Origin of the sequence: Pseudomonas sp. WS 5079 (assembly GCF_012985465.1) — a bacterium.
Classification (GTDB): domain Bacteria; phylum Pseudomonadota; class Gammaproteobacteria; order Pseudomonadales; family Pseudomonadaceae; genus Aquipseudomonas.
This window is the reverse complement of the sequence record NZ_JAAQWN010000001.1, coordinates 634,211-1,036,622: the sequence shown is the minus strand read 5'-3', so window position 1 is coordinate 1,036,622 and position 402,412 is coordinate 634,211. Positions and strand designations below refer to the sequence as shown.

General features: G+C 61.8%; 339 protein-coding genes, 2 tRNA genes and 6 pseudogenes (1 of these 347 only partly in view). 173 read left to right on the top strand and 174 right to left on the bottom strand.

The window, feature by feature from the left end:
- Window positions 1-491: 491 nt before the first annotated feature.
- The 9 genes from HBO05_RS04415 to HBO05_RS04375 form a co-directional block, all read right to left on the bottom strand.
- Window positions 492-761, bottom strand: a complete 270-nt coding sequence (locus HBO05_RS04415; protein ID WP_169957351.1) for a DUF3325 domain-containing protein — start codon at window positions 759-761, stop codon at window positions 492-494.
- Between the two features lies 1 nt (window position 762).
- Window positions 763-2,301 carry a PepSY-associated TM helix domain-containing protein gene (locus HBO05_RS04410; RefSeq protein ID WP_172311833.1) on the bottom strand — a complete coding sequence of 513 codons (1,539 nt, stop codon included), beginning with the start codon at window positions 2,299-2,301 and terminating at the stop codon, window positions 763-765.
- Window positions 2,298-2,585, bottom strand: coding sequence for a DUF3649 domain-containing protein (locus HBO05_RS04405; RefSeq protein WP_169957354.1), 288 nt, complete (start codon window positions 2,583-2,585; stop codon window positions 2,298-2,300). The genes HBO05_RS04410 and HBO05_RS04405 overlap by 4 nt, the downstream gene beginning before the upstream one ends.
- Window positions 2,586-2,780: 195 nt before the next feature.
- Window positions 2,781-4,121: a sensor histidine kinase gene (locus tag HBO05_RS04400; RefSeq protein WP_170058438.1), complete on the bottom strand. Its 1,341-nt coding sequence runs from the start codon at window positions 4,119-4,121 to the stop codon at window positions 2,781-2,783.
- Entirely contained in the window at window positions 4,118-4,837 is a 720-nt protein-coding gene (locus HBO05_RS04395; protein WP_172311831.1) for a response regulator transcription factor, read from the bottom strand. The genes HBO05_RS04400 and HBO05_RS04395 overlap by 4 nt, the downstream gene beginning before the upstream one ends.
- Before the next feature lie 127 nt (window positions 4,838-4,964).
- Entirely contained in the window at window positions 4,965-5,786 is an 822-nt protein-coding gene (locus HBO05_RS04390; RefSeq protein ID WP_172311829.1) for a hypothetical protein, read from the bottom strand.
- Complete coding sequence (locus HBO05_RS04385; RefSeq protein WP_172311827.1) at window positions 5,783-7,381, bottom strand: hypothetical protein; 1,599 nt, start codon at window positions 7,379-7,381, stop codon at window positions 5,783-5,785. Before HBO05_RS04385 ends, HBO05_RS04390 begins: the two co-directional genes overlap by 4 nt.
- Window positions 7,382-7,533: 152 nt before the next feature.
- Window positions 7,534-9,267 carry a hypothetical protein gene (locus tag HBO05_RS04380; RefSeq protein ID WP_172311825.1) on the bottom strand — a complete coding sequence of 578 codons (1,734 nt, stop codon included), beginning with the start codon at window positions 9,265-9,267 and terminating at the stop codon, window positions 7,534-7,536.
- On the bottom strand, window positions 9,264-11,084 hold the full coding sequence (locus tag HBO05_RS04375) for a tyrosinase family protein (protein WP_172311823.1): 1,821 nt from the start codon (window positions 11,082-11,084) through the stop codon (window positions 9,264-9,266). Before HBO05_RS04375 ends, HBO05_RS04380 begins: the two co-directional genes overlap by 4 nt.
- A gap of 161 nt (window positions 11,085-11,245) precedes the next feature.
- Between HBO05_RS04375 and HBO05_RS04370 the strand changes: the two genes are divergently transcribed.
- The gene (locus HBO05_RS04370; RefSeq protein WP_169957257.1) at window positions 11,246-11,713 is read left to right on the top strand and encodes an Lrp/AsnC family transcriptional regulator; all 468 of its coding nucleotides are present in this window, start codon (window positions 11,246-11,248) and stop codon (window positions 11,711-11,713) included.
- An 81-nt stretch (window positions 11,714-11,794) separates the two neighbouring features.
- Here the strand turns inward: HBO05_RS04370 and HBO05_RS04365 are convergent, their stop codons facing one another.
- Window positions 11,795-12,223 (bottom strand): hypothetical protein, encoded by a 429-nt coding sequence (locus tag HBO05_RS04365; RefSeq protein WP_169957244.1) that lies wholly within the window; start codon window positions 12,221-12,223, stop codon window positions 11,795-11,797.
- Window positions 12,224-12,346: 123 nt separating this feature from the next.
- Window positions 12,347-13,252, bottom strand: coding sequence for a LysR substrate-binding domain-containing protein (locus tag HBO05_RS04360; protein ID WP_169957245.1), 906 nt, complete (start codon window positions 13,250-13,252; stop codon window positions 12,347-12,349).
- Between the two features lie 207 nt (window positions 13,253-13,459).
- On the opposite strand from HBO05_RS04360, the gene HBO05_RS04355 reads away from it, so the two are divergent.
- From HBO05_RS04355 to HBO05_RS04325, 7 genes are all read left to right on the top strand, one after another.
- Entirely contained in the window at window positions 13,460-14,407 is a 948-nt protein-coding gene (locus tag HBO05_RS04355; RefSeq protein ID WP_170041592.1) for a branched-chain amino acid ABC transporter permease, read from the top strand.
- Entirely contained in the window at window positions 14,404-15,504 is a 1,101-nt protein-coding gene (locus HBO05_RS04350; RefSeq protein ID WP_169957247.1) for an ABC transporter ATP-binding protein, read from the top strand. The genes HBO05_RS04355 and HBO05_RS04350 overlap by 4 nt, the downstream gene beginning before the upstream one ends.
- Window positions 15,501-16,274 (top strand): ABC transporter ATP-binding protein, encoded by a 774-nt coding sequence (locus HBO05_RS04345; protein ID WP_099168260.1) that lies wholly within the window; start codon window positions 15,501-15,503, stop codon window positions 16,272-16,274. Before HBO05_RS04350 ends, HBO05_RS04345 begins: the two co-directional genes overlap by 4 nt.
- Window positions 16,267-16,983 (top strand): ABC transporter ATP-binding protein, encoded by a 717-nt coding sequence (locus tag HBO05_RS04340; protein WP_169957249.1) that lies wholly within the window; start codon window positions 16,267-16,269, stop codon window positions 16,981-16,983. The genes HBO05_RS04345 and HBO05_RS04340 overlap by 8 nt, the downstream gene beginning before the upstream one ends.
- Window positions 16,984-17,066: 83 nt before the next feature.
- Window positions 17,067-18,206 carry a branched-chain amino acid ABC transporter substrate-binding protein gene (locus HBO05_RS04335; protein ID WP_169957250.1) on the top strand — a complete coding sequence of 380 codons (1,140 nt, stop codon included), beginning with the start codon at window positions 17,067-17,069 and terminating at the stop codon, window positions 18,204-18,206.
- A 135-nt stretch (window positions 18,207-18,341) separates the two neighbouring features.
- Complete coding sequence (locus HBO05_RS04330; RefSeq protein WP_057438692.1) at window positions 18,342-18,833, top strand: L-2-amino-thiazoline-4-carboxylic acid hydrolase; 492 nt, start codon at window positions 18,342-18,344, stop codon at window positions 18,831-18,833.
- Entirely contained in the window at window positions 18,830-20,065 is a 1,236-nt protein-coding gene (locus tag HBO05_RS04325; RefSeq protein ID WP_170041013.1) for a Zn-dependent hydrolase, read from the top strand. The genes HBO05_RS04330 and HBO05_RS04325 overlap by 4 nt, the downstream gene beginning before the upstream one ends.
- Window positions 20,066-20,108: 43 nt before the next feature.
- Here the strand turns inward: HBO05_RS04325 and HBO05_RS04320 are convergent, their stop codons facing one another.
- Entirely contained in the window at window positions 20,109-21,464 is a 1,356-nt protein-coding gene (locus tag HBO05_RS04320) for an amidase (protein ID WP_172311821.1), read from the bottom strand.
- 13 nt (window positions 21,465-21,477) lie between these two features.
- On the bottom strand, window positions 21,478-22,809 hold the full coding sequence (locus tag HBO05_RS04315) for an MFS transporter (protein WP_169957254.1): 1,332 nt from the start codon (window positions 22,807-22,809) through the stop codon (window positions 21,478-21,480).
- A 212-nt stretch (window positions 22,810-23,021) separates the two neighbouring features.
- Between HBO05_RS04315 and HBO05_RS04310 the strand changes: the two genes are divergently transcribed.
- Window positions 23,022-24,050, top strand: a complete 1,029-nt coding sequence (locus tag HBO05_RS04310) for a LacI family DNA-binding transcriptional regulator (RefSeq protein WP_172311819.1) — start codon at window positions 23,022-23,024, stop codon at window positions 24,048-24,050.
- Between the two features lie 991 nt (window positions 24,051-25,041).
- Here the strand turns inward: HBO05_RS04310 and HBO05_RS04305 are convergent.
- Complete coding sequence (locus tag HBO05_RS04305; protein ID WP_169957360.1) at window positions 25,042-25,830, bottom strand: helix-turn-helix transcriptional regulator; 789 nt, start codon at window positions 25,828-25,830, stop codon at window positions 25,042-25,044.
- Between the two features lie 84 nt (window positions 25,831-25,914).
- Here HBO05_RS04305 and HBO05_RS04300 point away from each other — a divergent pair, with 84 nt between their 5' ends.
- The 5 genes from HBO05_RS04300 to HBO05_RS04280 all read left to right on the top strand — a co-directional run bounded on the left by HBO05_RS04300 (window position 25,915) and on the right by HBO05_RS04280 (window position 30,319).
- Window positions 25,915-26,913 (top strand): bile acid:sodium symporter family protein, encoded by a 999-nt coding sequence (locus HBO05_RS04300; RefSeq protein ID WP_169957362.1) that lies wholly within the window; start codon window positions 25,915-25,917, stop codon window positions 26,911-26,913.
- Between the two features lie 87 nt (window positions 26,914-27,000).
- Window positions 27,001-28,173, top strand: coding sequence for a sugar transporter (locus HBO05_RS04295; protein WP_172311817.1), 1,173 nt, complete (start codon window positions 27,001-27,003; stop codon window positions 28,171-28,173).
- A 164-nt stretch (window positions 28,174-28,337) separates the two neighbouring features.
- Entirely contained in the window at window positions 28,338-29,615 is a 1,278-nt protein-coding gene (locus HBO05_RS04290; RefSeq protein ID WP_172311815.1) for a hypothetical protein, read from the top strand.
- Window positions 29,612-29,926: a hypothetical protein gene (locus HBO05_RS04285; RefSeq protein WP_170041018.1), complete on the top strand. Its 315-nt coding sequence runs from the start codon at window positions 29,612-29,614 to the stop codon at window positions 29,924-29,926. Before HBO05_RS04290 ends, HBO05_RS04285 begins: the two co-directional genes overlap by 4 nt.
- 75 nt (window positions 29,927-30,001) lie before the next feature.
- The gene (locus HBO05_RS04280; RefSeq protein WP_172311813.1) at window positions 30,002-30,319 is read left to right on the top strand and encodes a hypothetical protein; all 318 of its coding nucleotides are present in this window, start codon (window positions 30,002-30,004) and stop codon (window positions 30,317-30,319) included.
- A gap of 53 nt (window positions 30,320-30,372) precedes the next feature.
- On the opposite strand, the gene HBO05_RS04275 is transcribed toward HBO05_RS04280, so the two are convergent.
- The 7 genes from HBO05_RS04275 to HBO05_RS04245 all read right to left on the bottom strand — a co-directional run bounded on the left by HBO05_RS04275 (window position 30,373) and on the right by HBO05_RS04245 (window position 40,803).
- The gene (locus HBO05_RS04275; RefSeq protein WP_172311811.1) at window positions 30,373-32,817 is read right to left on the bottom strand and encodes a TonB-dependent receptor; all 2,445 of its coding nucleotides are present in this window, start codon (window positions 32,815-32,817) and stop codon (window positions 30,373-30,375) included.
- Between the two features lie 101 nt (window positions 32,818-32,918).
- Window positions 32,919-33,878, bottom strand: a complete 960-nt coding sequence (locus HBO05_RS04270) for a FecR family protein (protein ID WP_172311809.1) — start codon at window positions 33,876-33,878, stop codon at window positions 32,919-32,921.
- Window positions 33,875-34,381, bottom strand: coding sequence for a sigma-70 family RNA polymerase sigma factor (locus HBO05_RS04265; RefSeq protein ID WP_104912118.1), 507 nt, complete (start codon window positions 34,379-34,381; stop codon window positions 33,875-33,877). Before HBO05_RS04265 ends, HBO05_RS04270 begins: the two co-directional genes overlap by 4 nt.
- Before the next feature lie 1,509 nt (window positions 34,382-35,890).
- Window positions 35,891-37,135: a saccharopine dehydrogenase family protein gene (locus HBO05_RS04260; RefSeq protein WP_169957090.1), complete on the bottom strand. Its 1,245-nt coding sequence runs from the start codon at window positions 37,133-37,135 to the stop codon at window positions 35,891-35,893.
- A 29-nt stretch (window positions 37,136-37,164) separates the two neighbouring features.
- Window positions 37,165-38,262, bottom strand: a complete 1,098-nt coding sequence (locus HBO05_RS04255; protein WP_172311807.1) for a carboxynorspermidine decarboxylase — start codon at window positions 38,260-38,262, stop codon at window positions 37,165-37,167.
- Between the two features lie 111 nt (window positions 38,263-38,373).
- On the bottom strand, window positions 38,374-39,462 hold the full coding sequence (locus HBO05_RS04250) for a polyamine ABC transporter substrate-binding protein (RefSeq protein ID WP_172311805.1): 1,089 nt from the start codon (window positions 39,460-39,462) through the stop codon (window positions 38,374-38,376).
- Window positions 39,463-39,501: 39 nt separating this feature from the next.
- Window positions 39,502-40,803 carry an FAD-dependent oxidoreductase gene (locus HBO05_RS04245; protein ID WP_172311803.1) on the bottom strand — a complete coding sequence of 434 codons (1,302 nt, stop codon included), beginning with the start codon at window positions 40,801-40,803 and terminating at the stop codon, window positions 39,502-39,504.
- Window positions 40,804-40,929: 126 nt separating this feature from the next.
- Between HBO05_RS04245 and HBO05_RS04240 the strand changes: the two genes are divergently transcribed.
- From HBO05_RS04240 to metE, 3 genes are all read left to right on the top strand, one after another.
- Entirely contained in the window at window positions 40,930-41,808 is an 879-nt protein-coding gene (locus HBO05_RS04240) for a LysR substrate-binding domain-containing protein (protein ID WP_169957096.1), read from the top strand.
- Between the two features lie 80 nt (window positions 41,809-41,888).
- Entirely contained in the window at window positions 41,889-42,644 is a 756-nt protein-coding gene (locus tag HBO05_RS04235) for a M12 family metallopeptidase (protein ID WP_169957097.1), read from the top strand.
- A gap of 121 nt (window positions 42,645-42,765) precedes the next feature.
- Window positions 42,766-45,054 (top strand): 5-methyltetrahydropteroyltriglutamate--homocysteine S-methyltransferase, encoded by a 2,289-nt coding sequence (gene metE / locus HBO05_RS04230; RefSeq protein ID WP_170041025.1) that lies wholly within the window; start codon window positions 42,766-42,768, stop codon window positions 45,052-45,054.
- Between the two features lie 755 nt (window positions 45,055-45,809).
- Here the strand turns inward: metE and HBO05_RS04225 are convergent.
- Window positions 45,810-46,967 (bottom strand): DUF1624 domain-containing protein, encoded by a 1,158-nt coding sequence (locus tag HBO05_RS04225; RefSeq protein WP_172311801.1) that lies wholly within the window; start codon window positions 46,965-46,967, stop codon window positions 45,810-45,812.
- A 132-nt stretch (window positions 46,968-47,099) separates the two neighbouring features.
- On the opposite strand from HBO05_RS04225, the gene HBO05_RS04220 reads away from it, so the two are divergent.
- Both HBO05_RS04220 and yfcF read left to right on the top strand, forming a co-directional pair.
- Complete coding sequence (locus HBO05_RS04220; protein ID WP_172311799.1) at window positions 47,100-47,645, top strand: DUF924 family protein; 546 nt, start codon at window positions 47,100-47,102, stop codon at window positions 47,643-47,645.
- Between the two features lie 109 nt (window positions 47,646-47,754).
- Complete coding sequence (yfcF, locus tag HBO05_RS04215) at window positions 47,755-48,387, top strand: glutathione transferase (protein ID WP_169957103.1); 633 nt, start codon at window positions 47,755-47,757, stop codon at window positions 48,385-48,387.
- On the opposite strand, the gene HBO05_RS04210 is transcribed toward yfcF, so the two are convergent.
- The 3 genes from HBO05_RS04210 to HBO05_RS04200 are packed head-to-tail and all read right to left on the bottom strand — an operon-like array spanning window position 48,362 to window position 50,176.
- The gene (locus HBO05_RS04210) at window positions 48,362-48,637 is read right to left on the bottom strand and encodes a hypothetical protein (protein WP_172311797.1); all 276 of its coding nucleotides are present in this window, start codon (window positions 48,635-48,637) and stop codon (window positions 48,362-48,364) included. The genes yfcF and HBO05_RS04210 overlap by 26 nt on opposite strands.
- Window positions 48,638-48,683: 46 nt before the next feature.
- Window positions 48,684-49,433: a creatininase family protein gene (locus tag HBO05_RS04205; RefSeq protein ID WP_170058680.1), complete on the bottom strand. Its 750-nt coding sequence runs from the start codon at window positions 49,431-49,433 to the stop codon at window positions 48,684-48,686.
- Between the two features lie 44 nt (window positions 49,434-49,477).
- Complete coding sequence (locus HBO05_RS04200) at window positions 49,478-50,176, bottom strand: murein L,D-transpeptidase catalytic domain family protein (RefSeq protein ID WP_169957108.1); 699 nt, start codon at window positions 50,174-50,176, stop codon at window positions 49,478-49,480.
- Between the two features lie 37 nt (window positions 50,177-50,213).
- Here HBO05_RS04200 and HBO05_RS04195 point away from each other — a divergent pair, with 37 nt between their 5' ends.
- The gene (locus tag HBO05_RS04195; RefSeq protein WP_172311795.1) at window positions 50,214-51,779 is read left to right on the top strand and encodes a L,D-transpeptidase family protein; all 1,566 of its coding nucleotides are present in this window, start codon (window positions 50,214-50,216) and stop codon (window positions 51,777-51,779) included.
- Window positions 51,780-51,920: 141 nt separating this feature from the next.
- Entirely contained in the window at window positions 51,921-52,304 is a 384-nt protein-coding gene (locus HBO05_RS04190) for a type 1 fimbrial protein (protein ID WP_170058682.1), read from the top strand.
- Between the two features lie 8 nt (window positions 52,305-52,312).
- Here HBO05_RS04190 and HBO05_RS04185 read toward each other — a convergent pair whose 3' ends face one another.
- Both HBO05_RS04185 and HBO05_RS04180 read right to left on the bottom strand, forming a co-directional pair.
- A complete protein-coding gene (locus tag HBO05_RS04185) occupies window positions 52,313-53,482 on the bottom strand; it encodes a PAS domain-containing sensor histidine kinase (protein WP_172311793.1) in 1,170 nt (389 codons plus the stop codon).
- Entirely contained in the window at window positions 53,472-54,287 is an 816-nt protein-coding gene (locus HBO05_RS04180) for an alpha/beta hydrolase (protein ID WP_172311791.1), read from the bottom strand. The genes HBO05_RS04185 and HBO05_RS04180 overlap by 11 nt, the downstream gene beginning before the upstream one ends.
- 132 nt (window positions 54,288-54,419) lie before the next feature.
- Here HBO05_RS04180 and HBO05_RS04175 point away from each other — a divergent pair, with 132 nt between their 5' ends.
- Entirely contained in the window at window positions 54,420-55,625 is a 1,206-nt protein-coding gene (locus HBO05_RS04175; RefSeq protein ID WP_172311789.1) for a YgcG family protein, read from the top strand.
- Between the two features lie 14 nt (window positions 55,626-55,639).
- Here HBO05_RS04175 and HBO05_RS04170 read toward each other — a convergent pair whose 3' ends face one another.
- The 4 genes and pseudogenes from HBO05_RS04170 to HBO05_RS04155 all read right to left on the bottom strand — a co-directional run bounded on the left by HBO05_RS04170 (window position 55,640) and on the right by HBO05_RS04155 (window position 57,618).
- Window positions 55,640-56,131 carry a GNAT family N-acetyltransferase gene (locus tag HBO05_RS04170; RefSeq protein ID WP_172311787.1) on the bottom strand — a complete coding sequence of 164 codons (492 nt, stop codon included), beginning with the start codon at window positions 56,129-56,131 and terminating at the stop codon, window positions 55,640-55,642.
- Window positions 56,132-56,204: 73 nt separating this feature from the next.
- Window positions 56,205-56,642, bottom strand: coding sequence for a GNAT family N-acetyltransferase (locus HBO05_RS04165; RefSeq protein ID WP_172311867.1), 438 nt, complete (start codon window positions 56,640-56,642; stop codon window positions 56,205-56,207).
- Between the two features lie 117 nt (window positions 56,643-56,759).
- Window positions 56,760-56,987: pseudogene (locus tag HBO05_RS04160) on the bottom strand (ASCH domain-containing protein); the annotation flags it as partial.
- A 28-nt stretch (window positions 56,988-57,015) separates the two neighbouring features.
- Window positions 57,016-57,618 (bottom strand): response regulator transcription factor, encoded by a 603-nt coding sequence (locus HBO05_RS04155; RefSeq protein WP_169957117.1) that lies wholly within the window; start codon window positions 57,616-57,618, stop codon window positions 57,016-57,018.
- A 113-nt stretch (window positions 57,619-57,731) separates the two neighbouring features.
- Between HBO05_RS04155 and HBO05_RS04150 the strand changes: the two genes are divergently transcribed.
- A complete protein-coding gene (locus HBO05_RS04150) occupies window positions 57,732-59,333 on the top strand; it encodes a hybrid sensor histidine kinase/response regulator (RefSeq protein WP_172311785.1) in 1,602 nt (533 codons plus the stop codon).
- Here HBO05_RS04150 and HBO05_RS04145 read toward each other — a convergent pair.
- Window positions 59,330-59,662, bottom strand: coding sequence for a hypothetical protein (locus tag HBO05_RS04145; RefSeq protein ID WP_169957120.1), 333 nt, complete (start codon window positions 59,660-59,662; stop codon window positions 59,330-59,332). The two genes, HBO05_RS04150 and HBO05_RS04145, sit on opposite strands and share 4 nt — an antisense overlap.
- A 193-nt stretch (window positions 59,663-59,855) precedes the next feature.
- On the opposite strand from HBO05_RS04145, the gene HBO05_RS04140 reads away from it, so the two are divergent.
- On the top strand, window positions 59,856-60,326 hold the full coding sequence (locus tag HBO05_RS04140; RefSeq protein ID WP_172311783.1) for a GNAT family N-acetyltransferase: 471 nt from the start codon (window positions 59,856-59,858) through the stop codon (window positions 60,324-60,326).
- Here HBO05_RS04140 and HBO05_RS04135 read toward each other — a convergent pair.
- Window positions 60,307-60,801: an HIT family protein gene (locus HBO05_RS04135; protein WP_169957122.1), complete on the bottom strand. Its 495-nt coding sequence runs from the start codon at window positions 60,799-60,801 to the stop codon at window positions 60,307-60,309. The genes HBO05_RS04140 and HBO05_RS04135 overlap by 20 nt on opposite strands.
- A 49-nt stretch (window positions 60,802-60,850) precedes the next feature.
- Between HBO05_RS04135 and HBO05_RS04130 the strand changes: the two are divergent.
- A pseudogene (locus HBO05_RS04130) lies at window positions 60,851-61,057 on the top strand (DHCW motif cupin fold protein); the annotation flags it as partial.
- A gap of 1,023 nt (window positions 61,058-62,080) precedes the next feature.
- On the opposite strand, the gene HBO05_RS04125 reads toward HBO05_RS04130, so the two are convergent.
- On the bottom strand, window positions 62,081-62,551 hold the full coding sequence (locus HBO05_RS04125; RefSeq protein ID WP_169955791.1) for a copper chaperone PCu(A)C: 471 nt from the start codon (window positions 62,549-62,551) through the stop codon (window positions 62,081-62,083).
- Window positions 62,551-63,156, bottom strand: coding sequence for an SCO family protein (locus HBO05_RS04120; RefSeq protein WP_169955790.1), 606 nt, complete (start codon window positions 63,154-63,156; stop codon window positions 62,551-62,553). Before HBO05_RS04120 ends, HBO05_RS04125 begins: the two co-directional genes overlap by 1 nt.
- Window positions 63,157-63,484: 328 nt before the next feature.
- On the opposite strand from HBO05_RS04120, the gene HBO05_RS04115 reads away from it, so the two are divergent.
- The 3 genes from HBO05_RS04115 (at window position 63,485) to hemN (ending at window position 66,708) form a co-directional block, all read left to right on the top strand.
- The gene (locus HBO05_RS04115; protein ID WP_169955789.1) at window positions 63,485-63,928 is read left to right on the top strand and encodes a hypothetical protein; all 444 of its coding nucleotides are present in this window, start codon (window positions 63,485-63,487) and stop codon (window positions 63,926-63,928) included.
- Window positions 63,929-64,010: 82 nt separating this feature from the next.
- Window positions 64,011-65,336, top strand: coding sequence for a coproporphyrinogen III oxidase (locus HBO05_RS04110; RefSeq protein WP_169955788.1), 1,326 nt, complete (start codon window positions 64,011-64,013; stop codon window positions 65,334-65,336).
- Window positions 65,323-66,708, top strand: coding sequence for an oxygen-independent coproporphyrinogen III oxidase (hemN, locus tag HBO05_RS04105; RefSeq protein ID WP_262381366.1), 1,386 nt, complete (start codon window positions 65,323-65,325; stop codon window positions 66,706-66,708). The genes HBO05_RS04110 and hemN overlap by 14 nt, the downstream gene beginning before the upstream one ends.
- Window positions 66,709-66,752: 44 nt before the next feature.
- Here the strand turns inward: hemN and HBO05_RS04100 are convergent, their stop codons facing one another.
- From HBO05_RS04100 to HBO05_RS04090, 3 genes are read right to left on the bottom strand one after another with little or no spacing between them, the layout of a single operon-like run.
- On the bottom strand, window positions 66,753-67,592 hold the full coding sequence (locus HBO05_RS04100; protein ID WP_170057419.1) for a metal-dependent hydrolase: 840 nt from the start codon (window positions 67,590-67,592) through the stop codon (window positions 66,753-66,755).
- Entirely contained in the window at window positions 67,592-68,488 is an 897-nt protein-coding gene (locus tag HBO05_RS04095; protein WP_172311779.1) for an SDR family NAD(P)-dependent oxidoreductase, read from the bottom strand. Before HBO05_RS04095 ends, HBO05_RS04100 begins: the two co-directional genes overlap by 1 nt.
- Window positions 68,485-70,041 carry an NAD(P)/FAD-dependent oxidoreductase gene (locus tag HBO05_RS04090; RefSeq protein ID WP_172311777.1) on the bottom strand — a complete coding sequence of 519 codons (1,557 nt, stop codon included), beginning with the start codon at window positions 70,039-70,041 and terminating at the stop codon, window positions 68,485-68,487. The genes HBO05_RS04095 and HBO05_RS04090 overlap by 4 nt, the downstream gene beginning before the upstream one ends.
- 300 nt (window positions 70,042-70,341) lie before the next feature.
- On the opposite strand from HBO05_RS04090, the gene HBO05_RS04085 reads away from it, so the two are divergent.
- The 10 genes from HBO05_RS04085 to HBO05_RS04040 all read left to right on the top strand — a co-directional run bounded on the left by HBO05_RS04085 (window position 70,342) and on the right by HBO05_RS04040 (window position 84,035).
- Window positions 70,342-71,340 (top strand): alpha/beta hydrolase, encoded by a 999-nt coding sequence (locus HBO05_RS04085; RefSeq protein ID WP_262381365.1) that lies wholly within the window; start codon window positions 70,342-70,344, stop codon window positions 71,338-71,340.
- Window positions 71,341-71,666: 326 nt separating this feature from the next.
- Window positions 71,667-72,944, top strand: a complete 1,278-nt coding sequence (locus HBO05_RS04080) for an alkane 1-monooxygenase (protein ID WP_172311773.1) — start codon at window positions 71,667-71,669, stop codon at window positions 72,942-72,944.
- 147 nt (window positions 72,945-73,091) lie between these two features.
- A complete protein-coding gene (praA, locus tag HBO05_RS04075) occupies window positions 73,092-73,586 on the top strand; it encodes an alkane oxidation protein activator PraA (protein WP_170041041.1) in 495 nt (164 codons plus the stop codon).
- A 129-nt stretch (window positions 73,587-73,715) separates the two neighbouring features.
- Window positions 73,716-74,222, top strand: coding sequence for an alkane oxidation protein activator PraB (praB, locus tag HBO05_RS04070; protein ID WP_172311771.1), 507 nt, complete (start codon window positions 73,716-73,718; stop codon window positions 74,220-74,222).
- Between the two features lie 124 nt (window positions 74,223-74,346).
- On the top strand, window positions 74,347-75,786 hold the full coding sequence (locus tag HBO05_RS04065) for an outer membrane protein transport protein (RefSeq protein WP_172311769.1): 1,440 nt from the start codon (window positions 74,347-74,349) through the stop codon (window positions 75,784-75,786).
- A 305-nt stretch (window positions 75,787-76,091) separates the two neighbouring features.
- Entirely contained in the window at window positions 76,092-78,617 is a 2,526-nt protein-coding gene (locus tag HBO05_RS04060) for an acyl-CoA dehydrogenase (protein ID WP_172311767.1), read from the top strand.
- Window positions 78,618-78,760: 143 nt separating this feature from the next.
- Window positions 78,761-80,104 carry a 3-oxoacyl-ACP reductase gene (locus HBO05_RS04055; protein ID WP_172311765.1) on the top strand — a complete coding sequence of 448 codons (1,344 nt, stop codon included), beginning with the start codon at window positions 78,761-78,763 and terminating at the stop codon, window positions 80,102-80,104.
- Between the two features lie 2 nt (window positions 80,105-80,106).
- Window positions 80,107-81,009, top strand: a complete 903-nt coding sequence (locus HBO05_RS04050; RefSeq protein ID WP_172311763.1) for a MaoC/PaaZ C-terminal domain-containing protein — start codon at window positions 80,107-80,109, stop codon at window positions 81,007-81,009.
- Entirely contained in the window at window positions 81,006-82,304 is a 1,299-nt protein-coding gene (locus tag HBO05_RS04045) for an acetyl-CoA C-acetyltransferase (protein ID WP_172311761.1), read from the top strand. Before HBO05_RS04050 ends, HBO05_RS04045 begins: the two co-directional genes overlap by 4 nt.
- A gap of 27 nt (window positions 82,305-82,331) precedes the next feature.
- Window positions 82,332-84,035 (top strand): AMP-binding protein, encoded by a 1,704-nt coding sequence (locus HBO05_RS04040; protein ID WP_170041049.1) that lies wholly within the window; start codon window positions 82,332-82,334, stop codon window positions 84,033-84,035.
- A gap of 122 nt (window positions 84,036-84,157) precedes the next feature.
- Here the strand turns inward: HBO05_RS04040 and HBO05_RS04035 are convergent, their stop codons facing one another.
- Window positions 84,158-85,273: a Gfo/Idh/MocA family oxidoreductase gene (locus HBO05_RS04035; RefSeq protein WP_172311759.1), complete on the bottom strand. Its 1,116-nt coding sequence runs from the start codon at window positions 85,271-85,273 to the stop codon at window positions 84,158-84,160.
- 328 nt (window positions 85,274-85,601) lie between these two features.
- Between HBO05_RS04035 and HBO05_RS04030 the strand changes: the two genes are divergently transcribed.
- Both HBO05_RS04030 and HBO05_RS04025 read left to right on the top strand, forming a co-directional pair.
- Complete coding sequence (locus HBO05_RS04030) at window positions 85,602-86,642, top strand: YCF48-related protein (RefSeq protein WP_170041594.1); 1,041 nt, start codon at window positions 85,602-85,604, stop codon at window positions 86,640-86,642.
- A 15-nt stretch (window positions 86,643-86,657) separates the two neighbouring features.
- Window positions 86,658-89,033, top strand: a complete 2,376-nt coding sequence (locus tag HBO05_RS04025; protein ID WP_170057107.1) for an RND family transporter — start codon at window positions 86,658-86,660, stop codon at window positions 89,031-89,033.
- Window positions 89,034-89,098: 65 nt separating this feature from the next.
- Here the strand turns inward: HBO05_RS04025 and HBO05_RS04020 are convergent, their stop codons facing one another.
- Together HBO05_RS04020 and HBO05_RS04015 are read right to left on the bottom strand one after the other, a co-directional pair.
- Window positions 89,099-93,760 carry a hypothetical protein gene (locus tag HBO05_RS04020; RefSeq protein WP_172311757.1) on the bottom strand — a complete coding sequence of 1,554 codons (4,662 nt, stop codon included), beginning with the start codon at window positions 93,758-93,760 and terminating at the stop codon, window positions 89,099-89,101.
- Between the two features lie 45 nt (window positions 93,761-93,805).
- On the bottom strand, window positions 93,806-98,659 hold the full coding sequence (locus HBO05_RS04015) for a DUF6543 domain-containing protein (protein ID WP_172311755.1): 4,854 nt from the start codon (window positions 98,657-98,659) through the stop codon (window positions 93,806-93,808).
- Between the two features lie 141 nt (window positions 98,660-98,800).
- Here HBO05_RS04015 and HBO05_RS04010 point away from each other — a divergent pair, with 141 nt between their 5' ends.
- The 3 genes from HBO05_RS04010 to HBO05_RS04000 all read left to right on the top strand — a co-directional run bounded on the left by HBO05_RS04010 (window position 98,801) and on the right by HBO05_RS04000 (window position 100,588).
- Window positions 98,801-99,091 (top strand): DUF5629 family protein, encoded by a 291-nt coding sequence (locus HBO05_RS04010; RefSeq protein WP_169955770.1) that lies wholly within the window; start codon window positions 98,801-98,803, stop codon window positions 99,089-99,091.
- A complete protein-coding gene (locus tag HBO05_RS04005) occupies window positions 99,078-100,253 on the top strand; it encodes a lactonase family protein (RefSeq protein ID WP_170057110.1) in 1,176 nt (391 codons plus the stop codon). The genes HBO05_RS04010 and HBO05_RS04005 overlap by 14 nt, the downstream gene beginning before the upstream one ends.
- A 155-nt stretch (window positions 100,254-100,408) precedes the next feature.
- Complete coding sequence (locus tag HBO05_RS04000) at window positions 100,409-100,588, top strand: hypothetical protein (protein ID WP_169955768.1); 180 nt, start codon at window positions 100,409-100,411, stop codon at window positions 100,586-100,588.
- 21 nt (window positions 100,589-100,609) lie between these two features.
- On the opposite strand, the gene HBO05_RS03995 is transcribed toward HBO05_RS04000, so the two are convergent.
- The 11 genes from HBO05_RS03995 to HBO05_RS03945 all read right to left on the bottom strand — a co-directional run bounded on the left by HBO05_RS03995 (window position 100,610) and on the right by HBO05_RS03945 (window position 115,272).
- Window positions 100,610-101,218 (bottom strand): glutathione S-transferase, encoded by a 609-nt coding sequence (locus HBO05_RS03995; RefSeq protein WP_169955767.1) that lies wholly within the window; start codon window positions 101,216-101,218, stop codon window positions 100,610-100,612.
- Complete coding sequence (locus tag HBO05_RS03990; protein ID WP_172311754.1) at window positions 101,215-104,853, bottom strand: AAA family ATPase; 3,639 nt, start codon at window positions 104,851-104,853, stop codon at window positions 101,215-101,217. Before HBO05_RS03990 ends, HBO05_RS03995 begins: the two co-directional genes overlap by 4 nt.
- Window positions 104,850-106,091 (bottom strand): exonuclease SbcCD subunit D C-terminal domain-containing protein, encoded by a 1,242-nt coding sequence (locus tag HBO05_RS03985; protein WP_172311752.1) that lies wholly within the window; start codon window positions 106,089-106,091, stop codon window positions 104,850-104,852. Before HBO05_RS03985 ends, HBO05_RS03990 begins: the two co-directional genes overlap by 4 nt.
- 217 nt (window positions 106,092-106,308) lie before the next feature.
- A complete protein-coding gene (locus HBO05_RS03980) occupies window positions 106,309-107,949 on the bottom strand; it encodes a BatD family protein (protein WP_172311750.1) in 1,641 nt (546 codons plus the stop codon).
- Complete coding sequence (locus tag HBO05_RS03975) at window positions 107,946-109,682, bottom strand: tetratricopeptide repeat protein (RefSeq protein WP_169955763.1); 1,737 nt, start codon at window positions 109,680-109,682, stop codon at window positions 107,946-107,948. Before HBO05_RS03975 ends, HBO05_RS03980 begins: the two co-directional genes overlap by 4 nt.
- Window positions 109,679-110,767, bottom strand: coding sequence for a VWA domain-containing protein (locus HBO05_RS03970; RefSeq protein WP_172311748.1), 1,089 nt, complete (start codon window positions 110,765-110,767; stop codon window positions 109,679-109,681). The genes HBO05_RS03975 and HBO05_RS03970 overlap by 4 nt, the downstream gene beginning before the upstream one ends.
- Window positions 110,760-111,254 (bottom strand): DUF4381 domain-containing protein, encoded by a 495-nt coding sequence (locus HBO05_RS03965; RefSeq protein ID WP_169955761.1) that lies wholly within the window; start codon window positions 111,252-111,254, stop codon window positions 110,760-110,762. The genes HBO05_RS03970 and HBO05_RS03965 overlap by 8 nt, the downstream gene beginning before the upstream one ends.
- Window positions 111,251-112,183 carry a DUF58 domain-containing protein gene (locus tag HBO05_RS03960; RefSeq protein WP_169955760.1) on the bottom strand — a complete coding sequence of 311 codons (933 nt, stop codon included), beginning with the start codon at window positions 112,181-112,183 and terminating at the stop codon, window positions 111,251-111,253. The genes HBO05_RS03965 and HBO05_RS03960 overlap by 4 nt, the downstream gene beginning before the upstream one ends.
- 5 nt (window positions 112,184-112,188) lie before the next feature.
- Window positions 112,189-113,148 carry a MoxR family ATPase gene (locus HBO05_RS03955; RefSeq protein ID WP_003218556.1) on the bottom strand — a complete coding sequence of 320 codons (960 nt, stop codon included), beginning with the start codon at window positions 113,146-113,148 and terminating at the stop codon, window positions 112,189-112,191.
- Window positions 113,149-113,393: 245 nt separating this feature from the next.
- The gene (locus HBO05_RS03950; RefSeq protein ID WP_170057114.1) at window positions 113,394-113,747 is read right to left on the bottom strand and encodes a hypothetical protein; all 354 of its coding nucleotides are present in this window, start codon (window positions 113,745-113,747) and stop codon (window positions 113,394-113,396) included.
- 94 nt (window positions 113,748-113,841) lie between these two features.
- A complete protein-coding gene (locus HBO05_RS03945; RefSeq protein ID WP_172311746.1) occupies window positions 113,842-115,272 on the bottom strand; it encodes a DUF6543 domain-containing protein in 1,431 nt (476 codons plus the stop codon).
- 684 nt (window positions 115,273-115,956) lie between these two features.
- Between HBO05_RS03945 and HBO05_RS03940 the strand changes: the two genes are divergently transcribed.
- A complete protein-coding gene (locus HBO05_RS03940) occupies window positions 115,957-120,816 on the top strand; it encodes an NAD-glutamate dehydrogenase (protein ID WP_170041071.1) in 4,860 nt (1,619 codons plus the stop codon).
- Between the two features lie 216 nt (window positions 120,817-121,032).
- Here the strand turns inward: HBO05_RS03940 and HBO05_RS03935 are convergent, their stop codons facing one another.
- The 3 genes from HBO05_RS03935 to HBO05_RS03925 form a co-directional block, all read right to left on the bottom strand.
- Window positions 121,033-121,710 (bottom strand): GntR family transcriptional regulator, encoded by a 678-nt coding sequence (locus HBO05_RS03935; RefSeq protein WP_172311744.1) that lies wholly within the window; start codon window positions 121,708-121,710, stop codon window positions 121,033-121,035.
- A 15-nt stretch (window positions 121,711-121,725) separates the two neighbouring features.
- Entirely contained in the window at window positions 121,726-122,427 is a 702-nt protein-coding gene (locus tag HBO05_RS03930; RefSeq protein WP_172311742.1) for a FadR/GntR family transcriptional regulator, read from the bottom strand.
- Window positions 122,428-122,579: 152 nt separating this feature from the next.
- On the bottom strand, window positions 122,580-123,905 hold the full coding sequence (locus tag HBO05_RS03925; protein WP_172311865.1) for a C4-dicarboxylate transporter DctA: 1,326 nt from the start codon (window positions 123,903-123,905) through the stop codon (window positions 122,580-122,582).
- Window positions 123,906-124,122: 217 nt separating this feature from the next.
- Between HBO05_RS03925 and HBO05_RS03920 the strand changes: the two genes are divergently transcribed.
- Window positions 124,123-124,752, top strand: coding sequence for a DNA-3-methyladenine glycosylase I (locus HBO05_RS03920; protein WP_172311740.1), 630 nt, complete (start codon window positions 124,123-124,125; stop codon window positions 124,750-124,752).
- A gap of 29 nt (window positions 124,753-124,781) precedes the next feature.
- On the opposite strand, the gene HBO05_RS03915 is transcribed toward HBO05_RS03920, so the two are convergent.
- The 8 genes from HBO05_RS03915 to HBO05_RS03880 all read right to left on the bottom strand — a co-directional run bounded on the left by HBO05_RS03915 (window position 124,782) and on the right by HBO05_RS03880 (window position 131,560).
- The gene (locus tag HBO05_RS03915; protein ID WP_169955753.1) at window positions 124,782-125,189 is read right to left on the bottom strand and encodes a cupin domain-containing protein; all 408 of its coding nucleotides are present in this window, start codon (window positions 125,187-125,189) and stop codon (window positions 124,782-124,784) included.
- A gap of 84 nt (window positions 125,190-125,273) precedes the next feature.
- The gene (locus HBO05_RS03910) at window positions 125,274-126,707 is read right to left on the bottom strand and encodes a PLP-dependent aminotransferase family protein (RefSeq protein WP_169955752.1); all 1,434 of its coding nucleotides are present in this window, start codon (window positions 126,705-126,707) and stop codon (window positions 125,274-125,276) included.
- A 165-nt stretch (window positions 126,708-126,872) separates the two neighbouring features.
- Window positions 126,873-127,640, bottom strand: a complete 768-nt coding sequence (locus HBO05_RS03905; protein WP_169955751.1) for an SDR family oxidoreductase — start codon at window positions 127,638-127,640, stop codon at window positions 126,873-126,875.
- A 17-nt stretch (window positions 127,641-127,657) separates the two neighbouring features.
- Window positions 127,658-128,725 (bottom strand): phosphotransferase family protein, encoded by a 1,068-nt coding sequence (locus HBO05_RS03900; protein ID WP_169955750.1) that lies wholly within the window; start codon window positions 128,723-128,725, stop codon window positions 127,658-127,660.
- Between the two features lie 129 nt (window positions 128,726-128,854).
- The gene (locus HBO05_RS03895; protein WP_169955749.1) at window positions 128,855-129,808 is read right to left on the bottom strand and encodes a 2-hydroxyacid dehydrogenase; all 954 of its coding nucleotides are present in this window, start codon (window positions 129,806-129,808) and stop codon (window positions 128,855-128,857) included.
- A 155-nt stretch (window positions 129,809-129,963) separates the two neighbouring features.
- Window positions 129,964-130,383, bottom strand: coding sequence for a hypothetical protein (locus HBO05_RS03890; RefSeq protein ID WP_169955748.1), 420 nt, complete (start codon window positions 130,381-130,383; stop codon window positions 129,964-129,966).
- Window positions 130,384-130,437: 54 nt separating this feature from the next.
- Window positions 130,438-130,932, bottom strand: coding sequence for a DUF4822 domain-containing protein (locus HBO05_RS03885; protein ID WP_169955747.1), 495 nt, complete (start codon window positions 130,930-130,932; stop codon window positions 130,438-130,440).
- Between the two features lie 433 nt (window positions 130,933-131,365).
- A complete protein-coding gene (locus tag HBO05_RS03880; RefSeq protein ID WP_169955746.1) occupies window positions 131,366-131,560 on the bottom strand; it encodes a hypothetical protein in 195 nt (64 codons plus the stop codon).
- 237 nt (window positions 131,561-131,797) lie between these two features.
- On the opposite strand from HBO05_RS03880, the gene HBO05_RS03875 reads away from it, so the two are divergent.
- Window positions 131,798-133,075: an HAAAP family serine/threonine permease gene (locus HBO05_RS03875; protein ID WP_169955745.1), complete on the top strand. Its 1,278-nt coding sequence runs from the start codon at window positions 131,798-131,800 to the stop codon at window positions 133,073-133,075.
- Window positions 133,076-133,117: 42 nt separating this feature from the next.
- On the opposite strand, the gene HBO05_RS03870 is transcribed toward HBO05_RS03875, so the two are convergent.
- The 5 genes from HBO05_RS03870 to acnB form a co-directional block, all read right to left on the bottom strand.
- The gene (locus HBO05_RS03870; RefSeq protein ID WP_169955744.1) at window positions 133,118-133,696 is read right to left on the bottom strand and encodes an acyl-homoserine-lactone synthase; all 579 of its coding nucleotides are present in this window, start codon (window positions 133,694-133,696) and stop codon (window positions 133,118-133,120) included.
- Between the two features lie 28 nt (window positions 133,697-133,724).
- The gene (locus tag HBO05_RS03865) at window positions 133,725-134,450 is read right to left on the bottom strand and encodes an autoinducer binding domain-containing protein (RefSeq protein ID WP_169955743.1); all 726 of its coding nucleotides are present in this window, start codon (window positions 134,448-134,450) and stop codon (window positions 133,725-133,727) included.
- A 118-nt stretch (window positions 134,451-134,568) separates the two neighbouring features.
- Entirely contained in the window at window positions 134,569-135,840 is a 1,272-nt protein-coding gene (locus HBO05_RS03860) for a glycosyltransferase (RefSeq protein WP_170041596.1), read from the bottom strand.
- Window positions 135,841-135,865: 25 nt separating this feature from the next.
- Complete coding sequence (locus HBO05_RS03855; protein ID WP_172311738.1) at window positions 135,866-136,759, bottom strand: alpha/beta hydrolase; 894 nt, start codon at window positions 136,757-136,759, stop codon at window positions 135,866-135,868.
- A gap of 315 nt (window positions 136,760-137,074) precedes the next feature.
- Entirely contained in the window at window positions 137,075-139,684 is a 2,610-nt protein-coding gene (gene acnB, locus HBO05_RS03850) for a bifunctional aconitate hydratase 2/2-methylisocitrate dehydratase (RefSeq protein WP_169955792.1), read from the bottom strand.
- Window positions 139,685-140,079: 395 nt separating this feature from the next.
- Between acnB and HBO05_RS03845 the strand changes: the two genes are divergently transcribed.
- On the top strand, window positions 140,080-140,550 hold the full coding sequence (locus HBO05_RS03845) for a DUF1289 domain-containing protein (protein WP_172311736.1): 471 nt from the start codon (window positions 140,080-140,082) through the stop codon (window positions 140,548-140,550).
- Window positions 140,551-141,340: 790 nt separating this feature from the next.
- Here HBO05_RS03845 and HBO05_RS03840 read toward each other — a convergent pair.
- Window positions 141,341-142,207: a universal stress protein gene (locus HBO05_RS03840; protein WP_170041083.1), complete on the bottom strand. Its 867-nt coding sequence runs from the start codon at window positions 142,205-142,207 to the stop codon at window positions 141,341-141,343.
- Window positions 142,208-142,364: 157 nt separating this feature from the next.
- Here HBO05_RS03840 and miaE point away from each other — a divergent pair, with 157 nt between their 5' ends.
- From miaE to HBO05_RS03825, 3 genes are all read left to right on the top strand, one after another.
- On the top strand, window positions 142,365-142,967 hold the full coding sequence (gene miaE / locus HBO05_RS03835) for a tRNA isopentenyl-2-thiomethyl-A-37 hydroxylase MiaE (protein WP_172311734.1): 603 nt from the start codon (window positions 142,365-142,367) through the stop codon (window positions 142,965-142,967).
- A gap of 161 nt (window positions 142,968-143,128) precedes the next feature.
- Window positions 143,129-143,836, top strand: a complete 708-nt coding sequence (locus tag HBO05_RS03830; RefSeq protein ID WP_169957369.1) for a winged helix-turn-helix domain-containing protein — start codon at window positions 143,129-143,131, stop codon at window positions 143,834-143,836.
- Window positions 143,837-143,840: 4 nt separating this feature from the next.
- Window positions 143,841-145,121: an ATP-binding protein gene (locus HBO05_RS03825; protein WP_169957368.1), complete on the top strand. Its 1,281-nt coding sequence runs from the start codon at window positions 143,841-143,843 to the stop codon at window positions 145,119-145,121.
- Between the two features lie 566 nt (window positions 145,122-145,687).
- Here the strand turns inward: HBO05_RS03825 and HBO05_RS03820 are convergent.
- Window positions 145,688-146,479 (bottom strand): MipA/OmpV family protein, encoded by a 792-nt coding sequence (locus HBO05_RS03820; protein ID WP_172311732.1) that lies wholly within the window; start codon window positions 146,477-146,479, stop codon window positions 145,688-145,690.
- Between the two features lie 92 nt (window positions 146,480-146,571).
- Window positions 146,572-147,459, bottom strand: coding sequence for a LysR family transcriptional regulator (locus HBO05_RS03815; protein WP_170041597.1), 888 nt, complete (start codon window positions 147,457-147,459; stop codon window positions 146,572-146,574).
- Window positions 147,460-147,590: 131 nt separating this feature from the next.
- Between HBO05_RS03815 and HBO05_RS03810 the strand changes: the two genes are divergently transcribed.
- From HBO05_RS03810 to HBO05_RS03745, 14 genes are all read left to right on the top strand, one after another.
- Window positions 147,591-148,409 (top strand): MaoC family dehydratase N-terminal domain-containing protein, encoded by an 819-nt coding sequence (locus HBO05_RS03810; RefSeq protein ID WP_172311731.1) that lies wholly within the window; start codon window positions 147,591-147,593, stop codon window positions 148,407-148,409.
- 28 nt (window positions 148,410-148,437) lie between these two features.
- Window positions 148,438-149,601, top strand: coding sequence for an acyl-CoA dehydrogenase family protein (locus HBO05_RS03805; RefSeq protein ID WP_169957080.1), 1,164 nt, complete (start codon window positions 148,438-148,440; stop codon window positions 149,599-149,601).
- Window positions 149,602-149,611: 10 nt separating this feature from the next.
- Window positions 149,612-150,961, top strand: coding sequence for an MmgE/PrpD family protein (locus HBO05_RS03800; protein WP_170057127.1), 1,350 nt, complete (start codon window positions 149,612-149,614; stop codon window positions 150,959-150,961).
- 9 nt (window positions 150,962-150,970) lie between these two features.
- Entirely contained in the window at window positions 150,971-152,167 is a 1,197-nt protein-coding gene (locus HBO05_RS03795) for a CaiB/BaiF CoA-transferase family protein (protein WP_169957078.1), read from the top strand.
- 14 nt (window positions 152,168-152,181) lie between these two features.
- Entirely contained in the window at window positions 152,182-153,003 is an 822-nt protein-coding gene (locus tag HBO05_RS03790; protein ID WP_172311729.1) for a CoA ester lyase, read from the top strand.
- A 123-nt stretch (window positions 153,004-153,126) separates the two neighbouring features.
- The gene (locus HBO05_RS03785; protein WP_169899204.1) at window positions 153,127-154,110 is read left to right on the top strand and encodes a TRAP transporter substrate-binding protein; all 984 of its coding nucleotides are present in this window, start codon (window positions 153,127-153,129) and stop codon (window positions 154,108-154,110) included.
- 145 nt (window positions 154,111-154,255) lie between these two features.
- Window positions 154,256-154,888 carry a TRAP transporter small permease gene (locus tag HBO05_RS03780; protein WP_169957076.1) on the top strand — a complete coding sequence of 211 codons (633 nt, stop codon included), beginning with the start codon at window positions 154,256-154,258 and terminating at the stop codon, window positions 154,886-154,888.
- The gene (gene dctM, locus HBO05_RS03775; protein WP_099169959.1) at window positions 154,888-156,168 is read left to right on the top strand and encodes a C4-dicarboxylate TRAP transporter large permease protein DctM; all 1,281 of its coding nucleotides are present in this window, start codon (window positions 154,888-154,890) and stop codon (window positions 156,166-156,168) included. The genes HBO05_RS03780 and dctM overlap by 1 nt, the downstream gene beginning before the upstream one ends.
- Before the next feature lie 110 nt (window positions 156,169-156,278).
- Window positions 156,279-158,459: a NosR/NirI family protein gene (locus HBO05_RS03770; RefSeq protein WP_172311727.1), complete on the top strand. Its 2,181-nt coding sequence runs from the start codon at window positions 156,279-156,281 to the stop codon at window positions 158,457-158,459.
- A 38-nt stretch (window positions 158,460-158,497) separates the two neighbouring features.
- Window positions 158,498-160,420: a TAT-dependent nitrous-oxide reductase gene (gene nosZ, locus HBO05_RS03765; protein WP_169957073.1), complete on the top strand. Its 1,923-nt coding sequence runs from the start codon at window positions 158,498-158,500 to the stop codon at window positions 160,418-160,420.
- Window positions 160,421-160,609: 189 nt separating this feature from the next.
- On the top strand, window positions 160,610-161,857 hold the full coding sequence (locus HBO05_RS03760; RefSeq protein ID WP_172311863.1) for a nitrous oxide reductase family maturation protein NosD: 1,248 nt from the start codon (window positions 160,610-160,612) through the stop codon (window positions 161,855-161,857).
- Window positions 161,857-162,768, top strand: a complete 912-nt coding sequence (locus HBO05_RS03755; protein ID WP_169957087.1) for an ABC transporter ATP-binding protein — start codon at window positions 161,857-161,859, stop codon at window positions 162,766-162,768. Before HBO05_RS03760 ends, HBO05_RS03755 begins: the two co-directional genes overlap by 1 nt.
- Window positions 162,765-163,595, top strand: coding sequence for an ABC transporter permease subunit (locus tag HBO05_RS03750; RefSeq protein ID WP_172311725.1), 831 nt, complete (start codon window positions 162,765-162,767; stop codon window positions 163,593-163,595). The genes HBO05_RS03755 and HBO05_RS03750 overlap by 4 nt, the downstream gene beginning before the upstream one ends.
- Before the next feature lie 26 nt (window positions 163,596-163,621).
- The gene (locus tag HBO05_RS03745) at window positions 163,622-164,125 is read left to right on the top strand and encodes a nitrous oxide reductase accessory protein NosL (RefSeq protein ID WP_169957071.1); all 504 of its coding nucleotides are present in this window, start codon (window positions 163,622-163,624) and stop codon (window positions 164,123-164,125) included.
- 105 nt (window positions 164,126-164,230) lie between these two features.
- Here HBO05_RS03745 and HBO05_RS03740 read toward each other — a convergent pair whose 3' ends face one another.
- Entirely contained in the window at window positions 164,231-165,517 is a 1,287-nt protein-coding gene (locus HBO05_RS03740; RefSeq protein ID WP_169957070.1) for an MFS transporter, read from the bottom strand.
- Between the two features lie 144 nt (window positions 165,518-165,661).
- On the opposite strand from HBO05_RS03740, the gene ggt reads away from it, so the two are divergent.
- Window positions 165,662-167,386: a gamma-glutamyltransferase gene (gene ggt, locus HBO05_RS03735; protein ID WP_170057134.1), complete on the top strand. Its 1,725-nt coding sequence runs from the start codon at window positions 165,662-165,664 to the stop codon at window positions 167,384-167,386.
- A 239-nt stretch (window positions 167,387-167,625) separates the two neighbouring features.
- Window positions 167,626-167,699 (top strand) — tRNA-Cys (locus tag HBO05_RS03730).
- A gap of 267 nt (window positions 167,700-167,966) precedes the next feature.
- Here the strand turns inward: HBO05_RS03730 and HBO05_RS29190 are convergent.
- Window positions 167,967-168,068, bottom strand: a pseudogene (locus HBO05_RS29190) (VOC family protein); the annotation flags it as partial.
- A 302-nt stretch (window positions 168,069-168,370) separates the two neighbouring features.
- Here HBO05_RS29190 and HBO05_RS03725 point away from each other — a divergent pair.
- From HBO05_RS03725 to HBO05_RS03715, 3 genes are all read left to right on the top strand, one after another.
- Window positions 168,371-169,273: a hypothetical protein gene (locus HBO05_RS03725; protein WP_170057135.1), complete on the top strand. Its 903-nt coding sequence runs from the start codon at window positions 168,371-168,373 to the stop codon at window positions 169,271-169,273.
- Between the two features lie 91 nt (window positions 169,274-169,364).
- Window positions 169,365-170,633, top strand: coding sequence for a methyl-accepting chemotaxis protein (locus HBO05_RS03720; RefSeq protein ID WP_172311723.1), 1,269 nt, complete (start codon window positions 169,365-169,367; stop codon window positions 170,631-170,633).
- A 182-nt stretch (window positions 170,634-170,815) separates the two neighbouring features.
- Window positions 170,816-171,853, top strand: coding sequence for a GGDEF domain-containing protein (locus HBO05_RS03715; protein WP_169956604.1), 1,038 nt, complete (start codon window positions 170,816-170,818; stop codon window positions 171,851-171,853).
- A 352-nt stretch (window positions 171,854-172,205) separates the two neighbouring features.
- Here HBO05_RS03715 and HBO05_RS03710 read toward each other — a convergent pair whose 3' ends face one another.
- From HBO05_RS03710 to HBO05_RS03700, 3 genes are all read right to left on the bottom strand, one after another.
- Window positions 172,206-172,826, bottom strand: a complete 621-nt coding sequence (locus HBO05_RS03710) for a LysE family translocator (protein ID WP_170041165.1) — start codon at window positions 172,824-172,826, stop codon at window positions 172,206-172,208.
- A gap of 63 nt (window positions 172,827-172,889) precedes the next feature.
- Window positions 172,890-173,390, bottom strand: a complete 501-nt coding sequence (locus tag HBO05_RS03705) for an AAA family ATPase (RefSeq protein ID WP_169956600.1) — start codon at window positions 173,388-173,390, stop codon at window positions 172,890-172,892.
- 90 nt (window positions 173,391-173,480) lie between these two features.
- Complete coding sequence (locus HBO05_RS03700; protein WP_172311721.1) at window positions 173,481-174,398, bottom strand: LysR family transcriptional regulator; 918 nt, start codon at window positions 174,396-174,398, stop codon at window positions 173,481-173,483.
- 66 nt (window positions 174,399-174,464) lie between these two features.
- Here HBO05_RS03700 and HBO05_RS03695 point away from each other — a divergent pair, with 66 nt between their 5' ends.
- Window positions 174,465-175,070 (top strand): LysE family translocator, encoded by a 606-nt coding sequence (locus HBO05_RS03695; RefSeq protein WP_172311719.1) that lies wholly within the window; start codon window positions 174,465-174,467, stop codon window positions 175,068-175,070.
- On the opposite strand, the gene HBO05_RS03690 is transcribed toward HBO05_RS03695, so the two are convergent.
- The gene (locus HBO05_RS03690) at window positions 175,063-176,589 is read right to left on the bottom strand and encodes an MFS transporter (RefSeq protein WP_172311717.1); all 1,527 of its coding nucleotides are present in this window, start codon (window positions 176,587-176,589) and stop codon (window positions 175,063-175,065) included. The two genes, HBO05_RS03695 and HBO05_RS03690, sit on opposite strands and share 8 nt — an antisense overlap.
- Before the next feature lie 150 nt (window positions 176,590-176,739).
- Here HBO05_RS03690 and HBO05_RS03685 point away from each other — a divergent pair, with 150 nt between their 5' ends.
- Window positions 176,740-177,615 carry a LysR substrate-binding domain-containing protein gene (locus HBO05_RS03685; protein WP_170041168.1) on the top strand — a complete coding sequence of 292 codons (876 nt, stop codon included), beginning with the start codon at window positions 176,740-176,742 and terminating at the stop codon, window positions 177,613-177,615.
- A gap of 32 nt (window positions 177,616-177,647) precedes the next feature.
- Here HBO05_RS03685 and dhaL read toward each other — a convergent pair whose 3' ends face one another.
- The 7 genes from dhaL to HBO05_RS03650 form a co-directional block, all read right to left on the bottom strand.
- On the bottom strand, window positions 177,648-178,295 hold the full coding sequence (dhaL, locus tag HBO05_RS03680; RefSeq protein ID WP_172311715.1) for a dihydroxyacetone kinase subunit DhaL: 648 nt from the start codon (window positions 178,293-178,295) through the stop codon (window positions 177,648-177,650).
- Between the two features lie 3 nt (window positions 178,296-178,298).
- Window positions 178,299-179,300, bottom strand: coding sequence for a dihydroxyacetone kinase subunit DhaK (locus HBO05_RS03675; protein WP_172311713.1), 1,002 nt, complete (start codon window positions 179,298-179,300; stop codon window positions 178,299-178,301).
- 156 nt (window positions 179,301-179,456) lie between these two features.
- Window positions 179,457-180,572 (bottom strand): alcohol dehydrogenase catalytic domain-containing protein, encoded by a 1,116-nt coding sequence (locus tag HBO05_RS03670; RefSeq protein WP_029293713.1) that lies wholly within the window; start codon window positions 180,570-180,572, stop codon window positions 179,457-179,459.
- A gap of 26 nt (window positions 180,573-180,598) precedes the next feature.
- Entirely contained in the window at window positions 180,599-181,354 is a 756-nt protein-coding gene (locus HBO05_RS03665) for an SDR family oxidoreductase (RefSeq protein ID WP_169956586.1), read from the bottom strand.
- A 155-nt stretch (window positions 181,355-181,509) separates the two neighbouring features.
- Complete coding sequence (locus tag HBO05_RS03660) at window positions 181,510-182,517, bottom strand: substrate-binding domain-containing protein (protein WP_172311711.1); 1,008 nt, start codon at window positions 182,515-182,517, stop codon at window positions 181,510-181,512.
- 55 nt (window positions 182,518-182,572) lie between these two features.
- Window positions 182,573-183,550 (bottom strand): ABC transporter permease, encoded by a 978-nt coding sequence (locus HBO05_RS03655; RefSeq protein WP_170041172.1) that lies wholly within the window; start codon window positions 183,548-183,550, stop codon window positions 182,573-182,575.
- Window positions 183,547-185,034: a sugar ABC transporter ATP-binding protein gene (locus HBO05_RS03650; protein WP_170041173.1), complete on the bottom strand. Its 1,488-nt coding sequence runs from the start codon at window positions 185,032-185,034 to the stop codon at window positions 183,547-183,549. Before HBO05_RS03650 ends, HBO05_RS03655 begins: the two co-directional genes overlap by 4 nt.
- Before the next feature lie 282 nt (window positions 185,035-185,316).
- Between HBO05_RS03650 and rpiB the strand changes: the two genes are divergently transcribed.
- The 3 genes from rpiB to HBO05_RS03635 all read left to right on the top strand — a co-directional run bounded on the left by rpiB (window position 185,317) and on the right by HBO05_RS03635 (window position 188,808).
- A complete protein-coding gene (gene rpiB, locus HBO05_RS03645) occupies window positions 185,317-185,778 on the top strand; it encodes a ribose 5-phosphate isomerase B (protein WP_029293723.1) in 462 nt (153 codons plus the stop codon).
- Between the two features lie 63 nt (window positions 185,779-185,841).
- Window positions 185,842-186,822 carry a sugar-binding transcriptional regulator gene (locus tag HBO05_RS03640; RefSeq protein ID WP_029293725.1) on the top strand — a complete coding sequence of 327 codons (981 nt, stop codon included), beginning with the start codon at window positions 185,842-185,844 and terminating at the stop codon, window positions 186,820-186,822.
- A 423-nt stretch (window positions 186,823-187,245) separates the two neighbouring features.
- The gene (locus HBO05_RS03635) at window positions 187,246-188,808 is read left to right on the top strand and encodes a TerC family protein (RefSeq protein ID WP_169956578.1); all 1,563 of its coding nucleotides are present in this window, start codon (window positions 187,246-187,248) and stop codon (window positions 188,806-188,808) included.
- On the opposite strand, the gene HBO05_RS03630 is transcribed toward HBO05_RS03635, so the two are convergent.
- Window positions 188,805-189,167 (bottom strand): thioredoxin family protein, encoded by a 363-nt coding sequence (locus HBO05_RS03630; RefSeq protein WP_170041174.1) that lies wholly within the window; start codon window positions 189,165-189,167, stop codon window positions 188,805-188,807. The genes HBO05_RS03635 and HBO05_RS03630 overlap by 4 nt on opposite strands.
- Window positions 189,168-189,473: 306 nt before the next feature.
- Here HBO05_RS03630 and HBO05_RS03625 point away from each other — a divergent pair, with 306 nt between their 5' ends.
- The 8 genes from HBO05_RS03625 to HBO05_RS03590 all read left to right on the top strand — a co-directional run bounded on the left by HBO05_RS03625 (window position 189,474) and on the right by HBO05_RS03590 (window position 196,063).
- Window positions 189,474-190,319: a transporter substrate-binding domain-containing protein gene (locus tag HBO05_RS03625; RefSeq protein WP_170057141.1), complete on the top strand. Its 846-nt coding sequence runs from the start codon at window positions 189,474-189,476 to the stop codon at window positions 190,317-190,319.
- Between the two features lie 52 nt (window positions 190,320-190,371).
- Window positions 190,372-191,034 carry an amino acid ABC transporter permease gene (locus HBO05_RS03620; RefSeq protein WP_169956572.1) on the top strand — a complete coding sequence of 221 codons (663 nt, stop codon included), beginning with the start codon at window positions 190,372-190,374 and terminating at the stop codon, window positions 191,032-191,034.
- Window positions 191,035-191,046: 12 nt separating this feature from the next.
- Window positions 191,047-191,697 (top strand): amino acid ABC transporter permease, encoded by a 651-nt coding sequence (locus tag HBO05_RS03615; protein ID WP_057440845.1) that lies wholly within the window; start codon window positions 191,047-191,049, stop codon window positions 191,695-191,697.
- A complete protein-coding gene (locus HBO05_RS03610) occupies window positions 191,694-192,461 on the top strand; it encodes an amino acid ABC transporter ATP-binding protein (RefSeq protein ID WP_172311709.1) in 768 nt (255 codons plus the stop codon). Before HBO05_RS03615 ends, HBO05_RS03610 begins: the two co-directional genes overlap by 4 nt.
- A 15-nt stretch (window positions 192,462-192,476) precedes the next feature.
- Entirely contained in the window at window positions 192,477-192,866 is a 390-nt protein-coding gene (locus tag HBO05_RS03605) for a RidA family protein (RefSeq protein ID WP_032857221.1), read from the top strand.
- Window positions 192,867-193,046: 180 nt separating this feature from the next.
- Entirely contained in the window at window positions 193,047-193,811 is a 765-nt protein-coding gene (locus HBO05_RS03600; protein ID WP_169956620.1) for an IclR family transcriptional regulator, read from the top strand.
- Window positions 193,812-193,828: 17 nt separating this feature from the next.
- Window positions 193,829-195,037: an amino acid deaminase gene (locus HBO05_RS03595; RefSeq protein WP_170041178.1), complete on the top strand. Its 1,209-nt coding sequence runs from the start codon at window positions 193,829-193,831 to the stop codon at window positions 195,035-195,037.
- Window positions 195,038-195,154: 117 nt separating this feature from the next.
- On the top strand, window positions 195,155-196,063 hold the full coding sequence (locus HBO05_RS03590; protein WP_172311707.1) for a sugar kinase: 909 nt from the start codon (window positions 195,155-195,157) through the stop codon (window positions 196,061-196,063).
- A gap of 108 nt (window positions 196,064-196,171) precedes the next feature.
- On the opposite strand, the gene HBO05_RS03585 is transcribed toward HBO05_RS03590, so the two are convergent.
- From HBO05_RS03585 to HBO05_RS29180, 13 genes are all read right to left on the bottom strand, one after another.
- Window positions 196,172-196,447: a peptidylprolyl isomerase gene (locus HBO05_RS03585; protein ID WP_029293742.1), complete on the bottom strand. Its 276-nt coding sequence runs from the start codon at window positions 196,445-196,447 to the stop codon at window positions 196,172-196,174.
- Between the two features lie 41 nt (window positions 196,448-196,488).
- Window positions 196,489-199,038: a PAS domain-containing protein gene (locus HBO05_RS03580; protein WP_169956564.1), complete on the bottom strand. Its 2,550-nt coding sequence runs from the start codon at window positions 199,036-199,038 to the stop codon at window positions 196,489-196,491.
- 144 nt (window positions 199,039-199,182) lie between these two features.
- Window positions 199,183-201,135 carry an acetoacetate--CoA ligase gene (locus HBO05_RS03575; protein ID WP_172311705.1) on the bottom strand — a complete coding sequence of 651 codons (1,953 nt, stop codon included), beginning with the start codon at window positions 201,133-201,135 and terminating at the stop codon, window positions 199,183-199,185.
- A gap of 145 nt (window positions 201,136-201,280) precedes the next feature.
- Window positions 201,281-202,054, bottom strand: coding sequence for a 3-hydroxybutyrate dehydrogenase (locus tag HBO05_RS03570; protein ID WP_057959252.1), 774 nt, complete (start codon window positions 202,052-202,054; stop codon window positions 201,281-201,283).
- Window positions 202,055-202,061: 7 nt separating this feature from the next.
- Window positions 202,062-203,453 (bottom strand): GntP family permease, encoded by a 1,392-nt coding sequence (locus HBO05_RS03565; protein WP_029293751.1) that lies wholly within the window; start codon window positions 203,451-203,453, stop codon window positions 202,062-202,064.
- 277 nt (window positions 203,454-203,730) lie between these two features.
- On the bottom strand, window positions 203,731-205,137 hold the full coding sequence (locus HBO05_RS03560; RefSeq protein ID WP_172311703.1) for a sigma 54-interacting transcriptional regulator: 1,407 nt from the start codon (window positions 205,135-205,137) through the stop codon (window positions 203,731-203,733).
- A 105-nt stretch (window positions 205,138-205,242) separates the two neighbouring features.
- The gene (locus HBO05_RS03555; RefSeq protein ID WP_172311701.1) at window positions 205,243-206,820 is read right to left on the bottom strand and encodes an ABC transporter ATP-binding protein; all 1,578 of its coding nucleotides are present in this window, start codon (window positions 206,818-206,820) and stop codon (window positions 205,243-205,245) included.
- A gap of 14 nt (window positions 206,821-206,834) precedes the next feature.
- Entirely contained in the window at window positions 206,835-207,857 is a 1,023-nt protein-coding gene (locus HBO05_RS03550; protein WP_170057146.1) for an ABC transporter permease, read from the bottom strand.
- Window positions 207,857-208,918 (bottom strand): microcin C ABC transporter permease YejB, encoded by a 1,062-nt coding sequence (locus tag HBO05_RS03545; RefSeq protein ID WP_172311699.1) that lies wholly within the window; start codon window positions 208,916-208,918, stop codon window positions 207,857-207,859. The genes HBO05_RS03550 and HBO05_RS03545 overlap by 1 nt, the downstream gene beginning before the upstream one ends.
- Window positions 208,918-210,777, bottom strand: a complete 1,860-nt coding sequence (locus HBO05_RS03540) for an extracellular solute-binding protein (protein ID WP_172311697.1) — start codon at window positions 210,775-210,777, stop codon at window positions 208,918-208,920. The genes HBO05_RS03545 and HBO05_RS03540 overlap by 1 nt, the downstream gene beginning before the upstream one ends.
- Before the next feature lie 135 nt (window positions 210,778-210,912).
- Window positions 210,913-211,194 carry a peptidylprolyl isomerase gene (locus HBO05_RS03535; protein WP_032861429.1) on the bottom strand — a complete coding sequence of 94 codons (282 nt, stop codon included), beginning with the start codon at window positions 211,192-211,194 and terminating at the stop codon, window positions 210,913-210,915.
- Window positions 211,195-211,274: 80 nt separating this feature from the next.
- On the bottom strand, window positions 211,275-212,345 hold the full coding sequence (locus HBO05_RS03530; RefSeq protein WP_172311695.1) for a 3-deoxy-7-phosphoheptulonate synthase: 1,071 nt from the start codon (window positions 212,343-212,345) through the stop codon (window positions 211,275-211,277).
- Between the two features lie 339 nt (window positions 212,346-212,684).
- Entirely contained in the window at window positions 212,685-212,819 is a 135-nt protein-coding gene (locus HBO05_RS29180) for a hypothetical protein (RefSeq protein WP_262376865.1), read from the bottom strand.
- Between the two features lie 171 nt (window positions 212,820-212,990).
- Between HBO05_RS29180 and HBO05_RS03525 the strand changes: the two genes are divergently transcribed.
- Window positions 212,991-213,440 carry a GNAT family N-acetyltransferase gene (locus tag HBO05_RS03525; RefSeq protein WP_172311693.1) on the top strand — a complete coding sequence of 150 codons (450 nt, stop codon included), beginning with the start codon at window positions 212,991-212,993 and terminating at the stop codon, window positions 213,438-213,440.
- A 36-nt stretch (window positions 213,441-213,476) separates the two neighbouring features.
- Here HBO05_RS03525 and HBO05_RS03520 read toward each other — a convergent pair whose 3' ends face one another.
- Window positions 213,477-213,716 (bottom strand): DNA-binding protein, encoded by a 240-nt coding sequence (locus HBO05_RS03520; RefSeq protein WP_169956523.1) that lies wholly within the window; start codon window positions 213,714-213,716, stop codon window positions 213,477-213,479.
- Between the two features lie 81 nt (window positions 213,717-213,797).
- Here HBO05_RS03520 and HBO05_RS03515 point away from each other — a divergent pair, with 81 nt between their 5' ends.
- The 6 genes and pseudogenes from HBO05_RS03515 to HBO05_RS03490 all read left to right on the top strand — a co-directional run.
- On the top strand, window positions 213,798-214,163 hold the full coding sequence (locus HBO05_RS03515) for a helix-turn-helix transcriptional regulator (protein ID WP_169956521.1): 366 nt from the start codon (window positions 213,798-213,800) through the stop codon (window positions 214,161-214,163).
- A gap of 151 nt (window positions 214,164-214,314) precedes the next feature.
- Complete coding sequence (gene uvrY, locus HBO05_RS03510; RefSeq protein ID WP_029293774.1) at window positions 214,315-214,956, top strand: UvrY/SirA/GacA family response regulator transcription factor; 642 nt, start codon at window positions 214,315-214,317, stop codon at window positions 214,954-214,956.
- A 16-nt stretch (window positions 214,957-214,972) separates the two neighbouring features.
- Window positions 214,973-216,796 carry an excinuclease ABC subunit UvrC gene (uvrC, locus tag HBO05_RS03505; protein WP_169956616.1) on the top strand — a complete coding sequence of 608 codons (1,824 nt, stop codon included), beginning with the start codon at window positions 214,973-214,975 and terminating at the stop codon, window positions 216,794-216,796.
- A 32-nt stretch (window positions 216,797-216,828) separates the two neighbouring features.
- A complete protein-coding gene (gene pgsA, locus HBO05_RS03500) occupies window positions 216,829-217,389 on the top strand; it encodes a CDP-diacylglycerol--glycerol-3-phosphate 3-phosphatidyltransferase (RefSeq protein WP_029293776.1) in 561 nt (186 codons plus the stop codon).
- A 63-nt stretch (window positions 217,390-217,452) separates the two neighbouring features.
- Window positions 217,453-217,528 (top strand) — tRNA-Gly (locus HBO05_RS03495).
- Window positions 217,529-217,757: 229 nt separating this feature from the next.
- Window positions 217,758-218,003, top strand: a pseudogene (locus tag HBO05_RS03490) (Arm DNA-binding domain-containing protein); the annotation flags it as partial.
- Window positions 218,004-218,019: 16 nt separating this feature from the next.
- On the opposite strand, the gene HBO05_RS29175 reads toward HBO05_RS03490, so the two are convergent.
- From HBO05_RS29175 to HBO05_RS03480, 3 genes and pseudogenes are all read right to left on the bottom strand, one after another.
- Complete coding sequence (locus HBO05_RS29175; RefSeq protein WP_262376924.1) at window positions 218,020-218,145, bottom strand: hypothetical protein; 126 nt, start codon at window positions 218,143-218,145, stop codon at window positions 218,020-218,022.
- 559 nt (window positions 218,146-218,704) lie between these two features.
- Window positions 218,705-218,917, bottom strand: coding sequence for a DUF1508 domain-containing protein (locus tag HBO05_RS03485; protein ID WP_170057149.1), 213 nt, complete (start codon window positions 218,915-218,917; stop codon window positions 218,705-218,707).
- 249 nt (window positions 218,918-219,166) lie between these two features.
- Window positions 219,167-220,276, bottom strand: a pseudogene (locus HBO05_RS03480) (IS3 family transposase).
- Between the two features lie 355 nt (window positions 220,277-220,631).
- Here HBO05_RS03480 and tssB point away from each other — a divergent pair.
- The 19 genes from tssB to HBO05_RS03385 all read left to right on the top strand — a co-directional run bounded on the left by tssB (window position 220,632) and on the right by HBO05_RS03385 (window position 246,942).
- Complete coding sequence (gene tssB, locus HBO05_RS03475) at window positions 220,632-221,135, top strand: type VI secretion system contractile sheath small subunit (protein WP_170041188.1); 504 nt, start codon at window positions 220,632-220,634, stop codon at window positions 221,133-221,135.
- A gap of 33 nt (window positions 221,136-221,168) precedes the next feature.
- A complete protein-coding gene (gene tssC / locus HBO05_RS03470) occupies window positions 221,169-222,707 on the top strand; it encodes a type VI secretion system contractile sheath large subunit (RefSeq protein ID WP_172311691.1) in 1,539 nt (512 codons plus the stop codon).
- 23 nt (window positions 222,708-222,730) lie between these two features.
- Window positions 222,731-224,086, top strand: coding sequence for a type VI secretion system baseplate subunit TssK (gene tssK / locus HBO05_RS03465; protein ID WP_170041190.1), 1,356 nt, complete (start codon window positions 222,731-222,733; stop codon window positions 224,084-224,086).
- Window positions 224,083-224,766, top strand: a complete 684-nt coding sequence (gene tssL, locus HBO05_RS03460; protein ID WP_170041191.1) for a type VI secretion system protein TssL, short form — start codon at window positions 224,083-224,085, stop codon at window positions 224,764-224,766. The genes tssK and tssL overlap by 4 nt, the downstream gene beginning before the upstream one ends.
- Window positions 224,767-224,773: 7 nt before the next feature.
- Entirely contained in the window at window positions 224,774-226,492 is a 1,719-nt protein-coding gene (locus HBO05_RS03455; RefSeq protein WP_170041192.1) for an OmpA family protein, read from the top strand.
- A gap of 23 nt (window positions 226,493-226,515) precedes the next feature.
- Window positions 226,516-227,007, top strand: coding sequence for an Hcp family type VI secretion system effector (locus HBO05_RS03450; RefSeq protein ID WP_065952232.1), 492 nt, complete (start codon window positions 226,516-226,518; stop codon window positions 227,005-227,007).
- A gap of 155 nt (window positions 227,008-227,162) precedes the next feature.
- The gene (gene tssH / locus HBO05_RS03445; protein WP_170041193.1) at window positions 227,163-229,832 is read left to right on the top strand and encodes a type VI secretion system ATPase TssH; all 2,670 of its coding nucleotides are present in this window, start codon (window positions 227,163-227,165) and stop codon (window positions 229,830-229,832) included.
- Between the two features lie 2 nt (window positions 229,833-229,834).
- Entirely contained in the window at window positions 229,835-232,213 is a 2,379-nt protein-coding gene (vgrG, locus tag HBO05_RS03440) for a type VI secretion system Vgr family protein (protein WP_172311689.1), read from the top strand.
- A gap of 30 nt (window positions 232,214-232,243) precedes the next feature.
- Window positions 232,244-234,883, top strand: coding sequence for an N-acetylmuramidase family protein (locus HBO05_RS03435; protein WP_172311687.1), 2,640 nt, complete (start codon window positions 232,244-232,246; stop codon window positions 234,881-234,883).
- The gene (locus HBO05_RS03430; protein ID WP_172311685.1) at window positions 234,864-235,391 is read left to right on the top strand and encodes a hypothetical protein; all 528 of its coding nucleotides are present in this window, start codon (window positions 234,864-234,866) and stop codon (window positions 235,389-235,391) included. Before HBO05_RS03435 ends, HBO05_RS03430 begins: the two co-directional genes overlap by 20 nt.
- A 145-nt stretch (window positions 235,392-235,536) precedes the next feature.
- Entirely contained in the window at window positions 235,537-235,800 is a 264-nt protein-coding gene (locus HBO05_RS03425) for a PAAR domain-containing protein (protein WP_038846786.1), read from the top strand.
- Between the two features lie 155 nt (window positions 235,801-235,955).
- The gene (locus HBO05_RS03420; RefSeq protein WP_262376868.1) at window positions 235,956-237,035 is read left to right on the top strand and encodes a hypothetical protein; all 1,080 of its coding nucleotides are present in this window, start codon (window positions 235,956-235,958) and stop codon (window positions 237,033-237,035) included.
- A gap of 9 nt (window positions 237,036-237,044) precedes the next feature.
- Window positions 237,045-240,416, top strand: coding sequence for an ImcF-related family protein (locus tag HBO05_RS03415; protein WP_172311683.1), 3,372 nt, complete (start codon window positions 237,045-237,047; stop codon window positions 240,414-240,416).
- Window positions 240,413-241,990, top strand: coding sequence for a type VI secretion system protein TssA (tssA, locus tag HBO05_RS03410; RefSeq protein ID WP_172311681.1), 1,578 nt, complete (start codon window positions 240,413-240,415; stop codon window positions 241,988-241,990). The genes HBO05_RS03415 and tssA overlap by 4 nt, the downstream gene beginning before the upstream one ends.
- A 24-nt stretch (window positions 241,991-242,014) precedes the next feature.
- The gene (gene tssF / locus HBO05_RS03405; protein ID WP_172311679.1) at window positions 242,015-243,784 is read left to right on the top strand and encodes a type VI secretion system baseplate subunit TssF; all 1,770 of its coding nucleotides are present in this window, start codon (window positions 242,015-242,017) and stop codon (window positions 243,782-243,784) included.
- Window positions 243,748-244,845, top strand: a complete 1,098-nt coding sequence (gene tssG, locus HBO05_RS03400) for a type VI secretion system baseplate subunit TssG (protein ID WP_172311677.1) — start codon at window positions 243,748-243,750, stop codon at window positions 244,843-244,845. Before tssF ends, tssG begins: the two co-directional genes overlap by 37 nt.
- Window positions 244,826-245,350 (top strand): type VI secretion system lipoprotein TssJ, encoded by a 525-nt coding sequence (gene tssJ, locus HBO05_RS03395; protein WP_169952899.1) that lies wholly within the window; start codon window positions 244,826-244,828, stop codon window positions 245,348-245,350. The genes tssG and tssJ overlap by 20 nt, the downstream gene beginning before the upstream one ends.
- 3 nt (window positions 245,351-245,353) lie before the next feature.
- Window positions 245,354-245,794, top strand: coding sequence for a type VI secretion system baseplate subunit TssE (gene tssE, locus HBO05_RS03390; protein ID WP_172311675.1), 441 nt, complete (start codon window positions 245,354-245,356; stop codon window positions 245,792-245,794).
- A 23-nt stretch (window positions 245,795-245,817) separates the two neighbouring features.
- Window positions 245,818-246,942, top strand: coding sequence for a type VI secretion system ImpA family N-terminal domain-containing protein (locus HBO05_RS03385; protein WP_172311673.1), 1,125 nt, complete (start codon window positions 245,818-245,820; stop codon window positions 246,940-246,942).
- A 188-nt stretch (window positions 246,943-247,130) separates the two neighbouring features.
- On the opposite strand, the gene HBO05_RS03380 is transcribed toward HBO05_RS03385, so the two are convergent.
- The 13 genes from HBO05_RS03380 to HBO05_RS03320 form a co-directional block, all read right to left on the bottom strand.
- Window positions 247,131-248,327: an MFS transporter gene (locus HBO05_RS03380; RefSeq protein ID WP_169952905.1), complete on the bottom strand. Its 1,197-nt coding sequence runs from the start codon at window positions 248,325-248,327 to the stop codon at window positions 247,131-247,133.
- Window positions 248,327-249,367, bottom strand: a complete 1,041-nt coding sequence (locus tag HBO05_RS03375; RefSeq protein WP_169952907.1) for an NADP-dependent oxidoreductase — start codon at window positions 249,365-249,367, stop codon at window positions 248,327-248,329. The genes HBO05_RS03380 and HBO05_RS03375 overlap by 1 nt, the downstream gene beginning before the upstream one ends.
- Before the next feature lie 146 nt (window positions 249,368-249,513).
- Window positions 249,514-250,989, bottom strand: a complete 1,476-nt coding sequence (locus HBO05_RS03370; RefSeq protein WP_170041203.1) for a 4-hydroxyphenylacetate 3-hydroxylase N-terminal domain-containing protein — start codon at window positions 250,987-250,989, stop codon at window positions 249,514-249,516.
- A gap of 280 nt (window positions 250,990-251,269) precedes the next feature.
- The gene (phzG, locus tag HBO05_RS03365) at window positions 251,270-251,896 is read right to left on the bottom strand and encodes a phenazine biosynthesis FMN-dependent oxidase PhzG (protein WP_275941748.1); all 627 of its coding nucleotides are present in this window, start codon (window positions 251,894-251,896) and stop codon (window positions 251,270-251,272) included.
- A gap of 38 nt (window positions 251,897-251,934) precedes the next feature.
- A complete protein-coding gene (locus HBO05_RS03360; RefSeq protein ID WP_169952913.1) occupies window positions 251,935-252,771 on the bottom strand; it encodes a PhzF family phenazine biosynthesis protein in 837 nt (278 codons plus the stop codon).
- Window positions 252,772-252,773: 2 nt separating this feature from the next.
- The gene (locus HBO05_RS03355) at window positions 252,774-254,687 is read right to left on the bottom strand and encodes an anthranilate synthase family protein (protein ID WP_170041204.1); all 1,914 of its coding nucleotides are present in this window, start codon (window positions 254,685-254,687) and stop codon (window positions 252,774-252,776) included.
- A complete protein-coding gene (locus HBO05_RS03350) occupies window positions 254,684-255,307 on the bottom strand; it encodes an isochorismatase family protein (RefSeq protein ID WP_170057168.1) in 624 nt (207 codons plus the stop codon). The genes HBO05_RS03355 and HBO05_RS03350 overlap by 4 nt, the downstream gene beginning before the upstream one ends.
- Entirely contained in the window at window positions 255,304-256,521 is a 1,218-nt protein-coding gene (locus HBO05_RS03345) for a 3-deoxy-7-phosphoheptulonate synthase (protein WP_169952920.1), read from the bottom strand. The genes HBO05_RS03350 and HBO05_RS03345 overlap by 4 nt, the downstream gene beginning before the upstream one ends.
- Window positions 256,522-256,544: 23 nt before the next feature.
- A complete protein-coding gene (locus HBO05_RS03340) occupies window positions 256,545-257,033 on the bottom strand; it encodes a PhzA/PhzB family protein (protein ID WP_170041206.1) in 489 nt (162 codons plus the stop codon).
- A 23-nt stretch (window positions 257,034-257,056) separates the two neighbouring features.
- Window positions 257,057-257,545 (bottom strand): PhzA/PhzB family protein, encoded by a 489-nt coding sequence (locus tag HBO05_RS03335; protein WP_172311671.1) that lies wholly within the window; start codon window positions 257,543-257,545, stop codon window positions 257,057-257,059.
- Window positions 257,546-257,588: 43 nt separating this feature from the next.
- Window positions 257,589-258,689 carry a hypothetical protein gene (locus HBO05_RS03330; protein WP_170057170.1) on the bottom strand — a complete coding sequence of 367 codons (1,101 nt, stop codon included), beginning with the start codon at window positions 258,687-258,689 and terminating at the stop codon, window positions 257,589-257,591.
- A gap of 18 nt (window positions 258,690-258,707) precedes the next feature.
- Window positions 258,708-259,973, bottom strand: a complete 1,266-nt coding sequence (locus tag HBO05_RS03325) for an MFS transporter (protein WP_172311669.1) — start codon at window positions 259,971-259,973, stop codon at window positions 258,708-258,710.
- 9 nt (window positions 259,974-259,982) lie between these two features.
- Window positions 259,983-262,007 (bottom strand): TonB-dependent receptor, encoded by a 2,025-nt coding sequence (locus HBO05_RS03320; RefSeq protein WP_172311667.1) that lies wholly within the window; start codon window positions 262,005-262,007, stop codon window positions 259,983-259,985.
- 69 nt (window positions 262,008-262,076) lie between these two features.
- Here HBO05_RS03320 and HBO05_RS03315 point away from each other — a divergent pair, with 69 nt between their 5' ends.
- Complete coding sequence (locus tag HBO05_RS03315) at window positions 262,077-263,105, top strand: AraC family transcriptional regulator (RefSeq protein ID WP_172311665.1); 1,029 nt, start codon at window positions 262,077-262,079, stop codon at window positions 263,103-263,105.
- Between the two features lie 106 nt (window positions 263,106-263,211).
- Here the strand turns inward: HBO05_RS03315 and HBO05_RS03310 are convergent, their stop codons facing one another.
- From HBO05_RS03310 to HBO05_RS03300, 3 genes are all read right to left on the bottom strand, one after another.
- On the bottom strand, window positions 263,212-264,555 hold the full coding sequence (locus tag HBO05_RS03310) for an MFS transporter (RefSeq protein WP_169952934.1): 1,344 nt from the start codon (window positions 264,553-264,555) through the stop codon (window positions 263,212-263,214).
- 336 nt (window positions 264,556-264,891) lie between these two features.
- Window positions 264,892-266,283: an FAD-dependent oxidoreductase gene (locus HBO05_RS03305; protein ID WP_172311663.1), complete on the bottom strand. Its 1,392-nt coding sequence runs from the start codon at window positions 266,281-266,283 to the stop codon at window positions 264,892-264,894.
- Between the two features lie 41 nt (window positions 266,284-266,324).
- Complete coding sequence (locus HBO05_RS03300) at window positions 266,325-266,675, bottom strand: RidA family protein (protein WP_172311661.1); 351 nt, start codon at window positions 266,673-266,675, stop codon at window positions 266,325-266,327.
- 134 nt (window positions 266,676-266,809) lie between these two features.
- Between HBO05_RS03300 and HBO05_RS03295 the strand changes: the two genes are divergently transcribed.
- The 4 genes from HBO05_RS03295 (at window position 266,810) to HBO05_RS03280 (ending at window position 273,152) form a co-directional block, all read left to right on the top strand.
- The gene (locus tag HBO05_RS03295; protein ID WP_170041214.1) at window positions 266,810-267,691 is read left to right on the top strand and encodes a LysR substrate-binding domain-containing protein; all 882 of its coding nucleotides are present in this window, start codon (window positions 266,810-266,812) and stop codon (window positions 267,689-267,691) included.
- A gap of 162 nt (window positions 267,692-267,853) precedes the next feature.
- Entirely contained in the window at window positions 267,854-269,572 is a 1,719-nt protein-coding gene (locus HBO05_RS03290; protein WP_172311659.1) for a hydrogenase maturation protein, read from the top strand.
- A 104-nt stretch (window positions 269,573-269,676) separates the two neighbouring features.
- A complete protein-coding gene (locus HBO05_RS03285; protein WP_169952944.1) occupies window positions 269,677-272,091 on the top strand; it encodes a DUF3772 domain-containing protein in 2,415 nt (804 codons plus the stop codon).
- A gap of 92 nt (window positions 272,092-272,183) precedes the next feature.
- Window positions 272,184-273,152 (top strand): DUF2931 family protein, encoded by a 969-nt coding sequence (locus HBO05_RS03280; RefSeq protein ID WP_222932558.1) that lies wholly within the window; start codon window positions 272,184-272,186, stop codon window positions 273,150-273,152.
- A 44-nt stretch (window positions 273,153-273,196) separates the two neighbouring features.
- On the opposite strand, the gene HBO05_RS03275 is transcribed toward HBO05_RS03280, so the two are convergent.
- From HBO05_RS03275 to HBO05_RS03255, 5 genes are all read right to left on the bottom strand, one after another.
- Window positions 273,197-274,423 (bottom strand): MFS transporter, encoded by a 1,227-nt coding sequence (locus HBO05_RS03275; RefSeq protein ID WP_169952948.1) that lies wholly within the window; start codon window positions 274,421-274,423, stop codon window positions 273,197-273,199.
- 230 nt (window positions 274,424-274,653) lie between these two features.
- Window positions 274,654-275,577: a LysR family transcriptional regulator gene (locus HBO05_RS03270; RefSeq protein WP_172311655.1), complete on the bottom strand. Its 924-nt coding sequence runs from the start codon at window positions 275,575-275,577 to the stop codon at window positions 274,654-274,656.
- A gap of 42 nt (window positions 275,578-275,619) precedes the next feature.
- Window positions 275,620-276,507, bottom strand: coding sequence for a YghX family hydrolase (gene yghX, locus HBO05_RS03265; RefSeq protein WP_172311653.1), 888 nt, complete (start codon window positions 276,505-276,507; stop codon window positions 275,620-275,622).
- A 46-nt stretch (window positions 276,508-276,553) separates the two neighbouring features.
- The gene (locus tag HBO05_RS03260) at window positions 276,554-277,048 is read right to left on the bottom strand and encodes a PaaI family thioesterase (RefSeq protein WP_172311651.1); all 495 of its coding nucleotides are present in this window, start codon (window positions 277,046-277,048) and stop codon (window positions 276,554-276,556) included.
- Between the two features lie 52 nt (window positions 277,049-277,100).
- The gene (locus tag HBO05_RS03255; RefSeq protein ID WP_172311649.1) at window positions 277,101-277,991 is read right to left on the bottom strand and encodes a DMT family transporter; all 891 of its coding nucleotides are present in this window, start codon (window positions 277,989-277,991) and stop codon (window positions 277,101-277,103) included.
- Between the two features lie 91 nt (window positions 277,992-278,082).
- Here HBO05_RS03255 and HBO05_RS03250 point away from each other — a divergent pair, with 91 nt between their 5' ends.
- On the top strand, window positions 278,083-279,405 hold the full coding sequence (locus tag HBO05_RS03250; RefSeq protein ID WP_169952959.1) for a PLP-dependent aminotransferase family protein: 1,323 nt from the start codon (window positions 278,083-278,085) through the stop codon (window positions 279,403-279,405).
- Between the two features lie 19 nt (window positions 279,406-279,424).
- Here the strand turns inward: HBO05_RS03250 and HBO05_RS03245 are convergent, their stop codons facing one another.
- From HBO05_RS03245 to HBO05_RS03230, 4 genes are all read right to left on the bottom strand, one after another.
- Window positions 279,425-284,419, bottom strand: coding sequence for a glycosyltransferase (locus HBO05_RS03245; RefSeq protein ID WP_172311647.1), 4,995 nt, complete (start codon window positions 284,417-284,419; stop codon window positions 279,425-279,427).
- Window positions 284,420-284,559: 140 nt separating this feature from the next.
- Window positions 284,560-286,971, bottom strand: coding sequence for a TonB-dependent siderophore receptor (locus HBO05_RS03240; protein WP_172311645.1), 2,412 nt, complete (start codon window positions 286,969-286,971; stop codon window positions 284,560-284,562).
- 65 nt (window positions 286,972-287,036) lie between these two features.
- Window positions 287,037-287,975, bottom strand: coding sequence for a FecR family protein (locus tag HBO05_RS03235; RefSeq protein ID WP_172311643.1), 939 nt, complete (start codon window positions 287,973-287,975; stop codon window positions 287,037-287,039).
- The gene (locus tag HBO05_RS03230; RefSeq protein ID WP_169952967.1) at window positions 287,972-288,487 is read right to left on the bottom strand and encodes a sigma-70 family RNA polymerase sigma factor; all 516 of its coding nucleotides are present in this window, start codon (window positions 288,485-288,487) and stop codon (window positions 287,972-287,974) included. The genes HBO05_RS03235 and HBO05_RS03230 overlap by 4 nt, the downstream gene beginning before the upstream one ends.
- A 591-nt stretch (window positions 288,488-289,078) precedes the next feature.
- Between HBO05_RS03230 and HBO05_RS03225 the strand changes: the two genes are divergently transcribed.
- The 3 genes from HBO05_RS03225 to HBO05_RS03215 are packed head-to-tail and all read left to right on the top strand — an operon-like array spanning window position 289,079 to window position 293,154.
- Window positions 289,079-290,488 (top strand): NAD(P)/FAD-dependent oxidoreductase, encoded by a 1,410-nt coding sequence (locus HBO05_RS03225; RefSeq protein WP_170041226.1) that lies wholly within the window; start codon window positions 289,079-289,081, stop codon window positions 290,486-290,488.
- Window positions 290,475-291,713 carry an FAD-dependent oxidoreductase gene (locus HBO05_RS03220; protein ID WP_172311641.1) on the top strand — a complete coding sequence of 413 codons (1,239 nt, stop codon included), beginning with the start codon at window positions 290,475-290,477 and terminating at the stop codon, window positions 291,711-291,713. The genes HBO05_RS03225 and HBO05_RS03220 overlap by 14 nt, the downstream gene beginning before the upstream one ends.
- A 25-nt stretch (window positions 291,714-291,738) precedes the next feature.
- Window positions 291,739-293,154, top strand: a complete 1,416-nt coding sequence (locus HBO05_RS03215; protein ID WP_172311639.1) for a glycerol kinase — start codon at window positions 291,739-291,741, stop codon at window positions 293,152-293,154.
- A gap of 4 nt (window positions 293,155-293,158) precedes the next feature.
- Here HBO05_RS03215 and HBO05_RS03210 read toward each other — a convergent pair whose 3' ends face one another.
- Window positions 293,159-293,938, bottom strand: coding sequence for a DeoR/GlpR family DNA-binding transcription regulator (locus tag HBO05_RS03210; protein ID WP_169952976.1), 780 nt, complete (start codon window positions 293,936-293,938; stop codon window positions 293,159-293,161).
- Between the two features lie 387 nt (window positions 293,939-294,325).
- Between HBO05_RS03210 and eutH the strand changes: the two genes are divergently transcribed.
- From eutH to HBO05_RS03185, 5 genes are all read left to right on the top strand, one after another.
- Entirely contained in the window at window positions 294,326-295,570 is a 1,245-nt protein-coding gene (eutH, locus tag HBO05_RS03205; protein WP_169952978.1) for an ethanolamine utilization protein EutH, read from the top strand.
- A 57-nt stretch (window positions 295,571-295,627) separates the two neighbouring features.
- Window positions 295,628-295,984, top strand: coding sequence for a DUF1937 family protein (locus tag HBO05_RS03200; protein ID WP_172311637.1), 357 nt, complete (start codon window positions 295,628-295,630; stop codon window positions 295,982-295,984).
- Window positions 295,985-296,419: 435 nt separating this feature from the next.
- Window positions 296,420-296,926, top strand: a complete 507-nt coding sequence (locus HBO05_RS03195; protein WP_169952982.1) for a sigma-70 family RNA polymerase sigma factor — start codon at window positions 296,420-296,422, stop codon at window positions 296,924-296,926.
- Complete coding sequence (locus tag HBO05_RS03190) at window positions 296,923-297,888, top strand: FecR domain-containing protein (protein ID WP_169952983.1); 966 nt, start codon at window positions 296,923-296,925, stop codon at window positions 297,886-297,888. The genes HBO05_RS03195 and HBO05_RS03190 overlap by 4 nt, the downstream gene beginning before the upstream one ends.
- 97 nt (window positions 297,889-297,985) lie before the next feature.
- On the top strand, window positions 297,986-300,823 hold the full coding sequence (locus HBO05_RS03185) for a TonB-dependent receptor (RefSeq protein WP_172311635.1): 2,838 nt from the start codon (window positions 297,986-297,988) through the stop codon (window positions 300,821-300,823).
- A 10-nt stretch (window positions 300,824-300,833) separates the two neighbouring features.
- On the opposite strand, the gene HBO05_RS03180 is transcribed toward HBO05_RS03185, so the two are convergent.
- Complete coding sequence (locus HBO05_RS03180; RefSeq protein WP_172311633.1) at window positions 300,834-301,643, bottom strand: helix-turn-helix domain-containing protein; 810 nt, start codon at window positions 301,641-301,643, stop codon at window positions 300,834-300,836.
- 112 nt (window positions 301,644-301,755) lie between these two features.
- Here HBO05_RS03180 and HBO05_RS03175 point away from each other — a divergent pair, with 112 nt between their 5' ends.
- Window positions 301,756-302,067, top strand: coding sequence for a DUF2834 domain-containing protein (locus HBO05_RS03175; protein WP_169952989.1), 312 nt, complete (start codon window positions 301,756-301,758; stop codon window positions 302,065-302,067).
- Window positions 302,064-302,495, top strand: a complete 432-nt coding sequence (locus HBO05_RS03170; RefSeq protein ID WP_172311631.1) for an MAPEG family protein — start codon at window positions 302,064-302,066, stop codon at window positions 302,493-302,495. Before HBO05_RS03175 ends, HBO05_RS03170 begins: the two co-directional genes overlap by 4 nt.
- 50 nt (window positions 302,496-302,545) lie before the next feature.
- On the opposite strand, the gene HBO05_RS03165 is transcribed toward HBO05_RS03170, so the two are convergent.
- On the bottom strand, window positions 302,546-302,830 hold the full coding sequence (locus HBO05_RS03165) for a hypothetical protein (RefSeq protein WP_169952992.1): 285 nt from the start codon (window positions 302,828-302,830) through the stop codon (window positions 302,546-302,548).
- 295 nt (window positions 302,831-303,125) lie between these two features.
- Between HBO05_RS03165 and HBO05_RS03160 the strand changes: the two genes are divergently transcribed.
- Complete coding sequence (locus HBO05_RS03160) at window positions 303,126-303,860, top strand: tellurite resistance TerB family protein (protein ID WP_172311629.1); 735 nt, start codon at window positions 303,126-303,128, stop codon at window positions 303,858-303,860.
- A 47-nt stretch (window positions 303,861-303,907) separates the two neighbouring features.
- Here HBO05_RS03160 and HBO05_RS03155 read toward each other — a convergent pair whose 3' ends face one another.
- On the bottom strand, window positions 303,908-305,938 hold the full coding sequence (locus HBO05_RS03155) for a PhoX family phosphatase (protein WP_169952994.1): 2,031 nt from the start codon (window positions 305,936-305,938) through the stop codon (window positions 303,908-303,910).
- Between the two features lie 232 nt (window positions 305,939-306,170).
- On the opposite strand from HBO05_RS03155, the gene HBO05_RS03150 reads away from it, so the two are divergent.
- From HBO05_RS03150 to HBO05_RS03065, 18 genes and pseudogenes are all read left to right on the top strand, one after another.
- Window positions 306,171-307,823: a lipoprotein UxpA gene (locus tag HBO05_RS03150; RefSeq protein ID WP_172311627.1), complete on the top strand. Its 1,653-nt coding sequence runs from the start codon at window positions 306,171-306,173 to the stop codon at window positions 307,821-307,823.
- A complete protein-coding gene (locus tag HBO05_RS03145) occupies window positions 307,796-308,239 on the top strand; it encodes a pilus assembly protein PilZ (RefSeq protein WP_172311625.1) in 444 nt (147 codons plus the stop codon). Before HBO05_RS03150 ends, HBO05_RS03145 begins: the two co-directional genes overlap by 28 nt.
- 13 nt (window positions 308,240-308,252) lie before the next feature.
- The gene (gene gspD, locus HBO05_RS03140; protein WP_169953303.1) at window positions 308,253-310,196 is read left to right on the top strand and encodes a type II secretion system secretin GspD; all 1,944 of its coding nucleotides are present in this window, start codon (window positions 308,253-308,255) and stop codon (window positions 310,194-310,196) included.
- Window positions 310,197-310,201: 5 nt separating this feature from the next.
- Window positions 310,202-311,650 (top strand): ATPase, T2SS/T4P/T4SS family, encoded by a 1,449-nt coding sequence (locus tag HBO05_RS03135; protein ID WP_169953306.1) that lies wholly within the window; start codon window positions 310,202-310,204, stop codon window positions 311,648-311,650.
- Window positions 311,650-312,852 carry a type II secretion system inner membrane protein GspF gene (gene gspF, locus HBO05_RS03130; protein ID WP_169952997.1) on the top strand — a complete coding sequence of 401 codons (1,203 nt, stop codon included), beginning with the start codon at window positions 311,650-311,652 and terminating at the stop codon, window positions 312,850-312,852. Before HBO05_RS03135 ends, gspF begins: the two co-directional genes overlap by 1 nt.
- A gap of 44 nt (window positions 312,853-312,896) precedes the next feature.
- Window positions 312,897-313,340 carry a type II secretion system major pseudopilin GspG gene (gene gspG, locus HBO05_RS03125; protein WP_070994271.1) on the top strand — a complete coding sequence of 148 codons (444 nt, stop codon included), beginning with the start codon at window positions 312,897-312,899 and terminating at the stop codon, window positions 313,338-313,340.
- A gap of 2 nt (window positions 313,341-313,342) precedes the next feature.
- The gene (gene gspH, locus HBO05_RS03120) at window positions 313,343-313,792 is read left to right on the top strand and encodes a type II secretion system minor pseudopilin GspH (protein ID WP_169952998.1); all 450 of its coding nucleotides are present in this window, start codon (window positions 313,343-313,345) and stop codon (window positions 313,790-313,792) included.
- The gene (locus HBO05_RS03115) at window positions 313,789-314,154 is read left to right on the top strand and encodes a type II secretion system protein (RefSeq protein WP_169953000.1); all 366 of its coding nucleotides are present in this window, start codon (window positions 313,789-313,791) and stop codon (window positions 314,152-314,154) included. Before gspH ends, HBO05_RS03115 begins: the two co-directional genes overlap by 4 nt.
- Window positions 314,151-314,741, top strand: coding sequence for a prepilin-type N-terminal cleavage/methylation domain-containing protein (locus HBO05_RS03110; protein WP_169953002.1), 591 nt, complete (start codon window positions 314,151-314,153; stop codon window positions 314,739-314,741). The genes HBO05_RS03115 and HBO05_RS03110 overlap by 4 nt, the downstream gene beginning before the upstream one ends.
- A 14-nt stretch (window positions 314,742-314,755) precedes the next feature.
- The gene (locus HBO05_RS03105) at window positions 314,756-315,865 is read left to right on the top strand and encodes a type II secretion system protein GspL (RefSeq protein WP_169953003.1); all 1,110 of its coding nucleotides are present in this window, start codon (window positions 314,756-314,758) and stop codon (window positions 315,863-315,865) included.
- The gene (gspM, locus tag HBO05_RS03100; protein ID WP_172311623.1) at window positions 315,862-316,293 is read left to right on the top strand and encodes a type II secretion system protein GspM; all 432 of its coding nucleotides are present in this window, start codon (window positions 315,862-315,864) and stop codon (window positions 316,291-316,293) included. The genes HBO05_RS03105 and gspM overlap by 4 nt, the downstream gene beginning before the upstream one ends.
- Complete coding sequence (gspN, locus tag HBO05_RS03095; RefSeq protein ID WP_172311621.1) at window positions 316,290-316,961, top strand: type II secretion system protein N; 672 nt, start codon at window positions 316,290-316,292, stop codon at window positions 316,959-316,961. The genes gspM and gspN overlap by 4 nt, the downstream gene beginning before the upstream one ends.
- A gap of 46 nt (window positions 316,962-317,007) precedes the next feature.
- A pseudogene (locus HBO05_RS03090) lies at window positions 317,008-317,157 on the top strand (amidase); the annotation flags it as partial.
- A 73-nt stretch (window positions 317,158-317,230) separates the two neighbouring features.
- Window positions 317,231-319,132, top strand: a complete 1,902-nt coding sequence (locus tag HBO05_RS03085; protein WP_172311619.1) for an acyl-CoA synthetase — start codon at window positions 317,231-317,233, stop codon at window positions 319,130-319,132.
- A 126-nt stretch (window positions 319,133-319,258) separates the two neighbouring features.
- Window positions 319,259-321,823, top strand: a complete 2,565-nt coding sequence (locus tag HBO05_RS03080; RefSeq protein ID WP_172311617.1) for an EAL domain-containing protein — start codon at window positions 319,259-319,261, stop codon at window positions 321,821-321,823.
- A gap of 80 nt (window positions 321,824-321,903) precedes the next feature.
- On the top strand, window positions 321,904-322,845 hold the full coding sequence (gene feaR, locus HBO05_RS03075) for a transcriptional regulator FeaR (protein WP_169953010.1): 942 nt from the start codon (window positions 321,904-321,906) through the stop codon (window positions 322,843-322,845).
- 113 nt (window positions 322,846-322,958) lie between these two features.
- Window positions 322,959-325,058: a PQQ-dependent dehydrogenase, methanol/ethanol family gene (locus HBO05_RS03070; RefSeq protein ID WP_172311615.1), complete on the top strand. Its 2,100-nt coding sequence runs from the start codon at window positions 322,959-322,961 to the stop codon at window positions 325,056-325,058.
- Window positions 325,059-325,144: 86 nt separating this feature from the next.
- The gene (locus HBO05_RS03065; RefSeq protein WP_169953013.1) at window positions 325,145-325,990 is read left to right on the top strand and encodes a transporter; all 846 of its coding nucleotides are present in this window, start codon (window positions 325,145-325,147) and stop codon (window positions 325,988-325,990) included.
- A gap of 10 nt (window positions 325,991-326,000) precedes the next feature.
- On the opposite strand, the gene HBO05_RS03060 is transcribed toward HBO05_RS03065, so the two are convergent.
- Window positions 326,001-326,336: a helix-turn-helix domain-containing protein gene (locus HBO05_RS03060; RefSeq protein WP_169953015.1), complete on the bottom strand. Its 336-nt coding sequence runs from the start codon at window positions 326,334-326,336 to the stop codon at window positions 326,001-326,003.
- A gap of 57 nt (window positions 326,337-326,393) precedes the next feature.
- Between HBO05_RS03060 and HBO05_RS03055 the strand changes: the two genes are divergently transcribed.
- Entirely contained in the window at window positions 326,394-327,485 is a 1,092-nt protein-coding gene (locus HBO05_RS03055) for an NADH:flavin oxidoreductase/NADH oxidase (protein WP_172311613.1), read from the top strand.
- A gap of 105 nt (window positions 327,486-327,590) precedes the next feature.
- Here the strand turns inward: HBO05_RS03055 and HBO05_RS03050 are convergent, their stop codons facing one another.
- Entirely contained in the window at window positions 327,591-328,136 is a 546-nt protein-coding gene (locus HBO05_RS03050; protein ID WP_169953021.1) for a hypothetical protein, read from the bottom strand.
- A 281-nt stretch (window positions 328,137-328,417) separates the two neighbouring features.
- Here HBO05_RS03050 and HBO05_RS03045 point away from each other — a divergent pair, with 281 nt between their 5' ends.
- Window positions 328,418-329,587: a p-hydroxyphenylacetate 3-hydroxylase oxygenase component gene (locus HBO05_RS03045; RefSeq protein WP_172311611.1), complete on the top strand. Its 1,170-nt coding sequence runs from the start codon at window positions 328,418-328,420 to the stop codon at window positions 329,585-329,587.
- Between the two features lie 63 nt (window positions 329,588-329,650).
- Window positions 329,651-330,592: a p-hydroxyphenylacetate 3-hydroxylase reductase component gene (locus tag HBO05_RS03040; RefSeq protein WP_169953026.1), complete on the top strand. Its 942-nt coding sequence runs from the start codon at window positions 329,651-329,653 to the stop codon at window positions 330,590-330,592.
- Window positions 330,593-330,596: 4 nt separating this feature from the next.
- Here HBO05_RS03040 and HBO05_RS03035 read toward each other — a convergent pair whose 3' ends face one another.
- Entirely contained in the window at window positions 330,597-331,490 is an 894-nt protein-coding gene (locus tag HBO05_RS03035) for a LysR family transcriptional regulator (protein WP_169953029.1), read from the bottom strand.
- 131 nt (window positions 331,491-331,621) lie between these two features.
- On the opposite strand from HBO05_RS03035, the gene HBO05_RS03030 reads away from it, so the two are divergent.
- Window positions 331,622-332,047 (top strand): ester cyclase, encoded by a 426-nt coding sequence (locus HBO05_RS03030; protein WP_169953031.1) that lies wholly within the window; start codon window positions 331,622-331,624, stop codon window positions 332,045-332,047.
- Window positions 332,048-332,100: 53 nt separating this feature from the next.
- Here the strand turns inward: HBO05_RS03030 and nfsB are convergent, their stop codons facing one another.
- From nfsB to HBO05_RS03010, 4 genes are all read right to left on the bottom strand, one after another.
- The gene (gene nfsB / locus HBO05_RS03025) at window positions 332,101-332,754 is read right to left on the bottom strand and encodes an oxygen-insensitive NAD(P)H nitroreductase (RefSeq protein ID WP_169953034.1); all 654 of its coding nucleotides are present in this window, start codon (window positions 332,752-332,754) and stop codon (window positions 332,101-332,103) included.
- 86 nt (window positions 332,755-332,840) lie between these two features.
- Complete coding sequence (locus tag HBO05_RS03020) at window positions 332,841-333,152, bottom strand: antibiotic biosynthesis monooxygenase (protein WP_169953036.1); 312 nt, start codon at window positions 333,150-333,152, stop codon at window positions 332,841-332,843.
- Window positions 333,153-333,279: 127 nt separating this feature from the next.
- Complete coding sequence (locus HBO05_RS03015; protein WP_169953038.1) at window positions 333,280-334,173, bottom strand: glycine betaine ABC transporter substrate-binding protein; 894 nt, start codon at window positions 334,171-334,173, stop codon at window positions 333,280-333,282.
- A gap of 46 nt (window positions 334,174-334,219) precedes the next feature.
- Complete coding sequence (locus tag HBO05_RS03010) at window positions 334,220-335,383, bottom strand: L-dopachrome tautomerase-related protein (protein WP_169953040.1); 1,164 nt, start codon at window positions 335,381-335,383, stop codon at window positions 334,220-334,222.
- 316 nt (window positions 335,384-335,699) lie between these two features.
- Between HBO05_RS03010 and HBO05_RS03005 the strand changes: the two genes are divergently transcribed.
- Together HBO05_RS03005 and HBO05_RS03000 are read left to right on the top strand one after the other, a co-directional pair.
- The gene (locus tag HBO05_RS03005; protein ID WP_169953042.1) at window positions 335,700-336,659 is read left to right on the top strand and encodes an AMP-binding protein; all 960 of its coding nucleotides are present in this window, start codon (window positions 335,700-335,702) and stop codon (window positions 336,657-336,659) included.
- A 92-nt stretch (window positions 336,660-336,751) separates the two neighbouring features.
- Window positions 336,752-338,185, top strand: coding sequence for an FAD/NAD(P)-binding protein (locus HBO05_RS03000; protein WP_172311609.1), 1,434 nt, complete (start codon window positions 336,752-336,754; stop codon window positions 338,183-338,185).
- On the opposite strand, the gene HBO05_RS02995 is transcribed toward HBO05_RS03000, so the two are convergent.
- The 9 genes from HBO05_RS02995 to HBO05_RS02955 all read right to left on the bottom strand — a co-directional run bounded on the left by HBO05_RS02995 (window position 338,159) and on the right by HBO05_RS02955 (window position 347,661).
- Window positions 338,159-339,091, bottom strand: coding sequence for an ornithine cyclodeaminase family protein (locus tag HBO05_RS02995; protein WP_172311607.1), 933 nt, complete (start codon window positions 339,089-339,091; stop codon window positions 338,159-338,161). The genes HBO05_RS03000 and HBO05_RS02995 overlap by 27 nt on opposite strands.
- A gap of 7 nt (window positions 339,092-339,098) precedes the next feature.
- Window positions 339,099-339,635, bottom strand: coding sequence for a MaoC family dehydratase (locus HBO05_RS02990; RefSeq protein ID WP_172311605.1), 537 nt, complete (start codon window positions 339,633-339,635; stop codon window positions 339,099-339,101).
- Window positions 339,632-340,495 (bottom strand): CoA ester lyase, encoded by an 864-nt coding sequence (locus HBO05_RS02985; RefSeq protein ID WP_172311603.1) that lies wholly within the window; start codon window positions 340,493-340,495, stop codon window positions 339,632-339,634. The genes HBO05_RS02990 and HBO05_RS02985 overlap by 4 nt, the downstream gene beginning before the upstream one ends.
- A 1-nt stretch (window position 340,496) precedes the next feature.
- Complete coding sequence (locus tag HBO05_RS02980; RefSeq protein WP_172311601.1) at window positions 340,497-341,663, bottom strand: MFS transporter; 1,167 nt, start codon at window positions 341,661-341,663, stop codon at window positions 340,497-340,499.
- Window positions 341,664-341,706: 43 nt separating this feature from the next.
- Window positions 341,707-342,891, bottom strand: coding sequence for an aminotransferase class I/II-fold pyridoxal phosphate-dependent enzyme (locus HBO05_RS02975; RefSeq protein ID WP_172311599.1), 1,185 nt, complete (start codon window positions 342,889-342,891; stop codon window positions 341,707-341,709).
- A gap of 143 nt (window positions 342,892-343,034) precedes the next feature.
- Window positions 343,035-344,294, bottom strand: a complete 1,260-nt coding sequence (locus tag HBO05_RS02970; RefSeq protein WP_169953057.1) for an HlyD family efflux transporter periplasmic adaptor subunit — start codon at window positions 344,292-344,294, stop codon at window positions 343,035-343,037.
- Window positions 344,284-345,765: a TolC family protein gene (locus HBO05_RS02965; RefSeq protein WP_172311597.1), complete on the bottom strand. Its 1,482-nt coding sequence runs from the start codon at window positions 345,763-345,765 to the stop codon at window positions 344,284-344,286. Before HBO05_RS02965 ends, HBO05_RS02970 begins: the two co-directional genes overlap by 11 nt.
- The gene (locus HBO05_RS02960; protein ID WP_169953309.1) at window positions 345,758-346,957 is read right to left on the bottom strand and encodes an ABC transporter permease; all 1,200 of its coding nucleotides are present in this window, start codon (window positions 346,955-346,957) and stop codon (window positions 345,758-345,760) included. The genes HBO05_RS02965 and HBO05_RS02960 overlap by 8 nt, the downstream gene beginning before the upstream one ends.
- Window positions 346,954-347,661: an ABC transporter ATP-binding protein gene (locus HBO05_RS02955; RefSeq protein ID WP_169953061.1), complete on the bottom strand. Its 708-nt coding sequence runs from the start codon at window positions 347,659-347,661 to the stop codon at window positions 346,954-346,956. Before HBO05_RS02955 ends, HBO05_RS02960 begins: the two co-directional genes overlap by 4 nt.
- A gap of 354 nt (window positions 347,662-348,015) precedes the next feature.
- On the opposite strand from HBO05_RS02955, the gene HBO05_RS02950 reads away from it, so the two are divergent.
- A complete protein-coding gene (locus tag HBO05_RS02950; protein WP_057445041.1) occupies window positions 348,016-348,771 on the top strand; it encodes a TetR/AcrR family transcriptional regulator in 756 nt (251 codons plus the stop codon).
- Window positions 348,772-348,913: 142 nt separating this feature from the next.
- Here HBO05_RS02950 and HBO05_RS02945 read toward each other — a convergent pair whose 3' ends face one another.
- Complete coding sequence (locus tag HBO05_RS02945; protein WP_169953063.1) at window positions 348,914-349,978, bottom strand: FUSC family protein; 1,065 nt, start codon at window positions 349,976-349,978, stop codon at window positions 348,914-348,916.
- Between the two features lie 139 nt (window positions 349,979-350,117).
- On the bottom strand, window positions 350,118-351,743 hold the full coding sequence (locus HBO05_RS02940; RefSeq protein ID WP_172311595.1) for an NADP-dependent glyceraldehyde-3-phosphate dehydrogenase: 1,626 nt from the start codon (window positions 351,741-351,743) through the stop codon (window positions 350,118-350,120).
- A gap of 140 nt (window positions 351,744-351,883) precedes the next feature.
- On the opposite strand from HBO05_RS02940, the gene HBO05_RS02935 reads away from it, so the two are divergent.
- A complete protein-coding gene (locus tag HBO05_RS02935; RefSeq protein WP_169953067.1) occupies window positions 351,884-352,747 on the top strand; it encodes a Dyp-type peroxidase in 864 nt (287 codons plus the stop codon).
- Window positions 352,748-352,775: 28 nt separating this feature from the next.
- On the opposite strand, the gene HBO05_RS02930 is transcribed toward HBO05_RS02935, so the two are convergent.
- The gene (locus tag HBO05_RS02930) at window positions 352,776-353,297 is read right to left on the bottom strand and encodes a DUF3087 domain-containing protein (RefSeq protein ID WP_172311593.1); all 522 of its coding nucleotides are present in this window, start codon (window positions 353,295-353,297) and stop codon (window positions 352,776-352,778) included.
- Between the two features lie 150 nt (window positions 353,298-353,447).
- On the opposite strand from HBO05_RS02930, the gene HBO05_RS02925 reads away from it, so the two are divergent.
- On the top strand, window positions 353,448-353,654 hold the full coding sequence (locus HBO05_RS02925; RefSeq protein ID WP_346266872.1) for a DUF6021 family protein: 207 nt from the start codon (window positions 353,448-353,450) through the stop codon (window positions 353,652-353,654).
- Window positions 353,655-353,728: 74 nt separating this feature from the next.
- Here HBO05_RS02925 and HBO05_RS02920 read toward each other — a convergent pair whose 3' ends face one another.
- A complete protein-coding gene (locus tag HBO05_RS02920) occupies window positions 353,729-353,971 on the bottom strand; it encodes a DUF6555 family protein (protein WP_169953073.1) in 243 nt (80 codons plus the stop codon).
- 160 nt (window positions 353,972-354,131) lie between these two features.
- Here HBO05_RS02920 and HBO05_RS02915 point away from each other — a divergent pair, with 160 nt between their 5' ends.
- The 5 genes from HBO05_RS02915 (at window position 354,132) to HBO05_RS02895 (ending at window position 359,069) form a co-directional block, all read left to right on the top strand.
- On the top strand, window positions 354,132-354,965 hold the full coding sequence (locus HBO05_RS02915; RefSeq protein WP_172311591.1) for an arylamine N-acetyltransferase: 834 nt from the start codon (window positions 354,132-354,134) through the stop codon (window positions 354,963-354,965).
- A 148-nt stretch (window positions 354,966-355,113) separates the two neighbouring features.
- On the top strand, window positions 355,114-355,866 hold the full coding sequence (locus HBO05_RS02910) for an outer membrane beta-barrel protein (RefSeq protein WP_169953077.1): 753 nt from the start codon (window positions 355,114-355,116) through the stop codon (window positions 355,864-355,866).
- A 154-nt stretch (window positions 355,867-356,020) separates the two neighbouring features.
- Window positions 356,021-356,386, top strand: a complete 366-nt coding sequence (locus HBO05_RS02905; protein ID WP_169953079.1) for a c-type cytochrome — start codon at window positions 356,021-356,023, stop codon at window positions 356,384-356,386.
- 74 nt (window positions 356,387-356,460) lie between these two features.
- Window positions 356,461-357,789, top strand: coding sequence for a D-arabinono-1,4-lactone oxidase (locus HBO05_RS02900; protein ID WP_172311861.1), 1,329 nt, complete (start codon window positions 356,461-356,463; stop codon window positions 357,787-357,789).
- Between the two features lie 68 nt (window positions 357,790-357,857).
- On the top strand, window positions 357,858-359,069 hold the full coding sequence (locus HBO05_RS02895) for a DSD1 family PLP-dependent enzyme (protein ID WP_170057425.1): 1,212 nt from the start codon (window positions 357,858-357,860) through the stop codon (window positions 359,067-359,069).
- Between the two features lie 56 nt (window positions 359,070-359,125).
- Here HBO05_RS02895 and HBO05_RS02890 read toward each other — a convergent pair whose 3' ends face one another.
- A complete protein-coding gene (locus tag HBO05_RS02890) occupies window positions 359,126-360,064 on the bottom strand; it encodes a transporter (RefSeq protein ID WP_172311589.1) in 939 nt (312 codons plus the stop codon).
- Between the two features lie 224 nt (window positions 360,065-360,288).
- On the opposite strand from HBO05_RS02890, the gene HBO05_RS02885 reads away from it, so the two are divergent.
- Together HBO05_RS02885 and HBO05_RS02880 are read left to right on the top strand one after the other, a co-directional pair.
- On the top strand, window positions 360,289-361,326 hold the full coding sequence (locus tag HBO05_RS02885; protein WP_172311587.1) for an AraC family transcriptional regulator: 1,038 nt from the start codon (window positions 360,289-360,291) through the stop codon (window positions 361,324-361,326).
- A 57-nt stretch (window positions 361,327-361,383) separates the two neighbouring features.
- On the top strand, window positions 361,384-362,205 hold the full coding sequence (locus HBO05_RS02880; protein WP_169953085.1) for an aldo/keto reductase: 822 nt from the start codon (window positions 361,384-361,386) through the stop codon (window positions 362,203-362,205).
- Between the two features lie 37 nt (window positions 362,206-362,242).
- Here the strand turns inward: HBO05_RS02880 and HBO05_RS02875 are convergent, their stop codons facing one another.
- Both HBO05_RS02875 and HBO05_RS02870 read right to left on the bottom strand, forming a co-directional pair.
- Window positions 362,243-362,581 (bottom strand): DUF6388 family protein, encoded by a 339-nt coding sequence (locus HBO05_RS02875; RefSeq protein WP_169953087.1) that lies wholly within the window; start codon window positions 362,579-362,581, stop codon window positions 362,243-362,245.
- Window positions 362,582-362,613: 32 nt separating this feature from the next.
- Window positions 362,614-362,826, bottom strand: a complete 213-nt coding sequence (locus HBO05_RS02870) for a hypothetical protein (protein ID WP_346266482.1) — start codon at window positions 362,824-362,826, stop codon at window positions 362,614-362,616.
- Window positions 362,827-363,258: 432 nt separating this feature from the next.
- On the opposite strand from HBO05_RS02870, the gene HBO05_RS02865 reads away from it, so the two are divergent.
- From HBO05_RS02865 to HBO05_RS02855, 3 genes are all read left to right on the top strand, one after another.
- On the top strand, window positions 363,259-365,361 hold the full coding sequence (locus tag HBO05_RS02865; protein WP_172311585.1) for an EAL domain-containing protein: 2,103 nt from the start codon (window positions 363,259-363,261) through the stop codon (window positions 365,359-365,361).
- Between the two features lie 478 nt (window positions 365,362-365,839).
- On the top strand, window positions 365,840-366,349 hold the full coding sequence (praB, locus tag HBO05_RS02860; protein ID WP_169953093.1) for an alkane oxidation protein activator PraB: 510 nt from the start codon (window positions 365,840-365,842) through the stop codon (window positions 366,347-366,349).
- 98 nt (window positions 366,350-366,447) lie between these two features.
- A complete protein-coding gene (locus HBO05_RS02855) occupies window positions 366,448-367,890 on the top strand; it encodes an outer membrane protein transport protein (RefSeq protein WP_172311583.1) in 1,443 nt (480 codons plus the stop codon).
- Between the two features lie 159 nt (window positions 367,891-368,049).
- Here HBO05_RS02855 and HBO05_RS02850 read toward each other — a convergent pair whose 3' ends face one another.
- The 11 genes from HBO05_RS02850 to nirS all read right to left on the bottom strand — a co-directional run bounded on the left by HBO05_RS02850 (window position 368,050) and on the right by nirS (window position 376,921).
- Window positions 368,050-369,510: a cytochrome D1 domain-containing protein gene (locus HBO05_RS02850; RefSeq protein WP_170041264.1), complete on the bottom strand. Its 1,461-nt coding sequence runs from the start codon at window positions 369,508-369,510 to the stop codon at window positions 368,050-368,052.
- A complete protein-coding gene (gene cobA, locus HBO05_RS02845; protein ID WP_172311581.1) occupies window positions 369,507-370,340 on the bottom strand; it encodes a uroporphyrinogen-III C-methyltransferase in 834 nt (277 codons plus the stop codon). The genes HBO05_RS02850 and cobA overlap by 4 nt, the downstream gene beginning before the upstream one ends.
- A gap of 67 nt (window positions 370,341-370,407) precedes the next feature.
- Window positions 370,408-371,586 carry a heme d1 biosynthesis radical SAM protein NirJ gene (gene nirJ / locus HBO05_RS02840; protein ID WP_169953103.1) on the bottom strand — a complete coding sequence of 393 codons (1,179 nt, stop codon included), beginning with the start codon at window positions 371,584-371,586 and terminating at the stop codon, window positions 370,408-370,410.
- Window positions 371,587-371,600: 14 nt separating this feature from the next.
- Entirely contained in the window at window positions 371,601-372,119 is a 519-nt protein-coding gene (locus tag HBO05_RS02835; protein WP_169953105.1) for an Lrp/AsnC family transcriptional regulator, read from the bottom strand.
- The gene (locus HBO05_RS02830; protein WP_169953107.1) at window positions 372,094-372,537 is read right to left on the bottom strand and encodes an Lrp/AsnC family transcriptional regulator; all 444 of its coding nucleotides are present in this window, start codon (window positions 372,535-372,537) and stop codon (window positions 372,094-372,096) included. Before HBO05_RS02830 ends, HBO05_RS02835 begins: the two co-directional genes overlap by 26 nt.
- Window positions 372,530-373,045 (bottom strand): AsnC family protein, encoded by a 516-nt coding sequence (locus HBO05_RS02825; RefSeq protein WP_169953109.1) that lies wholly within the window; start codon window positions 373,043-373,045, stop codon window positions 372,530-372,532. Before HBO05_RS02825 ends, HBO05_RS02830 begins: the two co-directional genes overlap by 8 nt.
- A complete protein-coding gene (locus HBO05_RS02820; RefSeq protein WP_076963276.1) occupies window positions 373,042-373,500 on the bottom strand; it encodes an Lrp/AsnC family transcriptional regulator in 459 nt (152 codons plus the stop codon). Before HBO05_RS02820 ends, HBO05_RS02825 begins: the two co-directional genes overlap by 4 nt.
- A gap of 1 nt (window position 373,501) precedes the next feature.
- On the bottom strand, window positions 373,502-374,674 hold the full coding sequence (locus HBO05_RS02815) for a cytochrome D1 domain-containing protein (RefSeq protein WP_172311579.1): 1,173 nt from the start codon (window positions 374,672-374,674) through the stop codon (window positions 373,502-373,504).
- Entirely contained in the window at window positions 374,671-374,997 is a 327-nt protein-coding gene (locus tag HBO05_RS02810) for a cytochrome c (protein ID WP_172311577.1), read from the bottom strand. Before HBO05_RS02810 ends, HBO05_RS02815 begins: the two co-directional genes overlap by 4 nt.
- Before the next feature lie 16 nt (window positions 374,998-375,013).
- Window positions 375,014-375,328, bottom strand: a complete 315-nt coding sequence (locus HBO05_RS02805) for a c-type cytochrome (protein WP_169953116.1) — start codon at window positions 375,326-375,328, stop codon at window positions 375,014-375,016.
- Between the two features lie 24 nt (window positions 375,329-375,352).
- Window positions 375,353-376,921 carry a nitrite reductase gene (gene nirS, locus HBO05_RS02800; protein ID WP_262376912.1) on the bottom strand — a complete coding sequence of 523 codons (1,569 nt, stop codon included), beginning with the start codon at window positions 376,919-376,921 and terminating at the stop codon, window positions 375,353-375,355.
- 308 nt (window positions 376,922-377,229) lie between these two features.
- Between nirS and HBO05_RS02795 the strand changes: the two genes are divergently transcribed.
- From HBO05_RS02795 to HBO05_RS02785, 3 genes are read left to right on the top strand one after another with little or no spacing between them, the layout of a single operon-like run.
- Entirely contained in the window at window positions 377,230-378,006 is a 777-nt protein-coding gene (locus HBO05_RS02795; protein WP_169953120.1) for a CbbQ/NirQ/NorQ/GpvN family protein, read from the top strand.
- Entirely contained in the window at window positions 377,990-378,556 is a 567-nt protein-coding gene (locus HBO05_RS02790; RefSeq protein WP_172311573.1) for a cytochrome c oxidase subunit 3, read from the top strand. The genes HBO05_RS02795 and HBO05_RS02790 overlap by 17 nt, the downstream gene beginning before the upstream one ends.
- Window positions 378,520-378,774, top strand: coding sequence for a cytochrome C oxidase subunit IV family protein (locus HBO05_RS02785; protein ID WP_170041269.1), 255 nt, complete (start codon window positions 378,520-378,522; stop codon window positions 378,772-378,774). Before HBO05_RS02790 ends, HBO05_RS02785 begins: the two co-directional genes overlap by 37 nt.
- 1,004 nt (window positions 378,775-379,778) lie before the next feature.
- Here HBO05_RS02785 and HBO05_RS02780 read toward each other — a convergent pair.
- The 3 genes from HBO05_RS02780 to HBO05_RS02770 form a co-directional block, all read right to left on the bottom strand.
- Window positions 379,779-381,635: an ABC transporter ATP-binding protein gene (locus HBO05_RS02780; protein ID WP_169953127.1), complete on the bottom strand. Its 1,857-nt coding sequence runs from the start codon at window positions 381,633-381,635 to the stop codon at window positions 379,779-379,781.
- Window positions 381,628-383,394 (bottom strand): ABC transporter ATP-binding protein, encoded by a 1,767-nt coding sequence (locus tag HBO05_RS02775; RefSeq protein WP_169953129.1) that lies wholly within the window; start codon window positions 383,392-383,394, stop codon window positions 381,628-381,630. Before HBO05_RS02775 ends, HBO05_RS02780 begins: the two co-directional genes overlap by 8 nt.
- A gap of 114 nt (window positions 383,395-383,508) precedes the next feature.
- Window positions 383,509-384,741, bottom strand: coding sequence for an acyl-CoA dehydrogenase family protein (locus tag HBO05_RS02770; RefSeq protein ID WP_169953132.1), 1,233 nt, complete (start codon window positions 384,739-384,741; stop codon window positions 383,509-383,511).
- 351 nt (window positions 384,742-385,092) lie between these two features.
- Between HBO05_RS02770 and HBO05_RS02765 the strand changes: the two genes are divergently transcribed.
- From HBO05_RS02765 to HBO05_RS02730, 8 genes are all read left to right on the top strand, one after another.
- Window positions 385,093-386,136 (top strand): ABC transporter substrate-binding protein, encoded by a 1,044-nt coding sequence (locus HBO05_RS02765; RefSeq protein WP_169953135.1) that lies wholly within the window; start codon window positions 385,093-385,095, stop codon window positions 386,134-386,136.
- 15 nt (window positions 386,137-386,151) lie between these two features.
- The gene (locus HBO05_RS02760) at window positions 386,152-386,883 is read left to right on the top strand and encodes a class II aldolase/adducin family protein (protein WP_169953137.1); all 732 of its coding nucleotides are present in this window, start codon (window positions 386,152-386,154) and stop codon (window positions 386,881-386,883) included.
- Window positions 386,884-387,043: 160 nt separating this feature from the next.
- Entirely contained in the window at window positions 387,044-388,231 is a 1,188-nt protein-coding gene (locus HBO05_RS02755) for an LLM class flavin-dependent oxidoreductase (protein WP_169953139.1), read from the top strand.
- A gap of 2 nt (window positions 388,232-388,233) precedes the next feature.
- Window positions 388,234-389,790 (top strand): ABC transporter substrate-binding protein, encoded by a 1,557-nt coding sequence (locus HBO05_RS02750; protein WP_169953141.1) that lies wholly within the window; start codon window positions 388,234-388,236, stop codon window positions 389,788-389,790.
- Entirely contained in the window at window positions 389,783-390,853 is a 1,071-nt protein-coding gene (locus HBO05_RS02745) for an ABC transporter permease (protein ID WP_172311571.1), read from the top strand. The genes HBO05_RS02750 and HBO05_RS02745 overlap by 8 nt, the downstream gene beginning before the upstream one ends.
- The gene (locus HBO05_RS02740; RefSeq protein ID WP_169953145.1) at window positions 390,850-391,686 is read left to right on the top strand and encodes an ABC transporter permease; all 837 of its coding nucleotides are present in this window, start codon (window positions 390,850-390,852) and stop codon (window positions 391,684-391,686) included. Before HBO05_RS02745 ends, HBO05_RS02740 begins: the two co-directional genes overlap by 4 nt.
- Window positions 391,683-393,461, top strand: coding sequence for an ABC transporter ATP-binding protein (locus HBO05_RS02735; protein WP_172311569.1), 1,779 nt, complete (start codon window positions 391,683-391,685; stop codon window positions 393,459-393,461). Before HBO05_RS02740 ends, HBO05_RS02735 begins: the two co-directional genes overlap by 4 nt.
- A gap of 183 nt (window positions 393,462-393,644) precedes the next feature.
- The gene (locus HBO05_RS02730; protein WP_172311567.1) at window positions 393,645-394,103 is read left to right on the top strand and encodes a transposase; all 459 of its coding nucleotides are present in this window, start codon (window positions 393,645-393,647) and stop codon (window positions 394,101-394,103) included.
- Window positions 394,104-394,135: 32 nt separating this feature from the next.
- Here HBO05_RS02730 and HBO05_RS02725 read toward each other — a convergent pair whose 3' ends face one another.
- The 6 genes from HBO05_RS02725 to HBO05_RS02700 all read right to left on the bottom strand — a co-directional run.
- The gene (locus HBO05_RS02725) at window positions 394,136-395,224 is read right to left on the bottom strand and encodes an LLM class flavin-dependent oxidoreductase (protein WP_169953152.1); all 1,089 of its coding nucleotides are present in this window, start codon (window positions 395,222-395,224) and stop codon (window positions 394,136-394,138) included.
- A 12-nt stretch (window positions 395,225-395,236) separates the two neighbouring features.
- Window positions 395,237-397,798 (bottom strand): TonB-dependent receptor plug domain-containing protein, encoded by a 2,562-nt coding sequence (locus HBO05_RS02720; RefSeq protein WP_172311565.1) that lies wholly within the window; start codon window positions 397,796-397,798, stop codon window positions 395,237-395,239.
- A 129-nt stretch (window positions 397,799-397,927) separates the two neighbouring features.
- Window positions 397,928-399,502, bottom strand: coding sequence for an ABC transporter substrate-binding protein (locus tag HBO05_RS02715; RefSeq protein ID WP_170041276.1), 1,575 nt, complete (start codon window positions 399,500-399,502; stop codon window positions 397,928-397,930).
- Window positions 399,489-400,691: an LLM class flavin-dependent oxidoreductase gene (locus tag HBO05_RS02710; protein WP_169953158.1), complete on the bottom strand. Its 1,203-nt coding sequence runs from the start codon at window positions 400,689-400,691 to the stop codon at window positions 399,489-399,491. The genes HBO05_RS02715 and HBO05_RS02710 overlap by 14 nt, the downstream gene beginning before the upstream one ends.
- Before the next feature lie 13 nt (window positions 400,692-400,704).
- Window positions 400,705-401,928, bottom strand: coding sequence for an alpha/beta fold hydrolase (locus HBO05_RS02705; protein ID WP_170041278.1), 1,224 nt, complete (start codon window positions 401,926-401,928; stop codon window positions 400,705-400,707).
- Between the two features lie 14 nt (window positions 401,929-401,942).
- Window positions 401,943-402,412, bottom strand: the 3' portion of a protein-coding gene (locus tag HBO05_RS02700; RefSeq protein WP_172311563.1) for an ABC transporter substrate-binding protein. It continues 589 nt past the right edge of the window; only the last 470 of its 1,059 coding nucleotides appear in the window; its start codon lies off the right edge, out of view; its stop codon occupies window positions 401,943-401,945.

Below are 402,412 nucleotides of genomic sequence, written 5' to 3'. Positions count from 1 at the left end.
TCGGAACGGCCAGCGTGGTTTAACGGGGCGCCTTCACAAGCTAAGCGAGGCGGCCTGACAGCCGACCTGATCATCGAAGCGTACGCGTACCCCTGTAGGAGCTGGCTTGCCTGCGATGGTCGTTAACGATGACGAATGAATACCAGATACTCTGATGTGTTCTTTCGGGCGTCATCGCAGGCAAGCCAGCTCCTACAGGGGAATGCAGCTTCGCGCTCTGGTTCTACTGTTGCTGTTGCTCTGCTTTTGATCTGGCTTTTGATCTTGGGTGCCCCGTCAAACCACGATGGCCGATCGCGGCGGGCCCACGGAGCAATGCCTGACTGCGGGCATGCCGAGCCTAGGCGAGGCACCGAGTGGTGGGGCAAGAGCGCTTTGGTTACTTTCGCACTTTTCGAAAGTGACCCGCCGTAAGGGCGGAACCCTAAGTGGCCATGACCGCAGCAACGGATATGTACCCAAACCCAGCCCCCACAAGTTTTTTTGGGTAATCAACGGGTGCTATAGGGCAACAGAAACACCACGCCGAGCCCCGCCAGCGACATCAAGCCGAACCACGCCACCGGCCCCATCGCCCAGCCCCAACCCAGTACGCTGACGGCAAGACTCGCCGCCAGCATCCCCCAGCCCAGCACTCGCAGGCCACGTCGCAGCATCGGCGAGGGCAGGCGCCGCATGAGTTGCTGGTAATGGCGCTCCAACCCAAGGCACAACCCCACCATCCCCGCGCAGGCCAGTAATAACGCGACTATCAACACCATCTCAATTGACCTGCGCCACGGCATGCTTGGCCACGCGCCGTGCGCTGCGTTCCTTGGGCGCCTGGTACAGCTTCCAGCACGGCCAGGCCAGCAGCAGGCCGAGGCCCACGGTGGTCAATTCCAGGTAGACGTAATCACCCAGGCTTTGCCCCAGCAGATTCAGGGCCGGCAGAGTGATACACAGGGCGGCGGCCAAGCCCAGTTGCTCGCGCCAGGCACTGCGCCAGGGGCGGACAATCGCGTGGCCCAGACTCAGCAGCCACACCAGGAAAAATACCCGCACCTCCCAGCCACCGCGTTGGGCCAGTTCCACCGGCAGTAAGCGGTTGGCCCACAGCAAGGCCACGCACGCCACTATCAGCCCGGCCACCACCGCCACATTCAGCCGCTCGGCGATGTGGTAGAGCAGGGCGCCGACCGCGCCTTCGCCATCGTGGCGCCGGCGGCGCTTGACGGTAAACAGCACCACGCCGGTCGCCAGCATCGCGCAACTGGCCAGGCCGCAGACAAAGTACAACCAGCGCATGGAATAGCCGCCAAACTGCGCAAAGTGCAGGCCGGCCATGACCTTTTGGGTCAGCAGGCTGGGCCGACTGACCGCCGGCTGGCGCAGGACTTCACCGCTGACCCCGTCAAACAGCATGCTCTGGCCCTTGGTCAACTCGATGCGGTTGCCCAGCACCGGGCGCGCCTCGATCCGTGCGTCGCTGCGTCCGGGATTGTGGATCGACAAGCTGGACACCGGCCCCATGGCGCGCTCGGCCTCGGCCAGCACCGGGCCAAGCGCTGTCAGTTCGGCGGCCTCGCTGTGCTTGGGGCGTTCGCCGCGTACCTGGTGCTCGGCGGGCGCGCCACGCAAGGCGCGGAAGAGGTTGTCGCGGTCGCCGTCAAACAGCGCGTCCACCGCCGCCGGCATGTAGATCAGGTAGAAAATCACCAGCCCGGTGTAGGTAATCATCAAGTGAAAGGGCAACACCAGCACTGCAGTGGCGTTGTGCGCATCCAGCCATGAACGCTGGCCCTTGGCCGGGCGGAAGGTGAAGAATTCCTTGAAGAATTTCTTGTGGATCACGATTCCGCTGAGCAATGCCACCAGCATCGCGATTGCAGCCAGGCCGACCGTCCAGATCCCCAGTTCGCGCGGCAGGTTGAGGGTGAAGTGGAAGCGGAAGAAGAACCCGCCCCCAGCGGTTTCGCGCACGGCCAGCGGCTCGCCGGTGTGCGGGTCGAGCGCGGTGCCGCCGCCACGCCGTTGTTCGCCGGCCGATACGGTCAGGGTGTCGGAGCGTTCGCCGGGCAGGCCGATGTTCCAGGTGCGCGCCTCTGGATGCTGGCGCGCCAGATAGCCGAGGGCCTGTTGCGCAGCAGCGCTTTGCGACAGGGTGGAGGTGGGGATTTCCGGGCGCATCCAGCCGTCGATTTCCTTGTCGAACACCGCCAGGGTGCCGGTGAGGAAGATCGCAAACAGCAGCCAGCCGAACACCAGCCCGCTCCAGGTATGCAGCCAGGCCATGGCCTGGGTCAGGGTCCTGTGTTTCATCCCAGTACCTCACGCCATTGGGGCCAGAAGCCGATGGCGGCCAAGGGCAGTGCCAGGGCCATGCCGGCCCACGCGCGCCAGGCGTTGCGGCAGGCGAAGGCCCAGAGGATCGCCAGGGTGTAGATCAGGAACGAGGGCAGGCTGGCGACCACCAGGGCATCCACCTTGTCCATGGGCAACAGGCGCGCCAGGGCGGCGGTAAACGCATAGGTAAACAGGTAGCCGCCGATCAGCGCGGCGACCATCCGCGAGAGTGTCGGCCAGGCAGGGGATTTGCTTTTCATGGGGACTCATCAGAATCAGGTCAGCAACGAATATCCCCCTGTAGGAGCCGGCTTGCCGGCGATGAGGCCTTTAAGCCTTGTGCTGACTTATCAGCCGCCATCGCCGCCATCGCCGGCAAGCCGGCTCCTACAGAGGGCGACCATGCATAGGGTTGGCTCGAATGCTAGTGATTCTCATATGAGAGTAAACGCAATTTACAACTTATACACTTTGAGTCGCAGATGCAGGCACAGCCCGGGCGTGGTGTTCTGTGCCCATAGCTGGCCGCCTTGCAACTGCACGATGCTGCGGGCAATCGACAGGCCCAGGCCATAACCGTCACCACCCGGGCGGGCGGCATTGAGGCGGGTGAAGGGCAGGAAGATCTGTTCCAGCTTGTCGGGCTCGATCCCCGGGCCCTGGTCCTGGATGCACAGGTGCCAGAAATCGCCCTCAAGCACACCGGTCAAGCGCACCACACCGTGTTCGGGGGAGTGGCGGATGGCATTGCGCAGGATATTTTCCAGGGCCTGGGCCAGGCCATTGAGGTTGCCCAGCACCCAGACGCCTGCGGGCAGTTCGCAGGGCAGGCGTTCGCTGGGCCAGCCGCTTTCAAAGCAGGCGTCTTCGCGCAGCAGGTCCCACAAAGGCTCCATCTCGACCGCTTCCACGGGCATGGATGGGCGTTCGGTATCCAGCCAGACCAGTTCCAGGGTGCTGCCGATCAAGCGTTCCATACCTTGCACTTCGCGCTCCAGGCGCTGGCGCAGGGCGCCTGGATCAGGCTCGCGCTCACCGGCCACCCGCAGCCGGCTCAAGGGCGTGCGCAGTTCGTGGGACAAGTCCCGCAGCAAGCGCCGTTGCAGCACCACCGTGCTTTCCAGGCGCTCGGCCATATGATCGAAGGCCCGGGCCAACTCACCCAATTCATCGCGGCGGCGCGTCACCTGCGGCCCGACCCGCGAGGCCAGGTCACCGGCGCTCAGGGCATTGGCCTGGCGCCGCAGGATCACCAGCGGTGAAATCAGCACCCGGTACAACAGCACGCCAAACAACAACGCCAGGCCTGTCGGCAGCACCTGGCGCAGCAAAATGTCCCACAGGCCACGGCCCTGGCGCGGGTCCAGGTGCAGCGGCAACTCCATGACCAGGCGGGCTGCGCCGTCGCTGAACGGCATGTAAAACGTTGGCCGGCCACCAGGGCGGCCCACGGGCCAGTCGATCTGGCGCACAAAGTCCAGCTTGCGCCGTTCGACCGTGGTCAAGGCCTGGGAGGACAGCGAATGGTGGTCGTCCACCACCACCGCCCACACCTGCTCCTGGGCACGCAGGCTTTTGAGGAACTCATCGACCCCTGCCGCACCGCGCTCGCGCCAGGCCATTTCGGCCTGGCGCGCGTATTCGCCGAGGATGTAGCGGGTGGGGGCGGGCAGGCGCGCGGTGGCTTCATAGATACGCTGGCTCACATCCACTTGCAGGCTGACCACCAACAGGCACAGTACCGCCAGCAAGCCGATCAGTTTCCACAACAGCGAATGGCGGTTGGGCAGCCTCATGCTTGCAGCCGGGTCAGGATGTAGCCGGTGCTCCTGACCGTCTCCACGCGCCCGGCGGTGTAGCCGATGGCCTGCAACTTGCGCCGGATGCGGCTGACATGCATGTCCAGGCTGCGATCATGCCTGGAATAGGCACGGTGCATGACCTGCTGGTACAGAAACGCCTTGGTCAGCACCTCATCGACATGGGCCACCAGGGTTTCCAGCACCCGATACTCGGTGGTGGTCAGGTCGGCCCACTGCTCGTTCAGGCTGACATCGGTGCGTTGTTCGTCGAATGTCAGTTGCGGGTCCTCATTGCGCGCCGTGCCGGGCACCTCATGTTCATAGGCCACCCGGCGCAGGATCGCGTCGATGCGCACATCCATCTCCAGCATGCTGAACGGCTTGGGCAGGTAATCGTCGGCGCCCTGGCTGAACCCGGTGATGCGGTCCTGCTCGGCACCGAGGGCCGACATCAGGATCACCGGCACCCGTTGATGCCGGCGCAGTTGCGCGAGCACCTCCAGGCCGCTGCTGCCCGGCAGCATGATATCCATCAGGATCAGGTCGAAAGGTTGGGCGCGCACCAACTCGACGATCTCGCCACCGTCCTGGCGCAACGTAACATCGAAGCCACGTTGGCCCAGGTGGCTGTCCAGGTGGGCGGCGAGCACCGGGTCATCCTCGACGGCGAGGATGCGACGCGCAGCGGGGAGCGAAGGGTGGGCGTGCATGGGAATTTCCTGCGAATGCGAATGTTTCTAAGTCGCGCATTCTGGCAAATCTCCCGCCACATTCCTATCGATTGCGGATTATTGCTGCATTTGGAGAAAACGGCCGTATGCAGGTCAATGGCGCCGCCTAACGCTGACAAGGGTCTGTCTTGTTCAACAGATTGCCCGTCGAATACCACACGCGCTGCGCTGCCGGTCCCAGATCCAGGGCCACCGGCGCATCCGCACGCCCCTCCAGCAACGTTGGGTAAACCCCGGGCTTGAGCGGCGACTGGCATACGATCGGCAACGATTGCACGGTGGTGAAATTCAAATCCACCGTAGACACCAACTGCGCCGCCGAAAACGGTGCTGGTGGCCCAGGCAGGGTAATGATTTCCTGGAAGTCCGGATCCTGGGCGATGTAGTGCGTCAAGTGCGCCTCATTGCCCCGGCCAAACAAGGTGTAGACCAGCTGTTTGGGGCGGTCGATGCCCAGGTTGAACGGCCGGTAGATCACCACCGCTTCGACCGTCACCGGCACGTTGTCAAACAACACCGGCCCCGGTGTGCCGCCGCCATCATTGGAGTAGCCGTCAAAGATCGTTGCCTTGAACGTGGTCACCTCACCGGCCTTGAGCTGGGGCAGGGTGAAGGTGTCGTTATCGACATTGATCAGGTTATACGGCTTGCTCGGGTTGGCCGCGCGCAGCGCCTGGTACTTGGTCATCACGTCGGCGGGCAGGCTGGCCTGCAGGACGATCTGGTACATGTGCTTTTCTGTGGTGAACATCGGCATGTGCACCAAAAACAGGGTCTGCGAGCCAACCATGAACATGCCGTGGTTGCCCGGTGCATCGGCATCGGCGCCGTTGCTGACTGCATGCAGTTCATGGGGCGAATGGGCCAGGGCCAGGGGGGCCAGGGCCATCGATAATGCGAGCAGGAGAGTGGCGAGGGAGCGTTTCATGGTTGACCGTCCTTGAGGGTTTCGAAGGCATGCACGCGCTTGATCAGGCTTTTTTGCTTGGCCGAATCGGCGTTGTTGAACAGGAACGAAAAGTCCGAGGCCAGGCTCGGGTCGCCGGCAATCGTTGCCTTTTGATGGCAATCATTGCAGTTCAGGCCCTGGACGTAGGTCTCCATGGTGGTATTGGCCACCGGTACGTTGCTATCGCTGATAAAGGGTCCATAGGACAGGGGCACCTTTGCGCCGGCGCCCGGCTCGGGGTCCGGCGGTGTCGGGGCGGTGATCCACAGCACATTGACCAGCTTGTAGTACTGGAACACCGACTGGCCGCTGGTCTGCTGGGCGAAGCTGGCCTGCACCGCGCCGTTGAGCGCTTGCATGTCCGAAGGCAAGGGGTGTTCGCGGGTGGTCTGCACCGGTTGGTTGCGGGGATAGGGCTCGGTGCATTCGCGATCGGGGTGGTGCTGCTTGCACTGGATGCGGGCTACGTTCGGCGTGCACACGTCAGGGCCACCGCTGCAATCGGGGTTGTAGAAGGTATAGCCGTCGGGCGGTGTCTGTTGCGCCGGGTTTTGCCCCGGTTCCTGTACGTTGTCCACTTGCTCGAAGGTGGTCCAGATGAAGTTCGGTGAACTCTGGGTCTTGTTGATGATATGCAGGCCCACCAGGCCTACCACCTGTTGGGTGCATTGCAGGGTGGCGGGGTTCTTGAGCCAGGCCACGGTGGTCAGGTAGCGCCCGTAGAGCTGGGGCTTGCCGGTGAGGATGCGCCAGGCGGCCTTGAGTTCCAGGGCGCCCAATTGTTCCTGGGGCAGCGGCTTGGCCGGCATCGAACGCATCAGCTCGCCGGCCGGCAGCGACAGGCCGGCAGGGTGCTTGCCATCGCTGTTCTGTGCCACGGCCAGTTGATTGGCCGCATCGTACAACCCGTTGTCGACGATGTAGTCAAACTCGGCCTTGCCCACCTTGCGTTCGAAATACACCAGGTTGCCGGTCTGGTCCGTCAGCCAGCCACCGGCGGCCTCCATGATCGGGTCGGGAATCGACGCCAGGGTGCCGCTGGACAAGTGGAAGCGATGCTTGGCGTTGGTCGCGCTTTCCGAGGTGGCGTTCATGAATTTGCGCGCGCCTACCGACAGCGCCTGCAGGCTGTCCTGGCTGCTGCAATTGGACGGCACCAATGTCTGCACGCCCCAGCCTGTGGGCGGTCGGGCGCCGGGCAGGAATATATCGTTAGCGTCTTTAAAGCTTGCCCACACCGGCGCGGTGGTCATGGGTTGCCCGGCGACCTGGGGCACGCCAAATTGCGCCATGCTGATCTTGCGGTTCGGCTCGCCCGCGAGGGCTGCATTGGCTGGCCATCCGGGATCCACGGGCCAGTTCAGGGCAATAAACAGCTGCCAGCCAAAACAGTTCATGAAGCTCTGGCCAGTGGTGTTGAAATTGTTGACGGGTAGAAAACCGCCGCTGTTGGGGTCGAACACCAACTGCTGCTGGACGCAGGTATCGGCATCCGATGCCTGGGCCGTGGGCAGGAGAAACAGCGACAGCAGCGTGCTGACCAGCAGCAGACCACGTAAGCGAAATCTGTACATCATCGCGCTCCTTGCATGAAGGTGAAGCTTCTAGCCGTTCTGTAGGAGCCGGCTTGCCGGCGAAAAACCTGAGAGCACCGCTGGGCATCAGATACCCCGCGTTATCGTTGAGGATTTTCGCTGGCAAGCCAGCTCCCAGAGGGGGGGTGCCCTTAAAGGGATGGCACCAGCGCCAGCCCGGATTCCCATGGGTGGTCCGCCGCGCTGACGTTATCCGCTTCGCCCGGGTTGAGCGCGCGGACCGTCACCAGCCCCGGCGCCGCATCCTTCGCGACGCTGATGGTCATGATGTAACCCTGGGTACCGCCCGCATTGGTCTGGCCGGGAATGGCAGAGGCATCGGGCAAAAACTTCGTGACCTGCGCGGTCACCCCGGGGTTGCTGAACTGGATCCGTGCAGTGGCGGCGGTGGTCTTGAGGTCGGCGCCTTGCACCACCAGCGCGAACTGCCCGCTGCTGCCTGGGGCCAGCCAGGCCGGCAGGTCGGTGGGCGACTGGCCGTAGAACAGGTCCAGCGGCAACAGCTGCACCGGCCAGGGTTGCAGGCCATTGACCCGGTCCTGCACGCAAGGGGACGGCGGCGCCGTGGTGCTTGGGGTGGCGGTCACACTCAGGCCCACCAGCAGTTGCTGGGCAATCACCCACACATAGTCCACGGCCTGGCCGTTGATGGTGATGTCATTGATCGAGAACCCCGCGCTTTGCGGGACCTCGAACACCGCCTGGAGGATCTGGTCGGAGCCGTTGATCGCCGATTTGGCGGTACCGCGGGTGATGCGCCAGTACTGGCTCACATCCTGCCCCTGCGGGCCTTTCCAGGCACTGAAGTTGGTGGGCTGTTGCAGGTACAGGGCGATGGGGTTGGTCAGGGAAATACGGCTGCTGATGGCCGCCTCATTGGCCGCAAAGCCGATATGCGGGTCGGAGTTGCGATAGTTCTGCCCATACTGCGCGCAGCAGATCAGTGACTGGGGGTTCTGGCTGCTTTTCAGGGGCCGCATGATCGTGGCCGCTGCCGCCAGGTACACCTCGGCGCTGAGGGTGTTGGGGCCGGAGGTCAGGTGCATTGCGCCGCCGAACTGGCCGGGGGTACAGGCGGTGCCGGCGTTCCATTTGTTGACGGTGTCGTAGGCCGGCAGGCCCGTGGTCGGGTCGATCACCGGGTCACCGGCATTGCCGGTCGGGCAGTTGGCGGTGTAGCGCAGGTACAGGTCTTGCAGTTGCACGTTCGGGTCGATGTAGTCGCGATACAGCCCCAGCACTGCATTCGGATCGATGCGCCACATGGCCAGGAAGTACGCCGGGTTTTCGCTGGTGAAGGTGATCTTGCGCATCTTGCCGTTGGTATCGCGCACAATTGACCACTCGCAGTATTCGTCCAGCCAACCCCGTGGGCCGGAGGGCGAGAAATCCTTGTACTTGCCGTTCCAGTCGATACTCGGGCAACGGGTCACCGGCAGTTGTAGCAGGGTGCCTTTCTTGTCCGGGTCGTACAGGGTGTAGAGGGTGTTGTTGAGGGTGATCTGGCCGTTGTCGGTCAGTTCCATGACCTGTTGCAGGGTCATGGCCTTGCCGCCCAGTTGCGGAATCACGGCCGTGCCGTTGTTGTAGAAAAACGTCCACAGCCGGTTAGGGAAGGGTTGCCAGGTGATTGCCGGCGGGGTGACGTCGCCATAGCCCTCGACCAGCGGGTTGTAATAGCCCGAGCGCGGCGCGTCATTGAGGCCCGACCACGGGTTGCCGATGATCGCCGCTTCGGTCCAGCCGGTGACGTCGTTGTTCCAGTCGGTTTCAAATTGCGGCAACTGGTTTTCCAGGCCCAGCTTGTTGTAGTCCTTTGGTGCTTGCCCAGCGGGGGAGGTGAATTGCTTGAACGGCGTGCTCATGACAGATCTCCATGGGGTGTGGGGGTAGAAGCTGCGCAGCAACCGGCACTCGGGGGAGGGTCGGCAACGGTCTGGCGCGGGTCGTCCCACACCAGTTGGGCGATAAAGCCAGGCAGCGGCGCGTACTCTTGCGGCGCCAATACCCGGCCACTATCGAGATGGGTGACCAGCAGGCTCAACTGCACGGCGTCCGTGGGGCCCAGGTGCAACGCCGTGGCACTGCGCGCCGCATTCAGTGCGCGGCAGACGCCGTGGGTGATGCAGCGCCCCTTGTCATCCACCAGCCCCATGCCGATGCGGCTGAAGCGCCCGACGTAGTGCGGGTTATCCGCGTTGACCTGCTGGGGCGTGGCGTCGGGCTGGTTGAGGAACACGTCGATCAAATAGGTGTCATGGGTGCAGCGCACATGGTCGAACACCACCCATGGGCCGCTGGCCTGGGCCTGCTCCTGGACCGGCGCGGCACTGTGGGGGCAGCACGCACTGGCGCTGGCGCGGCGGGCGCCGAACGGCGGCGCCACCGGGGTGGCGTAGTCGTAGCCGATGTGCCGGCTGTCCTGGGCCATATCGCCCAGGGTGGTGTAGCGCCAGGCATCGGCACTGGTGAACGTGACCGCGTCGGCCTGGCTGCCGGCAAACGGCTGGAGCAGGCATTGGGTGGTGTATTGCGCCGCCGGGTTGGCGCGGATCCAGATCTCCAGCACGCGGTCGATATTGGCGTGATAGGAGCAGAACAGCGGGTCAAACGCGGTGTAGGCGTTGTCGGCCATATCGCCGCCGATCCAGCCGTGATAGTTGTCGTGGGGCTGTTCGTACAGGCCATCGAAATTCAGCGTGCGGTTGGGGTACAGCGCGTCCTTTTGCGGTGGATCAAACACGGTGATATTGGCCCAGGGATACCCCGGCACGCCCTGGGGCTGGCTGAAGGTCTTGAATTTCAAGGCGTCCACCACCTGCTGCTGGAAAATCCGGCTCATGCCGTACAGCTGGGTACGTTTGAACCGCTGTTGGTCGCCCTGGGTGTAGAACAGCGGGTTGCGTTGCACGAAGCCGCAGTCCACCCTCTCGACATTGCCCGAGGCGCAGACTTTCGAGCGGCCATCCTTGGCCGCCGCATACCGCAACGGGTTGCGCCGCACCTCGCCGCTGTGCGGGTGCACATAGGTCTCATCGAGAAAGGCCTGGGGCAGGCCGGCCTGGGGGCTGCCGTCGACACTGGCGTCCTCGGCCATCCAGTCCCAGTAGGGGATCGGATAGTCAATCAAGGCTTCCAGGTACAGCAGGTAAGCGCGATGCCACAGGGCAAAGGCTTCCTGGTAATGCAGGCACCAGTTGGTGTGGATATAGGCATAGCGCTGCCAGGGTGAGCCACTGTCCGGATTGCCGATCTGCATCACGTCGTCGAGCCGTGCGCGGTACAGGTCCAGTTGCTCCTGGCTCAATGCGCGGATGTCCTGGCGCACGCGCTTGACCGGGTGCGGCAGGTCTGGAGGGGGGATGCGCTCGGCGATGTCGAACGGCGAAAAGCTGTTCAGGCGCCAGCCCTGGTTGACCCACAACCGGAAGGTTTCCAGGGCGTCGATAGGCCAGAACTGCCGGTCATCCAGGGTCAGCGGCATATTGCGCGACGCCAGGTGCTGGTAGATGGTTTCGGACCAGGTCTTGACCGAATCGGGGTCTTGCAGGAACACATCGTAGGCATTCATGCAGCGCATCCACGAGCCTGCGACGTTGGCGCGATCTGCCGCCGGGATCCAGTAAGGCGCGGTGAAAAGCCCTTGGATATCAGCGGTCCATGTCGGTTTCGCGACTATCATAAGATCCCTCTCATGCAGCCCCCATGCTGGATCTGCCGGGGCTGCTAAGCTGGATTTGATAGTAACGGGCCACTGTGCAGAGAATTGTGCAAATTGGCCCGCTTTTACGGCGGATTCATTGCAGTTTTCTCAAGGAAGAAGTGGAAATAATGACAGACGCCATGGATTTGAAAATTCTCGGCAAGTTGCAGAAAGACTGCACCCAAAGCCTGGACCTGCTCAGCGACAGCGTGGGGCTGTCCTCGACCAGTTGTTACCGGCGCATCCGGCGCCTGGAGAGCGTGGGCATCATCAAGGCGAAAGTCGCGGTGCTGGATGAAAAAAAGCTGGGGATCCAGGTCACTGCGTTCTTTTTGATCAAACTCGACAAAGACAGCAACGACATTGATCGCAAGATGCAGCACATCCTCGCCAATCACCCGGAGATCCAGGACTGCTACCTGATGACCGGAGAGTTTGATTTTGTGATGGTGGCCAAGTTTCGCGATGCCACGGAGTACACCGAATACATCTATCGGTTTCTCGACACTTACCGGGATATTCCGATTCGTACGTATTCTTCGACGTTGGTGGTGCGCACCGTGAAGAAGTCTTATGAGTTGCCGTTGCAGGGCGTGCAACATCTGTAGACGCCCATGAGACGCATCACCCTGTGGGAGCGGGCTTGCTCCCACAGGGTGATGCGTTCGCTGTAATGATTCGGTTGTCTATCAGGCCGCCACAGCCTGAAGCTGCAACCCACCCTCGACATCCTTGACCAACCCACTGGCCAGCAACAGCGGCAGCAAGCGCTTGTGCAACTGCGGCTCGACGAACTCCTTGACCGTCTCCAGCGCCAAGTCGCCACTGCCAGGCAGCTCGGCCTTGGTGTACGACAGCCAGGCCTTTTTCAGCATCTGCAGCACATCGCTGCCAGCGGTCAACGCAAAGCGCCGGTGGGCCACCTGGCCCAGGAAGTTGAAGCTGTGCTGATACTCGTAACCTTTCTCGTCACCCGCACTGGCAACACAGCGCACACAGGTGCAAGGGCCATCGCCGAAGGCCGCCTGCAGGTAGCTATTGAAATCCACCACAGGCTTGAGCGACAGGCGCTTGTCTATTTCGAACAGGTCGCCGGTCATTTTTGCGTCGTTACTCAAGGTGCGTTTCCTCGCAGGTCTACAGCTGGTTCTTCAAAGCGCGGCATCATACCCCATCTGTAGGAGCCGGCTTGCCGGCCAAAACCCTGAGAGGGCACCCCGCGGCATCGTTAACCACTGTTCCTACACGGGGCTGTGGCCCAGGCGGCCCTTGATCCAGTCGTACAGGTTGTTGCCTTCGCTCGACAACTCGCTGTTGGCCCGGCGGCACAGGTAGTACTGGCGCCCGTCATCTGCCTGCACGTCAAACAGTTGCACCAGTTCCCCCCTGGCCACCAGCGGCGCCACCAACGGCGCACGCAACAGCGAGCAGCCCAGGCCGGTGAGGGTGGCGACCAGGGTCAACTGGCCGTCCTCCAGCAGCAGGCCATTGTGCGAGTGGGTGTGCGGCACCTGGGCCGCGTCGAACCATTGGCCCCAGGTACCGCGCTCTTCGTCGTGCAGCAGTGGCAGTTCGCTGAGGGCTTGCGGCGTGGCGATGGGGCCGTGGCGCTGGAGGAACTCGCGGCTGCAGAACGGCGTGACCGCGCCGCTGATCAGTGGCTCGCTGTGATACCCCGGCCAGTGCCCGGTGCCGAAGCGAATCGACAGGTCGGCGGCATCGCTGGGGTAGCTGCGGTGGTTGGCGTAGGTGATGTTGATATCCAGCGCCGGGTTGGCGCTCAAAAACTGCGGCAGGCGCGGGATGAACAGGTGGGTCGCGAACATCGGGATCAGGCTGATGGTGACCTGGCGCGTCGCGCTTTTTTCCCGCACGTGCTCGGTGGCACTGCGCAGCACCGCGAATGCCGAGCGAATCGCCCGGTAGTACTCGCGTCCTTCGTCGGTCAACCCCAGGTTGCGGCCCTGGCGCAGGGTCAGGGGTTGTTGCAGGAAGCTTTCGAGCAAGTGCAACTGATGGCTGACAGCCGAGGGCGACACCCCCAGTTCGCGGGCGGCGGCATTCACCCCACCATGGCGGGCAAAGGCTTCGAACGTGCGCACGGCACGCAAGGGTGGATCGTTGGCTAACTGTTCTAAATTATTCATGTGTTGAATTAAATACCAAGTGAAAAGATAAATAAAGCGGCATCAGTGTGGAAAATGTGCCGCATATAGGGCGTTTGGTATTGGGTATAAACATATTCCTTTCAGATATTTGATAAAAACAGAATAAATAACTAGTGTTCCGCGCTCGGACTTTTAGTCGGTGCGCCCTGGCACCGATGTTTTCTGTGTATGGAGTTGATGGTTCTCATGGATGCGTTTATCCAGCAACTGCTCAACGGCTTGCTGTCGGGCAGTCTCTACGCCTTAGTGGCCTTGGGTTACACCATGGTCTACGGCATTTTGCGGATCATCAACTTCGCCCACGGCGATGTGTTGATGATCGGCGCGCTGGTGGGCCTGTCGGTGATCCGGGTGTTGCAGGCGGCCTGGCCGGATATGCCGCCGGTGCTGTTGCTGCTGGTGGCGGCAATGATCGCCATGGCCTTCTGTGCGGTGCTGGCGGTGGTGATCGAGCGCGTGGCCTACCGGCGCTTGCGTAACGCCCCGCGCCTGGCGCCGTTGATCAGTGGTATCGGCGTGTCGCTGTTGTTGCAGACCGTGGCGATGCTGGTCTGGACCCGTAACCCGCAGATGTTCCCGCAATTGCTGCCCCTGGAACCCATCGAAGTGCTGGCCGGCGATGCCACCCACGCCGCCGTGACCAATGCCACCGCCCTGACCACCATTGGCGTGGCCTTGAGCCTGATGGTCGGGCTGTTGCTGCTGGTCGAGCGCACGCGTTTTGGCCGGGCCATGCGCGCCGTGGCCGAGAACCCGCAAGTGGCGAGCCTGATGGGCATCAACCCCAACCGCATCATCGTCATGACCTTCGCCATCGGCGGCGCCCTGGCCGCGCTGGCGGGCATCATGATGGCCAGCAACTATGGCAGCGCGCATTTCTATATGGGCTTTTTGCCCGGCATCAAGGCGTTTACCGCGGCGGTGCTGGGCGGCATCGGCAACCTCAAGGGCGCGATGCTCGGCGGCCTGCTGCTGGGGCTGATCGAAGCCCTCGGCACCGGGTACCTGGGGGCCGCCACCAACGGCGTGTTCGGCAGCAACTACCAGGACGTATTCGCCTTCATCGTCTTGATCGCGGTGCTGGTATTCCGGCCCCAGGGGTTGTTGGGCGAACGACTGGCGACCCGCGCATGAGCCTGGCAACCGCTGTGAGCCCTTCGAGCAAACGCGCCAGCCTTGGGCTGTTGCTGTTTGCCCTGGCCCTGGTATTGGCCCCGTGGATTGTCGGGCATGCCGGCGGCAATACCTGGGTGCGCACCCTGGACTTTGCCCTGCTGTACATCATGTTGGCCCTGGGCCTGAACATCGTGGTGGGCTATGCCGGCCTGCTGGACATGGGCTTTATCGCGTTCTACGCGGTGGGCGCCTACCTGGCGGCCTTGCTGTCATCGCCCCATTTGTTGCAACAGTTCCCGGCCTTGCTGGCGCTGATGCCGCAGGGCATGCACACCTCGATCTGGCTGATTTTGCCGCTGGCGGCGCTGCTGGCGGCGGGGTTCGGGGTGATTCTGGGGGCGCCGACCCTGCGCCTGCGCGGCGATTACCTGGCCATCGTCACCCTGGGCTTTGGCGAAATCATCCGCATCCTGCTGCGCAACCTCGACCGCCCGGTGAACCTCACCAACGGCCCCAAGGGCATCGCCCAGGTCGATCCGGTGACGCTGCTGGGGGTCAACCTGGGGCGTACCCAGGAACTGTTCGGCCTGCGCTTGCCCTCGGTCTACCTCTATTACTACCTGTTCGCCGCACTGGTGGTGCTGATCCTGTTTGCCTGCATCCGCCTTCAGCGCTCGCGTATCGGCCGCGCCTGGATGGCGATCCGCGAGGACGAAGAGGCGGCCCAGGCCATGGGCCTGAACACCCTGCGCCTGAAGCTGCTGGCATTTGCCATCGGCGCGGCGTTCGGCGGGATCAGCGGGGCGCTGTTTGCCTCATTCCAGGGCTTTGTTTCACCCGAATCCTTCACCCTCAATGAGTCCATCGCCGTGCTGGCCATGGTGGTGCTCGGCGGCATGGGGCATATCCCCGGGGTGATTCTGGGCTGCGTGTTGCTCGCCGCCCTGCCCGAAGCGTTGCGCGCCAGCATGGGCCCCTTGCAGCAGGCGCTGTTTGGCCAAGTGCTGGTGGACCCGGAGATTATCCGCCAGCTGTTCTACGGCCTGGCGCTGATTCTGGCGATGCTGTATCGACCCGCCGGCCTCTGGCCGAGCCGCACAGGAGGTGCACCTTGAACCATCCGTTATTGCAGATCGAGAAGGTCAATAAACAGTTTGGCGGCGTGGCTGCGCTCGATGACGTGAGCTTGAGTATCGAGGCCGGGGAAATCTACGGCCTGATCGGGCCCAATGGCGCCGGCAAGACCACCTTCTTCAATGTGATGACGGGGCTGTACACCCCGGATTCCGGGCGCTTCCAGCTCGACGGCGAGGAGTACCAGCCCACGGCGGTGCACCAGGTGGCCCGTGCCGGCATTGCGCGCACGTTCCAGAACATCCGCCTGTTCAACGCCATGAGCGCCCTGGAAAACGTCATGGTCGGGCGCCACGTGCGCACCCATAACGGCGTGTGGGCGGCCTTGAGCGGGCACTCGCGCGGGCGCGAGGAAGAAGCGCAGACCCGCGCCCACGCCCACCGCCTGCTGGCCTATGTCGGCCTCGCCGGGTTTGCCCACTACCGTGCCGACAGCCTGTCCTACGGCCACCAGCGGCGCCTGGAAATTGCCCGCGCCCTGGCCACCGAACCGCGCCTGCTGGCCCTCGACGAGCCGGCCGCCGGGATGAATGCCAGCGAGAAAGTGCAACTGCGCAGCCTGCTGGAAAAAATCCGCGACGACGGCCACACCCTGTTGCTGATCGAACACGACGTGAAGCTGGTGATGGGCGTGTGCGACCGCATCAGCGTGCTGGACTACGGCCGCGTGATCGCCGTGGGCGCGCCGGCCGAAGTGCGCCGCCACCCGCAAGTGATCCAGGCCTACCTGGGAGCCGGCGCCCATGTCTGAAGCGTTGTTGCAGATTGACGGCCTGAAGGTGCGCTACGGTGCCATCGAGGCGGTCAAGTCCCTGGACCTGCATATTAATGAAGGCGAACGGGTGACGCTGATCGGCGCCAATGGCGCCGGCAAAAGCTCCAGCCTCAAGGCCCTGACCGGGTTGCTGCCGGCCGCTGCGGGGCAGATCCGCTTTGCCGGCCGCTCGATCCTCAGCCTGGCGCCCCATGAGCGCCTGACCCTGGGCATCGCCATGGTGCCCGAAGGGCGCGGCATTTTTGCGCGCATGAGCGTGCTGGAAAACCTCCAGGCCGGGGCGTTCCTGCGCCGCGACCCGCACCAGGTGAGCCTGGAAATCCGCCAATTGTTCGAGCACTTCCCACGCCTGGAAGAGCGCTTGCAGCAATCGGCCGGCCTGCTCTCCGGCGGCGAGCAGCAGATGCTCGCCCTGGCCCGTGCGCTGCTGTCCAAGCCGCGGTTGCTGGTGCTTGATGAGCCCTCCATGGGCCTGGCGCCGATCATGGTCGAAAAGCTGTTCCAGGTGATTGATGATGTGTGCCGCCAGGGCATGACCCTGCTGCTGGTGGAGCAGAATGCGCGCCTTGCGCTGCAAGTGACTGACCGCGCCTACGTGATGGACACCGGGCGCATCAGCCTCAGCGGCGCCAGCGCGCAATTGCTCGACCACCCCGAGGTGCGCAGTGCCTACCTCGGTGAATAACCCATGACAAACGCCACCGGACGCCCGGCGTGTTTCGCCCACCCCACAGGCCATGAGGGCCTGATGAGAAACAGGAAAAACTGATGAACAAGACTGCCCCCTTCAAACGCGTACTGTTGTTGAGCCTGGCCCTGAGCGGTGTGGCCCAGGCCGACCAGACGGTCCTGATCGGCCTGGCCGGGCCCCTGACCGGCCCGTCGGCGCGGATCGGCAAAGACCTGGAAAACGGCGCGCAACTGGCCATTGACCAGGCCAACGCCAAGCACCTGAAAATCAACGGCCAGGCCGTGACGTTCAAGCTGGTTTCCGAGGATGACCAGTCCGACCCACGCACCGCCGTCACCGTGGCTCAGCGCCTGGTGGACGAAGGCGTGGTCGGCGTGGTCGGCCACTGGAACACCGGCACCAGCATCCCGGCCGCGCGGGTCTACCATGACGCCGGGATTGCGCAGGTCGCACCGGTCGCCACCGGTCACGCCTACACCCAGCAAGGTTTCGACACCAGCTTCCGGATCATGGGCCATGACGATGACGGCGGCCAGGTCGCCGGCGACTACGCGCTCAAGACCCTCAAGGCGCAGCGCATCGCCGTGATCGACGACCGCACCGCGTTCGGCCAGGGCCTGGCGGACCAGTTCGTCAAATCCATCGAGGCCGGTGGCGCCAAGGTGGTTGCCCGTGAATACGTGGACGACAAGACTATCGATTTCAGTGCGGTGCTGACCAATATTCGCGGGCAGAACCCGGACCTGATCTTCTTCGGCGGCGTCGACTCCCAGGCTGCACCGCTGGCCCGACGCATCAAGCAGTTGGGGATCAAGGCGCCGTTGATGGGCGCGGGCGGCTTTGTCAGCCAGACCTTCCTGCAACTGGCACAGAACGAAGGCGAGGGCGTGATCGCCCTGGAGCCGGGCCTGGCCGTGGCGCAGATGCCGGGTGGCAAGGCCTTCGAAGAGGCCTACAAGGCGCGCTTCAAGAGCAACATCGAGCTGCACGCACCCTTCGCCTATGACGGCGTGGGCGTGCTGATCGCCGCTATCGAGCAGGCCAACTCCACCGATCCGCAGAAGTACCTGCCCGTGCTGCGCGCCATCAGCTATCCAGGCGTGACCGGGACCATAGCGTTCGATGCCCAGGGCAATCTACAGAACCCGTCGTTCACCGTTTACCAGGTCAAGGCCAATCAATGGCAACCGGTGAGCGTGGCTGGCGGTAAAAAGTAACGCGTCAGCTCCCCATGTAGGAGCTGGCTTGCCAGCGATGGTATCGCCTCGGTAGACCTGAAACACCGAGTGCACCGCATCGCTGGCAAGCCAGCTCCTACAGGGGGCTTCGCAGCCATTTGAATGAGGCACGCAATGAGCAAACTCGAAGGTGAACTGGGCATCCTGGCCCGCCGGCGTATCGAAGCCGAGATCATCAAGCCGATCTACGAAATCCTCGTGCGCGAGCAGGGCAAGGCCTTTGCCGCCGCGGTGATTGGCGAGGCGGTGGGCAATGCCGCGATCCAGGCCGGCAAGCATTTTGCTGCCCAGGAAGAGCAGGGCGCCGACCTCAAGAGCTTCGTTGAGCTGCAAGTGCTGTGGGAAAAAGACGACGCGCTGAAAGTCGAGATCATCGCCAGCGACGCCGAGCATTACGACTACGACGTCAAGCGTTGCCGCTACGCCGAGATGTACCACGAGATGGGCCTGGGCGAGATCGGCCACCTGTTGTCGTGCAACCGCGACGAACTGTTTATCGTCGGCTACAACCCCAATATTGAATTGACGCGCACCCAGACCATCATGGGCGGCGCGCCAAGCTGTGACTTCCGCTACCACGCCAAGCCCCGGGAGCCGCGCTCGTGAGCGCCCTGGCGCGGGTCAACGGCGAGCGCCTGTGGGACTCGCTGATGGAAATGGCGCAGATCGGCGGCACGCCCAAGGGCGGCGTGTCGCGCCTGGCCCTGACCGACGAAGACCGGCGCGGGCGCGACCTGTTCGTGGCCTGGTGCACGGCGGCCGGGTGTAGCATCCGCGTGGACGCCATGGGCAACATCTTCGCCCGCCGCGCCGGCCGCCATGACCACCTGGCCCCGGTGCTGACCGGCTCCCACGGTGACTCGCAGCCAGCAGGCGGCAAGTTCGATGGCATCTACGGCGTACTCGCCGGCCTGGAAGTGCTGCGCACCTTGAACGACCTGGGCATCGAGACCGACCGGCCGATCGAGGTGGTCAACTGGACCAACGAAGAAGGCTCGCGTTTTGCCCCGGCGATGATTTCCTCGGGGGTATATGCCGGGGTGTTCGACCTGGAATACGGCTTGTCCCGCGAAGACAAGGCCGGCGTGACCATTGGCCAGGCGCTGCAACAGATCGGCTACGCCGGCCCGCATCCGGTGGGTGGCCAGGCGGTGCATGCGGCGTATGAGCTGCATATCGAGCAGGGCCCGATCCTTGAGGCCCAGGACCTGACCATCGGCGTGGTCACCGGCGCCCAGGGCCAGCGCTGGTATGAAGTCGAGCTTTGCGGGCGCAGCGCCCATGCCGGCACCACGCCCATGGATCACCGCCTGGATGCACTGCTGGGCTTTGCCCGGGTGGTGGAGGCGGTCAACCAGATCGGCCTGGCCCAAGGCGCCGAAGGGCGGGCGACGGTGGGCATGGCCAATATCTTCCCCAACTCGCGCAATGTGGTGCCGGGACGGGTGTTTTTCAGCGTCGAGTTCCGCCATCCCGATGAAGCGGTGCTGGCCGTGCAGGACCAGCAACTGCACGAAGCGGTGGCACGGATCGCCGAGGGTATTGGCTTGCAGGCCAGCGTCAAGCAGATCTTCCAGTACGCACCGATTGCCTTCGACAAAGACTGCGTGGACGTGGTGCAGGCTGCGGCGCAGGCCCTGGGTTATAGCCATCGGCGCATGATTTCCGGGGCAGGGCATGATGCCTGCTACCTGAACCAGGTCGCGCCGACGGCGATGATCTTTGTGCCGTGCGTGGATGGCTTGAGCCATAACGAGGCGGAAGAAATCCACCCGCACTGGTCCACAGCGGGGGCGGATGTGTTGTTGCAGGCGATTCTGGCTTCGTCAGGCGAATAGGCTGAAGTCATCCCTTGTGGGAGCTGTCTGTGCGGTGTTGCCCTTACCCCCGCACAAACAGCCTGCTCATCACTTGCAACAGCCGATCATCCGTGCCGGCTGCGCCTATCACCTGCAACCCCACCGGCATGCCCCTCACGTGCCCCACCGGCAGGCTGATCGCGGGGAGACCGGTGAGGTTCCAGGCACTGGTATGGCTGAGCACGGCGGCGCGTACGTCAATCTCCTGTTCGCCCACCCGCACTTCGCGCGCATTCACCTCGGTGGCGGTAATCGGCACGCTGGGCGACACCAGCAAGTCATAGTGTTCGAACAAACGCGCCATCGCCGCTTGGTACTGCGCCTGGCTTGCCTGTGCGCGAATGTATTGCCAGCCTTTGACGTCCCTCGACACCTCGAGGCGCTCGCGTACCTCCTGGTCAAACTTGTGCGGCGCATCCTGCATGCGCTCGGCATGTACCTCGAAGGCCTCGGCACGTTGCAGGGTCAGCAGGGTGTCCTTCATGCCCGGCGCCATTTTTTGCAGCGCGTCGGTGTGCTCAAGCGTGTCGCCAAACAGCTGCTGCGCCGCCTGGTACACCTGCTGATTCACGTCGGCATCCACCGGGCCGAAGCTGCCACAGGTGAGCCAGCCAACCCGCAGCGGCTGCGCAGTGGCCGCAGGCGCACACGGGCGGGCGGCGAGCACCTCGAACAGCAAGCGCGCATCTTCGACGTGATTGGCGATGGGGCCGACATGGTCGAGGCTCGAGGCCAGCGGGAACACGCCGTCCACCGGCACGCAGGCAAACGAAGGCTTGAAGCCGACCGCGCCGCACAAGGCCGAAGGGATGCGGATCGAGCCGCCGGTGTCGGTACCCAGCGCCAGCGGTACCATGCCGCTGGCTACCGCCGCCGCACTGCCTGCGCTGGAGCCGCCCGTGATGCAACGGGCATCCCACGGGTTGCGTGCGGCGCCCTGCAACGAGCGGTCGCCGGTCGGGCCGTAGGCGAATTCGTGGGTCAAGGTCTTGCCGACAATCACCGCCCCGGCCTCGCGCACACGCTGCACGCACAGCGCATCGCGCTCCGGCAGGCAACCGTCGAAATGCGCGGAGCCGTAGGTGGTGATGTAGTCAAACGTGTCGATGTTGTCTTTGACCGCGACCGGTATGCCGTGCAGCGGGCCCAGGTCCAGGCCCTGGGCCAACAGCGCGTCGGCCTTGCGCGCCTGGGCCAGGGCGACGCAGGCATCGACTTGCACGAACGCATTCAATAGCGGATTCAAACGCTCGATGCTGTCCAGGGCCGCTTGCGTCAACTCGACACTGGTCACGCTGCCGGCACGCAGGCGCGCGGCCAGCGTGACGATCGACAGGCCAAAGAAATATCCAGCGTGGGCAGGCTTCACCAGGCTCATGTAAACAACTCCATCAAACAGCGGCGGGTATAGAGGGCGCGGCGACCTGGCGGCCACCTGGGCGCACCATCAGCATGGCGCTCATGCCCAGCGCCGTGGCCACTGCGGCAGCCACGAACATCGACGAGTAGCCGTAACGAACGGTCAGGTAGCCGGTGAGCATCGGGGCGATGAACGACGCGGTGTTGGCAATAAAGTGCGTCATGCCGCTGTAGGCACCCACCCGATTGGACGGCGCAGTGTCGATCACCACGGCCCAGTACACGGAGTTGGGCAGGGCGTTGAGCGCGTTGGCCAGCGTCATCAGGGCTATCACGCCCCACACGGTCTGGGCCTGGGACACCATGATGAAGCACAAGGTGGTCAGCAGCAGGCAGGTTGCTGCCAGCCAACTGCGGGCGACTTTCAGGTTGCCGGTGCGGCGCAGCAGCAGGTCCGATATCTTGCCGCCCAGCAGTACGGTGAAGCAGGCGCCGGTCCACGGGATCATGCCCATGTACCACAGCGACGACAGGTTGTAGTGGAACTCATCCTGCAGGTACTTGGGGGTCCAGGTCAGCAGCAGGAAGGTCACGTACACAAACGAGAAGTAACCGACGGCGTTGAGCAACAGGTCCTTGTTCTTGAAGAAGTGCCAGACCGGCGCAACGCTGGTGGTGGGGGTCGATGCGTTAGCGGCTTCGGCGCGCTCTTTACGCAAAAAGTCGAGTTCGGCCTTGGACACGCGCGGGTTTTCATCCGGGGTGTTGGTGAAGCGGGTCATGAAATAGATCAGCAGCGCCAGGCTGGCCACGCCCAGCACCACGAACATGCTGCGCCAGCTGCCGGTCAGGGTTTGCAGGCCCACGGCCACTGGTGCGGTCAGCAGTGCACCCAGTGGGGTGCTCAGCAGGCCCACCGACACCACAAAACCGCGCTCCTTGGGCGTGGCCCAGTTGGCCACGCTCTTGTTGATCACGGAGTACGCCGGACCTTCGGCAAACCCGAACATCACACGGATGGTGGCGAAGCCGGCCATGGCCGAGCCACCGAGGAACGCCAGTCCGAAATCGCCGGCAAATGCCGTGGCAATCTCGAAGATCGACCACGTGGCACCGGCGATCAGCCAGATGCGCCTGGCACCAAAACGGTCGGCCAGAATGCCGCCGACCAGTGCCCCCAGGATGTAGCCGTAACCGAAGTAACCCAGCACGTTGCCCCAGTCGGCCTTGTCGAAACCGTACTCGGGAAGAATGCTCGCCGAGGCATAGGCAATCGCGCCTCGGTCGATGTAGTTGAGCAATGCCATCAGCATGATCAGGAAGAAAATCTGGTAGCGGAAAGACGGGATAGCGGGGCTATTCATAGGGATCTGACTCTTCAAAATGATGGCAGAAGTCAAAAAGTCGGCCGCGTCCGGCGTATTTTTATTGTTTGCCCAAACGTTTGGGTTGGCGAAATGTAAGGCGCGGAAAATTTTTAGTCAAACGTTTGGGTAAAGATTTATCTGCGGCTGCGACACGCCCGTTCGGGTAGACTCTGCGCGCTAAATATCAGACAGTCGGAAGCCCCACCACCATGCCGAGCCCCTCTCGCCCAGCCACCTTGAAGTCCATGGCGACTGCACTTGGCGTGCATGTTTCCACGGTGTCCCGGGTACTCAATGGCGACCCGGCCGGGGTCGAGCGAGCGGCGTCGGCCGAAGTGGTGGCGCGCATTCGTGCATTGGCCAAAGAACTCGATTACCGGCCAAACACCCAGGCATCGAGCCTGAAGCTGCGCAAAAGCCAGGAAATCTGTGTGCTCATGCCAAGGCTCACGGACCTGGTGATGGCAACCATTTATGACAGCATCGACAGTGCCGCCGAGCAGGCCGGCTACCTGACGTTCGTTTCCAATACCGACGACCAGCAACCTCGCCAGATGGCGCGGGCCGAGCACGCCCTGCGCCGTTCGGTGGCGGGGTTGATCGTCGGCGACTCCCATGTGGGCGAAAGCCAGCCGCTGCTCGACCTGTTGACGCGCAAGCACATCCCCTACGTGCTGGTCAGCCGGCAGATTGCCGGGCATCTGGCGGCGTGCAGCGACGATGAACGGGGTGGTTGGTTGGCGGCGGAGCACTTGTACCAGTTGGGCTGTCGCGATGTGGCGATCCTGGCGGGTGAACGGCATGCCTCCACCGGTGCGGATCGCACCCGTGGGTTTACCCGTTACTACCGTGAGCAGGGCATCATCCTGCGCCCGGAGTGGACGCTCAATGGTCCTTTTGACAGCCTCACCGGGCACCGCCAGGGCGAATACCTGTTGGGGCTCAACCCACGGCCCCAGGCGTTTTTCGCGGTCAATGACTTCCTGGCCATCGGCCTGATGGGCGCCGCACGGGACAAGGGCTTGATGCCGGGCAAGGACATTGCGGTGGTGGGCTTCAACGACATACCGCTGGCCAATGAGTTGATGGTCCCCCTGACCAGCGTGCGCCTGCCGCTGGCAGAGATGGGCCGCCATGCGGTTGAGCTGTTGCTCAAACGCATCGAGGGCGAGGCTGTCGAGTCGATCATGGTGGTGCCGCAGTTGCAGGTGCGGGCGAGTTCGTCTTTGTTGCGCTGACTGAGGGCGGGTCAGTGGCGGTCGAACATGTGGGAGCTGGCTTGCCCGCGATCGCGGCATAGGTATCTACACAGCTCTCGTCTGGGGTTGTGTACATATCCGTTGCTGCGGTAATGGCCACTTAGGGTTCCGCCCTTACGGCGGGTCACTTTCGAAAAGCGCGAAAGTAACCAAAGCGCTTTTGCCCCACCACTCGGTGCCTCGCCTAGGCTCGGCATGCCCGCAGTCAGGCATTGCTCCGTGGGCCCGCCGCGATCGGCCATCCATGGCCGTGTCGCGGCTACCCCGGCATCCATGCCGGGGTGCCCACTGCGCAATACCTGCCTGCGGCTATCGTGGTTTAACGGGGCGCCTAAGATCAAAAGCAGAGCAACAGCAACAGCAGAACCAGAGCGCGAAGCTGCATTCCCCTGTAGGAGCTGGCTTGCCTGCGATGACGCCCGAAAGAACACATCAGAGTATCTGGTATTCATTCGTCATCGTTAACGACCATCGCGGGCAAGCCCGCTCCTACAAGGGTACGCGTACGCTTCGATGATCAGGTCGGCTGTCAGGCCGCCTCGCTTTGCTTGTGATTTTGATCTTAGGCGCCCCGTTAAACCACGCTGGCCGTCATCCGACATTGATTTGGGGGGTAACCCGGCAGGACGCCGGGTTAGCCACGCTGGGCCATGGATGGCCCATCGCGGCGCCCCCCAAATCAATGTCGGATGACGGGCACACCGAGCCTAGGCGAGGTGCCGAGTGGTGGGGCAGGAGCCCTTTTGGTTACTTTTGGCTGGGCCGGCACTCCGGGCTCTTTTCCAAAAGTGACCCGCCGTAAGGGCGGAACCAATAGCCGCCGTGACCGCAGCAACGGATATGTACACAACCCCAGACGAGAGTCGTGTAGATACCTATGCCGCAATTGCGGGGTGTCAGTCACGGGATTTATCGCCTGACACACCGCTATCGCGGGCAAGCCCGCTCCCACAGGGCCGGGTCAATCCAGTCAGCGAAAAAACTCCCCCGGCGTCGTATCAAACTGCTGGCGAAACGCTGCGATAAACGCCGAAACCGACTCATAGCCACAGCCCAGCGCTACATCCGTCACCCGTTCCCCGCGTTCCAGGTCGGGCAGGGCGCCGAGCAGTCGCAGCCGCTGGCGCCAGGCGCGGTAGGTCAGGCCGGTATCGCTCAAGAACAACCGGCTCAAGGTTTTTTCACTGACCCCCAGTTTCTGGCTCCACTGCCCCAGCGTGGTCGCCTGTTCCGGGTGCAGGCGCAAGCTGCGGTAGATCTGCCGCAGACGGCTGTCCACCGGCAGCGGCAGCATCAGGTCGACCTGGGGCGCGGCGGCCAATTGGTCGAGCAGCACCTGGGCCAGGCGCCCATCCGGGCCATCTTCGGCATATTCCACCGGCAGTTCGCTGAAACGGCGGATCAACTCGCGCAACAGGTCGCTCACCGCCAGTACCTGGCAGTGTCCCGGCGCCCAGGTCGTTACGCTGCAGTCCAGGTACAGGCTACGCATTTCGGTGTGTGGCGAACTGAACACCCGATGGGGCATTCCCGCCGGGATCCATACCGCCCGTTGCGGCGGCGCGACGAAGCGTCCGGCGCTGGTCTGGATCTCCAGCACCCCGCAAATCGCATACGACAACTGCACCCACGGATGACTATGGCGGCGGGTCAGGGCGCGGTTGGGCAGGGATTCGGTGCGGCCATACACCGGGCGCGGCAGGCTGGCGAGCCCGGGGATGCTGCGGCGAACAGCCTTTTCATGTCCTTTAGGCGGCATTTACTGGCTCATTGGCGTTAGTCGGTAACCGGTTGTTACGTTAGAGTCGCCACGACGCCCTGGCAACCCCTGGAAGAACAGCTGATGAAACGCCCACGGTTTTTACCCGACAACTTCACCCTGATCCTGATTGCCACGGTGGCCCTTGCCTCCTTGCTCCCCGTCAGCGGCCAGGCCGCCGTGGCCTTTGGCTGGGTGACCAACCTGGCCATCGCGCTCTTGTTTTTCCTGCATGGCGCCAAGCTGTCGCGCCAGGCCATCGTCGCCGGTGCCGGGCACTGGCGCTTGCACCTGCTGGTGTTCAGCCTGACCTTCGTGCTGTTCCCGCTGCTGGGCCTGGCGCTCAAGCCGCTGCTGTCGCCAATGATCGGCAAAGACCTGTACATGGGCATGCTCTACCTGTGCGCGTTGCCGGCCACGGTGCAGTCGGCGATTGCCTTTACCTCCCTGGCGCGGGGCAATATCCCGGCGGCGATTTGCAGCGCGGCGGCGTCCAGCCTGTTCGGCATCTTCCTCACGCCGTTGCTGGTGACCTTGTTGCTCAATGTGCATGGTGACGGCGGCTCGACTGTGGATGCGATCCTCAAGATCAGCGTGCAGTTGCTGCTGCCGTTCATTGCCGGGCAGATCGCCCGGCGCTGGATTGGCGCGTGGGTGGGGCGCAATAAAAACTGGCTGAAGTTCGTCGATCAGGGGTCGATCCTGCTGGTGGTCTATGGCGCTTTCAGTGAGGCCGTCAACGAAGGCATCTGGCATCAGATCCCCTTGTGGGAACTGGGCGGCCTGGTGGTGGCCTGCTGTATCTTGCTGGCGCTGGTGCTGGTGGCTTCCGCGCTCTTGGGCAAGGCGTTCGGTTTCAACCAGGAAGACCGCATCACCATCCTGTTCTGCGGCTCGAAGAAAAGCCTGGCCACCGGCGTGCCCATGGCCCAGGTGTTGTTCGCCGGCAGCACCATGGGCGTGTTGATCCTGCCGTTGATGCTGTTCCACCAGATCCAGTTGATGGTCTGCGCGGTACTGGCCCAGCGCTATGCCAATCGCCCGGAGTCGATTCCCGAGATCATGGCGCAGGTCGATCCCTGAACCATCGTGTTACTATTTTTGCGCGCCGCTCCAGGGCAGGCATCGGGCCGTCAGGATCGGCGCGCAACCGAGTAAAACGACCTGTCGATGAGTACTTCCACCGCAACCCCCGCCGCCAATTGGCAACCGGTCATCGCCCTGGCGCTGGCCGCCTTTGTGTTCAACACCACCGAATTTGTCCCGGTCGGCCTGCTCAGTGCCATCGGCGCCAGCTTCGACATGCCAATCGCCCAGGTCGGCCTGATGCTCACTATCTACGCCTGGGTGGTGTCACTGACCTCGCTGCCGGTGATGTTGCTGACCCGTAACGTCGAGCGGCGCAAGTTGCTGATTGTGTTGTTCGCCATGTTTATCGCCAGCCATATCCTCTCCAGCGTGGCCAACAGTTTTGGCCTGTTGATGGTCAGTCGTATCGGCATTGCCTTGTCCCACGCGCTGTTCTGGTCGATCACCGCCTCCCTGGCGGTACGCCTGGCGCCGCCGGGCAAGCAGGTGCAGGCACTGGGCTTGCTGGCCACTGGCACTTCGCTGGCGATGGTCTTGGGCATTCCCCTCGGGCGCCTGCTGGGTGAAGCCATGGGCTGGCGCACCACGTTTATCGTGATCGCCGGGTTTGCCGCCGCACTGGTGTTCTGGCTGGCGCGCACCTTGCCGTTGTTGCCGAGCCAGAACTCCGGATCGCTGCGCAGCCTGCCGATGCTGTTCAAGCGTCCGGCGCTGGTGGCGCTGTATGTGTTGACGGCCATGGTGGTCACCGCCCAGTTCACGGCCTACAGCTATATCGAACCTTTTGTCGAACGCGTCGCTGGCCTGGGTGGCAATGCGGTAACCCTGGTGCTGCTGGTGTTTGGCGGGGCGGGGATCATCGGTTCGTTGCTGTTCAGCCTGTTGCACCGTTTCAGTCCCTATCGCTTTTTGCTGGTGGCCGTGTCGGTGCTGGCGCTGTGCCTGGGCCTGCTGTTGCCCCTGAGTGGTGACGTGTCGTACCTGGTGGTGCTGAGCGTGTTCTGGGGCATGGCGATCATGGCCTTTGGCTTGGCATTGCAATCCAAGGTCCTGGTCCTGGCACCGGACGCAACGGATGTGGCGATGGCGATGTTTTCCGGGATCTACAACATCGGCATCGGCGGCGGCGCGCTGCTGGGCAGTTGGGTCGGCGGGCACTTTGGCTTCGCCTGGATCGGCGCGGCGGGGGGCTTGCTGGCGGTAGCGGCGCTGGGGTTGTATTGCCTGTCGATTTATCGGTTTGGCCAGGGTTAAGTCGCAAACCTCCCGTTATAAACCGCTTTGTGCGTGTGCGTAAGCTGTCAGATCTGACAGTTGTCTAATCGGTCTTCCAGGCTTTTACTCCTTCTCAGACGCAGCGCCCAGCCGGTGGTTAGGCGCTGAACTTGAAGGCGCAAACTTCCAGGGACGGACTGATCATGCAGACCCTATCCAAATACGTGATTCTCGGCGGCGCATTGCTTTTGGGCTATGGCGCCACAGCGACGGCGGCGACCTTTGTCGATCTGGGCAATGCGGCGGGCAAGCAATGTGTCGCAGTCTCGGTCAATGACAGCGGCCAGACCGTGGGCAGTTGCAGCACGGCGACCCCCAGCGCCAATGACAACCCCTGGTATGCGGCCTCTAGCGCGGGGCCCCAGCAAGTGTTGCCGCCGCTGGTGGCCAACCAACCCTGCTCAGTGGGGAGCATTGGCAATAGCGGGGTGATGGTGGGGCGTTGTACGGATGCGAGCAATTTCAATTTTGCTGTGACCTGGAGCGCCGCTGCACCGGCGGCGGCCCCGATCAAGCTCACCCCCCTTCCGGCGACTTTGTTGTTTCCCTTGTTGCGTCCCGCCGATGTCCATACCTATGCGACCGCCCAGAACCAGCAAGGAGCGGTGCTCGGCTTGAGTATCAGTGGCAGCGGCAAATCTACCGTTGTGTTGTATCGGCCGGGCATGACAGCGCCCGAGCGCATCTCTGACTGGGACAGCATGTGTCTCGGTATGGTGGTGAACAATACCCTGATCAGCGGATACCCCAGCATCCTGATGAACTGCCCGGTCAACGGCAAGATTGTGGCAAGGGTTGTCCGGCGCTCAGGGGGTGGCTATACCACCACTGACTTGCCTGTGCCAGCCGGGGCAAGTTACTGCATAGCGGTGGATATGAACGATCAGAACCAGGCGGTGGGCAGTTGCCTATACCCCCACTCTGCCACCAACAGCAGCAAAACCGCATTCTGGCCCACCCCCACCAGCGCACCGTTGCTGCTCACATTGCCGTTGAATGCCATGAACTCGGGGGTTGCGGTGAACAATGACGGGCATGTGCTGGCGCGAGGCACTGCGCCTTCGGGCTTTACCACGGATTTCTACTGGGCGGACACCAGCTCCAGCTTCGGCGTGCAGCCCATCCCGTTTTTGCCGGGCAGCGTCAGTACCAAGGCGTTTGGCCTGGCTGAAAATGAAACGGTCGCGATGGACTGCACCGACAGCGCCGAGTACGCCACCGCCTGCACCTGGGATCCGATCAATGGAACCCAGGCCATTGCCCCCATTGGCGGTGGGCACCAGAGCATGCTGAACAGTATTTCGTTTAGCGGCACCTTCATTGCGGGCGCGTCAAGACGTCAGTGCCGTGGTGGCGCCCTTGCCCTGAGAGGTTGGAGTCCCCCTGTAGTGTTGGATCCAGGATTGAGGAGGTGGGTATGAAAAGGACAGCAGCATTGCTGGCAGCGGGGATGATCCTTCAGTTACTGGCGGGTGCACCGAGTTACGCAGGGGGGCTTAAATCCGGGGTGCACTTCCCACCAGAGCAACTGCATCAAATGAGCTTTTTGCCGATCTTGCCATTTGATCTCACAGCCGATGCGTTTACGCCCCCCAGTCCGGTCATCAAGGCCCCGGATGTAAGCCCGATAGGCGGCAACCAATCCAATGCGCCCAGTTGGTTTGTGTGCACAAGCAAAGGCATCAAGCTGGTGCGGGACGGCTCGATAGTGAAAACCCATTATTGTGATTGAGTAGACGGTACCCAGACTTTTAATCCCTGGAGCGGTCGATGGGGGGGTGTTGGATCTACGGTTGAGGAGGTGTGTATGAAAAGGACGACGGCATTGCTGGCAATAGGGACGAGCCTTGTGTTTTTAGTGTCTGCACCGACTTACGCGGGGGGGCATAAAGATGAGGTGTACAACCCTGGTGGAGGTGCCATCAGTAATTTTTCAGGCCTGATAGTCACGCAAGTCTTTGATATTCTAAAGTTATTTATTCCACCCACCCCAGTCATCAAGGCCCCGACTGTAAGCCCGATCGGCGTCAACCAATCCAATGCGCCCAATTCGTTTGTGTGCACAAGCAAAGGCATCAAGCTGGTGCGGGATGGCTCGATAGTGAAAACCCATTACTGTGATTGAAGCGCCGGCATGCCGCTGCAGGCACCGGCATGCCGGCCCCACAGCGGCCTAGCTCAGAACTGCGGCGTGTACTTCACACTGAACATTACATTGCGCGGGTCACCGTAGAAGTTGTTGCCATTCAACTGGTTGTACCCGGAGGCGTAATAGGTCTTGTCAAACAGGTTGTTGGCATTGACCGCCAACCCCACTTCCGGCGTCAGTTGATACGCCACCCGCGCATTCCACACGGTGTAGCCCGCCACGTCGTAGTTGTACTCATACCCCAGGGTATGGCTCTGGGTGGTAAAGCCCAACCCGGTGCTGACCTTGCTCCAGTCGCCACTGAACTGGTAGTCGCCCCACACCCGCAACATATGCTTGGGTGTCCACTGGCTGAACACCCGGCCCTTGTTATCCCGGTCCTCAAGGTATTTGGTGGTGTTGTAGGTATAGCCGGCAAACAGTTGCAGGCCGCTCAACACTTCACCGCTGATCTCGGCTTCCAGGCCCTGGCTGCGCACTTTGCCCGAGCCTGTGGCGCAGTACGTGCCGCCGCAGATTTCACCCAGGGAGTAGTCGGTGATCGCACGGTTTTCCTGGTCGTAGCGGAACAGCGCCAGGGAGGTATTGACCCGCCCGTCGAGCAATTCGCCCTTGAGGCCGACTTCGTAGTTGCTGCCAATCACCGGCTTGACCACCGCCCCGCTGAGGTCGCGCTGGGTCTGGGGCTCGAACACGTCGGTGTAGCTGGCATACACCGCCCACTCGCGGCTCAGGTCGTAGACGATCCCGGCGTAGGGCGTGACTTCGCCGGTTTCGTTGGTGGTGCTGGGCTTGTTGACCGTGGTGGCGTGGGTCACCGCCGTGATGCCCGAGGAGGTATAGCTGTAGTCATACCAACTGACACGGGCGCCGAGTACCAGGGTCAACGGGTCGATGGGCTTGACGCGCCAGCTGCCATACAGGCCTTTTTGGCGAATGTCGTATTTGCTCGGTGTTGCACGGCCGCCGGGGGTGTTCATCAGACCCTCGTAGCTGATTTCGGGGCGGTGGTTATCGATGTCGAAGATGTTGTCGGTGCTTTGGTTAAAGGTCCGGGCAATGACGTCGTTGGTGGTGTATTTGGAATAGTTGCCGCCCAGGGTGATTTCCTGGGCCATCGACAGCGCCTCGAAACGCCCGGTGAGGTGGCTGTCCAGGCCGATCTTGGTGCCGTCGAAATCGGTGTACCAATCGGCATAGGTCAACCCGCTGCCGTCGGCGTTAATGCCTTCGCCGGTACTCTGCACGCGTTGGTGGGTGGAGGTGTTTTCTTCGCGCATGCGCACCGCGCCGAGCTTGAACTTCCAGTCATCGTTGAAGCGGTGTTCCAGGTCGGCATACAGGGTGGTGACGTCGATCTGCGAGTGGTTCCAGCGCGAGCCGCTGAAGGTCGAGCGGGGCAGGTCAATCGGCTTGCCCGTGCTGTAGCGCGGCAGGCCCCGCAGCATCGGCCGGGACTCGGCATTGGTGCGGCTGACGGCCAGGCCCAGGGTGGTGTCTTCCTGCAGGTCGAAGTCCAGGGCGCCGTACAGCGAGTGGGTCTTGCTCCATTCGTAGTCGATGAACGAATCGCTCTGGTCTTCATCCGCCACCATCCGCCCACGGATCGTGCCGCTCTTGTTCAGCGGGCCGCCGGCGTCCAGTTGCAGGCCGTAGTGGTCCCAACTGCCGGCCTTGGCGGTAAGGGCCACGGTGGGTGCCGTCTGCCCGCGCTTGCGCACCAGGTTGATTGCGCCACCGGGGCTGCCGGTGCCCTGCAGCAGGCCGGAGGCGCCGCGCAGTACCTCCAGGCGGTCGAAGAAAATCATGTCCTGGGTGGCCCAGTTGCCCAGGGCGTAGGTATTGCGCGGGATCGGCACGCCGTCGTACTGCCAGTCATCGATCTGGAAGCCGCGGGAGGTGATGATCATGCCTTTGCCCACGCCTTGCACGCCCACCAGGCCGGTGGTGTGGTTGACGGCGTCCTTGAGGTCGACCAGGTCCTGGTCGTCCATTTGCTTGCGGGTCATCACCGTGATCGACTGGGGGATTTCCTTGAGGGTGTGGGTGCCCTTGCCGATCGTCACCGCCCGTGCGGCGTAGGAGCCGCTGCCTTCGGTGGTGGTGGGGTCGATGCCGCGCTCGACAATCGAGGTCACGCCCAATTGCAGCGCGCTGCCCGTGTCGGCGGCAGGCTCGACGCTGAAATTACCTTGCTCGGTGATACGCAACTGCAAGCCGCTGCCCGACAACGCACGGTCCATGGCCTGTTCGGCCGGCATCTGGCCGATCACCGCCTGGGCCTGTTTACCCTGCACCAACACCGGGTCCAGGGACACAATCCGCCCGCTCTGGCTGGCAATGGCGTTCAGCGTGTGTGCCAGCGGGCCGGCCGGCAGGTTGAAAGACAGGCTTTGCGCCTGTACCAAGGCAGGGCTCGCCAGGGTTGCCAGGGCAACGGCGACAGAAAGGGCGTGGGGCCAAGGGTTGAGCACAGCATTCTCCTGAAGGTGTGGACGTGTCAGGAGATAGGTGGGCCGAGAATTGAAAACCGGACACAAATAAGAGTGATTTGCATAAAAAAGTCTGGCCCGGGTTATTTGGTGCCAATCACGGTCAGCCACGGGCTGTAGTGATCCACCCGGATCGGCAGGGTTTCGGCCAGGGCCGCGAAGGCGCGGCGGGGGTCGTTGAGGGGGAATACGCCTTGCACGCGCAAGTTGCGCACCTGCGGGTCGACGCGTACAAATCCCCGGCTGTACGGGCGCAGGGCGTTGACCACCTGCTCCAGGGAATCGTCCAGCACGCTGAGGTGGCCGGCGAGCCAGTCGGCCCGGTAGCCCTGGTTGCCGGCCAACGCTTCGATGCGCTCGGCATGCAGCATCACCGATTGGCCTTGCAGCACCGTGTGCTGGATGCCGTTGTGCAGCGTCGCCTGGACCGAATGCTCCAGCACCACCACCCGCGTGGAGTCTGGCTCCTGGGACACGAGGAAGCGCGTGCCCAACGCTTGGACACTGCCCTGGGCGCTGCGCACACGCAGTGGCCGCTGGGGGTCGGCTGCCACCTGAATCACCAGTTCACCGTGGCGCAGGATGATCAAGCGCTGGTGCTGATCGAACTGCACGTCCACCGCGCTCTGTGCATTGAGGCTCAGGCGGCTGCCATCGGCCAGGGTGAAGGTCTGGCGTTGGCCGCGCCCGGTGTGCAGGTCGGCCAGCAGGTCGTCGCCCAGCGGGCTGCGCGCTGCCAACCACAGGCCGCCACCCAGCAGGCCCAGGCCGCCGATGGCGCGCAGTATGTCCCGGCGCGAACCTTGGGGCTGCAACAGCACTTGCCGCGCTTCGCCGGGCAGGCGTTTGTCGAGGGTGCGCAGGGTGTTCCACGAGCCGCCCAGGCGTTCCTGCAAACGGGACCAGGCTTGGACGTGGGCCGGGTCGAGGGCCAGCCAGGCATTGAAGCGCTCCTGCAACCGCGCATCCGGTGTGCCGGCGCGCAGGCGCACCATCCAGTCGATGGCCTGCTCGCTGACCGGGTCCAGCCGGGCCTTGCTCACGGGGCCAGCTCGGCCAGGTAGCACTGGCGCAGGGCCTGTTTCATATAGCGGCTGACGGTGCGCTCGGACAACTGCAACTTGCGCGCAATCGCCACGTAGCTCATGCCGTCCAACTGGCTATAAAGGAACGTGGCCTTGACGATCAGCGGCAAGCCATCGAGGGCGCGGTCAATGGCGACCAGGGCCTGGATCAGTTGCAGTTGGTCTTCAGGGGAGGGCGCCAAGGCTTCGGGGGTGGCGGCCAGGCGTTCCAGGTAGGCGGTTTCCAGGCGACTGCGCCGGTAGCGATCAAAGATCAGCCGGCGGGCAATGGTCGAGAGATAGGCCCGGGGTTGCTCGATGCTGTCGGGGTCGACCCGGGCGGCGAGCATCTGGCAGAAGGTATCGGCGGCGGTGTCTTCGGCATCGGCATGGTTACGCACGCGATGCTGGATATGTTGCAGCAGCCAACGGTGATGGTCATTGAAAAAGAAGCCCAGCTTGCGGATTGGAGGTGACTGCACGGGTCGACTTTCTCAAGGGTGGTATTGTGAATCGTTCTCAATACTACCTTTTGTGCGAGGGGGGGTGCAATAACCGGTAGTTGCAGGAGCAACCTCGCGCCTACATAAAACGGCATTCCAGCGTTATAGGACCGGTTGTACGCAGCCATCCTGCGCCTGGTCTTGCGAGGCATTGACCAAAATAGTGTGCTCGCTCCAGAGCCCCAGCGTTCAAAGACGCAGATCCCGCAAACACCGACAAACCCTGTAGGAGTTGTCGAGCTTTAGCGAGGCTGCGATAGCGGCGGTTCAGCCAACATCAATACCAGCAATCCCGCCGCCATCGCAGCCTCGCTGGGGCTCGACAGCTCCTACATTGTTTGTGCCCGCTCCAGAGCCCCAGCGTTCAAAGACGCAGATCCCGCAAACACCGACAAACCCTGTAGGAGTTGTCGAGCTTTAGCGAGGCTACGATAGCGGTGGTTCAGCCAACATCAATGCCAGCAATCCCGCCGCCATCGCAGCCTCGCTGGGGCTCGACAGCTCCTACATTGTTTGTGCCCGCTCCAGAGCCCCAGCGTTCACAAACGCAGATCCCGCAAACACCAATAAACCCTGTAGGAGTTGTCGAGCTTTAGCGAGGCTACGATAGCGGTGGTTCAGCCAACATCAATACCAGCAATCCCGCCGCCATCGCAGCCTCGCTGGGGCTCGACAGCTCCTACATTGTTTGTGCCCGCTCCAGAGCCCCGGCGTTCAGAGACGCAGATCCCGCAAACACCAATAAACCCTGGTAGGAGTTGTCGAGCTTTAGCGAGGCTACGATAGCGGCGGTTCAGCCAACATCAATGCCAGCAATCCCGCCGCCATCGCAGCCTCGCTGGGGCTCGACAGCTCCTACAATGTTTGTGCCCGCTCCAGAGCCCCAGTGTTCAGAGACGCAGATCCCGCAAACACCAATAAACCCTGGTAGGAGTTGTCGAGCTTTAGCGAGGCTGCGATAGCGGTGGTTCAGCCAACATCAATGCCAGCAATCCCGCCGCCATCGCAGCCTCGCTGGGGCTCGACAGCTCCTACAATGTTTGTGCCCGCTCCAGAGCCCCAGTGTTCAAAGACGCAGATCCCGCAAACACCGACAAACCCTGTAGGAGTTGTCGAGCTTTAGCGAGGCTACGATAGCGGTGGTTCAGCCAACATCAATGCCAGCAGTACCGCCGTCATCGCAGCCTCGCTGGGGCTCGACAGCTCCTACATTGTTTTGGGGCGGCTTTAATATTGTGCTCGCGCCAGAGCCCCGGCGTTCAAAGACGCAGGTCCCGCAAACACCGACAGCTCCTACCTCGATTTTCATTGTTTGGGGGATTGCATTTGAGATGCAGTAGACGCGTGCAACAGGGAATTCAGACCCCTGAATCTCCAAGGTGGGAGCTGTAGGCACTGGCAACATTGATATCCGCCCTCGCAACGATCCGGGCAATGTTTTTGATCGCTCCCACAGGACGTGGGAGCGATCCGTCAATCAAGACGCTATCAGGCGATAGCATCCCAGGCGCGGTCGCCTTTTTCGTCCTTGATGCGGGTCGGCAGGCCCATTACGTCCAGCGCCTTGAGGAACGGCTCGGCTGGCAGTTCTTCAACGTTGGCCATGCGTTGCACGTCCCACTCGCCACGGGCGACCAGCAGCGCAGCGGCTACCGGTGGAACGCCTGCGGTGTAGGAGATGCCCTGGCTGTCGGTCTCGGCATAGGCTTCTTCGTGGCAGGCCACGTTGTAGATGAACAGCTCGCGTGGCTGGCCATCCTTGGTGCCCTTGACCAGGTCGCCGATGCAGGTCTTGCCGGTGTAGCCCGGTGCCAGGGAAGACGGGTCAGGCAGCACGGCCTTGACCAGTTTCAATGGCACCACTTGCAAGCCTTCGGCGGTGGTGACCGGTTTCTCGGAGAGCAGGCCGAGGTTGTTCAGCACGGTGAACACATTGATGTAGTGTTCGCCGAAGCTCATCCAGAACCGCACGTTGGGCACGTCGAGGTTTTTCGACAACGAGTGCACTTCATCGTGGCCGGTCAGGTACAGGTTCTGTGAACCCACTACCGGCAGGTCGTCGGTACGTTTTACTTCGAACATGGTGTTGCTGGTCCACTGGCTGTCCTGCCAGCTCCACACCTGTCCGGTGAATTCGCGGAAGTTGATTTCCGGGTCGAAATTGGTGGCGAAATATTTGCCGTGGCTGCCGGCATTGACGTCGAGAATGTCGATCGAATCAATGCGGTCAAAATGCTGTTGTTGCGCCAGCGCCGCATAGGCGTTGACCACACCTGGGTCAAAACCCACACCGAGGATCGCAGTGATGTTCTTCTGCTTGCATTCCTCCAGGTGGTTCCACTCGTAGTTGCCGTACCACGGCGGGGTCTCGCAGACCTTGCCCGGCTCTTCGTGGATGGCGGTGTCGAGGTAAGCCACGCCCGTGTCGATGCAGGCACGCAGTACCGACATGTTGAGGAAGGCGGAGCCGACGTTGATGACGATCTGCGATTGGGTTTCGCGGATCAGTGCCTTGGTCGCTTCCACGTCCAGGGCGTCCAGTGCAAAGGCCTGGATCTGGGCGGGTACCTTGAGGCTACCCTTGGCCTTGACGCTGTCGATGATGGCCTGGCATTTGGAGATGTTGCGCGACGCGATAGCAATACGACCGAGTTCGTCGTTGTGCTGCGCGCACTTGTGGGCCACCACCTTGGCGACACCTCCTGCACCAATGATAAGAACGTTCTTTTTCAATTGCTTTATCTCTCCTTTATCTGTCCGCTTTACGAAAGGCTGGACAGGTAGTCGTCGTAACCAAATTCACGAACCACTTCGACTGTACCGTCGAGTTGTTTCACTACGATGGACGGCATTTTCAGGCCGTTGAACCAGTTTTTCTTGACCATGGTGTAGCCTGCCGTGTCGATGAACGACAGTCGATCGCCGATGGCCAGCGGCTGATCAAATTGGTATTCGCCGAAGATGTCCCCGGCCAGGCACGACTTGCCGCACACCATGTAGGTGTGTTCGCCGGTGCTCGGCGCCAGCTTGGCGTTGAGGCGATAGATCAGCAGGTCCAGCAAATGGGCTTCGATGGAGCTGTCGACCACGGCGAGGTTTTTGCCGTTGTACAGGGTGTCGAGCACGGTCACTTCCAGGGAGGCGCTGTTGGTGATCGCCGCTTCGCCGGGTTCCAGGTACACCTGCACGTCGTACTTTTGCGAGAACGCCTTGAGGCGCTGGCAGAACGCGTCGATGGCGTAGCCTTCACCGGTAAAGTGGATGCCGCCGCCGAGGCTGACCCAGTTGACCTTGTGCAGCAGCGAGCCGAAGCGTTCTTCGATGGTGCCGAGCATCTTGTCGAACAGCTCGAAATCACCGTTCTCACAGTTGTTGTGGAACATGAAGCCGGAGATTTGCTCGATCACGCCTTCGATCTTCACCGGGTCCCACTCGCCCAGGCGGCTGAACGGGCGCGCCGGGTCGGCCAACAGGTAGTCGGAGCTGCTCACTTGCGGGTTGACGCGCAGGCCGCGAGTCTTGCCTTCGCTGCGCTCGGCAAAGCGCTGCAGTTGGCTGATGGAGTTGAAGATGATCTTGTCGCAGTTGTCGAGCATCTCCTCGATTTCATCGTCGGCCCAGGCCACGCTGTAGGCGTGGGCCTCGCCTTCGAACTTCTGGCGACCGAGCTTGAGCTCATACAGCGACGAGGACGTGGTGCCGTCCATGTATTCCTGCATCAGGTCGAACACCGACCAGGTGGCAAAGCACTTGAGCGCCAGCAGCGCCTTGGCGCCGGACTGTTCGCGCACGTAGGCGATCTTCTGCATGTTGACCAGAAGCTTCTGTTTGTCGATGAGGTAATACGGGGTTTTGATCATTTTTCAGAGCCTGCGGCGGAGCCTGCCAAAAAAGGACAGGCATTGTGCCCGCACTTGCTCAGGATCGAAAGGTTAGTCAGCGGAATTTGCAGGCTTTGGTCTGCGCGATACTCAGGTATTGGTCTTTAACTTGGTCCACAACCGTGTGGCCAGGCGGGCGATGGCCGGTGGCAGGTCTTCGACGGTGAACAGGCTGTCCAGCACAGCCCCGGAGGGGTAGATCGCCGGATCTTGCTTGACCTCGGGATCTACGAACGGATCCGCCGCACGGTTGGGGTTGGCGTAGTGAATATGGTTGCTGATGTTGGCAATCACTTTGGGCTCCAACAGGTAGTTCATGTAGGCATAGGCATTCGCCTCATGGGGCGCGGCCTTGGGCATCACCACCATGTCGAGCCACAGGGTGGAGCCTTCCTTGGGGATCGAGTAGCCAATCTCGATGCCGTTCTTCGCCTCCCTGGCACTCGCTGCCGCCTGCACCACGTCGCCGTTGAAGCCGATGACCGCGCAGATATTACCGTTGGCCAGGTCGCTGATGTACTTGGAGGCATGGAAGTACTGCACGTAGGGCCGGATCTTCAGCAGCGCCTGCTCGGCCTTTTTGTAGTCCTCGGGGGCGTGGCTGTGGTGCGGCAGGCCCAGGTAGTTGAGGGTGATCGGCAGCACCTGCGTCGGGTTGTCGATAATCGCCACGCCACACGCGCTGAGCTTCCTGATGTTGTCTTCAGCAAAGAACAGGCTCCAGGAGCGGGTGACGTCGGTGGTGCCGAAGATCGCCTTGATCTTTGCGACGTTGTAGCCGATTCCCGCCGAACCCCACATATAGGGAAAGCCGTACTGATTGCCGGGGTCGTTGACTTCGAGCTTTTTCAGCAGCGCCGGATCGAGGTTGTGCCAGTTGGGCAGGCGGCTCTGGTCCAGCTTCTGGATGGCCCCGGCCTTGATCAGGCGCGAGAGGAAGTGGTTGGACGGGCTGACCACGTCATACCCGGTGTTGCCGGTCATCAGCTTGGACTCCAGGACCTCGTTGCTGTCATGGATGTCGTAGGTGGCCTGGATGCCGGTTGCCTGGGTGAAGGCGGGCAGGGTGTCGTCGGCGATGTAGCCGTTCCAGTTGGAGATGTTGACGGTTTCACCCGCCAGCGCGGCGGATGAACACAGCGCGAGCAAGGTGGCCATGGAGCGTTTGTGAATAAGCATGATCAAGCACCTGTGTGACGGTTTGTTGTTCTTGTGTGATCAGATTTCGCTGCGCGCCCGTACCGCTTCCACGCGCATGCGCAGCAGGGCCCCGAGGTCGAACAGCGGGCGCGGCGGTAGCCAGCCGGGCTGGGCGCGCTGGATGACCGATTGCAGCAGCGGCGAGGTGTGCCCCGAGGCCCACTCCGCCAGCAGGCGCCCCCACAGGCTGCCCCGGGCCACGCCGGCACCGTTGCAGCCTGCGACCGCAAACAGGCCATCGCGCACCTTGGCGAAGTACGGCTGCCCGGAGCGCGTGGCGCTCAAATGGCCAGTCCAGGAGTAGTGGATGTCTTGCTCGTCCAGCCACGGAAAGCGCCGTTGCAAACCCTGTACATGGTGCCGGCGGCGCTGCAGCAGTTCGCGGTTGGACAGGTCGCGGGTGCGGTATTCGGCGGTGTTGCGGATCATCACCCGGCGATCCGGAGTCAGGCGCACCGTAGCCCCCAGCGGGCGGGTGGAGAGCACGCCCCAGGGGTCGACCGTGCCCATCTGGCGGTATTCTTCGTCGGTGAGCGGGCGGGTCAGGCTGGCACTGAGCTCCATGGGGAAGCTGGCGCTGTGGTCCAGGCCAACCCGGGGAATAAAGGCGTTCAGGCACACCAGCACCTGGCGGGCCTCGACGCTGCCATTGACGGCGTTGGCGCGGATGGCGCCATGGGCCATGGGCTCCAGGCCCGTCACGGGGCTGTTCTCAAAGAGCGTTACGTTGGCGGGCAAGGCCTGCAGCAGGCCGGTAACGTACTTGGCCGGTTGCAGCAAGGCGTTGCCGTTGCCGCACCAGATCGCGGCCTGGTAATGGGCGGTGCCGAACGTGTGGCGCAGGGCTTCGCCTTGCACGAAATGGGCAGCGGCACCCGCCGCGTGCAAGGTCTCCAGCCTGGCTTCGACCTGCTCCAGTTTGTCGCGGTCGTGGACGGCAAAGTAATAGCCGCTGTCGCGAAAGTCGCAGTCGATGTGATGGGTGGCGACGCGCTTTCGCACTTCCTGGGTGGCGGCCTGGGAAATAGTGCAGTCCACCTCATATCCGGCGAACCCGCCACGCCCCATCAACTCGTCGGGGCCGGGATACTCATGGGCCACCACAAATCCTGAATTGCGTGCCGAGGCGCCCTGGGCCGCCCGTTGTCGATCCAGCAGCACAATGCGCGCCTGCGGATGCAGTTGCGCCAGGCTATGGGCGGCACACAAGCCGGTGATGCCGGCGCCGATCACCAGCCAGTCGGCTTGGTGCGTGCCACTTAAGGGCGCACGGGCGGGCAGGCTTTGGGTTTGGGCAATCCAGCCACAGCTATTTTCCACAGGGCACCTCGGTTGAATGCATCACCGGCATGGGTGAGTCGCGCAGGATTTATTGTCAGCTGGAATCTATAGGGGCTTGGGTGATACAACCAACGTTATAAAATCATTCATCTATTCGGAAAGCGCATGGATAACCGCCATCACCTGCCTTCGCTGCAAGCCCTGCAAGCCTTGGTCGAGGTTGCCGAGCGTGGCAGCTTCACTGCCGCGGCGGGGCGCTTGTGCCTGACCCAAAGTGCGGTCAGCCGCCAGATCCAGCAATTGGAAGGCCACTACGGTGTGCCGCTGCTGGTGCGCAACAGCCGCAACCTGCGGCTGACCCTTGAGGGCGAATGGGTGCTCGACAGCGCGCGTAGCGTGCTGGCGCAGTTGCAGCGCCTGGAGGATCGGCTGTCGCCGCACCAGCGCCCGTTCCGGATCCGCATGCATGTGTCATTGGCGGTGCGCTGGCTGCTGCCCAAGTTGAGTGATTTCTACCGCAGCCACCCGGATATCTCACTGGCCATCGAGACCGTGGCCACCGAGGTGGTCGAACCGGCCAGCGACAGTGACGCCTACATCCTCTACCTGCCCAAGCCCACCCACGATGGGGATTGCCTGGTGCTGTTCGAGGAAGCGCTGGTGCCGGTCTGCGCCCCTGGGCTTGGGCCGTTGGCGTCGGCGCAGGACCTGGCGCGCTTTGCCTTGCTGCACCGCTCGGCCGACCGCCAGGACTGGGCCACCTGGCTGGCGGCGCATGGCGGGCGGTCGCTGGCGGACTATCGCCATATTCCCTTCAACCTCGATGAACTGGCGCTGGATGCCGCTGCGCGCGGGCTTGGGGTGGCGATGACTGACCGCACACTGGCGGCCGAATCGGTGGAGCGCGGTGTGCTGGTAGTGCCCTTTGGCCAGGCCCTGGCCACGGGCGGGTGCTATGCGTTGTGCCTGCAACCGTCGGCCGCTGCCCATCCGGCGTTGGGGGTGGTGAGGCAGTGGTTTGGTAGCCAGGCGCACAATTCGTAAACTCTTGTCATGGCCCCAGTGGAACCTACAGCGGCGCAATGCGACGCAATAGGAAATTACATCGCTGCGGGGATACAACGTTGACTGTCAATCTGAACGCTCACTTAACTGCCCATACACCGAACCCGTCGCTGCTTGATAGCGCCGAGGTCGCGGCACCATCCAGACCAAAGCGCGGGGTGGCGACAACTTCGGCGTTATGGCCACAACAGTCGGTCATAAAAATTTCCCTGCTGGGCATGACCCCCGAGCAAGAGGAGTTTACAAAAACCAACATCAATAAATGGGCACCCCACGTCAACCTGACTTTTGAGTTTACGGATGACTCCGACGGGGATATCCGGATTGCCGCAGACAATGATCTGTCGGGTGGCCATTCGTACCTGGGGATCCGATCGCTCAATGTACCGGCCTACAAGCCTACGACGGTCATTGGCTTCCAGGGAGGGCTCAATGCGTATAACGCCGGTACGATCCAGCATGAGTTCGGTCATGTTTTGGGGCTGCAACATGAACACCAGCACGAACACAATAATCTAGATATTAATTGGTCCGAAGTTAATAAAGCCTACATAGGTAAAGGTGGGGCGAAAGAGGTAAAGCACAACTTCAAGCCATTGGTTTCCAATGTGGTTTCGTCTGAGTACGATCGCAAATCCATCATGCATTATGGTTTTGCTTCATCCTGGCTCAATGATGGAAAAGCCATCAAGGACAACAACGAGCTATCTGAAGGCGACATCAACTTTGTCCGCTCGCTCTACCCACCTGTGGTCAAGAAAAAAACCGCCACGTCCAGTTGGTGGGACTATCGGCACCTGCACAGGGGTGCTTGAGAAGACCCGGGGTGTTTTGATCATGAGTAGATTTCGTGATTGCCTAGAATAAAATGAGTTTGTCTCACTATCGCGCGCTGCCGACAATGGCTCCCATACCAACACATTGGAGTTTATTGTCATGGCAGTCGCTCATTCCCTTGGATTTCCGCGCATTGGACGCGATCGTGAACTGAAAAAAGCGCAGGAAGCGTTTTGGAAGGGCGAACTGGACGAAGCCGGCCTGCGTGCGGTCGGCCGTGAGTTGCGCAAGACCCACTGGGATTTGCAGAAACAGGCTGGCATCGAGCTGTTGCCGGCGGGGGATTTTGCCTGGTACGACCAGGTGCTGACCCACTCGCTGATGTTCGGCGTGATCCCCGAGCGGTTCCGCCCGGCCGACGGCAAAGCCACGTTGCAGACCCTGTTCGGCATGGCCCGTGGCGTCAGCGACAGCTGCTGCGGCGGCGCCCACGCCCAGGAAATGACCAAGTGGTTCGACACCAACTACCACTACCTGGTGCCAGAATTGAGCGCTGACCAGCAGTTCCACCTGGGCTGGGATCAGTTGTTCGAAGAAGTCCAGGAAGCCCGCGACCTGGGGCACACCGTCAAGCCGGTGGTGATCGGGCCGTTGACTTACCTGTGGCTGGGCAAGGCCAAGGGCAGCGATTTCGACAAGCTTGACCTGCTCGACCGTCTGCTGCCGCTGTACGGCCAGATCTTCCAGCGCCTGGCGGACCTGGGCGTTGAATGGGTGCAGATCGACGAGCCGATCCTGGTACTGGATTTGCCCCAGGACTGGAAAAACGCGTTTGAGCGCGCCTACAACCTGATCCAGCGTGACCCCCTGAAAAAACTGGTGGCCACCTATTTTGGCGGCCTGGAAGAAAACCTCGGCCTGGCGGCCAACTTGCCGGTTGATGGCCTGCACATTGACCTGGTGCGTGCGCCGGAACAATACCCGACCATTCTCGACCGCCTGCCGGCCTATAAAGTGTTGTCGTTGGGGGTGGTCAATGGGCGCAACGTCTGGCGCTGCGACCTGGAAAATGCCCTGGCCACCTTGCAGCACGCCCATGAACGCCTGGGTGAGCGCTTGTGGGTTGCGCCGTCTTGCTCGCTGCTGCACAGCCCGGTGGATCTGGGGCGTGAAGACAAGCTCGACGCCGAATTGAAAAACTGGCTGGCTTTCGCCGTGCAAAAATGTGCAGAAGTGGCCGTGCTGACCCAGGCCATCAACCAGCCAGAAGCGGCGAAGGTGGTTGCGGCCCTGGCCGAAAGCCGTGCCGTGCAGGCCGCCCGGGCGGCCTCGCCGAGGATCCACAAGCCGGCGGTCCAGGCCCGTGTTGCGGCCATCACTGCCAAGGACAGCCAGCGCCAGTCGCTGTTTACCCAGCGCATCGCCAAGCAGCGCGCCGGCCTCGACCTGCCGCTATTGCCGACCACCACCATTGGCTCGTTCCCGCAGACCGCGTCGATCCGCCTGGCGCGCCAGTCGTTCAAGGCCGGTAAGTTGAGCGAAGCCGAATACGTCGAGGCGATGCACAGCGAGATCAAGCACGCCGTAGAAGTGCAGGAGAACCTTGGCCTGGACGTGCTGGTGCACGGTGAGGCCGAGCGTAACGACATGGTCGAGTACTTTGCCGAACAGTTGGATGGCTATGTGTTCACCCGCTTTGGCTGGGTGCAGAGCTACGGTTCGCGCTGCGTGAAACCTGCGGTGATCTTCGGCGACCTGAGCCGCCCGAAAGCCATGACGGTGGAGTGGATCCGCTACGCCCAAGGCCTGACCGACAAGGTCATGAAGGGCATGCTGACCGGCCCGGTGACCATGTTGATGTGGTCCTTCCCCCGCGAAGACGTGAGCCGCGAAGTGCAGGCCCGGCAACTGGCCCTGGCGATCCGCGATGAAGTGCTGGACCTGGAAGCGGCGGGCATCAAGATCGTGCAGATCGATGAAGCGGCCTTTCGCGAAGGCTTGCCCCTGCGCCGGGCCCAGTGGCAACACTACCTGGACTGGGCCACCGAAGCCTTCCGCCTGTGTGCCTGCGGCGTGCGTGACGAAACCCAGATCCATACCCATATGTGCTACAGCGAATTCAACGATGTGATCGAGTCCATCGCGGCGATGGATGCCGACGTGATCACCATCGAGACCTCGCGTTCGGATATGGAACTGCTGGACGCGTTCGAAGCCTTCGCCTACCCCAATGACATTGGCCCGGGCGTCTATGACATCCACTCGCCACGGGTGCCCGACGCCTCGGAAATGGCCAACCTGCTGCGCAAGGCCGCCCGGCGCATCCCGGCCGAACGGCTGTGGGTCAACCCCGACTGCGGCCTGAAGACCCGCGGCTGGCCGGAAACTGAAGCGGCGTTGATTCATATGGTGGCGGCCGCCCGGCAATTGCGGGCTGAACTGGCGTAACTGCTGCTGACACAAATCCCATGGTGGAAGCGGGCATATGTGGCGCAGCGCAGATCTTGTGCCCAGCCAATATCCCCTGTAGGAGCGGGCTTGCCCGCGATAGCGCCAGCCCAGCCAACATTGCTGACAGCTGATACACCGCCATCGCCGGCAAGCCAGCTCCCACCTTTGTTTTGTGCCCAGCCAATATCCCCTGTAGGAGCGGGCTTGCCCGCGATAGCGCCAGCCCAGCCAACATTGCTGACAGCTGATACACCGCCATCGCCAGCAAGCCAGCCCCCACCTTTGTTTTGTGCCCAGCCAATATCCCCTGTAGGCGCGGGCTTGCCCGCGATAGTGCCAGCCCAGCCAACATTTCTGACAGCTGATACACCGCCATCGCCGGCAAGCCAGCTCCCACCTTTGTTTTGTGCCCAGCCAACATCCCCTGTAGGAGCGGGCTTGCCCGCGATAGCGCCAGCCCAGCCAACATTGCTGGCGGCTGACACACCGCCATCGCCGGCAAGCCAGCTCCCACCTTTGGTTTGTGCCCAGCCAACATCCCCTGTAGGAGCGGGCTTGCCCGCGATAGCGCCAGCCCAGTCAGCATTGCTGGCGGCTGACACACCGCCATCGCCGGCAAGCCAGCTCCCACCTTTGTTTTGTGCCCAGCCAACATCCCCTGTAGGAGCGGGCTTGCCCGCGATAGCGCCAGCCCAGTCCGCATTACTGGCGGCTGACACACCGCCATCGCCAGCAACCCCGCGCCCACGTGATCAGAGGTATTTAAGCCAGGCAATATCCCGCCGCCGGGCCTTCAGCCGGGCAAACCAGCGCACTGGCAGGTACAACGCCAGCGGCAGCAGCAACGCCACCAGCCACACCGCCCCCACGCTGTCGAAGCCCAAATGCGTGCCCTGGTTCAAGCCAAATAGCGCCACGCCCAGCACGTACATCACCTTCAACACATACAAATGCAGCAAATAAAAGAACATCGGCGCCGCGCCGAACACCGACAGGGTGGCGATCCAGCGCCGTTGCCCGGCGCGTTCGAACGCCAGCAGCAACAGCAGCCCCACCCCCAATGTGAGCGCGAGGAATAGCAGGGAAGGCGGATATTTGGTGATGTTGAAGAAACTCATCAGCGTCTGCACGTGGCTGTCGTACACCTGCCAAGGCGCCTCACCGTAGCCATTGAGCGTGCGCAACGCCACAAAGCCCACCAGCGCGGCCACGCCTGTCAGTAACAGGTACCGCTGACGCCGCGCCGCTGCCATCGAGCCGGCAAACCACGGGCCGATGCCGTAACCCAGGGCGATCACCCCGATCCACGGCAACACCGGGTACGTCGTGCGCAGGCGCAGGGAGTCGCCGACCTCGATCCAACTGCGCTCATGCAGGATCGTCCAGGGAACGTACCACGCCGACCCCGCTGCGACGTGCAGGCCATCGAGCAGGTTATGCCCGCCGATGATCAGCAGCGCCAGGCCGATCAGCAGCGGGCGCGGCAGCCACACCAGTGCGGCGAGGGCGATCATGCTCACGCCGATGGCCCAGATCACCTGCATGTAGATCACGCTGGGCGGCAGTTGGAAGGTCCAGGCGAAGTTCACCAGGGTAAATTCCAGCACCACCAGGAACAGCCCGCGCTTGAACAGAAACGCCGAGACATCGCCACGGCCCTGGTATTTCTCGCCGTACAGGAACGCCGACAAGCCCGTCAGCAACACAAACACCGGCGCACACAAGTGGGCCAGGGTGCGGCTGAAAAACAGCGCAGGTTCCGTGCTGTCGATGTTCATCGGGTCGCTGACCTGGCGGTGCAGCAGGAACGTCTCGCGCACGTGGTCGAGCAACATGAACAGGATCACCAGGCCGCGCAGGGCGTCGATGGACAGCAGGCGTTGGCGTGAGCGAGGAACAGCGTCAGTCATGGGGCGAGGTCGTCAGCAGAAGAGGAGGGTGGTTATCTTATAACATTGGGCGGCAAGCGTGGATTTCCGAGTCGGAATCGGCTCATTCAGATGCTAGGGTAGGCCACAGACCTAACGACCCTGGAGTCACTTATGAGCGCCCCGATTGATTTCAAAACCGTCGTGCAATTCTGGACGGCGGCGGGCCCATCACGCTGGTTCAAGAAAGATCCACAGTTCGATGCCGAATTCGGTGCACGCTTCCATGAGGCCCACTTCCAGGCGGCCAGGGGTGAGCTGGAACACTGGCTGAGCGAAGCCGAAGGCGCGCTGGCGCTGCTGATCCTGCTCGATCAATACCCGCGCAATACCTTTCGCGGCACTGCCCATATGTTCGCTACCGATCCACTGGCCAGGGCCTACGCCGGGCGTATGGTCGACGCGGGACTGGACCGCCAGATCGACCCGGCATTGCGCGCGTTCTGCTATTTGCCCTTTGAGCATTCCGAGCTACCCGAGGACCAGCAGCGCTCCCTGGCGCTGAACAAACAATTGGATGCCGACACCTATCACTGGGCCAAGGAGCATGCCGAGATCATCCAGCGATTCGGCCGCTTTCCCCATCGCAATGGGGCGTTGGGCCGGGTGACGACCGAGGAGGAGCAGGCGTTCCTTACGGGCGGTGGGTTTTCCGGCTAGGTGGTGGGAGCCTGCCGTATTCCGTCGAGGAATGCCCCTATAAAAAGGCTGCATTGTATTTATCGCCACACATCTCGTAGCGTGGCTGCTCACCCAAGGAGATGCCGCCGTGACGAACCTGCCGATGCGCTTGTATGTCGATGCCCAGTTCACCAGCCCGTATGCGATGTCGGTGTTTGTAACCCTGCGGGAAAAAGGCCTGCCGTTTGAGGTGCGCACCCTCGACCTGGACGCGTTGGAGCAGCAGGCGCCGGTGTTTGCCGGGCTGTCCGTGACGCAGCGTGTGCCGACCCTGGAGCAGGGCGGGTTTGCGTTGTCCGAATCGTCGGCGATTACCGAGTACCTGGAGGATGTATTTGCACAGGTGCCGGTGTATCCGAGGGAACCGCGCCAACGCGCGCGGGCGCGGCAGATCCAGGCGTGGTTGCGCAGTGACTTGCTGCCGATCCGCCAGGAGCGCTCCACGCTGGTGGTGTTTTGCGCGGTCAAATATGGCCCGTTATCAACCCAGGCCCAGGTGGCGGCCGACAAACTGATTGCGGCGGCGCAGCAGTGGTTGGCCGAGGGCGATGACTATCTGTTTGGCCAATGGTCGATTGCCGATGTGGACCTGGCCGTGATGCTCAACCGGCTGATCCTCAACGGCGACCCGGTGCCCGCGCGGCTGGTGGCGTATGCCCAGCGGCAGTGGCAGCGGCCATCGGTGCAGGCCTGGGTCAACCAGGCACGTCCGTCGTTGTAGCGCCCAGCGGCCACTCCTGCGCGACCCGGCGGTCGAGGTCTTCCCAGTCCTCCATGCCAAGCACCCGGGTGGTGTTCAGGCCGCGCAGGTAACCGCGTAGTTGCTGGGCGGCGGCGCAGGCTTGGTCGGTAGCGGCAGCGGGGTCCTGCAGGACGTTTTCGTACTCGACCAAATAGTCGGCGACGCGCTCGCGAAACTCCGGCAGCACGGCGTTGCGGATGCGATCAAAAGTCTTCTGGTGGGGTTTCATGAATAGGTCCTTCTTATAGATTTTATTGGTGTCTGTGTCGCAACCGTCAGTTTGGCATGGCTTCGCGGCTGAAATTCTCCACCGCAGACACCAACCCCTTGGCAGCCAGGGCCACCAGTTCGCCGCCTTTCTCCGGGGTTGCCAGGGCCGGGTCGGAACCCATCCGGCCATCCGGGTGGCGGGCGCGGAAGTCCTGGGCCTCACGGATCGGGCCGGAGGGTGCAATCCTTGGCGAGTAGTCCGCCGTTTTGATCGAGTCGGGGTATGCCCACTGGGTAATCGCGATCTCGGAAGGGGTGGCATGGGTGCCATGCCCCGTCGGGAATTGCGCGCGCGCCAGTTCGCCAACGCCTTCCAGGTCCCACCAGTTGCACAGCTTCAAGGCGAAGCCGGCGGGGCGACGGGCGAAGCTGGCCTCGGCGTACAACTCGGAAAAGGCCGCTTCAATGGTGGCGATATTGCCGCCATGGCCATTGAGAAACAGGATCTTCTCAAAGCCATGGGCCGCCAGGGAACGGGTCCAGTCGCCAATCGCGGCGATAAACGTCGATGGGCGCAGGGAGATGGTGCCGGGGAACCCGAGGTGATGCTGGGCCATGCCGATATTGAAGGTCGGGCCGACCAGGATATCAGCGTCTTTTTGCGCCTGATGGGCAATGATTTCCGGGCACATCCAATCGGTGCCCAACAGGCCGGTGGGGCCATGTTGTTCGTTGGAACCGATGGGAATCACAACGGTACGGCTGCGGTCGAGAAATTGGCCAATCTCGATCCACGTTGACTGGTGCAAAAGCATTTGAGGTTCTCTCTCTGGTCAGGCTCGGCCCTCCAGATACTACCTCAACCGGCGCTGGCGATCTGGCGCGGCTTGCAATTGAGGTAGGCCGAGGATTTCAACCAGCGCTGGTCGGGATACCAGGAGAACATGAACTGCCCATCCTTGAGCTTGTCCACCACCTGGCGCGCCACTTGCGGGCGCACGGCGGGGCAGCCCTGGCTGCGGCCGATGCGGCCTTCACGCTTGCTCCACAGGGGGCTGACGTAGTCGGCGGCATGGATCACGATCGCGCGGTCGCGGGCCTGGTCATTGAAGCCGGGCTCCAGGCCGTCCATGCGCAACGAATAGCCGTGGGTGCCCTGGTAGCTTTCCTGGGTGCGGAACAGGCCCAGGCTGGATTGATGGCTGCCTTCGCTGTTGGAGAACTGGGTGGCGAAGTTTTCCCCGGATTTTTGCCCGTGGGCCACCAGGTCACGCAGCACCAGCTTTTTTTGCCGCAGATCGAAAATCCACAGGCGACGGGCGGTCGAAGGCTGCGAATAGTCAATCACGGCCAGGCGTTCGGAGCGTTCCTGGCCATTGTTGACAGCACACTGCATGGCGCTGAGGGCGCTTTTGAGGACTGCGGGATTGAGTTCTGGAGCCGAGCGCGCCAGGCTGCTATACAAGGTATGAGGTTTGGCATTCTCTGCGAAGGCACCCGTACAGAACGCGGCCAGGGCGACGGCGATCAGGCCGAGTCGGCAGTCAATATTGAGCATGTATATCGCATCCCCGCCGTAGATTGGAGCTAAGCCATTGTTCAAAAAACACGCATGTTACTTGAGCCTTTGCTTGCTCGTAGCACCATTGGTCGCCACGGCTGATGAAGTGCTGGTCGAGCCGTCAAACCCAGTACAGCTGGCACTTGGGCAGTTGTCGAGCGTTTGCCCCGGTTTGGCTGCGCAACTGGATGTACCCGCCGAGGCGCGGTTGCAGGCTTTTTACCAACAACAAGGCAATGTCGCCCTCTGGCCGGAGGACGGACGCCGAAAGGCGTTGCAGGATCAATTACTGTTGCTGGCCGATGACGGCCTCGACCCGGCGCACTACCGGCTGGCCGACGTGGCGGCCACCAGCAACGTATTGTGCAGCGACTTCGAAACCAGCCAGCACTACCTACAAGCCTTGCATGACTTGCACTATGGCCGTTTGCAGCAGGCCCATTACGAACCGCTGTGGCATTCCCAGCCGCCGAGCGAAGACCCTGCCGTCGCCGTGCTGGCCCTGGCCACTGCCGGGCTCACCGACATGCCAGCCGCCTTCGACCAGGCCAGGCCCAGCGCAAAGCTGTACCGCAGCCTGCGCACGGCCTACGCCACACAGCGCCTGCAACCCTTGGCGCAATGGGGTGTGATTGCCGACGGCCCATTGCTGCGTCCCGGCGGCGAAGACCCACGGGTGCCGGCCCTGGCCCGACGCCTGGTCAGTGGCGGCCAGTTGGCGAGCGTGCCCAAGGGCAATCAATACGACAATGAACTGGTGGAGGCGGTGAAGCGCTTCCAGGCCAGCCACTCGCTGCAAGCCGACGGGGTAATCGGCCCGGGCACGGTGGCCGAGCTCAACGTCAGCCCGGCGCTGCGGCGCGAGCAGTTGCGGGTCAATCTCGAACGCTTTCGCTGGCTGGCCCAGGACCTGGAGCCGGACGGCATCCTGGTCAACGTCGCAGCCGCGCAGTTGAGCGTCTACCAGGGCGGCGTGCCCGTGTGGCAGACCCGCTTGCAGGTCGGCCGCGCCGAGCGGCAAACGCCGTTGCTCAAGTCACGCATCACGCGCCTGACCCTCAACCCCACCTGGACGATCCCGCCGACCATCATGCGCGAGGACAAGTTGCCGGCAATTCGCCTGAACCCGGAGTACTTGCGCCAACAGAACCTCAAGGTGCTCGACAGTGAAGGCCGCGCGTTGTCGCCGGAGCAGGTGGACTGGTCGCACCCCGGCAACATCCTCCTGCGCCAGGACGCCGGCCCGCGCAACCCGCTGGGCAAGATCGTCATGCGCTTCCCCAACCCGTTCTCGGTGTACCTGCACGACACGCCCAGCCAGCCGCTGTTCAGCAAGGGACCACGGGCGTTCAGCTCGGGGTGTGTGCGGGTAGAGCAGCCGATGTTGCTGCGTGATTTGTTGGTGAACCCGGCGGAAAAGGCGCGGACCGAAGAGTTGCTGGCAACCGGGCTGACCCATGAGTTCCGCCTGGCGACGCCGGTACCGGTGTTGCTGGGTTATTGGACAGTGCAGGTGGATAACCAGGGCGCGTTGCTGTACGCGCCGGATATTTATGGCCGTGATGGCGTGCTGTTGAAGGCGTTGGGTGCTGTCCTGTAGGCGCTCCCACCTGAACGGGGATCTGTTCAATATGAGACCCCGTTGGCATCCTTGAAAAAATAACCATCAGGTAGTTCTTAAACCCTCAAGAAACTGACCAGACTTGCCGACGTGATGGGTATATACCCAGGAGCGTTCAATATGAGCAGTCAACGTTTGGCAGTCGGTATCAGCCTGTTTTTCGCGCTCGTCAGCGCCAGTGGCCAAGCAGCAACCACCGTGGCCCATGGCGTTATCCAGTTTCGCGGCAGTATCGTGGAGGCCACCTGCACCGCAGGGAGCGGGGCAGGGTCGACGTTGGCGCTGCGCGGTTGCCCGATGTTTGCACCCGGGGGCAACATCAGCGCCTCTGGCGTCGAGCCGGTGCGCACGGTCAGTGCGCTGGACCACTCAACCGTCAAGGTCAAGCTGGTGACCGAAACCAGCGGCGATGGTCGTTACTTCGATCGGCAATACAGCCTGAACGATGGGGCGGGCAAGCCGTTGCGCTCAGGGGCTTACCTGGTGACGCTGAATTACCCCTGACAGCACCTTCACAGGTGGGTCAGCGGCAAGCAAACGGTGAACGTGGTACCGCTGCCCACCTGTGAGCTGACGCCCACATCCCCACCATGGGCCTTGGCGATTTCCCGCACGATAAACAACCCCAGCCCCACGCTGCGTATGTCGCAGTCCTGGTCGGTGCCTCGGGTCATGGGCTCAAACAGCACCTGCATCAGCGCGTCGGCAATCACCGGCCCATGGTTGTGCACCGAGAGGCTGGCCCCGTCGTGGCCCAGTCGCGAGGTAATAGTGATCGGTTGTTGCAGGTCGCCATAGGCCACGCTGTTGGCCACCAGGTTGCCGATGATTTGCTGCACACGGTCGCCATCCAGGCAGGTATCGGCAGCGCCCACGGTGTGATGCACCAGGCACGCGCGGGGGAAGGCCACCCGCAGCTCATCCACTGCGCGCCGGGTCACGTCGTGCAGGTCCAGCGGGTTGGGGCTTACGCCGATGCCAACGCCGACCCGGGCCTGGGTGAAGTCCAACAGGTCGGCGATCATCCGCTGGGCGCGTTCCGATGACTGGCCGATATGGCCAATCAATTGGGTTTCCTTGGCGGTGCGCTCGCCCCGGGCGAGGAAGTCGGATGCCATCTTGATCGCGGTCAGCGGGTTTTTCAGGTCATGGCTGACGATGGCGACCATTTGTTCGGCAAACAGCGCCCGCCGCTGCGCCTTGATATAGGCCTGGTTGAGCTCGGCCTGGGCGTGCTGGAGGGCGGTTTCGGCAGCAGTCTTCTCCAGCAGCAGGGCTTCGGCCAACTTGCGGGCGTTGAGCAGCTCGCGTTCGTACTTGTCGCGGTCGGTGGTACCGAACAGCGCCAGCTCATGTTGCACACCGTTGGCGTATTCGCGCTTGATGGCGTTGAGCAAAATGGTCACGGTGTGGCCATCGCGATGGCGCAGGTCCAGTTTTACCTCGGTGATGCGGCCTTCCACCTGCATCAGCGGGGCAAGGTGGGTCTGGTGAAAAATCCGCCCGCCCATGGTCAGCAGGTCCTGGAAACGCCGGCCCTGCAGCTCGGTCGCCGGCATGCCCAGCCAGTCGCTGAAACACTGGTTTACCCGCAGCAGCGTGCCGTCTTCTGCGGTGACCGCCAGTGCACAGGCCGCACCGTCGAACAGCGCCTGGGGATCGGGCAACTGTTCACTCGCCATGGGCAACGGTCCATGGCAGCAGGAAGTGCTCCATCGCCGCCGCGCAGACCGGTGCCGCGCTCATATGCGGGCAATGGCCCACATTGTCGATCAGGCGATAGGTGCTGTGGGGCAATACGCGGTGCAGGTACTCGCCCACGCAGACCGGGGCGATCAGGTCATCGCTCGATTGCAGGATCAATGTGGGGGTGGTGAGGCCGCCGATATCGGCGCGGTTGTCCGACAGGAACGTCACCCGCGCAAACTGCTTGGCAATCTCGGGCTCGGTGCGGCAAAAGCTGTTGGTCAGCTCTTCACTGAGTGCCGGTTGCCCCGGCGCGCCCATGATCACCGGGGCCATGGCGCTGGACCAACCCAGGTAGTTGCTGTCGAGGGTGTCGAGCAGCGACTGGATGTCTTCGGGCTTGAACCCGCCCACGTAGTCGTCGGTGTCGATATAGCAGGGCGAGGGGCCGATCATCACATGGGCGGCAATGCGCCCGGGCGCTGCGCGGTCGGCCAGGGTGCCAATCATTGCGCTGACCGAATGGCCAACCAGAATCACCGGGCCACTGGCGAACGCATCGATAATCTCGTTCAGATCTGCGGCGTAACCGTCCAGGGCCGCATATTTTTCCTTGTGGTAGGCCGCCGGGTCAGACAGGCCGGCCCCTACCAGGTCATACACCACCACGCGAAAACGCTCGACGAAATGGGGCAGCAGGTAATTCCACATGGCTTGGTTGCAGCCAAAACCATGGGAAAACACCAGCGTCGAGGAACCATTGCCCATTATGTTGACGTTGTTGCGATGGCGAAGGTCCATGGGCGTGCTCGTAGTGGCGTGTTGCTATGAGGTTTTCGCGTCAGTTTAGAGAGTCCACCGCATGGGGTCACTAGATATAGCGCTGATAGGGTAAAGTCGGCGCTTTCAGGACGAAACGTCAGGTAACAAAGTATGGGGCGGTTTTTATGGCAATCGGCCTGGGGCCTGGTGCTCCTACTGTTCAGCGCACTGGCCTTGGCGCAAACGGTGCCGCCGGCCTTGGTGAATGTGGCGCTGAACCAGCGCGTGATCGATCTGACCCACACCCTCGATACCGCGACGCAGCAGCGCCTGACCGAGCAGCTTGCTGACCTCGAACAGCGCAAGGGTGCGCAGATCGCCGTGATGCTGCTGCCGAGTACGGGCGACGTCGATATCCAGACGTTCAGCACCCAACTGTTGCGCGCCTGGAAATTGGGACGCAAGGGTATCGACGACGGCATCTTGCTGCTGGTGGCCAAGGACGATCGCAAGGCGCGGATCGAGGTCGGTTACGGCCTGGAAGGGCTGGTCACGGACCTGTTGAGCCATCGGATTATCGAGGAGCAATTGACCCCGGCGTTTCGCCAGGGCGATTACGCTGGCGGTGTGCAGCGCGCCGTGGACGCCCTGAGCGTGCTGGTCGAGGGCGGCGACTTGCCGGCAGTGGACCAGCCCCTTGAAACAGTGGATGAAACTGCGGTGTTACTGGCGCTGATTCTGGGGGCCATCGGCGGGGTGCTGCTGGCCTCGGGCAAGCTGCATTGGCGCCGTGGCCTGATTGCTGGCCTGGTGCTGACCGTGCTGCTGACGGCACTGGCCGCAATCAATGGCAAGGCCTGGCCGATCTATGTGCTGGCGCTGCCGTTTTGCATGTCGATCGGCGCAGCGATATTCGGCGCGTTGTGGCAGGCCAAGGCGGTGTTTTATTGCGTGTTGGCGCTGATGGCCTACAGCGTCGGCCTGGGCCTGGTGGATCACTACCTGACTGAAGTGTCCTTTATGAACTGGCTGGCATGGCCGCTGGCCGCGCTGGTGGTGCTGGGCCTGTACCTGGTCCTGCTAGCAGTGATGAGAGCCGCCTGGAACCACAGCCGCCTGGGGTTTTGCGTGCAGACGCTGATGGTGCTGGGGGTGTATGGCGCGGCGGGGTACTTGCTGGAAATGGGCCTTGAGGGCTGGTTGTTCGCCTTGCCCATCAGCTCGTTCGCGGCGCTGTTCATTTACGGTCAGGGCACGGGCGGGTCGAGCTCCGGTGCCAACGACCGTTCAAGCTCCAGTTCCAGCTCAAGCTCCGGTGGCGGGTTTTCCGGTGGCGGCGGCTCCAGCGGCGGCGGTGGGGCCTCGGGGAGTTGGTGAAGCCCGCTGCCGGATCAGAGCGTCATCACCATCTCATGCCAGGCCATCCCGCCGTGGTCTGACGCCGAGGGCTGCACATACTGGTAACCCATGCGCGTGTACAACGGCACATGCTGCTCCTTGCACATCAGGTGGATGGTCTGCTTGCCCATCCCGCGCATGCGCTGCACAAAGGCCTGCATCAACTGCGTGGAATACCCCTTGCCCTGGTGCGCCGGGTCGACCACCACCGACATGATCACGACATTCGGCGCATCCGCCGAGTGCCCCACCAACTCTTTGAAGGCCTCATCCGACATCACCACATCATAGGCGCACCCGCCGTTGATAAAGCCCACTACTTGACCTTCCACTTCCAGAGTGAGGAAGCCTTGCGGGTACAGGGCGATACGCGTGGCGATCTTCTCCAGGGTCGCGGCTTCATCACCTTCGTAGGCGCCGATTTCGATCTCGTAGCAGCGGGCGGCGTCTGCCGGGGTGGCGTTGCGTAGGGTGAGGGCGGGCATGGCGGTTCCTGGGTTGGGCGAAGGGCTGCATGATAGCGGGGTCGGTGCGCTGGCGAAAATCCCACTGGCAGGGTTATTCCCGGAGCTTCTCCATCCGAATATCCCCGTCCGGCAATTGCTCCACCACCACCCACCCCAGGCGCTGGTAAAACCCGTTGGCGCGGCTCGCTTCGGCGGTTTCCAGCCAGATCTGTTGATGGTGCTGGAACAACAAGGCTTCGGCCTGCTCCATCAGCCTGCGGCCCAGTCCGTGGCCTTCGAATTCGGGGCGGATGAAGGCGGCAAATACGCAGCCTTCTTCTATATCGGCCATGGAAAAACCGGCCGCCACACCCTCCACCTCGGCGATCCATACGCAGGGCGCTAGTTGCATGGCTTGCTGGATGGCGTGCGGGGTGATGCCCATTTGCGCCAATTGGTCATGGGACAGGTGGTTTTCCCTGACGCTGGTGCGAATGTCGAAGATGACGTTGATGTCTGCCGGGGTGGCGACTCTGATCTGACTGTTCATACAGTTCTCGCGGTTTTCCATGAATTCAACCTCGTAGATCCCCCGTGCCGCCAGGGCGCTAAAGGGGCGTGCGAGCGGCCGTACGTCACTCAGTTCCCAGGCGAACCAGCCTTCTTCGAAATAGCTGGCGCAGGCTGCTGGCACGTCCTCTGGGGCAAACGCACGCACTGCCTTTACGCGTACGATGGCGACGGCCACACCGGCTTCGTCTTCATCGCCATCGGTATGCAGGAAGCGCCCGTTCTCGACAATCAGCAGGTCCTGGGACGGCTCCAGCTGGGGCTGCCAGCGGCGGATTTCCAGGGTTTTTTCGCCTGCGGCGATCCGGCTGCCGCTGGGGCGCACGATGGAGAGGGCTTTGATGGTGCTGCTCCTACAGGGGTGGGCTGTATTTAACGGCTGCCGCTGCCCGCGATGGCACGTTCAGGCTTCTCAACAACCCCGACACATGGATGCGCACGGTAAACGGCGAAATATCCAGGGCCTTGGCGATTTCCTTGTTGGTCTTGCCTTGGGCGATCAGCCGCAACACCTCCTGCTGGCGTGCAGTCAGGGTGTTGGTGTCCAGGGGCAACAGCCCGGAGGGGGCGAATTTGACCAGCACCTCGCCCTGGCGGATGGCGAGCAGGGCCTGGCCGATTTCTTCGGGGGCGATGTTTTTGCCGATAAAACCGTCGGCCCCCAGCGCCATCACCTGTTCGATCAACAACGGGTCATCGACCATCGACACCACGATCAATGTGGTGCGCCGCAGTTGCTGGCGCAGTTCGCCCAACTGGCTGATGCAGGTCAGGCCGGGGAAGCGCAAATCAAGGATCAGGGTGTCGACTTCGCTGCCGCTCTTGAGCATCTGCAGCACGGTGTCCAGGTCGCCGGCCTGTTCCACGCAGGCCTCGGGCAGCAGGCGTTGCACGGTGCGCAGCATGCCTTCGCGAAACATTGGATGGTCGTCGGCGATGATGATCCGGCATGTCATGGGGTGCTCCTCCCTGGGGCCAGGTTGTCCTGTGGCGTGCTACTTTACCACTCTGTTCACCGCCTGCCTGCCGGGTACACAGATAAGACGATGACCGTACAAGGACGTTGCCCATGAAGTTCGTGAAAGACGCCGAACTGGACCAAGCCAACCTGCGTATTGTGGTGGCCGCCTGCGCCATTGTGTACATCGGCCTGCTGGGCTTTTTGCCGGGGCAGTCGATGGACCGCTATGTGCCGGTGATTATCTACATCTGCGGGTTCCTGCTGGTCTCGATTGCGCTGCGCCAGGTGATTGCACGCTGGCCCGGGCATTATCCGGCGCGGCGGGTCTTCGGGATGATCCACGACTACACCGGCACCTCGTTCGGCCTGGTGGTGGGCGGTGAGGCGGCGTTGCCGCTGTATGCGGTGATGGTCTGGGTCAACCTCGGCAACGGCATGCGCTACGGTTCGCGCTACCTGGCGATTGCCACGGGCCTGGCGTTGCTGGCGCTGCTGATTGTGTATCGGCTGACCCCACTGTGGCAGGCGCAGCCCTTTATGGTGCTGATGCTGATGATCACCAGCACGGTGATCCCGGTCTACGCCCACCTGCTGCTGGAGCGCACGCGCAAGGCGTCCGAAGAAGCCATCGCCGCCAACCTGGAAAAATCGCGCTTCCTCGCCCAGGCCAGCCATGATCTGCGCCAGCCCATCCACTCCATCGGCCTGTTTACCGCCTGCCTGCGTGAAGCGCGCTTGGGCGATGAAGAACGGCGGCTGGTGGACAATATCGACCGTTCGCTGCTGAACGTGTCGCAATTGTTCCGCTCCATTCTCGACCTCTACACCTTGGACAACGGCCGGCTGCTGCCCAAATACCAGGTGGTGCACCTCGGTGAGTGGCTGGCCGACCTGCTGCGGCAAAACGCTGAAGCCGCCCGCTGGGCTGGGGTAGAACTGCGCCTGCGCCCCTGCGCCCACTGGGTACGGGTGGATCCTGCGCTGTTGGCAACCATGGTGCAGAACGTGCTCTCCAACTGTTTCAAATACGGCGGCCAGCGCCCGGTGCTGATCGGCGTGCGCCAGCGTGGCGGCGAGGTGATGGTGGAAATTCACGACCAGGGGCGGGGGATTGCCGAGGAACATCTGCCCCGGGTGTTCGAGGAGTTCTATCGTGTGCGCCAGTTGCGCGACAAAGACGTTGAAGGCGTCGGCCTGGGCTTGTCCATCGTCAAGCGCCTGGGGCTGTTGATGGGCATGGACGTGGCGCTGCGCTCACGGGTGGGCCGGGGCACTTCGGTCAGCTTGCGCGGCTTGCCCCTGGCGACCGCGACCCATCAACCGGTGGTGCGTGACGATGCGCGCCAGGCAGGGCTGCTGACCGGTTTGAAGGTGTGCCTGGTGGAAGATGACCACAACGTGCTGCTGGCCACCCAGGCGTTGCTGGAGCGTTGGGGCTGTGAGGTGCAGGCCGAATCGAGCGGGCATAACCTGGTCAGCGATTGCGACATCATCGTCGCCGACTATGACCTGGGCAACCACGCCACCGGCATCGAGTGCATCGACCACCTGCGCGCGCAGCGCGGGGTGGCGGTGCCGGCGCTGATTCTGACCGGGCATGACGTGGAGAAGATCCAGGCGGCGCTGCACGACCGGCAGATCGCCATTTTGTCCAAGCCAGTGCGCCCCGCTGAACTACGGGGCACCCTGCGCGACCTCAGCCAGGGTTAGTTAAACGGCGTCAACGCGTTACCCCGGGCACCCTTGGGTTGGCAGTAGGCAGCGGGTTTCATCAGGCCGAAGCTGGCCACGGCAAACATCCCGCCGCTGGCACCGCTGGGCACGGAGCAGTTGTAGTCACCGGAAGCGGTGCTGGCGATGTAATAGGTGGTCATGGAGTCGCTGCGTACATTGGAAACACGCTTGACCGGCTCGCCTAGGTTGGTTTCCGAGAGGGTCTTGAGATGATCTTCGGTGGGTTTGATATTGCTGCAACCGGCAACGCCGATCATCAGGGCACCCAGCAGCGCCAGGCGGGTAACAGGGGAGTGCAGTTTCATGGTGTGTCTTCCTTGGGGTTGTTTTGGTGTTTTCAACGCACAACGATCCCTTGCACGGCGGGTTCGACGTGCTGGCGGGGAGCGTTGGGGGTGCCGGCGAATATAGCGCCGGGCGCCTGCGGGGTCGATTAGCACAAGTGTGCTAATGGCACCTTGAGGTCACGGCAAACACAGTTAATTCAGGGAGATTCGAATGCTGCAAATCAGACGCGCCACCCACGACGACGGCCCCATCGCCTTCGACATCCGCCTGCAGGCGATCCGCAGCCAATGCATCGGCGCCTACCCCGTCGAGCAGATGCTGACCTGGACCCGTGGCGCCGCCGAGGACGGTTACACCGCGCTGATGGCCAAGCCGTTCTACCTGGGTTGCGTCGATGGCGAGCCGGTCGCCACCGGCATGCTCGACCCGGACCATCGAGAAGTCGGTGCGCTGTTTGTGCTGCCCGGTTATATCGGGCGCGGGTTTGGCGGGCAGATGCTCGAGCACCTGGAGCAGGTGGCGCTGGAGCTGGGGATTGAGGAGGTGGTGCTGGACGCGACGTTGAATGCTGCTGATTTCTATCGTGGCCGCGGTTACGAAGGCGGCGAGCAGTCGATCTATCATTCGCCTACGGGGCTGGAGCTGGCGTGTGTGCCGATGGTCAAGCGTCTGACTGTTTGAACGCGGCGCGCAGGCGCTCGATCACGCCCGGCACCGTGAGCCCGGCCGTCGCGGGTGGCGTCGGGTTCTCACCGAACTCGCGCCAGATAAACAGGGTGAGTTCGGCCCCATCCGTCGCCGCTTGCCCGTTGCTGCCAGCGCCGAAGTCTTGCAGCACCCGGTAGCGCTCATCCTCCCAGAACAGCGTTTCGACCCAGTCATAGACCGGGATCAAATGAAAGTGCAGCGGGAAGCCGGGCATATGCCCAAAGCGGCTGATGTATAGCCACTTGGGTTGGAGCTGTACTTCCATCACCTTCTGGGTTTTCGCCAGTAGGCCACCCATTTGCGCCAGGGCCGCGTCGGGTAGGTCAGCCAACGAGCTGATTGGCGTCTTGGCCCCCAGCATCAAATAACCGGGCAGGGCCGAGGCCAGGTGATGGTTGAGCAGCCAGTGTTCGGTTTCGTGGAGGATATGGGACGGAGCAATGTGCATGGCCGGGCACCTAGGTCGGGCCGGCAGGATACCAAAGGCAACTCCCTGTATGGTGGAATACAGCCCTGGCTACCTGGCTGACCACTGGTGTTGGCGCGGGCATGTGTTGTTGTGCCTGGAGTGGGAGTTGCAGACCGAACTGGAGGATGGCCGTCAGTTCACCCTGACGGCGGGGATGAGTTATCAGGTGGGCAATGACAGGGACGGGCACCGGTCGAGCACAGCAACCGGGGCTAGGCTGTTTATTGTGGATTGATTTGTCGTCCATCGGCCGAGACGGATCCATCGTGGGGTTTTCAGAGTTCGGTGCCCCAGCAAAACTCCCGCATTTGATGGGCGGTGCGGCACAAAACTCTGCACCCGGCAAAGATCCCCTGTGGGAGTTGGATTGCTCGCGGTGGCCATAGGTATCCTCATCTGGGTATGTGTACATATCCATTGCTGCGGTCACGGCCACTTAGGGTTCCGCCCTTACGGCGGGTCACTTTCGAAGAGCGCGAAAGTAACCAAAGCGCTTTTGCCCCACCACTCGGTGCCTCGCCTAGGCTCGGCATGCCCGCAGTCAGGCATTGCTCCGTGGGCCCGCCGCGATCGGCCATCCATGGCCGTGTCGCGGCTACCCCGGCATCCATGCCGGGGTGCCCACTGCGCAATACCTGCCTGCGGCCATCGTGGTTTAACGGGGCGCCTAAGATCAAAAGCAGAGCAACAGCAACAGCAGAACCAGAGCGCGAAGCTGCATTCCCCTGTAGGAGCTGGCTTGCCTGCGATGACGCCCGAAAGAACACATCAGAGTATCTGGTATTCATTCGTCATCGTTAACGACCATCGCGGGCAAGCCCGCTCCTACAAGGGTACGCGTACGCTTCGATGATCAGGTCGGCTGTCAGGCCGCCTCGCTTTGCTTGTGATTTTGATCTTAGGCGCCCCGTTAAACCACGCTGGCCTTCATCCGATATTGATTTGGGGGGTAAACCGGCAGGACGCCGGTTTAGCCGCGCTGGGCCATGGATGGCCCATCGCGGCGGCCCCCCAAATCAATGTCGGATGACGGGCACACCGAGCCTGGGCGAGGTGCCGAGTGGTGGGGCAAGAGCCCTTTTGGTTACTTTTGGCTGGGCCGGCACTCCGGGCTCTTTTCCAAAAGTGACCCGCCGTAAGGGCGGAACCCTAAGTGGCCGTAACCGCAGCAATGGATATGTACACAACCCCAAGAACCACGAAAGAGATGTGTAAATACCTATGGCCACCGCGAGCAAGCCAGCTCCCACCCTCAGGATCAATGGTTCATATGATGGCCGTCAGCACTGCCCAGGCTGCGGGCCGGCGCCTGGATTTCGAGGGTCTGCTTGTCACCCTTGGCATCTTCCACCGTCAGGGTCAGCGGCACTTGGTCGCCTTCCTTGATCTGGCCCGTCAGGCCCATCAGCATCACGTGATAGCCCTCGGGATCGAGCTTCACCGCCTGGCCGGCCGGGAGTGCCACGGCGTCCACCGGGCCCATGCGCATGACGTCGTCTTTCATGCTCATCTCATGAATCTGCACATCCTTGGCCACCGGCGACTTGACGCTAAGTAGTTTGCTGTCGCTGTCGGCGGTGAGGGTCATGAAGGCCCCGCTCGAATGCTGCCCCGGCACGGTGGCGCGAGCCCAGGCGTCGCTGACCTGCACCTGGGCGCTGGCGTGGGCGGCCAGACCCAGCAGGGAAAGACCGAGGGCGATGCGCTTGAGGGTATGGACAGCAGTCATTAGCAGACCTCCATGACGGTGAGCAGGTCTTCTGCGCACTCTTTGGCGTTAAGGGATGCCGACAGGCCCAGGCGCAGGTTGCCGCGGGTGTCGAACACAAAACTGGTGGCGGTGTGGGACAGGGTGTAGGTGTCGCCGGCGGGGATCTTTTCATAAAAGATCCCGAATTCCTTGGCGGCCACGGCGATTTCTTCCGGCGTGCCGTAGAGCGCTTCGAAGCTGGGGTCGAAGGCCTTGACGTAGGCGTCGAGCACCTGGGGCGTGTCGCGTTCCGGGTCCAGGGTGATAAAGATCACCTGCATGATTTCGCCGTCGCGGCCCATCATCTTCTTGGCCTGGGCCATGCGCGCAAGCGTGGTGGGGCACACGGCCGGGCACTGGGTGAAACCGAAGAACACCACCGGCATCAGGCCGCGGAACGAACTCAGGGTGACGGTCTCGCCGTCGGTGTTCTTGAGCTTGAACGTGCGGCCCATGATCTTGTCGCTCAGGTCCTTGCCGTACTTGAAGTTCAGCTTGGGGCCGGTGTCACAGCCGCTCAACAGGCCCAGGCCCAGCAGGCCCATACCGGTGAGGACCTTGCGACGGGTGAATAACGTACTCATGAAATGGGCGTCCCGTGAAGCGCCTGACGGCTGCGCATAACAGGTCAGTCAGGCTTTGAAAAGCGGTGAACAATAAGGCTGGGTAGTCTACCGGCCTTGATCACGCTTGATAATCTGCGACGTTCTGCCACAGGGGCGGTGGCCACCTTACCAGCCAGGGCGCTGATTGAGTCTGTGGCACACTGTCGCAGAGACCGCCAAAGGCCCGCCGCACAAGGCGTTGGGCAAATGTTTCAACGATTATCAGGGCCCTTGACCGGCATCAAGGCGCCGCTCGTCCGCACTGGGGCACAGTCACGGTACAAGGACCGGCCACCGTGAGGCTCTGATGCTCTATCTCCTGTTCCTGCTGGCCCACCTGTTCGCGGCGCTGATGTTTATCGGCACGGTGTTCTTTGAAGTGTTGATCCTTGCCAGTGTGCACAAGCAACTGCCGGCCCGCGTGATGTTGCTGGTGGAGCAGGGCATCGGCCGCCGCGCCAGGGCCTTGATGCCGTGGGTGCTGCTGGTGTTGTTTGGCGCCGGGATCGGCATGGTCTGGTTGCGCTATCTGCCAGTGCTGGCGGCGCCATCGAGCTCGGCATTCGGTGCCTTGCTGACCCTCAAGCTGATCCTCGCCGCCAGCGTGCTGATGCATTTTTTGCTGACGGTGTGGTTGATGCGCCGTGGGCGGGTCAGCGCGGCCTATTTGCGCTTCGTCCATCTGAGCCTGTTCTGCCATATGGTTGCCATTGTGTTGCTGGCCAAGAGCATGTTCTACATCACCTGGTAAACGTCGGCGCTTGATGCATATCAAGGTGCGCTGCCCGGTCGCACCGCACAATGACCCACCGTAGCCAGACCCGGAGGCCGTCATGCTCACTGTCATTCATCCCGCCCGCGAGTGGCGCCTGCGCCGTGACCAAAGCGTGTTGGACCAGGGCCAGGTCGACATCGGCAAATTCCATCCGGGCATCGGCTCCCTCGACCTGCTGCGCGCCTTGCGCAGCAGCCGTCAGCGCCAACGCCCGCTGGCGCTGAACCTGCAGTGGCCGGCAGGCCTGGTGGCGGATGACTACCTGGGCGCGCTGGAGCAGGAAATCCACCTGGTCGGTTGCCACGTGGGCGGCCGGCAACCGGTGGACCAATTCCATCTGGGCGGCGCCACCCCGGCGATCGCCGACCTGCAACGCTTGATGGCGCACCTGCGCAGCCGCCTGCATTTTCTTGAGCATGACCAGGGTGACTACAGCCTCGACCTCGACCCGCTGCACACCGACTGGGCAACCATGGGCCTGTTGCGCGACCTGGGGTTCAACCACATCAATATCGGCGTGCCGGATGCCAGTGCCGAGGCCACGCCGTCGGTGGCCGGCTATCAGGACCCGGCCCCGATCCAGTCGCTGATCGACGCGGCGCGCACCTTCGGCTTTCGTTCGGTGAATGTCGACCTCGGCTACGGCCACGCCTGGCAGACCTGCGACAGCTTTGCCGCCAAGCTGGCCAGCCTGATCGCCCTGGAGCCGGACCGCCTGCAAGTGTTCGACTATGCCCAGGCGCCACGGCGTTACCAGCAGCAGCCACGGCGTGCGCTGTCGTCGAATGTCGACAAGTGTGGCATGCGCCGCATCGCCTTCCAGCGCCTGGAGGCCGCCGGTTATCACTACATCGGGCTGGGCCAGTTCGTACGCCCCGACGACGACCTGGCACTGGCCCAGGAGCGTGGGCACCTGAGCCGCAATTGCCAGGGTTTTACCCGGCACGGCTACTGTGACCATATCGGCTTTGGCCTGGGCGCCATCAGCCAGCTCGACACCCTGTATGCGCAAAACACCGAAGACCTGGCGCGCTATCGCCAGCAACTGGACAGCGACCTGCTGCCCACCGCCCGCGGCTGGCGCTGCGAGGCCGGCGACCAGATCCGCCAGCATGTGATGGAGCGCCTGGCCTGTGACCTGGAGTTGGACATCCAGGCCCTTGAGCGCCGCTATGGGGTGATTTTTTCCCGCTATTTCTCGGCGATCTGGCCGCTGCTGGAGCATCTGCACCAGGACGGCCTGATCGACCTGTCCGAGCGCTTCCTCTGTGTGCTGCCAGCGGGCCGGCAGCGGGTCGAAGCTCTATGCGCACTGTTTGACCGGGCAGGCAGCGCGGTTCCCCCTTGCTCCAACGATGAGACCATCGATCATGAAAGCGTTTGAGTTCAACCGCGCCCTGGTGCAGAAATACGACCGCCCGGGGCCGCGCTACACCTCGTACCCGACCGCGCCGCAGTTTCACTCAGCCTTTGCCCTGGACGATTACCAGCAGGCGGTAGCGGCCAGCAACCAGGCGTTGGCACCCAAGGCGCTGTCGGTGTACATCCATATCCCGTTCTGCCAGAGCCTTTGCTACTACTGCGGTTGCCACAAGATCATCACGCGCAAGACCCATCGCGCCGTGGAGTACCTGGGCTACCTCAAGCGCGAAATCCAGATGCAGGCCGCGTTGTTCGACCGCACGCGGCCCCTGACCCAATTGCACCTGGGCGGCGGTACGCCGACCTACCTCGACGATGGGCAACTGGCCGAATTGATGGACTGCCTGGCCCAAGGCTTCAGCCTGGATACCAGTGACAATCATGAGTTTTCCATTGAAGTGGACCCGCGCACCATCAGCGTGGAACGGATCCACAACCTACGCGGGCTGGGCTTCAATCGCCTGAGTTTTGGCGTGCAGGACTTTGATGCCGATGTGCAGGCGGCGGTCAATCGCGTGCAGAGCGAAGAGCAGATTGTGCAATTGGTCTTGGCAGCCCGGCAGGCAAGGTTCAAGTCGATCAGTGTGGATTTGATCTACGGCCTGCCGTTGCAGACCGTGGCCAGCTTCGACGTGACCCTGGGCAAGCTGATTGCCCTGCGCCCGGACCGCGTGGCGGCCTACAGCTACGCGCATTTGCCCACGCAAATCCGTGCCCAGCGCATGATCCGCCCCGAAGACATGCCACCGCCCGAGCGCAAGCTGGAACTGCTGGAATTGACCATTCGCCGGCTGACCGAGGCGGGCTATGTGTATATCGGCATGGACCACTTTGCCTTGCCCGACGACGAACTGGCCCTGGCCCGGGCCAATGGCACCTTGCAGCGCAACTTCCAGGGCTACTCGACCCATGCCGATTGCGATCTGATCGGCCTGGGCGTGTCGGCCATCGGCAAGGTGGGCGACAGCTACAGCCAGAGCGTCAAGGAGTTGTCCCAGTACTACGCGCGGATCGACGCCGGGCTGTTGCCGGTGCAGCGCGGCTACCGCCTGAACGCCGATGACGTGCTGCGCCGTGACGTGATCAACGGCCTGATGTGCCACGGGCGCATCGACTTTGCCGGGGTCGAGGCCGGGCATGCGATCCGTTTTACCGAATACTTTGCCCACGCGTTGTCGCGGTTGGATGAGCAAGTGGCGGATGGCTTGCTGCACATCGAGGACGATGCCGTGCAGCTGTTGCCCCAGGGGCAACTGATGGTGCGCAGCGTGGCGATGGCCTTTGATGCGTACCTGGGCGGGCAGCAAAAGGGCCAGTTTTCGCGCACGGTCTGAGCCGTTGGCGTGCTGTAGGAGCCGGCCAGCCGGCTCCCGCAAGGCTACGTTCCGGCAACCGAGTTGGTGCGCTCCACTTCTTCCACCAGCTTATCGATCCCTTCCAGTCGCACCCGGTTATCGTGATCCCACGGATGAAACCCCGGCTTGAAGTAATGCAGCCACGGCCGCGCCATGCGCGGGAACACGCCCTTGGGGCCGTAGAGAAACTTCAGCATCCGCCAGAACCCCTTCAGATGCCCGCCCGCGCGGCGGTCGGCGATCAACAGGCGCAGGTGGAAATCAAACACCACCAGCCAGAAAAACACCGTGGTGAACAGCATGGTCCCGGTGCGCAGCAAGTAACGCTTGGGCCCCGGCTTGATCACGCTGTTCCACACATCAAAGGCCACGGCCTTGTGCTCGGTTTCTTCGAGGGCGTGCCAGTACCACATTTGCTGGTAGCCCTTGAGCGAATCACCAAAACGGGTGGGGTCGCTGAGCAGGATCTCCGCGAGCATCGCCGTGTAGTGTTCCAGGGCGATGGTCACCGCCAGGTTGAAGGACGGCGGCAAGTGCTTCTTTTGCAGGTCGAGCATAAATTTCAAGCGCCGGTCGAGCAGATGGGCCGGCAGGCCGGCGGCTTGCAGCAGGTCGTTGTAGGCCACGTGTTCGCGGCTGTGCATGGCTTCCTGGCCGATAAAACCCTGGATCTCCTTTTTCAACGCCGGGTCGTCGATGCGCTGGCGATAGTGGCGCACGCTGTCCATGAAGAACAGTTCGCCCTGGGGAAACAGCAACGACAGGGCATTGAAAAAGTGCGTGATGAACGGGCCTTGCTCATGCCAGTCCTTGATACGCTCGGCGGGCAGGACGAAATGCAGGTCGCGGCGAATGGGCAGCATCATGGCGACTCCTGTTCAGTGATGGGGTTGGGCAGCGGTGCCTTGCGCTTTTTCGGTGCCATGCGCCGGCTGGCAAACACCACCAGTGCCTGGTAGGCCGCTGGCAGGCAGCGCGCGAGCAGGTCCAGGGCGTAGGCGTCGCGGCCGATCAGCACACGGCGCTTGTTCTTGCGCACGCCTTGCAGGATCACCTTGGCGGCCTGGTCGGCGTCGGTGATAAACAGTTTTTCGAAGTCGGCGCGGGCCTGTTGTTCGCTGTGGATCAGGAACCCGGTCATGTTCGCGTCGATCCGGCTGCTGCGGCAGATGTCGGTACGGATCCCGCCGGGATGCACGCAGGTGGCCGAGACGCCGCTGCGTTGCAAATCCAGCTCCTGGCGCAGGGCTTCGGTGAAGCCGCGCACCGCGAACTTGGTGGCGTTGTAGCCGCTCATGCCGGGCTGGGCGAACAGGCCGAACACGCTGGAGGTGTTGACCACATGCCCGTCGCCACTGGCCTTGAGGTACGGCAGGAAGGCCTTGGTGCCGTACACCACACCCCAGAAGTTAATGCCGACGATCCACTCCAGGTCGGCGTAGTCCACACCTTCCACGGTGCTCGACAGGGCCACCCCGGCATTGTTGAAAATCAAATTGACCTGGCCGTGTTCTGCCGCGCAACTGGCGGCCCAATCCTCCATGGCCTGGCGGTCGGCAACATCCACCTCCCGCGAGGTCACGCGGATCGGCGCCAGGGTGCTGCGCTGGATCAGCTCCACGGTTTGTTGCAGCCCGGCCTGGTTCTTGTCTGCCAGGGCCAGGTGGCAACCCTCGCGCGCCAGGGCCAGGGCCAAGGCGCGGCCCATGCCGGACGCGGCACCGGTGATGGCCGCCACACGGCCATTGAATGACTTCATGACAGGCTTCCTTCTGCGGTGGCATGGGGTGGCGCGACGGGGCGCGACGGGGCGCCAGTCACTAATGGCGTGACTTGATAATCGCGCAGGGCGAACTGGCGGGTGACCTGCTTGAAACGCCACGTCGAACCGGGCCACAACGTCGTATTTTTGCCGGTGCGCGGGTCGAGGTACCAACTGCGGCAGCCGCCGGTGTTCCAGATGGTGCGCTGGAGCTTTGCCTGGATTTGCTGGTTGTAGGCGCTTTCTACCGCCGGCTTGACCTCGACCGTGGCAATTTGCTGGCGGCGCATCTGTTGCAGGGCATCGAGGATGTAGGTGACTTGCGCCTCGATCATCAGAATCATCGAGTTGTGGCCCAGCCCGGTGTTGGGCCCGACGATCAGGAACAGGTTCGGATAGCCCGGTACGGTGGTGCCCTTGTATGCGTGGGCGCCATCGCGCCAGGCCTCCATCAGGTCGACGCCACCGCGCCCGATGATGCAGTCGCGGGGCAGGGGATCGGTGGCCTGGAACCCGGTGCCGAAGATCAGGCAGTCAGCCGGGTGCTTGATGCCATCGGCGGTGATGACCCCGTCGGCTTCGATCCGCAGCACCGTCTCGGTGACCACTTCGACATTGCTGCGTGACAGCGCCGGGTAGTAGTCGTTGGAGATCAGCACGCGCTTGCAGCCGATGGTGTAGTCCGGCCGCAGGACCTTGCGCAGGGAAGGGCGCGCCACCTGTTTGTGCAGGTGACGCAGGGCGATTTTCTGCACCACTTTCATCAGGCGCGGGTGCAGCGCAAACCCCACCACCCGACCTTCCAGGGCCCAGTAGAAGGCCCCGCGCACCAGGCGCTGGGTGAACGGCAGATGCTTGAACAGCCAGCGCTCAAAACCTGAAATGGGGCGGTCCGGCTTGGGCATGATCCACGGCGCGGTGCGCTGGAACAGGTCCAGGTGCGCCACCTGCGGGGCAATACGCGGCACGAACTGGATGGCACTGGCGCCGGTGCCAATCACCGCCACGCGCTTGCCCTTGAGTGAATAGTCGTGGTCCCAGTGCTGGGAGTGAAAGCGTTTGCCCTTGAAGCTGTCCAACCCCGCAATATCCGGCAGCGCCGGACGGGACAGGCCGCCCATACCCGACACCAGCACCCGCGCACTGACACGGCGGCCATTGCTGAACTGCAGTTGCCAGCGTTGCAACTGCTCATCGAACACCGCCCGTTGCAGGCCCATGCCAAAACGCAGGTACGGCGCCAGTTCAAAGCGCTGCGCGCAGTGCTCCAGGTAGGCACGGATTTCCGCCTGGGGGGCAAACTGCCGGGTCCAGTCGGGGTTGGGCGCAAAGGAAAACGAATAGACGTGGGATTGCACGTCACAGGCGCAGCCCGGGTAGTGGTTGTCGCGCCAGGTGCCGCCCAGGGAGTCGGCCTGTTCGGCAATGAAGAAGTCGTCGAGCCCGGCTTGCTTGAGTTTGATCGCCATGCACAGGCCGGCAAAGCCTGAGCCAATGATGGCGATATCAACGCAATCTGCCGGGCCGCTCGGCGGGGTAGAGGCATTCATAGGGTGTCCCTCGTGGGCTGTGGGCGCCTTACGGGTTTTGACATCGGATGTGCTCCTTTTTTGTTTTTGGCTTTTTAGATAGAACACCATTGCAAAGAAAAATTGTATTTATTATTTTAAAAAAGATTTTAAATAATCTACCTGAAAATATCGCCTACGCTACAACCTTGTCCTTTATGTGCGATTTGTCCGACGGACGAACCTTTACGCACGCAGTTGAAGTCCAGGGTGTGGACGATGGCTGAGGTCTTGACCAATACCGGTCGGATCGCCAGCAGCAGGGAAGCAGAGGACCGAGCTATGGCTGTCGAATGGGTTGTCGCTGCGGGTGTGTTTATGGCTGCCAGTGCGGCGTTATGGGGCTTGAGTGCCTGGATGACGCGCCGTATCGAAGCGGCTGTTCCAAGCAACGGGCGCTTTTTGGAGATCGATGGCGAGCGCTTTCATTATGTAGACGAGGGCAAGGGCCCGCCGCTGGTGATGATCCACGGCCTGATGGGCAGCAGTCGCAACCTGACCTATGCCTTGTCCGCGCAATTGCGCGAGCACTTTCGGGTGATCACCCTGGACCGCCCCGGCTCAGGCTATTCCACCCGGCACAAAGGCACCGGCGCCGACCTGCCAAGCCAGGCCCGGCAAGTGGCGACCTTTATCCAGACCCTGGACCTGGGCCAGCCCCTGGTGCTGGGGCATTCCCTGGGCGGGGCGATTTCCCTGGCCCTGGCCCTGGACCATCCCCATGCGGTGTCCGGGCTGGTGCTGGTGGCCCCGCTGACCCATCCCCAGCGCATGATCCCCCTGGTGTTTCTGTCGCTGGCGGTGCGCCCTGGCTGGCTGCGGCGCTGGGTGTCGCGCACGCTGACCGTGCCCATCGGCATGCTCACCAGTGGCGCGGTGGTCAAGGGCGTATTCGCTCCCGACCCGGCACCGGCCGACTTCGCCACCCGTGGCGGCGGCCTGCTGGGGATGCGTCCCGATAACTTCTATGCCGCCTCCACCGAAATCGGCCTGGTCAACGATTACCTGCCCGATATGGTCAAGCGCTACGCCCAGTTGCGCCTGCCCATCGGCCTGATCTATGGCTCGCGGGACAAGGTGCTGGACTTTCGCATGCACGGCCAGGCCCTGGCGGACAAGGTGCCAGGGCTCAAGCTGCAGCTGGTCGAAGGCCGTGGCCATATGTTGCCCATCACCGCTACCGAGCGGGTGGCGGCATTGGTCGAGCAGGTGGCCAAGCGCAGCAGGCCGCTGGAAACAGCCACAGTCCTGCACCCGCCCTTTGCGTTGGCGAGCAAATAATCATGAGCCCCACGGTGCGGTCGAAAGTCGCTAACGCTTGCCCTAGACACCTGACCGAACGGCTGAAAAAGAGACTGCCCGGTCACGTAAAAAAGGCCTCGAAAAAGTAGTTGACGACCTATCGGTTACGCGCTATTTATTTAAAAAAATATTTCAATATTTATTTTGAAATGATTTTTGAAATGCCTAAGAGCGAATAAAATAATGAAAAAAACGCCTTTTATCGCATGGTTGATTTCAAGTGGCCTTCAGTGCCGCCTGAACCTGTTTCCTGTCTCTTTTGCTTCGCTCTCCCTCCCTGCCGCGCAGTGCGTCCGGAGGTTGCCATGAATCAGACCCTGGCTGCCCCGCACGTTTGGACCGACGGCAAGCGCCACCTGTGGTGGCTGGGCATCATGCCTCTGGCGACCCCGCTGCTGTCTGGCGCCCTGGCTATTACTACGGGTGTACAAGAGCTGTGGTGGGTCGGTGTGCTGGTGATTTTCGGGCTGATCCCGTTGATCGACGGCCTGCTTGGGGAAGACGTCAGCAACCCGCCAGAATCCGCTGTCAGCGTCCTTGAGTCGCAGAAGTACTACCGCTGGATCGTCTACACCGGGGTGTTGTTGGTTATTTCATCCCTGGTGATGACCGGTTGGCTGGCGGTCAGCGGCATCGACTGGATGATCAACGGCGGCCTGCTGCAACTCACGGCGTCCATGGACCCATCGAGCTGGATGGCACAAACCGCCAGCTTCCTGACCGCCCGGGTGCAACTGCATGGCGAGGTGAGTTGGTTCACCTACCTGGGCATGGCCATGTCCACCGGCGCCGCCACTGGCATCGCGATCAACACCGCCCATGAACTGGGGCACAAGCCGCGCCTGCTGGAGATTGTGCTGGCGAAGATCACCCTGGCGCCGACCTTCTACGGGCACTTCTACACCGAACACAACCGTGGCCATCACGTGCGCGTCGCCACTCCGGAAGATCCGGCCAGCTCGCGGCTGGGGGAGAGCTTCTGGGCCTTCCTGCCGCGCTCGGTGTGGTTCAGTGCGCGCTCGGCCTGGAACCTGGAACGCGAACGCCTGCGCAAGCTCGGCCTGCCAGCCTGGCACTGGAAGAACGGCGTACTCAGCGCCTGGATGTACAGCGTGGTGTTGTGGGGCGCGATGATCGCCTGGCTGGGTGCGGCGGTGATTCCCTTCCTGTTGATCCAGGGCATCTACGGCTTCTCGTTGCTGGAAGTAGTGAACTATGTCGAGCACTACGGGCTTAAACGCCAGAAGTTGCCCAATGGCCGTTATGAGCGGTGTTCGCCGCGCCACTCGTGGAACAGTAACCGTATTGTCACCAATATCTTTCTGTTCCAGTTGCAGCGCCACTCCGATCATCACGCCAACCCGACTCGCAGTTATCAGTCGTTGCGCCACTTTGATGAATCGCCGCAACTGCCGTATGGCTACGCCAGCATGATTGTCTGGGCCTATATCCCTTACTTGTGGCGCCGGCGTATGGATCACCGGGTACTACGGCATTATTCGGGGGATGTCACCCTGGCCAATATCCAGCCATCCAAACGCTTGAAGATACTGGAGAAGTACGGCAAGACCAGCACCTTCTAATGTGAATCAACTGTTGTAGGGCGCACTCGGGGTCTGTGTATCGCGCAGGTTTTCATCGCCCACGGTTTGCCGGATTCGAGTGCTGCTTAAGTTGCAAGAAAGTTGTTTGACCCTAACAAAAATAAAATCAAGGGAAGGACGTACACCATGCAAACACCTGCCAAGTTCACCACCCATATCGTGCTCGCTGCGCTGGGCCTTATCGCCTATCACCAGGCCCAGGCCGCACGCATCGAACCTGCCGGCAGCGCCTTCACTGCCCAGGGCCCCATCAGCTTTTCCAAGGGCGCGCTGATCAGCGCCGACTGCACCATCAAGGTGGCCGGCAAGGTCGCGGCCGATGGTTCGCAAGTCAATGTCGACAAGGTCGAGTTCGACGGTGGCCTCAAGTGCAGCCGCGTCGAAGCCATCAACCTGCCGTGGATTTTAGTGGCCAAGGATGCCAAGAGCGGCTCCATGTCGAAGATCAGCGTCGATGTGCACGCCTTTGGCCTGGGCGGCAAGTGCGGCCCATCCACTGCCGAAGGCACCTGGGATAACGCCACCGGCAAGTTGGAGGCGGCCAATGTGCCGATTGGCGAAGACTGCAAGATCAAGACGGTGTCGATCAAGATGCCGCCGACGTTCAAAGTCGTCGAGTAAACACCCGAATTTGTAGCGGTAATTGCATTGAAATTTGGCTGGAAAGGGAAGTTCTGCTGTTTCTCCGTGACCTCTCGATCATGGCCATTACCCCGGCGAAATGACTCGCCATACATGTGAGGAAAAATAATGAAAAGTTTGAAAACCCTCGTTTGTGTAAGTTCGTTTGCTCTGTGCTTTGGCGCGGCTTCGATGGCCAGTGCGGCGTCTATTGTTCGACCAGGTGGTCCAGGGACATTTGAAACCCCAACCGCGACTATCACCATCAAGACGCCGTCTTCGTTCAACCAACCCATCCAGTGCAACATGAACTTCAAGGGCACCGTCAACGCCGACGGTACCGCTACCATCACGAGCATGGAAAAGCGTGCAGGCGGTAATGCGCTGTGTGGTGCACCGAAGATGAAGGGGACCTGGACATTGACCGCCGATTCCGTCTCGACAGGCACCATTACGGGTGTCGGTTTCACAGTGGCATCCCTTCCGGCGACAGATTGCGGGCCTAGCCCGGTGCCTGGCCTTTGGAGCAATTCGACGAATACTCTGACGCTTGCCACCACCACTGCGCTGAGTGGCGGTTGCACTATCACGTCCATGTCGATCACGCCTGACCCTTTGTTGACCGTTACTCCTTGACCGAACGCCGGTCAGTAAAGGGTTGATCACCCGTAAAAGACAGGTGCCTCGTCAGGGGCACCTGTTGGGATAAGCCGGATCGGCAAGGCCGAGTTTGGTAGATAAAAATAATAAGGAGTGGAGCATGAATAATAAGAAACAGCAGGTCCAGGCGTTCCTTGGCCTGGCATTGTTGGGGGGGCTGATGGCCGCGGCCGGTCCGGTCCAGGCGGGCGGTTTCATGACTCCGACCTCCAACACCGCTGGCTGGGGCCGGGCGTTTGGTGGTGGTTCGATGTTCAAGAACGACCCGTCATCGGCCTACAACAACCCTGCTGCAATGGCCTTCATTGACAAGACCATCTCTCAATTCACCATCAACTACGCAAACATCGACATCAAATACAAAGGATCGGCCTACGATTATTCTGGTCGTCCTATGTCTGAAACGACGCTCGACGAAAACTACAACCCGATTTACAACGATCGTACCGGTAATGGTGGTCAGGGTGGCTTCGAAGCGTGGGTACCCACTGGCTTCATGGTGATCCCTATCAACGACCGTTTTGCCTTTGGTTTAAGCCAAGTGGTGCCCATGGGCGCGCGCACAACCTGGGATGAGGATTGGAAAGGTCGCGACTTTGCGGTGGACACCCGCATCGAAACCGTAGGCCTGACCGGCTCGCTGTCGTTCAAGGTCAATGATGAGTTTTCCATCGGCGGTGGTGCGATTCTCCAGCACACCAAAGGCTTTGTAAGCCAGAACGTCGACCTGTATGCCGCCGCCGCGCAGTCGCCGGATTTCGGTTTCGTTCCGTTTCCCGCCGGCCAGGGCTTCGCCTTGATGCGGGTTAAAGTCGACAATAACTCCCTGGGCTGGTTTGCGGGGATGACCTGGAAACCCACGGCGCAGGACACCCTGGGCTTGAATTATCACGCCAAGATCAAGAACAAGCTGGAAGGCAAGTACAACATGTACGCCGATCCGGGCTCGGAAGCACTGATGACCACCCCGGTGGTCGACGGTAAAACCCTGGTCGAGTTGGCTTACCCTGGGCTGAAACTGTATCCGGGGGGTGCCAATGCCTCCACGCAACTGGATATCCCTGCCAACGCCTCCCTGGACTGGGTACACGACTTCTCTGACCGCCTGACCCTGGGCGCCAGTGTGACCTGGACCCAATGGTCCTCCTTCGAGGCGCTGACCTTGAAGTCCAATGGCAGCACCATCGTGTCGATCCCGTACAAGTACAAGAACACCTGGATGTATTCGTTCGGTGGCGACTACAAACTCACGGATGACTTTACCGTGCGTGCCGGTGTGGCCTTCGACCAGACCCCAACCCGCAACTCCACCCGTGACCCACGTATCCCGGATGGTGACCGCACTTTTGCCTCCCTGGGCTTTGGCTACAACATCCGCGCCATTCCTGGCCTGAGCATCGACGGCGCGTATTCCCGCCAGTTCGTGGAGACCGTCAAGCTCAAGACCAAGAACGTTGACCGTCTTGGCGCAGGTTCGCTGGATGGCAAGTCCGAGGCCAAGGGCGAAGTGGTCAGCCTCTCGGCTACCTACGCCTTTTGACCTGAGGTTGGATGTGCGTAGTGCCTGGGTAAACGCGTAGTCAGCGCATCTTTCTACTGCGTTTACCCGGTGCTGCACCCATGGGTCGCCCACGCGACCCTTGGTGATTTCCTTCTCCCTTCAACACTTCGGCTGACACGTTCGGCCGAGAATTATTTCGTAAACAGATTAAATAAAAATTTCAAAACAAAATTTGAATTTGTCTTTTCAAGTTTGTAGTGTGGTGATCGGTCGCAGGCCATACCGACCTGCTGACATGCGTGCCGTGCCCTGAATAGTTGCCCTGATCAAGTAGAGGTATCTCCATGGTTATCTGGTTATTGGCGGGACTCGCTGCGGCGACTGCCCTGGCGTATCGACAAGCGGCAGCCACCCTGTGGCTGGGGGCTGGCCTGGCCTGGCTGGCGGGCGGCTACCTGTTCAATGTGGTCGCTGGGTTTGGCCTGAGCGTTGCGGCGTTGCTGGTGGTGGTACCGGCGCTGCTGCTGAGCATCAAGCCGCTGCGCCGCGCACTGTTGACCAGCAAGGCCCTGGGCCTGTTTCGCACGATCATGCCGGCCATGTCCGACACTGAGCGCGCGGCTATCGAGTCCGGCACCGTGTGGTGGGACGCCGAGTTGTTCAGCGGCAAACCCAATTGGCAGCGCCTGCTGCAAGCCGCTCCGGCACGCTTGAGCGCCGAAGAGCAGGCGTTCCTCGACAACGAAGTGGAAACCCTCTGCGACATGGCCAATGACTGGGAAACCACCCAGGTCTGGCAGGACCTGTCGCCCGAAGGCTGGCAGTACACCAAGGACGCCGGCTTCCTCGGCATGATCATTCCCAAGCAATATGGCGGCAAAGGCTTCTCCCACTATGCCCATTCGCAAGTGGTGATGAAGCTGTCGACCCGTTGCTCGGCGGCGGCGATTTCGGTGATGGTCCCCAACTCCCTGGGGCCTGCCGAACTGCTGCTGCATTACGGCACCGACGCCCAGCGCAATTACTACCTGCCGCGCCTGGCCCGTGGCGAAGACATCCCGTGCTTTGCCCTGACCAGCCCCTATGCCGGCTCCGACGCCGGGGCGATTCCCGACCTGGGCATCGTCTGCAAGGGCATGCATGAAGGCCAGCAAGTGCTGGGTTTCAGCGTGACCTGGGACAAGCGCTATATCACCCTCGGCCCCATCGCCACAGTGCTGGGCCTGGCCTTTCGCGCCGAAGACCCGGACGGCCTGCTGGGTCAGCCCGGTTCGCTGGGCATCACCTGCGCGTTGATCCCCACGTCCCATCCCGGGGTGAACAGTGGTCGCCGTCATTGGCCCCTCAATGCGGTGTTCCAGAACGGCCCGACCACCGGCAAGGACGTGTTTATCCCCCTGGAGTGGGTGATCGGCGGCCGCGAGCAAGTGGGCAACGGCTGGCGCATGTTGATGGAATGCCTGGCCGCCGGGCGCGCGATTTCCCTGCCGTCGGCCAACGTTGGCCTGGGCAAGGTGGCGGTACGCGGTACCACGGCCTATGCCGCGATGCGCAAGCAGTTCGGCCTGCCGATTGGCAAGTTTGAAGGGGTGCAGGCGCCGTTGGCGCGCATGGCCGGGCACCTGTATGCCTGCGATGCGGTGCGCAAGGTGTCGGTGGCGTCGTTGGATGCTGGCGAGAAACCCTCGGTTATCTCGGCAATTGCCAAATACCACGTCACCGAGCGTGCGCGGATCATCGTCAACGATGGCATGGACATCGTCGCCGGCAAGGGCATCTGCATGGGGCCCAACAACTTCCTGGCCCGTGCCTATCAACAAAGCCCCATCGCGATCACGGTGGAAGGCGCGAACATCATGACCCGCTGCCTGATCATCTACGGCCAGGGCCTGATCCGTTGCCACCCCTACGTGTTCCGCGAGATGGAAGCGGCGCGCAACACCGATAGTCGCCAGGCGTTGCTGGCGTTCGACAGTGCCATGTTCGGTCACCTGAGCTTTGTGCTGGCCAACACCGTACGTGCGGCGGTGCATTCTCTTACCGGCGGGCGGCTGATTGCCGTGCCGGCCAAGACCGACCCTTCGCTTGCGTCCTACTACCGCCAGGCCAATCGGCTGTCGGTGGTGCTGGCATTGATTTCCGATATTTCCATGGGCGTGCTGGGCGGGGCGCTCAAGCGCAAGGAAAGCATCACCGGGCGCCTGGGCGATATGCTGTCCCAGCTCTACATCTTGTCCTGCGTGCTCAAGCGTTTTGAAGACGATGGCCGGCCCCAGGCGGATCTGCCGCTGGTGCATTGGTCGGCCCAGGACGCCCTGTTGCGGGCCCATGAAGCCCTGGCCGAGGTGCTCGACAATTATCCTTCGAAGCCGGCTGCGGCAGTGATTCGTGGCTTGAGCTTCCCGTTCGGCATTCCCCAGCGCAAGCCGTCAGACCGCTTGCTGGCCCAGGTGGCCGAACTGGTGCAGACCCCGGGCGAAAGCCGCGACCGTTTGCTGGCCAACTCCTACATCCCGCGTCCGGAAGTCGACAAGTTGGCCTACGGCGAGTTGGCGTTCCGCCTGCTGCCCCAGGTGGAGTTGATCGAAGGGCGACTCAAGACGGCCGTCAAGCAAGGCACCCTCGACCCGATGCCGATCAGCAGCACGGCGTTTACCGCCTGGCGCATAAAGGCCCGGGCCCTGGATTTGATCAGCGCCGACGAAGACACCCTGCTGGCGCGCTACGTGGAGTACGCCGACCACGGCATCCAGGTGGACGACTTCCCGCAGGACTTCGGGTTGCTGGAGGCACTGCAAAAGCGTCAACAGGCGTTGGAGCAAGTGGCCAAACCCAGCAGCAAAAAACGTGAAAACGCCCCGGTGAACTAAACACCAACACGCGCCCTGTAGGAGCTGGCTTGCCTGCGATAGCGGTGTGTCTGTGCCAAAGATGCAATCTGACACACCGCCATCGCAGGCAAGCCAGCTCCCACAGGAGATTGGGTTTGCAGGTCAGGAAAACGGATCGATTTATGAGCGACAGCTATCTCTCTTTTGTGAACTCTGCCTGGGGCCGTCGCCTGGCCCAGACTATCGGCTTGCCACAACCCTTGCCCCTGCAACGTCATCGCAGCGGCCAGCAAGGCTTGGCCAACCCGGTGATCATCGCCGGGGCAGGGCGCCTGGCGGACGAGGTGCGGCGCATCTTCAAGGCCACCGACACCGTGCCGGCCCAGGCCGCCACGCTCAAGGCGCCGTCTACGGTCAAGGTCCAGGGCGCGGTGTTCGATGCCAGTGCCGTGCTCGACCTCAAGCAACTGGACGAACTCTACGAATTCTTCCACGCCAACGCCCGGCGTCTGGGGCTGCACGCCCGCGTGGTGGTGCTGGGCACCGCGCCCGAACACTGCCAGGACTTGCCCCAGGCCATCGCCCAGCGTGCCCTGGAAGGCCTGGTGCGATCCCTGGCCAAGGAGCTGCGGCGGGCGATCACGGTGCAACTGATCTATGTCGCGCCGGGTGCCGAGCAGGCCCTGGAAAGCAGCCTGCGCTTTTTCCTGTCGCGGCGTTCGGCCTATGTCTCGGGGCAGGTGGTGCGCCTGGAACAACCGGTCGATGCCGCCCCCGCCATCAACTGGGACAAGCCCTTCAGCGGCCGCCGCGCCCTGGTCACCGGCGCCTCCCGTGGCATTGGCCTGGCTATCGCCCAGGTCCTGGCCCGTGACGGCGCGCACGTGGTGTGCGTGGATGTGCCGCAAGCGTTGCCCTCCCTGGAACAGGCGGCCAGCCGCGTCGGCGGCCACGCCTGGGCGCTGGACATCACCGCCGCCGATGCGGTGCAGCAGTTGCAGGCTTATGTGGCCGAGCACGGCGCGTTTGATGTGGTGGTGCATAACGCCGGGATCACGCGCGACAAGACCATCGCGAAAATGACCGAAACCGCCTGGCGCAGTGTGCTGGCGGTCAACCTCGAAGCGCCGTTGCACTTGAGTCAAGCCTTGCTGCAGGGGCAGGGGCTCAATGCCGGTGGGCGGGTGGTCTGTGTGTCGTCGATCTCCGGGATCGCCGGCAACCTGGGGCAGAGCAACTACGCCACCTCCAAGGCCGGGGTGATTGGCCTGGTGCAGGGCCTGGCGCCCGTGGCGGCGGCGCGGCAGGTCACGGTCAATGGCGTGGCGCCGGGGTTTATCGAGACCCAGATGACCGCGAAAATCCCGCTGATGATTCGCGAAGCGGGGCGGCGCATGAACTCCCTGTCCCAGGGCGGGCAACCCATCGACGTCGCCGAAACCATCGCCTGGCTGGCGCATCCGGCCTCGGGCGGGGTCAACGGCCAGGTGGTGCGCGTGTGCGGCCAAAGCCTGTTGGGAGCCTGAGCATGGACTACGTGACGCAGATTATCGATCCGCCGCCATCGCGCAATCGCCTGTTGCTCGATGGCCTGTTGGCGCTGCGCAAACCCAAGCTTGAGGGGGCGCCGGCCTTGCCCACGGAGCGCCTGGTGCGCTCGGCGGTGGAGTTGAGTGCCAGGGATATTGCCGCCTATGGCCGGGCCTGTGGTTTCCGGCGTGAGCAAGGGGTGCCGCTGTCCTATCCCCATGTGCTGGCGTTCCCTTTGCACTTGATGCTGCTGACGCGCCCGAGTTTTCCGTACCCCGCCAGTGGCATGGTGCATCTGGCCAATCGCATCCGCCAGCATCGGCGCCTGCAGGAAGGCCAGGCCCTGCGCCTGGAAGTGTTTGCCGAGCGCTGGGTGGCCCATGCCAGGGGCCAGGCCTTGAGCATCGCCACCCATGCCTACAGCGCCGGCGAGTTGGTGTGGCAGAGCGAAAGCCTGTACCTGCGCCGGGATGTCGCCAACCCGCTGGGCGAACCCTGGGGGCACAGCCTGCAATTACCCGAAGAGGACCTGCGGCGGACCCAGCGCTGGGTGCTGCCGGCGGACCTGGGGCGGCGTTTTGCCAAGGTGTCGGGGGATTTCAACCCGATCCATACCTCGCTGATCGGCGCGCGCCTGTTCGGTTTTCGCCGGGCCATTGCCCATGGCATGTGGACCCTGGGCCGCGCCCTGGCCGCCCAGCAACCCCCGGGCGGGCTGGACGTGGCCGAGGCCCATTGCGAGTTCAAGTTGCCGATCTTCCTGCCCGGCCAGGTCGCCCTGTGGAATGCCCCGGCAGACGGCCCGCGCCGCGCGTTCGAGGTGCGCAACCCGGCCGGCGACAAACCCCATATGCGCGGCCTGTTTATCTGGCACCCACGTTTTGATGAGAGTCGTCCATGAGTGACTACAGCTTCAACCCCGCCCCGACGCGCCGTGTGGCGATTGTCGGTGGCAACCGCATTCCGTTTGCCCGCTCCAACACGGTGTACGCCCACGACAGCAACCAGGATTTGCTGGTGGCTGCGCTGCAAGGCCTGGTGGACCGCTACAACCTCCACGGCCTGCGCCTGGGCGAGTTTGCCGCTGGCGCGGTGATCAAGCATTCACGGGATTTCAACCTGGCCCGAGAATCGTTGCTGTCCACCACCCTGTCTGCCGAGACCCCGGCCTACGACCTGCAACAAGCCTGCGGCACGGGCCTGGAGGCGGCGTTGCTGGTGGCCAATAAAATCGCGCTTGGGCAGATTGAAGTGGGGATTGCCGGGGGCGCCGATACCACCTCCGACGCGCCCATCGGCATCAACGAGTCCCTGCGCCGCACACTGCTGGCGGCCAACCGCGCCAAGGGCGCCGGCAACAAGTTGCGCAGCCTGTTGGCGGTGCGTCCCTCGATGTTTTTCAAGCCTTTGCTGCCACGCAATGGCGAGCCGCGTACCGGCTTGTCCATGGGCGAACACTGCGAAGAAATGGCCAAGCGCTGGCAGATCAAGCGCCTGGCCCAGGACGAACTGACCCTGACCAGCCACCAGCGCCTCGACGCGGCCTATAACAACGGCTTCTTCGACGACCTGATCAGCCCCTATCGCGGCCTGTCCCGCGACAACAACCTGCGCGCCGACGCCAGCCTGGAGAAGCTCGCCAGCCTGTCCCCGGCCTACGACCGGCAGAACGGCACCCTCACGGCCGGTAACTCCACGCCGCTGACCGATGGCGCCTCGGTGGTGCTGCTGGCCAGCGAGGAGTGGGCCGCCGCTCGTGGCCTGCCGGTGCTGGCCTACCTGCGTACCGGCGAGACCGCGGCGGTGAACTTCGTCGATGGCAGTGAGGGCCTGCTGATGGCACCGGCCTACGCCGTGCCACGCATGCTTGCGCGCGAAGGCCTGGGTTTTGCCGACTTTGATTTGTTCGAGATCCACGAAGCCTTTGCCGCCCAGGTGCTGTGCACCCTCAAGGCCTGGGAAGACGCCGATTACTGCCGTGAGCGCCTGGGGCTGGACGCGCCGCTGGGGCCTATCGACCGCGCCAAGATGAACGTCAACGGCGGCTCGCTCGGTTGCGGCCATCCCTTTGCCGCCACCGGTGGCCGTCAGTTGGCGGCGCTGGCCAAGGCCATCCACCAACGTGGTGGCGGGCGCGGCTTGATTTCCATCTGTGCCGCCGGCGGCCTGGGCATTACCGCCATCGTTGAAAAGTAGCCCTACAACAACAATAAGGAGACTGCGATGAATGCTGTAAGCCTGGACCAAACCGAACGTATCTGGCTGAACGCCTACCTGCCCGGCGTGCCCAGCGACATCGATGCCGGCATCGAGGACTACCCGTCGTTGCGCGAGGTGTTTCTCGAGCATTTGCACAAATACCGCGACCGTGTGGCCTACGTCAGCATCGGCACCGAAATGACCTACGCCACTTGGCAGGCCCAGGGCATCGCCTTTGCCGCCTGGCTGCAAGCCCAGGGCGTGCGCAAGGGCGATCGTGTGGCATTGATGATGCCCAACTGCTTGCAGTACCCGATCTGCCTGCTGGGCACCATCCTCGCCGGTGCGGTGGTGGTCAACGTCAACCCGTTGTACACCTCCCACGAACTCAAGCACCTGCTCAAGGACAGCGGCGCCGAGACCGTGGTGATCTTCGAGAACTTCGCGCACACCCTGGAAAAAGTCGTGGCCGGCAGCACGATCAAACGCGTGGTCATCGCGGCCATTGGCGACCTGCTCGGCACCTTCAAGGGCGCGGCGATGAACTTCATCCTGCGCCGTGTGCAAAAACAGGTGCCCGCTTTCAATCTGCCGGGTGCGCTGCGTTTCAACCAGACGCTCAAACAGGGCCGGGGCCTGACCCACACCCCGGTGCCGCTGGCGCGTGAAGAACTGGCGTTCCTGCAATACACCGGCGGCACCACCGGCGATGCCAAGGGCGTGATGCTCAGCCACCGCAATATCATCGCCAACCTGTTGCAGGCCAAGGCCTGGGTGGGCGATCAACTGGACCAGGACCAGCAGGAAACCAACGTCACCCTGTTGCCGCTTTATCACATCTTTTCCCTGACCGTGAATTGCCTGATGTTCATGTGCCTGGGCGGGCGCAATATCCTGATCGCCAACCCTCGGGACGTGAAGCGGGTGCAGATGATCCTGCGCAAGGAGCGTTTCAACGGTATTGCCGGGGTCAACACGTTGTTCAACGGCTTGCTGGAGAACGCAGAGTTCCGCGCCCGGGACTTTTCCGACCTGCGCCTGGTCATCGCTGGCGGCATGGCCACGCACACCGCGGTTGCCAAGCGCTGGAAAGAAGTCACCGGGCTGCCGATCATCGAGGGTTACGGCCTGACGGAGTGCTCGCCGGTGGTGAGCATCAGCCCCATCGATATCTCACGCATGCGCGACATGGAATTTACCGGCAGCATCGGCGTGCCATTGCCGTCGACCTGGGTGCGCTTCATCCGCGAGGACGGTGAAGTGGCTGACATCGGCGAGCAGGGCGAATTGCAGGTACGCGGCCCACAGGTAATGCAGGGCTACTGGCAGCGCCCCAAGGAAACCGCCGAGGTACTGGACGCCGAGGGCTGGCTGTCGACCGGGGATATCGGGGTGATGAACGAACAGGGCTTCATCCGCCTGGTGGATCGCAAGAAGGACATGATCCTGGTGTCGGGTTTCAACGTGTACCCCAATGAAATTGAAGACGTGGTGGCGTTGCATCCAGGCGTTGCGGAAGTGGCGGCGATTGGCGTGGAGGATGGGGTGACCGGGGAGAAGGTAAAGATTGTCGTGGTGCGCCGCGACCCCAGCCTGACTCAGGAGCAGCTGTTGGCCCATTGCCGGGAATACCTGACGGGGTACAAGGTGCCCAAGTTTGTCGAGTTCCGCGTCGAAGAGTTGCCCAAGACCACGGTGGGCAAGGTCCTGCGCCGCGCATTGCGCTGACTTGATACGGTCTAATGTGGGAGCGGGCTTGGCCGCGATGACAGAGTGTCAGTCAATAAATGTGCTGACTGACAGCCCGCCATCGCGGGCAAGCCCGCTGCCACATTGATCGGTGCAGGTCTTTAAATTTCGCTCACGTTGACCCACCGCTCTTCCCGCACCGCCAGCCGAAGCGCCGTCGCCAACCGCTCCACCTCCCATGCCGCGTCAAAATCAGTACCCGCTGCACCTTGCCCGGCCAGTGCCATGATCAACTCCTGTACCTCCAGGGTCTTCAGTTCGTTGTACCCCAACTGATGGCCCGCCGCCGGGCTGAACGCGGCATAGCCGGGCAGGGCGGGGCCTGCCAGTAGGCGCTGGAAACCCTGGTCACCGGCGCGAAACAGGCGCAGCTCATTCAACCGCTCCTGATCGAACGCCAGGGTGCCGCGTGTGCCGCTGATCTCGAAACTCAGGTGATTCTTGTAGCCGTGCTTGAGCCAACTGCTGCTGACGGTGCCGCGTGCGCCATTGGCAAAACGCAGCAGGGCATGTACCTGGTCGTCCACCGCAATTGAGCGCAATTGGGTGCTGCCAGGGCTGGCCGGGCGTTGGGCGTGGACGGTCTGGCTGTCGGCGCACACCTTGCTCACATCGCCCACCAGGTAACGCGCCATGGCCAGCAGATGACTGCCCAGGTCCGCCAGGGCGCCGCCGGCATGCTCTACTTCACAGCGCCAGGACCAGGGCGACGCCGGGTCGGCCATGAAGTCTTCGCTGAACTCGCCCTGGAAACTGATGATCTGCCCCAGCTCGCCCGCCTCGATCATCTGCCGCGCCAGGACGATCATCGGGTTGTGCTGGTAGTTGTAGCCGACTCGCGTCACCACCCCGGCGTCGCGGGCGGCGCGGCGCATGGCGTCGGCTTGCTGCAGGCTGGTCGCCAGGGGTTTTTCGCAATACACCGCCTTGCCCGCCGCCAGTGCCGCCATGGCCATGGGGTAGTGCAGGTGGTTGGGGGTGGTGATGGCCACCAGGTCCACTTGCGGATCCTCGATCAGTTGTTGCCAGTCGCCGTGTGCCTGGGCAAACCCCCAGGCACTGGCACAGCGCTGCGCACGCTCGGTGTCGGCATCGGCCAGGGCCGCCAGTGTCAGGTTGAAGGGCAAGTCAAACACCGCACGGGCGTTATTGAACGCCAGTGCGTGGGCACGGCCCATGAAGCCTGTACCGATCAGGCCGATTCCAAGTGCGCGCATGGCGGTGGTCCTTTTGATTATTGTTTTCAGGAGGGCAATTAATAGAATAAAAATTCCCTACAATCAATATGTGGAATAAAAATACCGCCAGCTGGCTGCGGGCAAGTCATCATTCCAGCGAATGCGGCTATATTCAGCGCGAAGGCAAAAGGCCTCTAGTTAACAAAAGATAACGTAGCGCCGATTGTCAGACGATTCCAAAGCCCGATAGGATGGCCCCTGCTTCCTCAAGGGGCTCTAGATTGCAGGTTTGCGCACTGCGAACACCCTGCAAGGTGTTACGACCTAACAATAATAAATGGGAGAAAGGTCTATGAGTGAGCCTGTCATGGGTGTGGGTTTTTGCCGCCCGCTCGCGTCGCGCAAGGTCGCGGTGCTGGCTACAGCGCTCTCGCTGCTGGGGGTTGTCGCGTTGTCGACGGCTGCCCAGGCTGCAACCGACGCCGCAGAACCTGCGGCATTTGCCATTGAATCGCCGAAGGCCGAAAAAGGCCTGATGATCGACGTCGTGCACGCCGGCAAGCGCCTGGTGGCGGTCGGTGATCGCGGGCATATCCTCTATTCCGATGATCAGGGCGCGACCTGGGTGCAGGCCAAGGTGCCGACCCGGCAGTTGCTCACGGCGGTGTTTTTCATCGACGAGCAGCATGGTTGGGCGGTGGGGCATGACGCCAAGATCCTCGCCAGCAGCGATGCCGGGGCTACCTGGACCGAGCAGTTCAAGGACCTCAGCCGTGAAGCGCCGCTGCTGGACGTGCTGTTCAACGACCCCAACCACGGCTTTGCGGTGGGCGCCTACGGTGCGCTGATCGAGACCACCGACGCGGGCAAGACCTGGGAGGATGTCAGCGACCGCCTGGACAACGAAGACCAGTACCACCTCAACGCCATCGCCCAGGTCAAGGACGCCGGCCTGTTTATCGTTGGCGAGCAGGGCAGCATGTTCCGCTCCAGCGACGCGGGCCAGACCTGGGAAAAACTCGAAGGCCCCTATGAGGGCTCGCTGTTTGGCGTGATCGGCACCGCCCAGCCCAAGACCCTGTTGGCCTATGGCTTGCGTGGCAACCTGTTCCGCTCCACCGATTTTGGCGACACCTGGATGCCGGTAGAGCTCAAGGCCGCCCGTGGCGCCCTGGAGTTTGGCCTGTCGGGTGCGACCCTGCTCGACGACGGCACCCTGGTGGTGGTTGGCAACGGCGGCAGCGTGGTGGTCAGCCACGACGATGGCCTGACGTTCAGCGTATTCAACCGCCCGGACCGCATTTCACTCTCGGCGGTGACGGCGGCGGGCAATGGCGACTTGATTCTGGTGGGGCAGGGTGGCGTGCGCGTCGCCGAGCCAACCGGCGCCGAACGCAAAAAACAATAAGAAGGCGGGGATAGAATGAGCAGTCATCACAACGATAAAGCGACCTTTCTTGAGCGCCTGATCTTCAATAACCGCCCGGCAGTGATCGTGATCTGCCTGCTGGTGAGCATCTTCCTGTTCTGGCAGGCGACGTTGATTCGCCCGTCCACCAGCTTCGAAAAAATGATCCCCCTGCAACACCCCTTCATCGAAAAGATGATGGAGCACCGCAACGACCTGGCGAACCTGGGCAACACCGTGCGTATCTCGGTGGAGGCCAAGGACGGTGACATCTTCTCCAAGGAGTACATGGAGACCCTGCGCCAGATCAACGACGAAGTGTTCTACATTTCCGGCGTCGACCGCTCCGGCCTCAAGTCCCTGTGGAGCCCCAGCGTGCGCTGGACCGAAGTGACCGAGGAGGGCTTCGCCGGCGGCGAAGTGATCCCGCAGAGCTACAACGGCTCGCCGGAAAGCCTCGACCAGTTGCGCAACAACGTGCTCAAGTCCGGGCAGGTGGGGCGCCTGGTGGCCAACGACTTCAAGTCGAGCATCGTCGATATCCCGCTGCTGGAGTCCTACCCGGACCCGCAGGACCAGGGCAAATTGCTGGCCCTGGACTACCAGAAGTTCTCCCACGAACTGGAAGACAAGATCCGCACCAAGTTCCAGGAGCAGAACCCCAACGTCCAGATCCATATCGTCGGGTTCGCCAAGAAAGTGGGCGACCTGATCGACGGCCTGATCATGGTGGTGCTGTTCTTCGGCGTTGCGTTCGTGATCACCCTGGTGCTGCTGCTGTGGTTCACCAACTGCGTGCGCAGCACCATCGCGGTGTTGAGTACCACGCTGGTGGCGGTGGTCTGGCAACTGGGCCTGATGCACTTTTTCGGGTTCGGCCTGGATCCGTACTCGATGTTGGTACCGTTCCTGATCTTTGCCATCGGCATCTCCCACGGTGTGCAGAAAATCAACGGCATCGCCCTGCAATCCAGTGAGGCCGACAACGCCCTGACGGCGGCCCGCCGTACGTTCCGGCAACTGTTCCTGCCAGGGATGATCGCGATTCTTGCGGACGCGGTGGGCTTTATCACCCTGCTGATCATCGATATCGGCGTGATCCGCGAACTGGCCATCGGCGCCTCCATCGGCGTGGCGGTGATCGTGTTCACCAACCTGATCCTGCTGCCGGTCGCGATCTCCTATGTGGGTATCAGCAAACGTGCGATTGCCAAGAGCAAAAAGGACGCCAACCGCGATCATCCGTTCTGGCGCCTGCTGTCGAACTTTGCCAGCCCGAAAGTCGCGCCCATCTCCATTGCCCTGGCCCTGGTCGCCTTCGGTGGCGGCCTGTGGTACAGCCAGAACCTGAAGATCGGCGACCTCGACCAGGGTGCCCCGGAGCTGCGCCCGGACTCGCGCTACAACAAAGACAACAACTTCATCATCAACAACTACTCCACCAGCTCCGATGTGCTGGTGGTGATGGTCAAGACCCGCGCCGAAGGCTGCTCGCGCTACGAAGCCATGGCGCCCATCGACCAGTTGATGTGGAAAATGCAGAACACCGAGGGCGTGCAGTCGGCGATCTCCCTGGTGACCGTGTCCAAGCAGATGATCAAGGGCATGAACGAGGGCAACCTGAAATGGGAAACCCTGTCCCGTAACCCGGATGTGTTGAACAACTCCATCGCCCGTGCCGATGGCCTGTACAACAACAATTGCTCCCTGGCGCCGGTGCTGGTGTTCCTCAACGACCACAAGGCCGAGACCCTCGACCGCGCGGTGCATGCGGTGCAGGACTTCGCCAAGGAAAACAACAAGGAAGGCCTGGAGTTCATCCTCGCCGCGGGCAACGCCGGGATCGAAGCGGCTACCAACGAGGTGATCAAGGAAGCCGAGCTGACCATCCTGATCCTGGTCTACCTGTGCGTGGCGACCATGTGCATGATCACCTTCCGTTCCTGGGCCGCGACCCTGTGCATCGTATTGCCGCTGGTGCTGACCTCGGTGCTGGGCAACGCGCTGATGGCGTTCATGGGCATCGGCGTCAAGGTCGCGACCTTGCCGGTGGTGGCACTGGGCGTGGGGATTGGCGTGGACTACGGCATCTATATCTACAGCCGCCTGGAAAGCTTCCTGCGCGCCGGTTTGCCGTTGCAGGAAGCCTATTACCAGACCCTCAAATCCACCGGTAAAGCCGTACTGTTCACCGGCCTGTGCCTGGCGATCGGCGTGTGCACCTGGATCTTCTCGGCCATCAAGTTCCAGGCCGACATGGGCCTGATGCTGACCTTCATGCTGCTGTGGAACATGTTCGGTGCACTGTGGCTGCTGCCGGCCCTGGCGCGGTTCCTGATCAAGCCGGAGAAACTGGCGGGGCAGAAGGGCAATTCGCTGTTTGCCCACTGAGCCTTACCGCAGGCAAGGCCCTTGTCCCCAGGGGCCTGTTGTCACCCGCGAGCGTGTGTGCCCTGTCAGGTGGCCAATGACAGGAACCACCGCTCGGCCAACGCCTTGCCAATCAACCCACGGTGTACATCCACGACCGCCTGAGGGCTTTGTGCCCTGGCCAGTTGCGAGTAGTAGCCGACCCGGCGTTGCTCGCGTGTCTTGAGGTGGGCGGCGGTGTAGTGTTCCTTGGGCGTATCGGCTGCCGAGTAGTGGAAGTGGGCGTACCACAACGGGTAACCGTGCGGGTCGTTGACGGCATACTCCTGGACGAAGTCCCGGCGCTCGCCGCTTAACTGGATACGCTCGCCCAGCAACGCCATATTGGCGTGTTTTTGCTCGATCAGGTATTCCAGGTTGCCGTGGGTTGGCGGCAGTTCCAGGCACAGTTGGATGCGTAGCGCCTGGCCACGCTCACTCAGGCGGGCCGCGGCCTGGCGCATGTCATTTTCCAGGGTCTGGTCAGCCGGTGTGCGGGCTTCGACGGGCTGGGCCTGGATCGCCTGGTGCAGCTCGGTGGCCAGCTTGTCATAGCGCGTCGACTCATACTGCAGCACCTCCTGGACCTCTTCCGGGTGCCGGGAAATCTTCTTGTATTGCTCGCCACGCTTGAGGTGCTCTTCAAGCATGGCCAGCAGTTTGCGGGCCTCACCCTTGACCAGGTTCAGCGCGCGCGGTGCCGCCGGAAAGCGCGGGGGCGATGCTTCTTTGTATGCGATCCATTGCTCGCCCCGCTGTGAATACAGGCCCAGCAGCTCGTCATTGACCTGGGAGCGAACTTCGACGGTTTCCACGCTGCCCACGGGTTTGACCTCACCGATAAACGTGCCTTTTTTCGGGGTGCGGATGACTTTTTTCAGCGGCTTGCCGGCCACCGCCGGGTTGCGCCGGCTCGGGCGCCTGGGTGGCTGGGCGACGGGTTTGATTTCGCTGGCCAGTTGCTGGGCCGCGTCCTGGTACAGCCCCTCCACCAGCTTGAGCAATTTGGCAAAATGCTCGCTGTCCAGCTCATCGGCTTTGACGATGCCGACCCCCTGCAACGAATCCAGGCCCCGGCCATAGTGCTCCACCAGGCTTTCCAGCACGCTGACGCGGTCCTCGGCCGTCAGTTCCAGATCGTTCAGCTCACTGTGGGTACGCAAGTGTTCCTGCAGGGGTTCAAGGATGTCGATCAGTACATTGACCAGTGGATGATCCGGGTGGTTGTGGGTCATCAGTGCGTAGTTGCGTATCAGCAAGTCCTTGACGGCCAGGGCGCTGATTTCCTGGGGACGCTCCCAGGTCAGGCGGCGGTAGTGTTCGCTGCCGGCGTTGCCCAGGTTGAACAGTTGGTCCAGGTAACGATCACGCTGCTCCAGCCAGTGGATCGAACGCTCATTGATGACAATCATTTCCCGGATGAACCGCCGGTAAGCTGCAAAGTCACCGAACACAGCCTCGGCCAGGCGTTCTCCTCGGAACGTGAAGTGTCTGTTGTTGCGGTACAGCGCGTCGCGATCTTTCTTGGCCACCACCACATGCTTGCGCGTGTTGTTGACGATATTTTCCAGCAAGCTCGCCACCGACTCGGGTGGCAAGGCAATCCCCAGCTCGCTGCGTTCTTTGAGGCTGTCCAACTGCTGCTGGTATTCCAATGTCTGTTCCTGCAGGGCCGTATCGAAGCGCTGGCGACTGTCAGCCTGTTGCGCTTCGCCAAAGCGTGGGTCTTCGGCGGTGCTGGTCATCACTCCCAGGATAATCTCGATCCGTTTTTGCCGGGCCACCTGCCCCTGGATGAACTGTTCGTAAGAACGCGTCAGTTGGCTGATCCGCTCAGCCCGTCGCTGACGTTCGGCGGCGATCCGCCTGGGGGGCATGCCACCTCGCAGGCGCAGGCGGGTATCTACCGACCACACGCCGTTGGCATCGCTGCGCAGGTAAGGGCCGCTGCGGGTGGTATCGCCAGGGGCGACGACCCTGATGTCGCCCTCCGGCCCCAGGGTCACTTGCAACCATTCGCCATTCGCCTCGGCGTGCCAAATGTTTTCAACCAGGTACAGCCCCTTGCGTGGCCCATTCAGCACGGGGCGCGGCAGGGGCGTCGGCCGGATGGCCTTGAAACTGCTCAGCCGCACGCGCTGGGCAGGCGTCAGGCGTTGACGGGTCTGCGCGAAACTGAAGTCCAACACATTGCGGCTGGTGTCCGGCAACATGCCCGGCAGGGTCACGGCTCCCTCGCGAATCGTCGGTGCCAGGGGCACCGGCCATTGTTCGGCAATACGCGGGGCGAGCGCCGAAGGCAGTGCACGCGCCTTGAGCCCGGCAGCCAGGGGCGGGTAAGACGCCGTCACCTCGGGAGCCGCCTCGAACAGCAGCAGGCCGAGATTGAGCAGCAGATCAACCGCTGCCAGCTCGCGCTGCTGCTGATCCTCGGCGGCCAGTGCCGCAATGTCCTGGCCCAGGCTGGCCATCAGGCCCAGCAGCCAGCCAGTGAGCATCGCCGGCCCGCGCAACAATGGCAGCAACAGATTGCCGAACAACAGGCTGCTACCCTCCAGCAGTACCTGCCAGCGGCTCTCGCTGTTGGACACCGACTCGCGGTCGGCCTGTTGCACCAGTGAGCGGGCATGGTCGCTGAACAGGTAGCTCATCAGGCGCCCGGTGGCCAGGCATTGTTGCAATTCCTCGTTGATGCCATCGCGGGACAGGGTCGCCGGCACCGGCTTGATCAAGGGCGCAAATTCATCGCCCTGGCCGAAGCGCAGGTAGTGCGGCTCACGGAACCCGCCGTGGGCATAAATCGGCCGGGCGCTGTCACTTAGCCAGGTCAGCACACTGTCCTGTAGCTCGCCGGGCTGGGCGATGGCCTCGAACAGCGTCTGGCGGCTGGCGAATTCCTGAAGCGCTTGGGCATACAACGGGCGATACAGCAGATGAGGGCCGACATCGGCATTCAACGCTTCGATCAGGTACATGTTGCAGACGCTGTCGGCAGGGGCGCCAGGGGCCCGTACCAACGCCAAATGGCGGATCACCACCTGGCGGTTGTCGACCTGCTGCTCGGCAACATTGCCCTGCATCAGCGCGGCCACCAGGCGTGCGCCCTGGCGGCTCACGCCGGCCTGTTGTTTGAGGCACAACTCCAGCGCCAGCAACGGCAATTGCGCGGCCTGCTGATCGGCAAACAGCGTTTCACGCTGCTGCGCCTCGGGGCTGTCGCCCAACAGGTGCTGCTCCAGCAGGCGCGGGTAGTGTTGACCGATATCGACCTTTTCAATAAGGCCACCGGCGCCCATCAAATAGTCGGCGGTCAGCCAGGACGGCAGCGCCAGGCCATGGCGATTGCTCAAGGTCACGGTGCCGCTGGGGCGGCTGGCCAGGTTGTCGATGGCCATGTCCGTAAGGCTCATGCGCTCGTGGCGGATAATTCCGACGGCGCCCGGATAGCCCGAGGTGACAGTGAAGGTCAGTTGCAGGTCGTCGGGGTGCAGGGCGGCGACAGACGGTGGCGTAGGCAACAGGGAATCGAAGGTCACCGCGTCGTGTTGCAGGGCTTGCAGCAGGGCCTTGACGGTGAAGGTGCGGATATCGTCCAGATCACTGAGAAAGTGGCGCCCGCCGCCGCGCTGTTTGGCGCTGGCCAGTGCCAGGGCATACCGCCGGTAAGTCGCGCGGTCGTCGACGCTGGCCTGTTGCAGCCAGCTCGGCAGGTGTTGGCGCAGGGTGTCCAGGGCCTGGAGTGGGGCGGCCGGTGAGTCGCGCAAAAACCGCCCGGGATCGGTGAGTTCAGCATACAGCGCCTGCCAGGCGCTGAAGGGCTGGGCCGTGGGCAGGCGCAGGTTGCCCAGGTCTACCAGTTGGCGATTGAGGATCATCGCTGCCTGGTGCTCGAAGATATCGCCGTCGGGCTCGTAGCGCTGGATGAGGATATCGTCGACCTGATATTGACTACCCAGGCGCTGGCCGTAGGCCTGGACCAACGCATCCATGGAGGCAAACGCTTCAATGCCACCGCCGGGGCTGCACAGCAGCGCCGGCGTCTTGCCTTGCACGGTACGGATCAACACCAGTTCCGGGCTCAGCAGGTGGCTGCTCTGTCCCGCGCTTTTGAGGGTGACTTCCAGGCCATAGGCGAACACCACACCTTGGCCATGGCGGGCGATCCGCGCTTCACGGTCGGGGAGGGTGACCAGTTGGTCGACCGCCTCCTGCGCCTGTGCATCCAGGCTTGTGTGACGCAGGGCGCAAACGCGCAAGGTGTCCATCAGTACGTGCGCAAGCCAGCGCCAATGACCGGCGTCCCAATAGTCGGCCAAGGCATTTTGCAGGGCGATGGGCAGGGTCTGGGGCAGTTCGCCAATCAGGCTGGCGATGATCTGCATATCGAGGTTTTCCCGGCTCAAACCGGGCAGTTTCAGGCGTTTTGGCGGCTCGTCCGAGAGGTACCAGGGCACGTTGTCCACGTCGCTGAAGTCCAGCGCGATGCCACTGGCCAGCGCATCCTGAACCACTGCCATAAATGGCTGTAACAGCCAACTGCGGCGTTGCGGCCGGGCCAGGCGAGTGCGGCTCAGGTCTATCGTCAACGTGGGGTATTTGGCGCCGATGGCCGACGCGAGTTGTTGGCGGATTACCGTTTCCAGTGTCGGGCGATCAGCAAATTGAGCGCTCACGGCATGGGCGATAGAGGAGGGGGTGAGGGTTTGCATAAACATCCTTTTTTATTGGCAGTCGTTGCCCTTCATGGCCGGGTTCTAGGCGGGCACCAGGCTGAGGAACAGGCGTTGGTCAAGCGGCGCGGTGATCGGGTGGTACAGGTCTCGCACGATGGCCTGGCTGTCTGCACCGGCCTGGGCGATCAGGTCCCGCAGGGTCACAAAGCGCTGTTCGGGGCGCTTGAGGTGCGCGGCGGTGTAGGCGCCTGGCAGGCTGTCGGCCTGGGGGTAGTGAAAGTGGGCATACCACAGCACCGTGAGGCGGTTCTTCTCGCGCACGGCGAACTCCGACACGTAGTCCTTGGCCGCGGTGCGTTGCGGGCCGTGGACCAGGCCGATGTCGATCGCGGCGTGGGCGCGCAGGAATTCGATATTTTCCTGGCGCGGGCGTTGCGCCTTGTAGCCCTCGATGCAGTGTTGTGTGCCTTGTGCGCGCAGTTCGACGGCCCGCAGGCGCAGGCGCTCTACGGTCTGGAGCATGTCGGGCTTGTCCCCGTGGTGCTGGGCCAGCCCGGCCGCCACCGTTTCCAGGCGTTCGGCCTGGTGCACGAGCATGTCGCGCCAGTCCTGGGGGTTGAGTTCATCGCGGCGCGAAGGGTCGCTGAGTTTCTTTTTCTGGAACTCGATGGAGCGCTCGATAGCCGGCACTTCCTCCAGCAGCCGTTGCGCCTGGCTGCGCAAGGTCGCCAGCGCCGGCACCTGGGCGGGCTTGGCGGGTGGGGTGGGCCTGGCCTCGATGATCTCCACCCAGCCTTCCTGGGGCTGCTCCATGAAACGCCCACTGATCTGCTGGGTGATGGGATTGCGGGTCACGATGGTGGGGAAGGGGAGGTCGCGTTGGGCCGGTTCCAGATCGCCCACCAGGGCCCCCTTGTCCCTTGACTTGAACACGCGCTTGGTCCTTGACGGTGCCCGTACCGGCTTGAAGGCGCCCGGTTGGGGCGGGAGGAACTCATCTTCGCGCAACAACGCAGCCAGATCAGCCTCGGCGCTGTCACGCACGGTGTACAACCGCTCGATCAACAGCGGCATATACCGTGGGTGGGCCAGGGGCGAGTCGAGCTCCAGCAGGCTCTGATAAATCTGCAGGCGCCGGTTGTAGTGCTGGATCAGGTTGGTCAACACCTCCTTGCGCTCGGTGGAGGTGAACCCCTCGGTGGTCAGCAGGTCCAGGTGCGAGTCTTCCAGGGACGACAACGAGGATTGCAAGTGGTCATGGCGCTCCAGGAAGTACTGTTCCTGGGGCGTGGTGGCCGCAACCGTCTGGTCAATGCTCAAATCGGTCAGCACATCCAGGGATTCGAGGGTGGCGTTGAGGCGGTTGTAGAAGCGGCGCTTGGGATGACCATTGAGGTATTTGAGGCGTTGCGCAGGGCCGGTCTTCAAGCGCGCGGCCATCTCCTCCAGGGTGTTCTCGATGGCAAGCATTGCCTGGGCATGACGCTCGGAAACCGCAAAATTAGTCTCCAGCAGGTCTTTGACATAGTGCACCGCCGCCGTGTCGTGCGCCGTGCCTTGCAGTTCGATCAGCGATTCGCCGTGCTCGGAGACAAAGCTTGCCAGATACAGGGAGGCCAGTTGGCTGACGCGTATCTCATCGGTGGCCAGCATCGACTGGTATTGCTCCACGCACTGGCCCTCATAGTCGAAGTGGCTGTCAACGGCCTTCATCTGCCCGTAGGCCTCGATCAGCAGGCGTCGTTGTTGCAGCAACTGGGCGGCGGCCTGGTCAAAGCGCTCCTGAAAGGCCTGGAACCCGGTCCTGGCCCAGGAGCGTTGGGCCACGCTGTTGCGGTGTTCGGCCACCCGCGCCGGGTCGTCAGGGGCACTGCGCAAGCGGTTGCGGGCCTCGCCCAGGGCATTGTGGGCGGTCTCGAACTTCAGTCGGGCAGCCTCCAGCACCCGGTCGATGGGTTGCAGGCGTTTGATCAGGGCGCTGACCTCGTCACTGATGCGATTGATCTCATCCGAGGCCTGGGTGCGTTGCTGAGCGATTTGCGCCAGCTTGGCCTTGAACCGGTTCTTCGGCCCACCACCGCGCAGTTTCAGGCCCAGATCCAGGACCCAGTGGCCTTGGGCATTACGCGTGAGCGCGAACCCAGGATGTTGCGGTTTTTGCGGATGAATCAGGGACACTTCGCCCAGGTCCGGCACGATATTCACCCGAAACAGCAGGCCGGCCACCGAGGCGTGCCACTGTTGACCGATGCGGTACAACCCTTTGAAATCACCGATCTCCAGGGGCAACGGGGTCGGCACCGGCCAGGGTACATGCAGCTCGCGCAAGGCATCGAGCAGGCGGCGGCGGCTGCTGTCGCGCGCGTTGGAGTGGACAAAATCCACCAGGGTCTGGTCGCCGGCCGGTGGTTCGGCGGGCAGGCCCACCGGGCCCAGCTCGATCGTGATGGCCGGCTGGGTCGCGCCCGCCGGGCGGCGTAGCGCTGCGAGAGTCAGCGGCAAGGGCGGCTCGCTGTCGTGCGCCAGCCATTCAGGGGGGCGGGAGGCTACATGCAACAGAATCAGGCCGATATTGAGCAGCACATCGACCCAAGCCAGCTCCCTCGCGGCGTCATCCTCGCCTTGCAGGGCCGCAATATCGTGCCGCAGGCTGACCGCCAGTTGCACCATCCAGCCTGCGACCATCGCCGGCCCGCGCAGCAGCGGCAACAGCAAGGCGTTGAACAGCAGCCAGCCACCTTCGAGCAGCACCGCCCAGCGACTTTCGGTATTGGATACCGCGTCCCGGTCGGCCAGGTCCACCAGTGCCCGGGCATTGCTGCCGTACAGGTACTGGGTCAGGTTGCCGGTGGCCAGGGACTGGGCCAGGGACCCGGGGATTTGCCCACCGTTGGTGTCCTGCGCCAACTGTGCCGGGGGCGGCGCGGGCCACTGCACGGTGTCGTCGCCCTGGCCGAAACGCAGGATATGCGGGCTATGGAAACCGCCGTGGCTGTAGATCGGCCGGGCCTGGTCCGACATCCAGGCCAGCACGCTGTCTTGCAAGGCCCCGGGCGCGGCGATGGCGTCGAACAGGGCCGCGCGTTGGCTGAATTGCTGCAACGCGTCCTGGTACAGCGGGCGGTAGAGAATCGCCGGCCCGGCGTCGATATCCCGGGGCTCGATGATAAATATATTGCTGACGATATCCGGCAGCGCCCCGGGTTTGCGGGCGAAGGCCAGCGGGCGGATCACGATGTCCTGGGCATCCACCTCCCGCTGCGGCGCGCTGCGGTGCAGCACGGCCTTGACGTAGCGATAACCGAGGAAGGTGAACCCCTGTTGCCCGCGTATTGCCAGTTCCAGGGCCTGGCGTGGCAGTTGCACGGCCAGTTCGTCGCCGAACAGCACCTCGCGCCGGCGTATCCCGGGGCTGTCCCCCAGCAGCAGCTCGCGGATTTTCTGCGGATAGTGTTGGCCAACGTCCACCTGGCGGATCAGCCCGGGGGTGCTATGGAACAGGCCTTTTTCCCCGAGTATGTAGTCCTCGGTCAGCCAGTCCGGGACGGCCGCCCCCGATGTGTCCCGAAGGGTTAGCCGGCCCTGTGGCGCCGCAGCCAGGTTGTTGATGGCCAGTGCCGTCAGGCTCATGCGCACCGGGGCCAGGTAGCCGCTGTGGATGTCACCGACCGGGACATGGAAGGTCAGTTCCAGGTTGTCCGGTTCCACGCTGGACTCGGGGTGGTCACGGCGCATCTGCTCGCGCAGGGTGCGGGTGGTAAAGGCCTGCAGGTTCTCGACGCCGTCCAGAAAGGACGCACCTTCGGTTTTGCGTTGCAGGCGCGCCTGTTCCAGCAGCTCTTGGCGATAGGCAAAGCGCTGTTCGGCGCTGGCCGCCTGCAGCCAGGACGGTAACGCTGCCTGGAGGGCGGGCTGGTGCGTCGGGTCTGGCGCGGGGGCGGCGCGCAAGGCGAGTGCCGGGTCGGTGGCCTCGGTGAACTGCTGCTCCAGGGCGCGTACGCCCTCGGCGGCCGGCAGTTGGATGGCTTGGAGGTCGTCCAATTGCTGGTTGAGCAGCAGGGCGGCCTGGGTATCGAAGAGATTGCCATCGGGTTCGTAGCGCTTGACCACGACTTTGTCGACCTGCAAGCGGCTGGCCAGGCGTTGGCCCCAGGCCTGGGTGAACGCCTCCAATGAAGCATACGGCTCCACATTGCCCGAGGCCTGGCACAGCAGGATCCGAGGGCCTTGTACCAACAGCAGGTCGGTGCTCAACAGGCGGGCATCGCTGCCCGGGCTGACGACGCAAGCCTCCAGGCAGTAGGCGTACACGATGCCCGCAGGCCCGGCCAGGCGCTCGCGCCGGTCAGGTTGGCGGGTCAGGTCAAACAGCATGTCCCGGGTTGGGCCTGCCGGCAGCAGGCTTGCGGTGCTTTTCAGGTTATCGGCCAACAGGTCGCCGAGCCATTGCCAGCGGCTGGCGCGGGTGTCTGCGCTGAGGTTCCAGTAGTTCGTCAGGGCCTGCTGGAAAGCGATCGGCAGGGTAAAGGGCAGGTCCACGATCAACCGTTCAATGACCGCCATGTCCGGTTCGCGCGGGCCATTGGCTTCATAGGTCAGGCGTGAGGGTGGCTGCTGGGAGAGAAAGCAGCGGCGTTCGTCGATGACCTGGGTCAGGTTCAGGGGCGTGCCATTGCCCAGGTGGTCGAGGACCACATCGCTCAAGCGCCTGAGGTCCCAGCCGCGTTTTTGGTTGGGGGTCGCCAGCTTGACGGTGGACAGGTCCAGGGCCAGCGCCGGGAACTGTTCCAGCAGGCGTTCCTGCAGGTGGTGTTCGACCACCTGACGCAAGGTCGGGCGATCGGCGAATTGGCGGGCGACGGCCAGGGCCGGGGTGTTGCTGCGGTGAGTGAACAGCAATGGGCCAGGGGGTGGGGCGGGTAAAGTGTCGGGCATAAGAGGTTCCGTTCTGCGCGATGGGGTTCTCCCGCAGAATGGCAAGCCGCTGGGGCCGCAGTGTGGTAGCCGGTTATCGCGACACGACGGCGACCACGGTTTGGCCTATCATCAACGTTTTTCCACTGATGAATGATCCTGATGACTGCTGCTACCCTGGCCACTGAACTTGCAACCAGCGACATGCTCGTAATCGATGGGCTGCATGCCTTTGATTTCACCTTCGATGATCGGCAGTTACTGATCAAGAGCATGGACGGTCGGGCCGAGAAACGCTGGACGTTCAGCATCGCCCAGGTGCAGGCCGCGACGTTCGATGAAACCTTGCAAAGCTGGACCCTCAGCGGTGACTCGGGCGAGCACCGCCTGGTGTGCCTGAGCGCCATCACTGGCAGCAACGAAGACGAGGACGACGAACATGCTGATGCGTAAATTCTGGCCCCTGCTGATGGCCGGCAGTGTCGGCGCGATGTCGGCCCAGGCCGCGCCGCTCGAGACCTTTGCACTGCTGGTGGGCAGCTACACGGCAGGTACCAGCGAAGGTATCTACCGCCTGCAGTTCGACAGCCGTACCGGCCAGTTCAGCGGCGCGCCGGTGCTGGCGGCCAAGGCGCAGAACCCGTCCTGGCTGACCCTGTCCCAGGACCAGCAACACCTGTTCGTGGTCAATGAAAACGGCCCCGGCCAACAAGACCCGGTGGGGCGCGTGAGCAGCTACCGCATTGACCCGGCCAACCAGCAACTGACCCTGGTCAACCAGGTGCAGAGCCTGGGCAACGAACCCACCCATTCCAGCCTGGCGGCCGATGGGCGCTACCTGTTTGTCGCCAACTATTCGGTGTTGGAAGATCCGGGCGGCAGCCTGGCCGTCCTGCCGGTGGATGCCGCAGGCAAGCTGTCGCCGCCGGTGCAACTGAGCGCGCACCCGGCCAGCCGGGTCAACCCTGAGCGCCAGGCGTCCAACCACGTGCATTCAGTGGTGTCGTCACCCGATGGCAAGTACGTGTTTGTGCAGGACCTGGGGGCGGACAAGGTCTTTGCCTACCGCTACGACCCCAAGGCCAACCACGAACAGCCGCTGACCCCGGCTGATCCGGCTTTCGTGCAGTTACCGCCGGGCAGTGGCCCGCGCCACCTATTGTTCAGCGCCGATGGCAAGCATGCCTGGCTGACCACCGAGATGAGCGCGCAGGTTGCGGTGTACGACTACCAGGACGGCAGGCTGACCCAGCGCCAACTGGTGGACTTTGCCGCCGGGCAGCCGCTGTCGGACAAGGCTGGCGCTGCGCTGCACGCTTCCAGCGATGGCCGGTTCCTCTACGTCAGCAATCGTGGCACCGCCAACCAGATCGTGGTGTTTGCCATTGATCCTGCCACCGCGCAGCTCACAGAGATCCAGCGCCGCACGGTGGAAGGCGACCATCCCCGTGAGTTCAGCCTCGACCCGAGCGGCAAGTTCTTGCTGATTGCCAACCAGAAGAGCAACCAGATTGTGGTGATCGCGCGTGACACCCAGACCGGTCAACTGGGCAAAACCGTACAAAAACTGCCGATTGATGCCCCCAGCGACCTCAAGTTCCTGGTGCGTCAATAAGCCACAGGCCCCGCCGTGCGGGGCCTGACTCCTTGTATCAATCCCAGTGATAACGGCTACTGTTTCAAAGCATTTCAGCCAGCCGGAACCCAGGCGTAAGTTTGCTCCAAGGCCTTCACAAGCCATCCAGCCAACTGAACACAAGGGTTACCGCCATGAACTTCAATCTCTTCTCGATCATCGCCGCCTCCGCTGTTTCCGCCACCGTGGCCTTGCCAGCCAGCGCCAGCGTGGAGATCAGCAGCAAAAAATCCAGCACCAGCGCCTACACCCAGAAATACCTGCAACAGAGTGCCAACTTCTACGCCGCCCTGGATCACAAGACCCAAGGCTGACACGCCAAGGCTGCACCGTGGCTACGGGTTTTTGGCCATGGATTGGACAAACAGCGGCGACGCCAAAAACCGCTCCAGCCACTGCTGCAAGTGCACATAAGGCGTCGTTGCAAACCACTCCCGGTCCACATGGGCAAACTGGCGCACAAACGGCGCCAGCGCCACATCCGCCAGGCTCAGGTGATCGGCCAGCAGGTAGTCGCGCTGCGTCAGCAATCCTTCAAGCTTGCGCAAAAACACCTCGCCCTCGGCCCGATAGTGTTCCATGGGCTGCTCCGGGTAGCGCTCGGCGTATTTGTAGCGATTCAAATGCTCCTTGAAGGCCTGGTCATTCTCTGCAATCAACGCTGCCATCAGCCCCTGCGCCGCCGGATCCTCCTTGAGCAGCCAATCTTCGGGATCATGCTGCGCCAATGCCCAGCCCATGATCGCCAGGCTCTCGTCGAGCACCTGGCCGCCCACACTCAACACCGGCACCGTGCCCTTGGGCGAAAGCGCTAACATCTGCGCCGGCTTGGCCTTGAGGCTGACTTCGACCACCTGCACCGCCACCGCGCAATAGCGCAGGGCCATCCGCGCGCGCATGGCGTAGGGGCAGCGGCGAAACGAATACAACACCCCTTCGCTCATTTCACCTCCAGGGTGCTCAACCCATTGCCCTGGCGCTTGACCTGGATCTGCACCGGAATTCGCTCGTGCATTTCCTGTACGTGGGAAATCACCGCCACCTTGCGCCCCTGGGCCTGCAAGCCGTCGAGGGCGTCCATGGCCAATTGCAGGGATTCGGGGTCCAGGCTGCCGAAGCCTTCATCGATAAACAACGACTCGATCTTCAGCGTGCTGGAGGCCATCGACGCCAGCCCCAGGGCCAGTGCCAGGGAGACGAGGAACGTCTCGCCGCCGGACAGCGAATGCACCGAGCGCAGTTCATCGCCCATTTCCGTGTCCAGTACCAGCAGGCCCAGCATGCTGCCGCCGCGCTTGAGGCGGTAGCGGCGCACCAGTTGGCGCAGTTGCACGTTGGCGTGGTGTACCAGCAGGTCGAGGTTGTAAGCCTGGGCGAACTTGCGGAACTTGTCGCCGGTGGCCGAGCCGATCAGTGCATCGAGCCGCGCCCAGCGCTGCCACTCCTCATAGGCCTTGGCGGTGGTGAGCGCCAGGCTCTGGTTGGCGTCCTGGCGCCGCTGGTCTTCGGCTTGTTGCGCGCGCAGTTCGGCGCAGTGTTTTTCGCCGCCAAGCAGTTGCTGGTTCAGCTCGGCCAGGGCGCTGTCCAGCTGTTCGGCGTCAAGGTTGCCGTTGTGCAGGGCCTGGTGGTCCTTGAGGCGTTGCTCGCGTTCTTGCAGCAGGACCTTGGCCTGTTCGATGGCTTTTTCGCTGTGCTGTACCTGCTGGCGCAGTTCGCTGACCCCAGCCTCGTCGAAGGCCAGCAGATGTGCCAGGCCTGCGTCGTCGAGCTGCGGATGCTGGGCGCGCCACTCGCTGATACGGCTGTGCAACGCCTGGAGTTCGCTGTCCAGGGCTTGCTGGCGCTCCTGGCGGGCCTTGAGGTCGGCGGCCAGTTGGATCAGTTCGCTGCGGGTGTCCTGCAACTGTTGATTGGCCTGGGTCTCGCTGTGACGGGCCTGTTCCACGGCCTGTTCGAGCTGCTGCTGCCAGTGCTCGGCGCTGGCATGTGTGCCCAGCAGGGCGCTGAGTTTTTCCTGGGTGGCCTGCTGTTGCTGGGTCAACTCGGCCAACTGCTGGTGCTGCACGGCCAATTGTTGCTGGCGATGCTGCTGGCGGTCCTGTTCTTTTTCGATGGCTTGCTGGCGCAGTTGCTGCTCGGCCAGTTCATCCTTCTGGTAGCCAAGCTGCTCCAGGCGCTGGCTGATCTGCTGGTCCAGCAGCATGAACGTCGCCGCCGGCTGCGTGCGCAGGCCTTCGAGGGTCTCGGCCGGGAGCAGGCTGGCGAAAGCATTGAGCTCTTCGTCCAGGCGCTCGCGATCGCTGGCCAGTTCCCGTTGCTGGTCGATCAACTGCTGGCGGGCTTGCTGGCTGGCATCCTGGGCGGCTTGCAGCTGTTGCTGCAGGCGCCCGGCATTTTGTTGCAGGTTGAGCAGGGCGCCCTGGCGCTGTTCGTCCTGGGTGATGCTCTGGCTGAGCTGGCCCAACTGCTGCGCCAGCCAGGCGCTCCGTTTGCCGCTGTCCTGATTGAACAGCGCGGCGCTCAGCGGGTGGGCCTCGAGGCTCGGCGCCAGGCCCTGGAGCTGGGTCGCCAATTGCTCTTGCTGCTGCAGGAATTCTTTTTGCTGGGCGATCAAGCCGCCGACTGCAGCGCGCAGTTCGGTGAGCGTTTCCTTGAGGGTGTCGACCGCTTTCTGCGCATTGGCTTCTTCGCTTTCATCATGGCGCGTGAGGCTGTGCAACAGGGCTTCGGGCTGGTGATACGGATGCTCGACGCTGCCGCACACCGGGCAGGGTTGCTCATCCTGCAATTGCCCACGCAGCTCCTCGACACTGGCGCTGCGTGCCAGCCGCTGGCGTTCCAGTAACTGCTTGGTCACGCTCAGGGTCTGCTCGGCCACTGTCAGCTCGGCCTTGGCTTGCAGGCCGGTCTGGTTCAGTTGCTCGCGCTGTTGCTGGGCGCTGGCCTGTCTTTGGGCCAGCTCCTGTTGCTGCTGGTCCAATTGCTGCTGGCTGTCCCATAGCCGCGTAAGGTCTTCGAAGGCCCGTTGCTGCTTGCGATTGTCCTTGAGCAGGCTGTCGAGCAACTGGATCTGCTCGGCCACCGCATGGGGCTCGGCCCCGGCTTCCTGATACAGCAACTCCAGGGCCGTGCGTTGCTGGGTCCATTGCTCGCTGGCGCGGTTGGCGCGTTCTTCCAGTTGCGGCAGTTCGGCCTGGCCCTTGTTCAGGCGATTGCCGATCAGCATCAGTTGTTGCAGACGGTCGCGGTAGGCGTTCCAGGCGTCGCTCAAGGGCGCGAGGGTGGCGCTGCGTTCCAGTTGCGCCGCCAGTTGTTGCAGGCGGCTGGCAACCTGCTGCTGCTGAGTGTGCAACGTGTCGAGCGCGGCCTGGCCTTCGGTGCAGGCGGCTTGCCCCAGTTGTTGCTGTTCACTGCTTTGGGCCAGCTCGCGGGTCAGGCGGGCGAGGCTGCTTTGTTCCTCGAAGGCCTGGCGCAGCAACGGCACGGCTTCGGTCTGCTGTTGCAAGGCGGCGGCCAAGGCGCTGTGTGCGCTGGCTTGCTGTTGTTGCAGTTGCGCCTGGCGTGCGTGCAGGGCGGTTTGTTGCTCAAGGTGCTGGCGGATCTGCGCGGCCAGGGGCTCCAATTGGCCGTTCAGTTCGTTGTGCCGCGTAAAATGATGACGCTGCGGCGCCAGTTGCTCCAGGCGGCTCAAGTCCAGGCGTTGCGGGCCCTGGGCGTGCCACGCCTGCTCGGCCTGTTGCAATTGCTCGGCCGCACTGTGTTGGCGCTCCTGCCACTCGCGCAGCTCCTTGAGCCAGGTGTGTTGCAGTTCCAGTTGCTTGAGCTGGGCCTGCTGGGTCTTGAGTTGCTGCTGGGCCGCGCTCAATTGTTGATCCAGCTCGGCGCGGGCCTCGGCCGGCAACGGCGTGACGCCAGTGGCCTGGTCTTGCAGCAGCTTGTGGGCTTCCTTGGCCTCCCGCGCCTTGATGAACGCGCGCTGGCCCAACTGGGTGTAGAGCGCGGTGTCGGTGAGCTTTTCCAGCAGCTCGCTGCGCTCGTTATCGTTGGCCTTGAGAAAGGCGCTGAACTCACTTTGCGCCAGCAGCACCGCACGGGTGAACTGTTCAAAGTTCAAGCCCAGGGCCAGCTCCAGTTGCGTCTTGTATTCGGTCTTCTGGCTGGCCAGCAGTTGCTCGCTGTCCAGGTCGATCAGGCTTTGCCGGCTGTTCTGCAGCTTGCCGCTGGCCTTGTCGCGGGCGCGATTGGCCTCCCAGCGCGCGCGGTAGCGCCGGCCGCTGACGCCGACAAAGTCCACTTCGGCATACCCGCCGCCGGTACCGCGGCGGATCAGGGTGCGCGGGTCGCCGATGGAGATATCGGTATCGGCATCGGGCATTTTTGCCTGGCCGGTGTCGCCCAGGCGTGGCACGGCGCCAAACAGCGCCAGGCACAAGGCATCGAGCAAGGTACTTTTGCCGGCGCCGGTGGGCCCGGTGATCGCAAACAACCCGGCGCTGGCCAGGGGCTCGGCGGTAAAGTCGATTTCGAATGGCCCGGCCAGGGACGCGAGATTTTTCAGGCGGATGGCGAGGATCTTCATGGCTGTTGCTCCTCGTGTTGTACGTCCTGGAGCAGCACGGCGAAATCCTTGAGGGTCTGTTCGTCCACGTCACTGCCATAGCTTTCCTGCCAGGCGCGGCTGAACAATTCCTGGGGCGTGAGCTGGTCGAGTTCGATCAAGGGCTCATCGCCTTGGTCCTGGCGTGCGCCGCTGCCGGCGTACTCGGCCGCGATGCGCACCAGGCGCACGGCCTTGCCCAGCAGGGCGTTTTCCACTTGCTGGCGCAGGTCGGGCTGGGGTTCGTCGAGGCGCACGCGCACCTCCAGCCAGGGCTGGCGCTGGGTGTCGGCCAGCAGATCGACGTCGGGCAACTGCGCCAGTTGCTTGAGGATCTCGGCCAGGGGCGCGGCGTCCAGGCGTTGCAGATGCACGGCGCGGGGGATCAGGCGCGGTTCGACGCTGACCAGGGTTGCACCGTCCAGTTGCACGTCGAGGATCTGGTGTTGATAGCCGATTTCGGAAAACGACAGCGGGATCGGCGAGCCGCAATAACGGATGCGTTCCTCGCCATTGACCCGCTGGGGCTTGTGCAAATGGCCGAGGGCGACATAGCTGACACTGGCATCGAACAGACTGGCCGGCAGCGCTTCGGCATTGCCGATGATCAGGCTGCGCTCGGAGTCTTCCGACACCGAGCCACCGGCCATATGTGCGTGGCTGATGGCAACCAGCGCCTGGCCCGGCTGGCGCTTGGCGTTGGCTGCGGCGATCAGGCGCTCATGCACCTGGCCGATGCCCTTGAGGTAATCGTCGCCCAACAGCGCACCGGTGACTTCGGCCGGGCGCAGGAACGGCAGCGCCAGGCACCAGCCGGCTACGGCGCCGGTTTTGTCCGGCAGGGCAATCAGCAAGCGCTCCACATCCAGTTGCCCGTCATCCAGCCACAGCACCCGGCCCAGGGCATGGGTACGCAAACGCCGCATCAATGGCGCCGGCAGCTCAATGCGCGAGCCGGAGTCGTGGTTGCCGGCGATCATCACAACGGTCATGTCGGGGTTCTGTTCATGAGCGTTGATGATGAAGTCATACAGACGCTCCTGGGCCTTGAGGGGCGGGTTGACCGTATCGAAGATATCGCCAGCGATCAGCAGCACATCGGGGCCGTGCAGCTTGATCTGGCCCAGCAGCCAGTCGAGGAAACAAGCGTGCTCGAAGTCGCGTTCCTGGCCGTGGAGGTTTTGGCCCAGGTGCCAGTCGGAGGTGTGAAACAGACGCAAGGCGAACTCCGTGGGGAATAGGTAAAGGAGTGGAGTTTACCTGTAAATGGTAACGAGGCGCCCAAGATCAAGAACCGAGCGCGAAGCTGCATCCTTTGTAGGAGCTGGCTTGCCTGCGATGGCGATGGGTCAGCCAAGACATTTATTGGCTGATACACCGCCATCGCTGGCAAGCCAGCTCCTACAGCTGAGTTCACCGTCGGTACAGCGTGGGCGGTTACTTGGGATACAGCGGCGGCAAGCTGGTGCTGTCGGCCACCGGGGCCTGTTCGCGTTCGGCCATGGGAATGGCCTTGACTGCCCGCCACAACTCTTCGCCCTGCCAATATTGGCCGCTTTCGCTGTAGAGCGCGCCGTTCAACCCATCCAGGGCATCGGACAGCGGCACAAACCGCGCCGCCATCTCTGCCAGGGTTTCCGGTTGCTGGCGTGCCCAGGCGTCCAGCGCCTGGCGCGTGGCCTGAGGGTCGTTGGCTTGGCTCGCACGCCGCAGGTCGTCGAGCAAGGTGCGGGGGCTGGGCCCGGTCTGGGCGGCGCGTTGGATCGCCGGGCGGGAGCGGGCGCGCCACCACAGGCCGAAGCCGAGCAGGGTGGTGCAGGCGAGGAACAGGCTGGTGAGCTGCCAGATCCACAGGCGGCCATCGTCCGGTGCGGTGATCACGGTGGGGGTGGCCGGGGTGTCGACCACCAGGCTCGGGTTGACCGCCACCTGCAGGGTGCGGGCCGGCAGGCTGGTGCGCTCCAGGTGGTCTTCGTGGGTGTTCCACCACACCACTTCCACGGCGGGCAATTCCAGGGCGCCGGCGCGGTTGGGTACCAGGGCTTCGCGGTCTTCACGGCTGCCGATCACCCCGCGCTCGCTGTTCTGGTTGCTCAGCACCGGCTGGTCGGGGTAGCGCCGCAGGCCGGCGATTTCGGTGCTGGGCAGCGCGGGCAACTGGGCGCTGGCCAGGCCTTCGGCCTTGAGGGTAAGGATGCGGGTCAGGGAGTCGCCGACTTGCACGTTTGTAGGTTCCGGGTTCCAGCTTTCGCCCAGGCTCAGGCTGCGCGCCGGCAGCCAGGGGGCGTCCGCTGGATAGAGCGCAGGCTTGGGCTTGACCGCCAGGGGGATCTCGGTGGAATTGACATGCAACAGCTTGCCGGGCCTGGGCGCCTGGGGCGCGGTGCCCTGGGCCGGGCGTGGTTCGACCATGGTGGCGCTGAACATTTGCGCGGGGATCAGCAGTTGCCCGCTGTGCTGCGGGTAGATCCCGTAGCGCATTTCGATCACGCCATGGCGCACGCCGTTGATGACTTTTTCATAGGTGCGCGAATCACCCACTGGCTCGACGCGCGCGTCAGACAACTGCAAGGGCGTAAGGACGCTGTCGTCATACAGCGCCACCGAATGGTAGATACGCACGGTCAGCAGGGCCTGGGCCTGCACATATACGCTGTCCTCATCGAGGCTGGCTTCGATGAATACTGGTTCGAGCTGGTTGTCGCTGTCCTGGCCGAGGGTTTCGTCCACTTGCAGGCTGATCGGCTGGGTCTTGAATTCGCCCAGTTGCAGCGCTGGGATCACCACAGTGCCGGTGGTCTTGGGCTGCAAGGTGATGATCCAGCGGGTGGTGGCGTGGTTGCTGCCGTCGAGGGTGGTGAGCTGGTTGATCTGGCGGGTGCCGCGTACGTCGAACAGCGGGTCGAGGGGCGACAGGTCCGGCTTGCCGAACTGGGTAACGTCATCGGACTCGATTGTCAGCTCCACCGTTTCCCCGGAATTGACGCGGCTGCGGTCGATACTGGCGGCCAGGTCGGCCGCCTGGGCGTGACCGGCCCACAGCGCTAGCGATAAGACAAATGGGGTGCAGCGGCTCATCGAGTCTTGTCCTGATGTTGTTGCTGTTCGTACCAGAATTTGCGTCGCAACAACTCTCCGGGGTTGTCCGGGATCTGTCGCAGCCATTGTTCCAGGGCCTGGCGGTGCTCCTCGTCGAGGTTGGCATCGGCCGGGCGCAAGGGGGGCGTGGTGGTCTGTTCGTCGCCCAGTTCGCTGCCGGGTACTTCGTTGTTGCCCGCGGTGGGCGGGGTGCCGGTTTGTGTCTCGCCGGTGCCCGCCTGGCCTGCGCCCTGGGGCGATTGCTCGCCGCCGTTGGTTTGCTGGCTGTTGTCGCCTGGTTGCGCAGTTTGGCCGGGTTGGGGGGATTCGTCATCCTCGTTTTTTTCGGGGGCTGGCGGCTCGGGCTCCGGTTCTTCAAGGAGCAGGCGTTCCACCAGGGCTTTGTTTTTCAGGGCCGGCTGCAGGTCGGGCTGGGCTTCCAGGGCCTGTTCATAGGCGTCTATCGCGGCTTCCAGCTCGCCGGCGCGGGCCAGGGCATTGCCTCGATTGTAGTGGGAGTAGGCGTCACTGCCCTCGGCAAAGCGCCGGGCCGCCTCGGCGTAGTTGCCCGCTTCATACAGGGCCACACCTTGCCATTGTGGGTTCTCAAAGTGTTCGGCGGCTTCGGCCGGGCGTTTGTGCTTGAGCAGGTACTGGCCTTGTTGGTCGGGGCGCAGCCACAGGTCATCAAAGCTGAACGCATAGCTTGGTTGCGGCGCCGCCAGCAGTAGCAGCGGCAGGCAGAACAGCCAGCCACGGCGCCCGGCGCAGGCGGCGAGCAGCAGCAGGGGCAGCAAAAACCAGTAACCCTGGTCGGCCCAGGTATCCAGTTGCAGGCGCTGGCCGTCGTCGCGCAGGTTTTGCGGGCCGTCCAGCAGGCCCAGGCTGCGCAGGTCTTTGTCGTCCAGGCGGGCCTGACGATAGCGGCCGCCCATTTCACTGGCGAAGGCCTTGAGCGTCGGGCTGTCCAGGCGCGGGATGAGGATCGCGCCTTGTTCGTCCTTGAGGAACTCGCCGCTTTCCTGAGTCACCGGCGTGCCTTCACGGCTGCCAATGCCCAGGATCGACAGGCTCGGTGCCTGCCCTTGCAGCAGCAGGCGAATGCCCTGGCGCTCCTGCTTGGACAGCGACGAGCCAATCAACAACAGGCGACCCTGGCCCAGGCCGCCGTGCTTGAGCAGGCCCAGGGCTTTTTCCACCGCGAGGTCAGCGCGATGGCCGGCCTCGGGCATGATCGACGGGCGCAGGGCTTCCAGAAGGTTGCGGCTGGTGGCCAGGTCGTCGGACAGCGGCACCAGTGTGTGGGCGCTACCGGCATACACGACGATGGCGGTCTGCGCGTCACTGCGCGCCTGCAGCAGGTCCACCAGCTTGCGCCGTGCCTGCTCCAGGCGGTTGGGCGGGCTGTCGGTGGCGAGCATCTCGGGGGTCAGTTCCAGCAACACCACCAGCGGGTCGGCGGGTTTCTGGCTGATCTGCTCGACCCGTTGCCAGCCTGGGCCGAGCAAGGCCAGCAGGGCCAGCAGCCAGGCCAGGCCCAGCAGCAGCCACGGCGATTTGCTCTCCCGGCCATTGCCGCCACTGAGCAGGGCCGCGTGGAAGGCCGGCGGCAGGATCATCTGCCAGCGCCCAGCGCGTTTTTGCCGATGCCACAGTTGCCACAGCAACCAGCCGAGCACGGGCAGTAGCAACAACCACCAGGGACGGAACCAGTGCGGCCATAAAGCGATCATCGACGCCTCCGCAAACGCAGGCGTTGAAGGCGTTGGCGCCATTGTGGGTGCTGTTGCAGGAAATGGCCCTTGGTCGAGAGTTTATTGAGCAGCCGTTGCAAGGCGTTATCCGGCCAGCGTTCCTGGATCACCAACAGCAGGCTGAGAAACAGCGCCAGCGCCAGGGGCCCGCTATACAACGCCTGGGCCGGGCGGGCCTGGGTCGGCTGTTGCGCCACCGGCTCCAACTGGTCGAGGGTTTGCTTGATCGCTTGCAGCTCGGCACCGTCATGGGCGCGGAAATATTGCCCGCCGGTCGCCGCGGCGATGGCCTTGAGCGCCGGCTCGTCCAGATCCAGGCTGGGATTGAGGCCGAGCATGCCCAGGGTCCCGGTCTGTTCGGGGTTGGCGCCAATGCCGATGGGGTAGATCTTCACGCCTTCTTCGGCGGCCAGGCGGGCGGCGATCAGTGGGTCGATTTCGCCGCCGTTGTTGGCGCCGTCGGTGACCAGGATCAACACCCGGCTTTGTGCCGGGCGTTGCCGCAGGCGCTTGAGGGCCAGGCCGATGGCGTCGCCAATCGCGGTATTTTTTCCGGCAATGCCGATGCGCGCCTCGTCCAGCCAGGTGCGCACGGTACGCCGGTCGAAGGTCAGCGGCGCTTGCAGGTAGGCCTGGCTGCCAAACAGGATCAGGCCCACGCGATCGCCTTCGCGGCTTTCGAGAAAGTCCCCCAGCAGGTGCTTGACCAGGCTCAGGCGGCTGACGTCTTCGTCCTGCCATTGCATATCGGGGAAGTCCATGGAGCCCGACACATCCACCGCCACCAGCAGGTCGCGGCCGCTGGCGGCAATCGGCAGCGGCTCGCCGAGCCATTCCGGGCGGGCGGCGGCGGTCAGCAACAACAGCCATAGCACCACGAACGGCGCTTGTTGGCGCCAACCCGGCAGATTGATGCGCGCACGGCGCCGGGCCAGGCCTTCGAGGTCGCCGAGGAAACTGACCTTCAACGCCGGCTCGCCGCTGTCGGCCACTGGCAGGATCAGGCGCATCACCCACGGCAAGGGCAACAGGGCAAAGACCCACGGCCAGGCGAACTCAAACATGTTTGCGAATCCAGGTGTCGACCGCTTGCGTGAGGCCGGCGATGGCCTTGTCGTCGAGTTTGCATTCGGGTTTGTAGGCGCCTTCCACCAGGACCATCCAGCGCGTCAGGCCGGCCGCCGGGCAGCGGTTGTCAAGAAAGGCCAGCCATTTGCGCCCGTTGAGGGTGTGGCTCTGGCTGTAGGGGTAGTCGTTGCGGCACAGGCGTTTGAGCAGGCCATTGAGCTGCTGCAGCCAGGCGCCGGCCGGTGCGCCATCGTAGGGTTTGGGCATCAGCGCCAGCTCCGCGAGGGCGGCGATGCGCAGAGGGTCCAGCGGTTGCTCGGCCCGGGCCAGCGGGCGTTTGCCGGGCAGAAAGCGCCGCAGCCACCACACGCCCCAGCCCGCCAGGGGGATCAGCACCAGTAACAGCCACCAGCCCGGCGCCGGCGGCCAGAAACCAATGGCCGGCGGGGCGATCAGCGGTTGCAACGAGTCCAGGCTGCTCATGGCTTTTTCACCGGGCGCTGTGGGTTGAGGTATTCACGTAGCTGCTCGACCATTTCGCTCTGGGTACTCAATGGCATCAGCAGCACCCGCAGCTTCTGCGCGAGCAGTTCCCAACGGGCGATGCGGGCTTCGGCCTGGGCCTTGTAGGCCTGGCGCAGCTCGAAGTTCAAGGTGTCGATTTCCAGTTGTGCGCCGCGCTCGGCAAAACGCAGCAGGCCGGCGGCGGGGAGGGCGTGGTCCAGCGGGTCTGAGACCGGCAGCAGCAGCAGGTCGCAATGGCGCGACAGCAGGCTCAGTTGCTGCTCGGCGCCTTCGGTGAGGGCGCGTTCATCGCAGATCACGATAACCAGGCTGCCGGGGCGTAGTACCTCGCGGCCACGGCGCAGGGCCATGCCCAGGGCATCGGCTTCGGGGCGGCTCTCGGTGTTCAGGCTCTGGTTGACTCGCACCAGGCGGTTGAGCAGTTGCAGCAGGCTTTGTTTGCTGCGCCGGGGCTTGATCTCGTAGTGCTCGTTATCCCCGAACACCAGGCCGCCGACCCGGTCGTTGTGCCCCAGCGCGGCCCAGCCGATCAGGCTCGCGGCCTGGGCGGCGAGGACCGACTTGAACATCAGCCCGGAGCCGAAAAACAGCCGGCAGCTTTGCTCGACCATGATAAAGATCGGCCGCTCCCGCTCTTCATGGAACAGCTTGGTGTGCGGCTCCTGGGTGCGGGCGGTGACGCGCCAGTCGATGGTGCGCACATCGTCGCCGGCCTGGTACACCCGCACCTGGTCGAAGTCGACGCCGCGCCCGCGCAATTTGGAATGGTGCAGGCCGATCAGCGGGCTGCGTTGGCTCGGCGTGGAAAACAGTTGCACCTCCCGCACGCGATGCCGCATCTCGATCAATTCGCTGAGGGAAACACGGATTCCATCGCCGGCGTTCATGGGGATCAAGCGACGGCAACGACGTCGAGAATGCGTTGCACCACGCGGTCCTGGTCGATGCCGGCCGCTTCGGCTTCAAAGGACAGGATGATGCGGTGGCGCAGCACGTCGAACAGCACCGCCTGGATATCTTCCGGGCTGACAAAGTCGCGCCCGGCCAGCCAGGCGTGGGCGCGGGCGCAGCGGTCGAGGGCGATCGAGCCCCGGGGGCTGGCGCCGTAGGCTATCCACTCGGCCATTTCCGGGTCGAACTTGGCTGGCGTGCGCGTGGCCATGACCAGTTGCACCAGGTATTCTTCCACGGCATCGGCCATGTACAGGCCGAGGATTTCCTTGCGCGCGGCAAAGATCGCCTGCTGGCTGACCCGCCGCTCGGGCTTGGTCTCGCCGTTGAGCGCTTCGCCACGGGCCTGTTGCAGGATGCGCCGCTCCACGGCGGCATCGGGGAAGCCGATCTTGACGTGCATCAGGAAGCGGTCGAGCTGGGCTTCGGGCAGGGGATAGGTGCCTTCCTGCTCGATGGGGTTTTGCGTGGCCATCACCAAGAACAGCGGCGACAGCTCGTAGGTACTGCGCCCGACACTGACCTGGCGCTCGGCCATGGCTTCGAGCAGCGCCGACTGCACCTTGGCCGGGGCGCGGTTGATTTCGTCCGCCAGCACCAGGTTGTGGAAGATCGGCCCTTGCTGGAACACGAAGCTGCCGGTTTCCGGGCGATAGATCTCGGTGCCGGTGATATCGGCGGGCAACAGGTCGGGGGTGAACTGGATACGATGGAACTGTGCTTCGATCCCTTCGGCAAGCTCCTTGATGGCCTTGGTCTTGGCCAGGCCGGGAGCGCCTTCTACCAGCATATGGCCGTCGGCGAGCAGGGCAATGAGCAAGCGCTCAATGAGTTTTTCCTGGCCGAGAATCTGCGTAGAAAGAAAGGTTCGCAGCGCGAGCAGCGCTTCACGATGTTCCATCGATGACGGTTCCTGGAAAGATGAGCCTGGGGATTGTGAAAAACGCCAAGGCCTGGGGCGCTTACTTTAATGCATTGGAGGGGCTGGCGACTAACGAACCGGGGGGTATTTTTTGCGGCTTGCAGCAAAGGCCTGAGGTTTTTGGCGTTGATGAGGGCCCCATCGCGGGCAAGCCCGGCTCCCACAGGTGGGAGCGGGCTTGTCAGGTCGCCCCATCGCTGCGATGGCGATTTAGCAGCCGCCAGTCAAAGCGTGCGGATGTAGGTGCCAGTGCCCTTGAGAATGTTCTGCAAGGTTTCTTCTACCTCGGCCATGTCCGACTCGGCGGTGGCGTGGTTGATCAGCAGGTGATCATTGCCGCCCAGCGCATCCTTATCTGCCGCACCGATCTCCACCAGCAGGGTGGTCGCGCTCAAGGTGATCTTCAAGCCATCCAGGGTCGAAGGCTCGTAGTCCCAGGTCAGCTCCACCTCGTCCTCATCCGGATAACGGGACAGCATGAACATCTCGCCCTGGGTGCCGTGGCAGCACAGCATGGCCATGTTGTCTTCTTCGTCATCGCAAGGGGTGGCGAGCAGGTGGGCGGTGGTCAGTTGCATGTGGAGTCCTGTGTGGAAAGGCGGCGACAAGGCCGGCAGGCTGTAATTCTGCCATTACCTCGGGCTTTGTGTCGGCTTTTGTGTCAAACGGGCATCAGGGAATGAAGGCCCAGGCGCTGATTGTGCTGCTGATCGGTTTAAAGGCATTGCCCAGGCCACTGGTAAACAGCGGTACAAAGGTTTTCGCCGTGCCTTCGCTGATGAGCTTGTCTGCCTCGGGGCGCTTATTGATATAGCTGTCAATGCCAACGCCGAGCTCTGCTGCACCCACTGAGACGCTCGCTACTGTCAGTGCAGCGCCCAGCGGTGGGAAAGCGATACCTAGCGGAGCTAAAAGCAGCAGCCCATATTTGGCCCAATTCAAATACTTGAAGGCCGTCTTTGCCGTGACGTCGCGATTCAGTACGAATTGAAAGCGAGTGGCGTTTTTCAGGTCTTGCTCGGTGCGTTGCTGCAGTTCCTCAAACGGGTTCCCTTGGACTACCTGGCCATCGAATAGGCCGCCCTCGTCAAAGTACCCGAGCTTTTCTTGCGTAGCGACAGGAAGGTCACTGTTAAGCACATTACGGGTGTTGTCTATGAGCGCATCAATGCCTTTGGACAGGAATTCATCGGGACGGTCCTGGGGGCGGAAGTACAGTTTGAAACTGTCGACTTGTTGCGGGTCCTTCAATTGTTCGGCCAGCCACTTATTCATGTGTTTCTTGGAGTCGAAGCCTTTCAACATGGACCCATGGCCAGGCAGGTACAACAAGACCCGTCCTGTGGACTTATCCAAAGTGTAAAAGGCGCGCATGTTAAAACCTTTGAACGTGAGGAATTTGGTTTGCAGATTTGGATCAGCCTTGTAGGGCTGTATCAGGTCATTGTGACTAAGGGACAGGTAACTTTGGTCGGCCGGTAGTCCTGCGGCACCCATGGCGATCTGTCGATCGTTTTCGCTCAGGGACCTGTGCGACGCCTGCAAGAAGGCGCCTCTGGAGGCTTGGGCATAGGCATGGCGGGAATTGCTGTTCCAGTAACTGTTCAGATACTGGTCATAGGGGGATTTATAACTGTTATCCCAAACCATCTGTTTGAAGTCGGTGGCGCTGATATCGACTCTATTGCTTGCATCATAGAGATGGGCAGTCGCTTGCGACGGCTCAGTGTAAATACCTTGAAAGTGGCTGGTGAACCCCGATTCATTTGGGCGCGCGAACCTGCCAAAGCCGTCAGGGTCGTGGGTATGTGTTGAGCTTTGTCTTATTTCAAAGGGCCCGTCTTCTTTTGAACGTAGCGCCCCGTGGAACTCAGGTTCGTCCTGCTGGTTGAGCCTTGCTGCCTGGGTCAGTGATATTTTTTGAACAATGACCCCGCTATATGGTGGGGCGTTAGTGCGGTGATCATATTGAATGCTCACTAAGTAAGTTTTATCGGGGTCAATATCTTTACCGAACGTTTGCTTGATCTGGCGCCTGACGTGGAGCGAAGTGACTTCGTCCGGTGTCTTGGGGTAGGTGTAGTCGGTGATGAGTTGTTGCACGGCCTTATTGGTGGCTACGGGCGCTTTGAAACAGGCCGCCGTAAGGTCTTGCCCTGCAGTGACTGCACTACCCGGACGTGATGGTGCAGGGGGCTGCATGCAAGGGGGCTGGTGCCCTGGCAGCGGGGTGCGGAGGGCGGGGGAATATACGTTCAATAGCGCCTCGTTGAGTGGTCATAGAGCCTTTGTCGAAGGAAATACCTGCTCAAACTAAGTGACTCAATATTGAAATACGGTTCCTGCGCGGAGTTAGGAATTAGATTTTACGGATGTATGAAGTTTTACCGGGCGGCAGGTTGATCATGCCTGCGTGGCGGCTGCGCTTTTAATGCTCAACCTACACCTGAGCGGTAGGAAGGGTTGCTCTTGGTGCAACCGCGCAATGCCGTGTGTTGACCGAATATGTCGCAGTGCAGCAAGCAGCCAGCTTGCCGCACTCGTTAAGCTGCGCAACGGATGTGCCTTTTGCGTGACTCTGACCTGCCCGCCGTACCGTCATGCGCAGGGGGTACTTCCAGTGGACGTCGAATGTGACCTCATTGACTTGTCCAGCTTCACCCACCTGTCACCCTGATTCGTTTATGGTGTTTATCATCATCACCTGCGAACAGAAATGACGGTCTCCCCACCAGGGGATAACACGCGACGCTTCCATCAATAACAAGCCCAAGCGGAGTACCACAGATGGCGTTCTTCACCGCAGCCAGCAAAGCCGACTTCCAGCATCAACTGCAAGCGGCACTGGCGCAGCACATCAGTGAACAGGCACTGCCACAAGTGGCGCTGTTCGCTGAACAATTCTTCGGCATTATTTCCCTGGACGAGCTGACCCAGCGTCGCATGTCCGACCTGGCCGGTTGCACCCTGTCTGCCTGGCGCCTGCTTGAGCGCTTTGATCACACCCAGCCGCAAGTGCGAGTGTACAACCCCGATTACGAACGCCACGGCTGGCAGTCGACCCACACGGCGGTCGAGGTCTTGCACCACGACCTGCCGTTCCTCGTCGACTCGGTGCGCACCGAACTGAACCGCCGCGGCTACAGCATCCATACCCTGCAAACCACGGTACTGAGCGTGCGCCGTGGCAAGAAGGGCGAGTTACTGGAAATCCTGCCCAAGGGCACCCAGGGCGAAGACGTCCTGCAAGAATCGCTGATGTACCTGGAGATCGACCGCTGCGCCAATGCCGCCGAGCTGAATGTCCTGAGCACGGAACTTGAGCAGGTGTTGGGCGAGGTGCGCGTGGCCGTGGCTGATTTCGAGCCGATGAAGGCCAAGGTCCAGGAACTGCTGGCCGGTATCGACAACAGCCAGTTCGCCATCGAAGGCGAAGAAAAGGCCGAGATCAAGAGCTTCCTGGAATGGCTGGTGGGCAACCACTTCACCTTCCTGGGCTACGAAGAGTTTGTGGTGCATGACGAGCAGGACGGCGGTCATCTGGAATATGACGCCACTTCCTTCCTCGGCCTGACCAAACTGCTGCGCGCCGGCCTCACCGCTGAAGACCTGCGCATCGAAGATTACGCCGTGGCCTATCTGCGCGAGCCGACTGTATTGTCGTTCGCCAAGGCTGCGCACCCAAGCCGTGTGCACCGTCCGGCTTACCCGGACTACGTGTCGATCCGCCAGATCGATGCCGATGGCAAGGTCATCAAGGAATGCCGCTTCATGGGCCTCTACACCTCCTCGGTGTACGGCGAAAGCGTGCGGGTGATTCCTTATATCCGCCGCAAGGTCGCGGAAATCGAGCGCCGCTCGGGCTTCCAGGCCAAGGCGCACCTGGGCAAGGAACTGGCCCAGGTGGTTGAAGTACTGCCTCGCGACGACCTGTTCCAGACCCCGGTGGACGAGCTGTTCAGCACCGTGATGTCGATCGTGCAGATCCAGGAACGCAACAAGATCCGCGTGTTCCTGCGCAAAGACCCGTACGGTCGTTTCTGCTACTGCCTGGCCTACGTGCCGCGTGATATCTACTCCACCGAAGTGCGCCAGAAGATCCAGCAAGTGCTTATGGATCGCCTCAAGGCCTCGGATTGCGAGTTCTGGACCTTCTTCTCCGAGTCCGTGCTGGCCCGTGTCCAGCTGATTTTGCGGGTTGACCCGAAGAACCGCCTGGATATCGACCCTCTGCTTTTGGAAAAAGAAGTGGTGCAGGCCTGCCGCAGCTGGCAGGACGACTACGCGAGCCTGGTGGTCGAGAGCTTCGGCGAAGCCCACGGCACCAACGTGCTGGCGGACTTCCCCAAAGGCTTCCCTGCAGGCTACCGCGAGCGTTTCGCCGCGCATTCAGCCGTGGTCGACATGCAGCATCTGTTGAACCTGACGGAAGCCAAGCCACTGGTGATGAGCTTCTACCAGCCTTTGGGCCACGTGACCGGCCAGCAGGAATTGCACTGCAAGCTGTATCACGCCGATACCCCACTGGCGCTGTCCGACGTGTTGCCGATCCTTGAAAACCTCGGCCTGCGTGTGCTCGGTGAGTTCCCGTACCGCCTGCGTCACGCCAATGGCCGCGAGTTCTGGATCCACGACTTTGCGTTCACCGCCGCCGAAGGCCTGAACCTCGATATCCAGCAGCTCAACGACACCCTGCAGGACGCGTTCGTGCATATCGTCAACGGCGACGCCGAGAACGATGCGTTCAACCGCCTGGTACTGACCGCCGGCCTGCCATGGCGTGACGTTGCACTGCTGCGTGCCTACGCCCGTTACCTGAAGCAGATCCGCCTGGGCTTCGACCTGGGTTATATCGCCAGCACCCTGAACAACCACACCGACATCGCCCGCGAGTTGACCCGGTTGTTCAAGACCCGCTTCTACCTGGCGCGCAAGCTCACCGCCGACGACCTGGAAGACAAGCAGCAACGCCTGGAGCAAGCGATCCTCACTGCCCTGGACGACGTGCAGGTGCTCAACGAGGACCGGATCCTGCGACGCTACCTGGACCTGATCAAGGCCACCCTGCGCACCAACTTCTACCAGACTGATGCCAACGGCCAGAACAAGTCGTACTTCAGCTTCAAGTTCAACCCCCACGCCATTCCCGAGCTGCCCAAGCCTGTGCCGAAGTTCGAGATCTTCGTCTACTCGCCGCGCGTCGAAGGCGTGCACCTGCGCTTTGGCAACGTCGCTCGCGGCGGCCTGCGCTGGTCCGACCGTGAAGAAGACTTCCGTACCGAAGTGCTGGGTCTGGTCAAAGCCCAGCAGGTGAAGAACTCGGTGATCGTGCCGGTCGGCGCCAAGGGCGGCTTCCTGCCGCGTCGCCTGCCATTGGGCGGCAGCCGCGACGAGATCGCGGCCGAGGGCATCGCCTGCTATCGCATCTTCATTTCCGGCCTGTTGGACATTACCGACAACCTGAAAGACGGCGCCCTGGTGCCTCCGTTGAACGTGGTGCGCCACGACAACGATGACCCGTACCTGGTAGTGGCGGCCGACAAAGGCACCGCGACCTTCTCCGACATCGCCAACGGTATCGCCATCGACTACGGCTTCTGGCTGGGGGATGCGTTTGCCTCCGGTGGCTCGGCCGGTTATGACCACAAGAAAATGGGCATCACCGCCAAGGGCGCGTGGGTCGGGGTGCAGCGTCACTTCCGTGAGCGCGGCATCAACGTGCAGCAAGACAGCATCACGGTGGTCGGCGTTGGCGACATGGCCGGTGACGTGTTCGGTAACGGCTTGCTCATGTCCGACAAGCTGCAATTGGTCGCCGCCTTCAACCACCTGCATATCTTCATCGATCCAAACCCGAACCCGGCCACCAGCTTCATCGAGCGCCAGCGCATGTTCGAGCTGCCGCGTTCGGCCTGGTCGGACTACGACACCAGCATCATGTCCGAAGGCGGCGGTATCTTCTCGCGTAGCGCCAAAAGCATTGCCATCTCGCCACAGATGAAAGAACGCTTCGACATCCAGGCCGACAAGCTGACCCCGACCGAGCTGCTGAACGCCTTGCTCAAGGCACCGGTGGACCTGTTGTGGAACGGCGGTATCGGCACCTACGTCAAAGCCAGCACCGAAAGCCACGCCGATGTGGGCGACAAGGCCAACGACGCGCTGCGCGTCAACGGCAACGAGCTGCGCTGCAAGGTAGTGGGTGAGGGCGGTAACCTGGGCATGACCCAGCTGGGTCGTGTGGAATTCGGCCTCAATGGCGGCGGTTCCAACACCGACTTTATCGACAACGCCGGTGGTGTGGACTGCTCCGACCACGAAGTGAACATCAAGATCCTGCTCAACGAAGTGGTGCAGGCGGGCGACATGACCGACAAGCAACGCAACCAGTTGCTGGCGAGCATGACCGACGAAGTCGGCAGCCTGGTGTTGGGCAACAACTACAAGCAGACCCAGGCCCTGTCCCTGGCCGCTCGCAAAGCCTACGAGCGTGCGGCGGAGTACAAGCGCCTGATGAGCGACCTGGAGGGCCGTGGCAAGCTGGACCGCGCCATCGAGTACCTGCCGACCGAGGAGCAGCTCGTCGAGCGCGCCGCGACTGGCAAGGGCCTGACGCGCCCGGAACTGTCGGTGCTGATTTCCTACAGCAAGATCGACCTCAAGGAAGCGCTGCTCAAGTCCCTGGTGCCGGATGACGACTACCTGACCCGCGACATGGAGACCGCGTTCCCACCGAGCCTGGTGGCCAAGTTCTCCGAGGCCATGCGTCGCCACCGCCTCAAGCGCGAGATCGTCAGCACCCAGATCGCCAACGACCTGGTCAACCACATGGGCATCACCTTCGTGCAACGCCTCAAAGAGTCGACCGGCATGAGCCCGGCGAACGTGGCGGGCGCCTATGTGATCGTGCGTGACATCTTCCACCTCCCGCATTGGTTCCGGCAGATCGAAGCCCTGGATCACCAGGTCTCCGCCGAGGTGCAACTGGCGCTGATGGACGAGCTGATGCGCCTGGGCCGTCGGGCTACCCGCTGGTTCCTGCGCAGCCGTCGCAACGAGCAGGACGCCGCGCGCGATGTGGCGCACTTCGGTCCGCACCTGGCAGCGTTGGGCCTCAAGCTCGACGAACTGCTGGAAGGCCCGACCCGCGAAGGCTGGCAGAACCGTTACCAGGCCTATGTCGAAGCCGGTGTACCGGAGCTGTTGGCGCGCATGGTTGCTGGCACCACGCACCTGTACACCTTGCTGCCGATCATCGAAGCCGCTGACGTTACCGGCCAGAGCGCTGCCGATGTGGCCAAGGCCTACTTCGCCGTGGGCAGCGCCCTGGACTTGCCGTGGTACCTGCAGCAGATCAGCGATCTGCCGGTGGGCAACAACTGGCAGGCCCAGGCCCGCGAAGCCTTCCGCGATGACGTGGACTGGCAGCAACGGGCGATCACCATCAAGGTTCTGCAAATGGCCGATGCGCCAGAAGACATGGAAGCCCGCGTGGCCCTGTGGCTGGAGCAGAACGCGAGCATGGTCGAGCGCTGGCGCGCGATGATGGTGGAAATCCGTGCTGCGGTCGGTACGGACTACGCCATGTACGCGGTGGCCAATCGGGAACTGTTGGACCTGGCAATGAGTGGTCAAGCGGTGCTGTAATCGGCTGCTGGAGCGTTAAAGCAAAGCCCCGTCTCGCGAGAGACGGGGCTTTTTTGTGGGTTCGGCACAAGGTGGGGCGTATGCAAAATTTGCTGCCCCGACCGCCCCCTGTGGGAGCTGGCTTGCCCGCGATAGCGGCAGTCCAGTCACTGTTGCTGGCGGCTGACCCACCGCCATCGCAGGCAAGCCAGCTTCCACATTTGAATCTCTATGGGCTTACGCGAGTTTTGCTTGCAGATGATCCAGATGGTGGGTCATCAAGCATGCTGCCGTACCCGCATCCCGTCGCTCCACCGCTTCGACAATCTCTGCCTGCTCAAGCCAGGCGCCGGTGAACGCCCCTTGCCGGGCAATGACCAGCGAGGTCAACGGCACCAGGCTGTTGAGAAACTGCGCCAATGGCCGGTTGCCCGCAATGGCCGCCAGCAACAGGTGAAACTCGCCGTACAGGCGGATGGCCGGGCCTTGCTGGCCCTGCTCGACGCACGCCCGCTGGCGGGCCACCAGTTCGCGCAGGCGCCGCACCTGCCCAGGGCTGGCCTGTACGCACGCCAACTGGACCACGGTCACTTCCATCAAGCGCCGCGCCTCAAGCATATGTTGCACCTGCTCGGCATCCGGCGCCGCCACCTGGGCGCGCAGGTTGGGGCGCAGGATGATCACTTGCTGCTCGGCCAGGCGCGCGAGGACCCGGCGCAGCACGCTGCGGCTGACGCCAAATTGCTGGGCCAGGCCTTCTTCGGTAAAGCGGCTGGTGGGCACGATACGTTGTTCGAGGATGGCATCGAACAGTCGTGGGTAGAGGTCATCCACCGATGGCCGTTTACCGGGCACCAGGCGCATGGCGGGTGGGGCGGTGACAGCAAAAGTGCGTTGCAGGGCGTGAGCGCTCATGGCCAGCCTCCAGAGTCAGTTGCCGAGATGGTCGTCGGGAATATTCAGGGCGGTGCCCATGCGCTGGCCCTCGTTGAGGATATGGCGGCGCATTTCGGCGCTGGCCAGGGCGCTGTTCTTGTTGCGGATTGCGCGCACCACGGCTTCGTTTTCCTGCAGGCGCTCGGCCAGGTGTTCGGGGGAATTGCGCAACACCTGAGCGCTTTGCTTGAGGGCGTTGCTGGTCTGCTGCACCACGTTCTGGAAAATCGGGTTGGAGGTCAGGGCGAACAGTTCTTCATGGAAGGCAATGTAGGCGTTCATCCCGGCTTCACTGTCGTTGGCTTCCAGGGCTTCGCGCATGTCCATCAGGGTCAGGCGCAGTTGGCCGATTTCCTTGCTGGTGATGGACTGGGCCACCAGGCCGACGATAAACGGCTCCAGGGTGTAGCGCAGTTGCAGGATATCGGCGAGGCTGGCGTCGGCCACGGCATCATGGGCGTGTGGCTCGCTGACGCTGGTTTCCAGCACGACCACGCCTTTGCCGGGCATCGAGCGCACCAGGCCGAGGGTTTCCAGGACGATCACCGCTTCACGCAGGCTGGGGCGGCTGATACCCAGTTGTTCGGCCAGTTCGCGCTGGCCGGGGAGCATTTCGCCACGCCGCCATTGGCCCCGTGCCAGGGCGGCGCGCAGTTTTTCTACGACTGAATTGACGACGGTTGAGGTGCTGATCACGCCGGGCTCCTTATGTTGCAAACACAAACGGTAAAAATGGCGACGATTAACGGTGGGAGCGGGCTTGCTCGCGATAGCAGTGGATCAGTCAGCACATGTAGGGGCTGACACACCGCTATCGCGAGCAAGCCCGCTCCCACATTCGATCTGCGCTAGAACTCCTGGTGCGCCGGCAGTACCGGCTTCTTGGCCTGGAACGCATACCCTTGCTGCCCCTCCAGTACCTTGTTGGCCCGTTGCAGATCAATGTCCTTTTCCCAGCGGGCAATGGCCACGGTCGCGACGCAGTTGCCGATCAGGTTGGTCAGCGCACGACCAATCCCCATGAACCAATCCACCGCCAACACCAGCACCAGGCCCACCACCGGGATGGCAGGAATAGCCGTCAGGGTGGCCGCCAGAATCACCAGGGCCGAGCCCGGTATGCCGTGGGCGCCCTTGGAGGTGATCAGCGACACCAGCAGGATGGTCAGCAGGTCGGTCATCGACAACGGTGTCCCGGTGGCATTGGCGATAAACACAATGGCCAGGGTCAGGTAGATCGAGAAACCATCGAGGTTGAACGAGTAACCAGTGGGGATCACCAGGCCGACGGTGGAACTGCCAATGCCCAGGTGTTCCAGTTTACGCATGATCTGTGGCAACACCGCGTCGGACGACGCGGTGCCCATCACGATCAGCAACTCTTCGCGAAGGTATTTGAGCAGCGGCAGCATACGCAGGCCCGACAGACGCATCACCGCGCCCAGGATCAGCGCGACAAAGGCCATGCAGGTCAGGTAGAACAGGCCCACCAGGCTGCCCAGGTGCTGCAGCGAATCCAGGCCATAGGTGCTGGTGGTAAAGGCGATGGCGCCGAAAACCCCGATGGGCGCCAGGCGCACGATCATGCCCATGATCCGGAAGATCACATGGCTCAGTTCGTTGATCAGCCGTGAGATGCCCGAAGCCGCTTCGCCCACCAGGTTCAGCGCACTGCCAAACAGCACCGAGAACAACAGCACCTGCAACACGTTGTTGTCGGCGAAGGCCCCGATCACGGAGTTGGGGATCAGGTCCATCAAGAACTGGCTGGTGCCCTTGATATGCTGGCCGCGATCCGCCAATTCATTGAGGCCTGCGGAAGACAGCTGTTCAAGGTGGATATTGGCGCCGCTGCCAATCCCCGTGCTGAAGGCCAGGACCAGGCCGAGCACCAGGGCGATGGTGGTGAGGATCTCAAAATAGATCACCGACTTGAGGCCGATGCGCCCGACTTTTTTCAGGTCGCCCGCGCCGGAAATACCGCTGACCACCACGCAGAACACGATCAGGCCGATCAGCATCTTGATCAGCTTGATAAAGCCGTCACCCAGGGGTTTGAGTTGTGAGGAGAATTCGGGAAGGACCAAGCCGCACGCGATGCCGAGCATCAGGCCTATGACGACTTGCAGGAAAATCGAACGCGAGCACCATCTGAGCATGGGAGGGATCTCTATTCGGTGCCCTGGTGGGTCCAGGGCTTAATTTTTGTGGTCTTACCGGTAAGTCCAGTGCGCGGCCAGTCTACGCTCGGTTTTTTGCAAACTACAAGGGGATGACGGGGTGTTTGTGTACTCCGGTCTTACCAGTTGCTCGGTAACCGTGATGCTTGAGCGGTTGGCGGCCTGGAAAATTTTTCGCTTATCATCCCGGGCTTGGCCGCTGAGGTGATGTATGGATAAGCCGGGACTGACAACCGATGAAGCGGGACTGACCCGCTGTACATGGCGTACGGCCGCCGCCGAATACCCCGAATACCACGATCATGAATGGGGGGTGCCGGTGGCCGAGGATAGGGCGCTGTACGAGAAGATCTGCCTGGAAGGCTTCCAGGCCGGCCTGGCGTGGATCACCATCCTGCGCAAGCGCGAGCATTTTCGGCGGGCCTTCGCCGGTTTTGATTTTCGCCGGGTGGTGCAGTACACCGAGGAGGATGTCCAGCGCCTGATGGCTGATCCTTGCATCGTGCGCAATCGCGCAAAGATCGTCTCGACCATCAACAATGCGCGCCGGGCGTGCGAGCTGGTGGATGAGCACGGCTCGCTGGCGGCGTGGCTGTGGGCGTTTGAACCGACGGCGGCCGAGCGCCCGACGGTGGTGGACATGGCCTATTGGACGGGCAACCCGACGTCGCCGGCTTCGGTACGTTTGTCCAAGGCCTTGAAGAAACGCGGCTGGACGTTCGTCGGGCCGACGACGATGTATGCGTTTATGCAGGCAATGGGCATGGTCAACGATCACTTGGAGGGCTGCGCCTGTCGGCAACCGATCGAAGACCTGCGGCGTCAGTTCAAGCGTCCCTGAATGGTAGGAGCTGGCAAGTCTCCTACCGTTCAGTTTTGCGGTGGCAGGGGCGTCAGCACCTCGGCCTTGTCATCCAGCACCATCACCACCAGCAGCCTGGCCGGCTGGGTCTGGCTGGCATTGCTTGATTCGAAGTGGCGCGAACCGGCGGGTTCGTAGAACGATTGCCCGGCCTTGTAGGTAATGGCCTGTTCATCATTGACGCGCGAGGTGATTTGCCCCTCAAGTACGTAGGCCACTGCCGTGCCAGTATGGCTATGGGGCACGGTGGCCTGGCCCGGCGCGTAATCCACGGTGAGCATGAGGGTTTTCTTGCCGGGTACGTTGCTCAAGGCGTGCTCTTGCAGGACCTTGATCGATTCCTGGTTGTACACCGGCTCGTGGGCAAAGGCGCTAAGCGAAGCCAGCAGAAGGGTGGTGCCGAGCAGTGTTTTCATGGTGCGGGGTTCCCATCGTTTCAGATCCCCTCACCCTACGCCCGGGCGCGCGGCGTACCTATAACCAATCTGCTGGAAAACCCCTCAGCCAATCTGCTGCAGGATATCGCGCACCTTGTCCAGGGACGGGTCGATGTCCAGGGTCTCGATGGCGCCAAAACCGATGATCAGGCCGCTACGCACCGGCGCCTGATGGAAAAACACATCCAGCGGATACAGCCCGACTTCCACCTGCCGCGCCAGTTCGATCAGCAGGGGGATGTTGATCGGCACTTTGCACAGTGCCGCCAGGTGGAAGCCGGCCACGCTGGGCACGGCCTCGAACCAGGGTGACAGGTCGCCGGCCAGGCGGCTGAGAATGCGTTCGCGGCGGCTACTGTAGACGGTGTGACAACGCCGGATGTGCTTGAGCAGGTAGCCTTCGCTGATGAACTTGGCCAGGGCCCATTGCGGCAGGGTCGAGCTGTGCTGGTCGCTCAGTTGCTTGGCCTTGAGCACCGCGCCGCGAATGGCCGGGGGCAGCACCGTATAGCCCAGGCGCAGCTCCGGCAGCAGGGTTTTGGAGAAGGTCCCGACGTAGGCGACGATGCCCCGTGTATCCATACTCTGCAGGGCGTCGGTGGGGCGGCCTTCGTAGCGGAACTCACTGTCGTAGTCGTCCTCGATGACAATCGCGCCCAGGGCCAGCGCCCGCGCCAGCAGCGCTTCGCGGCGTGGCTGGCTCATGGGGATGCCCAATGGAAACTGGTGGGACGGGGTGACGTAGATCAGCCGGGTGCCCTCGGGAATCAACTCGACCTGGATCCCCTGCGCGTCCAGCGGCACGCCGGCCACGGTGGCACCCATGGCTTCGAACAGCAGGCGCGCCGGGGTGTAGCCGGGGTCTTCCATGGCGACAATGCTGCCCGGTTCGAGGACCACGCGGGCGATCAGGTCCAGTGCCTGCTGGGCACCGTTGCACACCACAATGTCGTCATCCCGGCAGTTGACCCCTCGGGAAAACGCGATGTGCCCGGCAATCGCATTGCGCAAGGCCGGCAAGCCCTCGGGCTGGCCGTAGAAACCACTGTTCTGGGCGATGCGCCGCAAGGCGTCCTGGGTGCAGCGCCGCCATTCGTCCTGGGGGAACAGGCTGCGGGTGGTGGCACCGCCGATGAACTCGCAGCGCAACGTGCTCTCGCGCGTCGGGTGGCGCATGGGCGAGGGCAGGGCTTGCCACTTGGCGAGGTTGGCGGCGCAGGCCAGGTCGGCCGCACTTTGCAGGCCCTTCGGCCGCAGCGCATGGGCGCTGACGAAGGTGCCACGGCCGATCTTGCCGATCAGCAGGCCTTCGTAGGTCAGGGTGGTGTAGGTGTCGGACACGGTCTTGCGCGAGATCCCCAACTGCTCGGCCAGCAAGCGGCTGGGGGGCAACTGCGCGCCAGCGGCCAGGCGTCCTGACTCAATGGCGTCGCGCAGTTGCTGGTAAAGCTGTTCGGCCAGGTCCTTGCGGCCCTGGATGACGACGTGCAGTTCCATGTTTCATTCCGAGGCGGTCAATCCTGCCAAGGTTACTCGTATGTACCGGCCACGCCGATCAAAAATGTGGGAGCGGGCTTGCTCGCGAAGACGTCGGCCCAGCAAACATTGATGTTGACTGACCCACTGCTTTCGCGAGCAAGCCCGCTCCCACACAAGCGTGGCTCAGGAGAGGAAGCCACCGTCCACATTCAGCGAAACGCCGGTGGTGTAGGTTGACGCATCGCTGGCCAGGTACAGCACCGCGCCGGCCATTTCGCTGGGGTCGGCTACGCGCTTTAGGGGGATCTGGGCCAGGGCCATGTTCAGGATCGATTCGTTTTTCACCAGCGCCGAGGCGAACTTGGTATCGGTCAGGCCTGGCAGCAGGGCGTTGCAGCGGATGCCGAACGGCGCGCATTCCTTGGCAAACACCTTGGTCATATTGATCACGGCGGCCTTGGTCACCGAGTAGATGCCCTGGAAGTGCCCTGGGGAGATGCCGTTGATCGAGGCCACGTTGATGATGCTGCCGCCGCCGTTCTCGCGCATCAGCTTGCCGGCTTCCACCGACATGAAGAAGTAGCCACGGATGTTCACGTCGACGGTTTTCTGGAACGCGCCGAGGTCCGTGTCCAGCACGTTGCAGAACTGCGGGTTGGTCGCGGCGTTGTTGACCAGGATGTCCAGGCGCCCGAACTGCTGGCGAATGCCGGCAAACACCTCGCTGATCTGCTCCATCTCGCCGATATGGCAGGCGATGGCCGTGGCCTTGCCGCCGGCGGCGATGATCGCATCGGCCACATGCTGGCAGCCGTCGATCTTGCGGCTCGAGACAATCACGTGGGCGCCTTGCTGGGCCAGCAGCTTGGCAATGGCTTCACCGATGCCACGGCTGGCGCCGGAGACAAAAGCGATCTTGCCGTCGAGGTCGAACAGGTTGGTCTTGGACATGGTGGTTCCTTGTCGGGTCAGAGCGTGGATTTGTGGATGACGTTCAGGCTCATCTGCTCCAGCAGCTTGTTCATGTGAATGAACTGCGCGAAGCGTTTGTCCTGGGTCTGGCCATGGAAGAAGCGGTAGTAGATCTGCTGCACGATGCCGGCCAGGCGGAACAGGCCGTAGGTGTAGTAGAAGTCGAAATTGTCGATCTGGATGCCTGAGCGCTCGGCGTAGTAGTCGACAAACTGGCGGCGGGTGAGCATACCGGGAGCGTTGCTCGGTTGGCGGCGCATCAGTTGCACGGGCGCGGGGTCAGCGGCTTCGATCCAGTAGGCGAGGCTGTTGCCCAGGTCCATCAGCGGGTCGCCCAGGGTGGTCAGTTCCCAATCCAGCACGCCGATGATTTGCATCGGGTTGTCGGGGTCGAGGATCACATTGTCGAAGCGATAGTCGTTGTGCACGATGCTTGAGGTGGGGTGGTCGGCGGGCATCTTGTCGTTGAGCCAGGCGCGCACGGCTTCCCATTTCGGGGCGTCGGGGGTCAGGGCTTTCTCGTAGCGATCGCTCCAGCCGCTGATCTGGCGTGCCACGTAACCTTCGGGCTTGCCCAGGTCGGCCAGGCCGCAGGCGTGGTAGTCCACCTGGTGCAGTTCGACGAACTTGTCGATAAAGCTCTTGCACAGGGCTTCGGTGCGTTCTGCGTCCAGGCCCAGCTCCGGCGGCAGGTCCGAGCGCAGGATGATGCCCTTGACCCGCTCCATTACATAGAATTCGGCGCCGATCACCGATTCGTCGGTGCAGTGCACGTAGGCCTTGGGGCAGTAGGGGAAGCCATCCTTGAGCTGGTTGAGAATGCGGAACTCTCGGCCCATGTCGTGGGCTGACTTGGCCTTGTGCCCGAAGGGCGGGCGCCGCAGCACGAATTCCTGTTCGGGGTATTCCAGCAGATAGGTCAGGTTGGAGGCGCCGCCCGGAAACTGGCTGATTCTGGCGCTGCCACTCAGGCCCGGGATATGGGCCTTGAGGTAGGGGTCGATGAGGCTGGCATCCAGTTCTTCGCCGGGGCGAATCTGGGTGGATTGGTCATTGAGCGCCATGCTTATCCCTTCTGCTTATTCTTGAGGCCTTGGACTATTGGCTAATCTAATGCGCACAGCCGACCCGCCACAAGGCGGCGACGGCTTAATAGGCTAGCGTGTTGGACGGCAATCAGCGTGCCTGATCGGTCACTTTTCGGGCGCAGGCAAGGCGACCGGTGTAAGGACCGGGCGCCCGGCGAAGTATTCGAGCAGGTTGTCTGCCACCCGTTGCACGGTGTCGTGGGCCGCTTCAGGCGACAGCCCGGCCACATGCGGGGTGAGTACGGTGTTGCTGAGCCGCTTGAGGGCGTCGGGCACGTTGGGTTCATCATCGAACACGTCCAGCGCTGCCCCGCCGATGCGCCGTTGTTCAAGGGCGCTGATCAGGTCGGCAGTGACGATCACGCTGCCCCGCGCGATGTTCACCACAAAACCGTTGGGGCCCAGGGCATCCAGGGCCTGGCGGTCGATCAGGTGGCGGGTGCCAGGGCCGCCGGGGGTGGCGATGACCAGGAAGTCGGAGTTGCGGGCCAGTTCCACTGGCGTGGCGCAGTAGGTGTAGTCCACATCGTTGCGGGGCTGGCGGCTGTGGTAGCTGACCTGCATGTCAAACCCCAGGGCCGCGCGCCGGGCAATCGCCAGGCCCACCGCGCCCAGGCCGAGGATGCCCAACTGCTTGCCGGCGAGGGACGGGCGCATGACCTTGGGCCATTCGCTGCGGCGTACTGCGGCATCGGCCCGGGGAATATCGCGCACCATCGACAGCAGCAGCGCCATGGCGTGGTCCGCCACCGACGGTGCATTCACGCCGGCACCGTTGGTCACCACGATCCCGCGATTGCTGGCGGCCTGCAGGTCCACCTGCTCATAGCCCGCGCCGATCACGCAGATGATTTGCAGCAAGGGCAGGGCGGCGATCTCATCGGCATGCAAGCCCAGCGGGCCACGGGTCAGCACGGCCTGGATCTGTGCGCCATGGCTCTTGATGGCCTGGCTGCGTTCGGCCGGTGTCGGGGCCAGGATCACATGAAAGCCATTGCTCTCGATGATGGGCAGGTAGTCATTGATGGTTTCAACCAGGACCAGAACAGTGGCGGGCATGGGGCGGCTCTTGTTGTGGGGTTTGAGTCCTGGATTATGCGGCATTTTTTGCAGTGCGAAATGCTTGCGGGTGAAAGATCTTCCCTGGATGCAAGGCTTTGGCGCGGGGATGCCAGCGTCTGCATAGGCTGAAGACGCTGGCATCGAGTGGGGTGTTACTGGGCCTGGCGTACCTTGTTTTGTTCGGCCTGGGCGATTTCCTTGAAATCATAGGTCGGGAAGAACTCGGTCCTGTAGGTCCCCCAGGCGGTGTTTTCCAATGCCAGGTTGACCGCTGACAGGCGAGAGGCGGGCAGGCGTAGGACAATGACCTGTCCGATACCCATGGTGATGTTCCAACTGACGACTTCTACGCCCGCCGGTGGAAATACCTTATAGAACTCCTGTTTGGCCAGTTGTGCCCTTAGTTCGCTTAGTGGGCGTGATTGGTCATGTTTTAGAAATACCGTCAGCATGACTGCGTTGTCGGGAGTGGCAACAGGTTCTTTGGCTATCGGTTGTGCATTGGCACCGCTCGAAATAAGGGCGGATAACCAAACGGTAGATATCAGTAAGGACTTGAGTTGGGTTTTCATAGGTAGTGTCTTTTTGTTGGTTTTATGGATATTGCGTGGGGTATTAATATGAAGTTAGTGGGAGGTGGACGTTTTGATCGGCCCTTTGTAAGGTGCGTGAACAACATAGATGCGCACGGTTTCATTAGTTTCGAGCATGTCGCGCGGGACTTCCCGAGAGTAGGTGAACTCCTGGTTGTTCAAGACTTCCAGCCGGCGCACTACGCTTCTGATCGGGCCTTTGTCGGGCACCAGGATGTGGTTTTTCTTGTCGCCCGTGACCAGGAAGTAACCGCCGCCGCCATGCTCATACTTTGACAGCCCCGTGTCGGCGTAGAAGAACTCATAACGATTGCGCTCCGGGTCCCACATGGAGATGCCAACCACCCCCGGGTACTTGTCCTTGACGTCTACGTGCGGTGCGCCCTCGATGTAGACCTTGGTGGTCAGCCACTGAGGCGAGGCGGCCAGTGCGCGAATATCGGACGTTGCCCATTGTGCCTGGCTGGTGAGCGGGGTAAGCAGTCCAGCGAGAAACAGGCCTGCAAAAATAGCATTGTATTTACGCATTAAATAACTCCGGGAGGGAATTTGATAAGTTGTTTTTTTGTTGTTGTCTATATTGGGGCGGGGGAAATATAGGGCTGATAGGGAGCGCTATCAATGCCTGGGTATATGTTTGTAACAATTCCATTGGTAATTAAGTTAAAAGATAATTTGAATGTTAAATATGAAGTGGGAAAGGTAAGTAGGCCTATTCCTACAAATAGATCGGCGTAACTTGCAGATTTTAAGTATTTATAAACTTTGTGTTTGGGTGGCGGTTGTAGGGTTATTGGTTGCTTGAGCGCAGTTGCACTGCACGCCCATTCCTCACCGACGCCTGTGCATGTTCAAGCGTGTTCTGGGCCGTTGCATCCCAGCCACGGGGCGACGGCGGGGCGGATAGAGGGCGACGAATCTATTGCGCAATAGATCCGTGCCTAGGGCAGGTCGCGAACGTTTAGCCGATTCTAGGTGTGGGGATCAGGGTGTTGCGAGGCTTGGGCGCGGCGGTGTATTCAACGCCACCAAACGAGAAGGTTTGATTCTGGGGTTGCTTGAGCTTTTCCCGTGCCTCGATGTGATCGGCAACGCAAGACGTTACGCTATCGACCAATTGGCCGGCATTGAACAAATTCAGTCCTAATGTAGTCATGCTTGAGTCTCCAGGGTTTGGTAAAGAGCGCTTTTTGAGTGGCCCGCACTGGCGTAACGTTCCGGGTTCAAACAAATTGTCGTCAATCTGATTTATCTGCTACGCACAACCATTCCTCAGCTAAGTCTTTGCTTATTCAAGCGAATCCCGGACAATCGCGCCCCTGTTGCGGTTGTGGCGCTGCCTGTCAGGTTTTTCTGACTCGTCGCGATCGTATGAAAGCGGAGAACCGAGCGGATGAATGATCAGGCCAATAGCGTCGATGAACGCTACGCAACGACACCTGTAACCCTCACGGGCTGGAGCCGCCAGGACACGACCTGGATGCTTGGCCTGTTCGGCACGGCGATTGGTGCCGGTACTTTGTTTCTGCCCATCAACGCAGGTTTGGGCGGCTTCTGGCCGTTGCTGATCCTCGCGTTGCTGGCGTTCCCCATGACCTACTACGCACACCGTGGCTTGACCCGGTTTGTGCTGTCGGGGCGTGCGGGCTCGGACATCACCGAGGTGGTTGAAGAGCATTTCGGCATCAAGGCCGGTGCGCTGATCACCCTGCTGTACTTCTTTGCCATCTTCCCGATCCTGCTGATCTACAGCGTGGCGCTGACCAACACGGTCGGCAGTTTCATGTCGCACCAGTTGCACATCGAGCCACCGCCACGGGCGCTGCTGTCGTTCGTGCTGATCCTGGGCCTGCTGGCCGTGGTGCGTTGCGGCGAGCAGGTGATCGTCAAGGCCATGAGCCTGATGGTCTATCCGTTTATCGTCGCCTTGCTGTTTCTGGCGGTGTACCTGGTGCCGCACTGGAACGGCGGCATTCTCAGCACTGCCAGCACTGTGCCGGCACCGTCGGCGTTGCTGCACACGCTGTGGTTGGCGATTCCGGTGATGGTGTTCTCGTTCAACCACTCGCCGATCATCTCGGCCTTTGCCGTTGACCAAAAGCGCCAGTACGGCGCCCACGCCGAAGAGCGCAGCTCGCAGATCCTGTCCCGCGCGCACCTGTTGATGGTGGCGATGGTGATGTTCTTCGTGTTCAGCTGCGTGCTGACCCTGTCGCCAGGCCAACTGGCCGAGGCCAAGGCGCAGAACCTGTCGATCTTGTCTTACCTGGCCAACCACTTCGATAACCCGACCATCGCCTTTGCTGCGCCGTTGATTGCGTTCGTGGCGATTGCCAAGTCGTTCCTGGGCCACTACATCGGTGCCAGCGAAGGCCTCAAGGGCCTGATCGTGAAGAGCGGCCGTCGTCCGGGCGCCAAGGCCCTGGACCGCATGACTGCAGGCTTCATGCTGGTGGTGTGCTGGATCGTGGCCACGCTCAACCCGAGCATCCTGGGGATGATCGAGACATTGGGTGGGCCGATCATCGCCTCGATCCTGTTCCTGATGCCGATGTACGCGATCCGCAAGGTGCCGGCCATGGCCAAGTACCGCGGGCAGATGTCCAATGTGTTCGTGACCCTGGTCGGCCTGGTGGCCATCTCCTCGCTGATTTACTCGCTGATCCCTTGATGTGACCAGAGCCGGCTACCTCGGCTTTATTCGTACATTCAGCTAGGCAACGGCCGACTGCGCCTGTAACGCGAGTCGGCCGTTTTTCTGCCAGGCAGGAAAACTCAGCGCTACCACATGGTCTTTGTTCACCCGTTGCGGGGAGCCGAGGCGACTCAGCTGCACGCCATTTTTCAGGAAGTAACGCTCCAGCGCCGGCGTGGTCACCGCCACCACCCGGTTGGCGCCTTGGCTCCAGGCATGGTGCAGGCTGTTCCACCAGACGCGCATCGGCAGGCGGCCTTTTTCCAGGGCGCGGGCGGCAAAGCGCGACACTTCCCAGGTGTCACTGCTGCGTGGGCTCGGCTGGTCGCACAGAAAGCCGAAGACTTCCGACAGCAGATAAGGTTGTGTGGTTGGCAGCAGCCGCGCGCAACCGCAGACCTGGCCTTTTGGGTCCAGGGCGAGGATGTGGCGCGTGTCGGCCTGGTCGAACTGGTCGAATTCGCGTTGGGGCAGGGCGTAGGTGGAGTCCAGTTGCCAGCCCAGTTGCTGGATGAACACTTCGTGCCGGTAGCGACCCAGATCGTCCTCAAGGGCTGCAGACAGTTCATGGTGATGGCGGGTGATGATGCTGATCATTGGATGTCCTTATCGTGATCGGCGGGCCCTAGATCAGGCCCAGTGCGGCGGCATAGGCTGCCGCCAGTGTCTTGTTGGCCGCCCCGAATTTCTTCTGGATGGCCTTGAGGTGAAAATTCACCGTGTTGATGGAGATGGTCAGGATCAGCGCGATCTCGCCTGAACTCTTGCCATCGGCGGTCCACTGCAAAATCTCCCGCTCCCGCTGGCTGAGGCATACCGACTGATGGCAGCGTTCGCTATGGCCAAGGTCTGTCAGGCGCTGTGTCACCTGTTCGAGGATGCAGCGCAGGCGCAATTGAATCTCGTCGCTTTCGGCCTGGGAAATCTGGTCCTGGCGCCGGGCCACCGACAGTACCCGCAGCGAATGATCGTGGCTGCGAATCGGCAGTGTGGCGCCGATGCACAAGCCCCAATCCCGGGCTTCCAGCCATAGCTTGCGGCTGTTATCAAACAGTGCGTCGTTCCACAGCACCATCTCGGTGGAACGCAAGCCACTGAGAATCGACGGATCGACCGCCGCGTAGTTTTGCTCCTTGTAATGCTCCAGCCATGTTTCGGGGTAGGAGCCGTAAATCTTGGTTTTAGGGCGGGTAAACGGGGTCAGGTGGCGTACGCCATAGGCGTAGTACTCGAACCCCAGTTGCAACACTTCCCGCTCCAGCAGTGCGAACACTTGTGCCCCTTCCTGTTGCGTGAGCATCTCTATCCGCAAGCGATTCCACCAGCGGATGAGGTCGTTCTCCTTCTCCATGGACAGTCGCCTCGATTCCTGGAACCTTTGGCAATCTAGCCCACGAGATATTTCTGTCAAACTTTTCCGGCGCTGTGCCGACGGCTCTGGCACGGTACTTTTGCCGTGGAGGCCGTGTTTATGACGCTCGGCACAGGCGAGGCAGGGAGTGGCGCGCGTGGCACTGCTCAATGGCCATGACCGCTGTTTCACAGGACGCAGCATCCGTGGGCATCAGGTTGCTCGCCCGAAGGCACGCCCCTTGCAACCGGGTGTCATGCAAGAGCGCTGAGATCGCACCTTGCAGGTCATGCCTGTCCAATGGCAGGGCAAGACGTATCCCACACCCCATGCGCACCAGTCGTTCGGCGTTATCGAACTGGTCATGGGCAATCGGCAGGACAATCTGTGGAATGCCGGCCGCCAGGGCCAGGCTCATGGCGCCAATGCCGCCGGGGTGGACCAGGCCGGCGGCGCGGGGCAACAGCGAACTCATCGGCAGAAACGGACACTGCAGCACAGTGGGTGGCAGGTCGTTGAGGAGTGGCCGATCACCGGTCAGAAAAATGCCACGTGCGCCGACCCTGTGCAGCGCTTCCAGGGCGAAGCGGTAAAACTGCTGGTCGAAGTGCTCAGTGGAGCCTTGGGTGAAGACAACGGGGGCCGATCCTGCATCCAGAAAGGCCCGGGTCTGTTCATCGAGCCCCAGGGTGCCACCGTCGAACAGCGGGAAACCGGCCATGTGCAAGGGTTGTGGCCAGTCTTGCTGTACGGGGGCGAACCATTCGGGGAACAGGCAAATCACCCCGTGGGGCGCATGCATCCATTGGCTGAAGATGTTCTTCGCCACGCCTGGCAAACCACGCTTGCGACGTAACGCATTGATTTGTGGGGCACAGGTTCGGTCCAGGCTCAGGTATTCGATCCCGCGCCAGAGCAATTTGCGCACCGTCAATGGCAAGCGGGGCGACACATTGAACGTGGGGTGTACGGGCGGCAAGTGGGCCGACAGCAGCGTTGAGGGAGACACCTGGACGGAAAGGTAAGGGAAGCCATATTTTTCATGGGCGATTCGAGCGCCCAGGGCCCACAGCGAGCCCACCACCACCGTATCGTCGGTGTTATGGGCGGTTACATAATCGTAGACCGGCTCTAAAAGGCCGGCGATGGCTTGCCACAGCACGGCGAAGGAGGTTTTCGGATCCCACAGCCGAGGATCGCCCATGGCGGCGTTGTAGGTCGCTTCATCGCACAACGGCACGAACGCCAGGCCCCGTGCCTCGATGGTGCGCTGAAACGCCGGCATGCTGCACAGCGTCACCTGGTGGCCGCGCAGGGTCAGGGCTGCGCCCAGGCCGATGAAGGGAAAAACGTCACCGGCCGATCCGATGGCAATCATGATTACTCGCATCATCTACATCCTTGCTCAAAAGTGTTCAGGCAAAGCTCAACTGCGCTTGCTGAGGGGGCGGCATGCAGAACGCCTCTGGCCGGGCGTCATGCTGCCTCAGTAGATGGCCGAGCAGCGCGCGGTGCACGCCGTTGGCCGCGGCCCTGGACTCCAGATCGAGAAAATGCCCGCTGCACTCGGCCGTGGAGAAGCTGCAGTCGCGGATGTACTGTTTGAAGCGCTGCACGTCCATGGCGCTGGTGTACTCGTCCCAGGCACCGTTCAAGAAGTGCACATGGCTGTCGATGTTCGACAACTGCGGCAGGTAAGCCCCTTCATTGAGCTTGAGGGCCTGGTCGATATGGAATCGCGCTTGATGTTGTTCGGCGTTGATCAACTGCGCCATGTGCTGTTGATTGGCGGTCTTGAGCCGGGGCGGCAGGTGCTTGCCCAGCGTCTGGTTGAGCAAGTGGCCGATACCTGCATAGTCATCCCGGGCCATGAGGGCCTGGGCACCGCTGACGTAGTCGAGCATCGGGCCGTTGAGTCCGGGGGCAAATGACATCACCACGGAGCTTTCGATGTTGTCCGGCTTTTGCGCGAGGGCCAGCAGGGTCGACAGGCCGCCCCAGGAGGCGGAGACCAGATGGTGAATGTTGAAGCCTTCGATCAGCGCCAGCAGGATCTGTACTTCGTCGTCCTTGGTCACCAGGCAACGGCTCGGGTTGTGAGCCCGGGAGTTTCCGGCGAACGGTAAGTCGAACAGCACCACGTTGAAGTGTTCGGCCAGGCATTTGCTGGTGCGGGCAAAGGCCGATGTGGTGGCCATGGCGCCATTGACCAGCAGTACGTTCTTTTTATCGGGGGCATCGCCGATTTGTTCCACCGACACCGCATAGTCCTTGAAGACGTTCTTGATCACGTATTGGTTGCGCCACATAACACACCTCCATTAATCACTTAAAAACGGGTGAGAGCGCCCCTGCCACCGGGTTCGGGCATCGAGGACAAGGTTTGGCTGTTTTTATTAGAAGTAGTACGGCATACAGCGCGAGTACATCCAAAGCAGGCAGATCCCATGACGCGGGCATCAGGGTGTAGAGAGTTTCGGTCTTCAAGGTGTGGCGGGACAACTACCTGATCTGGTAGGTCGTGGGAGAAAGGTCGTCGACAGCCAGTGCCTGGCAGGTTTTTCCAGGCATAAAAAAACGCCGCGTACCTTGCGATACGCGGCGTTCTTCACATCAACACACCCTTAGGCTTGAACCACCGGGATGTTGGCGCTTGCTGCGATTTTGCGGAACTCGGCGATCTGGTCGAAGTTCAGGTAGCGGTAGACGTCACTGGCCATGGTGTCCAGTTTCGCCGCGTAGCCCATGTACTCTTCGACGGTCGGCAAGCGACCCAGGGTGGAAGCGACTGCCGCCAGCTCGGCCGAAGCCAGGTAGACGTTCGCGCCATCACCCAGACGGTTCGGGAAGTTACGGGTCGAAGTCGACACTACAGTGGAGTTCGGCTCAACACGAGCCTGGTTACCCATGCACAGCGAGCAGCCCGGCATTTCCATGCGCGCGCCAGCCTTGCCGTAGATGCCGTAGTAGCCTTCTTCGGTCAGTTGGTGAGCATCCATCTTGGTCGGCGGCGACAGCCACAGACGGGTTGGCAGCTGACCCTTGACCTGCTCCAGCAACTTACCGGCAGCGCGGAAGTGACCGATGTTGGTCATGCACGAACCGATAAACACTTCGTCGATCTTCTCGCCAGCAACGCTGGACAGCAGACGGGCGTCGTCCGGGTCGTTTGGCGCGCAGAGGATTGGCTCGTTGATTTCAGCCAGGTCGATCTCGATGACTTCGGCGTATTCGGCGTCGGCATCGGCTTCCATCAGCTCAGGGTTGGCAACCCAGGCTTCCATCGCTTGGGCACGGCGTTCCAGGGTACGTGCATCACCGTAGCCTTCACCGATCATCCAGCGCAGCAGGGTGATGTTGGAGTTCAGGTACTCGGTGACGGAGTCTTTGGACAGCTTGATGGTGCAACCGGCAGCCGAACGTTCGGCCGAGGCGTCGGACAGCTCGAAAGCCTGCTCCAGCGTCAGGTCGTTCAGGCCTTCGATTTCCAGGATGCGGCCGGAGAAGGCGTTTTTCTTGCCTTTCTTCTCAACGGTCAGCAGGCCGGACTGGATCGCGTAGTAAGGGATGGCATGCACCAGGTCACGCAGGGTGATGCCAGGTTTCATTTTGCCTTTGAAGCGCACCAGGATCGATTCCGGCATGTCCAGTGGCATTACGCCAGTGGCTGCGGCGAACGCTACCAGGCCAGAACCGGCCGGGAACGAAATGCCCATCGGGAAACGGGTGTGGGAGTCACCACCGGTACCCACGGTGTCCGGCAGCAGCATGCGGTTCAGCCAGCTGTGGATGATGCCGTCGCCCGGACGCAGCGATACACCGCCACGGGTCATGATGAAGTCAGGCAGGGTGTGGTGGGTGGTCACGTCGATCGGCTTTGGATAGGCCGCGGTGTGGCAGAAGGACTGCATCACCAGATCGGTCGAGAAGCCCAGGCATGCCAGGTCCTTGAGTTCGTCACGGGTCATGGGGCCAGTAGTGTCCTGGGAGCCCACGGTGGTCATCTTCGGTTCGCAGTAGGTGCCTGGACGAACGCCTTTGCCTTCTGGCAGGCCGCAGGCCTTGCCGACCATTTTCTGGGCCAGGGTGAAACCCTTGCCGGTGTCGACAGGGGCTTCAGGCAGCTTGAACAGGTCGGTAGGGCCAAGACCCAGCTCGGCGCGAGCCTTCTCGGTCAGGCCACGGCCGATGATCAGCGGGATACGGCCGCCGGCACGAACTTCGTCCAACAGGACCGGAGTCTTCATTTCGAAGGTGGTCAGGACTTCATCGGTGCCGTGCTTGCAGACTTTGCCAGCATGCGGGTACAGGTCGATCACGTCGCCCATGTGCATGTTGGTGACGTCGAATTCGATTGGCAGTGCGCCAGCATCTTCCATGGTGTTGTAGAAGATGGGAGCGATCTTGCTGCCGAAGCAGAAGCCGCCAGCGCGCTTGTTAGGCACATAAGGTACGTCGTCGCCGAAGAACCACAGTACCGAGTTGGTCGCCGACTTACGGGACGAACCGGTACCGACCACGTCACCGACGTAGGCGATCGGGAAGCCCTGGCCGCGCATTTCTTCGATCTGCTTCATCGGGCCGGTCTTGCCTTGCTCGTCCGGCACGATGCCTTCACGGGCCATTTTCAGCATGGCCAGGGCGTGCAGCGGGATGTCAGGACGGGACCAGGCATCGGGAGCAGGGGACAGGTCGTCGGTGTTGGTTTCGCCGGTGACCTTGAACACGCGCAGGCTGATCTTGTCGGCCAGGGTCGGGCGGTTCTTGAACCACTCGCCGTCGGCCCAGGACTGGATCACTTCCTTGGCGTGCTGGTTGCCGTTCTTGGCTTTTTCCGCGACGTCGTGGAACGCATCGAACATCAGCAGGGTGTGCTTGAGCTGGGCAGCTGCAACGGCCGCCAGTTCGGCGTCGTCCAACAGCTCGACCAGGGTCACGATGTTGTAGCCGCCTTGCATGGTGCCGAGCAGTTCAACAGCGCGTTTTTTGTCGATCAGGGGAGAAGAAACTTCGCCCTTGGCCAGGGCAGACAGGAAACCGGCCTTGACGTAGGCAGCTTCGTCAACGCCTGGTGGAATGCGGTTGGTGATCAGGTCAACGAGGAACTCTTCTTCGCCAGCCGGGGGATTTTTCAGCAGCTCGACCAGGCCTGCGGTTTGTTCGGCGTTTAGCGGCTGGGGAACGATACCCAGGGCTGCACGCTCTTCGATATGTTTGCGGTAGGCTTCAAGCACAGTTATTACCCTCATCAGTGGTCCCACGGGACGCTCATCCAGACATGCACGGCACGCATGCGCTCGAGGGCTTTTTGGGCCGTAGAGCCAGCGCTGCCGGCATTTCTCACAGAAGCTGCTTTCAAAGTTTTACGCCTGCAGAACGGAGCTGATGAGGGTTGGTGCTGGTTATTTGGAGGGTAAATAACCAGCGCCAACACCGTTCTGAAGGAACGACTGTGCTCGTGACGCTTTGAAAACAGCTTCCAACGGATTATTTGGCGCCTTACAAGGCCGGATGATTCTACGGCAAAAAATTTCTAAAGGTAAGTTGCCGCAGCAAGTTTGCAGGGTGATGAACCTTAGACAAAGGGCTAACATGGGCCACTGTTTCGCTGATTTGTGCGCTGCCACCCATGTCCAATCACACCATCAAGACCCCCTGCATCGGCCTGTGCTCCACGGTTTACGGCGATCTCGTGTGCCGGGGCTGCAAGCGTTTCCACCACGAAGTGATCCAGTGGAACGGCTATGGCGAGGAAGAAAAGCGCGCAGTATGGCTGCGGCTTGAGCAACTGCTGGTGCAGGTGATGGCGGGCAAACTGGAGGTGTTCGACCCCAAACGGCTGCGCTGGCAGTTGGAACAGCGCAAAATTCGCTTTGTGCCGCACCAGTCCGAATACTGCTGGGCCTACCAGTTGATCGCCCGGGGCGCCCGGGTGATCAACAATCTGGACGCCTATGGCATGGTGCTGATGCCCGAGTTTCGCGACTGGAACCTGCCGGAACTGCGCGATGCCATTGATCGGGAGTTTTTTATCCTGTCCGAAGCGCATTACCAGCGCTACATCGCGCCAGGCTTCCTCAATGATGCACTAGGCCACTGACTGTCGCTGATCAACCTGTGGGAGCGGGCTCGCCCGCTATGGCGCCAGTTCAGTCAGGTATATATCAACTGACCCACCGCTATCGCAGGCAAGCCAGCTCCCACATTTGTTCTGCGGTGTGGCCAAAATATCCTGCCCTGCCAAGATCCCCTGTAGGAGCGGGCTCGCCCGCGATGGCGCCAGTTCAGTCAGAGTTGTATCAACTGACCCACCGCTATCGCAGGCAAGCCAGCTCCCACATTTGTTCTGTGGTGTGGCCAAAATATCCGGCCCTGCCAAGATCCCCTGTAGGAGCGGGCTTGCCCGCGATGGCGCCAGTTCAGTCAGGGATACATCAACTGACCCACCGCAATCGCAGGCAAGCCAGCTCCTACAATTGTTCTGTGGTGTGGCCAAAATATCTTGCCTTGCCAAGATCCCCTGTAGGAGCGGGCTTGTCCGCGATGGCGCCAGTTCAGTCAGAGTTGTATCAACTGACCCACCGCTATCGCAGGCAAGCCAGCTCCTACAATTGTTCTGTGGTGTGGCCAAAATATCCTGCCCTGCCAAGATCCCCTGTAGGAGCGGGCTCGCCCGCGATGGCGCCAGTTCAGTCAGAGTTGTATCAACTGACCTAGCGCTATCGCAGGCAAGCCAGCTCCTACAATTGTTCTGTGGTGTGGCCAAAATATCTTGCCTTGCCAAGATCCCCTGTAGGAGCGGGCTTGCCCGCGATGGCGTCAGTTCAGTCAGAGCTGTATCAGCTGACCCGCCGCCATCGCGAGCAAGCCCGCTCGCACATGTTTGATCTTCATTTTGCCTTGCTGGCCAGTTCCTCCAGGTGATCGATGATGCTCTGGGGCTTGAGCACCAGCACGTCGCTCTCCAGTGCATCGAGCACCACTTCCGCTGTATTGCCGATCAGCGCCCCGGAAATCCCGGTGCGTGCCACGGTGCCTATGATCGTGACCGCCGCGCGCAGTTTATGGGCGGCATGGGGGATCAGCACATCGGCCGGACCTTCTTCGATGTGCAGCCGGCTGTCGTCAATGTCGAACTCGGCCTGGAACGCCTTGCACTGCTCGCGATAGCGGGCCTCGATGGTTTCCTTGAGTTGAAACACCGGGTCAGCTGCCGACAGCATGGGCGACGGATGGGCGCTGATCACATGTAACTGGCCCTTGGCCAGGCTGGCGATGTCAAAACCATGATCGACGATGGCGGCGTGCAGGGCTTTATGCTCGTTATCGAGGTTGCCCACGTCGATGGCCGCCAGGATCACCCCGTCGGTCCATGGGGTCGCTGTCTTGACCAGCAGCACGGCGGCCGGGCACAAACGCAGCAGTTTCCAGTCTTCGGGTGTCAGCAGGGCCTTTTTCAGCGGGCTGTCGGGGTAGTGCTGCTTGATCACCAGCTTGCAGCTCTCGCTCTGCTGCACCCTGATGATGGTTTTATGCATGTTGTCGTGCCAGGCCTGTTCGGTGCTGACGCTATAGCCATCCTCTTGCAAGCCGGCCTTGAGCAAGCTCAACAAGGCCGAATGCTCATGCTTTTCATCGCACACCAGCAAATGCAAGTGAGCGTCGGTCACCCCGGCGATCAGCTTGGCGCGCTTGAGCGCCAGGCTTTCCGAGTGTTCGGGCTCGATGATCACCAGGATTTTGCCAATTTCGTTCATGAGCGGGATCTCCAAGGGTGGGAAGGGCAAGGCTTCGAACAACTATAGTTGTTGCCCGCCGTACGTCATGTTGATGCACATCAAGGCCCGTGACTGGTGGTCTGCGGCGGGGTGGGTATAATCGGCGGCCTTTTGTGATCCTTTGCCCGTGAGCCCGATGAACCTGCCCGAAATCCATGAATTCCTCGGTTGCCGCACCCCTGACGCCTGGGTCCAGGCCGCACTGGCCGACCAGGAAACCCTGCTGATCGACCACAAGAATTGCGAGTTCAAGGCCGCCAGCACCGCCTTGAGCCTGATTGCCAAGTACCACTCCCATGTTGACCTGATCAACATGATGTCGCGCCTGGCCCGGGAAGAACTGGTCCACCACGAGCAAGTCATGCGCTTGATGAAAAAGCGCAAGATCGAACTGCGCCAACTGCACGCCAGCCGCTATGCCTCGGGCTTGCGCAAGGTGGTGCGCAGCCACGAGCCGGTGAAACTGGTGGATACCCTGGTGGTGGGCGCCTTTATCGAAGCGCGCAGTTGCGAGCGTTTCGAAGCACTGGTGCCGCATTTGGACGAAGAACTCGGCAAGTTCTACTTTGGCCTGCTGAAAAGCGAGGCGCGACACTTTCAGGGCTATCTGAAGCTGGCCTATCAATACGGCGATGCCAAAGATGTTGCCCAAGTGATCGAGCGGGTCCGCGCCGCTGAGCAGGAACTGATCGAATCACCGGATATCGAGTTCCGTTTCCACAGCGGCGTGCCGGCCTGATCTCAAACGCCCGTGAAAGACTGCGGGCTATTTGTAAAAAACTCTTAAAAACATGAAGTTTGCGTCAAAGCCCCGCTGTATGGGGCCCTGCGTGCACTTGTGGATCGCTGTTGCCCACTATAATGCGCGCACTTCAATCGGCGCTGGCACAGTGGAAACTTATGGAAAACTTGGGTCTGGGCAAGGTCCTGCTCGTTGAGGACGATGAGAAGCTGGCAGGGCTGATCGCGCATTTTCTGTCACAGCATGGCTTTGAAGTGCGCGTGGTGCACCGGGGCGATGAGGCGTTGGCGGTGTTCCTGGCGTTCAAACCGAAGATCGTCGTGCTCGACCTGATGCTGCCGGGCCAGAGCGGCCTGCATGTGTGCCGCGAGATCCGCAATGTGTCCGACACCCCCATCGTGATCCTCACCGCCAAGGAAGACGACCTGGACCATATCCTCGGCCTGGAGTCCGGCGCCGATGACTATGTGATCAAGCCAATCAAGCCGCCGGTGTTGCTGGCACGCTTGCGGGCCTTGCAGCGCCGCCATCTGCCGGAGCCGACGGTGCGCGGCTCCCTGGCGTTCGGCCAGTTGGCGATTGACCGCAGTTGCCGAGGGGTGAGCCTGGGTGACGAAAAGATCGACCTGACCACCATGGAATTCGAGCTGCTGTGGTTGCTGGCCAGCAGTGCGGGCAAGATCCTCTCGCGCGACGATATCCTCAACCGCATGCGCGGGATCGCCTTTGACGGGCTCAACCGCAGTGTCGATGTGTATATCAGCAAGCTGCGCAACAAACTCAATGACAACCCCCGTGAGCCGGTGTGCATCAAGACCATCTGGGGCAAGGGCTACCTGTTCAACCCGTTTGCCTGGGAGGTCTAGCCCGATGTTGCGCCTGTTCCTGCGTCTGTACATCATCCTGGCCCTGGGCCTGGCCGGGGCGATCTGGCTGGTGAACTACACCTTCGATGAATTGCTGCCCGAAGCCAACGAGACCTACAACCGCGAAGCCATGCGCGGCCCGGCCTACGGCCTGGTGGAGCAATTACGCCCGTTGCCGGCGGGCGCCGCTCGCGAGGCGCGCCTGGCCGAGCTGCAAAAGCACTATGGATTGCGCCTGGGTTTTATCGACCGCAAGGCGGCGGGATTCGACCCTCGCGAGCAACAAATACTGGCTGACGGCAAGTTGGTGGTGCGCGGCGACTTCATGGAGTTCATCACCGAAATCGACGGCGGCGCGCAGTTGCTTCAGGTCAAACTCCCGGTGGAACCGCGCTGGCTGTACCTGTGGGCCTATAGCCTGTTGGGCCTGTGCCTGGCCATCGTCCTGTATTTCTGGGTGCGCCCGCATTGGCGCGACCTGGAGCATATCCGCGTGGCGGCCCAGGGTTTTGGTAACAATGACCTGGGCTCGCGCATCTTGCTGCCACGGCGCTCGAGCGTGCGCGAGCTGGCCGGGCACTTCAACCAGATGGCCGAGCGCATCGAGCACCTGATCGCCAACCAGCGTGAGCTGACCAACGCGGTGTCCCATGAGTTGCGCACCCCGATTGCGCGCTTGTCGTTTGAGCTCGATCAACTCAAGCAGGAAGCCGACCCGCGCCAGAGCCGCGCGCTGATTGGCGACATGTACGCCGACCTCGGCGAGCTGGAGGATATGGTTTCTGAGCTGTTGACCTACGCCAGCCTTGAGCGTGGCGCGACGCAGGTCACCCGCGAGAATATCGAGGCGCAAAGCTGGCTCGACAGTGTGATCGGCAGCGTGGCCCTGGAAGCCGAGGCCGAAGGCGTGCAGTTGTCGCTGCGCACCTGTGAAGTTGATTTCATCCAGATCGAACCACGGTTTATGGCGCGCGCGGTGATCAACCTGCTGCGCAATGCCATTCGTTACGCGGAGCAGCGGGTAGAGGTATCGCTGGTCAAATTTGGCAGTGGCTACGAGGTACGGGTGTGCGACGACGGCCCCGGCGTACCCGAGGACGGCCGGGAGAAAATCTTCCAGCCGTTTATGCGCCTGGACGCCAGCCGCGACCGCCGCACCGGCGGCTTTGGCCTGGGCCTGGCGCTGGTGCAGCGGGTCAGCCAGTGGCATGGCGGACAGGTGCAGGTGCTGGATTCGCAGTGGGGCGGGGCGTCGTTCCGCATGACCTGGGCCTACGCCGACTAACCTTTTGCAAACTCATGAAGGTTGTAAATGTGGGGCTGGCTAGTCGGGTCGCCGCCTCGCTGCGATGGTCGTAAACGATGACGTTGGGTACCTGACACTCTGTGGCGATCTATTGGGCCGCCATCGCAGGCAAGCCAGCTCCCACAGGCGAATGCAGCTTCGCGCTCTGGCTTTGCTGTTGCTCTGCTTTTGATCTGGCTTTTGATCTTAGGCGCCCCGTTAAACCACGATGGCCGCAGGCAGGTATTGCGCAGTGTGCACCCCGGCATGGATGCCGGGGTAGCCGCGACACGGCCATGGATGGCCGATCGCGGCGGGCCCACGGAGCAATGCCTGACTGCGGGCATGCCGAGCCTAGGCGAGGCACCGAGTGGTGGGGCAAAAGCGCTTTGGTTACTTTCGCGCTCTTCGAAAGTGACCCGCCGTAAGGGCGGAACCCTAAGTGGCCGTAACCGCAGCAACGGATATATACACCCCCCCCCCCAACAACCCAAAAAGAGCGAATGATCATCGCAGCAATGCGGCGACCGGCAAGCCAGCCCCCCCTGTCTGATTGGGTTTGCAAATCAAAAGCTGTAGTTCAACACACCCATCACCGACGTCTGCATCCTGCGTTCCACAATCGGGCTTTTGCCCGCATCACCGGACAAATACTGCACATCCAGCAAGGTCGAGAAGGTTGTGTGGTTGCCCAACGGCACGCTCCAATCGAGGTTCAAGCCCCGGCTGACCATCCCACCCTTGGCGTCATACGCGCGAAAGCGGCTGCTTTGGGCTTGGCCGGTGGTCACGCCATACCAGGTCTGCACATAGTTGCCATCGCCAAAGCGGCTGTTGAGGCTGGCGTCCACGGTGCCGTAGTCACCGTCATACAGGTTGGTGCCAATGCTCAGTTCCAGGGAGGTAAACGCCTTGCCGCTGTCTTTTTTATCGTCTTGCTCCAGCGCATGTTCCAGGGTTGCGCCGAGGATTGCGGTGCCCAGGGTATAGCTGGCACTCACGCCGAACTGCGGCCGCGACTTGATTTGACCCATGCCCTTGAGCCGGTCGGAGCCCAGGCTGGTGCTTTTCTTCTGGTCCTTGCGCGCAGTGCTGGCGCCGACATAGGCATTGAAACTGAGGTTGTCATCTTCATAACCCCAACCCAGCCCCTTGTTGGTATCGAGAAAAATCCCCCACGGGCTGACGATGTTTGCGCCGAGCATGGGCGCGGTCATGCGCTCATTGCTGCCGCTGTAGCGCGGCAGGTTGGCTGCCCCGGCTTGCAGGCTGTATTGCCAGTCGGCGGCGGCTGACAGTTGGGTGCAGGTGATCAGGCACACAGAAGTGGCAGCGAGGTAGATCGTTTTTGAACGCATGATGGCCTTCGTCGTTCCAAGGAAGGCTCAAATCCTAGGGACGGCGGGGGCAGGGGTCTTTGGCAGCTTTGTCGGGAAACTGTCAAAGACTGTTAAACGGCTGGCCTCAGGGTCGCAATCAGCGCGCGGATCGCGCCCGGCAGGGCATCCAGCTCGCGCACCAGGATGCTGCGTTCGCGCACCGCCCAGCTTTCATCGAGCTTGATGCTCACCAGTTGCATGGTCCGACTGTGCCGCACGGCGGCGGACTCGGGGATGATGCCGATGCCGACTCCGGCCTCGACCATGCGGCAGATGGCTTCGAAACTCGACATCTGGATGCGCAGGGACAGTTGCTTGCCCAGGTGCTCGACGTGTTCACGCAAGAAGCTGAGCAAGGTGCTGCCTTCGTGCAGGCCAATATGCTGATAGGCCAGGGTCTGTTCCAGGGTCACTGACGGCTGGTTGGCCAGGGGATGGCCCACCGGCACCGTCAGCACTAGGTGGTCAGTGCTGAAGTGCAAGACCTGCAAGCCCGGCGCCTGCACGGGGCCGGCGATGATGCCCATGTCACTGGTGCCGTCGAGCACCCCGCGCACGATGTCACGGGACAGGCGCTCCTGCAGGTCGACCGTCACGCCGGGGCGCTGGGAGAGGAAGCCAGCGAGGATTTCCGGGAGAAACTCGGTGACTGCCGTGGTATTGGCAAAGATACGGATATGCCCGGCGGAGTCGGCGCCATATTGGGTGAATTCGCTTTTCAGGTAATCGACCTGGCGCATGATCAGCCGCGCGTGGTGCAGCAGCCGTTCACCGGCCGGGGTGACTTCCACGCCGCGACTGTCGCGGTACAGCAGGCGCGTATCCAACTGGCCCTCCAGGGCCTTGATCCGTGCACTGGCGGCTGCCGGCGAGAGGAACGCACGCTTGGCACCCTGGGTCAGGCTGGGGGATTCGGCGATATGGATAAACAGGCGCAGGTCGGCCAGGTCGAAGTGCATGCAAGGCTCCCAGGTGAAGATAGCGGCGTTCAGCATAGCCGAACGCTGGTTTATTGAAATGCAAATTCTCAGAACGGCCAGGCGCTTGCATGATCCGGGGCAGACACTCACTGCCCGAGGACCTGCCCCCGATGAGCGCCACTGATTGGATTGGCCGAAGCGAAACCGCCCACGACCATTTGAGCCGTAACCTACTCAAGCGTATTGCCGCCACCTTCGGCGAGGCGGTGCCGGACGACGGAGCAGATTTACCACCGCTATGGCAGTGGTGCTTCTTCCAGGACCCGCTGGCGGAATCCGCCCTGGGCGCCGACGGCCACCCGGCCCGTGGCGGCTTCCTGCCGCCGGCCGATAACCGCAACCGCATGTGGGCCGGTGGGCGTATCGAGTTCCTGCACGCCTTGCGTGCCGGTGAGGCGGCGACCCGCGTGTCGACCATCACCCAGGTCGAGGAAAAGACCGGGCGCAGCGGTTCGTTGCTGTTTGTCACCGTGCGCCACGACTACTCCCAGGAGGGCCGCCTGGCAATCCGTGAGGAACAGGACATCGTCTACCGCGAGCCCACACCGCCCAAGGCCGGCAGCGGCGATGCCCTGGCCCGGGGCGACTGGTGTGAGGCGATCGAGCCCACGCCGACCTTGCTGTTTCGCTACAGCGCCGTGACCTTCAACGGTCACCGCATTCACTACGACTACCCCTACGTGACCGGCACCGAAGGCTATGCGGGGCTGGTGGTGCATGGGCCGCTGATCGCCACCTTGAGCCTGCGCGCCTTTTGCCGGGCACATCCCGAAGCCACCTTGCGCCGTTTTGCCTATCGCGGCGTGCGCCCGTTGATTGCGCCACAGGCGTTTGAGGTGGGCGGGCGAGTGACGGCGGCCGGTGTCGCCCAGCTGTGGGCCGGTAACGCTGCTGGCCTGGCGCAGCAGGCTGAAGTGCATTTCGAATAATCCAAGAACAACAGGCGGAGAGCCGTTAATGAACCCCCATGACAACGAAGAACTCAACGCCATCCGCGAAGGCGTGCGCGCCTTGTGCGCTGAATTCGACGCCGCTTACTGGCGCAAAATCGATGAAGAAAAGGGTTTCCCCGAAGCCTTCGTCAAGGCCCTGACGGACGCTGGCTGGCTGTCGGCGATGATTCCTGAGCAATACGGCGGTTCCGGCCTGGGCCTGGCCGAAGCCTCGGTGATCCTCGAGGAGGTCAACCGCTGCGGCGGCAACTCCGGCACCGTCCATGGCCAGATGTACAACATGTTCACCCTGTTGCGTCATGGCAGCGAGGCGCAAAAGCGCTTCTACCTGCCCAAGCTGGCCAGCGGTGAATTGCGCCTGCAGTCCATGGGCGTTACCGAACCCACCACCGGCACCGACACCACCAAGATCAAGACCACCGCGATTCGGCGCGGCGACAACTACGTGATCAACGGGCAAAAGGTGTGGATCTCGCGGGTGCAGCATTCCGACCTGATGATCCTGCTGGCGCGTACCACGCCGCTGGCCGAGGTGAAGAAAAAGTCCGAGGGCATGTCGATCTTCCTGGTGGACCTGCGCGCGGCCATCGGCAACGGCCTGACCGTGCAGCCCATCGCCAATATGGTCAACCACGAGACCAACGAGTTGTTCTTTGACAACCTCGAGCTGCCCCTCGACAGCTTGATCGGCGAGGAGGGCAAGGGCTTCAAATACATCCTTGACGGCCTCAACGCCGAACGTACGCTGATCGCCGCCGAATGCATCGGCGATGGCCGCTGGTTTATCGAAAAGGCCAGTGCCTATGCCCGCGACCGCGTGGTGTTTGGCCGGCCCATCGGGCAGAACCAGGGGGTGCAGTTCCCGATTGCCGAAGCCCATATCGAAATCGAGGCGGCGGACCTGATGCGCTGGCGTGCCTGCGAGGAATACGACCGCGGCGTCAATGCCGGGGCCAGCGCCAATATGGCCAAGTACCTGGCGGCCAAGGCGTCCTGGGAAGCGGCCAACGCCTGCCTGCAAACCCACGGCGGCTTCGGATTTGCCTGCGAGTACGACGTGGAGCGCAAATTCCGCGAGACGCGCCTGTACCAGGTGGCGCCGATCTCCACCAACCTGATCCTGTCGTACGTGGCCGAGCATCTGCTCGAGCTGCCACGCAGCTTCTGAGGGCCTGAGCATGAGCCATACCCAAGCCTTGTGCCGGTTCCTCGCCGAGTTGAATGACGCGCAATTGCCCGACGCGGTGCTGGCGCGTATCGAAGAACTGTATCTGGATTGGCTGGCCTCGGCGCTGGCCAGCCAAGGTTCGCACCCGATTCCCTTGTTCGAGCGCTATGCACAAAAGATGGGCCCGGCCACCGGGCCTTCGCAGATAATCGTCAACGGTGGCAGCAGCAGCGCGTATTTTGCCGCGCTGGTCAACGCGGCCTCATCGCACCTGGTGGAGCAGGACGACCTGCACAACAGTTCGGTGCTGCACCCCGCGACGGTGGTGTTTCCCGCTGCCCTGGCGGCCGCGCAAGACCTCGGCAAATCCGGTCGCGAGTTGTTGTTGGCCGCGGTGGCCGGTTATGAGGCCGGGATTCGCATCGGCGAGTTCATGGGCCGTTCCCACTACCGGATCTTCCACACCACGGCCACAGTCGGCACCCTGGCGGCGGCGGTGGCCGTGGGCAAGTTGCTGGACTTCAACGAAGAACAATTCATCAACCTGCTCGGCAGCGCCGGCACCCAGGCCGCCGGGCTCTGGGAGTTCCTGCGCGATGCGGCTGATTCCAAGCAGTTGCACACCGCCAAGGCCGCAGCGGATGGCTTGCTGGCCGCGTACCTGACGGCGGATGGCCTGAGCGGTGCGCGCAATATCCTCGAAGGCGAGCAGGGTTTGGCGGCGGGTATGTCCACTGACGCCGAGCCGGGCAAATTGTCCGCAGGCCTCGGTAGCCGCTGGGCGCTGCTGGAAACCTCGTTCAAGTTCCACGCTTCGTGCCGCCATACCCACCCGGCCGCCGATGCGTTGCTGGACTTGATGCAGCGCGAAGGCCTGGCCGCTGCGGATATCGCCAGGGTCGAGACCCGCGTGTACCAAGGCGCTATTGATGTGCTCGGCCGCGTGACCGTACCGGCCACCGTGCACCAGGCCAAGTTCTCCATGGGCACCGTGCTCGGCCTGATTGCTGTGCACGGCAAAGCCGGGCTTACCGAGTTTCATCAGTGGGCCCTGAGCGATCCCGCCGTCGCTGCGTTCCGCGACAAGGTCAGCATGATCTTCGACCGCGCAGTCGACGACGCCTATCCGCAGCGCTGGCTGGGCCGCGTCACCGTGACCTGCGTCGATGGCCGCACGTTGCATGGTGCGATTGACGAGCCCAAGGGCGACCCGGGCAACACCCTGGACCGAGTGCAGTTGGCGGACAAGTTCCAGCGCCTCTGCCAGTTCAGCGGCGCCCGCACGCCGGCCCAGGCCAGCGCCTTGATCGAAAAAGTCTGGAACCTGCGCAACGCCGTATCCATGGCCCATTGGCTTTGAGGAATTGTCATGACTGCTAATCAACGACCGCTGGACGGCATCACCGTGGTCAGCCTGGAACACGCGATTGCTGCGCCGTTCTGTACCCGCCAACTGGCCGACCTGGGGGCGCGGGTGATCAAGATCGAACGCCCGGGCAGCGGTGATTTTGCCCGTGGCTACGACGAGCGCGTGCGCGGCCTGGCCTCGCATTTTGTGTGGACCAACCGTTCCAAGGAAAGCCTGACCCTGGACCTCAAGCAGGCGGAGGCCGGCGCTATCCTCGACACCTTGCTGGCCGATGCCGACGTGCTGGTGCAGAACCTTGCACCCGGTGCGGCGGCGCGTATGGGGCTCGCGTTCGAGGCGCTGCAGGCGCGCTTTCCACGGCTGATTGTGTGTGATATTTCCGGCTACGGCGAAGGCGGGCCCTACGAGAAAAAGAAAGCCTATGACCTGCTGATCCAGAGCGAGGGCGGTTTTCTTTCGGTGACCGGTGGCCCCGGTGAAGAGCAGATGGCCAAGGCCGGTTGTTCCATCGCGGATATCTCCGCCGGCATGTACGCCTACAGCGGGATCCTGTCGGCACTGCTATTGCGCGGCAAGACGGGCAAGGGCAGCCGCATTGACGTGAGCATGCTCGAAAGCCTGGTGGAGTGGATGGGCTACCCGATGTACTACGCCTTCGACGGTGCCCCGCAGCCACCGCGGGCCGGCGCGGCGCATTCGACGATCTACCCCTACGGGCCGTTCCCCACCGGTGATGGCGGCACGGTGATGCTCGGTTTGCAGAACGAACGTGAATGGGCGGCGTTCTGCGACAAGGTACTGCTCACCCCTACGCTGGCGACGGATGAACGCTTCTCGGCCAACTTCAAGCGTTCGGCCAACCGCGAAGTGCTGCGCCAGATCATTGTCGACAGCTTTGCCCAACTCGACACCGAGGCCGTGATCCAGCGCCTGGAACACGCGCAGATCGCCAGTGCACGGGTCAACGATATGCAAGGCGTGTGGGACCACCCGCAACTCAAGGCCCGCGACAGCTGGCGTGAAATCGACAGCCCGGCCGGGCCGTTACCGTCGTTATTGCCACCGGCGCGTAACGCCGCGTTTAGCCCGCGTATGGACGGCGTACCGGGGCTGGGGCAGCACAGCCAGGCAATTCTCCAGGCGCTGGGCTACTCGGGTGAGGCCATCGACAGCCTGCGCGCGCGCGGCGTTATCTAATCAGGAGTTCTGTGATGCCTTTGATTCGTTCTGCCTTGTTCGTGCCGGGCAGCCGCCCGGAGCGCTTTGCCAAAGCACTGGCCAGTGGTGCCGATGCGGTGATCGTGGATTTTGAAGACGCGGTGGAAGAACCGCTCAAGCGCCAGGCCCGGGACAACCTCGGCGGGTTTTTAACGGCCAACCCCGATGTCTGTGTGTGGGTACGTATCAATGCCCCAGAACACGCCGAGCACTTTGCCGATGTGGCGTTCTGCAAAGCCCACGGCAACGTGGCCGGGGTGTTGCTGCCCAAGGTGGAAAGTGCCACCCAGGTGGCGGTGGTCGCCGCCGCCGGCAAAGTCATCTGGCCGATTATCGAAAGTGCACGAGGCCTGCTGGCGGTGGCCGAAATCGCCCATGCGCCGCAAGTGCAGCGCCTGTCGTTCGGTGGCCTGGACCTGGCGCTGGACCTGAACCTGAGCAGCCACTCGGCGGCGGCGAATTTTGCCCTGGATCAGGCGCGCCTGGCGCTGATCGTGCATTCGCGCGCCGCCGGCCTGGTGGCACCGCTGGACGGTGTACACCCGGCGATCGACGACCCGGAGGGCCTGCGCCACTCGATCCGGCATGCCTATGAAATGGGCTTTGCCGGGGCCCTGTGTATCCATCCCAAGCAGGTGCCGGTGATCCATGAGGCGCTGGCACCGAGTGCGGCGGACCTGGCCTGGGCCCAACGGGTGGTGGAGGCCGGTGCCCATGGGGCAGGGGCCTACCAGATTGATGGGCAGATGGTAGATGCGCCGGTGTTGCTGCGGGCCCAAAGGCTGCTGGCAGCACAGAACTCCCACACGGGATAGGCATTGCTCCCCAGGTTGGTGTTCGGCTTGGCCGAACGCAGTGTTTAAAAATTTGAAATTCACTACACGCCTCACATCAGGCACCTTGCCTGACACCACCACAACAATAAAAAGGTGATACCCATGCTCAAGCTTTCTCGGGCGCTGTTGTGCGCCGCCACGTTGTTTGCCGCAGGCCTGGCCCAGGCGGCTGATCCGATCATCATCAAGTTCGCCCACGTGGTAGCGGAAAACACCCCCAAAGGCCAGGGCGCGCTGCTGTTCAAGAAACTTGCCGAAGAGCGCCTGGCGGGCAAGGTCAAGGTCGAGGTGTACCCCAACTCGTCGCTGTTTGGCGACGGCAAGGAGATGGAAGCGCTGCTGCTGGGCGATGTGCAGATGCTGGCGCCGTCCCTGGCCAAGTTCGAGCAGTACACCAAGCAGGTGCAGATCTACGACCTGCCGTTTTTGTTCAACGACCTGGCCGCCGTCGACCGTTTCCAGGCCGCTGAAGGCAAGCAACTGCTGACGTCGATGCAGGACAAGAACATCCTCGGCCTGGCCTATTGGCACAATGGCCTCAAGCAACTGTCGGCCAACAAGGCCCTGCACGAGCCCAAGGATGCCCGGGGCCTGAAGTTCCGCGTGCAGGCCTCCAGTGTGCTGGAGGAGCAGTTCAAGGCGATCCGTGCCAACCCGCGCAAGATGAGTTTTGCCGAGGTCTACCAAGGCTTGCAGACCGGCACTGTCAACGGCACCGAAAACACCTGGTCGAACTATGAAAGCCAGAAGGTCAACGAGGTGCAGAAGTACTTCACCGAGTCCAACCACGGCCTGATCGACTACATGGTGATCACCAACGCCAAGTTCTGGAACGGCCTGGCGCCGGACATCCGCAGCAGCCTGGAACAGATCATGGTCGAAGTCACCGTCGAGGTGAACAAGCAGGCCGAAGCGCTGAACCAGTCGGCCAAGCAGAAGATTATCGACGCCAAGACCAGCGAAATCATCGAGCTGACCCCCGAGCAACGCCAGCTATGGCGCGAAGCCATGCGTCCGGTGTGGCAGAAGTTCGAGGGGCCGATTGGCGCTGACCTGATCAAGGCCGCAGACGCGTCCAACCACTGATCGCCTGCGCGACCCCGACCCAATGTGGGAGCGGGCTTGCCCGCGATGGCGGCGTCTGAGCCAGCCGAGAGGCCGTTGATGCCCCATCGCGGGCAAGCCCGCTCCCACATGTTGCGACCCCTTTCCCTGTAAGCGAGGTTTTGCCATGCAATCCCTAAGGCGCGTCTGGGAGCACCTGGAGGAAGGTTTTATCGCCTTCCTGCTGGCCGCCATGACCCTGGTGACGTTTGTCTACGTCATGCTCAACAACATCTACACCCTGTTTTTTGCCCTGGCCGACAAATGGGCCTGGAGCAGCAGTTTTTTCAACGCCCTGGGCGACGGCACCATGACCTGGGCCCAGGACATGACCTGGAGCGTCGCGCTGACCAAGGCGATGTTCGGCTGGCTGATTTTCTTCGGGATTTCCTATGGCGTGCGCACCGCCGGCCACCTGGGGGTCGATGCCCTGGTGCGCCTGACGCCGCGCCGGGTCCAGCGCCTGCTGGGAATGCTCGCGTGCCTGTGCTGCCTGGCCTACGCCGGGTTGTTCATGGTGGCCAGCTACAAGTGGGTGAGTGCCGTGCTGGCGGCCGGGATCGGGGCCGAGGACCTCGATCATTTCGGCCTGGAAGTGGGGCATATCGCGCTGATCGTGCCGATCGGCTTTGCCCTGGTGTTGATCCGCTACCTGGAAATTTTCTACCGCCTGTTTACCCACCGTCAGGTCGGGTTGGGGCTGGCCGACGAAGCCGGTGAAGCCAGCAAGTTGGCCGGTAGCCATGAGGAGCGTGACTGATGGCCGTTCTCTGTCTGTTTTTACTGCTGTTGGTGTTCATGTTTCTCGGCGTGCCCATCGCGATTTCCCTGGGGTTGTCGGGGGCGATGTCGATCCTGATGTTCAGCCAGGACTCGTTAAGCTCTCTGGCGATCAAGTTGTTCGAAACCAGCGATGCCTACACCTTCCTGGCGATTCCGTTCTTCCTGCTGTCGGGGGCGTTCATGACCACCGGCGGCGTGGCGCAACGCTTGATCGATTTTGCCAACGCCTGTGTCGGCCATATCCGTGGCGGCCTGGCGATTGCGGCGGTGCTGGCGTGCATGCTGTTTGCCGCGCTGTCCGGTTCATCGCCGGCGACGGTGGCGGCGGTGGGGTCGATTGCCGTGGCCGGTATGGTGCGTTCCGGTTACCCCAAGGAGTTTGGTGCCGGGATCATCTGCAATGCCGGGACCCTGGGCATCCTGATTCCGCCTTCCATCGTGATGGTGGTGTATTCGGCGGCGACGGAAACCTCGGTGGGCAAGCTGTTTATGGCGGGGGTGATCCCCGGCTTGCTGCTGGGCCTGATGCTGATGATCGCGATCTACATCGTGGCGCGTATCAAGAAGCTGCCGGCACAACCCCGGGCGACCTTTGCCCAGTGGCTGGGCTGTGCCCGTCGCGCGTTCTGGGGCCTGTTGCTGCTGGTGATCATCCTCGGCGGTATCTACAGCGGCATGTTCACCCCCACTGAAGCTGCAGCGGTGGCGGCGGTGTACTCGGCGTTTGTCGCGCTGTTTGTGTACAAGGACATGCGCTTGAGGGATTGCCCCAAGGTGCTGCTGGAGTCTGGGCGCCTGTCGATCATGCTGATGTTCATCATCGCCAACGCCATGCTGTTTGCCCATGTGCTGACCACCGAACAGATCCCGCAGGAAATCACGGCCTGGGTCATCTCCGAAGGGCTGACGCCGATCGGTTTCCTGCTGATGGTCAACGTGGTGCTGTTGATTGCCGGCAGCTTTATGGAGCCCTCGGCCATTGTGCTGATCCTGGCGCCGATCTTCTTCCCGATTGCGATGAAGCTGGGCATCGACCCAATTCACCTGGGGATTGTGATGGTGGTGAACATGGAGATCGGCCTGGTGCATCCGCCCGTTGGGTTGAACCTGTTCGTGACCTCGGCGGTGACCGGCCTGACCCTGGGCCAGACGATCCGCGCAGCGATGCCATGGCTGATGATCCTCCTGGCGTTCCTGGTCCTGGTGACGTACGTGCCGTTTATCTCACTGGCGCTGCCGCAGTGGTTGGGCATGTAGCCAGCGCCCAAACGCCGCACCACCCCCAGACTTGATTTCAATCAAGGGCTCACTGGCCACGTGCCACCTACCATCGGCTACATATCCCGGCCGTTGAAGTCAGTGAGCCCATGAACCGCACCAAGCCCTCGACCCTCGCTACCCTGGCTGCAAGTCCCGTTACCTGGCTGGTTGTCCTGGTGCTGCTGTTCAGCCTGGCCGGCCCGGCCCAGGCCAAGTCCTACGGCGCGATTGAACAGCAGCGCATCGACAAGATTTTCCCGCAGGCCGACGCCATTTCCGCCGCCCAAGGCCCGTTCAAGGTGCGCACGCTGTCGGCCAAAGGCGCGGTCATCGGCTATGTGTTCCAGAGCCTGGACGTGGTGGACATCCCGGCGTACTCCGGCAAACCGATCAACACCCAGGTGATTCTCGACCCGGCCGGGGTGATCCGTGATGCCTATGTGCTGGAGCACCACGAGCCGATTCTGTTGATCGGCATTCCCGAGGCCAAGCTGCATGACTTCACCGCCCGCTACAGCGGGATCAACGTCAAGCAGCGGGTGGTGGTGGGGCATTCCAGTGACAGCCAGGCGGTGACCGTGGATGCGGTGGCCGGTGCCACGGTCACGGCGATGGTGGTCAATGAGGTGATCATGCGCGCCGCCCACGAAGTGGCGGTGTCGCTCAAGCTGATCGAGGACAAGGCCAGCACCGCGCAGAAAGTTGCGTTGGTGCGCGCTGACCTGTTCGAGCCGGCCAACTGGGCGCAGTTGACCGGCAATGGCGCGGTGCGCCGCTTGCACCTGACGCGCGGCCAGGTGGATGCAGCCTTCAAGGGCACCGAGGCCGAAGGCGTGGACGTGGCGGGGGCGGGGCAGGTCGACGAGACGTTTATCGACTTGTATGTGGCCGATCTCAACGCGCCGACCATCGGCCGCAACCTGTTGGGTGACGCGCAGTACCGAGTGTTGATGCAGGGCCTCAAGCCCGGCGAGCAGGCCATCGCGGTGCTGGGACGCGGGATTTTTTCGTTCAAGGGCTCGGGCTATGTGCGCGGCGGGATTTTTGATCGGGTGCAGTTGCGCCAGTTCGGCAATGTCATCAGCTTCCGCGATATGGACCACCAGCGCCTGTACGACGTGTTCGCCGAGGGCATGCCCGAGTTCGATGAAATGTCGGTGTTTATCGTGCGCCCCCAGGCTGCGTTCGATCCAGGCTCAGCGTGGACCCTGGAGCTGCTGGTACGGCGCCAGACCGGCCCGGTCAGTGGCACCTTCAGCAGTTTTGAATTGCCCTACCAGATGCCCGAGGCGTATCTGGAGCGCCCGTTGCCCACCGCCGCCGAACAGGCCGCCATCGACGAAGCCAACCGGCCGATGTGGCTGACGATCTGGTACCAGAAACACGTGCAGATCCTGATCCTGGGCGCCGCCCTGGTGCTGCTGACGGTGATTCTGTTTTTGCAGGACAGCCTGGCCCGGCGCCCGCGTCTGCTGCACTGGGTGCGCCGTGGCTATCTGCTGTTTACCGTGGTGTTTATCGGCTGGTACGCCCTGGGGCAACTGTCGGTGGTCAATGTGCTGACCTTTGTGCATGCGCTGTTCCAGCAGTTCCGCTGGGAGCTGTTCCTCACCGACCCGCTGATCTTCATGCTCTGGGTATTCACCGCCGCCAGCATCCTGCTGTGGGGCCGGGGGGTGTTCTGTGGCTGGTTGTGCCCGTTCGGGGCGCTGCAGGAGCTGCTCAACGAGGCGGCGCGCAAGCTCAAGGTGCGCCAGTTCGAGTTGCCGTTTGCCGTGCATGAGCGGCTGTGGGCGATCAAGTATTTGATCCTGCTGGGGCTGTTTGGCCTGTCCCTGGAGTCGATGGCCACCGCCGAGCGGTTTGCCGAAGTGGAACCGTTCAAGACCGCCATCACCCTGCATTTCGACCGCCAATGGTGGTTCGTGCTGTACGCCGTGGCGCTACTGGTGATCAACCTGTTCACGCGCAAAGTCTACTGCCGCTACCTCTGCCCACTGGGCGCGGCGCTGGCGATCCCCAGCAAATTCAGGTTGTTCGACTGGCTCAAGCGGCGCAAGGAGTGTGGCGATCCGTGCCAGTTGTGTGCCAAGGAATGCGAGATCCAGGCGATCCACCCCGACGGCCATATCAACGCCAATGAATGCCACTACTGCCTCGATTGCCAGATGACCTGGCACAACGACCACAAATGCCCGCCCCTGATCAACAAGCGCAAGAAACGCAACAAGGCCGCACCCGCCACTGGGCAATTGATCCCGGTGGTGCAGGTGGCGGTGCCTGAATGACGGCCTTGGGCACCCACTTTTCATATCTGGAGCACATCATGAACGACAGCGAATCGAACAAAACCGGGACCACCCCGGAACCCGAAGGCATGAGCCGGCGTGGTTTCCTTGGCACTGGCGCCGTCACCGGCGCGGTGCTGGCAGGGGCCTCGGCCCTCGGCGGTACGGTGTTTACCCGCGAGTCCTTTGCGGCGGCGGCCAAGGAAGCCAAGTCGAAAATCCATGTGGGCCCAGGGGAGCTGGATCAGTACTACGGGTTCTGGAGCGGCGGCCACCAGGGCGAAGTGCGGGTGTTGGGCGTGCCGTCAATGCGCGAGCTGATGCGCATCCCGGTGTTCAACGTCGATTCGGCTACCGGCTGGGGCCTGACCAACGAGAGCAAGCGCATCCTGGGGGAGGGCGCCAAGTACCAGAACGGCGATTGCCATCACCCGCACCTGTCCACCACCGATGGCCGCTACGACGGCAAATACCTGTTTATCAACGACAAGGCCAACACCCGCGTGGCTCGGATCCGCCTGGACATCATGAAGTGCGACAAGATCGTCACCGTGCCCAACGCCCAGGCGATCCACGGCCTGCGCCTGCAAAAGGTGCCGTACACCAAGTACGTGTTCTGCAACGCCGAGTTCATCATCCCGCACCCCAATGACGGCCACACCTTCGACCTGCAGGACAAGAACAGCTTCACCCTGTTCAACGCCATCGACGCCGAGAAGATGGAAATGGCCTTCCAGGTCATCGTCGACGGCAACCTCGACAACGCCGACATGGACTACACCGGCAAATACGCGGCGGCCACCTGCTACAACTCGGAAAAGGCCTCCGACCTGGGCGGCATGATGCGCAACGAGCGCGACTGGGTGGTGGTGTTCAACATCCCGCGCATCGAGGCGGCGATCAAGGCCGGCAAGTTCATCAACCTCGACGGGGTCAAGGTGCCGGTGGTGGACGGGCGCAAGGGCGACGACGGCAAGGACAGCGAATTCACCCGCTATATCCCGGTGCCGAAGAACCCCCACGGCTGCAACACCTCGCCGGACGGCAAGTACTTTATCGCCAACGGCAAGCTGTCGCCGACCTGCACCATCATTGCCATCGACAAGCTCGACGACCTGTTCAGCGACAAGATCAAAGACCCGCGCGGCGTGGTAGTCGGCGAGCCGGAACTGGGCCTGGGCCCGCTGCACACCACTTACGATGGCCGGGGTTTTGCCTACACCACGCTGTTTATCGACAGCCAGGTGGTCAAGTGGAACATCGCCGAAGCCATCCGCGCCTACGGCGGTGAGAAGGTCAACTACATCAAGCAGAAGCTCGATGTGCACTACCAGCCTGGCCACAACCACGCCTCGCTCACCGAAACCCGGGATGCCGACGGCCAATGGCTGGTGGTACTGAGCAAGTTCTCCAAGGACCGCTTCTTGCCCACCGGCCCGTTGCACCCGGAAAACGACCAGTTGATCGATATCTCCGGCGATGAAATGAAACTGGTCCACGACGGCCCGACCTTCGCCGAACCCCACGACTGCGTGATGGCGCGGCGCGACCAGATCAAGACCAAGAAAATCTGGGAGCGCAACGACCCGTTCTTCGCCGAAACCGTGGCCATTGCGGCCAAGGACGGGATCAAGCTGGAGACCGATAACAAGGTGATCCGCGACGGCAAGAAAGTGCGGGTGTACATGACCTCCATGGCGCCGACCTACGGCCTGACGGAGTTCACCGTCAAGCACGGTGATGAGGTCACCGTGACCATCACCAACATCGACCAGATCGAGGACGTGACCCATGGCTTTGTCATGACCAACCATGGCGTGAGCATGGAAATCAGCCCGCAGCAAACCTCTTCCATCACCTTCATCGCCGACAAACCGGGGCTGCATTGGTACTACTGCAGCTGGTTCTGCCATGCGCTGCATATGGAGATGGTGGGGCGGATGCTGGTGGAGCGCACTTAACGGCGAGCACCAACCAATGTGGGAGCGGGCTTGCTCGCGAAGGCGGTGTGTCAGCCAGGCATTACTTGACTGATCCACCGCCTTCGCGAGCAAGCCCGCTCCCACACTAGATCTGTGTCGCTCCACAGATTGGGCTTTGATCAAAAGGAATACTCCGTGGCTCGACCCCGCACGTTATGGACCGGGTGTGTGTGGCTGCTATTTTCGGCCACCGCCAGTGCCGCTGTACTGCCCATCACCGACCTGCCGTTGGTAGCCGCAGGCCCGCACCGCTGGCATTTGCCCGCCGGTGACTACCAGGGCTCCTTCAGCATCGACCAGCCCCTGCAACTGATTTGCGAACCCGGTGCGGTGATCCACAGCCAGGGCCAGGGCAATGGTCTTCTGATCAACGCTGCCGACGTCACCGTCGAGGGCTGCACCTTCCTCGACTGGGGCCATGACCTCACCGCGATGAACGCGGCCATTTTCATCCAGCCCAAGGCCCACGGCGCCTTGATCAAGAACAACCGCCTGCGCGGCCAGGGGTTTGGCGTGTGGGTCGATGGCACGGCGGATGTGAGCGTGATCGACAACCAGATCCAGGGCGACCCGACCATGCGTTCCCAGGACCGGGGCAATGGCATCCATTTGTACGCGGTCAAGGGCGCGCGGGTGATCGGCAACCTGGTGCGCGATGCCCGCGATGGCATCTACATCGACACCTCCAACGGCAACCTGCTGCAAGGCAACACCCTGGAAGACCTGCGCTACGGCATTCACTACATGTTCGCCAACGACAACCAGGTGCTCGGCAACATCACCCGCCGCACCCGCACCGGCTATGCGCTGATGCAAAGCCGCAAGCTGACGGTGATCGGCAATCGCTCCGAGCAGGACCAGAACTACGGGATCCTGATGAACTACATCACCTATTCCACCCTGCGCGACAACGTGGTCAACGACGTGCGCGACGGCACCACCGGCGACACCATGATCACCGGGGCCGAAGGCAAGGCGCTGTTTATCTACAACTCGCTGTTCAACAGCATCGAACACAACCACTTTGGGCGCAGCGCGGTGGGCATCCACCTCACGGCCGGCTCCGAAGACAACCGGATTGCCAACAATGCCTTTGTCGGCAACCAGCGCCAGGTCAAGTACGTGGCCACCCGCTTGCAGGAATGGTCGGCAGATGGCCGCGGCAATTACTGGAGCGATTACCTGGGCTGGGACCGCAATAACGACGGCCTGGGGGATGTGGCCTACGAGCCCAACGATAACGTCGACCGCCTGCTGTGGTTGTATCCCCAGGTGCGCCTGCTGATGAACAGCCCCGGCATCGAGTTGCTGCGCTGGGTGCAACGGGCGTTTCCGGTGATCAAGTCGCCGGGGGTGATGGACAGCCATCCGCTGATGAAAGACCCCACGCTTTCCCTGCTCAAGGAGCCCGCATGATGCCTGTCGTCGAAATCGAAGGCGTGACCCAGCGCTATGGGCCCGCCACTGTGCTGCATGACTTGAGCCTGAGCCTGGCGCCCGGGGAGGTGCTGGGCCTGTTCGGCCATAACGGCGCGGGCAAGACCACCAGCATGAAACTGATCCTCGGTTTATTGCAGGCAAGCAGCGGCCAGGTACGGGTGTTTGGCCGCGCGCCCAGTGATCCCCAGGTGCGCCGGATGCTCGGCTATCTGCCGGAAAACGTCACGTTCTACCCGCAACTCAGCGGCCTGGAGACCTTGCAGCATTTTGCCCGGCTCAAGGGCGCGCCGATGAGCCAGGTCTCGACGTTGCTGGAAGACGTCGGCCTGACAGCGGCGGCGCGGCGGCGGGTCAAGACCTATTCCAAGGGCATGCGCCAGCGCCTCGGCCTGGCCCAGGCCCTGCTTGGCGAGCCGCGCCTGCTGCTGCTCGACGAACCCACCGTGGGCCTGGACCCGATCGCCACCCAGGATTTGTACTGCTTGCTCGACCGCCTGCGCGGACAGGGCACCAGCATCATCCTCTGCTCCCATGTGCTGCCGGGCGTGGAGGCCCATATCAACCGTGCCGCGATCCTCACCCAGGGCCGCCTGCTGGCCCTCGGCACCCTGGCGGCGTTGCGCGAAGAAGCGGGGCTGCCGACCCTGATCCGCAGCAGCGGCCTGCAACGTGCGGCGCTCTTGCAAAAACGCTGGAGCGAGGCCGGCCACGTGACCCAGCGCTGGGGCGCGCAAGGGCTGCAAGTGGCGGCGTTCAATGGCAACAAGCTGGACCTGCTGCGCCAGTTGCTCGACCAGGACAGCCCCACTGACGTGGAAATTGTCGTGCCGTCCCTGGAAGACCTGTACCGCCATTACATGGACAGCCCTGTGGAGCGTGCCCAATGACGCCGATCTGGAACATGGCCCGCAAAGAATTCAGCGATGGCCTGCGCAACCGTTGGTTATTGGCCATCAGCCTGTTGTTCGCGGTGCTGGCCATCGGTATTGGGTGGCTCGGTGCGGCGGCGTCCGGGCAACTGGGCTTTACCTCGATCCCGGCAACCATCGCCAGCCTGGCCAGCCTGGCGACCTTCCTGATGCCATTGATTGCGCTGTTGCTGGCCTATGACGCGATTGTCGGCGAGGACGAAAGCGGCACCTTGCTGCTGCTGCTCACCTACCCCCTGGGGCGCGGGCAGATCCTGCTCGGCAAGTTTGTCGGGCATGGGCTGATCCTGGCGCTGGCGACCTTTATCGGATTCGGCTGCGCCATGCTCGCCATCGCGCTGCTGGTGGATGACGTCGAATTCAGCCTGCTGCTCTGGGCCTTTGGTCGCTTCATGCTGACCTCGACCTTGCTCGGCTGGGGCTTTTTGGGGATGGCGTATGTGTTGAGCAGCGTCTCGGCGGAGAAATCCACGGCGGCCGGGTTGGCCCTGGGGGTGTGGTTCTTTTTTGTGCTGGTCTTTGACCTGGCATTGCTGGCGCTGCTGGTGCTCAGCGAGGGGCAGTTCAGCCCGACGCTGCTGCCCTGGCTGTTGCTGTTCAACCCGGCGGATGTGTACCGGCTGATCAACCTGTCGGGCTTCGATGCCGGCCCCGCGTCGGTAGGCGTGATGGCCCTGGGCGGTGACTTGGCAGTGCCGGAGGCGGCGTTGTGGCTGTGCCTGGCGGCGTGGGTCGCCGGGCCGCTGGCCTGGGCCTATTGGCTGTTCGGGCGGCGCGGGGCATGAATTTTTTATCGGTGGAGTAGCTGAGCATGAAAATCGGATGGGTGTTGCTGTTGAGCCTGCTGTTGGTGGGGTGTGACAAACCGGTGGCGGCGGGGGCAGGTGATGGGCCGGTGGCGTTCCATCCGGCGGATGAGTGCCATGTGTGTGGCATGGTGATCAGCGAATTCCCGGGGCCCAAGGGCGAGGTGGTGGAGCAGGGCGCGGCGAAGAAGTTCTGCTCGACCGCAGAAATGCTCGGCTGGTGGTTGCAGCCGGAAAATCATCATGCCCAGTCAAAGCTGTATGTGCATGACATGGGGCGCAGCCATTGGAATACCCCGGATGATGCCCACCTGATCGACGCCAAGACCGCCTACTACGTGCTCGGCACCGGGCTCAAGGGTGCTATGGGCGTGGTGCTGGCCTCGTTTGCCGAGCAGGCGGTGGCGCAGAAAGTCGCGGCAGATACCGGCGGGCGGGTGCTGCGTTTCGAAGAGATAGACCTGGCACTGTTGCAGCAGCCGAGTGGCATGGCCCATAGCGGTCATTGAGCCTGCCTCCCCCTGTGGGAGCGGGCTTGCCCGCGATGACGGCAGTTCAGTCAGCATTTCTGGCGGCTGACACACCGCTATCGCAGGCAAGCCAGCTCCCACAGCCTAGCGGTTGACCAATTTCGCCGGCAACGCAATCACCAGCAAACAACTGAGCAACAGGCTGGCGGCAAAGAACCACATGGCCCCAGCGCTGCTGCCGGTGATATCTATCGCCAGGCCCATCAGCGAGTTGCTGACCAGCCCGGCGATATTTGCCAGGGAGCAGGCCAGGGCAAAACCGGTGGCCGCCGCAGTGCCGGTAAGGAAGGTCGCCGGCAGGCTGAAAAACACCGGCACCGCACCGAGGATCGCCGCCGAAGCCACGGCAAACAGGGCCACGGTGGCGATCACGTTATGGGTGAAGAACGTGCTGCTGGCCATGGCCGCGGCGCCCACCAAAAACGGCACGATAATGTGCCAGCGGCGTTCACGGTATTTGTCGGAACTGGCGCCGATCAGCAGCATGCCCGCCAGCGCGGCGACGCTGGGCAGGGCGGTGAGCAGGCCGATATGGAACGTGTCGCTGACCCCCGCGTTGCGGATCAGGGTCGGCATCCAGAAGCCCATGGCGTAGGCACTGAGCAGGATCGAAAAATCAATCCCGCCAAGCATCCACACCTTGAGGTTGAAGAACCCCTCGCGAAAGCGCCGTGGGCTTTGGCTAGCCTGGCTGTCATCGGCCTGCAACTGCTGTTGCAGCAGGGTCTTTTCGGCGGCTGACAACCATTTGGCCTGGTGATAGGTATTGGGCAGCGCCCAGAACGCCAATACCCCCAACAGCACGCTGGGCAGCGCTTCGAGCAGGAACAGCCATTGCCAGCCACGCAGGCCACCTACCTGGTCGAAGTGGCCCATGATCCAGCCGGACAACGGCCCGCCAATCACACTGGACAGCGGCAGGCCGATCATGAACAGCGCAATCACCCGCCCCCGGCGATGGGTGGGGAACCAGGTGGTCAGGTAATACAACACCCCCGGCAGGAATCCCGCTTCGGCGACGCCGAGCAAAAACCGCAGCACATAGAACTGGGTGGTGGAGGTGACTAGCAACGTGCAGGCCGAGAGCAGGCCCCAGGTGATCATGATGCGCGCGATCCAGATCCGTGCGCCGACGCGCTCAAGGATCAGGTTGCTCGGTACTTCAAACAGGATATAGCCGACAAAAAACAGGCCGGCGCCCAGGCCGAACGCGGTTTCGCTGAACTGCAACTGGTCTTGCATCTGCAACTTGGCAAAACCGATGTTGATGCGGTCCAGGTAGGCCGCCAGGTAGCAGAAGCACAGGAACGGAATCAGCTTCCAGGTGATCTTGTGGTACAGCGCGTGGATTGGGTCGGCGACCGTGGGCATCGGTGTGTCTCATGGGCAATGAGGAGGGCGGGGCGAATATAGCATTCCGTCACCGACAAGCTCTGTCTGAAAAGCGCCACTTGGCTGGGGTTGCTGTGCGAAAGAAGCTACGTTTAACGCTTCTAATAAACAGAGTATCCACGGATGAACTACCAACCCTTTACCCGAACCTTGATCGCGACGGCCCTGGTCCTGACATTCAGCTGTGTGCAGGCGGCCTCCCAGGCCCCGGTGGCCGGTGAAAACGGCATGGTGGTGACGGCCCAGCATTTGGCGACCCACGTGGGTGTCGATGTGTTGAAGGCTGGCGGCAACGCCGTGGATGCGGCAGTGGCCGTGGGATACGCCCTGGCGGTGGTCTACCCGGCAGCGGGCAATCTCGGCGGCGGTGGGTTCATGACCGTGCAATTGGCGGACGGGCGCAAGACCTTCCTCGACTTCCGCGAAAAAGCCCCCTTGGCGGCCACCGCCGACATGTACCTGGACAAGGACGGCAATGTCGTCCCTGGCCTCAGCGCCAAGGGCCACCTGGCGGTCGGCGTGCCCGGCACCGTCTCCGGCATGGAGCTGGCCCTGAGTAAATACGGGACCCTCAAGCGTGCCCAGGTGATCGCGCCGGCTATCAAGCTTGCAGAAAACGGCTTTGCCCTCGACCAGGGCGATATCGACATGCTGCACAGCGCCACCGAAGAATTCAAAAAAGACCAGGACCTGCGCGGCATCTTCCTCAACAAAGGCGAGCCGCTGCAGGTTGGGCAGAAACTGGTGCAAAAAGACCTCGCGCGGACCCTGCGGGAAATCTCCGCCAAGGGCGCCGATGGCTTCTACAAAGGCTGGGTGGCCAAGGCTATCGTCGACTCCAGCCAGGCTGGCAAGGGCATCATCGCCCAGGCCGACCTGGACAAATACCAGACCCGCGAGCTGGCCCCCATCGAATGCGACTACCGCGGCTACCACGTAGTTTCGGCGCCGCCACCGAGCTCGGGCGGCCTGGTGATCTGCCAGATCATGAACATCCTCGAAGGCTACCCCATGGCCGAACTGGGCTACGGCTCGGCCCAGGGCACCCATTACCAGATCGAAGCCATGCGCCACGCCTACGTCGACCGCAACAGCTACCTGGGCGACCCGGACTTCGTGCAGAACCCCGTGGAGCATCTGCTGGACAAGAACTACGCGGCCAAACTGCGCGCCGCCATCGAACCGCAAAAGGCCGGCGACTCCATGGCCATCAAGCCCGGCGTTGCGCCCCATGAAGGCAGCAACACCACCCATTACTCCATCGTCGACAAATGGGGCAACGCGGTGTCGGTGACCTACACCCTCAACGACTGGTTCGGTGCCGGCGTCATGGCCAGCAAGACCGGGGTGATCCTCAACGACGAAATGGACGACTTCACCGTCAAGGTCGGCGTGCCAAACATGTACGGGCTGGTCCAGGGCGAAGCCAACGCCATCGCCCCGGGCAAGGCGCCCCTGTCGTCCATGAGCCCGACCATCGTGACCAAGGACGGCAAGGCCGTGATGGTCATCGGCACACCGGGGGGCAGCCGCATCATCACCGCCACCTTGCTCACCATCCTCAACGTCATCGACTACAAGATGAACATCCAGGAGGCCGTCAACGCTCCACGTTTCCACCAACAGTGGATGCCCGACACCACCAACCTCGAAACCTTCGCCTTGAGCCCCGACACCCAGAAAATCCTCGAAAGCTGGGGCCACAAATTCGCCGGCCCCCAAGACGCCAATCACCTGGCCGCGATCCTCGTCGGCGCCCCGTCCCTGGACGGCAAGCCCGTGGGCAACAACCGCTTCTACGGCGCCAACGACCCACGGCGCAATACCGGGTTGTCACTGGGCTACTAAGCATAGGCAGGGCAGGGGCGTGTTCTCCCAGAGCGCCCCGGCTCTGCCCTACAGAAGAATATTTTTTGAAATCAAGGGGTTGCCAGCCCCGGCAAATGAGTACATAATTGCCGCCATTGAACGCGCTGAGACATAAAAAACCTCAATGTTTTCAATGAGATAGAGTAGGGGCAAGCTTCACATAGCCCACTCAAGTTTATATGCGGTGAATGTCAGTGGTTTTGGCATTGATCGTTTGAGGCCGAGTAGCAAAATGGTTATGCAGCGGATTGCAAATCCGCCTACGCCGGTTCGATTCCGACCTCGGCCTCCACTCTTGAAAGCCCCGTAGATCAATGGTCTACGGGGTTTTTTATTGCCTAAGATTTGACGATCACTTCCGCAATTTTTCGGATCGCTTCCGCAACCCTATCTTTTTACGGGAAATTTAAGACGCCGTTATCGGTATGGCTCTGCTCGATTGGGCGTGGGATTGTGCTCGAGACTCAGGAGCCTGAGCGTTCACTAACGGCCATTAGCGGACGTTGAACTGCGTCCGCTGAACCCAAAACCTGAACATCGGCTTGGCTCAGATTCAAATTCAGATTGAGTAAGTCGGCCTCTCACCCAACCGCGCTACCAACCTGACGAGACAACCGTCAGGATCCTGGCCGATGAATTCGCGCTGGCCTACTCCAAGATGGGTTAGATCCTACAACTATAGTTCGGTGGCACGAGGGGAACGTGGCGAGGATCATGATGCAAGAACGGGCGGGAATTATCGTGATGCGTTGTTGGCTGCAATTGGTCGAACGGATTCATGCACGCAGCGCGTCTTTAAGCCGGAGGGCATCGATCAGACACGCTTGCGGATGACCGGTAATCGAAGCGAGTCAGGTCATAAAACATTTTTGGGGTGAACCTGCCAGCGGTTCGAATACACATATACTGTGCGTATTGTGAATGGTAGCCGTTTGATATTACCGATTAAGGGTTGTGTACTCGATGAACAAGACTGATCTGCTTGAGAATTTGAAAGAGACCAGTTACGAAATGACCCGAGGCAATATAGACGAAGCTGTTCTCCTGCATTTCGATTTGGTTATGGAGAGCTATCGACAAAAGCCTTCATTCTATAAAAACCTGTTGAAATATGACCGGTTCATGGTAGCCCTGTCTTTGTTGAGCTTTAGTTATAAAGATGAGCAAGTTCCCTTATCCAAAGTGAAAGCATTTTGCCAAGAACGTGGCTATATGTCTCGCAACAGCCTGGACTCATATTGCTCGTTCTTATCTATCGCCGGATATCTGGATGTCCGGTTACATGTCCAGGACGGACGCCAACGTAGCTTCCGACCCACGGATAAAGCGCTGTGCAATACCGCGCAGCTAATCAAATCGTATCTACTGCCTTCGCAGATGATCTCTCCATACGACAGTTGGTTGTCGGGCATGGGGAAAAGTGCGGATCTATTGCGCGTTTTTTTTCGAGGTTTTGCCAGAATACTTGAAGGCGACTTCCTGCTCGACAAGCTTTTGCCTGAAGCGAAATGGATTCTCAACCGGGATGGCGGTCACCTGCCGATGCTCGCACTCTATGCTGATGCCTTGCGCAACGGCTCGTTAGAGACTGGCTACAAAGTATCCTCTTACGTTGAGCTTTCATCGCGTCTGGGCGTATCCAAAACACACATGCAGCGCATGATCAAGGAAGGCCAGTTACACGGCTATTTCAAATGCGATAAACGCTTGGTGGAGTTGAGCCCGGCCTTTCTCGAACTGATGCGGCGGGCCATGTCAATTTACTTCGCAGTTGCACGGGTCAGCATGGAACTGGGAGTTGATGAAAGCGAAGTGGAAAATAAGTCTGGCTGTATTTGCATTGTTAGTGGACGCTGGCCCCAATGAGTTCGTTTGTTATTTAACCTTCCCTCTCGGGATCGACTTAAACACTGAGCAATGTCTTTTTCTGTTGTAATTTTTTATACCGGAGTTCAGCGTGTTTAATCGCCAGATAAAGAATGCTCTTTTTGCCTGCCAAGAGGAACTGTCCCTGTCGCTCGGTACAGTTGCCAGTATCGAAGCGGTTTTTCTTTCAATACGTGTCGATGGTGCTGGTCGGATTATCTCGGCCAACCAGCGGTTTGCGCAAACGCTGGGATACTCGCTCGAACAGCTTTCAAATATGGCAATGAGTAACATCAACGCGGAGCCGCAGAATGATTTTGCACCCAGCCTGTACGCCATCCAACGGCAACGCTATCGTGCCTCCGACGGCCGGGCTGTGACACTCAATGTAGGTTGGATCGCTGCAGCGAACCGGACGTTTCAAGGCTACGGCATGGTTGCACCACCTCTGGCGCAAGACGAACAGGAGGTCATCGAAATGTTCAACGCACTGAACCGCTCGATGGCGATGATTCAGTTCAGTCTCGCGGGTGAGGTCATTTACGCCAACGAATCGTTCGTCCAGGCCATGGGTTATAGCCTTGCGGAGATACAGGGCAAGCATCACCGCCTGTTCTGCCTCGCGGAGGACGTGGCGTCGGCGCATTACGCCGAGTTCTGGAAGAGTCTGAACAAGGGCGTGTTTAACGCTGGTCGCTTTCGCCGGGTAGATAAAAGCGGAAAAGTGGTGTGGCTAGAGGCCACTTACAATCCCATCAGAGACGCTTCCGGTCGGGTTTATAAAATTGCCAAATTCGCCAGTGTAGTGACCGAGCAAGTTGAAAAAGCCGACCAAATCAAACAAGCAGCGACCATGGCTTACGAGGTGTCGCTAGATACCGATGTAAAAGCTAACCGAGGTATGGAATTGGTCGCCGACTCCGTACTTGGAACACAGAATATCGCCCAACAGATGGCCTTGGTGACCGACAGCATGACCGCGCTTGAATCGCAGTCGCAGTTGATCGGTTCCATCGTCGACACGATTGGCGCCATTGCCACCCAGACCAATCTTTTGGCGCTTAACGCCGCTATCGAAGCTGCACGCGCTGGAGTGCATGGGCGAGGATTCGCTGTTGTGGCGGATGAAGTGCGCAAGCTCGCCGGCCGTACCAGTGCAGCCACGCGGGAGATTAACGGCGTGGTCAGGCAAAACCGAGAATTGGCCGGCGCAGCAGCGTTGCATGTCCAGTGCAGCAGAGACCAAGCCGACGTTTTATTGGAACTGTCCGAACAGGCAGGTATGGCGATGGTGGCTATCCAGTCAGGCGCAAAGCAAGTCGTGAAAGCCATTGGCAGAGTCACCAGCGACCTGCATTGAATGCTCTATCTGCGTCGCGGTAACGCCTCTTCGTTGATGGTGAAAGCAATATGAAAGTTTTGCGTGCAGTCTTTTCCGATTGATAACAGGAGTATAGATGCCGAAATACACTTAAGTCATTGGTCAGGTATTGCCCACACGTTCACGTCACATTCAGGCCGTTTCGGAAAAGGAGTTTAGGGATGCCGGCGATTTTCAAAATCCGACCAAGAATGCGAACGCTGCTGTCACCAGCGGTTACCAAGATTGAAATGGCAGGAATTGTTTCCTGGCTTTGCGTTTTGCTGATTGAGCCTGCGACAACGTTAAATCTACCGAACCTATTGGTCACAACATTGTTGTTTGTTATTTGGTACGTCCATCGCGTAGTTGCTGATTTCCGCATATGGAGAATGCTCGGCGGCGTCTATATATTGATTTTGTCACTCGGCTTTGCATATGTGATTGACACCAATGTGCAGTTACGCGTCTTTACGCTGCCCCTTGCTGTGATTATCGTGGTAAGCAGTGCTATCTTATTCGTCACAGTTCAGGACTATCTTTTTTCTACATTACTGGTCTGGATGCTGATGTGGCCCACTTTGGACGTTGGCTTTTACCGGGGACTGGAAGTTTATGTGGTAATTTTTTGCGTTGCCTCCATGTCCATTGGTTTTACTCTTAGCTTTACCTTTTTAAGAAGCATGCGGTCGGTATTGTTGGTCGAAAGTGAGTTCAGGACATTGGCGGAGACAGACTTTCTCACCTCCTTACTTAACCGGCGGGCCTTTATAGAGACCTTAAAAAAGGCATTGGCTGAAGGTCCCAGCGGCTACTTCATAATGTTGGACATTGACGACTTTAAATTAAAAAACGATCAGTACGGTCACGATGTCGGTGACAAGATTTTGTGTGCCATGGCCGGGTGCCTGAAAACCACCGCTGGCAGCCACTGTGTCGGACGGATTGGAGGTGAGGAGTTCGGTGTCTTGTTGTTGGGCGAAGATGATGCGGTTGCTAATGAATATGCGTTGCGCCTGCTGGCCAACATCCGTAGCAGCGTATTGCCTCCGCATCAATTCACTTGCAGCGCGGGCGTCGCGCCGTTCCGAGCGACATCGGACATGTCAACGGTGCTCAAATGCGCCGACAGCAATATGTATAAAGCCAAGCATGATGGTAAGGATCGGGTGTTTCAGGATGGAAGGCAGGTCAAACCGCTACTTCCTGTAACTACGTAATTAAGGTTTGACTGGAGGACGTCTGTGAAAATCGTTTTCGAAGAAATCGAATCTCCCCCTTGCTGCTTGCTTACGCTGGGCACCTTCACTTTGATGTTCCATAACCGTTCTGAGGCTGAAAGCTTTCTGAAGCTTATTATGGGATGAAATACATCGCTTAGCCCCCATCGCTGAGCGTCTGCTTTTGGCCGTTTTCAGTCGGTTGTCACCGGCAGAAATCGGCCAAAAGCGGACAGTTATGCAGGGTTAGCAACCCTTCCTTGTAGCTTGATGGCGTCTACGAAACTAGGGGCGATTCAGCTTGCGTCCGCTTGAAGATCAATCTGTCCCGTTTTTGTTTTGTTGATGAGACTCACCCACGCCGCGCTATCAATAACATCGAGGCAGCTGCGGACAACAAACCCGCGCAGCAACGATTAAAAATCTTCTTGCCTCGAGGCTGGGTAAACCAGCGGCGCATGTGCAGTCCGATGTATGCGTAGATGCCAATGGCAATCCATTCCAATACCAGGAACAGCAATCCCAGCAGCGTGAACTGGGAGCCCACGTCTACCGCTGGGTCAACGAATTGAGGTAAGAACGCGGTAAAGATCAGAATGGCTTTGGGGTTGCCGGCGGCCACGAGGAATTCCTGTCTTGCCAACCCCCACAGTCCCACCTGAGGGGTTTCGGATTCGGCTGCTACTTGCGGTGCGGCGTTCCACAGTTGATACGCCAGGTAGAAAAGATAAGCCGCGCCAATTATTTTGATCCCGTAAAAGACTAGCTCTGAAGTTTGCAACACCACGGCCAAGCCCGCCGAGGCAAGTGCGATCATGATTGCGAACGCCAGCAAGCGACCTACGCCGGCCATGCAGGATGTGCGATAGCCATAGCGGGTTGCATTGCTGATAGACAGCAGATTGTTGGGCCCTGGCGCCATATTCAGCGCAAAGCATGCGGGCAGGAATAACGCGAGTGTTGCCAAGTCCATATGCATCTCCAGAGTCGCTGTGCATCAATCCTAAGTTTGAAGCTTTATAGACGCCATTACCCGCTAAGACAGTAATCGGTCGGTGATCATCGAGAGCGCTTGCGCCGGTGAAACCAGCGCAGTGTCTATGCAAAACGGAGCTTCTTCCCAGGCTTCGTATTCATGATCCAGCACAGACTGCCAGGTGGGTGGGATCAGCCCCGCAATATCACTCTTCCTGGTTTCCACCCGCTGCTGGTGTTCATTTTTATCAGAGCAAATCACTTGAATATTGAATAACTCGATACCCGCCTTTACGGCGATTTCGCTCCAGGCTATTCGGCTTTCGCTTACAGGGTTTACGCAGTCAACGATGACCGTGTGGCCAAGGCGAAGATTACTCAGGGCAAGTTCATTCGCGACCCTGTAGCCGCTGGACCCCACGTCTTGTGCAAGAACTGCGCAGTTGCGGATCGCTTGCTCAATCGTATCGATCCGCAGGTAAACGGCGCCGGTTTTAGCCGCAAGCTCCTTGGCGATTGTGGTTTTGCCGGTGCCGGGAAGGCCGCTGAATACGATAAGCACGGTATGTCCTTTTCTATCGCCTGTTATTTAGGGGCTTCGCGTTCGGCAAGTTGGCTAGTTCGCCGGGGTATGACTGAACACCCAGACATCTCACCCCACAGTTTGCAACCATTCAAGTAGCGCCATCTCCACGCTACCCGGCCTTGGCGCTGTAGGCGATAGCAGGCAGTACCGCGAGCCATCTTCAACAAAGCCCAATGGCGCGGCTAACACACCGCTTTGGATATCGTCGCGCACCAGGTGCCATGGGCCGATGGCTACCCCAAGGCCTGCAACGGCGGCCTGGATGCTGAAATAGAAGTGCTCGAAAGATTGCATTTCCATTTCTGGAGCAGGCAGTTGCTTTGCGTAAGCCCATTCGTGCCAAGCCGTGGGCCGGCTAGCTGTTTGCAGTAGCGGGGCAGAGGGGAGCAGGGATTTGCGATTTTTGCCAAACCACTGATCTGCCTTTTCTGGCCGGCATACGGGGCCGACCTGCTCTGGGAATAGCGTCTCGGTATGGTAGCCGGGAGGACAGGGAAAATCGTCGCGCCGGATGGCCAGGTCGATACCCTGGTTGAATGAGAAGGGGCCGCCGCCAGCAACCAGGTGAATGTCCAGGCCTGGGTGAAGGGTCTGGAAGTCGCTCCAGCGAGGGATCAACCAGCGCATCAACAGCGTGGGCTCGCAGGACAGGACGAGCTGGCGAGCTCGGCGGGCGTCGGTGCGTATCTCGCGAACGGCCTGGGTCATCAACCCCAGCCCCTCACTGGTGGCTTTTGCCAGGCGTCTTCCGGCATCGGTTAAAAACACCCTGCGACCACGCCGCTCGAACAGGTCGACGCCCAAATCCTCCTCAAGCAGGCGCACTGCGCGGCTGATGGCCCCCGGTGTCAGGTGCAACTCGTCAGCTGCGCGGGCGAAGTTTTCCAGGCGTGCGGCTGATTCGAAGCAGCGCAATGCCAGCAGAGACGGCATGCGAGTCTCAGAAGTCAGTGAGTTGTAGTCACCATTTTCTTCAGAAATCATCGTTTTTACCAAGGCATAGGATCTGTAAATATTGCCCTACACCACCAAGAATTCAAAGGGTACAGCATGGGCGAATGGATAGCGGTAATCACCATCACACTACTGGCGTGCATCAGTCCAGGGCCGGATTTCGCCATGGTGTCTCGCAACGGATTGCTCCTGTCTCGAAGGGCGGGCGTGCTCACCGCTGTCGGAATTGGCCTAGGGGTGCTTGTTCACGTGTGCTACACGCTGCTCGGATTGGGCTTGGTGCTGCAACAAACGCCTTGGTTGTTCAATGTGTTGAAGCTGGCTGGAGCGGCCTATCTCGTCTACTTGGGCATCAAGATGCTTCGCTCCGGGCCGGCCACTGAACCGTCGGATGCGCCACCGCCCGCCATGTCTGATCTGGGAGCGCTGCGTACGGGATTTCTCACAAATGCGTTGAATCCTAAGACATCGATCTTCATCGTCAGTCTGTTCATGGGAGTCGTACGGCCGGACACCGCTGTGACGACACAAATCGGGTACGGGCTATTTATCGCTGGAGCACATGTGGTGTGGTTCAGCCTCGTCGCACTGTGCTTCTCCGCCGGGGCGGTGCGCGCCAGGTTATTGGCCGCACGACAGTGGATCGACCGGATTTTTGGCGCATTGCTGGTGAGCTTCGGGATCTTGCTGACGCTCACTTGACTGGGGCTACGGGCTGCATCAGTGGAATCGGATGCCTCATCAACAGGCCTACTACCAGCGCTCCCAGCAGGCTCAATAGCCCCGCCACCCACAACACCCTGCCAAACCCACCGACAAATGCCTGCCATGCCAAGGGTTGCACCGGCCCCTGCGCCGATTCCGGCAGCAGTGCCATGGCTGCTGGCATATCCCCGGCCACTACCCGCGAGGCAATCCCCGGTATCTGGGCCTGCCATTGCGCGCCGAGGCTGGTGTGCAGCAGATGCTCGCTATGGCTGGCCAGCAGCGCGCCATACACCCCAATCGCCAACATGATCGCGCTGAAACGCATGGTGGTACTCATGCCCGAGGCCATGCCCGCACGGTCCCTCGGTACGCAGGCCATGATGTTTTTCTGGGTGTCGCCATTGAGCAGGCCGGCACCGGCGCCGGTCACGGCTATCGCCAGGGCGAACGGCAGGTAACCGCCGACACTGACCGCCCAGGCGCTGAACAGGTTGCCGCAGCCCACCAGGGCCAGCCCGGTTGCCATCATGGTCGCGGGGGCGAAGCGGTTGGCCAGGCGTGCGCCGATACGCGGGCAGATCAGCATGGTCAGGGCAAACGGCAGCATTCCCAGGCCCGAGGCAATCGCAGAAAACTCCAGGCCGTTTTGCAGGTAGAACGGCAGCAGCGTCATCATCACCTGGGCGCACCCGGCGTAGGCAAACATCCCCAGCAGAGCGCCGATAAATCGCGGGTACTGGAACAGTTGCAGGTCCACCATTGGCCGGCGCTGCACACGTTCCACCAGCACAAACAGGCCCAGCAGGAACGCACCGCCGAGCAGCCGCGCATAGGTCAGTGGGTTGTCCCAGCCGATCCGGTTGGCTTCGATCAGGCCCCAGATCAGGCACAGCAGGCTGGCGCTGAAGGTCAGGCTGCCCCAAGGGTCGAGGCGCGCCGATTGACTGTCGCGCGATTCCGGGATGGCATGCAGGACCAGCGCCAGCAACGCCAGGCCCACCGGCAGGTTGAGGTAGAAAATCCAGCGCCAGCCCATGTAATGGGTAATCAGGCCGCCGAGGGTTGGGGCGGCGGTCATCGCCACGCCCATGCAGGCCCCCCAGAACGCCCAGGCCTTGGCCCGTTCCAGCTCATCGTGAAAGGCATGGCCGATGGAAGCCAGGGCCGAGGTCAGCAGCAGTGCGGCTCCGACACCCTTCACGGCGCGGGCAATATCCAGCAGCAGCACGCTGGGCGCAGCGCCACAGCCCAGGGAGGCGAGGATAAAAATACCCAGGCCCCACACCAGGGTCTTCTTGCGACCGAAGCGGTCGGCAATGCTCCCGGCCGGCAACAGCAGGGCGGCGAAGGCCAGCATATAGGCGCTGACCACCCATTCGATATCGGCGAAATTGGCGCCCAGGTCGCGGGCAATGGTCGGCAGGGTCACCGCGACGATGTTGGTGTCGAGGACAATCAGCGAACAGACCCCGGAGGCGGTCAACAGGGTAAGGCGTGGGCTGACCCGACTCATGGCGTGATTACCTGGCAGGCAACAGGCAAGCTGGATTTGACGGGCATCATGGGGGTTCTCTACTGTGGGCGTCCCCTGAGCTTAACGTCAACTTCCGGTGGTTCTGTTAGCCGAAGCCAAGCACATCATTACCTTTGAGCTAATCCTTGTATGGAAATACGTCATTTCCGCTACTTCCTGGCCGTTGCCCGGCACCGCAATTTCACGCGTGCCGCCGAGCAACTGGATATTGCCCCGCCGACCTTGAGCCGGCAGATCCAGGATATGGAACGTGCCCTGGGCACGCGCCTGTTTATCCGGCGCCAGCGTGACGTGAGCCTGACCGAGGCGGGCAGCGCGTTGCTGGGTGAAGCCGAAAGCACCGTGCGCCAGTTCGAGTTCGCCCAGCGCAATGCCCAACGCGCCGGGCGTGGCGAGATCGGTCATATCGAATTGGGCTATGTGGCGTCGGCGGTGTATTCCGGGGTATTGCAACGCCAGGTGCAGGGGTTTTGCGCGCAGTTTGCCGATGTCAGCCTCAGCGTGCGGGAAAGCCCCATGGCTCTGTTGCCGGGGCTGGTGGCCGAAGGGCGCTACGACATTGGCTACATTCGCTCACCCTTGACCTTGCCCGACGGTGTGGAGGCGCTGCGCCTGGGCAGTGAGGGTTTTGTCCTGGCGCTGCCCCAGGGCTCGTGGCTGCTGGGGTTGAAGGCGATCACCTGCGCGCACTTGCAGAACGAGACCTTCATCCTGCCCGAGCAAATCAGCGGCACCTTGCAGGTGGCCGCACAAGGCGGCTATGCCCCGCGCCTGGGACCGCAGCCGGGCGGCCTGGTGGCGGTGATTGCCCTGGTGTCGCTGGGGCAGGGCGTGGCGGTGGTGCCGGAGTCGGTGGTGGGGCATGTCAGCCTGCCGGGTGTGCACTACCGCACCCTCCAGGGCAGCGATGCATCATCGTGGCTGTCGCTGATTTACCGGCGCTTTGAAAAAGCCCCGGCGGTGGCGCGGTACATCCAGCACATCAAGCAAAACCCCACCCCGTAGGCGCCGGCTTGCCGGCGACGGCAATCCGGTTCCTACCGAGCCAGGCGCGGCTGGATCGAGTCTGCCAGTTGTGTGAGGACCAGGCAGCAGGACACCGCCCCGGCATCCAGCACCCCCAGCGAGCGTTCGCCCAGGCGGCTGGCCCGGCCGATCCTGGCCACCAGGTCCTTGGTCGAATCGCGGCCCTGGGAGGCAGCGCTTTTCATCGCGTCCAGGGCGTCGCTGAAGGACGCACCCGCCGTTTGCGCCCGCTCAAACGCCTCCACCGCCGGGATCAAGGTGTCCATCAGGCACTTATCGCCGACGCCGGCTTCGGTGATGTCCTGCAATGAAGTCAGGCCACCGCGCAGCAGATGGGCGAAGGTGGCGGCGTCGATGTTGTCGCTGCCACGCACCTCGTCGGCCATGCCGATAAACAGGCTGCCATACAGCGGGCCCATGGAGCCGCCGATGCCTTCCATCAGGCTCAGGGTCAGTTCATCCAGGGCCTCGGCCAGGGTCAGTTGCCGGCCTTCGATCGTACGGCCGCAATGGGCAAAGCCCTTGGCCATGTTGATGCCGTGGTCGCCATCGCCAATCGCGCCGTCAACTTCGCTGAGGTATTCACGGTTGGCGACGATCACGCTGACCAGGTCGGTGACAATCGCGCTGCCGTCGTGGGTGGAAAAATGCTGGCTCATGGTTTATTCCGCCTGGGTCATGCCGATGGAGCGGCAAGGTTGGTCGATCAGGGTTTTCAGCTCGGCATCCAGGCCCAGCAGGGTCAGGGTCACGCCCATCATTTCCAGGGAGGTGAAGTAGTTGCCGACGTAGCAGCGATGGATCTTCAGGCCCTTGGCCTTGAGCTGGCTTTCGACTTCGGCGTAGAAGATGTACAGCTCCATCACCGGCGTCGCGCCCAGGCCCGAGACCAGCACCACCACGCTGTCATCCTGGCTGAAATCGCGGTCGGCGAGGATCGGTGCCAGCATGCGTTGAGCCATGGCCGCCGCGGATTCGATCGGGATCACCTCGATCCCGGGTTCGCCGTGGTGGCCGATACCCAACTCCATCTGGCCGTCCGGGATCTGGAAGTTCGGCTTGCCCACCGCTGCAATGGTGCAGGGCGTCAGGCCGATGCCGATGGAGCGGCAGTGATCGACCGCCTTCTGCGCGACGCGGATCACCCCGTCCAGGTCATAGTGCTGCTCGGCGGCGGCCCCGCCGATTTTCCACATGAAGATTTCCCCGGCCACCCCGCGCCGCTTGGCGATATCGGCCTTGGGCGCCGACGCCACGTCATCGTTGGCGACCACGGTGCGGATCCGCATGTCTTTGCTGGCGGCCATTTTCATTGCCAGCTTCACGTTCATGTTGTCGCCGGCATAGTTGCCGTACAGGCAGGCCACTCCGGCACCGTGATCAGCGACGCGAAACGCATCGAAAAAACTCTTGGCGGTGGGTGAGGAGAAGATTTCGCCGACGGCCACCGCGTCCACCAGGCCGGGGCCGACATAGCCGAGAAACGCCGGCTCATGGCCGGAACCGCCGCCGGTGACGATACCTACGCGGCCCTGGCCGGAGGGCTTGGCCTTGCTGATCACGCGGGGGTTGCTGTCGCTTTGGCGCAGCTCCGGGTGGGCGACCAGAATGCCGCGCAGCATGTCTTCGACCACTTGGTCCGGATCGTTGATGACTCGATTCATAACGCGGGTTCCTGTTCTTGTTGTGAGCAACTAACTGTAGGAGCGAGCTTGCTCGCGAAAAACGTTAACGCTAACGCGGGCTACCTGGATGAGTGCGTCGCCCTCAGGTTTTTCGCGAGCAAGCTCGCTCCTACAGTAAAAAGCGGTTGGGGTGTTTTAGGGTTCGAGCACAACCTTCAAGGACTTGTCCCCACGCTCCATCACCGCAAACGCCTCCTTGAAGTCCGCCAGCGCAAACTTGTGGGTGACCACGTCGCGCATGTCGATCTTGCGCTTGCCGATAAAGTCGATGGCCCGTGGGTACATGTACGGGCCTAGGTGTGAGCCGAGTACGTCCAGTTCCTTGCGGTCGCCAATGATCGACCAATCTACCGTGGCCTCGTCGTTGAATACGCTGAATTCGACGAAGCGCCCCAGCTTGCGCAGCATCGCCAGGCCCTGGTTCACCGCCTTGTGGTGCCCGGTGGCTTCGATATAGATATCGCAGCCATAACCGTCGGTGATTTCGCGGATTTTCGCCAGTACATCGACCTCGGCCGGGTTCCAGACTTCGTCGGCACCCATGCGCAGGGCCAGTTCGGCGCGTTCGGGTTTCATGTCGAGCACGATCAGGCGTTTGGGGTTGCGCATGCGCACCGCGCCGATGATCCCCAGGCCCAGGGTGCCGGCGCCGGCGACTACCACCACGTCGTCGAAATCCACATTGGCCCGTTCCGCCGCGTGCAGCGAGCAGGCCAGGGGTTCGATGAGGATCGCTTCGTCTGGCGCGATGGAGTCGGGCACCTGGTGGATGATGCCTTCCTTGGTGAAAATCATGTACTGGGCCATGGCGCCCTGGACGTTGTTCTGGAAGCCGTAGAGATCGTGTTTCTGGCACATCCAGTACTGGCCGTGGTTGCAGAAGCGGCAGCCCCAGCACGGCACGATCTGCTCGGAAATCACCCGGTCGCCGACCTTCACCCCACGCTTCTCGGCGCCGGGGCCCAGGGCGACCACGCGGCATACAAACTCATGCCCGGGAATCATCGGCGGCTTGACGTAGCGCGGCTGCTCGGCGTCGCCCCAGAACGACGGTGCGCCGCGATAGGTCTTGATATCGCCCATGCAGATGCCGCACAGCTCGACCTTGGTCAGGATCTCGTCGGGGCCTGGCGTCGGTACATCGACGGTTTCCAGGCGATAGTCTTCCGGGCCATGGCAAACCACGGCCTGCATGGTCTTGGGGATTACCGGGTGGAGTTGTTCGGCGGTACGTTCGGTAGCGGTGGACATGACAGACCTCACGACGAATAGATGGATTACTGAATGCTGTAGCCGCCGTCGATCACCATATTGGCGCCGGTGATCATCTGGGCTGCGTCGCTGAGCAGGTACAACGCCAGCCCGGCGATTTCATCCGGCTGGGCAAAACGGCCCGCCGGGATCTGCAATTTGGCCCGTTCACCTACTTCACCGGCCCAGGCTTTCTTGCCCAGGGCGGTTTCGACGATGGTGGGGGAGATGGCATTTACAGTGATGTGCGGCGCCCATTCCATGGCCAGGACCTTGGTCATGCCGACAATCGCGGCCTTGCTCGCGCAATAGGCCACATGCCGATCCAGGCCGATCACCGCCGCCTGGGATGCCAGGTTGACGATGCGCCCGCTGCCCTGGGCGAGCATGTGCCGGGCGCAGGCCTGTGCCACGAAAAAACTGGCCTTGAGGTTGATATCCAGGGTGATGTCCCAGGCGTTTTCGCTGACATCGATGGCCTTGTCGAGCATCACCACGCCGGCGCTGTTGACCAAATAATCCAGGCGCTTGAAGTGCGCGAACACGTAATCGATGCTGCTTTGCACCTGGTCGAGCTGGCGCAGGTCGACGGCCAGGCCCAGATGCCCGCTGCCCAGGCTGGCTGCCACTTCAACCACGGCTGGGTCACGGTCGAGCAGGGCTACGCGCGCGCCACGCTCTGCCAGCAGGCTGGCACACGCCAGGCCAATCCCGGCGGCCCCGCCGGTGATCACGGCGCAACGGCCGGTGAGGTCGAAGGCTTGGTTCCAGAATCCAGACATTGGTTTAACTCCATTCTCTCAGTCGCTGGAGATTCAAAGGTGGGAGCGGGCTTGCTCGCGAAGGCGGTGTGTCAGTTGACACATCAGTTGGCTGACCCACCGCCTTCGCGAGCAAGCCCGCTCCCACATTTGGATAGCATTTACAGGTCGAACTGCTATTTAGTACCGCTGACCTGCTGGTACAGCGCATCCGCATTGGCATTGGTCACCGGCACCCACGGCAGGATGTAGTTCTTCGCGGTGCCGTCGCCCCAGGTCACGTCCTTGGCATAACGCTCCCAGATCACCGACTTGGGTTTGTAGTCCTTGCCCGCCAGTTGCCGCAGGGCCACGTCCAGTGCGCCCTGGGACTGGGCCTGGGCGTCTTGCAGGAAGGTGGTGACTTCGTCTCTTTTGGCCGCCTGGATGGCGTCGGGCATGCCGTCGATGGAGGTGACGGGCACCTCCTTGGAGGTCAGGCCATGGGATTTGAGGGCCTGCACGGCGCCCAGGGCCATGTCGTCGTTTTGCGCGATCACCCCGTTGATGCCCTTGGGGTGGGCGTTCAGCCAGTCTTCAGTCAGGGTCAGGGCCTGGGCGCGGTCCCAGTTGGCGGTCTTTTTCTCGATGATCTTGATTCCGGGGTGCTTGCCCAGCACTTCCAGCTCGCCCTTTTCGCGGTCGATCTGCGCCGACTGGCCGATCGGGCCCTGGATGATCACCACATTGCCCTTGCCCTGGAGCTTGTCGACCATGGCCTGGGCCTGCAGGCGACCGCCCTCGACATCGTCGTTGCCCACGTACGGCACGCTGGCATCGGCGACCTTGGTGTTGGAGGCGATCACCACCACATCATTGGACATCGCCTGCTTCACCGTGCCGACGCCGGCCTTGGTGTCGATGGGTACAAACAGGATCGCGTCATAGCGCTGGGTGACCATGTTTTCGATCTGGTTGTTTTGGGTCAGTGCGTCATAGTTACCGTCGAACACGGTCAACTGCACGGTGCCGTCCTTGACTGCCGGATGTTCCTTGAGCTCGCGCACCCAGTTCTGCATGAACTGGCCCTTGAGGCCGTACACGGCGGCGCCGACTTTGTAGGTCTTGCCATCGGCGGCCAGGGTGATGCTGCTGGCGAGCAGGGAGAGGGCCGCCACGGCGGCAAACGATGTAGCGAATTTCATGATGAGAACCCCGTTTATTGTTGTGGTCGTTCAGTTCGGTTCAGAGCAAAAGCGACTAGCGTTTTTTCTTGCGCCACACGTCGATCAACACCGCGAGCACGATGATCAGGCCCTTGGCGACCTGTTGGTAATAGGAGGACACGCCGAGCAGGTTCAGGCCGTTGTTGATCACCCCGATCAGCAGCGCGCCGAACAGCGTGCCGACAATGGTGCCGACGCCGCCGGACAAGCTGGTGCCACCGATCACCACGGCGGCAATCGCATCCAGCTCATAAGACATACCCGCTTGGGGCAGGGCGGAGGTGGTGCGCGCGGACAGCACCACGCCTGCCAGGCCGGCCAGCAAACCCGAAACCACGTACACCGAGAACGTCACCTTGCGCACGCCGATCCCTGAGGTGCGCGCGCTTTTTTCATTGCCGCCCACCGCGTACACATAGCGCCCGTAGGTGGTGTAGCGCAGCACCATCCAGAAAATCAGCGCGACCACGGCAAAGATGATGATCGGTATGCCAATCGGCCCCAGCTTGCCGATGCCCAGCGCCAGGTAGGCGTCCGGCAGGTCGGTGACCGGGCTGCCGTCGTTGAGGATAAAGGTCATGCCCCGGGCAATACTCAGCATGCCGAGGGTGGCGACAAAGGGCGGGATCGACAGGTTGGCCACCATGAACCCGTTGACCACCCCCAGCATCGCCCCGGCAAACATCCCGGCGCTGACGGCAGCGAGCAGGCCGTAGCCCTGGGTCGCGACCAGGGCGCTGCACAGACCGGCGAAGGCGAGGATCGAACCTACCGAGAGGTCGATGCCCTTGGTCAGGATCACATAGGTCATGCCCACCGCCAGGATGCCGTTGATGGATGTCTGGCGCAGGATGTCCATCCAGTTGCGCCAGGTCATGAAGTATTCGCTGGCAAACGCCATGACCACGCACAGCAGGATAAACACCAGCGGCAGGCCAAAGCGGTCGAGGGAAAGCCGCAGGCGGCTGCGCGCGGGGGTGGTCAGTGGCGTGGCAAGGGTTTTGGCGTTCATGAGGCAAGACTCAACAAGGCTTCCTGGGAAAGGGCGGTGTCGCTGCTGATAGTCACCAGGCGGCCGCCCTTGAAGACCGCGATACGGTCACTCAGGTGCAGCAGTTCCGGGGCCTCGGACGACACCACGATGGCCGCGCCACCGGCGCGCACGAACTGGTCGAGCAAGTGATAGATCTCCTGCTTGGCGCCTTCATCGATGCCCCGGGTCGGCTCATCGCACAGCAGGCACACCGGTTGGGTCGACAGGCATTTGGCGAGCACCACCTTTTGCTGGTTGCCACCGCTCATGGACGCCACCGGCAGGTCCAGGGAGGTGGTCTTGATTTGCAGGCGCTTGACCATGTCCTCGGCCAGTTGGTTTTCCTTGCGCGCGTTGATCAGCGACCAACTCGACAGCTGCTTGTACGCCGACAACGCGATGTTCGAGAGGATGCTGGAGCTGAGCACCAGGCCGCTTTCCTTGCGGTCTTCGGTGACCAGGGACATGCCGGCGCGGATGGTCGCCTTGGGCAGGCCGATGGGCATCGGCTTGCCTTGCAGGGTGACGCTGCCGGCGTCCGGGGTGGTCAGGCCGTAGATGCAGTTGAGGAACTCGCTGCGCCCCGAACCCATCAGGCCGTAGATGCCGAGGATTTCACCCTGGCGCAATTGCAGGCTGATGTCCTGGAACTCGCCGCTGCGGCTCAGGCCCTGGACGTCCAGGCAACACTCGGCGGCGCTTTCGCGTCCAACCTTGTGGTCGATGCGTGTCAGTTCCTGGCCGACGATGCCGCGCACCAGGTGGGCGCGGTCGATATCGGCCATGCGCCCGCTTTCGACGAAGGCGCCATCGCGAAAGATGCTGTAGTCGTCGGCAATCTGCGCAAGCTCGCTGAGGCGATGGGACACATAGACAATCCCGGCGCCACGGGCGGTGAGGCGGCGGATGGCCTTGAACAGGGTTTCGGCTTCGCGCTCGCCGATGGCGGACGTGGGTTCGTCCATGATCATCACCTGGCAGTCATGGCTGAACGCCTTGGCGATCTCCACCAGCTGGATCTGCGCCACGCTCAAGCGATGCATGGGCGCGCTGGCGTCGACCTCGAACTCCAGGCTTTCCAGGAGTTCGCGGGTACGCCGGTGCAGTTCCTTGCTGTCGACGATGCAGCCGGCGCGCCGTGGTTCGCGGCCCAGCCAGATGTTTTCGGCGACGCTCATGTAGGGGATTGGCTCCAGCTCCTGGGTGATCATCGCGACCCCCGCCGCCAATGCTTCGCTGGGGCGATGGAAATGCACGGGGGCGCCATTGAGCAGGATGCTGCCGGCGTCACGCTGGGTGATGCCCATCAAGATACTGAGGAACGTGGATTTGCCGGCGCCATTGCCGCCGCACAGGGCATGCACACTGCCGGCCCGCAGCGAGAGGCGGCCGTCACGCAGGGCAGGGATGCCGGCGTAGGCCTTGGCGACGTGTTCAGCCTGGAGCAGTAATGGCGTGGCCATCGGCGTGTCCTCGTGCTGTGAGTTCTTATTAGGTACACAGTCGTGTTGCTGCGTGAGCATATGTGTATCAAATGAAATTCTGATCAGTCAATCTCTTTCATTGAAAACTTGTAATCGCCAAGGTTTTCTTGATGCATGGCGTTTTAGAGGGGTTTGACTGGAGGGTCAGTTAAAACGTGCTTGACAGTTGCGAGGGAATATCCGAGAAATGACTGATCGAAATTTCATTGAGTGATCATATGATCAGTCTTAAGCTTCACCACGGCAGCGGAGCCTAATGCCATGAACACACCTTTCCCGGTGGCTATCGGATGTGACGAAGCGGGTTTTGAGCTCAAGGAGCTGTTAAAGCGCCATATCGAGGCGCTGGGGTATCCGGTGACCGACTTTGGCACCCATTCCACAGCTCCGGTGCTCTACCCGGATATTGCGCTGGCGGTGGCCACGGCCATCAATGCCGGGCAACAGCGCCTGGGGGTGCTGGTGTGTGGCACGGGCATCGGCATGGCGATATCGGCCAATAAAGTCTTGGGTATTCGCGCGGCCCAGGCCCATGACACCTATTCGGCGGAGCGCGCGCGCAAGAGCAACGATGCGCAGATCCTGTCCATCGGTGCGCGGGTGGTGGGGGCGGAGCTGGCCAAGAGCATCGTCACCGCGTTTCTGGCCTCGGAGTTCGAGGCGGCGCGGTCCGGGGCCAAGGTCGAGCGCATCAATGCCATTGAGCGTGATGGGCATCAGTAGTGGACGGAGCAGGGCAAGAGTCGGGAGAATGCGCCTTTGACGCCGAAACGGAAGCCCGTCCCCATGAGTGACAGTACCCTGCGCACCGCCAGCGATATCGATCTGATGACCGAAGTGGCGATGCTCTATTACCTTGAGAACGTCACTCAGGAAGCCATCGCCAAGCGCTTTGACCTGTCCCGGGCGAAAGTCAGCCGGCTGCTCAAGCGTGCGCGCGATGAAGGGATTGTCGAGGTGCGGGTGCTGCAGCATCCGGCGATGAACAACGAACTGGAACAGGCGCTGGTGGAGCGTTTCCAGTTGGATCGCGCGTTGATCGCGGTCGACCACAGCGACGCCGACACCCAGCGTTCCGCCGTGGCCAGCCTGGTGGCCAACTACCTGAACAAGACCCTGGGCGACGGCATGATTGTCGCCGTGGGCATGGGGCGCAATGTGGGGGCGGTGGCCGATAACGTGTTTTTGCCGGTGACGCGCAACTGCACGTTTGTCTGCGCCATTGGCGGTTCGCTCAAGGCCGGCGAATACATGAACCCCGACCATATCTGCCGCCGCCTGGCCCTGCGTTTTGGCGGCGAGAGCGAAAGCCTGTACGCCCCGGCGCTGGTGGCCAACCCGGAACTGCGCAGCGTGCTGATCAGCAACGACACCGTACGCTCGACCCTCGACCGCGCACGGCGTGCCGATATGGCGCTGATCGGTATTGGCGACATGAGCGAAAACAGCAACATGGTGCGCATGGGCTGGTTCTCACCCCAGGAAATCGCCCAGGCGCGCTTGTCCGGCACGGTGGGTGACATGATGGGTTACGACTTTATCGACATTCATGGCCAGCCGGCGGTCAACGCCATCCAGGGGCGGGTGATCGGCTTGACGGTGCAGGAGTTGTTCCGCATTCCCGATGTGGTGGCGATTGCCAGTGAAAACACCAAGGCCGCCGCGACCCTGGGGGCGTTGCGCTCGGGGGTGATCAATACCCTGGCGACCACGGTAACCAATGCCCACACCATCCTGGCGCTGGACGACGCTACCCGTAAAACCTGACCTGTCTCCTCTCAAAATATGGGCTCTGGTGTGTGTGGGGGGGGCTGGCTTGTGTAGGAGCTGGCTTGCCAGCGATAGCATCGCCTCGATCTACCTGATACACCGAGGTGTCTGCATCGCTGGCAAGCCAGCTCCTACACAAGCCCACAGCACAGGCTTCTGGGGGCGGCTTTTACAGATCTTGTAATAGTTTTAAATTGTAGGAGATTTGTATTTCCGCTGTAGGATTAAAGTCCTTTTCTCACTGCAGGACTTGCATGAACACCCTCTCGGAGCCCCCCAGTCGTCTTTCCCCAAGACCGCTACTGCCGACGTTCCCGCTGAAACATCCTCTATTCAGACTGCTAACCTTTTCCCGGTCATCGGACCGCGTCTTGTTGTGCCCGGCATTCTGAAAATCAATAAAGAGACAGAGACTTCTATATGGAATGGTTAGCGGATCCAACGGCCTGGCTCGGCCTGTTGACCTTGATTGTGTTGGAACTGGTGCTGGGTATCGACAACCTGGTGTTTATCGCGATCCTCGCGGACAAGCTGCCGCCGGAGCAGCGTGACCGTGCGCGGTTGATCGGTTTGTCCCTGGCGCTGATCATGCGCCTGGGCTTGCTGGCGAGTATTTCCTGGTTGGTGACCTTGACCCAGCCGTTGTTCGAGGTGTTCGACAAGAGCTTCTCCGGACGCGACCTGATCATGCTGTTTGGTGGTGTGTTCCTGTTGTTCAAGGCCACCATGGAGTTGCATGAGCGGCTCGAAGGGCATGTCACCGAACGCACCGGCAATGCGGCCTACGCGATGTTCTGGCCGATCGTGGCGCAGATCGTGGTGCTGGACGCCGTGTTCTCCCTCGACGCGGTGATTACTGCGGTCGGCATGGTGGACGAGCTGGCGGTGATGATGATCGCGGTGATCGTGTCTATCGGCGTGATGATCGTGGCCAGCAAGCCGCTGACCCGCTTCGTCAACGCGCACCCGACGGTGATCATGCTGTGTCTGGGCTTCTTGATGATGATTGGTTTCGCCCTGACCGCCGAAGGCCTGGGCTTCCATATCCCGAAAGGCTACCTGTACGCGGCCATCGGTTTCTCGATCCTGATCGAGGTGTTCAACCAGATCGCCCGGGCGCGCCGCAAGAAGTCGGCGCAAGGCGTGCGACCGATCCGTGAGCGCACTGCCCATGCGGTGATGCGCTTGCTGGGTGGTCGCAGCCTGGCGGTGGAAGAGGTGGGTGAGGACGTTACGGACCTGCTGGGCGACTCCCAGGGCAGTCAAGGTCCGCTGTTCGACCGCCGTGAGCGCGTGATGATCAGCGGTGTATTGCAGCTGGCCGAGCGGCCGATCCGCACCTTGATGACCCCGCGGGCGAATGTCGACTACATCGACTTGGCCGACGACCCGGAGACGATTCGCCTGAAATTGATGCACTCGTCCTACTCGCGCTTGCCGCTGATCCGTAATGGCGCGGTGGATGAGCCCCTGGGCTTCGTGCATAAGAAGGAGTTGCTCAAGGAGTACCTGGCCGGCAACGAGCCGAACCTGGAACACCTGGCGCGGCGGGCGATCAACCTGCTCGACAGCTTCTCGATCCTCAACGCCCTGGAGCAGATGCGCCAGGAGTCGACGCACATCGCCTTTGTGATCAACGAATTCGGCGATTTCATGGGGGTGTTGAGCATGACTGACATCCTCGAATCCATCGCCGGTGAGTTGCCCGATGCCAGTGAAGTCGAAGGCCCGGACATCGTCCAGGAGCAGGGCGGTTACCGTGCCAACGGTGCGTTGAACCTGAACCTGATTCGCCAGCGCACGGGTTTCCAGGCGGTGGCCACCGAGGATTACCAGACCTTGGCTGGCCTGGTCATGAGCCTGTTGGATCGCCTGCCGGTGGTGGGTGACAGCCTGGAATACGAAGGCTGGCGCTTGACGGTGGCGGCGGTGGAGGAGCGCCGGGTGACGCAGGTGTTGCTGATGCCTGTCACGGCGGGTTAACGGGGTTTTGCCCTTTTGGTTGGCACACCACGGGTGTGCCGCTCGAAGGTTCTCTTCAGGGTCTGCTCCTGGGTCTCCCAGGGGCCGAACCCCTTGAGCTTTTCGACCAGCCTGCCGTTTTTCAATATCAGCAGCGTCGGTGTGCCGGTCACTTCGGGATGCCGTGGGGTCTGGCTCGTATCGAGTACATAAAGCGCTGCCTGACGGCGATAGCGGCCGGCCACTTTGCGAAACAGTGGCTTGGCCGCGCCGCACGCCGGGCACTGGGGCGATACAAAGAGCATGAACACCGTGCGTTGTGTCTGCAGCGCCCGTCTATACGCATCTGCGTTGTCGATCAGCGTGTTGATCAGTCCCATGACAATCTCCTTATAGGCCGGTGGCCAAACCCTAAGCCGGGCGGGCCGGACGGTCTACTGTGAGAATTCACAGGTAACGCACCCAAATGTGACGGATCGCAACGGATTGGGGCGCACGGTAGCAGTGTGCCTGGTGTGACTGGCGCGGCGCTGGTTCGTCGATGCCTTGTTATCTGGCTGATTTAAAACACCTTTAACTCTTCAATATTTTTCTGTTACTGGCTGTGGCACACTTTCTGCTGTCTATTCCGTTGTTACATACCATGTTCCGGTATAGCGGAATACACAACTCCTGGAGTGCTTGTCATGCATCGCCGACCTTCCGTGTTTAAAGCCTGTGTTTTTCTGTTCGCCGCCTCGGCTTCCCTCGCCAGCCAAGTGCAGGCCGACAGCAAGCTCGACGATGTGCTCAAGCGTGGGCACCTGATTGTCGGTACAGGCAGTACCAATGCGCCGTGGCACTTCCAGGGAGCGGATGGCAAGTTGCAGGGTTTTGATATCGATATCGGACGTATTGTCGCCAAGGGCCTGTTCAACGACCCGAGCAAGGTCGAGTTTGTGGTGCAGTCCTCCGATGCGCGGATTCCCAACCTGTTGACCAACAAAGTCGACATGAGCTGCCAGTTCATCACCGTCACCGCCAGCCGCGCGCAACAGGTGGCGTTCACCCTGCCGTACTACCGCGAAGGCGTGGGCCTGCTGTTGCCGGCCAACAGCAAATACCAGCAACTCGAAGACCTGCAGGCAGCGGGCGACGACGTCACCGTGGCGGTGCTGCAAAACGTCTACGCCGAAGAACTGGTGCACCAGGCGCTGCCCAAGGCCAAGGTCGACCAATACGACAGCGTCGACCTGATGTACCAGGCCGTGAACTCCGGGCGTGCCGACGCCGCCGCCACCGACCAGTCTTCGGTCAAATACCTGATGGTGCAGAACCCCGGCCGCTACCGCAGCCCCACCTACGCCTGGAGCCCGCAAACCTACGCGTGCGCGGTCAAGCGTGGCGACCAGGATTGGCTGAACTTCGTCAACACGGCGCTGCATGAAGCCATGACCGGCGTCGAGTTCCCCACCTATGCGGCCTCGTTCAAGCAGTGGTTTGGCGTCGACCTGCCGAGCCCGGCGATTGGCTTTCCGGTGGAATTCAAATGATTGTTGAGCGCGCGGCGTCGCAGCGGGCGCCCCGCTCAAGGTACTGCCGACCATGAACTATCAGTTGAATTTTGCCGCAGTCTGGCGCGATTTCGACACCTTGCTCGCAGGCCTCGGCCTGGGCCTGCAACTGGCCTTGCTGTCGATTGCCATCGGCTGCGTGATCGGCCTGTTGATGGCTTTTGCCATGCTGTCCCGGCACCGTGCGCTGCGCATCCTGGCCTCGGTGTATGTGACGGTGGTGCGCAACACGCCGATCCTGGTGCTGATCCTGTTGATCTACTTCGCCTTGCCCAGCCTGGGCATCCGCCTGGACAAGATCCCCTCGTTCATCATCACCCTGTCGCTGTACGCCGGGGCGTACCTGACCGAAGTGTTTCGTGCCGGCCTGTTGAATATTCCCAAGGGCCTGCGCGAAGCCGGCCTGGCGATTGGCCTGGGGGAGTGGCAGATCCGCGCCTATATCACCGTGCCGGTGATGCTGCGCAACGTGCTGCCGGCGCTGTCGAACAACTTTATCTCGCTGTTCAAGGACACCTCCCTGGCGGCGGCGATTGCGGTGCCGGAGCTGACCTATTACGCCCGCAAGATCAACGTCGAAAGCTACCGGGTGATTGAAACCTGGCTGGTGACGACCGCGCTCTATGTGGCTGCCTGTTACCTCATCGCCCTGCTGCTGCGTTACCTGGAACAGCGCCTGGCGATTCGTCGATGAGAGGGGTTTTGCATGTATTGGCTGCATGAGTTGTGGATCGCCCGGGCAACCCTGTGGGCGGGGTTCCAGACCAGCGTGTATTGCTCGGTGCTGGCGATTATCTTCGGCACCCTGATCGGCATCGTCGCCGGGTTGGTGCTGACCTACGGCAAGTTCTGGATGCGCGCGCCGTTTCGCCTGTACGTCGACCTGATCCGTGGCACCCCGGTGTTTGTGCTGGTGCTGGCCTGCTTCTATATGGCGCCGGCGCTCGGTTGGCAGATCAGTGCGTTCCAGGCCGGCGCCCTGGGCCTGACGCTGTTTTGCGGCTCCCATGTCGCCGAGATTGTGCGCGGTGCGCTGCAAGCCATTCCCCGTGGGCAACTGGAAGCGGGCAAGGCCATCGGCCTGACCTTCTATCAGTCCCTGGGCTATGTGTTGCTGCCCCAGGCACTGCGGCAGATTTTGCCGACCTGGGTCAATTCCTCCACCGAGATCGTCAAGGCCTCGACCCTGCTGTCCGTGATCGGCGTCGCCGAATTGCTGTTGAGCACTCAGCAAGTGATCGCCCGGACCTTCATGACCCTGGAGTTCTACCTGTTCGCCGGGTTTCTGTTCTTTGTCATCAACTACGCCATCGAGTTATTCGGGCGCTACATTGAAAAGCGGGTGGCCTTGCCATGAATCAACCATTGCTCAACATCAGCGGCCTGCGCAAACAATACGGCGCGGTGGAAGTCCTCAAGGGCGTCGATCTGTCGTTGCAGCGCGGCAACGTGGTGACCTTGATCGGCTCCAGCGGCTCGGGCAAGACCACGCTGCTGCGCTGCGTCAACCTGCTGGAGGAGTTCCAGGGCGGGCAGATTACCCTCGACGGAGAGTCCATTGGCTATGCCGATGTTGCCGGCAAGCGCGTACGCCACCCGGAAAAACTCATCGCCCAACACCGCGCCATGACCGGCATGGCATTCCAGCAATTCAACCTGTTCCCCCATCTGAGCGCGTTGCAGAACGTCACCCTGGGCCTGCTCAAGGTCAAGCAGATGGGCAAGGACGAGGCAGTGGCCCTCGCGGAAAAATGGCTGGAGCGCGTGGGCCTGCTGGAACGGCGCAACCACTTCCCCGGTCAGTTGTCCGGCGGTCAGCAACAGCGCGTGGCGATTGCCCGGGCGATTGCGATGAACCCCAGCCTGATGCTGTTCGACGAAGTGACCTCGGCGTTGGACCCGGAGTTGGTCGGCGAAGTGCTCAGTGTGATCAAGGGCCTGGCGCAAGAGGGCATGACCATGTTGCTGGTGACCCACGAAATGCGGTTTGCCTACGAGGTCTCGGACAACATCGTGTTTATGAACCAGGGCCGGATTGAAGAGCAGGGGCCGCCCCAAGACATCTTCGAGCGCCCGCAATCGCCACGCCTGGCGGAATTTCTGAAAAGTATTCGTTTTTAATCAAGGAGCAACATTATGAGCATTACTCGTTACGGCGCCGGCAGCACCGCCGGTGGTGGCCAACCCCGCCCATTCGCCCGTGCGGTGGAGGCCGATGGCTGGTTGTACGTGTCGGGCCAGGTGCCGGCGGTGGAGGGCGAAATCATCAATGGCGGGATTGTCGAGCAGACCCACCAGACCATGAAGAACGTGGTGGCGATCCTTGAGGAGGCCGGCTACGGCCTTGAAGACGTGGTCCGGGTCGGCGTATGGCTGGAGGACCCGCGGGATTTCTGGAGTTTCAACAAAGTCTTCGGCGAATACTTCACCCCCGAACACGCCCCGGCACGGGCCTGTGTGCAGGCGAATATGATGGTCGATTGCAAGGTTGAGATCGATTGCGTGGCCTACAAGAAAAAAGGCTAAATGCCCGACCTCAAGACCATTAAAAATTCAATGTGGGAGTGAATTCGGGTGGGAGCGGGCTTGCTCGCGAAAGCGGTGTATCAGTGCCAGATTTGTTGGCTGACACACCGCTTTCGCGAGCAAGCCCGCTCCCACAAAAGCCCCGCCCCACATGGACCTCTTACGCTGATGAAGACCGCCATGACCGAAGACACCATCAAACGCCGCGCCAAAGGCCTGGACCGGGCGTTCGATATCCTCGATTTTCTCAAGGAAGTCGGCCAGCCCCTGCGCCCCAACGATATTGCCAGTGGCATCGGCAGCCCCAAGTCCACGGTCTATGAACTGGTCGCCTCCCTGCTGGAACGGCGGATTCTCGAAACCGTGGGCAAGGACGGGCACGTGTACCTGGGGCGTCAGTTGTACTTCCTCGGCCAGGCCCACTTGCGCCATTTCGACCTGACCCGCGAGGCCGATCACGCCTTGCAGGAGATCGTCAGCCAAACCCACGAGACCGCGCAGATGTGCCTGCTCAACGGGCGCAAGTACACGGTGGCGCTGATGCGCGAGGGCGAGCGGCATTTCCGGATTTCTTCGGATATCGGTGAAAACGCGCCGATTCCCTGGACCGCTTCCGGGCGCTTGTTGCTAGGGCATTTGAGCGACCAGCAGATCATCGACCTGATCGACCACGACGACTTTATCCTGCCGGACGGCCAGCGTTTACCCCTGGACACCTTCCTCGGACAGATCCGCCAGGCCACTGTCGACGGGTTCTTTTCCTTCGACAGTGTTGCCGACACCTTTACCCACTGCTTTGCCGCCCCGGTGCGCGATGCTCAGGGCGTCGCCATTGCGACCCTGTGCATCGTCGCCCCACGGGCCGACGCCAAGAACAATTACGCCGACTACCGCCGGGTGCTGATCGAAAGCGCCAACAACCTGGCCCGTCGCATCAATGAATAGCGAAACGGAGTAACGCCATGTCTGCCTTCAATGCCGTTGAAAAAGGTGCCGCCGCCAGCGGTGCCCACCTGGTACGCGACGTCAGCCTGCCCGCCCTGGTGCTGCACCGCGCGGCCCTGGAACACAACATCCGCTGGATGCAGGACTTTGTCAGCAGCAGCGGCGCGCAGCTGGCGCCCCATGGCAAGACCAGCATGATGCCGGCGCTGTTCCAGCGTCAGTTGGCGCAGGGCGCCTGGGGCATCACCCTGGCCACCGCCGTGCAGACCCGCGCGGCCTATGCCGGTGGCGTGCGCCGGGTATTGATGGCCAACCAATTGGTGGGCGCGCCGAACATGGCGCTGATCGCCGAGCTGCTGGCTGACCCCGGCTTTGACTTCCATTGCCTGGTCGATCACCCGGACAACGTGGCTGACCTGGGCGCGTTCTTCGCTGCCCGTGGCCTGCGCCTGAACGTGATGATCGAATACGGCGTGGTCGGCGGCCGTTGCGGTTGCCGCAGCGAGCAAGAGGTGCTGGACCTGGCGCGGGCAATCAAGGCCCAGCCGGCCCTGGCCCTCACCGGCATCGAAGGTTACGAAGGGGTGATCCACGGCGAGCATGCCGTCAGCGGCATTCGCGAGTTTGCTGCGTCCCTGGTGCGCCTGGCGGTGGATATGCAGAACAGCGGGGCCTTTGACCTGGGCAAGCCAATCATCACCGCATCGGGCTCGGCCTGGTATGACCTGATCGCCGAGTCCTTCGCTGCACAAAACGCCGAAGGGCGCTTCCTCAGCGTACTGCGCCCCGGCAGCTATGTGGCCCACGACCACGGCATCTACAAGGAGGCGCAATGCTGTGTGCTCGACCGGCGCAGCGACCTCACTGAAGGCCTGCGCCCGGCCCTGGAAGTCTGGGCCCATGTGCAATCGTTGCCGCAGCCGGGGTTTGCAGTGATTGCCCTGGGCAAGCGTGACGTGGCCTACGACGCCGGCCTGCCGGTGCCCCTCAAGCGCTACAAGGCCGGCGTGTTGCCGGCGGTGGGCGATGACGTGAGTGCTTGCAAGGTTACGGCGGTAATGGACCAGCACGCCTTCATGAGCGTGGCGGCGGGGGTTGAACTGCGTATTGGCGACATCATCTCGTTTGGCACTTCGCACCCGTGCCTGACCTTTGATAAGTGGCAGGTGGGGTGTTTGGTGGATGAGCAGTTGCAGGTAGTGGAAACCCTACAAACCTGTTTCTAGACCGCGTCGCGGCCATCGCAGACAAGCCAGCTCCCACATTGGGATTTGTGAACACATTCAAATGTGGGAGCTGGCTTGCCGGCGATGAGGCCCCAAAACCCAGCCGAGAATCCAAATATGACCCCACACCCGCGCATCGCCCTGATCGGCGAATGCATGATCGAACTGCAACACCGCGCCGACGGCAGCCTGCAACAGAGCTTCGGTGGCGACACCCTGAACACCGCCGTCTACCTGCGCCGCGAGCTGGGCGCCAACAGCACGGTGGATTACGTCACCGCCCTGGGCGATGACAGTTTCAGCGATGCCATGTGCGCGCAATGGGCCGCCGAAGGCCTTGGCCTGGACCGCGTCCAGCGCCTGCCAGGCCGCCTGCCGGGTTTGTATTGCATCCAGACCGATGCCAATGGCGAGCGCAAATTCCTCTATTGGCGCAACGAAGCGGCGGTGCGCGATTGCTTCACCACGCCAGGGGCCGAACCGGTCCTGGCCGCCTTGCCCAGCTACGACGTGCTGTATTTGAGCGGCATCACCCTGGCGGTATTGGGTGAAGTGGGGCGCGCACGCTTGCTGGCCATGTTGCTGCACGCCCGCCAACGTGGCGCCCGGGTGGTGTTCGACAACAACTATCGGCCGCGTCTGTGGGCCAGTGTCGAAGCCGCTCGTGAGGCCTATCAGCAGGTGTTGGCGCTGGTGGATATGGCCTTGCTCACGGAGGACGACGAACGTGCGCTGTTTGGCTATGCCGACAGCGAGCAGGTGTTCGCCGCCTATCCGGGGATTGATGAAGTGGTGCTCAAGCGCGGGGCGGATGACTGTCTGATTCGCCGGGGCGGCGAGCGTTTTGCGGTGCCGGCGGTGGTGGTAGAGAAGGTGGTGGACACCACGGCGGCGGGGGATTCGTTCAGTGCGGCGTATCTGGCCAGCCGGCTCAGGGGTGGGTCGCCACAAGAGGCGGGCTTGGCGGGGCATCGGTTGGCGAGCCAGGTGATCCAGGTTCCGGGTGCGCTGATTCCCAGGGTATGAGGCCGCCTGCGGCGGATCGCGGGCAAGCCCGGCTCCCACATTTGGCCAGGTTCACGCATCCAAATGTGGGAGCTGACTTGCCTGCGATAGCGGCCTTGAGCCAACCCCTCAGTCGCGGTAGAACACCTGCACCAGGTGATACCCAAACTTGCTCTTGATCGGCCCATGCACCACCCGCAGCGGTTTCTTGAAGATCACCGCATCAATCACCCCGACCATCTGCCCCGGCCGCACTTCACCCAGATCGCCGCCGCGCTTGCCGGACGGGCAGGTGGAGAACTTCTTGGCCAGCACATCAAAGGCTTCGCCCTTGGCAATACGCTGCTTGAGCTGTTCGGCTTCTTCGCTGGTCTTGACCAGGATATGGCGGGCTTGGGCTTTCATCGGGCAGTTACCTTGCAACGGTCGGGCTTGAAGGCGCGGGATTATGCATCAACTTGGCCATTGACGCCGATCATGCTGCGGATTTTCGTGGCCAACTGGTCGATGGAAAACGGCTTGGCCACCATGTCCATGCCGTCTTCCAGGAAGCCCCGGCGCTCGGCGGCCGTTTCGGCATAGCCGGTCATGAACAGCACTTTGAGCTCAGGGCGGTGCTGGCGGGCGATTTCCGCCAGTTGCCGGCCGTTCATGCCGGGCAGGCCGACATCGGTCACCAGCAAGTCCACCCGCAGGTCAGACTCCAGCAACGGCAAGGCCGCGCGTGCATCGGCAGCCTGGTGGGCGGTGTAGCCCAGCTCATCGAGCAGGTTGACCACCAGCATGCGCACTGCGGCATCGTCCTCGACCACCACCACGGCTTCGCCATCCAGCGCCACGGGGGCTTCCACGGGGATTTGCGGCAGGACTTTTTCCAGGGCGGTGCCGTGCAGGCGCGGCAGGTACAGGCGCACGCAGGTGCCACGCCCCGGTTCGCTGTGGATCGTGACGTGGCCGCCGGATTGCTGGGCAAAGCCATAAATCATCGACAACCCAAGGCCGGTGCCCTGGCCGATGGGCTTGGTGGTGAAAAACGGATCGAAGGCCTTGGCCAGGATCTTGGGGGTCATGCCGGCGCCGTTGTCGCACACGCCGAGCATCACGTAGTCGCCGGCCTTGACCGGTTCCAGGGTGGTGATGTCGGTGCCGTCGAGGTAGCTGTTGGCCGTCTCGATGCTCAGTTGGCCGCCATCGGGCATGGCGTCGCGGGCGTTGATCACCAGGTTGAGCAGGGCGTTTTCCAGTTGGCTGGCGTCGGTGTTCACCGGCCAGATATCACTGCCCAGTTGCACCTTGAGGTCGATATGGGCGCCTTTGGTACGGCGGAACAGGTCTTCCAGGGACGCAACCAACTGGTTTGGGTCCAGGGGCCGGCGGTCCAGCGACTGGCGCCGGGAGAAGGCCAGCAGGCGATGGGTCAGGGCCGCCGCACGATGGGCCGAGGACACGGCGGCATCGGTGAAGCGCCCGATCTCATCGCTGCGCCCGGCGGCGATGTAGCGTTGCATCAGGTCCAGGCTGCCGATGATGCCGGTGAGCATATTGTTGAAGTCATGGGCGATCCCGCCCGTGAGCTGGCCGACCGCTTCCATTTTTTGCGCATGGCGCAGCGCATCTTCAGCGCGCTCGCGCTCGAACATTTCGTTTTGCAGGCGCTGGTTGGCCTCGGCCAGGGCCTGGGTACGCTGGGCCACACGTTCTTCGAGGTTATCGTTGAGGTGGCGCAGGGCTTCTTCGGTGAGTTTGCGTTCGGTCTCATCGATCACAAAGATGTAGAAACCATTGACCGAGCCATCGGCGCTGAAGCGTGGCAGGTACTTCATCAGCGCATGCCGGGGCCGGCCGTCGCGATGGGGAGTGACGGTGATGAAACTGCACGCCTTGCCCTTGAGCGCAGCAGCGATTTTGTCGGCGCGCCCGGCGTACACCTGGGCACCGATCACTTCAAGGATGGTCTTGCCATACAGCTCTTGCGGGGTCAGGCCGTACCAGTCGAGGTAGGCGCTGTTGTTCAGGCGAAAGCGCTCCTGGTGATCCACATAGCCGATCAGCACCGGCATCGCGTTGATGATCAGTTGCAGCTCGGTCTGGCTCTGGCGCAGGGCTTGCTCGGTGTGCTTGCGTTCGGTCAGGTCCAGGGCCGCACCGAGAAAACGCGCCGGTCGGCCGTGGTGATCCTTGTAGCAGCGGCCCCGGGCGAACACCCAGCGTATCTGCCCGTCGGCCTGGAGCAGGCGATATTCCTCGGCGTACTCGGTGCCATGGGTAATGCAATGCTTGATGCTGCGGGCCACCATGCCGCGGTCTTCCGGGTGCACGCCTTGCAGGTAGTCACTGATGGGCAACTGGTGGGCGTTAACCGGATCAACCCCATGCAACTGGGCAAAATGGCTGTCGGCGATAAAGCGGTCTTCGCTGATATCCCAGTCCCAGGTGCCCACTGCATCGGTGGCGGCCAGGGCCAGTTGCAAGCGTTGCTCGGTATCGTGCTGGGCCTTGAGGCTGGCCTCGGAGCGTTGTTGCAGCTCCTGGGCCAGTTGCCGGCGCTCGTTGGTTTCAATCGCCGTCACCAGGACCCCGGCGACCCGGCCACGTTCGTCGCGGATCGGGCTGTAGGTCAGGTCCAGCCAGATTTCCGTATCGCGGTGGTTGCGTTGCAGGACAAAACGCTGCTCGCTGAAGGTGCGCACCTGGCCGGCCAGCACGGCGCTGTAGATGGGGGCGGTGAAGTGTTGCAGTTCCGGCCAGACCCGGTGGGTCGGCTGGCCAAAGCCCTGGGGGTGCTTGTTGCCGGCCAGCAGGGCGAAGCCATCGTTGTAGATCTGCGTGAGTTCGTCGCCCCACAGCAACAGCATCGGCATCGGTGAATGGATGACGATATCGATTGCCGTGCGCAGGCTTTGTGGCCAGTGGCTGGCATCACCGAGGGGGCTTGTGGCCCAGTCCAGCCGTGCGATCAGGGCCGCGGCCTCGCTGCCGGTGGGTGATCCGTTCATGTAAGTGTCCCGCGCGTAACGTCTTGAAGAATGACAGAAGCCGATTATCCCGTGCTGCGGAAACGGCTGGCTACCCCTCGAAAAATAGCATGCTTGAGGGGTTTATCTTCAAATGAGCGTGTGGGCGCTGAAACCTTTCATCTTTTATGCCAGCTCAGGGCGGTCGCGAAACTGCTCCAGGGCCTCGGGGTTGGCCAGGGCATCGGTGTTTTTCACCGGTTCGCCATGCACGACATTTCTTACCGCCAGTTCGACGATCTTGCCGCTGATGGTGCGCGGGATGTCACTCACGCTGAGAATCTTCGCCGGCACGTGGCGCGGCGTGGTGTTGGCGCGGATCACCTCGCGGATCTGCTGTTCGAGGGCGGCGTCCAGGTGTTCGCCGTCATTGAGCCGCACAAACAGCACCACGCGCACATCGTCCTGCCAGCGTTGGCCGATGGCCAGGCTTTCCAGGACCTGCGGGACTTTTTCCACCTGGCGGTAGATCTCCGCCGTGCCGATGCGTACGCCGCCGGGGTTGAGCACTGCATCCGAACGCCCGTGGATCAGCAGGCTGCCATTGGCGCGTTGCTCGGCATAGTCGCCCTGGGCCCACACACCTGGGAACTGGCTGAAATACGAGGCGCGCAGTTTTTCCCCCTGGGGGTCATTCCACAGGCCGATGGGCATGGCCGGGAAGTGCCGGGTGCACACCAGTTCACCTTTTTCGCCGACCAGCGGCCGGCCCTGGTCGTCCCACACTTCGATGGCCATCGCCAGGCTCTTGCATTGCATTTCACCGCGCCGTACCGGCAGCATCGGGTTGCCGATGACAAAGCAGGAGACGATGTCGGTACCGCCCGACATCGACGACAGGCACAGCTCCTGCTTGATCTCGCGGTACACGTAGTCGTAGCTCTGGGGCGACAGTGGCGAGCCGGTCGAGATCAGGCCCTTGAGGCTGCCCAGGTCATGGCTGCGGCGCGGTTGCAGGCCGGCTTTTTCCAGGGTGGCGAGGAATTTCGGGCTGGTGCCGAACACGCTGATGCGCTCCTGGTCGATCAGGTCAATCAGGCGCTCGGGCCCCGGATGAAATGGCGAGCCGTCATACAGCACCACCGTGGCGCCGATGGCCAGTACCGAGACCAGCCAGTTCCACATCATCCAGCCGCAGGTGGTGTAGTAGAACAAGCAGTCGTCGCGCGACAGGTCGGCGTGCAGGCCGTGTTCCTTGAGGTGGGTCAGCAGCACGCCACCGGTGCCGTGGATGATGCACTTGGGCACGCCGGTGGTGCCGCTGGAGTAGAGGATGTACAGCGGGTGGTCGAAGGGCACGGCGACAAACTGCGGTTCGCCGCCCGCGCGGTAGAAGTCATCCCACAGGGCTACGTTGGCCTGGGTCTGGTAATCCTCGACGCGCGCCTCGGGCCGGGCGTAGGGCACGATGATCAGTTGTTGCAGGGTGGGCAGGCGCTCGAGGATTTCATTGAGCTTGGCGCTCTGGTCGATCAGCTTGCCAGCGTAGCGATAGCCGGCGCAGGTGATCAGCACCTTGGGTTCGATCTGGCCGAAGCGGTCGATCACCCCTTGGGTGCCGAAATCCGGCGAGGAACACGACCAGATCGCCCCGAGGCTGGTAGTGGCAAGCATGCCCACCAGGGTTTGCCAGGTATTGGGCATGCACGCCGCCACCCGATCTCCCTGGCCCACGCCGGCTGCTTGCAGGCTGCGCTGCAGGCCGGAGACGTGGCGGGCCAGTTCGGCATAGGTCAGTTGTTCGCGCTGGCCGTCTTCGCTGATGGCGACCACGGCGGGGTGGTCATCGCGGCGGCGCAGCAGGTGCTCGGCAAAGTTCAGGGTGGCGCCGGGAAACCACTGCGCGCTGGGCATCTGCGCGCCTTCCACCAGCACTGTGCCGGGCGGCGTACGAAACTGCACGTCGAAGAACTCGACAATCGCCGCCCAGAACGCCGGGCGCTGGTCGATGCTCCATTGGTGCAGGCTGGGGTAATCGTTGATCTGCAAGGCGTGGCGATCATTGATAAAGCGCCGGAACTGGTCCATCCGGGTGTTGTGGATGCGTTCCGGGCTCGGTTGCCAGAGGATATCGGACATGGCGCACTCTCTTGTTCTTGTATGAAATCTGCCAGGCATCACACATCCAAACTGTGGGAGCTGGCTTGCCTGCGATAGCGGTGGTGGCTGGCCGACCGCTATCGCAGGCAAGCCAGCTCCTACAGGGGGTTTGCGGTGTTTGGGTTTACTGGGCCAACCACCCGCCATCGATGTTCCACGCCGCGCCACGCACCTGGCTGCCGGCCTCGCTGCACAGGAACAGTACCAGCTCACCCAACTGCGGTGGCGTGACAAATTCCAACGACGGCTGCTTCTCGGCCAGCAGGTCATGCTGGGCCTGTTGCGGGTCGACGCCTGCGGCAATGCGGTCATCGATCTGCTTTTGCACCAGCGGGGTCAAGACCCAGCCCGGGCAAATGGCGTTGCAGGTCACGTTGCTGGTGGCGGTTTCCAGGCCAACGACCTTGGTCAGGCCGATTACCCCATGCTTGGCCGCGACGTAGGCCGCCTTGCCCACCGAGCCGACCTGGCCGTGCACCGAAGCGATGTTGACGATCCGCCCCCAGCCCTTGGCCTTCATGCCCGGCAGGCTCAGGCGCGTGCTGTGGAACACCGACGACAGGTTAATGGCGATGATCGAGTCCCAGCGCTCCACCGGAAAATCTTCCACCGCCGCCACATGCTGGATGCCCGCGTTATTGACCAGGATGTCGATGCCACCGAACTCGCGCTCGGCGTAGGCGACCATCTCGGCGATCTGCGCCGGGTCGCTGACATCGGCCGGGTGATGGCCGACCTTGCCGCCAAACGCCTGCACTTGGGCGATCACCGCGCTGGCATCGCCGAAGCCGTTGAGGATCAGGTTGGCGCCGGCCTTGGCCAGGCTCAGGGCAATGCCCAGGCCGATGCCGCTGGTGGAGCCGGTGACCAGGGCGGTCTTGCCGTTCAATGTCGTCATGAAAACCTCACACAATGCCGGTGGCGTAGAAAGTACCGATCACCACGAACACCGCGAGGGTCTTGATGATCGTGATGCCGAAAATGTCCTTGTAGGCTTCGCGGTGGGTCAGGCCGGTCACCGCCAGCAGCGTGATGACCGCGCCGTTGTGGGGCAGGGTGTCCATGCCGCCGCTGGCCATGGCCGCGACCCGGTGCAGCACTTCCAGGGGGATATTGGCGGCATGGGCCGCGGAAATAAAGCTCTCGGACATGGCCGCCAGGGCGATACTCATGCCGCCGGAAGCAGAGCCGGTGATACCGGCCAACAGGGTCACGGTAATCGCTTCGTTGACCAGCGGGTTGGGGATGCCCTTGAGCCAGTCCGCCAACACCAGGAAGCCCGGCAGCGAAGCGATCACCGCACCGAAGCCGTATTCCGAAGCGGTGTTCATCGCCGCCAGCAGCGCGCCGCTGACTGCGCTTTTACTGCCTTCGGCCAGCTTGCTCTTGATCGCCGAAAAGCCGAATACCAGGACCATGATGATCCCCACCAGCAACGCCGCCTGCACCGCCCAGATTGCGGTGAGCTTGGCGATTTCCGTGGTCACCGGCGCGCTCATGCCCGGCAGGGCAAGGCTGTGGGTCTTGCCGTACCACTGCGGGATCCAGTGGGTGAACAGCAGGTTCATCACCCCCACCAGAATCAGCGGCGACAGGGCGATCCACGGGTTGGGCAGGCTCAGGTCTTCGGCGGTTTCCGGCTCGTTGCGCAAGTCGGTGCCATAGCCTTCGCCGGCACGCTGGGCCTTGTTGCGCTGGCGTGCCAGGTACAGCATGCCGGCGCAGAACACAAAGATCGTGCCGATCAGACCCAGCCAGGGCGCGGCCCAGGCGGTGGTGTTGAAGAAGGTGCTGGGGATGATGTTCTGGATCTGCGGCGTGCCGGGCAGGGCGTCCATGGTGAACGAGAACGCGCCCAGGGCAATGGTCGCCGGGATCAGGCGCTTGGGGATATTGCTCTGGCGGAACATCTCGGCGGCGAACGGGTACACCGCAAACACCACCACAAACAGCGACACGCCGCCGTAGGTCAGCAGGGCACACACCAGCACGATCACCAGCATCGCCTGGCGGGTGCCGAGCAAACGGATGGCGGCCGCGACGATCGAGCGCGAAAAGCCCGACAGCTCGATCAGCTTGCCGAACACCGCGCCGAGCAGGAACACCGGGAAGTAGAGTTTGATAAAGCCGACCATTTTTTCCATGAACACCCCGGTAAAGGCGGGGGCGACGGCGGAAGGGTCGGTGAGCAGTACGGCGCCAAGGGCGGCGATGGGGGCAAACAGGATGACGCTATAGCCACGGTAGGCGGCCAGCATCAGCAGCGCGAGCGCCGCCAGGGCAATGATCACACTCATGGTGTGTCTCCATCGGATTGTTATTGTTGTGGGGTAATGCTGTAGGAAGGGGCTATAGCGGGAATTGTGCCAAGTTTGTAAGTTATTGATATATATAGATATTTATAGTTTGTGGTCAGGCCATGTCTCTATATCAAGACAAATCCAGATCAAATGTGGGAGCGGGCTTGCCCGCGATGGCGGTCTAACTGGCGTGGATTTGTTGCCTGACACACCGCTATCGCGGGCAAGCCCGCTCCCACAGGGGGAGTGTCTTTGTAATGAGATTTGTGTCTCTTTATTGGGATTGCTCGATGCCCAGCGCCACCATCTTTTTGTACAGCGTCGAGCGCCCAAGCCCCAATTGCTTGGCCGCCTCGATCACATTGCCCTCGCACTGGCGCAACGCGGCAGCAATCAACTGCCGGTCAAACCGCTGCCGTGCCGCGCTGAAGGTCTGGACCTCGACTGGCGCCACGGCGCTGCGCTCTACCGGGCTGAACGTACCAATCGCCGCACGAATTTCCCGCGCATCCAACACCAGGTCATCGCTGAGCAACGCTGCGCGCTCCAGCACGTTGCGCAACTCACGGATGTTTCCTGGCCAGGCATGCTCGGCCAGCAGCGCCAGGGCTTCGCGGTCCAGTTCATGCTGGCTGCGCAGTTCTTCAAGGATCGCTTCGCTCAACGCCGGAATATCATCCAGGCGTTCGCGCAGGGGCGGGACCTGGATCGGCAATACGTTGAGGCGGTAATACAAATCGGCGCGAAATTCGCCGCGCTTGATCGCGGCTTCCAGGTCGGTGGAGGTCGCGGCGATCACCCGTACGTCGCTGTGGATCATTTCGTTGGAGCCCACCGGCTCGAACTCTTTCTCCTGCAGCACCCGCAGCAGTTTGCTTTGCAGGGGCAGCGGCATGTCGCCGATTTCATCGAGAAACAACGTCCCGCCCTGGGCGATTTGCAGTTTGCCGGCGCGGCCCTTGCGGTCGGCGCCGGTGAATGCGCCGGGCGCGGTGCCGAAAAACTCGGCTTCCAGAAGGTCGTGGGGGATGGCGGCGCTGTTGATGCTGACAAAGGCCTTATGGGCGCGTGGCGAGGCGCCATGGATGGCCTGGGCCAACAGCTCCTTGCCGGTGCCGGTTTCGCCCAGCAGCAACACCGGCGACTCGGCACTGGCACTGCGCCGCGCCCGGCGCTTGACCTCCAGGCTGGCAGCGCTGGTGCCGATAAAGTGCGCGAAGTTGTATTTGCTCTGGCGCGAGCGCAGCAGCGAACGGGTCGAGGCCAGCTCCTGTTGCATGCTCAGGTAGCGCTCGATCATCGGCGAGAGGTTGCGCAACTCATCGAACAGGGCAAAACCGATGGCGCCGATGACCTTGCCGGCATCGTCGTGGATCGGCAGGCGCATCACCACCAACGGGCCTTTGGGCGTGTCCTGGATATCCAGGAGGATCGGCTGGTCACTGCGCACCACCTGGCGTAGCAGGCTGTTGGAGATCACCTGTTCGCACGGCTGGCCGATGGCCTGGTCGGCGCTTTTGAGGCCGAAGCGCTTGGCGTAGCGCTCGTTCATCCACACGATGTTGGCGTCGCGATCGACAATTACCGTGCCTTCGCTGGACTGCTCGATGATCTCGAACAGGGACTGGATCGCCAGGCCACGAACGTGCGGGTAGTCCTTGAGGCTTTCGGTGGTGTTCATGCTCGGGGCGCCAACAAAAAAGATGAATGAATGACCTGATCCCCTGTAGGAGCCGGTTTGCCGGCGATGGCGATTTTACTGGCGCCATCGCCGGCAAGCCGGCTCCTACAGAGGGAGTTGCGTGGCGGCCAGCAGTTCCTGGGTGTAGGGGTGCTGTGGTGAGTCGAACACCGCCTGGCTCGGCCCACGCTCGACCACCTTGCCGTCCTTGATCACGATCATGTCGTGGGCCATGGCCCGCACAACGGCCAGGTCATGGCTGATAAACAGGTAGGTCAGGCCGTACTTTTCCTGCAATTCACGCAGCAGCGCCACCACTTGTTTTTGCACGGTGCGATCCAGGGCCGAGGTGGGCTCGTCCAGCAGCATCAAGGCCGGGCGCAGCACCAGGGCGCGGGCGATGGCGATGCGTTGGCGCTGGCCACCGGAGAATTCGTGGGGGTAGCGATGGCGGCTGGCCGGGTCCAGGCCCACATCCTGCAGCACCTTGATCACCTGCGCATCACGCTCCTGCAGGCTGCAGGGCGCGTGCACCTCCAGGCCTTCGCTGATGATCTGTTGCACCGACATGCGCGGGCTGAGGCTGCCATAGGGATCCTGGAACACCACCTGCATCTGCTTGCGCCACGGGCGCATCTGTTTCTGGCTGAGGCTATCGAGGGCCTCGCCCTGGAAGCGGATGCTGCCGCTGGAGTCGAGCAAGCGCAGGATTGCCTGGCCGAGGGTGGACTTGCCGGAGCCTGACTCGCCGACGATCCCCAGGGTCTTGCCCCGTTGCAGTTCCAGGCTGATGCCATCCACCGCTTGCAGGTACTGCCTGCGCCGGAACAGCCCGCCAGCGATGGGGAAACGCACACTCAGGCCGTCGACCTGCAACACCGTCTCGCGTGCATCCTGGCACAGTGCCGTGCCGACCGGTTCGGCATCCAGCAGCAGGCGGCTGTAGGGGTGTCGTGGGGCATTGAACAGGGTTTGGCAGTCGGCCTGCTCGACGATTTCCCCGGCCTGCATCACGCATACGCGCTGGGCAATGCTGCGCACCAGGTTGAGGTCATGGCTGATCAGCAGCAAGGACATGCCCAGGCGTTGCTGCAAGGATTTGAGCAGCAGCAGGATCTTGCGCTGCACCGTCACATCCAGGGCGGTAGTCGGCTCGTCGGCGATCAGCAGTTCCGGCTCGCAGGCCAGGGCCATGGCAATCATCACCCGCTGGCGCTGGCCGCCCGACAACTGATGGGGGTAAGACTTGAGGCGTTCCTGGGGATTGCGGATGCCCACCAGGTCCAGCAGCTCGAGGATACGCGCCTGGGCCGCCTTGCCGCCGAGGCCCTTGTGCAGCAGCAGGGTTTCGCCGATCTGCTTTTCGATGCTGTGCAAGGGGTTGAGGGAGGTCATCGGCTCCTGGAAGATCATCGCGATACGGTTGCCCCGCAGTTTTTGCAGGGTGCTGGCGGTGGCGCCGAGCAGTTCCTGGCCGCGATAGCGCACCGACCCTGTGGTAGCGGTGCCGGCCTGGGGCAGCAGTTGCAGGATCGAATGGGCCGTCACCGATTTGCCCGAGCCCGACTCGCCCACCAGCGCCAGGCACTCGCCGGGGCGGATATCCAGGCTCAGGTTGCGCACCACGGTCTGGCCGTTGAAGGCGACGCACAGGTCGCGGATCTCGATCAGGTTGTCAGTCATGGATGCATCGCCCTTCATGATCGTGGGTCGAAGGCGTCACGCAGCGCCTCGCCGATAAATACCAGCAGCGACAGAATCAGCGCCAGGGTGAAAAAGGCCGTGAGCCCGAGCCACGGCGCCTGCAGGTTTTGCTTGCCCTGGGCGATCAACTCACCCAGGGACGCGCTGCCCGCCGGCATGCCGAAGCCGAGGAAATCCAGGGCGCTGAGGGTGGAAATCGCCCCGGTCAGGATGAAAGGCAGGTAGCTCAGGGTGGCGGTCATCGCGTTCGGCAGGATGTGCCGGCGGATGATCTTGCCGTCACTCAGGCCCAGGGCTCGCGCGGCTTTCACATATTCCAGGTTGCGCCCGCGCAGGAATTCGGCGCGCACCACATCCACCAGGGCCAGCCAGGAAAACAGCGCCATGATCCCCAGCAGCCACCAGAAGTTGGGCTCGACAAACCCCGAGAGGATGATCAGCAGGTACAGCACCGGCAGCCCAGACCACACTTCGAGGATGCGCTGGCCAAGCAGGTCGACCCAGCCGCCGTAATAGCCCTGCAAGGCACCGGCGGCAATGCCGATGACGGCGCTGATCGCGGTCAGGCCGAGGGCGAACAGGATCGATACCCGTGCGCCGAAGATCACCCGCGCCAGCACATCGCGGGACTGGTCGTCGGTGCCCAGCCAGTTCACCGTGGACGGCGGGCTGGGGGCAGGGCGGGTCAGTTCGTAGTTGGGCGTGTCATCGCTGAAGGGGATCGGCGGGAACAGCATCCAGCCGCCGTCTTGCTTGATCAGTTGCTGCACGTAGTCACTGCGGTAGTCGGCCTGGAATGGCAGTTGCCCGCCGAACTGCTGCTCGGTGTAGCGCTTGAACACCGGGAAATACAACTGGTCCTGATAGCTCAGCACCAGCGGTTTGTCGTTGGCGATCAACTCGCCGCCCAGGGTCAGGATAAACAGGCCGATAAACAGCCACAGCGACCACCAGCCCCGGCGGTTTTGCTTGAAGCGTTCGAAGCGCCGACGGGCTACGGGAGACAGATTGAGCATCAGGCGTTCCTCGCGGCAAAGTCGATACGCGGGTCCACCAGGGTGTAGCAGAGGTCGCCGATCAGTTTTATCAAGAGGCCAAACAGGGTGAAGATAAACAGTGAGCCAAACACCACCGGATAGTCCCGCGACACCGCCGCTTCGTAGCTCATGCGGCCCAGGCCGTCGAGGGAGAAGATCACCTCGATCAGCAGCGAACCGGCGAAGAACACACTGATAAACGCCTGGGGGATCCCGGAGATCACCAGCAGCATGGCGTTGCGAAACACATGGCCGTAGAGCACGCGCCGTTCGCTCAGGCCCTTGGCGCGTGCGGTGACCACGTACTGACGGGTGATTTCATTGAGGAACGAGTTTTTGGTGAGGATGGTCAAGGTGGCGAAACCACCGATCACCAGGGCGCTGACCGGCAGCACCAGGTGCCAGAAATAATCGGCGACCTTGCCCAGGGTACTCAGTTGCTCGAAGTTCTCCGACACCAGGCCCCGCACCGGGAACCAGTTCAGGGTGGTGCCGCCGGCAAAGACCACGATCAAGAACATCGCGAACAGGAAGGCCGGCATCGCGTAGCCAATGACGATGGCGGTGCTGCTCCACACATCGAAACTGCTGCCGTGGCGCACCGCCTTGCGGATCCCCAGAGGGATCGACACCAGGTAGGTGATCAGCGTAGCCCAGAGGCCGAGGGAAAGGGTCACCGGCATCTTTTCCAGGATCAGGTCGATCACCGTGGCGCCGCGAAAGAAGCTGTTGCCAAAATCCAGCTGGGCGTAGTTCTTGAGCATCAGCCACAGGCGTTCGGGGGCGGATTTGTCGAAGCCGTATTGTTTTTCGATGTCCTTGATCAGCTTGGGGTCCAGGCCGCGACTGGCGCGTGAGCCACTGCTGACGCCGTCGCCGGCCGAGCCGCCGACGCCCCCGCCGCCAATCCCCTGCAAGTGGGCGATGGCTTGCTCCACCGGCCCGCCGGGCGCGGCCTGGACGATCACAAAGTTCACCAGCAGGATGATCACCAGGGTCGGGATGATCAGCAGCAGGCGCCGCACGATATAGGCAAACATCAGCGGGCACCTCGCGGCTTGTTCAGTTCGGCTTTCATCTGCTCATTGGTCAGGGGGGTCGGGCTGACCTCCCACCACGACTCCAGCGCCTCGTCGTTGCTCGCCTCGATGGCCGGGCGACCGAAGCGGTTCCACCACGCGGCCGAGGTGCCGGGCGGGTAGTAATTGGGGATCCAGTAGTAATTCCATTGCAGCACCCGGTCCAGGGCATGGGCGTAGCTGAGCATCTGCGCCTGGGTGGTGGCACGCACCAGGCCGGTGACCAGGGTGTCGACCGCCGGGTTTTGCAGGACGATGTAGTTGTTGCTGCCCGGGTCGAAGGCCGACGAGGAACCGAAGAAGTTGTACAGCTCCATGCCCGGCGAGGTGGTGACCGGGAAGCCGGTGACGATCATGTCGTAGTCGCGGGTCATCAGGCGGTTGACGTACTGGGATGAGTCGATGCGCCGGATGTTGAGGGTAATGCCGATCTGCGCCAGGTTGCGTTTATAGGGGAGCAGCAGGCGTTCGAGGCCGTTTTGCACATTGAGGAAGGTGAACTCCAGGGGTTCGCCGGCAGCGTTCACCAGCTTGTCGCCCTTGGGCGTCCAGCCGGCGTCTTCCAGCAAGGCCAGGGCTTGCAGTTGCTTGTCACGGATCATGCCGCTGCCGTCGGTGGTCGGCGCCTTGAACACTTGGGTGAAGACTTCGTCGGGGATCTGCCCGCGCAAGGGTTCGAGAATCGCCAGTTCCTGGGCGTCGGGCAGTTGGGTGGCGGCCAGCGGGCTGTTGGAAAAGTAGCTTTGCTGGCGGATATACAGGTTGCGCATCATCTGCCGGTTGGCCCACTCGAAATCCCAGAGCATGGCCAGGGCCTGGCGCACGCGGCGGTCCTGGAATATCGGCTTTTGCATATTGAACACGTAGCCCTGGGCCGCTTGCGGGGCTTGCTTGGCCAGGTGCGCGCGTTGCAGGCGGCCATCGTCCAGGGCCGGGCCGTTGTAGCCGATGGAATAGCCGGTGGCGGAGAACTCGCGGTTGAAGTCATAGGCGCCGCCGCGCAGGACCTGGCGCGCGACTTCGGTATCGCCGAAGTACTCCAGGCTCAAGCGGTCGAAGTTGTACAGGCCGCGGCTGACGGGCAAGTCCTTGCCCCACCAGTCGGGGTCGCGCTGGAAGGTGATAGTGCTGCCGGAATTGATCTTGCTGACTTTGTACGGACCGCTGCCCAGGGGCACCTCATAGCCGCCGCCGTTGGCGAAGTCGCGGCTTTTCCACCAATGTTCGGGGAACACCGGCAGGGTCGCGATATCCAGGGGCAGGGTGCGGTTCTCGCTGCTGGAGAAGTCAAAGCGCACTTGCAGGGGGCCTTCTACCTCGACGTGCTTGACGTCGGCAAACAGCGTGCGAAAGCGCAGGCTGCCCTGGGTCATCAGCAGGTTGAAGCTATAGCGTACGTCTTCTGCGGTGATCGGCTTGCCGTCGGCAAATCGCGCCTTGGGGTTGAGGAAAAAACGCAGGTACAGGCCGTCCTCGGCGCGCTCCATCTTTTGCGCGACCAGGCCGTAGACGGTATAGGGCTCATCCAGCGAGCGGTAGGCCAGGGGCGAATACACCCAGCCGTCCAGCTGGCTGACGCCGATGCCTTTGTCGATATACGGCAGTACATGGTCGAAGCGGCCGACTTCGAGGGCCGAGCGCTTGAGGCTGCCGCCCTTGGGGGCATCGGGGTTCACATAGTCGAAATGCTTGAAATCGGCGGGGTACTTGGCAGGTTCGCCGTAGACGGTCAATGCCTGTTGCGGGGCAGCAAACGAGATGGAACTCGCCAGCAGCAGGGCCAGGGTAGAGCCAACTAACGTGAGGAAGTCCAGTCGCATTATCAGCCTTGAGCGCCGGGTGAAGAAGGAAGGGGACTTGTACCCTAACCGCACGCGGGTCGCCAGTCACCCCACTGGCACACAAACACAACGGCCCACCAAAAGGCGGGCCGTTGTGTTTTGCAAAGATGTGGATCAGTCCTGGCGGCTGGTCACTTCCAACAGGTGATAACCGAACTGGGTTTTCACCGGGCCCTGCACGGTGTTGACCGGGGCGCTGAACACGACAGTGTCGAATTCCTTGACCATCTGGCCAGGGCCAAACGAACCCAGGTTGCCGCCATCACGGCTCGATGGGCAGCTGGAGTTGGCTTTGGCGATTTCTGCGAAATCAGCGCCGCCTTCGATCTGGGCTTTGAGTTCGTTGCACTTGTCTTCGGTGGCAACCAGGATGTGACGGGCGGTAGCTTTAGCCATGATGGGTAACTCCTTGAATAAAAAAGGTGAGCGTACCGGATTCAGGCGGTTATTTCCCGGCAAAGTTCCACTGATTTACATCAGGCTTGATCGCGCAGACGTGCGGCCGCTTCACGCAGCAACTGCTCAGTCCCATCCCAACCCAGGCAGCCGTCGGTCACCGAGACGCCGTAGCGCATCGACGGGCTGAGCGGCTGGCAGCCTTCGAACAAATGACTCTCCAGCATCATGCCGATCAGCGAGGTGTCGCCCTGCAAGCGCTGCTCCAGCACGTCATTGAACACCGCTGGCTGGCGCATCGGGTCCTTGCCGCTGTTGGCGTGGCTGCAATCGACCATGATCCGCGTGGCCACTTTGCTTTTGGCCAGGTCGGTCTTGACCTGGGCCACGCTCTGGCGGTCGTAGTTCGGGCCGCGATGGCCGCCGCGCAACACCAGGTGGGTGTCGGCGTTGCCCGGAGTCTGGATGATTGCCGGATGGCCCTGGCTGTCGACGCCAAAGTGGCGGTGCGGATGGGCTGCCGAACGCATGGCGTCGCAGGCGATGGCCACGCCGCCGTCGGTGCCGTTCTTGAAGCCGACAGGCATGCCCAGGCCGCTGGCCATTTCCCGGTGGATCTGCGATTCGGTGGTGCGGGCGCCGATGGCGACCCAACTGAGCACATCGTCGAAGTAGCCGGCGGCCATTGGTTGCAGCAACTCGGTGGCGACCGGCAAGCCCAGGCGCAGCATTTCGCGCATCAATTCCCGTGACAGCGTGAGGCCGGCGGCCATGTCATCGCTGCCATCGAGGTGCGGGTCGTAGGCCAGGCCTTTCCAGCCGATGGTGGTGCGCGGTTTTTCGACGTAGGCGCGGATTACCAGGAGCATCTGGTCACTGACGTCATTGGCCAGTTTTTTCAGATTGCGCGCGTATTCCATGGCGGATTCGGGATCATGGATCGAGCAGGGCCCGACGATGACCAGCAGGCGCGAGTCCTCACCCGTGAGAATCGCGCGGATCGCCTGGCGATGAGCGTTGACTTGCTCGGTCAGGAACGGGCTCAGAGGCAATTGGTGCTTGAGCTCAAGGGCGCTGGGCAAACGCTGGGTCAGCGCTTCATTGGCGCGGGACAGGGTGGTGACGGGCAGGGCGGCGATGGAGGAGTTCATATGTTCTGCTTCCTGGGCAAGCGGCGGGCTGTTCCCGCGCGCTCTGCCCTACTGGGGTGTTCGACAATTGGCCGTATTGGCTGCGTGTGTTGGCTTGCCACCAAGAGGTGACCGATCGGAGGCGGCAGGCTGTCCCGAACGGAGCTTGCTAAATCGCCAGGCGGTGCAGGTGTCGTAACGGTAATAAGTGCTGAAGTTCATGGTGTGGTTTCCTTTAAGTTCGGTGTGTAGCAAAAAATGTTCAGGGCTGAAAAAACAAAACCCCCGGTCGGGGAGCCGACCGGGGGTTAGATTTCTCTGGCAGGCGACCCCTTGAGTAGTGGGCGCCGATTTCAGGTATCAGGCGCGCCAGTGGCTAAACCAATACCCAAAATAAAAGCTGGCCAGTGCGCTCAAACCGTTCACGCGGGTAGCCACGACCGAACGCTGTGCGTTGGCAGTAGGGCAAGCCTGGGTGAGGGTGAGTTGCAACATGGTGTTTCTCCAAATGATGGGGTGGAGCTTAACTGACGCATGCCGCTGGATTCAATCAGTAATTTCTATCGCGAGGAGGGGCTTACCACTATGGCGGATGTCCCGATATGCTGGATGGATACTCACAATGATTGCCTGGACGCGACCTGTGACGCAATGGAGCCCACTGCTATGGCATTCACCCTCAAGGCAGCATCGGATCAACACCTGGCCTTTGCGCGCAGCCTGACGCATCAGGCGATGGGCCATTACTATAGGCAGTACGATCTGACATGGTCCGACAAAGGCTTCGACACCGCCTGGGCCGGGCGGGAAAACTGGTTGATTTGCCAGGACGACAGGCTGGTAGGGTTCGTCAGTCTCAGCCGCGATGACAATGCGCTATACATTCGCGAACTGCACATTATCGAGGCTTTTCGCCGCCAGGGCGCAGGCAGTTGGGTGCTGGAGCAGATGATCTGCAAGGCGCATGTCGAAAAGCGGGGTTATCTGCGCTTGACGGTATTCAAGACCAATCCGGCTAGAAGGCTGTATCAGCGCCAGGGCCTGAGTATTGTCGGTGAAGAGGGGTGTTTCTGGCGCATGGAGTCCGTTTGTCTATCAGCGCAGTCGTCCCGGTAAACCTCGCGCTCGACTTGAATCGGTGCATACTGCTCTTTAGGAGCCAATCTCCTGATCATTGCCCGGGCTTTTTGCCTCGTTAAGGATGATCCCCTCTTTCATGCCCAAAAGGACCGCGACCTTATGGGCTTCTCCCCGCCGCCCCTTTTTACGCCCAGCGAGCACTTGATAGGTGGTCGCCGGATCCACGCCATGTTCCCTGGCGAATGCCTGGACCGATTTGCCTTGATGTTCCAGCCAGGCTTTGGCTTGTGCAGCGGTACGGATTCCGGGCATAGTTCAAAACCGTTCAAGTTTGTGTAAAACGAGATGACATCGTCACCTCTTGGGGTGTGCCAGAAAGGATATTACATCCAAATGAGTGGAATAGGTTCGCGCTTACGGCAAGAAAGAGAGCGACTTGGCTTGTCGCAAAAGGTTTTTGGTGAAATAGGAGGCGTGGAGGCTAACGCGCAAGGTAAATATGAAAGTGGTGGCCGCGCACCCAAGGCCGATTACTTATCCCGCGTTGCAGAAAAAGGTGTCGATATTCTGTTTGTTTTGACAGGTAGCCCAACTCCCATCCAGTTGGACAACCTGAGCCAGATCGAAGAAAAAGTCCTGGGCAACTACCGCGCGATGTTTAAAGAGGATCAGGATGCAATCCGCAGGCTGACCAGCACCTTGGCAGAGCATTGCTCTGTGGCAAACGGAAAATCCCGGCCGATCCCCAAGGAATCCTGACCTTTTGCCCAGGAAACAACCCCGCCTGCCGCTCGGCAGGCGTTCGTAGTGGATTGAAACTCTATATATATGACGCGTTCAGCTAGGTCTGTGCCGTGGTTTTTTGCTAAGGTGTCCGGCAACCTATAAGACCATTTCGCGAGGTGTCTGCTTGATTAGGGTGCTAGTAGTCGATGACCATGATCTCGTTCGTACAGGCATTACACGAATGCTGGCTGACATCGATGGCCTGCAAGTAGTCGGTCAGGCCGAGTCGGGGGAGGAATCCCTGATCAAAGCGCGTGAATTGAAACCCGATGTGGTCTTGATGGACGTCAAGATGCCGGGGATTGGCGGTCTTGGCGCGACCTGCAAGTTGCTGCGCAGTCATCCGGATATCAAGGTTGTCGTGGTTACGGTTTGTGAGGAAGACCCTTTTCCTACCAGGCTTCTGCAGGCAGGTGCAGCGGGTTACCTGACTAAAGGCGCGGGGCTTGCGGAGATGGTCCAGGCTATCCGCCTGGTATTTGCCGGTCAGCGCTACATCAGCCCGCAGATTGCCCAGCAATTGGCGATCAAGTCTTTCCAGCCGGTCAGCGATTCGCCGTTTGATGCCTTGTCCGAGCGCGAGATCCAGATCGCCCTGATGATTGTCGGTTGCCAGAAGGTCCAGTCGATTTCGGACAAGCTCTGCCTGTCGCCGAAAACCGTGAACACCTACCGTTATCGAATCTTCGAGAAGCTATCCATCAGCAGTGATGTTGAACTGACCTTGCTCGCGGTTCGCCACGGCATGGTGGACGCCAGCGCCTGAAATGCAAGCCACTGAAATAACCGCCGCGTTTGATCCCAGTGCATTTCTAGCGACCTGCAGTGGCCGGCCTGGCGTGTATCGCATGTTCGACAGCGAGGCGCGTCTGCTGTACGTCGGCAAGGCCAAGAACCTCAAGAAGCGCCTGGCCAGTTACTTTCGCAAGACCGGCCTGGCGCCGAAGACCGCCGCGCTGGTGGGGCGTATCGCCCAGGTCGAAACCACCATCACCGCCAATGAAACCGAGGCGTTGCTGCTTGAGCAGACGCTGATCAAGGAATGGCGGCCGCCCTACAATATTCTGTTGCGTGACGATAAGTCCTACCCGTACGTGTTTCTGTCGGACGGTGACTTTCCGCGCCTGAGCATCCATCGCGGGGCGAAGAAGCGCAAGGGCAAGTATTTTGGCCCGTATCCCAGCGCCGGGGCGATCCGCGAGAGCCTGAGCCTGCTGCAAAAGACCTTCTTCGTGCGCCAATGTGAAGACAGCTTCTACAAGAACCGTACCCGCCCGTGCCTGCAATACCAGATCAAGCGCTGCAAGGCGCCTTGTGTCGGGCTGGTCGAGCCTAAGGAATATGCCGAAGACGTGCGTCACTCGGTGATGTTCCTCGAAGGGCGCAGCAATGCCCTGGCCGACGAACTGTCGGGGGCCATGGAGCAGGCGGCCAGTGTCCTGGATTTCGAACGGGCCGCCGAGCTGCGTGACCAGGTGTCGCTGTTGCGCCGGGTACAGGACCAGCAGAGCATGGAGGGCGGCACCGGTGACGTCGACGTGATTGCGGCCTTCGTCAACCCGGGCGGGGCCTGTGTGCACCTGATCAGCGTGCGTGGCGGTCGGGTGCTGGGCAGCAAGAATTTCTTTCCCCAGACGGGGATCGAGGAAGAGGTGGCCGAAGTCATGGCTGCGTTTCTCGGCCAGTATTACGTCAGCAGTCCCGAGCGCGACCTGCCGGGCGAATTGATCGTCAACGTGGTTCACGAAGACTTCCCTGCGCTGATCGATGCGATCCACGCCCTGCGCGGCCGCGAACTGGACATCAGCCACCGGGTGCGCGGCACCCGTGCGCGCTGGCAGCAATTGGCGGTGACCAACGCCGAGCAGGCCCTGAGCGCGCGCCTGGCCAACCGCCAGCATGTGGCCGCACGCTTTGAGGCGCTGGCCGACGTGCTCAAGCTCGACGAGCCGCCGCAACGCCTGGAGTGCTACGACATCAGCCACTCCAGCGGCGAGGCGACCGTGGCGTCCTGCGTGGTCTTCGGTCCGGAAGGGCCGATCAAGTCCGACTATCGACGCTACAACATCGAAGGCGTCACCCCTGGTGATGACTATGCCGCCATGCACCAGGCCCTGACCCGGCGCTTCAGCAAACTCAAGGACGGCGAGGGCAAGCTGCCGGATATCCTGCTGGTAGACGGCGGCAAGGGCCAGTTGTCCATGGCCCGTGATGTGCTCAACGAACTGGCAGTGCCCGACCTGATCCTGCTCGGCGTGGCCAAGGGTGCGACGCGCAAGGCCGGTTTTGAAACGTTGTACTTGAATGATGCGGCCCATGAGTTCACCTTGAAGGGCGACTCACCGGCGCTGCACCTGATTCAGCAGATCCGCGATGAAGCCCACCGCTTTGCCATTACCGGCCACCGTGCCCGCCGTGGTAAGACCCGGCGCACCTCAACCCTGGAAGGGGTTGCGGGTGTGGGACCAAAGCGGCGGCGTGAACTGTTGAAACATTTCGGTGGATTGCAGGAATTGTCCCGTGCCAGCATTGAAGAAATAGCCAAAGCCCCTGGTATCAGTAAAAAGCTCGCTGAGTTGATTTATGCAAACCTACACAGCGAGTAGAATGCCCTCTCACCTCGTAGCCAGTTGTGCCGATGAATATCCCTAATCTGATCACCGTTCTACGCGTCCTGCTCATTCCGATTTTCATTTTGCTGTTTTACCTGCCCTATGAATGGAGCTACATGGCCTCCAGTTCGGTCTTTGCCTTCGCGGCCGCGACCGACTGGCTAGACGGCTACCTGGCACGACGCCTGGAGCAGAGCACGCCGTTTGGCGCGTTCCTCGACCCCGTAGCCGACAAGCTGATGGTCGCCGTGGCGCTGGTGCTGCTCGTACAAGAGCACGGCAACCTGTGGCTGACCCTGCCTGCCGCCGTGATCATCGGTCGTGAAATCGTCGTCTCGGCCTTGCGCGAATGGATGGCCGAAATCGGCGCACGCGCCCATGTGGCCGTGTCCAACATGGGCAAATGGAAAACCGCCGCGCAAATGCTGGCGCTGGTCATCCTGCTGGCCAACCCGTCGAATTTCACGTTCTGGGTGCTGCTGGGCTACGCCTTGCTGCTGATCGCCGCCGGCCTGACCTTGTGGTCCATGCTGCAATACCTGCGCGCCGCCTGGCCCCATCTGCGCACCACCGTGGAAAAGAAATAAAACTTTTTTGAATCAAGGGGTTGACGGGTGGTGAGGATTCTATAGAATGCGCATCACCAAGACGCGGGAATAGCTCAGTTGGTAGAGCACGACCTTGCCAAGGTCGGGGTCGCGAGTTCGAGTCTCGTTTCCCGCTCCAAATATCGATCTACAGGGTTCCATTGAAGTCTGTAGATCATTGAAAAAAGACGCTTAGGCGTCTTTTTTCGTTCCGTCAGCATTCATCGAAAGCCACGGGTATCCGGACGTGTTTAGTCCAGAATCTAGTCCATGAAAATGGCGGGCTTTGAGATCGGATTGTTGCAGGAGCCCAACGAGTCGTTTGCTGAACATCTAGCCCTGAATTCAATCTTCAGGAGGCTAGAAGCATGGCTCTTTCATATGCTGCCGTCCGGCAGGCCACGCCCACTGGCAAAGACTACACCCTCGGCGATATTGACGGCCTGTCCTTGGCGGTGACAGCCTCGGGCGGGCGCTCGTGGCACTTCCGTTACTGCTGGAACGGCAAGCAAAAACGCATGTCGCTGGACACCTATCCGCAGGTCAGTTTGCGTGACGCGCGTTACCTTTGGGACGAAGCGGGCAAATTATTGGCTCAAGGGGTCAATCCCCAGGCGCGTCCTTAGACAGTTACTGGATCAGCAGTTCGGCGGTGGCGGTCTCGCGCACGCGCATCATGATCAGGCTGTTGAAGTTGCCTGCCACCTGGGCGGCGCGGTTGCCCAGGCGCGCTTTGATGTAGCTGAGGGGCTGCAAGGTCGGGGCCGTGGAAACAGCGCGTGGCTTGGCAGCTCGACGACGCGGTTTGGTCGCGGCAGATTTGGCGGTTGAACCAAGGCGTCGAGAGTAGGACGGGTTATCAGTCTTCTATTGCACTGTCCGTAAAGAAGGCAAAAGTAGAAAGGGATGTTCGGAATAGAGATCGCCCACCAGGAGGGGCGGTGATTAATCGTGGGCAAATACTCCGTAGATCACCTGCACCACGATTCCCGGATTTGGGTGGCTGTCGTCATCCACCGTCGACGCAGCGTTTGAGGTGATGATCAGCGCATGGGTGTCATTGAACAGACAAGGTCGACGTTCGAGTTGCTCGTCATCCAGGTGCTGCTGCGCCGTAGCCTTGAAGATCTGGGCTACCTGGGCGGGTGCGGAACGAGTCGGTAGTGCTGGGCGCTAGCCTGGAGAGGATGGTGGGTGGCGGGGCAGCGTCAATCGGCAACGGGCGCAGCCCCTTATAGGCGGGTGTTGATCGTCTGGATCAAGCGTGGAGGTGATTCGAGATAGTACTATGCAGTGCTGCACGGGCCGAAGCTGATTACTGTGTACGTAACCGCATGAAGGAATCGTCGCCAATAACCCGGGTGGCGAAGTCCTGTGTTTTCACTAATTCAATAGAGTGTTCGCAGTCCTTGAGGTTGTGGTAACTCTCGGAACTGACGGCGATGATCTTTGCGTTTTTAGCGATGAATCGCCAACGCCATTCGTTTTTGATGTCTTTGTATACGTAAAAGTGGGCAGACTCTGCCATATGCTTCTCCTCGGACGTCGATACTTATGTAGCGGGCGTTTAACGCTATCAATCATGCCGAGAGAGCGTCTATAAACATAGAGATTCGAGTTGCGTCGCAATGTGTCGAAGATTGCAAATTACGTTCGACCTAGCGGACGTAGGCGTGTTGATTTTGATATGGTGTTTGACTTTGTATCGTTAACGTTGATGAAGGAATCGTAAATGGATCTTCGAGTATGGCAGGCTGTACGAATCGCTCAGGATTCTCTAGACACCTTGCAAGCTGATTGAGTAACGCTTTTCAAACTCTACCGGTGAAAGTTGATTATTGAAACCATGGCGGCGTTTTACGTTGTAGAATATTCCGATGTAATCGAATACATCACTACTGGCATCTTCCCGCGTGGTGTAGATTCTCCGCTTGACCCGTTCCCGCTATAGAAGTTGGAAAAAGCTCTCGGTCACGGCGTTATCATGGCAGTTGCCTCAGTGGCTCATGCTGGCAACCAAATTGTTTGCCTTCAAAAAGCTGCGCCAATCGGAACTGCTGTACTGGGCCTTGGTCGGAATGAACCATCACCTCTTGTTTCGGTTTACGCGTCCAAACCGCCATCAACAACACATAAATCGCCAAATCACGGGTCATCTGCGACTTCATTGGCCAGCCTACAACCTGGCGAGAAAACAGATCCAGCACCACCGCCAAATACAACCAGCCTTCATCCGTACGAATGTAGGTAATGTCGGTGACCCAAACCTTGTTGGGTCCCACGACGTCGAACTGGCGCTTCGGCAAATTGGGTGAGGCGACCGCTGGCTTACCGCCGTACTTTCCAGGGCGGCGTCGATAACCTGTCTGAGAACGCAGACCTTCAAGACGCATCCGCCTCGCCACACGATGACGACCACAATCCTCATCGCGCAGATCGTCATGGATTTTGCGATAGTCGTAAACGCCGCCGCTCTCCAGTCGGGAATGCTTGATCAACCCTAGAAGTCGTTGTTCGTTTTGGACGCATACAGATTGCGGCTCAGACAGCCACGCGTAATAACCGCTGGGATGGGCTTTCAGCGTGATGCAAAGCCGTCGAATCGAATAGTCGCCAGCGTGCTGCTTGATAAAGGCGTACTTCAGACGCACTCCTTGGCAAAGTACGCTGCGGCCTTTTTTGATATGCCTCGATCTTCAGTGACGCGCTTGAGTTCCGCTCGCAGACGACGCAGTTCAGCGTGCTGATCATCGTCCTGCTGCCGTTCTTCTTGAGGTTTGCTGTAGCGCTTTATCCAGGCATAGAGGCTATGCGTCGACACGCCAAGACGGCCCGCTACCTCAGCGACAGGCAGCTTCTTTTCGGTCACTTGATTGACTGCTTGGATTTTGAATTCTTCGGGTTAACGCGGGTTGCTCATGGCATCTCCCAATTGGCTTCAGTTTAAGGCAAAGAGGTGTCTACGAGACCCGGGGCGATTCAGTTCATGTGGGAAAACTCGCCAATTCGTTGTCGAAAGTTCCCTCTAGGGCTTTGAGGGCTGGTCAAGGTTGATTGGGATACTTCATTGTAATGAGGAAGGAAATAAGTACATCGTACGTAGCACTTTTTGATCTCATGAAATGGAGTTTATGTACTGCGGCCGGTGGATGCGCTGGCGAGTAGGCTGGAGGTATAGGCTCCAGTCTTACTTTATTTACGGCAGCAACTGCTGTTAAAAAAGTGTCTGGAGAGGTGGGATCATGGCTTCAAAAAGTTTTCAGAGTGAAGTGCCCAAGGCGCGAGTCAACATCAAGCTTGATTTGCATACTGGTGGTGCCCAGAAGAAAGTCGAGTTGCCGCTCAAGCTGATGATCATGGGTGATTACAGCAATGGCAAGGAGCAACGCCCGCTCTCTGAGCGAGGCAAGGTCAACATCAATAAAAACAACTTCGACAGTGTCCTGGGTGAGTTTTCTCCTAGCGTGAAACTCGCAGTCGATAACACATTGGCCGGCGATGCGTCTGACACCTCCGTCGAGTTGAATTTCCAGAGCATGAAGGACTTCGAACCCGAGCAGGTAGCGCGGCAGATTCCGCAACTGCGCGCCTTGTTGGCCATGCGCAACCTGTTGCGTGACCTGAAATCGAACCTGTTGGATAACGTGACCTTTCGTCATGAGCTTGAGCGCATCCTTAAGGATGACGCACTCAGTGATGAACTTCGAGCCGAGCTGGCTGCTCTGGCGCCCAAGGAAGAACGTTAATTCATATCGGTAGTTTTAAAAGGAAGTTCCATCATGCCTGCAGAAAATTCCAGCGTGCAATCGCACGGTGCTACAGTATTGTCTGAACATAACAATGGTGTTTATGCCACCTTGTTTAACAAGATCAACTTAAGCCCAGTTACTGAGTTGGGAGGTATCGAGGTTTTCCAGAATTCTGAGGCGCTGTCTGAGGTCTCGGCTGATGAGCGGGTAACGGCCGCCGTGAATGTCTTTTTAAAGTTGATTAAGCAATCTACACAAAAAGTCGAGCGGCTGGACAAGATTCTGCTGGACGAGCACATCGCTTTGCTGGATATGCAGATCAGTCGCCAACTTGACGTGGTCATGCACCATCCTGACTTTCAACGCGTTGAGTCAACGTGGCGTGGCGTGAAATCGCTGATCGACCAGACAGACTTCCGTCAGAACGTTCGTATAGAACTGTTGGATATCAGCAAGGATCACCTGGTGCAGGATTTCGAGGATGCTCCGGAAATCGCCCAGAGTGGTTTGTATCTGCATACCTATACTCAGGAATACGATACCCCGGGGGGTGAGCCGATTGCCTCGGCCATCTCCAACTACGAATTCGACCGCAGTCCTCAGGACATTGCCTTGTTGCGCAATATTTCAAAAGTAGCCGCCGCTGCGCATATGCCGTTTGTGGGTTCCGTAGGCCCGGCCTTCTTTGGCAAAGATTCTATGGAAGAGGTTGCCGCGATAAAAGACATCGGAAATTACTTTGACCGTGCCGAATACATCAAGTGGAAGGCATTGCGTGACAGTGATGATGCACGCTATATCGGCTTGGTCATGCCACGCGTTCTGGGTCGGCTGCCCTATGGGCCCGACACCGTTCCCGTACGCAGCTTCAATTACATCGAAAGCGTAAAAGGGCCAGATCACGACAAGTACCTGTGGACCAATGCGTCGTTTGCCTTTGCCGCCAACATGGTCAAGAGCTTCGTCACCAACGGCTGGTGCGTGCAGATTCGTGGGCCGCAATCGGGCGGTGCCGTCACTGAGTTGCCGATCCACCTGTACGACTTGGGCACTGGCAATCAGGTCAAGATCCCTTCCGAAGTGATGATCCCGGAAACGCGCGAGTTTGAATTTGCCAATCTCGGTTTCATCCCACTTTCGTACTACAAGAACCGCGACTATGCGTGCTTCTTCTCGGCTAATTCTGCGCAAAAGCCCGCGTCGTACGACACGGCCGACGCCACCGCCAACAGCCGCATCAACGCGCGCCTGCCTTACATCTTCCTGCTGTCTCGCATAGCCCACTACCTGAAGCTAATCCAGCGCGAAAACATCGGCACCACCAAGGATCGTCGCCTGCTGGAACTTGAGCTGAACAAATGGATCGGCGGTCTGGTGACTGAAATGACTGATCCGGGCGATGACCTGCAAGCCTCGCACCCGCTGCGGGATGCGAAGGTGACGGTTGAAGACATTGAGGATAACCCCGGCTTCTTCCGTATCAAGTTGTACGCCGTGCCGCACTTCCAAGTCGAGGGCATGGACGTGAATCTGTCACTGGTTTCGCAGATGCCCAAGGCCAAAGCCTGATTCAGTCGTAGGGAAACGATGCCATGAAGATCGATCGCCCTCTATGGGCCGCCGGGGCGTTGCTGTGTCCGCAGCAATTCCAGCAGCAGGCGCGCTGGGAGGCTTGGACTAACGAGCGGCTCGCTCAACTGACCCTGGCGCACCCTTGGGGTGTCCAGGCCGTTGAGTTTGACCCGGAGGCTTTACGACTGGGCAAACTCAAGGCGACTCGACTGCGCGTGCGAATGCCGGATGGTACGTGGATTGACACTGAGCAGGTGGACCGCCTGCCTCTTGCCTTGGAGCTGGCGCAGTTACTGGCTGACGATGATCAGGAAGCGTTGTTGCATTTGGCCTTGCCGCTGGAGCAGGCCAACGGCAACAACTGCTTGTTTGAGGGCGGCAGAGTTGATCGACCGATGCGCTATCGCCAGTCGTGGCGCGAGGTGCAGGACATTTATGCCGACGAGGTGCAGTCGATCAGTGTGCTGGAGCACGCGCTTAGCCTGCGTCTGCACAGTGACGACAACGCTGATTACCTGACGTGCCCGGTCGCGCGTCTGGTGCGTGATGGGCAGGGCGCCTGGAGCCTGGATCCTGCCTATGTGCCGCCGCTATTGAGCTTCGCTGCCCATGCAGGGTTGTTGAACCAGTTGGACAACCTGTTGACGCAGCTATCGGCCAAGCGGCAACGGCTTATGGGCATGCGCCGGGAAAGCAACCAGCGCATGGCCGACTTTGCTGTGGCTGATGTATCGCTGTTCTGGTTGCTCAATGCCTTGAATACCTATCAGCCGGTATTGGCGGATCTTCAGGCATTTCCCGCACGGCACCCCGAGCAGGTCTATCAGCAGTTGATAAAGCTGGCCGGCAGTCTGCTGACGTTCTCATTGGAGCACGATATCGACAAGATTCCAGCTTACCGGCACGAGTCTTTGGAGACGGTGTTCCCACCATTGATGCACACCATTTCCCTGTTGCTTGAAGCCAGCCTGCCGTCGCGGGTCATTGCTTTGGAGCTGGAGGAGCATGGCGCCAATCGCTGGCAGGTCACGTTGAACGACCCTCGGCTGCGCGAGCGTGATGGTGCTGATTTCTATCTGTCGGTGCGCTGCCGACTACCGGCGGCGCAGCTGCAGGACCAGTTCCCACGTCTGTGCAAGATCGGTACGCCGGACGAGGTCAATTACCTGGTCAACGCGGCGCTCGACGGTATTCCGCTGCAATCCCTCAGCCATGTACCGGCGGCGATTCCATTGCGTCTGGAAAACCAGTATTTCGCGCTGGACCTTGATCATTCAAAGGGGCAGGCGGTGCTGGACGAAGGGGTATGCGCTTTCTATGTGCCAAGCACCTTGGCCGACGTGAAACTTGAACTGTTTGCGGTGCTGCGCTCATGAACCTGACGGCTTCCAAAGAACACACAGCAGTGGCTGTGGATATCGATGCGCTGTTGCAGGACACCTACCTGTTGGTGGTCGAGTTGCGCCAAGGCGCCTCCGTGCCGCGCAGCCAGGACCTGTCGCAACTTTGTGTTGAGCAGGTTGAACACGTTCGGCAGCAGTTGAAACTGGCGGGTCTGAGCCAACGCAGCATAGACCACATCAGTCATGCTCAGTGCGCGTTGCTGGATGAAACCGTACTCACTTGCGCCGAAGGTGACGCGCACGCCTCCTGGGCCAGCGAACCGTTGCAGACCAAGTTTTTTAATCGCCATCAGGCGGGCGAGTTTCTGTACGAGGACATGCGCGACGTCTTGCGCGAGCCTGCGCCCGATCGGCAGGTGCTGACGGCCTTTCAACGGGTACTGATGTTGGGGTTTCGTGGGCGCTATCGTGATCTGAGTGATCCCGAGCGTGAGCAGTTATTGGTTGACCTCAGTGCACGGACCATTCCACTTCGGGTCAGTCAAAGCCTGATAACCCAGGCGAACGGCAGTGAGCTGATCGCAGGCCTGGCTTGGCTGCGCTCACCTCTGGTCCATGTAGTGGCCGTGGGGATGTTGCTTGCGGCCACATGGTGGGGAATGGATCACCTATTGAGCGGCGCAATTGCCTCGCTCTTGCCTGATCAGGCGTGAGGGCCAGATGACCTTCAACCTGTATCGAATACTTTACCTGTGGGCAGGGGCACTGGTCCTGGCTTTGCTGGCCATCATTCCGCTCGCGATATGGGTACGTGCCCTCGGCGTGTTGATAGCCGTGTGTTGTGTTGCGTGGGCCTGGGTATCGCTGCGTCACCGTGTCGAACGGCAGCGCGGGTCGGTACGCCTGGCCGATAACATGGCCCTGCCTGCGGCGTCGTTCCGTCACCCCGTCGTGCTGGTTTGCGGTGATGGCCTGGAGGGCCTATTCGGCATTGTTCCAGCCGAGCATTTGGCCCTGCGTGTCACCGAGCAAGGTTGCTATGTGCGCGTGCCCAGCCTGAAGCAGCTGCCGGTCGTCACCGATAGCGTCCTGGCCTTGCGCCCAGGCTGGGGAGGGCAACTTGGCGTGATGTTCACCGTCAACCCCGGCGCCCATAGCGATGGCGCGGTACTCGCCGGTCAAGTGCGTGCCTTCAATCACCAGGTGGCCTTGGCACGCAAGCGCGGCATTGCGCTGCCGCTGTTGCTGGTGAGCTACCTGCAAACCTTGCAGGGCGAGGAGCCTTGGTTCAGTTGGAACAACGGCCAGGCCGAGGCCCGTGTGCGTGATGCGGGGGCCTGCGTCAGTTTGGATGAGTGGCAGCAGCAAATCACTGGCTCGTCCATACAGGCGGCTCGGATGCACGCGAGTGTGCAGCTGAACAGCGTTGTGGCCTGGCTGCATGACGCCGTGCTGCCACACCTCGGCACTCGCAGCTCTCCAGGTTTGGCAACTATCTGCGCAGTCAAGTTGGTGCCGGCATTGCCTTATGCCGTGAAAGGGAGCCTGTGGCAGCAATGGTTACGCAGCAAAGTGGCGCTGATTGACAACAGGCCGGTGGTGACGGATGCGGTCTTGCCGTTCCCGGACGCGTTGCTCAGCCTGTTCCCGCTCGGTCCGCTGCGCTCCCCGGTACATCGCGCAAGCATTGCAGCAGTGTGGTTATTCGCCGTCGCAGGTGTAGTCGCACTCGCAAGCTCAGCGTGGCAGAACACCTTGTTGGTGCGTCAGGTCAGTGACGATCTACGGCGTTATGCGGCCATTCCACAGCCGACTCAGCGTGAGCAGCGCGGGTTTCTTTGGCGTGAAGACGCGGTGACCGTCCTTCGCCAGGATGCCCAGCGCCTGGACGCTTACTACCGGCACGGCGTGCCCTTGGCATTCGGCCTGGGCCTGTATCGCGGCGAACGCCTGCGCGCCCCGCTGCTGGCAGTGCTGGCCGCGCATGTTGAGCCACCGTCGACCACACCGCCCACGCGAATTGCCAACCCCGTACGGCTGGACAGCCTGTCGCTGTTCGCTACCGGCAGCGCCCAGCTCAAGCCGGATTCGACCAAAGTCCTGATCAATGCGCTGGTCGGCATCAAGGCGCAGCCAGGCTGGCTGATCGTGATCGCCGGGCATACCGACGCTACCGGCGACTCACATAACAACCTTCGGCTATCTCACGCCCGTGCCGCCGCCGTGCATGCCTGGATGCAGCAGATGGGCGGCATGCCCGACAGCTGTTTTGCGGTGCAGGGCTTCGGCGCCAGCCAGCCGATCGCCAGTAACGACACCGAAGCGGGGCGTGCAGCCAATCGCCGCGTAGATATCCGTCTGGTACCGGAGGCAGGGGCGTGCGTGCTCTCTACCGCGGAGCCGGACAGGCAACCCCCTGTCGTATCCCGCGACAGTTAAATTTCCAAGAAAAGGAGCTTCACATGGCAATTCCCGTTTACCTCTGGCTGCAAGACGACGGCGGCGCAAGCATCAAAGGTTCGGTGGACGTGCAAAAGCGCGAAGGCAGCATCGAAGTGGTTGCCCAGGACCACAGCCTGTACATCCCCACCGACAACAACACCGGCAAGTTGACCGGGACGCGCGTACATACCCCGTTTCTGTTTTCCAAGGAAATCGATTCGTCCAGCCCTTACCTTTACAAGGCCGTGACCACCGGGCAAACCCTCAAGAGTGCTGAGTTCAAGTGGTATCGCATCGACGACGCCGGGGAAGAAGTCGAGTATTTCATCACCAAACTGGAAAACGTCAAGGTGGTGAAAGTCGCACCGAAAATGCACGACGTCAAAGACCCAGCCAAAGAGAAGCACAATCACCTGGAGCAGGTCGAGTTGCGTTACGAAAAGGTCACCTGGACCTACAAGGACGGCAACATCATCCACTCCGATTCGTGGAACGAACGCCAAAGCGCGTGATAAGCACGGAGCCGCAGGCGTGCTTTCGCCTGCTGGCTGCCGGTGTGCTGGGTTGAGCGTCCGTTCGCGGGCGTTCAGCCAAACACATCGAGTTGCACAACCCCGGCTGGTTTTATCGACGACACACCCTGATCCCCGCACAAGGATGTAACCGTATGGCACCCAATTCCACTCGCTTGCTTCGCCGCCTCAACCCCTACTGCGCCCAGGCATTGAGTGCAGCGGCCTCGCTGTGCCAAAACCGTGCGCACGCACAGATCACCATTGAACACTGGCTGCTCAAGTTGCTGGGGCAGGGAGACGGTGACCTGACCGTGATCGCGCGTCGTTACGAATGGAATATGGAGACGCTGTGGTACGGGCTGCTTGAACACATTGATCAACTACCTCGCAGCGTGCAGAGCAAGCCGCAACTGTCGGAGCCATTGCAGCAACTGATCAAAAACGCCTGGTTGCGGGCCTCGCTGGACGACAACAACGACAGCTTGCGTTCCGTACACCTGCTGAGCGCGTTGATGGAAACGCCCAGCTTGTTGGTGTGTGAAGCCGCATGGCCACTGCTCAGCCTCAGTGAGGCTCAGTTGCAGCGCCTCTTGGTGCTGTTGGATCAATCGTCCGAGGAACGCCCTGAAGTGCAGGGGGCAGTCGAGCCAAGCGATCCCGAAACGTCTTCAGGTGAGCTCGCCATACTCCCACCCAGCGCAACGAAAAAAGTGGAGGCGTTGCAGGCGGTGCTGGACAGGTTCACCCACGACCTCACTGCCAAGGCAGCGCAAGGGCAGATCGACCCGGTGTTTGGCCGTGACGACGAAATCCGCCAGGTCATCGACATCCTCAGCCGCCGTCGCAAGAACAACCCGATTCTGGTGGGCGAGCCCGGTGTCGGCAAGACCGCACTGGTCGAAGGCCTGGCGTTGAGCATCGCCCACGGTATGGTGCCCGACAGTCTCAAATCAGTCAGTGTGCGCACCCTTGACCTTGGCTTATTGCAAGCTGGCGCAGGCGTCAAAGGCGAGTTTGAACAACGGCTGAAAAACGTGATCGACGCCGTGCAACAGTCCGAACAACCGGTGCTGTTGTTCATTGACGAAGCCCACACCCTGATCGGTGCCGGCAACCAGGCTGGCGGCGCCGACGCGGCCAACCTGCTCAAGCCCGCCTTGGCCCGAGGTGAGTTGCGCACCATCGCTGCGACCACCTGGAGCGAGTACAAACAGTACTTCGAGCGCGATGCTGCCTTGGAAAGGCGCTTCCAGATGGTCAAGGTCGATGAGCCGGATGATGCCAACGCCAGCCTGATGTTGCGTGGCCTCAAAGGGCGCTACGCCACTCATCATGGCGTGCACATTCAGGATGCGGCCGTGCAGGCTGCGGTCAGCCTGTCGCGCCGCTACCTCACCGGTCGCCAGTTGCCCGATAAAGCGGTCGACCTACTGGACACCGCCAGCGCCCGAGTGCGCATGAGCCTGGACTGCGAACCGCAGGCGTTGATCCGCCTGAGTGCCCGGAAAGTGGCCTTGGAGCTGGAGGGCCAGGCGCTGGAACAGGATCAGCGCCTTGGCGGGCATGGTGCCAATGAACGCCTGGCGGTGATTGCCGCCCAACACGCCGAGCTGCAACGCCAATACATCGACCTGGAGCAGCAATATCGGCAAGAACTTGACCTGACCCAGCAACTGATCGATGCGCGTCAAGCGCAACCGTTGCAGCGGGAGACCTGCGCGCAGTTGCAGCGGCAGTTGAACTATGTCCAGGGCAACCAGCCGCTTCTGTCGCTGGATGTCGACGCGCGTAGCGTAGCGGAAGTCATTGCCGATTGGACCGGGGTGCCCCTGGGCAGCTTGCTCAAGGACGAACAGGCCAACCTGCTGATGCTGGAGCAGCAATTGGGCGAGCGTGTCATCGGGCAGACGTCGGCCTTGAGTGCCATGGCCCAGCGCTTGCGCGCGGCCAAAACTGGCCTCACCGATGACAAGGCGCCGCTGGGCGTGTTCCTGCTGGTCGGCACCAGCGGCGTGGGCAAAACCGAAACCGCCCAGGCCCTGGCCGACAGCCTGTTCGGCGGCGAAAAATCACTGATCACCCTCAACTTTTCCGAATACCAGGAAGCCCACACCGTCAGCCAACTCAAAGGCTCACCGCCCGGATACGTCGGTTACGGCCAGGGTGGTGTGCTCACCGAAGCCGTGCGCCAACGGCCCTACAGCGTCGTGCTGCTCGACGAGGTGGAAAAGGCCCATCGCGACGTATTGAATTTGTTCTACCAGGTCTTTGATCGCGGCTTCATGCGCGATGGTGAAGGGCGAGAGATCGACTTTCGCAACACCGTCATTCTCATGACCTCCAACCTCGGCAGCGACCTGCTGCAAACCTGTGTACAGGATCAACCTGACGCACCGGACAGCGTGCTGCATGAACTGCTGCGCCCCATCCTGCGTGAGCACTTCCAACCCGCGTTGCTGGCACGCTTTCAGACCCTGATCTATCGCCCGCTGCAAGCTGACGCACTCAAGCGCATCGTGGCGATCAAGTTGGCCCAGGTCGCCAAGCGCCTGCAACGCCATTACGGCCTGGCGTGCCAGATTGACGACGCTCTGAATGACGCGCTGGTTGCCGCCTGCCTGCTACCCGATTCCGGCGCCCGCAATATCGACAGCCTGCTCAACGAGCAGATCCTGCCGGTACTCAGTCAACAGCTGTTGGAGCGCCGCGCGGCGCAGCAACGCACCCACGGCGTGCGCCTCGGCTACAGCGAGGATGACGGTATCAGCCTGCATTTCATCGATGTTCAAGACACGGCTCAGCCCGTTGCCCTGGAGGTGTGAGCATGCTTAATGGATTGCAAAACTTCTTCGACCACAGCCGGCACACCCTGAGTGTGCGCAACGTCGAGGCCAGGCTCGATGTTCTGGCTTTTGAAGGTCAAGAACACCTGAGCCAACCCTTCACCTATTGCGTGGAATTCACCAGCACCGAGCGTGACCTGGCTGCGGAAAGTATGCTCGGCCAGGACGCCAGCTTCAGCCTGCACGCCGCACCGCAAAAGCTGCCGGTCGCCGGGTTCAGCGCTCCTGAGGTCAAACCGCTGCGCACCCTGCAGGGTGTGGTTACCGGCTTCAAACGCCAGTCCGGCTCCAATGACCAGGCCACCTATGCGATCACCCTGCAGCCGCGCCTGGCCCTGCTCGGTCGTGGCCGGCAGTTTCGCGTCTACCAGCACCAATCGGTGCCGGAGATCGTCGAAAGCATCTTGCGTAACCGCCACGGCTTGGAAGGTCAGGACTTTCTGTTCAGCCTGAAACGCGACTACCCCAAGCGCGAACAGGTCATGCAATACGGCGAAAGCGACCTGGCCTTTATTGCCCGCCTGCTGGCCGAGGTCGGCATCTGGTACCGCTTCACCAGCGACGAGCGTTTGGGCATCGATGTGGTCGAGTTCTGCGACGATCAACGCCTCTACCAATTCGACATCGAACTGCCCCTTCGGCCGCAATCCGGGCTGGGCAGCAGCGGCCAGGATGCGGTGTGGGAACTGCAATCGAGCCACGAAGTGGTCGAACAGCAGGTGCATTTCCGGGCTTACCACCACCGCGATGCCGGCGCCCACCTGAGTGGTGAAATCGACCAGAGCCGGGGCGCGACCACCACCTACGGCGAGGCCTACCACTACGCCGAACCCTACCGCGTACTCGGCGATGCGCAGTCCCAGGACGAAGACCTGGAAGGCGAAAGCGGTTACTTCTATGCGCGTCTGCGCCACGAACGCTACCTGAACGGGCAGACCCAACTCAGCGGCATCAGCAGCAGCGCCACCCTGGCGCCGGGCCAGGTGCTCAAGGTCTCCGGCGGTGCGCCCCAGGCCTTCACGCCGGGTGCGGTGATCATCGGCCTGACCACCAAGGCCGCCCGCGACCAAAGCTTTGAGGCCAACCTCCAGGCCATGCCCTATTCAGAAACGGTGTGCTTTCGTCCAGAACTAAAGGAAAAACCGCAAATCGCCGGCACTGTCCCGGCCCGCATCACCAGCCCACAGGCCAACGACCCCTACGCCCATATCGACCTGGAAGGGCGCTACCGGGTGAACTTCCTGTTCGATCGCGACAGCTGGAAGGCTGGTGAGGAAAGCGTCTGGCTACGCCTGGCCCGGCCCTACGCCGGCGACACCCATGGCCTGCATTTACCGCTGATTGCCGGCACCGAGGTAGCCATCGCTTTCGAGCAAGGCGACCCGGATCGCCCCTACATCGCCCATGCTTTGCACGACAGCCAGCACGTGGACCACGTTACCCTGCGCAACGACAAGCGCAACGTGCTGCGCACCCCGGCCAACAACAAGCTGCGCATGGACGACACCCGCGGGCAGGAGCACCTCAAACTCAGCACCGAACACAGCGGCAAGAGCCAGCTCAACCTCGGCCATCTGGTGGATGCCGAGCGCCAGCCTCGCGGGGAGGGCGCGGAACTGCGCACCGATGGGCATGCCGCGATCCGTGGCGGCAAAGGCCTGTTTATCAGTGCCGACGCCCAGCGCCGCGCGCAGGGGCCGATGCTGGAGATGACTGCTGCCGTGGGCCGGTTGCAGCAAGCCGGCGAGCAGTTGCAGGCCCTCTCGGTGGACGCCGAGGCCAGCCAGGCCGATCCGGCGGATGTGCAGGCACAACTGAATCTGCTGCAGCAAAACCTGGAACAGCTCAAATCGGCGGTGCTGCTGCTCAGCGCCCCCCAGGGCATCGCGCTGACCAGCGGCCAGCATCTGCAACTGGCCGCTGAGCACAACCTGATGCTCAACGCTGGCGGCCAGGCCGATATCAGTGTGGTCAGGCGCCTGTGCATGGGCGTGGGGAAGGGGCTAAGCGTATTTGTGCGCAAGCTGGGCATCAAGCTGATTGCCAACCAGGGCGCGGTGAGCATCCAGGCCCAGAACGACAAACTGGAGTTGATGGCACGCTATGGGCTGGAGGTCACTAGCACAGAGGACGAGATCCGCATTACGGCCAAGAAGAAAATCACCCTCAATGCCGGCGGCAGCTACATCACCTTGGACCCGTTCAGCATCGAGTCGGGCACCGAAGGGGATTACATCGTCAAGTCGGCGAGCTACGAGTACGTGGTGGGGGCTGCCAAACAAGTAGCGCAGATGCCACAACTTCCCCCGGTGACTGAGTATGACGCTGACTCTTTGAGTTCGACGGTTTTCTCGGGATGACTTCTTTTCGTGACCAGGAGGGAGCGCACCATGGTTGATGGTGTTTTCAAACGGCTTGCCAATATATTTAGCCCCAGTGATTCGAAATCGGAGGGTTCGCAGGAGCCGCTCTATTTGACGCCGGATGGAAAGCGGCTCCGAAATATGGGGCCAGTGACTGCCAAGTTGCGACCTGAGGCAATAAAAAATTGGAGCCACCCGTTCAAGGAAAAGAGCAATCCGCTAGAGCAACTAACGCAGCTGGCCAATGCAGCGTCGGGTTCATACCCGCTGGGAGTGGGCGGTCTTTGGCATGGCGGTGTGCATTTTGACAGCGGTACGTTGAGCAGTTTAGATAAAGCCAGTGTGCACTGTATCGCCGACGGTGAGGTGGTGGCCTACTGTATTGATCGGAACTCAGCAAAAACAGTTTATGTCGTCAATAAACTGCATTTGATGAAGCCTTACTCTCGTAACTTTGTACTCGTCCGTCACCGACTTGAGCCACCTGCGATTGAGGGAGAGACGGAGTCTCCTCCTCGCAGTCTATTTTTCTACAGTTTGTACATGCACTTGCAGGACGGGGCGACCTACGAAAGTGATTTAACCATTGACCGACCTTCCTTTTGGCCGGAGAGTAAAATTTGTTTCGTTCCGGAGACCGCGAAAGATGTAAGTGCCGGGACTCCCAAACAGTACGGACTGAATGTTCGTCATCGGGCGCACCAAGGTAAAGTACTCGATCTTCTGCCGAAAGGGGCACAGGTAACGGTCAGCGGCGAAGGTGATTTCCGCAAACTGGAAAGCTCCACGGGGCCAAGTTATCTGCAGAACGAAGACGGCTCGTTGCTTGGGTACGTTGATTTCGACCGCCTAGAATCTATTGGGGAGGGAGAGTATCGCCTCAAGGGTGATTTGAACGTTCATGTCGATCCGACGGTTCAAAGTAAAACCATTGGCCAAAAGCTGCCGACCGGAACCCAAGTCAAGGTCAATGGTGAGGGCAAATTTCGAAAGTTGGAGCACATCACTCAATACGTCTATATCAAGTCGCTACAAAGTCTGCGTGTCCCCCAGTATGACGGCGTACATGTGCTAAGTGAACCGCTGCCCATCAAGGCTGGAGAGATGATCGGCCACATCGGATGGTACCAGGACTATGCCGCTGACAGGCCGGAACAGAAGCTGCACCTTGAGGTGTTCAGTGAAGATGATGTGGGAAAATTCATCGAAGACTGCCGCAAGTGGGCGTTGAGTTTGCCCACTACGAGTAAGCCTTGGCTGAAGCTTGCCAAGGGTACTGCCGTTGTGGCCCATCAAGACCATTTCAATGCCAAACAACTACCTACCTTCAGTACGGCTGATGCGGTAAGCGGTACCGATTTGTTGGTTCCCAAAAGCTTGCTTGATAGTTTGCCTGCCGCAGAGAAAATCACGGTGCCTGCAATGGCAGGGCGCAAGGCTTACAACTGGTATCGCCTTAATCAGCTTCTCAACGATACCGACAACAAGCTATTGAATGGCTGGGTGCGCGAGGAAGTGGGCGTTACTCCATGGGTCAGTCCATGGGAATGGCAAGACTATGCTGTCATCACGGACTATACCTCTGCACCTGCCTTTATGGCGGCGTTCCTTCGATCACTTAAGCGTTTCACGGATCAGCAACTCCAACGCTATGGCGCGTTAGCTGATGCGGGGGACTCAGGGCCGATAAAGGAGCGGCTATGCCACATCATTGATCGTGATGGCAATAAGAAAATGACCGCGGAGGAAATACAAGCGGCAATTCGAATACCTGCGCACGCCCAGTCGATCTCGCGGTTAATTATCTGTTGCGAGAGCGAGTGGTATTACAAACCGCAAAAGTGGGATGGATTAGATGAGATTTTTGGTCATGGTGGCTCGACTCCGCATATTAACTGGTTGGCGGAGAAGGAGCGGATCAAACAGCTTAGTTGGTGGGGAGAAGTGGCGGATAAGGTTGGTTTGCCGGTGGATGGGAAGGTCTATCACTTTCATCCGGTGGGGCTGGCGGGATGGTTTAGTAACGTAAAGAAGCACCCGGAAATTTTTATAAATGGCATTAAAACGGAACTGAGGTTCTTGGAGTTGTATGACGGCTCGGTGATTGAAGAAAGTGATTTTGTTTTGGCGGCGGCTACGCTTGGTTGTGAAGTCGAAGCAATAAAGGCTGTCGCAATTACAGAGACAGGCTCTTTAGGAAGTTATTTTACGAAGGCGGAGGACGATAAGGTTGCAACTATATTGTTTGAGCGGCACTACTTTCATCAGTTAACAGGTGGTCGGTTTGATCATTCGGATCCGGATATATCATCCCCTGTTAGTGGTGGTTATGGCCTCCACTCAGCACAATATGGGAAGATGGTTAGGGCCTATCGATTGAGTGCTAGTGAGGCTTTGAAATCCGCGTCATGGGGGCGTTTTCAAATTATGGGGAGATATTTTTCCAACGCTGGATATTCCTCTGTTGAAGAATTTGTACGAGACCTTAATTGTTCTGAGAAAAATCACTTAAAGGCATTCGTAAGTTTTATAAAATTTGATGCAGTACTGTCTTCGGCGATTGTAAGAAAAGATTGGTTAAGATTTGCTCTTAAATATAATGGCCCTGCTCAAAAAGGGTATGATCGAAAGATGAGGGATAACTATAATGTGCTTAAAGGCTTATGATTTATTTGTTAAGGCCTTATTCTGTTTTTATTCAATGCTCTGGACTGGCCCAGTATGGGCAATGCCGGAAAAAATTTGTGATGGCGGGGCCGCGTTATTTCAGTGTCAAGTTGGCGGAGGAAGAGACCTTGCACTCTGTCCAAACTATATTGATGGGGCGTTGTCTGGAGTTCAGTATCGCTTTGGTCGAGAAAAAAATATAGAGCTTGCTTTTCCTGAGGAGGGTTTTGTTTTTGATGCTTTCAAGTCGAACCACTTTGTTCGCTATCAGGCTGACTACAAATTAATTAAATTTAACATCGGCTCTTATGTGTATGGTCTTTATAGTAACTACGATGGTGAAGGTGTTGGAGGTGGTGCGAGAAGTGCAGGAGTAGTGGTTTTTGATACATCTAAAAATTCGGCTGCGCAAGTGTCATGTGGGAAAATATATGTAGACGATCTTGAGAAAGTTATTTCCCACTTGGAGTGTGATGTCGACGATGCTTTGGGGTGTGTAACTAAGTGATTTTGTATTTAAGCGTACGGGTGTATAAATTCGTGGGAAGGGTGTGCTAAGTGGAAGTTTGATTTTTAACTTTGTGGGTTTGTTGGGTCTAAAGTTTGCGTTCCAACTTACTTATTTTATTGGTCTTTTAAAAGAGGTGTATTGCATGAAAGGCATCATCCGCATAGGCGACAAAACAACTGGTGAAGGTGAAGTTCTCTCCGGCTCCACCACCATGAAATTCGGCGGTATCGGCGTCGCCCGCGAAGGCGACCCCGTGGACTGCCCGATCCCAGGCCATGGCCGTACTGAAATCTCCGAGGGCCACCCGGTCTTTCGTGACAACGGCATCCCGATTGCCTTTGAAGGGCACGCCTGTGCCTGTGGCTGTACGTTGATTTCATCGCTGCCCGTTGCAGGTGCCAGCTAACTATGCCAGTCAGGATGGACCAGGTACCGGCCCTGGCGCTTCGGCCGGCCCGTCCTCGTATGTGGCGGTGGCTTGGTCTGTTGGTGCTCTTCCTGTTGTCGGGGGGAGGGGGGGCGCTGCTGTTCAGTACTGCACCGGTAAGCCAGCAGCCGCCTATGTTCTGGGGATTGGCCTTGGGCATCCCGTTTATGGGCTGGTGTGTGCTGAGTTCCGCAAGGGTGCTCTTGTATCTCGGCCAGCAACACGCGGCAGATGGTTGGAATGAGGCCCGTGAGCATGATTTGGTGCAGAGAGTTCGCCAAGGGCGGCGCTCACTGGAGGTATTGAGCGCAAGCCTGCATACAGCCTTGCGCAAACCGGACGAAAGCCCTGCAGCACAGATGGATGCGTTGCTCGGGAGTATCAAAGCCCTAAAGGCGCAACCCGCCCGACGGGATAGCGTAACGCTACGTCATAGCCGTTTGGCTGGCGATGTAAATGAAGACCCCGAGCCTGCATTGCTGCGCACGCTGGGGCAGTTGTTTATCGAACTGGCGCCGTCATTGAAGCAGTTGCCTGATGAAACGCCGCTGGCAGTGTTGCTGGAGGTCGAGAGCGGCTTGCTGGATCGCGCATGGGACCGTGTATGGCAACAGGCTTTGCGTAAGTCGGGTATCCGTCAAACGCTCGTCGTCTTGGAGGGGTGTGGTTTGCCCGCGCTGGACCAGTGGCTCGATGAGTGTAACGACGATCAGGCACTGCTGCTGGTGATTGCAGTGCACTTCGCACCGAAGCAGCCCGAGGCAACAGGTGAGGTGGTAGTGGGGTTGCTGCTTGGCAACCGTTTGACGCAAACGACTTTGCCTCCTGTGGCTGTTCTGCATCGACCGGAGCTTGAACAGCAACCATCGACTGAAGCGTTGCACTACGCCGTGACGCAAGCCTTGAACTGGGGACCGGTGGATGCGACATCGGTGCGCCATGTTTGGCGGGCAGGAATAGAGGCACAACGTCACGCGGCGATAAACACCGTACTGAGTGAGGTGCCCATGTCGGTGACGCGTGACCAAGGAATCCACGACTTGGACATATCGCTGGGCTACTCAGGCAAAGCCGCACCGTGGCTGGCCATTGCCGCTGCAACACAAACCATGCAGGGCGGCGCTGGGCCGCAGTTTATTTTCAGCGGGAGCGGCTGCACTGATGCAGGGCTCTGGAGCACAGCGATGACGCCTGTGCTGCCGCTTTCGAAATAGGGATCTCGAATGCAGTTTCGACGCATTGTAGGCTTCTGGGTGCTGGCTGGCATGCTGTTGTTGGCTGGCACGCTGCTGGGGGTGATGGTATGGCGCTACCCGGACTGGTTGGGTATTCAGCCTGGCAGCGAACGCCAGTCCTTTTGGCTGCTGGCGATCGCTGCAACCACGTTGATAGTGGTGCTGTTTCTGCTGGGTTACCACTTGCTGGGCCGTGAGCTGGGGCGTTCGGCGTATCGCAAGCAGGACGCAAAGAACCTCCAGCCGCAAGCGGCCCGTCCTAAATCTCACGTTGCTCAGGTTGCGCAAAGTGCCGTTCCCAATGGTGCTTATCTTCGAGAACGCTATGGCTTCTTCTGGCGGCGCAAAGTTCGACTCTTATTGGTGGTCGGTGAGCCTGAGCAGATTGAGGCGATTGCCCCAGGGTTGAGCGAGCAGCGTTGGCTGGAAGGGCAAAACACCGTGCTGCTGTGGGCCGGTAGCATCCAAGGTAAACCGCAAGACGCGTTGCTTTTGCAGTGGCGCGGCCTGTGCCGCAGGCGTGCGCTCAATGGGGTGGTCTGGGCATTGAGCAAAGACCAATGCACCGATGCCGCCGCGATGAGCGCCGGTGCCCGTCGCCTGCAAACCCTGGCCCGTGCGTTGCGTTGGCAGTTGCCGCTGCACCTGTGGCAGATCGGCGACAGTGCATGGTCTCAGGAGGAGCGCGATAGCCAGCCCGTGGGCTGCCTGCTGCCATCACGTGTCACTCCCTTGGTTTTAGAAAACAGTCTGGATAGTTTGCTCGACCCCTTGCGCCGTGCGGGCCTTGCGCAAATGCACGATGCCGTGACCCATGACTTCCTCCTGCGGCTGTCCCGCGATTTACAGGCCGAGGGCATTGCCCGATGGCGCCAGGTACTAACGCCGCTAATGGGCGCGTTTTCCCGCGGTGTACCGTTACGCGGCCTATGGTTCAGTCTGCCGGTGCCGCCTGTTGAGAGCACGCTTGAACACTTTTGGCCGGTGAATACGGCCTGGCAAGGCGTTCTCAACGATAAAGCGGCCAGTGGCCGTCGATTGGGCTGGAGCGCACACCGGATCACCTATGCGCTGGCCTTGGGATTGGCCGTGCTATGGGGAGCGGGTCTGCTGCTGTCTTTCGTCAGCAACCGCGCGCAGATCGCCCAGATACACAGCTCACTGACTGCCCTGCAACACTCCTCGCCAGGTGACGAACAACTCCAGGCCCTCAACGAACTGGTCCGCGAGCTGGCACGCCTGGATGATCGCGTCCAGGGCGGCGCTCCGTGGTACCAACGCTTTGGCTTGAACCAAAATCAAGCACTGCTTGAAACGCTGTGGCCACGTTATGTGGAGGCCAACAACCGCCTGATCCGCGACCCGGCCGCCGCTACGTTGCGCCAACAGCTCAACGCGCTGGTCAGGCTGGCCCCGGACAGCCCTGAACGTGCTGAACGTGCCCGCGATGCCTACGCCCAGCTCAAAGCCTATTTGATGATGGCGCGCCCGGAAAAAGCCGATGCCAGCCTCCTGGTCACAACCCTGAGCGACGTTGAGCCTACACGCACAGGCATATCACCAGGGCTTTGGCAAAGCCTGGCGCCCAACCTGTGGCGGTTCTATGGCGAACACCTGGCCGCGAACCCTGGCTGGCGCATCCAGGCCGACCCCAGGCTGGTCGCGCAAGTCCGGCAGGTACTGCTCGGCCAATTAGGCCAACGCAATGCCGAGGCCAGCCTGTACCAACAACTGCTCGATGATGCCGCCAATCACTACCCGGGCCTGGGCCTTCACCAACTGGTGGGTGACACCGATAGCCTGGCCCTGTTCTCCACCGATGCCAGCGTGCCGGGTGTATTCACCCGCCAGGCCTGGGAGGGCCAGGTGCGCCAAGCCATCGACGAGATCGCCGAGGCCCGCCGCGAGGAAATCGACTGGGTACTCAGCGACAAACCCACCGACATCGACACCCGCTTGAGCCCGGACCAGCTCCGTGAGCGGCTCACCGAACGGTACTTCCAGGACTACGCCAGTGCCTGGCTGGATCTGCTCAATAGCCTGCGTTGGCAGCAGGCCGGGAGCCTCGTCGAAGTGATTGACCAATTGACGCTGATGAGCGACGTGCGCCAATCCCCACTGATTGCGCTGATGAATACCGTGGCCTATCACGGTCAGGCCGGCACCCGAACCCAGGCGCTGGCCGACTCGCTCATGAAGTCCGCGCAAAAGCTGATTGGGCAGGACAAGGCGCCGCTGATTGACCAACTGGCCCACCTACCCAGCAGTCCCTTGGACGCAACCTTTGGCCCATTGCTGGCGCTGTTGGGCAAAGGCCCCGAAGGCAAGAACAGCACGGATGGCTTGAGCCTCCAGGCATTCCTCACGCGGGTAACACGGGTACGCCTCAAGTTGCAGCAAGTCAGCACGGCGGCCGATCCGCTGGAAATGACCCAGGCACTGGCGCAAACCGTGTTTCAAGGTAAAAGCATCGACCTGACCGACACCCAATCCTACGGCAGCCTGATGGCCGCCAGCCTGGGGGCAGAGTGGGGCGGGGCGGCGCAAACGCTATTCGTGCAGCCGCTGGAGCATGCCTGGCAACGCGTCCTGCAACCGTCGGCGGCAGGGATCAACAGCCAGTGGCAACGCTCGATCGTCAGCCATTGGGACGATGCTTTCGCCAGCCGCTACCCGTTTACAGCCACTGCCAGCGATGCGTCCTTACCGATGCTGGGCCAGATGATCCGCGCAGACTCCGGCCGCATCGAGCAGTTTTTGCAGCGGCAATTGAGCGGCGTGTTGCGCAAGGAGGGTAGCCGGTGGGTGGCTGATCCGCGCCATAGCCAAGGGCTGCGCTTCAACCCGCAATTTCTGACCGCCATCAACCAGCTCAGCGACCTGGCCGATGTGCTCTACACCGATGGGGGCATGGGGCTGAGCTTTGAACTGCAAGGCAAGCCCGTGCGCGATGTGGTGCAAACCACCTTCATCCTAAACGGCGACAAGCACCAGTATTTCAACCAGAAGGAGAGTTGGCAACGGTTCAACTGGCCGGGGCGTAGTGACTATCCCGGCGTCAGCCTGAGCTGGACCAGTCTGCTGGCCGGCGAGCGGTTGTTCGGCGATTACCCCGGCACCTGGGGCCTGATCCGCTTGTTGGAAAAAGCCAAGGTCACGCCGTTGGACGACGGTGACAGTCGCTACCGCATGGTACTCAAAGCGCCCGATGGTTTGAACCTGATCTGGCACCTGCGCACTGAGCTGGATGCCGGGCCGCTGGCCCTGCTCAAATTAAGGGGCTTCAAGTTGCCCCGGCAGATATTTCTCAGCGAGAACGCCGCCGAAACGCCTTATGCGCAAAACGGGAGTTTCCCATGAGCCTACGCACCTTAATCGCCCGCTGCCTCGGCGAGCGCGACGCGTTGTCCGTCGCCCGCGAACAGGCCACCCAATGGCAACCCTGGTTGCAGCCCATCAGCACCGACTCCCCCGTCGGCGAAGACCCCGGCTACGACGATGACTTCCAGCGCATGCGCGAAGAGGTCAACAAGCTCTCGGGCGCCGATGCCGAGCAGGTCGCCCAACTGGCGCAGAAGCTGTTGACCCACAGCTGCAAGGACCTGCGCGTTGCCACCTATTACCTGTGGGCACGCTTGCACAAGGACGGCGAAGTCGGCTTGGCCGATGGTCTCAGTCTGCTGGCGGCGTTGGTAGAACGCTTTGCCGACGCGGTGCTGCCCATCCGCCCCAACAGCCGCAAGATGGCCCTGGAATGGTTGGCCGGTGGCAAGGTGCTCGACACGCTGTCGCTGTACCCGGAAGTGGTCAAGGCCGAGGCCGAACGTACTGCCGCAGCACTGGCCTGGCTGGAGCGCGGACTGAATCTGTGGCCGCAGGAGCAGCGCCCTGATTTGGCGCCATTGTATGCCGCCTTGTCCGCGAGGCTGGCGCAGTCCGGCGGCATGGACGCGCTGGTGCCGCAGAACACCGCCAGCCATGAGTCAACCGCGCATGCGCCAGCGCCGCAGATCAAGTCCGGGCGTGATCTATTGGACAGCGGTCGGGCATTGGCGGGCTACCTGCGTGAGCAGCCTCTGGGTTGGCTGGCGGCTCATCGGTTGATGAAGAGCTTGCGTTGGGACACCGTGCATCAGACACCCCCTCAGGAGGCTAACGGTAACACGCGTTTGGCGCCGCCGCGCGGTGAATACCGGGCACAGCTCAAACGTTTGTACCTGCAACAGAACTGGTCGGAGTTGATCGAGCAGGTCGAGCGGATCTATGCCGAGGGCGTGAACCATTTCTGGCTGGACCTGCAGTGGTTCTTGTATCAGGCCCTGAGCAAACAACCCGCGCCGCAGGATCGCTGGGCCGATATCGCCAAGCGTGACCTGGGCATGTTCCTTGAGCGCCTGCCGGGTCTGGAGGTGCTGTGCTGGAGCGACGGTAGCCCCTTCGCCGATGAGACCACCCGCGAGTGGATCGCCCAGCACGTCAGCGGCAACCAGCCCCAGCAATGGTTGCCCGTACCCTCGGCGGCACCGACCACTGGCGATACCGACATCCTGTCCCTGGAACGCGAGGCCGTGGCCCAGGCTGACAGCGACGGCGTGGATCAGGCGCTGGCCTGGCTGGCCGCACGCCCCGGTATCCACACCGGGCGCCAACGCTGGTTGCTGCGCCTGTTGATGGCGCGGGTGGCCGAGCAGTACAGCAAGAGCGACCTGGCCATCCATCTGTTGGCCGAACTGGACGCCACGGCGCAACGTCACGCCTTGGCCGAGTGGGAGCCCGAGCTGAATTTCGAGGTCAAAGCGCGGCTGCTCAAACTGCTGCGGGTGAAAGCCCAGCGCAATGACGCCGACAAACCCAACCTGGCGCGGCGCATGGAAGCTTTGCTGGCGGCGTTGGTAGCCATCGATCCGGTACGCGCCGCAGTGCTTTGCGGCTAACCCTCCTACATCAGGATTCTTTCTGTGAACATGGACAATCTGACACTGCGCTACTTCGATGCCGAAATGCGCTACCTGCGCGAGGCCGGCAAGGAGTTCGCGGACGCGTTCCCGGATCGGGCGGCGCAGCTCAATCTGGACAAACCGGGAGCGCAGGATCCCTATGTGGAGCGCCTGTTCGAGGGCTTCGCATTCTTGATGGGCCGCTTGCGCGAAAAACTCGACGACGACCTGCCGGAACTGACCGAAGGCCTGGTCAGCCTGCTGTGGCCGCATTACCTGCGCACCATTCCATCGCTGTCGGTGGTTGAACTGGTGCCTGAACTGACGCAGATGAAACGTAGCGAGTTGATCACTCAGGGGTTTGAGGTGCTGTCGCAACCGATCGGCCCGCAACGCACCCGTTGCCGTTACACCACCACCCAGGACTTGACCCTGCGGCCGCTGGCGTTGGAATCGGTGGGGCGCGGTCATGAAATGGATGGTCGCTCAGTGTTGCGCCTGCGTTTTGCCTGTGGGGCGTTGACCGACTGGAGCCTGATCGACCTCAGCCGTTTGCCGCTATACCTGAATGCCGATACGCCGCTGGCCAGCGCGTTGCATCAGGCGCTGACCCTGAATGCACAAGCGATGTATGTGCGCTGGCCCGGCCAGACCGAGCGCCAGCCACTGACCGCGCATTTTGCGCCCAAGGGCTTTGCCGATGAAGACCGGCTGTGGCCCAAGGGCGACAGCGCCTTCAGCGGTTACCAGTTGCTGTTGGAATATTTCAGTTTCCGTGAAAAATTCATGTTTGTGACCTTGTGCGGCCTGGAGCAGTTGAAGATTGCGCCTGGCACGACCTGGTTCGAACTTGAAGTGGTGTTGCGTGAACCCTGGCCGGCCAACTTCGACTTGAGCAGCGAGCACATCCGCCTGCACGCGGTACCGGTGATCAATCTGTTTGCGCTAGAGGCCGACCCGCTGACCCTGGCGCCCTTGCAAACCGACTACTTGCTACGCCCGATGCGATTGCAGGACGGTCATACGGAGATCTATTCGGTGGACCGGGTCACCGCGTCGAGGAACGCCGAGCGCCAGGACTACGTGCCGTTCACCAGCTTTCGTCACAAGGGCGGCATGCTGCGCTTTGATGCCCCAGAACGCTACTTCCATACGCGCCTGAAGCGCGCAGCGAATGGTTTGCATGACACCTGGTTGATCCTCGGCGGCGAGGGTTTTGACAAGGACCGCCTGCGCGAGCGTGAAAGCCTGTCATTGCGCTTGACCGGCACCCACGGCCAGTTGCCGCGCAAGGCACTGCAAAGCACCTTGCTCGATACGGTGGTGCAGTCCACCCAGGCCGGTTTGCGCGTGCGCAATCTGTGTGCGCCGACCTTGCCGTGTTATCCGCCGAACCGCGACCGCTTTCACTGGCGGGTGCTCAGTCACCTGGGATCGAACTTCCTGCCGATGCTCGACAATGCCGAGGTGCTGCGCGGGACGTTGGCGCTGTATGACTGGACGGGCAGTGAGCTGAATCGCCGTCGTTTGGCGGCGATCGGCGAGGTCAAACATCACCTGGTGCAGCGTTTCGAGAAAGGCTTTCTGCTGCGTGGGGTGGATATCGAAATCACCCTGGATGCCAATGGCTTTTCGGGGGAGGGCGACATCAGCCTGTTCGGCGAGATGCTCAACCGCTTCTTCTCCTTGTATGCCGACATTCATCTGTACACCCAGCTCACGCTGATCCTGCAACCTACTGGAAAGTGCCTGCGATGGAACGAGAACCACAGTCAGCGTATTCCCGGCTGAAAGCCGGCGGCCTGCTCGACGCCCTGCAGGACCAAGTAGCCGAGGCTAACCTGTACCGCTTTTGCCAGTTGCTGGAGCAGGCTCTGCCCGGTCATCCGCCTTTGGGCAGTACCGCGCACCCGGCTGATGATGCGGTGCGCTTTCGGCCTGATCCGGGTATGGGCTTTCCAGCCAGCGAGTTGAAGTCGATTGAAACCGATGTAGCTCATCCGGAACGGCCGGCGACAGTACGCACTCGTCTGCTCGGGTTGTACGGCGTCGACTCGCCGATGCCGACGGTGTTTTTGGATGACATCGCGCAGCGCCGGGAAGGGCATGAAGCGTTGGAAGCCTTCCTGGATATTTTCAACCACCGGATCTTCACCCAGTTCTACCGGATCTGGCGCAAGTATTCCTACCCGGCGACTTTCGAAGCAGGCGGCACCGATGCCACCTCGCAATGCCTGTTGGGGCTGATCGGCTTAGGGATTCCTGGCACCGCCCAGCAGATCGCCACGCCGGTCTCGCGTTTTCTGGCCCTGCTCAGTGTGATGCGCCTGCCCACACGTAATGCCGAGGGCATCACCGCGCTGGTCAAGTTACTGGCGCCCAACACCCAGGCGCAGGTGACCCCGCATTGGCCACAAAAAATTGCGTTGGAACATCCGGCCAACCTTTCCCGCCAACGTCCAGTGAGCTTGTCCCAGGGGACGCCGTTGGGCAGCGTTGGCCTTGATGCCAACAGCCAACTGCGGCTGACGCTCTACACAGAAGACACGCAGGAAGCCATCGGCTGGTTGCCCTGTGGTGAGTTGTACAGCGATCTGCTGGTGCTGCTGCGCGTGTACCTCGGGTGGCGCTGCACGGCGAAACTGCAGTTGTCATTGCCAGTGCACAGCCTGCCCGCACCGGTGCTGGGGCAAGCCCCTATTCGGTTGGGCATGACCGGGGTGCTGGGCTTGGGAAGCGATGCTTGGCAGGTGGCCGAACACGACACTCTCACGATCAACCTGGGCCGCTACCAAGGCCTTTCGATTAATCCCCACAATAGGGAAACACAGCATGTTGCGTACCGTTTTTAGTCTGGTGATATTCGCGGCTCTCGGCGGGTGTGGTCTGGCCCAGACCGTTGCGGATGGCACGGCATCCACTACCAAGGCGATCTTCTACAAGCAGGTGAAAACCCTGCATCTGGATTTCAGTGCACGCGCGGCGTTGAACACCTCTGCCACGGACATGAGCGCCTTGTCGGTGCCGACCCTGGTGCGGGTGTATCAATTGCGCGACAGCAAGGCGGTAGAGCAGGCCACCTACGACGGGCTGCTGGGCGATGACAATCAACTGCTGGCGAGCGCGTTGTTGGACAAACGCTCGGTGGTGGTGAAGCCCGAGGAAGGCGCGCAGTTGAATGTGCCGATGGACAAGGACGCGCAGTTCGTCACGGTGGTGGCGTTGTTTCGCAGCCCTGATACCCAGTTGAACACCTGGCGCCTGACGTTGACCCGTGATGACCTGGACCCGGATCGGGCTCGGGTCATCGAGCTGGGGGATAATCGCTTGACCCTGCGGCCCTTGGCAAAGGACTGAACCATGACCGAGTACAACCCCTCGCTGTACGAAATGCTGCTGCAAAATTTCGACGGTGAGTTGGATCTGCATCAGGTCAGTGAGGAAGACCAGCACGCCCTCTCGGTGCTGGACAACCTGCAGCGGATCCTCAACAGCCGCGCCGGTGCGCTCAGCCATCTGCCCGATTACGGGCTGCCGGACATGGGCCTGATCCTGCAGGGATTGCCCGCCACGGCCCATGGCTTGATCGGCACCATGACCGCCACCCTGCTCAAGTACGAACCGCGTCTGGCAGCGGTCTCCATCGAACTGCAGCCCCAGACGCTGCCGGGGCATCTGGAGTATGCCCTGGACGCGCAACTCAAAGATGGGCAGCACATGAGCTTCGGCACCACCCTGGCGCCCGGGGGCAAAGTGCTGGTGCGTCACTTGAAACGACAGCACTACCTGACCAAGCCTTGAACCTAGAACGGAAGGGAAGCCCAATGACGGCGTTGTTTGAGATGCGTATTCGAGTCGGCGGTGATCCACGCGGCTTCAGTGAATTTACGGTATTGCGTGAGGAATTGGCCAAGCTCAGCCATCCTGCTTGCCCGGATGTGGACTGGGCCAAGGTGGAGCAAAGCTGCCTGGCGTTGTTCCAACAAAATGGTGCCGACCTACAAACAGCGTGTTTTTACACCTTGGCACGCGGTCAACGTCATGGGCTGGAGGGCATCACCCAGGGCGTGGTGTTGCTGGAAGCCCTGAGTCGCGAGTGGGCACGCCTGTGGCCGCCGATGGCGTCGGTGCGTCCGGACCTGCTGGGGTGGTTGTTCGATCAGTTGCAACCGCTGATGCGCAGCATGGCGATGACCGCCCACAGTGTGTCCGCGTTGGTTCAACTGGACACCGAGCTGGCACGTTTGCATGCGCGTTTACTTTCTCAGGCGGCGAATCCTCTGCAGACATTGCAGGCTCTGCGCTACCAGGTGGGCAGCCTTATCCAGCGCCTTGAACAGCGCTATGCATCGGGCGAAATAGTGCTGGATCCCGTTAGAGTGATGACACCGACATTGGTGAAACCTGTGGTGATCCTGCCGCCCCCTGACGTGGAGCCACGCAGGCGGCGTCTGGCCTTGTGGCTGTTTGCCGGGATGCTGATTATCGCCTTGCTCGCGGGACTTGGTTGGCAGACATGGCTGACAAATCAAGACCGTCCACCCCTCATGCCCGAACCCGTGCGATTGGACAGCCTGTCGCTGTTCGATGCCGGAAGCGCAATCCTGAAGCCAGGCTCGACCAAAGTACTGATCAATGCCCTGGTCGGTATCAAAGCCCAACCGGGCTGGCTGATCGTGATCGCAGGGCATACCGATGCGACCGGACCTGTGGAACAAAACCTGGCCCTGTCCCACGCCCGCGCCTCAGCCGTGCGCGACTGGATGCAGCAGATGGGCGACATCGCCGACAGTTGTTTCGCGGTGCAGGGCTTGGCGGCCAAACAGCCTATCGCCAGCAATGCGACCGAGGCCGGACGTACCGTTAATCGGCGTGTGGATATCCAACTGGTACCGCAGGTGGGTGCCTGTGAGCAGACCGCATTGGCGGGGGAAAGTGGTCGATCATAAAGTGCCGACCCAAGTGTTCACCTGCAAGGCGAGCTCCTTTCCTTTCAGCGCGCAATGGCTCTTGGCTGTGGCCGAGGCCACCCGAACCGCATTACCCTGCCCAAGCGTTAGCCCAACTTCGCAGGGGCAATACTTCAAGCAGCGCCCCCGGTTGGAGCGAGATCTGCGCAAAATCCCGCTCCGAAGGCTCACACCTTGACGTTACGCCCCGCCGGCAGCGCCACGATCAATTCAATCAGCAAAATCCCCACCAGCAACAACACCGGCAGGTTCCAGTCTCCACTGTGTTGATAGAGTGCCCCGACTACCAGGGGCCCCGCGACGGCAATCAGATAACCCACCGTTTGCGCCATGGCCGAAATACGCGTGGCGGTGTCGATGCTGGCGGCCTTGGCAACGAACAGGAACGTCCCCAGAGAAAGCCCGGCACCTTGCCCGAAGCCGAGCACACCGGCCCACACGATGGCGCTGGGCAAAGGCGCATACATCAACCCCAGTGTTCCGGCCAGGCACAACAGGATGACTGAAGTGATGTGCGGGCGATGGTCCTGGGTGCGCGCAGCCAGCAAAGGCGTGAAAAAACTGGCGACCATCAGGCTCAGTTGCGAGACCGAGAAAATCAGCGCCGCAGTAGCCACATCGGTGCCACGGTCCCTGAGTAGGGTGGGCATCCACGGCAGAAACACGAACAGGTTCAGCACTTGCAGTCCGAAAAACAGCGTGATTGCCCAGGCCGTGGGGTTGCGATAAACGTTAACGCTCGGCCCGCTATGACCGCTGCCCAACCCATGGTGCGCGGCGTGCCGCAACTGTGGCAACCACAGTAACAAGGCCAGCAAGGCCGGGACGGCCCAGAGCCCGAGGGCATGGAACGCCGAGGCGCGATCAGCCCCCAGCCATTGGAACAGCGGCAGCGAAACGCTGGCACCCAGTACCGCACCGGCTCCAAGCATCAATGCATAGATCCCCATCACCATACCCATGCGTTGCGGACCGAAGCGTTTTCGTGCGAGCACGGGCATGATCACGTTCATCACGGCAATACCCACACTGCCCACTACGGTGCCCACGATCAGCCCGGACTCACCCAGCCCGCGAACGCTGCAACCGATGCTTAGCAGGATCAGCGCGAAAAACAGCGCACGCTCCTCTCCCAGCCAGTGTCGCAACCTTACGCCGGCCATGGAGAACAGACCCAGCAGTGCCAGAGGTAAGGTCGTCACCAGCAAGGTGGAGGTAAAGCCAAGTTGCAGGTTCTCCAACAATGGGCCAACTGTTGTGAAGATCAGCCGCAGGTTCAGCGACACCAGGATAAAACCCACCCACAGCAGCCATGATTGCGCCGCGGTGGTATTGACTTGAGGTGAAACGGTTGAGGTGTCCATCACTGTTCCAACTCCACCAGGACCAGGCTCTTGAGGTGGCCCGCGCAGGCTTCTTGCAACGCCAGCGGTGCCTGGTCCAGGCCTTTGACCAATGTGTGGGCAATCCGAATACCGCTGCCGCGCTGCCACAGCGCCAGTTGCCGGATCCAGGCGTCAAACATTTCTGGTGCCTCTTCGTCGGCACTGAAACCGCGTATCGTCACGCCCTTGAGAATCAGCTGGAAGGTGTCGAGCTCCACCGGTGCCTTCAGGGTTGCGCTGTGGGGGTTCAGTTCCGCTGACACTGCACCGAGCAATACACAACGTGCACCGTGCCGGGCGATCTCCAGCGCGGCCGCCAGTTGTTCGCCGCCGACCATGTCGACGATAACGTCAATACCCTCTGGAGCAACGCGGGCCAGTTGCTCGCGGATTGGCTCGCCTTCGCGTGTGACCACCGCGTCATAACCCAACTGCGCCTGCATCCAGCGGGCTTTCTCCTGGTTGCTGGTCGTGCCGATGACTCGCGTAGCACCCAGCAGTCGGGCGATTTGCCCGGCCATTGAGCCAATCGCGCCTGCACCGCTGGTGACAAAGACCGTATCGCCCGGACGCACTTGCACGCCCTTGACCAGCGCGGCAAAGGCGGTCCAGCCATGCCCGAGCCACGCGGCGGGGTCAACGACCGGGCTGTCGATGTACGTGCATTGTGCGACCGGCACCATTGCATAATCGCGCCACCCCAAAGGATGCATGACCAGGCTGCCGATGCTCAGATCAACGCCGGCGCCGACCTGTACCACCTCGCCAATGGCGCCATCGGCGAGCGTGTCGCCAGGCTTGAGTGGTGGAAAGGGAATGCCCTTTACCTCCTCGGCACCCGCTTCGGCCATCAAGCGGGTAGAGATAGAGACACGAAACCAGCGGTTGCGCACCAGTACTTGCCCGGGGCCGGGTGCTGCAAGCGCGGTTTCGACCACCGCAAAATGTTCGGCCTTGAGTGCGCGTGAGTTGTAACCGAGTAGTTTGACCTCGCGCGCTTTGAGTGTTTGTTCCGTCATGAACGGGCTCCTGCTGTATTCATTTGGAGGTTCCTGGGGCGGTGTAGCCGTTGAAGGTTGGAAACTACGAGATGCCAGAGGCCGCAAGGCGGGCAACGCTGATCGAGCGCCGGGCTCATTGCGCGGCGCCTGCGCGGCAGTTAGGTCTATTTGGCGTTGAGCCCCACCATGCGGCGTATCAGGCTGGTGCTTTGGTGGTAGTCGTAGTCCAGCACCAGGCGATCGCGCAGCAGGGGCTCGCTGAGTGCGTGCTGCTCTTCAAACACCAACGCCCGTGTGGAGTGCTCACTGGCGGCCACGTCCCACACCAGATTCATCAGCAGGTTCTTCTCTCTGGCGCCCACGCTTTGCGTGTCAAGAAACCAGGAGAACTTCTGGCCAAAGGCGGCGTCGGCGGCCAAGTCTTTCTCGTTGAACCTGAGGATCAGGCCTTGTCCGCACAGCTCTCTGAGCAGATGCAGCACCCGGGGCAGTTTTTCCATGGCAAATACCCGTCCGGCGGCCAGTGCGTTGGGGCCAGGCAGCAGTATGTCGCCGTCGGACATCTCGGCCGTTTCGATGGACGCGATGCACATGCCTTTGAGTATTTCTGAAAACTGCACTATTTCGCTGACCCGCTGGCGAACCACCGCAATACCCTCAAGGCCCAGGACTTCCATGATCACCTTGGCCAGTCCGGCGTACAGGTCCGCCTTGGTTTCCAGACGCACCAGCGTGTACCAATGGCTGTATGAGGTCCACAGGTTGAAGAAACCGGCGTTGGCCAGTTCTGGGACGTTTGCCGCCATGATTCGCCAGCGTGGAATGAACACGTTATCGAATACCACCATCGCCTCGGCTTCTTCGCCTTTGGACGTGAGCGGGTGGTCGTAGGCGCTGGCGTGGGGCTGGGAGACAATCTCCCGGCAGAAAATCTTCACCCCCGGCGCATCGGCAGGGACGTAGGCCCAGAATGACTCGTCGGGCGCCGCGGGGTGCAAACTGCCGACAAATATTTCATTGGATTGCGGTGCTACCGTGCCCACGCCTTTGACGCCGCTGATCCAGATGCCCTCGGCGTTTTGCTTGTTGATCCGCATCACCGCACGATCGGGCGGCGTCAGGTTGAGGTCGGTGCCGTGGGTCCGTGCCCGATAGCCTTGAGGGTCAACAATGGCCTCGGACAAATACAGGCTGTTGCGCTCGGCGTAGTCATGGTAATCGGTGATGTTTTCTGCGTACTCGGGGCATTTTTTCCTGAATGTCGGCAGGTGTCCCATCATGCCGACGGCGAAGCTGGCGATCATGTCCAGGCTACGGCAGTGGGTGCCCCAGGTTTTTTGCGCAACGTACATGATTGCGCGGCGTCGCGACGCCAAGTCTGCTTTGTTTCTGGGGGGCATATAGGCAGAAGAGGCCAGGTAACCGTCGGGGCGTACGTACGTCAGAATGTCGTCGTGTTTACCGCTGAACTGTTCCTCGTAGATTTCTGCAACTTGCGATATGCCGCCAGCCGTAGAGAAGTGTGTAGTCACATCTTCAACAACTTGGCCTTGATAAATAACAGTGCGGTCATCACGCAGTGAAGCTTTGAAGGATTCTGCACTTTTCAGATATTTACGCTTGTTTTGCAGATCTGGCATGGTAGCAACCTCAGTAATGTTCAACGTTGTTTGCGTAGGCTCTGGCCCGCTGTCTAGCGCTGGATCAAGGACAACGTTCTAGCGCCACTATAAGATTCAGATGGGAATTAATGTCGTTACAGACTTTGGCGATCCGGATTCTCTGTTTGGCATTTCGAGTACGCGTTGTTTCCCACCCGGACTCTTGTCTTGTTGACCGGGTGTCATGAATATTGAAGTTCGTGCAATGTGTTCGAAGTTGCAGCAACCCGGTTTTTCAAAGCGTGTTTATTGCACTGTCCTACGGCTGTAGCCGGCGATGTTTCCAGCCTTCGGCGCAGCGGTCATAGCGCAGCCGCTCATGCATCCGCCCGCTGCCGTTGGCCCAGAACTCAATTGACTCAAGGCACAACTCGAACAGGCAATATCCGGGTGGGCGTGGCAGCGGGCCGCCGACTAGTGCCAGACGCTGGGCTTGCGCGCGCAACGACTCAATATCGATGAGTTCTTCACTCTGGCGCGAGGCCACCGACATGGGGTGGGTTGCATAGGGCCGACTCTGCCACTGTGCGTCGGCGCGCTCCGACGAAAGCTGCTCGGCGATACCATTGAAAATGATCTGCTGACTGGTTTCACGCCAATACAGCACCCCCGAGGCCCAGGGATTCTCCAGTAGTTCGCGCCCTTTCTGGCTGCCGGCATGGGTGGCGAACACCAGGCCACGCGTACTGATTTCGCTGATCACGATGATGCGTGTCGATGGCCGGCCCTGGCTGTCGGCGGTGGCCAGCGCCAGCGCCCGAGGTTCGCGGATGCCCACGCGGCGTGCACGCTCCAACCAGTTGGCCAGCACGACCATGGGATCGGCGGGCAGCGTCTGGTACTCGGGAAACGGCGCATCCAGCGTGCCGGTGAGAGACTCCGACATACCTTTGCCCAGCAGGGGCTTGCCTTGTAGTGAAGGGTTCATAGCACGATGGTCCCCCGGCCGAACGTGACGCCATTGCCCGATACTTCAACCCGCGTCAGTTGATCGGCCCGGCCCTCAGCCCTGGCGAACATCAGCGACGGCCGGCCGATTTCCACGCCCTGCAGAATCTCGATCTGCTGGCCGAACTCGATCTGGCCGTGGCGTGCCAGGTGAATTGCCAAGGGCCCGGCCGCAGAGCCGGTGGCGGCATCCTCGACCACGCCATAGGCCGGTGAGAACATCCGGCTGCGCCACTGCCGCCCTGCGCCGGCAAAGCAGTTGATGGCCATGTCATGGAAGCTGGCAAGGGCACGATGGTCGGGGTGCAGCGCTGACAGCGCGGCAATATCCGGCAAGCCGACAAACACATGGCGCGGGCCGTTGTGATAGATCTCGATAGGAAAGGTCGAGCCGCTGATCCCCAAGGCGCTGAGCAATTGCGCATCGCGTCCCAAGGTGGTCCAGGTCGGTATGGGCTGGTCCATGCTGGCGGCGATGACGCTGGTGTTGTGGCGCTCCAGTTCAAAAGTGATGGTGCCCATCCGGGTTTCCAGGTACAGCCGGTGATTGTCGGTCTGCGCACCCAACGCAATAGCGGTACCCAGTAATGGATGGCCGGCAAACGGCAGTTCGTTGACCGGGGTAAAAATCCGGATCAACGCATCGCCACCGTTGCGCGGCTTGAGCACGAAGGTGGTTTCCGACAGGTTCATCTCGCGGGCGATACGTTGCATTTGCGTGGACGACAAGTCATCGGCGTCAAAGAACACCGCGACCGGATTGCCTTCCAGAGGGACGCTGGCAAAGGCGTCGATGATGACGTATTGGTGCATGGTTATCTCCCGGCGGCCGAAGCGCTGCTGTCGACAGGTGTGTGGAGGAGGGCATGGCGTAGCAGGTCGGCGATGATGCGTGGGCCTTCCTGGGTCAGCAGCGACTCGGCATGAAACTGCATGGATGCAAACGATGGCCCACGCAGGGCATGTACTTCCCCGGTCTCGCTGTCGCGGCTGATTTCGACGGTTCCGATGCCGTTGATGTCTAGGCGGTCACTGCTGCTCTGGGCGGCGAAGGTGTTATAGAAACCGACCCGTTCGGCGTGGCCAAACAGGTCGATCTGTTTTTGCACGCCCTGGTTGGGAATGGCTCTGCGTTGCAGCTCCAGGCCCAGGCACAGACTCAGCACCTGATGACTCAGGCACACCGCGAGGAACGGTCGCTGCTGGCGCAGCAAGGAGCGGATGGCCACGTGCAGATGGTCGATTTTTGGCAGTTGGGTATCGCTCGGGTTACCGGGGCCTGGGCCCATGATCACCAGGTCATAACCATCAAAGCTGTATTCGTCGCGCAAGCTGCACACCGTTACCACCAGACCCAGGGCACGAAGTTGCTTGGCGATCATCGAGGTGAAGGTGTCTTCCGCGTCGACGATCAACACCTGGCGCCCGTTAAAATCGGCATGGGTCTGTTGCCGTTGCTGGCTGTCCATCAGCCAGAAGTTGGAAACGTAGGCATTGCGGCTGGCCAAAGCCGCCCGCACCTGCAGGTGGCTACCGAAGCGCGAGGGCGCCTGGTTTTTCAATGCGCTAATCAGCCCGGCGGCCTTGGCCCGGCTTTCGGCAGCTTCGGTCACTGGATCAGAGTGGCGCACGATGGTCGAGCCCACGCTGATCTGCACCTGGCCGTTGCCATCGATGTCGGCGGTGCGAATCAGGATCGCCGAATCCAGAGTACGCCCCCCCTTGCCGTCGCTGCCGATCAGCGCAGCCATGCCGCTGTAGTACCTCCGGCCTTGTGGCTCATAGCGTTGAATGACCCGGCAGGCGCTTTCCAGTGGACTGCCGGTGACGGTAGGGGCGAACAGGGTTTCGCGCAGGATTTCGCGTACATCGCGCCGGGTCTTGCCTTCGATGAAGTATTCGGTGTGGGCCAGGTGGGCCATTTCCTTGAGGTAAGGACCGAGCACGCGGCCGCCGTCGTCACAAATGCGCGCCATCATTTTCAGTTCTTCGTCGACCACCATGTACAGCTCGTCGGCTTCCTTGCGGTCGGCCAAAAACTCCATGACCTCTGCCAGGTTGGGACCGGCGGGCGGATAGCGATAAGTACCGCTGATGGGGTTCATCACCGCAAGCCCCTCCTTGACGCTGATATGGCGCTCGGGGGATGCACCGACGAAGGTGCGGTTGCCGGTGTGGATGATAAATGTCCAATAGACACCTTTCTCCCGCTCTAGCAGATGACGAAAGAACGACAGGGCACTGGCTGGTCCGTATTCGCTGATCTCGGCGAGGAAGGTGCGCTTGATCACGAAGTTTGCGCCTTCACCGCAGCCGATTTCGTTGGTGATCACCTGGCTGACGATCTCGGCGTAGCTTGCGTCGCTGAGGTCGAAGCGCTCGTTGTTCAACTGGATGGGCACGTCGGGCAGCAGCCCCAGTAGCTGTTCGATGCCGATGGGCTGCTGTTCGGTGATTTTCATCGCCAGCAATGGCGACTGATCGTCCACGGCGTCAAAGCCACGCTCGGCAATCTGGTGGTAGGGAATCAGCGTCAATACATCCAGGCGAGGCGCGCCGATCGAGGTGGCGGGCAAGTCGATATCGGCCAGGACCGTGGGCTGCGACATCTCGCCTATCAACACGTCCAGCAGTCCCGGGCCGCCGGACTCCGGCCGGTACAGCAGGGCAAACGGCTCGGGCGCCGGTTGCAGGATGCGCTCCATAAGGCGGGCGGCGGCTTGGCTCATGACACCACCTCGTCAGTGGTGACGACCATGGCACAGCGGCTGGCGGCGTATTCGATGGCCATCCAGTGGTGTTCCTTGCTGAAGTCGGCAATAGCGTCGGCCACGAGGAACGGCTGGATATCGTTGGAGTAGGCATCTACGGTCGAGATCAGCACCCCGACATGGGCATACACCCCGCACAGGATCAACTGATCGCGCTCATTGGCGTGCATCCGCTCCAGCAGGTCGGAGTTGAAGAACGCACTGTAGCGCCACTTAGTCAGCAGCCAGTCGCCAGGCTTGGGCGCCAGGGCGTCGACCACCTCGCGGTCAGTGGCGCTGGCCTGCATGCCGGGCCCCCAGAAGTCCTTGAGCAGCCCGCGTTGCGCTTCGCTCATGCTGCCAGGCTGGGCGGTGTAGGCCACCGGCACGCCGTTGTCAGCCGCCCACTGGCAAATGCGCGCGGCGTTGCCCACCACTTCTTCACGCAGGGCGTCGGGCAAGGGCCGTAGGAAGTAGCGTTGCATGTCATGCACCAACAGTACGGCGCGCTCGGGGTCGATACGCCATTGTGCGAGGTTGACAGGCAGGTCGCGGGAGGTGGGTAGGGCATACGGGACGATGTTTGGAATGCCGGTCATGCGACAGTCTCCAGTGGGAAGTTTGCAGTGGGGGCTGCTTGCCAGCCGTTCCAGGCCATCACTGCGGCGAGTGCCTGCTGGGGATTGAGGCGTGGGTCGCAGAGACTGGTGTAGTGGCGGCTGACCTGGAGCAAACCTGCCGCGTCTGTCGCGCATTCGCTGACGTTGTCGGGGGTGGTTTCCAGGTGAAGGCCGGCGGCCACGCCACCGGCTGAAGTCACGGCATGCTTGAAGGTGCAGATTTCCTCGCTAATGGTTTGCACCATGCGGGTCTTGTTGCCGCAAGGGGCGACGATAGTGTTGCCATGCATCGGATCGCTCAACCAGATCACCGGATGGCCGGCTGCACGTACCGTTTCTACCAGCGACGGTAGGCGTTCGCCGACGGCCTGTGCGCCCATTCGCGCAATCAACGTCAACCGTCCTGGCTCGCGTTGCGGGTCGAGCCGTTCGCAAAGCCCCAGCAACTGCTCGCGACCCATCTGCGGGCCGACTTTGCAGGCCACCGGGTTGAGCACCTGGCTGAGCAGCGCCACATGCGCGCCGTTCAACTGTCGGGTGCGCTCGCCAATCCAAGGCCAATGGGTCGACCCCAGGTAGGCCCGGTGCTGGTGATCCTTGCGCAACATCGACAGCTCGTAGTCGAGCAACAGCATCTCGTGACTGGTCCACACCGGCGGGGCGCCTTTATCAAGATCGCGCGGGGCGTCCCAGCCCAGGTGACGCATGATGTTGCGCGCCGATGCATAGCCCTTGAGGATCCGCTGTGGGTTGGCCTGACGCTGTCTGGCATTCGCCGCATGACCGTTGACCATATCGCCGCGATACACCGGCAGCAGCTGTTCGCCGACCTGTTCATGGGGCTTGGATCGAGGCTTGGCATATTGCCCGGCAATCCGCCCGACCCGGATTACCGGGCGGCCCCCGGCCTTTTGCAGCGCCCCGGCGAGCGTCTCAAGCAGTGCGGTCTTGCGTGTCACGCTGTGTACCTGGTGGTCGTCGATGTCTTCGGCGCAGTCGCCGCACTGCATCACCAGCGCCTCGCCCGTGGCGACACGGGCAAGCTGTGCACGCAGTGCCAGGGTATCGCCAACCCGGATCAACGCCGGGCTGGCCCGCAGGCACTCCTGAACCTTGCGCAGGCACGACGGATCGTCCCAGTCGGGTTGCTGCAGCACCTCGCAGCGCTGCACGCGTTGCAATAAATCGTCCATTATTGACCCTGCTTGGCTGGCTATCAGGTGGGAATACCTTCGCGTTTGATTTGCGGCACCGTAATACTTAGTGCGCGCAGTTGCTGGAAGACGTTCATGAACTCGCGATTGCGCTTGATCTTGCCGTCATCCAGCTCGAAGGAATGCAGGAAGTGGTTTTCGTAATAGCCGTCCGGGTAACCGGGGAAGAGGATCTTGCCGTGGCCTTTGCACTCGACCCAGAAGTGATTGGGGTCGTCGGTACCGAAGATCTTGATGTCGTACCATTCCCAGTCCGGAAAACACTTGAGCGACCAGACCGCATGTTCCGCGAGTTTCTGTTTACCGCTGATCACGATCGGTGCGCCGGTATCCGTCGTCCATAGACCGCCACTGCCATCTTCGACGAACAACTCATGTCGACGCAGGCGATCCTGGCCCTTGGTATTCATGTAGGTTGCAACGGTGATGCGATTCTTCTCGCGAAGATCGGAGGCGCCACTGAAGTCGGCTTGGTTAGTTGTGTCTGGCATCATCAATACTCCTTTGATGGTATTTAGACGGAAATGCCGTCGCGCTTTATTTGCGGCATGGCTATGCCTAGTGCGTGCAGCTTGGGCACAGGGTTCATGAACTCGCGGTTGCGCTTGATCCTGCCGTTATCGAGTTCGAATGAGTGCAGGTAGTGGTTCTCGCAGTAGCCTTGCGGATAGCCCGGGATCAGCACCTTGCCGCGCCCGTCGCACTCCACCCAGAGGTGGTTGGGGTCGTCGGTTTCGAAGATCCGTACGTTGTGCCATTCCCAGTCGGGAAAACATTGCTCGAGCCATACGGCAAGGCGTGCCAGGCTCTCGTGGCCCTGGAAAACCAGGGGCTCTCCGGTAGCCGTGGTCCAGTTTCCGCCGCAGCCGTCCTCGCTGAACAAGGTGTGGCGTTGCAGCCGTTCGGCGCCCTTCATGTGCATGTAGCGCTCGACGGTTGCGCGATTGATCCGACGCAACTGCAGGTGGTTTGCGAAGCCTGTCATTGGTGAGGTGTCCTGCATGATTTAAGCCTCCCTGTCTACCGCTGTCCTGGCGGGCATTGCGCTACGGCCTGTTCGCCAGGGCATGCCGGGTATAGCCGATGAAATTGAAGTCAGGCCTTAACGCGATGTGCGACGTCAGCGTTTGCACGTCACGCCAGCTTTTCTGCACCAGATTGCTGCTGAAGTGGGCTTGGGCGCCGCTCAGGCGGAAGATGCGGTTGACGGCGTCCAGAAGCAGTTGTGCAGCGAAGCTCGCATCACGGGCGCAACGTCCGATTTGCAGTGGTGATAACTCACCCTGGTCAATCGCCTGGCAACTGTTGTGCAGCAACAGGCCGCAGGTCTCCAGTGCAGCTTCCGCGCTGGCATAGGCCATGGCCACTTCACCCACTGCCTCGCTGGGGAGGCTGTCACGCCATTGCTCAAGGCACTGCCAGCCGGCCCCCAGGCCACAGGCCAAAAACAGCTGGGCATCGGCGGCAATCGGTGAGGCCTGGTACTGCGGGCCCTGGGCGTGGCGGGAACCACCTTTCATCAAGTCGGTTCTGGCAAAGGTCATATGCGTCGGTACAACCACTGCGTCCAGGATGATCGAGTGACTGCCTGTGCCCCGCATGCCCAGGGTTTGCCAATTGTCGAGGACTTGCCAGGTACCGGCGGGAATGGCGGCGAAGCGTTGCTCCCCGTCATCGACCTCAATGCACAGCAAAGCCCAATCAGCGAAATCAACGCCCGAGAGGTAGTGCCATGTCCCCGTCAAGCGCCAGCCCTGGGCGACGGCCTCGACCTTGCCGGTGGAGCGGAACGAGGCACAAATGCGTACGTCCTGGCTGTCTCCCCAGATTTGCTGTTGTGCAGCCACTGGAAGGTAGGCTGCCATGCGCCCTACGACCGCCTGGATGATGGCGCACCAGGCAGCAGAAGGGCATGCCTTGGCCACAGCCACGATGCGCTGTGACAGTTCGACGAAGGTGCCGGGGTGCCCGCCCTGTTCCCTTGGCACGAAGTAGCGGGAAAAACCGGCGCAGGTCAGCGCCTCCACCACTTCGGCGGCCAGCACACCTTGCTGGTCGGCGTTCAACGCGTGGCGGGCGGCAACTTCACGGACGCGCTCAAGGGGTATCAGTTGAGCGAGGGTGCTCGGCGCTTTCAGCTCTTGCATCGGGTCATCTCCTTGAAATTATTCAACCGACTGTGTGGGTGAGGGTGTTTGGCTGGCGGGTTTGCGCGGGGCGCGCAGGCTCCAGCCGAGCAGGTAGGCCAGCATCAGGCCAAGGGCGGCCAGCAGGCAGCCGAACAGGCCGCTGTAACCGGTGTGGTCCAGCAACACGCCGGCGAGAATCGGCAGCAGCGTGCGACCTGCTACGAACAGACTCGACTGGATGCCGTAGTCCAGCGCCGACAGCCCGGGCCGTACGTGGTACATCATCAAACCGAACACCAGGCCGCCGCTGGCGCCCATCATCAGGGCCACCAGCAACGCCGCGACGGCCATTGCGTCAGGCCCCCAGCAAAGCAGCGTGCTGGCGGCCAGCGTGCCCAGCGTCAGCAGGTTGCCGGCCGCAAACAAGGGCAACGCAACGCGCACTCCCCACTTTCGCGATACATAGCTCCCGGCCAGGCTGGAGAAAGCGGCGACCACCCCGCCACCCACGCCGACAATCTGTGCAATGCGTTCAGGGCTGAAACCCTGGTCGAGCATCAACGGCTTGAGGAACACCCAGACGGTGCCGATCAACGGGAAATACAAGATCAGCAATACGGTCCAGGTGCGGTGCCCGGGTTGTGTAAACCACGCCAGCCATTGCCCCATGCTGGGCCTGGATATAAAGGCGTCGCGCTCTTCGGGAACAGGGCAGGCAAGGGTGGTCGGTGTTCGCAGCAGCGGGAGCAGCAGCACTGCCGAAAGCACCCCGAGAGACAAAACGTACAAGGGCGCGGCCCAACCTGTACGGCTGTGCAGGATCAGCATCAGGCCACCGCCGATGATTGCCGCCAGCGAGGTGGCTGTTGAACGAATCGCACCGGCCTGCATGCGCTGGGTTTGCGGCAGCATCCGGATGGCCAGCGCGTTGATGGGCAAATCGACCCAGGTACCGAAGAGGCTGACCGCCATGGCTAGCACGAACAACAGGGCAAATGGTGTCTCAGCCAAATCATGGAGGCCCAGCAACAGCAGGGTGGCGATGTAACCCACGCCCAGCAGCATTCCCCAATTGCGATAATTGTTCCGGCCTACCTGCCAGCGGTCGATGGGTGTCGCCAGCAGGAACTTGCCCAGCGCCGGCAACCCCGTCATCTGCATCAGGCCAATTTGTGTAGCGCTCCAGCCGTGTTCGCGCATCACCAACGGCAGGCCGATGAACAGATAAATCAACGGTGCCGTCAGGGCGAGGTTGATCCAGCCGATCAGCAGCTGTCGTGGCCACCAGAAAGTTGTGTTCATCACCACGCCTCACATGCGCCAGGTCAGTCGCGCGCCGACTTCACGTGGCGGGCTGTAGATGGTGTAGTAGCCGGCGTTGTAACCTTCGGCGTCGTACTTCTTATTGAGCGTGTTGTTGGCATAAGCCGCCACTTCCCACTGGCCGAAGGGATAGCCCACCACCAGATTCAGCAGGCCGTAGCCATTGCGTTCGTAACGGTTGCCGGCATCCAGGTAGATCTTGCTGGTGCCCACCACGCTGCCTTGGGCATACCATCTCTGTGGCGCGGTGTAGCGCAGGTCTACATGGCCATTGAGTCGGGGGGCAAAGGTGTTGTAGTTGCCCGCGTAGTTGGTCGCACCGTCCTGAAAACTGTCGTAAGTGGTGTGGTTGAAGGCCACGCCTGTGGTCACTTGCCAGCCGGCACCGAGCAGATAGTCCAGGTCCAGCTCTACGCCCTTGGACGTCGCCTTGGCGGCGCTGGCGGTGTAGATCACGCCCACCGCCGGCTGCATTTGCACTTGCATGTTGTCGATTTTCATCACGTAGGCCGCGAGGGAGTAACGCAGCTGTTTGTCCAGCGCCCAGCCTTTGAGGCCGGTCTCGTAGGACCAGATATCTTCCGGCGAATAAGAGGGGTAGTTGAGCCTGGAAACAAAGATGTTATAGCCGCCGGCGCGTACCCCTCGGCTGGCACTGATGTACCACTGGTTGGAGGCATTGATCTGGTACTGCAGGCTCAGCTTCGGCGAGACATAGGTCCAGTCCTGGCTGCTGTGTCCACCACCGGTGGGGGTGATGCCTGCCGACATGCGCTCGATGCGCGCGCCCGCCGAAACGCTCCAGTCATCGTTGAGCGGCACATTCCAGTGGGTGAACAGGGCCACCGAATCTGTCTTCAAGCGGCCGCCATAATCAGAGAAGACGGGGCTGCGCAGGGCAAAGTTGCGCAAGTCGTTGTTACCGTGATCACCGTATAGGCCTACTAACCAGTCGGCCCGCCCCAGTTGCCCCTCCACCCGGAACTCCTGCGACAGGGTGCGCATATGGTTGTCGCGCCCGATGTACAGGCGTTCTACCGGCATGAAGTCGGAGTCTTGCAGGACCTTGTCCTGGTAGTCGTTGTAGGCAGTGATGGAGCGCAGGCGCAGGCCCGTATCGAACAGGTGCGAGGCATTGATCGAGAAGGTCTGGCCCAGGGAGCGGTTCCAGCTGGGCGTGGTGGATGCAACGCGGTCGCTGGGCTGGCCGGCATTGCCCCAGAGCGCCGCACCATCGTTGTAATCCTGACGGGTGTAACGGGTGACCACTTCATCGGCGTCGGTTGGGGTCCAGCGCAGTCCCAGGTTCAGGTATTTGTGGTGGGTATGGTCCTCATCCCCGCCCGTATAGGTGTTATGAATGAACCCGGACTGCCGTGCGATCGAGCCGGAAACGCTGCCATACAAGGTGTTGGCAACCAGCGGGCCACTCAAGGCGAAGCGCACGTCCCGCTTGTCCCGGCTGCCCAGCTCGGTCGTTACCGTGGCCCGTGGGGTATCTTCCATCTGCTGGCTGTGGATGGCGACCACGCCGGTCTCTGCATTGCGCCCGTACAAGGTGGACTGCGGTCCACGCAGTACTTCGACACGATCCACATCTAGGAGGCTGTTCTCGAAGCCCTGTGCCATCAATGTGGGAACGTCATCGACCAGCAGCAGTACCGAGGAAGAATAGGAGTGGATACCGGCCGTCACGCCGCGCATCACCGGTGCTTTCATACCGGCCTGGCCAAAGGGCTGGAAGGACAACCCGCCAATGCGACCCTCCAGTTGCTCCATAGTCGTGATGCCCGATTGCTCAAGATCCTGGCCATCAATCACCGCGACACTGGCGGGTACCATTTCCAGCGGCCGCTCAATCTTGTCGGCCGTCACCACCACGGAGGGGAGGGCGATGCTGGTTGCATTTTCGGCAGAGTCCGACGCGGTTTGTGCATAAACAGCTGCCGGGCAGGCAAGGGCAGACAACGCAATGAAAACGGTGCGCAGCACCGAGTCAGGGGCATAATTCATGTGGTAGCCAGGCCCGAAATAGGCGCTAATTAAGGTCGGGCCACTATAGGATGCCAATGCGAATAAATCTTGTTACACTTTTTTGGAGGTCCGGATTATCTGTTTGGCATTTCGGAGATCTCCCCCCGTCATTGGGTAAGCGCAACACAAGGAATGATGAAAATGAGCTATCGGTTTTCTTCCACGGACAGGGCCGCACCTTCTCGCCTGGGGCAATCGCCTTGGCGTCGCTCCCAGTTACCGGAAAGCCTGGGAACCTGCTTCAGTGACTCGCTGACATTCGAGGATGGCCTGGCAGTGACCTACTCCAGTTTCAATCCAAACTTTGACCTGGTGGAAGTTGGGTCGTTTGAAGGGGAGCGTGCCCTGACGGTGGCGATTGCGTTGTCGGGACAATCGAGCAGTACCGGTATGGACGGGCAGCGTTACGACTTCATAGGCGGCCATAGTACCGTCGCCACCTACGGCAGTTTGCGGGGAGAGCGGTGTTATCCGGCCAAACAGGCTATCCGCCAGTTGCGTCTGGTGGCCAAGGCGCCACTGCTGCAGCGGTACGGCTTGGAATACTTGCTGTTGGACAATGCCAAGGACCTGTCGGCCAACCATTTATTTTGCGGCAAGCACGGTGCGGCCACCCAGAGGCTGGCCGATTCATTGGTCCATCTGCACGACCAGGCTGGAGGGCTGCTCGATATCCACATTGCCGCACTCGGGTTGCTGTCGGAGCAGATCCGCCCGCTTGCCCCCGCGCCAACGCCTGTAGAGGACAAGATCCGCGCAAAAGACCAGGATTTGATGCTGAGCGCACGGGATATCCTGATGAGCCAATTCGATCGGCAATTAACCGTCGGGTATCTGTGCGCTACGTTGAGCACCAATGAATTCAAGCTTAAACAGGGCTTTCGCAAGGTGTTTGGCACCAGCCCTTACCGCATGCTCACGGATATCCGCATGGCAAAGGCCAGGGAGCTGCTGGAGTCGGGCATGTATGTGTCTACGGTGGCGTACAAGGTCGGGTTTCAACACCTTTCGAGCTTCAGCGCTGCGTTTGAAAAGTATTACGGGCGCAACCCCAAATCATTGCGCCAGGCAAAATGACCGGCCCTGCGGCCCCAAGTGCCTCATAGGCCAGGCCTGACGCATGGCCGGAGCAGGCCAAGGCGACCGTCTCCATGCCTGCGCTTGGGTCTTGCAGGGTTGGCGATCAAGAGGCAGTGCTGACCCTGGCCGGCGGCGTCGGGGTTGAGACCAACTGCGGGTTTTCCACGGTCTTTGGCCGGCTGTTCCAAAATGGCACCAGCATCAGGCTGGCCAGCAGGGCCGTGGCGGTGAACACCAGGAATACGGTGATGGTGTCGAAGTAACCCGGCAGCAAGCCGCCCAAAACCGCACCGACCGAACCACAACCATTGACGAAGCCGGCAGCCGAAGCCGCGCCGTGCTTGCTGCCGAAGTCAATCGCCGCCGAGCCACAGATCATCGAGTCCGGCCCGTAGAGTGTCAGGCCCATCATAAATAGCAGGCCGACCACCATGTACAGGCTGCCGCTTTGCATCGCGGGAACAAATAGCGCCAGGCAGATAGTCAGCAGAACCAGGCTAAGGACACAGGCGGGCACACGACGCGCACCGAAGTATTTATCCGATGCAATACCGATGAGGATGGGGCCGACTAAACCCGCAAGCTCAAAAGAGGTAGGCACGATTGCAGAGGCTACCTTGCCGATCTCGGGCATGCGCTCGTAGATAATCACCGGGCCCCACAGCAGGATCGCGTAACGGGCTGGCTTGAGCATGAAGTAGGCAAGGCCGAGCACCAATACCGTACGATTCTTCATCACGATCCGTAAACCGGCCCACATGCTTTCCCGTGGTACTACGACGTTACTGACCGGTTCGAGCTCAACTTCTACAGCCGGCAGGCCTACGTCTTCCGGACAGTTGCGTTGCAGGAAAAAGAACAGCACGGTCGCCACCAGCACCACGATCGCGCTGCTGATGAACGCTACGCGCCAGTCGTGATAGACCTGGTAAGCCCACCAGCCGGCAAATGGGGTAGCCACCAAGCCGCCAAAGGCGTAGGAGGTGCTCCAGTAGCCAAGTACGCGGCCGCGTTCTCCCGTACTGAAGAAGCTGCTGACGTTCTTGCACAAGCCTGACCACCCGGTCGATTGCGCAAGACCCTGAATGATCATGCAAGACGCGAAGATCGGCAGGGTGGCGTAGGTCCCCATCAGGAGCGCTGCCCCCGCCGAAATGGCCAGGCCGCTCAAAACTACGATCCTGGGGCCGAAACGGTCCGAGAAGTTTCCCCAGAGAAACTGACCTATGGCGTAGGCGGCCAGATAGAGGGCGTCGAGGTTGGCCATCATGGTCTTTTCGAGCATAAAGCCTGGGTCTTCGCCAATACCAAGCTTGGCGACGGAGAACGCCTTGCGGGTGAAGTAGAAGGCGGCATAAGCCACCCAAGTGATCAGGAAAACCTGCACGCGCCAACGCTTGAGGGAGTGCCAACTGCTTGCAAGGACCGACGGATTATTTTTGTTCATGGTGTTCTGATCCCGTAAAAGGTGCCAGACAGCGCAAAAGAGGATTTTTTTGTTTTTGTTTTTGCGGTACGAGCCCGTCCAGGCCCACGGCATCGATCAGATGGCCGTGAGAATGGAGTCAGGCTGTCAGTGGTAAAGGGCGCCTTGTCGCCAGCAGGCAGGGCCTGCTGAAGGCTCGGGGGGGCAGTAGAGGTGCATATCCAAACGCAGTGTGGGTCATGATCTTCTCCAGCAATATTATTGTTGTGAGGAGTGATGCATGGAGCCGATAAAGCCATCGCTGAAACGGTGGCTAAGATCGTTGTGGTGCCTGTTATGCGGGCTGACTAAGGTGGGTCAACCCTTGTCGGCCTTGCCGGCGGCGGCAGCGAATTTGGCCAGATGCACATCGAATCGACGAGGGTGCCGGTTGTGGTCTTCGGCATGCTCTTTACGCCGAATGGCGTTGCGCACCATCAGGGAGCCGAGGTAGCGGATCGGTTCGGGAGGGAAGTGGCCTAGCGGGCCTTGCAGCAGTGGCGAGCGCGTCCACGGGTTGTCCAGGCCCAGTACCAGTGACGAGAGGATCTGCCCGCCCATATGGCAAGGGCCAACGCCGCTACCGGAATAGCCGAAGCCATAGAAGACATTGCCTCTTGAGCCCATGCGGCCGAAGAACGGCAGCCCCGTGACTGATCTGTCGGAGGGGCCATTCCAGGTGGCGGCAATACCGACGTCGGCGAAGTCCGGAAAAAAATCCTTGAGTGTGTTGCGCAACAGTCCTGCATAGGGCGACGGTTGGTCGAACACCGGCAGGATACGTCCGCCATACGCGAAGGTGTTGCCACCTTTGCCGAGCATGATCCGACCGTCCGGGGTGTTGTGGTAATAGTGGACGAATATCCGCGAGTCCAGAACCGTGACCCCGTTGGTCAGGCCGATTTTTTCCAGCAGGTCAGGCCGTGGCTCGGTGATGATCATGTCGCTGGAAACGATCGCCACAGAACGCGCGAATTGTGGAAAAGCCCTGGCCATCCAGGCGTTCATCGCCAACACGACCCGGTCGCACGTTACGCTCCCGTTGGGGGTATGGATGATGGCTGGTGCGCCTTCTTCCAGGCGGGTCATTGGCGAGCTTTCATAAATACGCACGCCCAGGTCCAAGGCCACTCGGCGCAGCCCGCGGACCAGCTTGCCCGGCTGTACGCTGGCCGCCGCTGGCGAGAACCAGCCCTCAAGGTGGCGGGTCGAGCCAGCCAGGCGTTGTGCATCGGGCAACGCACATTTGGAAAACGAGTTGATACCGTTGCGTTCCAGCGCGGCGATCACCCCGTCGGTGGAGCCGATCTGCGCACGGTTGGTCGCCGTGTAGAGCGTACCGTCGAGACGGTACTCGGCATCGACCGCGTACTTGTCGCAAAAGCGGCCGATGGCGTAGATGCTTTGCTCCGACTCCTGGACCAGGCGTATTGCCTCCTGGGTGCCGAACAAGCGCTCCAGGGTGAAGTACTTGGCCGACCAGGACAGTGCGCACCCGCCATTGCGCCCACTGGCACCGGCGCCGCAGATATCGGCCTCGACAATCACCACGTCAAGCTCGGGGTTCTGCTCCTTGAGCATGATGGCAGTCCACAACCCGGTATAGCCTGCGCCAACGATGCAGACATCGGCGCGCGTGTTCTGGCGCAGGGGCGGGCAAGGCGCAGCGGGTTGATGTTTTAAGGCCTGGTCCAGCCAGTAGGGGCGCATAGGGTCGTCTCCGTTGGATCGTTACGAGGCAGGTTTATGAATCAGTCGCACGCAGCGACTACGATCATTTCCACGCGCCAGCCGGGGTCGATCAATTGCGCCAGGGTGCAGGCACGGGTGGGTGCGTGACCGGCAGGAAAAAACTCATCCCAGATCCTGTTCAGCCCTGCATAGTCCTCGCGATCGGCGAGCAGAATGCGCACCGAAAGGACCCGCTCGCGGCTACTGCCGGCACTGAGCAGGAGTTGTTCGACACCCAGGAGCACTTCAAGGGTCTGCGCTTGGATATCTCCTGCGAGGTCTTCGGCAACCTGCCCGCCGATGTACAGGTGATGGTTGTAGCGGACCATGTCCGAACGGCGTTTTGACACAGCGAAACGTTCAACTTCCATAGCGCATTCCTTGTAAGCGTCTGGGGCATAACGGCTTGGGCATCTTGTGAAAAACATGCTTGCAGTTTATTTTCCATAAATGAAATCGATTTAGCGTATGCATGAATAAGCTGAAACTATAGATAGGTGCTGCAATGACGATCTCCCATACACAGCTCAAGGCTTTCCATGCGGTCGCGATGAACGGCAGCTTCACCCGGGCGGCCAACCAGCTGTGCCTGTCCCAACCTGCGGTGTCAGACCAGGTTCGCAAGCTCGAGGACTACTACGGGGTGATGGTGTTCTACCGCGACAAGCGCCTGGTGCGCCTTACGGAGGTGGGCGAGCGGCTGTTCGGCCTGACTCAGCGCCTGTTCGATATCAGTATCGATGCCCACGACATGCTGACGGACTACCGGACCTTGTCGACGGGCACGCTGAACCTGGCCGTGGATGCGCCGGTGCATGTCTTGCCCTATGTCTCTCGCTTCTGCAGCCGATACCCAGGCGTGGATGTGAAGATTGAGACCGCCAATACCGATGAAGTCCTGCAGCGATTGTTCGGCCATCAGGCAGACATCGCCTTGCTGGGGCGCAGCATCGACGACGATCGCCTGCTGACGCTGCATCTGCGCAGCGATCCCATGCTTGTGTTCGTGGCGCATGACCACCCCTGGGCCCAGCGTGAATCGGTTTGCCTGGCCGACCTGGACAACACTCCCATGGTTTTACGCGAGCAGGGCTCGGTCACGCGGCTGTCCCTCGAGGAAGAGATGGCGGCGGCGGGCTTGCGCATTCGCAAGGCGATCGAAGTGGAGGGGCGTGAAGCCGCGCGCGAGGCGGTAGCCATTGGCATGGGCGTCGGTGTCGTTTCTGCGGCCGAATTGGGCTCGGACTCCAGGCTTCGCGGGTTGCCGATCATCGATTGTCAGCGCCAGTTCACCGAGACATTGGTGTGCCTGCGCGCGCAGAGCTCCCGGCGTATCCTGACGACCTTTCTGGACCTGGTTCGAGAAGGGCTGGACGGGCACGATTGATGCCCTGCGTGGCAACCCCCGCAGCCGATCAACCACTGGCTGACACAAGATTGATCTCGGTCATCTACCCTTCCTGACACTCCCTCTACCCTTGGGTTTCCATAAAAGGCCAAGGATGGCTCAAGGAGCCTGCGGCCATGCATTCTCAAGGAAGAGTCAGTCATGCAGTCATTGAAGATTATGTTGTTGTCGTCGGCGTTCAACGGCTTGACCCAACGGGCCTGGCTGGATTTGCGCCAGTTGGGCCATGTGCCCAGTGTGGTGCTGTTCACCGATGAAGCCACGGTCTGCCGGCAGATCGAGGAATCGGCGGCGGACCTGGTGATCTGCCCGTTTCTCAAGGACCGGGTGCCGCAGCAGCTCTGGAGCAATCCGGATCGCCCGGTGGTAATCATTCACCCGGGGATTGTCGGCGACCGTGGCGCCAGCGCACTGGACTGGGCCATCACCCAGCAGGTCAAGCGCTGGGGCGTCACGGCCTTGCAGGCGGTGGAGGAAATGGACGCCGGCCCGATCTGGTCGACCTGTGAATTCGACATGCCCGCCGATGTGCGTAAATCCGAGCTGTACAACGGCGCGGTGAGTGACGCGGCGATCTATTGCATCCGCGACGTAGTAGAAAAATTCGCCCGCGGTTTCGTGCCGGTGCCCCTCGACTACACGCAACCTGACGTCATCGGGCGTTTGCAGCCGAACATGAAGCAAGCTGACCGCACCTTCAGTTGGTACGACTGCGCCCGGTTCATCAAACGCACCATCGACGCCGCCGACGGCCAGCCCGGTGTGTTGGCGAGCCTCGCCGGCGGCCAGTATTACCTGTATGACGCGCATCTGGATTCGCGCCGGGGTACGGCGGGGGAAATCCTCGCGGTACAGGATGACGCGGTATTGGTCGCGGCCGGTGATCATAGCCTGTGGGTCGGCTCGCTCAAGCGCAAGGCCCAGCCCGGCGAGGAAACCTTCAAGTTGCCGGCCCGTCACGTGCTGGCTGGGCAACTGGCGGGTGTACCGGTGCTGGACGGCTCGATTGCCCACCAAGGGTTCGATGAGATGGCGTATCAACCGATTCGTTATCAAGAGTCCGGTCACGTTGGCGAATTGACCTTTGAGTTCTACAACGGTGCCATGAGCACCGAACAGTGCCAGCGCCTGGTCGCGGCGCTGCGCTGGGCCAAGGCGCGGGACACCCAGGTGCTGCTGGTCCGGGGCGGGCGTGGGAGTTTTTCCAATGGTGTGCACCTCAACGTGATTCAGGCTGCCGAGGTGCCGGGGCTGGAGGCCTGGGCCAACATCCAGGCTATCGACGATGTCTGCCAGGAACTGCTGACAGCCCGGCAACTGGTGGTCAGTGGCCTGACAGGCAGCGCCGGAGCCGGCGGTGTGATGCTGGCGCTGGCGGCCGATGTCGTATTCGCCCGGGCGGGGGTGGTGCTCAATCCGCATTACAAGACCATGGGCCTGTATGGCTCCGAATACTGGACCTACAGCCTGCCGCGCGCGGTCGGCAGTGAAATCGCCCACAGGCTCGTCGAGCAATGCCTGCCGATCAGCGCCTTCCAGGGCCGCCAGTGGGGGATGATCCAGGATATCGGCCCACGCTGCCCACGGGCATTTGGCTCATGGTTGCTGCAACAGGCCAGCGACGCGTTGACCGATGAAAAGTACGCCTTGCATCGCGCGCGTAAAGCCCAGATGGGCCTGGAGCAGATTGCACACCTGCGCGAAAACGAGCTGGCACAGATGCGCTTGGACATGGTGGAAAACCGCCAACAGTTCGCCGAGAAGTGCCACAACTTCGTGTTCAAGCGCAAGACCTGCCAGACCCCGCAGCGCTTGATGGCGCCGTGGGCATTGGTGCCCAAGGCCACGCTGGTTGACTGAGAGGAACACCCCGCATCTACTCTTTTGCCGCCAGGGCGGAATTTCCTTTCGGCCCTGGCGGTCCATAATGCCAATGGAAAAAAGACAGAAAGGGTGAATTGTTGATGCGGCGAATTTATAGGGGCGTCATCTGCCAGGCCTTGTTGGCCATGGTTTTGGCTATCAGCCCGGCGGGATGGGCAGAGGCGGGCGCCACACCGGCGCCAGTCGAGGTCGTCGACAGTTTGCCGCTGTTGCCCGAAGACGCCGACCTCAAGCAGCTCAGCCAGCAGCTTGAGCTGATTCGCCAGAGCGTGCCGGTCAGTACCAGTGACGAGAAGCTGGCGGAGTTTCGGCAGGGCGCGCTGCAGGTGCAACAACTGGCCGCGGCCTTGCTCACGGTGCGCGCCACCGAGATGGAGCGCCTTGACGATCAACTCAAGGTATTGGGCGCGGCCCAGCCCGGCGAAGCGCAGAGCCTCACCGAGCAACGGGATGCCCTGACCCGCAAGAAGAACAGCCTGCTTGAGGATGAGCAGCAGGCCAAGCAACTGAGCCAGACGAGCCGCGACCTCGCCGCGCAGATCGTCAACCTGCGGCGCAATCTGTTCAACTCCCAAGTCACTTCACGTACCGACTCGCCCTTCAGCCCCACCTTCTGGTCGACCCTGATCCGCCCCACCAGCGAGGACCTGCAACGCCTGGACAACCTCAAGGCCGAAGGTATCGTCGCCCTCAAGAGTGCCGTCAGCCCCGAGAACCGCTGGGCGTTTTTCAGCACGCTGCTGGCGGCGGTGCTGATCTGGAGTTTCGGCCGGCGACTGCTGGAGCATCTGCTCACCTGGGCAATGATCCGCTGGCTGCCGGAGGGGCGCCTGCGGCGTAGTACGTTGGCGGTGGCGGTGGGGTTGTCGTCGATCCTGACGATCATGGGGGCGGTCTCGCTGATGCGCTGGGGGCTGGAGAGCAACGCGGTGTTGAGCGAAAACCTGGCCCGGCTTTCCGATCACCTGGTCACCCTGGCCACGTTCTGTGCGTTTATTGCGGGCCTTGGCCGCGCCTTGCTGATGCTGCCGCGACCGTCCTGGCGGTTACCGGCCATTGCCGATGAAATCGCCAGTGCCCTGGGGCCTTTCCCGGCGATTCTGGCGGTGGCGCTGATGCTGGTGGCCACCGAGGAGCGCATCAACAACGTCACTGGCGCCAGCCTGGCGCTGACCGTGGCGCTCAATGGCCTGACGGCCCTGACCACCGCGTTGATCTTTATCGCCGCGATGTTGCGCGTGCGCCATGTGCGCAAAAAACTCGAGCTGCCGCGCCCGGGTGGGCTCGCCGGTATGCTGCCCTTTGTGGCGTCAATCTGGGTGGCGGTGATTGTCCTCGCGTTGTTCACCGGGTATCTGTCCCTGGCCTACTTCCTTACCGTCAAGCTGCTGTGGGTCAGCGTCGTGGCGGCGTCGGCCTACCTGCTGATCGCCTTTTTCGGCGACGTCTGCGAAACCCTGCTTTCGCCCAAGCAGCCCAGCGGCCTGGCACTGGCCAATGCCCTGGGGCTGTCGCCACGGCACCAGGCCCAGGCCTGTACGGTGCTGGCGGGCGTTGGCCGTACATTGCTGCTGCTCACCGCCGTGATGGCGGCTTTCCTTCCGGCAGGCTCCAGCCCCAGCGAATTGCTCCAGGGCTTCAGCCAACTGGGCGAGTCCAGCAAGACCCTGGGCAACCTGCACATCATTCCCCAGGACATCCTCATTGCGCTGCTGATGTTTGTCATCGGGCTGTTCGCCGTGCGCACCTTGAAGCGCTGGCTGAGCGAGCGGCTGCTGCCGGAAACCAACATGGACGCCGGCATGCGCGCCTCCCTGGTGACCCTGGTGGGCTACCTGGGCTTTGTGCTGCTGACTCTGTTGGTGATGTCGATCCTGCGGATCAACCTGACCAGCCTGACCTGGGTGGTCAGTGCCTTGTCGGTGGGCATCGGCTTCGGCTTGCAGGCGATTGTGCAGAACTTCATCTCCGGGCTGATCCTGCTCACGGAGCGGCCGGTGAAGGTTGGCGATTGGGTCAGCCTGGGGGGCGTGGAGGGCGATATTCGGCGGATCAACGTCAGGGCCACCGAGATCCAGATGTCCGACCGCTCGACGGTGATCGTGCCGAACTCGCAATTCATCTCGCAAAACGTGCGCAACGTCACCATGGGCAACGCCCTGGGCGTGGTGGGCATTACCCTCACGTTGCCGCTGGATACCGATGTATTGAAGGTTCGCGAACTGCTGATGCAGTCGTTTACCGAGCACGAGGCGATTCTCGATACGCCGGCACCCTCGGTCACGTTCAAGGACCTGGCCAGGGACGGCCTGATCATTGGGGTCAGCGGCTACGTCAACAGCCCGCGCTCGGTGTCCGGCACCCGCAGTGACTTGCTGTTCATCCTGCTTGCCCGCCTTCAGGAAATGGGCATTACGTTGTCTTCGCCCCAGAGCTTGGTATTGGTTCCGGGAGAGGGAAGCGCAGTGGCGGGCGATGTTCCTGTAAAGCCATGATGAGGTAGCGCTGCGTGACAATAAAAACCCCGATAACTGTGATTGCTGCGCTGTTGTTCTGTTTTTCGATGGCCGCGTGCAAGAGTAAAGACATGCCAGAAACCTACAGCTGGACGGGAACGGTATCTGCGCCACAGGAATACCCGATGGAGGTTTACCGTGGCGCCATAATCGCTGAGGGTTTTACCTACGGTTTTGATGCGATCTGGGGCACGCAGAACACCGGCTGGGGCAGCCAGGGCGGAACGATGACCACCGCGATCGAAAAAAAGGGCGTGCCCTATCAGCTGGAATTTACCTGGTACTCGCTGGTGGAGCGCACGTTCTATAGCGGTCACTGGGCCTTGGACAAAGACGCGATCAAGCGCCTCTTGGATGAGGGCTTTATCGATCAGGAGACCCATAAAAAAGACACCTACAGCACCTTTGTCGTGGGCTTGGCGCCACAGGGCCGGGTGGTGCTGTGGCTGAGCGGAGCGGGGCATCAGAAGGAAGTCGGGGCCTTTCAGGCGCAGGCTACAACCATTACCAAGCAAAGCGCCTACAGCAATGCCCAGTACATGTTTAAAGACGGCTATGCAGAGCGCATGCTCAATGATCCTTCCTATAAGACCTTCAGCCCGCAAATCCGGCAAAAAATACTGACGCAAGGCTATCCTGCGCCAGAAATCTATGGCGTCTACCGAGAGAAATATAGCTGGAGACCGGTGGTTGTCCTGGAGAAGGGCGAATGGCTCGATTTTGGCTTCAGTGCCTACAACGGCGAGCAGGAAAATTTATTCGCAAAGGATCTACAGGATAACCACTACGCCAAAAGGGCCATCCCAAAGTTCTGTGGCCTCTATTGGCGCAATGGAAACGGCCGGTATGGCGTGTGGATTGACGCCTTCGATGAAGAAGAAATCCTTGAGGCTTTCCAGAAACTGGGCAAGCAAAAAGATATCGACCTGGTGGTGAAGGTTGACGCGCAAAACACCAGGGTTTCCCTGGCATTGAGGTCGGGCGCGCAGGAGTTGCCCATCGGCAAAGCCAACGTCAGGCTGTCTCGCAGGATCGAGTAGGCTCCCCCTGCCGATAGGAGAGCCCCACTGCAATGCTCAGCCAGCTAGCAGGGCTGGGCCGCAAGGCTGTTGCTGACATTGCGCCCCAGCACCAACACCGTCACAAAACCCAAGCCCACCAGCACTGTGGCGAGGCTCAGCAGCACCGAGCTGCCCAGTTGGTCGACGATCCGCCCGCCAAAGAACGAGCCCAGGGCAATGATCACCTGGAACAACGCAACGAACAGCGGCATGCCGCGTTCGACATCCTTGGGCGCCACGACAAACATCCAGATACTGGCGCAGGCCGGAAAGGCGCCGAAGGCGAAGCCCCAAAGCGCGATCAGCATGGCTGCGCCGGTCATGCCGGTGGCGAAATGGGGGAACAGCGCAGTGCTGGTGCCGATCATCAGCGCCACCAGCAACAGGGTGTGGCGTACGCTGCGGTTGGCAGCAAAACCGGCAAAGATATTGCCCATCACCCCGGCCACGCCAAACAACAGCAGCAACGAGCCAATCGTTGGTCCATCGAAGCCGGCACTGTGCTTGAAGAAGGGCGCAACGTAGGTGTACGCGGCAAAGTGCGCCAGGCCGATCAGCAACACCGCGATCAACCCGACCCGCGCTTGGGGGTTGATAAACAAGGCGGGCAGGTCGCTGACGCGAATGGCCTTCTCCGGATTGAGTCGTGGCAGCAGGAAAATCTGCGCCAGGAGTACCGGTACGCCCATCAGTGCGGTAATCAGGAACGTCATGCGCCAGCCCATCAGGCCGCTCAGCCAGGTGCCTACCGGCACGCCCAGCACGGTGGCGAGGGTCACGCCGACCATGATGATCGAAGTGGCCTGGGCAACGCCCACACCCCTGGGCGCCAGGCGGCCGCTGAGGGCGATGGCGGTGGCCCAGAAACCACCGATGCTGATGCCCAGCAGCACACGGCCGAACAGCAGCAGGCCAAAATCACTGGCCAACGCCACCACCGAGTTGGCAATGATCATGATCAGCGTCAGGCCGATCAGCAGATAGCGACGGTCCATGGTGCCAATGCTGACCGACAGCAAGGGCGCGGCGAGGGCGGCCATGATGCCGGGCAGGGTCACCATCAAACCGGCGTGGCCGGCACTGATGCCCAGGTCACTGGCGACATCATTGAGCACGCCCACCGGCAGAAACTCACTGGTCACCAGGGCAAAGGCCCCCACGGCAACCGAGAGAATCGCCAGCCACTGCTGTTTGACGCTCTGTTGATTATGTTCGGGAAGGCTATGAGGGGCCTGGCTAGCGCTTGGCATGGGGCGAAGATCCGGGGGGAATGCAGCCTGAAGCCAGGCCGGGGAAGAATGTGGAGGCGATTATAGGAATCAGCGTTGCCAATTAAACAGGCCGCTCGGTTTGATAGTCATCATCACTGCAATCAATGCGACCCACGGTTTTGACAAGGCCAGCCCCCGATTCGACTCGCCAGCGCCAGCGATCACCCGTCTCTGCGGTGCTAATGCCGTGGCACGCTCACGGGCAGCGACTAATCGGTGGTCGAAGGCACAGCAGTGGCGCTGAAGTCGAGCAGGGCGATAAAGCTGTCCAGCAACGGTGATGGGTTGTCGGTGTTCCAGCTCAGGTACAGGCCGATGGCTGGGTTGGGGAAAGCGCTTACCGGGGCGATGCGACGAAACACGACCTTGTCGCGCAGGATCGAGTTGGCAATCGACTCCGGCACCAGGGCAACGCCGAAGCCACAGGCGACCAGGCCGATCAGCGTATGGAGCTGCACGGCCTCCTGTACCACCCGAGGGTAAAAGCCGGCGGCCTCGCACAGGGCGATAAGCTGGCTGTGATAACCGCTGCCCAGGGCTTGAGGGGTAAACACAAAGTCTTCGCCGGCGAAGTCCCGCAAGTCGATCTGGCCGTCGCCGGCCTTGGGGTGATCGGCCGGCAGGGCCATCACGATCTGCTCATCCAGCAACAGGCGCGACGCAATGTTTGGTGCGGCCATCGGCAATTTGCGTATGAAGGCAATATCCGCTTCCCCCGACGCAATGGCCTGGGCCTGGCTGGCGGAAGGCATCTGCTTGATGATCAATTGCACCTTTGGGAACGTCTCGCGGAACCGGCGCAGGCTATCGAGCAGTGGCTCGTAGTAGGTGATCGACACGGCAGTCACCGTGAGTTTGCCGGCGATACCCTGCGCCACCTGGCGCGCGTGTTCGATGCCCAGCGCCAACGCCTTGAGGGTGCCATAAGCGGCGTCGAGGAATGCGCCACCGGCTGGGGTCAGTTTTACCCCGCGCTTGCTGCGGGTAAACAGACTGAACCCCAGCTTGCCCTCCAGGCGATTGATGGCCTGGCTCAGAGGGGGCTGGGCCATGTGCAGGCGCATGGCGGCCCTGTGAAAGTGCAGTTCTTCAGCCACAGCGATGAACTGGCGTAGCAGGCGGGTTTCGATCATGTCTGCTGCTTCTTGATTTGAATTGATCAGGGGGCGGTGTGATTACACGAGGTACTTACGGAACCAGCCCAAGGTGCGTTCCCAGGCCAGGTTCGCCGCGGCCTCGTCGTAGCGTGGGGTCGAGTCGTTATGGAAGCCGTGGTTGGCGCCCTTGTAGATGTAGGCTTCATAGGTCGTGCCTGCGGCTTTCAAGGCGGTTTCATAAGGCGGCCAGCCTTCGTTGATCCGTGTGTCCAGTTCGCCAAAGTGCAACATGATCGGCGCCTTGATCTTCGGCACGTCCCTGGTGTCAGGTTGGCGCCCATAGAACGATACGGCCGCGCCCAGTTCCGGGTAGGCCACAGCCGCGGCGTTGGTCACGCCACCGCCGTAGCAGAAGCCCGTGATGCCGACTTTGCCGGTGCTGGCGTCGTGATGCATCAGCCATTCGATAGCGGCGAAGAAGTCATTCATCAGCTTGGCCGGGTCGACGGTCTGTTGCAGCGCCACGCCTTTTTCATCATTGCCGGGGTAGCCGCCCACCGAACTCAGGCCATCGGGCGCCAGGGCGATAAACCCGGCTTTGCCCAGGCGCCGGGCGACGTCTTCGATATAGGGGTTGAGCCCACGGTTTTCGTGGACCACCACCACCGCCGGCAGCTTGCCTGTGGCCTTCGCCGGGTGGACCAGGTAGCCGCGCACCGAGCCGTTGCCCTTGGGCGAGGGGTAGGTGATGTAGTCGGCAACGATGTCCGGGTCGGTGAATTTCACCTGCTCGGCCAGGGCGTAGTTGGGGCTCAGGGAAGCCAGCAGTGCCGAGGCGGTCAGGCCGCCAAAGGTGAACAGGGCCGCGCGGTCGAGAAACTCGCGGCGGTTGATCTTGCCGTGGGCATAGCCGTCGTAGAGCTCCAGCAGCTCAGGGGCGAAGTCTTTAGCGGTCAGGCGCGTCATCGTCAGGTTCCTTTTTTCGGCACGTGGCGTTGAATGTAGACCATTCTCAGGCCTGGCGGCCATGGGCCGTATCGGCCAGGCGCCCGGTATCGACACGCACGAAGATCGAGTCGCCAATCGCCGTCAGCACGCCATCGGCGTACACCTCGCAGATCACGCGGCTCTTGCGCCCGACGTCACCCTCGACCTTCGCGCGCAAGGTCAGCGGCACGCCCATGGGGGTGGGCTTGATGAATTTGATGCCGAGGTTGCCGGTCACGCAGTCGATACGCGGCAACTCGCCAGGTGTGCGCTGTTCAGCACGGTAGTGATAGGCCATGGCGGTCCAGTTGGAGTGGCAGTCGACCAACATGGCGATCAGGCCGCCGTAGACCAGGTCGGGCCAGCCGCAGTATTGGGCGTCGGGCAGGTGCTCGGCGACGATATGCACGCCGTCCGCATCCCAGCGGCTCTTGATATGCAGCCCGTGGGCGTTGCTGGGGCCACAGCCGTAGCAGACGCCGTCCGGCGCCGTGGTGTCTTGCAGGGAAGGGGTGTGCATCGTGCATCCTTATTGTTCTTGGGCCAATCCATGAGCCTAAAGGTCCACGCCCCTATCGCGCAAACTTCTTAGCCAAGGCCACGCAGGCAATCACCGCGACGGTCACGGCGAGCATGCCCAGGCTCACCGGTTCATGCAGCAGGCTGGCCGCCAGCGCCAGGCCGAAGAACGGCTGCAGCAACTGCAACTGCCCGACCGCCGCAATGCCGCCCTGGGCCAGCCCGCGATACCAGAACACAAAGCCGATCAACATGCTGAACAGCGCCACGTAACCCAGGCTTAGCCACGCCGCCAAACTGATGCCGGTGAAGGAGGCGGGGGCCAGGAGCAAGGTCAGGGGCGCGACCACCGGCAGCGAAACCACCAGCGCCCAGCAGATCACCTGCCAGCCGCCGAGGGTGCGTGCCAGCTTGGCCCCTTCGGCATATCCCAGCCCGCACACCAGCACCGCCAATAGCATCAGCAGGTCGCCGGCGGGGGCGGCGCTCAGGCCCTGGGCCAGGGCATAGCCCACCACCAGCAGGCTGCCCAGGATCGAAAACAGCCAGAACACCGGGCGCGGTCGCTCGCCGCCGCGCAGCACACCGAACACCGCGGTGGCCAGGGGCAGCAGGCCGATAAACACGATGGAGTGGGCCGAGGTCACATACTGCAAGGCCAGGGCGGTGAGCAACGGGAAGCCGATCACCACCCCCAGGGCGACAATCAGCAACGGCCCCCACTGGTTGCGCGCGGGGCGACGTTCCCGCAACAGCCACAACAGGCACAGGCCCAGCACGGCGGCAATGCTCGCCCTGGCCACGGTCAGGAACACCGGTTCGAATTCCAGCACCGCCAAGCGGGTGGCGGGCAGCGAGCCGCTGAAAATCAGCACGCCGATCAAGCCATTGATCCAGCCGCTGCGGCTATGTTCGGGGGTGATGGTCCGGGACGTTTGTTCCATGCAGGGGGCGCTCGAGAGGGGAGGGTTGCGTTTCGGGCATCCTAGGGCTGAAGATTGCGACAATCAAAAAATTGTCATGGATACATCGCCCATGCCCCGTGCCCGCTACAAGTCCCTGGTGGATGCTTTCGCCAGGGATATCCGTGCTGGAACCCTGGTGCCCGGCACCCGCCTGCCGACCCACCGCCAATTGGCGACCACCCATGGCCTGGCCCTGGTCACGGCCAGCCGGGTGTATAGCGAACTGGAGGCCATGGGCCTGGTCAGCGGCGAGACCGGGCGTGGCACTTTTGTGCGGGAAATTGCCCTGGCGCCCGGCCAAGGCAGTGGGCAAATGGCGGTGGCGGCGGGCATGCTCGATCTGAATTTCAACTACCCGTCCTTGCCCGGCCAGGCCGACCTGCTGCGCACGGCCTTGCGCCAATTGGCGTTGTCTGGCGACCTGGAAGCGCTGCTGCGTTACCAGCCCCATGCCGGGCGCGTCCATGAGCGGGCGGTGATGGCGCGGCATCTGCTGCACCGTGGCCTGAGTGTCGCGGCCGAGCAGGTGCTGGTGGTCAGCGGGGCCCAGCATGGCCTGGCGGTGAGCATGATGGCGTTGCTCAAGCCCGGCGATGTGGTGGCGGTGGATGCCTTGACCTATTCCGGTTTCAAGGTGCTGGCCGAGACCTTGCACCTGGAGCTCGTTGCGATCCCGGTCACGCCGCGCGGGCCGGACCTGGCAGTGTTGCAACAGCTGTGTCGCCGACGCCCGGTGCGCGCGCTGTACTGCATGCCGACCTTGCACAACCCCCTGGGCTGGGTGCTGGGGCTCGACCAGCGTGAGGCACTGGTGCGCATCGCCCGCGAACACGAGCTGATCCTGATCGAAGACGCCGCCTATGCCTTCCTCGTCGAGCACGCGCCACCGCCCTTGGCGCACCTGGCGCCGGAGCGCACGGTGTACGTGGGCGGGCTGTCCAAGAGTGTCGCCACCGGCCTGCGGGTGGGGTTCGTCGTGGCGCCACTGGCGTGGGTTGCGGCGCTGGAAAGGACGGTCATGGCCACGGTATGGAATGCGCCGGGGGTAATGACGGCCATCGCCACCGGCTGGATCGAGGACGGCACGGTACTCCAACTGGAGGTACAAAAACGCCAGGACGCCCAGGCCCGGCAGGCGCTGGCGGCTGAGGTGCTGGCGGGGGTGGAGTACATCAGCCATCCCTCGTCGTATTTTTTATGGCTGCCGTTGGGGGAGGATGCCCGGGCGGATCAGGTCACCATGGCGTTGGCGCAGGAGGGTGTTTCGGTGTCCACTGCCGAGCCGTTTGCGGTGTCAGGGCATGTGCCCCATGCAATCAGGCTGGCGTTGGGCTCGGTGGACAAGAGCGCGTTGCGCGCGGCGTTGCTCAAGGTACGGCGGGTGGTTGAGTAACCACCCGCCGCACGCGGTCTCAGCCGTCGATCCAGGAGTGTTCGGCGCCTACTTTGACCTTGAACTGATGGAACAGCGGGTAGTAGTGCTCCTTCATTTGCTTGATCCGCAGGCCCAACAGCTCGGAAGGGACAATGCCCTTGCTCGTGTAAAACTGGCGCAGGCGCGCTTCAATGTTGACCACCGGCCCGGATGAGACGACTTTGTTATCGACAACTTTTGATTCTTTGGTAATGCCATCGAAACCCAGGTCGTACATGTCCGGTCTTTTCGATTTAAGTACGTCGTTAAACAAATTGGGGCCCACCGTCTGAAAAATTTTGCGCTCATAGGCGTTGAACTCAGGGGTGTATTGCACCTGCCCATTTGACCCTCGGGTAACGGTGGGGCGATTGGCTGCGAAGTAGGGCTTGTTGGCGGAAAACCGCTGGTTCATTTCGGCGATCATATCGGTAATGACAGGGTTGCCAGGCTGCGTTGCAAAGTTACTGGTGTTGTAGAACGGGTGGTAGTCAGTGAGGCTATGGGCCACAGGTTTATTCAGGAGGACATCATTGGCGCCCGCTTTTAGTAGCGTATTGCCGATGTCAGCTTGAATGACATCATCGGTATCGAGATAAATGCCACCGTATTTATTCATGATGGGATAGCGTGCAACATCCGACGCGGCGGCCAGGTTTTTCCCCTGGCCTTGGCGAAAGTAGTTATACAGTTCGCCGTTTTTCAGCTGTTTGAAAACCTCGTCTTCATTGAGGTTCATCACCGTCAGGCCAGGGGCCTTGCTTTGCAGTTTGCTTTTTATCTGTTGAAAAACCGCTGGGTTATCGGCATCCACATGCAGCACAGATTTATACCCCCACGCTTTGCTTGCATTGTTGGCCATGTTGTCGACCAGGTTGGCGGGGATGTCCTGGCCAGCCCAGAAATAATGCAGTTCTTTGGGTAAAGGCTGCACATCTTTGGGGACATTTATCGTGATCGGCGCGGGGGCCTCAACAAAATGGTAGTTGTGTGCGTCGATCCGCTTGGCTTTTTTAAGCTCATCGATGGTTCCCCGCTGCCATTTGCCTTTGCCGGTTCTCCAGTAGTAGAGATGGTTTGGCCGTTCAGCGCCGCTCAATAGGCGGGTGGCTTTCCATGTACCGATGGAGCTATTGAAGCTGACACTCTGGTCTTCGCCCATGTAGTTGATGGCATAGGGCGACGCTGGGTTGCCCGTTGCCTTGATATCGTCCATTGGCACTACATACGTACTGTCGCCAAGTTTCCAGGGTGTTGGCGTGCTGCCGGCCCCTCCCAGCAACTGGTTGGCCCTGGATGTGGGGGCCCACCCAGCCATGCCCAGATCCTGCACGGGGATATCCGCGCCCGCGCCGCCGGGGTGGACGATGACCCGCTGCCCCTCTTTCAAACGCGACTCATAAAACGCACCATCGACCCTGACGTATTCCTTATGGCTCTGGCCCGTGTAGACATTGCCTTGCAGCCCTTTAGGCCTGAGTTCATCCGCCGCGATATGTTTGATTTCGTAACCCAATAGGTCGGTATTGAGCGATTTCACCTCACCATTGGCGGCCACCCGGCTGGGTTTGAAATCATTCAGTGGGGGGCCAAAGGCTCTTTTCTTGAGCACGTCGTATTGATGCCAGTTGCCCTGGAACAGTACGACGTTCCCCTCGATTGTCTCTTGCCCAACCCGGAACGTACCGGTTGCTGCCAGACCGTGCTGCTGGCTGGCGGTCTTTGCCACCTCGGCGCCGATGGCCGGCAAGCTGTTGGGGTCGTTTAACCTGGGCGTATCAACGACGAAATGGTCCAGTGATTTGCCGTACGCCTGTTGCGTGCGAGGGTCAAAGGCATACCACTTTTGGCTCGCCTCATCGAACTTGGCCAGGGCCTTGTTTTCAAGTGCGCCGCTGGCTGCTTTGTAGGTGCCTTCGGCAATGTCAGGTTTTTTTGCCAGTTCCAGCAGGTTCACACTGCGGTAGCTGCCGCGCAAGGATTTGACGCCCTTGTGGGCGGTACGCCCCAGGCTTACGACAGAGCGCGCCAAGTCATCGATACCCCCTACTGGATTGAGCGCACCAACCGCCGCGCGCCCAATGATCTGCCCGGTACGCCCCAGTTTCGACAGGGCCGATGCTCCGGTGGCTAGGGCTTTTGCGCCTTTGGCGGCCGGCCCCAGGCCGATTGCAAAACCGAAGATATCAAACGCCAGATCGACAATGCCGCTGCCGATATTGCCCTCGATAAAGTTCTTGATGGCCGACCTGAAGGGAATGAGATTGAGCGCAATCTCTTCAAGGATCTTATAGGTCGGTACTTCCGTATCAAAGGTAGTGGCGCCCTTGGCATAGCGTTCTACAGCAGGCAGTTCCATGTCCTTGATCAAGGCATCAGCAATGTAGCGGGTCCTGGCACTGCTGAAGCTATTGGGGGCGTCTTCTACACCTGGGGTTTCCTGGGTTATGCCCGCTGCGTACTGACCCGAGGGTGTTATTGCATCGAATCTTTTACCGCCAGAGGAATGCATGAAACTGCTCTGGGGAGCGTACTCCTTGTAACTCTGGTCTGGCCGCCGGGTCACCGTGCCCTTCAAGCGATCAATGGCATAGGTCATGACGCTACCGTTGCGTTCGGTCTTGACCAGGACAACACCCGGTTCAACCTGAATGGGCTGATCGTCCCGTGTGTAGCGCATCTCCTTGCTGATGGTTATTTTTCCGAACTCCAGGTTCTGCCTGTCGGTGAGCGGCAGTTTGGAAATCAGTAGCTTGATCTGGGTAGCCGTGGTTTTTTTGACGTCGTTGGCGTAGTCGGCAAATGTCCTTTTGAACACTTCCAAGGGGCGCGCCAGGTTTTTGAGCTTGGGCATGACCTCGTTGAGGTTGATCGCAGTCGATGAGCAAACCCACGCCGCAGGTTTGCCATCAGGCTCAATGTTGATGGTGCCGTACGTCAGGTCCCTTACAAAGGCACGGCCGGTCTCTCCCCAGTTGTCCGCCGAGTCGGGTGCCCCGTTGAGCCCGCGACCGTCGATATACAGGTCCAGGATCGAGTAGGGGCCGGGGAAAAACCTGCTGGCGGGCTGCGAGGTAATGCATTTTTTGTCGAAGAGTGCCGGGTCCATCTCCGGCAGCGCATGCTTGAGCTGTTCCAGGGCAATGGCTTTGGTGGTGGGCATGGGCGGCAGTTGGGTTTCGGAGGCCTCCTTGAGTTCGCGCACTTGCGCGCTGAATGCCTCGCGCACGGCAGTTATTGCGGCGGGCGTCACGGGGTAACCCATGCCGCTGGCTGCCCCCCAGTCTTTGATCGCCTCGCTCTGGGCCCTGTATTCCACCTGCCGTTCTTCTTCCGTGATGGGCGCTGTACCCGCGTCGAGCATGATCTGCGCATAGCTCATCGTCGCCGTTGCCCCGGGGGCTTTTGCTTCAATGCGCGCGGTTGCCGTGGCCAGGCTGACCCAACTGTGGGTTCCCACCACTACCTGCTCCGGAATGTCCTTGACCAGGAACGCCGGCGCCCGGCTGGCCAGTAGCAGATGGGCTTGAAGCGTGGCTTGCACGGGCGAGGCTGCACGCCCCTGGGCCAGCAGGTGCGCGGCCAATTCCTCGCAGACCGTGGCGGCCGACTTACCGACGTTGCCGGGCGAAACCAGTCGGTAGCCCGCGATCTCGCCGGGTACTTGGCCGGTGGGTGCGCTGGTGCTCTCGACGTTCAAGGCCGCCAGCAGCCAATCAGCGGCACTGCCTTTGACGGCGCGAGCTGCGAAGGTGGCTTGGATGGCACTGCCCAGTGCCTGGCCTCGGGCAGAATTGATCAAGGTATCAATCAACAGGCGTGGATTACTCTGCTCTTGAGGCGAGACTTGCCTGCCCTGCAGCAGATAATCCAGCACACGGTGAAAGGGCCGCAGGGTCAGATCGCCGAACTGGCCTGCGCGTATATCCGACTGCAATTGTTCCTGGCTGTCCTGGTCAAGCGATACGGGCCAGGCCAGCGCGCCACCCAGGTTGCCATTGCTCGCAGCCTTGGGGGGGGGCGTGGCGAGGGCGCTGGCAAGGTTGACCAGTTGTGCGTGATCGGTCGGGATATCCCAGCCATGGTCTTGGATAAATTGCAGCAGGCTGACCCTATTGGGTTGGCCGCTGGTGCTGGGTTGGTAAGTGCTGTCGGCCGGCAGGTCGATCATCGTTTTGGTCAGCGCATTCTGGATTTGCCCCACATATTCGCTGCCGGATTCGACGCCAGACGCCAGGTGACGAAGCTCGGCGATGGCTTGATGGCGGCTACCAATATCCCCCAAGTGCGCTTTTTGCACGTACAGAGCGCTGTCGCTGCGCGCCTTGATCAAATCGGCGCTGGTGGTGGGATCGAGCTTGGTAAAGCCTTGCTGTTGATCGATTTGTTCAGCACGCAGGCGCATCGACGGGCCCGTCAGGTCCAGCCGCTCATTGTAAAAGTGCCCGACCAGCCAATAGGGAACCGGGTCATGGATATCGCTTGCGGGGGGCGAGAACGTCGTGTCAGCGTGGCCCGCCGCAACGACTTTGCCGGCCTGCAGGATGGGCCCACTGATGGCTGCCCAGCGTGCGTCGTCGAGCCCGACTGTGTGGCGCTTCTGTTCGGGGTCAAGGTAGTGCTGGCGCTTGAAAGAGAGCGTTCCTGACTCCGGGTGGAGGGTGATCGAGCGGGTGTTGATGCCTTTTTCTTCAAGCCACTGACGGACGTCGGGCGACTTGAAGGCATTTTGCAGTTGTGCCCACCACTGGCCGAATGTGGAGTCGGGAGCAATCGTGTTGATCGTCACATTCTTTTGGCGATTGGCGACCTCCAGTAATGCCGAGCTATACGCCGTCGCCAATGCGCGATCACCCACGGTGCGAGGATGTTCTGCTGATTCAGATGGGGTGGGAGTTTCACGCTTGTGCCGCGAGGGCAACGGCGTGACAGGCAGATTGAGTAGCTGGCGTGGGGGGCGCTGCGCAGGGCTGGGCTGGGAAATACTGCTCATATGGATTGCTGCCTCAAAGTTCGGGAATGGGCCTGGGTGTCAACCGCTACCGGGCGTTAGCCTTGTGTAGCGGTTTGCCCCAGGTTGATTCCCTTGTTTTGGCAGCCGATGACTTTCCTTATGTTTCAATTATGTTCTGATCAGAAATCCCAGCGGGTCGTCAGCATCACGTTGCGCGGATCGCCGTAATAGGCGGTGTTGTAGAAGCCGATATTGGTGTAGTACTTCTTGTCGAATGCGTTGTTCAGGTTCAGCGTCGCCGACAGGTTTTCGGTGACCTGGTAACGCGCCATCACATCCACCAGCCAGTAGGCTTGCTGGGCAAACTCCTCGTTCTTGGCCTTGTAGCGGTTGTACAGTTCCTGCCAGCTTCGGTTCTGCCAGCGCGCGCCGCCGCCCACGGTCAAGCGGTCCAGTGGGCCCTTGAGTTTGTAGGTGGTGTAGAAGCTGAGTTGGTCCTCGGGCTCCCAGGTCGAGACCTTCTGCCCACTTTGGTCACGGATGATCTTGTGGGTGTAGCCAGCCTGGGCCTGCCAGCCGGGCAGCAGTTCACCGGACATTTCGGCCTCCAAGCCCTTGGTCTTGGCTTCGATGCCCTTGGTGGCATAGCCCAATGACGGGTTGGTCGGCGCGGCGTTGTATTCGGCGTCGGCTTCTGCGCGGTTGCTCTGGTGCACTTCAAAGTAGGCCAGGCTGGTGTTGAGCCGGCCGCCGAAGAATTCACCCTTGATGCCGCCTTCGTAGTTCTTGCCTTCGGAGGGTTCCAGCAGCTTGTTGTTGCGGTCGCGGTTGTAGCTTTCCGGCATGAAGATGTCGGTGTAGCTGGCGTAGGCGGTGAAGTTTTCGTTCAGGTCGTAAGTCACGCCGGCGTAGGGCACCAGGCGCCCGGTTTCGGTGGAGTCGTCGGTGCCGCGCAGCTTGTAGTTGGCGACGCGGGCGCCGAGGAACAGGTTCAGCGGGTCGGCCAGGTTGAAGCGCGAGGTCATGTAGCCAGCGCTTTGGCGGGTGGTCAGGTCGTTGACGTAGGTGGGGGCGCCCCAGTCGGGTTCGGCAAAGTTGCCATCGAAGTTCCAGAAGTCCACCACATTGCCGTTGGCGTGTTTGGGGCTGCCGTAGTCCTTGCCTTTCCAGTGGGAGTTGGAGGCCGAGCCACCCACTACCAGTTCATGCTCGCGCCCCAGCAGGCTGAAGGGGCCGCTGAGGTACACATCGGCGGCATTGGCACGGGTCTGGCCGGTGAATTTATTGGCGTAGACCGTGGACAGGCCGGTGTCGGGATTCGGCGCGCTCTGTATCGAGCCCAGGGGCGCGTGGTAGCCGCTGAGTTGGTGGGTCACTTGCGCCTTGGCTACCCAGCCATTGGCGAAGCTGCGCTCCAGGGTGGCGAAGGCGCCCCGGTTGTATTGCTCCCAGCGGCTCCACTTGGCGCCGTTGTTGTAGGAGCGCTTGACGTCGATGCGATCGCCCTTGGTGTTGAACAGCGGGCGGCTGCCGGACCAGCCCGAGCCCATGGGGTCGTTGTCCTGATAGTCAAAACCCACGGTCAGCAAGGTGTCGTCGTCAAGATCCGCTTCCAGTGAGCCGAAGTAGACGCTGGTCTTGCGCTGGTAGCGCTCCATGAACGAATGCTTGTCCTGATAGGCCGCCACGGCGCGCCCGCGGATATTGCCGCTGTCGGTCAGCGGCCCGCTGACGTCGACCTGGGAGCGGTAGTTGTCCCAGCTGCCGGCACCCAGTTCGATGCTGGCCTTGAAGTCACGGGTGGGCTTTTTACGGATCAGGTTCAAGGTCGCCCCCGGCGCGCCTGCACCGGTCAGCAGGCCGGTGGCACCTTTCAGGATCTCCACCCGGTCGTAGATCGCCATGTCGGTCAGGGTCTGGCCGGACGAGTAGGCCGAGTTGCGCAGGGTGGGGATGCCGTCGTACTGGAAGTTTTCGATGGAAAACCCACGGGCGAAGTAGTTGGTGCGCTCGCTGTCGTAGGTCGACACGGTGATGCCGGGGGTGTGGCGCATCACATCGTCAATGGCGTTGAGGCCGAAGTCGTCCATGTGTTGGCGGGTGATCACGGTGATCGACTGCGGGGTCTCCCTGGGCGTCAAGACCAGGCGCGTGGCGGTGGCAATGGTGCCCGGAGTGTAGGAGCCGGTGCCCTCGGTGACGGTGCCCAACTGGTTGGAGGTGACCTGGGTGGCAGCCAGTGCCAGGGTGCCGCTGGCCTCGGTCAAGGCCTGCAACTGGTAGCCATCGGCGCTGGCTTGCGCCGCAAAGCCGGTGCCTTCCAACACCTTGGCAAAGCCATCCACTACGTTGTAACTGCCGCGCACGCCTGCACTGTTCAGGCCGGCCACTTGTTGCGACTGGAAGGCTATCGGCGTGCCTGCGGCCTGGGCATAGCGGCTGAGCACTTCGCCGAGGGGGCCTGGGGCGATATCGAAGGCCTGGACCTGTTGCTGCGCGTAGGCAATGGCCGGTAATGCCAGCGGCAGGCAGCCAAACAGCAGGCGGCTGGCCAGCAGCAGGCTGCCACGGGAGGATGGGTTGGAAGACATGTAATCGGTGCTCCTTTGGATGTTGGCCAAGGAAAGGACGCGGCAAAACCGAAAACACGCAGACTTTATTGAGAATTATTCGCGCTGTTTTTCAAGGACACACGGGTGACCCACGGTGTGTAGTTGCTGACTTCGATCGGCAGCGTGCGCTGGAGCAGGCGCAAGGCCCGCGCCGGGTCGTCGACCGGCAGCATTACCGTGACCCGCAAGCCTTGCAGGGCCTGGCGATCGAACAGCAACAGGCCGCTGCGATGTCGTCCCAGGCGCTCCAGCACATCCGCCAGGGGCTCGTCGTTGGCCAGCAACTGGTGGGTGTTCCAGGCGGCCTCGTGGGCGCGGGCATCGAATTTTTCCACCGGCCCTGGGCCGCTTGCCTCCAGGCGCACCTGCTGGCCGGGGTTGAGGGTCAATTGTTGGGTGCCGCTGTCGATGCGAGTGGACGATTCGAGCATCCTGACCACCGTCGCATCGCCGCTGCGCTCGACGATAAAACGCGTGCCCAGGGCGCGAATGCTGCCTTGCGGGGTGTCGACATAGAACGGGCGCTGGGCATCCTTGGCCACGTCCACCAGCAGCTCACCGCGCAGCAGGCGTATGCGCCGTTGGTGGGCGTCGAAGTGCAGGTCCACCGCCGAACCACCATCCAGTTGCAGGGCACTGCCATCGGCCAGGCGTTGTTGCTGCCACTGGCCGCTGGCGCTGCTGAGGTCGGCGAACAGGTAGCCGCGCTGGCTGTACTGATAGGCCGGCAGGGCAAACAGGCCGATTAACAGGGTGAGGGCCAGGCCCTTGATCGCCTTCGGCTGTTGGCGCGCCCGGCGCAACGCGGCCCGGGCCGGCGCCTGCTTGAGTGGCGACAGGTGGCCTTGCAAGCGCGCAACCGCCAATGGATGTTGCGGGTCGGCGGCCAGCCAGGCGTGGAAAGCCTGTTGGCTGGCGGCGTCGGGCTGATGGTCGAGGCGCACCAGCCACTCGGCAGCCTGGCGCAGGATGGCCGGGGTCATGCCTGGGCGCACGCGTCGCAGGCCAGCAGGGCTTCCACCAGGTCCTGTTGCACGGTGCGCACCGAAACCCCGAGGCGCTCGGCGATCTGGGCCTGATCCAGGCCATCGAGGTGGCGCAGGATAAAGGTCTCGCGGATCCGTGGTTTCATCCGCGCCAGGGCCCGGTCAATCGCTTCGAGCACCTGTACCGCCTGCAGGATCTGCTCGGGCGAGGGCGCTTGCTCAAGGTACTGGGCGCAGCGTTCCAGTTCTTCCTGATAGGCCCGCTCCAGGCGGCGCCGGCGATTGCTGTCCATCAACAGGCGGCGGGCCACCGTGGCGAGATAGGCCTGGGGCTCGCGGGGCGCCACGTAGGGGCTGGCCGACAGCAGGCGGATGAACGTGTCATGTGCCACGTCTGCCGCGTGCTGGGAGCAATTCACGCGCCGGCGCAGCCAGCTCAGCAACCAGCCGTGGTAGCCGCGGTACAGGGCTTCAAGCGTCGCGGCTTCGGCGGGCTGGGCTGGTTTCATGCGAAAAATTCGTAAGTGGGAATTAATCTTATTCTAGTTGTTTCTGACTGGCGGCTGCAATGGGCGAGGGGGCCTCGGTCTCAGAACCGGCCCGTTCAACGTCTTTTATAGAAGGACTCGAGAAAAGACGGCCTTACGTCGTCGGTCGGCGAATTTAATGTGGTTAATTTTGCATATCGGTCAATATTTGTTGGTTTTTTTGACTGAGTATCGCGCTCTGAGCGCGATATGGCCGTGGAATAGCGGTCGGGGTCATGCCTAAAAAGTGTTGAAAAGTAACTTAGTTCTAAGTGGTTGTGTATTTATGTAGCGTTTTTCGCGTATTGAGCGAATCGACAGTAACGTCTTTTTGACAGAATCAGCTCTGTGTGCACCGAACCGGTCAGCCTTTTCCACGTTGTGTTTAAAGCCCGGGTACCCATAAACATTAGGCGCTGGCATGGCGGCGGCTGCATGCCTTGGCGCGCAGTCCTTGGGCAGTGAGGGAACCGTGATGGCCAATCGGTCATTCCAACCCCGTTTCGGTCAGTGGCATATGCCCTGCACCCACTCACGGCAACCTCTGCGCTTACTTCACCCATAGGCTTGATAATGACGAAACCCTTCCCGAACCAGAGCGGCATCTACGACGTCATCGTTGTCGGCGGTGGCGTTGTGGGATGTGCGATGGTCCGGCGCTTTACCCTGGAGGGCGCGCGGGTGCTGTTGCTGGAAAAAAGCCCGGACATCCTCTCTGGTGCGAGCAAAGGCAACAGCGCGATCCTGCACACCGGCTTCGATGCGCCAACCGGCAGCCTGGAGCTGCAATGCATGCAGGACGGCTACCAGGAATACCTGGACATCCACCAGAACATGTCGTTGCCGCTGCTCAAGACCGGCGCGCTGGTGGTGGCCTGGAACGAGGATGACCTGGACAAGCTGCACGGCATCGTCGAACAGGCACACGCCAATGGGATTGCCGATGTCAGCCTGATCGGCCGCGAGCGGGTGCGCAGCCTTGAACCGCACCTGGCCCAAAGCGCCCTGGGGGCGGTCCAGGTGCCTGGTGAATTTCTTATCGATCCGTGGTCGGCGCCGCTTGGGTATCTACTCCAGGCCATGACGCATGGGGCACAGGTGCGCTTCAATACCGAGGTCAACGGCGGTTATTTCGATGGCGAACTGTGGGCCCTGGAGACCACCAACGGGTTTATCCGGGGACGCACGATCATCAACTGCGCCGGCTTGTTCGGCGATGTACTGGAGCAACAGTTGCTGGGTGCGTCGAGCTTCTCCATCCACCCGCGCAAAGGCCAGTTCGTGGTGTTCGACAAGGCGGCCGCGCGCTACCTGGGCAACATCATCCTGCCGGTGCCCAACGAGCGCACCAAGGGCATCGTCCTGACCCGCACCGTCTACGGCAATTTGTTGGTGGGGCCTACCGCCGAAGAACAGGAAGACCGCCTGCACGCAGGCCTGGACAGCGACGTGCTGCGCCAGTTGGTGGACGCGGCCGTCGAGCGGATTCCTGCGCTCGACGGCATGCCGGTCACCGCCACCTATGCCGCGCTGCGCCCGGCCACGGAAAAGAAAGAGTATCGGGTGCAGCGGGTCGAAGGTAAGAACTGGATCAGCGTCGGCGGCATCCGCTCCACCGGCCTGACGGCGGCGCTGGGCATTGCCCGGCACGTGTTCAGCCTGTATCAGCGCGAGCACACGCCAGTCCCCGCCTCAATCCTGCAATGGCCGGTGCTGCCCAATCTCGCCGAACATTTGCCCCGCGATTACCACCGGCCGGGCTACGGCGAAATCGTCTGCCACTGTGAAATGGTGACCCTGCGGGAAATCCAGAATGCCTTGGCCAGCGCGCTGCCGCCCGGTGACCTGGGCGGCCTGAAACGCCGCACGCGGGCCTGCATGGGGCGCTGCCAGGGCTTTTATTGTGGGGCGCGGGTGGCCGAGCTGAGCGCTGGCCACCTGGCCATTCCCCTTGCCACAGGTGTTTGTCATGAAGCCCATTGAAGTCGAAAAGATTGATGTCGCGATTATCGGTGGCGGGCCGTCGGGGCTGTCGGCGGCGATGACCCTGCGCAAGCTGGGCGTTGGCACGGTGGTGGTGTTTGAGCGTGAGCCCGAGGCGGGTGGTATCCCACGTCATTGTGGGCACCCGCCCTTTGGTTTGCGCGAATACGGCCGCGTCTATACAGGGCCTGGCTATGCGCGCAAAAACGTCGCGCAGGCGTTGAAGGCCGGGGTGCAGATTCGCGTCAAGCACTCGGTGACGCAGATGGGCCTGGGCGGGCGGCTGGAACTGGTGAGCCCGGAGGGCGCCAGGGTGATCCAGGCGCGACGCGTGCTGATTGCCACCGGGGCCCGGGAAACACCACGTTCGGCGCGCCTGCTGGGCGGCGATCGCCCGCTGGGGGTGATCAATACCGGCGCGTTTCAGTCCTACCTGTACCTGGAGCATCTCAAGCCCTTTGAGCGTCCGCTGATCGTCGGCACCGAGCTGGTCAGCCTGTCGGCGGTCATGAGTTGCCGGCGTGCCGGAATCCAACCGGTGGCGATGATCGAGGCCAACCTGCGGGCCACGGCGCGCTGGCCGCTGTCGCTGTTTCCGCGGTTGTGCGGGGTGCCGATGCATTTCGGTGCACAACTTCTGGCAATCCACGGCACCGGGCGGGTAGAGGGCGCAACGGTGCGCCTGGCCGATGGGCAGACCCAGACCTTCGATTGTGACGGCGTGCTGCTTACCGGCCAGTTCACTCCCGAGTCGAGCCTGGTGCGCTTGAGCGAGCTGCGGCTGGACCCGAAAAGCGGCGGCCCGCATGTCGATCAATACGGGCGCTGTTCCGATCCGGCCTACTTTGCCGCGGGGAATCTGCTGCGCCCCGTCGAGACGGCAGGTTGGTCGTTTCGCGAAGGCCATAAGATCGCTACGATGATCGCCCGCGATCTGCAGGGGCAACTGCCGCCTGCTGCGCCGAGCATCGAGATCGCCTGCAAGGGCGCCTTGAAGCTCTGCGTGCCGCAACGCCTGAGCCCGTCCACAGTGGCCGGTATGCAGCACCTGCAACTGCGGGTCAACCGTGGGGTGAAAGGGCGCCTGGTGGTACGGGCCGATGGCCAGGAAATCTGGGCCCGCGCCGGCAGTTCGCTGCCCGAGCGGCGGATATTGATACCCATCGCCAGCCTCAAGCTGCCCCAGGGCGTACAGCAACTCGAAGTCGACTTTGTCGGCCACTAACAAGACCTGCCGAGGAGTCTTAAACATGCGGATTGCCGCGCTCGATCAAGGCACCACCAGCACCCGCGTGTTGGTGGTGAGTGACAATGGGTCAGCTGATATCCAGCTCTCGTTGCGCCATCAGCAACACCATCCCCATCCTGGTTGGGTGGAGCACGATCCACTGGAGCTGCTCAGTAACCTGCAGCGTTGCCTGGAGGCCACCGGCCAGGTGGACGCCATCGGCCTTGCCAACCAGGGCGAGAGTTGCCTGGCGTGGGACGCCCAGACCGGCGAGCCGTTATCCCCGGTGATCGTCTGGCAAGACAATCGCACCTGGCCCGAAATCGCCCAGTTGCGCGGCGACGGCGGCGAGGCCCTGACCCTGGAGCGTGCGGGTTTGCCCCTGGACCCGTATTTCTCGGCGAGCAAGCTGGCCTGGATCGTGCGCAACCTGCCAGCCGCGCAGAGCGCATTGCGCGCCGGACGGCTGCGCCTGGGCACCACCGATGCGTACTTTCTCGACCGCCTGACCGGGGTCTTCGCCACGGACGTCACCACCGCTTCGCGCACCTCGCTGATGAACCTGGCGACCGGGCAGTGGGACAGCCAGCTCTGCGAGCTGTTTGGCGTGCCCATGGAAACCCTGCCGCAGATCCGCGACACCGTCGGGCACTTTGGCGAGATCGGCGCCACGCCGGTCACCGCCTCGATTGTCGACCAGCAAGCCTCGCTCTACGGCCATGGTTGCCGCAATGAGGGCGACGCCAAGATCACCTATGGGACCGGGGCGTTTGCCCTGACCGTGACCGGCGAGCAGATCATCCGCGCCCCGGAAAAGGGCCTGCTGGCGACCATCGCCTGGCAGATCGACGGCAAGCCCACTTACGCCATGGACGGTGGTGTCTACGATGCCAGCGCAGCCGTGGAATGGGCCGGGCGGCTTGGCTTGTTCAGCGATTTTTCGGAGCTGGCGGCATTCGACGAAGCACCGGCCATTGGCCGCCAACTGGCGTTTGTGCCGGCGTTGTCCGGCCTCGCTTGCCCGCACTGGGACCGCAGCGCGGCAGCCCTGTGGGTCGGCATGAATGGCAGCACCACGCGCCAGGATATGTGCCAGGCCGTGCTTGAGGGTGTGGCATTGCGCAGTGTGGAAGTGATCAGCGCAATGGACGGGTTTCTCAGCGTCACCGATCACCTGTCCATCGATGGCGGCCTGGCGCGCAGCCCCTATTTTGCGCAGTTTCTCGCCGATGCCTTGCAGCGCTGCATCGTCACCCAGCGCTTCGATGAGCTGACCGCATTCGGCTGCGCAGCGCTGGCAGCCAAAGGCCTCGGCGTGGCGCTCAAGCCGCCGCGCAATACCAGCACCAGCTATCACCCCAAAGTCAGTGCCGCCCAGGCCCAGCAGTGGCGGGCCACGTTCAGCGATGCGGTGACGCGCTGCCGCGACTGGCGCTGAGCGCTTACCACTCCGGCCGGGTCAGGGCAGGGGCTTCCAGGACTTCAACCTGGGCTTCGGCCAGGGCCTTGGCCAGTTCGCCCAAGGGTTTGCGGTCGATGATCAGGCGGTCGATGCGCTCCAGGGGGAATACCTGGAACAGCGCACGCTTGCCCATTTTCGAGGAGTCGGCAATCACCGTGAGGTAGCGCGTGCGGGCGATCATGGCGCGGGTGATTTCCGCTTCCTCGATGGAAAAGTCAAAGGCGCCGTCGGTGTTCAAGGCGCCAATGGTGACCACCGCATGCTCAGCGTTGAACCGGGCGATCTGCTCCATGGCCAGGGCGCCGATGTTCTGTTCCGATTCGGGGCGGTATTCGCCGCCGATCATGAACACGCGATTACCGCTGGCGCCAATGGCGGCGGCGATCAACAAGGAGTTGGTGATCACGGTGATGCGGTTGAGCCTTGCCAGTTCACGGGCAAAGAACAGGGTGGTGGTACCGGTATCGATCAGCAGGCTGTCGCCCGGCGCATAGAGCCCGGCGGCGAAGCGCGCCACTGCACGTTTCTCCTGGGAGAATTCATTCATCCGGGTCTGGAAGGCGTTCTCGTGCTCGCCGCTGGGCGGCAGCGAGGCGCCGCCATGGAACTTGGTGACCTGGCCATCTTCGGCCAGGGCCGTGAGGTCGCGGCGAATGGTCTCTTGCGAAGTGCCGAGGGTGCGCGCCAACTCGTCGACCGAGATGCGTTCACGCTGGCGTAGCAGTTCAAGGATATGTTGGCGTCTTTCATTGGGGCGCATGGGCAACCATCCTCTTGATGCTACGTGAATGCGCCACGGCGGCGCAGTGCTGTTACCGAGGCACTCAAATGATGCCCCGCCAGTAAGCGGCGGGGCGCGTGGGCGCCAGTGGAGGTGGTGTGAACTTGGTATTGGCGTTTGCCGTTCACGGCCGTAGAGTCCGCTGCCTTGAAAGGTGTGATCAGAGATTACGCAATAGAGTTGACCGATTCCAGTGTGTTTAACCCGCAAAACCACAAAAAACACACGATTGGCATGGGAAGTGGTTAGTAATAGGGTGTGAAAGCGCCACAAATGGGGCTGTAAAACGCGTTTGGCCAATGGAGCGACCGAACTGGGGCGTACTCCTACAACAACAATTGATTCAGTACAGATGGAGCGAAAGCAATGGCGGAATTCGGCAATTACGTTATTTACCTGATCATGATCGGCGCGGTGGTTGGCGCGTTTGCATCCGTGATCAAGCCGGACAGCGGCCTGGGCAAGGAGTTTGTCAACGGCATTCACTCCATTGGCCCGGTGTTCCTGGCGCAGGCGGGGATCATGGTGGCGATCCCGTACCTGTCCAAATTCATCGAGGTCGCACTAGGGCCGTACTTCGGCGCGATGGGTTCCGACGTGTCGATTGCGGCGCTGTCGATCATCGCCGTGGACATGGGAGGCTACCAGTTGGCCGATGCCCTGGCAGCGAACCGCGACATGTGGATCACCGCCATGATCGTTGGCTATACCTCCGGCGCGACCATCGTCTACCTGATCCCGGTCGGCCTGATGATGCTCGAACGCAAGGACCACAAGTACCTGGCGCTGGGGGCCATGGCCGGCTTGATCAGCATCCCGTTTGCGGTGCTTGCGTCGTTGATGATGATCACCGCCTTCAACCTGCCGGTGCGGGATATCGTTTCCACCACCTCGCCGGCCCTGCATTACCTGAGCCTGGGGTTTGTCGACTGCGTGCGCTTGCTCGCGCCATTGTTTGTGTTCTGCTTCCTGCTGGCCGCCGGCCTGCGCTACCGGGCGGCGTGGATGGTGGCCGGGTTCCTGGTGTTCGGTAAGTTGATGGATGCCTTTATCAAGATCGTCCTGGCGCTGGCCATCGTCGAGCACTTCACCGGGTTCTTCATGAAGAACTTCGGTGTGTGGGGCTTCGACCCGATGTTCGCCGACGAGAAGGAGCTGTTCCGTGCCATCGAGATTGCCGGCTACATCGGCATCATGCTCGCCGGTACGTTCCCGATCTGCTACCTGTTCAACCGCTACTGCAAGAAACCCATGGAAGTGCTGGGCAAGCACATCGGGTTGTCAGCCGATGGCGCAGCGGCGTTTGTCATGGTGTTTGCCAACATCATCGCGGTCTACCACCTGTTCAAGAAGATGAATGCCCGGGACAAGGTCTTGTGTGTGGCCCTGGGTGTCTGTGCGCAGGCCACCATTGGCGACCACCTGGCCTTTACCGCGAACTTCCAGCCGACGCTGATCATGCCGATCCTGCTGGCCAAGTTGTTTGGCGGCCTGCTCGCAGTGGCGATCGCGATCAAGATCTCGGTGCCCGCCGCCCAGCGTTACGAAGCGCAGGAGCGCGAGCGCGAAGAGGCCGATGAGGCCGGCGTGCCGGCTGCGCAGGCGGTGTGACCCTGACTCTTTAATCCACGGCAAGGGCGCGTGCCCTTGCATTGCCTTGAGGTAACAATGAGAAAGATTTTTCTGGCCTGCCCCTACAGCCATGCCGATGCGTCAGTGACCCACGAGCGTTTTATCCAGTGCAACAAGGTGGCGGCCATCATCATCGAGTCGGGTCATGGGGTGTTCAGCCAGGTGTCCATGTCGCACCCGATCAACCTCGCGTTCGAAGGCAAGGACAGCGCCACCATCGGCAAGCTGTGGGCGCCGGTGGATGCGCTGTTCATGGACATGATGGAAGAACTGATCATCCTTGACCTGCCGGGCTGGGACCTGAGTTCCGGGATCAAGCGCGAGATCGAATTCTTCAAGAGCCGTGGGCAGAAGGTCAGCTTGTGGTCCGAGGTCCACGCCGAGTTCAACTAATTCCCCCGGCAACGCAAAACCCTTGTGGGAGCGGGCTTGCCCGCGATAGCGGTGTGTCAGTCAAGTATTTCTAACCTGATCCACCACCATCGCGGGCAAGCCCGCTCCTACATTTGATCTGCGATGTAGCGCAAATGTTGTGCCCAGCCGAGATCCCTTGTGGGAGCGGGCTTGCCCGCGATGACGGAGTGTCAGAAAAGTATTTCTAACCTGACCCACCGCCATCGCGGGCAAGCCCGCTCCTACATTTGATTTGCGATGTAGCGCAAATGTTGTGCCCAGCCGAGCCCCCCCTGTGGGAGCGGGCTTGCCCGCGATAGCGGTGGGTCAGGAATGGCCCCCACAGATAACAGTGTTAGCAGTCGAGACTGTACAAGCGTCAGGTCAGGATATTAAAATGAGAAGTATTATCATTAACTGCTCATTGGACCTGACATGTACGACGACAGTCTCGTCTCGCCCGTCGAACAACTCTACACCCGTCACCATCTCTGGCTGCGCGGCTGGTTGCGGCGTCGCCTGGGGCACAGCGCCGATGCCGAGGACCTGGCGCACGACACGTTCATTCGGGTGTTGCGCACGCAGCAGGACGTGCGGGAGCTGCGCCAGCCCATGGCATTTCTGGCCGCGATCGCCAATGGCTTGCTGATTAACCGCTGGCGGCGCCAGGCGATTGAGCGGGCTTACCTGGAGGCGCTCGCCGCCCGTCCGGAAGGTGAGGAGCCGTCGCCCGAAACCCGTTACTTGATGATCGAGACCTTGCTACAGCTGGACTCGCTGCTGGTGGGGCTGTCGATGCAGGTGCGCAAGATCTTCTTTTTGTCCCAGCTCGACGGCCTGACGTACCCGCAGATCGCCACGCAGTTGAACTTGAGCGTGGCCCAGGTGCAGCGGGCGATGGGCAAGGCTTTCAGTGTGTGCTACGCGAGCCGTTTCGAATGAATGGCAAGCCGGTTGCACCGAAAGTCCGCGAGACGGCCATCGACTGGATCGTCCGGTTGCAGTCCGGGATGATGAGCCCGGACGAGCAACAGGCGTTGCAGCATTGGCGCCAGGCAAGTGCCGAGCACGAATACGCTTGGCAACGCGTCGCCAGCTTGCCGCTGATGCTTCAGCCGGGGGCCAGCCTGTTGGCGGATGTCACCGCACGACGCGCGCTGGAGGCAGCCGGGGCTGATCCGGCGCGGCGCCGGCAGGTGCTCAAGTGCTTGCTGGGGTTGGGCTTGCTCGGTGGTTTGTCCTGGCAGGGCGCGGAATCGACCCTTCTGCGCGCAGCCTTTGCCACCTACCGCACGGCTACCGGCGAGCGCCGCCGCTGGACCCTGGCCGATGGCAGTTCTCTGTGGTTGAACACTGCCAGCGCTGTCAGCCTGGACTTTAGCGCGCAGCTGCGCCGCGTGCAGTTGATCGAGGGCGAGGTGGCGCTGGATGCGCGCGTTGAGTCGCGCCCACTGCAACTGCTCACAGCGGATGCGCTGCTGCGCAGCCACGATGCCAATCTGCTGGTGCGCCATGATCAGCAGGGCACGTGGATTACCGTATTGCGCGGGCTGGTGGAGGTGAGTTCGCCGCGCCACCCGGCACCGGTATCAGTAGCGGCAGGCTGGCAGACCCAGGTCGATCGCCAGGGTGTGGGTACGCCACGGCAAACCGATGGATTTCTGGCCCAGGCCTGGCTGCGCGGGATTCTGCCTGCCGAGCGCATGCGCCTGGATGTGCTGCTGGCCGAGTTGTCCCGTTACCGGCCGGGCGTCTTGCGATGCAGCGAGCAGGTCGCGGGGTTGCGCGTGACTGGCAGCTTCCAGCTCGACGACACCGATGCCGCGCTGGCGTTGGTGGCCCATGCACTGCCGGTGCGTATCGAGCGGCGTACCCGCTATTGGGTGACTGTGGTGCCGGCCTGAACATTTATTTACGTTCTCTGCGCAGTTTTTCAAAACTCGCTTGGCCTAGAGGGATAACCCACCGAAACAGGTGGGCCTTCACCTCTAGGAGCCCTGCATGATTTCTCCCGCAAGTGTCTTGCGCACCCGCACATTGGGTCTGCTGTTACTCAGCCTGCAACCGCTGTACAGCACGGCAGTTTTCGCCCAGGCCGAGCGCCAACCCTACAGCATCGAAGCCGGCCCGCTGGACCAGGCACTCTCGCGTTTCGGCGTGCAGGCGGGTATCAGCATGGCGGGCAGTTCGACGCTGACGGCGGGCAAACGCAGCAACGGCCTGCACGGAGATTTCAGCACCGAGGCCGGCCTGGCGCAGTTGCTGGCAGGCACCGGCTTGAGTTTTCAGCGCCAGGCCGATGGCAGCTTCGAACTGCATCCAGCGACCAGTGCGTTGGTGCTGCCGTCGCAGAAAGTCACTGGCGATGACCTCGAGAAAAAAGCGGTGTACACCGCGCCACGTTCGTCGGTGTATATCTCCAACGAAGAAGTGCGCCGCTTTGGCGTGATCTCCGTCGGCGACCTGCTCAAGGGCCAACCGGGGGTGCAGGTGGGTGACAGCCGCAATGGCGGTGGCCTGGATGTGAATATCCGCGGGATCCAGGGGCAAAGCCGGGTGGCGGTCACGGTCGACGGTTCGCAACAGGCGCTGGATGTCTATCGCGGCTATGCGGGCACGCAACAGCGCAGCTACATCGACCCCGACCTGATCAGCGATGTCGCCATCGACAAAGGCCCCAGCCTGACGTCCAGCGCCATCGGCGGCACGGTGGCGATCCGCACCCTGGGGGTCGATGACATCCTGCGTGACGGCAAGAACGTGGGCCTGCGCCTGAAGGGCGATCTGTGGAACAACGGCGTCGAGCCGGCCTCGCGCAACGGCCATTCGACCACCGAGAACCTGTACTCCGAGCCGCACCAGAACCGTGGCGGCCTGTTCGGTTCCGACTCGGAATCGGGCAGCGCGGCGTTTGCCTATACCCACGATCTGTTCGATGTGGTGGCCGCCTACGCCCATCGCAACCAGGGCAACTATTTCTCCGGCAAGCATGGCCAGGACCGCTACCGCACCTTTGACCGCTATGGCCGCGAAAACATGACGGTGGCCACCACCTACAACGCCGGCGAAGAGGTGCTCAACTCCTCGGCAGAGACCGAGTCGATCCTGCTCAAGACCACCCTGCGCCCGGCCGACGACCACACTTTCGACTTCGGCTACAGTCGTTACGATGGGCGCATAGGCGAGATCATGCCCTCGGACATCTTCCGTTTCGGCACTGGCGGTATCTACCAGTACCCGCGCGGCAGCACCAAGATCGACACCTACACCGCCCGTTATCACTACCTGCCCACGGGCAATATGCTGGTGGACCTGACGACCAGCCTGTGGATGACCGATGCCAAGACCAGCCAGTTGACCTCGGTGCTGGCGCCCAAATCCCAGGCCTATCGTTCGGACCGCAACTGGACGCGCCTGCACGACCGGCGCATCGGTGGCGAGCTGGCCAATACCTCGCGTTTTGACACGCACTATGGCGATTTCAAACTGGACCTGGGCGGCTCGTTCCAGCTCGAGGAGCTGCAGCCGCAAAAGAGCGTGGTCACCACACAGAACGATATCAACGCCAACCGCAGCCTGCGTGATGGTTCGCGCAAGGAGTTCAGCCTCAACGGCAAGCTGGAGTACAAGCCGGTTGACGAGCTGACGGTGTGGGGCGGCGGGCGCTATACCTACTACCGCACCAAGGATCATGTGCCGCACGCCACCGCCCAGCGCGAGGAGCGCGAGTTGCGCTACGTGAACGTGATCAAGCCGGGCAGCTACGGCAATATGCTGTGGTTCCCCGACGCCAACGGCCAATACACCGATGCCACCGACCCGCGCCTGAACAACGGGATTGTGTTCAGCGATACCAACAACCCGTTCGATGGCCCGCGCTACAACGACTACGGGGGCGTTGGCACACGGGTCTATCCGTCGCAGGTGGGCGAAGTGGTCACCGGCTACACCTATTCGGGCAAGCAGCGCGACAGCAAGGGCGCTTTTTCGCCGGCCATCGGCATCAACTATGAGATCGCGCCCGATACCTTCATCTACGCCTCGTACACCCAGGGCCTGCGCATGCCCTCGTTGTTCGAAACCAGCCAGGGCACCTTGCAGACCATGCCTGGCAAGGGCCTGAAACCGGAGCGTTCGAGCAACTGGGAAATCGGCGCAAGCACCCTGCAAAAAGGCCTGCTGGCGGACAACGACACGGCGGCGATCAAGCTGGCGTACTTCAACAACACCATCAAGAACTACGTGACCCGTTACTACGACCCAAGCCCCGGCCTGATGGGCCTGATGAACTTCAGCAATACCGACAGCTTCAAGACCAGCGGCCTGGAGCTGCAATCGAAATACGATGCCGGCTGGGTCTTTGCCGACCTGTCGTCGACCTATTACCTCAAGACCGAAACCTGCGACTCGGCCTTCGCCGCGCGCCTGCGGGCCAGTTCCACTCGCTGGCAGAAGCTTGACGACACCCCCAACTGCACCCCAGGCAGCTTCATGGGCTCGTACACCAACACCCAGAACCCGCCGCGGGTCGCCGGCAACTTGACCACGGGGCTGCGCTTCTTTGACCAGGCCCTGACCGTGGGCGGGCGCCTGACCTACACCTCGGGTCCGACCGTCACCGCCGACAAATCCTGGCAGACCGGCGCCACCACGCCGCAACTGGTCTACCGCGAAGTGGCGCTGGTGGACCTGTTCCTCGACTACAAATGGCAAGACCACACCCAGTTCAACGTGTCGCTGGATAACCTGACCAATCGTTACTACCTGGACCCGCTGGCCCAGAGCTTCATGCCGGCACCGGGGCGTACGTTGCGCATGGGGGTGGTGACCAAGTTCTGATCAGCGGCGCCTAGCGGCTCAGGGAGTGTTCGTAGGCCGCGGTCATCACCTGCCAAGTGTGGGGATTGGCCGGGATCAGGTGCTCGATGCGCAATGAGGTGACGGTGATGTCCTGGGGCATGCCGAAGGTGGTGAAGGTGGACATGAAGTCCAGCTCGCCATGGCGCGAATTGACGCGGGTCAGCACCAGTGGCGGCAGTTCATTGGCCAGGGGGGTCGAGCCTTGCGGCACCGGCAGGCTTTCCAGCAGCGTGGCCAGGGTCGGGTTGCCCAATGCTTCACGGGCAGCCCGTTGCCAGGCAAGGTTGCGGATCTCGTCGGCATTGAGCAGGTGGTCGCCCAGGCCACCCGGTTGCAGCAGGGTGGTCAGCAGGTTCAGGCCTTGTGCCGCGTCTGGCGCCAAACCCACCAGGTCGAACAGCACCTGGGTGCTGGCGTTGGCGGCGAGCACTTGCCAGTGGCTCCCGAGCACGATGGCCGGCGCCGGGTTGTTGGCCTTCAGCACATGGCTGATGGCATCCCGAATGGCATCCATTGCCGGCGCGGCGAGCGGCGTGGCTTCGTAGCGCGGGGCGTAGCCGGCTGCGAGGAACAGGCTGTTGCACTGCTCCAGGGGCACCTCGAGGGCGCTGAGCAGGTTATGCAAGGTGCCAGGGCTGGCCTTGGCGCGGCCGGTTTCGATGCAACTCAGGTGGCGCTGGGAAATACCGCTGATCAGCGCCAGCTGCAATTGGCTCAACTTCGCCTGGCGGCGCAACAGCCGCAGTTGCGTACCGGCGTCGGTCTCGGGGTTGGCGCGGGGGAACGGTGGGCGGTTCATGGATGGACTCTGGCAGGGCGGGGCGGGGGGCGTCCATGACCTCGCAGGTCATTGAGATGGCGGCGACGTTATCACTAATCTGCGGCTTGCCCAATCCTGCGTGGTGGACCCTATGCACAGACCCTATATCGCCCTTGCCAGCCTGTTGGCGTTTTCCCTGTACACCCTGGGCACCTTGCTCTGGGCCGAGCAGTCGCTGCTGGCGTTTGGCCTTGAGCTGCTATCCAGGCCCGACACCGCCCAGGTGGTGATCGACCTGTACCTGATGGCGGCCCTGGCGTGTGTGTGGATGTACCGCGACGCCCGCGCCAAGGGCCGGTCGCTGGCCAGTGTGCTGCCGTATTGGCTGCTGACGGCGATCTTTGTCTCGGTGGGGCCGCTGCTGTATATCGTGGTCCACGGCTTTGCCAGGGACCGGCGATGACCAGCCTCGTGCATCTGTTTGCCCTGTGTGTGCTGGTGTTGTTCATCAAGATGTTGGCGATCTCCTGTTACCAGGGTTTTTTCCGCCTCCGGCACCGTGCGTTCAGCAATCCTGAGGATGCCGGTTTCTTCCAGCGCCCGGCCATTGCGCAGGAGCTTGCGCCGGTCAGCCGGGCGGCGAAAGCCTGGGCCAATGACCTGGAAAACATTCCGCTGTTTTTCGTCCTCGGCGGGTTATGCCTGGCGCTGGGCACCAACGCCGCCGCGACGGCCTGGCTGTTCGGCCTGTTCACCGTGGCGCGGGTACTGCATACCTTGCTGTACCTGGGCCGCCGCCAACCCTGGCGCACCCTGGCCTATGGCGTTGGCCTGGCGTGCCTCTTGGGGTTGGCGGGGTTGATCGGTGCGGCGCTGTTGCCTATTCGATAGGGTATCGACCGGATACGCCGCGATCGCCGGCAAGCCGGCTCCTATAGGGGCTAGACGAAGGCCTGGCGGCTGAAACCGCGTGGCAGGCGTTGCAGGCCGGGCAGGGCGGTCAGGCGTTGGGTCCAGGCGCTGCGCCAATCATTGCTGGCGGTGTTGGACTTGGCTTTGCGCGATGCACGGCGGGACGCGTTGCGCTGGTTGCGGCGGGCTTCCTTATAGGCATCGGTGTTGCGGCAGGTGCGGCATTTGACCCGGTTCAGTTCCACCGTGGACGTGAGGTTATTGCCGTGATGGCCGCAAGCGAGATGCCCTGCGACCTTGAAGTGAGTGACCATGTCAGCGTCTCCTTCTGTGAGGGTTCGCGGCACCGCAAATCTGTAGATGCTCGCGCTCAAGGCCAGGCCGATTGAGGCCGTGCCCTTATATTTCCGACCCCACGGGCGGGCTGACGTTCACCGCAAGCCGTGGCGCGCTGAATCTGAACAATTCTCACGGTTTCCACAGGCCTGCGCCGGGTTTGCGGGGGGCCAGTCAGCTCGGCAAACCAGCGCCTGCTGGGCGGTCTTGGCGTTATAGGCGCCAGGGACTATTGTTGGTTGTCTGGCGCACAGCCCATAGGAGGGCGATACCATGAACACCAGTGCTCTACTGGAACAACTGCTACGTGCAGGTCAAGCCTCGATGTCCCAGCAAGGCGGTTCGGCGGCACCCCAGGGCGGCGCGGGAGGGCTAGGTGGGTTGGGCGGCCTGCTCGGTGGTTTGCTCCGGGGCGGCGGCTCCGCTCCTTCTGCGTCGGGCGGTGGCGGCCTGGGCGATCTGCTCGGTGGCCTGGGCGGTATGTTGGGCGGGACCCAGGCGGGCGGTTCGAGCCAGACCCGTAGCGGCGGCACCAACTATGCGGCCCTGGCGTCGTTGGGGATGATGGCATTCCAGGCGTATCAAGCCTGGCAACGCCAGCAGGCCTCTGCGCCGCAGCAGGCCTTGCAGACGGTTGATCAACTCTCTGGCGCCGAGGTCGAGGCCCATAGCCATGCGGTACTGCGCGCATTGATCGCGGCGGCCAAGGCGGATGGGCGGATTGATGAGAAGGAAAACGCGTTGATCTCCCAGGAGATCGGGCGCCACACCGACGATCCGGACTTGCAACAATGGCTCGACGATCAAGTCGCCAAGCCCTTGGATGCAACCGACTTTGCCGAATATGCCAATGACCCGGCGGTGGCCGCCGAGGTCTACCTGGCCAGTGTGATGCTGGTGGATGACCAGCAGGTCACCGAGCGCAACTACCTCAATGAATTGGCCGATGCCCTGGGTATCAAGCCTGAATTGCAACTGCACCTTGAACAGCAAGCCCAACAGGCCTGATCCACAAAGACAGCGAAGCAGGAGCCTGGCCGGCTCCTGCATGTTGATCAGATCGCCAATTCCCCCCCATCTGCCCGCTGGATCACCACCGTGGACGCCCGCGCCCGTACTTTGCCGACGGTGACGTCGGTTGCCACGTTAGTGGACGGCCAGTTGCTTGGATGCTGGATGTTGATAAACACCGTCTTGTTGTCCGGCGTGAAGGTCACCCCGGTCACTTCCGAACCATTGGGCCCAACGAAGAAGCGCCGCAGGTCTGCCTGGTTCTGTGCGTTGACCGGCACTTGCTTGCCCTGGGCGTCGACCATATTGGTGGGAATCACCACCAGCATCTGGTCGTTGGTGTAGTCGGTCAGGGTTTTTTCGCCGTTGTCGGTCTGGATCCACATCACGCCACGGCTGTCGAAGGTCATGCCGTCGGGGCTGGCGAACTGGTTCAGTGCGGTCAGGCCCGAGCGGTTGAGGTCCGGAGTGCCGGCAGCGTTGGCGCCAAATACAAAGATGTCCCAGGTGAAGGCCACTTGGTTGTCGGCGTCATGCCAGCGGATGATGTGCCCGTGCTTGTTGTTCACCCGCGGGTTGGCGGCGTTGGCCACGGTACGGCTGGTGTTGTTGGTGAGCGTCAGGTACACGTCGCCATTGAGCGGGTTGACCGAGGTCCATTCCGGACGGTCCATCGGCGTGGCGCCCAGGGCGTCGGCCGCGCCACGGGTGTTGAGGATGATCCCCGGCAGGTCGGTGAACTTCGCGCCCAGGGTACTGCCATCGAGTGTCGGGCTGGCCACGTCGAGCAGCAACCAGTTGCCGCTGCCGTCGGCATTGAAGCGCGCCACGTAGAGTTTGCCGCTGTCCATGTACTTGGCGCCGGTGGCCAGGCGGTCGCTGGGGTTGGCGTCTGCCGGGTCCCACAATGCGGTGGAGACGAATTTGTACAGGTACTCGTTCTGCGAGTCATCGCCGCTATAGAACACCACTGGCTTGCCGGCGGTGGTCAGGCCCGGCCAGCAACCTTCATGGCGGAAACGGCCGAGCGCGGTGCGTTTCACCGCACGGGTCGCGGCGTTGTACGGGTCGATCTCGACGATGTAGCCATAGGTGCTGGCTTCGTTGCGGTAGTCGTCGGTGGCCGTGGCGCCGCTTGGGGTGACGTTGAAACGGCTGAACTCGCCGTTCACTTCGCTCGGGTCACCCGCGACACTTTCCCAGCGATAGTTGCCGTTGCTGGTGCCCACGCCGATGCGCACCTGGTCGGCCGGGCGGTTGCCGCTGCGGTTGACGAAAATCCCTGGCCAGTTTTCTTCGCAAGTCAGGTAGGTGCCCCACGGCGTGTAGCCATTGCCGCAGTTGTTGTTGGTGCCGCGGGTCTGGGTGCCGGTCGGCGAGAACTTGGTCTTGACGTGCTCGGTGCCTTTCATCGGGCCCGCCAGGTCCATCAGCGTGGCCGAGGTGAAGCGACGGTTCAGCGGGTCGTTTTCCATCACCTGCCAGCGGCCGTTGACTTTAGTCACGCGCATCACGCCCGCGCCGTGGGCGTTGATTTCCTTGCGCACTTCTTCCACCGGGCGTACGCCGCCGATCAGGGTCGCGCCGTTGGGGTGCAGTTCGGACTGTTCGATGTATTCGTGGTTGATCGCGATCAGGCCGTCAGTGGAGCTGCCATTGATCGGGAAGAAACGCATGCCATCGTGGTTCATGCCGACCGAGTTGGCCTGGTCGGTCGAGGTATTGGTGCCATCGCTTTTCCACGGTGCCGCATTGCTGTTGAGCGGCGTGCCCCATGGCGCGAGGATGTGCGCGGTGTAGCCGGCGGCCACGGTGCAGCCGTCGGTGCGCGAGCCGGGGATCGAGTTGAAACCCAGCTTCAGCGCAGGTTTGGTGGGCTCGGTCGGGGTGTCGTGGTCAGAGCCACCGCCGCTGTCAAAGCAGCCCGTCAGGCCGGTGCCGGCAATCATGGCGATCGCGGCGCCGAGTCCGCCCCGTACCACACTGCGGCGGCTCAGGTAGGCAGTGAGTACCGATTCCATCGGCTCATTGAGGCTCAGGTTGCGATTCTGGTTGTCGCCAGTCTCTCGACTCATTTCATCAGGTCCTTTGTAGATCACGATTTTTGAAAGGAGCCCGAACTCTAAGAGTCGAATGTGATGATTCGCGGTCGGTTTTGTTAAAAATGTATTTAAGTGTATTTCTTTTATTTCCTTTTGTTACAAGGGTGCATATTTCACTCCTGTTAAAAAACTGACATTAAACCGTCATTAATTGACCCCCACTATGCCGCCCTTAAAGCAGAGTTAGCCCTAGGGTGAGAGAACAATGGCTTCAATGGTGCGGCGCGATGTATTGGGATGGATGACGCTGGGGGCCTGTGCGCCGTGGCTGGCCGGCTGCTCTAGCCGGGGGGCTGCGGCGGGGCCTGCGGACAGCCAGCCGGTCGACCTGCTGTATATCGCCGACACCCTCGATGCACGCCTGCCGGGTCGCCCGGTGGTGCCCGCCACACGCCTGGGGCCGGCAACACGGATCGGCCAGGCGCCGTGGATCACCGGGGCCAATGCGCGTTTTCGCCAGGCTGACGGTAGCCAGTTGGATGGCCTGCTGGATGCCTCCTTAAGTGACGATGTGCAAACCGGTGGCTACGCGGTACTCGGTGCCGTGTTGCAACGCCTGCGTGATGAGGCAGGGCCTGAGAATAGCCTGACCCTGGAAAACGGCCAGTGCTGGAACGGCAGCGGCCTGGCGTACCTGACCCGTGGCCTGTCCGGGGTCCAGGGCAGCCAATTGCTCGGCAGTGAAGTGCGGGTCAGCAGCGATGAACGCGTGCTGTGGCCCGAACAATGCCAGGGCCTGTACCAGCAATTCGGCCACCCGGTACTTGGCGCCGGGCTGGCCAGCGCCAGTGCGCAACGCCTGGCCACCCCAGGCATGCAGGTGTTCCGCCGGGGCGGCGTGCGTATCGCCGTAGTCGGCATCACCGACCCGTATGCGCGGGACCAGCAAGCCTCCTTGAAACAGTGGTTGCACAGCTTGCAACCGGTGCTTGCCCAGGCCCGTGAAGAAGCCGACCTGGTGGTGGCCCTGGCCGATGTCGGCACCGGGCCGGGGTTCTGGCTGGCCGAGCGCCTGGGCCAGGTGGACTTGATGTTGTGCGCCCGTGGCCAGGACCTGTGGCCGCAGCCGGTAGAAATCCTGCAAAGCTCCGGCAAGCGCGTACCGGTGGTGCTGGGCGGGACCCGGGCCAGCGGCGCCTTCCGCATCCGCTGCCAGGCGCAGGCGGGGCAATGGCGCTTCGATGCGCGCTTCTTTCCCGCCCAGGCCAGCGCGTTGGACGCTACCGCCCAGGCCCACGCCCAGCGCCTGCAACCACGCTTGCAACAACAGCGCGCCGCCCACGCCGCCTGGCTCGACCAACCCCTGGCCAAGGCCCCGGAAAACCTCTGGCGCCGCGATGTGCGCGCCGGCAGTTGGGATCGCCTGTTGCACCAGGCCCTGGCCCGCGAGCCCAAGAGCGCGGTGCTGCTGCCAGGCCTGCGCTACGACAGCCCCCTGGCCCGCGGCCAGATGATTACCCGCGAACACCTGATCAGCCTGAGTGCCAGTTACCCAGCGCCGGTCGTGGATGTCCCGGCGCAGCAGGTGCGCCAGGTCCTGGAAAACGGCGCCGAGCAACTGTTTGGCGAGCCACTGCTGCTGGATAACAGCCAGGACCTGCCGCGCTGGCTCGGCCAGCCCTGGCAGGTCACCTATAGCCCTGGCGGCAAGCGGGTCAGTGAGTTTGCCGAACCGCTCGGCACCTGCCGCACCTTTGGCCTGGGCTTTGCCGCCGATGCCGGGCAACCGCTGTGGCAACACCTCGAAGGCTGGTTGCGCGAGCAGCCGGCGGACTGGCAACTGGCGCCGTTGCAACTGCCAGATGTGCGCTATGTGCAGGGGCATCCGGGATGGCATCCACGGAGCCTGGTCAGTTGAGCCGTGGGGGCAACCTGTTGCTGGCAACACTGCTGGCCTGGCTCGCAGCGCAATGTGTGTTGCAACTGTGGCACGGCATCGCCCAGCCGGTCGTGCCTTACGCGCCAGCGGCGCCGGTTGTCGACCTGTTGAGCAGCCACTGGACACCGCGCCAGGCACCCAGCGACGACCTGCCGTTGACCACGCTCAAGGTCGATTACCTGGGCAGCCTCAAGGCCACGCCGTTGCGCGCCACGGTCCTGGTGCTGCGCTATCAGCAACAAGAACGCACGCTGACCCTGGGTCAGCGCCTGGCCCCGGGCATCGTCTTGCAGGACATCGATGAACGCGGGCTGATTTTCGACAATCAAGGGCAGCGCGAGCGCTTGCCATGGCCGACTGAGCGACCGGTGATCGGCCTCAAGCGCAAGGAATGAACCGACGATGCACATGATCAATAAATGCCTGGGCCTGAGCGCACTGTGCCTGGCCTTGAGCGTGACCCCGGCCCACGCCGAAGAAGCACCGGCCTTGTATGAAGTGAACTTCATCGACACCGAACTCACCGACTTCATCGACAGCGTATCGCGCATCACCAACACCACCTTCATCATCGACCCACGGGTCAAGGGCAAGGTCACGGTGCGCAGCCTGGATATGCTCGGCAGCGAGGCCATCTACGACATCTTCCTCGCCCAGTTGCGCGCCCAGGGTTTTGCTGCGGTCAACCTGCCCAATGGCAGCGTGAAGATCGTGCCGGACCAGGCCGCGCGCCTGGAGCCGGTACCGGTGGAGTCTGCGCGCCAGGCGGTGCAAGCCAACGATGGCATGGCTACCCGGGTATTCAGCGTGCGCAACGCCGCCAGTGAACAGATGCTCAATATCCTCAAGCCGCTGATTGACCCTCGGGTGGGAGTGATCAGCCCGTACCCGTCGGCCAACCTGTTGGTGATCACCGACTGGCGCAGCAACCTTGACCGTATCGACGCCCTGTTGCAGCAACTCGACCAGGTCAGCCAGGAACCCCTGGAAGTGCTGCCCCTGGTCAACGCCAGCGCCAACGACACCGCGCAATTGATGACACGCCTGCTGGCCCGCGAGCAGGGCGCCGATGGCGCGCAGGTGGTTGCCGACCCGCGCAGCAATGCGTTGCTGGTGCGCGGCAGTGCCGACAGCCGCCAACGGGTGCGTGCGCTGCTCAAGCAATTGGATCAGCCGCAGACTGCCTTGCGTCCATCGAACACCGTGGTGATGTACCTGCGTCATGCCAATGCCGCCGAAGTGGTCAAGGTGTTGCGTGGCTTGAGCCAGGACACCCCTGGCGCCGGAGGCGAGGGCGTGCCCACGGAAGGCGCGCCCAAGCAGATGGCGGTCAGCGCCTCGGGGATTCGCATGGAGTCGGAGGAGGGCACCAACGCTGTGGTGATGGTCGGCCCGGACAGCGAAATTGCCGCCTACCGCACCATCGTCGAACAACTGGATATCCGCCGCGCCCAAGTGGTAGTGGAAGCAATCATCGCCGAAGTCTCCGACACCCGCGCCCAGGAACTGGGTGTGCAATGGCTGTTTTTGGGCGATTCCTTTGGCGGCGGCGCGGTGAACTTTACCAACGGCGGGACGAGCATCGCCGGTCTGGCGGGCGCCGCTGCCAGCGGCGACACCGCAGGCCTGGGCAAGCTGTTGGCCAATGTGCCCGGCGCCACCGCAGGCTTTGGCAAGCTCAACGGCGGCGGGCTGAACTTCCTCGCACTGCTCAATGCGCTGAAGAGCGAAAGTGGCTTCAACCTGCTCTCGACCCCGACCCTGCTGACTCTGGACAACGCCGAAGCATCGATCCTGGTCGGCCAGGAAGTACCGTTTGTGACGGGCTCGGTAACGCAGAACAACACCAACCCCTACCAGACCATCGAGCGCAAGGAAGTGGGGATCAAGCTGCGGATCAAGCCGCAGATCAATATCGACAACACCGTGCGCCTGGACATTGTGCAAGAGGTCTCGTCGATTGCCGACAGCACCGGCGCCAGCGATGTGATCACCAACAAGCGCGAGATCAAGACCAAGGTCATGGTCGAAGACAACGGCCTGGTGGTGCTCGGCGGGCTGATCGGCGACGAAGCCAAGAACAGTGACCAGCGTGTGCCGTGGCTCGGCGATATCCCTGGGGTCGGGCGGCTGTTTCGCTCCAACGCCAGCCAGCGCACCAAGCAGAACCTGATGGTGTTCATCCGCCCGCGGATCATGCGCGACGGCGAGACCCTGGCCCAATTGAGCAGCGAGAAATACCGCAACCTCAAGGCCAACTCGAACCTGGCATTGCCCGCGATCTCCGATAACAACGCCTTGCTGCGCCTGTTCCCGGCCAGCCGCGAGCGCCTCGACGAGGGCGTGTGGTGAGTACGTTGTTGCCCTATCGACTGGCGCGCCAGGCGGGCCTGGCACGGGCACCGGGCGCGCAGGGTTGGACCCTGTGCCTGCGCGAGGATGTCGACACCGACGCCTTGCAGGAAGTATTGCGCGTGCATGGCCTGCCGACGCTGGTCGAGCACCTCGACCCGGCGCAATACGAACTGCGCCTGGGGGCCTTGTACCAGGCCGGCGAGTCGGCCACGGCGGCGTTGATCGAGGGCATCGGCGAGCAGGTCGATCTCGATAGCCTGATCAACGAACTGCCACGGATCGAAGACCTGTTGGAGAGTGACAACGAAGCGCCGGTGATCCGCCTGATCAACGGCCTGTTCGCCGAAGGCCTGCGCTTGCGCGCCTCGGATATCCATATCGAGACCTTCGAGCAGAGCCTGGTGGTGCGCCTGCGGGTGGACGGCCATCTGCGCGAAATCCTGCGCCCGCCACGGGCCTTGTCGGCCATGTTGGTGTCGCGGATCAAGGTCATGGCGCGCCTGGATATCGCTGAGAAGCGCCAGCCCCAGGACGGGCGCATCACCTTGCGCTCCGGCGGGCGCGAGGTGGATATCCGGGTCTCGACCTTGCCTGGCATCCACGGCGAGCGCGTGGTAATGCGCGTACTGGATAAACAGGCCAACCTGCTGGACCTGAACAACCTGGGCATGCCCGCTGCCGTCGAGCAGGCCCTGCGCGCCTGCCTGTCGCGGCCCAACGGGATCTTGCTGAGCACCGGGCCCACCGGCTCGGGCAAGACCACCACGCTGTATGCCAGCCTCAATGCGCTGAACGACGGCTCGTGCAACATCCTCACCGTCGAAGACCCGGTGGAATACGCGATTACCGGCATCGGCCAGACCGCGATCAACCCGCGCGCCGGCATGACCTTCGCCAGCGGCCTGCGGGCGATCCTGCGCCAGGACCCGGACGTGATCATGCTCGGCGAAATCCGTGACCAGGAGACCGCACAGATCGCCGTGCAGGCCAGCCTTACCGGGCATCTGGTACTGTCGACGCTGCACACCAACAGCGCGGTGGGCGCCGTCACGCGGTTGCGCGACATGGGCATCGAGCCCTTTTTGATCGCCTCCAGCCTCAAGGGTGTGATGGCCCAGCGTCTGGTGCGGCGCCTGTGCCATTGCGCAACGCCGGCGCCGTTGCAGGCCGCCGAGCGCCAGTTGTGGCCTGAGCTGGCGACGCTGGATCAGAGCTTTCACCCCCAGGGCTGCGACGACTGCCAGGGCAGTGGCTACCACGGGCGGATCGGCCTCTATGAATTCATCACCCTGGATGCCGGCTTGATCAGCCTGCTGTACGACGGTGCCAGCGAAGCGGCCATGCACGAATACCTCGCCGACAAGCGCCAGAGCCTGACCGCCATGGCCACCGAATGCCTGCGCCGTGGCGAAACCAGCCTGGAGCAGGTCCTGCGTGCGGTGCGCGACTGATGCCGACCTACCGCTACCAGGCGCTGGACCTGCGCGGCAATCGCCGCAAAGCCAGCATCCAGGCAGAAAGCGAGCGCCATGCCCGGCAACTGCTGCGCGAGCAGGGCCTGTTTGCCCGTGAGTTGCAGGTGCAGGGCGCAAGCCTGTCGAGCCCGCGCGGGCAACGCTTGAACCATGGACAGCTGTGCGAGTTGACCCGCCAGTTGGCCACGCTGTTGAGCGCCGGCATCCCCTTGGTGGATGCCTTGGCCACCCTGGAACGCCAGTTGGCGGAACCGGCGATTCGCAACCTGCTGGTGGCGGTGCGCGGCGCCCTGGGCGAAGGCTTGAGCCTGGCCCAGAGCCTGCGCCGCCAGGGTGGGCAGTTCAATACGCTGTATTGCGCACTGGTCGAGGCCGGCGAGCGCTCGGGCAAATTGGCGCCGGTGCTGGAGCGGTTGGCCGAGCACCTGGAGCAGGTGCAGAAACAACGGCACAAGGCGCGCACGGCGTTGATCTACCCGGCGGTGTTGATCCTGGTGTCGCTGGCGGTGGTGATCGGCCTGATGACTTTTGTGGTGCCCAAGCTCACCGAGCAGTTCAGTCACACCGGGCAAAGCCTGCCGCTGATTACCCGGGTGCTGATCGGCGCCAGCGAGGGCCTGGTGATGCTCGGCCCGTGGTTGCTGGGGCTGGGCTTGCTGCTGGCGCTGGGCGCGCGGGTGTTGCTGCGCCAGGCGGTATGGCGTTTGCGTCGCGACAGCCTGGCGTTGCGCTTGCCACGCATTGGCGTGCTGCTGTCGGTACTGGAAAGCGCGCGGGTCTCGCGCAGCCTGGCGATTCTGCTCGGCAGTGGCGTGCCGTTGCTCGAGTCCCTGGAGGTGGCCACCGCTACGGTCGGCAACCGGCAGATCCACCAGTCCCTGGTAGCGGTGCGTGAACAGGTCGAAGGCGGTGTGACCCTGTATCGCGCCCTCAGTGCCAGTGGGCATTTCCCGCCGATGCTGCTGAACATGGTCGCCAGCGGCGAGGCCAGCGGCACCTTGCCCGACATGCTGGAGCGGGTCGCCGACAACCAGGAGCGTGGGTTTGCGCGCCAGGTCGACCTGCTGCTGGCGTTATTCGAACCCCTGATGATTCTGCTGATGGGCGCGGTGGTGCTGTTCATCGTGCTGGCGGTGCTGTTGCCGATCATGCAGCTCAATCAGGGCCTGAGCCTTTGAACAGACAACCTGAAAACGGAGAACATGAAATGGAAAAGCACGCCATGCCTGGCAATCGTGCGGTCAAGCGTCGCGAACGCGGCTTCACCCTGATGGAAATCATGGTGGTGATTTTTATCATCGGCCTGCTGATCGCGGTGGTCGCCCCCAGCGTGCTTGGCAGCCAGGACAAAGCCATGCGCCAGAAGGCCCTGGCCGACCTGGCGACCCTGGAGCAGGCACTGGACATGTACCGCCTCGACAACCTGCGGTTCCCCACCTCCGAGCAGGGTTTGCAGGCGCTGGTCAGCAAGCCGAGCCTGGAACCCTTGCCGCGCAGTTGGCGTGCCGACGGCTACATCCGCCGCCTGCCTGAGGACCCATGGGGCAATGCCTATGGCTACCGCACGCCTGGGCAGCATGGGCGGGTGGATCTGTTCTCACTGGGAGCCGACGGCCAGCAAGGCGGCGAAGGCACCGATGCCGATATCGGTAACTGGGACCTCTAGGCATGCAGCGCAGTCGCGGGTTTTCGCTCCTGGAAATGCTGGTGGTGTTGTTGATCGTCGGCTTGTTCAGCGCCCTGGGGGTGGCCTATCTCGATGCCGGCCAGGCGCCGATGCGCCAGGCCCTGGCTCAACTGGCCAGCGAAGCGCGCAGCCAGGCCGCCCAGGCCCGGCATGCCGGGCAGTTGCTGGGCTTGCGCTGGAACGGTCGCAGCCCGGAGTTCGTGCGCTGGCAGGCCGGGCGCGCAGCGCCTGGGTGGCAGGTCCAAGCGTCGCGCGGCGCACCCTGGCCAGCCGGCTTGCAACCTGACTGGCCGGTGAGCCGCGAGCCCCAGGTGATGTTCACCCCATCGGGGCTGGCCCGCCCGGTATCACTGACCTGGCGCTGGGCCGAGGGCCGCGAGCGCTGGCAATGGCAAGCAGACAACACCTTGCATATCGCGACCCTGCCATGAAGCGCCAGCGTGGTTTTACCTTGCTTGAAGTCATGGTCGCCCTGGGGATTGCCGCGTTGATGGCGGTGATGGTCAGCCAGCTGTTGCGCCAGCGCATCGCTACCCACCAGGCCGTGGCGCAACATCGCCTCGGCAGTTTGTGCGCACGGGAGCTGGAAACGCGGTTTGGCGTGGAGCAGTACTGGCCGCAGATCAATGCAGTGAGCGGCGAGTTGCGCCAGGGGAATGCCACCTGTCATTGGCAACTGACCCTGGGCAATACCGGGGTCAATCGCTTGCGCCGGGGTGAGTTGAGCTTATTTGCCGATCCCCAGCAGCGTCAGCCCCTGGGTCAGTTCAGCCTGTTCCTGGTGCGTCCATGAAGGCGGCGCAGCGCGGCTTGACCCTCATCGAGCTATTGGTGGCGATGGCCCTCACGGCGGTGGTCGGGGTGTTGCTGGCGGCCTTGGTCAATGGCTGGGTCAAAGTGCGTGAGCGTCTGGAGGAGCCGGGCAGCGAACCTCAGGTATTGGAGTTCTGCATGGCCCTGGAGCGCCGCTTCGACGCCTTGGTGTTGCGCCAGTTGTACGAGCAGCGCTTGCCCCTGGACCTGGCCTGGCTGGAGTGGCAGCCGAGCCTTGGGCAATTGCAGTGGGTGGCCCTGGGCGCCTGGCCGCCAGCCGAGGGCGCGTCGCGCGTGCAACGCCAGCGCCTGCTGTTCGATGCGCGCCAGCAGCGTTTGAACCTGCTGGTCTCGGCCGACCTGTACGCCGCCGACAAGCCGCGCTGGGAACTCAAGGCATCATTGGCGCCGGTCGAGCGCGCCACATTCAGTTTTTACCAGGGCACGCGCTGGCTGGCCTTTCCTTCTACTGTTGCCGCCCAGCCCAATCGCGGCGTGCGGATCGAGTTCGAGCACCATGGAGCCCCTTATGTCTGTACTTTCGCCTTGCCCGATACCCAGCCATGAGCCGGAGCGCAGGCATGTTTGAGCGTCTGCGGGCCAAGCCACGGGAATGGTTGCTGGTGCGCCCGCCGGCCACCGCCGAGGGCCGCTGGCAGTGGTTGCACTACAGCGCGCAACAGGCTTGCGCAAGCGGCACCTGGCCGCCACCGTCCGCGCTGTTGCAACTGCCGGGCGCCTTGATTATTCCAGCGCTCGATTGCAGCCATTTCTGCCTGCCGGCGCCGCCGGGGCTCAAGCGTCACGAATGGCCGCAATTGTTTGAAGAATATGCGCAGCAGCCCGCCGAAGCGTTGCTGGTCAGTTGCCTGTCCCGCGAGGCCGGGCAGTTGGAGTTGTTGGTGATGCATCGCGAGCAGGTCCAGCAATGGCTGGCCGAGTGTGCTGCGCTTGGGCTGCACATCACCCATGGCTGGGCGGATTTGCAGTTGTTGCCGCCAGCAGAGCCAGGGCAGGTAGTGGAGTGGCGGCGCGAATCGGTGCGCTACCTCAAGGCGCATTCCCGGCAATGGTTGGTGTGGCCGCCGGTATTGGGTGAGCGCCTGCCCCAGGCCTGGCGCGACCTGCCTGGCGAGACCCAAGAGGGCGATTGGCCGTCACGCCTGGCGCGCCTGGAGCAGTTGCCCAGTGTGCTGGAAGGCACGCGGGGGCCGCGCACACGGGTGACTCGAGCGCCACTGATGAGCGGCGTACAGCGCCGCTTGCTGCTGGCTTGCGTGGCGCTGGCGGCGTGTTGGGGCGCGGTGTATCTGGTGCAGAGCCTGCGCCAGGTCGACGTTTGGAAAGCCCAGGTCCGGGCGCTGGCCGGGCCTGCCAACAACCCGCAACAGGCGCGCGTGGCGCTGGCGCGAGTGCAGGGCGAGGCGAGCGACTGGCAGGTGCGCCAGCAACAGATCGTCGCCCTGGAGCAGGCGCTCTCCGGCTGGCTGCAACAGCAGCCAGGCTGGTCGGTGTCGCGCATCGAGTTTGACGGCAGCCGTTGGCGCCTGGCCTTGCGCGGCAATGGCCCCCGGCCGCTGCCCGGCGAATGGCAGGCCATGGCCCAGGCTGCCGGCGCGCAATGGACTGACGAGGCGCAAAGTGTCGCCGGTCAATTGCACCTGAGTTTTGATCTGGGAGAACAACCATGAAAGCCCGGATGCTGGAGTACCTGGCCCACTTCAACCAACTGCCGCCCAAGCGCCGCTATGGCCTGTTGGCTGGCTGGTCGACCGTCGTGCTGTTGCTGCTGGTGCTGTTGACCCGGCCGCTGCTGGCGGCCTGGCAGGATGCACGCCAGTGGCAGGCGTTGGCGCAACAGGCCGGCGCACTGGTACCGCCAGCGGCGTTTTCCAACGAACAGTGGCAGGCCCTGGCGGTGTCGCGCCAATGGGTGCTGACCCGCGTTGAACAGCAAGGCGATCGCTGGCAATTGCAAGGCGAGCTGCCGGGGCCCCAGGCCCTGCAACTGCTGCTGCGGACGGTGCAGGAGCAGGGTGGGCGACCCGTGCAGTGGAGCCTGGAGCAGGGTGGCGGCCAGGGTTATGCCTTCAGCCTGGAAGTGGCGGCGCGGCCATGAGGCGCGCGGTGATCCTATGGGCGATTGTGGTGTTCAGCCTGACCGTGCTGCTGGAGCTGCCGGCCGCCTTCGTTGCCCGCCAGCTGTCCTGGCCGACCGGCTGGCAGCCCAGCGGCGTCGTGGGCAGCCTGTGGACTGGCCGCGCAGCGCGCGTCGGTGCCCTGGCACCGGTGGACTGGAACATCCGTCCGTGGGCGGCGCAGGTGAACCTGGGCTTTGCGCAACGCATCTGGGAGCTGTCGATCCATGGCTGGCCGTGGAACTGGCAGGCGCAACTGGCCCCGCGTGCGGTCAGCGCCTTGCCGGCACCGATGTTCGTGCTGGACGGGCGTTGGGACGGGCGATTGCAGGTCAATGGCGCCGGAGCGGGTTGCCATAACACCGACGGTGAATTGCTGGGGCACGACCTGGCGCTGTTGAGCCCGTGGCTGGTCAAGCTGGGCAATACCCGGATCGAGTTGCAGTGCCGGGATGGCCTGCGGTTGCTGGCGGACCTGCAACTGGCGGCCGAGCACCATTTCAAGATCCAAGTCGACTCCCAGCGCTTGCAGGTGGACGGGCAGATTGAACCGGGGGCCGCCATGACCCCGTTGCTGGTGCAGGCGCGGTGGCTGCAACCGGCTGCACAAAGCTTCAGCAAGGTGCTGGGTAAACCGTTAGTCCAGTAGGCGCCGTTTTGCCGGGACTCGAGCCGACCTTTGGCTACATCCCCACGTGGCCCAGGCGGTAGGGCGCCTGGTGCGGTTGGGCGTGCATGTCGAGGCCGACCCACTGGAGTTGTGCAAAACCGTGGTCTACGCTGGGGCCTTGGACTTGGCAGCGCAACTTTGCAGTGAGCAGAAGGGGTTGCTGGATCCGGGTCTGCTGCGTTTCACCGAGCAGTGCCAGCACACGACCCTGGCGCCCTTTGTAAAAAACACGGAAGAACATTAAACCCATGAACAGTCCTGTTTCCCTTGCCCGGTTGAGCGACATCCAAGCCTTCGAGCAACAATACCCGTTGGCCGAGCGCGACTTGCCTGGCAGTACCTATGAGTTGTTGCAGCGTGCCGCCGAACGCTTTGCCGATCTGCCAGCCTTGTGTTTTCTACCGACGGGCAGCATCGAGGATCAGCCCTGGCGCATCAGCTATGCCGAGCTTTTTGCCAAGGTCACACAAGCCGCCAACGCCTTGCATCGTCTGGGCTTGCGCCCGGGCCAGGCGGTATCTTTCCTGCTGCCTAACCTGCCCCAGACGCACTTTGTGATTTGGGGTGCAGAGGCGGCGGGGATCGTCAATGCGATCAACCCGTTGCTTGAGCCTGAGCACATTGCAGAGCTGATCCGTGCTTCCAATACCTCGGTGCTGGTCACACTGGCACCGTTCCCCGGTACCGACCTATGGCAGAAAGTGGCGGCCCTGGCAGACTTTTTGCCACAGATGCCCACGATTGTGACGGTCGACCTCGCCAACCTGTTGCCGGAGCCGCAACGCAGCGCTGTAAGAGCCCAGCGGCCACCGATGCCCGCAGGCGTCCTGGACTTCGATGAACTGCTAGCCGCCGCCCCGGCCGATCACCTGGAAAGCGGGCGGGTTATCCAGCCGGACGATATCGCCTCCTACTTTCACACGGGCGGCACCACTGGCACCCCGAAACTGGCCCCCCACAGCCACTTCAACGAAGTGGCGATGGCCAAGATCATTGGCTTGCATGGGCGCTATGTACCGGACGACGTGCTGCTATGCGGGTTACCGCTGTTTCACGTCAACGGGGTGATGGTCACCGGTCTCGCCGCATTCCATTACGGAGCCCAGGTGTTGCTGGCCGGGCCCCAGGGTTACCGTAACCCGGCCTTGATCAAGGACTTCTGGAAGCTGGTGGAGCGCTACCGGGTCAGCAGTTTCAGTGGGGTGCCCACCATTTATGCGGCACTGCTGCAGATCCCAAATGACGGTGTCGATGTTTCCAGCCTGCGCTTTGCGCTCTGCGGTGCAGCGCCAATGCCGGTGGAACTGATCCGCCAGTTCGAAGCCCGCACGGGGCTGCGCATCATCGAAGGTTATGGCTTGACCGAAGGCACCTGCGCCACGGCCTGCAACCCTTATGAGGGCGAGCGCCGGCCCGGTTCCATTGGCCTGCGCCTGCCGTATTGCCAGGTCAAGATCGTGGTGCTCGACAGCGCCGGCAACTATTGGCGTGACGCCGCGACCGATGAGCCGGGGACCCTGTGCCTGCGCGGCCCGACGGTGTTCAAGGGCTATCTGCAAGCGGACAAGAACGCAGGTATCTGGCTGGATGGTGACTGGTTCAATACCGGCGACCTGGGGCGCATCGATGCCGATGGCTATATCTGGCTGACCGGTCGCAGCAAGGATTTGATTATTCGCGGTGGCCATAATATCGACCCGCAGATGATCGAAGAGGCGCTGCATCGCCATCCGTGCGTAGCGCTGGCCGCCGCAGTCGGCAAGCCGGATATCAGGGCCGGGGAACTGCCGGTGGTGTATGTGCAGCTCAAGGCCGGCGAGCACGCTAGCGAGGCCCAGTTGCTGGAGCACGCCACACAGCACATTCATGAACGTGCGGCGGTGCCCAAGAACATCTGGTTGGTGGAGCAGATTCCGCTGACCGCCGTGGGCAAGACCTTCAAGCCCGCTTTGCGCCTGGATGCGATCCGGCGGGTGTTCGAAGATGAGGTGTGGCAGGTCGCGGCGGCAAGTCGGGTGGAAGCCCACAGTGACGAGCGCCACGGGCAGCGCGTGGATATTCATGTGCCAAACCTTAGCGCGATCCAGCGCGAGCAATTGGATCAGCGCCTGGGCGGGTTTGCCGTGCGTTATGTGGTGCATTGCGCATAGGGCGGTTTTCGGGCTGTTCGAAGCGCAAAAGTTGTCTATCGTCTATGGGCAGGCAGTCGCGCACCTGCGTGTGCGTCGTGTGGTTTTCGGTGCGGGTTGTTAGGGCGCCCTGGCGCCTGGAGCGCTATGGAAAAGCTCAACGTTGGCCCCAAGTCGTCGCTGGAAGGCAAGGTTTCCAATCTCTCTACCGCACGGGCTTATCTGCTCGCCTGTTCACTGCTGCTACTGGCCATGTTTTTGTTGGTCGGGGTGCTGCTGGTGTCCATCGCCGATCATCTGAATCAGGATGCCAGCGAGCACAGCCGGATCGATATCGAAAACGCCTTGCTGTCGGTTGAGCGCATCGCCGCCTCTACGGTCAAGGACTACGCGTTTTGGGGGGACGCCTACACACACCTGCATCAGCAGGTGGATGTGGATTGGGCGTTTGGGCGGCAAAACCTGGGTTCGACGCTGTTTGCCGACCTGGGTTTCGAGGGGGTGTTTGTTGTCGATCCAGCCGGGCGCACGGTGTATTCGGTGGTTGACGGCCAGTTGCAGGCCGTTGCCGTGCAGGATTGGCTGCACATACCCATCGAGCCCCTGCTGGCCCAGGCCCGGCAGGCTGCCGCCAACAGCCAATCGGTGACCCGGCTGGTAAAGGCCGACGGGACACCTGCGGTGTTGGCCGCCGCAGCGCTGACGCCGGGCACCGATCCGAGCGTGAAGGCCGATAGCGGCCCGGCCTCTGTGCTGATCTTCATTGCCAAGCTGGCGCCGCAACGCTTGGCCGCATTGGGCCAGGACTTTGGTGTACAGGGTCTGCAGGTTGCCCCGGCTGGCAGGGTAGCGGCGGGCGCACCGAGCCTGAGCCTGCGGGACAACGCCGGCGTTGTGCAATGGACCTCGGACGACCCGGGGCACCAGTTGCTGGTGCTGGTCGTGCCGCTGGTCACGGTCGCCGGCCTGATCTTCGCCCTGATGGCCTGGGTTATCCAGCGCCGCAGCACCGCCGCCGCGCGGATCATGGACAGTAACTACGCCACCCTGCAAGCCAGTCGCGCGGCGCTGGTGGTCAGCGAGGAGCGCTTTCGCGATGTGGCCGAAGCGGCTTCCGACTGGATCTGGGAAGTGGATACCCACTTGCGGTTTACCTACCTGTCGGAGCGTTTCGACGTGATCACCGGCCTCAAAGGGGCCAACTGCCTGGGGACGGCGGCGGATGAGCTGCTGGCCTCGGATCAGGGCCTGTTGTCCAGCTGGTTCAAGGACCACGCCCATCGCCCGAATGCCATCGTGCAGTGCAACTACCTGTCGGGTGAAGGCGAGCCGCGTATCTGCCGGTTGTCGGTGCGCGAGATCCCCGGCCAGGGCTATCGGGGCACCGCCAGTGACATCACCGAAGAGGTCGAGGCCCGGCGGCGTATCGAGTACCTGTCGCAACACGATGCCTTGACGGGCCTGGCCAACCGTACGCGCATGCAGGAATTTCTCGAGGGCAAGCTCAAGGCGGTGCCGACCCTGGAAAGGCCGTTGGTGATGCTCAGTATCGACCTTGACCGCTTCAAGCCGGTCAATGACCTGCTGGGCCACGCCGCTGGCGATGAGGTGCTTAACCAGGTGTCCCGGCGCTTGCAGGGCTGCCTGCGCGGTGACGACCTGGTGGCGCGCATTGGGGGCGATGAATTTATGTTGGTGGTGGCGGGCATGAGTTCGCAGTTGGAGGTGGAAGGCCTCTGCCGGCGGCTGATCGACTGTATCGAGCTACCGTTTCATATCACCGAGCATGAAGTGTTTATCAGCGCCAGCATCGGCATTGCCATGGCGCCGGCGGATGCGACCCTGGCCGAAGAGCTGCTGCGCTACGCCGATATCGCGCTCTACGAAGCCAAGGAAAGCGGGCGCAATACCTGGCGTTTTTATGCGGGCGACATGAACGCACGCATTATCGAGCGGCGCCAGCTGGAAGCCGATCTGCGCCATGCGATCAAGAACGGCGAACTGCGCCTGGATTTCCAGCCGCGCTACCGTATCGAAGGCAAGCGCCTGGCCGGCGCCGAGGCCTTGGTGCGCTGGCAGCATCCGCGGCGCGGGCTGCTGGGCCCTGATGTGTTTATTCCTATCGCCGAAGAAACCGGGCTGATCCTGCCATTGAGCAACTGGGTGCTGCACGCGGCCTGCCAGGCAGCCGCTGGCTGGCCTGACGATGTGATGATCTCGGTCAACCTGTCCTCCACCGAGTTCCAGCGCGGGCACTTGGTGGCGCGGGTCAAGGCGGTGCTGATGGAGACGGGCTTGAGCCCGGCGCGACTGGAGTTGGAGTTGACCGAAAGTGTGATGCTCAACGACGAAAAGGTCGCCTTGAGCACCATGCAAGGCCTCAAGGCCCTGGGTGTGCGCCTGCTGATGGACGACTTTGGCACCGGCTATTCGTCGTTGAGCTATCTGCGTTCATTCCCCTTCGACGGGCTGAAGATCGACCGCAGCTTTGTTGGTGGCCTGACCGCCAGCGGTGGCGATCAATCGATCATCCAGGCGATTGTCGGCCTGGGCCGCGCGCTCTCGCTGACGGTGACCGCCGAAGGCGTGGAAACCATCGACCAGCTCAAGGCACTGAAGGATGTGCAGTGCGATGAGGCGCAGGGTTTTTACCTCAGCGTGCCGGTGAATGCCCAGGCAATCAGTGCGTTGATCACCGGCCGCACTGACTAGCAGCCCCTTGCCCTGCTTGCACTGACCGCATATAGATAATATGTTAACAATATAACTATAAACGGTCTGTGGGAGGGGGTATGCCTGCCTTGTTGAACCCTTGCGTTGAGTTCGCCAACTGGAATCGTGACTTGCGTGCGGTATGCGGCAATTTCAGCACCGCACGTTCAGATCGACACAGTCTGTTCATTGGCAGCGTCCACGGCCAGGACGTGTGTGGCCTGGAGTTGGCGCATATCCGCACCAATGCCGGGCTGATCAGCCGCCAGCACACCCACGGCGATGGGGACGATGACCGCCACTGTTTTCTGATCCTGCAGGGCAGCGGCCATCAGCGCATCCGCCAGCAGCACCGGGTAATCGATCTGGGGCCGGACGATATCGCCCTGGTGGACTCGGCCCAGGCCTTCGAGATCGAGCCCCAGGGGCTGGTGCAAAATACCTCGGTGCATCTGTCGCGCGCCGAGGTCGCCCGGCAATTCGGCCAGCAGCGGCTGTTTGGCAAGCTGGCGCGAAATAGCGTCGCCACCCATACGATTCGTGCACTGGTGCGCTCCCTGGAGGACGCGCAACTGAGTGAAGGTTATGGCGGCGAGAACGATGGCTCGGCCGTAGAGCAGGCCTTGATCGGCCTGGCGGCTGCCGGCCTGGACGAGCGCGCCGAGGGCCAGCCGGGCTTTGCCTGTGTGGGCCATAACGATATTTATGGCCTGGCCACGCGCCTGGTGGAAGCCTCCCTGCAAGAGACCGACCTTGGCCCCGAATACCTGGCGCGGCACCTGAATGTCTCGGTGCGCCAGCTTTACCGGTTGTTCGAGCAGCGCCATGAAAGTATTGCGCGCTACATCCAGCAACGCCGCCTGGAGCGGGTGGCACAGGACCTGCGCGCCCGCGATTTGCGACATGAATCCATCACCCAGATCGCCTTCAAGTGGGGGTTTGTCGACGCCGCGCATTTCAGTCGGGCGTTCAAGCGGCATTTCCAACATGCGCCCCGGGACTTTCGCCAGCAGCCGGCATAGGCAGCGCCTTGGCAGGGAATGCCAAGGGCTTTGGCAGCCTCAGTCAAGTGGGCGGGCGTGGCAGGCCCTCTAATAGAGTGGCCAGATCCGATTAATGTTGGAGAACAATAACAATGAAAATACGCAGCCTGCGCCTAGGCATGCCTTTGCTGGCGACCGCGTTCGCCACCCTGGCCCTGGCCGGCCCGGCCCAGGTCGATGGGCCGCGCATCATCGCCGCCGACCGTGAGCCTGGTAACTGGATGAGCCACGGCCGCACCTACGATGAGCAACGCTACAGCCCGTTGGACCGCGTGAATGCCGGTAATGTCGGGCAGTTGGGCATGGCCTGGACCACCAAGCTGGATATCGACAGCGGCACCGAGGCCACGCCGCTGGTGGTCGACGGGGTGATGTACACCACTGGGGCCTTCAGCATCGTTTATGCGATCAATGCCGCCACCGGCGAGTTGCTGTGGAAATACGATCCGAAAGTACCCGCCGAAAACCTCAGCCAAGGCTGCTGCGGCCCGGTCAATCGCGGCGTGGCAGTGTGGCAGGGCAAGGTCTATGTGGGCAGTTTCGATGGGCGCCTGATTGCGCTGGATGCGGGCACTGGCCAGCCGGTGTGGAGCGTCGACACCATCATCGATCGCAGCAAAAGCTACTCCATCACCGGCGCGCCGCGCATCGTCAAGGGCAAGGTATTGATCGGCAACGGCGGCGCCGAATTCGGTGTGCGCGGCTACGTCACCGCCTACGACGCCGATACCGGCAAGCAAGTGTGGCGCTTCTACACTGTGCCGGGCGACCCCAAGCTGCCAGCAGAAAATGCGGCGATGGCCAAGGCCATGAGCACCTGGGATGGCGACGGTTGGGTCAAGTGGGGCGGTGGTGGCACAGTCTGGGACTCGATGGCCTACGACCCGCAACTGGACCTGCTCTACGTGGGGACTGGCAATGGCTCGCCGTGGAACTATCGGTTTCGCAGCAATGGCAAGGGCGACAACCTGTATGTGTCGTCGATCCTGGCGCTGCGCCCGGATACCGGCGAGTACGTCTGGCACTATCAGGTCACCCCGCAGGACCAGTGGGACTTTACCGCGACCCAGCACATGATCCTCGCCGATATCCAGATTGAGGGCAGCGTGCGCAAGGTGATCATGCAGGCGCCGAAAAACGGCTTCTTCTATGTCCTGGATCGCACCAACGGCAAACTGCTGTCGGCGAAGAACTTCGTGCCCGTGAATTGGGCCAGTGGCATCGACCTGCAAACCGGGCGGCCGATCCTTACCGGCGCAGCGGACTATTCCAAGGAGCCGAAGGTGGTGCAGCCGAGTTTCCTCGGCGGGCACAATTGGCACCCCATGTCCTACAGTCCGAAGACCGGCTACGTGTACATTCCGGCGCAGTACACCCTGGCCGAATTGAAGGCGGCCAAGGCCCCGCAGTTCTTGCCGAATAAATCGGTGGTCAACTTTGGCCTGGATGTGCCGGACCTGCCGGAAGACCCGAAAGCCCTCAACCAGATCCGTGATGCCTGGAGCGGTGAGCTGATCGCCTGGGATCCGGTCAAGCAAGAAGCTGCCTGGAAGCAACCCTACGTCAGCGCCGGCAACGGCGGCACCCTCGCCACGGCTGGCAACCTGGTGTTCCAGGGCACGGCCGATGGGCGGGTGGTGGCCTACCGCGCCGATACCGGCAATCCACTGTGGGAGCACCGGGCCAACTCCGGCGTGATGGCGGGGCCGGTTACCTATACGGTCAATGGCGAGCAGTACGTGGCGTTTTCCGTGGGTTGGGGCGGGATCCTGCCGCTGTTGACCGGTCCGCTGACCAACAAGGGCAAAGTGCGGGCCGAGTCGCGGGTGATTGCCTTCAAACTGGGTGCCACAGGCCAGCTGCCACCGCCCAAGGCCGCGCCAGTACTGCCGACTACCCGCCAGGTACTCACGGCGACACCGGCGCAACTGGCCCAGGCCCGTGACATGTTCAACGGGCTGTGCGCCGGCTGCCATGGCCTGAACGCGATCAGCGGCGGGGTGGTGCCAGACCTGCGCTACCTGGATGACAACAAGCATGCGGCATTTCCAGCCTTTGTCAGCGGCGCGTTGATCAATAAAGGCATGCCGAACTTCTCCGACATTTTGCAGCGCGAAGACATGGAGTTGCTGCGCCAATACCTGGTCAAGCGTACCCAGGATCTGCAGGCCGATCTCAGCGCCGCTCACTGATCCCGTTTATCTCATGTGTGCCAGGCGACGCCTTTGGGCGGCGCCATGGCCGAGTGTTGCCTCCAATAACAATAACGGTACTTGCCATGAAAACACTTAGCATCCTGACCCTGCTCTTGAGCCTGGTTCCCTTGGCCCACGCCGACGTCAAGCCGGACCCCGGCGACTACACGGCCTTGCCCCAAGGCACCGATGTGGTGGTGCTGTACCAGCAGAACCCGCGGGGTGACAAGGTTTACTCCGGCGGCAAGAAAGTCGCCGACAACCTTGACCTGGACATGACCGTGGGCGTGTTGCGCCTGATCCACTTCACCGAGTTCTTCAACACCGGCCTGACCTGGGACCCGCAGATCGTCATTCCCTTCGGCTACCAGAAGATCGGCGCCAGCGACAGCAAGAACTCGGGGTTGGGCGACATCACGTTTGGCGGCACGGTGTGGACCATCGCGGACCTGGCCAATAACGAACACCTGGGTTGGTCGGCGTTTGTCACCGCGCCCACGGGCAGCGACAAGAACCAGGGATTTGCCCTGAGCAGCAACCGTTGGGCCCTGGATTTCCAGGTGGGCTACATCAAGGGGCTGACCGACAAAATCACCTGGGATGTGATTGCCGAGACCGAGTTCTACGGCGAGCAGCGCGCCACCGATGCCAAGAAGGACCCGCTGCTGCAACTGCACAACCACCTGCGCTACAACTTCACCCCCGAGACATATGCGGCTGTGTCCTATCGCCACAATTGGGGCGCACGCGAGACGCTGGACCATCAAACCCTGGCCACCAGCCGCAGCAATGGCACGCTGGGCTTTACCGTGGCCACGATGTTGGGCAAGCAAGTACAGGTATTAGGGCAATTGATGCATGACACATCGGTGCGCGAAGGGGTGAAGATCGATAATTCGCTGCAGTTTCGCCTGGCGTATTTCTACTGAAACCGGGGCCTTATTGTTGGGAGAGGATGCTCTCAAGCAACCCTGGAAATCGCTCAGCCAACACATCGGCCCGCAACGAGTTCATATGGGTGGTGCCCACGCTGCGCGTATGCACCAGCCCGGCGTCACGCAAAACCCGGAAGTGGTGAGACATGCTGGACTTCGGCCGCCCGCCGTCCAGCTCGCCGCAACTGGCTTCTTCCACCCCGGCCAGGCAGCGCACGATGTCCAGGCGCACAGGGTCACTCAGCGCGTAGAGCAGGCGTTCAAGGGTCAGGTCTTCGGGGGAGGGGTGTTTAAAGGCTCGCATGAAGCGAATGATAACAGGGCTGGCATTGATTACCATAGTTCGATTAAGATCGAACTATCGAATCAAACGTTACTCTCGTTTCAGGAGTTTTTCATGTCTGCATTATTCGAACCCTTCACGCTCAAAGACGTTACGTTGCGCAATCGCATCGCCATTCCGCCAATGTGCCAATACATGGCCGAAGACGGCCTGGTCAACGACTGGCATCACGTCCACCTTGCCGGTTTGGCCCGGGGCGGCGCTGGCCTGGTGGTGGTCGAGGCGACCGCCGTGGCCCCTGAAGGTCGGATCACTCCAGGTTGCGCGGGGATCTGGAGCGATGCCCATGCCCAAGCCTTTGTGCCCATGGTGCAAGCGATCAAGGCGGCAGGCTCGGTGCCCGGTATCCAGATCGCCCACGCCGGGCGCAAGGCCAGCGCCAACCGCCCATGGGAAGGTGACGACCATATCCCCGCAGACGACGCCCGTGGCTGGCAAACCCTGGCACCTTCGGCCATCGCGTTTGGTGCCAACCTGCCGAAAGTCCCCCAGGCCATGACCCTGGAAGACATCGCCCGGGTACAGCAAGACTTCGTCGATGCCGCACGCCGTGCCCGTGACGCTGGCTTTGAGTGGATCGAACTGCATTTCGCCCACGGTTACCTGGGCCAGAGCTTCTTTTCCGAGCACTCCAACCAGCGCACCGATGCCTACGGCGGCAGCCTCGACAACCGCAGCCGCTTCATGCTGGAAACCCTGGCGGCCGTGCGTGCAGTCTGGCCGGAAAACCTGCCGTTGACCGCGCGTTTCGGGGTTATCGAATATGACGGGCGCGACGAACAGACCCTGGAAGAATCCATTCAATTGGCCCGTCGTTTCAAAGATGGCGGCCTGGATCTGTTGAGCGTCAGCGTTGGCTTCACCATCCCCGACACCAATATCCCCTGGGGCCCGGCGTTCATGGGCCCAATCGCCGAGCGCGTGCGCCGCGAAGCCGATCTGCCGGTCACCTCGGCGTGGGGTTTTGGTACGCCGCAGTTGGCCGAAGGAGCGCTACAGGCTGGTCATCTGGACCTGGTCTCCGTGGGCCGTGCACACCTGGCCGACCCACACTGGGCGTACTTTGCCGCCAAGGAATTGGGGGTGGACAAGGCCTCCTGGACCCTGCCGGCGCCTTACGCGCATTGGCTTGAGCGCTATCGCTAAGCTGTAGGAGCTGGCTTGCCGGCGATGGTCGTCAACGATATCACTGGGCACCAGGATGAATGCGGTGCCTGGTTTTTTTCGCCGGCAAGCCAGCTCCTACAATAACTACGGTTTCAAATTTCGCATTGACGCGAAGGATGTCGCTAGCCGGCGGTAAATCAGATCATCGTCCAGATCGATATCTCCATCGCCGTCGGCATCTTTTCGACTTGTGGCGATAATGCTGCGGTAACTCCAATATTGATCTGGATTTGCCGCGGTCACGGTAAAGTCAGGCCGGGTAAGGTCTCGGTTGCCTTTATTAAAGTGCATGATGTTGACATCTTTTACATTGCTGCCATCAAAGGCAATCAAGATACGGTCAAACAGTCGCTTGCCCTCATGGAATGGGCTCAATGTGACCATCTGCGTTACAAAGTTGGCGGCATTTATGTAATAGCTTCTATCCTCGTCGTCATGTTTTCCGTCGCCATCTGCATCATTGGTCCCGCCAACCGCGTCGTACTGCCAGTTGTCATTACTCGAATAGATCACTACGCGGGCATTGGGGGCATCCAAGTTATAATTGCCTTCGTCATAGCGAGACATTACAACTTCAGGGTTGCCAGCACCGTCCATATCTCTGAATTCATAAAGTTGTTTGTGGTTCATCTCAGCACCCAATCTTTTAAGTAACTGTCGATGCCAAGCTAAGGCTGGTGTGCCTTAAACGTCTACTGTCATATTTCACAGGTGTCTGCTTATCCAGTGACCTTTCATGACGGCCATGAAAAGTACAATCTTCCATCCGGAACGTGCATTTTGCGCTGCGACCAAGCGCCACATACTGGTCGCGTCGTTACGAACGTTCCCGGTTGTTTTAAGCCTCCTGTCCCGTGAGCGGGGTGCAGGCTGGCCAGGAATGGGGATATCCAATAATAAAGAGAGCACCCATGAAAAAGCCAAATCCTCTGCTGGAAGACCTCAAGTCGGTCTTGCCCACCATTGCTGCCAATGCCTTCACCGCCGAGCATGATCGGAGCGTGCCTGCCGAGAACATCGCGTTGCTCAAGGGGATCGGCATGCATCGCGCGTTTTTGCCAAAAAAATACGGTGGCATGGAAATTTCACTGCCGCAGTTTGCCCAGTGCATCGCGCTGTTGGCCGGCGCTTGCGCGAGCACCGCGTGGGCGATGAGCCTGCTGTGTACTCACAGCCATCAGATGGCAATGTTTGCGGCAAAGTTGCAGGACGAGGTCTGGGGCACAGACCCCGACGCAACCGCCAGCAGCAGTATCGCGCCGTTCGGTCGTACCGAAGAAGTGCAAGGTGGCGTGACCTTCAGCGGCGAGATGGGCTGGAGTTCGGGGTGTGACCATGCCGAGTGGGCGATCATGGGCTTTCGTCGCAAAAATGCCCAAGGCACCCAGGATTATTGCTTCGCCGTGCTGCCGCGCAGTGACTACACGATTCGTGACGACTGGTTTGCCGTGGGCATGCGTGGCAGCGGCAGCAAGACCTTGATCGTCGACCAGGCCTTCGTCCCCGAGCACCGTATCCAGAAGGCCAGGGACATGATGGAAGGCCAGTCGGCCGGCTTTGGCCTGTACCCCGACAGCAGGATTTTCTTCGCCCCGTACCGTCCGTATTTTGCCAGCGGCTTCTCTACCGTCAGCCTGGGGATCGCCGAGCGCATGCTCGAGGTGTTCCGCGAAAAAACCAAAAACCGTGTGCGTGCCTACACGGGTGCGGCGGTCGGCGCAGCGACCCCTGCACTGATGCGCCTGGCCGAGTCTACCCACCAGGTGGCCGCTGCCCGGGCGTTGCTGGAAAAGAGCTGGGAGGAGATCGCCGAGCACAGCGAACGCCACGAGTACCCGAGTCGCGGCACCCTGGCGTTCTGGCGGACCAACCAGGGCTACGCCACCAAAATGTGCATCCAGGCGGTGGACCGGTTGATGGAGGCGGCAGGCGGTGGCGCCTGGTTTGAATCCAACGAGTTGCAACGGTTGTTCCGCGACGCTCATCTCACCGGGGCGCATGCCTATACCGACTACGACGTTTGCGCACAGATCCTGGGGCGTGAACTGATGGGCCTGGAGCCGGACCCGACAATGGTCTGACCGACCACTCTTTACCTATAAGAACAATCAGGGCAGGGCCATCGGCCTGCCCGGGAGTCTTGCATGTCTATTGAAAATCCAAGCAGCGCATTCGATACCCGCGCGTTTCGCCGCGCCCTGGGCAATTTCGCCACCGGTGTCACGGTGGTTACGGCGGCTGATGCCAGCGGGCGCAAAGTCGGTGTGACCGCCAACAGCTTCAACTCGGTGTCCCTGGACCCGCCGCTGATCCTGTGGAGCATCGATAAACGCTCGACCAGCCACGAAGTGTTCGAGACTGCCAGCCACTTTGCGGTGAACGTGCTGGCCGCCGATCAGATCGACTTGTCCAACAACTTCGCCCGGCCCAAGGAGGATCGCTTTGCCGAAGTCGAGTACCAGGCCGGCGAGGGCGGCGCGCCGATTCTGGCTGACTGCTCGGCACGCTTTGAGTGTGAGAAGTACCAGCAGGTAGACGGGGGTGACCACTGGATCATGATTGGCAAAGTGGTCGCGTTCGACGACTGTGGTCGCTCGCCCCTGCTGTATCACCAGGGCGCCTATTCCATGGTGCTGCCGCACACCCGCATGACCAAGCGCGAGGAAGGCCAGGCACCGAGCAGTCATTTCCAGGGCCGCCTGAGCCATAACCTTTACTACCTGATGACCCAGGCACTGCGGGCCTATCAGGCCAGCTACCAACCGCGCCAACTGAGCACCGGCCTGCGCACCAGTGAGGCGCGGATGCTGATGGTGCTGGAGAACGACGCTGGCCTGAGCCTGGCCCAGTTGCAGCGCGAAGTGGCAATGCCGGCACGCGAGATCGAAGAGGCGGTGAACAACCTCAAGCGCAAGGCGTTGGTACGCGACGATCAGGAGCGGGTCAAACTCACCCCCAAGGGCATCGACGAAACCGAGTCGCTGTGGACCATCGCCCGCGAGCAGCAGGACCAGGTCTTCAGCCAATTCAGCGATGAGCAGTTGGAGACCTTCAAGACGGTGCTCAAGGCGGTGATCCAGCACTGATTGCTCAGTCCAGGTGCTGGAAATGCTTGACGATAAAGTCGATAAACACGCGGGTCTTGGCCGGCAGGTGGCGTCGTGAGGGATAGACCAGGTTGATTTCCAGGCGGGGCAGGTGCCAGTCGCACAAGACCGGCACCAGGCGCCCGGCGACGATATCGTCGTGTATCACGTAGGTAGGCTGTGCGAGGATGCCCAGGCCTTGCAGCGCCAAGGAGCGCAACAGATAACCGTCGTTGGACTCCAGCGCAGGAGTGACGGGTACGGTGATGGTCTGGTCGTTGCGCTGGAAAGTCAGCTCGTAGGGATCGCTGGCATAGGTGTAGAGCAACAGTGGGTGGTCAGCCAGGGCCTGTGGGTGTTCCGGGTGGCCGCAGCGCTCGAGGTAGTCTGGCGCTGCGGCCAGCAGGCGACGGGTGTCGGTCAGGCGGCGGATCACCAGGCTGGAGTCGGGCTCGCTGTCACGGGTGCGCAGGGCGACGTCGATGTTGTCGTCGATGATGTCGTGGTAGCGGTTCTCGGCCACGATATCCAGGCGCACATCCGGATATTGCGCCTTGAACCTGGGCACCAGCGGCAGGATGTGTTGCAGGCACAGGGACAAGGACGCGGTCACGCGCAACACCCCGGCCGGATGGTTTTTGCTTGCGCTGACCGCCTCGGTCGCACCTTGCATCGCCGTGAGGGCCGCCTTGGACTGGGTATAGAACGCCTGGCCGACTTCGGTGACGAACAGGCGCCGGGTACTGCGTTCTATCAGCCGCACGCCCAGGCGATTCTCCAAGGCCGCCAGGTGCCGGCTGGCGGCGGCACTGGACAGGTCCAGGGCGTCGGCGGCCTTGGTCACGCTGCCCAGTTCCACGACCTTTACAAACAACTCATATTCGGTCCAGCGATCCATCAGCATTGCTCCGCTGCGCGCAAGTGTGTTTTCCATCTACAGAGTTTTTCGGGTGTGTGGTGCCGGTTAACCTTTTTTTGCCCCAGGCAGTCTAGCCGTTGGGTGCAGGGAAAAACTTGATCGGAGTCGAAATGAGCAAGAATCTGGATACAGTGAAGAAGTACTTCAAGTATTGCGTCGATGGGAAGGATGTTGAGCGTGTCGCGCAGTTTTTTGCCGATGATGTGGTGGTTCATCGCCCCGATTGCCCGGCGCCTATCATCGGTGTCGAACCTTTCAAACAGGCCTTGCGCCTGAACGTCACCGAGCGCTACGACTCGATCGTGACCACCTTCCAGAAAGAGGTCGTGGCCGGCGATGTGGTGGTGGTAGCGCTGATGCATCACGCCAAGGGCTCGAACACCTGGCATGGCTTTGATGTGAGCGGCAAGGACTTGGCCTGGAGCGCGCTGACCTATTTTCGCTTCAATGCCCAAGGCAAGGTGGTCGAGGAAATCGTCGAGCGCAATGAGCTGTTCATGGCCAGGCAGCTCGGCATTTTTACCAACGGCGCCTAGCACTTTGCGCGGGGCTGCCGGGCCCCGCGCAAGCGCGCTGATTGTCACGGCGATCAGATAAAATCGAACAGAACCTGGGCAGGCAACCGGGACTTTGACAGGCGCGCGTTGAAGTCTTCGTTGCTGCGATAACCCAGGCTCACCACGACTGTGCTGGTAAACCCGCGTTCGCGCAGGCCCAGTTCGGTATCCAGCACCTTGCTGTCGAAACCTTCCATGGGTGTTGCATCAAGGTCCAGTGCCGCAGCCCCCAGTAACAGGGTACCCAGGGCCAGATACGTTTGTTTTTCCATCCAGTGCTGGACGTCCTTGAGGTCGTAGCGATGCAGGTTGACAAAGTTGCGTCGTCCTCGGTCCTGGCCTGCCTTGGCTTGCGCGTCGTGAAAGCGCCCATCGCTGGCCTCTTGACTGAGCAAGGCCTGCAGGTACTCCTCGGACATCTGGGTGCGGGTACACAGCACCAGCACATGGGAGGCGTCGAGGATTTTTGCCTGGTTGAAGCCAAAGGCACCTTCCACACTGTGGGCAATGCGCGCCTTAGCGTGCTCACTTTCAGCGATCACAAAGTGCCAGGGTTGCGAGTTGACCGACGAGGGACTGTTGCGCAGTTGTTCCAGCAAGGGCTCCAGGGTGGTTTTGGGAATCTTGCGTGAAGCATCGAAGAGTTTGGCGGTGTATCGGCGTTTGGAAAGCGTGAGCATGTCCATCATTAGATCCCCTCTGTTAGCTGAAGGTTTTGAATTGAGTTGCTGTGGTGTCCACCCCCTTGAAGCGGGGGTGGACCGGGCTGCTTTCAGGCAATGGCCTGGTAGAAATTCACTTGTGCCTCATCCAGGTAGGCGAGGATCTTCGCCGGCAGGCGCTCGGTAGGCTTGGCCGGGCCGAAGGCCTTGTAGAGGGTTTCAAAATGCGCGTGCAGGTCCTCGACGCTTTGCCATTGTTCATTGAGGAAAAACTTGTTGGGGTTCTCTTCGTCCTGGTGCCACTGATAAACCACGGCCTTGTCATGCTGGTGCGTGAGCTTTTGCGAAACGGCGGCTACATCACGGAAAAACTCGGCCTGTTTACCGGCTTTGATGGTGCCGCTGAACACTAGATAGAGCATGGTGGATTCCTCATTGGTAGGGCATTGCAGAAAGCCTGCAACGCCAAGTTATTCCCCGTGGACAAAGGCTTGTAGCCCGCCCGTGGCGAATTCAGAATGCGTGAAGTGCATCGAAAGACGCGCCTGTTCAGGCCAGCGGCGCCAACCAGCCACGCAAGGTTTGAGGGTGCCTTGCCAGCCAGTCGCTCGCGGCTTCGTCAGCCGACTGTTCGCCACGATTGAAGGCATCGTCGAGCTCGGCAACGATGGTGTTCGACAGGCGAATATTGTCCAGCACCTGGATCTCGGCGGTCGTCAGCAGCGCCAGGCGATCCTCGCGCGCCAGCAGCACGGCGCGGTCGACGCTGCCGAGCAAACCCTTGGGGTCCTTGAGGTCGCGGATGTGATAGCGATGATGCAGGAACTGTGGATGCCACAGCGGGACGATGCCCCATCGCCGCTGGCGATACAGGGCCTCAAAGGCGTCAATGCAATCATCCTGGGTGCCTGTACGGAACAGGTACCCGGCGCGGCCCAAGCCGTACTCGTCCATGATTTTCAGCGAGAACCGGGTAATCCCGGCGCCTGGCCCGATGCCCTGGATCAGTGGGTTCATCCGGGCGCGGACTTGAGGTTTGAGCAGGTCCTCGATGGAGGCCACTTCGTGCTCGTTCACGTAGTCAGGCACCCCCCACAATGCATAGGGCTCGTAATGCAGGCCCAGTTCACGGGTAGGCGTCACCGCGTCGATCGTCTGCTTGTAGATCCCGTGGCTGAAAGGAATCCAGGCTGAGGCAATCATGTCGATCGTGCCTTCGCGCAGTCGCTTGAAGTTGTCTTCGTGCAGGGCATATTGGCGCTCCACGGTCAGGCCCATGTGTTGCATGACCTGCGCGACTACCGCTGCAGTAGCGCGGTGGAACGACAGGTCGGTGACGCCCAGCCGTACACGCCGTGAGCCGTTGGCGATGTTGGCCCGGGCGAAGTCTTGATGGGTCACGGGCAGTTTTTTACCCGGACGCCTTGGTGTGGTTTTACCCATGGTTGTGCCTTCAGGATGATGAGCGGTGAGGGGGCTGGTCCGTTGCCTAGCGCGTGGGCGCCGGCGCCGCGTCAATCTTCACCCGCAGCAGGCTGTAGGGTTTCTGGCGCAGATCCTTGCCTGCGTGAAAAATGCCCTGGCGATGCAACTGGTTGGCCATGAAATACAGATAGCCGTCGGGGCCGATCGACAGGGTGTCGGGCCAGAGCACACGCGGGTCGTGGACGATGGTCTGCCACTGCCCATTCGCCAGGCGTTTGCGCACGCTGTTGTGTTCATAGTCGCCGGCATAGAGGGCTCCGGAAGCGTCTGCCTCAAGCCCATCGGAGGCGCCTTTTTCGCCCAGGTCCTGGACTGCCATGTCGAGCCGCGTTTCGCTGACCGAAGGATCCCGCAGCAGCGCGGTCGGTACCGAGTACAGATGGCGGCTGGACAGCGGGCAGAAGTACAAGGTCTGGCCGTCAGCCGACAGGGCGATGCCATCGGACGCTACTGCAAAGGGCCGGGTGCTGCCGTCGGCGTTGCGAACCTGTAAGACCTGGCCTTCGACCTTGGGTACGAAGGTCGGATCTACGGAGGTCGAGGTGGCGCCACTGAGGCGGCGGATGGCGGTACCGCTGGCAATGTCCATGACGATGATCGCCCCGGGACCGCTGAGCGAGGAGTCGGTGATATAGATCACGCCTTCGTCCCCCACCCGAAAGTCAAAGCGCATGTCGTTGACGTAGGTGCTGGGCAGCATCACGTTTTTCGGGAAGACCAGGGTCTTGACCACTTTATTGCTGGCCAGGTCGACGGCCACCAGCTTGGCGCCGCCTGGTGTTGGCGATGCGAAGCCGGGGGCGGCAGTATCCAGGATCCAGATACGCCCGCGACCATCGGCCACCACACTTTGCACGCTGATAAAACCCTTGGCCGGGTCGTTCGGGTTGGCCTGGTTCATCGCCAGGTCAGGATAGGGCACGACCTCGCCATTGCGCAGTTCACCAACGGTGAATGGCACCGCGTCGCCCCATCGTGGAAAGTTGACAAAAATCCGCCCGTTTTCGGCAACGCTAACGCCAGTAGGCATGGCGTCGTGGAAAGCGAACACCTGCTCGATGACGCCAACGGTTTGTTCACTGGGCAACGACGAGCGCTGGGCCGCATGGCTGTCGAGGGCAATCGTCAGGGCCAGGGCCGACCAGATAAAGGGGTGCTTGAGGTGCATGAAGAGCTCCAGGATCAGCAGGTAAGGGCGCGTTGTGGCCCATGGTGTGCGTTCCCGGCATGTGGAAAAAGCCACTAATGGCGCTAACAGTTTCATCGCAATCGAGAAAGTGCAGGTGTTGTTTGCCAGCCAACAGTCAATCAACAGTTTGCTGGTTTACGGGGCAGTGGAGTGTTCACGGGGCCATTGCGATGCAAGGACTCAAGGGGTTTTCAATCTTGGCGTGACTCCTGCAACGGCGCTTGCCTGGCTGTTTAACGCAAGACCGCGGAGCACGGACCACCGCACGCGCCTTCCAACGATAGGAGCAGTCCCTATGAGCGTGCATAAACTACGACCAGCGCAGGCTGTGAAATGGCCCGCCGAGTGGGTAACGGGCCTGCCCGAGGCCCTGGAGCAATTGCAGCGCTGGGCCCAGGTCCGCCCGTTGCACTGCGCGTTGCGCCACAAGCGGCATGGCCGGTGGTATGCCTGGCGCTGGATCGATGCCCTGCGTGATGTGGAGCGCCTGGCCGATGGGTTGCGCCAGCACGGGTTTGGCGAGTATTCGCGGTTGGTGGTGAGCGGGCCCTTCGAGCCCAATCTGTTGCTGCTGGCCCTGGCGGCCCAGGCCATTGGCGGGCAGGTGTTGACGCTGTCTGACACCCTGCAACCCAGTGCGCTGCACGGGCAAATCTGGCGGGTGCGCCCCAGCCATGCCTATGTCCCGGACCGTCAGCAGTTGCAGCATTGGCTCATGGTCGTTGGTAGCAGCGCCGCCCCGCAGGTGTTGATCAGCGATCAGCAAGTGCCTGGCAGCGAGGTGGTTGGCTTCGCCCGGCTGATCGGCCCGGTGGAGGCGCTGCAACGCCTGAATCGTTGGTGGCAGCCCAGCGGCGAAACCGCGTTATGGAGCGAGGAGGGCACGCACTGGCAAGGTGGCCTGGCGGTGCTGTTCGAACAATGGCTCAACAGCGGCCAGGGCCTGGCTTTTGCGCAAAGTCCCGGCTCTGCCCGGCGTGACCGCAGCGAGGTGGCGCCCACCGGTTTGCTGTTGTCGCCGGCCAGGTTGCAGCACCTGGCTGACGAGATCCAAGGCAGCCTTGAGCCCCGCAGTACCTGGCGCCGGCGCTTGCACGACTGGGCCCTAGCCCACCCGCAGAGCGGCCTGCACCAGTTGATCAGAAACCAGCTGCGACGGCGCCTGGGTTTGCAGCGGTTGCAGTTTATCTGGCAGGCCTCCAGTGTGCGCCAAGGCGGTCAATGGCTGGATGAACTCAAACGCGATAGTGCATGATCGGGCAATGCGTCACACGGCGGCGTCCCAGGTGTTGGGCGCCAGGCAATTGGCATGATATTTATCCGGGCATACGGTAAGGGCGCATTTACATGAGTGAAACCGAACGCGGACAGGCGACAAAGGCCATCCGCAACGCCGATGTGCTGATCATCGGTGGGGGGCTGAGCGGCACGATGCTGGCCGTGCAGTTGCTGCGTTTGCCTGGCACCCGGCAGATTCTGGTGATCGAGCCGCGCGCGGAGCTTGGGCGCGGTGAAGCCTATAGCGCGGTGGAGCTGGGACACACCCTCAATGGCAACGCGGCGCGCATGAGCGTGGACCCGGACAACGCCGATGACTTGACCCAGTGGCTGACCGAGTACATCGCCGCCGGCGGTTGGCCAGAGTCGGACCAGCAACCTGTGCCTGTGAGCGAGCTGTTCCCACCCCGGGGGATTTTTGGCCTGTACGCGCAGCAGCGCCTGGCGCAGGCCCGGGCGGGGTCGGCGTCGACGGTGGAGCATGTTCGCGCCGAGGTCGTCGACGTGCAGGTGGAGCCGGTGGGTGTGCGCCTGACCCTGGATGACGGCCAGCAATTGCGCGGCGCCCAGGCGGTACTGGCCACGGGGATGTTCCCCGCGGCGCGCACGCCACAAACCCAATCCAGCGGCTTGAATGCGGCGGCGGTTGACCCGTGGGATGTGCAGGCGATGACGCAACTGGACCCCCAGTCGACGGTGCTGATCATCGGCTCCGGCCTGACCATGGTCGATGCCGTGGTGTCCCTGGAGCAGGCCGGCCATCGCGGGCCGATCGAGATCTTTTCGCGCCATGGCCTGTTGCCCCATGTGCGCCGACAACCACCGGCCTGGGCGGATTTTCTCGCTGAAGATCACCGCCTGCGCAGCCCGCTGCAATTACTGCGGGCAGTGCGCCGTCAATGCCACAGCGCCCAGGCCCAGGGCATCGACTGGCAAGCGCCACTGGATACCGTGCGTGCCCATATCGGCCGTTTGTGGAGCCAGGCCAGCGAACGCCAGAAACGCCAGTTCGTGCGCCATGTGCGACCCTGGTGGGAGAGCCATCACCATCGCTCGCCACCCCTGAGTGCGGAGTTGGTGGCGCGGTTGCACGAGCAAGGGCGCCTGCGGATCCATGCTGCGTCGTTCCTGGGCCTGGAGCCCACAGTAAACGGCGTGGTGACCCTGCGCCTGCGCCGTCGGGGCGAAGAGCACATCACCCACGTCAGTGGCGCGGCGTTGATCAACTCCAGCGGGATCGAATATGACTGGCGCCGCGTGGCCCGGCCTTTGCCCCGGCAACTGCTGGCACGCGGCTTGATCAAACCCGGGCCATTGGCGTTGGGGATCGCAGCGGATGCCTCGGGGGCAGTGCTGGACGCGCAGGGAGTGGCCAGTGAGCGACTCTTCGCCATGGGCCCACCGCTGCGTGGGATGTGGTGGGAGAGCACGGCGGTGACGGATGTGGCAATCCAGGCCAAGGCACTGGCATGTCGTTTAGGAGCCTCCGCTTACCACCTTTAGCTTCTGCAGGATTGCGATGCAGATGCACGCGTCCTGAAAAGCCGTCCCGACCGAAGAAAAAATCGTGGTCTCGCGTTGGTGAACGGCATACTGGCTGTTCAGCATTTGAGCAATGGATATTGAGTTTTGGTGATAATCCCCAGCCTCTTCAATCGCGGCTTTTCGATCCTCCACCATTAAGATCGTCCGGTGCAGAAGCTCCAACGGGAACTCACGCGACACCAGTGTGTGCTTGCCTATCGCGTTTATATGGGCGCCCTTTGCTACGTCGCAGGCAGAGAACAAGGGGGCTGCGCAAGTGGTCGCCGTGCAGATGATGTCGGCGCCTGAGACTGCCTGGCGCACGCTATGGTGGCTGATGTATTCAATCTCACGGACGAACCGGTTTTTTGCGTCAGCTATAAAACGCTCTGTACTTGCCTGGCTTGTAGAGCAGACGGCCACCTGCTTTATCTTTCTGACGCTCAACACAGCCTCAAATACCGCCATTGCCTGAGCACCTGCGCCGATGACGGCAACTTTTTTGGAGTGGGCCATTGCCAGCAAATCAGTCGCCAATCCTGCAGTGGCACCGGTGCGTAGAGCGGTTATGGCTGCTGCATCCATTTGGGCTTTTATCTGCCCTGTAGCGCCATCTTGTATAACAATCACTCCACCTATAGATGGTCGTCCATAGGCTTTGTTGAGCAAGTGATGAGATACAATCTTCACCATAAATAGATTGTGAGCGTGAGAGTAGTAGGGCATTACTCCAAATGTTGCATGTTTTTCCTGGACTCTCACGATAGTTCGCGCAGGGTTGTTGTCGCTTGAACTGCTGTATGACCGATAGTTTTCACGGAGTACGTCAATCGCCTCTTCCATACTGATGGTGTTTTTTATCAAAGACTCATCGAGGATTTTCATAGGCCAATCACCCCAAGGGTACTTGGTCGAGAGCAATCAGAAAGCTGCGCTCGTAGGATAAACATATTTGCCCGTTGGCCTTGAGCCCTTTTGTCCGGACCGTAACTATGCCTTGCCCGGGGCGACTGGCGGAGGGGCGTTTGTGGATGACTTCGCTTTCTGCATACAAGGTATCGCCAACAAAAACCGGGGCTATCAGACGGACATTATCCCAGCCCAAATTGGCAATTGCTTTTGCGCTCGTGCTCGCCAGGCTCATCCCGCCAACAATTGAAAAGGTCACCAGGCTCGATACCAGTATTTGCCCAAATTCGGTGTGCTTTGCATATTCTGCATTGATGTGGGCGGGGTGGTTATTCATACAGATTAACGACATCCAGACGTTATCCGCTTCTGTCACCGTGCGGCCTGGCCGGTGTTCAAATATGTCGCCAATGATAAAGTCTTCGAAGCCAAGCCCATGATCCTCACGATAGCGTCCGGGACCGACTTTGGTTAGTTTACTTAGTGCCTTGCTGCCGGGGAGCGATTGATTGATGTTCATGCTGGCTTCCTATTGGTTCTTGAGAGCGATTCGTTAATTGCCAAAAGCCTGCGGGCCATGATTTCGAAAGGAGGGCCGAGCATTTCCCCATCTAAGGTGGATATTGCTGTTGTTGGTTCGGCTGCTTCGAGGCATTTGATAATGGCTCGTGCTTTTTTCAGTTCGATTTCTGTCGGGGTAAATAATCTATTTATCAGTTCTACCTGAGTTGGATGAATGGCAATTTTCCCCGAATAGCCAAATTCTTTGGCCAGTTCGATTTCTGCTCTCAGCGCTTTTTCGTTGTTCAGTTTGAAACAGGGCGAGTCAATGACCATTAGCCCCATGCTGAGGGCGGCGATGGCTATATCGCACTTGATTTGGGTAAGTGCGCGCTCTGCAATTTTGAAATTGATCTCTGATGAGAGGTCAGCACTACCTAAAATCAAGCCGCGCAGGCTTGTTCTTTCATTGATAATGGAGTCGATGCAGCGCAATCCTTTTAACGTTTCGATGATTGCAAAGGTTTTTACTCGTTGGCCAGTAGCGCATGTCAATTCATTAAGGACTTTCAGTTCGCCGGCTGACTCTACTTTGGGGATGATTAAATATTCGGGGGTGATGTTGTGGTCCAACAAAAAAACCAGGTCTCTGATGCCTTCGGATTTGGTGAGTGTGTTAACTCTTATCGCTAGATTGCGTCGGTTGCGAATAGAGTGGTCCAATGCCAGCAGTTGCTCGCGTGCAAATTGCTTTTTGCACATGGGGACTGAGTCTTCCAAGTCCAGTAATACGATGTCGGCTTTAGATTCAATGATTTTCCGTTCTATATGCTTTTGGCTCGCGGGCATGCATAGCCAACTTCTAGTCAATGTGTCCATATCAAGCCTCTCTTTTCAGAATGAGAAGTGCTGTGACTACACCAAGTCCACTGAGGCATGCCGTGAGCAGTGCCACAGTTTGAATACCGTAAGGGATAAAAAAAGTCGCAAGAGCGCCAAATGTTAATGCTACCAATTGTTGCAGGAAGCTAAATAACATCATTGGATTGGCGCCGGGTAACCCGTTTACTGCCATGGCTGCTGTACATGGGTAGAGCGTCGCCTGGGCGTACCAAATAACCAAGTAGCCGCCAATAACCAAGTGGATTGACATGTTTTGCCAGGCGGCCAAAAACAACACGCTGCTCGAGGCGACTAATAGGCAGGCGACAAAAATTGATAATTGGCAAACACTGACAGCACTCAAGGCTCGCCTTACCGTGAATGCACCTAAGTAATAAGCCAGCCCCAGCCACAAGCCGAAGGTGCCATAGTCGGCGCTATTCCAGCGGAAGTTTGAATGAAATACATACGCCCCGATACCTTGATAGACAATAAAAATCCCATAGCCGCAGCCTCCTAAAATGACGGGTAGATAGAAGCTGGGCTGGGTTGCAATGGCATAGTATTTCGGCGTTAATGCGGATTCTTTTGCCAGTGTGTCCAGTTTGTAAAGGTGGCTGCGTATGTTAAGCGCTAGTGCGCTGATAAGTATCACTGCGATGATCATTAGGCATGGCAGCGCAATCCAGTTAAGGCTTGACACCAGAAAACCGCCCACTACTTGCCCGCCGATAAGCGCAAGAATAAATGAATAGGATAATACAGACAGGTTTTTCGCAAGGGCCGCCCCTGATGAGATGTCCGTTAACAGTGCCCTGCCGATCAGAGCACATCCACCAGCACCTAAACCTTGCGTGAATCGGGAGAAAAAGAATGCCTCGGGGCCAAAACTGAATAAAGACAGCACGCTACCTACGAGTAAGATTGCGCAGCAAACGAGAACTGCAGTGTAGCGCCCGAAACTGCGAATGAGGCGTGACATAAAAGCTATCGGTAGTACAGCGCCACCCAAATAAAATAGTAGAATTTTATAACCCTTTGCTTCTTCTATATTTAGTTGCGGGGCGAGTTGGGTTGTTGCAGGTATATACAGTGTTACACCAAGCTGGGCGATTATGGTCGTGCAACATGCGAGAAGGAGTACCCGCTGGGTGGATGATGACATGTAAATTCCCTTTATTACGACGTCCTAAGGTACGGGGTTGCATCTACAGCATTGAGTTTACCGCTGTGCAAAACTGTTTTAAGTTGTCTGAGGCCAGGTTTGCCCTGAGCATGACGCGCAGGCCTGGAGTTGATCTGGGAACGACAGGATAAAATAACGGTGAGGTATAAAATCCAAGCTTCATGAGTTTTGTCGCAGTGGTGATTGCATGTTGCTCATCACTCATGGGAATCAACCTGATAGGTAATCCATCTCCTGCCAAGGTGGTCTTGATGTGGGTGTCGAACAGTTGGATATTGGTCGTCAATTTGTTTTGCAGGCGTTGCAGTTCTGTGGATTTATGTATTTTTGCGGACGCGATGATTGCACCCAAACCAGCTGTGTTGATTCGTTGGGACCAAGAGAGAGGGCCGCCAAATCGCAATAAGGCTGATTTGCCAATCGACGCATCAAAGAAGATCGCCCCGCCAGATGCACCAAAGCCCTTGTTCAATGATGCAATTATCATGGTATTGCTGTTGAGTGCGCCCATTGTATTGAGAACTAATCCGCAGCCATTTACGCCCTGTGCCGACAGGCCATGAGCTTCGTCATACAGAACAAATAAGCCGTACTTGTCTTGCAGGGTCATTAGTTCCGATATATTGGCGCATCCTCCCGTGCTATAGACGCCATCCGCGATGTAAGCAACCCGTTGCTTTTGCTTACAGCAGTCTTCCAGGAAGTTAAAGTCATTGTGCGGTGCTGTCATGACTTCGGATTCATCTGCACAAACGGCCTTCATCAAGCTCAAGCAGAAGTGTGCGGATTGGTCAAAGACCATTAGCGGCGGGATATTTTGTGTAAATACACCTGCAGCAAGTAAAGGAAGCATTGCTGCGGCGGCTGAAGCGCATGAAACCGTAGTCAGCACCTCGACGGAGAACAGATCTGACAGTGCAAGTTCTGCCTCTTCCAATAGAGGTAAACATATTCGAACGCGGGAAGTGGAGGAGTTTAAGGTTTGCGACGAGTCTAGTGCAGCTATTGCGCCCTTCAAGATTTCGATATTGGAGTCCAGGCCAAGGTAGGAGTAAGAGCACATGTTTATGAATTTGTGGTCATCGACTTGCATGAAACCGTCACTGAGGTTATCGGCGACAATTGCGCTCATTCGGGCTTCTTGTGTTCGACTCCAAAATAAATCACCGCCGGCCAGCATTTTTTTGATGTTTGAATAACGATTCATATTGCGCACCTGTCGCCCAAGGCAAAACGGATGACCATACTTTTCTAAGGAGTATTTTTTTACAATATGTTATGACGTGGTAGTTTTCCTGCATTTGCGTAGGCAAATTCCTCAAATGTTTTTCCGGCACCGTGCACAGGGCTTCACAAGCCCGTTTTGATAAACCCAGGCTTAAGCCCGAACACTTCCACCCCTTGGGCTGTCGATTGTCCCGTGGTGATTTTCACCCGCTCCACCGGCTGGTTCATGGCAGCCCGATATTGCACCGAAAGTCCGTCGTCCCCCTGGCTGATCGCCTGGGCCGGCACGATGATCGCCTGGGCATTGTTGTAGGTCACGATGGTCAGGCGTGCGCTCATGCCCAGGCGGACCCTTTGCAGCTGTTTCTCGGTCAGTTTGGGTATGGACAAGGTCACCGGAAATTGCGCGCTGCCCTGGCTGTCATTGGCGATCGCCAGGCCGCTGACCACGCTGACTGAGCCGCTCAGGCGCTCGCCATCAAACCCGTCGCCCATGACTTCCACCGGCTGGCCCTGATGCAGCTGGTTGATATCCAGTTCCGAGACTTTGGCAACGATTTTCAGGCGTTCGATATTGGCCAACCCGAACAGCACCTGGCCCTGGCTCACCTTGCTCCCCGCCTGTACCGGCGCGTTGTTGCTGGCGCCGCCTTGGGGGGTGGAGCTGCCCGGTGGGGGCACGACGATCCCGGAAAACGGCGCCTTGAGCTCCTGGCCGTCGAGTAGTTTGCGCAGGGCTTCGTACTTGACCGTGGCATTGGTCAGCTCCATATCCGCAATCTGGCGGTACTCGCCCTTGCCCTGTTCGAGGGCCGTTTGCAGTTCACTGCGCGCGGCGATCAGATCCAACTGTTGCTGTTGGGCCTGTTGCTTGAGGTCGTCCAGTTCGTTGCGCGGGATGATGCCGCGCTTGAACAGGCTGTCGCTTTCAACCAGTTTGCGCTGGGTGTTGTCGGCACTCATTTGCGAGGTGCGCAGGCTGCGCCGGGCGCGGCTGACGGTGGGGCCGCTGTCCCAGTCCTGCATTTCCTGCACGGTACGCCGGGCCTTGAGCTGCGCGGAGAGCGCTTCGCGCAGTTGTACTTCCAGGGTGGCCGGGTCCATGCGCAACAGGACCTGGCCGGTTTCGACCCGTTGACCCTCTTGCACCAGGTTGGCTTGCACGTTGCCATCAAAGGGCGCGGTCAGGATGACGGTGGCTTCCGGCTCGATCTTGCCGACCAGGCCGATCTGATGCACCAGGACGTCGCTCTTGACCTCCTGCCATTGCTCGGCCGTAGCGGTCTGGTTGGCGGCGGGCGTTGTGCGACTCAGCAGTACGAATCCGCCCGCGCCCAGCAGTATCAACAGTCCAGCGCCCAGCAGGGCTTTTCTAGTAGTCATTAAGGGCAATTTCCCAACTTTCCAAGGTCATGCCCAGCGTCAGGTCGAGCTGGGTCTGCGCATTGAGGTAAGCAATCAGGGCGTTGAGACGGGCGTTCTCGGCGTTGCGCAAGTCCGCTTCGAAGCTCAGCACCTGGAAGTTGGTGGAGCGCCCGGCGGCGAGTTTGTCGCGCTCGATCTCGATCTTGCGCCGGGACAGGTCCACGGCCCGCTGGGCAATTTCATACTGGCGCCAGCGGGTGCCAAGGTCGCGTACCACGTTATTGACGCTGCGCTCCAGTTCCTGGCGCGCGTCGGTGATCAGGATCGCCTGGTTTTCCACATCGACCCGTGCGCGGACTTCGGCCTGGCGGGTACTGATATCGCCGATGGGAATGCGCACCTGGACCCCGGCGTAACTGTCCCAGCGGCGGTTGCTGGTGCTGCCGGCGTCGTTGTCCGTGTTGGCCCGGATCTGATTGGCGCCGCCCACCAGGTCGACCTGCCAGCGCCCGGAATCCTTGGCCAGTACCAGGTTGAGGTCGGCCTGTTGGCTGCCCAGCAACGCCTGGAGATATTCGGGCTGCTGGTTTTGCGCGAGGTTGAAGGCCTCGCGCTTGTCGATGTCCATGCGTGTGGCTTCCAGGGCTTCGGTGGCACGGATCGGGGTCGCCAGGTCCAGGGCCAGCAGGCGCAGTAACGCCAGGCGGCTCATGTCCAGCTGGTTCTGGGCTTCCTCGACCCCCAGTTGCTGGGAGGCGATGTCGGCCTCGGTCTGCACGATTTCGAACTCGGCCATGCGCCCGGCATTGATCAGTGCCTTGTTTACGTCCAGCAGGGTGTTGGAGCGCTTGAGCGCTTCCTGGGTGATGCTCAGTTGCTCCTGGGCACGCAGCAAGTCGCGGTAGGTGGCGATGATCTGGCTGATGGTCTGTGCGACGTTGGCCTTGAGGTTCAGGCGGTTGGCCTGCTCGGACAGGCGTGACAGGCGCAGCGGGGCGGTGGTGGCGTCCCAGCCGGCGCCGCGCATCAGCGGCTGGATGATGGCCAGGTCCAGGCCATCGCTGCGGTAGCGCCCGGCGCGGTTGGCGTTGTTCAGTTGCTGGGTCCAGCCCATGCTCAGGCGGGTGCCGTACTCGCCGAGCAAGCTGGTGGTAGGTGACAGGTTGGCATTGCGGGCGCGGTCGTCGCTGCCTTGGGTGGTGCGGTAGGTACTGTTGAGCACCAGCTTGGGGTTGAAGGCATCTTCGGCCACCCGCAGGTCGAACTTCTGCGCCACCCGTTGCAGGTACGCGCTGCGAATCGCCGGGTTGTTGCGCAGGCCCAGGTACACCGCGTCGCCCAGGGTCAGGGTAGTGAGCTGGGCATTGAGCGAGACACTGCGCTCATAGCCGCTGCGCGTGGTGGTCGGCGCTGAAGGGCGGATCACGATATCGGCGGCCACGCAGGGCAGGCTCACCAGGGCCATCAGCCACAACAAGATATTATTCATCGCGCAGGGCCTCCACCGGCTGCAAGCGTGACGCCGAAACGGCCGGGTAGATCCCAAAAAACAACCCCACCAGCAACGTACTGCCCACTCCCAGGGGCAGCGCCAACACAGCCAGGGAAAACTGCCAGCCCGACAGCCAGGCGTATAGATAGGCTGCCCCCATGCCCAGTACCGCGCCACACAGTGCGCCGACGGCGGTGAGGGTGACGGCTTCGAGCAGGAACAGGTTGCGGATGTCGCGCTGGCGAGCGCCAAGGGCCATGCGGATGCCGATTTCCCGGCGGCGTTCCGAGACATTCATCAGCATCACATTCATCACGCCGACCCCGCCGCCCACCAGGGAGATGGCGCCCAGGGCCAGCAGCAGATAGGCGAATGTGCGGCTTTGCCGGGTCATGCCGTCGATCATTTGCTGGGGGATCTGGATCTCGACGGTGTGCTCCGTGAGTTGCGCGCCCAAGGCCTTGGTGGCGCCTGCCGCGATGCGCTCCATGTCCTGGCCGGCTGCAGCGCGCAGGACCACGCTGCCGACCTGGGGTGAGGAATAGATGCGCAGCATGCCTGGGGCAGGGATGAACAGTGACTCGTTGGTTTGCACCGGGATCAGCATCGACCGTGGCTGGTTCTGCAGGATGCCGATGATGAGGAACAGATAGTCGTTGACCCGCACCCGGTCGCCCAGGCGCAACGGGTCACCGGGCGCGCTTAACGCCTGGGCGATCTGGTCGCCGATCACCGCGAAGGTTTCGCCGCTGTCGAATTCGGACAGGAAGCGCCCTTCACGCAGCACCAGGCGCATGGCGTCCTTGAGACCTGGGGTGCTACCAACCAAGCCGGCGTTGGTGGTGCGGCCATGAAAGACGACCGGCCCGCTGAACGAGGAAATCGCGCCGATGTGGGCGATGCCCGGCACCGCCTCGCGTACGGCTTGCAGATTGAGGCGGGTGGGCATATGCGCGGTGCTGTTGCCCTTGGGTGGGAACTGCGCCACCAGGGTGTCGGTGCCCATGTCCTTGAAAATCATCGCTGCATCTTCGGCGGCGTTATGCCCGATATTGATCAGCGCGACCACCGATGAACTGCCGATGACGATCCCCAGCAAGGCCAGGATCGAGCGCTTGCCCAGGGTTCGCAGGCTGACAAATGCTTCATGCAACAACTGGCTCAGGCTCTGTTCGACCCGCAGGCTCATACGCATTCAGCCTCATGGACCACGCCGTTGCGCACCAGGATCTGGCGCCTCAGGCGTGCGGCGATATGCGCGTCGTGGGTGACGATGATCAAGGTGACACCCTGCTCGCGGTTCAGGGCCAGCAGCAGGTCCATGATGTCCTGGGCGGTGTGGCTGTCGAGGTTGCCGGTGGGTTCGTCAGCCAGAATCACCGCCGGTGCGCCCACCAGCGCCCGGGCAATGGCCACCCGCTGGCGCTGGCCGCCGGACAGGTCGGCGGGGCGGTGGTGGGCCCGTTCGGCCAGGCCTACCTGCTCAAGCATATGGAGGGCCCGCGCCACCGATTCCTGGCGCGACACACCGCGATAGGCCAGGGGCAGGGCGACGTTATCCAGGGCGCTGAGGCGCGGCAGCAGGTTGAAGCTCTGGAACACAAAGCCGATCTGTTGGTTGCGGATCGCGGCCAGTTGATCTGGCGTTGCGTGGAAAATGTCATGGTCGGCGAAGCGATAGGCGCCGCAGTCGGGCAGGTCCAGCAGGCCGAGGATATTGAGCAGAGTGCTTTTGCCGGAGCCCGAAGCGCCGAGGATGCCGCAGCTGTCTCCACGGGCGATGGACAGGCTGACATCATTGAGAATGGCCAGGTGCTGTCCGGCCAATTGATAGCTTTTACCGATGCCTTGCAGGGAAATAAAGCCTGGGAGCGTTGGGGTATCTGTCATCATGACTACGCCTTGCGCTGCGGCAATCCGACCTGCTCCTGAAAATTTTTGTAACATCTTCAGGGCCTGCGTGGCGGCTGCCAACAGCTGGTTTTTATTCTTGTTTTAAAAATATTGTTTGAATAGTAACCGTGATCCAGCGGCTTCGCCAGCCACAGAGATAGAGCGGTTTTTCTGCTGCTAGAGCCGATACCGGTGGCTTGAAAACGCCCGGGCCAACCCTTGGCAAACCGTTGCGAGGGTAACCATCAGTGCGTTTGGATAGTATGGTGCAGTGTCACTACTTGCTTTCGAGCACCCGCCCCGGTATAAAAAATCAAATTTTTTTTTAAAACATATTTCCCCCGTGGAACTTATATGGTCGCGAAGAAACTCAGCGCTCCAAATGTAACCAAGACTCGACTGCTGGATGCGACAGAGGCTCTCTTCATCAAATACGGCTACGACGCCGTGTTATTGCGGCAAATCACTGAGAAGGCTCAGGTCAACCTCGCCGCGGTAAATTATCATTTCGGGGACAAGGACTCCCTGATGAAAACATTACTCATGCAACGCCTGGAGCCGCTCAACGAGCAGCGCCTGGAATTGCTTGCCCGCTGCGAGGCAGAGTCTGACGGCCCGCTCGATTGCGATACCTTGCTCGGCGTGCTGTTCGCCCCGGCCATGGGCCTGGAGCGCAGTGATCCGGCCAGCGGCGAAGGGCGCTCTTTCATCCGCTTCCTTGGCCGGGTCTATAGCGATACATCGCCGTTTATCCAGGAATACCTCAAGGTCCACTACCAGCCGGTGTTCCAGCGCTTCTTTGAAGCCTTCGCCCTGGCGCTGCCCGACCTGCCGCGCAATGAACTGGGGGTGCGCCTGCAATTTGCCTTGAAGGCGATTTCCGGGGTGATGGCCGGCACCGAACTGCGCCTGCTGATGAACTCCATGAGCCTGGGGCGCCCGGCTACGGATGCGGAGGTGATGGCCAAGCTGATCACGCTGGTCTCGGCGGCCATTCGTGTACCGCAGCAAAGCCCGGAAGCCGAAACGGCGCTGGCGCGGGTGCTTGATACCCAGCGGGCGATTCGTGGCCAGTCCGCGCTGCCGGCAACGGGCAAAGTCGCGCGCTGATCAAATGGCGCGCAAAAAAAAGCCCGCTGGGGCGGCGGGCTTGATATGCAACGTTTGTAACGGATGAGGCTTCACAGTACGTCTGCGGATGTGAATAAAACGTGAAAAAAATGTGGATCCAATATTAATTCACAACGTTTTTTCAGATCTTCCACGCCTTGGCGCTTTTCGCCAACCGGGCGTGCATCGCGTCGACATTTGCCGCCAGTTGCGCGGTCAATAGCCGATAGCCATCCAACGCGCTGTGCACTGGAGCCTCCAGGGGGGCTTGAGGATCAGGCGCAGCAAGGTTGGTTCGTTCCAAGCGTTGCGTGGCTCCCGATTGCAGGGCCCGCGCCATCCCGATCAACTGCACGCGAATCTGCCGATGCTCGGCCTTGAGTGCCAGCTGCAAGCGCGCCATCGCCTGTTCATCCCGTGGATCGGGGCGCGTATTGCCAAGGATTTCCAGGGTGCTGATGCACATCCGCAGGTGGCGTTGGATCGCATCCAGCTCGGTCATGGAAATCCGCACCTCCTTGGACACCGAGGGCATCAGCGAACGCAGTTGCAACATTGCCGCATTCAAACGATTGAGCAGCTTGAGATGCTCATCATCGGTAACCGATTGGCCACTGATGATCCGGCTGTAGATCGCGGCGCAATCGCGCAGGGCGCTGGCCAGGTTGTAGCGCCAGGAATACACCGCATACAGCGGCAGGGCGAAGGAAAACGCCAGGGCCAGGGCAATGCCGATCAAAATGTCGACCGTACGCCACAGGCCATCGGACAGCGGGTTATCCCCGTGGCCGGCGACGATAAATACCGTGATCCCCGATAGCAACGCGGTGTACCCACCCTTGCCGATGGCGTGATAGGAAAAGAAGCCACACACCACCGACATCAACAGGTACGTCAACAATGGCTGGCCGAAGTACGCCTGTTGCGCTACCAGCAACAGGCCCACACTGGCACCGATCAGCGTGCCGTAGGCCCGTTCCACGGCTTTCTTGCCGATATTGCCGTGGTGCTGCAAGCCGCCAATCACCACCAGCATGGTCACCGAGGCCCATTCACCATGGGGCAGGTTGATGCCGGTGGTCAGCAGGATGGTCGCAAGCAGGCCGATGGAAACCCGTACGGCGTGGATCAGTTTGGCATGGCGATAGCGGCGATATGGGTCGAGCAGGGGCCGCAACAGGCGGCGGGCGAAGGGCGGCAGATTCATCGGGCTTAAGCAGGCCTCATCTTTAGATGTTATGCGGTCCAATGTGGGAGCTGGCTTGCCTGCGATAGCATCACCCCGGAGCAACTGATACACCGAGGCGCCTGCATCGCGGGCAAGCCCGCTCCGACATGGGAGCAGTTTAGAAAATATAGTCGGTGGTCAAGAAACTCGACGCCCGGTCGCGAATGATATCGCTGATCAGTGCTTTGTTGTTGTCCTGGAACTTGGTTGCCACCAGGGTGCGAATCGAGAACACCCGCAGGGCGTCATGCACCGACAGCGTGCCCTCGGCCGAGTTCTTGCGGCCATTGAACGGGAACGTGTCGGGGCCGCGCTGGCATTGGGCGTTGATATTGATCCGGCCCACCTGGTTGGCGAAGGTGTCCACCAGGCGCCCGACGTGTGCCGGGTCGGTGCCGAAGATACTCAGCTGTTGGCCGAAATCCGATTCCAGGACGTAGTCGATCACCGTGTTCAGGTCGCGGTAGGGCACGATCGGTACCACCGGGCCGAACTGCTCCTCGTGATACACGCGCATCTGCGGGTTCACCGGGTACAGCACCGCCGGGTAGAAGAACGAGCCACGGCTGGCACCGCCGTTGGCGTTCACCACCCTGGCCCCGTGTTGCACGGCATCGGCCACCAGGCCGTTGAGGTAATCCACCTTGCCCACTTCCGGCAGCGGCGTCAGTGAGACGCCGTCCTCCCATGGCATGCCCGGCTTGAGGGTGGCGAGTTTCTGGTTGAATTTCTCGATGAAGCGCTCGACCACTGACTCATGCACAAACAGGATTTTCAATGCGGTGCAGCGCTGGCCGTTGAAAGACAGCGAACCGGTGAGCGCTTCGTTGACCGCGTTATCCAGGTCGACCTCTGGCAGCACGATGCCGGGGTTTTTCGCATCCAACCCCAGGGCTGCACGCAGGCGATGGGGGCGCGGGTGCAGCTTCTTCAAATCACTGGCCGCCTTGTTGGTGCCGATAAACGCAAAGATATCCACCTTGCCGCTGGCCATCAGCGCACTGACGGTTTCCCGCCCGCTGCCATAGATCACATTGATGACCCCGGCCGGGAAGCTGTCGCGGAACGCTTCCAGTAACGGGCGGATCAACAGCACGCCGAGCTTGGCCGGCTTGAACACCACGGTGTTGCCCATGATCAGTGCCGGGATCAGCGTGGTGAAGGTTTCATTGAGCGGGTAGTTGTAAGGGCCCATGCACAGCGCCACGCCCATGGGCACGCGGCGGATCTGCCCCAGGGTGTCCTGTTCCAGCTCGAAGCGGCTGGAGCGGCGGTCCAGCTCCTTGAGGGCGTTGATGGTGTCGGTGATGTAGTCACAGGTGCGGTCGAACTCTTTCTGTGAATCCTTGAGGTTCTTGCCGATTTCCCACATCAGTAGTTTCACTACGGCATCGCGCTGTTCGCGCATGCGCCGCAAAAACGCCTCGACATGCTGGATACGCTCGACCACCCGCATCGTAGGCCATTGACCCTGGCCACGATCATAGGCCCGCACTGCTGCGTCGAGGGCGAGCAGGGCGGTTTCGGCGTCCAGCAAGGGCGTGCTGCCGATAATCACTGGCGTGTCGCCTTCAGCGCCTGCCAACTGGACCGGGCTGCGCACCTGGGCCAAGGGACCGTTCCAGATGCGCAACTGGCCGTCGACCAGGTAGTCGCGCTGTTCGATGGGGGCGGCGAGGCGAAATTGCTCGGGAATGTCATTGGCGGTGGGAAACAGATTGGCAAGCAGGTGATTGGTGGTCATGTCGCTACCCCTGGAGTGGTTGCACAGCTTGAGTCAGAGATTCCTCCATCCGAGGGCTCTGTTGCAAGGCTTACACGTATTTCCCTACGCACAGTGGGGCTGTGCCGGGTAAACTACGCGGCTTTCTTGAAGGAGTTCATATGAGTCAGTACCAGCCGGGCATTCTTGCCGCACCGGTGCCGTTGCAGGCACGCCATCTGTTTTTTGCCATCGAGTCCATCGACGCGGTGCCGGCTGCGCTCGACGCGCTGGTACAGTTGGCCGACTCGGCAGTGGTGGTGGGGTTGGGTGAGCCGCTGGTCAATGCACTCGGCGCCCGCATCGAAGGGCTGCGCAGCTTCCCACACGTTTCGGCGCCCGGTGCCAACAACCCGTCCACCCAGCAGGCGCTGTGGTGCTGGCTGCATGGTGAAGACCGTGGTGAATTGCTGTTGCGCAGCCGGGCCTTTGAAAAGGCCCTGGCGCCGGCGTTTCGCCTGGTGCAGATGACTGAAGGTTTCCGCTACAAGACCGGTTTTGACCTGACCGACTACGAAGACGGCACCGAAAACCCCCACGACGACGCGGCAATCGAAGCCGCCGTCGCCGGCAGCGGCGCCAGCTTTGCCGCGATCCAGCAGTGGCAACATGACCTGGACGGGTTCGCCGCCTTACCGGCCGAGGAGCGTGACCACATCATCGGGCGTCGCCATGGCGATAACGAAGAGCTGGACGACGCCCCCGAGTCGGCCCACGTCAAGCGCACCGCCCAGGAGAGCTTTACCCCCGAGGCCTTTGTGGTGCGCCGCTCCATGCCCTGGGCCGAAAACGGCCAGGCGGGGTTGATGTTCCTCGCATTCGGCCATTCCTTCGATGCCTTTGAAGCCCAGTTGCGCCGCATGAGCGGCCTGGAAGACGGGATTGTCGACGGCCTGTACCGCATCAGCACGCCGTTGACCGGTGGTTACTACTGGTGCCCGCCACTCAAGGACGGTCACCTGGACCTTAGCGCGATCTGCGCCTGACCCGCTTGCCGCCGAGAGCGGCTAGCGATCAGTTGTCTTTCAAGGCCTTCAACCACGCTGGATCCAGGCGTGTTTGCTCGGCCTTGATCCCCAGCGCCTTCATCTGCGCCTTATGTTTCTCGACCTCGGCGACCAGTTGTGCCTGGGCGCTGGTATTGGCGTCCAGCTCGTGCATTTGCGTCAGCCCCAGGTGATAGAACCGCAGCAGCTTCATCGCCGTCGGATCGTTGGCCTGTACCCGCTCGGTCACCTTGTGCATCACATTGGTCACCCGCATCAGGCTGCGCTTGAGCTGCCAGCCATAGATCGCCGGCGCGAGCCAAGCCTGTGACCAGAGCGGGCCACGTACCAGGGCGATGGTCAGCACCACACCCGCCACCACACCGCCGGCATTGAAGCGAAAGTTGTCGCCGCCAGGCTCGCCAAACAACATCACCGCCAGGCTCGACAACAGCATGGCCAGGGCGATGAAGATCACCGCGACGATCAACGTGCTGCGGCGGGTCTGCTGGCGATAGGTTTGCGGATCGACAGGTTTGATCTCAAACATGCGGGGTGCAGTCTCCATGAGCTAAGTAGGGGTATTGCGCGGCGCGGCATCTTCTCACGGTTTGTCGGCGGGCGTGAGAAAGTTGAACGATGGCGGTCGGGGTTTTCTCTAAGAAATGTGTGCATCGTGAGCAAAGCGAAGGAGATGGCTGTGACTGAACAATCGAAAAAGCCCGCTGGCCCGCATTCCTCGGAACACGCCAGTGACCAGCACGACCTGGGTTTTGATCCAGACTCCCCGGACGTGGCCGACCCGCAGGTTGACCCCGTCGGCCCGGCCATTGCCCCGCTGGACAAGCAGCACAAAGCCGGCAAGCAGCCGGCTTATGACCCCCTGGGCAACCTGAAACCCAAATAGCTCCCACAACTGTAGGCGCCGGCTTGCCGGCGATGAGGCCCTTTGGCTATTGCCCATCGCCGACAAACCATCCCCTACAAATGCTTGGGCGCGAGCCAGGTAACCTCGGTGATGCCGTATTTCTCCGCCCATGGCCGGGTAGTCTTCTTGGTGCGCTCATGGCCAGGACGGCCAATACGCCCGACATGGGCCACTCCCGCATCACAGCTGGCCCAATGCCATGCCTCGGCGTTGTTCATCACCTCCGCCCGCACCACAAAGGACTTGGGTTCGCCGTGCAGCCTGTAGTGGATGGTGTAGATCGTTGCCGTGCCCATATTGCCTCCCTGTTTTGATATGGAGTTGATGCAATTAGGTTCAGAAAGGTTCAGAAAGTTTGTGCCACATCCCTACGACCCATTGCCACAGATCAGTATTGGCAGCAGCAACGGTTACGGGTATTAGTGGAACCTTCGCCCCGCGCCCAAGGATCGCGCCATGTCCCAGGATTCACCGAGCCTGACCCACAGCCGCCTGTACCTGCAACGCCTGGGGTATGACACCCCGCCCGCGCCCACATTGGCGACCCTGGCGCAGTTGCAATTGCGCCATGTCAGTACCTTCGCCTTCGAGAACCTCTCGGTCCTGTCACACCTGCCGGTGCCCCTTGACCTGGCCAGCATCGAGCAAAAAGTCCTGTTCGACGGGCGGGGGGGTTATTGCTATGAACTGAACCAGATGTTCCTGGCCTTGTTGCAAGAGCTGGGCTTCGAGGCGCGAGGAATCACCGGTCGGGTGGTGATCGGCGGGCCGCCTGATGCGCATACCGCGCGCACCCATCGCCTGAGCCTGGTGACCCTTGAGGGTGTGCGCTACATCAGCGATGTCGGGTTTGGTGGCATGGTGCCAAGCAGCCCCTTGCAACTGGACAACCTGGCGCCACAGGCCACCGCCCATGAGCCCTATCGCCTGACCTTGAATGCCGGCAGCTACACCCTGTGGGCCCAGGTAGGCGAGGAGTGGCGTGGGCTGTACGTGTTCGACCTGCAGTCGCAGTCGCACTACGACTATGAAGTGGGCAACTGGTATGTCTCCACTCACCCCGACTCGCCATTTCGCAGGCAGTTGAAAGTGGCGTTGATCGCACCGGGGCTGCGCCGCACCTTGAACAATGGCAACTACGCGGTTCATCACCTGGGCCACGACAGCGACAAACGCACGATCAGCGATGTCGACGAACTGTTGGCGCTGCTACAGCAGGCGTTTGGTTTGCGCGTACCCGAACACCCGCAACTACGCCTGCGACTGGCGCAAATATTGGCCCAGACTTGATGCGGATTTGTATAGAGGCTTGATCTAGAGCCTTCGCTGAAGCGTTTTACCTCCGAATCCAAGGCAAATTAAATCGAACCTTTTGCAAAACAGGGGGTTCGAACCGATTCCTGAATAATTTGCCCACCTCAAAAGGAGATGTAAAACGATGTCCAGACTATTCGGAAAAATCCTCAAGAATTCTTCAGTCCTGGCCCTGGTTGCCGCGCCGGCCGTGGTTTTTGCTGCACCGTCCACCGACCCGATTTCCACCTTCGGTATCCTGGGCAGCTACAACGACTTCAAGCTCGAAGGCGGTAGCGAAAGCGAAAAGGACCATATGCCGCAAGCCGGGGTGTTCTATAACTTCGGCAACAAGCTGACTGCCGAATCCGGCTTCATCTACCAGGCCGGTGTAGACGCCAAGTTCGGCAAGAAAAGTGACAACAAGCTCAAAGACGGCCAGGCCGATCTCGATCTGGGCTGGCGCGCCGCCCTGGATGCGCGCAACTTCGTCGATGTGCTGGTCGGTGGTGGCTACAGCTGGACCCGTTATGAGCCGGACTCTGGCGACTACGACATGAAACTCACCAGCAAGTCGCCGTTTGCCAAGGCGGCGGTGGGTTACAACCATCAGTTCGACAGCATGACCATGCGCGTCGAACTGGGTGCGCGCCACACCCTCGACGGCCGCGCCAAGCTCAAGGTCGACGGCATCGGCAGCGACACCGTGGACCTCAAGGACCGCACCAATCCCTACGCCGAAGTCAGCCTGCTGATGAACCAGAACGGCGACCTGCCAGTGATGGCAGGCCTGTATTACACCCGCACCGAGTACAAGCTCGATGAGGATTCCGAAGTAGCCGATAACACCAAGCTCAAGCGCGATGAGTACGGCTTCAAGGTCGGCCTGGCGTTCTAAGCCAGTTGTCGCGGGCGCCGGCGGTCTGTGATGGAGCGCCGGTCGCCCGACCCTGTCCGCCCAAGCCCCCCTTTGTGTCCCCCAATACCCTCAACACCGCGCCGCCACTGACTTAGTGTGAACCCTGCTGTTCACACAACAAGAGAGGGTGGCTATGTGGTCTACAACCCCCCGTCGCATGGGGTTGCTGCTGGCCTTGCTGGGCCTGCTGTCAGCCTGTAACGACAAACCGCAACATCCCCCGCCCGCCACGGCGAGCAACGCCGTGCCCACCGACCTGGCGCTGGCCCGGCTCTACGACACCAGTTGCAAACTCTGTCACGCCAACCCTGCATCCGGCGCGCCACTGACCGGCGACAGCCAGGCCTGGGCCCCACGTGTTGCCCAGGGCGCAGACACGCTGCTGGACCATACCCTCAACGGCTACCACGGCATGCCGCCGATGGGCCTGTGCATGCAGTGTTCCGAGGAGCAGTTCCTGGGGCTGATCAGCTTCATGGCCGGTGTTCACATTCAATAATAATGGGGTAGGTGATGGTGCTTTCACGCAGGCAACTGTTGCAGCGCTCGGCCGCAGTCGGCGCGTTCCTGGCAATCAGCAGCAACCCGGCGCTGGCCCAGTTGGCCCGGGCGCCGCGCTTGATCCCGTGGCGCAACTGGTCGGGTGCACAAGCCTGCCTGCCCCTGGAGCGCCTGGCGCCCAAGGACCTGGATGAGTTGGTGCAGGTCATCCGCCACGCCCCGGGCAAGGTCCGCCCGGTGGGTTCGGGCCATTCATTCAGCGCCTTGGTACCGACAGATGGCACGTTACTGTCGCTGAGTTTTTTCAATGGTTTGCTCGATCACGACGCCGGCAGCCTGCAAGCCACCTTTGCCGCCGGTACGCCCATGTCCCGTATGGGGCCTGCGCTCAAGGCGGTCGGCCAGGCGCTGCCGAACATGGCGGATATCGACTACCAGACCCTGGCCGGCGCCATTTCCACCTCGACCCATGGCACCGGGGTCGGTTTTACCTCGTATTCCGCCGGTGTCAGCGGCCTGCAACTGGTGACGGCCCAGGGCGAGGTGCTGGAGTGCGACGCTGGGCGTGAGCACGAGGTGTTCAACGTCGCCCGAGTGTCCCTGGGCGCGCTTGGCGTGGCCACCCGCGTGCGCATGCAAAACCGCACGCCTTACCGCCTGCGGGAGCGCCAATGGATCGCCCGCACCGAGGAGCTGTTGGAGGACGTGGCAAACAACACCCGGGAGAACCAGCACTGGGAGATGCTGGTGGTGACCCATTCCGACTACGCGTTGTCCATCGCCCTCAACGAAACCAGCGAAGCCCCGACCCCGCCAATCGACCCGGCAGAGGCGGGCGGCAATGAGTTCGTGTCGATTATCGAAAACCTCGACAAATATGCCAGCGACTTCCCCGCAACCCGCCGCACACTGCTCAACAGCCTGCGATATTTCGCCAGCTTCCAGGACCGGGTGGCCGAATCGTTCGAGGTCTACGCCAACGTGCGCAATGTGCGTTTCAACGAGATGGAGTATTCGGTGCCCGCCGAACATGGCCCGGCCTGCCTGCGGGAAATCCTCAAGTTGATCCGCGACAAGGACCTGCGTACCTGGTTTCCCATCGAGTACCGCTACGTCAAGGCCGACGATATTCCCCTGAGCATGTTTGAAGGCCGCGACAGTTGTTCGATCTCGGTGCACCAGCACTACACCATGGACCATCACAACTTCTTTGCCGCGGTCGAGCCGATCTTCTGGAAATACGCCGGCCGGCCGCACTGGGGCAAATTGCATAGCCTCAATGCCCGCACCTTGCAGGGCCTGTATCCGCGCTGGAATGAGTTCGCGCGGGTGCGCCAGGCCCTCGATCCCGGCGGCAAGTTCCTCAACGCGCACCTGTCATCCATCCTGGGAGTTGCCTGATGAACCGCAGAAACTTCATGGCCGGCACCCTCGGCGCCGGAGCCTTGCTGGTGGCGGGCGCGGCGCTGCTGCGTCCGGCTGATCGGGGCGCGCCGTACAGCGCGTATTTTCGCCAGTTGAACCACCAGCTCAAGGCCCATGGGCCGATGCGTCCGGTGTTGCTGATTGACCTGGATCGTCTGGATCACAACATCGACATCGTGATGCAATCAGTGCGGCGCGGCGGCAAGCACCTGCGGCTGGTGGAAAAATCCCTGCCTGCGCCGGGGCTGTTGGCCTACATTGCCCAGCGCGCCGGCACACAGCGCCTGATGTCGTTTCACCAACCCTTTCTGAACCATGATGCCCAGGTGTTCCCCGACGCCGATATCCTGCTGGGCAAGCCGTTGCCGGTGCGTTCTGCCGAGCTGTTTTATCAAGGGCACCAGGGGCCTTTCGACCCCGCCCGGCAATTGCAGTGGCTGCTGGATACGCCACAGCGCCTGCAGCAATACCTGGCGCTGGCCCAGGGCCTGGGCACACGGCTGCGGATCAATATCGAGCTGGATGTGGGCCTGCATCGCGGCGGTATCAGCGATAACGCAGTGTTGGGGCAGATGCTCGGACTGATCAGTGCGCATCCCCAGCATCTGGAGTTTGCAGGGTTCATGGGCTATGACCCGTTTGTCGGCATGGGCGTGCCGGGCATCCTGGGCTCGCCCCAGGCGTTGTTCGACAAGGTCATGCAGCGTTACCACGGTTTTGTCGACTTTACCCGCCAGCAGTTTGCCGCGTTGTGGCGTGATGGCCTGACGCTCAATACCGCTGGCAGCCCCAGCTATGGGATGCATGAGCAGGAGCAGTTGAGCAGCGAAGTCTCTGTGGGCACCGCCATGCTCAAACCCACGCATTATGATTTGCCCTCCCTCAGCGAGCACGTCCCGGCGGCCTACATCGCCACGCCGGTGCTCAAGAGCACCGGCGCGGTCAACATCCCGGCGCTGGACGACAAGTCCCGGTTACTGTCTTGGTGGGATCGCAACCAGCGCGCGACGTTCTTTATCTATGGCGGTAACTGGATGGCTGAGTTCGAGTCGCCCCTGGGGCTGCAAAGTAATGGCTTGTATGGCCGCAGCTCCAATCAGGAGATGGTCAATGGTTCGCCGGGGGTTGGCTTGAACATCGACGATCAGGTGTTCTTGCGCCCGACTCAGACTGAGTCGGTGCTGTTGCAGTTTGGCGATCTGCTGGCGGTGCGCGGCGGCAAAATTGTCGACAGCTGGCCGGTCTACACGGGTTGAAACTGCGCATGCCTGTGTAGGAACCGGCCTGTGGCAAAGGCCTTGTTGCAGGGCGGCTACAACGCAAACGGGATCGTTAGCTTGGCCCACAACATGTCGCCTTGCGGCCGGTTCTCTACATCAAATTCCTTGGCCCAGCGGATCTCCGCACTGGCGTACTTGAGAAAGGTGAAGTACACCGCCGGCCCCACCGCAAACACCTGGCCCCGCACCCCATCGTCGACGTCTTCGCCGTAGATAGTGGTGACAGTGCGCCCGTACTGCTTATCGTCAGTCGTCTGCTTGAGATAGTAGCCATTGATGCCCAGGCTGACGTTGTCGCTCACTTTGTAGCTGGCCGAGTAGTCGAAGTGGAAAATCTGCCCGGAGCGGTAGTCGGTGTCGTGGTTTTCCTGGTTGAAGCTGTAGGTGGTCTTGATCGACAGTTCAGTGCGCTCGTTGGGTAGCCATGTCACCGACACCAGCGGCTTGTAGGTGTAGAAGTTGTTGCTGGTGTTGGCCAGGCGCGAGGCATCGTATTCACCGGTAGGCACAGTGATTTCCACGGCGGTGCCCAGGGTCAGGTTTTTGCCCAGGTCCCACAGGATGATCGGCGCGATGGTGGTGTCGCCCATGCTTTCGCGTTGGTCCGACATGCCGAACAGCGCCACTTGTTGCTTGAGGTATGGCTGGGCAATGTAGCCGCCCAGCCGCCCGCCAAACACCCGCAGCGGGCTCAGGTAGTCCAGGCGCGGGATGATCGCGTCCGAGCGGATCTTTACCTGCGCTACTTTGCCCCCCAGGGAGCTGATGTCCAGTTTCGTCGCTTCATAGTGGTTGTAGTAAAGGTTGAAGGCGAACATGTGGTCCGGCAGGTGATCGACATCCAGGGGCAGGATGTAAAAGCCATCGGTACCGGGACCGATATTGTCCACGCCGCCCTCCGTGGCCAGGGTCGGCAGGCTGATAAGGGCCAGGGCAAGGGGCAGGGGGGCAAGCGCGCGGGTTGGGTTCATGGCTGGGCTCATTATTATTGTTGGATGAATGCACCGGCGGCCCTCATCGCAGCCGCGCCCATAGAAATAAGCCCTTGGCGCCCCAGTGGGCAGGTATTGGCGGCCACATAAGGGGGCTTTGCCGGACACCGTTCATTCAGAGTGCGGCGAGCCTTGCAAGCACCTATGATTGTCAGGATGTTTCTAAAACAATAACCGGGCATAGAGTCGGGAATCGCAGATCCATGCACAGCAAAACCGTTGATCCACACTACGAATTGGCGCTGGTGTCGCCTTTTCTCCTGCAGACCCTGGGGCAGGTCGTGGCGCAGAAGGGCGCCAATGCCGAGCATCTGTGCCGTGGCCTGGGGTTTACCCTGGCCGACCTGGAAGACCCGGCGCTACGCATTTCCTATCGCCAGGCGGTGGCGATGATCCAGCGTGCCCTCAAGATCCTGCCCGGGCAGGGCCTGGGCCTGTGTGTCGGCAATCAGAACGTGCTGGGCACCCTGGGCCTGCTGGGGCATGTCATCTCGTTGTGCAAGACCTTGCGCGATGCCTTTGCCGTGGGCGAGCGCCACCAGCACACCTCCGGCGGTATCGCCACCTCACGCACCCATGAAGGCACGCAGGAGGTCATGGTGGATGTCGAATGCCTGTTGCCTTATGCCGAGGTCCAGGTGTTTGCCGCCGAGGAGTTCTTCGCCAGCCTCATGATCTACGGTCGCACCCTGGTGGGCAGCGAGTTCAAGCCATTGCGCATGGAATTCATGCATGCGCCGCCGGTGTATGCCGGCGAGTACCAGCGTTTGTTCGGTGACGATGTGCGCTTTGGCTGCCTGCATAACCGCATGGTCCTGGAGACCCGGTGGCTTGATGTGCCGTTGCCCAACCACCATGCCCTGGCATTGCGTCAGGCCCTTGGCCTGCTGGAACTGGAAAGTGCCGAACTGCACCGCAAAATGGACCTGATCCAGGCGGTGGAGCGCGCCATTTCCCGCGACTTGCAGGGCAGCCAGCTAGAAAAAGTTGCCCGTGACCTGAACATGAGCGGGCGCACCCTGCGCCGGCGCCTGACCGACCATGGGCTGACGTTCGAAGCCTTGCTCGAACAGGTACGTCGCTCCCGCACCATGGGGCTGCTGGGCAACCCTGGGTTGTCCATCGAGCGTATTACCCAAGAGGTCGGCTACAGTGACGTACGCAGTTTTCGCCGAGCGTTCAAGCGCTGGACGGGGCTCAGCCCCAGTGCGTTTCGGGGCATGCCCACGGATTTGCATTGAACCCCGCAGCCCGCTCAGTGCCACATTAGGGCAACGCACACTTATCTGGAGGTTGGCATGCGCACCATCGATCTGGCGGGTACCCCGGTTCCGGTCATCGGCCAAGGCACTTGGCGTATGGGTGAAGACCCTGGACAGCGAACGGCACAAGTCGCTGCGCTGCAACTGGGCATCGACGAAGGCATGACCCTGATCGACACCGCCGAGATGTACGGCGAGGGCGGTGCTGAAGAAGTGGTCGGGCAGGCGATCCAGGGGCGCCGCGAGCAGGTGTTCCTGGTCAGCAAAGTCTACCCCCACAACGCCAGCAAAGCCGGGATTCCCCGCGCCTGCGAAGCCAGCCTCAAGCGCCTGGGTACCGACCACATCGACTTGTACCTCCTGCACTGGCGCGGGCAATACCCCCTTGCAGAAACGGTTGAAGCCTTTGAACGGCTGCGTGACGCCGGCAAAATCGGGCGCTGGGGTGTGTCCAACTTCGACGTCTCGGACCTTCAAGAGTTGGCATCACCTGCCTGCGCCACCAATCAGGTGCTCTACAACATCGAACAACGCGGCATCGAGTTCGACCTGTTGCCCTGGTGGCAACAACACAACCTGCCGTTGATGGCGTACTGCCCAATCGCCCAGGGTGGCCAGCTGCTGGCCAGCCCCACCCTCAAGCAGATTGCCCGTCGCCATGGGGTGACACCGGCCCAGGTTGCCCTGGCGTGGGTATTGCGCCAGGACGGCGTTATCGCCATCCCCAAGGCCGTGACCCCCGAGCACGTGCGCCTCAACGCGGCGGCGGCCAGGCTGGTGCTCGACGAGCATGACCTGGACGCCATCGACCGGGTATTCGGTGCGCCGATACGCAAGCATCCGCTGGCAATGGTGTGATGTCGCGACGCGATGCCGTTTTCGCTGCCCGCAAAGGTTACCCGCTACGGTCAGCCAGGCCATGTAACTGACAGTACTCAGCCCACTCCAGGCCTGCCATCTGGGCCACTTCCTTATGCACTTCCAGGCGCTTGGTCTCGAATTCCTGCGGCGACTGGCTGATCAGCTGCAGCGTCAGCTCCCAGGCGAACAGGTTCTGCGCCTCGGCCTCGGCCTCAAAGGCTTCGTGCAGGCGTTCGGCACGGTATTGGGCCATGGTTTCGCGCTTGGCCTGGGCGGCCAAGGGGTTCAGCGTGTCCAGTTCGGCGCGCAGCTCGGGGCGCTGCTCCAGGAAAATATCCAGGGCAAGCCGAAGGTTTTCGCCAGGTTCAGACAAGGGGTTACTCCAGCAGTACAGGTTGCCCGACCTCAGGACGAGGCTTGTTCGTAGCGGCTCTTGCGGCGGGCGCGTTTACGCAGGCGATTGGCCGTCCACTGTTGCAGCGGATCGAGCATAAAGAAAAACAGGTACGCAGCGAGCACCAGGGTCAAGTCGACCCAGGTTTTGCTGATAGGCCCTTCGACGGCTTCGACCGCGGCCTTGATCAAAAACAGTACGGCGACCCCACACAACCAGAGCACTACAGTGAAAACCAGAGGTCGTGCGCGATTTGAAATCCTGCGTTGCATGTTCAATACATCTCCCTGAGATCCCTGGGTCAGTCGGCGTAGCGACCCCTTGGGTGTAAAAGTGGTCCGTGGCTCGAGTCGTTCGATACCGGCCTGGGGGTCGACAGACCCACGAAGCTGATGACCTGTGCGGGCTGCAGTTGGTTCCGAAAACCTGTTCCAGACGCGTGGGCGCAAGGCCCGTAAGCGCACTATTGTTTCAAAAAGCGTAGGAAATTACACCCTTGTCTGCACGCCAACTGGCCCCGCAAGACGGCGCATCGCCGCCAGACGCGGCAAAGTCCTTTCATTTTCGCGGCCTGCACGTGTAGCGTTAAGCCATCGTTGAAGACTCTGGTCGAGGGGCTGGCCCCGCTGGGATGGCCCCAGGGCAAGGAGATAATCATGGCGCAAACGCTGTTCAAACTCTTCTTCACCCGGCGCCTGGCGGCTTTGGCGAGCACAGAGTCGTTGCGGGCCATCCGCGAAGGCTTGCTATGGATCTTGCCGTGCCTGCTGGTTTCGGCAGGGTTCCTGCTGTTGTCTGAATGTGCGCGTATCCTCGATTTTCCCCCGCCGCTGGTGGCCTTCCTGGCGGGCCTGCACGCCAAGATCAGTTCAGTGATCCCGCTGCTGGTGGCGGCTTCCATCGGCTATATGCTGGCGATCCAGCACCGCTTGCCACAGTTGCCGGTGGCCTTCCTGTGCCTGGCGCATGTGGTCATTGCGACCTTTGTCCTGCGCGATTATCCACGGGCGTCGGCAACCTTCGTTCTGTTTATTGCTATTGCTTCGCCACTGATCAATGTCCCGGCGATTGCCTGGCTGCATCGGTGGCGCTGGACCCGCCTGGTCAACGAAGACCTGGTGGGGCACAACCTCAAGGGCTCCGTCAACATGGTGGTGCCAGGGGCAATCACCGCATTGCTGCTGGTGGTGATCTTGTCGTTGCTGTTGCAGGTACCCCATGTGGTGCAGTTCCAGGGCCCGGTAATGCTTGATGCGTTGCAGTCGCCTTATGGCAGCGGGATGTTTGTCACGGCGATCAACTCGCTGCTGTGGTTTTTTGGCATCCATGGTGTGTATGCGATGCAACCGCTGTTTGACGCACTGGACCAGGCCGTGGTGCTCAACAGCACGGCGCTGGCGGCGGGGGAACCGATCCGGTACCTGTTGAACGGCGGCCTGCTGGGCTGCTTTGCCTTTATTGGTGGCGCTGGCGGTTCCCTGTGCCTGTTGCTGGCGATCCTGCTGTTTTCCAAGACCCAGTCCATGCGCCTGCTGGCAGTGGCCAGCCTGCCGCTGTCACTGTTCAACGTCAGCGAAGTGTTGCTGTTCGGCCTGCCGATCATCCTCAACCCGCGCCTGTTCATACCCTTTTTAGCCGTGCCGGTGATCAACACGGTATTGGCGTTACTGGTGGTGCAGGCCGGCTGGGTCTCGCCTGCGGTGGCCAGCGTGCCATTTACCGCGCCGGTGCTGCTCAATGCCTACCTGAGCACCCAGGGCGACCTGGCTGCGGTGGCGTTGCAACTGGTGCTGCTGGGCTTGGGCACGCTCGTCTATGCGCCTTACGTGCGCGCGATCCATCGCCAGGCGCAAGAGGGCGGTACGGTTTACCTCAAGTCATTTGACATGACCTTTCACGGGCTCGAAGAAAAAGGCCGCCTACTGGAACTGGACCCGGTGCTGGCGTCGCACAAGGCGCTGGCACGCCAGGCCATTGAATTGAGCAGGATCCAGCAGATCAGCGACTACGAGTTCTACCTGGAGTACCAACCCCAGGTGTCCTCCCTGACGGGCCTGTGCACTGGCTGCGAAGCACTGATGCGGGCCCGCGATGGCCAAGGCAAGGTGCATTCGCCCTGGGAGTTCCTCCAGTGGCTGGCCCAGGCCCGGTTGATGCCGGACGTGGACTTGTGGGTCGCCTCCCAGGCCGTACGCCAATACCTGAAGTGGCAGAAAATCGGCTTTGCGCTGCCAATCACCATCAATGTCTCCAGTGCCACCCTGACCGCCCCGGCGTATGGCCGGCAATTGGTGCAAATCCTGTCCCAGGCCAACGGCCAGGTGTCGGTGGAGATTACCGAGGATGCGCTGGTGGGCGACATTCAGATGACCCGGCAGATGATCGAAAAACTGCAGGGCATTGGGGCCAAGGTCTATATCGACGACTTTGGCACCGGGTTTTCCGCGCTGAGTTATCTGCACCAGTTCCCGGTGGACTACATCAAAATCGACCGCAGCTTTGTCGTGGCCCAGCAGGACCCCAAGGGCGCCCAGGTATTGATCGGAATGTTGCGCTTTTGCGAAGCGCTGAACCTGGGGGTGGTGGTTGAAGGGGTGGAAACGGCCGAGCAATTGGCCTTCGTGCAGTCGGGCAGGGGCCACGCCGGGGCAGAGCTGATTATCCAGGGCTGGTATTTCAGCAAAGCATTGCCCTGTGACGGGGTACAAGACTTTGTGCGCAAATGTGCGGCCAATGGTAATGCGCAGGCCGGCGTATAAGTCCTTCTACATATAACCCGCGTATTGAAGTGTCCGTTTTAATGGGTATTCCTACTGCATGCACAGCTAATTCGTAGGACTAGTCGCAAATGGAAAATGCCCTCTGGTGTGCGGCGTTTTTTCAGGTAGATTATTTAATACGAATTTTGAAAAAGAATTTTAAATTGAAACTTACTTAATGGCTGTGTCCTTGCTCAGTGTCTATGCCTTGGCTTTTAGTGCGGCAGGCATGGCATTTGAGGCGCGCAAGGATTTTAAGTTACACCTCCGAAAAGTTTGGCTTTTAGTGATCTGCCGATTAATCATTACGGCGGACTCAATGCGGCTTTGACTCGGGAAGTTGTTGCTTAAACAAGTGTAAGTATATCGTTAGTTGAATTTGAATTTGGCTGGAAAGAGCGTCTTGCGGTTTACCGTGGGCGCTTGATCATGGCCATTATCCCGGCGACTTAGTTCGCTATTTATGTGAGGAAAAATAATGAAAAGCTTGAAGACCCTCGTTTGTATAAGTTCCTTTGCTCTGCTGTTTGGCGCAGCTTCCATGGCCAGCGCTGTGTCGATCACCCCGGAAGGCCCGTTTACCACTGATCCAGGCACCATTGTTGTAACGTCGCCATCTTCCCTGGGAGCTCCCATTTCGTGCGGCATCGTGTTCGGCGGCAATGTCAGCGGTGGTGTCGCTACCGTGACGTCGGCCACATTGACCGGCGGTGGCCTGTGCAATCTGCCGAAGCTGAAAAACATTCCGTCTCCTGGCTGGGTGTTGACCGCCACCAGCTATAACGCGAGCACCGGCACCGGCACTGGCACCGTGTCAAACGTGGGCTGGACCGTGGCATTCCCGGCATCCAACTGCGGCGCGGGTACGTTGAATGGTGAATGGGACCAGGCGACCCGCACCCTGACCGGTAAAAACCAACCGCTGTCCGGCAACTGCGCCGTCCAATCCTTGAGCGTCAGGGTGCCGACGCTCAGCGTAGGGCCGTGAGCAACTCACTCTCTGGTGCAAAGGGCTGATCACCCGTGAAAGGCAGGCGCCTCGATAGAGGCGCCTGTTGTACGGCGGATAACAAAAAGGAGTCGAGCATGAGTGACAAGAAGCAGCAGGCCCGGGTATGTCTCGGCCTGGCAATGTGGGCTGGGCTGATGGCCGGGGGCAGTCAGGTCCAGGCGGGCGCATTCATGACGCCGACGGCCAGTACTGCCGGCTGGGGGCGGGCGTTCGGTGGAGGGGCGATGTTCCAGAACGATCCCTCGGCGGCCTACAACAACCCGGCGGCGATGGCATTCATTGACCAGAGCATCTCGCAGTTCACCCTCAACTACGCCGACATCGACATCAAATACAAAGGCTCGGCACATGACTACATGGGCAATCCGGCGTCCAGCACGGTGTTCGACCCGGACACTGGCCTCACGACGTCCACCCCCCGTACCGGCAACGGTGGCCAAGGCGGCTTCGACGCCTGGGTGCCGAGCGGCTTTGTGGTGATACCGCTCAACGAGCGCTTTGCCTTCGGCCTGAGCCAAGTGGTGCCCATGGGCGCACGCACGACGTGGGACGAAGATTGGAAAGGCCGCGACTTTGCGGTGGACACCAAGATCGAAACCGTGGGCCTGACCGGTTCGTTATCGTTCAAGGTCAATGAGCAGTTTGCCGTGGGCGGCGGTGCGATTGTGCAGCACACCAAAGGCTTCGTGAGCCAGAACGTCGACCTGTATGCCGCCGCCGCGCAGTCGCCGGACCTGGGCAACATTCCCTTTCCGGCCGGCCAGGGCAGCGCCTTGATGCGGGTCAAGGTCGACAACACCTCCCTGGGCTGGTTTGCCGGCATGGCCTGGAAGCCGACGTTGCAAGACACCTTCGGCCTGAACTACCACGCCAAGATCAGTAACAAGCTGGAGGGTAAATACAATATCCACGCCGATGCACTTTCCAGGGACCTGATGACCACCCCGGTACTCGATGGCAAGACCTTGGTCGAACTGGCCTATCCGGGCCTGCATCTGTATCCCGGTGGTGCCAATGCCTCGGCACAGTTGGACATCCCGGCCAATGCGTCCCTGGACTGGGTCCACCGGTTTTCTGAGCGCTTGACCCTGGGCCTGAGTGCCACCTGGACCCAATGGTCATCGTTCAAGGCGCTGACCTTGAAGTCGGATGGCAGCACCCTGGTATCGATTCCGTACAACTACAAAAACACCTGGACGTACGCCATCGGTGGCGACTACGCCCTCACCGACGACCTCACCCTGCGCAGCGGCGTGGCATTTGACCAGACCCCAACCCCCAACTCCACCCGCGACCCACGGATCCCGGATGGTGATCGGGTATTTGCGTCCCTGGGTTTTGGCTACCACATCCGGGCGATTCCGGGCTTGAGCATCGACGGCGCTTATTCGCGGCAGTTTGTGCAAAGTGTCAAGCTCAAGACCAAGAACATTGACCGTCTTGGCGCCGCGTCGCTAGAGGGAAAAGCCCAGATCAAAGGCGAAGTGCTTAGCCTGGGCGCTACCTACGCCTTCTGAGCGAGATCCCCTGCGAGCACGGGCTAGCCAGCTCCTACAGTGGGTCGGTGGTGTGGCCAAGCAGATCCCCTGTGGGAGCGGGCTTGCCCGCGATAGCTGCAGCCCACTCACCATCCCTCTTGGCGGGTACACCGCTATCGCCAGTCACCCACCCCCACATCAATGTGAAGTCCCCTCAGCAAACTCGATCTTGTTCCCCACGTTGTACTTGCCCGAGGGCTTGTTCATGGGAATCCGCTTGACCTCCTGCAGCGTCTGGCTGTCATACACGATCAACGCACCCTCGCGATCCCAGATGCTCAACAGCAGGTAGCGCCCATCCCGGGTGAACTCCACGTGCGCCGCCGTCTTGCCCGGCATGGGCCGCAAGGTGTGGGCGATTTCCAGGGTCTGCTTGTCGATCAAGTGGATCGCATCATTGCCGGGTGCAAAAAACACATCACTCCACACATAGCGCGAGTTGCTGTGGCTGCGCATAAAGAACCCCGGCCCGAGGGTGGGGATCTGTTTGATCAGCTTCCAGGTCTTGAGGTCCAGCACCGAAATCTGCCCCTTGCTGATATTCGGCGTGGCAAACACCCACTGCCCGTTGCGCTGCCAGTAAGTCCCCGAGCCCAGGTGCGGCATGCCGGCCAGCGCAATGTCGGTGACCACCTGCCCGGAGTCGAGGTCGATCACTTGACCGCCGCCGGCCTTGCGCGAGGTGGCGAGCAGTTGGCGATAGTCAGGTGAAAAGGAAAAGTCATCGAGCACATCCTGGGCCTGGATGCGCCGGGGTTCGAAGCTCGGGCTGGGCGCCGCATAGGACAACTCCCAAACCTCATTCACATCCTTGAGGGCGACGATAAAGCTGTTGCGCGGAGGAGCGGTGTACACCGCGCTGACCCGCGAGTTTGTCGGTAAGGTCTTGACCAGCGACAGATCGCGCGCATCCAGCACCACCAGGTTGCCCGGCAGGTAATTGCCCACCAGCACCCAGCGCCCGTCCTTGCTCACCGCGAGGTTGCGGGTATTGAGCCCGGCGCGGACCTCGGCGATCAGCTTGAGGTTGTGCAGGTCATACAGGCTGATCCAGCCGTCGCGCGAAGCAAAGTACACAAAACGCCCGTCCGGAGAAAACTTCGGCCCGCCATGTACGGCAAAGTGCGAGGCAAAGCGGTCGAGCACTTCAAAGCGATCACCGTCGAGAATATCGATGTGATGGTCGCCGGACTCCACCACCACAAACAGGTTCAGCGGGTCGGCGTGGTGTTGCGGGGTGCTCGGCAGTTGGCTGAGGTCGGCCAATTGGCGATGGCTGCTACGGATATCCTGTTCGTTCCAGGTCGCGGGGGTGGCCGGCGGCTGTTGCAGAAAACTCACCAGGGCGTCGATCTGTTGCGCCGTCAGCAGCGGCGCGAATGCCGCCATCTGGCTGGCCGGGCGGCCGTGTTCGATCACCTGGCGCATCTCGGCCGGCTTGATTCGCCCCAGGCTCTCGGGCAACAACGCCGGGCCGCTGCTGCCGACCCGGTTGAGGCCATGGCAGCTTTGGCAATGCTGCTGGTAATCGGCGGCGGCATCCGGTGCGCCGTGGGCGGCGCTGGCCCAGAGCAGCGGCACCAGCCACAGGCGTTTCATACCGCCACCCTGGACGCCGCGAAGTGGCCGGGCACAAGGCTGGCGGGGTAGTGCAGGGCGGCGTCGGCAAACAGGTCGACCACCTGCCCGATCACCGTCAAGGTCGGCACGCCGGGCTCGCACATCAGCGCCAGGGCTGGCAGCAGGCGCAGGGTGCCGCGATGCACCTGCTGGTCGGCGCGGGCGCCGTTGCAGATCAGCGCCGCTGGCGTGTCGCCGGGCAGGCCGGCACCGATCAGGCGCTCGGCGATCATCGCCAGGTTCGACAGGCCCATGTAGAACACCAGGGTCTGGCTGCCGTCGGCGAGGCTGTCCCAGGGCAGCTTCAATTCGCCGTCGCGCTGCAAATGCCCGGTGACAAAGCGGCACGAGTTGACCAGGTCACGATGGGTCAGCGGGATGCCCGCATAGGCGCTGCAACCGGATGCCGCCGTGATGCCGGGCACCACCTGGCACGACACACCTTGCGCCAGCAGGTACTCCAGCTCTTCGGCACCGCGGCCAAACACGAACGGGTCGCCGCCCTTGAGCCGCACCACCCGCTGCCCCTGCTGGGCCAGTTCGGCCAGCAGTTCGTTGATCTGCGCCTGGGGCAGGCTGTGATAACCGCTGGCCTTGCCCACGTAATGCCGGGCGCAGGTCAGTGGGATCAGGGTCAGCAGATCGGCACTGATCAGGCGATCGAACACCACCGCATCGGCCTGCATCAGCAGGCTCCAGGCGCGCAGGGTGAGCAGGCGCGGGTCACCGGGGCCGGCGCCGACCAGGGCGACTTCGCCGGGGTGGAAGGGGCTGTGCAGCACGGAGGGTAATGCGTGGGATGAGTGCATGAGACTTCCTTGGTTCATCATCAGGTTGGCGGCCCCCGGTTGTGTCACCAGGTGGCCGGCCGGGGGTTCAGCGTGCCGAGCAAGGAATCAAGGTGGGCGGTGTACGGGCGATCTCTGCATCGCTGAGGTAGCAACCGGGGTCCGGGCCCCAGAGGTCGCCGTCGGCCCAGGCGCGGGTGCGCGTGTTGCCGTTGCAGATCCCCAGCCAGCGGCACTCGGTACAACGGCCACCGATCTGGCGTGGGTATTGGCGCAGGCGCAGCAGCAACGGGTCGGGGCGCTCCAGCCAGATCTCGCGGAACGAGGTGTGGCGCACATTGCCCACCGAGTATTGCCACCAGTAAGTGTCCGGGTGCACTTCGCCGGTGTTGTCGATATTGGCAATGCCGCTGCCCGAGGCATTGCCGCCCCAGGCATGCAGCAGGTGTTCAAGTTGCGGGTAGTGTTCTGGCAGGTGCTGGTGCACCCATTGCAGCAGCAACACGGCGTCGGCGTCGTTGTTGCCGCTGACAAAATCACTGGCCACGCCATTCTGGATGTCGTCCCAGGCCTGCTGGAAAATCATCAGCATCGCCTCGCGGCTCATCTGCTGGTGCGCGTCCAGTTGCCGGCTGCGTTTGCCGCGCCCACTGTAGTTGAGGTGCGAGAGGTAAAACTTCTGCACATCGTATTCCCGCATCAAGGCCAGCAATTGCGGGAGCTGCGCGTGGTTTTCCTGGGTCAGGGTCGTGCGCAGGCCGACGCGGATACCCGCCTGGCGGCACAGGTTGATGGCGTGCATCGAGCGCTCGAAACTACCTTCGCATTGGCGGAATGCATCGTGGGTGGCCTTCAAGCCATCGATGCTGATGCCCACATAGTCAAAGCGTGCGGCGGCGATCTGCTGGATGTTGCCTTCATCGATCAGCGTGCCATTGCTCGACAGCGCAACAAAAAAACCCTTGGCACGGGCGTAGGCGCTGAGTTGGAACAGGTCCTCGCGCAGCAGGGGTTCGCCGCCCGAGAGAATCAACACCTTGACCCCGGCCTCGTGCAGGTCATCGATCACCTTCAGTGCGGCCTCGGTGTCCAGTTCATCGCGGAACACGCTGTCGGCGCTGGTGGCATAGCAGTGCTTGCAGGTCAGGTTGCAACGGCGCAGCAGGTTCCAGATCACCACCGGCGCGCGCTGGCTGCCCGGTTTGGCGCTGCGCGGTGGTGGGCATTGACCGGCCAGGGTGCGCAGGTAATGACTGATCCTAAGCATAAGATGTTCCTTCTTCAGCGCGCACGTGCAGGAGCGAGGGGAGAGCTCAGGCGCAAGCCGGTTTTTTTCAGGATGCGACTGCTCACCAGCATCTCGTCCGCCCGGCTGGCATCGCCCAGCAGGAAGCGCAGGTGTTCGCGGTAACTGTCGATTTCTTCACGGCTGCGCCCATGCACCATGGCGAACAGGTTGTACGGCCAGTCCGCGCGCCGGGGGCGGCGGTAGCAGTGGCTGACAAAGGGCTGGGCGCCGATCAGTTCGCCCAGGCGCGGCATCTGTTCGTCGCACACATCCCACACGGTCATGCCGTTGTGGCGGTAGCCCAGGCGATAGTGGTTCGGCACGGCGGCGATCCGGCGGATGGCGCCTTCCCCTTGCAGGCGCTTGAGCAGGTCCAGGGTCGATTCGACGCTGATACCCAGTTGCTCGGCGAGCCAGGTCCAGGGGTCTTCCACCAGCGGCAGGCCGGCTTCGGTCAAATGGATCAGGCGCTGGGCCAGGTTCTCGTCAAACCGGGAAATACAGGCCGACATGGTAGGTTTGCTCCTTGGGCAGGTTAAGCACCTCAAGCCCGGTCAGGGTGTGGATATGCGCCAGGGTCTGGTCGAGGTCGTCGCAGGTTGCGCAGGCCAGCACAAACCACATGTTCCAGGGATGCTCGCGCCGGTAGTTGTGGGCCACTTGCGGCAGGTCGTTGAGTTGCGCCGCGACCTCTTCAAAACGTGATTCGGGCACCGCAAGGGCGGCCAGGGTGAACGCGCCCCCCAGGCGCTCGATGTCGAACATCGGCCCGAAGCGTGTCAGCACGCCGTCTTCGAGCAGCAGGTGCAGGCGGTCGAGCAACGCGTCGGGCGTGCTGCGTAGCTCATCAGCCACTGCCTGCCATGGATCACGCACCAGCGGCAGGCCCCGTTGCAGGCGATTGATCAGTTGCCGGTCGAGTTCATCCATGGGCCCATACCTGTGACGGCGGCGGCGCAAAACGCCCGCCGCATTGCTTGAACATGCGCGTGCTGAACAGCAGGTGGTGGGGCAGGTCGCTGAGCAGATGCTGTTGCAGCAGCGCCTCGATCTGCGCCTGTACCGCTGCGCGTTCACGCCCGTGCACCATGCAGAACAGGTTGTAGCGCCAGTGCGGCAAGCGCCGTGGCCGCTGGTAGCACAGGGTGATGCCCGGCGCGCGGCCCAGGCGCTGGCCGACTTCATCGATCAGTGCATCGGGCACATCCAGCACCAGCATCGCATTGGCCACATAGCCCAGGGCGCGGTGGTTGAGCACCAGGCCGACGCGGCGGAACAGACCCTGTTCCTGCCATTGCTGCATCTGCTTGAGCACTTGCAGGTGATGGGCTCCGATCTGCTCGGCGAGGTCTTCATAGGGCCGCGACACGCGCGGCAGCCCGCGCTCCAGGCACTGGCGCAGGTCAAGCAATTGTTCATGGTTCAGCGGCGCGATCACGGGTGGACTCCCAGGGCGAAACCCAGGTCGATGCGGTAGGAGGTGAGCATGGGCAGGTCCAGGGGGATCAGGCCGGTGTCCTTTTCCAGCTCTTCCAGGATCTGTTCCAGATGGCGGCGATTAGGCCCGGTCAACACAAACCACAGGTTGTAGTGATGTTCGCGGGCGTAGTTGTGATTGACCTCGGGGTAGCGGCTGATGCGCGCCGCCACTTGCTCCAGGCGCTCGGCGGGCACCGCCAGGGCGGCGAGGGTACTGGCGCCGGCACGGCTGTGATCGAACACCGGCCCGACCCGCGACAGCGCGCCCGCCAGTTCCAGGCGTTGCAGGCAGGCCAGCAGCTCGCGCTCGCTGCAACCCAGGGTTTGCGCCATTTCCAGGTAAGGCTCGGCACACAGCGGCATGCCGTGTTGATAGCGGTCGATCAGGCGTGCGGTCAGTTCATCCAGTTCCATCTCAGTACCCCATTTTTTGCGCGCGGCTGCTGAAGAAGATGCCGCTGGGGCTGTCGGCCGGCAGGGTCTTGAGCAAGGTCAAACGATAAGGATCCCAGACCTGCACCTGCTGGCCGTCGCGAACCGACAACCACAGCTGCTCACCGCGCCCGGTGAATTCCATGTGCAGCACACCGGGGCCGGGGCGCAGGTCCGCGACCACCTGGTGGGTTTCACTGTCGAGTACCTGCACCCGATCGTTGTCGGGGTAGGCGAAGTTGACCCACAACTGGCGCCCATCGGGCCGTGCGGTGACAAAAATCGGCTGGCCGGCCACGGCGATGGCAGCGGTCTGTTGCCAGGTACGTGCGTCCATCACCAGCACCTGGTGCCGGCCCACGGCGGGCACGAACGCCTGGTTGTCGGCCACGGCCCAGCCTTCCAGATGCGGCATCTTGTACACCGGCAGTTTTTCCTGGCCGCGACCGTAATCGGCCAGCACGCTCTTGACCCCCAGTTCGGGGTGCCACAGGTCGAGCTGGGCCATGCCGTCCTCGCCAAACAAACCGGCCATGTAGTAACGGCCATCGGCAGTGATCAGCGCGTCATAGGGCTGGCGGCCAATACCGCTGAAGCGGGTGATGGCCGGGGTGTTGCCCTGGCTGAAATCGGCGCTCCAGATCTCGTCGGTATCAAACAGGCTGAACACAAAGCGCTGCCCTGGCGCATCCACCAGGCCCACCACCCGCGAGCGTTTGCCGTCGGCCACGGGCGTGGCCGGGATATCGGCCACCTGTTGCAGGGTCACCGCGTCGAACACCTTGACCCCGCCCGGTTGGTAGTTGGAGACCGCAATCAGGCGCCCATCCTGGCTGATCGCGCCGCCGATGCTGTTGCCGCCCTGGATCAGGCGTTGGTCGATGCGCTGGGTCAGCAGGTCAATCTTGGTCAACCCGCCGTCCCGGCCAAAGAGGTAGGCGTAGCGCTGGTCCCGGGAGAACACCGCCGAGGCGTGGGACAAATCCCCCAGCCCCTCGACCCGGGCCAGGCGCGCCTGGTGGCTGCTGTCGATAATCAGCAGGCTGCCGCTGGCACGCTCTACCACCAGGCCCAGGTCGCCGGTGCCGCGTAGCGGTGGCTGGACACAGGCCGTGAGCAACAGGCCGGCAATGCACACAAACAGGGGACGGATCATGGCGCAGGGGTTCCTTGCAGGAGGCGATCCACCAGCCAGGCAATTTCGCCGGCATTGAGCAACGGCGCCCAGCCAGGCATCGCCAGGGCAGGGCGGCCATAGGTCACGGTGGCAATCAGGGCATCGCGGGTCCGCCCGGCCAGGGCTTGGGGCGTCAGGGCCGGGCCCAGGCCACCGGTCAGGTGCAGGCCGTGACAGGCCCCGCAGTCCTGGGTCAGCAGGTGTTCCAGCTGGACCTGGCGCGCAGGCGCCGGTGCTCCGTGCACCGGCGCGGGAATGAGGAAAAGCAACGCCATGGCCGAACCGATCATCGAGACTTGCATGGCGTGCTCCTTGTGCTTATTTCAGGCTCAACACCCATTGGGCGAGGGTCAGGGCTTCGGCGTCGGTGACGGGGTTGGCCGGCATCGGAATCGGTCCCCAGTTACCCTGGGTACCGTTCTTGATGTGGCTGGCCAAGGTTTTGTCAGCGTCCTTGACGCCGGCATTTTTTGCCGCGACTTCCTTGAGCGCCGGCCCCACCATCTTGCTGTCGATGGTGTGGCAGGCAGCGCAGGGTTTGCTCTTGAACAGCGCCGCACCATCCTCGGCAACGGCCGTGGACAGGCTCAACGCCGCGCCCAGGGCCGCGAGTGCAAGCAGGATATTTTTCATTGGGTTGCCTCTTGTTGATGAAGCTCAATAAATGTCGAATTGGGTGTTGTAGACATTGAACTTGCCGGTCGGGGTAATCAGGCGCTTGTCCTTGATCACGTTCTTGAGCTTGAGGGTCTTGTCATCGACCACCACCAGCGCCGACTCCTCTTCCTGGCCGTTCCACACCGAGAACCACACTTCATCGCCCGCCTTGTTGTATTCCGGCTGCACCACGCGCAGGGCGCCTTGCTTGATGCCCGACCATTGGGCAATCGGCAGCACGGTGTAGCCGGCGTCGAGCTTGTCGATATTGAACACGGCCACCGACTGGCTGAGCTTGGTGTCGGGGTTGAGGGTGGTGTCGACGTACAGGTGCCGCGAGTTGGGGTGGGTCTTGATAAACAGCGAGCCACCGCCCTGGCCATTGAGCGAGGTCACCTGCTTCCAGGCGTACTGCGGATGCTTGACCGGGTCGGTGCCGATCACCGAGACCCCACCGTCACCCAAGTGGCTGGTGGCCCATACCGGACCATATTGCGGGTGCACAAAGTTGGCGCCACGACCGGGGTGCGGGGTCTTGCCCACATCCACCAGGGCGGTGAGCTTGCGCTCCTTGGAGTCGATCACCGCGACCTTGTTGGAGTTGTTCGCGGCCGTCATGAAGTAGCGGTGGGTGCTGTCCCAACCGCCGTCATGCAAGAAAGGCGCGGCGTCGATGGTGGTGATGGTGAGGTTCTTGATGTCCTGGTAGTTGACCAGCATCACCTTGCCGGTTTCCTTGACGTTGACGATGAACTCCGGCCATTCGTGGGAGGCGATGATCGCCGCCACACGCGGTTCCGGGTGGTACTCCTGTTTGTCCACGGTCATGCCACGGGTCGAGACGATTTGCTTGGGCTCCAGGGTCTCGCCGTCCATGATGGTGAACTGCGGCGGCCAGTAGGAACCGGCAATCGCGTACTTGTCTTCATAGCCCTTGAACTTGGAGGTCTCCACCGAGCGGGCCTCGATGCCCACCTTGATCTCGGCGACCTTGGTCGGCTCGGCGGGCCACAGGTCGATCATGTCGATCTTGGCGTCACGGCCGATCACCAGCAGGTAGCGGCCCGAAGCGGAGATCCGCGAGATATGCACGGCGTAGCCGGTGTCGATGAGTTTGACGATTTTTTTGCTGTCGCCGTCGATCAGGGCGATTTTGCCGTCGTCACGCAGGGTGACGGAGAACAGGTTTTCCAGGTTCAGCGTGTTGAGCTGCTTCTTCGGGCGGTCTTGGGGCTTGACCAGTACCTTCCAGGTCTTGAGGGTTTCGGCCATGCCCCATTCCGGCGGCGTCGGCGCGGTGTGCTGGATGAAGGTCGCCATGCTGGTGATCTGCGCCTTGGTCAGCGCATTGGAGGTGCCCCAGTTCGGCATGCCGGCCGGGGAGCCGTAGGTGATCAAGGCTTCCAGATACGCCTGGCCCCGGGCCTGGGTGATGTCCGGGGTCAGCGGCTTGCCGGTGGCGCCCTTGCGCAACACACCGTGGCAGCCGGCGCAGCGCTCGAAGTAGATCTGCTTCGAAGCATCGAACTCGGCTTGGCTCAAGTCGGGTGCGCCGGGGCTCTTGACCATGGCCGTCGCCGGTGCAGGTGCAGGTGCAGCCGCGAAGGCCTGCGTTGAGAGGGCCAGGGCCAGCGCGCAGCTGAGCCTGGCCAGCGTCAGTACGAAGGGTGTTTTGTTGCGAGTCAGCATTCCATCTCTCCTCAGGCAAGACCTTTGCGATCCGGGTAGAACGCAGGTTCTTAGTGCCAGCAGAGACTATGTCGCGGCGGGTGAATGACCGCTTGACGGCGATCAAGTTTGCCTTGAGTACGGCTTGCCAGGTTGTCGCAGGGCCCCGTAGCGTGGCCGTCAAACCCGTTGCCCATGCAAGGTGCACCATGACCGAACCCTTCTACCAAGCCGTCAACAACGAGCATGAGTTGTTCGAACACGCCTGGCGCCACCGCATGCCAGTGTTGATCAAGGGCCCCACCGGCTGCGGCAAGACCCGCTTCGTCCAGCATATGGCCCATCGCCTGCAACTGCCGCTGTACACCGTGGCCTGCCACGACGACCTCAGCGCCGCCGACCTGATCGGCCGTCACCTGATCGGCGCCCAGGGCACCTGGTGGCAGGATGGCCCGCTGACCCGCGCGGTGCGTGAAGGGGGCATCTGCTACCTGGACGAAGTGGTCGAGGCGCGCCAGGACACCGCCGTGGTCCTGCACCCGGTGGCCGATGACCGTCGCGAGTTGTTCCTGGAACGCACGGGCGAAGTCCTCAAGGCGCCGCCGTCGTTCATGCTGGTGGTGTCTTACAACCCCGGTTACCAGAACCTGCTCAAGGGCATGAAACCCAGCACCCGCCAGCGCTTCGTCGCGATGCGTTTTGGCTATCCGTCGCCCCTGGAAGAAGAACGCATCGTCGCCCGCGAAGCCCAGGTAGACAGCGCCCTGGCGGCCCAGGTGGTACGCCTGGGGCAGGCCTTGCGCCGGCTGGACCAGCATGATCTGGAAGAGGTGGCGTCGACGCGCCTGCTGATCTTCACCGCGCGCCTGATCGCCGCTGGCATGCACCCGCGTGAAGCGTGCATGGCGTGCCTGGCTGAAGCGCTGAGCGATGATCCGCAAACCGTTGCGGCCCTGATGGACGTGGTTGATGTTCACTTCAGTTGAACGGCGCCTGCCGGGCGACCTGGCGATGTGGTTCTTCATCCTCGCCGAACTCTCGGTGTTTGCGCTGCTGATGCTCGCCTTTGCGGCGGCCCAGATGCTCCAGCCCCAAGCCTTTGCCGAAGGCCGCGCACAGCTGGATACCTCCACCGGCCTGGCTATGACCCTGAGCCTGCTGACAGCCGGCCTGCTGGCGGCGTTGGCGCAGCAACAACGGCTTGCCGGCCAGCCTCGGCGGGCAAGTGGGTTATTGCTGTTGGGGCTGTCGGTGGCGGTGGTGTATGTGTGGATCAAGCTCGGCGAGTACGGGCACCTGGCCGCTGCCGGACTGGGGCTGGAGCACAGCACGTTCTTTACCCTGTACTGGATTCTGACCGGGTTTCACTTCCTGCATGTCCTGTTGGGGATGGTGATCCTGGCATGGCTGGCGTTGCACTGCTGGCGTGGGGCTTATGGACCGGGGCGCCAGTCGGGGTTCGAGTCAGGGGTGCTCTATTGGCACATGGTGGATCTGGTATGGGTGGTGTTGTTTCCCCTGGTGTACGTGTTGTGAGGCTGCTGGCCTGCTGGGGCGCGTTGGTGCTGCTGAGCGTAGGCACGGTCATGTCGGGCGCTGCGGGGCTGTGGTGGATAGTGGTGTTGGCAGCAGTGGCCAAGGCCTGGATGATTACCGATGGGTTTATGGAACTGCGGCATGCGCCCCTGGGGTGGCGGGCCGCGATGTTGGCCTGGCCGGTGGTGTTGGTGATGGGGATTGTGGTGATGCATTAAGGGCGCACATTTATCGAAACTGCCGCGCCGCTTACCTGTGGGCTTGCCCGCGATAGCAATACATCAGCCGAAGAACATACTGCCTGACCCACCGCCATCGCCGGCAAGCCAGCTCCCACATGTGATTTGTGGTGTGGCGAAATTCTCTGCCCAAGCCAGCGTCCCCTGTAGGAGCGGGCTTGCCCGCGATAGCGGTACATCAGCCGAACAACAGGCAGCCTGACCCACCGCCATCGCCGGCAAGCCAGCTCCCACATATGATTTGCAGTGTGGCCAAATTCTCTGCCCAAGCCAGCGTCCCCTGTAGGAGCGGGCTTGCCCGCGATAGCAATACATCAGCCGAAGAACATACTGCCTGACCCGCCGCCATCGCCGGCAAGCCAGCTCCCACATGTGATTTGCAGTGTGGCCAAATTCTCTGCCCAAGCCAGCGTCCCCTGTAGGAGCGGGCTTGCCCGCGATAGCGGTACATCAGCCGAAGAACAGGCTGCCTGACCCACCGCCATCGCCGGCAAGCCAGCTCCCACATGTGATTTGCAGTGTGGCCAAATTCTCTGCCCAAGCCAGCGTCCCCTGTAGGAGCGGGCTTGCCCGCGATAGCGGTACACCAGCCGCAGAACAGGCTGCCTGACCCACCGCCATCACCGGCAAGCCAGCTCCCACATGTGATTTGTGGTGTGGCCAAATTCTCTACCCAAGCCAGCGTCCCCTGTAGGAGCGGGCTTGCCCGCGATAGCAATACATCAGCCGAAGAACATACTGCCTGACCCGCCGCCATCGCCGGCAAGCCAGCTCCCACATGTGATTTGCAGTGTGGCCAAATTCTCTACCCAAGCCAGCGTCCCCTGTAGGAGCGGGCTTGCCCGCGATAGCGGTACATCAGCCGAAGAACATACTGCCTGACCCACCGCCATCGCCGGCAAGCCAGCTCCCACGTGTGATTTGTGCTGTGGCCAAATTCTCTGCCCAAGTGAGCCCCCCTGTGGGAGCGGGCTTGCCCGCGCCTATATCACCGTTTCCGCCACGGGCACCACCCCTTGCGCGCCTCGCAGATACGACTGGTACAACGCCGCATACGCCCCCCCTTGTTCAATCAGCTGCCGATGCGGCCCAAGCTCCACCACCTGTCCATGCCGTACCACCGCAATGCGATCCGCATCCCGAATCGTCGCCAGGCGGTGGGCGATGATGATTGCCGTGCGCCCCTCGCACAACCGTCGCAAGGCCCGCTGGATGCGCCGCTCGGTATGGATATCCACCGCCGACGTCGCCTCGTCCAGCACCAGCACCGCAGGATCCGCCAGATACGCGCGTACCAGGCACACCAGTTGCCGCTGGCCGTGACTCAGGTGTGCACCCAGTGGGCCGACTTCGGTGTGATATTGATGGGGCAGTCGCTCCAGCACTTCGTCGGCGCCCAGTTCGCGGGCTGCGGCGATCAGTCGGCTGTCATCGGCGTCCGGTGCCGCCAGGCGCAGGTTGTCGAGGATGCTGCCGCTGAACAACACGTTGTCCTGCAGCACCACCCCGACGTTGCGCCGCAGGGTGTGTTGCGCCAGTTCGCGCACATCGATGCCGTCAAGCAGCACCGCCCCCGTCTGTACCTCGTAGAAGCGCGTCAGCAGTTGCACCAAGGTACTTTTGCCATGCCCGGAAGGGCCGACAATCGCCAGCACTTGGCCGGCGGGGATGTGCAGGTCGAGATTGTTGATCACCGGTGCCTGCGCCCCCGGCGTATAGCTGAACCCCACCCCCTGGAAGTGCACTTCACCCCGCGCCCGCGCCAAGGTGGCAGGCGCGGCGCAGTCGGTGATCTGCGCCCGGGTATCGAGCAGCAGGAAAATCCGCTGGGCACTGGCCGACCCCGTGGCGTAGCGCTCGAACAGGTCGGACAGCTCCTGCAACGGCCCGAGGAACAAGAACACATAAAACAGGCTCTCCGCGACCTGGCCCACGGTCACATCACCCGCCGCCAGGCCATAGGCGCCCACCAGCAACAGCACGGCAATCCCCGCCGAGCTGAGCAGCGCGGTAAACGGCGCAAACCAGCTGGAGCGCAAGCTGCCGCGAATCAAGGCGTGGTTGAAGTCATCCAGCAGGCCACGATAGCGCCGCAGGTTCGGCCCTTGCTGGGCGCACTGTTGCAACAGGCGTACGCCGCTGACGCTTTCCACCAGGTGTGCGGTAAAGCGGCTGCGGTTTTCCGCGACCCTGGCCCAGTTGCGCTGGGATATCCGCTTGAAGCTCCAGGTCGCCAACACCAGCAGCGGTACCGTCGCCACCAGGCTGAGGAAGAAGCGCGGGTCGATGCGCCACAGCATCACCGAGGCCAGCCCACACCGCAGCAGGGCCCCGAGCAGTTCTGGCGGGCCCTGGATCAGCAGCGGTTCGAGGGCATCCACATCGCGATCGACCCGGGAAATGATGCGCCCGGCCCGGGTCTGGTCGAAGTAGCTGACACTCAAGCCCTGGACATGGGCAAACACCCGCACGCGCAGGGCGTTGAGCACCCCAATCGCCGCGCCCCCGGCGACGAACTGCGACACCCCGGCCAACAGGAAACGCAGCAGCCAACTGGCGGCCAACCCGAGGCCCAGCCACAGCACCAGGCGCTCATCCAGCAACCAGTGCTCGGCTTGTTGTACCAGGCCGCGGTCCAGCAGTTCACGCACAAACCAGGGGCGCAGGAACACGGTGAACACCAGCAGCACTTCAATGCCGATCACTGCCAGGATCTGCCGGCGGATCGGCTGCAGCAACGGCAGCAGGCGCTTGAACATGCTGCGGTCCAGGGCCTTTTTGGCAAGCATTTCTTCGATTTCGATATCGCTCAAGGCTTTGCCGGCGATTGGATTAGCCATGGTCGATCCCTAGCAGGTCGCGGTAGTGCGCGTTGGTGTGTTGCAGCTGGGCATGGGGTCCCTCGGCGGCGATCTTGCCGCCTTCGAGCATCAGCACCCGGTCGGCCAGGAGGATGGTCGAGAGCTTGCTGGAGATCACCAGCACCGTGGTGCCGCGCAGTTGCCGCAGGTTGTGCAGCACCAGGCGCTCGCTGATTGCATCGAGGGCGCTGGTGGCGTCGTCCAGGCACAGAATGTCTGGCGCACCGAGCAGCGCCCGCGCCAGGCACAGGCGTTGACGCTGACCGCCCGACAAGGTGACGCCGCGATCGCCCAGGGGGGTTTCCAGGCCCTGGGGCAAGCGCTGCAAGACGTCATCGGCTGCTGCCATGCGCAGCGCCGCGTGCAGTTGTTCATCGGTGGCGCTGGGTGCGCTCAGGCGCAGGTTGGCCGCCAGGCTGCCGGCAAACAGGAAACTCTCCTGGGGCACCACATGCACGCGGCGACGCAACTGTGCGAGGTTCAGGCTGCGGATATCCTGCCAACCGTCCTGCGCCGAACCCAGCAGCACGCGCCCGGCACTGACGTCGGTCAGGCGCGGCAACAGGCTGGCCAGCAGGCTCTTGCCGGTACCGGTGGCGCCCACCAGGGCGACGATCTCCCCAGGCTGCAAGGTCAGCGAGCAATCCTGCAAAATGTCGCGGCCACCCCCCGGCGCGCTGACGCTGACGTGCTCCAGGCGCAAGCCCAGGGGGCTGGCGGGCAGGCTCGCGCTGCCGTCGCCAATCGCCAGCGGCGCGTCGAGCAACTGCCAGATGCGTTCGGCACTGGCCCGGGCGTCGGCGAAGGTCTGCATCACCCGGCCAATGCCCTCGATACGAAATACCAGGGTGGTGGCGATCAGCAGTGAGGTCACCAGTTCACCGATGTTCAACTGCCCGGCCGCCACCAGATGGGCGCCGTACACCAGGATCCACACATGGCCGAACGCGACCACCGCCTGGGGCAGGGGGATGCGCGAGCTGGAATAGGCCAGGGCCTGGCGTGCGAGGCTGGCAAACACTGCCACCTGGCTGGAGAAGCCGTTGATGCGCTGCTGCTCCAGGGCAAATGACTTGATCACCCGCACCCCACCGATGCCTTCGCTCAGGTCCTGGTTGACCCGGTCGTAGGCCGCGCCCACGGCGCGATCCAGGCTCACCAGGCGCTCGGTCTGGCGCACGAAAATCCACAGGCCGGTGACGGTCAACAGCAACGGCACCAGGCCCAGCAGCGGGTGATACCAGCTCAACAAGCCCACCGTGGCCAGCACCACCAGCGGTGTTTCCACCACCTGACGCCAAAAGCTGATCAGCGCATCGCGCACCTTGTCGGCATCGCGGGTGGTACGGGTGATCATCTCGCCCATGCCGTGTTGCCAGTGATAGCCCAGGTGCAGGTTCTGCACCTGGTCGAGAATGCGCTCACGCAGGCGCGTCAGCAGCTCCTGGCTGAGCACCAGGGACAGCACGCTGGCCGCATATTGCAACACCCCGCGCCCCAGCGCCACGGCCAGCATCAACCCCAGCCAGTACCAGCCAAGGCTGGCGTCGAGGCTGCCATCCGCCTGGCGTACCACCGCGTGCCCGGCGCTGACATCGTTGACCGCATGGCCGATCAGCCACTGCTGCCAGACCAGCCCGAGGTTGATCGCCACATACAGCGCGGCCACCAGGCAGAAGCGCCAGGGCATCTCCCGGTAGATCGCCAGGCTGCGTAAAAGAGGATGTTTTTCGCTCATGAAAAGCTCAATCAAAACCCTGTAGGAGCTGGCTTGCCAGCGATCGGGCCCGCAAGCCATGCGCCGGTTTCAAGGGCGCCATCGCCGGCAAGCCGGCTCCTGCCAGGTTGGGGGTTAGCGGGTGGTAGCGCCCTGGGTCTGCTTGGCATTGAGGATCGCGGTGTATTCGCCCGGGTCCACGCCGTTGAGGTAGTAGTTGCCCACGTGGTGCAAGCGCCAGCGGATCGGGTCATGGGTGGTGTGCACCCGGGCATTGCGCCAGAAGCGGTCCAGGTTCCATTTGCTCAGGGACGAACTGGCGCCCAGCAGCGAGAAAATATCACTGGAGATCTTCAGCGAAGCAGCGTCCGAATGCGCCCGCGCAGTGGCCACCGACAGGATCAACTCGTCTTGCAGCTCCTTGTTTTCCGGGTCCAGTTCATGCTGGTCGAACACCCGCGCGGCGTCGCGCAACAGTGACTCGGCCGCGCGCAAGGCCACGGCGTACTCGCCGACCTGCTTGATGATGTGCGGTTCTTCATTGGCGTGGTCCACGCCGCTTTCCACCCATGGCCGGGCGTTGTGCTTGAGGTAATCGACGGCGGCGCCCAGCGCGCCGGCCGCAATCCCGGTGTCGATGGCGGCGTGGAGGATCTGCGGGAAGGTCAGCCCGGTGCGTTTCATCGGGCCCTTGCGTTGCGAGACGAAGGCTTCGTCCAGTTCGATAGCGTCAAAGCGCACGGTACCACTGACCGAGTTTTTCTGGCCGAAGGCCTCCCAGTCATCGAGCAGGGTCAGGCCCGGGGTATTGCGGTTGAGCAGCACGCTGGCGCCGCCATCGTCACTGGCTGCGGTCAGCGAGATCCACTCGGCGAGGTAGGAACCGGTGGAGTAGAACTTGCTGCCATTGAGCACCAGCTTGCCGTCGGCGCGGCGTTCGACGCGGGTCTTGAGGGCGAACTTGTTTTTCCCGCCCACTTCCGCCAGGGCGTTGCCGAAACGTTTGCCGGCCAGTACATCGGCAATCAGTCGATCGCGCACGGCGTCGCTGTAGCCGCTGAAAATCCCGCGCAGCATCACGTTATGGATTTGCAGCAACTGGCCGACGCCGCCATCGGCCACCGAGACCAGGCGTACGGTTTCGACGATGGTCTGCACCGAGGCACCCAGCCCGCCAAAGGCCTTGGGCACGCCGATGGCGGTCAGGCCGCTTTCGGACAACAGCTGGGCCTGGCGCCAAGGCAGTTGGCCGTTTTGCTGGGGGTCGGCGGCGATCCGGGCGATCTCCAGGGCGATCTCCCGGGCGACGGCGATGGCCTCAGCCTCGCTGTGCAGTTGGCGTGTGGGTGCCTGTTCGAACGTGGTCATTGCTACTCATCCTTATGCTAGATCCCGCTCCCTGTAGGAGCCGGCTTGCCGGCGATGGCGTTATCAAGGACGCCATCGCCGGCAAGCCGGCTCCTACAGGGGAGTGCGGTGTTGAAGGGGCTTGAGCAAGTTCTGCGCCAACGCCTAAATGCGGGCTTGCGGCGGGCGGGGTGTTGCTGGAGCAGCAGCCGCGTCACGCCGGCTGCTGGGTCAGCAGCAGTGCTGTTGGCAGGCCAGCAGCCCTCTGCCTGACGTTTGCGCCAAGCCCTTGCGTAGCGGGGCTTTGGCCATTTGGCACGGCCTCTGCAATAGCTCCCGGCAACTGCCTTGCCCAATTCAATGGAGCTGCCTATGACCCTTTGCGCTGTCTTGCCCACGCCCACCCTGGAGCAGATCTGGTTCACCCGTTGCCCGGTGCCGACCGCTTCCGGGATCGCCTACAAGCTGGGTTGGTTGAGCGAGGAATTCGCCGCCGACGGCCTGCCGGTCGCCACATTGCAGGAGGCTCGTCAACTGGGCCGTCACCATTACGATCACGACCTGCCGGGGCTGTTTCGCGAAGGCGGCAACGTCCCGGCATTGGCCGCCCGCGCGGGTGGTGCACCAAGCCGGCTGATCGGCCTGACCTGGATTGAAGAGTGGCAAACCATCCTGGTCCGCCCGGACTCCGGCATCAGTCGTCCCGCAGACCTCAAAGGCAAGCGCCTGGCGCTGCCGGCCTGGGGCGACAACCGTCCCGGCAGCATCGCCCGGGCCATGAGCCTGCATGGCTACAAAGGCGCGCTGAGCCTGGCCGGCCTGGGCTTTGACGATGTACAGCTGGTGGAAGTGGCGTTGCAGGACCAACAACAGGCGCCTGACCCGCAGCAGGGTTTGCAGCGCCTGTGGTCCGGCCTGGATTACCTGGTGCGTGGCGAGGTAGATGCGGTGTACGTCAAGGGCGCATCGGCCGCCGATGCCGCGCGCCGCCTGGGGCTGGTGGTGGGCATTGACCTGGACCTGATCGCCGAGCCGCGCTACCGCATCAACAACGGCACGCCACGCCCGATCACGGTCCACCAGGACCTGCTGGACAACCATTTCGACCTGGTGGTGCGCTTCCTCGCGCAAACCCTTGGCGCCGCCGACTGGGCGGCGAATAACCGTGAGGCCCTGAACGCCATCCTCGAAGAAGAAACCCGCGCCGGCAGTGCCGGTGTGGCCGAGGCCTATCGCGGCGACTTCCACACCACATTGGCGCCGGATTTGTCGGCCCAGCGCCTGGAATTTCTCGGTGTCCAGAAAGATTTCCTCTACCTGCACGGCTTCCTGGAGCGCGATTTCGCCATCGCCGACTGGGTCGACCCGCGCCCCCTGCAAGCTGCCCATGAACTGTTGGCCAAGCGCCGCGCCTGAACCTGGAGAAACCCCATGACTGCGATTGTCCTCGCTCAACCCATCAGCCAGCCCCTGCAAGACTTCATCGACAAGGTGCTGCTGGAAGCCGAAGAGGCCTTCACCGTGTTCCGCGAAACCAACACCATCACCGCCAATGGCACGGTCGGCTTTGTCGAGCGCGTGCCCGGCGAAGAGCTGCTGGTGTCCGTCAACTACGGTGGGCCCTGGAACTACCGCAAGCCGCTACAGGCCACGGTCAGCGACTTTGCCGGCAACCTGATCTACGGCAATGGCAAGGGCGGGGCAGGGCGCTACACCAAGCTGTTCGAGCAGCACCCGGACGTGACCACCGTGTCCCACGTGCACTCGCCGTACCTCGGCGCCTGGGCCCAGACCCACCGCACCTTGCCGTTCCACTACGTGCCGGTGCAGCGTTACCAACTGGCCCGCGAGCTGCCGGTGTACATCGACCGACGCCAGCAGGAAGTGGACTTCATCCTCGACAAAATCGCCGAGAACCCTTTCAACCTGGCGATCCTCGAAGCCAACGGCGGCGCCACGGTGTGGGGCAAGCAGGGCCTGCGCGCCACCGCAGAATTCATTGTGTTGCTGGAGGAGGGCGCGCAACTGCAATTGCTCGCCGACGCCCTGGGTGGCTCCCGCGCCTACGGCCCTGGGGTGCTGACCCAGCAATGGAAAATGAGCGGCCTGTATGAGCAAGCCACGGCCCTGGGCCTGGTCCCGGCCATCGACCGCCGCACCTGACCCTTGTGGGAGCTGGTTTACCGCTATCGCCGGCAAGCCGGCTCCTACAGTGGGCCGGCGTCGCATCACCTTTGTAGGAGCTGGCTTGCCAGCGATGAAGCCGGTATGCCGAACGCCGATTGCCTGGCGTTTTATAGAATGTTTTCAAGGATGCTTTGCCATGGCTGTAAAAATCCTCTGGTACCTCACCACCCCCGATGGGCCATACCCTTGGGAGCCCGAAGGCCGCTGGAAAACCGACTTCGAACACCTCAAGCAGCTGGCCATCGCCAGTGACCGCCTGGGCTTCTACGGTTCGCTGCTCGGCTCCAGCCCCAACGAAAGCCTGGTGGTCGCCGCCTCGCTGATCGACGCGACCCAGCGCCTGCGTTTTCTGGTGGCGCAACACCCCGGCGAGCTGTCGCCGGCGGTCCTGGCCAAGTGGGCGTTGACCTTCGACCAGTTCTCCAACGGCCGCCTGCTGTTCAACGTGGTCAACGGCAACGACGCCGGCCTGGCCACCCTCGGCGTGCATTACCCCCACGACGAACGTTATGCCTTCAGCCTCGAATACTGGCGGGCGTTCCAGGGTTTCTACGCCGGCGATACCAGCGGTTTCGACGGCCAGTACGTCAAGCTCGCCCCCCGTGCCCCCGGCGCCGCCAATCATCCTTTGGGTGGCTGGCATCCGCCGCGCCAGAAACCCGGGATCCCCTTGTGGGGCGCCGGTACTTCCGGGCCCGGCGTGGCCCATTCGGTGCAGTTGCTCGACGTCTACCTGAGTTTTGCCAATACCCCGCCCAAGCTGGGCGACAAGTTTCGCAAGGTGGCCGCCGAAGCTGCAAAAATCGGCCGCGAACTGACCTTTGGCACGCGCCTGCAAATCATCGTGCGCGAGACCGAAGAAGAGGCGTGGGCCCACGCCGAGAAACTGCTGCAACGCACCTCGCTGCAAACCGCACGCAACGCCATCGAACGCCAGTTGCCGGCTGGCGTCAGCTTCGATGAGTTCCACAGCGACGATCCACAGACCCAGCGCAACCTCGAGACCATTCGTGCGGGCCGCCTGCCCACCGCCCGCGACCTGGAGATCTACCCCAACGTATGGCTCGGCCCAAGCCTGTTTGGCTTCAATATCCTCGGCCCTGCGGCGGGCACCTACCTGGTGGGCAGCGCCGAGCAGGTTGCCGAGCGTATCCGCGAGTACGAGGCCCAGGGTACCTCGGCCTTTATCCTTTCCGGTTTCCCGCTGATTGACGAAGCGCACCGCGTGGCGGACCTGTTGTTCCCGCTGCTGGAGCTGGACCACGGCTTTGACGTGCCGCGTCTGGGCGTCACCCACAAGCTCGTGCAGCTGGATGAGGCCTGAGTATGGGTGATGGATTTTCCCGCCGAGCCTTCCTCGGCAGCAGCCTGGCTCTGGGCGGCGGTTTGCTGCTCGGTGGCTGCGACGCAGGCCCGGCCAGCCAGGGCGCGGTGCTGCTGTCGAGCAAGCCGGTGAGTGGCGGACGCCTGCGTATCGGCATTATCGACGGCGACCAGTCCGGCAACCTCGATGCCCACAAGCCGGTGGGCGGCGGGATCATCCGGGGCTGGGCGCTGTACAGCAAGTTCTGGGAATGGAACACCGACGTCAGCACCCGCCTGGCCCTGGCCGAATTCGCCGAGCCGAATGCCGATGCCAGCGCCTGGACCATCCGCATCAAGCCGGGCCTGGAGTTTCATCACGGCAAGACCATTGGCGCCGATGACATGCTGTTCTCGCTGCTGCGCCTGACCGATCCCAAGCTGGCGTCACCGTTTGCCGGACTGGTGGGGGCGATTGACCGCAATGCCTTGCGCAAGCTCGATGAGCGCACCATCGAAATCCGCTTCAAGCAGGGGCAGAGCTTTTTCCCCCTGGATGAAACCCTGATCAGCTTTGGCGGCATTGTCCCCACCGACTACGACCCGGTGACCAACCCGGTCGGCGCCGGGCCCTACAAGCTCAAGCGTTTTGTTCCTGGCCAGCGCTCGCTCTACAGCCGCTTTGAAAACTACTACAAGCCCGGCCAGCCATACGCCGACGAGCTGGAAATCATTGAATTCAAGGATCAGGTGTCGCGCGTCGCAGCCCTGCGCGCCGGGCAAATTGACGTCGCCAGTGGGGTGCAGGCTGAACACAGCGCCTTGCTCAAGGCCGATGCGCGGTTGAGCCTGTGTGTCTCGCCAAGTACCTCGTTTACCGGTTTGAACCTCAACCTGGCCAAGCCACCGTTTGACGATGTGCGGGTGCGCCAGGCCTTCCGCTTGTTGGCCGATCGCCAGGAACTGGTGGACCGTGGCCTCAACGGCTTTGGGCGAATCGCCAACGACCTGTATTCGCCCCACGACCCGACCTACAACCACACGCTGGCCCAGCGCCCGTATGACCTGGAGCAAGCGCGTTCACTGCTGCGCCAGGCCGGGCAAAGCGATCTGCGCGTGGAACTGACCAGCACCCCGGGGCCCGGCGTCAATGCGGCACTGGTGTTCGCCCAGCAGGCAAAAAAGGCCGGGGTCGAGGTGCGCGTGACCCAGGTTGACGGCGCGGTATTCAACGGCCCGCAGCGGGAACAATGGCAAGTGTCGCCCGGCTCGACCCCGGCCCGGGGTTTCCTGGCGTCGGCGTTGCACAACGACGCGCCCCTGGCGATCTACAACCGCAGCAACTTCCATGACCCCCGTTTCGCCGACCTGTACCGCCAGGCCCTGGCCCAACCCGACCTGGCGCTGCGCAAAGGCCTGGTGCACGAGGCCCAGCAGATCCAGCACGAGCGCGGTGGCCTGCTGATCTGGGGCTTCAACGATGTGCTGGATGCCGCCTCGGTACGGGTTGGCGGGCTGGGCCCGGAACAGACTACCTTTGCCTCCTGGCGCTTTGATGAGTTGTGGTTGAACCATGTCTGAGTCGTCCTGCGTCACCCCACACCGCGCCCCACGTACACCGGCCTGGCTGTCCTGGTTTATCGGGCGCCTGGGCTACGGCCTGCTTACCGCCTGGGTCATCAGCCTGGTGGTGTTTATCGCCACCCAGGCACTGCCATCCGACCCGGCGCGGGTGATCCTCGGCCCGGATGCGCCGCTGGAAAGTATCCTTACCCTGCAACGCCAACTGGGCCTGGACCAGCCGATCCTCTGGCAATACGTGCGCTGGCTGGGCGCCGCCTTGAGCGGTGAACTGGGGGTGTCGCTGGACTCCAACGCGCCGGTGGCCAGCATCCTCTGGGGGCGGTTTGGCTACACCCTGGCGTTGCTTGCCGGGGTGATCGCGCTGGTGGTGCCGGCAGCCCTGGTGCTTGGCGTGTCCCTGGCTTTGCGCCGGGACAGCACCCTGGACCGTTGGAGCCTGTCGCTGTTGATTTTCCTCAAGGCCACGCCGGGGTTTCTCCTGGCCATCGGCCTGGTGCTGCTGTTTTCCATGCCCCATATGGGCTGGCTGCCGGCCGTGTCGATCCTCGATCCGGACCTGTCGCTATGGCGCCAACTTAAGTTCCTGATCCTGCCGGTGTTGGCCCTGAGCCTGTCGGCGCTGCCTTATCTGACGCGCATGGTGCGCGCGGCGCTGATTGACGCGCTGGAATCCGACTACGTGATCGCCGCGCGCCTGCGCGGCATTCCCAGGTGGCGCATTGTCTGGTGCCACACCTTGCCCAATGCCCTGGTGCCGGCGATCCAGGGTGTGGCCCTGACCCTGCGCACGCTGATCGGCGGCGCGGTGCTGGCCGAGGTGATCTTCAGCTACCCCGGCATCGGCACTGCCCTCAATGCGGCGATCCAGATGCGCGACCTGCCGATGATCCAGGCCATTGTGCTGGTGATCACCCTGGCGGTGGTGCTGATCAATCTGCTGGCCGACCTGTTGACGGTGCTGCTGACCCCCAAACTGCGGACGGCCCGCCGTGTGACCATGATCCAGCGCAACCGCCGGGGCATTACCCCGTGGTGGCGGCGCTCCCGAGGTGATGCATGACGACCCCTGGCACTTGGCGCTGGCTGGCTGAACCCCAGGCCCGCAAAGGTTTGGTGATTACCCTGCTGGTGGTGGCCGTGGCCCTGGTCGGCCCCCTGTTGGCACCGCACGGCCCGACGGACATGGTCGGCCCGGTGTACGGTGCGCCGGCCGGTGGGGCCTGGCTGGGCTACGACTTTCTTGGTCACGATGTGCTGTCGCGCTTGCTCAGTGGCGGCCTGTCGGTGTTGTGGATGTCAGTGGCCGCGGCGGTCATCGCCCTGGCCATCGGTACCACCCTGGGCTTGCTCGCGGGCCTGTCGCGGCGGCGCCTGGATCAGTTGATTACCTGGTCGGCAGACGTCTGCCTGGCGTTTCCCGACCTGATCCTGGTGCTGTTGATCGTGTCGATGCTCGGGCGTGCGCCCTGGCTGATTGTGCTCACGGTGTCGATCGCGTTCATCCCTGGGGTGATCCGCCTGGCGCGGGCCAGCGCGGTGGCCGTGGCGGGGCAGGAGTTTGTCGAGGCGGCGCAGATGATGGGCTATTCCCGACGGCGCATTCTGTTCCAGGAGATCCTGCCGAACATCCTCACGCCGTTGTTGGTGCACTTGGGCAACATGCTGACCTGGGGTGTAGGCATGCTCTCGGGCCTGAGCTTCCTCGGCTATGGCGTGGCCCCGCCGACGGCGGACTGGGGCCTGATGATCAACGAAAACCAGGCCGGGCTGCTGGTCCAGCCCTGGGCCGTGCTCGCGCCGGCGCTGCTGATCGGCGTATTCGCCTACGGCACCAATATCCTCGCCGAAGGTATCGGCCGCAGCAGTGCGCGGATGGGAGAAAAACAGCCATGAACGCCATTACCGAAATCGACACCCGGGTGTTGCAGGTCCAGGACTTGCGGGTGGAACTGCCGGGCCAGGTGGATGTGGTGTCCGGGGTGTCCTTCACCCTGCAGGCCGGTGAAATTCTGGGCCTGGTGGGGGAGTCCGGCTCGGGCAAGACCACCCTGGCCACGGCCTTGCTGGCCCATGCCCGGCGCGGCGCACGCATCGTTGGCGGGCAGGTGCAGGTGGCCGGCCAGGCCTTGTTGGAGCTGCACGGCGAAGCCTTGCGCCAGGCCCGTGGCAGCCTGATCGGCTACGTTGCCCAGGACCCTGCCACCGCGCTGAACCCAGCGTTGCGCATTGGCACGTTGTTGGCCGAAACCCTGGCCGCACATCAACGCCCTCTCGATCGCGCCACACAACAGCAGCGCATTGCCCAGACCCTGGTCGACGTGGGCTTGCCCGGCGACCATGAGTTCCTGCGGCGCTTTCCCCATCAATTGTCCGGTGGTCAGCAACAGCGGGTGATGCTGGCGCTGGCCTTCGTCCTGCGCCCGCGCCTGATTGTGCTGGATGAGCCGACCACGGCCCTGGACGTCAGCACCCAGGCGCACATCCTCGCCACGTTGCGCCGGCTGTGCAAAAGCCAGGGCGTGGCGGCGGTGTATGTGTCCCATGACCTGGCGGTGATCAAGGATCTGGTGGACCGGGTGATGGTCATGTATGCCGGGCGTATCGTCGAATCCGCCAGCCGCGCCGCACTGTTCAGCCTGCCGTCCCATCCGTATACCCGAGGCTTGTTGGCGGCGATCCCCGATGTGGCCGGGCGCCGCGAATTACAGGCCATCGCCGGCCACGCCCCAGCGCCTGGGCAACGCCCCCAGGGCTGTGGTTTCGGCCCGCGCTGCTCGCGTTTTGGCCCACGTTGCGCGCTGGCCGAGCCTGCGTTGCAGGCGTTTGCGCAGGGTCACACGGTGGCCTGTTTCGACCCCCATGACCAACCGCCGCAGGTCATTGCCCTGACACCGATTGCCGACAGTCATGGGCAAACCGCTGCGCCGTTGCTGGAGATATCCGGCCTGAACGTCGCCTATGACCGCCAGGTGTTGTTCGAGGTGTCGTTGCAACTGCGCCCGGGCGAATGCCTGGCGCTGGTGGGTGAGTCGGGCTCCGGCAAGACCAGCCTGGCCCGGGCCGTCGCCGGTCTTGGCGAGAACGCCGAGGGCGAGCTGCATTATGCCGGGCGCCCCTTGCCCCTCCAGGCGAGGCAACGGGACGCGGGGCTGCGCCACCAGATCCAATACATCTTCCAGAACCCGTACCGCGCCTTGAATCCCCGGCAAACCGTGTACCAGACCCTCAGCGCACCGCTGCAGCACTTTTTCGCGATCAACGGCCAAGCTGCCCGCGAACGAGTGCACGGCGTACTCAAGCGTGTCTCGCTGGCAGCCTCGGTGGCCGACCTGTATCCCCACAGCCTGTCGGGCGGCGAACGCCAGCGCGTGGCCATTGCCCGGGCCCTGCTGTGTGAGCCGACCCTGCTGATCTGCGATGAAATCACCTCGGCGCTGGATGTCTCGGTACAAGCCTCGATCCTCGACCTGCTGCGCCAACTACAGCGTGACGGCTTGACGTTGCTGTTCGTGACCCACGACCTGGGCGTGGTACGGGCGATTGCCGACCGGGTGCTGGTGCTGAAAACGGGGCGGGTAGTGGAGCAGGGCGCGGTGGACCAGGTGCTGGACCAGCCCCAGGCGGCGTATACCCGCACGTTGCTTGAGCATTCGCCGACATTGGGCTGATGGGCACCGCTGCGCGGTGATCGCCGGCAAGCCGGCTCCTACAATGCAAATGCATACTCCTGTAGGAGCCGGCTTGCCGGCGATCGCGCCCTCACGGACACATCCTGCGTCAATGCCACACCTCACTCTTGCATTCCCCGCACTAGCCTTTCCCTTCTGTATTTCCAACAGGAGGACAAAGGATTGTCCACACTTCCTCACGCTAAAAATCTGCGCAATGGCCGCTATTCTCAATCTGGTCAGATCTACCTACTTACCGCCGTCACTCAACATCGCGCACCGGTCTTTGCCGACTGGTGTGTTGGCCGATTGGTTGTGCATGAATTTCGCCACGCACAGATCGAAGGCCTCGCCGACTCCCTGGCCTGGGTGGTGATGCCTGATCATTTTCATTGGCTGATCGAACTCAAGCAAAGCACTCTCCCTGCGCTGATGCTTGCCACCAAATCCCGCAGCGCTCGCGCGGTGAACGCGCGTATGGGCCGGTCAGGTCGGTTCTGGCAGAAGGGTTTCCATGATCGAGCGATTCGCCGTGAGGAGGACCTTGCGACAGTCGCCCGCTACATCGTCGCCAACCCGTTGAGGGCCGGGTTGGTAACGCGGGTGCATGATTATCCGTTGTGGGACGCGATATGGGTTTGAATCTACCGACGCAATCGCCGGCAAGCCGGCTCCTACAATGCATATGCGGCTTGCCGCCGCCGTACTTCTTCACGCACCGCCGGAATGATCCAGCGTCCGTAATCCACTGTGTCGTACAACGGGTCGTATCCCCGGTTGAGAAAGGTCGTCACTCCCAGGTCCACATAGTCGAGCAACGCCTGGGCCACGGTTTCCGGGGTGCCGACCAGGGCGGTGGTGTCGCCGTAGGCACCGACAGCGGTGGCGGTGGGCATCCATAGGGCGCGGTCGTGGCGGTCGCCCTGGGCGGCGGCGGCCAGCAGGCGTTCGGAGCCGGTGCCCTTGATTCGTTTCTGCCACGGGCTGCCTGCGGCAAACTGCGGGTTGGCCTTGATCTGCGCGAGGATCTGCTCGGCCCGTTGCCATGCCAGTTCCTCGGTCGCGCCCAGGATCAGGCGCACCGACAAACTCACCCGTGGCGCCTGCACCCCCGCCGCGCTGGCGGCGGCCTTGAGCTTGCCGATCTGTTCGGCGACGCCGCTCAACGGTTCGCCCCACAGCGCGTAGAGGTCCGCATGCTTGACCGCAATCTGATAGGCAATGTCCGACGAGCCGCCAAACGAGATTGGGATATGGGGCTGCTGCAAGGGCTTGACCGGCGAGAACGCGCCCTTGATGTTGAAGTACTCGCCCTCGAAGTCGAACGGCTCTTCGGCGGTCCAGGTGCGCCGCACAATCTCCAAGTACTCATCGGTGCGTTTGTAGCGCGCGGTCTTGTCCAGCAGGAAGTCACCTTCCTGGGGTTCGGCGGTGATCCCGGTAATCGCGTGCAGGCGGATTCGCCCGCCACCGGTGGTGTGATCCAGGGTGGCGAATGAGCGGGCGGCGACCGTCGGCGGGGTCAGGCCCGGCCGGTGGGCGATCATGAAACCCAGGCGCTCGGTGTGGGCCGCCGCATACGCGGCGATCTGCAAGCTGTCGGCGCTGCCGGGGCCGCTGGCGATCAGCACGCGGTCAAAGCCCGCATGCTCATGGGCGCGCGCATGGTGGCGGATAAAATCGAGGTCAAAGTCGGGGCTGCGAACGCCACGGGTCTCGGACCACTGGCGAGGGAAAATCATGCCGACAAATTCAATGGACATGGGGTGCTCCGGTCAGAACTGATAGTCGACCTGGGCCAGCAGCGTGCGGCCAGGCATGGGTTGCAAAAAGGTATTGGTGGAACCGGCCAGGCCGCTGACGAAGTTCAGTTCGTTGGTCAGGTTCAGCACGCGCAAGGTGGTGCTCCACTGCGGCTGGCGGTAGTACACGGCAAGGTCGAGGTTGTATTCGTTGGGGATCTTCACGGTCTTGCTCAGGTTCAAGTACCAACTGCTGGTCCACCAGCCGGACAGTTCGGCACCCAAGCCTGAGTCGAAGCGATAATCCACATAGCCACTGGCGGTGTATTCGGGGATCTGCACCGCATCAAAGCGCCCGGACGCGCGCTGGTTGAGGCTGTTGTTATCGCCAAACACGGTGCCGTTGTCGGGGATGAACCCGGCGGAGGCAAAGCCGGCCTGGGAGGTGAATTCGTTGTAGGCATTGAGCTTGGACAGGTTCAGGCCGCTGCGCAGATGTTCGTCGGGCTGGTAGCGCACGGTGGCCTCGACGCCTTTGATGATCAGCCTGGCAATGTTGTTATTGCTGTCGGGCGCCTGGTCCCGGGCCTGCTTGAAGGCGGCCAGGGTCATGAACAGCTCGTTGGGCACGGCCTCGACCTTGACCCCCACTTCGTGCAACACGCTCAGGCTCTGGAACGCCAGCGGGTTGAGCTGGTTGGCGCCAGTGCCGCTGCCCCAGCCCAGGCCGTTGGAAAAGAACCCGGTGTTGACGGCCAGCGAACGGTCGAAGGTGTAGTAGAGCGTGGTGTTGTCCGTGGGCTTGACGTAGGGGCTGAGCTGGAAGGCAAACAGGCGGTAGTTGTCGCTGTCCTGGCGCCGATTGCCACCGGCCAGCACGAACGGGTTCTCGATCTCGGCTTCGATCCAGCTGCGGCTTGCGCCGATATTCAAGCCCAGGTAATCGCCATATTTGAGGTTGTGCTGGCTGAACAGGGTTTTGGTGACCCAGGTGCTTTCGGCGGTGTAGGGCGCTACCGACTCGGCGTACAACCCATGCCCGGCCGGGAACATCGCCGGCAGGCTCAACCAGCCGTAGTAGTTGGAGTATTGCGCGACGCCCGGTTGGCCGATCCACGACCCATTGCCGCCGGCCGGGTTGGCACCGGTCAGGCCCAGCAGGTCGCCGGGGTTCTTGCCGGACGGGTTTTGGGTCAGGTCATAGGCGTTGATGGTCGAGCCGAAGCTGTTGTTGGCGGCAATCGACTGGTTGGACTCACGGCGGTAAATCAGCCCGCTGTTGCTGTCATCGCGCAGGGTCCAGGGGCCGAGGCGGGTTTCATTGCGTGAGCGAAACTCAAAGCGGTTGTCGAAGATATTGTCCTTGGACTGCACCTGGAACGCGCCCACCGCGTCGGTGGTGTCCCGGGAGCGCTGGTAGAACGTGCTGTTGGCGACGGTGATGGTCGGCGACAGGTCGGCCTCGATGCGCAGTTGGGTGGTAAAGCGCCGGGAGCTGCTTTCGTCCTCCTTGCGTTGCCCGGTTTGCGACGATAACGAGCGTTCGCCATTGCCTGCCAGCGTGGGGTCATATACCCAGCCGCGCAGGCTGCCGGGGTTGGCCTGGGTGTTGGGCGAGGCATTCTGGAAGCTGCCGTCGACCACGGCGTATTGGCCCTGGGCATTGCGCTGGCGCTGCACCCAGCCCAGGGTCGGGGCATCGGCGGCCCCCGAGGCCAGGACCGGCGACCACAGGGTGTTGCCGTTCTGGATAATCGGCGTGGCGCGGCCGGCGTAATACTTGCCGTGGTCCACCAGGTCCTGGGTTGTGCGGTTCCAGCCGTGGGTGATGTTGTAGTCGTAGTAATCGTCGTAGCTGGCGTTCCAGTCCACCCGCACATTGTCATTGCGCCAGGCCAGGGCACCGTAGAATGCGTCGAAATTGTTGTCGACGTTGTCGTAGAAATCCTCCTGGCGCTGCTTGGTGATACTCAGGCGATAGGCCAGGTTGTCGCTGAGCGGGCCGGTGTTATCGACACTGAACTTGCCGCTGCTGCGTGAGGTGCCATCGGGTATCCACGAGCCCACTTCGCCGCTGAGCCTGGTCTTGAACTGGTTGAAGTCGGGTTTCTTGCTCAGGTAGTTGACGTAGCCGCCACTGCCGGACACCGAGCCATAGGTCACCGACGAAGGCCCGGCGACGATATCGGCGCCTTCATAGGCGTTGAAATTGGCCGGATGGCGCACGCCATAAGCGCGTTGGCCATCCTGGAACACTTCCGAGCCCTGGGCGCGGAACTGCGGGGCAATCCCGGCGTTCTGCCCACCGCCGCGGGTGATGCCGGGGGCATATTTGACCAGGTCGTCGGCGCTGCGGATCGAGTCGTTGGCCAACTGCTCGGCATTGATCTGCACAACTGAGCGTGGCGTGTCGAGCACCTTGGTTTCGGTGCCGCCATAGACCGAGGTCGGTGGGCGGGTGGGCAGGGCGTCGTCCTCGGACGCGCTGGCACTGGCCTGCACGGTCACGGTTTGCAGTTGGGTATCGGCGGCAAAGGCCTGGATTGGCAGGCCTGCCACCAGCAGCAGGGGTAAACGCAAGGCGATAGCGTGCATGGCAAAAATGCCTCATCAAAAAATAAAAGGATGGCCCCCTGTAGGAGCCGGCTTGCCGGCGATGAGGCCCTTGAGGTTTGCTGTGTTTTCAAGGACGCCATCGCCGGCAAGCCGGCTCCTACAGGGGCGTCAGGCGCTGTCTTTGAGCCAGAGTTTTTCAAAGCGCCAGGTGCTGAACAGCGACTCTTCGGCCTGTGCGCCGCCAACGCGGGTGGACACGCCGTCGAGCAGGTCGGCATAGCCCCAGATCAACATGCCACCGCGCTCGTACTGGATCTGCTGCACCTGATGCACCAGTGCCTTGCGTTTTTCCAGGTCGGGCTGGGCCATGGCGGCCAGGAACAGTTCGCTGAACTGCGGGTCGTGGAAGTGGGTTTTATTGGACACTGCAAACGGTGCATCGGTGTGAATCGCACTGGCGAGGAACGGCGCGCCGATGCTGCCGCCGGTGCTCAGCGCCCAGTCGTTTTTCTGCGGGCCCTGGAAGGTCGCCAGGTCCACCTGCTTGACCTTGAGGGTCACGCCAATGCGCTTGGCTTGTTCGGCCAGCACCAGGGCCGAACTCAAACCGGTGCCGGGCGTGGTGATCAGCTCCACTTCAAGGTTCTCCTGGCCCGCTGCCTTGAGCAGTTGCGCTGCCCGTTGCGGGTCGTAGGGGCGCGGGCCGAGGCTGTGGTTGAAGGTCGGGTCGCTGGGCGCATACAGGTCGTTGGCCACCCGGCCCTGGCCGTTGAGGGCGCGGCGCACCAGTTCTTCGCGGTCGGCCATCAGGCGCAAGGCTTCGCGCACCCTGGGGTCGTTGAACGGCGGCTTGTCCAGGTTCATATCGAACGACAGCCAATTGCCGCTCACCGATTTGATCACCTGCAGGCGCGGGTCCTTGGCCAGGATCGGCAACTGCTCGGTGGGCAGCACGTTGGCCATGTCGATCTGCCCGGCGCGCAGGGCGGCCAGGCGTGACACCTGATCCTTGAAGTCGATGATTTCCAGCTCGTCGGCGTAGGGCTTGCCATCCTTGTAGTAGTTCTCGAAACGGGTAAACAGCGAGCGCTGGCCGGGGGTGAAACTCTTGAGTTTGTAGGGCCCGGCACCCACCGGGTTGGTGACGGGGTGGTAATCCACCGGCACGATCCCGCCGAAGTTGACCCAGGTTTCCGCCAGCGGCAGGTAGCTGCGCCCGTCGCGAAAGCTCAGGCGCACGGTACGGTTGTCGAGCTTGACCAGGTTGTCGCGGTCCACCCAGTGCAACAGCGCGGCATAGGGCGAAGCCAGCTGCGGGTCGGTGAGGCGGCGGATCGAGAAGATCAGGTCATCGGCGTCGATGGTCTTGCCATTGTGAAACTCCAGGCCCGGGCGCAGGCGCAGGGTCCACGCGCTGGCGTCGGCATTCGGCTCTGCCAGCTCGGCCAGGGCCAGGCGCGGTTGCATCTGCTCGTCCCATTCCCACAGTTTGCTGTACAGCGCAAAGCCGCGCACGATGCCGCTGCCAATGGGCTTGTGGGCATCGAGGTTGCCGCTCTGGTTGCCGTCGAGGATCCCCAGGCGCAGGCGCCCACCGTAACGCGGCTGGTCATTGGCAATGCCGGCTGCCGGTGTGTCGGCGGGACCGCAACCGGCCAGCAGCAGGCCGCCGCCGACGGTGGCGCTGTAGCCGAGAAAGTCCCGGCGGCTGAGCAGTAAGGTCATGGTGTCAGGCTCCGCCATTGGCCGAGTGCAGCGCGCGCACGGGTTCCGGGGCGCGGCTTAGTTCGGCGCGTTCATTGCGAAAGTGCGGCAGGATGTGCTCGCCCAGGCGATAGGCCTCTTCCAGGTGCGGGTAGCCGGCAAGGAAGAACAGGTCGATGCCAATGGCGTTGTACTCACGGATCCGCGCCACCACGTTCTCGTAGCTGCCCACCAGCGCACAGCCAGGCGGGATGCCGATGTAGCCGAAGCCAGTCCACACATTGGGATGGATAAAAAAGTCCTCGAAGCCCTGGGTTTCGTTTTTCTCGGCAAAGCCTTGCTCGTAGCTCAACTTGCGCGCGGTGCGCAGGCCCGCGTGGGCGGCCACGGCCTTGACCGCGCCACGGGCGATGCCCTCGTCGAAGAAACGCTTGGCTTCGGTGCGCGCCAGTTCCTCGGTTTCGCGGGTGATGACGTCAATCGACAGGCCAAAGCGGATATCCGTGCGCCCCCACCTCAAGGCGCGCTCGCGCAAGTCTGCGATCAATGCCGCGATTTCATCGGGATGCTCGGCGCGCATCAGGTAGAAATCGGCATGCTTGGCGGCAAACTCGCGGGCGGCGATGGACGAGCCGGCGGTGCAGATCAGCGGCAGCTCGGCCTTCTTCAACGGCCCGCGCAGCCCGCCACCATCGGCCTTGTAGAACTTGCCGTCGTAGTGGAAGGTCTCGTTGTGCCAATAGCCCTTGACCACATCCATAAACTCGGTGGCGCGCTCATAGCGTTCGTCGTGGTCGCTGAAATCGCCGACCTGGCGCTGGATGGCGTCCGAACCGCCGTTGATGATGTTCCACACCAGGCGGTTGCCGGTGGCGCGCTGGTAGGTGGCAGCCTGTTGCACCGCGACCCACGGGGTGTAGTGGTAGGGCTGGAACGCCGTGACAAACTGCAGGGTGCGGGTTTCCCGGGCCAGCAGCGAGCACACGGTCCACGGTTCTTCGCCGGTGGGCGCGTTGACCATCAGCGCGCCGCCAAAGCCATTGATTTCGGCGGCCTTGGCGATTTGCCCGAGGTAGTCGATATAAGTGAAGTGATCGCCGACGCTGAAGCCGGACACCGCGCCGGTACTGGCGCCGCCCCGATGCCAGTCGCCACGGTTGCGCGGGTCGCCGGGCAAAAACTGGGTCTCGCCGTGCAGTGGCAGGCGGGTGAAGAATTCGATGCTCATGAAAACCTCCGGCTTATTGCACGCTGGGATTGCAGATCGGCGTGATCGGTTGGTCGTTGATGACCTTGTGGGCGAAAGGCACGGAGTCCTTCAGCGAGGCATTGACCGTCGGGCTATGGCCCAGACCCTTGTACAGGTGGCCCTCGACGATGGAGCCGGCTTTGCACGCGTCCTGCATCAGTGCCACTTGGGTGGACGCCGCCGGGGTCTTGTCCTCGGCGCCGGTGCCGATAAATACCGGCTGTGCGGTTTTCAGGGTGGGGTACGACACTTGCGCCAGCCACGGAGCGAGCTGCTTGCCCTGGTAGTCCTTCTTCGCGTTGGCCGGGGTCAGGCCGATGCCTTCGACGTCGCTGACCAGAGCCGCGAGGCAACTGGTGCGCGCCTGCTCGAACAGCGGCAGGGCCTTGTCGGTATAGAAGTCCCGGGGGTCGATGCTCGGGTCATATTGCTGGGCCGCGAGCAAGGTATAGAAGCCGTAGGCCAGGGACGCGTCGACCTTGTTGGGGTCCTGTTCACCCACGTTTTTCGCGCCGACGGTGTAGATCACCCCGGTGCCGATGCTGCCCTTGACCCCAAGGTCGGGCGCATAGGTGGCGGCATATGCGGCCGAGGCAAACGCGCCGGCGCCGCCCTGAGACTGGCCGACAATCAGCACCTTGTTCGCCAGCCCAGGCACACCCGCCACCACGGCCTTGGCCGCATCGAGAATGCCGTAGGCGGCCATGCGATTGTTCAGCAACGGATGCCCGCCGGGGACGCCCAGGCCCTGATAATCGGTGGCGACCACGGCAAACCCTTCATCCAGCCAGCGGCTGAGGTACTGCACGTCACGGTACGAACGGCCCTGCCACGACGGCGCGCATACATCAGCGACCCCGACCGTGCCATGCCCCCAACTGGCCACCGGCCAACCGCCGGCCGGAGCCTTGCCCTTGGGCAGGAACAGGGTGCCGGAGACCACCACCGGGGTTTTGTTGTCGATGCCATCGGTGGAGGTATAGAGAATGCGCTGGGCACTGGCGGCATTGGGCAGGCTCAGGGTTTTTTCCAGGGGTTCGCTGCGCAGCAGTTTGCCGGGGGTGGCCGGGATGACTTTTTCCCAGGTGTAGAACGCCGAGACACGGCCATCGCCTTGCAGTGGGTCGGGCTTGGGCGCGTGCACGTCGGCCGCCAGGGCGCTCATGGACAGTGCCAGGATGCTGAGGCCGAAGGCGAAGGAGCGGGGCAGATTCATCGGTAATTTCCCTATCAAGGTTGGGTGCTGACCTGGCCACGCAGGGCAGGCCAGTAGTCGGTGAGTTGCAGGTCGATCAGGGCCTGGCGGGTAAAGCCGGTGGCCAGGGACGGGCTGATGTCGTAGTGGTCGCGGATCAGGTGGTTGGCCAGGGCGTAGGCCGTCAGCGCCTGGTAGTGGGCCTTGAGCTGCGCGTCGCTTTTCGGCGCCCAGCGTTCTTGCCAGGCCACCGGGTCGTCCTGGTCATCACGGCGCAGCACGCTTTCGGCGGTGCCGGCGCGCGAAGACAATTGGTAATAGGCGTCCTGGTTCTGCGTCTGGGAAATCCACCAGGCAGCCTTGACCCAGGCCGTGGCGAGCAATTGGGTGATATCCGGGTGCTGCTGCACAAAGGCGTCGGTGCCCCACAGGTCGGAGATCAGCCGCCAGTCTTCGCTGCCTTGCTTGGTCGACCAGATGATCTTGCCCACGCCCTTGTCTTCCA

What these genes read in the sequence shown, in the direction of transcription:
- HBO05_RS04415 (WP_169957351.1), bottom strand. Translation starts at nt 761, where the DNA reads ATGGTGTTGATAGTCGCGTTATTACTGGCCTGCGCGGGGATGGTGGGG.
- HBO05_RS04410 (WP_172311833.1), bottom strand. Translation starts at nt 2,301, where the DNA reads ATGAAACACAGGACCCTGACCCAGGCCATGGCCTGGCTGCATACCTGG.
- HBO05_RS04405 (WP_169957354.1), bottom strand. Translation starts at nt 2,585, where the DNA reads ATGAAAAGCAAATCCCCTGCCTGGCCGACACTCTCGCGGATGGTCGCC.
- HBO05_RS04400 (WP_170058438.1), bottom strand. Translation starts at nt 4,121, where the DNA reads ATGAGGCTGCCCAACCGCCATTCGCTGTTGTGGAAACTGATCGGCTTG.
- HBO05_RS04395 (WP_172311831.1), bottom strand. Translation starts at nt 4,837, where the DNA reads ATGCACGCCCACCCTTCGCTCCCCGCTGCGCGTCGCATCCTCGCCGTC.
- HBO05_RS04390 (WP_172311829.1), bottom strand. Translation starts at nt 5,786, where the DNA reads ATGAAACGCTCCCTCGCCACTCTCCTGCTCGCATTATCGATGGCCCTG.
- HBO05_RS04385 (WP_172311827.1), bottom strand. Translation starts at nt 7,381, where the DNA reads ATGTACAGATTTCGCTTACGTGGTCTGCTGCTGGTCAGCACGCTGCTG.
- HBO05_RS04380 (WP_172311825.1), bottom strand. Translation starts at nt 9,267, where the DNA reads ATGAGCACGCCGTTCAAGCAATTCACCTCCCCCGCTGGGCAAGCACCA.
- HBO05_RS04375 (WP_172311823.1), bottom strand. Translation starts at nt 11,084, where the DNA reads ATGATAGTCGCGAAACCGACATGGACCGCTGATATCCAAGGGCTTTTC.
- HBO05_RS04370 (WP_169957257.1), top strand. Translation starts at nt 11,246, where the DNA reads ATGGATTTGAAAATTCTCGGCAAGTTGCAGAAAGACTGCACCCAAAGC.
- HBO05_RS04360 (WP_169957245.1), bottom strand. Translation starts at nt 13,252, where the DNA reads ATGAATAATTTAGAACAGTTAGCCAACGATCCACCCTTGCGTGCCGTG.
- HBO05_RS04355 (WP_170041592.1), top strand. Translation starts at nt 13,460, where the DNA reads ATGGATGCGTTTATCCAGCAACTGCTCAACGGCTTGCTGTCGGGCAGT.
- HBO05_RS04350 (WP_169957247.1), top strand. Translation starts at nt 14,404, where the DNA reads ATGAGCCTGGCAACCGCTGTGAGCCCTTCGAGCAAACGCGCCAGCCTT.
- HBO05_RS04340 (WP_169957249.1), top strand. Translation starts at nt 16,267, where the DNA reads ATGTCTGAAGCGTTGTTGCAGATTGACGGCCTGAAGGTGCGCTACGGT.
- HBO05_RS04335 (WP_169957250.1), top strand. Translation starts at nt 17,067, where the DNA reads ATGAACAAGACTGCCCCCTTCAAACGCGTACTGTTGTTGAGCCTGGCC.
- HBO05_RS04330 (WP_057438692.1), top strand. Translation starts at nt 18,342, where the DNA reads ATGAGCAAACTCGAAGGTGAACTGGGCATCCTGGCCCGCCGGCGTATC.
- HBO05_RS04320 (WP_172311821.1), bottom strand. Translation starts at nt 21,464, where the DNA reads ATGAGCCTGGTGAAGCCTGCCCACGCTGGATATTTCTTTGGCCTGTCG.
- HBO05_RS04315 (WP_169957254.1), bottom strand. Translation starts at nt 22,809, where the DNA reads ATGAATAGCCCCGCTATCCCGTCTTTCCGCTACCAGATTTTCTTCCTG.
- HBO05_RS04310 (WP_172311819.1), top strand. Translation starts at nt 23,022, where the DNA reads ATGCCGAGCCCCTCTCGCCCAGCCACCTTGAAGTCCATGGCGACTGCA.
- HBO05_RS04305 (WP_169957360.1), bottom strand. Translation starts at nt 25,830, where the DNA reads ATGCCGCCTAAAGGACATGAAAAGGCTGTTCGCCGCAGCATCCCCGGG.
- HBO05_RS04300 (WP_169957362.1), top strand. Translation starts at nt 25,915, where the DNA reads ATGAAACGCCCACGGTTTTTACCCGACAACTTCACCCTGATCCTGATT.
- HBO05_RS04295 (WP_172311817.1), top strand. Translation starts at nt 27,001, where the DNA reads ATGAGTACTTCCACCGCAACCCCCGCCGCCAATTGGCAACCGGTCATC.
- HBO05_RS04290 (WP_172311815.1), top strand. Translation starts at nt 28,338, where the DNA reads ATGCAGACCCTATCCAAATACGTGATTCTCGGCGGCGCATTGCTTTTG.
- HBO05_RS04285 (WP_170041018.1), top strand. Translation starts at nt 29,612, where the DNA reads ATGAAAAGGACAGCAGCATTGCTGGCAGCGGGGATGATCCTTCAGTTA.
- HBO05_RS04280 (WP_172311813.1), top strand. Translation starts at nt 30,002, where the DNA reads ATGAAAAGGACGACGGCATTGCTGGCAATAGGGACGAGCCTTGTGTTT.
- HBO05_RS04255 (WP_172311807.1), bottom strand. Translation starts at nt 38,262, where the DNA reads ATGATCAAAACCCCGTATTACCTCATCGACAAACAGAAGCTTCTGGTC.
- HBO05_RS04250 (WP_172311805.1), bottom strand. Translation starts at nt 39,462, where the DNA reads ATGCTTATTCACAAACGCTCCATGGCCACCTTGCTCGCGCTGTGTTCA.
- HBO05_RS04240 (WP_169957096.1), top strand. Translation starts at nt 40,930, where the DNA reads ATGGATAACCGCCATCACCTGCCTTCGCTGCAAGCCCTGCAAGCCTTG.
- metE (WP_170041025.1), top strand. Translation starts at nt 42,766, where the DNA reads ATGGCAGTCGCTCATTCCCTTGGATTTCCGCGCATTGGACGCGATCGT.
- HBO05_RS04225 (WP_172311801.1), bottom strand. Translation starts at nt 46,967, where the DNA reads ATGACTGACGCTGTTCCTCGCTCACGCCAACGCCTGCTGTCCATCGAC.
- HBO05_RS04220 (WP_172311799.1), top strand. Translation starts at nt 47,100, where the DNA reads ATGAGCGCCCCGATTGATTTCAAAACCGTCGTGCAATTCTGGACGGCG.
- HBO05_RS04210 (WP_172311797.1), bottom strand. Translation starts at nt 48,637, where the DNA reads ATGAAACCCCACCAGAAGACTTTTGATCGCATCCGCAACGCCGTGCTG.
- HBO05_RS04205 (WP_170058680.1), bottom strand. Translation starts at nt 49,433, where the DNA reads ATGCTTTTGCACCAGTCAACGTGGATCGAGATTGGCCAATTTCTCGAC.
- HBO05_RS04200 (WP_169957108.1), bottom strand. Translation starts at nt 50,176, where the DNA reads ATGCTCAATATTGACTGCCGACTCGGCCTGATCGCCGTCGCCCTGGCC.
- HBO05_RS04190 (WP_170058682.1), top strand. Translation starts at nt 51,921, where the DNA reads ATGAGCAGTCAACGTTTGGCAGTCGGTATCAGCCTGTTTTTCGCGCTC.
- HBO05_RS04185 (WP_172311793.1), bottom strand. Translation starts at nt 53,482, where the DNA reads ATGGCGAGTGAACAGTTGCCCGATCCCCAGGCGCTGTTCGACGGTGCG.
- HBO05_RS04180 (WP_172311791.1), bottom strand. Translation starts at nt 54,287, where the DNA reads ATGGACCTTCGCCATCGCAACAACGTCAACATAATGGGCAATGGTTCC.
- HBO05_RS04175 (WP_172311789.1), top strand. Translation starts at nt 54,420, where the DNA reads ATGGGGCGGTTTTTATGGCAATCGGCCTGGGGCCTGGTGCTCCTACTG.
- HBO05_RS04170 (WP_172311787.1), bottom strand. Translation starts at nt 56,131, where the DNA reads ATGCCCGCCCTCACCCTACGCAACGCCACCCCGGCAGACGCCGCCCGC.
- HBO05_RS04165 (WP_172311867.1), bottom strand. Translation starts at nt 56,642, where the DNA reads ATGAACAGTCAGATCAGAGTCGCCACCCCGGCAGACATCAACGTCATC.
- HBO05_RS04155 (WP_169957117.1), bottom strand. Translation starts at nt 57,618, where the DNA reads ATGACATGCCGGATCATCATCGCCGACGACCATCCAATGTTTCGCGAA.
- HBO05_RS04150 (WP_172311785.1), top strand. Translation starts at nt 57,732, where the DNA reads ATGAAGTTCGTGAAAGACGCCGAACTGGACCAAGCCAACCTGCGTATT.
- HBO05_RS04145 (WP_169957120.1), bottom strand. Translation starts at nt 59,662, where the DNA reads ATGAAACTGCACTCCCCTGTTACCCGCCTGGCGCTGCTGGGTGCCCTG.
- HBO05_RS04140 (WP_172311783.1), top strand. Translation starts at nt 59,856, where the DNA reads ATGCTGCAAATCAGACGCGCCACCCACGACGACGGCCCCATCGCCTTC.
- HBO05_RS04135 (WP_169957122.1), bottom strand. Translation starts at nt 60,801, where the DNA reads ATGCACATTGCTCCGTCCCATATCCTCCACGAAACCGAACACTGGCTG.
- HBO05_RS04125 (WP_169955791.1), bottom strand. Translation starts at nt 62,551, where the DNA reads ATGACTGCTGTCCATACCCTCAAGCGCATCGCCCTCGGTCTTTCCCTG.
- HBO05_RS04120 (WP_169955790.1), bottom strand. Translation starts at nt 63,156, where the DNA reads ATGAGTACGTTATTCACCCGTCGCAAGGTCCTCACCGGTATGGGCCTG.
- HBO05_RS04115 (WP_169955789.1), top strand. Translation starts at nt 63,485, where the DNA reads ATGCTCTATCTCCTGTTCCTGCTGGCCCACCTGTTCGCGGCGCTGATG.
- HBO05_RS04110 (WP_169955788.1), top strand. Translation starts at nt 64,011, where the DNA reads ATGCTCACTGTCATTCATCCCGCCCGCGAGTGGCGCCTGCGCCGTGAC.
- hemN (WP_262381366.1), top strand. Translation starts at nt 65,323, where the DNA reads ATGAAAGCGTTTGAGTTCAACCGCGCCCTGGTGCAGAAATACGACCGC.
- HBO05_RS04100 (WP_170057419.1), bottom strand. Translation starts at nt 67,592, where the DNA reads ATGCTGCCCATTCGCCGCGACCTGCATTTCGTCCTGCCCGCCGAGCGT.
- HBO05_RS04095 (WP_172311779.1), bottom strand. Translation starts at nt 68,488, where the DNA reads ATGAAGTCATTCAATGGCCGTGTGGCGGCCATCACCGGTGCCGCGTCC.
- HBO05_RS04090 (WP_172311777.1), bottom strand. Translation starts at nt 70,041, where the DNA reads ATGAATGCCTCTACCCCGCCGAGCGGCCCGGCAGATTGCGTTGATATC.
- HBO05_RS04085 (WP_262381365.1), top strand. Translation starts at nt 70,342, where the DNA reads ATGGCTGTCGAATGGGTTGTCGCTGCGGGTGTGTTTATGGCTGCCAGT.
- HBO05_RS04080 (WP_172311773.1), top strand. Translation starts at nt 71,667, where the DNA reads ATGAATCAGACCCTGGCTGCCCCGCACGTTTGGACCGACGGCAAGCGC.
- praA (WP_170041041.1), top strand. Translation starts at nt 73,092, where the DNA reads ATGCAAACACCTGCCAAGTTCACCACCCATATCGTGCTCGCTGCGCTG.
- praB (WP_172311771.1), top strand. Translation starts at nt 73,716, where the DNA reads ATGAAAAGTTTGAAAACCCTCGTTTGTGTAAGTTCGTTTGCTCTGTGC.
- HBO05_RS04065 (WP_172311769.1), top strand. Translation starts at nt 74,347, where the DNA reads ATGAATAATAAGAAACAGCAGGTCCAGGCGTTCCTTGGCCTGGCATTG.
- HBO05_RS04060 (WP_172311767.1), top strand. Translation starts at nt 76,092, where the DNA reads ATGGTTATCTGGTTATTGGCGGGACTCGCTGCGGCGACTGCCCTGGCG.
- HBO05_RS04055 (WP_172311765.1), top strand. Translation starts at nt 78,761, where the DNA reads ATGAGCGACAGCTATCTCTCTTTTGTGAACTCTGCCTGGGGCCGTCGC.
- HBO05_RS04050 (WP_172311763.1), top strand. Translation starts at nt 80,107, where the DNA reads ATGGACTACGTGACGCAGATTATCGATCCGCCGCCATCGCGCAATCGC.
- HBO05_RS04045 (WP_172311761.1), top strand. Translation starts at nt 81,006, where the DNA reads ATGAGTGACTACAGCTTCAACCCCGCCCCGACGCGCCGTGTGGCGATT.
- HBO05_RS04040 (WP_170041049.1), top strand. Translation starts at nt 82,332, where the DNA reads ATGAATGCTGTAAGCCTGGACCAAACCGAACGTATCTGGCTGAACGCC.
- HBO05_RS04035 (WP_172311759.1), bottom strand. Translation starts at nt 85,273, where the DNA reads ATGCGCGCACTTGGAATCGGCCTGATCGGTACAGGCTTCATGGGCCGT.
- HBO05_RS04030 (WP_170041594.1), top strand. Translation starts at nt 85,602, where the DNA reads ATGGGTGTGGGTTTTTGCCGCCCGCTCGCGTCGCGCAAGGTCGCGGTG.
- HBO05_RS04025 (WP_170057107.1), top strand. Translation starts at nt 86,658, where the DNA reads ATGAGCAGTCATCACAACGATAAAGCGACCTTTCTTGAGCGCCTGATC.
- HBO05_RS04020 (WP_172311757.1), bottom strand. Translation starts at nt 93,760, where the DNA reads ATGCAAACCCTCACCCCCTCCTCTATCGCCCATGCCGTGAGCGCTCAA.
- HBO05_RS04015 (WP_172311755.1), bottom strand. Translation starts at nt 98,659, where the DNA reads ATGCCCGACACTTTACCCGCCCCACCCCCTGGCCCATTGCTGTTCACT.
- HBO05_RS04010 (WP_169955770.1), top strand. Translation starts at nt 98,801, where the DNA reads ATGACTGCTGCTACCCTGGCCACTGAACTTGCAACCAGCGACATGCTC.
- HBO05_RS04005 (WP_170057110.1), top strand. Translation starts at nt 99,078, where the DNA reads ATGCTGATGCGTAAATTCTGGCCCCTGCTGATGGCCGGCAGTGTCGGC.
- HBO05_RS04000 (WP_169955768.1), top strand. Translation starts at nt 100,409, where the DNA reads ATGAACTTCAATCTCTTCTCGATCATCGCCGCCTCCGCTGTTTCCGCC.
- HBO05_RS03995 (WP_169955767.1), bottom strand. Translation starts at nt 101,218, where the DNA reads ATGAGCGAAGGGGTGTTGTATTCGTTTCGCCGCTGCCCCTACGCCATG.
- HBO05_RS03990 (WP_172311754.1), bottom strand. Translation starts at nt 104,853, where the DNA reads ATGAAGATCCTCGCCATCCGCCTGAAAAATCTCGCGTCCCTGGCCGGG.
- HBO05_RS03980 (WP_172311750.1), bottom strand. Translation starts at nt 107,949, where the DNA reads ATGAGCCGCTGCACCCCATTTGTCTTATCGCTAGCGCTGTGGGCCGGT.
- HBO05_RS03975 (WP_169955763.1), bottom strand. Translation starts at nt 109,682, where the DNA reads ATGATCGCTTTATGGCCGCACTGGTTCCGTCCCTGGTGGTTGTTGCTA.
- HBO05_RS03970 (WP_172311748.1), bottom strand. Translation starts at nt 110,767, where the DNA reads ATGTTTGAGTTCGCCTGGCCGTGGGTCTTTGCCCTGTTGCCCTTGCCG.
- HBO05_RS03965 (WP_169955761.1), bottom strand. Translation starts at nt 111,254, where the DNA reads ATGAGCAGCCTGGACTCGTTGCAACCGCTGATCGCCCCGCCGGCCATT.
- HBO05_RS03960 (WP_169955760.1), bottom strand. Translation starts at nt 112,183, where the DNA reads ATGAACGCCGGCGATGGAATCCGTGTTTCCCTCAGCGAATTGATCGAG.
- HBO05_RS03955 (WP_003218556.1), bottom strand. Translation starts at nt 113,148, where the DNA reads ATGGAACATCGTGAAGCGCTGCTCGCGCTGCGAACCTTTCTTTCTACG.
- HBO05_RS03950 (WP_170057114.1), bottom strand. Translation starts at nt 113,747, where the DNA reads ATGCAACTGACCACCGCCCACCTGCTCGCCACCCCTTGCGATGACGAA.
- HBO05_RS03940 (WP_170041071.1), top strand. Translation starts at nt 115,957, where the DNA reads ATGGCGTTCTTCACCGCAGCCAGCAAAGCCGACTTCCAGCATCAACTG.
- HBO05_RS03935 (WP_172311744.1), bottom strand. Translation starts at nt 121,710, where the DNA reads ATGAGCGCTCACGCCCTGCAACGCACTTTTGCTGTCACCGCCCCACCC.
- HBO05_RS03920 (WP_172311740.1), top strand. Translation starts at nt 124,123, where the DNA reads ATGGATAAGCCGGGACTGACAACCGATGAAGCGGGACTGACCCGCTGT.
- HBO05_RS03915 (WP_169955753.1), bottom strand. Translation starts at nt 125,189, where the DNA reads ATGAAAACACTGCTCGGCACCACCCTTCTGCTGGCTTCGCTTAGCGCC.
- HBO05_RS03910 (WP_169955752.1), bottom strand. Translation starts at nt 126,707, where the DNA reads ATGGAACTGCACGTCGTCATCCAGGGCCGCAAGGACCTGGCCGAACAG.
- HBO05_RS03905 (WP_169955751.1), bottom strand. Translation starts at nt 127,640, where the DNA reads ATGTCCAAGACCAACCTGTTCGACCTCGACGGCAAGATCGCTTTTGTC.
- HBO05_RS03900 (WP_169955750.1), bottom strand. Translation starts at nt 128,725, where the DNA reads ATGGCGCTCAATGACCAATCCACCCAGATTCGCCCCGGCGAAGAACTG.
- HBO05_RS03895 (WP_169955749.1), bottom strand. Translation starts at nt 129,808, where the DNA reads ATGCCCGCCACTGTTCTGGTCCTGGTTGAAACCATCAATGACTACCTG.
- HBO05_RS03890 (WP_169955748.1), bottom strand. Translation starts at nt 130,383, where the DNA reads ATGAAAACCCAACTCAAGTCCTTACTGATATCTACCGTTTGGTTATCC.
- HBO05_RS03885 (WP_169955747.1), bottom strand. Translation starts at nt 130,932, where the DNA reads ATGCGTAAATACAATGCTATTTTTGCAGGCCTGTTTCTCGCTGGACTG.
- HBO05_RS03880 (WP_169955746.1), bottom strand. Translation starts at nt 131,560, where the DNA reads ATGACTACATTAGGACTGAATTTGTTCAATGCCGGCCAATTGGTCGAT.
- HBO05_RS03875 (WP_169955745.1), top strand. Translation starts at nt 131,798, where the DNA reads ATGAATGATCAGGCCAATAGCGTCGATGAACGCTACGCAACGACACCT.
- HBO05_RS03870 (WP_169955744.1), bottom strand. Translation starts at nt 133,696, where the DNA reads ATGATCAGCATCATCACCCGCCATCACCATGAACTGTCTGCAGCCCTT.
- HBO05_RS03865 (WP_169955743.1), bottom strand. Translation starts at nt 134,450, where the DNA reads ATGGAGAAGGAGAACGACCTCATCCGCTGGTGGAATCGCTTGCGGATA.
- HBO05_RS03860 (WP_170041596.1), bottom strand. Translation starts at nt 135,840, where the DNA reads ATGCGAGTAATCATGATTGCCATCGGATCGGCCGGTGACGTTTTTCCC.
- HBO05_RS03855 (WP_172311738.1), bottom strand. Translation starts at nt 136,759, where the DNA reads ATGTGGCGCAACCAATACGTGATCAAGAACGTCTTCAAGGACTATGCG.
- HBO05_RS03845 (WP_172311736.1), top strand. Translation starts at nt 140,080, where the DNA reads ATGTCCAATCACACCATCAAGACCCCCTGCATCGGCCTGTGCTCCACG.
- HBO05_RS03840 (WP_170041083.1), bottom strand. Translation starts at nt 142,207, where the DNA reads ATGAACGAAATTGGCAAAATCCTGGTGATCATCGAGCCCGAACACTCG.
- miaE (WP_172311734.1), top strand. Translation starts at nt 142,365, where the DNA reads ATGAACCTGCCCGAAATCCATGAATTCCTCGGTTGCCGCACCCCTGAC.
- HBO05_RS03830 (WP_169957369.1), top strand. Translation starts at nt 143,129, where the DNA reads ATGGAAAACTTGGGTCTGGGCAAGGTCCTGCTCGTTGAGGACGATGAG.
- HBO05_RS03825 (WP_169957368.1), top strand. Translation starts at nt 143,841, where the DNA reads ATGTTGCGCCTGTTCCTGCGTCTGTACATCATCCTGGCCCTGGGCCTG.
- HBO05_RS03820 (WP_172311732.1), bottom strand. Translation starts at nt 146,479, where the DNA reads ATGCGTTCAAAAACGATCTACCTCGCTGCCACTTCTGTGTGCCTGATC.
- HBO05_RS03815 (WP_170041597.1), bottom strand. Translation starts at nt 147,459, where the DNA reads ATGCACTTCGACCTGGCCGACCTGCGCCTGTTTATCCATATCGCCGAA.
- HBO05_RS03810 (WP_172311731.1), top strand. Translation starts at nt 147,591, where the DNA reads ATGAGCGCCACTGATTGGATTGGCCGAAGCGAAACCGCCCACGACCAT.
- HBO05_RS03805 (WP_169957080.1), top strand. Translation starts at nt 148,438, where the DNA reads ATGAACCCCCATGACAACGAAGAACTCAACGCCATCCGCGAAGGCGTG.
- HBO05_RS03800 (WP_170057127.1), top strand. Translation starts at nt 149,612, where the DNA reads ATGAGCCATACCCAAGCCTTGTGCCGGTTCCTCGCCGAGTTGAATGAC.
- HBO05_RS03795 (WP_169957078.1), top strand. Translation starts at nt 150,971, where the DNA reads ATGACTGCTAATCAACGACCGCTGGACGGCATCACCGTGGTCAGCCTG.
- HBO05_RS03790 (WP_172311729.1), top strand. Translation starts at nt 152,182, where the DNA reads ATGCCTTTGATTCGTTCTGCCTTGTTCGTGCCGGGCAGCCGCCCGGAG.
- HBO05_RS03785 (WP_169899204.1), top strand. Translation starts at nt 153,127, where the DNA reads ATGCTCAAGCTTTCTCGGGCGCTGTTGTGCGCCGCCACGTTGTTTGCC.
- HBO05_RS03780 (WP_169957076.1), top strand. Translation starts at nt 154,256, where the DNA reads ATGCAATCCCTAAGGCGCGTCTGGGAGCACCTGGAGGAAGGTTTTATC.
- dctM (WP_099169959.1), top strand. Translation starts at nt 154,888, where the DNA reads ATGGCCGTTCTCTGTCTGTTTTTACTGCTGTTGGTGTTCATGTTTCTC.
- HBO05_RS03770 (WP_172311727.1), top strand. Translation starts at nt 156,279, where the DNA reads ATGAACCGCACCAAGCCCTCGACCCTCGCTACCCTGGCTGCAAGTCCC.
- nosZ (WP_169957073.1), top strand. Translation starts at nt 158,498, where the DNA reads ATGAACGACAGCGAATCGAACAAAACCGGGACCACCCCGGAACCCGAA.
- HBO05_RS03755 (WP_169957087.1), top strand. Translation starts at nt 161,857, where the DNA reads ATGCCTGTCGTCGAAATCGAAGGCGTGACCCAGCGCTATGGGCCCGCC.
- HBO05_RS03750 (WP_172311725.1), top strand. Translation starts at nt 162,765, where the DNA reads ATGACGCCGATCTGGAACATGGCCCGCAAAGAATTCAGCGATGGCCTG.
- HBO05_RS03745 (WP_169957071.1), top strand. Translation starts at nt 163,622, where the DNA reads ATGAAAATCGGATGGGTGTTGCTGTTGAGCCTGCTGTTGGTGGGGTGT.
- HBO05_RS03740 (WP_169957070.1), bottom strand. Translation starts at nt 165,517, where the DNA reads ATGCCCACGGTCGCCGACCCAATCCACGCGCTGTACCACAAGATCACC.
- ggt (WP_170057134.1), top strand. Translation starts at nt 165,662, where the DNA reads ATGAACTACCAACCCTTTACCCGAACCTTGATCGCGACGGCCCTGGTC.
- HBO05_RS03725 (WP_170057135.1), top strand. Translation starts at nt 168,371, where the DNA reads ATGAACAAGACTGATCTGCTTGAGAATTTGAAAGAGACCAGTTACGAA.
- HBO05_RS03715 (WP_169956604.1), top strand. Translation starts at nt 170,816, where the DNA reads ATGCCGGCGATTTTCAAAATCCGACCAAGAATGCGAACGCTGCTGTCA.
- HBO05_RS03710 (WP_170041165.1), bottom strand. Translation starts at nt 172,826, where the DNA reads ATGGACTTGGCAACACTCGCGTTATTCCTGCCCGCATGCTTTGCGCTG.
- HBO05_RS03700 (WP_172311721.1), bottom strand. Translation starts at nt 174,398, where the DNA reads ATGATTTCTGAAGAAAATGGTGACTACAACTCACTGACTTCTGAGACT.
- HBO05_RS03695 (WP_172311719.1), top strand. Translation starts at nt 174,465, where the DNA reads ATGGGCGAATGGATAGCGGTAATCACCATCACACTACTGGCGTGCATC.
- HBO05_RS03690 (WP_172311717.1), bottom strand. Translation starts at nt 176,589, where the DNA reads ATGAGTCGGGTCAGCCCACGCCTTACCCTGTTGACCGCCTCCGGGGTC.
- HBO05_RS03685 (WP_170041168.1), top strand. Translation starts at nt 176,740, where the DNA reads ATGGAAATACGTCATTTCCGCTACTTCCTGGCCGTTGCCCGGCACCGC.
- dhaL (WP_172311715.1), bottom strand. Translation starts at nt 178,295, where the DNA reads ATGAGCCAGCATTTTTCCACCCACGACGGCAGCGCGATTGTCACCGAC.
- HBO05_RS03675 (WP_172311713.1), bottom strand. Translation starts at nt 179,300, where the DNA reads ATGAATCGAGTCATCAACGATCCGGACCAAGTGGTCGAAGACATGCTG.
- HBO05_RS03670 (WP_029293713.1), bottom strand. Translation starts at nt 180,572, where the DNA reads ATGTCCACCGCTACCGAACGTACCGCCGAACAACTCCACCCGGTAATC.
- HBO05_RS03665 (WP_169956586.1), bottom strand. Translation starts at nt 181,354, where the DNA reads ATGTCTGGATTCTGGAACCAAGCCTTCGACCTCACCGGCCGTTGCGCC.
- HBO05_RS03660 (WP_172311711.1), bottom strand. Translation starts at nt 182,517, where the DNA reads ATGAAATTCGCTACATCGTTTGCCGCCGTGGCGGCCCTCTCCCTGCTC.
- HBO05_RS03655 (WP_170041172.1), bottom strand. Translation starts at nt 183,550, where the DNA reads ATGAACGCCAAAACCCTTGCCACGCCACTGACCACCCCCGCGCGCAGC.
- HBO05_RS03650 (WP_170041173.1), bottom strand. Translation starts at nt 185,034, where the DNA reads ATGGCCACGCCATTACTGCTCCAGGCTGAACACGTCGCCAAGGCCTAC.
- rpiB (WP_029293723.1), top strand. Translation starts at nt 185,317, where the DNA reads ATGAACACACCTTTCCCGGTGGCTATCGGATGTGACGAAGCGGGTTTT.
- HBO05_RS03640 (WP_029293725.1), top strand. Translation starts at nt 185,842, where the DNA reads ATGAGTGACAGTACCCTGCGCACCGCCAGCGATATCGATCTGATGACC.
- HBO05_RS03635 (WP_169956578.1), top strand. Translation starts at nt 187,246, where the DNA reads ATGGAATGGTTAGCGGATCCAACGGCCTGGCTCGGCCTGTTGACCTTG.
- HBO05_RS03630 (WP_170041174.1), bottom strand. Translation starts at nt 189,167, where the DNA reads ATGGGACTGATCAACACGCTGATCGACAACGCAGATGCGTATAGACGG.
- HBO05_RS03625 (WP_170057141.1), top strand. Translation starts at nt 189,474, where the DNA reads ATGCATCGCCGACCTTCCGTGTTTAAAGCCTGTGTTTTTCTGTTCGCC.
- HBO05_RS03620 (WP_169956572.1), top strand. Translation starts at nt 190,372, where the DNA reads ATGAACTATCAGTTGAATTTTGCCGCAGTCTGGCGCGATTTCGACACC.
- HBO05_RS03615 (WP_057440845.1), top strand. Translation starts at nt 191,047, where the DNA reads ATGTATTGGCTGCATGAGTTGTGGATCGCCCGGGCAACCCTGTGGGCG.
- HBO05_RS03610 (WP_172311709.1), top strand. Translation starts at nt 191,694, where the DNA reads ATGAATCAACCATTGCTCAACATCAGCGGCCTGCGCAAACAATACGGC.
- HBO05_RS03605 (WP_032857221.1), top strand. Translation starts at nt 192,477, where the DNA reads ATGAGCATTACTCGTTACGGCGCCGGCAGCACCGCCGGTGGTGGCCAA.
- HBO05_RS03600 (WP_169956620.1), top strand. Translation starts at nt 193,047, where the DNA reads ATGACCGAAGACACCATCAAACGCCGCGCCAAAGGCCTGGACCGGGCG.
- HBO05_RS03595 (WP_170041178.1), top strand. Translation starts at nt 193,829, where the DNA reads ATGTCTGCCTTCAATGCCGTTGAAAAAGGTGCCGCCGCCAGCGGTGCC.
- HBO05_RS03590 (WP_172311707.1), top strand. Translation starts at nt 195,155, where the DNA reads ATGACCCCACACCCGCGCATCGCCCTGATCGGCGAATGCATGATCGAA.
- HBO05_RS03585 (WP_029293742.1), bottom strand. Translation starts at nt 196,447, where the DNA reads ATGAAAGCCCAAGCCCGCCATATCCTGGTCAAGACCAGCGAAGAAGCC.
- HBO05_RS03580 (WP_169956564.1), bottom strand. Translation starts at nt 199,038, where the DNA reads ATGAACGGATCACCCACCGGCAGCGAGGCCGCGGCCCTGATCGCACGG.
- HBO05_RS03575 (WP_172311705.1), bottom strand. Translation starts at nt 201,135, where the DNA reads ATGTCCGATATCCTCTGGCAACCGAGCCCGGAACGCATCCACAACACC.
- HBO05_RS03570 (WP_057959252.1), bottom strand. Translation starts at nt 202,054, where the DNA reads ATGACGACATTGAACGGCAAGACCGCCCTGGTCACCGGCTCCACCAGC.
- HBO05_RS03565 (WP_029293751.1), bottom strand. Translation starts at nt 203,453, where the DNA reads ATGAGTGTGATCATTGCCCTGGCGGCGCTCGCGCTGCTGATGCTGGCC.
- HBO05_RS03560 (WP_172311703.1), bottom strand. Translation starts at nt 205,137, where the DNA reads ATGAACACCACCGAAAGCCTCAAGGACTACCCGCACGTTCGTGGCCTG.
- HBO05_RS03555 (WP_172311701.1), bottom strand. Translation starts at nt 206,820, where the DNA reads ATGACTGACAACCTGATCGAGATCCGCGACCTGTGCGTCGCCTTCAAC.
- HBO05_RS03550 (WP_170057146.1), bottom strand. Translation starts at nt 207,857, where the DNA reads ATGCTCAATCTGTCTCCCGTAGCCCGTCGGCGCTTCGAACGCTTCAAG.
- HBO05_RS03545 (WP_172311699.1), bottom strand. Translation starts at nt 208,918, where the DNA reads ATGTTTGCCTATATCGTGCGGCGCCTGCTGCTGATCATCCCGACCCTG.
- HBO05_RS03540 (WP_172311697.1), bottom strand. Translation starts at nt 210,777, where the DNA reads ATGCGACTGGACTTCCTCACGTTAGTTGGCTCTACCCTGGCCCTGCTG.
- HBO05_RS03535 (WP_032861429.1), bottom strand. Translation starts at nt 211,194, where the DNA reads ATGGCTAAAGCTACCGCCCGTCACATCCTGGTTGCCACCGAAGACAAG.
- HBO05_RS03530 (WP_172311695.1), bottom strand. Translation starts at nt 212,345, where the DNA reads ATGAACTCCTCCATCGCCGCCCTGCCCGTCACCACCCTGTCCCGCGCC.
- HBO05_RS29180 (WP_262376865.1), bottom strand. Translation starts at nt 212,819, where the DNA reads ATGTTGCAACTCACCCTCACCCAGGCTTGCCCTACTGCCAACGCACAG.
- HBO05_RS03525 (WP_172311693.1), top strand. Translation starts at nt 212,991, where the DNA reads ATGGCATTCACCCTCAAGGCAGCATCGGATCAACACCTGGCCTTTGCG.
- HBO05_RS03520 (WP_169956523.1), bottom strand. Translation starts at nt 213,716, where the DNA reads ATGCCCGGAATCCGTACCGCTGCACAAGCCAAAGCCTGGCTGGAACAT.
- HBO05_RS03515 (WP_169956521.1), top strand. Translation starts at nt 213,798, where the DNA reads ATGAGTGGAATAGGTTCGCGCTTACGGCAAGAAAGAGAGCGACTTGGC.
- pgsA (WP_029293776.1), top strand. Translation starts at nt 216,829, where the DNA reads ATGAATATCCCTAATCTGATCACCGTTCTACGCGTCCTGCTCATTCCG.
- HBO05_RS03485 (WP_170057149.1), bottom strand. Translation starts at nt 218,917, where the DNA reads ATGGCAGAGTCTGCCCACTTTTACGTATACAAAGACATCAAAAACGAA.
- tssB (WP_170041188.1), top strand. Translation starts at nt 220,632, where the DNA reads ATGGCTTCAAAAAGTTTTCAGAGTGAAGTGCCCAAGGCGCGAGTCAAC.
- tssC (WP_172311691.1), top strand. Translation starts at nt 221,169, where the DNA reads ATGCCTGCAGAAAATTCCAGCGTGCAATCGCACGGTGCTACAGTATTG.
- tssK (WP_170041190.1), top strand. Translation starts at nt 222,731, where the DNA reads ATGAAGATCGATCGCCCTCTATGGGCCGCCGGGGCGTTGCTGTGTCCG.
- tssL (WP_170041191.1), top strand. Translation starts at nt 224,083, where the DNA reads ATGAACCTGACGGCTTCCAAAGAACACACAGCAGTGGCTGTGGATATC.
- HBO05_RS03455 (WP_170041192.1), top strand. Translation starts at nt 224,774, where the DNA reads ATGACCTTCAACCTGTATCGAATACTTTACCTGTGGGCAGGGGCACTG.
- HBO05_RS03450 (WP_065952232.1), top strand. Translation starts at nt 226,516, where the DNA reads ATGGCAATTCCCGTTTACCTCTGGCTGCAAGACGACGGCGGCGCAAGC.
- tssH (WP_170041193.1), top strand. Translation starts at nt 227,163, where the DNA reads ATGGCACCCAATTCCACTCGCTTGCTTCGCCGCCTCAACCCCTACTGC.
- vgrG (WP_172311689.1), top strand. Translation starts at nt 229,835, where the DNA reads ATGCTTAATGGATTGCAAAACTTCTTCGACCACAGCCGGCACACCCTG.
- HBO05_RS03435 (WP_172311687.1), top strand. Translation starts at nt 232,244, where the DNA reads ATGGTTGATGGTGTTTTCAAACGGCTTGCCAATATATTTAGCCCCAGT.
- HBO05_RS03430 (WP_172311685.1), top strand. Translation starts at nt 234,864, where the DNA reads ATGTGCTTAAAGGCTTATGATTTATTTGTTAAGGCCTTATTCTGTTTT.
- HBO05_RS03425 (WP_038846786.1), top strand. Translation starts at nt 235,537, where the DNA reads ATGAAAGGCATCATCCGCATAGGCGACAAAACAACTGGTGAAGGTGAA.
- HBO05_RS03420 (WP_262376868.1), top strand. Translation starts at nt 235,956, where the DNA reads ATGTTCTGGGGATTGGCCTTGGGCATCCCGTTTATGGGCTGGTGTGTG.
- HBO05_RS03415 (WP_172311683.1), top strand. Translation starts at nt 237,045, where the DNA reads ATGCAGTTTCGACGCATTGTAGGCTTCTGGGTGCTGGCTGGCATGCTG.
- tssA (WP_172311681.1), top strand. Translation starts at nt 240,413, where the DNA reads ATGAGCCTACGCACCTTAATCGCCCGCTGCCTCGGCGAGCGCGACGCG.
- tssG (WP_172311677.1), top strand. Translation starts at nt 243,748, where the DNA reads ATGGAACGAGAACCACAGTCAGCGTATTCCCGGCTGAAAGCCGGCGGC.
- tssJ (WP_169952899.1), top strand. Translation starts at nt 244,826, where the DNA reads ATGTTGCGTACCGTTTTTAGTCTGGTGATATTCGCGGCTCTCGGCGGG.
- tssE (WP_172311675.1), top strand. Translation starts at nt 245,354, where the DNA reads ATGACCGAGTACAACCCCTCGCTGTACGAAATGCTGCTGCAAAATTTC.
- HBO05_RS03385 (WP_172311673.1), top strand. Translation starts at nt 245,818, where the DNA reads ATGACGGCGTTGTTTGAGATGCGTATTCGAGTCGGCGGTGATCCACGC.
- HBO05_RS03380 (WP_169952905.1), bottom strand. Translation starts at nt 248,327, where the DNA reads ATGGACACCTCAACCGTTTCACCTCAAGTCAATACCACCGCGGCGCAA.
- HBO05_RS03375 (WP_169952907.1), bottom strand. Translation starts at nt 249,367, where the DNA reads ATGACGGAACAAACACTCAAAGCGCGCGAGGTCAAACTACTCGGTTAC.
- HBO05_RS03370 (WP_170041203.1), bottom strand. Translation starts at nt 250,989, where the DNA reads ATGCCAGATCTGCAAAACAAGCGTAAATATCTGAAAAGTGCAGAATCC.
- phzG (WP_275941748.1), bottom strand. Translation starts at nt 251,896, where the DNA reads ATGTCGGAGTCTCTCACCGGCACGCTGGATGCGCCGTTTCCCGAGTAC.
- HBO05_RS03360 (WP_169952913.1), bottom strand. Translation starts at nt 252,771, where the DNA reads ATGCACCAATACGTCATCATCGACGCCTTTGCCAGCGTCCCTCTGGAA.
- HBO05_RS03355 (WP_170041204.1), bottom strand. Translation starts at nt 254,687, where the DNA reads ATGAGCCAAGCCGCCGCCCGCCTTATGGAGCGCATCCTGCAACCGGCG.
- HBO05_RS03350 (WP_170057168.1), bottom strand. Translation starts at nt 255,307, where the DNA reads ATGACCGGCATTCCAAACATCGTCCCGTATGCCCTACCCACCTCCCGC.
- HBO05_RS03345 (WP_169952920.1), bottom strand. Translation starts at nt 256,521, where the DNA reads ATGGACGATTTATTGCAACGCGTGCAGCGCTGCGAGGTGCTGCAGCAA.
- HBO05_RS03340 (WP_170041206.1), bottom strand. Translation starts at nt 257,033, where the DNA reads ATGCCAGACACAACTAACCAAGCCGACTTCAGTGGCGCCTCCGATCTT.
- HBO05_RS03335 (WP_172311671.1), bottom strand. Translation starts at nt 257,545, where the DNA reads ATGCAGGACACCTCACCAATGACAGGCTTCGCAAACCACCTGCAGTTG.
- HBO05_RS03330 (WP_170057170.1), bottom strand. Translation starts at nt 258,689, where the DNA reads ATGCAAGAGCTGAAAGCGCCGAGCACCCTCGCTCAACTGATACCCCTT.
- HBO05_RS03325 (WP_172311669.1), bottom strand. Translation starts at nt 259,973, where the DNA reads ATGAACACAACTTTCTGGTGGCCACGACAGCTGCTGATCGGCTGGATC.
- HBO05_RS03320 (WP_172311667.1), bottom strand. Translation starts at nt 262,007, where the DNA reads ATGAATTATGCCCCTGACTCGGTGCTGCGCACCGTTTTCATTGCGTTG.
- HBO05_RS03310 (WP_169952934.1), bottom strand. Translation starts at nt 264,555, where the DNA reads ATGAACAAAAATAATCCGTCGGTCCTTGCAAGCAGTTGGCACTCCCTC.
- HBO05_RS03305 (WP_172311663.1), bottom strand. Translation starts at nt 266,283, where the DNA reads ATGCGCCCCTACTGGCTGGACCAGGCCTTAAAACATCAACCCGCTGCG.
- HBO05_RS03300 (WP_172311661.1), bottom strand. Translation starts at nt 266,675, where the DNA reads ATGGAAGTTGAACGTTTCGCTGTGTCAAAACGCCGTTCGGACATGGTC.
- HBO05_RS03295 (WP_170041214.1), top strand. Translation starts at nt 266,810, where the DNA reads ATGACGATCTCCCATACACAGCTCAAGGCTTTCCATGCGGTCGCGATG.
- HBO05_RS03290 (WP_172311659.1), top strand. Translation starts at nt 267,854, where the DNA reads ATGCAGTCATTGAAGATTATGTTGTTGTCGTCGGCGTTCAACGGCTTG.
- HBO05_RS03285 (WP_169952944.1), top strand. Translation starts at nt 269,677, where the DNA reads ATGCGGCGAATTTATAGGGGCGTCATCTGCCAGGCCTTGTTGGCCATG.
- HBO05_RS03280 (WP_222932558.1), top strand. Translation starts at nt 272,184, where the DNA reads ATGCCAGAAACCTACAGCTGGACGGGAACGGTATCTGCGCCACAGGAA.
- HBO05_RS03275 (WP_169952948.1), bottom strand. Translation starts at nt 274,423, where the DNA reads ATGCCAAGCGCTAGCCAGGCCCCTCATAGCCTTCCCGAACATAATCAA.
- HBO05_RS03270 (WP_172311655.1), bottom strand. Translation starts at nt 275,577, where the DNA reads ATGATCGAAACCCGCCTGCTACGCCAGTTCATCGCTGTGGCTGAAGAA.
- yghX (WP_172311653.1), bottom strand. Translation starts at nt 276,507, where the DNA reads ATGACGCGCCTGACCGCTAAAGACTTCGCCCCTGAGCTGCTGGAGCTC.
- HBO05_RS03260 (WP_172311651.1), bottom strand. Translation starts at nt 277,048, where the DNA reads ATGCACACCCCTTCCCTGCAAGACACCACGGCGCCGGACGGCGTCTGC.
- HBO05_RS03255 (WP_172311649.1), bottom strand. Translation starts at nt 277,991, where the DNA reads ATGGAACAAACGTCCCGGACCATCACCCCCGAACATAGCCGCAGCGGC.
- HBO05_RS03250 (WP_169952959.1), top strand. Translation starts at nt 278,083, where the DNA reads ATGCCCCGTGCCCGCTACAAGTCCCTGGTGGATGCTTTCGCCAGGGAT.
- HBO05_RS03245 (WP_172311647.1), bottom strand. Translation starts at nt 284,419, where the DNA reads ATGAGCAGTATTTCCCAGCCCAGCCCTGCGCAGCGCCCCCCACGCCAG.
- HBO05_RS03240 (WP_172311645.1), bottom strand. Translation starts at nt 286,971, where the DNA reads ATGTCTTCCAACCCATCCTCCCGTGGCAGCCTGCTGCTGGCCAGCCGC.
- HBO05_RS03235 (WP_172311643.1), bottom strand. Translation starts at nt 287,975, where the DNA reads ATGACCCCGGCCATCCTGCGCCAGGCTGCCGAGTGGCTGGTGCGCCTC.
- HBO05_RS03230 (WP_169952967.1), bottom strand. Translation starts at nt 288,487, where the DNA reads ATGAAACCAGCCCAGCCCGCCGAAGCCGCGACGCTTGAAGCCCTGTAC.
- HBO05_RS03225 (WP_170041226.1), top strand. Translation starts at nt 289,079, where the DNA reads ATGACGAAACCCTTCCCGAACCAGAGCGGCATCTACGACGTCATCGTT.
- HBO05_RS03220 (WP_172311641.1), top strand. Translation starts at nt 290,475, where the DNA reads ATGAAGCCCATTGAAGTCGAAAAGATTGATGTCGCGATTATCGGTGGC.
- HBO05_RS03215 (WP_172311639.1), top strand. Translation starts at nt 291,739, where the DNA reads ATGCGGATTGCCGCGCTCGATCAAGGCACCACCAGCACCCGCGTGTTG.
- HBO05_RS03210 (WP_169952976.1), bottom strand. Translation starts at nt 293,938, where the DNA reads ATGCGCCCCAATGAAAGACGCCAACATATCCTTGAACTGCTACGCCAG.
- eutH (WP_169952978.1), top strand. Translation starts at nt 294,326, where the DNA reads ATGGCGGAATTCGGCAATTACGTTATTTACCTGATCATGATCGGCGCG.
- HBO05_RS03200 (WP_172311637.1), top strand. Translation starts at nt 295,628, where the DNA reads ATGAGAAAGATTTTTCTGGCCTGCCCCTACAGCCATGCCGATGCGTCA.
- HBO05_RS03195 (WP_169952982.1), top strand. Translation starts at nt 296,420, where the DNA reads ATGTACGACGACAGTCTCGTCTCGCCCGTCGAACAACTCTACACCCGT.
- HBO05_RS03190 (WP_169952983.1), top strand. Translation starts at nt 296,923, where the DNA reads ATGAATGGCAAGCCGGTTGCACCGAAAGTCCGCGAGACGGCCATCGAC.
- HBO05_RS03185 (WP_172311635.1), top strand. Translation starts at nt 297,986, where the DNA reads ATGATTTCTCCCGCAAGTGTCTTGCGCACCCGCACATTGGGTCTGCTG.
- HBO05_RS03180 (WP_172311633.1), bottom strand. Translation starts at nt 301,643, where the DNA reads ATGAACCGCCCACCGTTCCCCCGCGCCAACCCCGAGACCGACGCCGGT.
- HBO05_RS03175 (WP_169952989.1), top strand. Translation starts at nt 301,756, where the DNA reads ATGCACAGACCCTATATCGCCCTTGCCAGCCTGTTGGCGTTTTCCCTG.
- HBO05_RS03170 (WP_172311631.1), top strand. Translation starts at nt 302,064, where the DNA reads ATGACCAGCCTCGTGCATCTGTTTGCCCTGTGTGTGCTGGTGTTGTTC.
- HBO05_RS03165 (WP_169952992.1), bottom strand. Translation starts at nt 302,830, where the DNA reads ATGGTCACTCACTTCAAGGTCGCAGGGCATCTCGCTTGCGGCCATCAC.
- HBO05_RS03160 (WP_172311629.1), top strand. Translation starts at nt 303,126, where the DNA reads ATGAACACCAGTGCTCTACTGGAACAACTGCTACGTGCAGGTCAAGCC.
- HBO05_RS03155 (WP_169952994.1), bottom strand. Translation starts at nt 305,938, where the DNA reads ATGAGTCGAGAGACTGGCGACAACCAGAATCGCAACCTGAGCCTCAAT.
- HBO05_RS03150 (WP_172311627.1), top strand. Translation starts at nt 306,171, where the DNA reads ATGGCTTCAATGGTGCGGCGCGATGTATTGGGATGGATGACGCTGGGG.
- HBO05_RS03145 (WP_172311625.1), top strand. Translation starts at nt 307,796, where the DNA reads ATGGCATCCACGGAGCCTGGTCAGTTGAGCCGTGGGGGCAACCTGTTG.
- gspD (WP_169953303.1), top strand. Translation starts at nt 308,253, where the DNA reads ATGATCAATAAATGCCTGGGCCTGAGCGCACTGTGCCTGGCCTTGAGC.
- gspF (WP_169952997.1), top strand. Translation starts at nt 311,650, where the DNA reads ATGCCGACCTACCGCTACCAGGCGCTGGACCTGCGCGGCAATCGCCGC.
- gspG (WP_070994271.1), top strand. Translation starts at nt 312,897, where the DNA reads ATGCCTGGCAATCGTGCGGTCAAGCGTCGCGAACGCGGCTTCACCCTG.
- gspH (WP_169952998.1), top strand. Translation starts at nt 313,343, where the DNA reads ATGCAGCGCAGTCGCGGGTTTTCGCTCCTGGAAATGCTGGTGGTGTTG.
- HBO05_RS03115 (WP_169953000.1), top strand. Translation starts at nt 313,789, where the DNA reads ATGAAGCGCCAGCGTGGTTTTACCTTGCTTGAAGTCATGGTCGCCCTG.
- HBO05_RS03110 (WP_169953002.1), top strand. Translation starts at nt 314,151, where the DNA reads ATGAAGGCGGCGCAGCGCGGCTTGACCCTCATCGAGCTATTGGTGGCG.
- HBO05_RS03105 (WP_169953003.1), top strand. Translation starts at nt 314,756, where the DNA reads ATGTTTGAGCGTCTGCGGGCCAAGCCACGGGAATGGTTGCTGGTGCGC.
- gspM (WP_172311623.1), top strand. Translation starts at nt 315,862, where the DNA reads ATGAAAGCCCGGATGCTGGAGTACCTGGCCCACTTCAACCAACTGCCG.
- gspN (WP_172311621.1), top strand. Translation starts at nt 316,290, where the DNA reads ATGAGGCGCGCGGTGATCCTATGGGCGATTGTGGTGTTCAGCCTGACC.
- HBO05_RS03085 (WP_172311619.1), top strand. Translation starts at nt 317,231, where the DNA reads ATGAACAGTCCTGTTTCCCTTGCCCGGTTGAGCGACATCCAAGCCTTC.
- HBO05_RS03080 (WP_172311617.1), top strand. Translation starts at nt 319,259, where the DNA reads ATGGAAAAGCTCAACGTTGGCCCCAAGTCGTCGCTGGAAGGCAAGGTT.
- feaR (WP_169953010.1), top strand. Translation starts at nt 321,904, where the DNA reads ATGCCTGCCTTGTTGAACCCTTGCGTTGAGTTCGCCAACTGGAATCGT.
- HBO05_RS03070 (WP_172311615.1), top strand. Translation starts at nt 322,959, where the DNA reads ATGAAAATACGCAGCCTGCGCCTAGGCATGCCTTTGCTGGCGACCGCG.
- HBO05_RS03065 (WP_169953013.1), top strand. Translation starts at nt 325,145, where the DNA reads ATGAAAACACTTAGCATCCTGACCCTGCTCTTGAGCCTGGTTCCCTTG.
- HBO05_RS03060 (WP_169953015.1), bottom strand. Translation starts at nt 326,336, where the DNA reads ATGGTAATCAATGCCAGCCCTGTTATCATTCGCTTCATGCGAGCCTTT.
- HBO05_RS03055 (WP_172311613.1), top strand. Translation starts at nt 326,394, where the DNA reads ATGTCTGCATTATTCGAACCCTTCACGCTCAAAGACGTTACGTTGCGC.
- HBO05_RS03050 (WP_169953021.1), bottom strand. Translation starts at nt 328,136, where the DNA reads ATGAACCACAAACAACTTTATGAATTCAGAGATATGGACGGTGCTGGC.
- HBO05_RS03045 (WP_172311611.1), top strand. Translation starts at nt 328,418, where the DNA reads ATGAAAAAGCCAAATCCTCTGCTGGAAGACCTCAAGTCGGTCTTGCCC.
- HBO05_RS03040 (WP_169953026.1), top strand. Translation starts at nt 329,651, where the DNA reads ATGTCTATTGAAAATCCAAGCAGCGCATTCGATACCCGCGCGTTTCGC.
- HBO05_RS03035 (WP_169953029.1), bottom strand. Translation starts at nt 331,490, where the DNA reads ATGGATCGCTGGACCGAATATGAGTTGTTTGTAAAGGTCGTGGAACTG.
- HBO05_RS03030 (WP_169953031.1), top strand. Translation starts at nt 331,622, where the DNA reads ATGAGCAAGAATCTGGATACAGTGAAGAAGTACTTCAAGTATTGCGTC.
- nfsB (WP_169953034.1), bottom strand. Translation starts at nt 332,754, where the DNA reads ATGGACATGCTCACGCTTTCCAAACGCCGATACACCGCCAAACTCTTC.
- HBO05_RS03020 (WP_169953036.1), bottom strand. Translation starts at nt 333,152, where the DNA reads ATGCTCTATCTAGTGTTCAGCGGCACCATCAAAGCCGGTAAACAGGCC.
- HBO05_RS03015 (WP_169953038.1), bottom strand. Translation starts at nt 334,173, where the DNA reads ATGGGTAAAACCACACCAAGGCGTCCGGGTAAAAAACTGCCCGTGACC.
- HBO05_RS03010 (WP_169953040.1), bottom strand. Translation starts at nt 335,383, where the DNA reads ATGCACCTCAAGCACCCCTTTATCTGGTCGGCCCTGGCCCTGACGATT.
- HBO05_RS03005 (WP_169953042.1), top strand. Translation starts at nt 335,700, where the DNA reads ATGAGCGTGCATAAACTACGACCAGCGCAGGCTGTGAAATGGCCCGCC.
- HBO05_RS03000 (WP_172311609.1), top strand. Translation starts at nt 336,752, where the DNA reads ATGAGTGAAACCGAACGCGGACAGGCGACAAAGGCCATCCGCAACGCC.
- HBO05_RS02995 (WP_172311607.1), bottom strand. Translation starts at nt 339,091, where the DNA reads ATGAAAATCCTCGATGAGTCTTTGATAAAAAACACCATCAGTATGGAA.
- HBO05_RS02990 (WP_172311605.1), bottom strand. Translation starts at nt 339,635, where the DNA reads ATGAACATCAATCAATCGCTCCCCGGCAGCAAGGCACTAAGTAAACTA.
- HBO05_RS02985 (WP_172311603.1), bottom strand. Translation starts at nt 340,495, where the DNA reads ATGGACACATTGACTAGAAGTTGGCTATGCATGCCCGCGAGCCAAAAG.
- HBO05_RS02980 (WP_172311601.1), bottom strand. Translation starts at nt 341,663, where the DNA reads ATGTCATCATCCACCCAGCGGGTACTCCTTCTCGCATGTTGCACGACC.
- HBO05_RS02975 (WP_172311599.1), bottom strand. Translation starts at nt 342,891, where the DNA reads ATGAATCGTTATTCAAACATCAAAAAAATGCTGGCCGGCGGTGATTTA.
- HBO05_RS02970 (WP_169953057.1), bottom strand. Translation starts at nt 344,294, where the DNA reads ATGACTACTAGAAAAGCCCTGCTGGGCGCTGGACTGTTGATACTGCTG.
- HBO05_RS02965 (WP_172311597.1), bottom strand. Translation starts at nt 345,765, where the DNA reads ATGAATAATATCTTGTTGTGGCTGATGGCCCTGGTGAGCCTGCCCTGC.
- HBO05_RS02960 (WP_169953309.1), bottom strand. Translation starts at nt 346,957, where the DNA reads ATGAGCCTGCGGGTCGAACAGAGCCTGAGCCAGTTGTTGCATGAAGCA.
- HBO05_RS02955 (WP_169953061.1), bottom strand. Translation starts at nt 347,661, where the DNA reads ATGATGACAGATACCCCAACGCTCCCAGGCTTTATTTCCCTGCAAGGC.
- HBO05_RS02950 (WP_057445041.1), top strand. Translation starts at nt 348,016, where the DNA reads ATGGTCGCGAAGAAACTCAGCGCTCCAAATGTAACCAAGACTCGACTG.
- HBO05_RS02945 (WP_169953063.1), bottom strand. Translation starts at nt 349,978, where the DNA reads ATGAATCTGCCGCCCTTCGCCCGCCGCCTGTTGCGGCCCCTGCTCGAC.
- HBO05_RS02940 (WP_172311595.1), bottom strand. Translation starts at nt 351,743, where the DNA reads ATGACCACCAATCACCTGCTTGCCAATCTGTTTCCCACCGCCAATGAC.
- HBO05_RS02935 (WP_169953067.1), top strand. Translation starts at nt 351,884, where the DNA reads ATGAGTCAGTACCAGCCGGGCATTCTTGCCGCACCGGTGCCGTTGCAG.
- HBO05_RS02930 (WP_172311593.1), bottom strand. Translation starts at nt 353,297, where the DNA reads ATGTTTGAGATCAAACCTGTCGATCCGCAAACCTATCGCCAGCAGACC.
- HBO05_RS02920 (WP_169953073.1), bottom strand. Translation starts at nt 353,971, where the DNA reads ATGGGCACGGCAACGATCTACACCATCCACTACAGGCTGCACGGCGAA.
- HBO05_RS02915 (WP_172311591.1), top strand. Translation starts at nt 354,132, where the DNA reads ATGTCCCAGGATTCACCGAGCCTGACCCACAGCCGCCTGTACCTGCAA.
- HBO05_RS02910 (WP_169953077.1), top strand. Translation starts at nt 355,114, where the DNA reads ATGTCCAGACTATTCGGAAAAATCCTCAAGAATTCTTCAGTCCTGGCC.
- HBO05_RS02905 (WP_169953079.1), top strand. Translation starts at nt 356,021, where the DNA reads ATGTGGTCTACAACCCCCCGTCGCATGGGGTTGCTGCTGGCCTTGCTG.
- HBO05_RS02890 (WP_172311589.1), bottom strand. Translation starts at nt 360,064, where the DNA reads ATGAACCCAACCCGCGCGCTTGCCCCCCTGCCCCTTGCCCTGGCCCTT.
- HBO05_RS02885 (WP_172311587.1), top strand. Translation starts at nt 360,289, where the DNA reads ATGCACAGCAAAACCGTTGATCCACACTACGAATTGGCGCTGGTGTCG.
- HBO05_RS02880 (WP_169953085.1), top strand. Translation starts at nt 361,384, where the DNA reads ATGCGCACCATCGATCTGGCGGGTACCCCGGTTCCGGTCATCGGCCAA.
- HBO05_RS02865 (WP_172311585.1), top strand. Translation starts at nt 363,259, where the DNA reads ATGGCGCAAACGCTGTTCAAACTCTTCTTCACCCGGCGCCTGGCGGCT.
- praB (WP_169953093.1), top strand. Translation starts at nt 365,840, where the DNA reads ATGAAAAGCTTGAAGACCCTCGTTTGTATAAGTTCCTTTGCTCTGCTG.
- HBO05_RS02855 (WP_172311583.1), top strand. Translation starts at nt 366,448, where the DNA reads ATGAGTGACAAGAAGCAGCAGGCCCGGGTATGTCTCGGCCTGGCAATG.
- HBO05_RS02850 (WP_170041264.1), bottom strand. Translation starts at nt 369,510, where the DNA reads ATGAAACGCCTGTGGCTGGTGCCGCTGCTCTGGGCCAGCGCCGCCCAC.
- cobA (WP_172311581.1), bottom strand. Translation starts at nt 370,340, where the DNA reads ATGCACTCATCCCACGCATTACCCTCCGTGCTGCACAGCCCCTTCCAC.
- nirJ (WP_169953103.1), bottom strand. Translation starts at nt 371,586, where the DNA reads ATGCTTAGGATCAGTCATTACCTGCGCACCCTGGCCGGTCAATGCCCA.
- HBO05_RS02835 (WP_169953105.1), bottom strand. Translation starts at nt 372,119, where the DNA reads ATGTCGGCCTGTATTTCCCGGTTTGACGAGAACCTGGCCCAGCGCCTG.
- HBO05_RS02830 (WP_169953107.1), bottom strand. Translation starts at nt 372,537, where the DNA reads ATGGATGAACTCGACCGGCAACTGATCAATCGCCTGCAACGGGGCCTG.
- HBO05_RS02820 (WP_076963276.1), bottom strand. Translation starts at nt 373,500, where the DNA reads ATGGAACTGGATGAACTGACCGCACGCCTGATCGACCGCTATCAACAC.
- HBO05_RS02815 (WP_172311579.1), bottom strand. Translation starts at nt 374,674, where the DNA reads ATGATCCGTCCCCTGTTTGTGTGCATTGCCGGCCTGTTGCTCACGGCC.
- HBO05_RS02810 (WP_172311577.1), bottom strand. Translation starts at nt 374,997, where the DNA reads ATGCAAGTCTCGATGATCGGTTCGGCCATGGCGTTGCTTTTCCTCATT.
- HBO05_RS02805 (WP_169953116.1), bottom strand. Translation starts at nt 375,328, where the DNA reads ATGAAAAATATCCTGCTTGCACTCGCGGCCCTGGGCGCGGCGTTGAGC.
- nirS (WP_262376912.1), bottom strand. Translation starts at nt 376,921, where the DNA reads ATGGTCAAGAGCCCCGGCGCACCCGACTTGAGCCAAGCCGAGTTCGAT.
- HBO05_RS02795 (WP_169953120.1), top strand. Translation starts at nt 377,230, where the DNA reads ATGACCGAACCCTTCTACCAAGCCGTCAACAACGAGCATGAGTTGTTC.
- HBO05_RS02790 (WP_172311573.1), top strand. Translation starts at nt 377,990, where the DNA reads ATGTTCACTTCAGTTGAACGGCGCCTGCCGGGCGACCTGGCGATGTGG.
- HBO05_RS02785 (WP_170041269.1), top strand. Translation starts at nt 378,520, where the DNA reads ATGGGTGGTGTTGTTTCCCCTGGTGTACGTGTTGTGAGGCTGCTGGCC.
- HBO05_RS02780 (WP_169953127.1), bottom strand. Translation starts at nt 381,635, where the DNA reads ATGGCTAATCCAATCGCCGGCAAAGCCTTGAGCGATATCGAAATCGAA.
- HBO05_RS02775 (WP_169953129.1), bottom strand. Translation starts at nt 383,394, where the DNA reads ATGAGCGAAAAACATCCTCTTTTACGCAGCCTGGCGATCTACCGGGAG.
- HBO05_RS02770 (WP_169953132.1), bottom strand. Translation starts at nt 384,741, where the DNA reads ATGACCACGTTCGAACAGGCACCCACACGCCAACTGCACAGCGAGGCT.
- HBO05_RS02765 (WP_169953135.1), top strand. Translation starts at nt 385,093, where the DNA reads ATGACCCTTTGCGCTGTCTTGCCCACGCCCACCCTGGAGCAGATCTGG.
- HBO05_RS02760 (WP_169953137.1), top strand. Translation starts at nt 386,152, where the DNA reads ATGACTGCGATTGTCCTCGCTCAACCCATCAGCCAGCCCCTGCAAGAC.
- HBO05_RS02755 (WP_169953139.1), top strand. Translation starts at nt 387,044, where the DNA reads ATGGCTGTAAAAATCCTCTGGTACCTCACCACCCCCGATGGGCCATAC.
- HBO05_RS02750 (WP_169953141.1), top strand. Translation starts at nt 388,234, where the DNA reads ATGGGTGATGGATTTTCCCGCCGAGCCTTCCTCGGCAGCAGCCTGGCT.
- HBO05_RS02745 (WP_172311571.1), top strand. Translation starts at nt 389,783, where the DNA reads ATGTCTGAGTCGTCCTGCGTCACCCCACACCGCGCCCCACGTACACCG.
- HBO05_RS02740 (WP_169953145.1), top strand. Translation starts at nt 390,850, where the DNA reads ATGACGACCCCTGGCACTTGGCGCTGGCTGGCTGAACCCCAGGCCCGC.
- HBO05_RS02735 (WP_172311569.1), top strand. Translation starts at nt 391,683, where the DNA reads ATGAACGCCATTACCGAAATCGACACCCGGGTGTTGCAGGTCCAGGAC.
- HBO05_RS02725 (WP_169953152.1), bottom strand. Translation starts at nt 395,224, where the DNA reads ATGTCCATTGAATTTGTCGGCATGATTTTCCCTCGCCAGTGGTCCGAG.
- HBO05_RS02720 (WP_172311565.1), bottom strand. Translation starts at nt 397,798, where the DNA reads ATGCACGCTATCGCCTTGCGTTTACCCCTGCTGCTGGTGGCAGGCCTG.
- HBO05_RS02715 (WP_170041276.1), bottom strand. Translation starts at nt 399,502, where the DNA reads ATGGCGGAGCCTGACACCATGACCTTACTGCTCAGCCGCCGGGACTTT.
- HBO05_RS02710 (WP_169953158.1), bottom strand. Translation starts at nt 400,691, where the DNA reads ATGAGCATCGAATTCTTCACCCGCCTGCCACTGCACGGCGAGACCCAG.
- HBO05_RS02705 (WP_170041278.1), bottom strand. Translation starts at nt 401,928, where the DNA reads ATGAATCTGCCCCGCTCCTTCGCCTTCGGCCTCAGCATCCTGGCACTG.